Below are 345143 nucleotides of genomic sequence, written 5' to 3' on the forward strand. Positions count from 1 at the left end.
GGTGTGACGGTCCGGGCGCCGGGCCCCGGTCGAGCGACCTCAGGCGCGGTCGTGCACGAGCATCCCGCGCACGCTGCCGGCGGCCAGGCCGTTCCAGGCCCCGATCTCGCGGAGCAGGTAGTGCCCCACCATCCCCATGTCGTGGAACTCCGTGCTCCGCGCGACCGAGCCGGCGCGCCGGACGAAGTCCTGGGAGGCGGCGAAGGAGGTGATCCGGTCACGGCGGCCGTGCGCGACGACGAGGTCCTTGCCCCGGAGGGCGCCGACGGGCTCGCCGGGCGGGAACCACGGCGCGAGACCGACGAGGCCGAGCACCGACGGGTCGTCGGCGACCCGGGCGCCGGTGCGCGCGCCCATCGAGTGGCCGACGAGGACGATCGGCAGGTCGTCGTGCTCGCGGACCCGGTCGAGCGCCCACCGCGCGTCCTGCACGGGCGCCGGGGCGCCGGGGTCGTTCCAGCCGCGACGCGCGTAGCGCAGCAGCCAGACCGCGATGCCCTCGCGCCGCAGCTGGCCGGCCAAGGCGCGCTGGAGGGCGCCCGCGCGGCGCCACGAGAGGTTGGTGCCCGTGACGGGTGCGACCGAGCGCGGCGTGCCGCCGTGCAGCACGAGCACGGCGGCGCGCGCCGTGCCCTGGGCATCGATCCGGGAGATGCTCGGCTGTCCCATCCGCACCTGCCTTCCTCTTCGCTCGCGGGAACCGTTCGTACCCATTCGTAGCGCGCGGCCGGTCGGATGGGTGTCGGAGGCAGGCGGCAGGATGTCCTCATGAGCGACGCCGCGGCAGCCGTGACCAGTCCGCCCGACGATGCCCGTGACGAGCACAAGCGCCTGTCCGAGGAGATCGAGGACGCCCGCTGGCGCTACTACGTGCTCGACGACCCGACGCTGTCCGACGCCGACTTCGACCAGCGGATGCGTCGGCTCGAAGCCCTCGAGGAGGAATATCCCGAGCTGCGCACGCCCGACAGCCCGACCCAGAAGGTCGGCGGCGCGGTGTCGACGGAGTTCACCGCGGTCGACCACCTGCAGCGCATGGAGAGCCTCGACAACGCATTCTCGTTCGAGGAGCTGGAGTCGTGGCACGCCCGGATCGCCCGTGACGGCGCGGGCGAGGCCGCGATGCTCTGCGAGCTGAAGGTCGACGGGCTGGCGATCAACCTGCTCTACGAGAAGGGCCGCCTGGTCCGCGCGCTCACCCGCGGCGACGGCCGCACGGGCGAGGACGTGACGCCCAACGTGCGCACGATCGACGCCGTGCCGGACCAGCTGACCGCGACCGACGACTACCCCGTGCCCGACCTGCTGGAGGTGCGCGGCGAGGTGTTCTTGTCGGTGGCGGCCTTCGACAAGCTCAACGCCTCCCTGGTCGAGGCGGGCAAGCCCATGTTCGCCAACCCCCGCAACTCCGCGGCCGGATCGCTGCGGCAGAAGGACCCGCGGGTCACCGCCAGCCGCGCCCTCGGCATGGTCTGCCACGGCATCGGGGCGCGCGAGGGATTCGAGCCGGCCGCGCAGTCGCAGGCCTACGAGGCGCTGCGCGCGTGGGGCCTGCCGACGAGCGATCGGGTGCGGGTGCTGCCGACGATGGCCGAGGTCGAGGAGTTCGTCGCCCACTACGGCGAGCACCGCCACGACGTCACCGAGCACGAGATCGACGGCGTGGTGATCAAGGTCGACGACGTCGCCCTGCAGCGGCGGCTCGGCTCGACGAGCCGGGCGCCCCGCTGGGCGATCGCCTACAAGTACCCGCCGGAGGAGGTCAACGCACGGCTCCTCGATGTCCGGGTCAACGTCGGCCGGACGGGCCGGGTGACGCCGTACGGCGTCATGGAGCCCACCAAGGTCGCCGGGTCGACCGTCGAGCGGGCGACCCTGCACAACGCCTACGAGGTCAAGCGCAAGGACGTGCGGCCGGGCGACACGGTCATCCTGCGCAAGGCGGGCGACGTGATCCCGGAGATCCTCGGCCCCGTGCTCGCGCTGCGGCCCGAGGGGCTGCCGGAGTGGGAGATGCCGACCGAGTGCCCGTCCTGCGGCACGACGCTCGCCGAGCAGAAGGAGGGCGACAAGGACCTGCGGTGCCCCAACCACCGCTCGTGCCGGGCGCAGGTGCTCGAGCGCGTCTACCACGTGGCCAGCCGCGGGGCCTTCGACATCGAGGGGCTGGGCTCGGAGGCCGCCTTCGCGCTGGTCGAGGCCGGGGTCGTGGACAACGAGGGCGACGTCTTCGACCTGACCCCGGAGAAGCTGCTGCGCGCGCCGCTCTTCACCCGTGCGCCCAAGAAGGGCGAGGAGGGGCCGCAGCTGAGCGCCAACGCGGTCGCGCTGCTCGCCAACCTCGAGTCGCGCAAGAAGGTCCCGCTCTGGCGGGTGCTCGTCGCGCTGTCCATCCGTCACGTCGGCCCGACCGCCGCGCGAGCGCTCGCCACGGAGTTCGGATCGATCGACCGGATCCGGGAGGCGACCCGCGAGCAGCTCGCCGACGCCGAGGGCGTGGGGCCCACCATCGCGGATGCCGTGATCGAGTGGTTCGAGGTCGACTGGCACCAGGAGATCGTGGAGAAGTGGGCCCACGCCGGCGTACGTCTCGAGGACCACCGCGACACCTCGGTGGCGCGCACCCTCGAGGGCCTCACCATCGTCGTCACCGGCTCGCTGGTCGACTTCAGCCGCGACTCCGCCAAGGAGGCGATCATCGGCCGCGGGGGCAAGGCAGCCGGGTCGGTGTCCAAGAAGACCGACTACGTCGTGATCGGGGACAACGCCGGCTCCAAGGCCGACAAGGCCGAGCAGCTCGGCGTCCCCACGCTCGACGAGGACGGCTTCAAGGCCCTGCTCGTGGGTGGCCCGGCCGCGCTCGGCTGAGCCGCCGACGAAATCCGGCATTCTGCTGCGGGCGGAGGAACTCTCCGCTCTACTGCTGTCATCTGGGGGCCGGGCAACAGGAGCTCCCCTATGCGCGCCAACTTCCTTCTCGGGCGGCTGACGGTCGCCGTCCTCCTCGCGACTGCGGGTCTCGTGGTACCTCTCGTCGCTGCGCCGCCGGCCAGTGCCGTGCCGACCATCGTGTACGTCGTCGAGGGCGGCGCCGGGACCCAGGACGGCTCGAGCTGGGCGAACGGCAAGCAGCTGTTCCAGGCGACCGCGGATGCGGTCGCCGGTCAGGAGCTGTGGGTCAAGGCAGGCAACCACGTCCCGGGCGACCTGGGCCTCGGCGCCCACTTCCAGCTGAAGTCCGGCGTGGCGATCTACGGCGGCTTCGACGGCACCGAGACCAGCCGAGCGCAGCGCGACCCGGCCGCCAACGTCACGGTCCTCAACGGCGACGTCGATGGTGACGGCACCGAGATGTCGAACTCCTCCCACGTGGTGATCGGGACCGACACGGACGACACGGCGATCCTCGACGGGTTCACGATCGAGAACGGCTACGCCGGTGCCTTCAACACCCCCGAAGAGCGAGGCGCCGGGATCTACCTTGACAACAGCGACGCACGGCTGTCGAACCTCTCCATCATCGACAACCAAGCCGTGGTGGGGGCCGGGTTGTGGGCGCTGGACAGCAACCCGCACCTGACCGACGTGACGATGTCCGGCAACCACGCCGGCAAGGACGCCGGCGGCATCTGGATCTCGGGCGGGAGCCTGACCATGGACCGGGTCACGATGTCGGGCAACAGCTCGCTCTACAGCGGGGGCGCGATCGTCGCGGGGGGCACCGAGGTGACGATCACCGGGTCGACCATCACCGGCAACACGGCCAACGGCGAGGGCCAGATCACCACCAACGGCGGCGGCGGGATCTACGCCGAGAACGGCAGCCTGACCGTCCGTGACACCACCCTCTCCGGCAACAGCATCGGTGGCGTCGGAGGCGCCATCTACTACAAGGACTTCGCGAACACCTACGTGCTCGACCTCGCCAACGTGGCGATCAAGGGCAACAAGGCGATCAACGGCTGGTGGCAGGGGGTGGGCGGCGGCGTCTACATCGACTTCGGGAAGTCGAAGCTGACCGACGTCGTGCTCTCCGGCAACAAGGCCGCGCTCGAGGCCGGCGCGGTGTTCAACCGCGGCGACATGACCCTCACCAACACCACCATCGCGGGCAACACCTCCCCGGGAGCCGGCGGCATCCGCAACGAGGGGGTCACCCCGGTCATCCGCAACAGCATCCTGTGGGGCAACGGCGACTCCTACTCCACGAACGGGGCGCTCACCTGGGACATGCAGCACAGCATCATCCAGGGGGAGGGAGCGGTGCCGGGGGCCGGAAACGTCTTCACCGACCCGATGTTCACCACCGCGGTGCCGTCCGCCCCGTCCACCGGTGGCAACCTCCTCCCGCAGGCCGGTTCGCCCACGGTCGACGCGGGCAACAACGCCGACCTGCCCGCCGGGGTGACCACCGACGTCGCGGGGCACCCGAGGATCGTGTCCGGCACCGTCGACATCGGTGCCTACGAGCGGCAGAGCGCCGGTGCGACGCCGACGGTGACCTCGACCACCCCCTCCAACGGAGCGCCGGTCACCTCGGTCTTCAAGGCGACCTTCTCCGAGACCGTGACCGGCATCAGCGCGGCGACGTTCAAGGTGACCGTCGGTGGCGCGGCGGTGCCGGGGACCGTGACGAGGACGGCGACGTCGGCGACCTTCACCCCGACGACGCCCCTGATCCCGGGGGAGCACTACACCGCCAGCCTGCTGGCCGGGATCAAGGACGTGGACGGCAACCCGGTGGCGCCGACGACCTGGACGATCCGCACGTCTGTGGTCGTCGACAACAGCTCACCCGCACTCGTCGACGTCTGGGACCGCGACGCCGCCGCCGGCGCGAGCGGTGGCTTCTACTCAGCCGCCAACCAGACCGGCTACAAGGTCGCGCTCCGGTTCACCGGCACCAACGTCACCGTGCTCGGCACGCGCGCCCCGGACGGCGGTCTCGCGACGGTGCTCCTCGACGGGGTCAGCGTCGGTGCTGCGAACTTCTACGCCGCGACACGCCACGACCAGGTGGCCGTCTTCTCCAGGACCGGCCTGACCAACACCGCCCACACCCTCGAGCTCCGGGTCCGCGGCACGAAGTCCGCGGCGTCGACGGACACGTGGGTCAACGTCGACGCCTTCAAGGTCGGTGCGGCGACCTTCGAGGAGAACAGCACCCGGGTGCGGGACTACTTCACCCGTGACGCCGGCGGTGCGGGACCCTACGGCCGCTCCCTGGAGGACGGCTGGCACGCCACCACGGGCGACACCGGTGCGCGGCCGGCGTACAGGACGACCTGCCGGGGCACCGACCTCAAGGTCTACGCCGCCACGACGCCGGACTCGGGCAAGGTGGCGGTCTACGTCGACAACGTGCTCAAGACCATCGCCGACCTGCGTGCGCCCCTTCAGTACCGGGCACTCATCTACGACTCCGCGCCCCTCACCGACGCACGGCACGTCGTCCGCATCGACGTGGTCGGCACCGGCAGCGGCCTGGGCTCCGACACCGCGTTCGACTACCTGCGCTGCGGTTAGGAGCCGTCGATCAGCGGGTGCTTGCGCAGCCGGGTCTGGATGAGGCGGCGCTCGGCCTCGTTGGCGGTGAGGGCCAGCGCGCGCTGGTCGGCGGCGGCGGCCTCGGCGTCGCGACCGAGGAGGCGGAGCAGCTCGGCGCGCGTGGCGTGCCAGAGGTGGTAGCCGTCGAGGTCGGGCGCGAGACGCTCGATGTCGGCGAGGGCGACCCCCGCCTGGTCGGGCCCGAGCTGGGCGAGTGCGATGGCGCCGTTGAGGCGTACGACGGGCGAGGGGTCCTCGACGATCAGGAACCCGTAGAGGGTGACGATCTGCAACCAGTCGGTCTCCTCCCACGACGGCGCCTCCGCGTGACACATCGCGATCGCGGCCTGCAGCTGGTAGCGGCCGGGGGAGTGCAGGGAGGCCGCGCGCTCCAGGTGCTCGCCGGCCCGCTTGATCGCACCGGCGTCCCAGAGCGAGCGGTCCTGGTCGCGAAGGAGCACCAGGTCGCCGTACGCCGTGAAGCGCGCGGCCGCCCGGCCGTGCTGGATCCGGAGCAGGGCGGCGAGGCCCCATGCCTCCGCCTGCGCGGGAAGGCTGGCCGCGACCACCTCGGCGAGCCAGGCCGCGTCGGCGCCGAGGTCGCGGTCGTGGGTGCCACCGCTGGAGGCGACGAAAGCCTCGTTGTAGGCCAGGTAGACGACGGCGAGCACGTCGGGCAGCCGGTCGTCGAGGTCGTCGGGGACCTTCAGGCGGATCCCGGTCGCGACGATCTTGCGCTTGGCCCGGACGATCCGCTGGGCGAGGGTCTGCTCGTTGACGAGGAACGCGCGGGCGATCTGGGGGGTGGTGAGACCGATGACGGCGCGGAGGGTGAGCGCGAGCCGCGCCTCCGGGGCGAGTGCGGGGTGGCAGCACGCGAAGAGGAGGGGGATCCGGTCGTCGATCGCGTTCCCGACGGGAGAGGACCCGCTCGCGGCGAGGCGGTCCGCCGCGCGGGTCTGGCGTCCGCGGGCGCGCAGCAGGTCGAGGGCATTGCGCTGGGCCGCGGTCGTGAGCCAGGCGGCGGGGTTGCGCGGGGCGCCGTCGCGGCGCCAGGACCGGACGGCCTCGACGACCGCACCCTGCACCGCCTCCTCGGCGACGTCGAAGTCGCCGAAGCGGCGGGACAGGGCGGCGACCAGGCGGCCCGACTCCTCGCGGATCGTGGTCGCCAGCAGCGCGTCGCTTGCGGTCAAGGGTGCGTCACTCGAACTGGCTGTAGTCCTCGACCATCGGCCGGATCTCGACCGCCACGCCCGGGAGCTCCAGGTGCGGCCAGGTCCTCGCGAGCGCGATCGCGGCATCCATGTCGGCCACGTCGATCACGCTGAAGCCGCCGACGACCTCCTTGGCCTCGTTGAACGGCCCGTCGACGACGACGCCGCCGTGCTTGACGGTGGTCGCGGTCTCGACCGGCTGCAGCTCGGCGCCGGAGTCGGCGATCGAGGCGGCGTTCTCCTGGAACCAGGCGTAGATCCTGCCGTAGACGGCCTGGGCGTCATCCTCGCTCACGCTGGCGAGCTGGGCCGGGTCGCTGGTGAACATCAGCACGTACTTCATCTCGGGTCCTTTCGACGTGGTGTGGATCCTTCACCCCTCCGTCGCCGGCCGCCCGGCGAAATCGACAGCCCGCGGGAAAATTCTTCGCGGCCTGCAGACTGGACCCGTGAAGCGGCTCGTGGCGTCCCTGGCCTGCCTGGTCCTCCTCGGCGCGGCCACGGGCTGCACCCGGCCCGACGAGCGCCCGGTGGAGGTCACGCCCAACCCGGCGCCCTCCCCGACGGAGCAGGGCTCACCGAGCGGCAGCGTCGCACCCTCCAGCACGGTCTCGCTGCCCAGCCTCTTCGACAAGGAGTACGACGGCGGCCGGCTGCGCCTCGGCAAGGAGGTCGAGCACACGGCCACCCAGCGCCAGTACGACATCACCTACCGCGGCGACGGCCTGACGATCTCGGGGCGGATCGCCGTGCCGGAGGGGCCCGGCCCGTTCCCGGCCGTCGTGCTGGCGCACGGGTTCATCGACCCGGGCGACTACACGACCGGTCAGGGCATGACGCGCGAGCGGGAGTGGTTCGCCGACCACGGCTACGTCGCGCTGCACGTGGACTACCGCGGCTACGGCAGCTCCGACGGCCGGGGGATCCCCGGGGCGGACCTCGGCATCGGCTACGCGACCGACGTGATCAACGCCGTGCTCGCGCTGCGCGCCTGGGACGGACCCGTCGACGACGACCGGGTCGCGTTGGTCGGCCGGTCGCTGGGCGGCGGGGTCGTGCTCGACGCCCTCGTCGCCGATCCCGGCCTGACCGATGCGGCGGTCGTCTGGGCGCCGGTCAGCTCCGACCTCGGCGACCTCTACCGCCACTTCCTGGCGGGTGACCCGGGACGCGCGGACCTGCGCGACGGGATCGACCTGCTCTACGGCTCGCCCCGCGACAACCCGGACTTCTGGCGCGGGATCAGCCCACGCACCTACTTCGACCGCGTCACCGAACCGGTCCTGATCAACCACGGCACGGCCGACGAGACCTGTCCGCTGCGGTGGAGCCGCGAGACCGCGCGACTGCTCCACGAGGCCGGGGACAGAGCGACCCTCGCCGTCTATCCCGGCGAGGGCCACTCCTTCGGTGCGCGGTTCGACTCCTCGATGGAGCGCAGCGAGCGGTTCCTCGCCGATCAGCTCCGTTGAGGCGTCAGGACTCGTAGGCCCGCCCGCCGAGCCGGAGCTCGGGTGCCTCCTTGTCCGAGCCCGGGGTGCCGGGCGCGTCGAAGGGAGCCGTGCTGCAGTCGCCGGTGGCGACGTCGCAGGTGCGGACGTCGGAGTCCTCCACGGTGAAGAGGTCGCCGTCGGCGGTCCAGCCCCAGCTGAAGGGGTCCCCGTCCACGGTGATGGACGATCCGCTCGCGACGGCGTAGACCTTCGAGGTGGGCGACCCCTGCTGGTCCTCCGACACGAGCTGCGCGTAGCGGCCGTCGGGGGACAGGTCGAAGTAGCCCGGACCGTCGGCCGTGAGAAGCACGTCACCGGTGGCGGTGTCGACCACGGCCGCCTTCCCGGCGACGGTCACGCCCGCGTGCCCACCGGCGACCTCCCACACGGACGAGAGATCGGACTCCTGGACCTTCCCGGACCTCCAGTCGACCGCGTAGACCCCGTTGTCGTAGCCGTTCTGGACGTAGACCGTGTCGCCGTCGATCGAGACCGGGAACCAGTGGTCCTCGGTCGGGGCGACGGTCACCCGCGCGGCCTCGGCATCGGCCTGGACGTCGTACACGACCACCTCGAGGTTGCCGCCGACCTCCTCGCCGTAGACGACGTAGGGCTGGTCCGGGTCGCTGGCGTGGACGGTCTCCTCGGTCACCAGCGACAACCGGCGCACGTCGCCGTCGGGCGTGATCAGCGAGAACCGCTGCTCGCCCCCGCCGTCGCTCCACGAGTTGTCGCCGGCGCGGACAACCACGCCCGCCGAGCTGTAGAACAGCGACTTCACGGCCTTGTCCTCGACAGGGGCGCTCTGCGCCGGGCCGTCGTAGAAGACCTGGTTGCCGTAGGAGAAGACGGGCGCGGCGGAGCCGGGCGAGCCGGCGGGGTCGGGCGCTGCGGTGTCGTTGCCGCCACCGGCGAGCGCGGCGACGCTGCCGCCGACGACGAGCGCGGCGGCGACGCCGCAGGCGCCGACGACCATGCGGTGGCGACGGCGCATGCCGCGGCCCTCACGGATGACCGCGCCCGGGGTGGGCGGCGGCACGTCGAGCCCGTCGGCCTCGCCGGCGAGCAGCTGGGAAAGGCGCTCAGTCATGGTGGGCTCCTGCAGGGATCACGCTGTCGCCGAGCAGGACTCGGAGCTTGCTCAGCGCTTCGGACGTCTGGGACTTCACGGTGCCCTCGGTGATGCCGAGGGCGTGGGCGACCTGGGCGACGCTCAGGTCCTCGTAGTAGCGGAGCACGACGACCGCGCGCTGCCGGGGTGGCAGGGTCGCGAGCGCGTCGATGACGCTCCGACGGTCGCTCGGGTCGGTCTCGTGGCCGGGCCCGTGCGCGGGCTCGGGGAGCTCCTCCGTGGGGCGCTCGTTGCGCCAGCCCTTCTTGCGGAACCACGACGCGGCGGTGTTCACCAGCGTGGTCCGCGCGTAACCCGGTGCGGCGTCCACGTTCTGCACGCGACGCCAGTTGGCGTAGGTCTTGGCCAGCGCCGTCTGCACCAGGTCCTCCGCGTCGGCACGGTCGCCGAGCATCAGGTAGGCGGTGCGGTAGAGGTTCGCCCAGCACGCGTGCACGAGCTCGGCGAATTCCTCGTCGGTCGGTGGTCGTGTCATCCACTCACCCTTCCTCTTCGGTCACCCTGACAGATGCGACGGGCTCACGAAGGGGTTGGGCGGGACCGGGCACCGGATCGCCGCGACCGCCGATCCGGGAGGATGCGGGCATGACCTCGTGGACCCCCGGCTGGGACGCGTTCCCGCCCGCGCTGCTGGACTTCTGGACCGAGCGGCACCTGTGCACCCTCAGCAGCATGCGGGCGGACGGTCGCCCGCACGTCGTGCCGGTGGGCGTCGTGCTCGACCACGACCAGCGCTGCGCGTGGGTGATCACCGACCGCGACTCGCGCAAGGCGCGCACGATCGCCTCCGGTCCGGCGGACGGCGTGCCCGTGGCGGCCTGCCAGGTCGACGGTCCACGGTGGTCGACGCTCGAGGGTCGCGCGGTCGTCCTCGACGCGCCCGACGCCGTACGGCGGGCCGAGGAGTGCTACGCCGGGCGCTACCGGGTGCCGCGGCCGAACCCGACGCGGGTCGCGGTCCGCATCGAGGTCGGACGCTTCCTCATGTCGAGCACCCTCGCCCCGGCGCCGCTCAGCTGACCGAGGCCGCCGCGACGGCCCGAGCGGTGGAGGGACCGCGGACCTCCGTGACCGCGGCCACCACGTCGGCCGCGACGGCAACTGCCTGCTCGCGGATCTCCGGCACGGCCGTCGACTCCCACAGCTCGCCGCGGCGCAGGGCGCCGAGGGTCCACAGCGGCGTCGCGGTCGATCCGGCGCCGTCGACCACCCGCCCGCGGTCGGTGCGGAACCCCATGCCGCCGGTCGACACCGTGGCGAGCACCCCGTCGGGGCGGGGGCGCAGCAGGTCCTCCAGGAGCGGGTTCCCGAGGGTGCGGACGTCGCTGCGCGGACCGGTGCAGTTGACCACCCACCCGACCTCGCGCACGGACCCGTCGGTGAGCTCGACCCGTAGGGCCCCGCGCGGCGCGGGCGCGACGTCGGCGATCTCACCGGCCCGGATCTCGAGCCGACCCTCGCCGCGCAGGGAGGCGAGCGTCGCCGTCGAGGACGGCGGCATCCGGTGCCGGAGGAGGTTCCAGGGTCCGGCGTCGCGCGCGACGAAGGTCGCCCGGTCGGCCTCGTCCAGCCGCTGCCAGAGCTCGGCCACCCGGTGGCGCACGCCGTCGACCCCCGGCCGCCAGTCGCCGGTCTCGGCCCGGACAGCGGCCACGTGCCGCGCCGCGCGCTCGCGGATGTGCTCGAGCGAGGAACCCCAGTCGGACACGTCCGGCAGCACCGGCGGCAGCCGCCGGGCCAGGTGACCGGCGGGCAGGGCGCCGCTGCGCGAGACCGCGAGCAACCGTCCGACCGCGGGGGAGGACGACAGCGTCAGCACGACGTCGACCATGGTGAGGCCGGTGCCGACCAGGAGGGCGTCGCCGCCATTGCCGCGTACCTCGGCCAGCACGCCGGCCTCGAGCGGATCGGCCACGAACCGGGGCGACGCCCGCACTGCCGCGGGCGCCCAATGGTCGCCCGCACTCGGCAGCCCGGTCGCGACCACGACCGCGTCGGCCGCCACCTGGTTGCCCTCGTCGGTGCCGACGACGAGGCCGTCCTCGGTCCGCCGGACCTCGAGCGCGCGGGCGCGACGGTGGGTCATCGTCGCCGTACCGGACGCGTCGCGACGTGCGGTGTAGACGAGGTCGGCCAGGTAGCGCGACCACTCCATGCGCGGTGCGAACGTGTCGCCGTCGCCGCCCAGCCCCATTCGCTGCCGCCAGACCACGAAGTCGTCGGGCTGCTCCGGGAGGGCGCTCATGCCGCGGGCCGGCACGTTGAGCAGGTGGCGCGGGTCGGCGGTGCCGAACGCCGCGCCACGTGCCCAGCGCACCGCCGGGTCGACCAGCACCACGTCGAGGCGGGTGCGCGTGGCGACCGCGGTCCGCAGCAGGTGCAGGGCGCTCAGGGTGCCGGCCGCTCCGGCACCGACGACGGCGACCCGCGGACAGCCGCTCATCAGCGGGTGCGGGTCAGCTGCCGCCGGGCGTAGCCGCGGACGTCGGCGTCGGTGTCCTTGGTCGCCACCTCCAGTGCGTCGCGGACGTCGGGGCGTCCGGTCCAGCGCGCGAGGGCGATCACCGCCGCCTTGCGCACGTCGAGGTGCGGGTCGCCCGTCGCGCCGACCAGGGCCGGTACGGCGAGGTCCTCCGCGCAGCCACCGAGGCCCTTGGCCGCCCCGGTGCGGACCTGCCAGGCGGCGTCGGCGAGTCCGGCGACGCAGAGCGCGTCGAGCCCGTCGGTGCCGCCGACCCCGGCAGCGGCCTCGAGCGCGGCCGCCCGCACCAGCAGCTCGGTGTCGCCCGCGAGCACCACCAGGGTGGGAGCGGCCTCGACCGCCACCGGTCCCAGACCGCCGAGCCCCAGCGCTGCCGCGACGCGGATCTCGCGCTCGGCGTCCGCGGCCGCCGCGACCAGACCGGCCACGTCGTCGTGGCTCACCAGCCCGCGCACGGCCTGGACCCGGACGCGAGCGTCACCGTCGGCGAGCGCGGACCGGTAGAGCTCCGCCGAGCCCAGCGAGAGCGCGCGGAGCACGTCGAGCACGGCCGCCCTGACCACGGGGTCGGGGCTCGTCGCGGTCGGTGCCAGCGCGTCGGCGAGCGCCTGCTCCGCGGGCAGCACCTCGACCAGCTCGCGGAGCGCCACCGCCGCGGCCGAACGCACCGCGCCGTCGTCGTCGCCGAGCGCGCGGGCGAGCAGCCGTCCGGTGCCCGCGGGCACGACCTCGGTCACCGTGGCGACCGCCGTCCGCCGTACCTCTGCATCGGGGTCGGTGAGGAACGGCTCGAGCTCGCCCGCCGACGGGCCGTTCTCCGCGAGCTCGAGCAGCTCGAGGATCCGTGGGTTGTCGAGGGGCCGCGTCCCCACGGGCTGCGTCTCGATACGTCGCTCGCTGCGCCCGCTCCTGCTCGACGACCGGTTGGTCACCACGGCGAGCACGCCGCCCTCGACGGGGGCGGGGACCTCGATGTCCGGCACCGGTACGACGTAGTCGTTGACCGGCCGCGAGATGAACTCCATCGCGCCGTCACCACGGCGACGCACGTTGAGGTGGAAGAACCAGTTCGCGTCGTCGCGCTGCGGGATGTCGGCCCGCTCGTGGTAGAGCCCCCAGCGGCTCTCCTCGCGCACCAGCGACGCGCGTGCCGCCAGCTCGGCACAGTCGCGGATGAAGGACACCTCGACGCAACGCATCAGCTCGTGCGCCGTGCGCGCGCCCATCTCGTCGAGGTCGGCCTCCATCCGGGTGAACGACTCGATGGCGATCTCGAGCTTCTTCGCGGTCTTCGGCGGCGCGACGTAGTCGTTGACGAAGCGGCGCAGCTTGTACTCCACCTGCGGCTGCGGCGGGCCGTCCGGCCGGCGCAGCGGCGCGTAGATCAGCTCGTGCGCGGCGGTGATCTGGTCCTCGGGCAGCGTCTCCGGGACGATGCCGTGCTGGGCCGCGTGACCGCCGGCGAGGTCGCCGAAGACGAACGCGCCGATCATGTAGTTGTGCGGCACGCACGCGAGGTCGCCCGCCGCGTAGAGGCCGCGGACCGTGGTCTGCGCGTCCTCGTCGACCCACACGCCGGAGGAGGAGTGCCCGCCGCAGAGCCCGATCTCGGAGATGTGCATCTCCACGTCGTGGGTCCGGTAGTCGTGGCCCCGGCCCTCGTGGAACGTGCCGCGCGTGGGCCGCTCGGTGTGGTGGAGGATCCCCTCCAGCGTGGTCAGCGTCTCGTCGGGGAGGTGGCTGAGCTTGAGGTAGATCGGGCCGCGGGCGGAGTCGATCTCGCGCTTCACCTCCGACATCATCTGGCCCGACCAGTAGTCGGAGTCGACGAAGCGCTCGCCTTCCGCGTTGACCTGGTAGCCGCCGAACGGGTTGGCGACGTAGGCGCACGCGGGGCCGTTGTAGTCCTTGATCAACGGGTTGATCTGGAAGCACTCGATGCCGCTGAGCTCCGCGCCGGCGTGGTAGGCCATCGCGTAGCCGTCGCCGGCGTTGGTCGGGTTCTCGTAGGTGCCGTAGAGGTAGCCGCTGGCCGGCAGCCCGAGCCGGCCGCAGGCGCCGGTCGCGAGCACGACAGCGCCGGCGGCGACGGTCACGAACTCGCCCGACCGGGTGTCGAAGCCGACCGCCCCCACAGCGCGGCCGTCCTCGGGGTCGGTGAGCACGCGCACCGGCATGACCCGGTTCTCGATTTGCACCAGCTCGCGGATGTGCCGTTGGCGCAGCACGCGGTAGAGCACCTTCTTGACGTCCTTGCCCTCGGGCATCGGCAGGACGTACTTGCCGGAGCGGTGGACCTGGCGGACGGCGTACTCGTTGTGCTCGTCCTTCTCGAACTTCACGCCGTAGCGCTCGAGCCGCTTCACCATGTCGAAGCCGCGGCTGGCGGTCTGCCACAGCGTCCTCTGGTTGACGATGCCGTCGTTGGCGCGGGTGATCTCGGCGACGTAGTCCTCCGGCGTCGCCTTGCCCGGGATGACCGCGTTGTTGACGCCGTCCATGCCCATGGCGAGCGACCCGGAGTGGCGCACGTGCGCCTTCTCCAGGAGCACGACGGACGCACCTGCCTCGGCGGCGGTGATGGCCGCCATCGTGCCGGCCGTGCCGCCGCCGACGACGAGCACGTCGCAGGTCAGCTCGCGCCGCTCGGTGACCGGCGGGATCGACAGGGTGGTGGGGGTGGTGGGGGTGTCCTGCACGGCAGTCACGCGACGGACCTCTCGCTCGGGGCGTCCGGGATCGGCGCCAGGGACTGGGTGGTGGCGAGGTGGGCGAGCACCTCGGCGCGGACGTCGGGACCGGGCGGCCGGGCCGGGTCGCGGGGCTGGTCGATCCGGTGCTCGGAGACGATCCCGTGCCGACCGAGCACGACGATCCGGTCGCCGAGCACGAGCGCCTCGTCGACGTCGTGGGTGACGAAGACGACCGTGCAGCCCGACGCCTGCCAGGCCTCGACGAGCAGGCGCTGCATGGATGCCCGGGTCTGGGCGTCGAGCGCACCGAACGGCTCGTCCATGCAGATGACGCCGGGGCCGGTGGCGAGTGCGCGGGCCAGCTGCACCCGCTGGCGCATGCCGCCGGAGAGCTGGCCGGGCAGCCGGTCGGCGAAGCGCGAGAGCCCGACCCGGTCGAGCCACTCGGCGGCGCGCCGGCGGCGCTCCGCCCGGCCGACTCCCTGAACCTCGAGCGCGAGCTCGACGTTGCGCCGCGCCGAGCGCCAGGGGAGGAGCGCGTCCTCCTGGAAGACCAGCGTCCGGTCGCCGCTGGTGCCCTCGACCGTGCGGCCGTTGGCCAGCAGGTCGCCGTCGATCGGCCGGACCAGCCCGGCGATCGCGCGCAGGAGCGTGGACTTGCCGCAACCGGAGTGGCCCAGCACGACGAGGATCTCGCCCGGCTCGACGTCGAGGTCGATGCCGTCGACGACGGGCTCGCCGGCGTAGCCCAGTGTGAGGTCGGAGGCCCTGATGGCGGCGGGGTGGACGGTGCTGCTCGGGGTGGTCATGACGCGCTCCTCTGCTCCGAAGAAAGCCAGCCGGTGAGGCGGCGTCCGACCAGCTCGACGCAGCCGGAGGTCAGCCAGCCGATGGCGCCGATCGAGAGCATCCCGACCAGCACGTTGGGGTAGTCGACGATCGTGTAGGCCTGCCACGTGCGGTATCCCAGGCCGAAGTCGCCGGAGATCATCTCCGCGGAGATGACGCAGATCCACGCGACGCCCATGCCGACCGACAGGCCGCCGAAGACGCCGGGCACGATGCCGGGCAGCACCACGGACCGCATCACGCGCAGTCGCGAGGCGCCCATGGTGAGCAGGGCGTCCTCCCACACCGTGGGCAGGGCCCGCACGGCGTGCCGGGTGCTCACCAGGATCGGGAAGAACGCCGCGGTCGCCGTGATGAAGACGATGCCCTGCTCGTTGGTGGGGAAGAGCAGGATCGCCACCGGCACGAGCGCGATCGCCGGGATCGGCCGCGCGATCTCCAGCAGCGGCTTGAGCACGTCGGAGGCCCAGTGCGACCGGGCGAGGACGACGCCGAGACCGATGCCGAGCACCGAGGCGAGGGCGAAGCCGCTGAGGATGCGCACCAGGCTCTGCGTGACGTCCTGGTAGTAGCGGGGCGTCGCGAGCTGGGTGCGGAACGCCTCGAAGACCTCGACCGGACCCGGGAGCCGGTTGAAGCGCAGCCAGAACGTCACGTCGTTGGCGCTGAGCAGGTGCCAGACGAGCACGGCGGCGGCGACCGATGCGAACCGCACGACCCAGCGCAGCCGGTTCCCGGTCCCGGACCGTCGCGCTACCGGACGCGAGCGGACCGGGACCGGCTCCGCCGGCGGAGCGGTTGCGGGTGCCGCCGGGGTCGGGGTCTGCACCGGCGCGGTCATCGGACGCTGTCCAGTGCGTCGGCGTAGGTGAGCGGCTGCGCGCCCTGGTGGTCGGAGAGGTAGCCCCCACGAGACTCCTCGGTCGCGAACGCGACCAGGTCCGTGCCGTCCTTCGCCCACAGCATCTTGTCGGCGAACCAGCGGGTGTGGGTCACCGCGTCGGGGAGGTACGACGCCCGCACCGAACCGCCGTCGGCCTCGACCGCGGCCACGTTGCGCAGCAGGCAGGTCGGGTCCGCGACCGGGCGCGGCTCGGCCTCGCCCTGGACCCAGACCTCGCCCGCCGTGTCGGGGTCCTTCACCTTGGTCTTGCAGACCGCGTCGGTGCCGGTGATGGCGGCGGCGTTGGTCTGGCTCGTGGTGGCCGCGTCGTAGCCGTCGCCGTACGCCTTCTGGACGACGCTGTCGTCGACGAACGAGTCGACGTCGAGCGGGTCGCTGATGACGCCGATCGACTCCAGGAACGGCACGTCGTGCTTCAGCGCGGCGACCTCGTCGTCCTTGATGGTGGTGTCGAAGGTGGAGACGCCGTTGCGGCCGTTGTAGAGGTAGACGACCTCGGGCGGGAGGCCGGTCACGTCGGCGACCTTCTCGGCCGCCTCGACCGGGTGCTCGTGGAGGTAGTCGGTCGCCTCGATCTGCGCCTCGATGAAGGCCTGGGCGATCTCGGGGTGCTCGTCCAGGAACTCGTTGCGGATCACGGTGCCGTGCAGGGTGGGCAGGTCCAGCTCACCGCCGTCGTAGACCAGGCGGGCGTCGTCGCGGAACGCCAACAGGCCGGGCCAGGCGACGAACTGGGCGAACGCGTCGACGGAGCCGCCCTCGAGGGACGAGGCGCCGACCGGCGGGTCCTGGTTCTCGATCGAGACGTCCTTGGTCGGGTCGATGCCGATCTCGTCCAGCGCCTGCACCAGGGTGCCGTGGCCCGCCGAGCCGACGCTCGTGGAGATGTCCGCGCCCTTCAGGTCGCTGAGCCGCTGGACGTCGGAGTCCTTGTCGACGACGACGCCGTTGAGCGCTCCATGGGGGTTGTAGCCGGTGATCGACAGCATCGACGTGCCGTCGTCACCGGTGCCGGCGCGCGAGCCGTTGATGAGGAGCGGGTAGTCGCCCATCGAGCCGATGTCGATCTTGCCGGCGAGCATCTGGGTCGTGATCGGCGCGCCGGTGTCGTAGTCCTGCCACTCGACCTTCAGCTCGGGGTCGATCTCCTCGAGCTTGTCCTCGAAGTAGCCGAGGTCGCGCAGCAGGGTGCCGGCGGTGACGGTGTTGATGGTCTTGGACTGGTAGCCGATGACGATGACGTCCTCGGACTCGCCGGCACCCGCGACGGAGCAGGCGGTCAGCGCGCTCGCCGCGAGCACGGCCGACAGTGCGCCGGCGAGCAGGGTGGTGGATCGTCTCACTGGGTTCTCCTGGGTGGGTGGGCGCGGGTCAGCGCAGGAGGTAGGGGATGTTGACGGTCACGGCGCCGGTCGGGCAGCGGTCCGCGCACGGGCCGCAGTACCAGCACTCGTCGACGTGCATGTAGGCCTTGTTGGTCTCCGGGTCGATGGCGAGCGCGTCGAGAGGGCAGACCTGGACGCACAGGTTGCAGCCCTCGATGCAGAGCGACTGGTCGACCGACACCGGGACCTGGGCCCGGGCGTCGACGAGCGGGATCGGCTGGGGAAGCGTCTGCGTCGTCGACGGGGAGCCGTCGGAGCACGAGGCCTTGCGGGAGGTGGTCACGAGATCTCCTGGGGGTGGAGGCGGCTGGCCCGGTGGGTGGTGCCGCGAAGGGTGAGGCGGTCGCCGCGGAAGCGGATGAACTCGAAGTCGACGGGCCGGCCGTCGTCGAGGTGGGTGAGCCGCTCGACCATGAGCAGCGGGGCGTGGCGGGGCGTGCCGAGGACCGCCGCGCTGTGGGGGTCGGCCGCGACCGCCTCCATGACGAGGTCGGCGTGGCCGAGCGATCGCCCGGACACCTCCTCGAGCAGCGCGAAGACGTCGTTGCCGGCGAGGTCGCGACCGAGCAGCAGGCTGCCGAGGTCGGGCACCAGGTAGGTGAGGTCCAACGACAGCGGCACGCCGTCGAGGTGGCGCAGCCGCTCGATGTACAGCACGTCGTCGTCGGGCGCGAGCTCCAGGCGCTGACGTACGGCGGCGGGCGGGCGCGTCATCGCCAGGGCCCGCACCTCGTTGTGCACCGTGCCCCGGCCGTCGAACACCTCGGCCAGGCCCTGGAGCCTGTCGAGCCCGTGCGGGTGCTTCTGGCCGACCACGGTCGTGCCGACGCCGGGGCACCGGTCGACCAGTCCTTCGGCGCGCAGCAGGTCGAGAGCGGCGCGCACCGTGTTGCGGGTGGTGGAGAACTCGACAAGCAGGTCCGCCTCCGAGGGCAGCCCGTCGTCGTACTGACCGCTGAGGACCTGGCGCCGCAGGACATCGGCCACCTGCCGGGCCCGGTCGGCGCGCCGCCGGGGGAGGTCGGCGGAGGGTGGGAGGGAGGTCATGACACTAACCCTAGTAAGTCACTAGAGATTAGTGTTAGTCCCTTCCGGTTGCGCCACCGGAATTTCTTTTCACCCCCCTCTGACCTGCGCGAACAGGTCGGAGACAGGTAGTTGCGCCACCCCTCGGCGGGTCGCCGGAGGGGGGTCGACTCTGCCGAAACCGCTGCCGACGGGCGCGTTCGGGAAGTAGCGTCCCAGGGGTCGGGTAGCGGCACGAGCCAAGGAGGTCTCATGGGGACCAAGCGCCGGGCGGCAGTCGCCGCCCTGACCGTGATCGGGGCCGTGCTGGGACCCCTCGGCGCCGCCTCGGCGGCGACCCTGGTGGCCAGCACGTTCACCGCGAACGCCGACGGGTGGTCGGTCCTCGGTGACTCCGCCGCGCCCGCGACGTGGGTCTCCTCGGGTGGCCACCCGGGTGGCTTCATCCAGGTGGACGACACGGTGTCGGGCGGTGTCATGTACTGGGTCGCGCCGGCGAAGCTCCTCGGCGACCAGTCGGCGGCCTACAGCGGACGGCTGCGCTTCGACCTGCGGCAGTCCGACCTCTCGAGCCAGTTCGACGCCGACGACGTCGTGGTCGAGGGCGGCGGCCTGACCCTCGTCTACGACACCGCCGCCAACCCGGGCACCACCTTCACGCGCTACTCCGTGCCGTTGACCCCGGTGGGCTGGCACAAGGCGACGCTGGCCGGGCCCCGGCCGAGCGTGGCGGAGGTCAAGACCGTGCTCGCGTCGATCACCTCGCTGAGGATCCGGGCGGAGTTCCGCACCGGCGCCGACACCGACGCCATCGACACCGTGGTCATGACCGCCCCGCCGGAGACGAGCATCACCTCGGGCCCGGCGCACAACAGCACGACCGCGGACTCGACGCCCACCTTCACCTTCGCGTCCAGCGAGCCGACCGGCGCCCGGTTCCAGTGCCGCATCTTCCCCGGCATCCCCGCGTCGGGCGTGTTCACCGCGTGCGACTCCGGGACGTTCACCGCCGCGCCGCTCGCGGACGGGCTCTACACCTTCCAGGTGCGCACGCTCGGTGCGTCGGGGGTCGACCCGACCCCGGTCGTCCGCCGGTTCACGGTCGACGCGCCCTAGGGGCGCACCGGTCGATGTCCCGGCGGGGTGAGCGATTCGGGCGGCAGAGTGAGCGCTCCCTAGACTGACCCCATGCCCGAGATCTCCCGCGACGAGGTGGCCCACCTGGCCGATCTCGCCCGGATCGACCTCGATGACGCTGAGCTGGACCACCTGGCCCCCCAGCTCAACGTGATCCTCGAGTCGGTCGCGTCCATCCGAGGGGTGGCCGGTGACGACGTCCCGCCGACGTCCCACCCGATCCCGCTCACCAACGTGTTCCGCGACGACGTCGCGGTCCCGTGCCTGACCGCCGAGCAGGCGCTGTCGGGCGCGCCGGCGAGCGAGGACCAGCGCTTCAGCGTGCCGCGGATCCTGGGGGACGAGCAGTGAGCGGCACGGACTGGACCAGGAGGACGGCGGCCGAGCTCGCCGACGCCCTCGCCGCCGGCGAGGTGACCTCCGTGGAGCTCACCCAGGCGCACCTCGACCGGATCCTCGCCGTCGACGGCGACGCGACCGCCGGGGTGCACGCGTTCCTGCACGTCGACACCGAGGGTGCACTCGCGGCCGCTCGTGCGTCGGACGAGCGCCGGGCCGCGGGCACTCCGCTGCACGCGCTCGACGGCGTGCCGATCGCGGTCAAGGACGTGCTCGCCACCGAGGGCCTGCCCACGACGTGCGGTTCGAAGATCCTCGAGGGCTGGGTGCCGCCGTACGACGCCACTGTCGTGCGCCGCATCCGGGCCGCCGGTCTGCCGATCCTCGGCAAGACCAACATGGACGAGTTCGCGATGGGCTCCTCCACCGAGCACAGCGCCTACGGCCCGACCCGCAACCCGTGGGACCAGACCCGGATCCCCGGCGGCTCCGGCGGCGGCTCCGCCGCTGCGGTCGCCGCGTTCGAGGCGCCGCTCGCGGTCGGCACCGACACCGGCGGCTCGATCCGCCAGCCCGGCGCGGTCACCGGCACGGTCGGCGTGAAGCCGACGTACGGCGCCGTGTCGCGCTACGGCCTGGTCGCGCTGGCCAACAGCCTCGACCAGGCGGGACCGGTCACCCGGACCGTCCTCGACGCAGCGCTCCTGCAGGAGGTCATCGGCGGGCACGACCCGCTCGACTCGACCTCGGTCGACCAGGAGCTGCCCTCGCTGGTCGACGCCGCGCGCTCCGGCGCCGGCGGCGACCTGTCCGGTGTGCGGATCGGCGTCATCAAGGAGCTCTCCGGCGACGGCTGGCAGCCCGGCGTCATGGCGCGCTTCCAGGAGTCGGTCGACCTGCTGGTCAAGGCCGGCGCCGAGGTGGTCGAGGTGTCGTGCCCGACCTTCGTGCACGCGCTGGCGACCTACTACCTGATCCTGCCGGCGGAGTGCTCCTCCAACCTCGCGAAGTTCGACGCCATGCGCTACGGGCTGCGGGTCACCCCCGAGGCTGGCAAAAATGGGGGACTGCCGAGCGCCGAGGACGTCATGAAGGCGACCCGTGACGCCGGCTTCGGCGACGAGGTGAAGCGCCGCATCATCATCGGTACCTACGCGCTGTCGAGCGGCTACTACGACGCCTACTACGGCCAGGCGCAGAAGGTGCGCACGCTGATCAGCCGCGACTTCGAGGCCGCGTTCGAGCAGGTCGACGTGCTGGTCTCGCCGACCGCGCCGACGACCGCCTTCGAGCTGGGGGAGAAGCTCGGGGACCCGCTGGCGATGTACCTCAACGACCTCGCCACCATCCCCGCCAACCTCGCGGGCGTGCCCGGCATCTCGGTCCCGGCCGGCCTCGCCGAGGAGGACGGGCTGCCGGTGGGCTTCCAGGTCCTCGCGCCGGCGCTCGCCGACGACCGGTGCTACCGGGTCGGCGCGGCGCTGGAGGCGCTGCTCACGGCCGAGTGGGGCGGTCCGCTGCTCGACAAGGCACCGGCTCTCGAAGGAGTGGTCCGATGACCGACACCCTCGTCCCGTTCGACGACGTGCTGGCGTCGTACGACCCTGCCCTCGGGCTCGAGGTGCACGTCGAGCTCAACACCGTCACCAAGATGTTCTGCGGCTGCCCGACGGAGTTCGGTGCGGCCCCCAACACCCAGGTCTGCCCGACCTGCCTCGGCCTGCCGGGGGCGATGCCGGTCGTCAACGGCAAGGCGGTCGAGTCGGCCATCCGCATCGGCCTCGCGCTCAACTGCGAGATCGCCGAGTGGTGTCGCTTCGCGCGGAAGAACTACTTCTACCCGGACATGCCGAAGAACTTCCAGACGTCGCAGTACGACGAGCCGATCGCCTTCGACGGCTACATGGACGTCACTCTGCCGACCGAGGATGGCGACGGCGAGACGTTCCGCGTCGAGATCGAGCGTGCGCACATGGAGGAGGACACCGGCAAGTCCACCCACATCGGTGGCGCGACCGGTCGCATCCACGGCGCCGACTACTCGCTCGTCGACTACAACCGCGCCGGCATCCCCCTCATCGAGATCGTCACCAAGCCGATCGTCGGTGCGGGTGCGAAGGCGCCCGACGTGGCGCGGGCCTACGTCGGCCAGCTGCGCGAGCTGATCCTCGCCCTCGGGGTGTCCGACGCGCGGATGGAGCAGGGCTCGATCCGCGCCGACGTGAACCTGTCGCTCTCGCCCGCCGGGTCGGGCGTCCTGGGCACGCGGACGGAGACGAAGAACGTCAACTCGCTGCGCTCGGTCGAGCGTGCCGTCCGCTACGAGATGTCGCGCCACGCGGCCGTCCTCGACGCGGGGGAGTCGATCCTCCAGGAGACCCGTCACTGGCACGAGGACACCGGCGTCACGACGTCGGGCCGTGAGAAGTCCGACGCCGAGGACTACCGCTACTTCCCCGAGCCCGACCTGGTGCCGGTCGCGCCGTCGCGGGAGTGGGTCGAGGAGCTGCGCGCCACGCTGCCCGAGAACCCCACGGCGAAGCGGGCCCGCCTGCAGTCGGAGTGGGGCTTCACCGACCTCGAGATGCGCGACACCGTCGGAGCCGGCGCGCTCGGCCTGGTGGAGGAGACCGTGGCCGCCGGGGCGTCGCCGCAGACCGCGCGCAAGTGGTGGCTCGGTGAGCTCGCCCGCCGCGCCAACGACACCGACACCGCGATCGACGGCCTGGGCGTGACCCCGGCCGACGTGGCCGCCGTCCAGGCGCTGGTCGACGCCGGCACGATCAACGACAAGCTGGCGCGCAAGGTCTTCGAGGGTCTGTACGCCGGCGAGGGATCGCCCGCCGAGATCGTCGAGAAGCGCGGACTGGCCGTGGTCTCCGACGAGGGCGCCCTCTCGACCGCCGTCGACAACGCGATCGCCGCCAACCCCGAGGTGGCCGACAAGATCCGTGACGGCAAGGTCGCCGCCGCCGGCGCCCTCATCGGCGCGGTCATGAAGGAGATGCGCGGCCAGGCCGACGCCGGGCGGGTGCGCGAGCTGATCCTGGAGAAGCTCGGCTGACCTCCGACCGGTCCGTCCGGCCACCGGCCCGATGGTGCCAGGAGCGCTCCACGCGATTAGGCTGCTGGGAGATCCAACCAACACGCCCGTGGTGGGGGAAGCCGGTCGAAGTCCGGCGCTGACCCGCAACCGTGGGCCGCGCTCTCCCGGGAGCGCGGCGAGCCGGAGCACCTGTCGCGGAGCGTCCTGACGTGCACGCTGTCGCGGAGAGCAGCGGGTCGGGCCGCCCACGGTCCCTTCCCTCTGTTGCAGCGGGAAGGAACACCATGCCCACCACCATCCTCGCCCGGCTCGGCGTCGCCGCCCTCGGCGGCTCGCTGCTCGCGGCCGGGCTCGTCGTCGGCGGTCCCGCCCCGGCGTCCCACGCCCACGACGACGCGGACCCGACGCCCGCCGCGATCGCGGCCGACTGGCTCAGCGGCGAGGACGCGGCCCTCGGCGGCTTCGGCGGCTTCGGCTGGGGCGCCTCGATCGACGTCGCGCTGGCGCTGAAGGCGGCCGGCGGCTATGCCGACCGCGTCGACGACATCACCACCGCGCTCGGCGACCACGTCCTCGACTACATCACGGGCGGAGCATTCGACCCCGACAGCACCTACGCCGGCCCGGCGGCCAAGGCTGCCTACTTCGCCGGCCAGGTCGGCGACGACCCGACCGCCTTCGGCGGGCAGGACCTCGTCGGTCGGGTCGAGGGGACGGTGCAGGAGTCCGGACGCGTCCAGGACGTCTCCGGCTTCGGCGACTACGCGAACGTCTTCGGCCAGACCTTCGCCGCACGCGCCCTCACCGACGCCGACAGCGCCCAGGCGGGCGCGGTGACCGGCTTCCTCCTCGACCAGCAGTGCAGCGCGGGGTTCTTCCGCCTCGACTTCACCCGCGTCTCTGACGGCGACGTCAACACCTCCGACCCGGCGACCGACGACGGCTGCGACGACGCGACCTCGGCCCCGAGCGTGGACGCGACCGCCCTGGCGATCGTCGTGCTGAAGCCACTGGCAGCGACCGACCCCGCGATCGCCGACGCGCTCACCGCGGCGAGCGACTGGCTGGTGACCGACCAGCGCGCCAACGGCTCCTTCGACGACGGCGACCTGATCGGCCCCAACGCCAACAGCACCGGCCTCGCGGGCAACGCCCTGATCACCTCGGGCCGGCACGAGGCGGCGGAGAAGGCGGCCGGCTGGCTGCGCAGCCTCCAGCTGAGCGGCACGCGCTGCGACGGCGCCGCCAAGGCCGACATCGGTGGCGTCGCCTACGACGGCGCGTCGCTGCGCGAGGCCCTGGCCGGCGGCATCGCCGACCGGGCGAAGTTCGCCCGGGCCACGTCGCAGGCCATCCCGGCCCTCCTCGCGGCCCCGGAGAGCGCGACCACCCTGACCTTCAAGGCACCCGCCTTCCTCGACGGCGGCGGCAAGGCGAGGATCAAGGTCTCCGGCCTCGCGCCGGGCGAGGCGGCCTGCGTGGGCGTCGGCAGGTTCATCCAGCGCGTCCTGCCCGACGCGGCGGGCAAGGCCGTCGCCAAGGTGAAGGTGCCCGACCGCACCGGTGACGTGCCGGTCGTGGTCGACACCTCCGACAACTCCGCCGGCATCGAGGACCTCGCCCTCGCTGCTGCCAAGCTGCCGGTCGGCCTGCGCGACAGCGTCGCGCCGCGCGGTGACCAGCGCGTCGTGGTGCGCGGACTGGCGTCCGGCGAGCACGTCGTCGTACGACAGGACGGTGACGTCGTGGCCCGCGGCACCGCGACCACGCGTGGCCGCTTCACCGCGACCTTCCCGGCCCCGCGCGCCCACGGCAAGCACGTCGTGAAGGCACGAGGCCAGTTCCGCGACCGCGCCGGCCAGGCGTCGTACCAGGTCCGATGAGGCGTACGGCGGCCTCGGCGCTGGCAGCGGTCGCCGCAGTCCTCGCGGCTGCGGTGACCGGCGTCGTCGCGACCCCGGCGCCCGCCGAGGCCACCGCCTGCAGCGGTACGACGGGCATCACCGTCGTCGTCGACTTCAACGAGCTCGGCGGCGGCATCACCGCGGGCTGCGACCCCGACGGCGCCGGCGAGTCGGCGACCCAGGTCTTCGAGCACGCCGGCTACGAGCTCACCTACGTGCAGTCCGACCCCGGGTTCGTGTGCCGGGTGTCGGGCAAGCCGGCCGACAACCCCTGCGTGCGGACCCCGCCGACGACGGCCTACTGGAGCCTGTGGTGGTCCGACGGCGAGTCGGGTCGCTGGACCTACGCGACGAGCGGGGCCAACGGCCTCGAGGTGCCCGAAGGCGGCTACCTCGGCTTCTCCTGGCACCAGGGCGACGGCCGGGCGCAGGCTCCGGACGCCGTACCGACCCCGCGCGAGAGCACTCCGACACCGAGCCAGCAGCCGACGCACACCGGCGGGGGCCACCAGGGCGGCCCGACGGGCGGCGCCACGGACGGAGCGCCCACCACGGCGCCCACCCAGGCCTCCGCGCCGACCTCCACGGCGACGTCGTCGGCTCCCGCCTCTCCCACGAAGGCGAGCACACCGGCATCGGACAAGCCCGGGAGCGAGGCCACCGAGGCCACGGAGACCGGCAGCAGCACCGTGCCCGGGGCCGCCGAGATCACGGCCGACCCGCCGGGCACCGTGAGCACCGAGTCGTCCGCCGACGACGGGGGGACGCTGCCGACGTGGATCGGGCTGGGGCTGGCGGCCGTCGTGCTCGGCGCCGCGGGCGTCGTCGTCGCGCTCCGCCGACGCGAGCGGGGCGGTCCGCCGGCATGACGCCGGCGCGCGACCTGCACCCGGTCGCCTGGTGGTGCTGGGCGGTCGGCCTCGCGGTCGGCGCCTCCTGCACGACCAACCCGTACCTCCTGCTGCTCCTGGTCGCCGTCGCGACGACCACGGTGCTGGCCTGCCGCGGCGACCAGCCCTGGGCGCGGTCCTTCCGGCTCTACCTCTGGCTCGGGGTGGTCGTCATCGTCGTGCGCGTCGTCTTCCGGGTGCTCGTCGGCGGTGCCGACGCCGGGACGGTGCTCGTCGCGCTCCCGGAGATCCCGTTGCCCGACTGGGCCGCGGGCGTCGACCTGCTCGGGCCGTTCAGCCGCGAGGAGCTGCTCGCCGCCCTCTACGAGGGCCTGCGGCTCGCCACCTTGCTGATCGCGGTCGGTGCGGCCAACGCCCTGGCCAACCCGAAGCGGCTGATGCGGTCACTGCCGCCCGCGCTCTACGAGGTCGGTACGGCGATGGTCGTGGCGATCACCGTCGTCCCGCAGCTCGCCGACAGCGCCCGCCGGGTGCGCGCCGCCCAGCAGCTGCGCGGCGGGGAGCGGGGGCGGGTGCCCCGGGTGAGCAGCCTGCGCCGCCTGCTCGTCCCCGTGCTCGAGGACGCCTTCGAGCGCTCGCTCGCGCTGGCCGCGGGGATGGATGCCCGCGGCTACGGCCGCAGCGGATCCGCGAGCCCGGGCGAGCGCCGCCGCACGGGTGGGCTCATGCTCCTCGGCCTGCTCGGGATCCTCGTCGGGGTCTACGCCTTCCTCGACGCGACCGCGCCGAGGGTCCTCGCGTGGCCGATGCTGGCGCTGGGCGTGCTCGCCGCGCTCGGCGGGTTCGTGCTCGCCGGGCGCCGGGTCGAGCGCACCCGCTACCGGCCCGAGCGCTGGCGTGGGGCGGAGGTGCTGGTCGCGTTGTCCGGCGCCGTCGTCGGCGCGGGGCTGTGGGCGGCGCAGCACTGGGAGCCGTCGGTCGCCTACCCGGGCGTGGCCGTCGTACCGACGCTCAGCGTGGGCGCCGTCCTCGCGGTGCTCGCCGGGGTGGCGCCGGTCTTCGTGGCGCCGCCGCCGCTCACGGCGCAGAACCGCCTCGGCGTAGGGGTGGCGTGATGCTCGAGCTGCGCGACGTCACCTTCACGTACAGCGACGGGCCGGTCCTCGACCGGGTCGACCTCGCCATCGACCACGGCGAGCTGGTGCTGCTCGCCGGCCCGACGGGAGTCGGCAAGTCGACGCTCCTCGGGGTCACGGCCGGGCTGGTGCCGGCCTTCACCGGCGGCACGCTGACCGGCGACGTGCTGATCGACGGCGTGAGCGTGCTCGAGTCGCCGGCCCGCGAGCGCGCGCACCTCGTCGGCTACGTCGGCCAGAACCCGCCCGCCTGGTTCGTCACCGACACGGTCGAGGAGGAGCTCGCCTTCGGGATGGAGCAGCTCGGCCTGGCCGCGCCGACCATGCGGAGGCGGGTCGAGGAGACGCTCGACCTGCTGGGCATCGCCGACCTGCGCCACCGCGACCTGCGCACGCTCTCCGGCGGGCAGCAGCAGCGGGTCGCGATCGGGTCCGTGCTCACCACCCACCCGCGGCTCCTGGTGCTCGACGAACCGACCTCCGCGCTCGACCCGACCGCGGCCGAGGACGTGCTCGCCACCCTCACCCGACTGGTCCACGACCTCGGTGTCTCGGTGCTCGTCGCCGAGCACCGCCTCGAGCGCGTGGTGCCCTTCGCCGATCGGCTCTGCCTCCTCGGTGTCGGCGGGCGGGTGCGGGTCGGCGATCCCGCCGAGCTGCTCGTGGACGCTCCGATCGCACCGCCCCTCGTCGAGCTCGGGCGGGTCGCCGGTTGGTCACCGCTCCCGCTGACCGTGCGCGACGCCCGCCGCCGCGCCGCGCGCGCCCCCGAGCTCTCGGCCCTCGAACCGCCCGAGGAGGAGCCCGAGGCGCGAGGACGACGCGAGACCGCGGTCGAGGTGCGCGGCCTGTCCGTCCAGCACGGGCCGGTCGCGGCGCTGCGCGAGGTCGACCTCACGCTGGGGACGGGCAGCGTCACCGCGCTGATGGGCCGCAACGGTGCCGGGAAGTCGACCCTCCTGTGGGCGCTCCAAGGCCGGCACTCGCCCACCCGCGGCACGGTGCGCATCGACGGCGCGGAGCCGCACCGGCTCAAGCCCGACCGGCGCCGGCAGCACACCGGGTTGGTGCCGCAGAGCCCGGCCGACCTCCTCTACCTGGAGACGGTCGCCGAGGAGTGCTCCGCCGCAGACCGTACGGCGGCCGCACCGCCCGGGACCTGCAAGGCGATCCTGGACCGGCTGACTCCCGGTATCGGCGAGGGCGGACACCCCCGGGACCTCTCCGAGGGTCAGCGGCTCGCGCTCGCGGTGGCGATCGTGCTCACGGCCGGCCCGCCGGTCCTGCTGCTCGACGAGCCGACCCGCGGCCTGGACTACCCCGGCAAGCACGCGCTCGCGGAGGTGCTGCGCGACCTCGCGGCGGAGGGCCGCGCGATCCTCGTCGCCACCCACGACGTCGAGTTCGTCGCGCAGGTGGCCGATCGGGTGGTCGTGCTCGCCGAGGGCGAGGTGGTGTCGAGCGGACCGGTACGTGACGTGGTCGCCGAGTCGCCGGCGTTCGCGCCGCAGGTGACCAAGGTGCTCGGCCCGCCGTGGCTGCGGGTCGACGAGGTCGCCGCCGCCCTCGCCTCCACCGCGGCGGAGGTGCCGCGATGAGCGTCGTCGAGGTGGGCCGGCAGGCCGCCGTACCCCTGCGGTTGCGGTCGGCCCTGGTGCTCGGGCTGGCCTCGCTGATCGGCCTGGCGATGCTGGGATGGCCGCTGTTGCTGCAGGCGGACCCGGGCCAGCGGGTCGACCCGCCGTTCGTGTTCCTCGGCCTGCTCCCGGTGATCCTCGCGGTCGTGCTCGCCGAGATCAGCGAGGGCGGCATGGATGCGCGGGTCCTGGCGATCCTCGGCGTGCTGAGCGCGGTCAACGCGGTGCTGCGCGGCGTGAGCGCGGGCACCGCCGGCCTGGAGCTGGTCTTCTTCCTGCTGATCCTCGGCGGCCGGGTCTTCGGGCCGGGTTTCGGCTTCGTGCTCGGCTGCACCTCCCTCTTCGCATCAGCGCTGATGACCGCGGGCGTCGGCCCGTGGCTGCCCTTCCAGATGCTCGTCGCGGGCTGGGTGGGGATGGGCGCGGGCCTGCTGCCGCGGCGCGTCACGGGCCGCGGGGAGATCGCGATGCTGGTGGTCTACGGCGTCCTCGCGGCCTATGCCTACGGGCTGCTGATGAACCTCTGGGGCTGGCCGTTCCTCCTCGGCATCGAGGTCCCCGGACAGGACTCCACCGACCTGTCCTACGTGCCGGGTGCACCTCTGCTCGACAACCTGCACCGGTTCGTGGTCTACACGCTGCTGACCTCCACGGGCGGCTGGGACACGGGCCGGGCGATCACCAACGCGCTCGCCATCGCGCTGCTCGGCCCGGCCGTGCTGACGACCCTGCGCCGCGCGGCGCGACGGGCGCGGGTGGACCGGCGTTAGGTTCTGGTCGTGCAGTACGGCCAGCATCCCGCTCCGCGGTTCACCCTTGCCCACCTCAGCGACCCGCACCTGCTCGCCCACGACGCCCTGCAGTACGGCGCCGTCGTGCCCGAGGCGGGCCTCGTGCTCGCCCTCGAGCGGCTGCGCCGGCTCGACCCGGTGCCGCAGGGGCTGGTGTTCACCGGCGACCTCGCCGACCGGGCCGAGCCCGAGGCGTACGCGCGGCTGCGCGAGCTGGTCGAGCCCGCTGCGGCCGCCATGGGCGCCGAGGTCGTCTGGGTGATGGGCAACCACGACGAGCGCGCGCCGTACGCCCGCGGTCTCTTCGACGCCGACGACGACGGGCCTCAGGACCGGGTGCACGACATCGGCGGGCTGCGCGTCGTCGCGCTCGACACCACGGTGCCGGGCTACCACCACGGCGACCTCACCGACGACCAGCTCGACTGGCTGCGCGACCTGCTCCGCACGCCCGCCGAGCACGGCACGATCCTCGCGATGCACCACCCGCCGATCCCGGTGCCGACCATCGAGCCCGGCGCGATCCTCGAGCTGCTCGACCAGGAGCGGCTCGCGGCCGTGGTCCGCGGCAGCGACGTGCGCCAGGTGCTCGGCGGGCACTTCCACTACTCCTCGCACTCGACGTTCGCGGGCGTGCCGGTGTCCGTGGCCTCGGCGAGCTGCTACACGACCGACCCCGCCCCGGTCGACCGGCTCATCTCCGGGGTCGACGGCCACCAGGCGTTCAACACAGTCCACGTCTACGACGACCGCATCGTGCACACGGTCGTCCCGCTGCACGAGGCGCCCGAGGTGAGCGGGCAGTCCTCGGACCTGCGCGAGCCACTGGACGCGCTGACCCCCGAGGAGCGCCGCGAGATCCTCAGCCGCAAGGACTCCGACTTCAACCTGCCGCCGGCCGGCTAGGCGTCAGGGCTAGGGCTCGACGACCAGGATCCGGTCGTCGTCGGCGGCCGGGTCGCCGCGGCCGTCCGTGTTGCTGGTCGTCACCCACAGCCGCCCGTCCGGAGCGACGGCGACCGTGCGGAGCCGGCCGTAGGCGCCCTCGAAGTAGGCGGTCGGCTCACCGGCGTGCGCACCGTCGAGCGGGATCCGCCACAGCCGCGCGCCGCGGAGGCCGGCCATCCAGAGATCGCCGTCGCGGTAGGCGAGGCCCGACGGGGAGGCCTGGTCGGTGGGCCAGGTGAGCTCCGGGTCGTGGTACGCCGGCTCGCCGCCCGCACCCTCCACGACCGGCCAGCCGTAGTCGTCGCCGGCGACGATCAGGTTGAGCTCGTCGTAGGTGTCCTTGCCGAACTCGCTGGCCCACAGCCGTCCGGCGTCGTCGAACGCCAGCCCCTGCACGTTGCGGTGCCCCCACGACCAGACCTCGTCACCGAACGGGTTGCCGGGCGCGGGCGCACCGTCGGGCGTGATCCGCAGGATCTTCCCCGCGAACCCGGCGCGGTCGCGTGCCAGCTCGTCGCGGCCGGTCTCGCCGGTCGTGACGTAGAGGTAGCCGTCGGGACCGAACGCGAGCCGGCCGCCGTCGTGGACGTAGCCGTTGGGGATGCCGGTCAGCACCGGCTCGGTGGGGCCGAGGCGGTTGCCGTCGAGCGTGGCGCGGACGACCTGGTTGTCGTCGTCGGTGCACACGTAGAAGTACAGGAGGTGGTCGGCGTCGAAGTCGGGGGACACGGCGACGCCGAGCAGGCCGGCCTCGCCCTCCGCCGCGGTCTCGGGCACCCTGCCGACCTCGCTGACCGTGCCCTCGCCGTCACCCGCCGGCGGCTCGATCAGGAGCACCCGTGCGGAGTCACGCTCGGTGACGACCGCGCGGCCGTCGGGCAGGAAGTCCAGTCCCCACGGCACCGCCAGGCCGCTCGCCACGGTCGCGACGACCTGAGGGCCAGCACCCTGCCCGGCGGTGCGGCTCGACGGGTCGGTCGGCGTCGTCGTACTGCTGTCGGAGGGGGTGTCGTCGCTGCACGCGGACAGGAGGGCCGCAGTGGCGAGCAGTGCGGCAGCCGTACGACGGGCGCCCATGCGCTCGAGCGTAACCAGCCTCAGACGGCCGGGTTCTCCGAAGCCGTCACGCCGACCTTGGCCAGGAACTCCAGCAGCAGCTCGTGCACCGCCTCGGGCTGCTCGAGCTGGATGAAGTGGGAGCCGCGCAGCTCGATGTAGTCGGCGTCGGCGAGCCGCTCGGCGGCCGAGGCCATGTCGCGCGCCCCCGCGAGCAGGTCGTACGACGCCGCGACGAACCGGGCCGGCACCTCGATGCCGCTCAGCCGGACGCGGGCGTGCTTGGAGGTGCCGAGCGCGAGGTGGGCGTACCACTGCACCGGCGTGCTGATGAACTCCTCGATCGCGACGGCGGCGAGCTCGGGATCGGCGACGGGCAGCATGAAGCCGCTGTGCGAGATCACCGCGATGGCCTTGGTGCCGATCGGGATCCGCGTGGTGATCGGGCTCACCGCCCACCCCGTCAGCTTCGCCACCCGGCAGGCGCTGATGGTGAGCAGTCGCGCCACCTGGTGGGGCAGGCGGAGGGGCGCGAGCATCGTGCGGAAGGTGTCGCCGGGCACCCCGGCGACCGCGAAGAGGCCCGCGACCCGCTCCGGGTGGCGCACGGCCAGCTCGAACATCGTGTTGACGCCCATCGACCAACCCATGAGGACCGCGCGGTCGATGCCGAAGTGGTCCATGACCGAGAGCCCGTCCTCGACGAAGTGCTCGATCTCGACGTGGCTGCGGTCGGCCGGTCGCTCGGACCCGCTGACCCCGCGGTGGTTCCACGAGACGACGCGGACGCCGCAGTCGGGATCGAGCAGGGCCGGCCACATGTAGGCGTTGGTGCCGAGGCCGTTGCAGAGCACGACCGTCGGACCGTCGATCAGCCCCTCGGGGTCGTTGGTCCACGCACGGACGTGGGTCCCGTCGTCGGAGAGGATGTCGTGGAAGGACACCAGCTCGGTCTCGGCGGCGTCGCGCGCGGAAATGGGCATGCGGGGATTGTGCCTGAGCGCTCGGGCCCGTGGGGTGTGCCCTGCCGCACACGGACGGTCAGGCGTGCGCGGCCACCCCGGGCGTGGTGGTGGGGCTCACGTCGGTCGAGGCGGCGGGGGCGGCCCGCTCGGCGAGGTAGGAGGCGACCTCCTCGCGCTCGGCGCGTCGTCGGGCGCAGGCGGTCAGGGCGACCATCGCGTTGCGTCGGGCCTGCTGCTGAGAGGCGACGGGCCACCCGGAGACGGTCTGTCCGAGGCGGACCAGCTGGTGCACGGGCGAGAACATGAGGACTCCGATGGGGGGTTCGGGGATACCGCCCAACGTAGCCCCGCCGACCTGTCCGGCGCAGCAGAGGAACGTGACACTTCGGTTAATTGATCCTGAGTGCGCGGGCCGGCCGATCAGCCGACCGGTTGCGGGTCGACCGACCCGGTCGGTTCGTCGGGCGCACCCGTCCGCGTGGCCCCGACGCTCGCCCCGACGACGCACGCGATGGCCAGCCACTGCACGACGCTCAGGCGCTCGCCGACGACGAGGAGGCCGGCGAGCGCCGCTGCCGCGGGCTCCAGGCTCATCAGCACCCCGAAGAGCGCCGGCCGCAGCCGGCGCAGGGCCACCAGCTCGCAGCTGTAGGGGATCACCGAGCCGAGCAGGCCGACCGCCGCACCCAGCAGGAGGATCCGCCCGTCGGTCAGCGGGTCCCGGTCGATGGCCGCGAGCGACGGTGTCAGCAGGAGCACGGCGACGACGCTCGCCACCGCGAGCCCGTCCAGTCCCTCCCAGCGCCGTCCGGTGCCGGCGCTGAGCAGGATGTAGGCCGCCCACGAGGCGGCGGCCAGGAACGCGCAGGCCACGCCGATCCCGTCGAGGTCGGTCCGCTCGAGCCCGAGCAGCAGCACCCCCGCCGCCGCCAGCCCGACCCACGCCAGGTCGCGCGCGCGACGGGACCCGAGGACGGCCACCGCGAGCGGTCCGGTGAACTCGATCGTCACCGCGATGCCGATCGGGATCCGGCTGAAGGACTGGTAGATCGCCCAGTTCATCAGCCCCAGCGTCGCGCCGAACCCGAGGACGACCAGCCAGTCCCGGCGCCCCCGGCCGCGGACCCGGGGCCGTGCGATGACCAGGAGGATCAACGAGCTCGACGCCAGCCGCAGCCACACCATCCCGGTGGGGGAGACCTCGTCGAAGAGGTTCTTCGCGACCCCCGCCCCGAGCTGCACCGAGGCGATGCCGACGAGCACCAGGCCGATCGCGCTGCTCCGCGAGGACATCCGGGTGTCGGCGACCGATGACATCGTGGGCGTCACTCGGTCAATGTAGGAGCAGGCAGGGACTCGCGAGACGGATCGGAGACAGGCATGGGCACCATCTTGATGGTCGGCACGCGCAAGGGACTGTGGGTGGGTCGGTCGGACGATCGCCGCGCGGAGTGGTCGTGGAGCGGTCCCCACCACGACATGGAGGAGGTCTACTCCTGCCTGGTCGACACCCGTGGGTCCTCGCCCCGGCTGTTCGCGGGCGCGTCGTCGAGCTGGCTGGGCCCGCAGGTGCGGTGGTCCGACGACTTCGGCGCCACGTGGCAGGAGACGCCGGGCGGCGCGATCCGCTTCCCGGAGGGCGCCGGTGCCACCGTCGAGCGCGTGTGGCAGATCGTGCCCGGCACGGGTGAGGGCGTGCTCCACGCCGGCACCGAGCCCGGCGCGGTCTGGACCTCCGACGACGGCGGCGAGAGCTTCCGCCTGGAGGAAGCCCTGTGGCGCCACCCCCAGAAGCCCGACTGGGGCGCCGGTTTCGGCGGCCAGGCCTTCCACACAGTGCTCCCACACCCCACCGACCCGCAGTCCATCACCGTGGCGATCTCGACCGGCGGGGTCTACCAGACCACCGACGGGGGCGGCTCGTGGACCGCCCGCAACCAGGGGATCCGCGCCGACTTCCTTCCCGAGGACCAGCGCTACCCCGAGTTCGGCCAGTGCGTGCACAAGGTGGCCCGCCACCCCAGCCGTCCCGAGCGCCTCTTCGCGCAGAACCACGGCGGCGTCTACCGCTCCGACGACGAGGGCGGCTCGTGGACCTCGATCGGTGACGAGCTGCCGAGCGACTTCGGCTTCCCGATCGTCGTCCACCCGCACCGGCCCGACACGATCTACGTCTTCCCGCTCGGCGGCGGCGACGGGCGCTACCCGCCCGACGCGGTGCCGCGGGTGTGGCGCTCCGACGACGCGGGCGAGTCCTGGACGCCGTACGGCGACGGCCTGCCGGACGCCTTCTACGTCGGGGTGATGCGCGACGCCATGTGCGCCGACGGTCACGACCCGGCCGGCATCTACTTCGGGGCTCGCAACGGCTCGGTGTGGGCCTCGGCCGACGACGGGGAGCACTGGCAGGAGATCGCCCGCAACCTGCCCGACGTGCTGTCGGTCAAGGCCGGCACCTGGGAGGGCTGATCTCGCGGGCGGGACCGGACGACGACCGTGCGGCCGGCCACAGGCCGGCCGCACGGGTGCTCGGGTGCCTCGGCTACTTGGCGACCACCAGGCCGTCGATGCTGACCAGCTTGCCCTCGGCGCTGGTGACCTGGATCTTCAGCGTGCCCGTCCGCACGTTGGCGTAGGTCGCGAGGGGGATCACCTTCTTCTGGCCGGTGCCCTTGAGGCTGTAGGTCCCCAGGACGGTGCCCGCGAACGTCACCTTCACCGATCCGCCGTCGGCCACCTTGCGGACGACGAGCGCGAGGCGCTTCGCCCTCACCCCGGTCCGGGTGAGCGTGCGGCCGTGGTGGGTCGTGGTGACGAGGGTGTTGCGGAAGTTGCCGGTGTGGGTGATCTCGTTCCAGCCGTCGCCGACCAGGGAGCGGTCGTCCAGCGGGATGGTGGTGCACTGCTTCTCGCTGGTGGTCGAGTTGCCGGCCGTGTCGGTCGGGCGCACCTGGAAGCAGTAGCTGGTGCCGAGGATCCACGGGATGTCGGCCTTGCTGCCGGGCACGTTGTCGCGGATGACGTACGGCGCCGAGTGACCGGCCTCGTTCCACTTCGCCGTCGTCGCGTAGACATCGCTGCCAGTGATGCTGGACAGGGTGTCGGACATCGTCCAGGAGATCGGGAAGATCGTCATCGGGAGGGGCGGGTTCGTCAGCATGTCGGCGGGCAGCGGGTCGAGCGCGACGACAGGCCCGGAGGCGTCGAGGAAGCGACCCTGGGCGCCTGAGGCCTTGAAGACGACCGACACGGCGTTGCCCTCGCTGTCGACGTCGAGCGCCTGGTCGGCGGCGAAGCCACTGGTCGTCGAGGAGGAGACGAACGGCTGCACGGCGGTGCTCCGGTAGGACGTCGTGACGAACGAGCCGCTGGAGACCTGGAGGGCCCGGAGCCCGTCGTCGCTGACCCGGGCGACCACGTCGGTGATGTCGGACGACTGCCCCGGCAACAGCGAGGAGGTCCCGGGGGACGAGGCGTCGGCCGCTGAGGCGTAGCGCACGCGGGCCAGCCCGTTGGACTTGGCGACCCAGGCGAAGAGGGCGGACCCGTCGGCGTTGATGTCGACGCTCGGCGCGTAGGCGTACTCGTCGAGGGGCGAGACCGCGTCGGCCGCCTGGACGGTGCCGTCGGGGAGCACCCGGCTGGTCTCCGCCACGTAGAAGCCGTTGACGACCGAGGCGAAGATGACCTGGCCCTGCCCGTTGTCGCTGATGGCCGCATCGGGCTGGGCCGCGATGGGGCCGGCCGGCTTGGTGCTGGCCGGAAGGCTCCAGCCCTGGCCCGGGGTGCGCCGGGTGACGTCGACGATGCTGTCGACGAGGCCGGTGTAGGTGAAGGCGATCACCGCGGCGCCCTTGGAGCTGACGTCGAGGGAGGGGTTCCACGCCTTGGCGGGGGCGAGCACCTTCGACGTGCCGGGCTCGGCACCCTCGGGCCACTCGGTGACGACCAGCTCGTTGTCGGCGTCAGCGCTGTCGACCGCGGCGGTCGCGATCACCAGGCCGTTGTCGGCGATGCCGATGTCGGGCTTGCCCACGACGTCGGTGCCTGCCGGTGTGACCAGCTTCTGGCCGTAGTAGTAGTCGCTGGTGAACTTGCGGCTGACCCGGAGCCGGAGGTCGCCCGACACGTCCTCGACCCAGCCGACGACGACGTCGTTCTTGTCGTTGGCGGCGATGACGAGCCCGGTCGCGTCGACGGCGTTGCTCACCTGGGCCACCGTGCCCCACACGCCGTTCGTGGCGGTCGCGGTCCACACGACGCCGTTGATGATGGCGGCCGCGACGGCGCCACCCGGGCCGGTCGACACGACGTCGACGTCGGTCACGGTGCCGGCGGGGAGGGGGAGGGCGGTCGTGGACTTCCAGGAGGCGGCGTAGGTGGGCGTGGCCGGAAGTGCCGTCGAGAGGGCGCCCGCACTGAGGATGGCGGCGGTCGCACCGAGGATCTGCTTGCGCATGGTCTTGCCTTTCGTGGCGGGCGGTCTGCCCTGGTGGAGGTGAGGTCAACGTTCGTCGGTGACAGGTGTCCGCCACATCCGCGATGACCACGCATCCAAGGCGGTCGACTACGTAGTGATCTCGGAGACCTGCCGCGCCGAACCGGTGGTGCCCCCTACGATCACCAGCGTGCGATGTCCGGTCCTGGTGTCCCGGACCGCCGAGACGGCACAGCTCCGGGACGCACTCGCTCGGCCCTCCGCCGGCCACGGCGGGGTGTGGGTGCTGCGCGGCGAGCCCGGCGTGGGGAAGTCGCGGCTCGCGGCGAGCGTGGTGGCCGAGGCGGAGCAGGCCGGGCTGGCGGTGCTCGCCGGCCGCGCGGTCCGCTCGTCGGCGCCGATGCCGATGCGGCCCCTCGGCGAGGCGCTGCTGGCCTGGCTGCGCACCGGCACCGTGCCGGACGACAGCCGCCTGGCGCCGTACCTCCCCGCCCTCGGACGGCTCGCACCCCAGCTCGGCACGGCCCCTGACGACGGCGGGTCGTCCGTGATGCTCGTGGGCGAGGCGCTGCTGCGGCTCGCCGCTGCCATCGGGGGCGCCGGCGTGCTGCTGGTGGTCGAGGACCTCCACTGGGCCGACCCCGAGACCCTCGGTGTCCTGGAGTACGTCGCCGACAACGTCCGCGACGTGCCGCTGGCCGTCGTCGCGACCACCCGGCCGCACGAGGCGCCGGTCGTCACCGAGCTGCTCGACTCGCTGCAGGCGCGCGGTGCAGCGCGGGTGGTGGGCCTCGAGCCGCTCGACGCCGACGACGTGGCCGCGATGCTCGGCGCCTGCCTCGACGGGCCGGTGCCCGACGGGCTGGTCGACTGGGTGCTGCGCTTCTCCGCCGGGTTCCCGCTGCTGGTCGAGGAGGTGCTGGCGGACCTCCAGTCCTCGGGGGCCTTGATGCTCGAGGGCGAGCGCTGGCGGGTGGCCACCGGGCTCGAGGCCACCGTGCCGCCGTCGTTCGCGCGCTCGGTCGAGGCCCGCCTGGCCGCGCTGGGGTCCGTGGCGCGTGAGGTGATGGAGGCCTCGGCGCTGCTCGGCACGGACTTCGACTGGGAGGTGGTGGGAGCGGCGCTCGCGATCGACGACCGCGCCCTCGCCGGGGCGATCCGCGAGCTGCGCGACGAGCGGCTGGTCGTGCCCTCGGGCGACGGTTTCGCGATCCGCCACGCGCTGACGCGCGAGGCCGTGCTCGCCACTCTGCTCCCGCCCGACCGACGTCGGTTGGCCGGGGCGCTGGCGGCCGCGGTCGAGGCCGGGGCGGCGGACGGTGCGGTCGCGGGGACGGGGAGCGAGCAGGCGCTGGCCGAGCTCTTCGAGACCGCCGGCGACGACGGCCGGGCCGCCCAGCACTGGCTGGCGGCCGGGCGGGCCGCCCTCGCGCGCGGTGCCCTGACCAGCGCACTCGACGCCCTCGACCGGGCCGCCGCGCTGAGCGAGGCCGGCGGCGAGCTCGACCTCGAGGTCCGCGAGGCGCGGCTCGAGGTCCATGCGCTCGCCGGCGACCTGCCGCAGGCAGTCGCGACGGCCGACGAGCTGATCGAGGAGCTGAGCGGGCGCTCCGACGAGGGGGAGCGGCTGGTCCGGCTGCGCTACCGGCTGGCCCGGGCCCTGCTCGCCGGCGGGCTGTGGGACGAGGCGGAGGCGGCGCTGACGAGCGCCGACGGCGATCCGGGCCTCGGCCACGTGCTCGCCGCACGGCTCGCGCTCGGCCGCGAGCAGGAGGACCTCGCGGTCGAGCAGGCGCGAGCGGCGCTCGCGGCGGTCGGCGACGACCGGCCGGAGGTGGCCTGCGAGGCCTGGGAGGTCGTGGGACGTGCCGCGCGCGGGCGCGACGTCATCCAGGCGGAGGAGGCCTTCGAGGAGGGCTTCCGCATCGCCGATGGCAGCGGCTTGGTGCTGTGGCGCTGCCGGTTGCTCGCTCAGCTCGGCGCCCTCGACATCATCGGCCGGCGACCGACGGGCGAGCGGCTCGTCGCGGCCCGCTCGGCCGCGCTCGCGGCCGGTGCGATCGCCACGGCGGCGCGCGTGGAGCTCGACATCAACATGCTCCGCACCCGCTACTACGAGCTCGACGAGGCGATGGCCGCGATCGAGAACGCGATCGAGATGATGAGCCGGCTCCGGCTGCCGGACCTGTCGATCGCCTACCTCGTCCGCGCCCTCACCCATGGGCTCAAGGGCGACGACGACGCGATGACCGCCGACCTCGCCCGCGCCCGGGAGGTGCCCCACGACCCCGCCCTGCTCGACGTCGGCGTCCCCGGCCACGTGCTGGGCCCGGTGTCGCTGACGCGCGGCAAGTACGACGAGGCCCTCACCCACTGGGCCGCGGCCGTCGCCGCCGCCGACCGCTACCCCTCGCTCCCGTTCTCCGCACGCGGGCTCTGGGCCCTGCTCGAGACGGTGCTCGACTCCGGCGGGGACGGCGGCGCAGCGGCGCGCGAGGCGATTCGCAACGGACCGCAGGCCAACGCGCCGTACAACCGGTTCGTGCTGCGCTGCGCCGATGCCGTCGCGCTCGGGCGGGCGGGGGAGCGCCAGCAGGCCGAGCAGGTCTTCGCCGACGCCGAGTGGCCCTTCGGCGGTCGCGAGCCCTGGATGGAGCTGCACGCGCGGGCGCTGGTCGCCCGCGCAGCGGCGGCGTCCGGTTGGGGGGCTCCGGACCAGTGGTTCCGGCAGGCGCTCGACGGGTTCGTCGACTACGGCCAGACCGAGGCGGCCTCGGCCTGCCGGGTCGCCATGCGCGAGGCGGGCATCGCCGTACCCCGTCGTGCCGTCGGCAGCGACCGCGTCCCGCCGCACCTGCAGGCGCTCGGCGTCACCGCCCGCGAGTACGACGTCCTCGAGCTCGTCGTCTCCGGGATGCCCAACAAGGCGATCGCGGACCGGCTGTTCCTCTCGGTCCGCACGGTCGAGACCCATGTCGCCCGTCTGCTCCAGCGCACGGGCGCGGCCGACCGCGGTGAGCTCGCCGCGCACCTCACCGGCTGAAATCGGGATAGTCCCCCACGTTCGGCACCTCAATTCGCTGAAATCAGGTGCCGAACGTGGGGGACTATCCCCCCAGGTGGAGGCCCGGCCGCGGGGCGAGGCCGAGGTCATCGACGATCTCGACGCGGTCGACGTTCCAGCTCCGAGCGGTGTTGGCGGGGAGCTCGAGCGTGGCCCGCGCGACGTCGGAGGCCTGGGCCCGGTCCTCGAACTCGACGGTGATCGTGCAGTGGCGGCGGTCGTCGGCGAGGAACCAGTGGCTCGTGAGGTAGCCCGCCTGCTGGCGCATCCAGGGCGCCATCTCGCCGCGGAGCAGCCCGGCGACCTCCTCCGCCCGGGTCGGGTCGAGATCGAGGCTGATGAGGAGTGTGGTCACGGTCGCGCCCCCCGCGGTCTGGCCGAGATTCTGTTGCGTTGCTGCCTGGTGCCTCCACCCTGCCGCGCGGCCCGGCGCCGTACATCCGTGGTCGGTACGGATACAACATTCAACTTGTTCAAGGTATTGAAAGAGTTCTTTCGAAAGAGTACTTTCCATGCATGCGCCGACTCACCGACCCCCGCGAGCTCGCTGCGCTCGCCCACCCGGTCCGGATCGGGATCCTGGAGCTGCTGTCCCTCGAGGGCGCCCAGACGGCCACCGAGCTCGCGGAGCGCCTGGGGGAGTCGCCCGCCAACTGCAGCTGGCACCTCCGCAAGCTCGCCGAGCACGACTTCGTGCAGGAGACGGGTGACGGCCACGGCCGTCGCCGGCCGTGGCGGGTGACGGAGCTGGGGCTCAGCTGGGACTCCGAGGCGGCCCCCACCCTGGCCGACCACCAGCTGTCGGTGAGCCTGTCGGAGATGATGCTCGAGCGGAACCTCGACCGCCTCCACGCGGCCCGGCTGCGGGCACCCGAGGAGCCGCCGGAGTGGCGTTCGGCGATGGATGTCACGACCTCCGCGAGCTGGCTCACCGACGAGGAGCTCGCGGCGCGCAACGAGGAGATCAACGCGATCCTCATGCGTGACCTCGACCGCCTCACCGACCCGTCGAAGCGCCCCGAGGGTGCCCGCCTGTGCGAGTTCGTCGCGTGGGGCGTCCCGGTGACCTTCGGGGAGCCGGCGTCGTGAGGGGCGCCTTCCGCCAGAGCGGCTTCGCCCGTCTGTACGGCGGCCTGGCCGCCTCGATGCTCGGCGACTCGGTGATGCTCCTGGTGCTGAGCATCTGGGTGAAGACGCTGACCGGCTCCAACGCGCTCGCCGGGCTGACGTTCGTCTTCATGGTGGTCCCGTCGATCTTCGCGCCGCTCGCCGGCGTACTCATCGACCGGGTGCGCCGCCGCCCGTTGCTCGTCGCGGGCAACCTCGCCTCCGCGCTCGTCGTGCTGCCGCTGGTGCTGGTCCGCGACGCCGGCGACGTGTGGATCATCTGGCTCGTCGCCTTCGGCTACGGGATCAGCTTCGTCGTGCTCCCGGCGGCGCTCAACGGGCTGCTCAAGGAGCTGGTGCCCGACGAGCTGCTCGTCGAGGCCAACGCCGCGGTGCAGACGACGAAGGAGTCCTACCGGCTCTTCGGGCCGTTGCTGGGTGCCGCTCTGTTCGCCTGGCTCGGCGGATGGTCCGTGGCGCTCGTCGACGCGGCGTCCTTCGTCGTCGCGGCGCTGGCCATCGCCTCGGTCCGGGTCGCCGAGGAGGTGCCTGAGCGCAGCGAGGAGCCCGTGCTGCGGCAGATCGGCGCGGGCGTGCGCCACCTCGTCGGCGACCGGGTGCTCGGCCACACCCTGATCGGCGTCGCGCTCACCATGCTGGTGATCGGGTTCACCGAGTCCACGATCTACGCACTGCTCGACGCGTTCGACCGCCCGGCCACCTATGCGGGCGTCTTCGTCACCGCGATGGGCGTCGGGGCGATCGCCGCCGGGGTGGTCGCCTCGCGTGCTGTCCGCCGCGCCGGGGAGGTGACCGGCATCGTCGCCGGCCTGCTGCTCTTCGCCGCCGCCTCCGCGGGCATCGCCGCGGCGCCCACGATGACCGTGGTCCTGGTCTTCGCCGCCGTGGCCGGGGCCGGCCTGCCCCTGATGATCATCGGCTACCTCACGCTGCTGCAGCGTCGTACGCCGCAGGCCGTGATGGGCCGGGCCTCGACCGCGGCCGAGGTCATGATGGCCACGCCGCAGGCGATCTCGCTCGCGCTCGGGTCGCTCCTGGTCGTGGTCTGGGACTACCGGGTGATCTTCGCGGTGGTGGGGCTGGTGACCGCGCTCGGCGCCCTCCACATCGTCGTCCGGCTGCGCGACCACATCGCCCAGGAGTGGCGGGCGGGAGCGGGCGCGGATCCACGGAGCGGGCTCGCCGCCGTCGGTCCGGTGCCGCCCGACTAAATTGCAGGCATGACCGACGCCCCCGACATCAAGCCCCGTTCGCGCGACGTCACGGACGGCCTCGAGAGGGCCGCCGCCCGAGGCATGCTGCGCGCGGTGGGCATGGGGGACGAGGACTTCGCGAAGCCGCAGATCGGCGTCGCCTCGAGCTGGAACGAGATCACGCCCTGCAACCTGTCGCTCGACCGGCTCGCGAAGGCGGTCAAGAACGGCGTGCACGCCGCCGGCGGCTACCCGCTGGAGTTCGGCACGATCTCGGTGTCCGACGGCATCTCGATGGGCCACGAGGGGATGCACTTCTCCCTGGTCTCGCGCGAGGTCATCGCCGACTCCGTCGAGACGGTGATGATGGCGGAGCGTCTCGACGGCTCGGTGCTGCTGGCTGGTTGCGACAAGTCGTTGCCCGGCATGCTGATGGCCGCTGCCCGACTCGACCTCGCCAGCGTCTTCCTGTACGCCGGCTCGATCATGCCCGGCAACGTCGACGGCCGTGACGTGACGATCATCGACGCCTTCGAGGCGGTCGGCGCGTGCCTCGCGGGCAAGATCACCCGCGAGGAGGTCGACCGCATCGAGCGGGCGATCTGCCCGGGAGAGGGCGCGTGCGGCGGCATGTACACGGCCAACACCATGGCCTCGATCGGCGAGGCGCTCGGCATGTCCCTGCCCGGCTCGGCGGCCCCGCCGGCCGTCGACCGCCGACGTGACGGCTTCGCCCACAGGTCCGGCGAGGCCGTCGTCGGGATGCTCCGCCGCGGCATCACCGCGCGCCAGATCATGACGCGCGAGGCGTTCGAGAACGCGATCGCCGTGACCATGGCGCTCGGCGGCTCCACCAACGCGGTGCTGCACCTGCTGGCCATCGCCCGCGAGGCCGAGGTCGAGCTCGACCTCGACGACTTCAACCGCATCGGCGACAAGGTGCCGCACCTCGGCGACCTCAAGCCGTTCGGCCGGTTCGTGATGAACGACGTCGACAAGATCGGCGGCATCCCCGTCGTCATGCGCGCGCTGCTCGACGCCGGCCTGCTGCACGGTGACTGCCTCACCGTGACCGGCCGGACGATGGCCGAGAACCTCGCCGAGATCGCGCCGCCCGACGTCGACGGCGAGATCATCCGCGCGCTCGACAAGCCGATCCACAAGACCGGCGGCCTCACGATCCTCAAGGGGACGCTGGCCCCGGAGGGTGCCGTGGTGAAGAGTGCCGGCTTCGACGAGTCCGTCTTCACCGGCACGGCTCGGGTCTTCGACGGTGAGCGGGCCGCGCTCGACGCGCTCGGCGAGGGCAAGATCCAGCCACGCGACGTCGTGGTGATCCGCTACGAGGGCCCGAAGGGCGGCCCCGGCATGCGCGAGATGCTCGCGATCACCGGTGCCATCAAGGGCGCCGGGCTCGGCAAGGACGTGCTGCTGGTGACCGACGGCCGCTTCTCCGGCGGCACGACCGGCCTGTGTGTCGGCCACATCGCCCCCGAGGCGGTCGATGCCGGCCCGATCGCCTTCGTGCGGGACGGCGACCCGATCACCCTCGACGTCGCCAACCGGACCCTCGAGCTCGGCGTCGATGCCGATGAGCTCGAGCGCCGCAAGGAGGGCTGGGAGCCGTTGCCGCCGAAGTACACCCGCGGTGTGCTCGGCAAGTACGCCAAGATCGTCCAGTCGGCGGCGGTCGGAGCGGTCACCGGCTGATCGCCGTTGGGCCTACGATCCTCGTCGTGCCCGAGCTGAACGCCTTCGACCAGCCCGTCGGGGACGAGGTCCCCGGCTGGACGCCGCGGCCCGCCCCGGAGCCCGTCGTGCTGGAGGGGCGCTACGTCGCCGTCGTACCGCTGACGTCGGCGCACTACGCGGACCTGTTCGCCGCGGTGTGCGGTCCCGATGACGACCGGCTGTGGACCTACCGCCCGATCGCGAAGCCCGCGTCGCTGCCGACGCTGTGGATGCACCTGGCCGAGCTGGTCGACTCCGAGCTGACCTTCGCGCTCATCCCTGCCGAGGGCGAGCGGGCCGGGAGCGCGAGCGGGATCGCGTCGTACATGCGGGTGGATCCTCGCACCGGGCAGGTCGAGGTCGCCGGCGTCCTCTTCTCGGAGGTGCTGCAGCGCACCCGTGCGGCCACCGAGGCGATCCACCTGCTCATGAGGCACGCCTTCGACGACCTCGGCTACCGGCGGTTCGAGTGGAAGTGCGACAGCCTCAACGAGCCGTCGCGCCGCGCGGCCACGCGGCTCGGCTTCGTCCACGAGGGCCGGTTCCGCAACCACATGGTCACCCAGGGCCGCAACCGCGACACCGACTGGTACTCCGTCACCGACGGCGAGTGGCCGGCCGTCCGCGCCGCCCACGAGGCGTGGCTGGACCCCGCCAACTTCGACGCCCACGGCCGTCAGCTGAGCGCGTTGTCGAGCCTCACACCGGCGCGCTGACGCGGTCCGCGGTCGTCGCCACGACCTCGCGCGCCGTGCGGATCCGGCGGAAGTACGTCGCCCGGCTGAGGAACGTCGAGCGCATCACCTGGTCGTGGGTGGCCGCCGGCTCGAGGTAGCGCTGCTCGATCAGCGCGGCCAGGTCGGGCTGGTCGTGCAGCGCCGCCAGGATCGTGCGGCGCACCCAGGTCCGCACCCGGTCGGCCGCGTGCTCGGTCTCGTGCCCGAGCGGAGCACAGGGCAGCGTGGCGAGGGCGGCGTCGTCGTGGAAGTCGTCGAGGGCGGCGAGCACCAGCTCGCCCTGCGTCCGCGGCTCCGGCAGGTCGATGCCGTGCTCGGCGGCGACGCTGCGGAAGAGCAGCCCGACCAGTCCGCAGGGTCCGACGTCCGCGACCCACGACCGCACCTCCTCGCCGCCGACGAGCCGCCGCAGCTCGGGGACCTCGACGTAGCCGCAGTCGGTCATGATCGTGCGGTCGCCGTCGGTCCAGCCGAACTCGTTGACCAGGTCGTAGCGCGGGTTGGGCACGCGGCAGCGGCGCAGGGCGTTGCCGTTGCGCAGCGGGACGACGTTCGGGTCCTCCTCCGCCGCGCCCGGTGCGAGCAGCTGGAAGGGGCTGACGACGGCGCGGTCGCTGATGCCGTGCCGCTCGGCGTAGTCGATCAGCGGTGCGACGAGCTCGGCCCGGGGGTCCTCGGTCCGCACCAGCGACACGGCGTCGCTCAGCGGCAGCGCGAGGGCGATCGCCAGCAGTCGGCCGTCGGTGTGCCGCACGACCTGGGCGGGCGGACGCCAGGTCTCCGGCGTGGGCGGGTCCACCCAGGGGCGTACGGCGGCCGCAAGCCCCTCGGGCAACCAGCTGCCGATCTCGTCGGCCTCGCCGGGGCGCACGTCGTCGCCGTACAACGTCGCCGTCGGTGCGGGCGCCATGCCGGCGCGCAGCCGCGGGTCCTCGCTGAGCCCGGCGAGCTGGTGCAGGGCGCGGGTGTCGCCGGCGCGCGCCCGGTCGCGCAGGTGCGAGGCGATGCGGAGCACCAGGCCCGGCACCTGCATGCCGTCGTGGCGGACCCGCTCGGCCACCGCGTGCGCGACGAGCGGGTGCAGGGTGAGGCCGGCGCCGCTGCGCTCGACGAAGGAGTACGACGACAACAGGGCCAGCGACGCCTGGCCGTCGCGCTCGGGGAGCACGTCGGCGAGCATGGCCTCGTCGACCCACCCGGCGACGGCGGCGACCTCGAGCAGCTCGCTGTCGAGCTGGTCGAGGGCGAGCCCGGAGACCTGGCCGACGAGGTCGCCCGCGGTCGCGGCGAGGACCGCCCCGCCCGGCTCGATCGCCGCCGCACCGTGCTCGACCCACGCGGCCGCGCCGAGCACGAGCGCCAACGGGAGTCCGCAGGCCCACTCGGTCACGACCGTGCGTGCCGCCGCCTCGGTCACGCCGTGCCGGCGGAGGAGCTCGTCGGACTGGCCGGCGTCGAGCGCCGGCATCCGCAGCGTCGCCACGAGCGGGGCCAGGTCGGCGGGCACCCAGCCCTCGGGGTGGGTCGGGGCCGCCGCGACGACCCGGGTCTCCCCGGGCAGGGAGGCGAGCACCCGTCCGAGCGCCTGCGCGCGGGCGCCGAGGTGCCCGAGCTCGTCGATGATGATCAGGAGGCCCCCGGCGGGCAGGTCGCCGAGGATGTCGGTCAGCCGAGCGCCGGCCGCGGTCATCTGGCGTCCGTCCAGTGCGACCACGTGGTAGCCGCCGCGCTCGCCGCGGCGCGCCGCCTCGCGCAGCGCCGCGCTCTTCCCGGAGCCGCCGCCTCCGCTCAGCAGCAGGAGCCGGATGTCCGTCGTGTCGTCGAGCAGCTGGTCGAGGCGCCGCGAGAGCGCGTCGGGGCAGACGTAGCGCCGCTCGTCCACGGTGTTCGCGAGGTTGGCGAGGGTCGCCGGCACCGCGGCATCGGCCGCGCGGCGAGTCGTGAGGTGCTGCAAGGAGCCCACGGGCCCCAGGGTGATGGACACGCTTCGAGTTTTCTTCGAGTCGGCCGAATCGAAACCTTCGAAGGTGAAGGTTTAACCATCCGCGCGCCGGGCCGACCGCGGGCGCGGGCGTCGGCGGGTGGTGCCAAGGTGGGGTGATGGACCAGCGGATCAGCTTCGTGACCCTCGCCGTGACGGACCTCGACGCGACGCGGCGGTTCTACGTCGACGGCCTGGGCTGGCACCCCGAGCTCGACGTCCCGGGGGAGGTGCTGATGTTCCGGACGGGGGAACACCTCGTCCTCTCGCTGTGGGACCGCGACCACTTCGCCGAGGAGGTCGGCGAGCCCACGATGACCGGCATCGCCCCGATCACCCTCGCCCACAACCTGGCGACGAAGGAGGAGGTCGACGGAGTGCTCGCGCTCGCCCGGGAGGCCGGTGCCGACCCGGTCTCCGACGCCGTCCAGCGCGACTGGGGTGGCTACACGGGCTACTTCGGCGATCCCGACGGCTACCGCTGGGAGGTCGCCTACAACCCCGGCGACATCGGGCGGCTCGTGCTGCCGGACTGACGCCGACCCGTAGGTCGGCGGGCCTGCGGGTGCCTTCGTGTCCCACGCCGCCCTAGTCGGACCAGTGACCCTTCTTGCACACGTAGCTCTTGCGCTCACGGCCGATGGGTGACGTCGCGGTGACCGTGAATCGGTTGATCTTCACCTGCTTGAGGTTCTCGTACGCCACGTCCACCTTCCGGCCGCGGGGGTTCCCGTCGGGAGACACGATCCTGAACGTCCACACCGACTCGACCTCGCCCCCCTCGACGGTTGCTGCGAAGTCCTCGGCGTGGAGGGTCGGCAATGTGACGCCGTTGTCGATTCGGGCGGCTTCGTCGGAATCGATGCATGAGTAGTCGCCGTCCCTCAGTGGGAGGAGCGAGCTGTTGTAGACCTGGCAGGCGAGGAAGCCCAGTACGGCCGGCAGAGCGAGCACAGCGATGATGAACCACTGATTGAGGTAGAAGGGCACCTTGAATTCGCTCCCGGTGCTTTCCATGGCGATCCTCCGGCGCTGTGCTACAAGTGGTCGATGACCGACGACGCGACAATGCTCTTCTTCAACCAAGCGATCAAGGCCCACCAGACCTTCGTCCAGCAGGCCGGAATGACGACGGGTGAGATCGTGATAGCTGAGAAGTTGCACGGCATTCTCTCGCTGATGATCTTCGACCAGACGGCGCGAATGAACAGGGCCAACAAAGCCTGAACTCCGCATGGTGGAAGGAACCTGACGCTCGCGCCGCGATCGAGCCTTCGGGCGACGTGGGCGGCCACGGGCAGGTTCTGCGGGGCGATCGTCTCGCGCTGGGCTCGCGTGACCGCTCGGCTCCCAGTGCGTCGTCGCCCGAGGACGTGCGTCAGGTGGCCTGTCGCAGGGCGAGGCGAGCGATCGCGAGGGCCTCGGCCTTCTTGATGAGTGGCGGGTACACGAAGCGGGGGAACGGGTCGCGGATCCGGCCCACCTCCGCCCTGATGACCACGGAGCCCTTGCGGGCGACAACGGCGTATCCGGACCCCTTGAGGTTGTCGACCTGCCGGTAGGTCCACGCAACGCTCTGCTCGCCGACGCGTCGCGCCCTGACCCGCTCGCGGCGCGTGGTGGAGATGCCGTCGCAATCGGTGCACGTCCACTCGGTCACCCGTGGGCACCGTCGCGGGTAGGAGACGTTGCGCTCGACCGCCTCGCGCGCCCCGTCGACGCTGGCGTAGTGGAAGACCGCTATCTCCACGACTGCGGTGACCGACCTCGGCAGGCCGCGCTCGCGGCCGAAGTAGCCGCGCTGCTTGGCCTCCTCGTACGAGAGCATCTGGCGGTCCGAGCGGCACTGCCGGGGACGGCCGCCGATCGTCCTCGTGACCCTTCCGGTCGAGGCCCACCAGCGGCCGGTCCCGTCGAGGGCGGACCGGACCGCCGTCTTGGCGGGAAGGTCGGAGCCGTCGATGGTCGCCGTCGCCGGGGCAAGCGCGAGGACACCTCCGAGGAGTCCCAGAAGTGCGACGAGCGGGATCCACCCCCGGCGCAGCGCACTGGAGCGAGGAGCTGTTCGGTGCCGTGTCATGGAGGGATTCCAACATCCCCGTCCGACATTGCGTGGCTAACCGGCGCAACGCCCTGCAATTCCCACTTCTCCAGCCACTTCACCGGGCGGGGCCGTAGCGTGCCGTCCGTGCGCCCCGAACAGAGAGTGCTCCGTGCGGCGACGGCTGCTGTCTGCGGCGTCGCGCTCGCCCTCTCCGGTTGCGGCGGCGACGAGGGTATGAGTGGATCTGCTGATTCCTCGACGTCGCCGACGGTGGACCTGGATCAGGTCCAGGTCTTGATCGCTGCTCACGACCTCGCGGCCGGGACCGCCTTCGATCGTGCGCTCGAGAACGGGGACATCATGCTGGCTGCCGTGCCCGCAAGCGAGGTACAGGAGGGTGCGAGCGACGATCCCGACGCGTTCAGGGGCGCTGTCGTCGTCGAGCCGATCGGGCAGGGTGAGCAGATCACTCCCGAGGGAGTGAATGACGACCCAGCCGTCGCAACCCTGCCGATTCCTCCCGGGAGGATTGCGATCACCATCGAGGTCGCGCGTCCGCTGGGGGCCGTGATGCCGGGAGCACTCGTGCGGCTGCGCATCGTCAAGCCTGGCAGCACGCGGGACGTGCTGCCGCGCGACATCCTCGTCCTCGCCGCGGGAGAGACTCGTTTGGCCCAGGGGACCGTTGGCCTGCTGACGGTGGCGGTGAGCCGGAAGGAAGCCGAGAAGCTCCGATTCGCTGACAAGCTGGCCGAGGTCACGTCAGGTGCCCTCACGGCCGAGGTCGCGGGCTGAGCCGAGCGTCGGATGCGTCGGGGGCTGCGGCTGCCGATTCCCAAGAACTGGCACTCCCCGACCGACCCCCACCGGGTGCACAATCACGGAGTGACGAACTCGGGATCGTGTCTTCCTCCTGCCGCGGAAGTGGTCTATCGCACGTTGGTCGGCTGCGGGCCGCTCGCGCCGGAGGAGCTGGCCGGCAGCCCCGCCTGCGCGGACGTCGACGTGAAGGCCGCGGTCCAGGCGCTCGAGGAGGTCGGGCTGGTCGACTGGACGGACGGCCGCGCAGTGCCGCGACCGCCGTTCGCGGCGCTCGAGGCGATCGCGACGACCCGGGCCCGCGAGGCCGCCGCCGCCCGCGACCTGGCGCAGTCGCTCTCCGAGCTCTGGAGCGCGCGCACCGGCACCGGCACCTACCTGGAGGTGCTGCAGACCGAGGAGGAGTGCGAAGCCGCGCAGAAGGCGCTGATCGACGGCGCGGTCGAGGAGGTCTGCGCGTTGAGCATCGGCCCGGTAGGGGAGGCCGCCGCGCGACCGCGCCCGACCGTGATGCACGGGTTCTTCGAGTCCATCGACCGCGGGGTGCGCTACCAGGTGGTGTACGGCGGCGCGGTGCTCCGTGAGCCCGAGGCGCTCGCCGCGGCCCGCCTCTGCATCGAGGCCGGCGAGCAGGCCCGCGTCTGCCCCGACGTGCCGGTCAACCTCACGATCGCCGACCGCCGGCTCGCCCTGGTGTCGGTGCCCGGCGGGCAGCAGCGGCGGCGCGACATGATCGTGGTCCGCCCGTCCGGCCTGCTCGAGGTGCTCCTCACCATCTTCGGCTCCTACTGGCGCACCGCGACCCCGCTCACCGCTGCCGCCTCGCTGGACGGCGAGCCCTACCAGGGATGCCGCGAGCTGCTCGGGCTCCTCGCCGCGGGCCTGACCGACGACGCGATCGCCCGCGAGCTGGGCGTGAGCGAGCGCACGGTCGGCCGCCGGGTCGCCCGCCTGGAGGAGGTCCTCGGGGCCTCGAGCCGTTTCCAGCTCGGGCTGCAGGCCGCCCGCCACGGCTGGCTCTGACCGCACGCGGGGCGTGGCGACCAGTTCCAGACAGTGTCGGGATCCGGTCATCGATCCTGATTGACCCGTCGTGAACGCCCGGACGACGATCGGCGTGCCCTCTCGTTCTCGGGAGGTCAGAGGAGGCAACGGTGCCTCCAACGACAGGGAGGAAAACCCCTCGTGAATCGTCATGCCGTCGGTGGTCTCGTCGCCGCCGTACTCGCCGCCTCGACAGCAGTCGGAGCCCTTCAGTCCACGGCCGACGCGGTCGGGGCCGGCGCCCACACCCAGGGCACCGTCCTCAGCGCCAAGCCGCACACCTCGCCGGCGAAGGAGCGGGCCCACCAGCTCGCCCAGGCGCGGGAGCACGCCGACGCGGTCCGTTCCGCGCTCGGTCTCTCCTCGGTCCAGAAGCTGGTCGTCAAGGACGTGGTCCGCGACCGCGACGGGGCCACGCACGTGCGCTACAACCGGACCTACCGCGGGCTGCCGGTCATCGGTGGCGACCTGGTCGTCCACTTCAGCCCCAGCGGCGAGAGGTCCAGCACCACCTGGAACGGTCGCAAGACCATCAAGGTGCGCTCGCTGCAGCCCTCGATCTCGCGCTCGAAGGCCGCGAGCCGCGCTACGAGCGACTTCAAGCGGCAGGAGGCCGACAAGAGCGGGCAGAGCAGCCGGCTGGTGATCTTCTCGGCCGGCGGCAAGCCGGTACTCGCCTACGACGTGCTCACCGAGGGCGTGCGCGACGACAAGGTGCCCTCGCGGCTCCACACGCTGGTCGACGCCCGGACGGGCACGGTGCTGTCGTCGTACGACGAGATCCAGACTGGTGACGGCCACGGCATCTTCGTCGGCGACGTCGCGATCGGCACCCAGGCCCACAGCGGCGGCGGCTACGAGATCCGCGACGCCCGCGGCAACTACGCGACCGACGTGCACAACCAGGGCGACCCCGACACCGGCGTCGGCCCCGACGGCGACATCTTCGTCGACAGCGACGACGTGTGGGGCAACGGCTCCAACTCCGACCGGGCCTCGGCCGCCGTCGACGCGCAGTACGGCGCCGAGAAGACCTACGACTTCTACAACAACGTCCTCGGTCGCGCCGGCATCTGGGACAACGGCACCGGCGCCCGGTCGCGCGTCCACTTCGCCAACGGCATGGTGAACGCCTTCTGGGACGGCACGCAGATGTCGTACGGCGACGGTGCGGGCAACAACGCCCCGCTGGTCGAGCTCGACGTGGCCGGCCACGAGATGTCGCACGGCGTCACGGAGAACACGGCCGGCCTCGCCTACAGCGGTGACGCGGGCGGTCTCAACGAGGCGACCTCGGACATCTTCGGCACCGCGGTGGAGTTCTACACGAACAACCCCTCCGACGTGCCGGACTACCTGATCGGCGAGGAGATCGACATCAACGGCAACGGCACGCCGTTGCGCTACATGGACAAGCCGTCGAAGGACGGTCTGTCCAGGGACTGCTGGTCCTCGACCCTCGGCTCGCTCAACCCCCACTACTCCTCGGGGCCGCTGAACCACTGGTTCTACCTGGCCTCCGAGGGCTCCGGAGCCAAGACCATCAACGGCGTCTCCTACAACAGCCCGACCTGCAACGGCTCGACGGTCACCGGCGTCGGCCGGGACAAGGTCGAGAAGGTCTGGTACCGCGCGCTGTCGGTCTACCTGACCTCCACCAGCAACTACGCCGCGGCGCGCAACGCGGCGATCAAGGCCGCCAACGACCTCTATGCGAGCGACCCGTCGGTGTGCCAGGGCATCGCTGCCGCCTTCTCCGCCATCGCGGTCGCGGCCGGCACGGCCACCTGCTCGGGCGGCCAGACGGGCGGCCCGACGGTGACCAACCCGGGCAGCAGGACGAGCACGGTCGGCACCGCCATCTCCAACGTGACGCTCAGCGCCACGGGAGGCACGTCGCCGTACACCTGGACGGCGACGGGCCTGCCGGGCGGCCTGACCGTGAGCAGCGCCGGGGTCATCTCCGGCACGCCGACCACGGCGGGCACGTTCTCGGTGACCGTGACGGCGAAGGACGCCGCCGCGAAGACCGGCAGCGCGTCCTTCACCTGGACGGTGAACCCGTCCGGAGGCGGGGGCACCTGCAACGGCGCGCTGAACTACAGCGGCACGCTGAGCTCGGGGCAGACGACGAACCTGGCGTCCTTCACCGACTCCGACGCGGGTGTGCTGAAGGTCTGCCTCGACGGGCCGACGGGAGCCGACTTCGACGTCTACCTGCAGAAGCAGGGCACGTTCGGCTGGACGACGGTCGCCCAGGGCATCAGCTCGTCGGCGGACGAGTCGTTCACCTACAGCAACACCGCCGGCACCTACCGGCTGCGCGTGACCGCCTACAGCGGCTCGGGCGCCTTCAAGGCGTCGGTCTCGGAGTGACCTGACCGGCCTCGCTCCACGAAGGGGTGGCCGTCGCTCTCGGGCGGCGGCCACCCCTTCGCTCGTCGTCATTCGTGAGACGGGCGTCTCGGGATTCGGGACGCGGGGGAGGGTGACCGCGCGACGGCGGGTGCGACGGCGTAGTCTGTCGCCATGTGCCAGGACCTGATTCTCGTACGCACCGGACGCGCCGGCTGACCCAGCCCTGCGCGTCCGCCCCTCGTTGCCTCGCAACCGAGGGGTTTTTTGTTGAGTACGGCGAGCACGAGAAGTGAAGGAACCAGTCGGATGAGTGAGCAGCAGCAGGGTGGGGCGGGGAGCGGCACCGTCACCGGTGCCGAGAGCCTGGTGAGGTCTCTGGAGGCCGCGGGCGTGACCGACATCTTCGGCATCCCCGGCGGCGCGATCCTGCCCGCCTACGACCCGCTGATGGACAGCCCCATCCGCCACATCCTGGTGCGTCACGAGCAGGGTGCGGGCCACGCAGCACAGGGCTACGCCGCCGCGTCGGGCCGGGTCGGCGTCTGCATGGCGACGTCGGGACCGGGTGCGACCAACCTGGTCACCCCGCTGGCCGACGCCCACATGGACTCGGTGCCGATGGTGGCCGTCACCGGCCAGGTCGGCGCCTCGATGATCGGCACCGACGCCTTCCAGGAGGCCGACATCCGCGGCATCACGATGCCGATCACCAAGCACAACTTCCTCGTCACCGACCCCGCCGAGATCCCGCGCACCGTCGCCGAGGCCTTCCACATCGCCTCGACCGGTCGCCCCGGTCCGGTCCTGGTCGACGTCGCGAAGTCCGCGCTGCAGGCCGCCACGACCTTCGACTGGCCGACCGAGATCCACCTCCCCGGTTATCGCCCCGTGACCCGGCCGCACGCCAAGCAGATCCGCGAGGCCTCGAAGCTGATCCTCGAGTCGCGCCGTCCGGTGCTGTACGTCGGCGGCGGCACCATCCGCTCCGGCGCCTCCAAGGAGCTGCTGACCCTCGCCGAGCTGACCGGCATGCCGGTGGTCACCACGCTGATGGCGCGCGGGGCGTTCCCCGACAGCCACCCGCAGCACCTCGGCATGCCCGGCATGCACGGCACCGTCGCCGCGGTGGCCGGCCTGCAGAAGAGCGACCTGATCATCAGCCTCGGCGCGCGCTTCGACGATCGGGTCACCGGTGCCCTCGACTCGTTCGCGCCCGGCGCCAAGGTGATCCACGCCGACATCGACCCCGCCGAGATCGGCAAGAACCGCCACGCCGACGTCCCCATCGTGGGCGACGTGCGCGAGGTGCTCATCGACCTGATCACCACCCTGCGCACCGAGGCCGACGCCGGTCACACCGGTGACTACGAGGGCTGGGTGCAGTTCCTGTCCGGCGTGAAGGCGAAGTACCCGGTGGGCTACGACAAGCCGGCCGACGGCGGCCTCGCGCCGCAGTACGTCCTGGAGCGGCTCGGCGCGATCTCCGGTCCCGAGACGATCGTCACCGCCGGTGTCGGCCAGCACCAGATGTGGGCGGCGCACTTCGTCTCCTACGAGCGCCCCAACACGTGGATCAACTCCGGTGGCCTCGGCACCATGGGCTTCTCGGTGCCCGCGGCGATGGGCGCGAAGGTCGCGATGCCCGACTCGGTCGTGTGGGCGGTGGACGGCGACGGTTGCTTCCAGATGACCAACCAGGAGCTCGCCACCTGCGCGATCAACGACATCCCGATCAAGGTCGCGATCATCAACAACGAGTCGCTCGGCATGGTGCGGCAGTGGCAGACGCTGTTCTACAACTCCCGCTACTCCAACACGGACCTGCACTCGAAGCGGATCCCCGACTTCGTGAAGCTGGCCGACGCCTACGGCTGCGTGGGCCTGTCGTGCGAGTCGCCCGACGACGTCGACGCGACCATCCAGAAGGCGATGGAGATCAACGACGTCCCCGTGGTGGTCGACTTCCGCGTCCACCGCGACGCGATGGTGTGGCCCATGGTCGCCGCCGGCACCAGCAACGACGACATCAAGTACGCGCGGGACCTGGCTCCCCAGTTCGACGAGGATGAGCTCTAGTCATGGCCAACCACACCCTGTCGGTCCTCGTCGAGAACAAGCCCGGCGTCCTGGCGCGCATCTCGGCACTCTTCAGCCGCCGCGGCTTCAACATCGAGTCCCTCGCGGTCGGCCCGACCGAGCACCCCGAGATCTCGCGGATGACCATCGTCGTCAACGTCGAGGGCAGCCCGCTGGAGCAGGTGACCAAGCAGCTCAACAAGCTGGTCGAGGTCATCAAGATCGTCGAGCTCGACGGCGCCGCGGCCGTCCAGCGCGAGCTGGTGCTCGTCAAGGTCGGCGCCACACCGGAGACCCGCGGGCAGGTGCTCGACGCGGTCGCCCTCTTCCGCGCGAAGGTGGTCGACGTCGCCGTCGACGCGATCACCATCCAGGCGATCGGCAACACAGGCAAGATCGCCGACTTCCTCCGCGTCGTGGAGCCCTTCGGCATCCGTGAGCTCGTGCAGTCCGGTGCCATCGCCATCGGCCGAGGACCCCGGTCGATCTCCGAGCGCGGCAAGCCGATCGCCGTACCCGTGCCGCCCGCGGCCAACGCCTGACAGACCCCACGAGGTCCGAGGCTCGCAGCACTCGGACCTCAACCACCAACAAGAAGGAGAAGCCCCCAGTGGCTGAGATCTACTACGACGACGACGCCGACCTCTCGCTCATCCAGGGCAAGAACGTGGCGGTCATCGGCTACGGCAGCCAGGGCCACGCGCACGCGCTGAACCTGCGCGACTCCGGTGTCGACGTCCGCGTCGGCCTGCGGCCGGGCTCACCGAGCACCGCGAAGGCGGAGGAGCAGGGCCTCAAGGTGCTCCCCGTCGCCGAGGCCGTGGAGGAGGCCGACGTCATCGTCATCCTCGCCCCCGACCAGTACCAGCGCACCATCTACGCCGAGGAGATCGCCCCGCACATCGCCGCCGGCGACACCCTGGTGTTCGGCCACGGCTTCAACGTGCGCTTCGGCTACATCAAGGCCCCCGAGGGCGTCGACGTGATCATGGTCGCGCCGAAGGCTCCGGGCCACACGGTGCGGCGCGAGTACGTCGCCGGGCGCGGCATCCCGGACATCATCGCCGTGGAGCAGGACGCCTCGGGCACCGCGTGGGACCTCGCCAAGTCCTACGCGAAGGCGATCGGCGGCACCCGCGCCGGCGTCATCAAGACCACCTTCACCGAGGAGACCGAGACGGACCTGTTCGGTGAGCAGGCCGTCCTCTGCGGTGGCGTCTCCCACCTGGTCCAGGCGGGCTTCGAGGTGCTGACCGAGGCCGGCTACCAGCCGGAGATCGCCTACTTCGAGGTGCTCCACGAGCTCAAGCTCATCGTCGACCTCATGTGGGAGGGCGGCATCGCCAAGCAGCGGTGGTCGGTCTCCGACACCGCGGAGTACGGCGACTACGTCTCCGGTCCCCGGGTCATCGGCGCGGACGTGAAGAAGTCGATGGAGGGCATCCTCTCCGACATCCGCGACGGGTCCTTCGCCGAGCGGTTCATCGGCGACCAGGACAACGGCGGGAAGGAGTTCCTCTCGCTGCGCGAGCAGGAGGCCGCCCACCCAATCGAGGCGACCGGCAAGCTGCTGCGCTCGCACTTCGCCTGGAAGCAGCAGGACGCGGACTACACGGAGGGCTCGGCCGCGCGCTGACCCCCGAACGCACACCGACCCGTCGCGTAGGCGACGGGTCGGTGTGTTTTTCGAGGTCAGGCGGCGAAGTGGCCCCACAGAGCGGCAACACCCACGCCGACGCCGTACCAGAACGCGAGGAGCACGAGCACGATGGCCGTCCACGTCGCCAGCGCCTCACCTGACGTGGGCCGGGCGTCGCGGCGGACGCCGGGGCGGGTCGCCGGGAAGGTGGGAACGGTCGCGAGCATCGGGGGGACTCCTCGTTTCGTCTTGTGGATCCTGTACCCCACTCTCGCGGAGGGAAACCTCCGGCACATCGAGCGTTGATCCACGTCGTCTGGTCCGAAAGGACCAGACGACGTGGATCGCAGGGGCTACGGCACGGATGGGCGCGGTCGCGGGCTACTTGACCTCGGAACGCAGCACCAGGCGCAGACCGATCAGGAGCGGCAGCGCGATCCAGATCGCCGTCGTGAGGCCCAGCTGCAGCCACTCCTGGCCGCTCAGCGAGGTGTCGAACAGCAGGAAGCGGGTCTGGTTGAAGTCGAACCAGGCGGCGTTGTCGGCCCACCAGTGCTGCACGCTCGCCAGCGCCTCGGACAGGTTCGGCAGGACGAAGTCGAGGACGAAGTAGCCGACGATCGCGGCGGGGGAGCTGCGGAAGAGAAGTCCGAGCACGAAGCCGAGCAGCATGCCGAGCTCGTTGGCGAGCACGATCTGCGCGAACTGCCAGCCCGGGATGTCCCAGACCGCGTCGAAGCCCTGGGTGCCTGCGACGACCAGGTTGCCGAGCGCGCCGACCCCGAGAGCGATCACCATGGACACGGCGCCGATGATCAGGGTGTTGGTCAGCTTGGCCGCGATGACGCGGCTGCGGCTCGGCACCAGGGTGAAGGTGGTCAGCGCGTTGCGCTGGCTCCACTCGCTGGTGACGGCGAGGACGCCGATGATCGGCAGCAGCACCGACATCGGGATGCCGACGGCCGCGGCGAAGGAGTCGAAGGTCAGGTCGGACCGGTCGCCGAGGATGATCGTCAGCGCGGTGGCGATGACGGCGGCGATCACGATGCCGGCCATCAACCAGAAGCCCGAGCGGGTGTCGAACATCTTCCGCGCCTCGACGCTGAGGATGCGGGTGAACGGGATCGGTGCGGGCACGGCCCGCTCGCGGGCGGTGCCTCCCACCGCGGTGGCGGCGGGGGTCGGGGTCACGGTCGCGGTGCTCATGCCGCGGCTCCTTCGGTGTAGGTGTGGGCGTCGCGCTGACTCTCGGCGGTCAGCTCGAGGAACATCTCCTCCAGTCCGGCGCCATCGGCCGTCCGGAGCTCGGTGAGGGGGATGCCGGCGGCGAAGGCCGTCCGGCCGACCGACGCGAGGTCGGCGTCGGTGAAGACCGCGCCGTCGGCGACGGAGGTGACCATGCCGGCCGCCTCGAGCGCGCGGGCGAGCACGGCCGGGTCGATGGCGCGGGCGAGGGTGCCGGTCGAGGCGAGCAGCTCCTGCTTGGTGCCGCCCGCGACGATCCGGCCGTTGCCGATCACGACGATGTCGTCGGCGATGACCTCGATCTCGTGCAGCAGGTGGCTGGAGAGGAGGACGGTCCCGCCCTGGTCGGCGAACTCACGCAGCAGGTCGCGCATCCAGCGGATGCCCGCCGGGTCGAGACCGTTGGCGGGCTCGTCGAGGATCAGCACCTCGGGGTCGCCGAGCAGCGCGGTCGCGATGCCGAGCCGCTGGCGCATCCCGAGCGAGTAGTTGCGGACGCGGCGCCCGGCCTCCTCGTCGGTGAGGCTGACGCGGTGGACCATCTCGTCGACCCGCGCCTTCGGCAGGCCCATGGTGTGGGCCGCGATCGCGAGGATCTCCCGGCCGGTGCGCCCGGCGTGCTGGGCGGACGCGTCGAGGAGCACCCCGACCTCGCGGCCCGGGTTGGGCAGTGCGGCGAACGGCCGCCCGAGCACGTGGACGTGCCCGGAGGTCGGCTCGGTGAGGCCGACCATCACGCGCATGGTCGTGGACTTGCCGGCGCCGTTGGGACCGAGGAACCCGGTCACCCGACCGGGCTGTGCGGTGAAGGACACCTCGTCGACGGCGGTGAAGCCGCCGTACTTCTTGGTCAGGGAGTCGATGGTGATCATGGAGCAGAGCCTCGCGCCCCGGAGGCCCCGCGCGCGTCGGGCAGACCCCCGGAAGAGCCCCTGACCCGACCCTGGGAACGGGTCAGGGTGGACCCGGACCGGGGTCGGTTCGCGGGTTCGCCGACGCGCTGCTCCGGGCGACCGTAAGGTAAAGAGCGTCGGCCACCGTGGCCGACGACCAACAGAACGGCATCCATGAAACTGCTCACCCGGATGGCGGTGGGCGCCTTCGTGGCTGCCGCCCTCGTCGCACCCGCCAGCGCCGTCTCGGCGACCGCAGCCCCTCGCGCCGCCGGCAAGGACTGGACGAAGATCGAGGCCGTCCTCAACGCCAAGCAGCAGGCCTGCAAGGTCCCGGCCAACGACGGGACCGCCTGGAAGATCTACAACCGCCTCGACGCTCGTCAGGCCGACGCGCGGCGGGTCCGGGCCACCCTGACCGCCACGCGCAACGGCGAGCCGACGACGCGCGACTGGGACAGCGGTTGGGTCCACAAGGGCGACGTCTCCGGCGTGGGTTCGTTCACCATGCCGAGGGGCGCCACCTGGGCGCTGATGATGACGGAGTACGGCGACCAGGCAGGCGGCGGCGGCGAGCTCGCCGTCGACGACATCGGCCGCTGCTGACGGGAACACCACGCGGGCAGGCGGCGTTGGACGGGTCGTGCGTATCGACATCTGGTCCGACGTCGTCTGCCCCTGGTGCTCCATCGGGAAGCGACGCCTCGAGCAGGCCCTGGCCGCCTTCCCCCACCGCGACGAGGTCGAGGTGGTCTACCACTCGTTCCAGCTCGACCCGGATGCCCCAGCGGAGCCCGTGCGGACCGCGCGGGAGAACCTGTCGCGCAAGTACGGCCTCGCTCTCGAGGACGCCGCGGCGAAGCAGGAGGCGGTCATCGCCGTCGCCGCCGAGGAGGGCATGGACTGGAGCCGGCACGCGGACTCGCCGCACGTCGGCACGGCCGATGCGCACCGGCTGCTGCACCTGGCTCTCGCCGAGGGCGGCCCTGCGCAGCAGTCGAGGCTCAAGGACGCCCTGCTGCACGCCTACTTCGGCGAGGCCGCCAACGTCGCGGACCACACCGTCCTGCGCGAGGTGGCGCTGGGCGCCGGCCTCGACGCGGGCCGCGTCGACGAGGTGCTCGCGGGGGAGGAGTACGGCGACGCCGTGATCGCGGACGTGGCGCAGGCCCGGGCGTACGGCGCCAACGGGGTTCCCTTCTTCGTCGTCGACGAGAAGTACGGCGTCTCGGGCGCCCAGCCCGCCGAGCTGTTCGCACGGCTGCTCGACCAGGCGTGGGCCGAGTCGCACCGGGTGCTCCAGGCCGTCCCGGGCGCGGCTGGCGCGGAGGCGTGCGGTCCGGACGGTTGCGCCGTCTGACCGGTTGCAGGTGACGGGTCGTCCTACGACCTGGACCCGGGTTCGAACAACAGGCAAGGCTGCCCTTAGTATGGCAGACCTAACTTGTCCTGCTGTGTCGTCGACCCGGAATGAAACCCGCCGTGCTTCCCACCTTCGTCATCGGTCTCCGTGAGGGGCTCGAGGCTGCCCTGATCGTGTCGATCATCGCGACCTTCCTGCGCCGCAACGGGGCCTCGCTGCGCGGCATGTGGGCGGGCGTCGGCGCGGGGGTGCTGGTCAGCATCGCGGTCGGCGTGGCGCTCGACCTCCTCGAGCGGAGCCTCCCGCAGGCCCAGCAGGAGGGGCTGGAGACGGTGATCGGGGTGGTCGCCGTCGTCTTCGTCACCGGCATGGTGCTGTGGATGCGCACCCACGCGCGGCACCTCAAGTCCGACCTCGAGACCGCCGCGGCCGACGCGATCGCGTCGGGCACGACGACCGCCCTGGCGGTGATGGCCTTCCTCGCGGTCGTGCGGGAGGGATTCGAGACCTCGGTCTTCCTGCTGGCCACCTTCGAGCACGCCACCAGCGCTCCCGCGGCCGTGAGCGGCGCCGTGCTCGGCATCGCCGTGGCGATCGGCCTCGGTGGGGCGATCTACGCCGGCGGGCTGCGCCTCGACCTGCGGCGGTTCTTCAGCTGGACCGGCGTCTTCCTCGTCCTCGTCGCCGCCGGGTTGGTGCTCTCGGCGTTCCGCACCGCCCACGAGGCCGGCTGGGTCAACGTCGGCCAGGGCACCACGGTGGACCTCTCCTGGTTGGCGCCCGCGGGGTCGGTGCGTGCCGCGATCGTCACCGGCGTCCTCGGCATGCCGGCCGATCCCCGCCTCGTCGAGCTGCTGGCCTGGGCCTGCTACCTGGTGCCGCTGCTGCTCCTCCTCCATCTCCCGGCGCGGCTCGTGCCCGGGCCGTCGCTCGCGCAGCGCCTCCGTGTCGGCGGCGCCGGTGTGCTGTGCGTCGCCGCGGTAGCGCTCGCGGTGCTCGTCCCGGCCGCCCGCACGCCGTCGCGCGACCTGCCCGACCAGGTGGACGTCACGACCCTGCTCACCTACACCGGCGACCGGGTGCCCGTCGGACTGGACGTGAAGAGCGCCCCGGGGCCCTACGACGCCGTGTGGCGCGAGCACGGGACGTCGTACGTCCTGACGATCAGCGACGGGGGCCTGCAGGTCCCGCGGACCTTCACCGTGCAGGTCGCCGCTCCCGCTCCCACCGACCCGGGTCGGGACGTGCCGCTGTGGCGCGCCTGGTTCCCGGCCTTCCTGACCATCGTGGCCGCAGGTCTGCTCGGGCAGTACGCGCGGCGCCGCCGGTCCGCGGGCGCTCCGCCCTCGGACCCCCCTCCTCCGGTCGTCCCGAAAGGTCACCATGTTGCAGCCCAGGCGTAGTGCCGCCCTCCTCTCCGTCTCCGCCCTCGCCGTGGTCGCGCTCGCCGGCTGCGGCGACGACGCGAACGAGGGTGGGAAGGACGAAGGCAGTGCCGGCGGCGCGACCCAGGTGGCGATCACCGCGGTCTCCGGCGACGACGGCGACGAGTGCCAGGTCGACACGACCAGCGTCGGCGCCGGCCCGGTGACCTTCACGGTCGCGAACGAGGACGCCCCCGGCATCACCGAGGTCGAGCTCCTGTCGGGCGCGCGGATCGTCGCCGAGAAGGAGAACGTCGTCCCGGGCCTGCCCGAGGTGACCTTCACCGTCACGCTCGGCGGCGGCGACTACGAGATCTACTGCCCCTCGGCCGTGGAGGAGAAGATCCCCTTCACCGTGACCGGTGACGCCGCGCCGGCACCGACGGGCGGCCCGGCCAAGCTGCTGGCCGACGGCGCGACCGACTACGCGGCGTACGTCCAGACCCAGGTGGACGGCATGGTCGTCGGCGTGCAGGCGCTGAGCGACGCGGTCGACTCCGGTGACCTCGCCGCGGCGCAGCAGGCCTACGCCGAGGCGCGCCCCTTCTACGAGAAGGTCGAGTCCGACATCGAGGGCTTCCTGCTGCCCGACGCCGACCCGACGGAGAACTCGGGCAACCTCGACTACCTCATCGACATGCGCGCCTCCAGCCTCGACCCGGCCGTGGGCTGGAGCGGCTTCCACGCGGTCGAGCGCGACCTCTTCGGGCGTCAGAGGATCACCGACCGGACGCGGCAGTACGCCGTCGACCTCGTCACCAACGTGACCGCACTGGCCGACGTGGCGAAGGGCCTGACCTTCCGCGCCGAGGACCTCGCCAACGGCGCCGCCGGCCTCCTGGAGGAGGTCCAGTCGGGGAAGATCAGCGGCGAGGAGGAGCAGTTCTCCCACCTCGACATCCTCGACTTCGCCGGCAACGTGGAGGGTGCCGAGCAGGCGTTCGAGGCACTGCGCCCGGGCCTGCAGGAGATCGACCCCGACCGGGTCGCGACGATCTCCGACCGCTTTGACGAGGTCAACCAGCTCCTCGAGCGCTACAAGGATCCGAGCGCGCTCGGCGGCTACCGGCCCTACACGGCAGCGCTGCGCAAGAGCGACGCTCCCGAGATGAGCCGCCGCGTGCAGGCGCTCGCCGAGGCGCTGGCCGGGCTGGCGGAGAAGGTGGCCACTGCATGACCCGGGTCTCCCGACGCAACCTGTTCGCCGGCGCCGGGGGCGGTCTCGCCCTCGGCGCGGCGGCCGGCTTCGGCGCCGCCCACGCCGTCGGCGACGACACCACCGCCGCCCGTGACGCCGTCGACCTGACGCGGAGCTACGACTTCTACACCGGCGACCACCAGGCCGGCATCGCCACGCCACCGCAGCGCCACTGCATCTTCATGACCTTCGACATGGTCGACGGCGTCTCCGCCGCCGACCTCCAGGTGCTCCTGGCGCGGTGGTCGGCGGCGATCGCCCAGCTGATGGCCGGCGAGCCGGTGGGTCAGGTCGAGCCCGTCCGCTCGGGCGCCGTCGGCACGGACACGGGGGAGGCGCTGGACCTCGCGCCCGCCTCGCTCACGGTGACGCTCGGGCTCGGCCCGGGACTGTTCGACGACCGCTTCGGGCTCGCCTCGAAGCGCCCGAAGCTGCTCGAGGACCTGCCCGCGCTGCCGAGCGACCAGCTCCGGCCGGGCACGACCGGCGGCGACCTGGCGCTCCAGGCCTGCGCGGACGACCCGCAGGTCGCCTACCACGCCATCCGTGACCTCGCCCGGATGGGGAAGGGCGTGGTCGACACCGGCTGGACGGTGATGGGGTTCGGTCGAGCCTCCGCCGGCGCCGGCCAGTCGACGCCGCGCAACCTGATGGGGTTCAAGGACGGCACCCGCAACATCGAGGAGACCGCCGACCTCGACGAGCACGTGTGGATCGACGACGACCCCGCGTGGGCCGGAGGCACCTACTGGGTCGTCCGCAAGATCCAGATGAACATCGAGACCTGGGACGCCGACGACGTCGCCGACCAGCAGCAGGTGTTCGGCCGGACCAAGGTCGAGGGCGCGCCGCTGTCGGGCCGCGTGGAGCACGACGAGCCCGACTTCTCGGCCACGAAGGACGGTGCGCCCGTCATCCCGCCGACCTCCCACGTGGCGCTCGCGGCCCCGGAGAACAACGGCGGCACGCGGATCCTCCGGCGCGGCTACAACTACACCGACGGCATCAACGAGCTCGCCCAGCTCGACGCCGGCCTGCTGTTCGTCGGCTTCTGCAACGACCCGGCGAGCTTCATCAAGCTGCAGACCCGGCTTGGCACGTCCGACCGGCTCAACGAGTACATCTCGCACATCGGGTCCGCGCTCTTCGTCGCCCCGCCCGCCCCACGTCGGGGTCACTACCTCGGCGAGGCCCTGTTCGGCTGACCGCGGCGCCGTCCCGGTGGGTGTCCACGAGTCAGGCACACGGGCCCGGGTCCGGTACCGTGAGGAGCGGCACAGCGTCGTGCACCCCACACCCGCACGATCCTCAGCGAAGGACACCCTGCTGTGACTGACCGTCCCGTCGTACTCATCGCCGAAGAGCTCAGCCCCGCGACCGTCGAGGCCCTGGGCCCGGACTTCGAGATCCGGCAGTGCGACGGCGCCGACCGTGCCGCGCTGCTGCCGGCGATCGCCGACGTCGACGCGATCCTGGTGCGCTCCGCGACCAAGGTCGACGCCGAGGCGCTCGCTGCCGCCAAGCGGCTCAAGGTCGTCGCGCGGGCCGGTGTCGGCCTCGACAACGTCGACGTCAAGGCCGCGACCCAGGCCGGCGTCATGGTCGTGAACGCCCCGACCTCCAACATCGTCTCCGCCGCCGAGCTCGCCGTCGCGCTGATGCTGGCCGCGGCCCGCAACGTCTCGCCCGCCCACGCGGCGTTGAAGGACGGGGAGTGGAAGCGGTCGAAGTTCGGCGGCATCGAGCTCTTCGAGAAGACCGTCGGCATCGTCGGCCTGGGCCGCATCGGCGTGCTCGTCGCGCAGCGCCTGGCCGCCTTCGGCATGAACGTCATCGCCTACGACCCCTACGTGCAGGCCGGCCGCGCCGCGCAGATGGGCGTGCGCCTCGTCGACCTCGACACGTTGATGGCCGAGGCCGACTTCATCTCGGTCCACCTGCCCAAGACCCCCGAGACCGTGGGCCTCATCGGCGCGGACGCGCTGGCCAGGGCGAAGACGTCGCTGGTGCTCGTCAACGCCGCGCGCGGTGGCATCGTCGACGAGGAGGCGCTCTACGACGCCCTCAAGACCGGCCGCATCGCGGCCGCGGGTCTCGACGTGTTCGCGAAGGAGCCGTGCACGGACAGCCCGCTCTTCGAGCTGGAGAACGTCGTCGCCACCCCGCACCTCGGCGCCTCGACCGACGAGGCCCAGGAGAAGGCCGGCATCGCGGTCGCCAAGTCCGTGCGCCTCGCGCTCGCCGGTGAGCTCGTGCCCGACGCGGTCAACGTCCAGGGCGGCGTGATCGCCGAGGACGTACGACCCGGCATCCCGCTCACCGAGAAGCTCGGCCAGGTCTTCACCGGCGTCGCCGGCGAGGTCGCCCAGCAGCTCGACGTCGAGGTCCGCGGCGAGATCGCCGACCACGACGTCAAGGTGCTCGAGCTCGCCGCGCTCAAGGGCGTCTTCAGCAGCGTCGTCGAGGACCAGGTGTCCTACGTCAACGCGCCGCTCCTCGCGGCCGAGCGGGGCGTCGCCGTACGCCTCGTCACCGACCCGGAGAGCACCGACCACCGCAACCTGATCACCCTCCGCGGCACCCTGGCCGACGGCTCGCAGGTCTCGGTCAGCGGCACCCTCGTCGGCATCCACCAGCGCGAGCGCCTGGTCGAGGTCAACGGCTACGACATCGACATCGAGCCGACCGACCACCTGGCGTTCTTCACCTACGACGACCGCCCGGGCATGGTCGGCACCGTCGGCCAGATCCTCGGCGACGCGAACGTCAACATCGCGGGCATGCAGGTCGCCCGCGACGCCAAGGGCGGCCAGGCGCTCGTCGCGCTCTCGGTCGACTCCGCGATCCCCGCCGAGGCGCTCACCGAGATCGAGGGCGCCATCTCCGCGACCTCGATCCGCGCGGTCGACCTCGTCTGAGCCGGTTCACGCGACCAGCACGCCGCCCTGACGTTCACGTCCGGGCGGCGTGGTCGTGCCGGAGCGGACGACGGCCCAGGCCTCGGCGAGGCGGGTGACCGCCTCCTCGAGCTGCGGGACGGGCACGGTGTAGGGGAAGCGCAGGTAGCGGTCGAGGCCGCCCTCGGGGGCGAACGACGGGCCCGGTGCCATCAGCACCCCGCGTCGCTCGACCTCGTCGACGAGGGCGGTCGCGCCGGTGGCGGGCAGTCGGCACCACAGGGCCATCCCGCCGCTGGGCCGGCGGAACGTCCAGTCGGGGAGCTGCGCCTCCATCGCCGCGACCAGGGCGTCGCGCTGCTGCCGGAGCCGGTCGCGGTGCGCGGTGAGCACGGCGTCGAAGTCGCCGGCCAGCAGCTTGGTGAGCACCAGCTGCTCGAAGACGGGGGCGCCGAGGTCGAGCCCGATCCGGGCGCGCGTGAGCCTGTCGACCAGGCCGCGCGGCGCACGGATCCAGCCCAGCCGCAGGCCGCCCCACACGCTCTTGCTGGCGCTGCCGACGGTGACGGCGTCGGGGGAGTACGACGCGAACGGCCGCTCGGCGGCACCCCCGTCCAGCCGCAGCGAGTGGTGGGCCTCGTCGACCACGGCGATGCCGTCGTGGCGGGCGAGGAGGCGTGCGTAGGTCGCCCGCTCCTCGTCGGACATCACCAGGCCCGTCGGGTTGTGGTGGTCGGGCATCAGGTGGACCAGTCGCGGCCGGCGCTTGGCGAGCACGCCCGCGACGGCATCGAGGTCCCAGCCCTCGGGGTCGAGCGGGATCGACACGAGGCGGCCGCCGCCGGTGCGCAGCGCCTGCACCGCGTTGGGGTAGGTCGGTGACTCCATCAGCACCCGGTCGCGCGGCCCGGCCAGGGCGCAGCCGACGACGGCGGACGCGGCGAGGGCACCGGCGGTGACGATGATCTGCTCGGGGACGGTGGGCAGGCCGCGTTCGTCGTACGACGACGCGATGACCGCCTGCAGGTCCGGGAGCCCCGCGGGGTAGTAGCCGTGGCCGCCGAGGTAGGCGGGGAGCTCGGTGGCGGCCTCCGCGTAGGCGGCCGCGATGCCCGGCGGGGCGGTCGCGGCCGCACAGACCAGGTCGATGACGCCAGGGGTCACGTCGGTCGGCCACAGGGCTCGGTCGTAGGCGCGGGTGGGGCCACCGGGCAGGCGGGTGAACGTGCCGGAGCCGTGCCGGGCCTCGGCGAAGCCGGACTCGCGGAGCACGGCGTAGGCGCGCGTCACCGTCGTGCGGGAGACCCCGAGGGCCGCGGTGAGGTCGCGCTCGCTGGGCAGCCGGGTGTCGTAGCCGATCCGACCGTCACCGATCAGCTCGCGCAGGGCGTCGGCCAGGCCGACGTACGCGGGGGAGCGTGCGAAGTCGCCCGCCAGGGTGGCCAGACGCGTGGCGGAAATGGACTGCGACATGCAGGCCAGTAGATCACAAGTGGCTATTTGAAACCAGACCACTCTGCGCGACGATCGAGGGCATGACCGCAGCACCCGTCACCGCTCCGCCCCGCGCTCTCGTCGACCTGGGCTTCCTCGCCCAGCTCCGCGCCGGCCGGCTGGGCCGACGGCTGCCGCAGCTGATGGTCGGCCTGGTCCTCTACGGCGTCAGCCTCGCCCTGATGGTGCGCGGCAACATCGGCCTCGCGCCCTGGGACGTGCTGCACTCCGGCCTCATCCGCCACGTGCCGCTGACGCTCGGCCAGGCGGTCGTCGTGATGAGCTTCGTCGTGCTGGTGCTGTGGATCCCGCTGCGCGAGCAGCCGGGCATCGGGACGATCGCCAACGCGCTGGTCGTCGGCTTCTCCGCCGACGCGACGCTGGCCCTCCTCGACGCACCGAGCGCGATGGCCGCACGGATCGCGCTGATGGTGGGCGGCGTCGTCCTCTGCGGCATCGCCTCCGGTCTCTACATCGGTGCCCAGCTCGGCCGTGGCCCGCGCGACGGCCTGATGACGGGACTCGCACGCCGCACCGGCCTCTCGCTCCGCCTCGTGCGGACGGCCCTGGAGGTCGTCGTCGTGCTGGTCGGGCTCGCCCTCGGAGGGGTTCTCGGCGTGGGCACGGTCGTCTATGCACTGACGATCGGGCCGCTCACGCAGGTCTTCCTCCCGATGTGCCTGATCGACATCGACGTCCCGGGCGGCGCGGCCGCTAGCCCGATCGAGGGAATTGCCCCGGCCAACCCTGCATAGACGGTGGTGCGGCTGGATAGTCTCAGGCCATGACCACCGATGGTTCCACGGCCGCTGCGCCCGAGCCGGCCCCTCTCGCCCCGCCCGAGCCGGTCCTCACCCTCACTGCGCCCGAGGCGCCCGCGCCGGTCACCGAGACCGCGGCGCCCAAGATGGCACCCCAGGTCTCCGCCGAGATGGTGCCCGAGCTCGACGCCAAGGTCGACACCTTCCTCACCGCCCTGAGCACGGAGAAGCCCGGCAGCCCGGGGTTCGCCGCCCAGGCCGAGAACGTCCGCACGATGGGCGACGCCGACATCCGCAAGGCGGCCGAGACGTCCAACCGGATGCTCGACAAGCCGGTCACCGCGCTCAAGGAGGGCGGCATCTCCCAGGGCTCCGACGTCGGCAAGACGCTGCTGGAGCTGCGCCGCACGATCGAGGACCTCGACCCGGGCCAGGCCACGGGTGCGAAGAAGTGGTGGGACAAGCTGCCCTTCAACGACAAGATCGAGGACTACTTCCGCAAGTACCAGTCCTCGCAGAGCCAGCTCAACGGCATCCTGCACCACCTGCGCAGCGGCCAGGACGAGCTGACGAAGGACAACGTTGCGCTCAACCTCGAGAAGACGAACCTCTGGGCCGTCATGGGGCGCCTCAACCAGTACATCTACGTCTCCGAGCGGCTCGACGCCAAGCTGTCGGCGAAGATCGCGGAGATGGAGCTGAGCGACCCCGAGGGCGCCAAGACGCTGTCGCAGGACGTGCTGTTCTACGTCCGGCAGAAGCACCAGGACCTGCTCACCCAGCTGGCGGTCTCGATCCAGGCCTACCTGGCGATCGACATCATCATCAAGAACAACATCGAGCTCATCAAGGGCGTCGACCGGGCGACCACGACCACGATCTCCGCGCTGCGGACCGCGGTGATCGTCGCCCAGGCGCTGAGCAACCAGAAGCTGGTGCTCGACCAGATCACGGCGCTCAACACGACGACGTCCAACCTGATCCAGAAGACCTCGGAGATGCTCAAGGAGAACTCCGCGAAGATCCAGGAGCAGGCGGCCTCCTCGACCATCGGCATCGAGCAGCTGCAGGCGGCCTTCGCCAACATCTACGCGACGATGGACTCCATCGACGAGTTCAAGTCGAAGGCCCTCGACACGATGTCGACGACGATCGGCGTGCTCGAGACCGAGGTCCAGAAGTCGCAGGCCTACCTCGACCGCGTCCAGCAGCACGATCAGCGCAACGCCGCCGGCACCCTCGACATCACGGGCTGAACGACACGTGGGACTGGGGTCGTGGCTCCGCAAGGCCCGCGGCAAGGAGGATGAGGCGACGTACGTCGCCCCGCCCCCGCCGACCGACAAGGACATCCTGGTGGCGCTCAACCGCGTCAACGCGATGTTGCAGGAGGGCAACGCACCGCCCGTCGTGATCTCGCGGGTGGTGAAGATCGCGCGCACCATCGCCCAGACGCTGCCGCGGCTGGCCGAGCTCGGCGTCGGGAGCTACGACGGCTACTCGTTGATGGCGACGGCGACCGAGTACCTCCCCGAGGCCGTCGGCGGCTACCTGCGGCTGCCCCGGGAGTGGGCCGACACCCGCCCGGTCGACGGCAACAAGACCTCCCTGATGGTGCTCATCGAGCAGCTCGAGCTGCTCGGCGTGACGATGGACAAGATCTTCGACGCCGCCAACCGCGCCGACGCGCAGGCGCTGATCGCGCACGGCAGGTTCCTCGAAGCCAAGTTCGGCCACTCCTCCACGGGTGGCCCCGACCTCAACCTGGGGACCCCATGACCTCCCTCACCGAAGCGCTCGACGGCGTCGTGGCGGCCGCCCACACGGCCGGCGTCGACGAGGCCGCCGCCCGTGCCGAGGGCGAGGCGCTCGCCGCGACGATCGCCGAGCGCTCCAAGGGGGCGTTCCTCGCCTGGGGCACCGCGACCGGGCGGCCCGGCGGTGCGGAGGAGTTCTTCCTCGCCGCCAAGCAGGGCAACCGGTTCCGCGGCGGTCCCACCCCGTTGCTGCACCAGCTGCTGCTGGAGAAGTCCGACCACGCCGCCGACTACGCCGGTGCGCTGACCGACGTCGCCGTCGCCGCCCAGGAGCTGGGCGAGCCGGGTCCGGACGCCCGCGGCGCGGCGGCGACGATCCTCGCCGCCCAGTCCGGTACGACGGCCCCGACCTCCGTGGGCGGCGGCAGCTCCTTCGACCTCCCGCCCGTGCGCCAGCCGGTGCCGGGGGTCGGCGACGAGCTGCTCGACCAGGTCAAGCGGATGGGCGAGCAGGTGAAGAGCCAGCTCGAGGCGCTCGGTGGTGCCGCGCCGACCATGCCGGGCGTCGAGGCCACCCCGAGCGAGGAACCCGCGGCGGGCGCGCAGACGGCGACCCAGGAGCCCGACGAGCCCGCCGCTGAGGAGCCGAAGCCCGAGGAGCCGACCAAGTCGGTCGAGGAGCTGCTCGCCGAGCTCGACGCCCTCATCGGGCTGCGGAACGTCAAGGACGAGATCCACCGACAGGCCGCCGTACTCCGGGTGGAGGGGTTGCGGAAGAAGGCCGGCCTCGAGAGCCCGACCATCACCCGGCACCTCGTCTTCAACGGCAACCCGGGCACCGGCAAGACGACCGTCGCGCGGCTGGTGGCCGGCATCTACCGCGCGCTCGGGCTGCTCTCGAAGGGCCAGCTCGTCGAGTGCGACCGGTCGGAGCTCGTGGCGGGCTACCTGGGCCAGACCGCGCAGAAGACGGCCGACGTCGTGAAGTCCGCCGAGGGCGGGGTGCTCTTCATCGACGAGGCCTACTCGCTCTCGGGCGACCAGTACGGCAAGGAGGCCATCGACACCCTGGTGAAGGAGATGGAGGACAAGCGCAACGACCTGGTCGTGATCGTGGCGGGCTACCCGCTGCCGATGGCTGTCTTCATCTCCGAGAACCCCGGTCTCGAGAGCCGTTTCCGCACCACGATCGACTTCAACGACTACACCGACGACGAGCTGGTCTCGATCTTCAGCCAGATGGCCACGGCCGCCGACTACGACGCGGGAGACGACGTGGTCGCGCGGCTGCGCGAGATCCTCGGCGGGGTGGTGCGGGGGCCGTCGTTCGGCAACGGCCGCTACGTGCGCAACATCCTGGAGGCCGCGATCGGGCAGCACGCCTGGCGGTTGCGTGACGTCGCCGAGCCGACCGTGGAGCAGCTGCGCTCGCTCGAACCGTCCGACATCGTGACGCCGGAGGAGGTCGAGACCGGCGAGGCCGGTCGGCCCGCCGAGCCGGCGATCGCACCGGATGGCACCCTGGTCCCGCCCGCCGACGCGGAACCCCCTGGGGTGGTCGATCCGTTGAAGCCGGTGGAGGAGCCCGCCGCGGGCGCCGCCGAGGAACCTGTCGAGAAGCCGCAGGAGGAGACCTCATGACGCAGTCCGCAGCAGCGCCCCCGCCACCGGCGGTCGCCGAGCAGCTGCCCGCGCCGCGCACCTCGCAGCGGTTCTGGCCCGCGCCCACCGGGAAGCCGGTGGGCGCCGGTGTCGCCGACACCCCGCGCCTGCTCAACCGCCTGCAGATCGCCGGCATGGCGACCGTGCTGCTCTTCGGCCTCCTCAGCGGCCTCGTGCAGTTCCTGTCCTACCAGTCCGACGGCCGGGCGGCCGACGACACGGAGCAGCTGGTGCGGATCCAGGAGATCCAGTCCAACCTGCTCGAGCTCGACGCGATCGCCACCAACCTGGTGCTCATCGGCGGAGAGGGCGACCACGCTCGCGAGGCACAGTACGACGCCGCGCTGACCGACGTCCTCGAGCAGATCGCCGCCGCGGCCGATGCGCAGTCCGCCGACGAGAAGGCGCTCGCCGCGCTCAACGTGCAGGTCAACGACTACGCGACCGCGATCGCGCAGGCGCGTGCGAACATCCGGCAGGGTTTCCCGATCGGCAAGGAGTACGTCAGTGAGGCCAGCCAGGCCCTCCGCGATGACTCTGTGCCGATCCTGACCAATCTCGTCGACGCGAACACCCAGCGGGCCGAGGACTCGATGGCCGGGCAGCACCCGTTCTACCTGCTGCTGATCGGCATCGTCGCCCTGACCGTCCTGGTGTGGATCAGCATGATGCTGGCGCGCCGGTTCCGCCGCTACCTCAACGTCGGCGTGGCCGTGGCCATGGCGATCGTGGCCCTGGTGACGCTGGTGGCGGCCATCGCCGCGTGGCGCGGCGACAACCAGAACGACGACCTCCTCAACAAGCAGCTCAAGGTGGCGGTCGACCAGGCCGCGGCACGCACTGCGGGCAACGATGCCAAGGCCAACGAGAGCCTCCGCCTGCTCAATCGCGGGTCGGGTGCGAAGTACGAGGATCCGTGGATCGCGGCGGCAAAGGTTGTCACGAGCAAAGCCGCCGACTCGATCCTGGACGACTGGCGGACCTATGCAGACATCCACGCCAAGATCGTGGACAACGACGAGCGAGACATCCGCCAACCCGCGATCCGGAGCGCGACGGGTGAGTCCACGACCGCCTTCGACGCCTTCGACAAGGCCGCACAGAAGCTCGTCGACGACAATGGCAGGACCACGACCGACGAGCTGCGAGCCGGTCGCGGCATCGCCCTCATCGGCAGTCTCCTGACGCTCGTCCTCGGCTTCGTCGCTGCCGTCGCCATCGCCCGAGGTATCGGTGCCCGGCGGAAGGAGTACGCATGAACCGCCGCCTGACCGCCGGACTGGCCGCCCTCGGCACGCTCGCCGCGCTGCTGGCGTCCTGCGGCTACGACGACACGCCGTTGCCGAAGCCGCCGGAGGCGGCCCCGACCTCGCCGCCGTCGAAGCCGCCATGCACGACGACGGATGCGGACTACCGGTCCTACGCGCCGAGCAGTGACGTCGTTGCGGGTGGCGCCGTCGAACGCATCCAGAAGCGAGGACGCCTCATCGTGGGAGTTTCCGCCGACACCTACCAGATGGCCGCGGAGAACCCGCAGAATGACAACCGGATCGAGGGGTTCGACATCGAGTTCGCCAAGGCCATCGGCAAGGCGATCTTCGGCTCCGACTTCGAGCTGGGGAAGAACATCCAGTTCAAGGTCATCACGGCCGGTGATCGGATTGGTGATCTCCAGAACCGCGTCGTCGACCTCGTCATTCGCAACTTCACCGTCACGTGTGACCGGTGGCAGCAGATCGCCTTTTCGCAGATCTACTACGAGGCGACCCAGAAGGTCCTCGTCACGCCGTCGCTCGCCGAGAAGTATGAAGGGCTACAGAGCCTCGCCGGTTTGAGAGTGTGCGCTCCGATCGGATCGACCAGCCTGACCAACATCCAGACCCAAGCCGACAAGCTGGGTGTGGATCCGTCGCCGATTCTCTCGCCTGCCGTCACCCACACCGGCTGCCTGGTGAAGTTCCAGCGCGGTGAAGTCGATGCGATCACGGGTGACGACACCGTGTTGGCTGGCCTGGCCGCACAGGACCCTTACGCCGTTGTACCGCCCTCGTGCGATGACCCGACCATCGCGCCTGGTACGGCGTGTCAGACCTCCTTGGAACCTGAGCCTTACGGCATCGGCGCGAACGGCGACGACATCGACCTGGTGCGATACGTCAACGCAGTGCTGGAAAACATGCGCAATGGCGCTTGGCAGGTGGCCTACAACAAGTACCTCGCGACTTACCTGGGCAGCGGCGCAACGCAGCCGCCTCCGTACCTCCCCTACCGCTAGGAGTGACCGCACTCTCCATGACCACAGCCCCTGACGCTCCCGGCAGGCTCGGCGAGGCGATCGAACCGGCGCTGATCCAGCGCTACGTCGTCGACCTCGACGGGTGGATCCGCACGCGCCAGGACGAGCTCGCCGACCTCGACCAGGCGGCGATCGCGGCGGGCCGCGGACAGGAGCTCGCCGGCGACATGGGGCTGCTGATGGCCCTGTGGAAGGCGATCCACGACCGCTACCAGCTGGTCTTCGCGACCTGGGACGGCGGCCGGGTGCTCCAGCAGCAGCGCGAACAGATCTCCGCGCTCATCTGGGGCCGGCTCGACGGGGCGACCGACATGCCGGGCGGCCTGGCCGTGTCGCTGCCCGAGGCGTGCCGGCTCAACGACGCGATGACCGGGCAGCTCAAGACCAAGCTCGCGCTCGCGCCCGACGCCGGCGCGCAGGCGGCGCGCGTTCGCGACCTGCGTGCGCAGCTGGAGCGGATCCGCGACCAGGTCGGGCTCGAGCCGGCGGTCACGCAGGACGACGCCGCCCGCACGCTGGCCGGCCTGATGCTGCGGTTGGACTCGGTCTCCGAGCGGATGGAGCGGGGCGCCGACGTGGGCGGCCTGCTCGGCCCGCTCGAGGTCGAGGCGACCACGTTCGAGCGCGACCTGATCGTCGGCAACGCGCGTCGTCGCGACGCCCGCGACAAGGTGCTCTCCGCGCGGGAGCTCCGCGCCGACCTCGAGGCCCGCGAGCAGGCGCTGCAGAAGCTGGCCGACCAGTGCGTGGCCACCGTGGACACGGCACCGCGCTTCGCCGTACCCGACGTCGACGCGCTCGGCCCGGTGCCGGTGACGCCCGACGAGATCGACGCCTACCTCGCGAGGCTGGACCGCGTGTCGCAGGCGCTGGAGTTCGCCCAGCACAAGTACGCCGACGCCCTGGCCGAGCACAGCGACCTGGTCGCGCTGCTCGACGCCTACGTCGCCAAGGCCACGGCGCACGGCGTCGCCGGAAGTCCCGACCTGGTCGAGAGCGAGAAGCAGGCCCGCGCCGTGCTCGCCCGGCGACCCGCACCGATATCCGTCGCCCAGCAGATGGTCGCGACCTACCAGACCTGGCTTCAGAAGGAGACCGCCCGATGACCACAGGCAGCGCGTGCACGCAGCCGGGATGCACCGGCACGATCGTCGACGGCTACTGCGACGTCTGCGGCATGGCGGGTGACGCGGGCGCGGCCCCGGCCGCCAGCGGCATCCCGACCGCCACCGTCGACGCGCCCGCGACCGGCACCGTGCCGGCGTCGGCCGTGCCCAACGGCACGCCGTGCGCCCAGCCCGGCTGCAGCGGCAAGATCCTCGACGGCTACTGCGACGTCTGCGGGTCGGCGGCCGACGCGCCGCCGGTGCTCGAGGCCCAGCCCGTCGGCGGCAACGACGCGTCGGTGGCGACCTCGTCGAGCCGGATCCAGTCCGCGGCGATCGGGTCGAAGCGGGCCGGGAGCGGCAGCGGCGCGACGCGGCGCACGCGCACCGGTTCGCAGCGGATGCGCGCGGCCCGCATCGGCGCCGGTCTCACCTCGGTCCCGCCGGCGCCGCCGCTCGACCCGGTGAAGGCGATCCTCGCCAACCCGCAGGTGCCCGAGGACAAGCGCAGCTGCGCCAAGTGCGGCAACGCCGTCGGACGCAGCGTCGACGGCCGGCCCGGACGCAGCGAGGGCTTCTGCCCCAACTGCGGCCAGGCGTTCTCCTTCACGCCGAAGCTGAAGCAGGGCGACCTGGTCGCCAACCAGTACGAGGTCGCCGGCGCGCTGGCGCACGGCGGGCTCGGCTGGATCTACCTCGCCCGCGACCGCAACGTCTCGAACCGCTGGGTCGTGCTCAAGGGCCTGCTCAACTCCGGCGACCCCGACGCGCTCGCGGCGGCGATCGCCGAGCAGCAGTTCCTCGCGCAGGTCGAGCACCCGGCGATCGTCGAGATCTACAACTTCGTGACCTACGAAGGTGCCGGCTACATCGTCATGGAGTACGTCGGCGGGAAGTCGCTCAAGGAGATCCTCAAGGACCGGATGCGTGCCAACGGCGGGGCCTACGACCCGCTGCCGGTGGACCAGGCGCTCGCCTACATCATCGAGCTGCTGCCGGCCTTCCAGTACCTCCACGACCTCGGGCTGGTCTACTGCGACTTCAAGCCCGACAACATGATCCAGGTCGGCGACGCGATGAAGCTCATCGACATGGGTGGCGTGCGGCGCCTCGACGACGACGAGTCGGCGATCTACGGCACGGTCGGCTACCAGGCGCCCGAGGTGGCCCAGGTCGGTCCGTCGATCGCCTCGGACATCTACACGATCGGCCGCACGCTGCTGGTGCTCTGCATGGAGTTCCGCGGCTACCAGGGCACCTACCTGGCCAGCCTCCCGCCCGTCGACTCCACGCCGCTCTTCCAGCAGTACGACTCGCTCTACCAGCTCATCGGCAAGTGCTGTGCCAAGGACCCGGCCGACCGGTTCGCCTCGGCCGACGAGCTGCGCACGCAGATGCTCGGCGTGCTGCGCGAGGTCGTCGCCCGCACCCACCAGGGAACCGCGCTGACCTCCGCCGCCTCCGTGCTGTTCGAGGCTCCCGAGGTGTCCCGCCCGATCACCGAGTGGAGCGAGCTGCCGCGGCTGCGGGAGGACACCACCGACTCGCAGTACGGCTGGCTGTCGACCATCGGCAACGACGACCCGCGGCAGCGGCTCAAGGCGCTCGACGCAGCGCCGGAGGACTCCGCGGAGGTGTGGCTGGCCCGCTGCAAGGCCGCGCTCGCGCTGAAGGAGGTGGCCGCGACCAACAGCTATGCCGGCAACCTGCTCTCGGCCGACCCGTGGGAGTGGCGGGCGCTGTGGATGCAGGGGCTCGCCGCCGTGCAGCAGGAGGACTGGGAGACGGCGAAGGCGTCGTTCAACGCGGTCTACCAACAGGTGCCGGGGGAGCTCGCACCGAAGCTGGCGCTGGCGTTCGCGTGCGAGAAGGGCGCGCAGCCCGAGGTCGCCGAAGGGCTCTACCAGACGTGTGCGAGCACCGATGCGTCGTACGTCGCCGCGGCGGCCTTCGGCATGGCGCGCGTCCGTGCGGCCCGGGGGGACACGCCGGGCGCCGTCGCCGCCCTCGACCTGGTGCCGACGACCAGCCGTGGCTACACCGAGAGCCGCCAGCAGCGCGCGGAGGTGCTGCTCGCGGGAAGCGGCAGCGACCTCGCCGTGCTCGACCAGGCGATGCGCACCATCGAAGGATCGTCGGTCAGTCCCTCGGTCCGGCAGCACTACACCGTGCGCATCCTCAAGGAGGCCCTGCCCGCGGTGGCGAAGAACCCGCCCCGGGCCGGCGTGAAGATCGGGTCCGTCCCGGCTTCCGAACGCGAGATCCGCTCGGGCATCGAGGGCGCCCTGCGCCTGCTCGCCCGCGACACCAACGACCTCGACGAGCGCGTCGACCTGGTCAACCAGGCCAACGCCGTGCGGAACTGGAGCCTGACATGACCGAGCAGCCCCCTCCCGCCGCCCCGGCCGGCACCGTGTGCCCGTCGTGCGGCGCCGACCTCGCGTCCGGCGTGCGCTTCTGCGAGTCGTGCGGTGCGCAGGTCGGCGACGCCGCCGCTGCGCCTCCCGCGATGGCGCCGGCCGACGGATCGTCCGACCCGCTGGGCGACGCGCCGATCAGCGCCCCGACGCGACGACCGGTCGACGCCCTGCCCGACCCGGTGCAGGGCAGCGGCCGGCGCCCGTGCGCGAACTGCGGGGGAGAGGTCGGCCCCGACCTCTACTGCCTGCAGTGCGGCACGAAGGCACCGAGCGAGCGCGACCACTTCGAGGAGGACCCGGCCACGTGGGTGTCCGGCGTCTGCGACAAGGGCGTGACCAAGGCCCGCAACGAGGACGCCATGGCGCTGCTTGCCGGCGCGAACCCGGGGTCGCGGGCCGTGCTCATCGTGCTCGACGGCGTCTCCTCCTCGACCGACTCCGACGTCGCCTCCCTCGCGGGTGCCCATGCTGCCCGCGAGGTGCTGCGCACGCCGCTGCCCGCGGGGATGGGCACCCCGCAGAGCCGCGACGCTGCGGTCGCGAAGGTCTTCGCCGACGCGGTCGCGGCGGCCAACACCGCGATCATCGCGGTGACCGACCCCGACTCCCCGAACCCGGCCTCGGCCACGTTCACCTGCGCGGTCCTGGAGGACGGCCGGATCAGCCACGCCAACGTCGGCGACTCCCGGTGCTACTGGGTGCCCGACGACGGCGAGGCGGTCGCCCTCACCCTCGACGACTCCGTGGCCGAGCAGCAGATCGCCTCCGGCATCGACCGCGAGACCGCCGAGCACAGCGAGCAGGCCCACGCGATCACCAAGTGGCTCGGTCGCGACGCCCAGGACATCGTCCCGAGCGTCGGCAGCCTCGACGTGACCGGTCCCGGGTGGGTGATGGCCTGCTCCGACGGGCTGTGGAACTACGCCTCCGACGCGGGGGCGATGAAGGCGCAGGTCCAGGCGGCCGGGCCGGTGCAGCCCCACGACCTCGCGCGCCACCTGCTCGACTTCGCCAACGCCTCCGGCGGACACGACAACATCACCGTCGCCCTCGCCCGTGTGGGCGACCTGCCCCCGGCGGCGGCTGCTGCGCCCCCGCCCCCGCCCCCGCCGCCGCCCCCGCCCGCGGCTCCGCCGTCACCGCCCCCGGTGCAGAATGCCGGTGGACCGACCGCACCGCCCGCACCGACCGAGGCACCAGCAGGAGAGGGAGCGCCCACCGATGGCTGAGTTCACCACGAGCGTCTACCAGAACGAGTTCCTCCCCGACGGGGGCACGGACGTCAACGCGATCGTCACGATCACCTGCGCCGGGGCGGGCACCGCGGGCCAGACCGGTTCGGGGGGCGCCGGCGAGATCGTCATCGTCGACACCTCCGGCTCGATGGGACCCGCGACCATGGAGGCGGCCAAGGACGCCGCGCAGGCAGCCCTGGCGGAGATCGCCGACGGCACCTGGTTCGCGGTCATCGCCGGGGCCGACCGGGCGATGCTGGCCTACCCGCCGGTGACGAGCGGGCCCGCGCTCGTCCAGATGAGCGACGACACCCGACGCGACGCGAACGCCGCTATCGAGCGGTTCGTCGGCAGTGGTGGCACGGCGATCTCGACCTGGCTCGACCTGGCGGGGCAGCTCTTCGCGTCGGTGCCGCAGGTGACGCAGCGCCACGCCCTGCTGCTGACCGACGGCGAGAACCGGGAGCGGCCGGGTCGGCTCGACGAGGCGATCAACCGCGCCACCGGCTACTTCCAGTGCGACTGCCGCGGCGTCGGCACCGACTGGCAGGTCGCCGAGCTGCGGCGCATCTCGACCGCCCTCCTCGGCACGGTCGACCTCATCCCCGGGCCCGACCAGATGCGCGCGCAGTTCCAGGAGATCATGCGGGCCTCGATGGCGCGCGGGGTGGCCGACGCGAAGCTGCGCATCTGGACGCCGCAGGGCGCCCAGGTGCTGTTCGTGCGCCAGGTCGCGCCGACGCTGGAGGACCTCACCGACCGCGGCACCCAGGTCAACCCGCTGACCCGTGACTTCCCGACCGGCGCCTGGGCCGACGAGTCGCGCGACTACCACGTCGCCGTGCGCGTGGCCGCGAAGGCGGTCGGGCAGGAGCAGCTCGCGGCGCGGGTGCAGCTGGCGCTGGGCGACGACGTGGTGACCCAGGGCCTGGTGAAGGCGACCTGGTCCAACGACTCGGAGCTGACCGCGAAGATCGACCAGCAGGTCGCCCACTACACCGGGCAGACCGAGCTCGCCGCCGCGATCCAGGAGGGCCTCGCGGCCCGGGCGGCGGGCGACGACGCGACCGCGACCACCAAGCTCGGCCGCGCCGTGCAGCTCGCCGCGGCGACCGGCAACGAGGAGGCGACGGCCAAGCTCAAGAAGGTGGTCGACGTCGAGAACGAGGCCGACGGCACGGTGCGTCTCAAGCGAGCCGTCGAGAAGGCTGATGAGATGGCTCTCGACACCGCTTCGACGAAGACGACCCGGGTCCGCCCGGCCGGGAGCTGACCTTGCCTACCTGTCCCTCGGGCCACACCTCCGCAGCCAGCGACTACTGCGACGTCTGCGGGCTGCCCATCACCGACAGCGGACCGGCCCCCATGCCCGCCGGTGACGCGCCGGCGGCCCCGGAGACCCCTCCCGCGGCGCCGGCGCCGAGCGACTCGACCTGTCCGAACTGCTCGGCGGTCAACCCGGCCAACGCCTTGTTCTGCGAGGCCTGCGGCTACGACTTCACGACCGGGCAGGCGCCGCGGACCCCGTCGCCGCTCGACCTCGCCACGCCGGCGGCGAGCCCGACGGCCACGGCGACCGACCTCGATCCGCCGACGGCGGAGACCCCGAAGTCCGTCGCGCCCCCGCTGGCCGATGCGTGGGTGGCCGAGGTCTGGATCGACCCGGACTGGTACGCCGACCAGGACTCGACCGATCCGCTGCCCTCGGCAGGCGTGCCCGTCGTCGTACCCCTGCGGACGGCGTCGATCCTCGTCGGCCGCACCTCGCGCAGCCGCAACATCCACCCCGACATCGACCTGTCGACCGACAGCGGCATCAGCCGCCGCCACTGCCAGCTGACCACCGACGGCACCCGCTGGTGGGTCGAGGACCTCGGCTCGTCCAACGGCACCTACGTCGGCGGTCCGCTCGGCCCGCTGCCGACCGAGCCGGTCCCGCCGGGGGAGAAGCGCGAGGTCGCCGCCGACGAGCGGATCTACCTCGGCGCCTGGAGCCGCATCGTCATCCGCCGCCCCGCACCCGGCGAGCTCACCTAGCCGCCTCGGCGGTCAGGGGAGGCGGAGCCGGGCCTCATACATGCGGCGGCCCAGGGTCGCCAGCGCCTCGCCGTCGAAGTGGGCGGCGTCGCCGGTGTGACCGAGGCCCTCGGAGGAGGCCACGGCGTCGCGCGGGCCGCCGAGGCCGCCGGCGGACCAGAAGTCGTTGCGTGCCGAGAGCCAGCCGTCGCGCACCAGCTCGCCGGCGATGAAGCGGGTCTCCCCGGTCCACCACGGCTGCCGTGCCAGCGCGGCGCGCATCCGCTCGAACGCGGCGCGGTAGTCCTCCAGCGTCAGCAGGCGGGTCGGCACCATGGTGGCCTCGGGCTCGTCCGACTCGCCCTGGTGCCACAGCATCGTGTCGACCGTGTCGACGCCACGCTCCGCCAGCTCCGGGCTGTGCAGCGCGTAGTTGGTCTCGGTGACGAGGCGGGAGAGGTTCTCGGCGACCTCGCCCTCCCAGGTGAGGATCGTGCTGCCGTTGACCGCGTGCCCGACGAGGTAGACGTCCTCGTCGAGGTGCTCCGCCAGGAGTACGGCGAAGTGCAGTGCGAGGTTGTTGGCGACCCGGCCCTCGGGGCCGGCCACCTCGTTGAACGGCGCCTGCCCGAGCTCGGCGACGCGCCACCGGCCTTCCGCGCCCCGGTTGTCCCACGCGCGCACCCGCGGAGACCGCGGTTTCGCGCCGCCGGTCGCGAGCCGGTGGCCGAGCATGTTCGACTGCCCGCCGAAGAGGACCAGGCGGGCGCGCGGGGACTCACTCATCGGGCTCCTCGTCGGGCTTGTCGTACCAGTTGCGCTGCTCGGGAGGGAGCAGCTGGAAGACGTCGATCGGCGGCCGCCAGTCTCCGCGGCCGACCCACTGCAGCGGCCGCATCTTCGTGTAGACGGTGCCGTCGTAGCCGTGGAAGATCCGCCCGATGACGTTCTCGCGCATCGCGTCGATCGAGTTGTCCTCGATGCCGAAGAGCGGGAAAAGCGACTCCTCGACGAAGAACCCGTTGCCGTTGGTGGTCGCGACCAGCTCGTAGCCCTTGCGCTTGCCGAGCTCGACCATCGCAGCCAGCGACGCACCCTGGTGGATCGACATGTCCTGGTCCTGGATGAACACCACGTCGTTGGGGATGCTGGGGTTGAACTCGATCACCACGACGCGCGGCCGGTAGCGCTTGAGCGTCTGCCACACGAAGTAGTCGGCCCCGTCGATGTCGATGCTCACCAGGTCGAGGTCCCGTGGGCACGGCGTCGTCGCGAGGTGGTCGTCCAGGGAGTCCTTGCCACGCTCGAAACCGACGATCCCGAGGATCGGGTGGACCCGCTCGTTGCCGGCGTAGTTGGCCCTGAGCTCCTCGAACTTCGCCGCGCTGCCCTCGATCAGCACGCCGCTCCAGCCGAGGTCGCGGATCAGGTGGCAGGTGTTGCTGAGGTAGACCCCGTCCCACGCGCCGAACTCGACGCACCACTGGTTGGTCGACCCGACGACCTCGAAGATCTTCTCGATCACGCCGTCCTCGCCGAACTGCGAGTAGACGTTGCGCCGTGCCGCCTGGACGTAGCAGCTCTCCGGCTTCCGTCGGTCGAGGTCGATGACGCGCAGGACCGGCATGGCCCCAAACTAGGCCACCCGCCCCAGTGAGGTCAGCGGCGCGTGGCGATCACGACCGACGAGTCGGCGGCGACCATCATCTCGACGGCGGTGAACCGTTCGTCGGTCAGCCACTCCTCGCGCAGCGTGTCGACCCGCCCGGCGAAGATCGGCGGCCACTGCTCGCAGGGCCAGAAGTTGTCGAGCACCACGATGCCCCCGGGCTCGACGAGGTCGGCCAGCGCGTCGACGCCGACCTCGCTGGGCTGCTCGGAGTCGAGGAACAGCAGCGAGTAGGGGCCCTTGTCCATCAGGGTCGACCAGTCGGCCGTGAGCACGTCGACCAGCGGGTCGTCGACGAAGATCTCCGCGGCGGCGCGGGCGAGCTTCGGGTCCAGCTCGGCGGTGAGGATGCGGGCCTGCTTGTCGCGCACGCCCGATCGCAGCCAGGCGGTGCCCACGCCGCAGCCCGTGCCGAACTCGGCCATGATCCCGCTCCGGGTGGCGGCGAGGGTGGCCAGCAGTCGTCCGGTCTCGTTGCGGCAGAAGGCCACGTAGCCCGCGCGACGGGAGACGTCGAACGCGCGGTTGACCACGTCGGGCAGGTCCGGGGGCGCGCTCATGTAAGGAGTCTTTCACCCGGTAACCGGTGTCTCGACATCCGAACAAGGAGCGGAATTGGTGGGACAGGCGGTCGCGGGCGTCGTACGCTCGACCCACCATGCGGCACTTCTACGTACTTATCGTGCGCCGCGGCGGGGCCTGAGAGAGGCCACCTCGCCGCGGTGTGCTGCGGCGTGCATCCCCTCGCCGGCATGGCTTCTCACTCACACTGATCTGAAGCCCTGCACGAAAGCGAGACCGTCATGTACGAGATGTATCCGGACTGGGGCCCTGCGAAGCACGACCCCGACCACCCGCTGCGCCGCGCCGGCTCCGACGCGCTGCAGACCGCGTTCAACACGCCCACCGGTACTGCCCTGCGAGACGAGGACGACCTGCGTCCTGACGACAACTAACGTCTCCGACCGTGACTTCCCAGAGCAACCAGTCCGTCAGCCCGGCCGCCTCCGTCGAGGGGAGCGTGGCTCTCGCCGTGGTGCCCGGTGACGGCATCGGCCCCGAGGTGACGGCCGAGGCGCTCAAGGTGCTCGAGGTCGCGGCGCCCGACGGCGTGAAGTTCGAGCAGACCCGCTACGACCTGGGCGCAGAGCGGTACCTCGCCACCCATGAGGTGCTGCCCGACTCCGTGCTCGCCGAGATCCGGCAGCACGACGCGATCCTCCTCGGAGCGGTGGGCGGCAAGCCCAACGACCCCAACCTTCCTCCCGGCATCCTCGAGCGCGGCCTGCTCCTGCGGCTGCGGTTCGAGCTCGACCACTACGTCAACCTGCGGCCTTCCCGGATCTACCCGGGAGCGGTCTCGCCCCTCTCCACCGAGGTGCTCGGCAAGGGCGAGGTCGACTTCGTGGTGGTCCGCGAGGGAACCGAGGGTCCCTACACCGGCAACGGTGGCGCACTCCGGACCGGCACCCCGGCGGAGATCGCGACCGAGGTCTCGGTGAACACGGCGTACGGCGTCGAGCGGGTCATCCGCGACGCGTTCGCCCGTGCGCAGCGCCGGCCCCGCAAGAAGCTCACCCTGGTCCACAAGACCAACGTGCTCGTCAACGCGGGGTCGCTGTGGTGGCGGCTGTTCGAGGAGGTCGCGACCGAGTTCCCCGACGTCACGACCGACTACTGCCACATCGACGCGGTGATGATCTTCCTCGCGACGGACCCGCAGCGGTTCGACGTGGTCGTCACCGACAACCTCTTCGGTGACATCGTCACCGACCTCGCCGCCGCGATCACCGGCGGCATCGGGCTGGCCGCCTCCGGCAACGTCAACCCCGACCGCACCGCGCCGTCGATGTTCGAGCCGGTGCACGGCTCGGCGCCCGACATCGCCGGCCAGATGATCGCCGACCCGACGGCCGCGATCCTCAGTGGTGCGCTGCTCCTGGACCACCTCGGCCACCCCGAGGCGGCGGCGCGCATCGAGTCCGCCGTCATCGACGACCTCGCCGCGCGTGCGCCCGGCGAGAAGCGCTCGACCCCCGAGGTCGGCGACGCCATCGCTGCCCGAGTAGCTGGCTGAGCCGGTCCCCGAATCGCCCCGACCGGCTCCCGTTCCAGGGCCCGGTCGCCGATTCGGCTGCCCGGCCGATCCCAACTACTAGGAAGTACGACTAAATTGGCTGCCATGCAGATCAGCACCACCCTCTCGCCGACCCCGACCGACGACGCGCGCTTGGCCGAGATCCTCGCCAACCCCGGCTTCGGCACGCACTTCACCGACCACATGTTCACGGTCGAGTGGACGCCGGCCGAGGGCTGGCACGACGCGCGCATCACGCCGTACGGGCCGATCACGCTCGATCCCGCGGCCGCGGTCCTGCACTACGCGCAGGAGATCTTCGAGGGGATGAAGGCCTACCGCCACGACGACGGCTCGGTGTGGCTGTTCCGTCCCGAGGCCAACGCGGAGCGGATGGTGCGCTCGACCGAGCGCCTCGCGCTGCCCGCCCTCCCGGTCGAGGACTTCGTCCAGGCCGTCGACGCGCTCGTCGAGGTCGACCAGCGCTGGGTGCCGGCCAACGACCAGGGGGGCGAGAAGAGCCTCTACATCCGGCCGTTCATGTTCGCGTCGGAGAAGTTCCTCGGCGTCCGGCCGGCCGAGCACGTCACCTTCATGGTGATCGCCAGCCCCGCCGGTGCCTACTTCAAGGGCGGCGCGAAGCCGGTCAACCTCTGGCTCACCGAGGAGTACACCCGCGCCGGCCGCGGCGGCATGGGCGCGGCGAAGACCGGCGGCAACTACGCCAGCTCGCTGGTCGCCCAGCGCGAGGCCTACGCCCACGGCTGCGACCAGGTGGTCTTCCTCGACGCCGAGGAGGGCAAGTACGTCGAGGAGCTCGGCGGCATGAACATGTACTACGTCTACGACGACGGTTCCATCGTCACGCCCGAGACCGGCACCATCCTCGAGGGCATCACCCGGGCCTCGGTCATCGAGCTCGCCGGGAAGATGGGCTACCAGGTGACCGAGCGGAAGTTCGGCATCGACGAGTGGATCGAGGGCGTGACCAGCGGCCGGATCACCGAGATCTTCGCCTGCGGCACCGCGGCGGTCGTGACCCCCGTGGGCAGCCTGAAGACGAAGGACGGCGAGTCGCCCGCCCCCGCCAGCACCGAGCTCACGATGGCGATCCGTGACGCGCTGGTCGACATCCAGTTCGGTCGGGCCGAGGACACGTTCGGCTGGATGCACAAGAGCGTCTGAGATCGCCCGGACCTCAGGCGCGCGCCCGCCTGTAGATCGCGTTGACCTGGCGCGCGATCCGTCGCCGGGAAGCGAGCTCGGCGTCGACGTACACCACGTTGTACTGGTGGGCCCGCTGCACGTCGCGCATCACCGGCACCAGTCCGCAGCCGGCGAGGAAGCGCGCCACGTCGGTGTCGAGCCACTGGCCGTCCCAGACCTGCTCGCTCTCGACCTCCACGTAGACGAGTGAAGCCCGGGCGAGGACCTTCTGGCCCGAGCTCAGCACCTGCCCGGTCGCTCCCTCGACGTCGATCCAGGCGACGACCACGTCGTCGTCGGCGACGCTGACGAAGTCGTCGAGCGGCACCGACGGCACGGCGACCGTCTCGGTCTCCTCCGCGTAGCGATGGTGCGCGAGGCTGGCCATCCGGCTGTCACGGTCCTTGTCGAAGCGCCGCCCTCGGCGGGTGTTGTGGAGCTGGCGGGGGATGCCCAGCTCGACCGTGCCGTCGACCTCCGAGACCGCCAGGTGGTGGTACTCCACGCCGCTGTCGGCGTGCTCGCCGGCGTACTTCTCGTGGACGTAGGGGTTGGCCTCGAAGGCGACGCAGCGGGTCGCGGGCAGCTCGGCCTTGAGCCAGGCGCTGAACGTCGCCTCGTGCGCGCCGACCTCGAGGGCGAGCGTCGGCGCGAGCTCGAGGCACAGCCGACGGAACCGCTGTTCGACGCGCTCGCCCACGAGCTCCTTCGGGAGCTTGCGGGCGCGGTCGGCCAGCAGGTGCGACCAGTGGCGGTAGGCCGCGTCGAAGGCGCGCGTGACGAGTGGGTCCGAGATGTCCTGCAAGGTGCCGTACCTTCCCCGAGTGGTCGTGCAGCTGACCTCAAGGTACCCGGAAGCCATCCGGGGCAACGCAAACCCGCCGTGCCTGAGCTTCGGACGCGGTCCCGCTGGGTAGCCTCGTCGCGTGACGAGCCCAGCAGTCGGCCCCGCCGCGGGAGAGTCGCCCCCACGCGTGGGCGACTACACGCTGCTGACCCGGCTCGGCGAGGGCGGCATGGGCATCGTCCACCTCGCACGGGCCGACGACGGACGCCGGGTGGCACTCAAGGTGCTGCGGCCCCACATCGTCGGCGACGAGGAGGCCCGCCAGCGGCTGGCGCGCGAGGTCAACACGCTGACCCTCGTGCGCAGCCCGTGGATCGCGGAGTTCCTCGACGCGGACCCGTGGGCCGACGTGCCCTACGTCGTCACCCGCTACGTGCCGGGGTTGTCGCTGCACGACCACGTGCTCGACGAGGGGCCGGTCGACGGGCGCGACCTGCTGTGGCTCGCCGGGTGCCTCGCCGAAGGCATCGCGGCCGTCCACCACGCCGACGTGCTCCACCGCGACATCAAGCCGTCCAACGTGCTGATGGAGGGACGCACCCCGATCCTCATCGACTTCGGCCTCGCCCGGGTCGCTGACGACCCACGGCTGACCCAGACCGGTTGGCTGCTTGGCACACCGGGCTACCTCGCGCCGGAGATCCTGTACGGCGACGACCCGACGCCCGCGGCCGACATCTACGCCTGGGCGGCCACGGTGGCCTACGGCGCGACGGGCCGGCCGCCCTTCGGACGCGGACCGTCGATGGCGATCATGGACCGCGCGCGGCGCGGCGAGCACGACCTGGTCGGCATCGAGGGCCCGCTGGCCGCGGTGCTCCACGCCGCGCTCGACCCCGACCCGCTCGCGCGGCCCACCCTGGCCGAGCTGCTCGCCTGGCTGCGCCCGCTCAGCACCCAGCCGTCGGCTCCGGCAGCGCCCCCGCCGGTCGAGCGGAGCGGGATCGACGACGACTTCACGCTGCCGGTGGCGCTGGCCAACGGTGCCTACGCGCCCGTCGCCCACGGGTCGCCACCGCCACCGTCGGCGCACGCGACCCGGGTGCTGACCTCCGACCTGCCGTCCCCGCCACCCGGCCCGCCGGCCACGATCGGGGCTCCGGCCTGGGGGCCCGATGCCCCGGGCAACCCGGCCCCGGGCTACCCGTGGGACCCCGCGCTCCTCGCCCCGCCGCCCCGGGTGCCCGTCGCCGAGCGCATCCGCCGCGGCCTGGCGGTCGCCTGCGGGGGACTGGTCCTCGGCAGCCTCACCGCCCTGGCGCCGTACGTCACGTTGCTGGCGGTCGTCCTCGGCGTCTGGCTGCTTCGCACCGGGTCGCTGGCGGGCTCGGCGGTCGCGGACCGCCGCACGCTGCGCGGCACCCGTTGGTACGACGGCGCGCTGGCCGCCTTCTCCACGCCGTGGCACTCGGTGCGGGCCGTCACCGGCACGGCCGTGCTGGTGACCTGGAGCCTCGGTCTCGCGCTCGCGGCCGGGCTGGTCTGCTACGCCCTCGCGCTCGACGGCGCGACGACCCTCTTCGCCGCCGGCACCGCTCTCGGCATCGCACTGTGGTCGGGCCCGGGCGCGAGCCGGTTCCGCTCGCCGGTCTCCAAGCTGCTCTACCCGATGACGGGCACCTGGCGGCGGTGGTTGCCGCTCTGCGCGGTGCTCGTCCTGGCCGCCGGGCTGCTCGGTCTGGTGGTCAGCGTCGAGGGTGTGCACTGGCTGCCGGGGTCCGGTCCGCCGTTCGGTATCTGAGCCGACGCGCCGGAGCGCTGTGGCACACTGGTCGGGTGCGACAGCACCAGATCATCATTGCGTAGCGCGTCGAACGGGACCGATCCCGCCCGACGCGCCAGCCTCTCGTTCCCTTCGAGAGGCTTTTGTTTTGCCTGGAAGAGATGAGATCGATGAACCAGCCTCTGGACCTGCACGGTGCGTTCCACGTCTACGACACGACCCTGCGCGACGGCATGCAGCAGGAGGGCCTCAACCCGACGGTGGCGGACAAGCTGACCATCGCCCGCCAGCTCGACGAGCTCGGCGTCGGCTTCATCGAGGGCGGCTGGCCCGGCGCCAACCCGAAGGACACGGAGTTCTTCCGGCGCGCCACGCAGGAGCTCTACCTGCAGCACGCGCGGCTGGCCGCGTTCGGTGCCACCCGGCGCGCCGGCGCGGTCGCGGCCGACGACCCGCTCGTCGCCGCCTTGCGCGACAGCGGAGCCGGCGTGGTGACGCTGGTCGCGAAGTCGCACGCCGGCCACGTGGAGAAGGCGCTGCGCACCACGCTGGAGGAGAACCTCGCGATGGTGCGCGACACCGTCAGCCACCTGACGGCGGAGGGTCAGCAGGTCTTCCTCGACGCCGAGCACTTCTTCGACGGCTACCGCCTCGACCGCTCCTACGCGCTCGAGGTGCTGCGGACGGCGTACGACGCCGGGGCCGACGTCGTCGCGTTGTGCGACACCAACGGCGGCATGCTGCCGGGCTGGGTCGCCGACGTGGTCCACGACGTCGTGAGCTCGACCGGGGTGCGGGTGGGCATCCACTGCCACAACGACACCGGCTGCGCGGTCGCCAACACGCTCGCGGCCGTCGAGGCCGGAGCGACGCACGTGCAGGGCTGCATCAACGGCTACGGCGAGCGCACCGGCAACGCCGACCTCGTCAACGTCGTGGCCAACCTCGAGCTCAAGCTCGACCGCCAGGTGCTGCCGCCCGGCCTGCTCTCGGAGGCGACCCGGATCGCGCACGCCGTCGCGGAGGTCACCAACGTGCCCCCCGCCTCGCGCCAGCCGTACGTCGGCGTCTCGGCCTTCGCGCACAAGGCCGGCCTGCACGCGAGCGCCATCAAGGTCGACCCGGACCTCTACCAGCATATGGACCCGGCGGGCGTCGGCAACGACATGCGCCTGCTCGTCTCGGAGATGGCCGGCCGCGCCTCGATCGAGCTGAAGGGCAAGGAGCTCGGCATCGACCTGTCCGAGCACCCCGAGGTCGTCACCCGCGTGACCGCCCGGGTCAAGGACCTGGAGGCGCGCGGCTACACCTTCGAGGCCGCCGACGCATCCTTCGAGCTGCTGCTGCTCGAGGAGGTCGAGGGCGCGCGGCCGTCGTACTTCGACGTCGAGTCGTGGCGCGTCATCACCGAGACGCTCACCCACGCGCGGCCGGGTGAGGACGCGGTCTCCGAGGCCACGGTCAAGCTCCGGGCCGCCGGCGTGCGCTACGTCGTCACCGGCGAGGGCAACGGCCCGGTGAACGCGCTCGACCAGGCGCTGCGGACGGCGATCGTGCAGGCCTACCCGGCGATCGCGAAGTTCGAGCTCATCGACTTCAAGGTGCGCATCCTCGACCAGGGGCACGGCACGGACGCGATCACGCGCGTGCTCATCGAGACCAGCGACGGGGAGTCGTCGTGGGTCACGGTCGGGGTGGGCGCCAACCTGATCGAGGCGTCGTGGGGGGCTCTGGTCGACGGGCTGACCTACGGGCTGGTGCGCCACCACGTCGAGTGATCAGGCGACGACGCGTCTGACCAGGTCGGCCCAGCCGGCCGTGACCCGTTCCATCGAGACGCGCTCGCGGTCGACCTGCTCGCGCAGGACGATGATCTCCAGGGGCGCCACCAGCGCGGTCGCCAGGTAGCCCAGGTCGCCCTGGACGCCGAGCTGGCCGAGCAGGTAGCGCACGTGCATCGTCGTGAACGACAGCGCGGCGAAGCTGCGCGCCCCGGGATTGCCGGCAGCCTGGATCAGCTCCGCGTGCCTGATGTTGAGCAGCATGCGGGACTCGCCGAACGCGAGCAGCCGGTCGAGCGGCTCGGCGCCAGGGCCGAGCGGGGGAGGTCCGCCCATGACCGCGGCCTGCCACTCGGTCTCGGAATGGTTGAGCAGGGCACCCATCAGCCCCTCGCGACTGCCGAAGCGCCGGAAGACGGTCCCCTTGCCGACGCCCGCCCGCGCCGCCAGCTGGTCCATGGTCACGCCGCGCACGCCGTGCTCCTCCACGAGGCAGAGGGCAGCCTCCATCAGCGCCTCGCGGTTGCGGGCCGCATCACGTCGTTCGGGCGGGGGAGACGTGAGCAGGGGGAGCGGCTTCGACATCGCCGGTCACTCTAGGGCGGGTCGCCGACCGCGGTCCCGGAAAAACTTCACCCGGTCCGGGAATGAATGCGGACCACGGTCCGTTTCGACCCACATGACTGACACCCGCGTCCTCGTCCTCGTCGGCTCCCTCCGCGCCGACTCGCACAACCGCAAGATCGCCGAGGCGATCCGCGCCCAGGCTCCGGCCGGCGTCACCGTCGACATCGCCGAGGGCCTCGGCGAGCTCCCGTTCTACAACGAGGACCTCGACGGCGACAGCGCCCCGCAGGCCGTCGTCCGCCTCCGCGAGCAGGTCGCCGCCGCCGACCGCCTCCTCGTCATCACGCCGGAGTACAACGGCACCATGCCGGCCGTGCTCAACAACGCGATCGACTGGGCGTCCCGCCCGTTCGGCGAGGGCGCCATCAAGGACAAGCCCCTCGCGGTGGTCGGCACGGCGGTCGGCCAGTACGGCGGCCAGTGGGCCCACGAGGACACCCGCAAGTCGGCGCGCATCGCCGGTGCGGCGGTCGTCGAGGACGTCGTCCTGTCCCACGCCTACGCCTGGGGCGCCGACCCGTCGGCCGACGCCGAGACCGTCGAGAAGTTCGTCGCCGCGGTGAGCGAGCTGGCGTCGTACGACATCGAGACCGCGGCTGCCTGAGCCGGGTAGGTTGCTCGTGTGGCAGACCTGCACGAGCTCAGCGCCCTCGAGCAGGGAGCACTCCTCCGGTCGGGGAAGATCAGCTCGGTCGAGCTGACCGACCACTACCTGGACCGCATCGAACGCGCCGATCACGACTTCGTGGCCGGCGCGTTCGCGCGTCTCGACCCCGACCTGGCGCGCGCCCGGGCCCGTGAGGTCGCTGCAGTCGGACCGGTCGGGGAGGGTGCATCGCCGCTGGCGGGCGTGCCGACCGCGATCAAGGACCTCAACCTGACCGCGGGCGTGCCGACGGAGTTCGGCTCGCCGGCCTTCCGCGGCTTCGTGCCCGAGGTCTCCGACGCCGTGACGCTGGCGATGGAGGCGGCCGGGCTGGTGAGCGTGGGCAAGACGAGCACCCCGGAGTTCGGCTCGCCCTGCTACACCGAGCCCGAGGGCAGGCCCCCCGCGGTGACGCCCTGGGACACCAGCCGGATGGCGGGCGGCTCCTCCGGCGGCGCGGCGGCCGCGGTCGCCGCGGGCCTGGTGCCGGTGGCGCAGGGCTCCGACGGCGGCGGCTCGATCCGGATCCCCGCGTCGTGCTGCGGGCTGGTCGGTCTGAAGCCGACGCGCGGCCGGATCAGCGGCTTCCCGATGTACGGCGACCCCATCGGGCTCTCGACCAGCGGCTCCCTCGCGCGCACGGTCGCCGACGCGGCGGCGCTGCTCGACGTGCTGGCCGGTCGGCGGGTGAGCGACCCCTCGTGGGCGCCCGAGCCGTCCGGCACGTTCCTCGAGGCGACCCGACGCGATCCCGGCCGGTTGCGGATCGCGCGGTTCGTCCAGCCGGTGATCGCCGACGTCGAGGTCGACCCGGCCTGTCGGCAGGCCTACGACGACGCCTCCCACCTGCTCGCCGACCTCGGGCACGTGATCGAGGACGTGCCGGTGCCGCTGCCGCCGGACGCTGTCGGCACCTTCGAGATCTGCTGGGCCGTGCTCACCGCCCAGTCCGTGACGCCGCTGTCCGCCGACCAACGGGTGCTGCTGCGCCCGCTGACGCAGTGGCTGGGCGAGCGGGGCGCGGCCGTCAGTGCGCCGGACTTCGGGCTGGCCATCGGGGCGCTGCGGCGCTACGCCGCCGACGCCCTCGTCGGGCTGGCGCCGTACGACGCCGTGCTGACGCCGACGCTGGCCACGCCGCCGCTCCCGGTCGGTGCGATCCGCGACGACGAGGACCCGGCGGCGGACTTCGAGGCGCAGAAGCGCTTCACGCCGTGGACGTCGGCGTGGAACGTCACCGGCATGCCGGCGATCTCCCTGCCGCTCCACTGGACGTCCGAGGGACTGCCTGTCGGGGTGATGCTGGCCGCCCGTCCGGCCGACGAGGAGACCCTCCTCTCGCTCGCCGCCCAGGTCGAGGCTGCCAGCTCCTGGCACGACAGGCGGCCACCCCTGTGGTGATCCGGCGGGCCTTCGTGGTGTCATGTCCGGCGTGAGTCCCCCGCTCCGGGTCCGCGTCGTCGTGGCCGACGCCGACGACACCGCCCGTGCCGCCATCGTCGCCGCCCTCGAGGCCAACGACTGCGAGGTGTGCGGGCAGTCGGGCTCGGCCGACGAGGCCGTCGACATCGCGATCGCCGAGCGTCCCGACGTCGTGCTGATCGACGTCGACCTGCCGGGCCACGGCATGACCGCGGCCCGCGAGCTCGCGCGGCGGCTGCCCAACGCGGCGCTGGTGATGTGGGCCGCCTCCGCCGACGACGACGACCTCTTCGACTCCCTGCGCGCCGGCGCGTCCGGCTACCTGCTGAAGACCACCGACCCCAGCCGGCTCGGCGACGCGCTGCGCGGCGTGCTCAACGGCGAGGCGGCGATCCCGCGCCACCTCGTGCGCCGGATGGCGGAGGAGTTCCGCTCACCCGCGCTGCCGCGCTACGTGCAGACCTCGCCGGGCGCGTCGAAGCTCACGGCGCGCGAGTGGCAGGTGATGGAGCTGCTGGGCTCGGGCCTCACGACCGACCAGGTCGCGCGACGGCTCTTCCTGTCCCGCTCGACCGTTCGCGTCCACGTGTCGTCGGCGCTGAAGAAGCTCCGGGTGACCGATCGGGACGCCGCCTTCGCGATCCTGCGCGGCGAGGTCGAGCCCGGCTGACCGCGGGCTCCTCACGTCCGGCGTGATGCTCACCCCCCACCAGGTGAGCACCACGCGGGCCGTTTGAGGGTTTGTCCGGGAGGACTCTCCAAGGCTAGGCACCCTCGCCGCGGGCGCGGAAGGGGCGCGGGACCGCTGCCCGTTCAAACGACTAAGCGCGCTACCTGAACCAGCCGGGCGCCTGGTCGCGGAACCGGTCGCGGTCGAGCGTGCCGGCGCCGGCGGGGACGACCGCCAGCAGGGGGACCCCGGCGACCCGGGGGAGGTCCTGCAGGTTGCAGACCTCGGCCAGGCCGGGCGACTCGGGCCACGACCCGATGACCAGGCCGGAGGCGTCGAAGGAGGCGGCCCGCAGGGCGTGCAACGTCAGCTCGGTGTGGTTGAGGGTGCCCAGGCCCGCCGAGCAGACCACCACGACCTCCAGGCGCACGTCGGCCGGCTTCACGGCGCGCAGGGCGGACAGCAGGTCGAGCAGCGTGCCGCCGTCGGCGTCGAGCCGCACCAGCAGGCCGCCCGCACCCTCGACGACCACCGTGCCGTGGTGCTCGCAGAGCGCGACCAGGCGGTCGGCGTACTCCTCGACGCGGGGGATCGCCACGCCCTGGCGGCGCGCCGCGGTGTCGGGGGCCAGGGGGTCGTCGAGGGAGGTCCACTCCTGGGTCGGCACGCCCGTCAGCCGGGCCACCGTGTCGGCGTCCCGGTCGTCGTCGACGATCCCGGTCTGCACGGGCTTGACGACCACGACGTCCACGGACGTCGCGGCGAGTGCCGCGGTCGCGATGGTCTTGCCCACGCCGGTGTTGGTGCCGGTCACCACGACGATGCGGCGGGTCACGAGTGGGCCGCCACGATCCGGAGCAGCGCCGCGACGGCGCGGGCCCAGTCGTCCTGCTCGATGCCGGCGCTGGCGGTCACCCGCAGCCGCGAGACGCCGTCGGGCACGGAGGGCGGGCGGAAGCAGCCGACCCGGATGCCCTCGGCGAGGGCGTCGGCCTGGGCGGCCACCGCGGCCTGCGGCGAGGGCATCGGGATCGAGAGCACCGCGCCCGCAGGGGGTACGACGCCGAGCGCGCTCGCGAGCGAGGCCACCCGGTCGTGCACGACCGCCGGCAGGTCCGGCCGGGCACGCACCACCCGGAGCGCGGCCAGTGCAGCAGCCGTCGGTGCCGGTGCGAGGGCGGTGTCGAAGATGAACGGCCGGGCCCGGTTGACCAGGTGCTCGCGCAGGGCGACGGGGCCGAGCACGGCGCCGCCCTGGCTGCCGAGCGACTTGGACAGCGTCGCGGTGACGACGACGTTGGGATGGCCGGCCAGGCCGGTCGTGGCGACCAGGCCCGGTCCGTGCACGCCGAGTCCGTGCGCCTCGTCGACCACGAGGAGGGCGCCGTGCTCGGCGCAGGCCTCGGCGAGGTCGACCAGCGGAGCGGCGTCGCCGAGGACGGAGTAGACCGACTCGGCGAGCACGAGGGTGCGGGTCCCCCGGGTCTCGTGACGGTCGCCGGGGCGACCTCCTCGACCAGCGACCGTTTCCTCCAGGGCAGCTCTCACGGAGTCGACGTCGCTGTGCGGCACCACGGTCAGCCGCGCACGCGAGAGCCGTGCCGCGTCGACCAGCGAGGCGTGGATGTGCGCGTCGGAGACGATGTGCGCGGTCCGGTCGGCGAGCGCCGTGACGACCGCGAGGTTGGCGGCGTAGCCAGAGGAGAACACGAGCGCGGACTCCTGGCCCAGGTAGTGGGCGAGCTCCTGCTCCAGCTCGGCGTGCACGTCGAGGGTGCCGGTCACCAGCCGTGAGGCGCCCGCGCCACCGCCCCAGGTGAGCGCGGCATCGGCCGCGGCCCGCCGTACGTCCGGGTGGCCGGACAGGCCCAGGTAGTCGTTGCCCGCGAGGTCGATCGTCGGGTCGTCGGCCGCCCGGGGGCGGAGCCGACGGGTGAGCCCGGCCTCCTCGCGCTGCGCGGCCTGCTCGGCCAGCCAGTCCTTCCACGTCATTGCGAGGCCACCGCCGCCGTGATCCCGTGGACGAGGCGGTCCAGCTCGGCGTCGCCGATGACGTACGGCGGCATGGTGTAGATCAGGTCGCGGAAGGGCCGCAGCCACACGCCCGCCCCGAGTGCGGCGTCGGTGGCGGCGACCACGTCGACGGGGTGGTCGAGCTGCACGACCCCGACCGCGCCGATCGTGCGCACGTCGCGGACACCGGGACGCCGGCGCAGGGGTGCGAGCCCGCCGGTCAGGGCTGCGTTGATGCGGGCGACGTCGCGTCGCCACTCGCCGGCGAGCAACAGGTCGATGGACGCCGATGCCACGGCACAGGCCAGGGGGTTGCCCATGAACGTCGGCCCGTGCATGACCACGCCCGACTCCGAGCCGGAGATGCCGCGCGCGACGGCGTCGGTGGTGACCACCGCGGCGAGGGAGACGTAGCCGCCGGTCAGCGCCTTGCCGAGGCAGAGGATGTCGGGCGTGACCAGCTCGGAGACGAACAGGTGGCCCGTGCGCCCGAAGCCGGTCGCGATCTCGTCGAACACCAGGACCAGGCCGTGCTCGTCGGCGACCTCGCGGAACACCTCCAGGCAGGCGGCGGGGTAGGGGTGCATGCCGCCGGCGCCCTGGAGCAGCGGCTCGACGATGATGCCGGCCAGCTCCGGAGCGTGGCGCTCCGCCACCGCGCGGAAGGCGGCTGCCCACGCGGCGACCTCGGCGTCGCCCGCGTCGTGGCGCGGCGGCTGCGGCCCGAAGACCTGCTCGGGCAGCAGCCCGGCCCACATCGTGTGCATCCCGCCCACGGGATCGGTCACCGACATGCAGTCGAAGGTGTCGCCGTGGTAGCCGCCGAGGACGGTGAGCATCCGGGTGCGCTCGGGGCGACCGACGCCGCGCTGGTACTGCACCACCATCTTCATCGCGACCTCGACCGAGACCGAGCCCGAGTCGGCCAGGAACACCCGCTCCAGGGCGTCCGGTGTGAGCTCGACCAGCCGCCGGCCCAGCTCGACGGCCGGGGCATGGGTCAGGCCGCCGAACATCACGTGGCTGAACCGGCCGACCTGGTCGACGACCGCACGGTCGAGGGCCGGGTGCCCGTAGCCGTGGATGGCGGCCCACCACGACGACATGCCGTCGACCACCCGCGTGCCGTCGCCGAGCGTCAGCTCGCAACCGTCCGCACCCGTGACCAGCCGCACCGGGGTCGGCTCGGTCATCGACGTGTAGGGGTGCCAGAGGTGCTCGCGGTCGAAGGCGAGGGTCTCGAGCGGGCCGCGGACGGCCACCTCGGCCACTGGATGTCCCGTGCTCATGCCGGCTACGCGTTCGCGGGGACCTCGGTGCCCGCTCCGCGCCGGCGGATCGACGGGTTGCGCTCGGTGCCCTCGGCGGTGTCGGAGGCGGTGGAGCAACCCCCACCGCAGCCGTCCCCGCAGCCGCCGGCGGAGCCGCACGTCGCGGCGGTGACCGCGCCGACCCGGTGGGCCTTCGCGTCCTGGTGGGCGGCGAGGATCTCCTCGAACGCCGTCTCCTCCATGCCGAGGATGACGAACCCGTTGTCGCGGAGCATCTCGAGGTCGGTCAGCGCGTCCTGACCCTCGGAGGTGAGGTAGTCGCCGAGGAAGATCGAGTTGGCGACGTGCAGCGCGGTGGCCTGCATCGAGCGCAGGTGCATCTCGCGGCCGCCCGCGATCCGGACCTCCTTGTCGGGGCACACGATCCGCGCCGCCGCCAGGATCTTCACGCAGCGGATCGGCGAGAGCTCCCAGGTGTTCTCGTAGGGCGTGCCGTCGAAGGGCATGAGGAAGTTGACCGGGATCGAGTCGGCGTCGAGCTCCCGGAGGGCGAAGAGCGCCTCGACGAGCTGCTCGTCGGTCTCGCCGAGGCCGGCGATGAGGCCCGAGCAGGGGGAGAGGCCGGCCGTCTTGGCCCTGCCGATCGTCTCGACCCGGTCGTCGTAGGTGTGGGTCTGGACGATGTTGTCGTGGTGGGACTCGGCGGTGTTGATGTTGTGGTTGTAGGCGTCGACGCCGGCCGCCTTGAGCCGTTCGGCCTGGCCGTCCTTGAGCAGGCCGAGGCAGGCGCAGACCTCCACGCCGTCGTACTCGTCCTTGAGGGCCTCGGTCATCTCGACGACCTTGTCGATGTCGCGGTCGGAGGGACCGCGGCCCGAGGACACCATGCACACCCGGGTCGCGCCGCCCCGCAGCCCGGCTCCGGCCTGGGCGAGCGTGTCCTCCTTGGAGAGCCACGAGTACTTGAGGATCGGCGCCTGGGAGCCGAGGGCCTGGCTGCAGTAGTTGCAGTTCTCCGGGCACAGGCCGGACTTGAGGTTGACCAGGTAGTTGACCTTGACCGTGTTGCCGAAGTGAGCGCGGCGCAGCCGGCCCGCCGCGGCGACGACCGCCATCAGCTCGGAGTCGTCGGCGCGGAGCACGGCGAGAGCGTCCTCGGGCGTCGCGGCACCCCCGTCGAGGATGCGGGTCGCCAGGTCGTCGAAGGCGGTGCTCATGGGTCTCCTCAGGCATAGGTGAACACTGTTCAGGTTAGGGTGGCGCGCATGGGTGCGTCAAAGACGTCCACGTCACAGCCCGTACGGCGCCGCCGTGCTGACGTGGTCGCCCGCGCGATCGACGTGCTCGACGAGCACGGGCTCGCCGACTGGTCGATGCGACGACTTGCCGCGGACCTCGGGGTCCAACCGAGCGCGCTCTACCACCACTTCGCCGGCAAGGACGAGCTGCTCGCCGCGATGGCCGACGAGCTGCTCGAGCGCGGGCGGCGGCCCGTCGAGATCGTCACCTGGGAGTCCGAGCTCAGGCTGGTCTGCGTCGAGCTGCGCGACGCGATGCGCTCCCACCGCGACGCCGCCGAGCTGATCGCCGGTGTGCACGCGCGCGGCGAGGGCGCGCAGGAGCCGGTGCGCAGGATGGCGGCCGCCCTGGCGCGCGCCGGGGCCGACGACGACCTGGCGCGGGTCGGCGCCGGGCTGGTGCTGCACTTCGCCTTCGCCCACGTGGGCGACGACGACGCCGACTTCGCGCTCGGCCTCGAGATCGTCCTCGACGGCCTCACCGCGCGGCTCGTACGTTAGGCACGTGGACGACATGTCGATGAAGCCGGTGACGGTGGTGCTCTTCGGTGCGACGGGCGACCTGGCCCGGCGCAAGCTGCTCCCCGGGCTGCTCCACCTCTTCGAGAGTGGCCTGCTCAAGGACCTCCAGGTCGTCGGCACGTCGCTCGACGAGCACACGACCGAGTCGTTCGTGGAGCTCGCGCACGACGCGGTGAAGGAGTTCGCCGGCGACGACGGCGACATGGATGCGTGGCCGGAGTTCTCCAAGCGCCTGCACTGGGCACCCGGCAAGGAGGGCCCCGCCGGGTTGCGCGCGGCCGTCGAGAAGGCCGAGACCGAGTGGCACGGCGACAACGTGCGGCTGCACTACCTCAGCGTCCCGCCCAAGGCGGCCCTCGCGGTGGTGAAGACGCTCGAGGAGGCCCATCTGGCCAAGGGTGCGCGGATCATCATGGAGAAGCCGTTCGGCGTCGACCTGGCGACCGCCAAGGACCTCAACGACAAGCTCCACAAGGTCTTCGACGAGTCGCAGATCTACCGGATCGACCACTTCCTCGGCAAGGAGGCGGCCCAGAACATCCTCGCCTTCCGCTTCGGCAACGGGCTGTTCGAGCCGATCTGGCACCGCAACCACATCGACCACGTCCAGATCGACGTGCCCGAGGAGCTCGGGATCGATCAGCGCGCCGCCTTCTACGAGTCCACCGGTGCCTACAAGGACATGGTGGTGACCCACCTGTTCCAGGTGCTCGCCTTCATCGCCCTCGAGCCGCCGACCTCCCTGTCGCCCGACGCGATCCGCGAGGAGAAGAACAAGGTCTTCCGCTCGCTGCTGCCGATCGACCCGTCCAACGTGGTGCGCGGGCAGTACCAGGGCTACCGCGACATCGAGGGCGTCGCGCACGACTCCGAGACCGAGACCTTCATCGCCCTGAAGTGCTTCATCGACAACTGGCGCTGGGCAGGCGTGCCGTTCTTCCTCCGCACCGGCAAGCGGATGGCCGAGGGCGCGCGGATCATCTCGATCGCCTTCAAGGAGCCGCCGCGCTCGATGTTCCCGAAGCACTCCGGCGTCGGCGACCACGGCCCCGACCACCTGACCTTCGACCTGGCCGACCGCGCCAAGATGTCGCTGTCCTTCTACGGCAAGCGACCCGGACCGGGGATGCGGCTCGACAAGCTCTCCATGCAGTTCGCGATGCAGGACACCGACTGGGCCGGCTCGGTCCTCGAGGCCTACGAGCGGCTGATCTACGACGCCGCTCGTGGCGACCAGACGCTCTTCTCGGCCGCCGAGGGCATCGAGCGCCTGTGGGAGGTCTCCACCCCGCTGCTGGACAACCCGCCCGTCGTGCGGCCCTACCGGCAGGGGAGCTGGGGACCCAACCAGATCCACCAGCTCATCGCGCCCTACGCGTGGCGGCTGCCGTTCGAGCGGCAGTGGCGCGACCCGAACCTCAACGGCTAGGAGCCGCTCAGGCAGGGACGGGCGCGCGACGCAGCTCGTAGTCGTCCAGGGGGAAGCGCGCCGCCTCGCGGTGGGCGCTGATGGTCGAGGTCGGCCGGAGCAGCACGGCCTCGCCGTGCTGGTTGAAGTAGTAGCTGCGCGCGGTTGCGCAGCTGCCGGCGTTGAAGACGGAGTTGCCCAGGAGCGCCGTCATCCGGTCGAGGAAGTCCTGGTTGGCCTCCTCCGTCACCTCGAACACGTCCGCGCCCTCTGCCTGCATCGCGCCGATCAGCCGCTCCATGTGGGCCATCTGGGTCTCGATGGTGGTGAAGTAGGACAGGCCCGAGTAGGAGTAGGGACTGTTGAGGGACAAGAAGTTGGGGAACTTCGGCACCGAGATGCCCTCGTAGGCGCAGAACCGGTTGTCGCGCCACCACTGCCCGAGGTCGCGGCCCTCGCGTCCGACCACCTGGATCGCCGGGAAGTTCGCGTCCCAGAGGTTGAAGCCGGTGGCGAGCACGAGCACGTCGAGGTCGGCGCGGCGGCCGTCGGTGGTGACGATGCCGGCGGCGTCGACATGGTCGATCGTCGTGGTCTCGAGGTCGACGTGGGGTCGGGTGAGCGTCGGGTAGTAGGTGTTGGAGAAGGTCGGCCGCTTGCAGCCGAAGTCGTAGTCGGGCGTCAGCTTCGCCCGCAGCTCCGGGTCCTTGACCTGGCGCCGGAGGTGCCGCTCGCAGGCGGCCTTGCCGATGGCGTTGGCCCAGGGCAGGTTCCGGTAGTGCAGCACGCCCGCGACCATCATCACCTCGAGGATCGAGGTGCCGACCAGCCGCGTGGCGCGCTGGGTCAGCGGCACCTTCGCGAACGCCGCGCGCACCGGCCCGGGGACCTTGCCGTCGATCTTCGGACTCACGTAGATCGGCGTGCGCTGGTAGACCGTCAGGTGCTCGGCCACCTTCGCGAGCTTCGGGATGAGCTGTACGGCGGTCGCGCCCGTCCCGATGATCCCGACCCGCCTGCCCCGCAGCTCCACGTCGTCGCGCCAGGCGGTCGTGTGGACGACCTCGCCGGCGAACCCGTCGATCCCCGCGATGTCGGGCATCTTCGGCTGGGAGAGGAAGCCGGTCGCCGTCAGCAGGAACCGCCCGCGCACCTCGGTGCCGTCGACCATCGTCACGACCCAGACGGATGCCTCCTCGTCCCAGCGCGCACCCGTCGCCACAGCGCCGAAGCGCATGTGGCGACGGATGTCGTACTTGTCGGCGACGTGGCTCGCATAGGCCTTCAGCTCCGCGCCGGGTGCGAAGAGCCTCGACCAGTGCGGGTTCGGCTCGAAGGAGTAGGAGTACGTCGACGACGGGATGTCGACGGCCAGGCCCGGATAGCGGTTGACGTGCCAGGTGCCGCCCAGGTCGTCCTCGCGCTCGAGGACCACCAGGTCGTCGTACCCCATCCGGCGCAGCTGGATCGCTGCGCCCATGCCGCCGAAACCGGCGCCGACGATGACCGCGTCGTGGACGTGACTCATGCGGGCCAGGTTAGTGGCTCGCGCCGAGCTCCTCCTCCTCCACCGCAGCCTCCTCGCTGACGGCGTCGATGTGGCCCTGGGCCGCCTCGGGGGAGAGGCGTGCGGCGTAGGCGATCAGGTAGATGGCGATCGAGAACACGAAGATCAACCCGACCGACGTCTCGAAGTTCAGCCACCCGAGGTTGCCCTTGCGCGGCTCCTCCGGGAAGTTGCCGAGGTAGGACAGCAGCGTGATGCCGCCCAGCCAGGGGAGCAACCAGGCCGCGCCGGACGGGAAGTCGAGGTCGGGGAGCTTGACCTGGCCGGTGAGCACGAAGATGCCCAGCAGCGCAAAGCCGATGAGGACCGAGACCATCAGCTTCCACACGATGTCCCAGCCCGACCAGTAGATGATCAGGTTGGAGCCGAAGAACGCCAGCACCGGGATGAGGTGCCCACCGGGGAGGCGGAACGGTCGCTCGGCGTCCGGCACCTGCTTGCGCAGCGCGGCGAACACCAACGGGCCCGACGCGAAGGAGAGCACGGTCGCCGACGTGATGAACCCGACCAGCTGCTGCCAGCTCGGGAAGGGCAGGAAGACGATCAGCCCGATGACGAAGGCGAGCACCAGGCTGACCAGGGGCACGCCGCGGTCCGTGGTGCTGGCGAGCTTCTGCGGGGCGTTGCCGTTCTTGGCCGCCGCGTAGGAGATCCGCGCCGTGATCGTCGTGTAGATCAGTCCGGTGTCACCGGGGGAGACGATCGCGTCGACGTAGAGCAGCACCGCGAGCCAGCCGAGGCTCAGGAGCGTCGCGACGGCCGCGAGCGGACCGAAGTCGTTGGCGAAGGTCAGGTTGGCCCAGCCGCCGGACTTGTCGAGGATGCTCGGGTCGAGGGCTCCGATGAAGGCGACCTGCAGCGCGATGTAGAGGACGCCGGTGATGAGCACCGACCCGATGACCGCGAGGGGCACGTTGCGGCGGGGGTTGTCGGTCTCGCCGGCCAGCTCGATGCCCTGCCGGAAGCCGAGGTAGGAGAACACGATCCCCGAGGTCGCGACCGCGGTGAAGATGCCGTGCACGCCGTTGGGCTTGAAGCCGTGGTCGGTGAAGTTGCCGGCGTGGAAGGCGGTGAAGATGAAGGCGCCGATGACCAGCACGATCATCGCGAGCTTCCACCAGACCAGCACGTTGTTGATCCGCGCGAACCAGCGCACGCCGAAGTAGTTGACCGCGACGAAGATCGCCATCAGCACCACGGCGCTGCCGTAGCCCAGCGTCGTCAGGGTGTGCACCGGCTCGCCGTCGACGATGTGCTCGTGGGTGAAGGGCGCGTACTTCGTGCCGTACTGGAGCGCCGCCTCGACCTCGATGGGGGCCGTCGTGGCGACGGCGACCCAGGTGATCCAGGCCGTGGTGTAGCTCGCGAACGACCCGAAGGACATGTGCGGGTAGCGCACGACGCCTCCGGACAGCGGGTACATCGTGCCGAGCTCGGCGTAGACCAGTGCGATCAGCAGGATCAGCACGCCGCCGAGGGCCCACGAGATGATCGCGGCCGGTCCGGCCTCGACCGATGCGTTCAGCGCTCCGAAGAGCCAGCCCGATCCGATGATCGAGCCGACGCTCGCGAAGAGAAGGCCCACGACGCCGACGTGTCGTTTGAGGTTGTTGTCGGAGTGGGGCACTTCCCGGGATGGTGCTTCTTCAGTCGTCGCCATGACGGCTCCTCTCGTCCGACGGACGTCGGTACCCGAGGGGGCGACGGATAACCGGGGCCGATAGCGGGATCGGTCGAACCGATCGCGGAATGTGACCTGCGACCCTCGCACCGCCACTCAAAGTCTATAAAGTTAGTCGAGTTAGAAAGGTTTGGGGGAAACCTTCCAGGACGTCGATCGCAAGGGACACGATGATCGAGATCTCCGGACTCACCAAGGACTATGCCGCGACGCGCGTGCTCGACGATATCGACCTGACCGTGGACGCCGGCCGGATCGCCGCCGTGGTGGGGCCCAGCGGCGCGGGCAAGAGCACGCTGGCACGCTGCGTGAACCTGCTCGAGCGACCCACGAGCGGCAGTGTCGTCGTGAGCGGACAGGAGCTGACCGCGCTGTCCGGGAAGCGGCTGCGGCACGCGCGCCAGCAGATAGGGACGGTCTTCCAGTCGGCGAACCTGCTGCGTCGCCTCACCGCCGCGCAGAACGTGGCCCTGCCGATGCGCCACCAAGGACTGCCCGACGCCGAGGTCCGGCGACGGGTGGGGGACCTGCTGGAGCGCGTCGGGATGCTCCACCGGGCCAACCACTACCCGTCGCAGCTGTCCGGAGGACAGCGGCAGCGGGTGGGGATCGCCCGAGGCCTGGCGCTGCAGCCCTCGGTGCTGCTCTCGGACGAGGCCACCTCCGGTCTCGACCCCGACGCCACCCGGGCGATCCTCGACCTCCTGCGTGAGCTGCGCGACGACCTCGGCGTGACGATCCTGGTGATCACCCACGAGATGGACGTCGTCCGCGGCATCGCGGACCAGGTCGCCCAGCTGGACCACGGCCGGATCGTGGAGGAGGGCGCGGTCGCCGACGTCGTACGACGCAGCGACTCGCCGCTCTCGCGGGCCCTCCTGCCGATGCCGCCGGCGTCGGCGGTCGACGGGCGGCGGCTCTGGACGCTGCGCTACCGCGACGCGGTCTCGCCGGTGTGGCTGAGCCGGGCCGCCCAAGACCTGGGTGAGGTCGCGGTCCTCGCCGCGCTCGTCGAGGACTCCGGTGCGGCCTCCGTCGGACGCCTGACCGTGGGGCTCGACCCGCGACTGGAGGAGCGCCGCGTGGTCGAGGTCCTGGCGACGTACGGCGTCGCGGCGGAGCCGGTGACCGCCCTGCACGCGGTCGCCGGCGACCGGACGGAGTCCGCCGCGTGACCCCTCTGCTCTCGACGCCGTGGCCGGACGTCGACGACCTGCTGCTGCCCGCGGTCGGCGAGACGATCCGCATGGTCCTGCTGGTGATGACGGTCGTGGTGCTGCTCGGCGGACCGCTCGGCCTGCTCATCTTCAACACCTCACCTCTCGGACTGACGCCCCACCGCGTGGTCAACGTCTCCATCAGCTGGGTCGCCAACCTGGGCCGGTCGCTGCCGTTCCTGGTGCTGATGGCTGCCGTCATCCCGGTCACCAAGCTGGTCTTCTCGACCACGATCGGCTTCAAGGCCGCCCTGATCCCGATGTCGATCGCGGGTGTCGCGTTCTTCGCCCGGCTCACCGAGTCGGCGGTGCGCGAGGTGCCCCGCGACCTGCTCGACGTCGGGCTCGCCACCGGAGCGACCCGCTGGCAGATCGTGCGCGGGATCCAGCTCCGGGAGGCCCTCCCCGGTCTCGCCGCAGGTCTGACCCTCAACGTCATCGCGATGGTCGAGTACTCCGCCATCGCGGGTGCCATCGGCGCGGGTGGCATCGGCTACCTCGCCGTCAACAACGGCTACCGCCGCTTCGACGACCACGTGATGGTCGCCTGCATCGTCGTGCTCGTCGCGATGGTCCAGGCCATCCAGTTCAGCGGCGACCGACTCGTCCGCGCTCTCACCCACTGATCCCCCGAGCTCCCCAGATCCACGAAGGAAAGGCACGAGCATGTCCACCACCCACCAGCCCGACCAACAGGCAGGCGGCCAGCACCGCGCGCCGGACGACCGCGACGACATCGACCTCGGACGCGGTCCGGGCCGCTGGCTGGTCCCGTTCGGGGTCGTCGTCATCGTGCTCGCGGTCGCTGTCGGACTGTGGCTGAAGTACGGCGGAGGCGCCGATGCCGAAGCCGTCGACGGCAGCCACTTCAGCAACAACTTCAAGATCGCGTACCAGGCCTCCAGCGCGAGCGAGCAGGCCTTCCTGGAGTACCTCGACAAGGAGATCGCCCCCGACCACGGGGTGACGATCGAGCCGGTCGGCATCGAGGACGGCAACCAGCTCGACCAGGCCACCGCCGACGGCGACTACATCGCCAACATCTACCAGCACAGCCACTGGCTGCAGCAGGTCACGGACTCGACCGGCATGAGGCTGACGGCGCTCGGCCCGGTCTTCCAGTGGTCCTACTCGATGTACTCGTCGAAGTACGACTCGATCGACGACCTGCCGCAGGGCGCCGACATCGCGCTGCTCAACGACCCCGCCAACACCGCGCAGGCGCTCTGGATCCTCGAACGGGCGGGCAAGCTGACCTTCAAGGACGGCGTGAACCCGTGGGAGGCCACCGAGGCCGACATCGCCGACAACATCGGCGGCTACACGTTCACCTCCATGGAGTACGGCGCGGGTCCGCGCACGCTCGACTCCGTCGACGCGGTCATCGACTACAACATGTCCTTCGTCGACGCCGGGACTCCTGAGGAGGACCGCATCTACGAGCCCGACGCACCCAAGGAGTTCGCCGGCCAGCTCGTCGTCGGCAGTGCGTACGTCGACGACCCCCAGGTCGAGAAGCTGAAGGAGATCTTCTTCGACCCCCGCGTCCAGGACTACCTGGCCGACAACGACGACCCCAACCTCACCGGGCAGCTCGCGCCGGTGTCCGACGAGTGAACGACCGAAGGAGAACCCTCATGACCGTCCAGACCCCTCCCGCCACCACCACCGCAGCCACGGAGGTCGTCCGCCCCGGCACGCCCGCGTGGACCGCCCTCCTGGAGCGCATCGCCGCTGGGGCGGGCGAGCGCGAGCGCGACCGTGTCGCCCCGCACGAGGTCATCGGCTGGATCAAGGAAGCCGGCCTCGGCCGGCTCCGCATCCCGGTCGAGGACGGCGGCGCCGGCCTCACTCTGCCGCAGTTCTTCGCCGCCCTCATCGACCTCGCCGAGGCCGACTCCAACGCCGCGCACATCCTGCGCACGCACTACTGGTTCGTCGAGCAGCACCTGCAGAGCATCGACGACCCGTCGTTCCGCGCCCGCCTCGCGCTCGCGGTGGACAACCGGCTGGTCGGCAACGGCTTCAGCGAGCAGAGCAGGAAGCCGGTAGGGCTCTACTTCGACACGGCGTTCACGCCGGAGCCCGACGGCGGCTACCGGCTCAACGGCACGAAGTTCTACTCCACCGGCAGCATCTACTCCGACTACACCCAGATCTGGGCGGCTGCTCCGGACGATCGCATCGCGGGCGCGGTGATCCCCGTCGACCGCGAGGGCGTCACGATCCTCGACGACTGGGACGGGTTCGGTCAGCGGCTCACCGGCACCGGCACGACCCAGCTCGACGACGTACGCGTGGAGGCGGGGGAGTTCTTCGACCTCGGCGAGCCCGACGGCGAACCGGTGCCCGGCTACCAGGGCGCGTTCCTGCAGCTCTACCTCCAGGCCGTCACGGCCGGGGTCCTGCGCAGCGTGCGCAACGACGCGGTCGCCCTGGTGAAGCGCCGGGCGCGCAGCTACAGCCACGCCAACGCGCCGCAGGCGCCGACCGAGGACCCGCAGGTGCTGCAGGTGATCGGCGAGATCTCGGCCGACGCGTTCGCGGCGGAGGCGATCGTGCTGCGGGCGGCCGAGGCGCTCCAGGTGGCGGCCGACTCGGTCGTGGACGGCGTGCCGACGGCAGAGGCGGCCGAGGCCGCCCAGCTGGCCGCCGCCCAGGCCAAGGTCGCGGTCGACCGGTTCTCCTACGCGACGGCCGCGAAGCTGTTCGACGTCGGCGGCACGTCGGCCACCCAGGCGGCGTACAACCTGGACCGCCACTGGCGCAACGTGCGCACGATCTCCACCCACAACCCGACGTTCCTCAAGGCGACCGCCATCGGCGCCAACGTCGTCGACGGCGTGGCCTTCCCGGCCAACGCCTACTTCTGAGCGGGGGACGGACATGTCATCGGTCGGACTCCTCTTCGTCGGCGCCGTGCTCTTCGTCAACGGCCTGCTGTTCCTCGGCAAGGTCGACCCCAAGAGCGCGGGTGTGTTCAACCTGTTCGTGGGCGGCCTCCAGACGGCGATCCCGTTCTGGCTGATCAGCCACGCCACCACGCCGGACCAGATCCTCAGCGCCGCCGGGATCTTCCTCTTCGGGTTCACCTACCTCTACGTCGGCATCGGCAACCTCAAGGGGTACGACGCCAGCGGGCTCGGGTGGTACTCCCTCTGGGTCGCCGTGGTCGCCGCCGGTTTCGGGGTGGTCAACATCGTGCGGTTCGACGACACCCCGTCGGGCCTGCTCTGGCTGCAGTGGTCGGTGCTCTGGTCGGTCTTCTGGGTCGTCCTCGCCCTCGGGGTCGCCCGTCTCACCGCGGCCGCGGGCTGGCTCACGCTGATCCAGGCGTTCACGACGTGCACCGTGCCCGGCTTCGTGATCCTCCTCGGTGAGTGGGACCGGGTCACCTCCGGCGAGGTCGCCGCCAGCGCCTTCCTGGGTCTGGTCGCCTTCGCCGCGGTCGCTGCCCGCAAGCCCGCACCCGCGCCCACCGCGACCTCCGCTCCGGCGGAGGTGCGGGTGCCCGTGTCGGCCTGACGTCACCGCACCGTCACCAGGCCCGGCACCGTGCGGGCATGAAACGCGCCTCGATGGTGCGCCAAATGGCGCATCTGGTGCCTCGGGTGGCCCTAGCGTCGGACCATGACGCAGTCGCAGTCGACGCAGACGATGAAGCCGGGCTGGTACCGGTGCTCCGACCTGGTGAACACCATCGGCTTCTGGGACGGCCAGAAGTGGACGGGCGAGTACCAGGCCTACTTCCCGACACCGCCGACCACCGTCAGCACCATCGCGTGGGGTGTCTTCTGGGGGATGGTGCTCTTCCTCGTGATCCCGGGGCTGTTGCTGTTCCTCGTCGCGGGGCTCGGCACCGTCGCGATCAGGTCGTGAGGCTGGTCGCGACCTCGAGCAGGCGCGCGCACTCCTCGACCAAGCGCGCTCGGAGCGGCGCGCCGCGCTCGGCGAAGGCGCGCTGGGCGGCGACGTACTCCTGCTTGCCGTCAGGCGTCTCGATGCGGATGGGGTCGAGGCCGAGGTCGGCGAGGTCGTACGGCGCGGCCCTCATGTCGACCACCCGGATGTCCCACGCGAGCTCGAAGCAGTCGGCCACGAGGTCGGAGGAGACCATCGGCCAGAGCCGGAAGGCGTGCTTGTAGAGGTCCATGCCGGCGTGCAGGCACGCCGGCTGCTCGTACGACGACCGGTCGTCGCGGCCGGGGGAGAGGGTGTTGAGCGGGCGCGCCGGCGTGGTGAAGAAGCGGTAGGCGTCGAAGTGCGAGCAGGCGATGCGGTGGCCCTCGACCACGGCGTCGGTGCCGGCGGGCCCGAGGCGCAGCGGCCACGCGGCGTGGCGGGTCTCGTCGCCGGAGAGCCGGTAGACCATCGCCCACTCGTGGAGGCCGAAGCAGCCGAAGCTGCCGGCGCGCCGCGCGGTCGCACTGAGCAGCCGGTGCAGCGCCTCGACAAGGGGCCGCTGCGACGCGACGTGCTCCGGGGTCACGTCGGGATCGACACCGAAGCCGGGTGTCCATCGACGCAGCTGCGCCGGCCGGAACGAGTAGTAGGTGAAGAGGAAGTCGAAGACCGGGTGCTGGAGACCTGCGGCGCGCCGCGCGAGGTGCGGCGCGACGTAGCGGTCGATGCGCTCCTCGTGCGCAGCCGCGGCGGCCGCCCATGCCTCCTGCGGCAGCGCGTCGACGGTCGAGCTCTCCATGGGCAGCAAGCGTAGGTGGAGATCGGCGCGGAGCCCGCACTCAAGTCGCCCTCAAGTGGCACCCAAGCGGTGGGCGGGAGCGTGGGCACACCGACCCCCACCGAAAGGTTCCACCCGTGAACACCCGAGCCCTGCGTGCCGCCGCACTCACCACCGTGCCGGCGGCCCTCGTTGCGGCGCTGCTCGTGTCCCCGCCCGCCACCGCCCAGGCAGCCGCCAAGGCGAACCTGAAGGTCACGAAGGCGACGGTCGACAAGACCACGGTCGTCGAGGGCGACGAGCTCACCGTCACGCACACCGTCCAGAACCGCGGCCGCCGCAAGGCCGGTGCGAGCACCACCCGCGTCTACCTGACCACCGACGTCGCCGGGAGCCTCGCCGAGCGCAGGGCGAGCCACACCGACCCGCGCTCGTCCGTCACCGACCTGCGCCTCGACGGCGCGGCGAGCATCAAGTCGCTCGCCCCCGGCGCCAAGCGCACGAGCCGGTCGATCACCTTCACCGTCCCGGTGGGCCTGCCCGCCGGCGACTACAAGGTCCTGGTGTGTGCCGACGACCACGGCAAGGTCAAGGAGTCCGACGAGGGCGACAACTGCACCGCGGCGACCAAGCCCGTCACGATCACCGAGGTGCCGGGCAGCGAGGACCTCTCGCTCCAGACCTTCGCCGACACCTTCTCCTGGCCCGACGACGAGAGCTCGGCGCTGCAATTCGTCAAGATCTTCTGCAAGAGCACCTACCCGGTGAAGAGCTACTCGCTCACCACCGCGCTCAAGAGCACCCAGGCGTTCCTGGAGGACAAGGCGCCAGGTGGCATCGAGCAGCTTCGCTCCTCCGGTCTCGTCGACACTGCGGAGGAGGCGCAGAACACGGCGGCAGCGGCCGTCACCGGAGGCTCTCCGGGCCTCGCGCTCGCCGCCTTGCTCGAGGCCTACCGGCTGCAGCCCAGCCGCGGGACACACCTCGTGAACGCGGCCGCCATCGCGACGTCGGTCGGCCTCCCCAACCAGGCCCTCGCCTTCCTCGACGCGGCGGTCGGGAAGGACTTCCTCCGCACGCCCCTGGGCATCCCGCACGAGGCCACGGCCGCCGTGGTCCGCGGTCAGGCCCTCGTCATGACCGGCCGGCTGGACGCGGCGGAACGACTCTTCACGAGCGCCAAGCAGCTCGCCCCGATCCTCTCGGAGGCTGACGCGGGACTGGCCACCGTCGCGGCGTGCAAGGGCAAGGACGCGATCGCGGCGCGTTACATCCGACGCAGCCGGCAGCGCTCCGACGAGGAGGTGCCGAAGACTCCGCCGACGGAGGAGCCGGTACGGCCCGACCCCGAGATCGACATCACTCGGGGCGAGGAGGTCCCACTGCGCCAGCTTCCTCTCGCCCAGACCCCGTCGCAGGGGGTGGACATGTACGAGGTCTACGACGGCATCGCGCAGGGGTTCTTCGGCGAGATCGACGCCAACAACAAGGAGTACGACCGGATCCGCCAGCACCTGCGCGACACCGACGACGCCCGCACGCCTGCGGAGATCGACCGTCGCGAGGGGCTGCTCACCCTGCTCTACCGCGCCGGTGAGGAGGGTGAGGTCGAGACGGCCTACGACGCGCTGGTCAAGCAGATCGACAAGCTGGTCGAGCACAACGAGGAGTTCTTCGGAGGCGGCACGGGCGAGGCGCCGTACACCTACGGCACGCTCCAGGACCGGGCGTTCGCCACGTGCGAGGGCTCGCAGGACCCGAACTGCTTCGACAAGGAGATCCACCGCACCTGCGTGCCGGCACTCACCTCCGCCCACAACGAGTGGGTGTCGCTGATGCGGCAGGCGCAGACCAAGGCCAACACCTACTTCCGGCTGCTGTCGAAGCGGATGACCGGGGTGGCGGCCAACCTCCTCGACGAGGAGGCCCAGCGGCTGGGGCTCGTCCAGGTCGAGGCCCTCGAACGCAGCACCTATGCGTTCCTGGTCCAGCAGGGGCAGCACTGGACCCTCAACGAGAAGGTCCACCGTGACCACTGCGTCGACGACCTTCCGCCGGAGATCCTCAACCCGCCCGCGGACGTCACCGCAGCCTCGCCCGGGCTCTGCGAGGGCCCGCTCAAGGCGATCAAGGTGAAGGCCACTCTGGGACCGACGTCGCTCAGCGTGAACTGCGAGAAGATCGAGCAGGGGTTCTCGCAGGAGATCATCCCGCTCCTTCACGTCTTCGTCGACGTCAAGTTCGACTTCCGTACTGGCAACGTGTCGGTCTGGGCCGGCGTCAAGGGCGGCGGAAAGCTGCCCGGCGGTATCGCCGACGCCAGCTTCAAGTCAGGCATCTACGTGAAGGTCGACCAGCGGGGCGACCTCGTCGACACCGGATGGCGTGTGGGCCCGACGGCCAACGTGGCGGGTGGCAAGTTCGGCGCCTTCAAGGACGAGATCGACCTTTCGTTCACATCCAGCCTGACGCCCGGCTACTGATCCCGGCCAGGCACCCGCACCGCGCACCCGGTGGCCGTCCAGCGATGGATAGGCTCACCGGGTGCGCATCGCGAGATTTTCGGCCAACAGGGGAGACGGAGCGGGCGAGCCGGCGTACGGCATCGTCACCGGCGACCTCGACCAGTACGGCCAGCCCGCTGACGACGCGGTGATCGTCGAGCTCGCCGGCGACCCGCTCTACGTCGGCATCAAGCTCCTCGAGCGCGAGCACCGGCTCGCCGACGTCAAGCTGCTCGCGCCGGTGCTGCCGCGCAGCAAGGTGGTCGGCGTCGGCAAGAACTACGCCCGCCACGCGGCCGAGATGGGCGGCGACCAGCCCACGGAGCCGCTGCTCTTCCTCAAGCCCAACACCAGCGTGATCGGCCCGGGCGACGCGATCCTCTACCCGCGCCAGTCCGAGCACCTGAGCTACGAGGGCGAGGTCGCGGTGGTGATCGGCAGGATCTGCCGCGACGTGCCGCCCGAGCTCGCGACCGACGTGATCTTCGGCTACACGATCGCCAACGACGTGACGGCACGGGACCTGCAGAAGAGCGACAACCAGTGGGCGCGCGCCAAGGGCATGGACACCTTCTGCCCGCTCGGCCCCTGGATCGAGAACGACCTCGACCCGCAGGCCTTCGCCGACGGGCGCCGGCTGCAGACGTTCGTCAACGGTGACGTCGTGCAGGACGGCACGACGGCCGACATGACCTGGCAGATCCCCGACCTGATCGCCTACATCTCCGCGGCGATGACCCTGCTGCCCGGTGACGTGATCCTCACCGGCACGCCCGAGGGCGTCGGTGCGATGGACGTCGGCGACGAGGTCGAGGTGTTCGTGGAGGGCCTCGGCGCCCTCACCAACACCGTGGCCCGGCGCTGACCGGACCGGCCCAGCAGACCCGACCAGAACAGACTGAGAGAGACACCGTGACCGACGCCCCCGTCGACAGCCGCCCCGTCCGGGTGCGGATGGCTCCTTCCCCGACCGGCAGCCCGCACGTCGGCCTGGTGCGCACAGCGCTCTACAACTGGGCCTTCGCGCGCCACCACGGCGGCACCTTCGTCTTTCGCATCGAGGACACCGACACGGCGCGCAACACCCAGGAGTCCTACGACTCGATCATCGAGCTGATGCGCTGGCTCGGCCTCGACTGGGACGAGGGCCCCGAGGTCGGCGGGCCGCACGCGCCGTACCGCCAGAGCGAGCGCGGCGACCTCTACGCCGACGCCCTCGACAAGCTGAGGGCGTCGTCCTACACCTACGACTGCTACTGCACCAACGACGAGGTCGAGGCGCGCCGCAAGGCGTCGGGCTCCAAGGTGATGGGGTACGACGGCTTCTGCCGCGACCTCAGCGACGACCAGGTCGCGGCGTTCGTCGCCGAGGACCGCAGGCCGGTCGTGCGGTTCCGGATGCCCGACGGCACGATCACGTGGGACGACCTGGTGCGCGGCGAGATCAGCTTCGAGAGCGAGCACGTCCCCGACTACGCCCTGTGCCGCGCCAACGGTGACCCGCTCTACACGCTGGTCAACCCGATCGATGACGCCCTGATGGAGATCACGCACGTCCTGCGCGGGGAGGACCTGCTGTCCTCGACGCCGCGCCAGGTCGCGCTCTACGACGCGCTGATCGAGCTCGGCATCACCGACTTCACCCCGCGCTTCGGCCACCTGCCCTACGTGATGGGGGAGGGCAACAAGAAGCTGTCGAAGCGCGACCCGCAGGCGCACGCGCTGGCCTACCGCGACAACGGCTTCCTGCCCGAGGGGCTGCTCAACTACCTGGCGCTGCTGGGATGGGCGATCGCCGCCGACCGCGACGTCTTCTCGCTCACGGAGATGGTCGACGCGTTCGACATCAAGGACGTCAACGCCAACCCGGCCCGTTTCGACCTGAAGAAGTGCGAGGCCATCAACGCCGCCCACATGCGCCTGCTCACGGTGGAGGACATGACCCATCGTGCGCTGCCGTTCCTCAAGGCCGCCGGCGTCGTCGGCGACCCGGTGCACGACGCCGACGCCCAGCTGCTCGAGCTGGCGATGCCGCTCGTCGCAGAGCGCATCAACAAGCTGACCGAGGCGCCCGGCATGCTCGGGTTCCTCTTCGTCGACGAGGAGGCCTTCGCCCTCGACCCGACCGACGCGGAGAAGCTCCTCGACGCGGCGGGGCTCGACGTCGTGCGCGCAGCACACGACGCGCTCGTCGACCTGCACCCGTGGTCGACCGAGGCCATCCAGGCGGCTCTCCAGGCCGCGTTGGTCGACGGGCTCGGGCTCAAGCCGCGCAACGCGTTCGGTCCGGTGCGGGTGGCGGTGTCGGGGCGACGGGTCTCCCCGCCGCTCTTCGAGTCGATGGAGCTCCTCGGCCGCGACCGCAGCATCGGGCGGCTGCGACGTGCCCTCGGCTGACGTCGTCGGTGGCGGTGCCGGTGCCGGTGCCGGTGCCGGCATGCCGCTGCGCTATCCCGCGCTGCACCGGCTGGGCCGGGCGAGCTGGCCGCGCACCCTGCTCGGCGTGCTGGTGGCGGTCGTCGTCGTGCTCGCGATCGTGCCGACGCTCCTCGCGGGCGTCTACGCCGGCCTCGGCGAGCCGTTCGGCGATGCCGACTTCGACCCGTTGACCCCTGCCGGGCTGACGATCGTCAGTCTGACGTGGGCCGCTGCGATCCCGACGGTCCTGCTCGTCACCCACCTCGTGCAGGAGGTGAGGGGCAGCTGGGCCCTGTCGGTGGTGGCGGCGATCCGCTGGCGCTGGTTGGTGACGTGCATCGGGTTGTCGGTGGTCGCGATCCTCGCGGCGGTCCTGGTGGCTGCGGTGCTGCCGGACCGGGGTGGGGTGACCCTCGACGACTCCGTCAACGACCTCACCGGCAAGTCGTTGGCCTTCGCGGTCATCATCGTGTTCCTCGTCCCGTTGCAGTCGGCGGGGGAGGAGTTCGCCTTCCGCGGCTACCTGACGCAGAGCCTGGGCGGCGTGCTGCACGGCCGCATCGGCACGGCGGTCGCGGTCGCCGTACCGGCGGTGGCGTTCGCGCTCGCCCACGGGGCCCAGGACCCCCCGGTCTTCGTCGACCGGCTGACCTTCGGGCTCGTCGCGGGTGTGCTGGTCGTGCTGACCGGGGGCCTCGAGGCGGGCATCGCGATGCACGTGGTCAACAACTGGGCATCCTTCGGGCTCACCCTGCTGTTCGGCGACCTGACGGGAGCGGTCACGCCCGACATCAGCACCTGGTGGCTGCTGCCGGGGACCCTCGTCCAGAACCTCGGCTACCTCGCCCTGGTGCTCTGGATGCACCGCCGGACGGGCCTGCGAGCAACCGTCGAGCCGGGCGTTTTGGAGCGCCCGCGACCCCGCGTGTAAGGTTTCCCGTCGGCTCCCGAGCCGCATCGCACGCGGTGCAGCAAGGGGTCGAAACAGTGGTCTATGGTGTAATTGGCAGCACGACTGGTTCTGGTCCAGTTAGTCTAGGTTCGAGTCCTAGTAGACCAGCGAGAGCTCATCCGAGCGGCTCCGAAACGGCCGAGATTTGGCCGGTCCGGACGCAGATCGCTAGAGTTCTCTCTCGTTGGAAGGCCGCAAGGCCGGACAGCAGTTGCCCCCGTCGTCTAGCGGCCTAGGACGTCGCCCTCTCACGGCGGTAACGCCGGTTCAAATCCGGTCGGGGGTACAGATGAGGCCCGGATCTCCCTGAGATCCGGGCCTCACTCGTTCTCCACGTCCGTGAGCGATGCATCCTTTCGGCGGATGCGCCGCGGTGGTGCCGGGACGATCATGGCTCCATGAGCCGCGGACGACCGCAGCGAGTCCTCTTCGGTGGATCGATCGCGGCCGTGGCACTCGCGTTCCCGGCGGTCTCGGACCACGGCGCCGCGGCCGGGGAGGTCAGTGCGCGGCCCACCTTCCACGCGATGACCTGCCCGGACGACACGTTCCCGGCCGACCGCGACGTCGACTGCGGCTACGTCGTCGTGCCGGAGGACAGGCACGACCCGGACGGGCGGACGATCCGCGTGGCCGCCGCGGTCGTGCACGCGACCGCGCCCGACCCGGGCGAGCCGATCGTCTTCCTCGACGGGGGGCCGAGCTTCGGCGCGATCTCCGACTTCGCGCTCGGTGCCTACTTCGCGGACTGGCCGGCGGCCGAGGAGCACGACCTGGTCCTCGTCGACACCCGTGGCACCGGGATCTCCCGACCGCGGCTGGGTTGTCGTGAGCTCGACCGGGCGAACGTGCTGGCGTTCTACGCCGGCAGGTTCGCCAACGACGAGGCGCCGCGGATCTTCGGGCACGCCCTCGACCGGTGCTGGCAGCGCTACACCGACCGCGGCATCGACCTCGCCGCCTACAACTCGCGGGAGAGCGCCGACGACCTGGAGAGCCTGCGCAACGCGCTCGGCTACCCGCAGTGGAACCTGCTCGCGGCGTCGGCGGACGGCACCGTCGGACTCACCTACCTCCGGCGGTTCCCCGACGGGATCCGCAGCGTCATCGTCGACTCCGGGATGGCGCCCAACGCGGAGTGGGGCCTGGACTACCTCGTCGGCTCGGTGGAGGTCCTCGACCGGGTGTTCGCCGGCTGCCACGCCGATGCGCAGTGCCGGGCGAGGTACCCGCACGTCCGGCGGCTTTTCGAGGCCAAGGCGCGACAGCTCAACCGCGACCCGGCCCTCGTCACCGTGCCCCGCATGCGACCCGAGCCGGTCACCCTCCTCATCGACGGAGCGAGCATCTACACCGATGCGATCTCGTTCATCTACCCCGGCGACAGTGGTCACGTGGGTCACCTGCAGGGCGTCCTCCACTATGCCTGGAGGGCTGCGCACGGCCACCTCTGGCGGATGTACCGCCGCCTCCTGGGCACCGGCCCGATCACCAACTCCCACGACAACGACTTCGTCGCGCAGGGCAAGACCGAGTCCTACGTCTGCCGCGACTACGTCAGCTTCATCACCCATGCCGACCGGGTGGCGGCGGCGCGGGCGGCCCAGGCGTTCGGGCCGCGCATCCTGCGTCACGGCTTCGATCTCGCCCGGGGCTACGGCGATCCCCGATCGCCGGCCGGGTGCCGGCACTGGCCGGTGGGTCGCGCAGGACACCGCCAGCACGAGCTCGTCGAGAGCGACGTCCCGGCGCTGGTGCTCAGCAACCGCTTCGACATCGGGACGCCGCCACGGATGGTCCGGCCGATGCTGCCCGGCCTGAGCAACAGCACGTACGTCGTCCTGCCGGCTGCGGCGCACCTCTCCCTCGCGAGCTACACCAACGGCAGTAACTGCGCGCGGGCGATCGCGACCGAGTTCCTCGACGATCCCTCGGCGAGCCCGGACACCTCGTGCCTCGCCGGCCTGCCGCGGGTCGACTTCACGCCGGTCCGCCAGCAGCGCGGCTGTGGCGGCTGCGTCAGGTCGCCTTGGGCTTGGAGGTCCGTGCCTTCGACGGCGGTTTGGCCGCGCTGACCTTCTTGGCGGCTGTCGCGACCTCGCTCTGACGCACGCGGGCCGCGCGGGTCTTCGGGGGAGTGGGGTCGGTGCCGACGAGCGTGAAGATCGGTGCGGTGACGTTCTCCAGCGCGGTGACCGCCTCGGCGTGCCGCTCGGCGAGCTTCGCGACGACGGCCGCGAGGTCGGCCTGGGCGTCGGCGAGCGTGGCGACGGTGTCCGCGAGCTCGCGCTGGCGCACGATGAAGTCCTGGAGCGGCTGTGCGGTGGCGCCCGCGATGCCGGTGATCGCGCCGGCCATGCTCGCGACGGCCCCGGCCAGGTCACCGACCTGCCGGACCAGCTCGTCGGGCTGGGTGACGCCGGTGACCGCTGCGCTGGTCACCGTGCGGAGCGTGTCGGCCGCCAGCTTGACGGCCACCTGCTGCGACCGGATCAGCAGCTCGATCGGGTTGTCCACCATGGGCTCAGGGTGGCAGACGCGCACCCGGGTATGCGGGACATCGCGTCGCATGCGCGCTTCGGCACGCCGCCGACCGGCCGCGACGGCGATGTCCGATTTCCGCGAGAAGATGTCGGTGTCGTCGTACAGGATGAAGTCATGAGCACACTCCCCGTCGCGATCCCCGGCATGGACACCGAGTCCTGCTACGCCGCGGTGAAGTCGCGCGACCGTCGCTTCGACGGCGTCTTCTACATCGCAGTGCGCACGACCGGGATCTACTGCCGGCCGTCGTGCCCGGCGCGGACGCCCGCACTGCAGAACGTCTCCTTCCACCGCAGCGCCGCGGCCGCCCAGTCCGCCGGCTACCGCGCGTGCAAGCGGTGCCTGCCCGACGCGACGCCGGGCAGCCCCGACTGGGACGTCGCGGCGACGGTGGCAGGTCGGGCGATGCGGCTGATCGCCGACGGGGTGGTCGACCGGGAGGGCGTCGACGGGCTCGCGCGCCGCGTCGGCTACACGTCCCGCCACCTCTCGCGGGTCCTGACGGCCGAGCTCGGTGCCGGACCGCTCGCCCTCGCCCGGGCGCAACGCGCCCAGACCGCGCGGGTGCTCGTAGAGACCACCGACCTGTCCTTCGCCGACGTGGCCTTCGCGTCCGGGTTCGCGAGCGTGCGTCAGTTCAACGAGACGATCCGCGAGGTCTACGCCGCTACGCCGAGCGAGCTGCGCGGGCGGCGGGGCGGCGTCCGGACGCCGGGCGCGATCGAGCTGCGGCTCGCCGTACGCACCCCGTTCGCGGGCGCCGAGCTGCTGCGCTTCCTCGCGCTGCGGGCGGTCGAGGGTGTCGAGGTCGCGGGGGAGGGGTGGTACGCGCGGACGCTCGACCTCCCGCACGGACCGGGCACCGTCCGCGTGGAGCTGCGCGACGTCGTCGCCGAGGGCGAGACCGCCCTCGTCCCGGCCCGTTTCGTGCTGCACGACCTGCGCGACACGGCTGCGGCGGTCGCCCGGGTGCGGCGGCTGCTCGACGGTGACTGCGATCCCATCGCGGTGGCCGACCACTTCGCGGGCGACCCGCTGATCGGACCGCTGGTGCGGCTCCGCCCGGGTCTGCGGGTGCCGGGGCACGTGGCCGGCGCCGAGCTCGCGGTGCGGGCGGTGCTGGGGCAGCAGGTCAGCGTGGCCGGTGCCCGCACCGTCGCCGGCCGGCTGGTGACCGAGCACGGGCGACCGATCGAGACCGACATCCCTGGCCTGACGCACCTGTTCCCCGACGCGGCGACCGTCGCAGCTCTCGACCCCGAGCGGCTGCCGATGCCGCGGGCGCGCGGTCGGGCGCTCACGGGCCTGGCTGCGGCGGTCGCCGACGGCTCGGTCCCGCTCGACCGCGGACCGGAGCGGGCGGCCGTGCGAGCCGGCCTGCTCGCCCTGCCCGGCATCGGCCCGTGGACCGCCGACTACGTCGCGTTGCGGGTGCTCGGCGACCCCGACGTCTTCCTGCCGACCGACGTCGGCGTGCGCAACGCCCTCGCGGCGCTGGGCGCCCCCGACGCCGACCCGTCGACCTGGGCGCCGTGGCGCTCCTATGCCCTGCTACACCTGTGGACCTCACTGGAGGAGAAGTCATGACCTGGACCGTGATCGACTCACCGATCGGCGAGCTGCGGCTCGTGGAGCGCGACGGCGCCATCACGCAGATCGAGTTCACGCCCTTCCGCGACTCCGACGGCCGCCCGCGCGGCGTACGGTCCGACGACGACCCGCTGCTGCTCGAGGCGGCTCGCCAGCTGCGCGCCTACTTCGCCGGTGACCTCACCGACTTCGACCTCCCGCTCGCCCCCACCGGCAGTGCGTTCCAGCACGCGGTGTGGGAGCAGCTCACCAAGATCGGTTACGGCTCCACCGCGTCCTACGGCGAGATCGCCGCGCGCCTGGGCAAGACCAACGCCGCCTCCCGCGCCGTCGGGCTGGCCAACGGCGCCAACCCGATCCCGATCGTCATCCCGTGCCACCGCGTGATCGGTGCCGACGGGACGCTCACGGGTTATGCGGGTGGCATCCAGCGCAAGCAGCTGTTGTTGGACATCGAGCGTCAGGACGCGCTTTTCTGAGGCTGGCGCTGTGACAGTTTCACCGTCCGGACGGTGAAACTGTTGCTGGGACGCTGCAATTGCGTCGTCCCAGCGACAGTTTCGTCGTCCCAGCCCGGCCGTCACGAGCCGCGGCCGGCCCGTCAGGACGGCGGCGCGACGTACAGGCGCAGCTTGCGGCGCAGGTGGCCGTTGAGGGCGGCGCCGACGAGCTTGGACCCGGTGTAGGCGTGCACGGCGCCGGTGGTGAGGTCGACGACCGCGGGGCGGACCTCGGTCGCGAACTCGAGGCGCGGCTTGGCCGTGGCGGCGGCGACCGCCTCGGGCGTGACCTGGGTGGTGACGAGCACCGCGAACGCGCCGACCCCGCTCTGGAGGCCGAGCAGCGCACCGGTGCGCGCCCTGGCGTACGCCGAGACGTCGCGGCTGAAGCCCTCCACCTCCGCGGGCGTCACCTCCGGGAACTGCCCGACCGCCGTGACGAGGTGCAGGCGCGACATCGCGAGCGCGATGAAGTCCTTGCGCACGCCGACCAGCGCCTGCATCGGGCCGACCCGGTCGGGGCCGACCTCGCAGCCGTCGGCGGCCATCCGGTGGCCGGTGGCGTCGACGTACTCCTGGGGGCTCACTCCGCCGCAGCGCGGCGCAGCGACTCGGAGAGCCGCTCCGCGGCAGCGAGTACGGCGGGCGCGTGCATCCGGCCGGGTTGACGGGAGAGCCGCTCGAGGGGTCCGGAGACGGAGACGGCGGCGATGACCTTGCCGCCGGGGGAGCGGACGGGTGCCGAGACCGAGGCGACGCCCTGCTCGCGCTCACCGACGGACTGGGCCCATCCGCGGCGACGGATCGCGGACAGCTCGGCCGCGGAGAACGCGGCGTTCTGCAGGCCGCGGTGGATGCGGTCGGGGTCGTCCCAGGCGAGCAGCACCTGGGCGGCCGAGCCGGCGCGCATGGTGAGCTGCGATCCGACGGGGATGGTGTCGCGCAGGCCCGAGGGACGCTCGGCGGCGGCGACGCAGACGCGGTGGTCGCCCTGGCGTCGCCACAGCTGGGCGGACTCGCCGGTGATGTCGCGCAGCCGGGCGAGCACGGGGCCCGCCGTGGCGAGGAGCCGGTCCTCGCCGGCCGCCGCGGAGAGCTCCGCGAGGCGCGGGCCGAGCACGAACCGTCCCTGCATGTCGCGGGCGACGAGCCGGTGGTGCTCCAGCGCGACCGCCAGCCGGTGGGCCGTCGGACGCGCCAGTCCGGTGCCGGCGACCAGTCCGGCCAGGGTGGCGGGCCCGGACTCCAGGGCCGTGAGAACCAGGGCTGCCTTGTCCAGCACGCCCACGCCGCTCGAGTTGTCCATATGCCGATACTCTCATCTCAGATCATGGGATGCAAGCGTAGGCTGCATCACAGCGAGCCGTGAGGCCGACGAGATCCGTCGCCCCCGGTCGCCACGACGACGAGGACAAGGAGCGAGGTCATGGGTAGGACCCTGGCGGAGAAGGTGTGGGACGAGCACGTCGTCCGGTCAGTCGCAGGGGAGCCCGATCTCCTCTACATCGACCTCCACCTCATCCACGAGGTCACCAGCCCGCAGGCCTTCGACGGCCTGCGCCTCGCCGGCCGGAAGGTACGGCGGCCGGACCTGACCCTCGCGACCGAGGACCACAACGTCCCGACCCTCGACTGGGACAAGCCGATCGCCGACCCGGTGAGCAAGACCCAGGTCGACACCCTGCGCAAGAACGCCGCCGACTTCGGCGTGCGGCTGCACCCGCTCGGCGACGTCGAGCAGGGCATCGTGCACGTGGTCGGCCCGCAGCTCGGGCTCACCCAGCCGGGCATGACCATCGTCTGCGGTGACAGCCACACCAGCACCCATGGCGCGTTCGGCGCGATCGCCTTCGGCATCGGCACGTCCGAGGTCGAGCACGTGCTCGCGACCCAGACCCTGACGCAGGCGAAGCCGAAGACGATGGCGGTGACCGTCAACGGCAGCCTGCCCGACGGCGTCACTGCCAAGGACCTCGTCCTCACCCTGATCGCCCACACCGGCACCGGTGGCGGGCAGGGCTACATCGTGGAGTACCGCGGCCAGGCCATCGAGGAGCTCTCGATGGAGGGCCGCATGACGGTCTGCAACATGTCGATCGAATGGGGCGCGAAGGCCGGCATGATCGCGCCCGACCAGACCACCTTCGACTACATCGAGGGCAAGCCCGAGGCGCCGAAGGGCGCCGACTGGGACGCGGCGGTCGCGCACTGGAAGACGCTGGTCACCGACGCGGACGCGGAGTTCGACAAGGAGATCGTGCTCGACGCGACCACGATGACGCCGTTCGTCACGTGGGGCACCAACCCCGGCCAGGGCGTGCCGCTGGGTGCGTCGGTGCCGAGCCCTGACGACTTCGAGGAGGCCAACGACAAGGTCGCCACGGAGAAGGCGCTGGAGTACATGGGCCTCGAGGCCGGCACCCCGATGCGCGACATCAAGGTCGACACCGTCTTCGTCGGCTCCTGCACCAACGGCCGGATCGAGGACCTGCGCCTTGCGGCCGAGATCATCAAGGGTCGCAAGGTCGCCGACGGCACCCGCCTGCTGGTCGTGCCGGGCTCGGTGCGCGTGCGCAACCAGGCCATCGAGGAGGGTCTCGACCAGGTCTTCGTCGACGCCGGTGCGGAGTGGCGCGGTGCCGGCTGCTCGATGTGCCTCGGCATGAACCCCGACCAGCTCGCTCCCCAGGAGCGCAGCGCCTCGACCTCCAACCGCAACTTCGAGGGCCGGCAGGGCAAGGGCGGTCGCACGCACCTGGTGTCCGTGCCCGTGGCGGCCGCGACCGCCGTACGCGGCACGCTGTCCGCGCCCGCCGACCTCGCCCCGCTGGCCTGAAGGGAAGAACGATGGACAAGTTCACCACCCACACCGGCGTCGGCGTCCCGCTCAAGCGCAGCAACGTCGACACCGACCAGATCATCCCGGCCGTCTACCTCAAGCGGGTGACGCGCACCGGCTTCGAGGACGGGCTCTTCGCCGCGTGGCGCAGCGACCCGGACTTCGTCCTCAACCAGGACGCCTACAAGGCGGGCTCCGTGCTCGTCGCCGGCCCCGACTTCGGCACCGGCTCCTCGCGCGAGCACGCGGTGTGGGCGCTCCAGAACTACGGCTTCAAGGTCGTGCTCTCGGCGCGCTTCGCCGACATCTTCCGCGGCAACTCCGGAAAGGCCGGCCTGGTCGCCGGCCAGGTCGACGAGAAGGTGGTCCAGGCACTGTGGGACTACCTCGACGACAACCCGGGCGGTGAGATCACCGTCGACCTCGAGAGCCAGACCGTGAAGACGCCGGGCGGGGAGGTCGAGGACTCCTTCGACATCGACCCCTACACGAAGTGGCGGCTGCTCGAGGGCCTCGACGACATCGGCATCACCCTGGGCCACGACGCCGACATCACGGCGTTCGAGGCGACGCGGCCGAGCTTCAAGCCCGCCACGCAGCACGCGTGACCTAGACGACGGCCATCCGGCCGAAGGCGCTCCGGTGGAAGACCAGCGGGGCGCCTTCGCCGTTGCCGGCGCCGTGCTCGACGGCGTGGAGCAGCAGCAGCACGATCGTGTGGTCGCCGGCGTCGACCTCGCGGTACACGGAGCAGTCGAACCGCGCGACGCCCTCGTCGAGGGTGACGGCCCCGGCTTCGCTGACGGTCACCGGCACGCTGTCGAAACGGCGCTCGACCGGGCCGGCGAGCTGGCGGCACACCTCGCCGTGGTGCTCGGCGAGGACCGTCAGCCCGACCCGCTCGGCGCGGCGCAGGTCCGGCCAGGTCTTGGACGTGTTGGCCAGGGAGACCGACACGAGCGGCGGGTCGAGGCTCACGGACGTGAACGAGCTCGCCGCGAGCCCGACGAGCTCGCCATCGACCTCGGCCGCGACCGCGACGACGCCGCTGGGGAAGCTGCCGAACGCCTCGCGCAACCTCCGCGGGTCGAGGTCCTGGTTGGTGACGACGCCCGTGAGGGTCGCGCTGCGCCTGCTGATCACGACGCTGCCCGCCCCGTGCTCGCGAAGGGTACGGCGACGTTGTGGTGCCGCTGCGGACGCGGGTCCTTCCACAGTCCCCTCTCGGCGAGGATCGGGAGGACCCCCTCGCCGAACCAGTACGCGCCCTCGAGGTGCGGGTAGGCGGAGAGCACGAACTCCTCGATGCCGAGCGCGGCGTACTCCTGGATCCGGTCGGCGACCTCCTCGTGGCTGCCGACCAGCGCGGTGCCGGCGCCCCCGCGCACGAGCCCGATCCCTGCCCACACGTTGGGGTAGACCTCGAGGTTGTCGACGCTGCCGCCGTGCAGGGCCAGCATCCGCCGCTGCCCCTCGGACTCGCTGCGCCGCAGCCCCTCCTGCACCCGCTGGATGGCGTCGGCCGGGATCTGCGCGAGCAGGCGGTCCGCCTCCGTCCAGGCCGCGGTGGAGGTGTCGCGGGTGATGGTGTGGATCCGCAGCCCGAAGCGGATCGGCCGCTCGGGGTCGCGGCCCTCCTCCTCGGCCAGCCGGCGGATCCAGGCGATCTTCTCCGCCACTGCCTCGGGCGGTTCGCCCCAGGTCAGGTAGACGTCGGCGTGACGTGCGGCCACCCGGCCGGCGGCGGGCGACGACCCGCCGAAGTAGATGGCGGGCACCGGGTCCGGGACCTGGCCGAGCGACGCGCCGCGCAGGGAGAGGTGCTCGCCGTCGAAGTCGACGGTCTCCCCGGACCAGAGCCGGCGCACGACCTCGAGGAACTCGTCGCACCGCGCGTAGCGGCCGTCCTTGTCCAGGAAGTCGCCGTACATCTGCTGCTCGTGCGCCTCGCCGCCGGTGACGACGTTGAGCAGCAGCCGCCCGCCGGTGAGGTTCTGGAAGGTGCCGGCCATCTGGGCCGCCAGGAACGGCGCCACCAGGCCGGGGCGGAACGCGACGAGGAACTTCAGCCGGTCCGACGTGCGCGAGAGCATCGCGGTCGAGAGCCAGGCGTCCTCGCACCAGGCGCCGGTCGGCGTCAGCGCGGCCTCGAAGCCGTTGTCCTCGGCCGCACGCGCGACCTGGGTGAGGTAGGCGATGTCGCCGGGCCGGCCGGAGTATCCGGGCGCGAGGCCGTGCCCGCCGCCGACGACGTGCCTGCCGTCGCCGCCGTTGGTCGGGAGGAACCAGTGGAAGGTGAGGGTCATGGGAGGGTCCTTTCGCCTGCTACAGCTGTCCGTGGCGCGGGGGGAGGGTGCCGTCGATCGCGTAGCGGCCGAGGTGCTGGATCTTCCACGCGGCAGGGTCGTGCAGCGTGTGGGTGCGGGCGTTGCGCCAGTGGCGGTCGAGCACCAGGGAGGCGAGGGCCGACCGGGTGCCGCACACCTCGAAGAGACGGCTGCCGGCCTCGACCGACGCTGCGGTGGTGGCCGCGCGGGCGGCCGCGACCGCCAGGCTGGCGCGGCCGGCGGTCGACGCGTCGAGGTCGGTGTCGGCCTCGTCGATACGTCGGCCGGCCTCGGTGACCAGGGCCTCGGCCGCGCGCACCTGCACCTCCAGCTCGCCGAACGCGTGCACCACGAGCGGGTCGTCGGCGGCGCGGTCGACGCCCGCGTCGGGGTAGGGCCGGCTCTTCGTGGTGACGAATTCCGCGGCGTCGGCGAGCGCGGCCCGCGCGATGCCGGCGTCGATGGCCGCGTGCAGCAGCTGCGCGAACGCACCGAACGTCTGCGGCCGGTCGAAGGTCAGGTGGTACGGCGTGATGAGGTCCGAGCGCACCCGGACCCCGTCGAGCCGGACCGTGCCACTGGCGGTGGTGCGCTGGCCCACGCCGTCCCAGTCGTCGACGACGCTGACACCGGGCGCGGTGCGCTCGACCCAGGCCACGTGGAGCGGCCCCTCGTCGTCGAGGTGCGCGAGCACGGGGATCCAGTGGGCGAAGAGCGCACCGGTGCAGTAGCCCTTGGTGCCGTCGAGCACCCACTCGGCTGCGCGTGCGGATCCGCCGCCGACGCGAGGGCCGATCGGGCGCAGTGTCGTGGCGTGGTCGCGCACGTGCTTGCTGCCGATCTCCGACTGCGCGTTGCCGAACCGCGCACCGCGCAGCACGTCGTGGAAGAGGCGCTCCTTCTGCTGGGGCGTGCCCTGCTCGCGCAGCACGTTGACGTAGACGAAGTGGCTGTGCGGGATCTGCGCGACATTGGGGTCGCCGGCTGCGATGAGCCGCACGACCTCGGCCAGCGTCTCGACAGGGAGGTCGGCGCCGCCGTACTCCTTGGGCACGGTGACCGCGAGCAGGCCCGACGCGGACAGCTGCTCCACCTGCTCGACGGGGAGCACCCGGCCGCGGTCGCGCTCGGCCGCGCCCGCGGCGAACCGCGCGCCGAGCTCGCGCGCGACCTCGACCGCTCGGCGCGGTCCGAGCACCGGCACCGGCGCCGGGTCGCTCACCACCGGCTGCGCGAGCTCGTCGATCGGTGTGCGCAGCTCGGTCGATCGCAGCGCCGTCATCAGACCCGCTCCAGCTCGGCCGTCTCGAGCTCGCGGACGATGGGGAGGATCTCCCGGCCGAAGTACTCCACGTCCTCGAGGTAGTGGAGGAAGCCGAGCAGGAAGAGGCTGGTGCCGCGACGCTTGTACTCGAGCATCCGCGTCGCGATCTGCTCGGGCGTGCCGATCAGTCCGGTGCGGAAGCCGTCGTTGTACTGCACCAGGTCCGCGAACTCCGAGTCCTGCCACATGCCCTTGCCGTCGCCCGTGCTCTGGCCCGCCTGCTTGACGGCGCCACCGAAGCCCTCGACCGCCTCGCGGTCGGCCTTGTCGATGATCTCGCGCAGCACGTCGCGTGCCTCTGCCTCGGTGTCGCGGCCGATGAGGAAGCCGTTGACGCCGAACTTCACGCTGCGGCCGTGGACGGTGGCGACGTCGGTGACGTCGCGGATCTGCTCGCTGATGCCCTCGGGGGTGTTGCCGTTGGCGAAGTACCAGTCGGCCACCCGACCTCCCATGCCGCGCGCGTCGGTGGAGTTGCCGCCCATGAAGATCTCGGGGTGCGGCCGGTCCGGGGTGATGACGGGCTTCGGCTTCAGGTCGAAGTCGTGGAGCCGGTAGAAGTCGCCGTTGAGCTCGGCGTTGTCGTTGGTCCAGAGCTCGCGCACGTAGCGGATGAACTCCTCCGAGCGCCGGTACCGCTCGCCGTGCTCGAGCCACGGCTCGCCGAACTTCGTGAACTCGTCCTTGAACCAGCCACTGACGACGTTGATCGCGGCCCGGCCCTCGGACAGCTGGTCGGCCGTGGCGATCCACTTCGCGAGGACGCCGGGGTGCCACAGGCCCGGGTGGATGGCGGCGATGACCTTGAGCCGCTCGGTCGCCAGCAGCAGCGCGAGGCTGAAGGCCGTCGACTCGTGCTGGTAGGCCGCGCCGTAGGACGCGATGTAGCGCACCTGCGACAGCGCGTAGTCGAACCCGTTGTCCTCGGCGAGCCGGGCGAGCTTCTTGTTGTAGTCGTAGCCCCAGTCGGTGCGCTGCTCGATCTTGCTGACGACGAGGCCGCCGCTGACGTTCGGCACCCAGTAGGCGAACTGCAGGGGCTGGGACAGGTGCTGCTCGGCGGTCGGCGGGTCGACGGGTGGGCGGTGGCTCATCGGTGCTCCTCGGGTGCGGTCCGGCGCGTTGCTTGTTCTTTGTCTAGTAACTTACTAGAGTTTAGTTCCGACACAAGGAACGGATGGCAGGCGTCCCGGGGAGCGCGATCGGGGGGACCTGTCACCACTGGCAGAAGGTGGACCCATGCGGATCGAACAGCTCGAGTACCTCGCGGCAGTGACCAGGCACGGCTCGCTGCGGCGGGCGAGCGAGAGGCTCCACCTCTCCCAGCCGGCATTGAGCGAGTCGGTGACCAAGCTCGAGCGCGAGCTCAAGGTCACCCTCCTGGACCGGCGGCGCACCGGCGCCCGCATCAGCAGGGAGGGCCGCGAGCTGCTGCCCTACATGGAGGAGGTCCTCGCGGCCGTCGACCGGCTCCGCGCCGCGGCGGGCGACCAGCGCACGGACGGGCGCCTGATCCGGCTCGGCACCGTCCACGCCGGTACGGCGTCGCTGCTCGTCCCGGCCGTCCAGGCCTTCCAGACCTCGCGGCCCAACGCCACGGTCGAGGTCCTGACGATGCAGCAGGCCCAGATCGACGAGGGCCTGGCGGAGGGCAGCCTCGACCTCGGCCTGGTCAACGTGCTCGACGGCGACGACGCACCCGTCGGCCTGAAGGGCACCGAGCTGCTGCGCGGCCGGCCCGTCGCCGTACTGCCGGCGCAGCACGAGCTCGCCACGCGCGCACAGGTGAGCGTCGACGACCTGCGCGAGCAGAAGTTCGTGATGATGCGCTCGGGCTACCTGATGCACCGTTACGCGCACCGGGTGTTCGGCGCCGAGCTGCCGCGGGTGTGCCACAGCACCGACGGTGCGGAGATGGGCAAGGCTCTCGTGGCCGAGGGTCTCGGCGTCACCGTGCTGCCCGACTACAGCGTGCTCGACGATGCACTGCATCGCGCGGGCCTCGTCGTGGTCCGCCCCATCGCCGGTGATCGCACCACCGTCACGCTGGTCGTGCGGCACCGCGCCAACCTGCCGGTGTCGTTGCAGGTGCGCGAGCTGCACGCGGCTCTCGTCGCGCGGGCGGGGGAGTACCGCACGGTGCGGGCGTCCTGACGGCGTCGGGACAGTCCTGTCGGCGTCTCGCAAGAACACGTCGCTGATTGCGAAACCCGCGGCTGGGCGGGCAATTCGGCCGACGCGATCTCGGGCGCCGAGAGGACTCGAATATCGCTCGTGTGACGAAAGTGGCGAAAAATAGGCGAATTCGGTCATTCCCGGCGAAAAAAGACGCCGCATTCCCGGCGTGGTGATTGTGAGGTCGGCCACGAATGCCTAGCGTGCCGGGAAAGGAGTCGGGCGGGGGCCCGGCACACAGACGGCCCAAGGACTGCTCCGGCAGACCAGGCGGAAGGACAAGTAGTGAACAAGTCTCAGCTCATCGATGCACTGTCCGAGCGATTCGACGGCAACCGCAAGGCGGCCGCCCACGCTCTCGACTCCGTGCTCGACACGATCACCCGCCAGGTCGCCAAGGGCGAGAAGGTCGCCATCACCGGCTTCGGTTCGTTCGACAAGGCAGTGCGCAACGCGCGCTGGGTCCGCAACCCGCAGACCGGCGCGCGTGTGAAGACGAAGAAGAAGGCGGTGCCGAAGTTCACCGCCGGCGCCGACCTGAAGAACGTCATCTCCGGCGCGAAGAAGCTGCCGGCACTGCCGAAGCCGGCCAAGAAGGCCGCCGCTCCGGTGAAGGCGGCTGCCAAGAAGGCCGCTGCTCCGGCGAAGAAGGCCGCCGCTCCGGTGAAGGCCGCTGCCAAGAAGGCCGCTCCTGCCAAGAAGTCGGCACCCGCGAAGAAGGCGGCACCTGCCAAGAAGGCGGCTCCGGCGAAGAAGGCCGCTCCGGCCAAGAAGGCGCCCGCGAAGAAGGCTCCGGCGAAGAAGGCGCCCGCCAAGAAGGCTCCGGCCAAGAAGGCGCCCGCCAAGAAGGCTCCGGCCAAGAAGGCTCCGGCCAAGAAGGCGCCCGCCAAGAAGGCTCCGGCCAAGAAGGCCGCAGCCAAGAAGTAGCTCCTGCTCATCCCCGACGGGCCGTCCTCGACGAGGGCGGCCCGTCGTGCTTTTCCCTACAGGCCGGGGATATCGAGGACCGCGACGGCTGCACCCGTCGCTCCGCCGACCCCGAGACGCACCGCGGCCCGGAGGCTCTCGAGGTCGTCGACGTCATGGCGCAGACCCGGCAGCGGACCGAGGATCGGCCGCGCGCCGGAGGCCGCATGCGCGGCCGCGGAGTCGACGCCGAATCGCGGGTCGAACTCGTCGTGGGCCGCCGTGTAGAGGGTCGTGCCGGTGCCGTCCGCATCGGCGACGTACGCCGGCGGCCCGCCCGCGGACGCGAGGGCCGCCGCGAGGTCGTCGGCGCGCAGGGCTGGGAGGTCGGCGCAGAGCGCGACCGGCCGCAGCGCCGGCCAGCGCCGGCCCGCCTCCGCTGTGGCCTGGACCAGCGCCGGGTTGAGCCCCGTGCTGCCGTCGGGGCAGGCCTCGGCACCCAGCGCCTGGAGGGCGCGGGCGAACTCGGCGTCGTCGGTCGTCACGAGCACGCGTGCCACGCCCGGCGTCGCGAGGCAGGCAGTGACGGTGTCGACGGCGAAGGCCGTGGCCAGGGCAGTCCGTTGCTCCGGAGGTACGCCGACCAGACGTGTCTTGCCGACCCCCGGTGGCTTCACGGGGATCACGACGACGTGCTCTGTCCCTGCCGCGACCACGGTCCGATCCTGTCAGGTGTGCTTCCGGGTGGTGGAGGTCGGCTGCCGGTAGCCTGCCTCCGTGAGGGTGCGCAAGGTGCAGGAGAAGCGCAGTTGGGCCATCGCCGTCGCGGTGGCGATCATCAAGCCGACGTTGCTCCTGCTGACGAAGCAGAAGTGGGTCGGGGGAGAGCAGAACTTCCCCGCTGACGAGGGTTGCGTGGTGGTGGTCAACCACCTCTCGCACGTGGATCCGCTCACCACCGCACTGCTCTCCTACGACCACGGCCGGATCCCGCGGTTCCTCATCAAGTCCGGGCTGTTCAAGAACAAGGCGCTGGGCTTCTTCCTGAAGCAGGCCGGCCAGATCCCCGTCTACCGCGAGAGCGCGGGCGCCGCCGGCGCCTACGACGCCGCCGTCGCCGCGGTGCGGCACGGCCAGGCCGTCCTGATCTACCCCGAGGCGACGATCACGCGTGACCCCGACCTCTGGCCGATGCGGGGCAAGTCCGGCGCCGCGCGGATCGCGCTCGAGACCGGCTGCCCCGTCGTGCCGGTCGGGCAGTGGGGAGCGCAGGCCATCCTGCCGCCGTACACGAAGAGGCCCTTCCTCTTCCCCCGCAAGACGATCGTGGCCAGGATCGGTGCGCCGGTCGACCTGTCCGACCTCGCCGCGAAGCAGCCGCGCACCGCCGAGGTCGTCAACGAGGCCACCGATCGGATCATGGCCGCGATCACCCACCAGGTCGAGCTCATCCGCGAGGAGCACGCCCCGAAGGAGCGCTACGACATGCGGGTCCAGGGCGACCGCTTCAAGGACAGGAAGAAGGCCTCATGAGCAAGGTCGCCGTGCTGGGTGCGGGATCCTGGGGCACCGCCTTCTCGATGGTCCTCGCCGACGGCGGCAACGACGTCACGCTGTGGGCGCGTCGCGAGGAGGTCGCCGCGTCGATCAACGAGCGGCGCGAGAACTCCGACTACCTGCCCGGCCTCGAGCTGCCGCGCGGCGTCTCGGCCACCCACGACCCGGAGCGCGCTCTGGCGGGAGCCGACGTCGTCGTGCTCGCGGTGCCGTCGCAGTCGCTGCGCGACAACCTGCCGACCTTCGTGCCCTACCTGGAGCCCGGCTCCGTGCTGGTGTCGCTGATGAAGGGCATCGAGCTGGGGTCCCTGGAGCGGATGAGCGAGGTGATCGAGGAGGTCACCGACGTCGGACCGTCCCGCATCGCCGTCGTCAGCGGCCCCAACCTGGCGAAGGAGATCGCGCGCCGCGAGCCCGCCGCATCGGTGGTCGCGTGCGCCGACGAGGACGTCGCGACGATGCTGCAGAAGCGCTGCCACTCGCCGGCCTACCGGCCCTACACCAGCGTCGACGTGCTCGGCTGCGAGCTCGGTGGCGCCTACAAGAACGTCGTCGCCCTCTGCGTCGGCATGGCCGTGGGTCTCGGCTTCGGCGACAACACCACCGCCTCGCTCATCACCCGCGGCCTCGCGGAGACGGCACGGCTCGCGATGCGGCTGGGTGCCAACCCCCTCACCCTGATGGGTCTCGCCGGCCTCGGCGACCTCGTCGCCACCTGCTCGTCGCCGTTGTCGCGCAACCGCACGTTCGGCGAGAAGCTCGGCCACGGCATGACCGTCGAGGACATCTACGCCTCGACGCGACAGGTCGCCGAGGGGGCGAAGTCCTGCTCCTCGATCCGCGCCCTCGCCGAGAAGGCCGGCGTCGAGGCGCCGATCGCCGAGCACGTCGACGACGTCGTCGCGGGCCGGATGTCCACCTCCGACCTGATGAACGCCTTCATCAGCCGCGACACCAAAGCCGAGATCGACTAGCCGGCCGGCGCCGTGCCCTCGAGCGCCTGAGCCAGGTCGGCCCACAGGTCGTCGACGTCCTCGATCCCGACCGACAGCCGCACCAAGCCGTCGGGGATGGTCGCGGCCTCGGCCTTCCAGCGCCGCCGTCGCTCGAGGGTCGACTCCACCCCGCCGAGGGAGGTGGCGTGCACCCAGAGGCGTACGCCGGCGGACAGCAGGTCGGCCGCCGGACCGCCGCCGCGCAGGACCGGCGCGACGATCGCGCCGAAGCCCGGGTAGCGGACCTCCTCCACGGCCGGGTGCTCGGCCAGCCGCCGGGCCAGCTCGGCCGCGTTGCTCTGGGCCCGGTCGAGCCGCACGTGGAGGGTGCGCATGCCGCGCAACGCCAGCCAGGTCTCGAAGGGCCCGGGGACGGCGCCGACGAGGTCGCGGCGGCCCTTGACGGCGCCGTACACCTCGTCGTCGGTCACCACGACCGCGCCCAGCTGGACGTCGCTGTGGCCGGCGAGGTACTTGGTCGCGGAGTGCACCACGATGTCCGCGCCGAGCGCGAGCGGCTGCTGGAGCAGGGGGGTGGCGAAGGTGTTGTCGACCACGACGCGGATGCCGAGCTCCTTCGCCGCGGCGGCCAGGGCGGGGATGTCGGCCAGCTCGAGGGCGGGGTTGGTGGGCGACTCGATCCAGAGCAGCGCGCAGTCCTCGTCGTCGCGCATCGCCTGCACGACCGCGGCGGTGTCGGCGATGTCGACGAGCGTGCCGCGCAGCCGGCCGCGTGACTCCAGGTCGGCGAGCGCCATGACCGTGCCGCTGTAGGCGTGCCGGGGTGCGACGACGCTGCCGTCGTTGCCGACGAGGTCGAGCACCGTGGTCACCGCCGCCATGCCGGAGGCGAAGGCCAGCGCCCGGCCACCCTCCAGCGCCCCCAACGTCTCCTCGAACGCCGACCACACCGGGTTGCCGTAGCGGCCGTACTCGACATCGCCCGTCGCGACGTAGGTCGAGGCCATCGTGATCGGGTGGTTGAGCGGGGCGTCCGGCTCGTGGGGCGGACGCCCGGCCGTCACCGCGATGGTCGCCGGTCGCGGCTGGGCACGGTCGGAAGCAGGATCGGACATGGCACAACGGTAGGGTCGGGGCCGATGAATGCTCCCACCGGTCGCCGTATCCGGCTCGCCGTCGTCTTCGGCGGCCGCTCCTCCGAGCACGCGATCTCCTGCGTCACCGCAGGCAGCGTGCTGAAGGCGCTCGACCGGGAGAGGTACGACGTCATCCCCATCGGCATCGCCCCGGACGGTCGCTGGGTGCTGGAGGCCGACGACCCCGAGCGGCACGCGATCACCGGGCCCGACCAGCTGCCCGCGGTCGACGCCGACCGGGCGCCGGTCACCCTGACCCGCACGGGCACGGGCGCCGGCATCGTGGTGAGCGAGCCGTCCGCGCCGCCCCAGGAGCTCGGCGACGTCGACGTGGTCTTCCCGCTGCTGCACGGCCCGTGGGGCGAGGACGGCACCATCCAGGGGATGCTCGAGATGGCAGGCGTGCGCTACGTCGGCGCCGGCGTGCTCGCCTCCGCGGTCAGCATGGACAAGGCCTACATGAAGGTCGTCCTCGTCGCGGCCGGGCTCCCGGTGCTGCCGTGGACCACCGTCACCGCGCGCGAGTGGGCCAAGGACCCGGCTGCCGCCCGCGCCCGGGTCGCCGAGCTCGGCTACCCCGCCTTCGTGAAGCCCGCCCGCGGCGGCTCCAGCATCGGCATCTCCAAGGCGCACAGCGCCGAAGAGATCGACGCGGCCATCGAGGCGGCCCTCCTGCACGACCCGAAGGTGCTCGTCGAGGTGTCCGCCGAGGGCGCGCGCGAGATCGAGTGCGGAGTGCTCGAGTCGCTCGACGGAGGCGTCGACACGACCGTGCCGGCGGAGATCCGGATCACCGGCGACCACGAGTTCTACGACTTCGAGGCGAAGTACCTCCCCGACGAGGCCACCGCGCTCGACGTGCCCGCGAACATCCCCGAGGAGGCGGCCTCCCGGCTGCGGGCCCTGGCGGCCGAGGCGTTCCTCGCCGTCGGTTGCGAGGGGCTCGCCCGCGTGGACTTCTTCCTCATGCCCGACGGGTCGCTCGTGGTCAACGAGCTCAACACGATGCCGGGCTTCACGCCGCTGTCGATGTTCCCGCAGATGTGGGCCGCGACCGGGCTGGACTACCCGGCCCTGGTCGACCGGCTGATCGCCCTCGCGATGCAGCGCGACACGGGCCTGCGCTAGGCGCAGCGGCCTAGAGGCACTTCCCGCCGACGGTCCGCAGCTCCAGCACCAGCGGTGCCAGCTGGGCCATCACGGCGGCCGTCGCGTCGGGCCAGTAGTCCTGCGGGATCACGACCCGCACCCGTGGCCGGCTCCAGGCGGCGGTCAGGGTGATCTGGGTCGGCTGGTCGCCGTACTCGTCAGCGGGGATGTACCACCGCGCCTTGTCGGCGACCTCGCACGACGCTCCCGGGCCGAACCCGTCGGGCTCGTCGACCCCGCACGTCACCACGATCGGCGGGTCACCGTAGGCGGCCGCCGGGGCGTCGGCCGGTTCGACCTCGACCCTGTCCTCCTCGGCGAGCGTCGCCGGGAGGCCGTCGACGAACCTCGCGCAGGCGGCGGCATCCGCCTCGTCGAGATCGGGTGCGTCGACCTCCACCGGACCGCCGCAGGCGGTCAGCCCGGTGAGGAGCAGCAGGCTCGCGAGGAGCCCGGCCGTTCGGGTCGTCAGATGTGGACGACCGGGCACGTGAGCGTGCGCGTGATGCCCTCGAGGTTCTGCACCTTCGAGACGACCAGCTTGCCGAGCTCGTCGACGTTGCGCGCCTCGGCGCGGACGATCACGTCGTAGGGACCGGTGACGTCCTCGGCGAGCGTGACGCCCTTGACCTGGGAGATCGCCTTGGCGACCTCCGCGGCCTTGCCGACGTCGGTCTGGATCAGGATGTAGGCCTGCACCACCATTGGTTGCCCTCCTGGGGTATCGCGGTCGAAGACGGCTCAACCTATCGTGCCCGGGGCGCTACCGCCTCTTCGACGAGGTCGCTGGTTGGATGGGCGGGTGTCCGACGCACCTGCTCCCGACGCCACGCTGGCCGATCTCGGCGAGTTCGCGCTGATCGACCACGTCGCCCGGCTCGTGAGGGACATCGCGCCCGGCGACGAGGTGCTCGTCGGTCCCGGCGACGACGCCGCCGTGCTGCGCGTCCGCAAGGGTCACGTGGTCGTCTCGACCGACCTGGTCGTGGAGGGGCGGCACTTCCGCAAGGACTGGGCGGACGCCGCCGACGTGGGGCACCGCGCGGCCGCGCAGAACCTCTCCGACATCAACGCCATGGGCGGGCGGGCGCAGTGGCTGACCGTCGGCTTCGCCGCCCCGCCGACCCTGGAGGCGCGCTGGGCGCTCGACTTCGTCCGCGGCTTCGCCGAGGAGTGCGCCCTGGTCGGCGCCGGCGTCGTCGGAGGTGACGTGACCACCTCGGAGAAGATCACGATCGCGGTGACGGTGATCGGGGCGTGCACCGTCTCGCCGGTGCTGAGGTCGGGCGCGCGGCCCGGCGACGTGGTCGCGCTGTGTGGGCGCCAGGGCTGGTCAGCCGGCGGCCTGGCCGTGCTCGGCCGCGGCTTCCGCTCGCCGCGGGTGCTGGTCGACGCCTATCGACGCCCGCAGCCGCCGTACGACGCCGGGCCGGTCGCCGCCGAGGCGGGCGCGACCGCCATGATCGACGTCTCCGACGGCCTCCTGGCCGACGCGGGGCACGTAGCGCGGGCCAGCGGCGTGGCCATCGATGTCGAGACGTCCGGCCTCGACGTGCCCGAACCCCTCGTCGCGGTCGCCGGTGCGACCGGCGCCGACCCGCTGTCCTTCGTGCTCGGGGGCGGGGAGGACCACCCGCTCCTGGCGAGCTTCGCGCCCGACGTGCCGCTGCCCGAGGGCTGGCGTCGCATCGGCACCGTCACCGACCCCGGGCCGGACGGTCCGGTGGTCACGGTCGACGGGGCGCCGTACGACGGTCCGACGGGCTGGACGCACTTCTGAGCGGAAAAACAGAACGGCCGCACCGTGAGGTGCGGCCGGTCCAGGAATGCTCGGTCAGCGTGTGACCTTGCCGGCCTTGATGCAGCCGGTGCAGACGTTCATGCGCTTGGGCGTGCCGTTGACCACGGCACGGACGCGCTGGATGTTGGGGTTGAAGCGGCGCTTGGTGATCTTGCGCGACCACGGCCGGTTGTTGCCGAAGCCAGGCTTCTTGGCGCAGATGTCGCAGACGGCAGCCACGGTTTTGCTCCTACGGATCGGGATCTTGAACCTAAAATCGGGGGTCGCCCCGCTGAGGGCAACCGCATCAGATTAGCCGACGAGGGCGAGCAGCCAGAAATCCTCGGTGCCCCCATCCTCTAACCTGACCCCATGGCTGGCGGCATCGAGCTCGACACGGTGCTCCGGTTCGTCGACATCGCCGTCGACGCCCTGGCCGAGGCGCGCGAGGAGATCGACGCCCTCAACGTCTACCCGGTGCCCGACGGCGACACCGGCACCAACATGTACCTCACGATCGCCGCCGCCCGCGACGCGATCCGCGAGCTGCCCGGATCGCCCAAGCGGGCCGCGCTCGCCGCCTTCTCGCGGGGCGCGCTGCTGGGCGCGCGCGGCAACTCGGGCGTGATCCTCAGCGAGATGATGGGAGCCATCGCGCGCCGGATCGCCGCGGCCACCGACGACGACCGCAACGCCGAGGTGATGGCCGAGGCCCTGCGCCGGGCGACCGAGGCCAGCTACGCCGCGGTGGGGGAGCCCGTCGAGGGCACCATGCTGACCGTCGCGCGGGCCGCCTCCGACGCGGCCGCGGAGGCCGTCAAGGATCCCGCGGCGCGCACCGCCGACGTGCTGCGTACGGCGGCGGCCGCCGCGCGCGAGGCGCTCGGCCACACCCCGGAGCAGCTGCCGGTGCTCGCCGAGGCGGGGGTGGTGGACGCCGGGGGGCGGGGGATCTGCGTGATCCTCGACGCCGCCGAGACCGTGCTCACCGGGAGGCGCCCGGTGCCGGTCACCCACCCGCTCGGCCAGCACGCGATCCCCGTCCCGCAGCTCGCCCCGGCGGGAGCCGGCGACCTCAGCACCGAGGGTCCTTCCTACGAGGTGATGTACCTCCTCGACACCGACGACGGGCAGATCCCGCACCTGCGCTCCCGGCTCGGCGAGCTCGGCGACTCGGTGGTCGTGGTCGGCGGCGACCGGCTCTGGAACGTTCACGTGCACGTCGACGACGTGGGCGCGGCGATCGAGGCGGGGCTCGAGATCGGCCGGCCGCACCGGATCCGCGTCACCCACTTCGCCGAGCAGGTCGCGGCCTCGTCCGCCGACGCGCCGCGCACGCCGGCGCCGGCCGGCCGGTCGGTGATCGCGGTCTCCGCCGGACCGGGACTGCACGCGCTCTTCGAGGAGGCCGGCGCGATCGTCGTCGACGGCGGTCCCGGGCGGCGACCGTCCACCGGCCAGCTGCTCGCGGCCATCGAGGGGAGCGGCGCCCAGGAGATCGTGATCCTGCCCAACGACCCCGACTCCGTCCGCGCCGCCCGCGTCGCCGCCAGCACGGCGGAGTCCGACGGCGCCGGCGCCGGGGCCGGCCACGCGCTGCGGATCTCGGTGATCCCGACGGAGGCGCAGGTCCAGGGACTTGCCGCGATCGCCGTCCACGAGCCCGGGCGCGCCTTCGACCAGGACGTCACCGAGATGACCGCCACCGCGCGGCACGTCAAGCACGGCGCGGTGACCGTCGCGGTCAAGGAGGCGATGACCTCGGCCGGCCCGTGCGCGCCGGGCGACGTCCTCGGCGTCATCGCCGGCGACTTCGTCGTGATCGGCGACGACCTCGGGGAGGTCGCGATCGCTGTCCTCGAGCGCCTGCTGGCCGCCGGTGGCGAGCTCGTCACCCTGGTGCAGGGCGAGGAGGCCGACGGCATCGCCGAGCGCGCGGTGTCGTGGGTGGAGGAGCACCACCCCCATGTCGACGCCGTGGTGTACGACGGTGGCCAGGAGCGATACCCGCTCCTGATCTCCGTCGAGTGACCCGCGACACCTGACTGATCGGAGGCCCGTGACCACCCTCGACGCACCGCTCGCCGCCGTGCTGGGCAAGGTGACGCCCGCCCAGCGGAAGAAGTTCGAGGAGGGCCTCGGGCTGCGCACCGTCGGCGACCTGCTCCAGCACTTCCCGCGCCGCTACCTCGAGACCGGCCGGCTCACGAAGGTGGGCGACCTCAAGGTCGGCCAGTTCCTCTGCGTCGTCGGGGAGATCGTGGACTGCCGCCAGCACACCTACAACGACCGCCGCACCGGCCGGCCGGCGTACCGCGTCGAAGCCGTGCTCAGCACCGACGGACCCCGCCTGAAGATGACGTTCTTCGCCAAGGCCAAGCACACCGCCGACTGGCACCAGCGGCGCGTCGCGGTGGGTCAGCGCGGGGTCTTCCTGGGCCGGGCGGAGCGGTTCCGGGACAGCTGGCAGCTCACCAACCCGGCGATGACGATCTTCGGCCAGGCCGACGACGAGGACGGCGCCGAGAGCATGATCGACGAGATCGGCGACCTCTACCCGATCTACCCGCTCACCAAGGGGCTGCAGACCTGGGACGTCGCCCGCGCCGTGCGCGCCGCGCGGGGCCAGGTCGCGGAGATCCGGGAGGTGCTGCCCGAGGCGCTCCGCAGCGAGTACGACGTCGTCGACATCCGCACCGCCTACGACTGGATCCACGCGCCCGACACGCGGGAGCAGGTGGCGAAGGCGCAGCACCGGTTCCGCTTCGAGGAGGCGCTCGTCACCCAGCTGGTGCTGGCGCGCCGCCGCCGCGCCCACCGTGAGCTGGGTGCGACCGCGCGCACGGGCGGCGACGGCGCGCTGCAGCTGGCCTTCGACGAGCGGCTGCCCTTCACGCTGACCGACGGCCAGCGGGCGGTGGGGGAGCAGATCGCCCACGACCTCGCGCAGAGCCACCCGATGAACCGGCTGCTGCAGGGCGAGGTCGGGTCCGGCAAGACGCTGGTCGCGCTCCGCGCGATGCTCCGCGTCGTCGACTCCGGCGGCCAGGCGGCGCTGCTCGCGCCGACCGAGGTGCTCGCCCAGCAGCACCACCGCTCGATCGTCACCATGCTGGGCGAGCTGGCGCAGGGCGGCACGATCTTCGGCGCGGCCGAGGGCACCCGGGTCGACCTGCTGACCGGCTCGATGACCAAGTCCCAGCGCACCGAGCCGCTGCTCCGCGCAGCCAGCGGTGAGGCCGGCATCGTCATCGGCACCCACGCGCTGCTGCAGGACCAGGTGCAGTTCGCCGACCTCGGCCTGGTCGTGGTCGACGAGCAGCACCGGTTCGGCGTCGAGCAGCGCGCCGCCCTCAACGACAAGGCCCAGGTGCCCCCGCACGTGCTGGTCATGACCGCGACCCCGATCCCGCGCACGGTCGCGATGACCGTGTTCGGCGACCTCGAGGTGTCCACCCTGCGCGAGCTGCCCGCCGGCCGCGCCGAGATCCAGACCAACGTCGTGCCGCTGGCCGAGCAGCCGGGCTGGATCGCCCGGGTGTGGGCGCGGGTCCGCGAGGAGGTCGAGAAGGGCCACCAGGTCTACGTCGTCTGCCCGCGCATCTCCGGCGACGATGCCGAGGCCGACCAGCCGGAGGTGCTCGACGTCGACGACGACGGCGACCCGGTCGCCCCGCCCCACAGCCTCGCGGCCGTCGACGAGGTCCTCCAGGAGCTCGCGAGCGGGCCGCTGTCCGGCCTCCGGGTCGCCGCGTTGCACGGCAGGCTCCCGGCCGAGGAGAAGGACGCCACGATGCGGGCCTTCGCCCGTCACGACGTCGACGTCCTGGTGTCCACGACCGTGATCGAGGTCGGCGTCGACGTCGGCAACGCGACCACGATGGTGATCCTCGACGCCGACCGGTTCGGCGTCTCCCAGCTGCACCAGCTGCGCGGTCGCGTCGGTCGCGGCGGCTTCCCCGGGCTCTGCCTGCTCGTCACCCACGCCGACGACCCGCTGTCCGACGCCCGCGCTCGGCTCGACGCCGTCGCGAGCACCACCGACGGGTTCGTGCTGAGCCGCGTCGACCTCGAGCAGCGCCGTGAGGGCGACGTGCTCGGCGCGTCGCAGGCCGGTCGCCGGTCCGGCCTGGTCAACCTCCGCGTGCTGCGTGACGAGGACACGATCCTGGCCGCCCGCAGCGCCGCCGACGACCTCCTCGACCGCGATCCCCAGCTCCTCGACGCCCCGCTGCTCGCCGACGCCGTCACCGACCTCGAGCGCTCCCAGCAGGGCGACTTCGTGGACAAGTCATGACCTCGCCCCACGTGGTTCCTCGCCTCCGCTGCGCTGCCCCGCACGACCTCGCGGGGACCCCGAGATGACGCGGATCATCGCCGGCGCCGCCGGCGGCCGGCGGCTGGAGACGCCTCGGGGCGACCGCACCCGGCCGACCAGCGACCGTGTGCGCGAGGCGCTCTTCTCCGCGATCGAGGCACGCACCGGCAGCCTTCGCGGCCTGCGCTTCCTCGACCTCTACGCCGGGTCCGGCGCCAACGGGCTGGAGGCCTGGTCGCGCGGCGCCGAGGCGGTGACGTTCGTCGAGGCCGACCGTCGTACGGCCGACCTGGTCGCCCGCAACGCCCGTGCGATCGGCTGCGGCGTGGCCTCGGTGCACGCGGCCCCGGTCACGGCCGTGCTCGCGGCCGGTGCGGACGCGCCGTACGACCTGGTCTTCAGCGATCCGCCCTACCCCCTCGACGACGCGACCGTCGCCGACGACCTGGCGTTGTTGGCCGCTCAGGGCTGGCTTGCCGACGACGCCCTGGTCGTGGTGGAGCGTGGCACGCGCAGCCCGGGGCCCGCGTGGCCGCCCGGCGTCGTACCTCTCCCGGGGAAGCGGGCGGCCAAGAAGTACGGCGAGACGACGCTCTGGTTCGCCCAGCCACTACGGTGAGCCCATGCGTCGTGCGGTCTGCCCCGGCTCCTTCGACCCGGTGACCAACGGTCACCTCGACATCTTCGGACGGGCGGCAGCGCTCTTCGACGAGGTCGTGGTCGCGGTGGGCGTGAACAAGTCGAAGTCGACCTCGTCCAACCGGCTGTTCGGCGCCGACGAGCGGATGGAGATGCTGACCGAGGCCGTCGCCCCCTGGGGCAACGTGCGGGTCCAGGGGTTCACCGGCCTGGTCACCGACTTCTGCCGCGAGATCGACGCGCAGGCGATCGTCAAGGGCCTGCGAGGTTCGGGCGACTACGACTACGAGCTGCAGATGGCGCAGATGAACGCCCACCTGACCGAGGTCGAGACGGTGTTCCTCATGACCGACCCGAGCATGTCGTTCGTCTCGTCGAGCCTGGTCAAGGAGGTGGCCTCCTTCGGCGGCGACGTGTCCGGACTGGTGCCCGACGCGGTGCTGCAGCGGCTCACCACCCGCATCGAGGAGCGGCGTGCCGGCTCGTGACCCGGGCCCGGCGGCACGGTCGTCAGATTTGGTCCGGCCACCCGCTGACCGTTACGATTCTCGCTGATCTGTTGTGTCCGGACCGGGAGTGATCACGTGACCAGCCTGGACCCGAGAGCGCCGCTCGTGCTCGATACTCGCGAGCTCGGCCGCCGCCCGGGGTCCCAGCGGGAGCTGACGCTCGCGGCCCCGGCCCCGGCAGATCTGGGTATCGAGGTCCTCACGGTCCCCGAGGGTTCGCAGATCGAGTTCGACCTGCGACTCGAGGCGGTCATGGAGGGTGTCCTGGTCACCGGCACGGCGCAGGCCGTGGTCGACGGCGAGTGCGCGCGGTGCCTGGAGCCGATCCACGACGAGATCGAGGTGACGTTCCAGGAGCTGTTCGTGTACGACGACCGTCGACACGATGAGCAGGACGAGTCCGAGGACGACGAGACCCGCAGGCTCGAGGACGACCTGGTCGACCTGGAGCCGCTGCTGCGGGATGCGGTGGTGCTCGCACTGCCGTTCCAGCCGTTGTGCCAGCCGGACTGTCCCGGGTTGTGCCCCGAGTGTGGGGCTCGCCTGATCGATGATCCGGACCACGCGCACGACGAGCCGGTGGACCCCCGTTGGTCGGCGCTGAGCGCGCTGGCCGACAATCACGACGAAGACCTGAAGTAGACGGCGAACCGTCCGGCCCCGCCGGTCGGACACACAGAGGAGAAGACAGTGGCTGTTCCGAAGCGGAAGATGTCGCGCAGCAACACGCGGCACCGTCGCTCGCAGTGGAAGGCTGTCGCGCCCACGCTGGTGACCTGCGCCAACCCGGCCTGCGGTGCCCAGCACCTGCCCCACCGCGCCTGCGGCACCTGTGGCCAGTACGGCGCCAAGGGCGACCGTCGCCAGGTCCTCTGACCCGACCCGCCTGACGGCACCGGCCATCAGCGCCTACGACGAGCTGCGTCGAGCACTCGGGGATCCGTATCTCGACCCCGAGCTGCTCGACCGCGCCCTGACGCACCGGTCCTACGCCTACGAGAACGGCGGCCTCCCGACCAACGAGCGCCTGGAGTTCCTGGGCGACTCCGTGCTCGGTGTCGTGGTCACCGAGACGCTGTACCGGATGCACCCCGACCTCTCCGAAGGTCGCCTCGCGAAGCTGCGCGCAGCCGTCGTCAACGCGCGCGCCCTCGCCGAGGTCGCCCGGGTCATCGGGCTCGGGCAGTACATCAAGCTCGGCCGCGGTGAGGAGACCACCGGCGGCCGCGAGAAGGCCTCCATCCTGTCCGACACCGTCGAGGCCGTGATCGGTGCGGTGCACCTCAGCGCCGGCATCGAGACCTCCGCCGACGTCGTACACCTGCTCTTCGACCCGCTCATCGACGCCGCCTCGGCCATGGGCGCCGGGCTCGACTGGAAGACCTCGCTCCAGGAGCTCGCCGCCGAGCACAGCCTCGGCGTGCCCGAGTACGTCATCCAGGACGAGGGCCCTGACCACGCCAAGACCTTCACCGCTCAGGTGCGCGTCGCCGAGAAGCTCTACGGCAACGGCCACGGGCGCTCGAAGAAGGAGGCCGAGCAGGGCGCCGCGGAGACCGCGTGGAGCGAGATCGCCGCCTCGTTCGACGCGCCGGTGGCGCCCCCCGCGAGTCCCGCGACTCCCGCGCCGCCCGCGACTCCCGCCTCCGCCGACGACTGATCCCGCGCCGCCGTGCCCGAGCTGCCCGAGGTCGAGGTCGTCCGCGCCGGCCTGGAGCGCCACGTCGTGGGCGCCCGGCTCACGTCCGTCGACGTCCTCCATCCCCGCCCGGTCCGGCGCGACCCGCGCGGACCATCCGGCTTCGCCACTGTCCTGACCGGCCGTCGGGTCGAGGGCGCGCGGCGCCGCGGGAAGTACTTCTGGCTGCCGCTCGACAGCGGCGACGCCCTCCTCGGCCACCTCGGCATGAGCGGTCAGATGCTCCTCCAGCCCGTTGGCGCGCCGTACGAACGGCACCTGCGGGTGGTCTTCGGACTGGACTTCGGGGGGTTTGCTGGTGCTTCGCGGGGTTTGCAAACCCCGACAAGTGCAGGAATCCCCGGTCGACCGGGGATTCCTGACGCGACCGAGCTCCGCTTCGTCGACCAGCGCATGTTCGGCGGGCTGTCGGTGTCGACCGGGGGAGCGGAGCTTCCGCCGGAGATCGCCCACATCGCACGCGACCCGGTCGACCCGGAGTTCGACGACGACCTGTTCGTGGCCCGGGTGCGGAAGCGGACGTCGGGCATCAAGCGGCTGCTGCTCGACCAGGGTCTGATCTCCGGGGTGGGCAACATCTACGCCGACGAGGCGCTGTGGCGGGCGCGGCTCCACGGCGAGCGGTCGGGCGACCGGCTCAAGCGCGCCCAGGTCGTGGAGCTCCTCGCGCACGTCCGGGGCGTGATGGGGGAGGCGCTCGCCCAGGGCGGGACGTCCTTCGACGCGCTCTACGTCAACGTCAACGGCGAGTCGGGCTACTTCGACCGGAGCCTGTCGGCGTACGGCCAGGAGGGCGAGCCCTGCGACAGGTGCGGTACGCCGATCCGGCGGGTCGCCTTCATGAACCGCTCGTCGTACTTCTGCCCGCGCTGCCAGCCCAAGCCACGCGCCCGCCGATCCTGACTGCGTGGCGGATCGCCGCCATGGCGGTGCCCCGTCATCGCGACCACTTCCGGGCGGTGGTCGCGGAGCGATAGACACCGTGTCATGCACCCCCTCTCGCGCACTGCGGCGGCGCTCTCGGCACTGGCGATCACCCTCACCGCGGTCCACGTCCCGGCCCACGCAGACCCGACCCACGCAGACCCGACGCAGGCAGGCCCGTCCCCCCAGCAGCACCGGTCCGTCCCGCCCTCGAAGGTCACCGTCACGCTCGTCACCGGCGACGTGGTGACCGTGCGGACCCAGGAGCAGGGCAGCCAGCTGGTCGACGTCGAGCGCCCGCGTGACGCCCGGGGGAGCTATCGGATGCAACAGGTCGGCGGCGACCTCTACGTCATCCCCGACGAGGCGGTGCCGCTGCTCGGGGCGGACCTGCTGGACCCGCGGCTCTTCGACATCACCGACCTCGTCGCGATGGGGTACGACGACGCGCACCGCGACTCGGTGCCGACCATCGTGACCTACGGCGCGACCGGCACCAGCCGCGCGCAGCACGCGGCGCCGCGCGGCAGCACGCTCGTGCACCGGCTGCGCTCGATCGACGGCTCGGCGCTGAGCGCGGACAAGGACCGCGCCCGCACATTCTGGGAGGCGATCGCCCCCGAGCTCGACCTCACCGACCCGACGCCGCGGCTCGACGGCGGCCTCCAGAAGGTCTGGCTCGACGGCCAGGTCGAGGTGCAGGGCGACGGCGTCTCCCAGATCGGCGCTCCGGAGGCGTGGGCCGCCGGCTACGACGGGACCGGCGTCACGGTCGCCGTCCTCGACACCGGGATCGACGCCGAGCACCCCGACTTCGAGGGGCAGGTCGAGAAGACCGAGAGCTTCGTCCCCGGCGAGGCGGTCGCGGACGTCAACGGCCACGGCACCCACGTCGCGGGCACCATCGCCGGCACCGGCGCGGCCGCGGACGGCAAGCACCGGGGTGTCGCGCCCGGTGCCGACCTGATCGTGGGCAAGGTGCTCGGCGGTGCGGACGGTCACGGCCAGGACTCGTGGGTGCTGGCCGGCATGGAGTGGGCGGCGCAGTCGGGCGCGGACGTCGTCAACATGAGCCTCGGCGACACGACGGTCTCCGACGGCAAGGACCCGATGTCACAGGCCGTGAACGCCCTCTCGGAGCAGTACGGCACGCTCTTCGTCATCGCCGCCGGCAACGCCGGTCCGGAGTCGATCTCGACGCCCGGCGCAGCGGCCGACGCCCTGACGGTGGGCGCCGTGGACAAGGCCGACCAGCTCGCCGGGTTCTCCAGCACCGGACCGATCTTCCACACCAGCGCGCTCAAGCCCGACATCACCGCCCCGGGCGTGGACATCACGGCCCCGCGCTCGCAGGACATGCCCGAGGGCTCGGGGATGTACCAGACGTTGAGCGGCACCTCGATGGCCACGCCGCACGTCGCCGGTGCCGCCGCGATCCTCAAGCAGGAGCACCCGGCCTGGACGGGGCAGCAGCTCAAGGAGCACCTGATGAGCAGCTCGCTCGGGCTCGACGCCGGCTACTCGCCGTACGACGTGGGCACGGGGCGGGTCGACGTCGCCGCTGCGATCAGCACCGACGTGCGCAGCACCGGGTCGCTGCTGCTCGGCAACTTCGACTGGCCGCACGAGCCCACCGACGCTGCCGTCACGAAGAAGATCCTCTTCACCAACACCGGTGACGCGCCGGTCACGCTCGACCTCGCGATGACCCAGAACGGCGCGGCGTTCACCCTCGGAGCGTCGTCGGTCACCGTCCCCGCGGGCGCCGTGCGTGGCGTCCCGGTGACCGGCGACCCGGCTGCGGTCGGGTTCGGCCGCTACACCGGCTACGTCGTCGGCACCGACGCCGCGACGGGCGAGGCGATCACCCGCACCTCGCTCGGCATGGTCAAGGAGGAGGAGCGCTACGACCTCAAGATCAAGCTGGTCGGCCGCGACGGCGCGCCGGGCGCCGGGTGGGTGGGCGTCTCGGCCACCGGCGACCCGTACCCGTGGTCGGCGTACGTCGACGGCGAGACCACGATGCGGATGGCGCCGGGCACCTACCTGGTGTCGACGTACCTCGACGTCCAGGGCGAGACGGCCGACCGGTCCGGCCTCGCCGTCATGGTCGACCCCGAGACGGTCCTCGACCGCGACCGCACCGTCACGCTCGACGCCCGCGACGCGCGGCTGCTGACCACGACCGCCCCTCAGGTGACCGAGGACCGGCAGCGCAAGGTGGACTTCCAGCTCGTCGACGGCACCGGCCTCGAGGTGCGCAGCGCCTACCCGGTCGCGCCGACGACGGACGACGTCTACGTCCTCCCGACCGACCCGGTGTCCGACGGCTCCTTCATCCTGACGACGCGCTGGCGCAAGGGCGAGCCGCTGCTCGGCCTGACCACGGCCGACGGCAGCGGTCGCTTCGACACGATCGTGCAGGCGGGCAGCCCGCTGCTGACCGTCCGCGAGCGGCCGGCCACGGTGTACGCCGGCGACGGCGCCGCCTCCGACTACGCCGGTCTCGCCGCTCGCGGTCGGCTCGTCGTGGTCGACCGCAGCGACGCGGTCAGCCCCGAGGAGCGCGCCGCGGCTGCCGCGGAGGCCGGGGCCGCGGCACTGGTCGTGGTCAACGACGGGCCTGGCGGCCTCCTCGAGTACGTCGGCGCGGCGACCATCCCGGTCGCCTCCGTGCACCGCGACCAGGGCCGCCGGTTGGTCCGGCTCGCCAAGGCCGGCCGCCGGGTCGCTCTCGACGCGGACGCCTACACCGACTACGTCTACGACCTGACGCGCGACTACCCGGACGCCGTGCCGGACCGTCCGCTGACCTACACGCCGACCCAGCGCCAGCTCGCGCGGATCGACGCGCGCTACTACGCCGTGCACGCCGACGAGGGGATGGGCTACCGCGGCGACCTCACCCTCACCCCGACGCTGGGATCGCAGGAGCGGGAGTGGCACCCGGGCAAGCGCACCGAGTGGGTCACCCCGGGCCAGGTCTGGGTGGAGTCCCACGCCCAGAACATCACCGGCACGCTCCCGTGGGAGGTCGTCTCCGACACCAACACCTACGCCGCCCGCACCACGACCCGGCTCGACTGGTTCCGTCCGGCCGTACGTCCGGCCTTCGGCGACGCGTTCGCCGTGCGGCCCTCGCGTGCCCAGGACTACATGACGTGGAACGTCGAGGCGTGGAGCTCGTACAGCGACGTGCTCGACCTCGGTGGCTACCTGCCCTGGGGCGAGACGCCGACGGACACGTGGGTCTACCAGGGCGACACGCTGATCCGTCACAACCAGTACAGCACCGACATGCAGTGGGAGGACGTGCCGGCGGGCGACAAGCCCTACCGGGTCGTCCTCGAGGCCTCGCGACCCGCGAAGGTGTTCCGGCTCTCGACGAGCACCCGCACGGAGTGGACGTTCCGGTCCGACACGGTCGACTCGGACTACTTCGAGGACTTCTCGGTGCTGCAGCTCGACTACGCCGTGGAGACCGACCTGCGCGGCGACGTCAAGGGCGGCCGGAGCCACCCGATCGCCGTACGCGCGACGCCGTCGCAGCACGACGTTCCGCTGCCCGCGGCGATCGGCAAGGTCACCCTCGCCGTGTCGTACGACGGCGGCGACTCCTGGCGCACCGTGACCCTGAAGGGCGACGGCGGCTGGTGGCGGGGCGCGATCACCCCGCCGGCCCGGCGCGGCTTCGTCTCGCTCCGCGCCTCGGCGAAGGCTCCCGGCGGCTACAGCGTCGAGCAGGAGATCACCCGGGCGTACGGCGTGCGGTGATCAGCTGGGTCCCACCTTCGCTGGTCCTCCCTACGCCGGGGCCACCTTCCACCGGCTCCGCGGCGGGGCGCATACTCTCCCCGCCGCGGAAGCCGAGAGGACGGGGGTCGCCCATGCTGGAGTCGCTCGGCATCGCGCCCGAGGTCGAGGTGGTCTACCGCGCCGTGATCGGCGCGCCCGGCTCGACGGCCGACGGCCTCGCGGACGCCCTCGCCGTGCCCGGGGCCGAGGTCGAGGCGGCGCTGGACGCACTGGTCGAGGTGGGACTGGTGCTCCCCGACGACGACGGGACCTTTCACGGAGCGCCGCCGGCGGTCGCGCTCGGGGCGTTGATCACCGAGCAGCACCAGGGGCTGCGCCTCGCCGAGCAGGCGCTGGCCTCGCTCGCCGAGCAGCACCGCTCGGCGGTGGCGGGGCGGGGCATCAGCGACCTGATCGAGGTGGTCACCGGCCTCGACGCGATCCGGCACCGGTTCCAGCAGGTGCAGCACGCGGCGGGGGAGGAGCTGCGGATGTTCGTGACCTCGCCGTACATCGCCGTCCGGCCGGGGGAGAACTCCGCGGAGCCGGCCGCCCTCGAGCGCGGGGTCGGCATCCGCCTGGTGATCGAGCAGGCCGTCCTCGCCGAGCCGGAGGGCACGGCCGAGGCGATCCTGTCCCTGCGTCGCGGCGTCCGGATCCGGGTGGTCGACCGGCTCCCGATGAAGCTGGTGCTCGCCGACACCGACCTGGCGCTGGTGCCCCTCGAGGTCGCGCCGGGAGGTGAGCCGGGCGCCGTGCTGCTGCAGCGCAGCGGACTGCTGTCCGCCCTCGACGCGCTCTTCGAGGCCCTCTGGACCCGCGGGTACCCGCTCGAGCTCGCCGCCCTCGAGGAAGGTGAGATGTCGCCGTCCGACATCGAGACGGACGGCCCGAGCGAGCTGGACCGCCGCATCCTGGGGCTGCTCCTCGCCGGCCTCACGGACCAGGTCGTCGCCCACCAGCTCGGCATCTCCCTGCGGAGCCTCCAGCGCCGGCTGCGCCGCCTGCAGGACCTCGCGGGCGTCGACAGCCGGATGCAGCTGGGGTGGTACGCCGCGCGGCACGACTGGGCCTGAGCCGGCCGCAACGGGCGCGGCCGCGCCCTTACCTACTGTCCGCCGTCCCATGCGTGACTCGGTTTGACCCTCACGGCGAGAAGTGGGACTCTTGGAGACGGCCCATCCGGGCCCTCGCATTTCCCCACCGGAAGGCTCACTTCATGGCCAAGGCGCTGATCGGACACCTGAACAGCGACCTCCGCGACCCCCGCCTCGCCGTCGAGAACGCTCGGCTGCGCAACCGGGTCGCCGAGCTGGAGTCCCTCGTCCTCCGTCTCAGCGAGGAGAACGACAAGCTGATGTCGGCACGTGCCGCCGAGATCCTCACCGCCGATCAGGAGATGCAGCCGGCCTGAGGCCGCGCATCCCTCTTTCCGCCGGCGGCGGGAAGACGGTGGCGCCCCGAAGTCCGGTGCTGCCCCCAAAAGCAGTGGCGCACTCGCCCCTCGCTGACTAGCGTTCTGCCCTTGTGAGCAAGATCCTCGACGCCGTCGCGCCCCCTCGCCTCGGCCGCGGATTCCGATGGCTCCTCGCGTCGTCGTGGACCTCCAACCTGGGTGACGGCATCGCTCTCGCGGCCGGTCCCCTGCTGATCGCCTCCGAGACGCGCTCACCGCTCCTGGTCTCGATGGCGGTGCTGCTGCAGCAGCTGCCCTGGCTGCTCTTCGGCCTGTACGCCGGCGCCATCGCCGACCGCGTCGACCGGCTGCGCCTCGTGGTGGTCGCGGACCTGCTGCGTGCTGTCGTGCTGGTCGCCCTCGGCGCCACGATCCTCACCGACGTGGTGAACATCGGCGTCGTGCTCGGGGCGCTCTTCCTCATCGGCACCGCCGAGGTCTTCGCCGACACCTCCACCGGCACGCTGATGCCGATGCTCGTGCAGAAGCGCGACCTGGGCATCGCCACGGCACGGCTCCAGACCGGCTACATCACGCTCAACCAGCTCGCGGGCGCCCCGATCGGTGCCGCCCTGTTCGCGACCGGTCGGGCGTTCCCCTTCGGTGTCCAGGTCGTGGGTGTGCTGCTCGCGATCGTGCTGGTGCTGCGGATCTCGCTGCCGAAGGGACCGGTCCGCGACGTCGTCGACACCCACGTCTGGCACGACATCGGCGACGGCGTCCGCTGGCTGCTCGCCCACCCGCCGGTGCGCACGCTGACCCTGGTGATCCTCACGTTCAACATCACCTGGGCCGCCGGCTGGTCGGTGCTCGTCCTCTACTCCCTCGACGTGGTCCACCTCGGCTCGGTCGGCTTCGGCCTGCTGACGAGCGCCGCGGCCGTCGGCGGGCTGGCCTCGACGGTCAGCTACGGGTGGCTGGAGCGGCACGTGCCCCTGGCCACGCTCATGCGGGTGTGCCTGCTGCTCGAGGTGGTGATGCACGCCGCGCTCGCGCTAACCCGGCAGGGCTGGTTGGCCCTACTCATCCTGTTCGTCTTCGGGATGTACGCGTTCGTCTGGGGCGCGCTCTCGGCGGCGATCCGCCAGCGCGCCGTCCCCACGGAGTACCAGGGGCGGGTCGGCTCGGTCTACGGCGTGGGGGTCTACGGCGGGATCGTCGCGGGGAGCGCCCTGGGCGGCGTCATCGCCGAGCACTGGGGCCTGACGGCGCCGTTCTGGTTCGCCTTCGTCGGCTCGGGGATCACCCTCGCGCTCGTGTGGCGCCAGCTGGGCCACATCGCCCACGCGGACGAGGCGGCCCAGCACGACGACCCTCTCGACGGGGTCAGTGCAGCGCCTCCTCCCGCGCCTTCAGCGGGAGCAGGAACGCCGCCAGGAAGCTGACGCCGTAGAGGCCCACGGCGACCCAGCTGATCGCCTGCGTGGCGTCGTACCAGCCCTGGTCGGGCAGCCAGTGGAAGAACAGCGTGCCGAGCACGGCCACCCCGAGCGCGCCGCAGAATTGCTGCATCGCGTTGAGCAGGCCCGACCCGGTGCCGACCTCGGCGTCGCTGAGGTCGGCGAGCACGATGTCGAAGAGCGGGGCGAAGATCAGCCCGCTGCCGAAGCCGGTGACGAGGAACGGGCCGGTCAGGTCCCACCCGGTCACGTCGCCGCTGCCGGCGACCATCGCGAAGTAGGCCATCCCGACGGCGGCGATCCCCAGGCCGAGGTGCAGCACGTGCCGGCCGAGCTTGGGCCCGAGGAGCGCGCCGGACAGCGCGGCGCCGATGGCCAGCCCGAGGGCGTACGGCGTCTGCACGACTCCCGCGTGGCGCGGCGTGAAGCCCAGGCCCAGCTGGAGGAAGAGGTTCATGACCAAGCCGGTGCCGACCATGGCGACGAAGAACGTGCCGAGGAAGACGATGCCGGCCACGAACCCGCGGTGGGTGAAGAGCGACGGCTCGATGACCGGGCTCTCGCTGCGCCGCTCGTTCCAGACGAAGACGCAGAAGAGGAGCAGGCCGGCGGCCATCATCACGAACGTCCAGGCTGGCCAGTCGAGCTCGCGCCCCTGCACGAGCGGGTAGATGATCGCGGCCGAGGCCACGGTGACCAGGATCGAGCCCAGCGGGTCGAGCCGGGCCTTGGGGTCCTTCGGCACGTCGGGCAGGTAGCGCCAGGCGATGTAGGTGCCCAGCACGCCGACGGGCACGTTGATGAGGAAGATCATCCGCCAGCCGGTGCCGAAGAGGTCGGCGTCGATGAGGAAGCCGGCGATGATCGGGCCGAGCACCGCCGAGAGGCCCATGATCGGGCCGAACGGGATGAAGGCCTTCTGCAGGTCCTCCGGCGGGAAGTTCTGCTTCACCATCGCGAGGCCCTGCGGGATCATCACCGCGCCGAAGAGACCCTGCAGCACCCGGAAGGTGATGAGCAGGCCCGCCGACGGAGCCAGGCCGCAGAGGAGCGAGAAGATCGTGAAGCCGGCCATGCCAGCGATGAACATCGGGCGCCGGCCGACGATGTCGCCCAGCCGGGCCGACGTCAGCAGGCCGACCGCGAAGGCCAGGGTGTAGGCCGCGAGGACCCACTGGAGGGTGGTCTCGCTGCCGCCCAGGTCGGCCCGGATCGACGGGCCCGCCAGGGTGGCGATGGTGGCGTCGAGGAGGTCCATCACGTCCGCGATGATCACCGCGGCCATGACGAACCATTTGAAGCGGTAGCCGGTCGCCTCGATCGTGGTGGACATGGGTTCTCCTGGAGCTCGATGACATTGAAGACGAACACTGTTCGTAACGAACGAACACTGTTCTAGTATCGAACGGTGTTCGTGTCAAGTACGATCTGCCCATGGCGCGGAAATCCACCACCAAGGGCTGGTTGATGCCCGACGAGTCGCGCGAAGCGCCCCCGAAGCCCAGGCTGACCCGCGACCGAATCATCGACGCAGCACTGCAGATGATGGCCGAGCAGGGCTACGAGGCGGTGTCCATGCGGTCGCTGGCCAAGACCCTCGGCACCGGACCGGCCTCGCTCTACGCCCACGTCGCCAACCGCGAGCAGCTCGACCAGCTCGTCATGGACCGGATCGGGCGCGGCCTCGACCTGCCCGTCCCGGACCCTGAGCACTGGCAGGAGCAACTCAAGCAGGCGCTGCGCGACACGCTCGCGCTCTACCGCGCCCACCCCGGCTCCGCCCGCGCCACCCTCGGGGCGATCCCGACCATGGAGGGCACCATGCGGATCGCGGAGGGGCTGATGGCGATCATGGTCGCCGGCGGCGTCTCCGAGCAGGCGGCCGCGTGGTTCTGCGACCTCAGCGCCCTCTACGTCGGTGCTGTCGCCTACGAGGAGTCGATCTGGGCCCTCCGTGCCGGCGACGCCACCGAGGAGTTCGACCACGCGGCGATGGACGCCGAGCTGCGCGGCTTCTTCGCGTCGCTCCCTCCCGACCGCTACCCGCTGCTGACCTCGCTGGCGGGGGTCATGACCCAGGGCGACGGCGACGAGCGCTTCGAGTTCGGTCTCGACGTACTCGTCGGTGGACTTGCGGCCGTGTCGGACCGCTACCGCCGGTGAGCCGATAGCCTCGGCCGCGCCATGACACCGAACGCAGCCCCGGAGGAGGCAGGCGACGGCCTGCACTCGCTCACCTTGGTCCTGTCGATGCAGCGCTCCGGCTCGACGCTGCTGGGTCGCGACATCGAGAGCCTCGGCGGGCTCGGGATCCCGCGCGAGCACCTCCGCGGACTGGACAAGCAGTCCCGGCCGCCGTCGGAGAGTGACGTGCTTCGGCGGCTGGGCGACGGAGTGGACGAGGCGGACCCGGGCGTCACCGGCCTCAAGCTGCAGGTGCACCAGGTGAGGTCGGTCTGCCGGGCGGTCACCGGAGGTCAGGTGGACGGTACCGCCGAGGCCGCGGCCGCGGTCGTCGACTGGGCGTTCGCGCGGTTCGACCGGGTGTTTCTGGTCGTCCTGGTGCGCAATGCCCTGGACACCGCGATCTCCCAGGTGGTCGTCAAGGAGACCGGCACGTTCCTCTCGACCAAGCCGGCCCTGCGCGAGGCGGGTGCGCCGCTCCCGGTGATCGAGGACGTCAACCGACGCATCCTCGACGAGCTCCAGAAGGTGCTGCGGCAACGCGCGGCGCTCCAGGCCGTTGCGACGGAGTACGCCGACAGCGCCCTCCTTGTCACCTACGAGCAGCTGACCACGGAGCTCGAGAGAACGACGGAGCGGATCATCGAGCACGCCCGGGCGCAGTCCTTCGAGCCCCGCGAGGCACACGTGACGCGGACCCTCGAGAAGCTGATCAGCGCGGAGCAGTCGGAGACCCTCCGGGAAGGGTTCCTCGACTTCCTCCGCACCGAGCCCGGTCTCTGACGGCACGCACGAACCGATCCGGGGAGATGTCCGGCTCCGGGCACCCCGGCCGGTAGGGTGAGCGGTGCCGAGCTTCCCCCGCGACGGCGCACGCCGGTCCACCTGACAGGATCGAGCGCCAGACGCGACGCATAGACAGATCCGAGCAAGGGAGCCTGGGTGTACCTGAAGAGCCTGACCCTCAAGGGGTTCAAGTCCTTCGCCTCGGCGACCACGCTGCAGCTCGAGCCGGGCATCACCTGCATCGTCGGTCCCAACGGCTCGGGCAAGTCCAACGTGGTCGACGCGCTCGCCTGGGTCATGGGCGAGGCCAGCGCCAAGAGCCTGCGCGGCGGCAAGATGGACGACGTCATCTTCGCCGGTACGTCGGGCCGACCGCCGCTCGGTCGTGCCGAGGTCGTGCTGACGATCGACAACTCCGACGGCGCCCTGCCGATCGAGTACTCCGAGGTCACGATCGGGCGCACGATGTTCCGCACCGGCGGCTCGGAGTACGCCATCAACGGCACTCCGTGCCGGCTGCTCGACGTGCAGGAGCTGCTCAGCGACTCCGGCATCGGGCGCGAGATGCACGTCATCGTCGGCCAGGGGCAGCTCGACACGATCCTGCACGCGACCCCCGAGGACCGCCGCGGCTTCATCGAGGAGGCCGCGGGCGTCCTCAAGCACCGCAAGCGCAAGGAGAAGGCGCTCCGCAAGCTCGACTCCACCGAGGGCAACCTCACCCGGCTCAACGACCTGCTGAGCGAGATCCGGCGCCAGCTCAAGCCGCTGGGTCGCCAGGCCGAGGTCGCGCGCCGCGCGGCGACCGTGCAGGCCGACGTACGCGACGCGAAGGCGCGCATCCTGGCCGACGACCTGGTCAAGGCGCGCACCTCGCTGGAGCAGGAGCTCGCCGACGAGAGCCTGCTGGTCGCCCGTCGTGAGCAGGTCGACCAGGAGATCGCCACGGCCCGCGAGGCCGAGGCCGCGCTCGAGGCCGCGCTGCGCGAGGACCTGCCGGCGCTGTCAGCGGCGCAGGAGAACCTGTCGAACCTCGGCGCGCTGCGCGAGCGGCTGCGCGGCACGCAGAGTCTCGCCGCCGAGCGGGTGCGAAACGCCGCCGGCGTGGACGACGCGGATGACGAGCAGGCCGGCACCACCCGGGATCCCGACGAGCTCGACGCCGAGGCCGAACGGCTCGCCGCCCAGGAGGCGGAGATCCTCGCGCTCGTCGCCGAGCAGCAGAGCGCGCTCGAGCAGGCCGTCGAGGCCCGCAAGAGCGCCGAGGACGCCGCGGCTCACGAGGAGCGTCGGGTCGCCGGGCTGTTGCGTGCGGCCGCCGACCGCCGTGAGGGCCTGGCCCGGCTGCACGGGCAGGTCAACGCGCTGCGCTCGCGCGCCACGGCCGCCGAGGAGGAGCTCGGCCGGCTCGAGGCGGCGCGCGCCGACGCGCTGGCCCGGGCCGAGCGCGCCCACCACGACTTCACCGCCCTGGAGACCCGCGTCGCCGGGCTCGACGCCGGCGAGGAGGGTCTGGACGCGGAGCACGAGGCCGCCGCCAGCCTGCTGGCGGACATCGAGGAGCGGCTCGCCAAGACCCGCGAGGAGGCCCAGCAGGCCGATCGCGACAAGTCCGCCCTGGGGGCGCGCAAGGAGGCGCTCGAGCTCGGCCTGGCGCGCAAGGACGGCGCGGGCGCGCTGCTCGCCGCCTCCGACAGGCTCTCCGGGCTCCTGGGCTCGGTCGCGGCCCTGGTGAGCGTGCGGTCGGGCTACGAGGCCGCCGTGGCCAGCGCCCTCGGCTCCGCGGCCGACGCGGTCGCCGTGACGGACGCCGACGCCGCCGTCGCCGCCATCCACCACCTCAAGGACGACGACCTCGGTCGTGCCGGCCTGCTGCTCGGCGGGGGAGAGGCCGACCGCAGCGGCTGGCCGACGCTGCCCGCGGGCACCTCCTACGCCGCCGACGTCGTCGAGTGCCCCTCCGAGGTGCGCCCCGCGCTGACCCGGCTGCTCCACAAGACGGCCGTCGTCGACGACCTGCCCGCGGCTCGATCCCTGGTCGCCGACCTGCCCGACGTGGTCGCGGTGACCCGCGACGGCGACGTGCTCGGCGCGCACTTCGCCGCCGGCGGGTCGCACGACACGCAGAGCCTCATCGAGATCCAGGCGGCGGTCGACGAGGCCGCGGCCTCGCTCGTCGAGGCTGTCGCCGCGAGCGAGCGGCTCGGCTTCGACCTGGCCCGGCTGGAGGGCGAGCGCGAGGAGGCCAAGCGCCGCGTCGACGTGGCCCTCGCCCGGCTCCACGAGTCCGACGCGACGCTGGCGGCCGTGGCCGAGGAGCTCGGCCAGCACGGTTCGCTCGCCCGGTCCGCGCGGGCCGAGGCCGAGCGGCTGACCGCGGCGATCACGCAGGCCGAGGCCGCTCGCGAGCAGGCCGGCGCCGGTATCGCGGAGCTGGAGGCCCGGCTGGCCTCGGCCGAGGACACCACCGACGAGGAGCCCGACACCGGCGACCAGGAGCGCCTGGTCCAGGAGGCCCGGACCGCCCGCTCGACCGAGATGGAGGCGCGGCTCGCGCTGCGCACCTCCGAGGAGCGCGGCCGTGCCCTGCACGGCCGGGTGGACCAGATGCGCAAGGCCGCCGAGGCCGAGCGCCAGGCCCGCGCCCGCGCCGCCGAGCGCCGCGCACGCCTGCTCCGCGAGGGACGGGCCGGTCGCGCGGTGGCCACCGCGGCGTCGTACGTCCTGGGTCGCCTGGAGGTCTCCATCGACCGTGCGCTGCGCGCTCGCACCGAGGTCGAGGAGTCCCGTCGTGGTCGCGAGCAGGACCTGATGGGCGTCCGCAACCGGCTGCGCGAGCTCGGGCGCGAGCACAACGAGCTGGTCAACTCCGTCCACGCCGACGAGATGGCGCGCGCCCAGCAGCGCATGCGCATCGAGCAGATCGAGGGCAAGGCGCTCGACGAGCTCGGCATCGAGGCCGAGGTGCTGGTGGCCGAGTACGGCCCCGACCAGCTCGTGCCCTTCTGGGGCGAGGTGCCCGAGGAGGTCGCCCAGGGCGAGGACGCGATCGAGCCCGAGCCGGTGCCCTACGTCCGCGACGAGCAGGTCAAGCGGCTCCGCTCGGCCGAGCGCGCGCTGTCGATGCTCGGCAAGGTCAACCCGCTCGCGCTCGAGGAGTTCACCGCGATGGAGGAGCGGCACAAGTTCCTCACCGAGCAGCTCGAGGACCTCAGGGCCACCCGCAAGGACCTCCTCGACATCGTCAAGGACGTCGACGCCCGGGTCGAGCAGGTCTTCACCGAGGCGTACGCCGACGTCACCAAGGCCTTCGACCAGACCTTCGCGCGGCTGTTCCCCGGTGGTGAGGGCCGCTTGGTCCTCACCGACCCGTCGAACATGCTCACGACCGGCATCGAGGTCGAGGCCCGGCCGCCGGGCAAGAAGGTCAAGCGGCTCTCGCTGCTCTCCGGCGGCGAGCGCTCGCTCGTCGCGGTCGCGTTCCTGGTGGCGCTCTTCAAGGCCCGCCCGTCGCCGTTCTACATCCTCGACGAGGTCGAGGCGGCGCTCGACGACGTCAACCTCGGCCGCCTCCTGGAGATCTACGAGGAGCTCCGGGAGAACTCCCAGCTGCTCGTGATCACCCACCAGAAGCGGACGATGGAGGTCGGTGACGCGCTCTACGGCGTCACGATGCGCGGCGACGGCGTCTCGACGGTGATCAGCCAGCGCCTGCGCCAAGAGTCGGCCTGATGCCGGCTGAGCGGCCGCCGCGGTCGGCGTACGTCGCCTGGGACCGCGCCACCCTGCGCTGGGCCGACATCGACGTCTACGGGCACATGAACAACGCCCGCTACTTCGAGCTCATCGACACGGTCGTCAACGACCACCTCGCCCGCGAGGTCGGCACCGACATCCGCGCGCTGCCGGCGATCGGCCTGGTGGCCGAGGTCTCCTGTCGCTACTTCGCCGAGATCACCTACCCCGGTGAGCTCGAGCTCGGCATCTACGTCGAGCGGCTCGGCAACTCCTCGATCGTCTACCGGGTCGGCATCTTCCAGGGCGCCCCGGACGAAGGCGGAGCGGTCGCCGCCGCAGAGGGCCGCTTCGTCCACGTGTACGTCGACAACACCGATCCCGCGCGACCGACCACGCCGCTCCCGGCCGAGGTCCGGGCCGCGGTCGAGCCCCTGGTGCGCTGACTCACTCGTAGATCTCGCCGACGATGCCGCCGGCGGTGCGGAGCGGGGTGAATCGTCGCGTGCCGGTGCGGGTCACCAGCCGACCGAGACCGTGGGGCGTGGCCCACCGGTAGACGCCGAGGTCGAGCTGCACGAGATCGACGCCGGGGACGTGCGTCTTGATCCGGTGATTTCCGCGCGTCATCGGCGCGACGTTGCGATCGCCGGTCTGGCCGGGTGGTCCGCCGCGATCGGGCGGCACGTAGGGCTCGGCGTGGTCGTGGTCGAGCCGGCGGTAGCCGGTGTTGGACGAGTGGGGGAAGACCTCGCCGAGCATCCGCAGCAGGGTGCGGGTCTTGACCAGCGTGGGGTGCTCGTAGGCGTTGACCGACTGGGAGTCGTTGAGGTCGATGACGGGCTGGAGCTTCACGTCGCGGTGCTTCAGCAGCTCGCAGAGCTGGTCGAGCAGCACCGGGCCGATGCCCTCGACGCGGCCGACCCCGGGCACGGCAGCGGACAGCACCAGGTCGGAGAGGAAGACATAGACGGTGGCCGGTCGCTTCGGGCGTTTCGGCAGGTCGTCGGGCTCGGTCCCGCCGTCGAGGAAGGCCGCGGCCGCGTGGGGGTTGCTCAGCAGCTCGACCGCCTGCGCCTCCAGCTCGCCGCGTGTCACCGTCTCACGCTGCTCGGGCGTGAGCGCCTCCTCGAGCTTGTCGGCGAGGTCACCGACCGTCGCCTCGAAGCCGAGGGCGACACCGGTGGGGAGCTTGCAGCTGACCTTCAACGCGCCGGGCTGGCCGTCGACCGGGTCGATCGCGTCGCCCGTGCGCGGCCGGGACACCTGCACGCCGAGCTTCGCGGCCTCCTCGGCCAGCCGCGCGCGGTGTGCCTCGATGTCGGCCTCGATCACCTTGGCCTCGGCGATCCTGAGGATCCGGGTGGGCGACTCGTCGACGGCGGCGGCGACCGCGACGTCGACCAGACCGACCGCCTCCAACGAGAGGCCACGTGACATCGACGCGACCTTGCACGCCACCCACGCGGGCAGCCGGAGGTCCTGCACGGCCGCCCAGAGGATCGGCATCCGGTGGCGCAGGTCGAGACTGTCGGCGGCCAGGCGCTTCATCGCCGACACGGTGATGAAGCGCGCGACCGCGGGCTCGCCCCAGCACAGCTCCTGGACGTGGGGAGTGCCCTCACCGCCGAGCTGGATCAGTCGGTCCCTCCCGGGAGAGTGGGAGGACGCCGGCTCCTCGGAGTGCAGGTCGGCCCACTGCAGCGCCAGGCGGAGGGCGTCGACCTCGGTCTCCCGCTGCGCGAGCGCGAGCTCCTGCGTCCGCCGCACCACCGCGGTGGCGTCGAGGTCGAGGAGGTCCGGGATCATGCGTCGAGTGTATCCGAACACATGTTCGAATACAAGCACCGCGGTCGTGCTGGTTCGCCCGCGCCCTCAGTAGCCGAAGCGCTCGTAGTCCCCGGCGTAGATCGCCCGCACCCGCTCCTCGAGGTCCGGCCGGCCCGCGAGCACGTCCTCGCGCGGGGTCGCCTTCACGTTGCGCGCCTGGACCGGCACGTCGGGCAGCCCGGCGGCCTCGCGGATCACCTCGAGGTCCTGGGCGAACGACTCGATCCGCCCGACCTGGTCGTAGTGGATGAGGTCGGCCATCACGTTGACGTGCTGTGGCCGCCAGTGCGGGTTCATCTCGGTGACCGGGTCCTGGCGCTCGAGCGCGAGCACGAAGTCGTCGAGGCTGACCGGTCGCTCCTCGTCCGGCTCCTGGCCCAGCGCGACCTGCACCTCCGAGCGCCAGCCGGTCGAGCCGACGATCTTGTCGAGGTAGGCCGACTGGAATCGGCGCAGCGGGTCGCGCACGAACGTGAAGCGGTAGGCCCCGCCCGACAGCATCCGCGCGACGCGACGGCGCCCCAGGTCGCGGACCTTCGGCAGCCGGTTCTGCTTGTGGACGTTGTCCGGGCTGAAGTCGTGCTCGCCGGTGTGCAGCCGGTCGAGCCACAGCAGCACCGTCGAGCAGGCGGCCTTCGGGTTCTTGACGTAGACGATGCCGTGCTCGGGCAGGGCGTGGAGGTGGTAGGCGAGCGGGCGGTGCGGGAAGTACTCCCGCATCTGCGCCCAGGTGACCGCGGGCGCGGCGGGGTCGGGGTCCACGGGCTGCGTCATCGTCGCGCCAGCCTACGGGCGAAGATCCGCCGGGCGGCGCGGGCGCTCACCTTCCGCCGGCGGCGGGCCTCCTTCTCCGCGATCCGCCGGATCGCCGGGTGCTGCGCCGCCGGGACCTCGAGCAGCTCCAGGTAGTGGTCGAGCCGTGCGGGATCGAGGCGCTGCTCGGTCGTCGTACCGTCGGTCTTCCGGCCGCTGCCGAACAGCGCGCGCTCGCCGAGGTGGTCGCGCGCCACCTGCTCGTTGCTCGCGGCCCACCGCGCCATGAACCGGTCGAGCTCCTCGCTCGGGAGGGTCAGCACGGGTCCGGTGTCCACCTCGCGCAGGCGTACGACGTGGTGGTGGTTGCCGAACAGGCCGGGCCGCTCGCCCTCGTGCTGCACGCGGTAGAGGTTGAGGATGCGCAGCAGCTCGATCGCCTCGGCGCCGAGGCTCTCGTTGCGGGCGTCGGTGTGCGACAGCGCGCTCGGGTCGACCGCCATCCCGGCCGCGTCGAGGAAGTCGCTCACCAGGTCGCCGCCGACCATGCGCTCCCGCTCGAACCGGCGCACCACGAACGCGTCGGGCTGCAGCCCGGCCCAGGTCGCGAGGCGCAGGCTGTAGTCGTAGGTCCCGGTCCAGTCCTGCTGCATCCAGGTGGTCAGCGGCGTGGTCTCGCCCATCTTCACGACCTGCTGGTAGCGGCTGACGAGGTGGTCGTCCTGCCGCCGCAGGTAGACGACGAGACGCACGCTGCCGTCGTACCTCCCGAGCAGGCGGCGCATACGGGTGACCGCGCGGTCGCTCGCGACGAACAGGCCCTCGTCGGAGAACACCACGCCGTCGACCTCCGAACCGTCGAGCTCGTGGTCGAGACGACGACGGAACGTACGGCGGAAGACCGCGGGCTCGCCGGGCTCCCCGGTCAACCAGTCGGGGTGCCGGACCAGCTCGTCGTCGGGACGGACGAAGAGCCCGAGCCGGGTGTGTCGGGCTCGGCCCGGGGTGCGGGGGTAGATGAAGCCGGCCGCGCGGAGCGCCTCGGCGTTGCGGCGCAGCATCCGCTGGATGGTGCTCGTGCCGGTCTTGCCCGAGCCGATGTGGAGCACCACGTCGCGGGTCATCCCCGCGCCTCCCGCTCGGCGATCGCCCGGATGGCGGAGCGCTCGGCCGCGGGGACCTCGAGCAGGTCGAGGTACTCGTCGAGGCGCGCCGGGTCGAGCACCTGCTCGGTCGTGGTGCCCTCGCGCCGCCGCGCGGACCCGAACAGCTCGCCGTCTGCCCGGTCGAGGAACTCGCGGGCGACCCCCGCGTTGCTGGCCTCCCAGCGCTCCTGGAACCGGTCGAGGTCAGCGTCGGGGAGGGTGAGCACCGGCCCGTCGATCGCGTGCAGCCGCCGGGTGTGCTCGCTGTTGATGATGAGGCCGGCGCGGGCACCGCGGTGCTCCACGCGGTAGAGGTTGAACAACCGAAGGATCTCGACCGCCCCCGCGCACAGGCTCTCGTTGCGCCGCTCGGCGGGAGCCAGGCTCGTCACGTCGACCTCGATGCCAGCGGCTTCGATGAAGTCCTCCACCAGTGATCCGCGCACGAAGCGCGCCGGCTCGAAGGTCCTGACGACGAAGGCCGCTGGACCGATGTTGGCGCGCCACCGGGAGAGATGGTCGTAGTAGTCGTACATGTAGTGCAGGTCCGATGACGCCCAGTCAGCCATCCGGGCGATCCCCCCGCCCTTGACCACCTGCTGGTAGTTGCTGGAGAGGTGATCGTCCTGGCGGCGGAGGTAGATGAGGATGCGGACCGATCCTCCGCGAGCGTCGGTGAATTGGCGCACCCGCTCGACCGCGGCCGCGTTGCGGCGGTAGAGGCCTTCCTCGGAGATCAACACCCGGCGTACGGCGGGGGTGAGCTCACGCCGCAGCCGCCGGCGGACCCGGCGCCGGAACTCCTCCGGGTCGAGGTCTGCGTTCCCCGCCCGCAACCACTCCGACGACCGGACCAGCTGCCGGTCGGGCAGCACGAGGAAGCCGAACTTCAGGTGCCGCTGGTTGCCGAAGGCCCGGGGGTAGAGCGTCCCGCCCTCGGCGAGAGCCTCGCGGCTGTGGGCCAGCACCCCCTGGATGGTGGTGGTGCCCGTCTTGCCGGTGCCGATGTGGAGCACGGTGTCGACGGGGCGGGGCACGGAGCAATTCAAGCACTCCGGAGCCCGCTCAGTGGCCGGAGGCCTCGCGTTCGGCGATGCGACGCAGGTCGTCGTGCATCGCTGCGGGTAGCTCCGCGAGGTCGCGGAAGTGGTCGACCCGCGCTGGGTCGAGGTACTGCTCCGCCGTGGTCAGGGTCGACCGCCGGTCAGCGCTGAAGAGCACCTCATCGCCGAAGTGCTCACGCGCGACGGTCCGGTTGGGGATCTCCCAGCGCTCCATGAAGGTGTCGAGCAGGGCGGGAGCCAGCGTCAGAGCCGGACCGGGTGGGTGTACCCCCAGCCGGTCGACGAGGCGCGTGACCAGGGCGTGGCGCTCGACGGACTGACCGGTCTCACCTCGGTGCTCGGCCAGGTAGAGGTTGTAGATGCGCAGGAATTCGACGGCCTCGGCGTCCAGGCTCTCGTTCCTCCGCTCTACCGGAGTGGCGGGCACGCCCGCGATGTCTGCAGCGGCCAGGAAGTCTGCCTCGAGCGAGCCGTCGACGAATGCGGTCGGCTCGAACCGGCGTACGACGAGCTGCGCGCCGCTCATCTCGCGACGCCAGTGCGAGAGGCGTCGTGCGTAGTCGTAGGTCGAGGAGCGGTCTCGGGTCGACCACTCGGCGAGCCGGCTCGTCTCGCCGACCTTCACCTGCTGCTGGTAGTAGCTGATCAGGTGGTCGTCCTGGCGCCGCAGGTAGACGACGAGCCGCACCTGACCGCCCAGTCCGTCGACGAAGGCGCGGAGCCGCTCGAGTGGCGTGCCCGAGAAGCCGTAGAGCGCCTCGTCGGAGAACAGCACCCGGGGCAGCCCCGCGTCAGCGATCTCGGCCAGCAGCCGGCGGTGCACCCGCCGCCGGAAACGTTCGGGCGACTGGGCCTTCATGCGCCGCCAGGCCGGCATCCTCTCGAGGTCCTCGTCGGTCCGGAAGGACAGGCCGAAGCGGGTGTGCCGGACCGGTCCCGGGCTCGTCGGGTACAGCACTCCCGCGTCCGCGAGCGCCTCCCGACTCAGCCGCATCAAGTGCTGGATGCTCGTCGTGCCGGTCTTGCCCGTACCGATGTGGAGGGTCACGTCGATCCGCTCGGGCACGTGATCATGTTAAGACCGCCGGATCTGCATCCAACCGCCGCCGTGAGTGATTACACTTGATCCAGCCGACTCTCGTCGAGGGCTCGGTCGGGGGCGATGGACAACGGGGAGAGGGAAGATGATGCTGCGGCCTGCCTTGAAGACGGTGCGCTCACGACCTGGTTGGAGGCTCGGCCTCGTCGCCGCGGTCGCGGCGTCGCTCGGCTTCACGCTGTTGCAGCCGGCGAGCGGTGACGCGGCCCTCCCCACGGGAGCGCCCAGCGACACCGCCGCTGCGGACGGGGCCGAGGGACTCGGCTTCGCGGTCCAGCTCGGACCCGAGCAGCGCGTCATCGGTCCGACCGACCAGGGCGACAACCCCTACTTCTCCGAGACCCGCAACGGGAAGCTCTACGGATACTTCGGCACCAGCCGGACGGTCGAGTGGCGCTCGAAGGCCAACAAGCGGCTCTCCCACCCGCGGGTCATCATCGACCGCGGCCTGCCGGGCAAGTTCGACGACTGCGGAGCCTGGCTGAACGGGTCGATCCAGAAGTACGGCCGCCACTGGGTCGCGTTCTACCACTCCGAGGGCAGCACAGGGGGGCACGGTTGCGACCCCTACGGCAAGACCAACGTCGACCGGATGGCGATCGTGGAGTCGACCAATGCCGGTCTCACGTGGCGTCGGCCCAACTACCCCAACAACGTGGTGCTCGCCGGCGAGGGTGCGACAGCCAGTCACGGGCTCAGCAACGCCAACGGTGGGCGGGTCGTCAGGATCGGCGAGTACCTCTACATCTTCTACCGCACCCGCGGTGAGCGGAACGGTGCCAGCGGCATCCACATGGCGCGCGCCCTGGCGAGCGGCTTCGGGCGTCCCGGCACGTGGAAGAAGTACTACTGCACCTCGCCGGTCATCGGCACGCCGGTCTGCAGCTGGAACCAGGACGGGATCGGCGGCAAGTCGACCCCGATCGGCGGACTGAGCGAGAAGAGCCGTTTCGTCATCTGGAACGCCGCGCTGAACCGGTGGATCGGCCTCGACGCGAGCGGCAAGCAGGGCTTCCGGATGTTCGCGTCCCAGGTGGGCAGCGGTGCCACGGACGACGCCCGCCAGTACAACGCGTTGTTCGACGACCACGGCTTCCCCATGAAGTGGGCAGGGTCCGAGGACGTCTACCCGCTGGTCTCCACGGAGAACGACAAGTACGTCGACCAGTGGGGCGGCACCGTTCGCAACGCCAGGTCCAAGCAGCTCTACGCCTACCCGTCCCTCGGCGGCCTCCAGGGCCAGAGCTGCTGCACCGGCAGCTCGTTCTACATCTACTACGTGAAGCTCTTCCCGGGCGACAAGTTCACCAAGCGCTACCTCTTCCGTCGCGAGGTGAAGGTCATCGCGACGGACCAAGCGCTGAACCGCGTCGAGCTAACGACGTACAAGAACCGCAAGGGCAAGCGGTTCTCCTCCACCGAGGCGCCGAAGTCGAAGTCGTACAAGCGGCAAGGGGCAGTCGGCTACCTGCTCGCGCACGGCGAGGTAGCGGGCTGGAAGCAGGTCTTCGACTGCACGCGCAGGGGCGACCACGCCCTCTACGCCAACAAGTGCAAGACGGGGTGGAAGCCCTATCGCCGCGTTGGCTTCGTGTACCCGCAGAAGACCACCACGGCCAGCGTCGCGGTCTACCGCTGCTACGCCAAGAAGAGCCACTACGCCTCGAGCAGCCGCGGCTGCGACGGCGGCAAGCGTGAGGCGCGGCTCGGCTTCGCGATGAAGGGCTTCTAGCCTGGCACCCGGAGTGGTCCTCCACGTCGGCACCGGCAAGACCGGGACGACGTCGATCCAGGACCTCTTCAGGCTCAACCGAGCGGCTTTCGGTGAGCGCGGCATCCTCTACCCACGGACCCCGGGGATGGCGCGCCACCTCAAGCTGGGCCTGTCGTTCCGCTCCGACGAGGAGTACGACGCGATGCCGGCGTGGCACCACCTGCGCGCCCAGGAGCCCCAGCACTTCCGCCGGCGCTTCCACCGCCGGCTCCTGCACGAGATCGCATCGGCCGCCCCGGAGCGCGTCGTGTTCTCGGACGAGGCGATCTACGCGCTCCCCGGCGAAGCGCTGCGGCGGATGCGGGTCTTCCTGGCCGAGCACTTCGGCCCGGTGCACGTGATCGTGTACCTCCGCCGGCAGGACGACCACCTCGTGAGCTTCTACCAGCAGCAGGTGAAGGTGGGGGAGACGCGGCGGATCGCCGAATTCGCGGCCGCTCCGACGTATCCCTACGACTACGCGCGCCAGCTCGCGGAGCTGCGCGAGACCCTGCAGCCGGACGCGATGACGGTGCGCCGGTTCGAGCGGGACCGGTTCGTCGGCGGACGGCTGGAGGACGACTTCCTCGAGGCCGCGGGCATCGAGGACCCGGGGCTCCAGCGGGGCCGGATGCGCAACCAGAGCCTGGATGCGACCACGGTGGAGTTCCTCCGCATCTTCAACCTCCACGAGGTCGAGCACGCCGGCGCGGTGGTGGGCGTGATGGACCACCGCGACCTGGTGCGCGTGCTCGAGGAGCGTTCGGCCGGCCCGCAGCTGACCCTGCCGGAGGCGGTCCTCGACGACTTCATGGCCCGGTGGGACGAGTCCAACCGCTCCGTGGCCGAGCAGTGGTTCGGCGAGCCCACGCTGTTCGCCCCCCGCAGGCGCGGTCAGGTGACCGAGGCGCAGGAGATCGACGCGACCGCCCTGGAGGAGCTGATGCAGGTCGCCGGGTTCCCCGAGGACGTCCGGGAGCGGATGCGGGACATCGCCCAGCGCGAGTCGCTGCGGTCTGCTCAGTAACCGAACAGCTCGTAGTCCCTGGCGTACAACGCTCGGACCCGCTCTTCGAGGTCGGGCCGGGACGCGAGGAGGTCGTCGGGCGCTCGCCTGGCGACATTGCGGGCCTCGACGGGCACGAGCGGGAGCCCGGCGGCGACACGGATGTGCTCGAGGTCGTCGGCAAAGGTCTCGATCCGGCCGATGTGGTCGTAGTCGACCAGGTCCGTCATCACGTTGATGTGCTGAGGGCGCCAGTGGGGGTCCATGGCAGTGAGCGGGTCCTGGCGCTCGATCGCGGAGATGAAGTCTTCGATGCTGACGCTGCGCCTGATGTCGGGCTCCTGCCCGAGAAGCTCCTGGATCTCGGTACGCCAACGCTTGGGCTTCTCGATCTTGTCGCGGTACACCGACACGAAGCGGCGCAGCGGGTCACGGACGAACGTGAAGCGATAGGCCTCGCCGGAGAGCAGCTGGCCGATGCGTCGTGTTCCGACCTCACGAGGACGCGGCAGACGGTTCTCGGTGTGCACGTTCCCTGGGCTGAAGTCGTGCTCGCCCGTGTAGATCCGATCGAGCCACAGCAGGACCGTGGAGCATGCCGCCTTGGCGTTCCTCACGTAGACGACGCGGTGCTCCGGGAGTGCCTGCACGCGGTTCGCCGGCGACAGGTGCGGGTAGCGGGTCCGCATTGCTCGCCAGGTCACCGGCGGCTTGGCGATGTCGGGTCCCACGGGGTCTGCTCCTCGGTCGCAGAGGCGCTCGGAACGGGCAGGATAGCGGCCTCGGAGGCTCATTCGAGCGGATGAACCTCGTGGCATCTTCACAGAAACCTCGCGTCACACCCGTTTCGGTCGTTAGCGTGTGTCCCTGCACCGGTTGTTAAGGTGTCCCGCTGCCTGCTGACAGAAGGGGTCTGGATTTGAAGCGCGTGCTCATCACCGGGGGCGCCGGCTTCATTGGTGTCCACCTGGCTGATCACCTGGCGCAGGCCGGGGACTACGAGGTCAGCGTGCTCGACAACGAGTCGCTCGGCCATCGCAGGCACCTCGACCTCGAGCGGGTGCGCTTCGTCGAGGGCGACCTCCGCGACCGCGCCGACGTCCGGCGCGCGTTGGCCGGGCAGGACGCGGTGGTCCACCTGGCCGCCCACACCCGCGTGATCGACAGCATCCTCGACCCCGCCGACAACTTCGAGAACAACGTCATCGGCACCTTCAACCTGCTGGAGGAGAGCCGTGCCGCCGGCGTCGGCCGGATCGTCGCCGCTTCGACGGGCGGCGCGATCGTCGGCGACGTGCCCCCGCCCGTGCACGAGAGGATGGCGGCGCAGCCGACGTCGCCGTACGGCGCCTCCAAGCTGATGATGGAGGGCTACCTCAGCGCCTACGCCGGTGCCTATGGCATCTCCACCTGTGCGCTGCGGTTCTCCAACGTCTACGGGCCGCGCAGCTATCACAAGGGCTCCGTGGTCGCCCACTTCTTCAAGCAGATCATCGCCGGCGAGCAGCTGGTGGTCTACGGCGACGGCAGCCAGGCACGCGACTTCCTCTACGTCCGCGACCTGGTCGAGGGCATCCGGGTGGCCGTCGACAGCGACGCCGTCGGCGCCTACCAGCTCGGCAGCGGCAAGCCGACGACGGTCAACGAGCTCCTCGAGCTGATCCGCGACGCCACGGGCAGCGACCTCGACGTGCTCTACGAGGACTTCCGCACCGGCGAGGTCCGCTACACCTGGTGCGACATCGACAAGGCTCGCGACGGTCTCGGATTCGACCCGGTCACCCCGCTCGACGAGGGGATCCGCCGCACATGGGAGTGGTTCCAGGCCTACGGCTCGGCACGCTCATGACCGAAGCCGCGTACGGCCGTCTCCGGCGTCGCCTGCGGCGCTGGAACGATCGCGTCGGGACCTCCGACGCACCGGCCGCACGCGCGACGGACGGTGAGCCTGCGCCGATCCCGACCCACCTGGGCCCGGCCTTCGACCAGCGCGTGGCCGAGGCGCTCGAGCGGCAGCAGCCGGCCGGCCGCGACGCCGACTACGACGTCGTCCGCGACCACTTCGACATCGCGCACTACCTGCTGCAGGCGCCCGCTCTCCTCGACAACCCCGACGTCGACCCGATCCAGCACTTCCTGCGCCTGGGCCCGGGAGTGAAGCTGACGCCGACGCCCGGCTTCTCCACCGACTCCTACCTCAAGCGTCACCCCGAGCGCCGGACCGGCGACGCCAACCCCTACGTCGCGTGGTTGCGCGAGGGCCGGGCCAAGGGCGAGGTCGCCGAGCCCGTGATGGGAGTCGAGAAGCTCGCGGCCGTGCTCGGCAGCACGACCGAGGAGGTCGTCGAGCAGATCAGCGAGCGTCGCACCGACGTCGTACGCCGGCTGCACCACGGGAAGCTCGGCGAGATGTTCGCCAAGGCGGCCGAGCTCGAGCCTCTCGTCGGCGAGCTCTGGGCGGAGGTGCCACGCCCGCGGATGATGCCGATCCCGTGGCTGGTCGTGGCCGACCAGCTCGGCGCGCTCCACAGCAGCCAGGAGGCGCTCGGCTTCGAGAGGGCCCGGATCGTGCTCGTGGTCGAGGACGCCGACGACGCTCTCGTCGAGCGCCTGCGCGACGGTCTGTGCGCGGAGGTCGACCCCCACGACGTCGTCGTCGTGACGACGGGGCCCAACGCGGGTGGAGGCGACGCCACGGCAGGCGGCGTCCGTCGCGTCGACTTCGCCGAGACGGCCCGTGGGCTGGGCCCGATCATGACCCAGCAGGTGCTGGTCGAGCTGCTCCGCTCGCTGTGCGCCGACGCGATCGTGGGCGTGGAGTCGCGTCTGTTCCTCGAAGCGCTGACGCCGTACGGCCGGGCGCTGAAGGCCTCGGAGCGGATCTTCCTCGGCTTCAGCGGGCTGCGGCGCAGTCGGCTCGGACATCCGGCGGGTGCGTCGGCACGCTACTTCTACCGGCACGCCGAGCTCGTCGACGCGGTCATCGTCGACAGCGAGGAGACCGAGGACCGGCTCATCGAGGACTACGGGCTGCCGAAGGCCGTCGCGCAGAAGCTCCGCGCGGTCGCCGACGACGAGGCCCTGGCCGAGATGGCGCGCGAGCTGTTGTGGGAGGTCCCCGATGGCCACCACGACTGACGCGCCCGACGTCTCGCTCGTCGTCACGGCGCACAGCGAGACCGTCGTGTGCGGCCCGACCATGCGCTCCGCCGACCTGGCCGTGGCAGCCGCTCGTGCGCAGGGCTACGAGGTGGAGACCGTGATCGCGCTCGACGTCGCCAGCGACGAGACCCGGGAGTACTTCGACCAGCAGCGCTTCGACCACTGGGAGCGGTGGGACTTCCAGGAGGCCGACCTCGGACGGGTCCGCAACGCCGCCGTCGCCCGCGCCACCGGGCGCTACATCGCCTTCCTCGACGCCGACGACCTCTTCAGCGAGAACTGGCTGGCGGAGGGCATCGCGGTCCTCGACGAGGCCGCCGCGCAGGGTCGCCGGGCCATCGCCCACCCCGAGCTCAACGTGATGTTCGACGGCGGCAACTCCGTGCTCGTCCACATCGAGCAGGCCTCGCCGCTCTTCACGCCGTGGTTCGCCTACCTGCGCAACTACCACGACTCGCTGTGCCTCACGCCCCGCGAGGCGCACCTGGCGATCCCCTACGTCTCCCGCGACATCCCCAACGGGCTGTCCTTCCAGGACTGGCAGTTCTCCATCGAGACGATGGCGGCCGGGTGGGAGCACGTGCTCGTGCGCGACACGATCATCTTCAAGCGCCGCCGCGACACCTCGCTGGGGCAGGAGAGCAGCATCCGCCGGTCCATCGTGCGCAAGCTGCCCGCGATGGCGATCGACCGGGTGCACGACCTCGCGCGCGTCGGGAAGGCGTCGGAGACCGCGTGAGCCGGTCGAGGCAGTGGGCGGACCGGCTCCGCCGGACGGCCAGCGCCCCGAGCGCGGCGCAGCAGAGCCCCTCGCCCGACGTCGAGGAACGGCTGCGCTGGTGCGTGCACCCGCGCCTCTACCTCGCGCAGCTCACCTCGGGGGAGCGCGCCGACCTCGGCGCGGAGCCGGGCGTCGACGCGGTGGCCGAGCACTACCTGACCCATGGCGCCGCGCGCGGGCTGCGCGTCTCGGCGTTCTTCCACCCGCAGACGTACGACGACCGGCTGGCCGAGCACGACCTGAGCATCCCCGACGGGGAGGTGCCCTTCCTGCACTGGTTGCGCACCGGCTGGGAGCACCGGATCGTGCCGACCCCGCTCTTCGACGCGGACTGGTACCTCGAGCACCACCCGGTGCTGCGCACGCACCCGCGCTGGGTCCTCCACCACTACCTGACCCGCGGCTGCTACCAGCCGCAGTGGGTGCCGAGCCCGGCCGGCCGCCACCACGGCGGCGCGCCCGACGACGAGGCGATGCAGCGCCACGACCCCCTCCTGCTGCCCGAGCTGCTGCACCGTGCCGACGAGCACGACCTGCGCGAGTCCAGCTGGCTGGAGGAGGGCGTGCTCGCCGTGCTCCGCAAGCGCGCGCGCCTGCACAGCCCGGCGCTCGCGGCGCAGGTCGCTCGCGCGGCCGAGCTCGAGCCGGGGCTGCACGCCCCGCTGCGCGTCGAGCAGCCGAGCGTCGCGCCGCCGCACGCCCACCTCGGCACGCGGATGGCGCGCGAGCTGGCCGACGCCCGCGAGGAGCTCGGCCTCGACCAGGTCGACACCGTCGTGCTGGTGCCGCACTGCCGGATGAGCGGCGCCGCCCGGGTCGCCGGCGTGCTGACCGACGCGGTCAGCGCCGCGACGTCGCCCGACCGGGTGGCGGTCGTGGTCACCGACCTCCCGATCTTCGAGCGCCCGCGCCTGTTCCCCGACGGCGTCCGCGTGCTCGACCTCGCCCATCGCCTGACCGGGGTGGCCCAGCCGGTCCGGCGCGACCTGCTCGACAGCCTGGTCCGCAGCCTCCGCCCGCGCCGGGTGCTGGTGGTCAACAGCCTGCTGGGCTGGCAGCTGGTCTCGGAGCTCGGAGCGGAGCTCAGCCGGGTGACCGACCTGGGCGCCTACCTGTTCACCTGGGAGGTCGACGAGCAGGGCCACCGCTACGGCTTCCCGATCGGGCCGTTGCAGCAGAGCCTGGAGCACCTGTCGTGGTTGCTCCTCGACAGCGAGCGCCTGCGTGACGAGATCGTCGACCGCTACCTGATGCCGAGCGCGACCCGCGCCCGGCTGCACTTCCTGCGCACGCCGCTCGCCCCGTCGGAGGTCGACGTGACGGGTGTCCTCGAGCGGCGGCGGTCCGCGGGCGCGCCGGTCCGCGTGCTCTGGGCAGGCCGCTTCGACCGCCAGAAGCGCTTCGACCTGGTCGTCGAGGTCGCGCGACTGCTGCCCGACGTCGAGATCCACGCCTATGGCAAGCCGGTGCTCAGCGACGTCGACCTCCACCCCGACGACCTGCCCGCCAACATCCGGCTCATGGGCGTCTACGACGGGTTCGACACGCTCCCGCTCGACGAGGCCGACCTGCTGCTCTACACCTCCGCCTGGGACGGCATCCCCAACGTCGTGCTGGAGGGTGCGCAGAGCGGCCTGCCGATCGTCGCGAGCGCGGTCGGCGGAGTGCCCGAGGTGATCACCCCCGAGACCGGCTACCCGGTCACCGACGTGGACGAGCCGGCGGCGTACGTCGACGCGATCCGCACGCTCCTCGGCGACCCGGGCGGGGCGACGCGCCGGGCGGCGACGCTGCGCGAGCGGGTCCACCGCGACTTCACCGTGGAGCAGTACCGCTCCGCGGTGGCCGCCCTGCTGGGGGGAGGGGAGTCGTGACCGCCGACGTCTCCGCCGTGCTCGTCGCGACCGGCGAGGGGCCTCGGGCGGGCATCGCCCTCCACGGCGTCCTGGACGCCGCCGCGGCCGCGCGCAGCGCGGGACTGGCGGTGGAGGTCGTGGTGCTGCTCGCCGACGCCTCCAGCGGCACCCGCGCGGCTCTCGGCGAGGCCGCGGAGCACGGTGCCCGGCTCGAGACGATCGGCGTGGGCGAGCTCGGGGCCGCGCGCAACTACGCCGTCGCCGCGGCGACCGGCCGATACGTCGCGCTCCTCGACGCCGGCGGCCTCTGCTCGGCCAACTGGCTCCACGCCGCCCACGCCGTCGCCGAGGCCGATCCGGAGCGGACCGTCGTGCACCCCGAGGTGCACTGGTTCTACGAGCAGGGTCGTGAGCTCTACTTCCCGCCCGACCAGGCCGACCCCGGGTTCGACCCCGCCATGGTGGCGCTCGGCAACTGCTGGGACGCGCAGACCTTCGCCGCGGCGGAAGTCCACCGCGCGGTGCCTCACCCCGAGCTCGACGCGGGCGCGGAGCCCGGCGACCTCGACTGGGCATGGACCCGGGCGACCCTCGCCGCAGGCCTCCGGCACCGACTCGCCCCGGACACCCTCAGCTTCCGCAGGCGTCGCCCGCGGACCCTGCGCTGACGCGCGTCAGTGCGCGGGAGCGGGCGTGCCCGCCTTCGCGGCCGCGGCCTCCGCGCTCCACACCGAGACGCACGGGATCTTGTCGCGGTCGCAGCGGTCGGCGTACTTCTTCGTGATCTCGGCGACCTCCTCCATCAGGCCCTCGCTGAGGGTGATGGGGGTGAGGCCGAGGTGGAGGAAGCGGTCGTTGGCGACGTGGAGCTCGTTCTCGTCGGCCTCGTTGCGCGGGTTGGGCAGCAGGGCGATGTCGACGCCGGTGCGGTCGGAGATCATCTTCGCCAGGTCGCGCACCCGGTGGGTCTCGGTCATCTGGTTGAAGACCGAGACGCGGTCACCCTTGGCCGGCGGGTTCTCGATCGCCAGCTGGATGCACTGCACGGTGTCCTGGATGTGGATGAAGGCGCGGGTCTGGCCGCCGGTCCCGTGCACCGTCAGCGGGTAGCCGATGGCCGCCTGCATCAGGAACCGGTTGAGCACGGTGCCGTAGTCGCCGTCGTAGTCGAAGCGGTTGATGAGCCGCTCGTCCTGGCGCGTCTCCCTGGTCTGGGTGCCCCACACGATGCCCTGGTGGAGGTCGGTCGCCCGGACGTGGTCGTTCTTCGCGTAGTAGGCGAAGAGGAGCTGGTCCTGGGTCTTCGTCATGTGGTAGATCGAGCCCGGGTTGGCGGGGTAGAGGATCTCCTGGTCGACCAGGCCGCTCTCGCCGGCGTCGACCTTGACCTGCAGGTAGCCCTCGGGGATCTTCATGCCGGCGGTGCCGTAGCCGTAGACGCCCATGGTGCCGAGGTGCACGACGTGGATGTCGAGACCCGACTCGACCACCGCGGCCAGCAGGTTGTTGGTCGCGTTGAGGTTGTTGCTCACCGTGTAGCGCTTGTGGCGGCTCGACTTCATGGAGTACGGCGCCGCCCGCTGCTCCGCGAAGTGCACCACGGCCTCCGGCTGCCAGTCCTCGAGGAGGTCGAGCAGGCGCTGGTAGTTGACCGCGACGTCGATGTCGTGGAAGGCGATGTCCTTGCCGGACACCTCCTTCCACGTGCGCAGCCGCTCGCCCATGGGACGGATCGGAGTCAGCGAGGAGACCTCGAGCTCGATGTCGATCTTGCGACGCGACAGGTTGTCGACGATCGCGACCTCGTAGCCCTGAGCGGACAGGTGAAGTGCCGTCGGCCAGCCGCAGAACCCGTCCCCACCGAGGATCAGTACCCGCATTGCATCTCCTTCGTCACTTGGTGCCTTCTCAGCGAAGATCTCATGTTCGTCCAGCCCCGAGGCCCGACCATTCTGCGACACGGGGGTCTCGTTGTCTGACAACGGGGCTGCTCCGGCGCGCTCGAACCGGCCGGTCAGGGGATTGAGGTGGATGCCGCACTCCTTGATGGAGTCGACCTCCCACCACCACCGACCTGCCCGTTGCTCCTCGCCAGCGGAGATCGCACGGGTGCAGGGAGCGCATCCGATGCTGGTGTAACCGCGGTCGTAGAGCTCGTTGTAGGGCACCGCGTGGTCGCGGATGTAGGCCCAGACCTGATCGGTCGTCCAGTCGAGCATCGGGTGGAACTTCTGCATGCCGTTGGTCGCGTCCCACGTCGAGACCTCGAGGTCGCGGCGGGTCTCGCTGTGCTCGCGACGCAGGCCGGCCAGCCAGGCGCGCTTGCCCTGCAGGGCGCGCTGCAGCGGGGCCACCTTGCGGACCGCGCAGCAGCCCTCCCGCAGCTCGACGCTCCCGTAGAAGCCGTTCTGGCCGTGGGTGGAGGTCCACTCCAGGACCTCGCCGGGGTCGGGGGAGAGCATCTTGACGACCGGGCCGTAGCGGCGGTGGACACTGTGGGCGAGCGCGTGGGTCTCCTCGGGCAACCGCCCGGTGTCGACGCTGACGATCTCGATGTCGAGCCCGTGCCGCGCGATCAGGTCGGTCATGACCATCGCCTCGGGCCCGAAGGCGTTGGCGAGCACCGCAGGCGCCCACTCGACCTCGATCATCTTGAGGAGCGCCAGCGTCTCGTCGAGCGCGTCGCTGTAGTCCAAGATGGGTGTGCCTTCAGGCTGAGATGCGGGGAGAGCCGGCTCGGCCCTGAGCGGAACCGAAACGCGATGCTAGCATCGCGGCGCCGTCGACCACCCCTGAGGAGGCCCTGCCGATGAGGTCGATCCGGCGACGACGACGCCCGGATCCCGGGTCCGGCGCAGCCGCCTCCGATCATCTCGACAACGGCGACCCCGGGGCGTGGAGCGCCACCGCCGACAGCCTCCCGCGCGAGCTGCTCCCGGCCGACCACCGGCACCGCGCCGAGCGGCCCGCGCTGGCCCGCCGGCTGCGCCAGGTCGCCCACCCGCGGTTCTACGCCGCCCAGGTCGGTGAGCCCGCGCTGGCGGGCGACGTCGACGCGGCGACCGCGCACTTCCTGGCCACCGGCCTCGCCGCCGGTGCGCGGATCAGCGGCCTGTTCAACCCCGACGTCTACCGCGAGCGGCTCGCCGCGCGTGGCATCGCCGTCGCCCCCGGTGTCGATCCGTTCCTGCACTGGCTCACGGTCGGCTGGGACGAGCGGCTGGTGCCGACGGTGCTGTTCGACGAGGACTTCTACCTCGCGCGCCACCCCGACCTCGCCAACGGCCCGGAGTGGGCCTTCGCGCAGTACGTCCGCGCCGGTTGCTACGCCCCGGGGCGCTCGCCGACGCACTTCGGGCCCAACTACGGGGGAGTGCCCGCGCCCGACGCGCGTGAGCGGCAGGACCCGCCGCTGGTCGACGGGCTCCTCCACCGTGCCGGCGACTACGACCTGACCCGCACCAGCTGGCTCGAGGAAGGTGTGGTCCGGGGCGCCGGCAAGCTCGCCGCCCTGGCCTCGCCGCAGATGCAGGCCCTGGTCGCCAAGGCGGCGGCGATCGAGCCGATGATCGCGGAGCCGCCCCGCGAGCGCTGGGTGAGCTGGCCGCCGCACACCCACCCGATGCTGCTCCCGACCGCTCACGCGGAGGACGTACGACGGCAGCTCGGTCTCGTGCGCGCCGACACCGTGGTCGTGGTCCCCGGCGGCACCGAGGCGGGCGCCGGTCTCACCGCGGCCGCCGCCGCGCTGCACGAGGCGGAGCCGGGCTCGAACGTCCTCGTGGTGACGACCGACGACCCGCGCCAGCCCGACCTCGGGATCAAGGCCGAGACGGTCGACCTCCGCGTCCCGTGGACCGGGGCGACCGAGCACCGGCGCCTGCTCGGGCTGCTCGACCTCGTGCGCGGCGTCCGGCCCCGGCGGCTCGTCGTCGCGGGAAGCGCGCTCGGATGGCGGTTGCTGTCGTCGTACGGCACGACGCTGGGCAACGAGATGTCGTTGGCGGCCGTGCTCGCGCCGTCGGCCGACGGCGAGCTCCCGGTCGACGACTTCCAGGGCTGCTTCGACCTCCTCGACTGGGCGGTGACCGACACCGAGGCGCTGCGCGAGGAGCTGTGCGCGCGCTACCTGCTGGCCGAGGCGGCCTGCGCTCGGCTGGTCAGCGTCGCCGCCTGCGCCACGACCCTGCCGGAGCTGGTTCTCGGAGGAGGCGACGATGGCTGACGTCGCGGCGATCATCACCGGGCACGCCGAGGGTGTGATGGCCGGGCTGTCCTTCCGCAGCCTCCTCGACGCCGTCGAGGTGGCGCGGGCGGGCGGGCTCGAGGTCGACGTGCTCGTCGTGCTCGACAACCCGACCGAGGCCACCCGAGCGGTCTTCGCGGAAGCCGAGAGCCGCGGCGCCACCGTCGCCGAGGTCTCCTACGCCGACCAGGGGAAGGTGCGCAACAGCGCCGTCGAGCTCAGCACCGCCGACAACGTCGCCTTCCTCGACGGCGACGACCTGTGGAGCGAGAACTGGCTCGCCGAGGCGCACCGGTTGTGCGTGACCGAGCCCGCGGCCATCGCCCACCCCGAGCTGAACTGGTTCTTCGGTGGTCAGCAGAACCTCTACTTCCTCCCCGACCAGACCGACCCGGCCTTCGACCCGGCGCTGCTGCGGATCGCGAACCCGTGGGACGCCCTCTGCATGGCGCCGCGGCGGGCCTACCTCGAGCACCCCTTCACGGCGCGTGCCGTGAGCGAGGGCTACGCCTACGAGGACTGGCACTGGAACCTCGAGACGTTCGCCGCCGGTTTCGTGCACCGGGTCGTGCCCGGGACGATCCACTTCAAGCGCCGGCGCGAGGGGTCGCAGTACGTCCAGGCCAGGGCGAGCAGCGTGCTCACCCGTCCCAGCGACCTGCTCGACTACGCGTGGTGGGCCGAGCGCGACCGTGTGCGGTGAGCGCCCTGCGGTCCGGTAGGTTCGGGGTGTCGGGCTGATCGTCACCTACTCGGAGGAGTCCCACCCGTGCTTTTCGTCGTGATCGCCATGCTGCTCAGCCTCGCCGTCGCCGGCCTGGTCGTGGCCTACGTCGCCTTCCCGCACCGAGGGGAGACGATGCCGGCGGTGCCGTGGCTCGGTGACGCGCTGGGCAGGGCCGTCGACGCGGTCCCCACCCTCGACGAGGACGAGGTCGACCTGCTGAAGGTGCGGTGACGTCGCTCCTGCGAGGATGAGCGCCATGGAGTGGATCATCCTCAGCGCCGTCGTCGGTGTCGCGCTCGTCCTGCTGCTCGTCGTCCTCGGCGGCGTCGGACTGCTCACCCGCAGCGCGCCCGGCCGGACGCCGAAGGTCGAGCCCCCGCGCACGGCGCCGGGCGATGTGCTCGCCCCTCCTGCGGACACCGAGGCGCCGGCCGAGCCGGCTCCCGAGGCGGAGGTCGCCGCACCGACGCTCGAGCGGCCGGAGCGCCCCGCGTCCCGGCTGGTCCGGCTGCGGCAGCGGCTCGCCGGATCGGGCACGCTCGGCCGCGGGCTCCTCGGCCTGCTCAGCCGCGACCAGCTCGACGAGGACACCTGGGAGGCGATCGAGGACCTGCTCCTCGGCGCCGACATCGGCGTGCAGCCCACGCAGGAGCTCGTCGAGAGGCTCCGCACCCGGCTCCGGGTCGAGGGCAGCCCCGACGCCCGCACCGTCCTCCGCGAGGAGCTGGTCGCCCTGGTCGACCCGTCCATGGACCGCGCGCTGCACGTCAGCGGCAGCGACGGCAACCCGGGCATCGTGCTCGTCGTCGGGGTCAACGGCACCGGCAAGACGACCACCGTCGGCAAGCTCGCCCGCATCCTGGTGGCCGAGGACCGCTCCGTGGTGCTCGCGGCCGCCGACACCTTCCGCGCCGCTGCGGCCGACCAGCTCGGCACGTGGGGCGAGCGTGTCGGCGTCGAGGTGGTGCGTGGTCCCGAGGGCGGTGACCCCGCGAGCGTGGCCTTCGACGCCGTCAAGGAGGGCGTCGACCGGGCGGTCGACACCGTCGTGGTCGACACCGCCGGCCGGTTGCAGAACAAGCAGGGCCTGATGGATGAGCTCGGCAAGGTCAAGCGGGTCATCGAGAAGCTGGCGCCGGTCACCGAGGTGCTGCTCGTGCTCGACGCCACCACCGGCCAGAACGGCCTGGTGCAGGCGAAGGTCTTCTCCGAGGTCGTCGACGTCACCGGCATCGCCCTGACGAAGCTCGACGGCTCCGCCAAGGGCGGGATCGTCGTCGCCGTACAGCGCCAGCTCGGCGTGCCGGTGAAGCTCGTCGGTCTCGGCGAGGGGCCCGACGACCTGGCGCCGTTCGACGCCGGCGCGTTCGTCGACGCCCTGCTGTCGGCCTGACGCCGGCGCCGCCCGTGCGGTCGCCGTAACAGGGAAGTAACACAGCGCGGCCGCTCGTTGCACGGCCGCAACACGGCACGGCCGGACCGGAAACCTCCCCCCAGCAGAGTCCTCGTCAACACGGGGTGACCCGGGCCGACAGAGCTGTCGGCACCGCCGCCCCAGAGACGTTGATCCCTGGAGGTTCTGTGGACGGCTACTACGCCTGGATGATCGTGGCGACAGCCCTCGTCCTGATGATGACGACACCCGCCCTGGCGCTGTTCTACGGCGGCATGAGCAGGTCCAAGTCCGTGCTCAACATGATGATGATGTCGTACGTCGCGATGGCGGTCGTCGGCATCGTCTACGTGCTGTGGGGCTGGTCGATGTCGTTCGGCTCGGAGGACGAGCTCGGCGGCCTGTTCGCCAACCCCTTCGAGCTCTTCGGGCTCGACGGTGTCGGGTGGACCTCCTACATCGCGGTGATGTTCCAGATGACCTTCGCGGTCATCACCGCCGCGCTGATCTCCGGCGCGATCGCGGACCGCGTGAAGCTGTCGTCGTGGATCGTCTTCCTGCCGCTGTGGATCACGTTCTCCTACTTCCCGATCGCCCACATGGTGTGGAGCACCGGGGTCGGCTTCATCAGCAAGCACTTCGCCGCGCAGGACTACGCCGGCGGCACGGTCGTGCACATCAACGCCGGTGTGGCCGGCCTGGTGCTCGCGCTGATCATCGGCAAGCGGGTCGGCTTCGGCAAGGAGCCGATGCGGCCGCACAACCTGACGCTCACGATGATCGGCGCCGGCCTCCTCTGGTTCGGCTGGTACGGCTTCAACGTCGGCTCGCTGGTCTTCGTCGCCGGTGACGGCGGCGAGGCGGACACCGCTCAGTTCATGAGCGAGACCGGCGTGACGTTCCTCAACACGACCATCGCGACGATGGCGGCCATGCTCGGCTGGCTGCTCGTCGAGCGGATCCTCCACGGCAAGGCCACCTCCCTCGGCGCCGCGTCGGGCATCGTGGCCGGCCTGGTCGCGATCACGCCCTCCTGCGGCGCGGTCGAGCTGCCGGGTGCCATCGCGATCGGCGCGATCGCCGGTGCGCTCTGCGCCTGGGCGGTGGGCCTGAAGTACAAGCTCGGTCTCGACGACTCCCTCGACGTGGTGGGCGTCCACCTCGTCGGCGGCATCGTGGGCACCGTCCTGATCGGCGTGTTCTCGAGCGCCGACGCCCCGGGCGGGATCGACGGGCTGTTCTACGGCGGCGGGTTCGGCTCGCTCGGCGACCAGGCCGCGGCCGCGGGCTTCGCGATCCTCTGGAGCGGCGTGGTCACCGCCCTCATCGGCTTCGCGATCAAGTACACGATCGGGTGGCGGATCTCGGCCGAGGACGAGGTCGAGGGGATCGACTTCGCCGAGCACGGCGAGTCGGCGTACGATTTCGGCCGCGACCTGGGGAGCTTCGCCAGCAGCGGCACCGCCACCACCTCGTCCGTCCTCAAGAAGACGGTCACCGAAGGAGCGAACGCATGAAGCTCGTCACCGCAGTCATCAAGCCGCACAAGTGGGAGGACGTCCGCGAGGCGCTGGAGACCTTCGGCGTGACCGGCATGACGGTCAGCGAGGTCAGCGGCTACGGCCGGCAGAAGGGGCACACCGAGGTCTACCGCGGTGCTGAGTACGACATCGCCCTGGTGCCGAAGATCCGCATCGAGATCGTCATCGACGACGCCGACACCGAGGACATCGTCGGCATCATCACCAAGACCGCGCAGACCGGTCGCATCGGTGACGGCAAGGTGTGGGTCACCCCGGTGGAGACCGTCGTCCGGGTCCGCACCGGCGACAAGGACTCCGCGGCCCTCTAGCCGGCAGGCGCCTCTTCTCCCCGCCGGGGTCGCACGCGCTGCGACCCCGGCGGGGCAGACTGCGCTCTCGTGGGGAGACGGGATGACATCAGCTGAGCGGGCCGAGCGCACCGCCGCGGCCGACGCGCTCTGCGCCGCTGCGTACGACGGCCTGGCCGGCCCGGACACGGGCGTGGCCCTGGTGGCGGTCGGCGGCTACGGCAGGGGGGAGCTGGCGCCGTACTCCGACCTCGACGTGGTGCTCGTCGCCGACGAGGGGGCCGACGGCAGCAGGTTCGCCGAGCTCGGCCAGCAGGTCTGGTACCCCATCTGGGACTCCGGCGCGAAGCTCGACCACTCGGTGCGCTCGCTGGCGGAGATGCTCGCCGCGGCGGCCTCCGACGTCCGCGTCGCGTCGGGACTCCTCGACGTGCGTCACGTCGCGGGCGACCCGAGCCTGACCCTCCGGCTCCGCTCCGAGGTGCTCGCGCAGTGGCGTCGCGACGCCCGGCTGCGCCTGCCGGAGCTGCACGAGATCGTGCTGAGCCGACACCGGCTGGTGGGGGAGCTCGCCCACCTCTCCGTGCCCGACCTCAAAGAGGCCGAGGGCGGCCTGCGCGACGCCACCGTGCTCAAGAGCCTGACCGCCACCTGGCTGGTCGACATCCCGGCCGCCGACCTGGAGCGGTCCCGGCTCCACCTCCTCGACGTCCGCGACCTGCTGCACGCCGCCGCCGGGCGTGCCACCGACCGGATCGCCCCGGAGCACTGGGCCCCCCTCGCCGAGGCGATGGGCCTGCCCGACGACCGCGCCGCCCAGCGGCAGGTCCGCGAGCTCGGCCGGCGGCTGACGCACCTCTCGCGGCTGGTCTGGCGCCGCGCCGACGACGCCGTCCGCCGTACGCCGGCGGGCCGGCCGCGTCGTCCCGAGCTCGAGCGCGTGGCACCCGGTGTGGCGCTCTCGAAGGGCGAGGTCGTCCTCGACCGCGGTGCCGACCCCACGCGTGACCCGGTGCTGCTGCTCCGCGCGGCGGCCGAGGCCGCGCGCCGCAACGCGGTGCTGGCCCCACCCACCGCTGCCCGCCTCGTGCGCGACTGCCCGCCGCTGCCCGACCCGTGGCCCGACGAGGCGCGTCAGCAGCTCGTGCGCCTGCTGGCCGCCGGGCCCGGGCTGCTGGGTGTCTGGGAGACGCTCGAGGAGACCGGCGCGCTCGCGGGCATCCTCCCGGAGTGGGAGCGGATCCGGCTCCTGCCGCACGCCTCGGTGATCCACCGCTTCACCGTCGACCGGCACGTCGTGGAGACCTGCGTCGAGGCCGGTGCCCTGATCCGCGAGGTGGCGCGGCCCGACGTGCTCGTCGTCGCCGCCCTGCTCCACGACATCGGGAAGGGCGGCACGAGCGAGCACAGCGCGGAGGGGGAGCCGATCGCCCGCGCGATCGCGACCCGGATGGGCTTCGACACCGAGGCCGTCGACCTCATCGCGCAGCTCGTGCGCTGGCACCTCCTCCTCGCGACCACGGCGACCACGCGCGACCCCGACGACCCGGCGACGATCGAGCTGCTCACCGAGCACGTGCGCTCCACCGAGGAGCTCGCCCTGCTCGCAGCCCTCACCGAGGCCGACGCCAAGGCGACCTCGGGCAAGGCGTGGACGACCTGGCGTGCCGGCCTCGTCCGCGACCTGGCGCGGCGCACCCGTCTCGCCCTCGAGCGCGGGTCCGCTCCGGCAGCGGTGGCTGTCGAGGAGATCGCGGTCCCCAAGGTGGCGCGCAAGGGTGGCGTCGCGATCGACGTCGAGACCACCGACGACGGGTCGCGCGTGACGACCGTGTCGCCCGACCGGGTCGGGCTGCTCGCCGACTGTGCCGCGACCTTCGCCCTGCAGCGGTTCGAGGTGCGCGCGGCGCGCATCTGGTCCCAGGGGGAGTACGGCGTCTCCGTGTGGGACCTCGCCGACGACCACGTCGACCCGGGGCGGCTGCGCAACGCGTTCGACGGCATCGCGTCGCGACGCGTGGACGCCGCCGCCCGCCTGGCACCACGCCGCGACCGGGGAGAGGTCGACCTCACGCCGACGGTCGTCGTACGTCCCGAGGCGAGCGACCAGGCGACGGTCGTCGAGGTGCGCACGGCCGACCGGCTCGGCATCGTCTACCTCGTCAGTGCCGCGCTCGCGGAGCTGCGGCTGTCGGTGCGCAGCGCGCACATCTCCACGCTGGGCCCCCAGGCCGTCGACGTCTTCTACGTGCAGGAGGGCGACGGTGCCCCGCTCACCGAGGAGCGTGCGGCCGCGGCCGTGGCCGCGGTGCGGGCGGCGCTCAGTCCTTCGGAGGCTGCGGACGGCCCGGGCTGACCCGGGGCATCCTGATCGTCGCCTTCATGGTGACGTGGTCGATCTCGGCCGGCCGGTCCTTGCCCTCCGCCGACGGCATGACCTCGGACTCGTGGTCCTTGGACTTGAGGTCCTGGTCGGCGCGCGCCCGGCCGGGGTCGAAGACGTCGGCGAAGCCGCCGAGGCCGTCCATGCCGGCGCTGCCGCTGGACGGGTTGCGCAGCATCTGCTGGCCCGACCAGATGACGAGCAGCAGGAGCAGCACACCGCCGACTCCCACGGCACCGATCACGACGTACGTCACTTCCTCACCCTAAGCCTCTGTCTGCCCGACGACCGCTTCGCGGATAGAGTTGCCGGGTCGTTGCCCGCCCCACCTGATCCGCCTGCCCTGAGGAACTCCCTTTGTTCGCCACCCTGTCCGACCGCCTCGCCGACACGTTCAAGAACCTTCGCGGCAAGGGCCGGCTCTCCGAGGCCGACATCGACGCGACCGCTCGCGAGATCCGCATCGCCCTGCTCGAGGCCGACGTCGCGCTGCCGGTCGTCAAGGACTTCGTGGCCGCGGTCAAGGAGCGGGCCCGGGGCGAGGAGGTCAGCCAGGCGCTGAACCCCGCGCAGCAGGTCATCAAGATCGTCAACGACGAGCTCGTCGAGATCCTCGGCGGCGAGACCCGCCGCCTGCGCTACGCCAAGTCGGGCCCGACGGTGATCATGCTCGCCGGCCTCCAGGGCGCGGGCAAGACGACCCTCGCCGCCAAGCTGGCGCTCTGGCTCAAGGAGCAGGGCAAGTCGCCGCTCCTCGTCGCGTGCGACCTCCAGCGCCCCAACGCGGTGCAGCAGCTGCAGGTCAACGGCGAGAAGGTGGGCGTGCCGGTCTTCGCGCCCGAGCCGGGCAACACCGGCGGGACCGAGCAGGGCGGCGACCCGGTCGGCGTCGCGCGCGCGTCGGTCGAGGAGGCGCGGCGCAAGCTGCACGACGTGGTCATCGTCGACACGGCCGGCCGCCTCGGCGTCGATGCCGAGATGATGGGCCAGGCCGCGGCGATCCGCGACGCCGTGCAGCCCGACGAGGTGCTCTTCGTCGTCGACGCGATGATCGGACAGGACGCGCTGGTCACGGCGCAGGCCTTCCTCGACGGCGTCGGGTACGACGGCGTGGTGCTCACCAAGCTCGACGGTGACGCGCGCGGTGGTGCCGCGCTCTCGATCCGGCAGGTGACCGGCCGGCCGGTCATGTTCGCCAGCTCCGGCGAGAAGATGACCGACTTCGACGTCTTCCACCCCGACCGGATGGCCTCCCGCATCCTCGACATGGGTGACGTCCTCACCCTCATCGAGCAGGCCGAGAAGGCCTTCGACCAGGAAGAGGCCCTCAAGGCCGCGCAGAAGCTGAGCGGGCAGGGGGGCGAGTTCACCCTCGACGACTTCCTGTCGCAGATGCAGCAGATCAAGAAGCTCGGCTCGATGACGAAGATCCTCAAGATGCTCCCGGGCGCGGGCCAGATCCGTGAGCAGCTGGAGAACTTCGACGAGCGGGAGATCGACCGCGTGGAGGCGATCATCCGCTCGATGACGCCGGCGGAGCGCAACAACCCGAAGATGATCGACGGCTCGCGCCGCGCCCGCATCGCGAAGGGCTCGGGCCGCACGGTCGCCGACGTCAACGGCCTGGTCGACCGGTTCTTCGAAGCCCGCAAGATGATGATGCAGATGGCCAAGGGCGGCGGCTTCGCCGGCGTCCCCGGCATGCCTGGCGTGCCGGGCATGGGTGGTCCGGGCGGCAAGCGGGGCAAGGGCAAGCAGGCGCAGAAGTCCAAGGGCAAGGGCGGCCAGCGCCGCTCGGGCAACCCCGCGAAGGCGGCCCAGGAGGCCGCTGCAGCGAAGGAGAAGGCCGCCCAGCAGGCCGCCAACCCCTTCGGCCTCCCGCCCGAGGACGTGGACTACGAGGCAGCGGCCGCCAACCTCGACCTGCCCAAGGACTTCTCCAAGTTCCTGAAGTAGGCGGCGGATCGCCCGCCGTTCGCCAGGCGACCGCCCGCAGGGGTGCTCGACGAGCGGGTAGCGTTGCTGCTCGTGAGGGGCGTCGATCGGGGTCGTGCGGGCGCCCAGCGTCGTGACTCTGAGGAGCCGTGGTGAGCCGCCCGGGCACCACCGTCCTCATCGTCGACGGCGCGAACGTCGTGGGGGCTCGCCCCGACGGGTGGTGGAAGGACCGCGCGGGGGCGGCGCGGCGGCTGCACGAGCAGCTCCTGGTGGCCGACGTGCCGCAGGACGTGGTGGTCCTGGTCCTCGAGGGTGGTGCGAAGGCCGGCGTACGACCGGGGCGTGACGCGCACGTCCGCACCGTGCACGCGCCGAAGGACGGCGACTCGACGATCCTCGCGCAGGCGCGTGCGGCTGCGGAGCGCGGCGACCGGGTGACGGTGGTCACCGCCGACCGCGCCCTCGACGCGCGCCTGGCCGGGGTGGGAGCGACCACGGTCGGCCCGACCTGGCTGCTCTCCCTACTCTGAGGCCATGCATCCCCTCGTCTCTGTGCTCGACGACCTCGAAGCCTCCGGCCGCGAGCCCGGGGGAGCCGCCTGCGTCGTTCGCGACGGCGAGATCGAGGTCGAGCACCACGTCGGCACCCGCGACGGCACCGCGCCGTGGGACGCCGAGACGATCGTCATGTCGTACTCCGTGGCGAAGCCGTTCGCGGCGCTCACCGTGCTGACGGCGGTGGCTGACGGCGCGCTCGGGCTCGACCAGCGGGTCGCCGAGCTGTGGCCGGCCTACGCCGCCGCGGGCAAGGAGGCGACGACGGTGCGCCACGTGCTCTCGCACGCCGCCGGCCTGGCGTTCTTCCCCGAGGCCGCCGCCGACGTGGAGTACGACGACCGCGATGCCCTCGTGGCGATGCTGGCCGCGGCGGCACCGGCCCACGAGCCCGGGGCCGGGGTCGCCGAGCACGCGCTGACCTACGGCCACCTGTGCGACGAGATCCTGCGCCGCGCGACGGGGGAGGACCTCGCCGACCGGTTCGCCGCGATCGCGGCGGCGCACGGCTGGGACCTCCACCTCCGCGTCGCCCCGGCCGACCTGGGTCGCGTGGCCGACGTGACGATCATCGACCCCGGGTGGTCCGCGCGCTACGACGACGACCCGCGCTGGGGCCCGGCCCTCGGCCGCCCCGGCGGCCTGCGCGACCCCGAGGTGCTCAACTCGGTGCGGTTCCGCACGACGAGCTTCCCGGCGGTCGCGATGCACGCCTCGGCCCGCGGGCTGGCCCGGTTCTACGGCGACCTGATGGCGACCGACGGCCCGGTCGCGACGCTGCTCGGGCCCGACCTGCACGCCGCCTACGTCGGTCCTGCCGCCACCGGCCACGACGGCGTGCTGGACCGCGAGGTCACCTGGACCCTCGGCTTCCAGGTCGACGACGAGGACATCGGCATGGGCGGTGCGGGCGGCTGCAGCGCGTGGTGGTCCTTCCGCGGCCGCCACGGCGCCGGCTTCGTGAGCCGCGGGCTGGGCGGTCACGACCGCAGCGAGGCGGTGTGGGAGGCGCTGGAGGGCCGGTAGGTTCGGGGTCGTGACGACCCCGCTGCGCTTCCACGGTCCGGTCCTGCCCGACGGAGAGGTGCGCGACCTCTTCGTCGTCGACGGGCGGGTCACCTACGAGCCCCAGGCGGGTGCCGACACGGCCGCGGAGGGCTGGATCGTGCCCGGCCTGGTCGATGCCCACAACCACCTCGGCATGGACGACGGCGGCGCGGTCGGCGACGCCGAGACCGAGCAGCAGGCCGTCGCCGACCGCGACACGGGGGTGCTGCTGCTCCGCGACTGCGGGTCCCCGGCCGACACCCGCTGGGTGCAGGAGCGCGAGGACCTGCCGCGGCTGATCCGGGCCGGCCGCCACGTCGCGCGCACCAAACGCTACATCAGGAACTACGCGGTCGAGGTGGAGCCCGAGGACCTCGTCGACACGGTCGCCGAGCAGGCCGCCGCCGGCGACGGCTGGGTCAAGCTGGTCGGCGACTGGATCTCCCGCGACGAGGGGGACCTCATGCCGTCCTTCCCGGACGACGCCGTGGCCGGCGCGATCGGCACCGCCCACGCGCTCGGTGCGCGGGTCACCGCCCACTGCTTCAGCGAGGCGTCGCTCTCGCCGCTCCTCGACGCCGGCATCGACTGCATCGAGCACGGCACCGGGCTGCGGGAGCACCACATCGAGAAGATGCTGGCGGGCGGGGTGGCCCTGGTACCGACCGTGCAGCAGACCGACAAGTTCCCGGAGTACGTCGACGCGGCGCGCGACCGGTTCCCGGCGTACGCGTCGACGATGGAGTCACTGCACCGCTCGCGTCGCGACGTGCTGATGGCGGCCTACGAGGCCGGCATCGAGCTCTACGTCGGCAGCGACGGTGGCGGCAGCGCCCGTCACGGCTGCCTGCACGAGGAGATCGGGGCGATGGTCGAGATGGGGCTGCCCGCGTCGTACGTCCTCGGCGCCGCCTCCTGGCGCGCGCGGGCGTGGCTGGGCTGGAACCCTGGCCTCGACGAGGGCGACCCGGCCGACTTCGTGGTCTACCCGAGCAACCCGGTCGACGACCTCGGCGTGCTGGCCAGGCCGTCGTACGTCGTGCTGCGGGGCCGCTCCTACTAGCGGAAGCGGTAGCCGCCGCGCTCCAGCTCGTCCTGGGCCATCTCGAGGTGGTCGCTCGCGGCACCGATCTCGGCCCAGGTGCTGGTGTCGGTGACCTCGAGCGCCAGCTCGAAGGCCGTCTCGATGTGTGCGACGGCCAGCGGATATCCGTGGGCCGCCTCGAGCAGGGTCTCCGCGCGGTGCACCACACGGGTGGCGAGCACGTAGTTGTCGTGGGTCTGGGGCTCCTCGAAGCGCGGCGAGCGGAGGGGCGCCGAGACGGGGTGTTGAAGTGTCGTCATCGGCCTGTCCTCTCGTGATGCCTGCGACGTCGAACACTGCGATCCTGCCCGCCGGGGCCCGGTCCTGGGACCCCTCTGGCGGGCAGGCCTGGATGGTCCGAGGTGACTAGGGCGACCGACGGATCGGCGAGCCCGGTCGGCGTCAGGCGGGGACGTCGACGATGTCGACGCCCTCGGGGAGGTACTTCACGAGGGCGCAGTTGCTCTTGACCAGCTCCTCGCCGAGCGTGTCGCCGGTCCGGCGATCGATCACGGTCCGCCAGATCTCGTTGCGGCGGAACACGCGGCCGTCGTACCTCAGGAACTGCTCGTCGCGGGCGAACACGGAGTAGCTCGTCGCGACCTCGCGGTCGGCGCGGAGCTCGCCCTTCAGCAGCCGGTCGCCGACGTCGACGAGCAGCTGGAAGGTGGTGTCGGTGTCGTTGCGCACGACGAGGTCGACGTAGTTGTAGACGATCGAGCACCCCACGCCCCAGGGGAGCACCCGCCCGTTGTCGGGGAACGGGTCGAAGCTGTGCTCGGAACGCTCCACGACGGTGAGGGGCGAGTGCAGGAACATCCAGTGCAGCAGGTTCGCGAGCTGGCAGATCCCGCCGCCGACGCCGGCCTCCGCGTCGCCGTTGGAGAGCTTCATGCCCTCGACGTAGCCCTTGCGGCGGGTGCAGTTCCCGACCACCTTGTTGAAGGAGAAGGTCTCGCCGGGCGCGATGAGGATCCCGTCGACCCGACGGCTCGCGAGCCGCAGGTTGGTCACCTTGTTGTGCTGCAGCCACATCTGGCTCTCGCCGAGCTGACGCAGCAGCAGCGACCGGTGCTTCTTCACCCGCGGACCGATCGGGTCGGCGGAGCGCTGCGAGGCCCACCGCTCGTCGCCGGTGACCCACCGCAACCGGCGCCGCGCGCGGTGCAGGCGTACGGCGACGGGGAACAGCGCCGGGTGGCGCTCGGTGAGCCGCGGGGGCGCCGAGATGCGCGCGGGCGGCACGAACGGGGCGGGCAGAGCGGCGGGGTGCTCCGAGAGGGTGGTCATGCCCGGTTGACGCTCGGGGGTGCCGTCCGGTTGCGTCACATCGGCAAGTGTGTGGCCGAGATTCGGCTGCGCGCCGGGATTCTGGCAGAATGCGGCGCTGAGTTCTGTGACGTCCGGACCCTCTCTTCCGGTCGCTGCAGCGCCATCGATCCGCTTCGCCGAGTGTTCCCCACCTGGTCGCGGTGGATCACCCACCACGAGTTCTCAAGGAGACACCACAAACGTGGCCGTCAAGATCCGTTTGAAGCGCCTGGGCAAGGTCCGGGTGCCGCAGTACCGCATCGTCATCGTCGACTCGCGCAAGAAGCGCGACGGCAAGGTGCTCGAGGAGATCGGCAAGTACCACCCCAAGGAGGACCCGTCGTACATCGACGTCGTCTCCGACCGGGCGCAGTACTGGCTGGGTGTCGGCGCGCAGCCGACCGAGGCCGTCGAGGCGATCCTCAAGGTCACCGGTGACTGGCAGAAGTTCAAGGGCATCGACGGCGCCGAGGGCACCCTCAAGGTCAAGGAGCCCAAGCGCGACAAGCTCGAGGTCTTCAACGAGGCCCTCAAGGAGGCCGCCAACGAGCCCAAGGGCGCCGCGGTGACCACCAAGAAGAAGGCGGAGAAGAAGGTCGAGGAGGCTCCCGCCGAGGAGACCCCCGCGGCCGAGGCCCCCGCCGAGCCTGCTGCCGAGGCCCCCGCCGAGGAGGCTCCCGCCGAGGAGACCCCCGCCGCCGAGAGCACCGAGGCCTGATCCGGTGCTCGCCGACGCGCTGGAGCACCTCGTCCGCGGAGTGGTCGACCACCCCGACGACGTCGTGGTGCGCGACAAGCAGCAGCGCCGCGGGTCGGTGCTCGAGGTCCGGGTGCATCCCGACGACCTCGGCAAGGTGATCGGGCGCGGGGGCCGCACGGCCACCGCGTTCCGCACCGTGGTCTCGGCCCTCGCCGGCAACGGCGGGACCCGGATCGACTTCGTCGACGTGGACCGACCCGGACGCCGCTGAGCGTTGGAGTCGATCGAGGTCGTCGTCGGTCGCATCGGGAAGCCCCACGGCATTCGCGGTGAGGTGACCGTCGACGTCCGCACCGACGAGCCGGAGAAGCGTTACGTCCCCGGGGTCCGGCTGCTCGCGCAGCCGCCCCGGGGTTCGGCTTTTTCGGCCACCACCTTGAAGGTGCGCCGGATCCGCTGGCACCAGTCGACGCTGCTGGTCGCCTTCGACGAGATCCCCGACCGCAACGCGGCCGAGGCCGCTCGCGGCGTCGTGCTGCGCGCGACCGTCCCGGCCGACGAGACGCCGGATGACCCGGACGAGTTCTACGACCACCAGCTGGTCGGTCTGCAGGCGTACGACGTCGACGGCACCCACCTCGGCGAGGTCACCGGCCTCGTGCACGGCGCCCAGGACCTGCTGCAGGTCAGGGCGCTCGACGGGCGGGACGCGCTGGTGCCGTTCGTGACGGCACTCGTGCCCGAGGTCGACGTGGCTGCCGGTCGGGTGGTCGTCGCCGACCGCCCGGGGCTGGTGAGCCCGTTCCCCGAGGATGCCGACCGCGACGACGAGGGCGAGCAGTGAGGCTCGACTACCTCACGATCTTCCCCGACTACCTCGCACCCCTGCGCCTCTCGCTGCCGGGCAAGGCTGTCGAGAGCGGCCTCCTCGAGCTGCACGTGCACGACCTGCGGCAGTGGACCCACGACAAGCACCGCACCGTCGACGACACGCCGTACGGCGGCGGCGCCGGGATGGTGCTGAAGCCCGAGCCCTTCGGTGAGGCCTTCGACGCCCTCGGCCTCGGAAGCGGCGACACGGTCGTCTTCACGACCCCGTCGGGAGAGCCCTTCGACCAGCGCACGGCCGAGGAGCTCTCGACCCGCAAGCGGCTGGTCTTCGCCTGCGGTCGCTACGAGGGCATCGACCAGCGGGTGATCGACCACGCGCGGCTGGTCGCCGACGTGCGCGAGATCAGCCTCGGCGACTACGTGCTCAACGGGGGAGAGGTCGCCGCGCTCGCGATCACCGAGGCCGTCGTCCGGTTGCTGCCCGGCTTCATGGGCAACGCCGCCTCGCTGGTCGAGGAGTCGCACGCGGAGGACGGCCTGCTCGAGTACCCCGTCTACACCAAGCCCCCCGTCTGGGAGGGCCGTGAGGTGCCCGCCGTGCTGCGGTCGGGCGACCACGGCGCGATCGAGCGGTGGCGTCGCGCGGAGGCGCGCCGCCGTACCGCCGAACGGCGACCGGACCTGCTGGCCCCCTCGGCCCTCGACGACGGCACGCCGATCGTGCGCGCGGTCGCGGCCGACGCCCCCGAGCTGCTCACCCTGCAGCTCGCCTGTTGGGTCCAGGAGGCCTTCGACAACCCCGGCGCCCACATCCCCGCGCTGCACGAGTCGCTCGACGACGTGCGCCACTGGCTCGGCACGTGGGACACCTACGTGGTGCGGCGCGCGGGCCGTCTGGTCGCGGCCGTGCGCGCCAGGCTCGAGGGCGACGCCTGGGACATCGGCCGGGTCATGGTCGCCCCTGACCTGCAGGGGCAGGGCGTCGGACGGGTGCTCCTCGAACACATCCAGGCCGTCGCGCCGGCCGAGGCGACCTCCTACGTCCTCTTCACCGGTGCGGGCAGCCTGCGCAACCAGCGGATGTACAAGAAGGCGGGCTTCCGCCTCCGGCGCGACCTCCCCGCGCCCGAGGGCGCCGTCATCCTGACCAAGCCGCGCCGGTAGCGCTCGCACCCGCCCCGGTGCGGTCGCTAGAGGTCGCCCAGGTCCCTCGCCGGGTCGCGGAGGCCGTCGGGGACGGGGCCGCCGACCAGGCGCCTGAGGTGGTCGCTCGCGTCCCAGTCGTTGGCCTGCATGCCCGCGACGACGCGGTCGTCCTTCAACCAGAACGCGGTGAACACGGCCTTGCCGAGGTCGCCGCGCACGACCACCTCGTCGTGGCCGGCCCGTCCGACGTGGCCGACGTACTCCATGCCGAGGTCGTACTGGTCGGTGAAGAAGTAGGGCATCGCCTCGTACGGCGCGTCGTCGCCGAGCATGCCGCCGGCCGCGTGGCGGCCCTGCTTGATGGCGTTGTCCCAGTGCTCGACGCGCAGCCGGCCCAGCGCCGGGTGGTCGTGGTTCGCGACATCGCCTGCCGCCCACACCGCGGGGTCGGTCGTGCGCAGGCGCGCATCGACCAGGATGCCGTTGTCGGTGTCGAGCCCGGACTCGGCGGCCAGGTGGTCGTCGGGCGCGGCGCCGATGCCGACGACGACCAGGTCCGGCCTGAGCCGGGTGCCGTCGGAGAGCGAGAGCGTCCCGTCGGCCATCTGGTCCACGCTGGTGCCCAGGCGGAGGTCCACGCCGTGCGATCGGTGGAGATCGGCGAAGACCGGGGCGAGCTCGGGTCCCAGGACGGCCTGCAGGGGGAGCGGGGCGCTCTCGACGACCGTGACCGAGGCACCGGCCGTCCGCGCCGCGGCCGCGACCTCGAGGCCGATCCAGCCGGCGCCGACGACCGCGATGTCGCCACCCAGTGCCTCCTTCAGGGCGAGCGCGTCGTCGAGGGTGCGCAGGTAGGCGACCGGGATGCCGCTGCCGTCGAGGGCGGGCAGCCGTCGCGGTTGCGCGCCGGTGGCGACCAGGAGGCGGTCGTAAGGGATCTCGTCGTCGCCGACGACGACCACGCGCCGTCCGCGGTCGATCCGCCGGGCCGGGGCGCCGAGACGGAGGTCGACGTCCTTGTCGTCGTACCAGTCGGGCTCGTGGACGAAGACCGAGTCGACGTCGTCGCTGCCGAGGAGCAGACCCTTCGACAGCGGCGGGCGCTCGTAGGGCAGGTGCGGCTCGGCGCCTACGAGGGTGAGGACGCCGTCGTACCCACGCTCACGCAGCTCCTCGACCGCCCGGGCCGCAGCCAGGCCGCCTCCGAGGACGACGACCTGCTGGGGGGTCTCGGGGAGGTCGCTCATCGCGCGACCTTGGTGAGCGCCAGGAACTCCGCCCTGCTGCGGGCGTCGTCGCGCAGCCGGCCGAACAGGGCGGAGGTGAGCGTCCGCGTGCCGGGCACCCGCGCGCCGCGCAGGCTCATGCAGGTGTGCTCCGCCTCGATCACCACGCCGACGCCGTCGGGCTCGAGCTGCTGCTGGAGGTGGTCGGCGATGCGCTTGGTCAGCCGCTCCTGGGTCTGCGGCCGGCGAGCGTGGAACTCGACCATCCGAGCGAACTTCGACAGCCCCAGGATGCGGGCGCCCGGAAGGTAGCCGACGTGCGCGACGCCGGTGAAGGGCAGCATGTGGTGCTCGCACAGCGACTGCACGGGGATGTCCTGCACGAGCACGAGCTCGTCGTACTTCTCCTCGTTGGGGAAGGTGGTCAGCTCGAACTCCGGTGCGGTCGTCATCTCGAGGAGCGCATGGGCCATCCGGCGCGGCGTCTCCGCGAGGTTCTCGTCGGTGAGGTCCAGACCGAGCGCGGTGAGCAGCGACGTCGCGGCGGCCTCGACGGCGGCGGGGTCCGAGGTCGCGGGCGGGCGGGCGATCCTGGGACGCCAGTGGGGCGGAGCATCCGCCGCGTCGTTCGCGGTGGGGAAGTCTGCGGTGGCGCTCATCCGGTCTCTCCTCTTCTAAAAGCCGAAGAAGTCGAAACTAGAAGTCCGGTCTCTGTTGTGTCAAGGGGTTTGTGTTTTAGACTGCTCCCCATGCACCTGGGCGAGCAAGCGGCGAGCATCGGGGCCCTGGCCGACGACACCCGGCGGGCGCTCTACGCCTACGTCGCCGCGCAGCCCGACCCCGTCGGGCGCGAGCAGGCCGCAGCCGCTCTCGGCATCGCCCAGCACAACGTCAACTTCCACCTCGACCGCCTGGTCGACGAGGGACTGCTGGAGGTGGAGTACCGCCGGCTGAGCGGCCGCACCGGTCCCGGCGCCGGACGGCCGAGCAAGCTCTACCGGCGGTCGCGGCGCGAGTACGCCGTCTCGCTGCCCGAGCGGCGCTACGACCTCGCCGGCGGGATCCTCGCGGCGGCGGTCGAGCTCGCGGCCGGGGGCGTCGACCTCCCGGAGGCACTGCGGGCCGCTGCCCACCAGGAGGGGCGCGCTCTCGGGAGCGCCGAGCCCGTGAGAGGCGAGGAGGACGCCCTCGCGGCCACCGCGCGCCTGCTCGCCGCGCAGGGCTACGAGCCGCACCTGGCGGACGGGGTCGTCTCGCTGACCAACTGTCCCTTCGACGCCCTGGCGCAGAAGCACACGGCGCTCGTCTGCGGGCTCAACAAGGACTTCGTCGAGGGTCTGGCGGTCGGATCGGGCTGCGCCGGGGTGAGTGCGTCGCTGGAGCCCGAGCCCGACCGGTGCTGCGTGAAGGTGCGGGCCGGAGACCCGCCGCGCGGGTAGCAGGCAAAGGTCTGCCGATTCGGCCGCCCGCGGCGCACGGGATGGGGTAGGAACGGGGGATGGGCTCCCCTGGGGGTCGGCGGCTCCGCCCGCTGGCAGTCCTCTGCGCGCTGCTGCTGGTGGCGTGGGGAGTCGCGTGCGCAGCGTCCCTGGTCGCCCAGGTCCAGACCTGGAACGACGTCGGATGGCCCGACGAGCACACCGACGGCGAGGTTGTCGCCGCGCTGGTGCTCTTTCTCGCGGCGGCCTCGAGCGGGTGCTGGGCCGCGGTGTGGGGGCTCTTCGGTCTCGGCTGGCGGCCTCCTCTCCACCTCGCCGCGCTGTCGCTGCTCGTCGCGGTCGCCCTGGAGGTCGCCGCCAACGTCGTGCAGGCGGGCTACCTCAACCAGTTCGACAGCGGCTGGACCCTCGGCGACCAGCTGCGGCTGTACGGCGACCGGGTGACCTTCTCCGCCGAGGGCCTGGCCGGGGACCAGGAGACGCGCCAGTTCCTGGTCGCGCTGCCCCTGGTGAGTGCTGTCGTGCCGTTGGTGGCCTGGCTCGTGGTGCTGGCGACGGGCGCCGGGCGCAGGCGTCCGGCGGCCTACGGGCACGGCGCGCCGGCGTACGCGCAGACGTATCCGCAGGCGTATCCGCAGCCCTACGCCCCGCCGGACCAGCAGCCTCCAGCCACCTACCCCCAGCCGCCTGCCCCGGTGCAGCGCGCCGCGTGGCAGGACGTGCCGCCGGTGCTGCCGCGGGTCCGACCCGCCCCTCCTCCTGCTCCTCCCACTGCGCCGCCCCCGCCGCCGGGTCGGCCGGACCAGCAGCAGACCCTGCCCTACCGGCCTCCACCGGGCGGCGCCTGAGCCGATTGGCGATTACCGACGCTGTCGGGACCTGTGCGATGATCGTCCGTCGGCGATGTGGACGCCTTGAGCGTTGACCGGGTCCTGCCACAGGGGGACCGTCACCCCGCACCGCCACCACGAACAACCACGACCCCGACATCCGCGGCTGACCTGTGTGCACTCGCGAGGAGCCATCATGAGCAACGCATCCGTTCCCGGCCCGTCCATCGTCGCCGAGCTCGGCAACAGCGCGAAGCGCGAGGACATCCCCGCCTTCCGCGCCGGTGACACCGTCAAGGTGCACGTCAAGGTCGTCGAGGGCAGCCGCTCGCGCGTCCAGATCTTCCAGGGTGTCGTGATCCGGATCCACGGCAGCGGCGTCGGCCGCACCTTCACCGTCCGCAAGGTCTCCTTCGGCGTCGGTGTCGAGCGGACCTTCCCGCTCCACTCGCCGATCTTCGAGCAGATCGAGATCGTCACCCGCGGTGACGTGCGTCGCGCCAAGCTCTACTACCTGCGCAACCTGCGGGGCAAGGCCGCCAAGATCAAGGAGCGCCGCGAGGCCTGATCGGGGCACTGGCTAGAGTCAGTAGCTGTGACGACCGACGCCCCAGGGGACCGCGAGTCGATCGAGGAGGTCCCTGAGGACTCCGTCGGCGACCAGGCACCTCCGCCCGCGACCGGGCCGGCCAAGAAGCACGACGATCGCAAGCACCTCCCGGTGTGGCAGGAGAGCTTTCTGCTGCTCGGGATCGCGCTCGTGCTCGCGATCGTCATCAAGACGTTCTTCGTGCAGGCGTTCTACATCCCCTCGGAGTCCATGGAGCCGGGGCTGATCGAGAACGACCGCATCCTGGTGCAGAAGGTCTCCTACTGGTTCGGCGGCGACCCGCAGCGCGGGGACGTCGTGGTCTTCAAGGACCCGGGCGGGTGGCTGACGGGCGAGGAGCCCGAGCCGACCGGCCTGGCCAAGGTGTTGTCGAAGGTCGGGCTCTACCCGACCGGCGGTCACCTGGTGAAGCGCGTCATCGGCACCGAGGGCGACGTCATCAAGTGCTGCGACGACAAGGGCCGGCTGATGGTCAACGGCGAGCCGATCGACGAGTCGTCCTACATCGCGCCGCGCAAGACGTGCGCGGGTGACAGCACCTACGCCGGCTTCGCCTGCGACTGGACGATCGGTCCGGTGCCGAAGGGCAAGCTGTTCGTGATGGGCGACAACCGCGGGCGGTCGGCCGACTCCCGCGCGCACGCCTGCCCGCCCGACACCGACCCCTGCACGCAGAGCCCGTGGGTCAGCACCGACCTCGTCGTGGGCAAGGTGTTCGCGCTCGTGTGGCCGCGCGACCGCTGGGACTGGATCAGCAACCCCGGCGTGTTCGACGACGTGCCCGACGACCCGCCGGCCGACAACTGATCGGTCCGGGTCGATGTCGACACTGCCCCGTGGCCTGACCGTACGGCGTGACGCCGGCCTCTACGGCTACGAGCGCGCGCTGCGTCGTCACGGCATCGAGCCGATCGCGGGCGTCGACGAGGCCGGCCGTGGTGCCTGCGCCGGGCCCCTTGTCGCAGGGGCGGCGATCCTGCCCGACGGCAAGGCCGGGATCGTGCCGGGGCTCGCCGACTCCAAGCTGCTCACCGCCAAGGCGCGCGAGCGCTGCTACGAGCAGGTGGTCCGGCGCGCCGTCGCGTGGTCCGTGGTCGTGATGTCGCACGAGGAGTGCGACCGGCTCGGCATGCACGTCGCCAACGTGGAGGCGCTTCGGCGTGCGGCCGCGAAGCTCGACGTGGCGCCGTCGTACGTCCTGACCGACGGGTTCCCCGTCGACGGCCTGGGCTCGCCCGGCCTCGCCGTGTGGAAGGGCGACCGGGTAGCGGCCTGCGTCGCCGCGGCCTCGGTGATCGCGAAGGTCACGCGCGACCGGCTCATGGACGAGCTCGACGTGGAGTGGCCGGCCTACGACTTCAAGACGCACAAGGGCTACATCACGCCGACGCACGCTGCAGCACTCGACGAGCACGGTCCCTCGCCGATCCACCGGATGCGGTTCGTCAACGTGCGACGCGCGGCGGGCCTCGAGGACGGGTCCTTCGAGGCGGCCCTATAGTCGGCACCGTGAGTGCCGAGGAGCTCGAGAAGTACGAGACCGAGCAGGAGCTGCGGCTCTACCGCGAGTACCGCGACGTGGTGAAGATCTTCAAGTACGTCGTCGAGACCGACCGCCGGTTCTACCTCTGCAACTCCGTCGACGTGAAGGCGCGCACCGAGGCGGGCGAGGTCTTCTTCGAGGTCACGATCAGCGACGCCTGGGTCTGGGACATGTACCGGCCCGCACGCTTCGCGAAGAACGTGAAGGTGCTGACGTTCAAGGACGTCAACGTCGAGGAGCTCGCGACCTCCGACATCGAGCCGCCCAAGGCCTGAGGTCCTGGTCCTTTCGGGCCATGCCGCAACGCTCTCGGCCAGACCCTCCGGCAAACCCTGGCAAAACGGACCGCGGTCCCTAGCCTTTACTCGAGGGCCGGTTGGGGAACCGGGACGCACCGGGGGTTTTTGAGGGAGGACCGTCGTCGTGTGCCGCCGTGGCTTGGGCGCGCGCAGGGACGAGCGCGGCGCTGTCGCCGTCTTCGTCGCCTGCACGCTCGGACTGGTCGTCGCGATCACCGGGTTCGTGGTCGACCTCGGGATGGAGCGCGTGACCGGCTCGGACCTGCAGGCGCTCGCCGACGGCGTCGCGCTCGACCTCGCGCGGGAGATCCACGGGGGGCGCACACAGGCGCAGCTCGAGGGCGAGGGCACGCTCTCCAACTCGGGGAGCGCTCTGCGGCACAGCGTGGACCGCTACCCCGACATCCTCGGCAGCGGCCTCGCCGTGGCCGTCGACTGGGGTTCCTACGACGCGGGGGTGTGGAACACGACCACGGACCCGCCGACCGCGGTGAAGGTCGTCGCCAGCGCGCACACCGACTTCGCCGTCATGCCGGGGCAGGGCGACGTCAGCCGGTCGGCGTACGCCGTGTCGTCCAACTCGGCCTGCTACCGGCTCGGGACCTTCGTGGCCGCGGTGACCACGGGGGACAGCACGGTGCTCGCCCCGCTCAACCACCTCTTCGGTGCGAACCTGACCCTCGTCGGCTACCAGGCGCTCGCCAACGCGCACGTCACCATCGCCGAGCTCGCCGCGTCCTCGAAGATCGGCTCGCCCCAGAAGCTGCTGACGGGCTCGGTCTCCTACTCCGACCTGGTGCTGGCGACGATCGAGGCGCTGTCGAGGCAGCAGAGCTCTCCGACGGCAGCGATCTCCGCACTCCAGGGCATGGTGAGCGCGGCAGGGAGTGTCGGTGCCGTGAAGGTGGGCGACGTCCTGCACGTCTCGCCCAGCGACAGCGCTGCACTCGGCATCGCGCTCGACGTCCTCGACCTCATCGGCTCGGCGCGGCTCTCCACGGGCGAGAACTTCATCGAGGTCACCAACCTGCAGGCCGGGGTCCCGGCCGTCGGGTTCCAGTTCACCGGGGGCATCAAGCTCATCTCGGCTGCACAGCTGGCGTGCGGGGTGCCGAACACCGCAGGCAGCGTGGCGAAGAACGCGCAGCTGCAGGGAGACCTGGGCATCACCTTCACCAACATGCCGAGCCTCAACGTGCCCAACGTCGCGACGCTCCAGACCGCCAAGGGGACCGGGACGCTGTCGGTCAGCCTGGCCGACGGGGAGGGTCGGCTGATCTCACCGCCGGAGGCGCACTGCGGGAGCCGTACCGCGGCCGATCCCGACACGTTCGCCGTCGGGGTGCACACCCAGGTCGCGACGTACGGCCTGCGCACCGACCTGGACATCAGCGGCGACATCAAGGTCGACGTGCTGCAGGGCCTCGGTCTCGGGAACCTGCTCACCAACCTGCTGGGGCTCCTGCTCCTGCCCAACAAGGTGACCTTCGAGGCGCACGTGCGCCTCGACATCGCGACCGGGAAGGCGGAGGGCTCGACCGTCGCCAACCTGGCGGTGCCGCCGAACGACGTCACGCCGGTCGAGACCGGCAGCTCCGTCTTCCTCGACGCCAGCAACGTCGTGCCGACCGTCACCGAGGTCAAGATCAACGGCAAGACCGCGGTGCTCTCGAGCGTGCTGCCGCTGACGAGCCTGATCGTCAACGAGCTCACGACGTCGAGCAACCAGTTCGTCCAGAAGACGCTCGTACCGCTGGTGGGCAACATCAACAACACGCTGATCGGACCGGTGGCGCGGATGGTCGGGCTGCGGTTCGGGGGCGCCGACGTGTACGCCGTCGGAGCGGTCTGCGGCGAGCCGAACCTGTGGGGATGACTCGTTGGGGCGGCCACTAGTCCGAACGGGCTAGGACCCCGTCCGCCGAGCGGTCGGAATCGTCCCGTAGGGGGTGACTGGGCCGGAAAGCCGCGGCTACTGTCGCCGTAGGGCAAGGGAGATGCCCGACCGTGCTTGAGGGAGCATCGGGGGAGCAAAGGTGGAGGGCAATGCGTCGAGCGCTGCGATGGGGAGCACGCGGCCGCCGTACCGGAGGCCGTGACGAGGGGGGCGCAGCCGCGCTCGAGTTCGCACTGGTCCTGCCGATGCTGGCGGTCCTGATCTTCGGTGTCATCTCGTTCGGCTACATGCTCAGCTTCCGGCAGGCCATGAGCCAGGCGGCCGCCGAGGGCGGTCGGGCCGCCGCGGTCAAGCCCGCCGGCACGGCCAATGCCGACCGGATCACCGCTGCCCGGGCCGCGGTCAACGACGCCCTCAGCAGCTACGGCGTGAGCTGCACCAGCGGCGGCGGCCTCACCCACTCGGGTGGCTCCAGCGGCACCTGCGCGATCACGATCGGCGCCTGCACGTCCGGGCCCTCCGGCGCCCAGTGCGCCAAGGTCGCGCTGCACTACCCCTACAAGGACAACTCGCTGATCCCGGGCCTGGGCGTCAACACCCTGCTGCCGGGCGACCTCGACTTCACGACCGAGGTCCGGGTCTCTTGACCACGCGCACCGGCCTGCTCCGCGCGCCGCGGCGCGGCGACCGTGACGAGCACGGGGCGGTCGCGCTCCTCGTGGCGATCGTGATGACGCTGCTCCTCGCGGTGTCGGCCTTCGCGATCGACCTCGGCATGGAGCGTGCCGGGCGCCGCGACATGCAGGCCCTGGCCGACATGGTCGCCCTCGACATGGGGCGGATGATCGACGGTCGCACCAGGGCACAGCTCGAGGCCGGCGGCAGCGGTGAGCCGTCGGCCGCGTCCCAGCTGAGCGCCAGCGTGAGCCGCAACTCCGGGGAGACCCTGGGCGACGCGCCCACCGTCCGCGCGTACTGGGTCAAGGTCGCGGCCGACGGCACCTACCCGTCCGCGGGGGGTGTCCCGGTGCAGGTCGCGTCGACGGAAGCGCCGAACGGCGTGGTCGTCACCGCCGGCACCTCGATCGCGTTCGCCCTGGGCGGCATCACCGGGACCAGCAGCGGCAGCGTGCAGCGCTCGGCCGTCGCCACCGCGGAGGAGAGCGCCTGCTTCAGCCTCGGGTCCTACGCCGCTCGCCTCGACGCCAGCTCCTCGGCGCTGCTCAACCCGATCCTCAACGGGATCCTCGGTGGCGGTGCCAACCTCGACGTGCTGAGCTACACCGGGCTCGCCAATGCCAACGTGAGCCTGCTCGACATCGCCACCCAGCTCGGCCTGGGATCGGTCGACCAGCTGCTGTCGAGCAACATCAACGCCGGCACCTTCCTGATCGCCGCGGCCAACGTGCTGCAGGCCGACGGCACGTCCAACGCCGACATCCTGAACCTGGTCGCCGCCAAGCTCGGCGGGGTGTCGATCGACCTCGGCGACCTGGTCAGCGCCGAGCCTGGAGCCGGCGCCGCCGAGACGGCGACCATCAACGCGCTGGACCTGCTCACCGGCACGATCCTGATCGCCAACGGCACCAACGCCCTGAGCATCCCGGGCTTGGCGACCAACCTGCCGCTGTCCGGGACCGGCCTGACGACCAGCCTGTCGCTGATCGAGAAGGCCCGGCGGCGCTGCGGCAAGAAGGGCTCGGCGGCGGAGACCGCGCAGCTCGCGCTGTCGATCAACGGCAACATCTTGTCCTCGCAGAGCGTCCTCGGCGTGCCGGTCACCGGCACCACCAAGACGTCCATCACGGCGGCTTCGGCCAAGGGCACGCTGACCGACATCATCTGCGGCAGCGAGACGGCGGCCGACCCGAGCGGCGAGGACGTCTCGGTCACGAGCGGCGTCGTCGGGGCGTCGACCGAGCTGAACGTCTCCCTCAACGGGGCGACCAACGCGACGGGCAACGTCAACAGCCTGCTCTCTGGCATCACCTCGCTGCTCAACCTGCTGGGGCTCAACAAGATCGCCTCGATCACGATCACCGGCTCCGTCGGGCTCAAGGTCGTCACGGGCGACCCCTCGACGATCAAGACCGCCCAGATCCGGGTGCCGAACAGTCCGGTTGACTGGGACCACGGCGTGTCGACCGGATCGGGCGACCTCGGCCTCAACACTGCGTCGGTGACGACCACCAGCAACACCCTCGTGGTGACCGCCAAGAACTTCCTGGGGCTCAACGTGTCGCTCAACGCCACGCAGTCCCTCGGCATCATCACCAACCTGCTGTCATCGGTCACCAGCAGCCTGCTCGACCCGCTGCTGACCGCGGTCAACAACAACCTCCTGCACCCGCTCTACGACCTGCTCGGCCTGACCGTCGGCGGCGCCGACGTCTACGGCGAGCGGCCCTACTGCAGCAACCCCCTGCTGGTCGGCTGACGGCCTCGGGGCCACCAACCGTCCACAACCCGGCCTGGGTCGGCTCCGCTCCACAGGGCCGGCCCCGGGCGGGCGCCTGCGTCGCCCGCTCCGGACACGCTGTCCGGCATGACAGAGACCACGACAGGCATCACGGCCGCTGCGCGCCAGGCGCTCGGGGCCTACGGGGAGGGCGTGGCCGCGCGTCACCTGGTCGAGAAGGGCCTGGTGCTCCTCGAGACCAACTGGCGCTGCGACGAGGGCGAGATCGACCTGGTCCTGAGGGATGGCGCCACCCTGGTGGTGTGCGAGGTGAAGACCCGCTCGAGCAACGTCGCGGGCACGCCTCACGAAGCGATCACCGATGCCAAGCTCGACCGGCTCAAGCGGCTGGGGGCGCGGTGGGTCGAGGCGCGGGGCGTGCGACCCGACGGGATCCGCATCGACCTGGTGGCCGTGCTGCGGCCGCGGCGTGGTCCCGCCCTCGTGGACCACGTGGCAGGACTCGCCTGATGACCTTCGCCACGGCGCGCACGGTCGCGCTCAACGGTGCGCTCGGTCACCTCATCGACGTCCAGGTCGACGTGTCCGCGGGCCAGGCCGGCGTCACGATGGTCGGCCGGGGCGACGCCGCGCTGCGCGAGGGCCAGGAGCGGCTGCGGATGGCGGTCGTCAACAGCGGTCTCTACTGGCCCTCCTCCAAGCGCACCACCATCCTGCTGTCGCCGGCCGACCTGCCGAAGGCGGGCACCCACTTCGACCTCGCGATCGGCATCGGGCTGCTGGCCGCCATCGAGGCCGTGGGGGAGGCGGACATCCGCCACGACGCGTTCATCGGCGAGCTCACGTTGGCAGGCGGCCTCCGTCCGGCCGTCGGCGTCCTGCCGATGGTGCTGGCGGCGGCCGAGCGCGGGATCCGGCGGGTGTTCGTGCCCGAGCCCCAGGTGCGGGAGGCCGAGATGGTCCCCGACGTCGAGGTCTACGGCGTCCGCTCGCTCGGGCAGGTGGTGGCGATCCTCAACGGCGAGGAGCCCCCCGAGTCGTCCCCGGTGGTCGCCGCGTCGGGCACGCCGCTGCTGACCTGGCGCGGCGAGGAACGGCTGGAGGAGGTCGACCTCGCCGACCTCGACGGCCTTGCCGACGTGAAGTACGCCGTCGAGGTGGCCGCCGCGGGCGGCCACCCGATCTTCCTGACCGGCCCCAAGGGCGCGGGCAAGACGAGCATCGCCGAGCGGATACCGACGATCATGCCCGACCTGACGCCGGCCGAGTCGCTCGAGCTGACCGCCATCCACTCCCTCGCCGGCGTGCTCGACCCGGGCTCGGGCATGGTCCGCCGGCCGCCGTACTCCGCGCCCCACCACGACGCCTCGAAGGCGAGCATCGTGGGCGGCGGGCAGGGGAGGGTCAGCCCGGGCGAGATCAGCCGCGCGCACTGTGGCGTGCTGTTCCTCGACGAGTTCCCGCTCTTCCGCCGCGACGTGATCGAGGCGTTGCGACAACCGCTCGAGAGTGGCGACATCACCGTCGCGCGCCAGGAGGAGTCGGTCACCCTGCCGGCGCGCTGCCTCCTCGTGCTGGCGGCCAACCCGTGCCCGTGCGGCAACTGGGCCGCCAACGTCGGCGACGACCGCTGCCGCTGCCTCACCCCAGTACGCCGCGCCTACCAGCAGCGGATCTCCGGTCCGATCACCGACCGCATCGACATCACCCGCCGGGTGGTGGCCGCGGGGCGAGCGCAACGCGACCCGTTCGGCACCGAGACCTCGGCCGAGGTGCAGACACGCGTGGCGGCGGCTCGTCGGCGCCAGGCCGAGCGTTACGCCGGTCGCAGCTGGCGTCTCAACGCCCAGCTGCCCGGGGCGCGGTTGAAGGACACCTGGCCGATCGCGGTCGAGGGCCAGCAGGCGATCGAGCGTCAGTGCCTGTCCGGGCGGCTCAGCGCCCGCGGCGCCGTGCGGGTGGCCCGGCTGGCGTGGACCGTGGCCGACCTCGCCGCCGTCCGCTCGGGCCGCGACGTGCAGCCCGGCGGGGCGGAGGTGGAGGTCGCCCTCAGGTTGCGCAGCTCCGCACCCCTCGACCTGGCGGCGGCGCGGGGCCAGGAGCGCGCCGGATGAGCGGCGAGGACGAGCGGCACGCCCGCGCCGTGCTGAGCCTGGTGAGCGAGCCGGGGGACTGGGGGTTCACCCGTCTCGCGCGGGAGCTGGGCGGCCTCGGGCTGCTCGAGGCGCTGCACAGCGACCCCGAGCGCCACGAGATGCTGAGCGCGGCTGCCGCCCGGCTGCCCGGCGTCGATGCCGAGGCCACCCTTGCGCGCGCCGCGGCCGGAGGGACCCGGTTCGTCATCCCCGGCGACGAGGAGTGGCCGACCCAGCTCGACGCCCTGCACGCTCCCGATCCGCTGCACGAGCGGGGTGGTGTGCCGATCGGTCTGTGGGTGCGCGGGCCGATGCGGCTCGACACGCTCGCCGAGGCGGTCTCCGTGGTCGGCTCGCGCACCTCCACCTCCTACGGCGAGGAGGTGGCCGCCGACATCGCCGGCCGGGTCGCGCTCGCGGGCCACCCGGTCGTCTCGGGCGCGGCCTTCGGCATCGACCAGGCTGCGCACCGGGGCGCCGTCAGCGTCGGCGGGCGCACCGTCGCCGTGCTGGCGTGCGGCGCGGACCGGGTCTATCCGCCGGCGCACCGCCGCATGATCGAGCACCTCGCCGCGGAGCACGCCGTGGTGTCGGAGGCGCCACCGGGAGCCGCGGCCCAACGGGTGAGGTTCCTGGCGCGCAACCGCCTGATCGCCGCGCTGTCCCGTGGCACGGTGGTCGTCGAGGCGGCCGCACGCAGCGGGGCGCTCAACACCGCGAACTGGGCCCAACGGCTCAACCGGCTCGCCATGGCGGTGCCCGGCCCGGTGACCAGCGCGACGTCGGAGGGCGCGCACCACCTCATCCGCACGGGCGCGGCCGCCCTCGTCACGGGCGGTCCCGACGTGCTGGAGCTGATCGGGTCGGCGGGCGACCACCTGGTCGCCGAGCCGCGCGGGCCGTCGAGGCCACGCGACCGGCTGTCGATCAGGCAGCAGCAGGTGCTCGACGCCGTACCCCTGGCGAGCGGAGCGAGCACCGTCTCGATCGCGAAGGTCGCGGGACTGGGTGTCGTCGAGGTCCGCAAGGCTCTCGGCCGGCTCGCGGCGGCGGGACTGGTCCACGAATCGGGTGACGCATGGGTCCTCAGCAAGGCGGCCACGGACTGACCTCCTCGGCGCGCCGGGAGCGATCGTCCGGTCGGGCCGTCGCCCTTCCTAGACTCCGAAGGTGGCCACCACCGACACGACCGACGCGGGCGACCCCGGCGCCGTCGATCCGGAGGACGGCGGGGGGCTCCCCGAGGCGATGGCACGCGTGCTCGGCGACTACGAGCGTCACCTCGCCTCCGAGCGCGACCTGGCCCCGCTCACCGTGACCGCCTACTGCAAGGACGTCGCGTCCCTGCTCGGCCACGCCACCCTTCTGGGCCTCGGAGGCGTCGGCGAGCTCGACCTGCGGACGCTCCGCAGCTGGCTCGCCAAGCAGCAGTCGATGGGCCGGTCGCGCACCACCCTTGCCCGGCGGGCGACCGCCGCCCGCGTCTTCACCGCCTGGCTGGCGCGCACGGGGCGCGCCGACGGCGACGCCGGATCGTCGTTGGGCTCTCCGAAGCCCCACCAGACGCTCCCGAACGTGCTGAGGGTCGACGAGGCGCGCGAGCTCATCGCTGCGGCCACCGCCCTCGCCGATGACGGCAGCGCGACCGGGCTGCGTGACGTCGCGATGCTGGAGCTGCTCTACGCCACGGGCATGCGCGTCGGTGAGCTCTGTGGGCTCGACGTCGACGACGTGGACCGCGACCGCAACGTCGTCCGGGTCTTCGGCAAGGGACGCAAGGAGCGGACCGTCCCCTTCGGCCAGCCCGCGGCCGCCGCGATCGACGCCTGGCTCGTCCGTGGCCGTGCCGGCCTCGCCCGACCGGGGTCGGGGGCCGCGCTGTTCCTCGGCACGCGGGGTGGGCGGATCGACCAGCGCGCGGTGCGGACCCTCGTGCACCGGCGGATCGCCGACGTGCCGGGGGCGCCGGACCTCGGGCCGCACGGTCTGCGCCACACCGCGGCGACCCACCTTCTCGAGGGCGGCGCGGATCTCCGGTCCGTCCAGGAGCTCCTGGGCCACGCCTCGCTGGCGACGACCCAGCGCTACACCCACGTGACGACCGACCGGCTGCGCTCGGCGTACCGCCAGGCCCACCCGCGCGCCTGAGCTCACCCCGGCCGGGCGGGGGGCCTCCACCGGGCGTAGGGCAGGGCGGGCGGCGTCCAGGGGGTGCCTCGCGCCGTGACCGGGAGGTCGCGCCACAGGGGCAGCAGCCGGACCGGGCCGGCGCCGACCAGCAGGAGCGGATCCAGGTAGGTGTCGCCGCGCAGCCAGCCCCAGTGCAGGCACGAGCGCGGGGCGCAGTGGGAGCCGAACCCCTGCAAGGTGCCGATCGCCGCGCCCCGGCCCACCCGGGCTCCGACGGACACCGTGGCGGCCAGCGGCTCGTAGGTCGTCCGCGTGTCGCCGTGGTCGACCACGACCACGCCGCGGCCGGCGAGCATGCCCGCGAACGTCACGGTGCCGGCGAGCGCAGTCCGGACCCGCTGCCCGACGTGGCCCAGCAGGTCGACCCCGCGATGACCCGGACCGTACGGCGACGTGGGCGGGTCGAACCGGGCGACCACCTCCGGCTGCGGGACGAGTGGCCAGACCCCGACCGGGTCGTCGTCGGTGAGGGCCCCGGAGGCGGGCGGCGCGACCGGCGGGAGGACCGTGACGAGGAGGAGGGTCAGGGCGGCGAGGAGGCGGACGGGCGGCTGCATGCAGGGACTGTCGCCTCCTGCGCCGACGCGGAGGGACGTGGTGGCCCGGCGCCTGTGGACGACCGCTGGAGCGGGGTGCGTTGTGGACGGTCAGCGGCCCCGTCGGGGATTGGCAGGACGCGCGTGCGGACGGGTACGCTGGGCGGACCGGTCTCCGGACCGTCCTGCGGGCATGCCCGACGGACGCGACGGCGCCGGAATACGCACGCCAGCAGACCACGACGGGGTTCCCTGATCCCCGATCGCCCGTGGGTGTCGGTCCTCAGTCCCGAGAGATCGGGTCGGACCGCACGCCGGCGTCAGGCCCGAACTGAAAACAACCACACAGGAGACACCATCATGGCTGTCGTCACCATGCGCCAGCTCCTCGAGAGCGGCGTCCACTTCGGACACCAGACCCGACGCTGGAACCCGAAGATGAAGCGCTTCATCATGACCGAGCGCAACGGCATCTACATCATCGACCTGCAGCAGTCGCTGGCCTACATCGACCGCAGCTACGCCTTCATCAAGGAGACCGTGGCCAAGGGCGGGACGATCATGTTCGTCGGCACCAAGAAGCAGGCGCAGGAGGCGATCGCCGAGCAGGCGACCCGCGTCGGCATGCCCTACGTCAACCAGCGCTGGCTCGGTGGCATGCTCACCAACTTCCAGACGGTGCACCAGCGGATCAACCGCCTCAAGGAGCTCGACGAGATCGACTTCGACGACGTCGCCGGCAGCAGCCGCACCAAGAAGGAGCTGCTGCAGATGCGCCGCGAGCGCGACAAGCTCAACAAGTCGCTCGGCGGCATCCGCGAGATGGGCCGCACCCCGTCGGCGGTGTGGATCGTCGACACCAACAAGGAGCACCTGGCCGTCGAGGAGGCCCGCAAGCTGCGGATCCCGATCATCGCCATCCTCGACTCCAACTGCGACCCCGACGACGTCGACTTCCCGATCCCGGGCAACGACGACGCGATCCGCGCCGTCGGCCTGCTGACCCGCGTCATCGCCGACGCCGTGGCCGAGGGCCTGATGGCCCGCTCGGGTGCGGGCACGTCCGCCACCCCGGCGGCCGAGGAGCCGCTGGCCGAGTGGGAGCGCGAGCTGCTCGAGGGTGACGCGGAGAAGGTCGCCGTCGAGGCCACCGGTGGCGAGCCCGCCGAGGACGCCCCTGCGGGCGAGGTCACCGGCGCGACGAGCGAGGGTGCCGAGGCAGCGACCGAGGCCCCCGCCGAGGCTGCAGCCGAGACGTCCGCCGTCGAGGCCGAGGCCCCTGCCGCGGAGGCCGATGCCCCCGCCGCCGAGGCGGAGACCACCGAGGCTCCGGCTGACGCCGAGGCCCCCGCCGAGACCGAGGCGCCCGCCGAGGCGTGAGCCCGGCTCGTCCCTGATTCACCCACCACACGTAGATCCGAGGGAGGATCCATGGCATTCACCGCTGCCGACGTCAAGAAGCTCCGTGAGCTGACCCAGGCCGGGATGATGGACTGCAAGAAGGCGCTCGACGAGACCGACGGCGACTTCGACAAGGCCGTCGAGCTGCTCCGCGTCAAGGGCGAGGCGAAGATGTCCGCCCGCGCCGCCGAGCGTGAGGCGTCGGCCGGACTGGTCGCCGCCTCGGGCAGCGCCCTGATCAGCCTGAAGTCGGAGACCGACTTCGTCGCCAAGAACCAGGCGTTCATCGACGCGGCGCAGGCGATCGCCGACGCGGCCAACGAGCACAAGGTCGGCGACGCCGAGGCGCTCAAGGCCGTCTCGCTCGGCGACAAGACCGTCGGCGAGACCGTCGACGACCTCGCCCGCACCATCGGCGAGAAGATCGAGCTGGGTGAGGTCGCCTACTTCGACGGGTCGACCACGGTCTACCTGCACAAGAAGGCCACCGACCTGCCGCCGGCGCTCGGCGTGCTGGTCGAGTTCGAGGGCGACGAGGCCGCTGCCAAGCAGGCCGCTCAGCAGGCTGCTGCGCTCAAGGCGCAGTACCTCACCAGCGACCAGGTTCCTGCCGACGTGGTCGCCGCCGAGAAGGACGTCCTGACCAAGAAGACGCTCGAGGAGGGCAAGCCCGAGGCGGCCGTCGCCAAGATCGTCGAGGGCCGCATCAACGCGTTCTTCAAGGAGATCGTGCTCCTCGACCAGGAGTCGGTCTTCGAGTCGAAGAAGTCGGTCAAGCAGGTCCTGGACGCCGCGAACACGTCCGTCACCCGCTTCGCCCGGTTCGAGGTCGGCGCCTGACGCTGCCCCCACCCTCACCGAAGGCCGGTCTCCCGCACGTGGGAGACCGGCCTTCGTCATTCGACGATGGGTCAAGCCTTGTGCATTTCGGGTTTGGCGCGACCTCTCGTCGGATAGTTTCTGTGACGCACGCGCCGCACTTCGCGAGCGCGTCTCATGTCAGGTCAAGGAGAGCGTCAACGTGGGACTCATCCAGGCTGCGATCGGTTCGATCGGCGGCACCCTCGCCGACCAGTGGGTCGACTTCTTCACCATCCCCGACGGCATCAGCCCGACGGCGGCGATCTTCCCCGCAGTGCGCAAGGGCGAGAACGCCGGTCGTGGTAGCAACGACAAGGCGTCCGACGGCGTCATCACCAACGGCTCGAAGTTCGTCGTGCCGGAGGGCTACGGCCTGGTCCTGCTCGAGGACGGCGCCTTCACGGGCTTCGCCGCCGAGCCGGGTGCCTACGAGTGGAAGTCCGACGAGCCGGCCTCCCAGTCGATCTTCACCGGCGGCGGCCTCGTCGACTCGGTGATCAAGCAGAGCTGGGAGCGTTTCAAGTTCGGCGGTCGCCCCTCTGCACAGCAGAACGCGCTCTTCGTGTGCATCAAGGAGCTGCCCAACAACAAGTTCGGCACCCAGTCGGAGATCTACTGGGACGACGCCTTCCTCAACACGCAGGTCGGCGCGATCACGCGCGGCACCTACACGTTGAAGATCACCGACCCGCTGACCTTCATCCGCAACTTCGTGCCGGCCAACGTCATCAGCGGGCGCGCCGTGTTCGACTTCACCGACATCGACAACCCCGCTGGCGAGCAGCTGTTCAACGAGGTCGTCGGCTCGCTGGCGCCCGCGTTCTCGATGTACACCAACGACCCCGCCAAGGGGAACCGCATCACCAAGCTCCAGCAGGACTCGATCGGGTTCGCCCAGTCGCTGTCCGCGGCGGTCGAGCAGAACTACCAGTGGAAGACGGGCCGCGGCCTGGAGATCGTCAAGACCGCGATCATCTCGATCGAGTACGACGCCAACACCCGTGAGCTGCTCAAGAACGTCCAGCGCGCCGACGCCCTGTCGGGTGCTCGCGGCAACTCGAACCTCCAGGCCTCGGTCGCGGCGGGCTTCGAGGCGGCCGGTGAGAACGCCGGACCGGGCGGCCTGATCGGCATGGGGATGGCGGCAGGAGGCGCCGGCATCGGCGGTCTGCAGCAGCCCGTGGCACCGCAGCCGGCGGCCCCGGCCGCTCCGGCCGCACCCGCGGCCCCGGCCGCGCCTGCGGCTCCGGCGGCCGACGACCCGATGGCGGTCCTCACCAAGGCGAAGGCGATGCTCGACGCCGGGCTCATCACCCAGGAGGACTACGACGCGGCCAAGGCGAAGGCGCTCGGTCTCTGACATGACCCAGGAGCCACCTGCGGGCGCCGTACCGCCCCCTCCGCCGCCCCCGCCCGCGGCGCCGAAGCAGCCCACGTTCGACGGGCCGCCGCTGTCGCTGGAGGAGGAGATCGCCGCGGCCAAGGCCGAGCCCGAGCCCGGCCCCAGCATCGAGACCATCAACGAGTCGCTGAAGGACGGCCTCAACCGCTGCCCGAAGTGCGGCTCGACCGACGTGAGCCTGCGCGGATCGACCGGCATGCTCGTGTGCCACTTCTGCCGCAACGAGTGGCAGGAGGCGCGGGTCGAGGAGCAGTTCGGCCTCGGTGAGGGGATCGACGAGCTCGAGGGCACCGTGATCGCGAGCGGCGCCCAGGACATCCAGGCCGATGTCGCCGACATGGTCACGTTCAAGTGCGAGGCGTGCGGGGCCGAGGTGGTCGTCGACACCGCCCACTCGCTCAACGCGCGCTGCCACTGGTGCCGGCACACCCTCAACGTCAACCAGCAGATCGCCAACGGGGCGGTGCCCGACGCCGTACTGCCGTTCAAGCTGACCAAGGACGAGGCGGTCGAGAAGATCCGCGAGTTCGCGGGGAAGCGCCGGCTCTTCGCGCACCGGCGGTTCAAGGCCGAGTTCGTGCCGGAGAACGTGCTGGGTGTCTACCTGCCCTACCTGGTCATCGACGCTCGTGCCGAGTCCCAGTATTGGGGCAAGGGCGAGGTGCAGACCCGCCGATGGACGGAGAAGCAGGGCGACAGCAACGTCACCTACTACGCCGCCGACGTCTACCAGGTCGCTCGCCAGGTGAGCTTCACGGTGGACGACCTGACGGTCGAGGGCTCCGCCGAGCGGGCGCAGTTCGGCCCCGCGAACACCAACAACATCATCAACACGATCCTGCCGTTCGACACGAAGAACGCGGTGCAGTGGAACGCCAGCTACCTCGTGGGCTTCACCAGCGAGAAGCGCGACGTCAACGTCGAGGCCATGAAGCCGGTCCTGGAGGACCAGCTCCTCTCGATCGGGCGCTCCCAGGTGGAGGGCTCGCTGGACCGGTTCGGCCGCGGCGTGCGCTGGGAGCAGGAACAGGTCGAGATCGGCGGATCGCGCTGGGTCTCGATGTACCTGCCGGTGTGGCTCTACTCCTACCAGCAGGAGAGCAACGGGCTGCTCCACTACATCGCGGTCAACGCACGGACAGGGGAGACGATGGGCAGCATCCCGGTGTCGCAGCCGAAGCTGCTGCTGGCCGCGTTCACGGTCGGCACGTTCCTCGAGGGCATCGCCGGTGCGTTCCTGGTGGCGGCGTCATGATCCTCGACCTCATCGCTCTGTCCAGCGACAGCAGCCCCACCTGGATCCTCGCCGCTGGACCCGCCGGCGGCGCGGCCACCTACTGGGCCGTGTGGCGCTACTACCGCAACACCGACAAGTCCCACCAGTACGAACGCGACACGATCATCGCCGCGCAACCGGTGCAGGGGGGCGAGGAGAAGGTCGACCACATCTCCAAGACCCGGGACTCCGACATCAAGGGTGACAACAAGAGCAACCACCGTGCGCGGGTGCAGCGGATCCGTTGAGCCCGCCCCGAGACCACCCAGGTGACCGCCCGGTAGGGTCGCCTTCGTGACGGGTTACAAGAGGGTTCTCCTGAAGCTGTCCGGTGAGGTGTTCGGCGGCGGCAAGCTCGGTGTCGACCCCGACGTGGTCCAGTCGGTCGCCAAGGAGATCGCTTCCGTCGTGGACGCCGGCACCCAGATCGCGGTGGTGATCGGCGGCGGCAACTTCTTCCGCGGCGCCGAGCTCCAGCAGCGCGGGATGGACCGGGCGCGTGCCGACTACATGGGCATGCTCGGCATCGTCATGAACTGCCTGGCGCTGCAGGACTTCCTGGAGAAGCTCGGCAAGGACACCCGGGTGCAGAGCGCGATCACGATGGGTCAGGTCGCCGAGCCCTACATCCCGCGGCGGGCGATACGGCACATGGAGAAGGGCCGGGTGGTCATCTTCGGCGCCGGCATGGGCATGCCCTACTTCTCCACCGACACCGTGGCCGTGCAGCGCGCGCTGGAGAGCAAGTGCGACGTCGTCCTGGTGGCGAAGAGCGGCGTCGACGGCGTCTACAGCGCCGACCCGCACCTGGACCCGACGGCGACCAAGTACGACACCGTGACCTACGACGAGGCGATCACCCAGGGTCTGCGGATCATGGACCAGACCGCGTTCGCCCTGTGCGGGGAGAACAAGCTGCCCATGGTCGTCTTCGGGATGGAGCCCGAGGGCAACATCTTGAGGGTGGTCCAGGGTGAGAAGATCGGCACGCTCGTCAGCGCAGGCTGACGCCCGGTTCCCAGAGAAGAAGGACGACTGATGATCAACGACATCCTCGACGAGGCCGACGGCAAGATGGACAAGTCGGTCGCCGCGACCCGTGAGGAGTTCGCGACGATCCGGGCGGGCCGGGCCCACCCGAGCATGTTCAGCAAGATCATGGTCGACTACTACGGCACCCCGACGCCGATCCAGCAGCTCGCGTCCTTCACCGCGCCCGAGGCCCGCATCATCATGGTCCAGCCGTTCGACATGGGCGCGATGGCGAACGTCGAGAAGGCGATCCGCGACTCCGACCTCGGCGTCAACCCCGCCAACGACGGCAAGGTGCTGCGCTGCGTCTTTCCCGAGCTGACCGAGGAGCGCCGCAAGGAGTTCATCAAGCTCGCGAAGGAGAAGGCCGAGGGCGGCCGCGTGGCGGTGCGTCAGGTGCGCCAGAAGGCCAAGCAGGGCCTGGAGCGCCTCGAGAAGGACGGCGAGGCCGGCAAGGACGACGTGACGGGCGCGGAGAAGCGGCTCGACTCGATCACCAAGAAGCACACCGACGCGATCGACGAGCTGCTCAAGAACAAGGAAGCCGAGCTCCTCGAGGTCTGAGGCCTCGACGAGACGCCCCGTCGATGACCGACGCCACCACGCCTGCTGCCGCGCAGCCGGAAGCCCCCAAGAAGGACCACGGCCGCGCCGGGCGCGACCTGAAGGCGGCCGTCCTCTCCGCCGTCGTGCTCCTGGCTGCGATCGGCGCCTCCCTCTACTTCTGGAAGCCGGCGTTCATGCTGATCGTCGCCGCCGCGGTGGTGGTGGCGACCTGGGAGCTGCGCAAGGGCATGCTCGCCAAGGACATCGACCTGCCCGAGCAGCCGCTGATGGTCGGCGGCATCGTGATGGTGGTCGTCGCCTACTCCTCGGGTGCGGCGGCCCTGGTGACCGCGACTGCGGTGACCGCGCTCGTCATCATGCTGTGGCTGCTGCGCCGCGGTGTCGACGGCTACGTGAAGAACGCGACCGCGTCGGTCTTCACCCTGGTCTACCTGCCGTTCCTCGGCTCGTTCGTCGCGCTCATGCTGGCCGAGGGTGGAGAGACCTGGACCGGCGGCGGCTTCGACGACGACGGTGTCGCCGGCATCCTCACCTTCATCTTGGTGACGATCGCCTCCGACATCGGCGGCTACGTCGCGGGCGTGCTGTTCGGGAAGCACCCGATGGCGCCGGTCATCTCGCCCAAGAAGTCGTGGGAGGGATTCGCCGGGTCGCTCCTCGCCTGTCTCGGCGCCGGATGGGCCCTCGTCGTCTACCTGCTCGACGGGGACTGGTGGGTGGGTCTGTGCCTGGGCCTGATCGCGGTCGTCATGGCAACCCTGGGCGACCTCTGCGAGTCGGTGATCAAGCGCGACCTCGGCATCAAGGACATGAGCCAGGTCATCCCCGGCCACGGCGGGCTGATGGACCGGCTCGACTCATTGCTGGCGACGATCGCCCCGATCTGGCTGCTGCTCCACTACGCGGTCTTCTGAGTCCCACGCCGCCGCGAGCGCGATGCCCTCGTCCGGCTCCGGCGGGTCGGTGAGCACGTCGATCACCGCGTCGGCGATCGAGAGGACGGTGTCGCCGTACGCCACGGCGTCCCCGAGCACCCTGCGCACCTCCGGCAGGTCGCGGGCGACGACGGGCACGCCGGCGGCGAGCGCCTGGAGGGGGAGCACGCAGCCGTCGTACGTCGCGGGCAGGTGCACGAAGCCCGACGCACCGGCGACCAGGGTCGGCTGGTCGCGACGGGACACGGCGCCGATGACGACGGGGGCCGTGCCCAGCTCCGCCGCCCGCGCTCGGAACGCCGCCAGGTAGGCGGGGTCCGCCTCCGGGTCGGTCCCGGCGAGCACCAGGTGGACGTCGGCGAGCGCCGGCTGCTCGAGCACGACCAGGGCGTGTGCCTCGAGCAGCTCCATGCTGCCGTGCCCGGCCGCGATCCCGCCGAGGGAGAGCAGGTAGCTGCCGCCGACGCGGACGCGCCAGGCCGCCTGGCCGGGCACGTCGTAGACGGCCGCGGCGTAGCGGGCGGCGTCGACAGTGATGTGCAAGGCGGTCCCTCCCGAGGTCGCGTCCCCCTGACTCGTCGCCCACGGTAGGTCGGGCGCAGGGCCTGCGGATCCTCCGATCGGACAGTTCGGCGTGGCCCGCACGCGCGGATCAGGGCTTCGCCACCCCGGGCGGCTACCCTGGAGACCGACATGGAGCAGGCAGTGGAGACCCCGGAGCCCACCGCGACCGACCCGGGCCGGGTCGCCGCGGCGTACGGCGTCGTCCCCGCCGGGTCCGAGCCCGATGCCTCGGGCAGCGCCGACGAGCCCCTCGAGGCCGACGACGAGACGTCGGGGCGCGCGGGGCGGCTGCCGGACTGGTGGCACCGCGACCACCCGGTGTTCGTGCCGCTGGCCGGCTTCTTCACCGGCATGGTCTACATCATCGTGGTGCCGGGCGCCTACGGGGCCATCCTGAAGGGCGTGCTGGGCTACAAGCGGGCCGAGGACCTCTTCCCGTTCGTGCTGCTGACCCTGGTGGTGCCGATCGCGCTGCTGGTGCCGCACCGCACCCGCAGGTTCGGTCGCTACATGTTCTTCGGTGTGCTGGCCACCGCGATCGTCGTCGTCGGTGTCGCGCTGGGCGTGCTCTGGTTCCTGATCAACCGCGACCGGTGACCCGCCCATGAGCACGTCCGAGGAACCCACGCGCCTCCCCCTGGTGCTCGCCGAGCCGAAGGGGCGCCGCAAGCCGCCCCCGCACCTCGCCGACCTCGACCCCGACGAGCGCAAGGCGCGTCTGGTCGAGCTCGGCCTGCCGGGCTTCCGCGCGAAGCAGCTCTCGACCCACTACTTCTCGCGGCTGGTCGACGACCCCGCCGAGATGACCGACCTCCCGGCCGCTCAGCGCGAGGAGCTGGTCTCGGCGCTGCTCCCCGACCTGATGACACCGCTGCGCACCCTCGAGGCCGACCGCGGCGCGACACGCAAGACGCTCTGGCGGCTGTTCGACGGAGCGCTCGTCGAGTCGGTGCTGATGCGCTACCCCGGCCGCGTGACGATGTGCGTCTCGAGCCAGGCCGGATGCGGCATGGCGTGCCCGTTCTGCGCGACCGGCCAGGGCGGGCTCCAGCGCAACATGTCGACGGCTGAGATCGTCGAGCAGGTCGTCGCCGGGGCACGCGCGCTCGCGCGCGACGAGGTCCCGGGTGGCACCGGCCGGGTCTCCAACGTGGTCTTCATGGGCATGGGGGAGCCGCTTGCCAACTACAAGGCGGTCATCGGCGCCGTGCGCCGGCTCACCGACCCGGCGCCTGCGGGTCTCGGGATGAGCGCGCGCGGCATCACCGTCTCGACCGTCGGCCTCGTCCCGCGGATCCGCCAGCTCGCCGACGAGGGCATCCCGGTGACCCTCGCGCTCAGCCTGCACGCTCCCGACGACGAGCTGCGCAACGAGCTGGTGCCGATCAACACCCGCTTCTCCGTCGCCGAGACCGTCGAGGCGGCCTGGCACTACGCCGAGAAGACCAAGCGCCGCGTCTCGATCGAGTACGCCATGATGCGCGGCATCAACGACCAGGCGTGGCGGGCCGACCTGCTCGGTGACGTGCTGACGTCGTACGGCGACTGGGGCTGGGTGCACGTCAACCTGATCCCGCTCAACCCCACCCCGGGGTCGAAGTGGACCGCCTCCGACCCGGCCGACGAGCGCGAGTTCGTCCGGCGTCTCGAGGCCAAGGGTGTCCCCACGACCGTCCGCGACACCCGCGGCCGGGAAATCGACGGCGCCTGCGGGCAGCTGGCCGCTGCCCCCGACGGATCGGTCGCCGAGTAGGGGTCTCGTGACGGTCGCCAGGGCGACCTCCTCGACCGGCGGTGGGGATCGCGCCTACGCCAGCGGGTTGTCGATCAGCAGCTCGGTGTTGCGGTCGAGCGGGGAGCCGGTCGAGGCGGGCAGGTTGTTCTGCGGGTCGTTGACCGACAGCTCGCGGCTGAGCGCGGCGAGCTGGAGCGTGTTGCCCAGGTGCGTGTGTGCGGTCGGTCCGGCGTGGTCGAGGATCGTGGTGATGATCGACCAGGTGCCGTCCACGTTGTCGACGACCTCGATGATGCGGCCCTGCTGCGGGTAGTCGATGTGGGAGGCGGTGTTGATCTCCCAGAACCCGTTCGTGCCCTCGGCGTTGAGGTGTGCGCTGATCGAGTTGCGGTGCGTGTGGCCGTTGACCCAGGCGATGACCTGCGGCTGGGTGAGCAGGTAGTCGACGACCGACCCGCCGAGCACGCGGGGGAGGGACGTGTCGCCGCCGGTGAGGACGAGGGGGTTGCCCATGGTCGAGCTGGTGTGGTGGCTGTAGACGATGACGGCCTTGTCCGTCGTGCCGGTGATCGTCGCCTGCAGCCAGTCGAACTGCGCCTGGTCGAGCGACCCGTCGGAGTAGCCGTTGGGGTTGACCGAGTCCATCACCACGTGGCGGAAGTCGCCCTCGTCGAAGAAGTAGTAGGCCGTGCCGGCCGCCCGGTTGGCCGCCGTGAAGCCGTGACCCACCGGGAGGCCGGTGGTCGTGAAGTGCTCCTCCACGATCTGCTTGCGCGTGACGCTGCGCCGCTTCTTGTCCAGGGTCACCAACCGCACGTAGGGGGAGACGACCAGGTCGCCGACCAGGCTGAGCGGGTCGAGGTTCTGGAGCGCGTCGATGACGTCGGTGTCGCCGATGCCGAGCGGCGGGGAGATCACCTTGAGCGCCGAGACGGCGAGCGTCGACAGCTGGAGCGTGTGGGGGAAGTTGCCCTGCACCAGCCCGTCGTGGTTGCCGAAGACGGTGTACCACGGGAAGTCCAGCCCCGGCGCGATGAACGGCCGGCGAGCGGCGTTGAGCAGGTTGGGGACGGTGGGGAACCCGTGCTCCGTCTTGTACTTGTCGTCGGTCTTCTTGAGCGGGTGCGGGTGCGGGTGCCAGTAGTGCTTGTCGTAGTAGTTCGGGTTGTCGTCCTGCACGCCCTCGAACTTCGTCAGGTTGCCGCTGTCGGGACGGACCGTGCCGCCGTCCATGATGTCGATGTACCAGCGGGTCTCGTTGTACTGGCAGTTGTCGGAGTTGTCGCCGGTCTCGATCACGAACGAGAAGGGGAGGCCGGTGACCGGTCCCTTCTTCTGCGCGTTGACGGCCTGCACCATCGCGTCGGCGACCTGGGCGGAGAGCATCTCGTGCGCCCGGTAGGAGGACGAGAGCAGACCCGGCGTCTCGAACCGGTCGAGCCACTCCACCCGCGCAGGCGACTGCACGTCGATGACGTGCATGTCGCTGAACTGCACGAAGGACTGCAGCCCCACGCGGCGCGTGGTCCGGCCCGACTGGGCAGCGACGCCGAGGTCGGTGCGGACCAGGCGCACCTCGCCGGGACCGGCGACGATCTTGGAGTAGCCCAGTGCGTTGGGCGTGCCCGGTCCGAGCGTCCGGTTCAGCGTGGTGCGGGCAATGGCCGCCCGGGCGGGAGAGGTGACCGCGACACCGCTCACCGCCGCTGCCGCCACACCTCCTCCGAGGACGCCTGCGCGCAGGAGATCACGACGTGACAGCTTCACGGCGCTCCAACGACGGGGGAGTGACCTAGGTCACGCGTCCTGCTCAACCGGTCTAGTCGCCCGCACCTGACGGTCGGCCGATGACCTCCGCCGCCTCGTCGACGGTGTCGACGAGGTGCACGTGCTCTTCCATCGCGCGGCCCTTCGCCAGCCCGGTGAGGAGCGGCCATGCCGGCAGGGTCTCGGTCCAGTAGCGCTCGCCGACGAGCACCATCGGAGCCACCTTGTCGGCGGCCGCGTAGTAGTTCTCGCACGCGTCCTGGAAGATCTCCTGCACGGTGCCGCCCGCCCCAGGGAGGAACACGATCCCCGCGTCGCAGACCTGCAGGAGGATCGCCTCCCGCTGCGCGTTGCGGAAGTACTTCGCGATCGACGTCGCGAAGATGTTCGGCGGCTCGTGCCCGTAGTACCAGGTCGGCACTCCCAGGTTGGGGCTGCGCTCGGCGACGAGTCCGTGGGCCCGCCAGGCAGCGGCGACCCAGTCGTCGACCGACGGTCGGAAGGACGGTACGGCGGCCAGCACCCCCAGCGCCTCCGCGACCGCGGCCTCGCCGGCGTCCGCCAGCGACGCGCCGAGGTTGGCGGCCTCCATCGCCCCCGGTCCGCCACCGGTGGCGACGGTGTGCGTGGCGCCGAGCAGACGTCCGAGGCGGGCGGCGTCGGCGTACCCCTGGCTTCCGCGGTCGGCCGCGTGCCCGCCCATCACCCCGACGAGGTCACGGGGGTGGCACCACCGCCCCAGCGCCTCGTCGATGCCCTCGTCGTGGAGCGCCCGGCTCAGCAGCGCCTCGGGTGAGCGGTCGTCGAGCGACCAGTGGTAGGCGACGGCGTCGACGGTGGCGGTGTAGGGAGTGGTGTCGTAGAGCTCGTCGGGGCGGTAGAGCCCGTCGCGTCCGGGGTCGGCGGGCGAGCTGTTGTGCACGACCACGACCCGGTCGGGGATGCTCCTCACGCGGCGACCGTATCGCCCTCCGGCACGCCCTTCCCTACACACGACGTCTAGACCGGGATAGTTTGCTGTCATGCTCCCCATCTCTCGGAACTTGCCTGCGCCTGTGCTCGCACTGGTCGTCGGCCTCTCGATGTTCCTCAGCCCCCTGGTCCCCGCCGCCCAAGCGGCCCCGACCCCCGCGTCGCGCGCAGCAACGAGCGCCGACACCGACCCCGTCTTCCACGCCGTGAGCGGCGGCACGCGCATCAACGTCGCGGGCGCCGTGCGCTCCGAGCTCACCGCTGCCAGCAGCATGCGCGTGCAGCGCGCTCCCCGTCACACCGAGAACAAGACGGCCAACGTCAACCTGCTCAACGGCATCATCAAGGCCGGTGCGGTCTCGACCTACGAGCAGACCACGAAGCGGCTCGGCGGTGGCGTCACCGTCACGTCGGAGGCCAAGATCGCCGACGTCAGCCTGCTCGACGGTGCGATCACCGTGAAGGCGATCGAGACCAAGTCGAGCGCCACCATCGACGCCTCGGGCCACGTCTCCCGCAAGGGCGGCACGAAGCTGGTCGGCATCCGCATCCGCGACCACCACATCCCGCTGGTGGTCCCGAAGAACTTCGGCCTGAAGATCCCCGGCGTCGCCACGGTCGTCCTCAACGAGGTGCAGGGCCAGCTCGGCGGAGACGCGCTCATCAAGTCCTCCGCGACGGGCATCCACATCACCCTGCTCCGGCCGCGCGACGGCCTGAGCGCCGGCGCCAACATCGAGGTGACGCCGACCAAGGCGCGGATCCTGCTGCCGACGCCCATCCACGGGGAGCCGGCCTTCGGCTACGCCTACTCCTCGCGGGTGACGGTGCACGCAGGCGACGCGGTCAACGTGATGTCCGCGCCCACCGGCGTGGTGATCTGCCCGGCCGGCGGGACCAACGGCGTCGACCTGACCAACGCCACGGCCCGGGTGCGGGTGCCGGGCGTCGCCGACGTCAAGGGGCTGGCCAACACCGCCGACGCGACGGTGACGAGCAACCGGACCGACGCGAAGATGGTCGCCCAGATCGGAGCGGTCAACCTGCTCGGGGGCGCGATCACGCTCGATGCGATCACCGCCACGTCGCGGGTCGTGCAACGGGGCAACCACCGCCCGGCCAAGCACGCCCACGCCGAGATCCTCGGCCTGGTGATCGACGGCAACCCGATCCCGGTCGGCGTCGACCCCAACACCACGATCGAGATCCCCGGTCTGGTGAAGGTGATCATCAACGAGCAGACCCGCCTGCCGTTCCCCTACAACGGTCGCGCGGTGCGGGCGCTGCACGTGATCGCCCTCCCAGGCGCCCCCGACGACATCGCGGGCATCGACATCGAGATCGGTGTCGCCGCGGCCTGGGTCAACCGCTGACCCAGGCGCGGAGGTCGACCCTCAGAAGGCGTGGGCCATCAGGTCCGAGAACAACTCCTGAGGGTCGACCTCCAGCCCGCGGCGTGCGAACCACTCGCACACGTTGGTGCAGTCGCGCAGCAGGAAGTCGAACCCGGCGGCGTTGCCCACGAGGTCGACGACCTGGGGGAGGTCGATGACGACCAGCCGGTCGCCCGCCGCCAAGATGTTGTACGGCGACAGGTCACCATGCACCAGACCCGACTGCACGAGCGTCGCCAGCGCGTCGCGCAGCTGGTCGTAGTACGACGCGAGCAGCGCCTTGTCCGGCCGGGTCTGTGCCAGCCGAGGCGCGGTCTCCCCGTCGACGGTGATCCACTCCATCAGCAGCTCGGTGCCGTCGATCTGCACGGGGTAGGGGACGGGCAGCCCGAGCTCCCAGCACCGCACCAGTGCCGACCACTCCGAGACCGCCCACTCGCCCGCGGCGACCTCGCGGCCGAACGTGCTCTTGCGCTTGAGGGCGCGCTCGTCGCGCGAGCGCTTCATGCTGCGGCCCTCGGTGTAGGTGGCCGACCGGTGGAAGGACCGGTGCTCGGGCGCGCGGTAGCGCTTCGCCGCCATCACCACCGAGCATGAGGGGTCGTGCGGATCGGCGCGCTCGAGCAGGAAGACGTCGGCCTCCTTGCCGGTCTTCAGGATGCCGAGCTCGGTGTCGATCGCGCCCTGGGAGGTGACGACCCAGTCGGGTCGGGGCTCGGGGCCGCGGCTCAGCGGCTCGACGTCGAGCCAGGTGGACCAGCGTTGGCCGGCGCCGAGGTCGTCGTAGGCGACGAAGTCGAAGACGAAACGCGGGTCGAGGGGGTCGCCGGTCTCAGCCGGCGTGGAGGGGAACTCCGGGAACATGGTGATGGTTGCTCCAGATCGAGAAGAGGTGGTCGGCGGGCAGGCCGAGGACAGTCGTGGACATGTCACGCTCCTCTCGATCGGGCACCGCGCGGTCGCGCGGTCCAAGAGGCGATCCTCCCGGGGCCGCGCGCGGCGTGCAACGCATTTTCCGGTGGTCCGCCGGGGCCGGGTTAGGTTGTGCGCGTGCCGCTTCTCTCTCGGGTCGTCCCCACGCTCACCTCAGGCCTCGTCGCGGTCGTCGTCGGCGCCCTCGCCTCCAGTGCCGCCGCGGTCCCGACCAGTGCGCCCCGGGTGCCGGACCCCTACTACCCGGCCGACGGCAATGCGGGCTACGACGTGCTCCACTACGACATCCACGACACCTACCGGTTGGGCGAACGGCGCCTCTCCGGCGTGACGACCATCCGCCTGGCGCCCTCGGTCGAGCTCGCCGAGCTCGACCTCGACCTGCTGCTGAAGGTCGACTCGGTCGAGGTCGACGGGCAGCCGGCGGAGTTCGAGAAGACCACCATCCACGAGCTCCGCGTCACGCCGACCACCGCGCTGACCCCGGGCACCCCTGCCGACGTCACGGTCCGCTACCACGGCTACCCGCAGCGCATCCCCCAGGGCGGCGAGGGCTGGCTCGCCGACCGCCACGAGGTCGTCACGATGGGCGAGCCCCACATGGCGGCCTGGTGGTTCCCGAGCAACGACCACCCCAGTGACAAGGCGCGGTTCGACATCCGGATCACCACGGGCAAGGGCCGCGAGGTCGTGAGCAACGGTGTCCGTGTCGGTCGCACCGAGCACGGCCGCCGGGCGACGACGCACTGGCGGATGAGCGACCCCATGGCGACGTACCTCGCGTTCTTCGCCGCCGGCGACTTCGCGATCGAGAAGGGTCGCTCCCACGGCCTCAGCTACTACAACGCCGTCTCGCGCCGGCTCGGCCTGGCCGACCGCCAGCGGTCGATGAGCGCACTGCGGAAGTCCGCCAAGGTGACCGCGTGGTTGCAGGACGAGCTCGGCACCTACCCGTTCGCCACGACCGGTGGCGTGGTGACGAGCCTCGACGTCAACTTCGCCCTGGAGAACCAGAGCCGGCCGACCTACGGGAGCTGGATCTACGGCGGCGTGGTGGTCCACGAGCTCGCCCACCAGTGGTTCGGCGACGACGTGTCGGTCGCCCGCTGGCGCGACGTCTGGCTCAACGAGGGCTTCGCGACCTACATGGAGCACCGCTGGACCGAGACGCACGGCGGCGCGTCCACCGCCAGTTGGCTGCGGCGCGCCTACCGCGCGGCGGGTGCGGACTTCTGGGACCTCGACATCGCCGATCCGTGCGGGGCGACGGCGCCCCAGTGCTCGATGAACGACCTGTTCGGCAGCGAGATCTACGAGCGCGGCTCGATGGCGCTGGCAGCGCTGCGCAACGTCATCGGGAAACCCGACTTCCGGCGGCTGCTGCGCCGGTGGGTCGACATCCACGGTGGTGGCAACGCGACGTCGGAGCAGTTCGAGTCCTTGGCCGAGCGCGTGTCAGGACAGCAGCTGGACGCGTTCTTCGACGCGTGGCTCCGCGCCAGCAGCAAGCCGCCGAGGACGGCCGACTACGGCCTCTGAGGGCGACCATTCGCCGCGTCGTCCAGCGCGCACCGTCCTCGTGGGCCTAGGGTTCCCAACTGATGCTTCCCTTCGATCCCATCGACGAGGCGGCCCGGCAGTGGACCAAGCGCTGGGGTGCTGTCGACGCCATGCACGCCGTGACGTCGCTGATGCGCGTCCAGCAGCTCGTGCTCGCCCGCCTGGACTCGCTGCTGCGACCGCACGGCCTGTCGTTCGCCCGCTACGAGGCCCTGGTCCTGCTCGTCTTCTCCTCGCGCGGCTCGCTGCCGCTCGGCAAGATGGGCGAACGGTTGCAGGTGCATCCCACCTCGGTCACCTCGATCGTGCGGAGGCTGGAGGCCAGCGGCCTGATCGTGCGGGTGCCGCACCCCGACGACGGCCGGGCCGTGCTCGCCGAGATCACCCCCGCCGGCCGTGCGCTCGTCGAGCGGGCGACCGAGGACCTGGTGGCGGCGGGCTTCGCGCTCGACGGGCTCGAGCGCGAGCAGCTCAACGAGATCTCCGAGCTGCTCCGTCCGGTGCGGGCCGAGGCGGGGGACTTCGAGGCCGACTCCTAGAATCGGTCGCATGACGCAGCAGCCTTTCGCCGGCCGGGGTGCGATCGACCTCTCGGCCCTGAAGCGCCCCGCGCCCCAGCCGTCCTCGACGCCGTCGGGCGGAGGCGGGGCGGCGACCGGTTCGGCCTACGCGGTGGAGGTCGACGAGCAGAACTTCCAGACCGTCCTGCAGTCCTCCACGACCGCGCCGGTGGTCCTCGTGTTCCACTCGCCGACGCAGGCCCCGGAGAGCAGCCAGATGGCCGCCGACGTGGCCGACCTCGTCGGGCAGTACGACGGCCGGTTCCTCGCAGGACTCGTCGACGTCGACGCCCAGGCCCAGATCGCCCAGGTGATCGCGCAGGCCTCGCAGCTCCAGCAGCTCCCGGTGCCGCTCCTGATGGTGTTCCTCGACGGCCGGCCCGCCATCCAGCCGATCCCGGGCATGGTCACGCGGGACGAGCTGAGCACGTTGTTCAACCAGCTCGGGCAGCAGCTCACGGCGCAGGGCATCACGGGCCGGCACCAGCCGCTCGCCGCCGCTGCGCCCGCGGAGGGCGAGGAGGAGGCCGGGCCCGACCCGCGCTACGCCCCTGCGCAGGACGCGCTCGCCGCCGGCGACATGGACGGCGCCGTCGCCGAGTACCAGAAGCTGGTCGACGCCAACCCGGCCGACGCGGAGGCGGCAGCGGGTCTCGCCATGGCCAAGATCCTGCAGCGCACCCACGGCGTCGACCTCAACGAGGCCCGGGCGGCTGCGGCCGCCGCGCCGGACGACGTCGACGCGCAGATCATGGTCGCCGACCTCGACCTGCTGGGGGGCCACGTCGAGGATGCCTTCGCGCGGCTCGTCGAGCTCGTCCGCCGTACCTCCGACAAGGAGCGCGACCGCGTGCGGGAGCACCTCGTCAGCCTGTTCGCCGCTGTCGGCAACGACGACCCCCGGGTCCTGAAGGGCCGTCAGGCGCTCGCCTCGGCGCTCTTCTGAGCATCGCGGTGCGGTCGGGGATGGGATTCGCGCACGGAGCGGGGTTCCTCCTCCACGGCCTGAGGATGTGGCGCCGGCGACCGGGGCTGATGCTGCTCGGCATCGTGCCGGCGCTGCTGGTGCTGGTCGTCATGGTCGGACTCCTCGTCGTGGGGGTCCTCTACGTCGACGACCTGGTCGCCTGGGCGACCCCGTTCGCCGACGACTGGTCCGGAGCCGCGCGGGGCGTGCTGCGCATCGGCCTCGCCATCGCGCTGCTCCTCGGCTCGTTGGTCCTCTTCGTCGTGACCTTCACCGGCCTCACGCTCGCCGTCGGCGACCCGTTCTACGAGAAGATCTGGCGGGAGACCGAGCTCATGCTCGGCGGGGACGTCCCGGAGCGCGGCGTCGGCTGGCTACGGGGGGCGATCGACGGCGCGGGCCTGGTGGTGCTGGGCATCGCCACCACCGCAGGGGTGTTCGTCATCGGGCTCGTGCCGGTGGTCGGTCCGGTCGTCGGTCCGGTCCTCGGCGTGGTCGTCTCGGGCCGGCTGGTCGCCGGTGAGCTGGTCTCCCGGTCACTCGAGGCGCGCGGCCTGGACCGGGCGGACCAGAAGGCGCTGCTGGCCGGCCACCGGCCGGCGATGCTCGGCTTCGGCACGGTCGTCCAGCTCTGCTTCCTCGTGCCGTTCGGCGCGGTCCTGATGATGCCCGCTGCCGTCGTCGGTTCCACCATGCTCGCGCGCGAGGCCCTGGACTCACGCGTCCCGTAACGCCTCGAGGACGGCCCGCACGGCGGGGGAGTCGGCCATCGTGCGGCGGTACAGGGCATCGACGAGGCGGGTGGGGACCGGGTCGGTGACCTCGACGGCCACCAGGTCGGGTCCGAGGGGGGCACGGCCCAGGCGCGGCACGAGCGCGACACCGAGGCCGGCGGCGACGAGGGCGAGGTGGGACTCGAACTCCATCGAGACGTGCGCGATGCGCGGCGGACGGCCGGTGCCGTCGTACATCCGGTGCAGCCACTGGCGGCAGATCGTGTGTTCCTGCGTCGCGATCCAGCCGACGTCGAGGAGGTCGTGCGGGGTGACGCTCGCCCGTCCGGCGAGCGGGTGGCCCGCCGGCACGATGAGGTCGGCCACGTCGTCGGTCACGCGGGTGCTCGTGACGTGCTCGGGGACGGCGAAGGAGACCCCGCCCCACCGGTGCACGAGCCCGACGTCGCACTGGCCCGCCGAGACGAGCTCGACCGCGTCCCAGGGCTCGCGCTCGTCGAGGGCGAGGGTGAGCCCGGGGTGCGCGTCGAGCAGGCGACGTGCCACAGGGGCCACCATGCCGCGCATCGCCGTGGAGAAGGCGACCAGCCGGATCGTGCCAGTCACCACGTCGGCACGGTGCTGGAGCTGCGCCTCGAGCCGCTCGAGGTCGGCGAGCACCTGTTCTCCCGCCTCGACCAGGTGTCGGCCGTGGCTGGTCAGCATGACTCCGCGGCCCACCCGCTCGAGGAGGGGTACGCCGACCTGCCGCTCCAGCCGCTTCACCTGTTGCGACACGGCACTCGGCGTGAAGCCGGTGGCCTCGGCTGCGGCGACGACGGACCCGTGGGTCGCGACGGCGCGGAGGCCGGTCAGGGCCGCGAGGTCGATCATGAAGTGATGCTACATCGAGCGGTGCAGGAAGATTCGCTGGTGCTTCACGGTCACCCGCGGCAGGCTGGTCGTCGTGAGCCGCCGGGACTGCCTGCTCGCCGCGCTCGTCGCGGCGCTGTGGGGCTTCAACTTCGTCGTCATCGAGTGGGGGATGGGTGAGGTCCCGCCGCTGCTCTTCGCAGCCGTCCGCTTCACCGCCGTCGTGCTCCCGGCGGTCTTCCTCGTGCCGAGACCCGATGCTCCGTGGCGCGTGGTCGCGGCGGTGGGCGTCTTCATGTCGCTGGGCCAGTTCGGACTGCTCTACTCCGCGATGGCGGCAGGGATGCCGGCCGGCCTCGCCGGTCTCGTGCTCCAGGCCCAAGTGGTGCTGACGATCGTGCTGGCGGCGCTCGCGCTCCGCGAGCGACCCACGGCGCCCCAGGCCGTCGGGGTCGGCCTCGGGGTCGTCGGCCTCCTCGTGGTCGGGCTGGGCCGCGGCGGGCACATCCCGCTCGTCGCCCTCGTCCTCTGCCTGCTCGCCGCGCTCTCGTGGGCGGTCGGCAACGTCGTCTCCCGGGCGTCGGGGGTGCGCGGCGGCCTGCCGCTCACGGTCTGGTCGGCCGTCGTCGTACCGGTGCCGATGGCCTCGCTCGCCCTCCTGCTCGACGGTCCTGGAGCGATCGCGGACGGTGTCGCCGCCTTCGGGTGGCAGGCCGCGGTCTCGACCCTCTACACGGCAGGACTGGCCTCACTGGTGGGCTACGCGATCTTCAACGGGTTGCTCTCGCGCAACCCGTCGGCCTCGGTCGTCCCGTGGATCCTGCTGGTCCCGCCGGTGTCGATCGGCTCTGCGTGGCTGCTGCTCGGCGAGCGGCCGACGCCGGCCGAGCTGGTCGGCGGGGCGGTGCTGGTGGCCGGGGTGCTGGTGGCACTGGGCCCGCGGCCGCCGAGGATCGGCTCAGCCGGCGGCAGCGACGGCTTCAGCGAGGGCGAGGGCTCGCCCCCGGGTGCTGACCATCTCGCCAACGACGGTCAGGCTCACCGTCCACCAGGCGCCGTCCTGCAGCCAGGCGATGTAGGTGGAGCCACGGGCCCGCTGCCCGTAGGTCGTGTCGTCCCCGTCGTCCGGCCCCGCGCCCTCGAGGGTGTCGAACATCCACGCCTCGTCGCCGAGCCCCTCCAGCGCCTCCGGCTCCGGCGGTTCCTCTCCGGACTGTTCCGCGTTATGGTCCCTGCGCTCCAGCTCACGGGACCAGAAGTCAGGACTCCCGGTGACCCCGACGGACACCGACTTCGACATGCCGTCTCTGATCGCGGTCGGGGTGATCCAGTCGATCGACGCGGGCTGTGAGCCTTGTCCCCATCGCATGTCCCTGATCTCGGCGTCATCGGAGAGCGCAGCCACCACCCAGGCGTCCTCCACGTCGAGGACCGCTTCCGGACGCCAGGGCGACGCGGTCAGGTCGGTGACCGAGACAGGGGGCAGGCCGGCAAACGCGGGGAAGACCTCGCGGGCCAGCGCGGTGGCGGCCGCGCGGGTGGACTTCTCCACGCCGGAATCGCGGTGAACCATGAACTCCCAGTAGTTGTCGCCGTCGGCGACGGTCATGATCGCGGAGAAGGCGTCGGGGATCGCTGCCTCGTCATGGCCGCCGCCCGGCGAGGTGAGGACGGCCCAGTCTCCCAAGCCGTTCACCGACTGGGCGTTCTCGCCGAAGGCCAGCAGGTCCCTCTCGGACGTGCGGCCTTGCCCGCCGCTGGGGATGCGGACGATCGTCGCCGCAGAGTCGTCGTCGAGCGACGGGGTGGTCGCGGCGCAACTCATCTCCTTGGACCCGAATTCGCCGGCGGTGATGCTCACGGACGAACTGCTGGCGAGCCCGACGAGCCCGGTTGCGCTCTCGACCGTCTCGATGTCGACCAGGTCGCAGAAGTCGAGCAACGGTTCCTCGATGTCGGCGTACGGACCAGTGGCCGTGTCCATCGGGCCGTCCGAGCTGTCGCTGACCCGACTACCGCCCGAGCAGGCAGTGAGCGCAAGGGCGAGGGCGGTGGTGCCGGCGGCAGCGACCAGGCGGTTGGTCACCGACCCGATTCCGTGTACGCAGGGCCGCCCCCGAGGTTGCCCATCGCGGCGCGGATGCGGCGGGCGCTGAAGTCGGCGGCCCGCTCGTCGACCTCGTCGAGGGTGCAGAACTCCGCCGACCGGATCTCCCGGGCCTGCGGCACGATCCGTTCGACGAGGGAGGGCTCGTGCACACCGCCGTCGAAGACCAGGCAGAGCGCGTCGTCCCAGCCACCCCACGGGGGCAGCCAGTCCGTCAGGAGCAGCGGTCCGGCGGGGATCTGGAGCCCGAGCTCCTCGTCGACCTCGCGGGCGACCGCCAGCAGCGGGGACTCGCCGACCTCCACGACGCCGCCCGGCAGGTCCCAGTCGGTCTTGTAGGTGAGCTGGCAGAGCAGCACCCGGGGCTCGGGTGAGGTGTCGCGGACGAGCATCTGGCTGATCGCCCGCTTGCGGGGCAGGAACGAGTTCAGCAGGGCGCGGAACCCGCCCGGCTCGTGCACCGGCACGTCGTCGACGAGCCGGGCGTAGACGACGCGGTCGCCGCCGACCCCACGCTGGATGCCCTCGCGGCGCAAGCCGGACCAGGTCGCGATGCGCTGGGCCTGGTCGTCGTCGGCGGGCACGACGGCCTCCACGCGGTCGTGGTCGACGAGGGCGGCCGCGACGTCACGTCGTACGACGTCGACGGCGGCCTGCCACCCGCGCTCGGCCAGGTCGGCCGACCAGTGGATCCGGGCGACCCGGTCGGACACCGTGGAGAGCTGCGTGTCGGGCTGGTCGGGCACGGGATCACCCTAGAACAGCCGGGTCAGGGCTTCGCCGGGGCACGCAACCAGGTCGTGGCCAGGGGCGGCAGGGTGAGGACGGCGTACGCGGGACTGCCGCCGGGCGCCAGCGCCTCCGCGTCCGGTGCGGCCTCCGCGGTCACCGCGCCGAGGTTGCCGACGCCGGAGCCACCGTAGGACTCGGCGTCGGTGTTGAGCACCTCGGTCCACCGGCCCGCCGAGGGGAGGCCCAGCCGGTAGAAGCCGTGGGAACTGTTGGCGAAGTTGGTGACGCAGACGAGGTCGGGCTCGCCGGATCCCTCGGGCGCCCTGCGCACGAACGAGAAGACGTTGTGGCCGGCGTCGTTGGCGTCGATCCACCCGAACCCCGCAGGATCGTTGTCCCGGCTCCAGAGCGCGGCGTTGTCGACGTACCGGGCGTTGAGGTCGCGCACCATCGACTGCATGCCGGCGTGGGCGGGATCGGAGAGCAGCCACCAGTCGAGCTCGCGCGACTCGGCCCACTCGGAGTCCTGGCCGAACTCGCAGCCCATGAACAGCAGCTGCTTGCCGGGGTGGGCCCACATGTAGGCGAGGTAGGCGCGCAGGGTGGCCAGCTGCTGCCAGCGGTCGCCCGGCATCTTGCGCACGAGCGACCCCTTGCCGTGCACGACCTCGTCGTGGCTGAGCGGCAGCACGTAGTTCTCGGTGAACCCGTAGACCAGCGCGAAGGTGAGCTCGCCGTGGTGGTAGGCCCGGTGCACGGGGTCGTGCTTGAGGTAGCCGAGCGAGTCGTGCATCCAGCCCATGTTCCACTTGAACCCGAAGCCGAGCCCGCCGCCCGACGTGGGCGCGGTGACGCCCGGCCAGGAGGTGGACTCCTCGGCGATCGTCACGATGCCGGGGACCCGCTTGTAGACGGTGGCGTTGAGCTCCTGGAGGAACTGGACGGCCTCGAGGTTCTCGTGGCCGCCGTACTTGTTCGGCACCCACTCGCCGTCGTTGCGGGCGTAGTCGAGGTAGAGCATCGAGGCCACCCCGTCGACGCGCAGGCCGTCGGCGTGGAACTCCTCGAGCCAGTAGACGGCGTTGGCGAAGAGGAAGTTGCGCACCTCGTTGCGCGAGAAGTCGAAGATGTGCGAGCCCCACTCGGGGTGCCACCCCTTGCGCGGGTCGGGGTGCTCGTAGAGCGGCGTGCCGTCGAAGCGCACCAGCGCCCACTCGTCCGTCGCGAAGTGGCCCGGCACCCAGTCGAGGATGACGCCGATGCCGGCCTGGTGCAGGGCGTCGACGAGGCGCCGGAACCCGTCGGGGTCGCCGAAGCGGGCGTCGGGCGCGAAGTAGGAGGTGACGTGGTAGCCCCACGAGCCGCCGAACGGGTGCTGCATCACCGGCATCAGCTCGACGTGGGTGAAGCCCAGGTCGCTGAGGTAGGCGGGCAGGTCGGCGGCGAGCTCGTCGTAGGACCAGTACGAGCCGTCGGGGTGCTTCTTCCACGAGCCGAGGTGCAGCTCGTAGGTCGCCATCGGCTCGTTGACCGGCGTCTTGCGGGCCCGCTGCGCGAGCCACTCGTCGTCCTGCCAGACGTGGCTGGACTGGAAGACGCGCGACGCGGTGCGCGGCGGCTCCTCGGCGTAGAACGCCATCGGGTCGGCCTTCTGCCGCCAGATGCCGTCGGCACCCTGGATCTGAAACTTGTACGCCGTCCCGCCCGCCACGCCCGGGACGAGGGTCGTCCACACGCCCGTGCCGTCGACCCGCTGCAGGGCGTGCGCGTTGCCGTCCCAGCCGTTGAAGTCGCCGACGACGCTGATCGACTGCGCGTTGGGCGCCCACACGGCGAAGGTCGTGCCGTCGTCGCGCACGTGGGCCCCGAGCACCTGCCAGAGCTGCTCGTGGCGGCCCTCTCCGATGAGGTGGAGGTCGAGCTCGCCGAGGATCTGCTTGCCGGAGCCGGTCATGGGGTGCCCACCTTCGCCGCCGCTGCCAGGGGTATCGGAAGCCACGAGGGACGGTTGCGCGCCTCGTAGACGCACTCGTAGACCGTCTTGTCGGCGACGTAGGCCGCCACGAGAACACCCTCTTCCTGGGTCAGTGTCATCTCTTCGCCTCCCGCGGTCGTCGCCTTGGCGCCCGCGTAGGTCGTCAGGAACGCCGCCTTGTTGCGGGCCGCCCACTCCTCCGCACGCCGCTCGCGCTGCGCGCTGACGTCGGGGTCGTCCTCGGGGAGCGACCGGGCCATGGCGTGCGGCGCGTAGTCGAAGGAGCGGAGCATCCCCGCCACGTCGCGCCACGGGCTGTCGGGGAGCAGCCGCTCGGCGAGCGGCTTGGCCGGCTCACCCTCGAAGTCGACCAGCTTCCAGCCCTTGATGGTGCGCAACGTCTGACCGAGGTGGAGGTCGCCGTGGATGCGCTGCACGTCGATCTTGCCGAGGTCGGCGAGGGCGCCGTAGGCGCCGCGCAGGCGGTCGGCGTGCTCCGCCAGCGCGGGCACGACGTCGATCGCCGCGCCGAGCCGCAGCGCCATCTGCTGAGCGACCACGGCCGCGTCGAGGGTGTCGGCGCCGAACGCCTCGCGCAGCTGCACGTGCACCTCCGCCAGCGCCGTCCCGAGCCGGGCGGCCTCCGCAGCGAAGTCGCCGCCCACCTCCTCGGCGTGGAGGTCGGCCTCGGAGAAGAGGTCGCGCACGCTCGCGAGCGCGATCTCCCAGCCGTCGCTGGCCGTGCGAAGGAACTGCTGCAGCATCGCGAGGTGGAGCGGCTCGCCCGTGCCGCCCGGGTCCTCGGCCGCGATCCAGCCGTAGAGCGCGGCGACGTGCGGGGAGTCGGCCTCGGTCAGCACCTGGTGCGTGGTGATGTCGGGGTTGGCGCCGGGCGTGATCTTGCGGAAGACCTTCAGGACGGAGTCCTCGCCGAACAGCACCGAGGAGTTCGACTGCTCGCCGCTGAAGAGCGAGGGGACCGCGTCGAGCTCGAGCTCGTGCCCGGGGAGCCGGACGAAGTCCAACCCGTCGGCGTCGGCCTCGGCTGCGATCGCCTCGAGGAGGAGCGTCGTGCTCGCCCGGTCGTGCAGGGCGTCGTACGCGTGCACCCAGCCGTGGTCGGGGTCCTCCCACCAGCCCACGAACGCGCTGTCGAGGCCGGCCTCCGGCTCGGTCGCGAGGACGAGGGGCAGCTGGTAGAGCTCCTTCTCGTCGGGCTCGGGGCTGTGCGAGGGGTAGGTGACCTCGACCAGGTCGATCACCACCGGGGGCTCGGCACGTCCGGGGACGGTGCCGAGGCGTCGTACGCCGGAGACCGTGAACTCACGGCCCTTGCCGCCGAACCAACGCGCTTCGCTCAGGTAGCCGAGAAGGGACTCAGCGCGGGTGGACATGACCTTCAGATCACCGGCCGTTCGTCTGTGTCGGGGTCGGTGAGCCGGAACCAGTAGAACCCGTGACCGCTGAGGGTCAGCAGGTAGGGCAGCTCGCCGACCGCGGGGAAGGGGACGCCGCCGAGCAGCTCGACCGGGACGCGACCCTCGAATCGGCGCAGGTCGAGCTCGACCGGCTGGGGGAAGCGGGAGAGGTTGTTGACGCACATGATGACGTCGCTCTCCCCGTCCGAGGAGGTGTGCTCGCGCACGTAGGACAGCACCGTCGGGTTGGAGCCGCCCAGGTCGGTGAACGACCCGAGCCCGAAGGCGTGGTGCTTGCGGCGCGCCTGGATCATCCGCTGCGTCCAGTGGAGCAGGGAGGAGCCGTTCTCGAGCTGTGCTTCGACATTGACGCTCTGGTACCCGTAGACCGGGTCCTGGATAACGGGCAGGTGCAGCTTGCCCGGCGTGGCCGCCGAGAACCCGGCGTTGCGGTCGGGCGTCCACTGCATGGGCGTGCGCACGCCGTCGCGGTCACCGAGCCAGATGTTGTCGCCCATCCCGATCTCGTCGCCGTAGTAGAGGACGGGGGAGCCGGGCAGCGAGAGCAGCAGGGCGGTGAACAGCTCGATCTGGTTGGTGTCGTTGTCGAGCAGGGGCGCGAGCCGGCGCCGGATGCCGATGTTGGCCTTCATGCGGGGGTCCTTGGCGTACTCGCCCCACATGTAGTCGCGATCCTCGTCGGTGACCATCTCCAGGGTCAGCTCGTCGTGGTTGCGCAGGAAGATGCCCCACTGGCAGCCGCTCGGGATGTCCGGCGTCTGGGCCATGATCTCCGAGATCGGGTAGCGCGACTCCCGCCGGACGGCCATGAAGATGCGCGGCATCACGGGGAAGTGGAAGGCCATGTGGCACTCGGTGCCGACGACCTCGCCGTCCTCGGTCTCCTCCGGGCCGAAGTACTCGACCACGTCGTCGGGCCACTGGTTGGCCTCGCAGAGCAGCACGGTGCCGGGGTACTTGGCGTCGACGAAGCGGCGCACCTCCTTGAGCGCCTCGTGCGTCTCGGGGAGGTTCTCGCCGTTGGTGCCGGGCCGCTCGAAGAGGTAGGGCACGGCGTCGAGGCGGAACCCGTCGAGGCCCATCGACAGCCAGAAGTCCATCGCCTCGATCATCGCCTCGAGGACCTTGGGGTTGTCGAAGTTGAGGTCGGGCTGGTGGTGGAAGAACCGGTGCCAGTAGTACTGGCCGCGGACGGGGTCCCACGTCCAGTTCGACGGCTCGGTGTCGACGAAGATGATGCGCGCCTCTTCGTAGAGCTCGTCGGTGTCGGACCAGACGTAGAAGTCGCCGTAGGGGCCGTCCGGGTCGGTGCGCGAGGCCTGGAACCACGGGTGCTGGTCGCTCGTGTGGTTCATGACGAAGTCGATGATCACGCGGATGCCGCGCTCGTGCGCCTCGTCGAGGAAGTGGTGGAAGTCGTCGACGGTCCCGGCCTCGGGGAGGATGTCGTTGTAGTCGGCGACGTCGTAGCCGCCGTCGCGCAGCGGCGAGGTGAAGAACGGCGGCACCCACAGGCAGTCGACGCCCAGCCAGGCCAGGTAGTCCAGCTTCTCCGCCAGCCCGCGGAAGTCGCCGGTGCCGTCGGCGTTGGAGTCGCGGAACGAGCGCACCAGGACCTCGTAGAAGACCGCGGTGCGGAACCACTCCGGCTCGTCGTTGAGCAGCGTCGTGTGGCCCGTCACTGGCCCACCTTCACCGTCAGGACGTGGGCGGGCTCCTCACGCGGATCGAGGCGCACGTAGTTGTCCACGCCCCAGCGCCAGTCGCTGCCGGAGATCTCGTCGTGGACGGCGAACGTGCTGCCGGGCGGGAGGCCGAGGGCCGCGAGGTCGAGGTGGACCATGGTGTCGCGGGCGACGTGGGGGTCGAGGTTGATCACGACGATCACCCTGTCAGCACCGGCCGTCTTGCTGAAGCACACGATGCCCTCGTCGTCGGTGGGATGGATCACGAGGTTGCGCAGCTGCTGCAGCGCGGGGTGGCGACGTCGTACGTCGTTGAGGAGGGTGAGGTACGGCGCCAGCGACCGTCCCTCGGCCTCCGCGGCCTCCCAGTCGCGGATCCGCACCTGGTACTTCTCGGAGTCGAGGTACTCCTCGCTCCCGGGCCGGACCGCCACGTGCTCGAACAGCTCGTAGCCGGCGTAGACGCCCCAGCTGGGGGATCCCAGGGCGGCGAGGGCCGCGCGGATCTTGAAGGCTCCCGGGCCGCCGTACTGCAGGAACTCGTGGAGGATGTCGGGGGTGTTGACGAAGAAGTTCGGCCGGATCCGGTGGGCCGACTCGGTCGCGACCTCGCGCAGGTAGTCCTCGACCTCGCCCTTGGCGGTGCGCCAGGTGAAGTAGGTGTAGCTCTGGTGGAAGCCGATCGAGCCGAGCGTCTGCATCATCGGCGGCTTCGTGAAGGCCTCCGACAGGAACAGCACGTCGGGGTCGGTGGCGCGGACCTGCGCCAGCAGCCACTGCCAGAACTGGACCGGCTTGGTGTGCGGGTTGTCGACGCGGAAGATCCGCACGCCGTGCGCCATCCAGTGCCGCACGACCCGCAGCACCTCCTGGGCGAGGCCCTCGGGGTCGTTGTCGAAGTTGAGCGGGTAGATGTCCTGGTACTTCTTCGGCGGGTTCTCCGCGAAGGCGATGGTGCCGTCGGCGCGGGTGGTGAACCACTCCGGGTGGGCCGCCACCCAGGGGTGGTCGGGCGCGCACTGCAGCGCCAGGTCGAGCGCGACCTCGAGCCCGAGGGAGGTGGCGCGGGCGACGAACGCGTCGAAGTCGGCCAGGGTGCCGAGGTCGGGGTGGACGGCGTCGTGGCCGCCGTCCTTGCTGCCGATGGCCCAGGGCGAGCCGGGGTCGTCAGGGCCAGGCGTCAGCGTGTTGTTCGGTCCCTTGCGGTTGACCTCGCCGATCGGGTGGATCGGCGGGAGGTAGATCACGTCGAAGCCCATCGCCGCGACCGCCTCGAGGCGCTTCGCTGCGGTCGCGAAGGTGCCGCTGACGACCTTCTCGCTCTTCGCGTCGCGGTAGGCGCCCTCCGAGCGCGGGAAGAACTCGTACCAGCTGCCGAAGAGGGCTCGTGGGCGGTCGGCGAAGGCGGGGAAGGGCCCCTCGACGGTGAGCAGCTCCCGGATCGGGTGCGCCAGGAGCACGGCGGAGAGCTCGGGCGACTCCAGCTGGGCCAGCCTCGCCTCCGCGGGGCGGGAGGTGTCGCCGGCGGCCTCGATCGCACCCTCGACGATCGTCCGCTCGGCGGCGCGGGACTTGGCCGTCCCGAGGCTCTTCAGCACGCGCTCGAGCAGCAACCGGCCCTCGAGGAACATCAGCTCCACGTCGACCTCCGCGCGGATCTTGATGCCCGCGTCGTGCTGCCAGGTGGCGATGGGGTCGGACCACGCCTGGACCTCGAACGACCACGGTCCGGGCAGGTCCGGGACGACCCAGGCGCTGTAGCGGTCGACGCTGTGGCGGTCGGCCGCGACCTGCGGCTGCAGGCGCACGGGCGGTCTTCTCGTGCCGTCGGGAGCGATGAGCACCACCTCGGCACCGAGGCGGTCGTGTCCCTCCCGGAACACCGTCGCCGACACCGGGAACGGCTCGCCGACGGCGGCCTTCGCGGGCAGGCGACCGTTGTCGACCAGGGGCATCACGTCGATCACGGGGATGCGTCCGACCATGCGTCCACCCAACCACTTGCGTGGTGAAGGGGCGAGAGGGTGAGTTGCCCACGGACGGGTAAGGGGGCGCGTACGTTGGCCTGGTGACGCGCGAGATGTGGGACCTGGAGGCGGAGGCGTTCGACGAGGAGCCCGACCACGGGCTCGCCGACCCCGCCGTCCGCGAGGCCTGGCGCGAGCTGCTGCTCGGCGTGCTCCCCGCCGCACCCGCGCGCGTGGTCGACCTCGGCTGCGGCACCGGGACGCTGACCAGGCTGCTCGTCGACGAGGGGTACGACGTCGACGGGCTCGACTACTCGCCCGAGATGATCCGCAGGGCGCGCGCCAAGGTGCCGGAGGCGACGTTCGTCGAGGGCGACGCGGCCCGTCCGGACCTCGAGCGCGGCGGCTACGACGTGGTGCTCTGCCGCCACGTGCTGTGGGCGATGTCGAACCCGGTGGCCGCGTTCGACCGGTGGGTCGACCTCGTCGGTCCTCCAGGCGTGGTGGTCCTCGTCGAGGGGAGCTGGTCGACCGGTGCCGGCCTGACCGCGGAGGAGGCCGAGGAGATCGTGCGGACCCGGTTGGACGACGTGGTGGTGCGCCCCCTGCCCGAGGCGCGCTACTGGGGCCGGGAGATCTCCGACGAGCGCTACCTCGTGGCCGCGCGCGTCAGCGGGTGAGGTCCCACACATCCACGTCGGCCCCGGCGTCGAGCGCCGTGGTCCCCGGGGCGAGGTCGACCAGGCAGTCCGCCCGCGCCATCCAGCCGAGGAACCCGGATCCGGCGGGACCGGACAGGGTGACCGTGCCACCGGCGCGGTCGAGCACACCGCGCCGGAACTGGCGCTTGCCCTGCGGCGAGGAGAGCGGCTCGGCCAGCCTCGCCCGCACGACGTCGCGGTAGGGGCGGGGGTGCCCGAACGCCGCCCGCAGCGCCGGACGGACGAACACCTCGAAGGACACCAGCGAGCTGACCGGGTTGCCGGGCAGGCAGACGACGGGCGTGCCGTCGTACACACCGGAGCCCTGGGGCATGCCAGGCTGCATCGCGACCTTGGTGAACTCCACGCCGCGCGGTGCGAGCGCGTCCTTGACGACCTCGTAGGCGCCGGCGCTGACGCCGCCGGAGGTGAGCACCAGGTCGATGCCCGCGTCGAGCTCGGCGTCGAGGACGCCGAGGAACGTCGGCACGTCGTCGGCCGACCACAGCCGGCGTACGGCGACGCCGCCCGCCTCCTCCACGGCGGCGGCCAGCATCACGCTGTTGGAGTCACGGATCTGCCCGGCGGCGGGCTCCGGGTCGTCGGTGAGCTCGGAGCCCGTCGAGCAGACCAGCACCCGGGGACGGGGCTGCGCCACGACCGCCTGCAGGCCGAGTGCCGTGAGCAGGCCGACCTGCGCGGGACCGAGCAGGATGCCGGCCGGCAGCGCGATCGCACCGGCTTCGATGTCGCCGCCGGCGACGCGCACGAACGACCCCGCCTCGCGCGCGGCGCTGATCGCCACCGACGCGGTGCCCCCGTCGGTCGCCTCGACCTCGACGACGGCGTCGGCGCCGCGGGGCAGCGGTGCTCCGGTCATGATCCGGTGGGCCGTCCCGGGTGCGAGCTCGCCTCCGGGCGAGCCGGCCGGAATGTCGCCCGCCACCGGCAGCGTCACCGGACGGCCGGGCCCGGCGTCCGCGATGTCGGCAGCGCGCACCGCGTAGCCGTCCATCGCGGAGTTGTCGAAGGACGGCAGCGCCTCGGGGGAGGCGACGGGCTCGGCGAGGACCAGCCCGGCCGCGTCCGTGAGCGGGATCGTCGTGGGCGCGAGCGTGCCGACCAGGTCGGCGATCCGACCCTGGTGCTCGGCGACCGTGCGCAGGGGAGAGGTGGACATCGACGCCACTCTAGGGCGGTCGGTGACGGCGCCCGGGAACGCAACGAGCGAGGCAGCCCCCATGACTCCGCCTCGCTCGTCGCTTGACCCCACCAACGGCTGATCGGGGCGGGGGTTACGGCTTCGGTGACAGTCTGTCGCGGGAATTGATCACCTCCATTTTTGGATCGTTCAAGTCTCGACGCGTTACGGTCGGAGGGTGCGTGCCATCCGTCGATTCACCGTCCGTCCCCTGCTGCCTGCCACCCTCACCCCGCTGGGTGAGCTCGCCGGCAACCTGAGGTGGTCCTGGCACCCGGAGACGCAGGACGTCTTCGCGGCCGTGGACGCGGACCTCTGGTCGGCCGTCGGCCACGACCCGGTGCGGCTGCTGGGGGAGGTCCCGGCCGAGCGCTGGGCCGAGCTCGCGGCGGACGAGGGCTTCGTCCGCAGGTTGGGCGAGGTCCGCGCGGACCTGGAGGCCTACCTGACCGAGCCGCGCTGGTACCAGCGCGCGGCCGAGAGCCGTCCGGACGACGGCGCGTGGCCGCGCCAGATCGCCTACTTCTCCCCGGAGTTCGGCATCACGGCCGTGCTGCCGCAGTACTCCGGTGGCCTGGGCATCCTCGCGGGTGACCACCTCAAGGCCGCGAGCGACCTCGGCGTGCCGATCATCGGGGTGGGCCTGCTCTACCGCCACGGCTACTTCAAGCAGTCGCTGTCCCGCGAGGGCTGGCAGCAGGAGACCTACCCGGTGCTCGACCCCGACGGGCTGCCCATCTCGCTGCTGCACGAGGCCGACGGCAGCCGCGCCACGATCACCCTCAGCCTCCCCGACGGGCCGGACCTGCTGGCGCGGATCTGGGTGGCCAGCGTCGGACGGGTGCCGCTGCTGATGCTCGACACCGACGTCGAGGGCAACCCCGAGCACTACATCGACATCACCGACCGGCTCTACGGCGGCAACAGCGAGCACCGCCTGCGCCAGGAGATCCTGCTCGGGGTCGGCGGCGTGCGCGCGATCCGCACCTACTGCCGGATCACCGGGGCGACGGAGCCCGAGGTCTTCCACACCAACGAGGGACACGCGGGCTTCCTCGGCATCGAGCGGATCCGCGAGCTGACGGTGGGGGAGGAGGGACCGCACCTGGACCTCGAGACGGCCCTCGAGGTCGGCCGCGCGTCCACGGTCTTCACCACCCACACGCCGGTCCCGGCCGGCATCGACCGCTTCCCGGAGACGCTCGTCGAGCAGTACTTCGGCGAGGCCGGCCCGACCTCCGGCGTACCGGTCGAGCGGATCCTCGCCCTGGGTGCGGAGGACTACGAGGGCGGTGACCCCAGCGTCTTCAACATGGCGGTGATGGGCTTCCGGCTCGCCCAGCGCGCCAACGGTGTCTCCCAGCTCCACGGGCACGTCAGCCGGGGCATGTTCAACGGGCTCTGGCCCGCCTTCGACGAGGCCGAGGTGCCGATCGGCTCCATCACCAACGGGGTGCACGCCCCCACCTGGGTGGCGCGTGAGGTGATCGAGCAGGCCACGGCCCACGGCGCGGATCCCGACAGCGACGACGCCGAGGGCTTCTGGGCCGCCGTCGACAAGGTGCCGGCCGGGGAGCTCTGGAGCACCAAGCGCGTGCTGCGCGCGCGGCTCGTCGACGAGGCCCGCCGCCGGCTCACCCGTTCGTGGGAGAAGCGCGGCGCGGCTCGCGCCGAGCTCGGCTGGATCGACACGGCCCTCGACCCCGACGTGCTGACGATCGGCTTCGCGCGTCGCGCGGCGTCGTACAAGCGGCTCACGCTGATGATGCGCGACCCCGAGCGGCTCAAGGCGCTGCTGCTGCACCCCGAGCGCCCGGTGCAGCTGGTCATCGCCGGCAAGGCGCACCCCGCCGACGATGGTGGCAAGAAGCTGATCCAGGACATCGTGCGGCTCTCCGACGACCCGGAGATCCGGCACCGGATCGTCTTCCTGCCCAACTACGACATCGCCATGGCGCAGCCGCTCTATCCCGGCTGCGACGTGTGGCTCAACAACCCGCTGCGCCCCTACGAGGCCTGCGGCACGTCGGGCATGAAGGCCGCCCTCAACGGCGGCCTGAACCTCTCGGTCCTCGACGGGTGGTGGGACGAGTGGTACGACGGCGACAACGGCTGGGCGATCCCGACCGCCGACGGCATCGCCGACGTCGACCACCGCGACGACCTCGAGGCGGCCGCGCTCTACGACCTCATCGAGCACGAGGTCGCCCCTCGCTTCTACGACGTCGACCACGACGGCGTGCCGGTCCGCTGGGTCGAGATGCTGCGGCACACCTGGAAGTCCCTCGGACCGAAGGTCCTGGCGACCCGCATGGTCAGCGACTACGTGCGCCAGCTCTACGCCCCGGCCGCGGGCAACGCGCGCGCCCTCAACAGCGACTACGCCGGTGCGCGCGAGCTCGCCGCGTGGAAGGCGCGGGTCAAGGGCGCCTGGCCCCACGTGCGGGTGGAGCACGTCGAGGCGCATGGCGTAGGTGACGAACCCCTGGTCGGCGCTCCGCTCACGGTCCGCGCCTACGTCGCCCTCGGCGACCTCGTGCCGTCCGACGTGGAGGTCCAGCTCGTCCACGGCCGGGTCGACGCCGAGGACGTGCTCGTCGACCCCGCCTGCACGGTGCTGCAGGCGACGGAGGCGTACGACGGCGGCCGCCACCGCTTCGACGCCGAGGTGGCGCTTCCCCACAGCGGTCCCTTCGGCTACACGGTGCGGGTCGTGCCCTCCAACCCGTTGCTGGTCGCGTCGGCCGAGCTGGGCGTGGTCACGGTCGCCTGAGGAGCCCTACTCGTCGGAGTGGCCGAGGACCTCCCGAGCGACACGGTCGGCCTCGGACGACGTGCTCCTGCGACTTCCTCGGCTCCCCAGCACGCGAGCCAGTCCTTCGAACAGGCCGTCCACCACCAGGTTGACCAGCAGGAGGGCGACGACGATCCCGGCGATGACGACGAGCGCGATCATCGCGTCATGCCTCCCGCTCGACCATGGTGACGGTCGACGCGGGGTCGGCCGACCCGACGGTGGCAGCGAGGTTGACCATGAACTGGCGGTACCACGGGTAGCCCTCCATGTTCTTGGCTCCCGCGGGGATGAACCCGCCGATGGTGTCCTGGGTCGTCGTGTAACCGGTGATCTCGCTGACCAACCAGCTGCCCTGCTCGACGTCGCCGACGTGCACGTCGAAGACGAGCAGAGGGCGCTTCTGGCCGATCTCGAAGGTGGCACGGGTGGGGCTCGTCTCGACCAGCCTGACGGCGACCTTCTTGTTGTACTTCCAGCCGGTCACCCGGGTCGCCTCGGCTACCCGCGTCGCCAACGTCATCGCGTCGCACGACGGCAATGAGGTGCGGACCTCGATCCGCGCTCTCGCGTACTTGTGGTCACCCATGTCTGCTCCTTCGATATCGAGAGCCCGAGCACTCCGGCGTCCGATGACGGCAAATATCTCCGCGGTCGGTGCCGGTGTCGATGGGGAGCCGGACCCATCGGCTCGCCGCGTCCCGACAGGCTCGACGACCGCGTCTACGAACTCGCCGTGGGGATGCGGCCGGTGATGGACGAGGCTGCCGCCCGCGCGCCCAAGGGCTGAGCTGCCCCGCCGCTACTCCGCCTCCTGGAGCACGACGACGGACCGGGGCCCGACCTTGATCTCCTGCGCCGCCTCCACTGGCGTGCCGACGGGGAGCGCGGGGTCCGTGGACAGCACGACCTGCCCGCGGCGTACCCAGTCGTTGTCGGGCAGCACGACCGCACAGGGCTCGGCGCCCGCGTGGAACCACATGAGGAACGACGCGTCGATGAGCTGCTCGCCCTGCGGGCCGGGCTCGCGCAGCGGCCGGCCCGAGACGAACATGCCGATCGTCCGCAGGCCGTCGTCGTGCCAGTCGGCGTCGGTCATCTCGCGACCGGTCGGGTGCAGCCAGGCAAGGTCCTTGGGCCCGTCGACGATGGTGGGGCGACCCTCGAACCAGTGCCGCTGGCGCAGGGTCTGGTGGTCGCGCCGCAGCCGCAGCGCCGCCTTCGTCAGGTCGTAGACGTCGAGCCAGGCGTCGTCGGCGCGCCAGTCGACCCAGGAGATCTCGTTGTCCTGGCAGTAGGCGTTGTTGTTGCCGCGCTGGGTCCGGCCGCGCTCGTCGCCGGCGGTGAGCATCGGCACGCCGTTGGACAGGCACAGCGTCGCCATGAGGTTCATCGCCTGCCGGCGGCGGAGCGCGACGATGTCGGCGTCGTCGGTCTCGCCCTCGGCCCCGTGGTTCCACGACCGGTTGCTGTCGGTCCCGTCGCGGTTGTCCTCGCCGTTGGTCTCGTTGTGCTTGCCGTCGTAGGACACGAGGTCGCGCACGGTGAAGCCGTCGTGGGCGGTCACGAAGTTCACCGAGTTGTAGGCCCAGCGGCCGTCGTCGCCGTAGAGGTCGGAGGAGCCGGCGAGCCGGGTCGCGACCTCGCGCATGCCGGCGGTGTGGCCACGCCAGAAGTCGCGCACGGTGTCGCGGTACTGGTCGTTCCACTCCACCCAGGGCGCCGGCATCTCGCCGACGAGGTAGCCGCCCATCGAGACGTCCCACGGCTCGGCGATCAGCTTCACGTGCCGCAGCACGGGGTCCTGGCCCATCGCGGTGAGCAGCTTGCAGGACATGTCGATCTCCGTGCCGGTGCGCGTCAGCGCCGACATCAGGTCGAAGCGGAAGCCGTCGACGTGCATCTCGGTCACCCAGTAGCGCAGCGAGTCGAGGATCAGTCGCAGGGCCAGCGGGTCCTCGGTGTTGACGGTGTTGCCGCAGCCCGTCACGTCCCAGTAGGTGTCGTCGAAGTCCGGCGCCGCTCCGTCGGTGTCGTCGCCGGGCGCCGGCGGCGGCACGCGGCGGTAGAAGCCGCGGTCGTCGAAGCCGCGGAAGGACAACGACGGCCCGTCGGACCCGCTCTCGGCGGTGTGGTTGTAGACGACGTCGAGGATGACCTCGAGGCCGGCACGGTGCAGCGACTTCACCATCTGCTTGAACTCCGCGACCTGCTCGCCGCGGTCGCCCGAGGAGCTGTAGGCGGCGTGGGGGGCGAAGAACCCGATGCTGTTGTAGCCCCAGTAGTTGGTGAGACCGCGCTTCAGCAGAGCCGGCTCGGAGAAGAACTGGTGCACCGGGAGCAGCTCGACGGCGGTCACGCCGAGGTCGCGAAGGTAGTCGGTGACGACGGGGTGTCCCAGGCCGGCGTACGTGCCGCGCAGCTCCTCGGGGACCCGGTCGTGCAGCTGCGTGAAGCCCTTCACGTGGAGCTCGTAGATGACGGTGTCGCGCCACCGCCGCGTCATCGGCACGTCGCCCTCCCAGTCGAACGACGGGTCGACGACGACGCTGCGGGCCGTGGCCGGCGCCGAGTCGAGGGCACTGGGCTCGAGCGGGTCGTCGACGTCGTACGGCAGGGTCTCGGGGCCGGCGCCGGCCGTGCCCGCGACCGCGAGGCCGTAGGGGTCGAGCAGCAGCTGGCGCGCGTTGAACCGCATCCCGCGCTCGGGGTCCCACGGTCCGTCGACCCGGAAGCCGTAGCGAGTGCCGGGGGCGATCCCGGGGAGGGCCCCGTGCCAGATGCCGAGTGAGTGCTCGGTGAGCGGGTAGTGCAGCTCGGTGTCCGGACCGTCCCTGTCGTCGAAGAGGCACAGCCACACCTCGGTGGCGTCGGGTGCGTAGACCGCGAAGTTGGTCGACTCCGGTGTCCAGGTCGCGCCGAGCGGCCAGTTCCTTCCGGGCCAGACCGGAGCGCGGTCACCGAGAGAGCGCCAGAGGCCAGGGGTCATGCGGTTGATTCTGCAACAATGCGCGAAGCCCCTTCCGCACCACTGACCACAAGAGGAGCCAGATGAGCAGCGAGTTCGTGCGACTCGAGGTCGCCGACGGCGTCGGGACGATCCGGCTGGACCGGCCCAAGATGAACGCCATCAGCTTCCAGGTCCAGGACGAGCTGCTCGCGGCCGCCGCGGAGGCGACCGAGCGCACCGACGTGCGCGCGGTGGTGCTGTGGGGAGGCGAGCGGGTCTTCGCCGCGGGCAACGACGTGAAGGAGATGGCCGAGAAGTCGTACGTCGACATGGTCGACCGCGGCGACCGGCTCCAGGCGCCGATCACGGCCATCGCCCGCATCCCGAAGCCCGTGATCGCCGCGGTCAACGGCTACGCCCTCGGTGGCGGCTGCGAGCTCGCGCTCGCCGCCGACCTGCGCTTCGCCGCGGAGGACGCGGTGCTCGGACAGCCCGAGGTGCTCCTCGGCATCATCCCGGGCGCCGGCGGCACGCAGCGGCTCGCGCGGCTGGTCGGCCCGTCGACGGCCAAGGAGCTGATGTACACCGGCCGCTTCGTGAAGGCCGACGAGGCCCTGCGCATCGGTCTGGTCGACCGGGTCCTCCCGCCCGGGGAGGTCTACGACGCGGCCGTCGCGTTCGCCCGCACCTTCGAGCACGCGGCGCCCTACGCGCTGCGTGCGATCAAGGACTGCGTCGACCGCGGCCTGGAGAGCGACCTCGAGACCGGTCTGGCCATCGAGCGCCACCAGTTCGCCTCGGTGTTCGCAACCGAGGATCGGGCCATCGGCATGCGATCCTTCATCGAGAACGGACCCGGCAAGGCGGAATTCGAGGGACGATGAGCAAGATGGCAGACAAGCCCGCTGCTGAGGGGACGGGGAGCAGCACGACGCTGACGGTCGCGCGCATCCGCGGCGTCCTCTCGCGCGCTGTGTGGGTGGTCTGCCTCACGCTGGCCCTGGTCCTGGCTGCAGCCGCCTTCAGCTTCGCGCTCGACGCCAACGTGGACAACGGCCTGGTCAAGCTGGTGCGCGACCTCGCGGACGCCTTCGACCTCGGCTGGTTCGACCTCGACAAGCCGGTCAAGGAATTCAAGGCACCCAACGCCGACGTCAAGACGGCCCTGTTCAACTACGGCATCGCAGCCGTGGTGTACCTCATCATCGGTCGGTTCCTCGAGCGGCTCATCCGCCCGTAAGACGGGCGCGTTGCCCGGTCCTCGCACGGTTACCGTGTGAGGTAGTCCACGTACGCGGGGTTACCTCGACCAGGTGACTGGGCGGTAACCTGCGATCGCTGTCCACTTTTGGACCAACTGACGACCCACACGGGTCGCACGAGTGCAGGAAGGGGCCGGTCCGGCCACAACCATGAACATTGTCGTCTGTGTGAAGTACGTCCCCGACGCCACCGCGGACCCGCGGTTCGAGTCGGACAACACTGTTGACCGCGTTGCGGTCGACGGCCTCCTGTCGGAGCTCGACGAGTACGCCGTCGAGCAGGCTCTCCAGCTCAAGGAGGGCACCGAGGAGGAGGTGACGGTCACCGCGCTGACCGTCGGCCCCGAGAAGGCGGCCGACGCGGTGCGCAAGGCGCTGCAGATGGGTGCCGACCAGGGTGTGCACGTCCAGGACGAGGCGATTGCCGGGTCCGACGCGATCGCGACCTCGCTGGTGCTGGCCAAGGCCGTCGAGAAGATCGGCTCCGTCGACGTCGTCATGTGCGGCATGGCCTCGACCGACGGCGCGATGAGCGTCGTCCCCGCGATGCTCGCCGAGCGCCTCGGCCTCCCGCAGGTGACCCTGGGCTCGCGCATCGAGCGCAAGGAGAACCAGATCGCCGTCCAGCGTGACGGCGACGTCGCGACCGACGTCGTGATCGCCACCATGCCGCTCGTCGCCTCCGTCACCGACCAGTCGGGCGAGGCCCGCTACCCGTCGTTCAAGGGCATCATGGCGGCCAAGAAGAAGCCCCTGGAGACCTACAGCCTCGGCGACCTCGGCGTCGACGCCGGCGACGTCGGCCTCTCTGTCGCGTGGTCCTCGGTCGAGGAGACCACCGCCCGCCCGCCGCGCACCGCCGGCGAGATCGTCAAGGACGAGGACGGCTCGGGCGCTTCTGCGCTGGTCGACTTCCTCGCCTCGAAGAAGTTCATCTGAGGAGCAACAAGACATGTCTGAAGTTCTGGTTCTCGTCGACCACGTCGACGGTGCTGTTCGCAAGCCGACCCTCGAGCTCCTCGCGATCGCCAAGCGCATCGGATCGCCGTCCGCCGTCTTCATCGGTGGCGCGGACAAGGCCGAGGGTGCGGCGGCCGACCTGGCCAAGTACGGCGCCGAGAAGGTCTACGCCGTTGACGACGCCGAGGTGAAGGGCTTCCTCGTGGCGCCCAAGGCCGAGGTGCTCCAGCAGGTCGCCGAGAAGGCCTCGCCGGCCGCGATCCTGATCGTGTCCTCCGCCGAGGGCAAGGAGATCGCCGGTCGCCTCGCGATCAAGCTCGGCTCGGGCCTGATCACCGACGCCGTGGACGTCGACGGTGACGGCACGACCACGCAGTCGGTCTTCGCCGGCAACTACACCGTCAAGGCCAAGGTCACCACGGGCACGCCGATCATCACCGTCAAGCCCAACTCGGCCTCGCCCGAGGAGGGTGCCGGCGCCGGCACCGTCGAGAAGGTCGACGTCACCATCTCCGACGCGGCCAAGGCCGCCCGGGTCGTGGCGTCCAACCCGCGTCAGTCCAGCGGTCGTCCCGAGCTCGCCGAGGCCGCGATCGTGGTCTCCGGTGGTCGTGGCACCGGCGGTGACTTCTCCGAGGTGGAGGGCCTGGCCGACGCGCTCGGCGCTGCCGTCGGCGCGTCGCGTGCCGCCGTCGACTCCGGCTGGAAGCCGCACAACCTGCAGATCGGCCAGACCGGCAAGACCGTGTCGCCGCAGCTCTACATCGCCAACGGCATCTCCGGCGCGATCCAGCACCGGGCCGGCATGCAGACCTCGAAGACCATCGTCGCGGTCAACAAGGACGAGGAGGCCCCGATCTTCGAGCTCGTCGACTTCGGCGTCGTCGGCGACCTGCACACCGTGCTCCCCGCCGTCACCGAGGCGGTCGAGAAGCGGAAGTAGGTCTCGAGACGGTCGCTAGCGCGACCTCCTCGACCACCGGCTGAGCGCGGTCGCTAGCGCGACCTCCTCGACCACCGGCTGAGCGGGGTCGCTAGCGCGACCTCCTCGACCACCGGCTGAGCGGGGTCGCTAGCGCGACCTCCTCGACCACCGGCTGAGCGGGGTCGCTAGCGCGACCTCCTCGACCACCGGCTGAGCGCGGTCGCTAGCGCGACCTCCTCGACCACCGGCAGAGGGCGGTCGCTAGCGCGACCTCCTCGACCACCGGCTGAGGGCGGTCGTTAGCGCGACCTCCTCGACCACCGGCTGAGCGCGGTCGCTAGCGCGACCTCCTCGACCACCGGCTGAGCGCGGTCGCTAGCGCGATCTCCTCGACCACCGAACAACGAGAAGCCCCCGGCACCTGAAGGGTGCCGGGGGCTTCGTCGTCTGTCGGTCAGCGTCGGTAGTAGATGCCGTCCGCCTCGTTGACGACGCCGACCTGCGGCACCGTCACGCGGCGCTTGCCGGACTTGTCGGTCCAGATGTGGATCTTCCGCAGCGACTCGTTGTTGGCGGTGTCGCTCTCGATCAGGACGTCCTTCGGGTTGGCGAGCACCCGCACGTAGTAGGTGCCGTCAGGAAGGTTCTTGATCGGGAAGGACTGCCCCGCCCGGAACTGGGCGTAGGTGTCGCCCCAGCCGGCCGAGAGCACCTCGCGCACCGAGCGGGTCTCGTAACCGCCGCAGACGCTGCCGAGGTCGTCCTCGTAGGCGCCCCACTCCGCACCGTCGACGGTCAGGTCCACCGCGTCGGTGTTGGCCAGGCAGAAGGCCTCCTTGCCCGAACGGACCGCGCGCGTCTTGTCGGCGTTGAGCAGCTCGTAGGTGGCGAAGTCGGTGAAGTGCCAGTGCATGTGCGTCGGCCGCGGGTCCCACTCCATGGTGCCGACCTGCTGGTAGGCGACCTGGTTGCCGTCGGGGTCGAGGAAGTACTGGTAGGCGTCCATGATGTCCTCGCCGTCGCGGCGGAACCCGTCGACGACCATCGGGGAGTTGCCTGCGTTCCAGACGTTCGCGGAGAACTGCAGCTGGGTGCCTTTGCGGTTGACCTGGATGCCGAACGCCGGGAGCGCGCGGAGGTCCGGCACCGGCGTGCCCGGCGGCAGCTCGGCGAGCGAGTCGATGCCCTTCGCCGGGTTGGGCTCGCGGCGGTTGGGACGGAGCCGCTCGTCACCGCTGCGGCAGCCACGGCACTCGCCCTCGTCGAGCACCGTGAGGTGCGTCGTGGCGGAGCGGGCGTCGGCCGCCATGCCGAGCGCGTCGGCGTACCCCTTGGTGATGGAGACGGTGAGGTCGTAGTCGCCCGGCTTCACCCGGAACCCGGAGTCGTAGCCGAAGAGGCTCGCGGCCCAGCCGTCCGGCACGCCCTGCACCCCGCCGAGCGAGTAGGGGTTGTAGTAGCAGGTGGTCGGATAGGGGTTCTTGATGTCGGCGTCGGGACGCGCGCGTTCCGACATCTCGCCGATGCAGGTGCTGCGGCGCTTGACCACCGGGTGCGCGTCCGGGTCGTTGCGGTCGACGAGCCTGATCCGGATGAACCGGTCCAGCTTGCCGATCATCTTCTGGCGGGGCAGCGTGACGTCGCCCTCGGGAAGCTTCGCGACCGCGGTCGGTGCGCTCTTGTAGTCGCCGGCGCGCTGCGACCAGATGACCAGCGGGCCGCCGTCGACGTCGAGGCGGAAGCCGAGGTCGGAGTAGATCCGCCCGCCCCCGTAGGTGTAGGCCGTGACCGCCGAGGGAGCGTTGAGCTCGATCGTCGGGTTCGTGGGGTCGGCGCCGAGCGCCGGGGTGCTGGCGGAAGCGGCGAGCAGCGGCGCGCCGAGCACGGCGGCCGCCAGGACGCCCCGGGCAACGGGGCTCCAGCGCTTCCGGCCGGGGGACAGGGGATGGATCACGAACTCCTCCTCGAGCAGGGTGACAGCAGTGATGGGTGACGCGGAGCTCGCGCCTGACTGGTAGACGCCCGAGACGGCAGGTCGGTTGCGTCTGAGCGCCACTAACCTTGCACAGGTGAGCATCGCCGACGACGTGATTGACGCAGCCCGCCGCGGGCGGGTCGCCGGACGCGACCTGGCGCTCGCCACCCGCGCCGCCAAGGACGCCGCTCTCCAGGCGATGGCCGACGCCCTCGTGGCTCGGCAGGCGGAAGTGGTCGCCGCCAACGACGACGACGTACGGCGCGCCGAGGAAGCCGGCACGCCGGCCAACATCATCGACCGGCTGCGCCTCACCCCGGAGCGGGTCGCCGCCATGGCCCAGGGGCTGCGCGACGTGGCCGGGCTGCCCGACCCGGTCGGCGAAGTGGTCCGCGGCGGCGTGCTCGCCAACGGTCTGGAGCTGCGTCAGGTACGGGTGCCGTTCGGTGTCGTCGGGATGATCTACGAGGCCCGTCCCAACGTGACGGCGGACGCCGCCGGCATCTGCCTGAAGTCCGGCAACGCCGTCCTCCTGCGCGGCAGCTCGAGCGCGCGTTCGAGCAACGCGGCGATCGTCGAGGTCCTCCGCGACGCGGTGGCGGCCTCCGGCCTGCCCGCCGACGTCGTCCAGCTGGTGCCGGGGGAGACCCATGACAGCGTGAAGGCCCTGATGCGGGCGCGCGGGTTCGTCGACGTACTCATCCCGCGCGGGGGTGCGGCCCTGATCCGGTCCGTCGTCGAGGAGTCGACGGTGCCGGTGATCGAGACGGGTGTCGGCAACTGCCACGTCTACGTCGACGCGGCCGCCGACCTCGACCAGGCTCTGGCGATCGTGCTCAACTCCAAGACCCACCGCACCAGCGTGTGCAACGCCGCCGAGTCGCTGCTGGTCCACGCGGACGTCGCCGAGGTGTTCCTGCCCCGGGTCGTCACGGCCCTCCAGGAGGCCGGCGTCACCGTCCACGGCGACAACGTCTTCGCGGCGTACGACGGCGTCGAGCCGGCCACCGACGACGACTGGGCGACGGAGTACCTCTCCCTCGACATCGCCGCGCGCGTCGTACCGGACCTCGACGCGGCGCTCGACCACATCCGGCGCTGGTCCAGCCAGCACTCCGACGCGATCATCACCCGGGACCAGGCGGCGGCACGCCGGTTCGTCGCCGAGGTCGACTCCGCGGCCGTGCTGGTCAACGCCTCCACCCGCTTCACCGACGGCGGCGAGTTCGGCTTCGGGGCCGAGATCGGCATCAGCACCCAGAAGCTGCACGCCCGCGGGCCGATGGGCCTGCCCGAGATGACGTCGACCAAGTACGTCGTGGTCGGCGACGGGCACGTCCGCTGACGACAGGGGTTGTTCGGGTCCCGACGGGGTCTGCACGGTAGGTTTCCGGCCATGGCAGGGACCCCCGAACGGACGTACGCGGATCCCTCCACCGAGAAGCTCTTCACCGGCGCGACGATCATCACGTTCGTCCGGACGATCATCACGCTGGCCATCGCGCTGTGGGCGGCGCACGAGGCCAGCCTGACGTGGATCGTCATCGGGCTGGTCAGCTACTGGGTCGGCGACAGCATCGACGGTGAGTGGGCGCGGTGGCGCGACTGCGAGACCCGGATGGGCGCCGTCGTCGACATGATGTGCGACCGGCTCAGCTGCGGCGTCCTCTACGTGGGCCTGATCTGGCTCCAGCCGGGCGGCTGGATCAGCGACGACCCGATGACGTGGATCGGTGTCCCGATCGCGATCTACCTGTTCGAGTTCATGGTGATCGACATGTACCTGTCGCTCGCCTTCCTCGCGTGGCCGATCCGCAGCCCCAACTACTTCCACGTCATCGACCGCAGGATCTACCTCTGGAACTGGTCACGCGTGGGCAAGGCAGCCAACTCCGGGGCCTTCGCGGTGATCCTGCTGGTCAGTGGGTGGGTCTGGCTCGGCACCCTGATCGCGATCGGGCTGCTCGTCCTGAAGTGCGTGTCCCTGCGATGGCTGCTCCAGCTCGGGGTGCCGGTGCCGGAGAGGTCCGCGGTCGCATGATCCTGTGGCTGACGACGTTTGCCTTCAGCATCGCCTCAGCTCTCCTCCCGTTCCTCCCGATCGAGGTCTACATCCTCGGTGCGGCCGCGTCCGACCCCACCCTCGGCACATCCATCTCGCTCGGCATCGCCGCCGGCCTGGGGGCCACGGTCGGCAAGGTCATCTGGTACCAGGCGGCCCTCCACGGCATCGAGTCGCGGTGGGCGCAGAAGAAGCTGTCGAAGCCGAAGGTCCAAGCCGCCTACGAGAAGTGGACCGGCAGGATGCAGGGGCGCCCCTGGTACGCCGCCACGATCATCTTCGTCGCGGCCTCGGCCGGCATCCCGCCGCTGCTCGCGATGGCCGCCGTTGCCGGCATCCTGAAGATGCCGCTGTGGGTGTTCATCCCGACGGTGGTCGTGGGCCGGAGCATCCGCTTCACCCTGTTGTTCCTGGGCGTCGACTTCGCGTTCCACTGAGCACCGGTAGGATCCCGCGCATGCAGATCAGCCTGACCGCCGCCGCTGTCCTCAAGGCCGCCGAGGAGGCCGGCGAACCCGCCGTCAACCCGTGGCTCATCGGCGGTAGCGCGTTCGCCATCCTGGCCCTCCTGCTCCTCGGCCTCGTCTTCTTCGGCGGCGGCCGCGACCACAGCTGAGGCGCTCGGTCCCGCGATGACGGCCCCCGCTCGACGACCCCGCGTCGGGGTGATGGGCGGCACCTTCGACCCGATCCACCACGGCCACCTGGTCGCCGCGTCGGAGGTCCAGGGCTGGTTCGACCTCGACGAGGTCGTTTTCGTGCCGACGGGGGAGCCCTGGCAGAAGGCCGACCGCGAGGTCTCGCCTGCCGAGCACCGCTACCTGATGACGGTCATCGCGACCGCCGCCAACCCGCGCTTCACGGTGAGCCGGGTCGACATCGACAGGGGCGGGCCGACGTACACGGTCGACACGCTGCGCGACCTGCGCGCCGCACGTCCCGACGTCGACCTGTTCTTCATCACCGGCGCCGACGCGCTGACCGACATCTTCAGCTGGCACGACGCCGACGAGGTCTTCGCGCTGGCCCACTTCGTGGGCTGCACGCGCCCGGGGGCGGAGATGGACCCCGCGACACTTTCAGCGATCCCGGCCGAACGTGTCACGATGTTGGAGGTGCCGGCCCTGGCCATCTCCTCCACCGACTGCCGCCAGCGGCAGGCGGACGGGCAGCCGATCTGGTACCTCGTCCCTGACGGGGTCGTGCAGTACATCACCAAGCACGGCCTCTACCCCAGCAGCACAGCAGAACCCGGAGAGAGATGACCGCGACCGAGCACGCCGTCGAGCTGGTCCACGCGGCGGCCGTCGCCGCCGCCGACAAGCTCGCCACCGACATCCTGGCCTTCGACGTGAGCGAGCAGCTCGCGATCACCGACGCGTTCCTGCTCGTCTCCGGCGCCAACGACCGTCAGGTCAAGGCGATCGTGGACGAGATCGAGGACAAGCTGCGCGAGATCGACGCGAAGCCGATCCGTCGCGAGGGCGAGCGCGACGGCCGTTGGGTGCTCATCGACTACGGCGAGATCGTGGTGCACGTGCAGCACAGCGAGGAGCGCCAGTTCTACGCTCTCGAGCGGCTGTGGCGCGACTGCCCGGTCATTCCGCTGCCCGCCGAGGTCCACGGGCCCGCCTCCTCCGGTGGCTGAGCCCGAGCGGAGGCTGGTGCTGCTCCGTCACGGCCGCACGGAGTGGAACGCCTCGCAGCGGATCCAGGGCCAGCTGGACCCGGAGCTCGACGAGACCGGTCTCGCGCAGGCGCGTGCGGTCGCGCCCGCGATCGCCGCTCTCGGGCCGGTCGTGCTCCTCTCCTCCGACCTGCAGCGGGCGCGCCAGACCACCGACCAGGTGGTGGCGGTGACCGGGCTCACGCCGACCTATGACGAGCGCCTCCGGGAGTGCTTCCTCGGGGAGCGGCAGGGGCTCACCCACGAGGAGTACGCCGCCCTCGACCCGGCCGAGTACGCCCGCTTCCGCGCCGGCGACTGGGACGACATCCCCGGCGCCGAGACCCAGGCGCAGGTGGCCGAGCGGTTCACAGCGGTGATGAAGGAGGCGGCCGCGGCGATCGAGCCCGGGCAGACCGCGCTGGTCGTCGCCCACGGGGCCGCGATCCGCACCGCGATGGCTGCCTGGCTGGGCTGGCCGATCGACTGGGCCCAGGACTTCCGCGCCCTCGCGAACTGCGGCTGGGTGGAGCTCGTCGAGCGGGCCTCCGGCCGGTGGGCGATCGCTGCCTACAACCGCACGGCCACTTCCGCCGGGTGAGGGGACCTCGATTTCATCCGCGCGGGACCGTTCGGTAAGGTTCTCCGCGTTGTAGACCACGGGGCTGTGGCGCAGCTGGTAGCGCATCTGCATGGCATGCAGAGGGTCAGGGGTTCGAGTCCCCTCAGCTCCACCGATCGATCAGAGAGCCCCCGGCCATCGGCCGGGGGCTCTCTGCATGTGCGCCTGCCTGCCGTCGGTCGGTGCTCACCGTGTGATCTCCCGTAACCGGACGGGAGCAGATCCCCTTCCGGCGACGACGGCCGCCTCGTGAGTCACATCCGCACCAGGGCTTTCAGCACTCCCGTCCGACTACGGCGGTGTGCGGCGCGGGGTCGGCTCGGCGGGGCCCGAGGGGGTAATGATCGGGGTGTGAGCGCCGAGCGTGAAGGCGGTCCGTGGTCGACCGTGCTCGTCCTGCTGACGATCCTCGCGATCGCCAACTGGTGGTTCGCGCCCTTCGAGCGTGACGACGAGGGCGAGGCGGACTTCGCGAGCGCCGGGGACGATCCGATGGTGCGCCGGACACAGGGGTGGGCGCCGGCCGGTCGGGCCCGGATCACGCCGGGGATCCAGACGATCACCGAGGGCGGCGGGCAGTGCACCACCAACTTCGTCTTCACCGACAGGGCGCACCGCGTCTACCTCGGCCAGGCCGCGCACTGTGCAGCGCTCGCCGAGGGAACCCACGACTGCCGCACGCCGACCCGGCCGCTCGGCAGCCGCATCGTGTTCACGACGGGAGCGTCGCCGTACGACCTCGGGCACCGGATCGCCGAGGGCCGACTGGCCTACAGCAGCTGGCGGTCCATGCGGCAGAGGGGAGTACGGCGGGGACCACTGTGCTCCTACAACGACTTCGCGCTGGTGCGGGTGCCGCGGAGCGCGCGCGGCCTGGTCAACCCGAGCGTGCCCTTCTGGGGCGGCCCGACCGGGCTGCCCGTCGACGGGCTGTCGATCGGCGAGAACGTCTTCGGGTTCGGCCGGTCGTCGCTGCGCGCCGAGGAGAGCTCGTACTCCCGCCAGGCCGCGGTCGCCTTCTCCGACAGCTCGACCGCCCGCGGCTGGGCGCACACGATCTCCTCCCGCTCGCCCGGTCTGCCCGGCGACAGCGGGAGCGCGTTCGTCGACGAGGACGGCCGCGCGGTCGGAACCCTCTCGACGTTGTCGATCGGCGTCTTCTTCGTCTCCAACGGTCTCGGCGACCTGCCCCGGGAGCTGCGGTACGCGCGTCGGCACTCGGGCATCGCCGGGCTACGCCTGGAGCTGGGCACCGTGCCGTTCCACCGCATCCGCGCGCGGGCATGGGCGGCCGGGAAGGCCCGCCCGCAGCCGTGAGCCGTGAGGGATGCGTCACGACTTGCAAGTCAAGCGACTGGTCGGTGCTACGGTCGCCGCATGACCACCACCGCGTCGGCGCCCGACGTCACCCACCTGAGTGCGCCGCTCGACCTGCGCAACGGCCAGCAGCTGCCCAACCGGTTCATGAAGTCGGCGCTCAGCGAGTCGCTCGGCACCCGTGACTGCGGCCCCTCCGAGGCGCTCGAGCGGCTCTACTCCCGGTGGGCGGACGGCGGCTTCGGGCTGGTCGTGACCGGCAACGTGATGGTCGACCGCCGCCAGCGCGGCGAGCCCGGCAACGTCGTCGTCGAGGACGACCGGGACCTCGAGGGGCTGCGCGCGTGGGCCGGCACGTTCCGGGGCAGCGGCACGCCGTTGTGGATGCAGGTCAACCACCCGGGGCGCCAGGCCAACGCCCTGGTCAGCAAGCAGCGGCCCGTGGCACCGAGCGCGATCGCCGCGCGCGTGCCCGGGGCGGTCCGGCCGCGCGAGCTGGCCGACGCGGAGATCCGCGACATCATCGAGCGGTACGCCACGACGGCCGCCGTCGCCGAGGCGGCCGGGTTCGACGGCGTACAGCTGCACGGCGCGCACGGCTACCTGATCACCCAGTTCCTCTCGCCGCTGAGCAACCAGCGCGACGACCGGTGGGGCGGGGACGCCGAGCGTCGTCGTCGGTTCGTCGTCGAGGTGCTGCGCGCCGTGCGCGGAGCGGTCGGCGACGACTTCGCCGTCGGGATCAAGCTCAACTCCGCGGACTTCCAGCGCGGCGGCTTCTCGGAGGAGGAGTCGCGCGACGTCGTACGCGAGCTGGTGGCCGAGGGCATCGACCTGATCGAGATCAGTGGCGGCACCTACGAGAAGCCCGTCATGCTCGGCGCCGTGCGCGCCTCGACGGCTGCCCGCGAGGCCTACTTCCTGGAGTACGCCGCCTCGGTCCGTGCGCTGGCGGGCGACGTGCCGATCGCGGTGACCGGCGGCTTCCGCACCACCGCCGCGATGGAGGCGGCCGTCGCCTCCCGTGAGTGCGACCTCGTCGGTCTCGGCCGCCCGGCCGCCCTCGCCCCCGATGTGGCGACCCAGGTGCTCGAGGGCGGTGCGCCGGAGGTCCGCGCGGGCGTCGTACGCACCGGCCTGCGGCCGCTGCTCGGCAAGATGGTGGACCTGCGCCAGGTCGACGGCGCGCTGGACCTCTCCTGGCACACCGACCAGCTGCACCGGCTCGGTGCCGGTCGGGAGCCGGACGCCGACCGGTCGTGGGGGCGCGCCCTGGTGGCGATGGGCCTGCGCAACGGGCCGTCCGCGTTCCGGGCGAAGCGTGGCTGACCTGCTCGTGATCTAGGGTGCGGGCATGCGCCGCTCCGGAGTGCCGACCCGTGTGGCGGTCTTCGCCTCGTTGCGAGAGGTGCTGATGGAGCGGCCCTGGTCGAAGGTGACCCTGGAGGCGGTGGCCAAGGGGGCCGGTGTCAGCCGCCAGACCATCTACAACGACTTCGGGTCCCGGGCGGGGCTGGCCGAGGCCTACGCGTTCGACCTCGCCGACACCTTCTGCGACCTCGTCGACGCCGACATGCGCCGCCACGCCGACGACCCCCGGGCCGCCCTCGAGGCGGCCCTGCGGACGTTCCTCGACGGCACCTCCGGCGACCCGCTGATCCGGCGGGTGCAGCACGGCGACGCCCACCCCGACCTGGTCCGGCTGGTGACGACGGACAGCGGTCCGCTCCTGACCCACATCGCGCGTCGCCTGACGGAGTCGGTCGCAGCGCTCTGGCCGGTGGCGGACCCCGCGGCCGGGCAGGCGCTGAGCCGGATGATCGCGCGCCTGGGCTTCAGCTACGTCGCGATGCCGCCGGAGACGGAGGACGACGTGGCCGCCGACCTCGCCGCGCTGCTGGCTCCCGCCCTGGAGGCGGCGACCGCACCGGGGCGCGGCGCGGACGCCTGACGCACGGAGTCGGCGCGCAGGCGCTGGGCGAGCAGGGCGGCCTGGGTGCGGTGCCCGACACCCAACCGCCCCAGGAGGGCGGTGACGTGGTTCTTGACGGTCTTCTCCGCCAGGAACAACCGCTCCGCGATCTCCCGGTTCGTGAGCCCGTCGGCGATGAGGAACAGGATCCGGCTCTGCTGCGGGGTCAGGTCGGCGACGACCTGGAGCGACCGCTTGTGCATCTCCACCTGCTGCATGGCCTGGGCCGCCACGGACCGGTCGATGAGCGAGTGCCCGCTCGCCACCAGCCGGATGCCGCTGATGAGGGACGTGCCCTCGATCTGGGTGAGCACGTAGCCGGCCGCGCCGGCCAGGATCGCGGCCGAGATCGACTCGTCGTCCTGGCGGCTGGTGAGGATCATGGCGCGGATCGACGGGTCCACCGCGCGCACGTCGCGGCACACGTCGAGCCCGCTGCCGTCGGGCAGGTGCGCCGCGAGCAGGGCGACGTCCGGGCGGAGGTCGAGGATCTCGGCGGTCGCGTCGTGGGCGCGGCCCGACTGGCCCACGATCTCGATGTCCGGCTCCGCGGCGACCAGGCTGGCGACGCCCCGACGCACGATGTCGTGGGCGTCCAGCAGGTAGACGCGGATGAGTGGCTTGTCGGGCACAGGACAACTCTGCAGAGCCACGGGCGCTGCTGACGACTGATCGGCCCCGAATCCCACCGCAGCGTCCAAGTTCTGGTCGTTCGTCCATGGGACCCCCGGTCCGTTGTGACTAGTCTCCGGTGTCGCCCGTATCCGTCGCCGCCCGGCGGCGCTAGGGTCCGGTCAACCGCGACCAGCTCGCCGAGAGGACAACGCCGTGCCGTTCAAGAGCCCCTTCGCCGATGTCGAGATCCCCGACGTCAGCGTCTACGACTTCCTCTTCGCGGGACTGACGGACGACGAGCTGGGCCGCCCGGCGGTCTTCGACTCGCTGACGGCCAGCGAGACGTCGTACGGCGACCTGCGCGACCGCATCGATGCCTTCGCCGGCGCCCTGGCGGCTCGCGGGGTGCGGGCGGGCGACGTCGTCGCTCTGCACTGCCCCAACACGACGGCCTTCGTGATCGCCTTCCACGGCATCCTGCGGGCGGGGGCGACCGCGACGACCATCAACTCGCTCTACACGCCGCCCGAGATCGCCAACCAGCTCCGCGACTCCGGCGCCATCCGCTACGTCACCGTGTCGCCCCTTCTGCCGGGCGCCCTCGCCGGCTGCGCCGAGGTCGGCCTGCCCGCCGACAAGGTGATCGTGCTCGACGGCGCCGACGGCCACGAGTCGCTCACCGACCTGCTGTCGGAGGGCAACGCCGCGCCCGACGTCACCATCGACCCGGACACCCACCTCGCCGTGCTGCCCTACTCCTCCGGCACCACCGGCAAGGCCAAGGGCGTGATGCTGACCCACCGCAACCTGGTCTCCAACGTGCTCCAGTCGATGTCGGCGATCGCCGAGGAGCCCGACGACGTCGTCATGGCGGTGCTGCCGTTCTTCCACATCTACGGCATGAACGTGATCATGAGCGTCACCCTCAAGCAGCGCGCCAAGCTCGTCACGATGCCGCGCTTCGAGCTCGACGACTTCCTCCGGCTCATCCACGAGCAGCGCGTCACGTTCCTCTACATCGCCCCGCCGATGGCGGTGGCGCTCGCCAAGCACCCTGCGGTCGACGACATCGACACCGCCAGCGTGCGGGCGGTCCTCAGCGGTGCCGCCCCGCTCGACGAGGCGCTGGGCGAGGCCGTGAAGAAGCGCCTCGGCTGCGGCATGCTGCAGGGCTACGGCATGACGGAGCTCAGTCCCGTCTCGCACGCCCTGCCCCTCGACCGCGACGACCTCTCGATCGGGTCGGTCGGCCTGGCCGTGGCCAACGTCGAGTTCAAGGTGGTCGACCCGGCGACGGGCGAGGAGATCCACGAGGTGCCCGGCGGCCGCACCAGTCCCGGCGAGCTCTGGATCAAGGGACCCAACGTGATGGTGGGCTACCTCGGCAACGACGAGGCGACCCGCGAGACCATCGACGCCGACGGCTACCTGCACACCGGCGACATCGTGGAGGTCGGCCCCGACGGCGAGGTCTACGTCGTCGACCGGCTCAAGGAGCTGATCAAGTACAAGGGCTACCAGGTGCCGCCCGCCGAGCTCGAGGCCGTGCTGCTGACGCACCCCGACATCGCCGACGCAGCTGTCGTGCCGCACCCCGACGAGGAGGCCGGCGAGGTCCCGCACGCGTTCATCGTGCTGCAGTCCGGCGCCAGCCTGACCGCCGAGGAGGTCATGGCCTACACCGCGGAGAAGGTCGCCCCCCACAAGAAGGTGCGGGTCGTCGACTTCATCCCCGTGATCCCGAAGTCGGCCTCCGGCAAGATCCTGCGCAAGGACCTCAAGGGCAAGACCGCCGCCGACTTCTCCTAGGCCCCGCCGGCTGTTCTGATCGCCGACGGACGTACCAAAGGGACGCTCGAGGTGCTGCGGCACGCGTGGGCAGTCGCGCGGTGGCGACTTCGGTACGTCCGTCGGCGGCCCTGTCAGCGACTCCCGGAGGCGCAGGCGATGCAGGTCCGGGCGAGCGGCCGCGCCTCGAGCCGGCCGTCGCCGATCGGCCGGCCGCACTGCTCGCACGTGCCGTAGGTCCCGGCCGCCACGCGCGCCTCGGCGCTGTCGATCTCCTCGAGGTGCGCCCGCGCCTGACGGACGAGCGCGCCGACCTGGGACCGCTCGAAGGCGATGGTGGCTCCCTCGGGATCGTGCTCGTCGTCGGCATTGGTGTCGCGAGAGGCGGCGACCATAGCGTCGTAGTCCTCGACGAGGTCGGCCAGGCGTTCGAGCGTGCGGTTGCGCTCGGTCTCCAGGCGGGCTCGGGCGGTGTCCACGGGGTCCATGCTGACGCAGGCGCGCACGGAGCGGCAGGTGGAGTATCCTGACCTCGTGCGGAAGAACCTGCTTCTTACCTAGCCGCGTCGACGACCCCGGAAGGGTCGACGCGGCAGCCCCTCCTGCGTGAGGGGCTTTCTTGTGTCCGGGGCACGTCGAGCAGGTCATCCACCACCACGAGCATCGAGGGACGAACATGAGCGAGCAGCAGGCCGAGCAGCCGGGGACGTCGTACGACGTCCACGCGGTCGAGGCGAAGTGGCAGCAGGTCTGGGACGAGATCGACCCGTTCCGTGCCGACGACGCGGTCGTCGTGTCCGGCGAGCGGGAGAAGCGCTACGCACTGACGATGTTCCCCTACCCGAGCGGCGACCTGCACATGGGTCACGCCGAGGTGTTCGCCCTGCACGACGTGATCGCGCGCTACTGGAGGTTCCGCGGCTACGAGGTGCTGAACCCGATGGGCTGGGACTCCTTCGGCCTGCCCGCGGAGAACGCCGCGATCCGCAACGACGAGCACCCCGCGACCTACACCTACGCCAACATCGAGACGCAGTACGAGTCGATGAAGCGCTACGGCGTGAGCTTCGACTGGTCGCGCCGGCTGCACACGTCCGACCCCGAGTACTACAAGTGGACGCAGTGGCTGTTCCTGAAGCTGCGCGAGCAGGGCCTGGCCTACCGGAAGAACAGCCCCGTCAACTGGTGCCCGCAGGACCAGACGGTCCTGGCCAACGAGCAGGTGCTGGCCGACGGCACGTGCGAGCGGTGCGGAGCGGAGGTCACCAAGAAGGAGCTGACGCAGTGGTACTTCAAGACCACGCACTACGCGCAGGAGCTCTACGACTGCCTGGATGACCTGCAGGAGGCGTGGATCGGCAAGGTCGTCAACGCGCAGCGCAACTGGATCGGCCGCTCCGAGGGCGCCCACGTCGTCTTCGAGATCGAGGGCCACGGGCCGGTCACGGTGTTCACCACCCGTCCGGACACGCTGTTCGGTGCGACGTTCTTCGTCGTGGCCGCCGACGCCAAACTGGCCGCCGAGATCTGCACCGAGGAGCAGCGCGGGGCGTTCGAGGCGTACGTCGACGACGTCCGCAAAGCCTCCGACATCGACCGCATGTCCACCGAGCGGCCGAAGACCGGTGTCTTCCTGGGGCGGTACGCCGTCAACCCCGTCAACGGCGAGCGGATCCCGGTCTGGGCAGCCGACTACGTGCTGGCCGACTACGGCACCGGCGCGATCATGGCGGTGCCGGGTGGCGACCAGCGCGACCACGACTTCGCCAAGGTCTTCGACCTGCCGGTCGTGCGCACCGTGCAGCCGCCGGCCGACTGGGAGGGCGAGGCGTTCACGGGCACCGGCCCGGCGATCAACTCGGCCAACGACGAGATCTCGCTGAACGGCATGGACGTGCCGGAGGCGAAGTCGACGATCATCGCCTGGCTGGAGAGCAAGGGCCTGGGCAACGGCACGGTCAACTTCCGGCTGCGCGACTGGCTGCTGTCGCGGCAGCGCTACTGGGGCGCGCCGATCCCGATCATCCACTGCCCGGCCTGCGGCGAGGTCGCGGTGCCCGAGGACCAGCTGCCCGTCGAGCTGCCGCAGCTGCGGGGGGCCGACCTGAAGCCCAAGGGCACCTCGCCGCTGGGGGCGGCGACCGAGTGGGTCTCCGTGGACTGCCCGCAGTGCGGCGGCCCGGCGCAGCGCGACACCGACACGATGGACACCTTCGTCGACTCGTCGTGGTACTTCTTCCGCTTCCTGTCGCCGAACGACGACGACCGCGCCTTCGACCCGGCGTTGGCCGAGGCGTGGGGCCCGGTCGACTTCTACCTGGGCGGCGACGAGCACGCCGTCCTGCACCTGCTCTACGCGCGGTTCTTCACCAAGGCGATGCGGGACATGGGGCTGATCACCTGGGACGAGCCGTTCACGGCGTACCTGTCGCAGGGCAAGGTCATCAACAACGGTCGCAAGATGAGCAAGTCGCTGGGCAACGGGGTCAACCTGGGCGCGCAGCTGGACGAGTTCGGGGTCGACGCGGTGCGGCTGACCCTGGTCTTCGCGAGCCCGCCCGAGGACAACATCGACTGGGCCGACGTCTCGCCGGCCGGGTCGCTGCGCTTCCTGCAGCGGGCCTGGCGGCTGTCGGGCGACGTGACCTCGGACCCGGGTGCCGACGCGACCACGGGCGACGTCGCGCTGCGCAAGGTGACGCACCGGACGGTCCACGACGCGGCCCACCTGTTGGAGTCCTACCGGTTCAACGTCGTCGTCGCGCGGGTGATGGAGCTGGTCAACGCGACCCGCAAGGCCATCGACTCCGGCTGCGGGCCGGCCGACCCGGCGGTGCGGGAGGCCGCCGAGGCCGTCGCGATCCTGCTGTCGCTGGTCGCGCCCTACACGGCGGAGGAGATGTGGGCCCGGCTGGGTCACCAGCCGTCGGTCGCGCAGGCGGCGTGGCCGGTGGTCGACGCCGAGCTGCTGGTCGAGGACGCCGTGACCGCGGTCGTCCAGATCCAGGGCAAGGTCCGCGGCCGGCTGGAGGTCTCGCCCGACATCTCCGAGGCCGACCTGGAGGCTGCGGCACTGGCCGACCCCGACGTGGTGCGAGCCATCGACGGCCGGGAGGTGCGCCGGGTGATCGTGCGGGCGCCGAAGCTGGTCAACATCGTCGTCTGAGCGCGGAGAGCGAGGAACGAGCGGGTCCGCGCGAAGCGACCGTTGGATCGTCGTCTGAGCGCGGAGAGCGAGGAACGAGCGGGTCCGGCGAAGCGACCGGGCAATCGTCGTCTGAGTATGCGGACGGTGTCGCGGCTTCGGGGCGGTGCCCTAGCCTCGGGTCCATGACGGTCGCGTTGGTCACCGACTCCGGCACGGGGGTGCCCCCGGAGCTGGTCGAGCGGTACGGCGTCTCCGTCGTGCCGTTGCAGATCATCATCGACGACGAGTCCTACGACGAGGGCGCCGAGGAGGCCTCGCCGGCCCGCATGGCCGCCGCGCTGAAGGAGAAGCGGTCGGTCAGCACGTCGCGCCCCGCGCCGACGGTGTTCGCCGACCTCTACCGGCGGCTGGCCGAGGAGGGCGCCACGGAGATCCTCTCGGTCCACCTCTCGAGCGAGGTGAGTGGGACGTTCGAGTCGGCCCAGGTCGCGGCCCGTCACGCGCCGGTGCCGGTCACCTGCGTCGACACCCGACAGGTGGGTGTGGGGGCCGGCTACGCGGTCGAGTCGGCGGCCGTCGTAATCGCCCGCGGCGGGACCCGCGCCGATGCCGCCGACGCTGCCCGTGAGCGGTCGGCGAGGGTGACGTCGGTGTTCTACGTCGACACCCTGGAGTACCTGCGGCGCGGCGGTCGCATCGGTGGGGCCGCGGCCGTCCTCGGTGGTGCGCTGGCGGTCAAGCCGCTCCTGGGCATCGACAACGGCGTGATCACGACCTTGGAGAAGGTGCGGACGTCGGCCCGCGCGATCAGCCGCCTCGAGGAGCGCGCGATCCAGGCGGCCGGCGACGACGAGGTCGAGCTGACCGTCGCCCACCTCGCGAGCGCGGAGCGGGCGGACGCGCTGGCGGCGAGCCTGGCCGACCGGCTCGAGAAGCAGCTCGACGGTCGCGAGGTCCGCTGCGTCGAGCTCGGCGCGGTCCTCGGAGCCCACGTCGGCCCGGGAATGCTCGCGATCTGCGTCGCGCCGATCGTGCCCGGGGTCTGACGGACCGCTCACCGTCCACAGGACGCCATGGACGAGCAGGTCGTCCCCAGGCGCGAGCACGGGCCGCGGCGGCCGACGGGGGATCCTCCTAGCGTGCCGGCATGCGAAGCACGCGGGGGACCGAGCCCGGGAAAGGCGATCGCGCCGACGCCGCTGCTCGGCGGCTGGCGTTGCTGGCGGCCGACCTCGGCGCCGGCGAGGCCGACTACACGCGCGTGGTGCCTGCCCGGATGGCGCCGCTCGAGGTGCCGGAGCCTGACGAGGTGGTCGAGGCGCCACCAGCCCTCCCGCCGGCGCTGCCCCGCCCCGGACGGCACGCGTCGCGCCGGCGATCGTCCTGGTCGTTGCCGGGCGTGGCCCGGATGCCCGGTCTCGGTGCCCCCCAGCTGACCGTGCTCGCGGTCATCGTCGCCGCCGGGATCGCCCTGACCGCGTGGTGGGTGGTGCGTGACCAGGCGCGACCCGCGCCTGCGGCTGCCCCCGCCGCGGGCACCGCGGCGCCGCTCGTCGACATCTCGCCGACCGCGTCCCCGGCCGGCGCCTCGGCGTCGGACCACGCCGGCGGCAAGGTGACGGTCGACGTCGCGGGGAAGGTACGGCGCCCCGGCATCGTCGTCCTCGACGCCGGAGCCCGGGTGGTCGACGCCCTCGAGGCGGCCGGTGGCGAGCGGCCCGGGGTCGACCTGAGCACCCTCAACCTGGCGCGCGTGCTCCTCGACGGGGAGCAGATCGTCGTCGGGGCGCCCACGGCACCGGCGGCCACGTCACCGTCGGGCGCCACACCGTCCGGCGCACCGGCAGCGCTGGTCAACCTCAACACCGCCACCGAGACCGAGCTCGAGAGCCTCCCCGACGTCGGCCCGGTGACGGCCCAGTCGATCGTGGCCTGGCGCGACGCCAACGGCGGCTTCACCAGCATCGACGAGCTGCTCGAGGTCGACGGCATCGGGGAGGTGACGCTCGCCCGGCTCACCCCCTACGTGACGGTGTGAGCCCTCAGGCCGTGCTGCCCTCGAGCAGCGCCCGGTGGAGCACCGCGATCAGGTCGCCGCGCGTGACGATCCCGACCATCAGCCCGTCGTCGTCGACGACAGGCACCACCTTGAAGCCGGTCTGGGTCATCATCGGCACGAGCTCGGCGACCGGGGTGTCCGCGTGGATCGTGGTGACGTCGCGGATCATGATCGACTCGACGGGCTCGAGCTCGACGACGTCGCGGGTGAAGAGGTCGACGATCGAGACGACCCCGACGACGTGCCGCTGCTGGTCGACGACCGGCAGGGTCTTCACCTGTCGCTGCACGACGAGGATCCGAGCCCGGTAGATGGACTCGAACGGCTGCACCGTCGCGACGTCGGTGCTCATGATCCGGGAGACCGGCACGCTGCCGAGCCGCCGATCGAGCGCGTGGGCCTCCGCGTCCTGCACCAGGGCCACCACGTCGGCGGGATCGACGTCGAGCCGCTGCGAGAGCCGGGCCATGGCCGACTCGATGTCGGCCGCGCCGATGCCGAGCTCGGCGTCGGCCTTCGACACCGGTGACGCCGGTGTCGCGCGGTGGGGGTAGCGACGGCCCGTGAGGTTGTTGACGGCGACCGCGACGAGGAGGAGCGCGATCGTGTTGACGGCCACCGGGAGCGCGGCGAACGCCAGGCCCTGGTCGTCGATCACCGGCGTGGCGGTGGCGGCCAGGAGGGCGCACGCCCCGCCGGGCGGGTGGAGGCAGCGCAGCAGCATCATCACGCCGATCGCGCACCCGACGCCGACGGCCGCCGCGGTCAGCACGTCGCCGAACAGCCAGTGGGCGGTCAGGCCGACCATCGTGGAGATGATGTTGCCGCCGATCACCGGCCACGGCTGCGCGAGCGGGCTGGCCGGCACCGCGAAGAGGAGTACGGCGGCCGCACCCATCGGGGCGACGAGGAACGGGAGGGCCTCGGGGCCACCGGGCACGACCTTGGCGGTCGCGCCGGCGACGGCGATGCCGACGAGCGCGCCGACGGCGCCACGAGCGAGCTCGGCGGGGGAGTAGCGCGTCACCCGAGAGACCTTAGGCAAAGACCGAGCCGCTGTCCGTCCACAGCTCAAATCCCCGGAGGTGTCGTCCACAACCGCGGCTGCCCTCCCGGTCGTTCCGCGGGTGGGCGTCCCTACCTTGCCGCGCATGGGACCGCAGACGGACGACGAGGCACGGCCCGTGCCGCACGACCTCCGGCTGCCGGCCGTCGCGGTCGCGGCCTGGCTCGGGGCGATCGCTGCCCGGTCCGCGGGGGCCGTCGTGACCGCGCTCCTCGGCGCGGCCGCGGCGGTGGCCCTGCTCGGTCTCGTGCTGCGTCGCGTCGACGGCAAGGTCGTCCGCCTCGCGTGCGCCTGTCTCCTGGTGGCGTCAGGGGTCGCGGCGGTCGCGCTGGTCCGGGGCGATGCGGCCGCGCACGGCATGCTCGCCGGCCTCGCCGAGCAGCGGGCGTTCGCCGACCTGACGGGCACCGTGGTGTCGGATCCTGCGACGCTGGAGGGTCCCTACGGCAGACAGGTGGTGGTCCGCGTCCGGGTCGCCTCGGTCGCGGCCCGGGGAGCGACCTACCGGCTGGGTGCGGTCGTCGTGGTCATCGGGACACGCGCCTGGGACGGGACGGAGCTCGGCGCCACGGTCGGCTTCTCCGGGCGGCTCGCGCCTGCGGACGAGGGGGAGGTCGCGGCGCTGGTGACGGGAGCTCGCGACCCGGTGCGGATCCGGGGTCCCGACGTCTGGTGGCGGGGGGCCGCCGCGGTGCGGGCGTCCATCCGGCGCACGGTGAGCGCCCGTCCGAGTGCCGAGCGCGCCCTCGTGCCGGCGTTGGTCGACGGCGACGACGGCGAGGTGCCCACGACCCTGCAGCAGGACTTCCGCACGACCGGGCTGACCCACCTGACGGCTGTCTCGGGCACCAACCTCACGCTCGTGCTCGGGGCGCTGCTGCTGGTCGCCCGCGGGGCCGGGGTGCGGCGCAGGTGGCTCACGGTCGTCGGCCTGCTGGGCGTCGCCGGCTTCGTCCTGCTGGCGCGCACGGAGCCGAGCGTGCTCCGCGCCGCCGCCATGGGCACGGTGGGCCTCTTCGCGCTCGGCACGGACGGCCGCCGACGAGGTCTGCGAGCGCTGGGCGTGGCCGTGACGGGCCTGCTCCTGGTGAGCCCCGGGCTGGCCGTCTCGGCGGGGTTCGCCCTCTCCGTGCTCGCGACGGCGGGCATCGTGGTGCTGGGGCCGCCGGTGCAGGAGTCCCTCGGGCGCTGGCTCCCGCGCCCCGTCGCCGCGGCCATCGCGGTGCCCTTCGCTGCGCAGCTCGCGTGCACGCCGGTGGTCGCGGCGCTGTCCGGCGGCGTCAGCCTGGTCGCGGTGCTGGCCAACCTCCTGGTCGAGCCGGTGGTCGGCCCGGCGACCGTGCTCGGGCTCGCCGGCGGGCTCGTCGGGCTCGTCTGTCCGTCGCTGGGGCGGCTGCTCGGCCTCGGCGCGAGCCTGTGCGTGCGCTGGATCGTGGCCGTCGCCGAGCGAGGTGCCGACCTTCCCCTCGCCGCGGTCTCCTGGGGCGCCGGGCCGGTGGCGATCGGCGTCCTGGTCCTCGTCTGCCTGCTGATCGCGCTGCTCGCGCCCGTGCTGCTCCGCCGGCGCTCCGTGGGAGCGCTCGTCATCGTCGGCACCCTCCTGGTGATCCTCGGCGTGCCCGGCAAGGTGCTGCCCGGACCGGGCACCTGGTTCGGCGACTGGCCGCCAAAGGGGTGGGTCCTCGTGGCGTGCGACGTCGGTCAGGGCGACGCGCTCGTGCTCTCCGTCCGGCCGGGCGTGGCCCTCGTCGTCGACACGGGTCCTGACCCGACGCTGGTCGATCACTGCCTCGACCGACTCGGCGTCAGGGAGGTGCCGCTGGTCGTCCTGACCCACTACCACGCCGACCACGTCGACGGGCTCGACGGCGTCCTGCGCGGCCGGTCCGTCCACGCGATCGAGGCGAGCCCGATGCTCGACCCGACGGAGGGCGTCGACCAGGTGCACGACATCGCCGCCCGGGCCGGCCTGACCGTCACGACCGCGCCCGTCGGTCTGACCCGCACGTTCGGCGGGGTGACCCTCGAGGACCTGTGGCCCGACCTGCCCGCGCCGGTGCCCGGGCCCGGCGACGGCAGCGCGGCCAACGACAACAGCGTCGTGCTGCTCGTGGAGTCCCACGGCCTGCGACTGCTCCTCACCGGCGACGTCGAGCCGACGGGCCAGCAGCGTCTCGCCGCGGCGCTGCCCGGTCTCGACATCGACGTCCTCAAGGTGCCGCACCACGGGAGCAGCCACCAGGACCTCGACTGGCTGCACGCGCTGCGGGCCGAGGCCGCTCTGGTGTCGGTCGGGGTCGACAACGACTACGGCCACCCCGATGCCGACCTGCTCGCGAGCCTGGCGGGTGATGGCACCGTGATCGCGCGCACCGACCGCGACGGCGACATCGCGGTGCTGGCGGGGGAGCGAGGTCCTGTTGTCGTGACCGACCACTAGGCTCGCGGCCATGCGGGCGGAGGACGTGCTGGGCCGGGTCGTCTTGGTGACGGGCAAGGAGGAGTACCTCAGCGCCCGCACCGTCGACGAGGTCCGTGGTGTGGTGCGAGCCCACGACCCCGAGTCCGAGATCTCCGACGCCTTCGGGTCCGACCTCACCCTCGGCACCCTCGGTGAGCTCTCGGCGCCGTCGTTGTTCTCGACGGTGCGATGCGTCGTCGTACGAGGCCTGGAGAACCTGCCCGAGGAGTCGGTCGACGGCCTGCTCGGCTACGCCGCGGCGCCCGCTGACGACGTGGCGCTCGTCCTGGTCCACGGCGGCGGACCCAAGGGCTCGGGCGTGCTGGCCAAGCTGCGCAAGCTCGGCACCGTCACCGAGGTGAAGTCGGGCGAGATCAAGCCGTGGGAGATGGGTGGCTTCGCCGCGAGCGAGGCCAAGCGGCGCGGCGCCACCCTCGACAAGCGCGCGGCGGAGGTGCTGGTCGTCGCGGTCGGCCACGACCTCCGCTCCCTGGCGGCCGCGGTCGACCAGCTGGTCAGTGACTTCCCCGGGCAGCGGATCGACGAGGAGAAGGTCGGTCGCTACTTCGGCGGCCGCGCCGAGGTGAAGAACTACGAGATCGCCGACGCGATGCTCGCCGGCAACCGCGCGCTCGCGCTGCAGGAGCTGCGGTGGGCGATCGAGAGCGGCACCTCGGAGGTCTACATCCTCTCCGCCGTCGCCGGCCAGCTGCGGTCCCTGGCCAACCATGTGGCAGGCAACCGTGACGGCGGGATGCCGGGGTGGAAGCTGAAGAACCTCAACACCCAGGCGCGCGGCTGGACCCCGCACGGGCTGGCCCGGGCGATCCGGGCAGTTGCGTCGGCGGACGCCGACCTCAAGGGGGCGTCGAGCGACGCCGCCTACACGCTGGAGCGGCTGGTCCTCACCCTCGCGTCCTACCGCGAGGCGCACTGAACGAGGCAGGGCGGCAGCGCGATCGACGAAACCGGCTGCAGGGACGACGAAGGCGCCCATCCCGAGCGGGAGGGCGCCTTCGTGGACGTGCGGGGCTCCGGACCGGAGCCGGGGCCTCAGAGAGAGGCGGCCTTCTTCATGATCGCGGACTTGCGGTTCGCGGCCTGGTTCTTGTGGATGACGCCCTTCGAGGCGGCCTTGTCGAGCTTCTTGGCAGCGTCGCGACCGAGCGCGACGGCCTGGTCCTTGTCGCCGGCCTCGGCGGCCTCGCGGAACTTGCGCACGGCGGACTTCAGGCCGGTCTTGACGGCCTTGTTGCGCTCGTGACGCTTCTCGTTCTGCTTGTTCCGCTTGATCTGGCTCTTGATGTTCGCCACTACAACGCCTTCGTGTCGTGATCCGTCGGGATCGTGAATCTGGTTCTGGTCCGGAGTGCGTCGGGGCAGGGAAGAACCTGCGGTTGACGCGACAGGCAAGGTTAACAGCGGTGCCGGAGGCCACCCAAATCGACCGAGGTCACGTGCCGACGCCCAGCCTGCGGGCAGCGGCGCCGAGGAAACGCGCCGACTCGGTGCGCCGGAACGCCGCGAGGGTGGGCAGGTTCACGTGGGTCGCGGTGACCGCCCGCACGGCCAGGTTGGTGCCGATCCCGACCAGCCAAGCGGTGACGGCGTCGTCGCCGGCACGGACGAGCTCGGGGGAGGACTCGATGGACCGGTCGAACCACGGCAGGTGGACCCGTCCGAGCCGGGCGAGCAACGGGTCGAGCCAGTCGCTGCCGACGCCGCACGCGCCCCAGTCGACGAAGACGATCGAGCCGTCCGGCCGCTCCAGCAGGTTGTCCACCCGGATGTCCCAGTGGACCATCTGCTCCGTCGGCTCCGCCGCGAGCGCCCGGACGCGCTCCGACCAGGTCGCCGCCTCCGCGCGCACCCAACCGGGCACGGGCGCCTCAGGCGTGGTGCCGAGCTGCTCGAGGGCGCTCGTCCACACGAGGTAGATCTGTCGCAGGTCGGTCAGCCCGGGTTCGTAGAGGGTGCCGCCGAGGAGCGGTCGCAGGCGCTCGAGCGGTGCCCGCTCCCGCAACGTGCCCGACAGCGCGCCGGTGGCCGACACCAGCCGCTCCATCGTGGCGTCGTCGGCGAGGTCGGGGTGGGAGCCCTCGACGTCCTCGAGCAGCAGCGCGACGCGGTCGCCGTCGTCGTACGCGGCCAGGAGGTCCGCCCACAGCGGGTGGGAGCCGAGCAGCTCCAGGGCCGCGATCTCGCGGCGGAACAGGGTGGGGGTGTCCGGGTTGAGGTCGCTCCCGACCGCCTTGACGAACGCGCGGGTCCCGTCGGCGCACCTCAACCGCGTGGCGCATCCCGGCGACATGCCGCCGACCTGGTCGACCGCCTCGACGACCGGCGAGCCGAGGGTGGCGTCGACCCAATCGCGCACGACGGCCGGCGTGGCGGCGTACGACGCCCGGACCCCCACCGCGCCCGGCGCGGTCATGGCGTCGGCCAGCCCCGCCGCTCCGCGAGCCAGTCGTGCAGCACGTCGCGCTGCCACGCCTGGGCGGCGCGGATGTGGGGCGAGGTGGGCGGCACGGGGAGCGCGGCCGACACGGAGAAGTACCCCAGGACCAGCGCGAGGGCGACGTCGATCGACTCCGGCGGCACGCTCGCGAGCAACGGGTGGGCGGCGATGTGCGCCTCCACGTCCAGCCCGTCGCCCCGTGGCCCGATGAGCAGGAAGAGCGAGTCGAGCCAGGCGGCGCCGACGACCGGCCAGTTCCAGTCGCACATCACGACCGTGCCGTCCGGCCGCACCAGCAGGTTGTCGTCGCGGATGTCGGTGTGGACGAGGGTGTCGCCGTCGACGACGTCGGCGTAGCGCGCCGCCAGGGCCGCACAGTCCGCCGCGCGGGGGTGGTCGACGCGGTCCCAGTGGCCCGGCCACTCCGCGAACTCGTCGACCGCCCGGTCGATTCCCTTGGGTGCGGGGGTGAGCAGGGCGGCGACCTCGACGGCCATCGCCGAGGCCGCGGCCAGCTCGTCGGGCACCCACGGCCGTGCGGGGGCGCGCCCGTCGACGTACTCGAACCCGAGGACCACCCAGTCGTCGGCGTCGTGCAGCCACCGCAGCCGGGGCGCCGGGACACCGTCGGGCAGCAGCGCCAGCTTGCGCGCCTCCTCGCGGTAGGCGTCGGCGAACATCCGCTGCGCCTTCTGCGAGGCGGCCTTCACGAAGTGGCGGCTGCCATCGGCGCAGGTCAGCACCGAGGCGAACCCGGGAGTGAAGCCCGAGGGTCGCGAGGACGCCTCGACCACGGGGGACCCGACGCGCCGCTCGATCTCCCCGCGGATGTGCGGCGGCAGGTAGACCCACTCCAGCCGACGCGCGGTGTGCCCGTGCGGGATGCGGGTCGGCAGCGGTACGGCGGTCACGCCGTCCATCCTCCCCTGACGCGACCCGGATCAGCACGCCGATATCGCCGACCGGCGCGTCCCGGTCTGCGCCGACTCGGCGGATCGGCCGGAGCACTGGAAGAATGGGCGGACCATGTCCGCACCCGTTCCGCAGCCCGGTCGCACCGACCCCGCGATCATCCGCAACTTCTGCATCATCGCCCACATCGACCACGGCAAGTCGACCCTGGCCGACCGGATGCTGCAGCTGACGGGCGTCGTCGACGAGCGCGCCGCCCGCGCGCAGTACCTCGACCGCATGGACATCGAGCGCGAGCGCGGCATCACGATCAAGAGCCAGGCCGTCCGGATGCCGTGGACCGTCGCGGAGGGCAACGAGGAGGGGGCCGAGCCCGGCACCTACGTCCTCAACATGATCGACACCCCGGGCCACGTCGACTTCACCTACGAGGTCTCGCGCAGCCTCCAGGCCTGCGAGGCCGCCATCCTGCTCGTCGACGCCGCGCAGGGCATCGAGGCGCAGACGCTGGCCAACCTCTACCTCGCCATGGGCGCCGACCTGCACATCATCCCGGTGCTCAACAAGATCGACCTGCCGAGCGCCGACCCGGACAAGTACGCCGAGGAGCTGGCCGGCATCGTCGGCTGCGAGCCCGAGGACGTGCTGCGCGTGAGCGCCAAGACCGGGCTCGGCGTGGGGTCGGTGCTCAACGAGATCGTCAAGCAGACGCCGGCACCCGTCGGCGACGCGAACGCCCCCGCCCGCGCCCTGATCTTCGACTCCGTCTACGACACCTACCGCGGCGTGGTCACCTACGTCCGCGTCGTCGACGGCAGCCTCAAGCACCGCGACCGGATCAAGATGATGTCCACCAACGCCGTGCACGAGATGCTCGAGGTCGGCGTCATCAGCCCGGAGCCGGTGAAGGCGGGCGAGATCGGCGTCGGCGAGGTGGGCTACCTCATCACGGGTGTGAAGGACGTGCGCCAGTCCCGCGTCGGCGACACCGTCACCTCCCAGCACCACGGCGCGACCGAGTCCCTCGGCGGCTACGAGCACCCCAACCCGATGGTCTACGCCGGGCTGTACCCGATCGACGGCGACGACTACCCGGTGCTTCGCGACGCGCTGGAGAAGCTCCAGCTCAACGACGCCGCGCTGACCTACGAGCCCGAGACCTCCGGCGCCCTCGGCTTCGGCTTCCGCATCGGCTTCCTCGGCCTGCTCCACATGGAGATCACCCGCGACCGTCTGGAGCGCGAGTTCAACCTCGACCTGATCTCCACCGCGCCCAACGTGGTCTACGAGGTGCACATGGAGGACGGCAAGGTCATCGAGGTGACCAACCCGAGCGAGTATCCCGACGGCAAGGTCGCCGAGGTCCGCGAGCCGGTCGTCAAGGCCACGATCCTCAGCCCGTCGGACTACATCGGCACGATCATGGAGCTGTGCCAGGAGAAGCGGGGCAACCTGCAGGGGATGGACTACCTCTCGGCCGACCGTGTCGAGATGCGCTACACGCTGCCGATGGGCGACATCGTCTTCGACTTCTTCGACCAGCTCAAGAGCCGCACCAAGGGCTACGCGAGCCTCGACTACGAGCGCTCGGGCGACCAGGCAGCCGACCTGGTGAAGGTCGACATCCTGCTCCAGGGTGAGCCGGTCGACGCGTTCTCCGCGATCATCCACAAGGACGCGGCCTACTCCTACGGCGTGATGATGGCGGGCAAGCTCAAGGACCTGATCCCGCGCCAGCAGTTCGAGGTGCCGATCCAGGCCGCCATCGGCGCCCGGGTGATCGCCCGCGAGAACATCCGCGCGATCCGCAAGGACGTGCTCGCCAAGTGCTACGGCGGTGACATCACCCGCAAGCGCAAGCTGCTCGAGAAGCAGAAGGAAGGCAAGAAGCGGATGAAGATGGTCGGCCGCGTCGAGGTGCCGCAGGAGGCCTTCGTCGCCGCGCTCTCGACCACCGGTCCGGCGGGGGACAAGCCGAAGAAGTGAGGCGCAGGCTGCTGCCGCTCGCCGCGCTGTCGCTGGTCGCAGCGGGCTGCGCGAGCCACGACGGCGATCCGGCCCCGCCTCCTCAGGAGTACGACGGCCTGACCGACCTGCACTGGGACGCGACCGCCGTCGCGACGGGTGCCCTCGACACCTGCGGCTCGGTGGCCGTGCTGTCGCCGGCAGGAGCGGACGCCCAGGTCGCGCTGGTCGACGAGGACCGCGTCGTCGTACCGGAGGTGACGCCGCCGCCGGGCTCCGACCTGGTCGTCGACAGGCACTGGTCGACCACCGCCGGCTGCATCCCCACCGCCGACGGGCCGGTGGTGGTCGTGGAGGCCCACGAGCAGGGCTCCGACCTCAGCGACGAGGGCCCCAAGGTGGTCGCGGGCCTCACCCCCGACGGCGAGCAGCTGTGGTCGGCCGAGGAGCCGGCCACGCTCTTCGCGAGCTTCCGCGGGCGAGGCTCGGTGCTGCTCGACGGCCTCGTCGGCAACGACTGGGTGGTGCTCGACGCGCGCACCGGGGCGCAGGTCGCGTCGCGCGCCACCGTGGACGCCAGCCCGGTCACGACGCTGTCGCCGACCCTCGTCGACGACCTCGACGGCGGTCTGGTCGACCTCACCGACGGCCGCTCGCTCGGCCGGACCGGCGACGCGACCGCCCAGGTCGACGACCACCGCATGCTCCTGCAGACCACCGAGGGCCTGCGGCTGGTGGAGGTGCCGGACCTGCGGACCGTCTGGACCGCGGACGAGGACCTCCGGCTGACGGGGATCTGGACCACCGCGGCCGACCTCTCCACCTCCACCGTGGTCGCCTTCGACAGCGCGGGCCCCGTCGTGGGCCTCGACCTCCGCACCGGCAAGCGCAGGTGGACCTCCGACGTGGACCGATCGGAGGTCGACGGGCTCCGCGTGCAGGCAGGGTCGGGCGTGATCGTCCTCGGTGCCGCGAGCAACGACCCCACGGCCCAGGTCGTCATCGACTCCGAGACCGGCGAGGAGCTCGACGGCGCCGCGGGCTACGTCGTGGCCGACCAGGGCCTGTTGCTCGAGATCGTCCGCGACCGGGTGCGCACCATCACCGTGGACGACCTCCGCTGAATCTACGGCGGTTCGCGCAACCGGGGTCGGTGCTCAGGCGTCTACTGGGTGTCCCCACGCACTCGGAGGTCGTCATGCGTCTGCCCGCCCTGCTCTCCCTCGTCGCCGCCGGCGCCCTGCTGGCCGCCCCTGCCCAGGGGCAGGCACCCGGCGCCACCGGGATCGAACGCACGGAGCGGGTCGTCGTACGGCCCGCGACCGCGGCCGGCCGTGCCGCACCCGGGTGGACCGTGCACCGCGAGCAGGGGCCGGCCGACTGTTGGGGCACCTCCCCGACGGCGGTCGACGACGGCATCACGGAGTGCGGACCGAGCGCGCTCTACCTCCCTGCGTGCTGGCGGTCGCGGCGCCACACGGTGCTCTGCCTGCGGCAGGTGACCGACGACGCGCTCGTGCGGGTGCGCTACTCCGGTACCTACCCGGACGCGACCGCTCCGGCGCGGCCGTCCCCGCAGGGCCTCCTGCTCGTCAACGGTCAGCGGTGCAACATCCGGGTCGGCGGGGCCTGGGGGGTGCCGCCGGGTCACCCGGACTGGGTGGGCTACTACGCCTGCCGGCACGGTGACGTCTACGGGCCGCCCAACGGTGACGGCATCAACCGGCACCGCCCGGTGTGGCGGGTCCACCTGCTCCTGCCCGACGGCACGACGGTCACCCGGCGGGTCGAGCGGGCGACGTACGTCGGCACCGCCCGCTAGTCGGTCGGAGGCGCCTGTCCGCCCTTCTGGTGGGATGGGGCGGTGATCGCCATCCCGCCCGGCCTCGAGGGCCAGCGGTCGCTCGGCGCGGACTGGGCGGCCTGGCTCGACCGGCTGCCGGGACTCGCCGAGCAGGTCGTCGAGGAGTGGGACCTGCGTCGCGACGGTGACACGATGCACGGCTTCTGCTCGCTGGTGCTCCCGGTGCGCACCCCGACCGGGATCCCCGCGGTGCTCAAGCTGCACACCGACGCCGAGGCGGAGGAGTCCGACCACGAGCACCTGGCCCTCCAGCGCTGGCGGGGACGAGGCGCGGTCCGCCTGCTCCGCGCCGACCCCGGCCGCCGCGCGCTGCTGCTCGAGCGGCTGGAGCCGACCGACCTCTCCGACCTCTGGGACGAGGAGGCGTGCGAGATCGTCGCCGCCCTCTACGGCAAGCTGCACGTCGCGCCGATGCCGCAGCTGCGGGAGCAGTCGTCGTACGTCCGTCGCTGGACCGCGGCGCTGCAGCGCGACGCCCGCGCGGTGCCGGTGCCGCGCCGGCTCGTCGAGCAGGCCGCCGCGCTCGCCGCCGACCTCTGCGCCGAGCCCGCCACCGCCGTGATCCACGGTGACCTCCACTACGCGAACGTCCTCCTCGGCCTCCGCGGTGGCGAGCCGACCTGGCTCGCGATCGACCCCAAACCGACCAACGGCGACCCGCACTACGAGCTGGAGCCGATGCTGCGCAACCGCTTCGAGGAGTACGGCGAAGCGCCGGGCTCCGTCCGCGACGCCATCCGCCGCCGCTTCCACACCCTCGTCGACGCGGCCGGCCTCGACGAGCCGCGGGCCCGCGACTGGGTCGTCGTGCGCAGCGTCCTGAACGCCCACTGGGCCTTCGCCGACGCGCAGCGAGCCCGCCGGGCGCTCTCTGCCGACGAGCGCGACCTGGTCACGACCGCCATCACCATCGCGAAGGCCGTGCAGGACTGAGCGTGCTCGATCCTCCCCGTTCTCGCCCGTTCGGGGCTCGGGCGCGTGAGAATCGCGCACATGTCCCGCAGCCTCGGCCGCCTCGGCGCGGCGTCACTCGCGATCACCCTGCTCGCGCCCTCGGCGGCCCACGCCGACCGGTGGGGCAGCGGCGACCCGACCGGGGACGTGCAGGGCACGCAGTTCGACCCCGCACCTGAGCCGTGCGGCACCGAGACGGACTTCGACGCCTCGGCGAACAGCAACCAGGACATCACCCGCCTCGTGGTGCGGCACACCCGGCGGTCGGTGGTCGTCACCTCCCGCTTCAGGGACCTCGACCGCACGCTCGAGCAGTCGCTCTGGGTCTACGCGCGGAGCTCGACGGGCAACTACTGGATGAGCGTCCACCGGACGCACGGCGTCCGAGGTCGTTGGCAGGTCCGCTCCTTCGTCGCCCCGGAACCGGACCTGCCCGACCCGGAGGACGGCGGATGCGGCTTCGGGCTGGTCGTGTACGACGAGCCGTGTCGCTCACGGCCGACCATCGACTTCGCGTCCGACGTCGTCAGCCTCGCCGTCCCGCGGCGGTGCCTCGGCTTCCCGCGATGGGTCCGCGTCGGGGTGAGCGCCTACGCGTGGATGGACCCCGAGGAGCCGGACGACCCCGCCTCGGTCTCCTTCCACGACGAGTGGGACGGGGGCACGGAGCTGTCCCCCTGGTTGCCGCCCTACGGTCCGCGTGTCCGCGCCACGCGCGGGGCGCGCGTGGCTGCTCGGGCGGGGACGGCACGTCGGACGGGCCGCGCGCACCGGATCGTCGTCGGCGCCTCGGGGGTGGTGGGACTGTGAGCGCATCCGGGCGGATCACCTGCGTCCTCGGCACGGCGGCCGCGGCGCTGCTCCTGATGGCGCCCGCGGCACACGCGGACCACTGGGGGAGCGCCGACCCCACGGGCGACGTGGTGGGTTCGACCTGGAGCCCCGAGCCGGAGCCGTGCGGCACCGAGACACCGGTCGACGCGACGACGGAGGCGCACACGGACATCACGCGGTTGACCGTGCGACACAGCCGCCGGGCCGTGGAGATCACGACGCACTACCGCGACCTGGACCCGTCCCTCGAGAAGTACCTGGCGCTCTACGTGCGCAGCGCGGATCGCGGGTGGTGGGTCGACCTCGACCGCTACCGGTCGCGCAACGGCAGGTGGCACACGATGACGTTCATGGCCAGGGAGCCGCGTCTCCCGGATCCGGACGACGTCGAGGGCTGCGGGATCGGCATCGTGCTGTTCGACGTGGGATGCAGGATCGTCAGCTCCGTCGACTTCGACGCGGACGTCGTGAGCCTGACGATCCCGCGCCGCTGCCTGCGCGACCCGAGGTGGGTGCGGGTGGCGGCGGCGAGCTACCGCTGGGTCGACTCCGACGACCCGGACAACCCGTCGAGCACCAGCTTCAGCGACCTGTGGGACGGCGGCACCGAGCTCACGCCCTGGGCCCCGCCCTACGGTCCGCGCGTGCACGCCACGAAGGGCGCGTCGTACGGCGGCGGGCGGTTCGCGAGCCGCGCCACCGGGGAGCGGCGCACGGTCGTGGTCCGCTCCGACGGCGAAATCGCGCGACGCTGACCGGTCGGGCCTGAGACAATCGAGGCATGGCCCACCTCCGCACCGTCTGCGTCGGCATGCCCAAGGACGCCGACTGGGCGGGCATCGGCGTCACCTCGATCGACAAGCGGCCCGTCACCGGACCGGCGAAGGTCACCGAGCTCGGGATCGCGGGCGACCAGGTGTCCGACACCGTGCACCACGGCGGCGAGGACCAGGCGGTCTACGCCTTCGCCCGTGAGGACATCGAGCTCTGGGAGGCGCGGCTCGGCATCCCGATCCGCGACGGCCAGTTCGGGGAGAACCTCACCACCGAGGGTGTCGACCTCAACGCGGCCCAGGTCGGCACGCGCTACCGGATCGGCGAGGTGGTCCTCGAGATCTCCGGCGTCCGCACGCCGTGCAACGACTTCAAGAACTGGATGGGCCTGAGCGGCTTCGACAACGGGCAGTGGGTGCGACGGTTCGCCGCCGAGCGCCGGCCCGGTCCCTACCTGAGGGTGCTCGAGACCGGCATGGTGGAGGCGGGCGACGAGATCGAGGTCGTCCACGAGCCGACGCACGGCATCACGGTCGTCGACCTGTTCGTCGCACTCAACTTCGAGCACCGGCGGTTGCCGGAGCTGTTGGCCATCGAGGGGCTCGCTCCACGGATCCAGCGTCGGGTCGACGAATATCTCAGCCCGTAGGGGGTTCGCTACCGACCGGGTCGGGAGTGATCTAGGTTTACGGGGATCCTTCGGTTCTCGGCTCGCGCATGAGGAGTGGCATGCCCATCAACTTCGACACGAGTTTCCTCGAGCACATGCCGCAGAACGTGGCCACCCAGTTCCTCGACCGGGTGGCGGCATCGGGCAGGCGCGAGGCGTTCCGCTTCCCCCGTGGTGAGGCGTGGGAGTCGGTCACGTGGGACCAGGCCGGCGCCGCCGTACGACGACTGGCCGCCGGCCTCCTCTCGCTCGGCCTCGAGCCGGAGCAGCGGGTCGGCATCGCGTCGTCGACGCGGTACGAGTGGATCCTCGCCGACCTCGCGGTGATGTGCGCCGCGGGCGCGACGACCACGGTCTACCCGTCGACCGGCGCCGACGACACGGCCTACATCGTCGGGGACTCCGAGTGCCGGTTCGTCTTCGCCGAGGACGCCTCCCAGCTGGAGAAGCTGCAGGCCCACCGCGCCGAGCTGCCCGGCCTCGACAAGGTCATCTCGTTCGACGACTCCATCGCCGATGGCGACTGGGTGATCACCATGGACGCGCTCGGTGAGCTCGGCGATGCCTACCTGAAGGACCACCCCGACGCGATCGAGACGACCGCCAAGGACATCCGGCCCGACCAGCTCTCCACCCTGATCTACACCTCCGGCACGACCGGCAAGCCCAAGGGCGTGCGCACGCTGCACAAGGCCTGGGTCTTCGAGGGCGAGGCGATCAAGGCGCAGGGGATCCTCACCGAGGAGGACCTCCAGTTCCTGTGGCTGCCGATGGCCCACTCGTTCGGCAAGGTGCTCCTCTCCACGCAGCTGGCCTGCGGCTTCGCGACCGCGATCGACGGCCGGGTCGACAAGATCGTCGACAACCTGGGCGTCGTGAAGCCGACCTTCATGGGTGCGGCGCCGCGGATCTTCGAGAAGGCCCACGCGCGGATCGTCACCATGCAGGCCGCCGAGGGCGGCGCGAAGGAGAAGATCTTCAAGAAGGCCTTCGAGGTCGGCGTGAAGTACGACCGGCTGAAGATGGCCGGCAAGAGCGTCCCGCTCCCGCTGACGCTGCAGCACCGGCTCTTCGACAAGCTGGTCTTCAGCAAGGTGCGCGACCGGTTCGGCGGTCGGGTGAAGTTCTTCATCTCCGGCTCGGCCGCCCTCAACGCCGACATCGCCGCCTGGTTCCACGCGGCCGGCATCCTCATCCTCGAGGGCTACGGAATGACCGAGAACGCCGCGGGCGCGACGGTCAACCACCCCGACCAGTACAAGATCGGCACGGTCGGCATGCCCTTCCCGGGCACCGAGGTGCGCATCGCCGAGGACGGCGAGGTGCAGCTGCACGGCCCGCACGTCATGGCCGGCTACCACAACCGCGACGAGGCGACGGCCGAGGCGATGACCGCCGACGGCTGGCTGCGCACCGGTGACAAGGGCGAGCTCGACGCCGACGGCTACCTGCGCATCACCGGTCGCATCAAGGAGCTCTTCAAGACCTCCGGAGGCAAGTACATCGCCCCGCCCGCGATCGAGGCCAAGTTCAAGGCGATCTGCCCGTTCGTCAGCCAGTTCATGGTCTTCGGCGCCGAGCGCAACTTCGTCTGCGCCCTGGTCACCCTCGACCCCGATGCCATCGCGGGCTGGGCCAAGGACAACGGCATGGGCGGGGAGGACTACACCGCTCTCGTCCGCTCGGAGAAGGTCCGTTCGATGATCGGCGACTACGTCGACCAGCTCAACGGCCAGCTCAACCGTTGGGAGACCATCAAGAAGTGGGAGCTGCTCGACCACGACCTGACCATCGAGTCGGGCGAGCTCACCCCCTCGCTCAAGGTGAAGCGCGCGATCGTCGAGTCCAACAACAAGGACCTCATCGACTCGTTCTACTCCTGATCGCGAGCGCTGGGCCGGAGCACCGCCGGCTCACAGGATGCCCACAAGCTTGCTGGCTTCACTGGGCGCATGACGACCAGTGACGACCACGACCACGAGCCCGAGGCCCACGACCTCGGGCTGCAGCACGACCTGACGCAGCTGTCGGAGCAACGCGGGCGGGCCTGGGGCCGCCGCGGCCTGCTCGGACTGATGGGCGGCCTGAGTGTGGCGGGGGTGGCCGTGGCGGCGGGCTGCTCGGTCGGCGACAGCGGCGACAGCAGTACGTCGTCGGGCTCGTCGGGCTCGACCGGGGCCGCCGGCGGGGCGCCTGCCGGTGGTCCAGGCGGCGCTCCGCCGGCGGGCGGCAGCATCGGCGGCGACTCGAGCGTGGAGGTCGCCGACGGCGAGATCCCCGAGGAGACGGCCGGCCCCTACCCGGGCGACGGCAGCAACGGGCCCAACGTGCTGACCGAGTCGGGGATCGTGCGCAGTGACATCACCTCCAGCTTCGGCACCGCGTCCGGTGTCGCGGCCGGGGTCCCGACAACGGTGCGGCTACGTCTCTACGACCTCTCCGGCGACGACATCACCCCCCTCGCGGGCGGGGCGATCTACCTGTGGCACTGCGACCAGGAGGGCCGCTACTCGATGTACGACGACGAGATCGTCGACGAGAACTACCTCCGCGGGGTGCAGGAGGCCGACGACAAGGGTTGGCTGGAGTTCCGGACGATCTGGCCTGCTTGCTACGACGGCCGGTGGCCGCACATGCACTTCGAGGTCTACGAGACCCTCGCGAAGGCGACCAGTGCCGACAACAAGCTGCGGACCTCCCAGCTGGCGCTGCCGCAGGACGTCTGCGAGACGGTCTACGGCAGCGTCGACGGCTACGAGGCGAGCGTGGACAACCTCGCATCGGTGTCGCTCGACACCGACGGGGTGTTCTCCGACGGCTACTCGTTGCAGGTGCCGAAGGTGACCGGCTCGGTCGACGAGGGCTACACGATCACGCTCAACGTGCCGGTGTAGGCACCGCCCTGAGAGGATGGCCGGGTGCCGTCCGCGTTGCCCGAGGGGGATCCCGCTCCGAGCGACGGCACCCTCCCCCCGCAGGCGCTCGAGCGCCTCGGCACCCGGCCGTTCGGCTTCTACGTGCACGTCCCGTTCTGCCGGGTCCGCTGCGGCTACTGCGACTTCAACACCTACACCGCCGAGGAGCTCGGCGGCGGGGTGTCCCGGGCGTCGTACGTCGACCACGCGATCAGCGAGGTCCGGCTGGCCCGCGCCGTGCTCGGGGACCGCGACCTGCCGGTCGGGACGGTGTTCCTCGGCGGCGGCACGCCCACCCTCCTGCCCGCCGCCGACCTCGGCCGGCTGTTGCGGGCGATCGACGACGACTTCGGGCTGGCACCCGGCGCCGAGGTGACGACGGAGGCCAACCCCGACTCCGTCGACCGCCGCTACCTCGACGAGCTGCGGGCGGCCGGCTACGACCGGATCTCCTTCGGCATGCAGTCGGCGGTGCCGCACGTGCTCGCGACCCTCGACCGCACGCACGATCCCGAGCGCGTGCCCGGCGCCGTCGCGGACGCCCGCGCCGCCGGGTTCGAGCAGGTCAGCCTGGACCTCATCTACGGCACGCCGGGGGAGAGCGGCGCCGACTGGCGCACCTCCGTCGAGTCGGCGCTCGCCTGCGCGCCCGACCACGTGTCGGCGTACTCGCTCATCGTGGAGGACGGCACGGCCCTGGCCCGCCGGGTGAGGCGGGGCGAGCTCCCGATGCCCGACGAGGACGACCTGGCCGACAAGTACGTCGTCGCCGACGACCTCCTCGTCGACGCGGGTCTCCAGTGGTACGAGGTCTCCAACTGGGCCCGCGACGACGCCGCCCGCTGTCGGCACAACCTCGCCTACTGGCAGGGCGACGACTGGTGGGGCGTCGGTCCCGGCGCGCACTCCCACGTCGGCGGGGTGCGGTGGTGGAACGTCAAGCACCCCGCGGCGTACGGCGACCGGCTGGCCGCGGACCGGAGCCCCGCCCACGCCCGCGAGACCCTCGACCCGGAGACGCAGCGGGTGGAGCGGGTGCTGCTGGAGGTGCGGATCCGTGACGGTCTCGACGCCGGGGCGCTGGACGACGCCGGTCGCGCCGAGGTGCCCCACCTCGTCGGCCAGGGGCTGGTCGAGTCCCTCCCGTGGGAGCACGACCGGCGGGTGGTGCTCACCCGCCGGGGCCGGCTGCTCGCCGACCTCGTCGTACGCCACCTGCTGCCCTGACCGGCCCCGTATGCTCCCGTCCGTGGGACAGCAGCCGCCGGAGTACGAGCCCTACCAGGAGCCGGGCCAGCATCCCGGCCAGCAGTACGGCTACGGCCAGCAGCCCTACGGCCAGCAGCCGTACGGCCAGCCGGAGTACGGGCAGCCGGAGTACGGGCAGCCGGGCTACGGCCAGCAGCCCCAGTCCTACGGACAGCCGCCGCCGCCGTACCAGCAGCCGGCCCCGGCCTACCCGTTCAACCCCGCGGTGCCCTACGGCCTCGACCCGGCCACGGGCCTGCCGTACTCGGACAAGACGAAGATCGTCGCCGGTCTGCTCCAGCTCCTCATCCCGCTCGGGTTCGGGCGGATGTACATGGGGCACGTCGGCGTCGGGGTCGCCCAGCTGGTCGTCACGATCGTCACGTGCGGCCTCGGCTCGATCTGGCCGTTCATCGACGGCATCGTCATCCTCGCGGGCAGCCCTCGCGACGGCATGGGCCGCCCGATGAGGATGAGCTGACGGCCGCGGCGCCTCAGCCGGCGGTCGGGTCGGCGGTCACGAAGTCGATCAGCTCCTCGACCCGCCCCAGCAGCTCGGGCTCGAGGTCGGCGTAGGACGTCACCTTGGAGAGGATGTGCTTCCAGGCGCGCGCGATGTCGGCCTGGTCGCGGTGCGGCCAGCCGAGGTGCTGGCACACGCCCTTCTTCCACTCGATGTTGCGCGGGATGGTCGGCCAGGCGCGCAGCCCCAGTCGTTCGGGCTTCACCGCCTGCCAGACGTCGATGTAGGGGTGGCCGACGATCCGCACGTGCGGGCCGTTGGGCCCCCGCACGATGGCGTCGGCGATGCGGGACTCCTTGGAGCCGCGCACGAGGTGGTCGACGAGCACGCCGACCTTGCGCTGCGGGCCGGGCTTGAAGGAGACCAGGTGGTCGGCGAGGTCGTCGACACCGCCGAGGTACTCCACGACCACACCCTCGATGCGCAGGTCGTCGCCCCACACCTTCTCGACCAGCTCGGCGTCGTGGCGGCCCTCCACGAAGATCCTGCTCGCCCGGGCGACCCCTGCCTTGGCGTCGTGGACGGCGATCGACCCGCTCGCGGTCCGGGTCGGCTTCGCGGGGGCGGCCCGTCGCACGGGGGCGGTGAGGATCACCGGCCTGCCCTCGAGCAGGAAGCCCGGCCCGAGCGGGAAGGTACGGCGCTTGCCGCGCCGGTCCTCCAGCGTCAGCGTGTGCAGGTCGCGGTCGACCGCGACGATCTCGCCGCACCAGTCCGCGGTGACCTCCTCGACCACCGCGCCGAGCTCCGCGGGCGCCTCGACGGCGCGCCCGTTCTTGGGCTTCTTCCAGTCCCCGGAGAGCACATCGGTCCCGTAGCGATCCACGACCGACCACGGTATCGGTGGACGGACGCCGTCCGGCGCGGGACACTCTGGGCGTGCTCGATCGCATCACGGCGTGGCTGTACGAGCGCCTGGGATCCCGCTACTGGCTGGTGCTCGCGGTCGGCCAGGCCGTGGTGTCGATCTTCGTCGCCCTGCTGACGGTCGTGATCCTCGCCTCCTACTACGACGCGAGCGCCCGCCAGGTCGTGCGGCTGGCCACGTTCGGCTCGATCCTGACGGCGATCGCGATCTTCGGGGCGTCCTGGCGCACCCGGTCGGCGTTCTGCGCCGTCCGGACCTGGCACGACACCCCGGTGCCGACCGCGGCCGAGACGGTCAGCGCCTGGGAGACCGCCACGACGCTGACCTACCGCCAGTTCCGGCGCAACAGCTGGTGGATCAACCCGTTCGTCGTGCTGCCGACCAGTGCCTTCGGCGTCGTGCTCTTCGACCTGCGTTGGACCGACTTCTTCGCTCTCGTGCTGGCCTGCGTCGTGCCGGCCGTCTACGCGACGATCCTCAGCTACTCCGCGGGCGAGATGCTCTCCCGGCCGATGGTGCGCGACATCGCGACGGTGCTGCCCGACGACTTCCCGTTCGCCCGGATCGGTCTCCCGGTCCGCAAGCGGATCCTGCTCGGTCCGTCGGTCTACACGATCGCGACCGCGCTGCTGGTCGCGAGCCTGCTCGGCGACCGCAACGGGTCGCAGGACCTCGTGCTGTCCGTCGTGGCGTCGGTCGGCGTCGGCCTCGCGCTGTCCCAGGAACTCTCCGTCCTGCTGGCCGAGGCGATCACCACGCCCATCGAGCGGGTGCGTAGTGCGATGGCGCGGGTCGCCGGTGGCGACCTGACGGCGCGGGTGCCGGTGACGACGAGCGACGAGCTGGGGGAGCTCGCCCACGACTTCAACGTGATGGCGCGCGGCCTCGAGGAGCGGGAGCAGATGCGTGCGGCCTTCGGGACCTACGTGGACAAGGAGGTGGCGGCCCTCATCCTGTCCGGGCAGTTCCCCGACGAGGGCGTGGAGATCGACGTCTCGATCATGTTCTGCGACGTCAGGGGCTTCACGTCGTACGCCGAGGCCGCGCCGGCCCCCGAGGTCGTCGCCACGCTCAACCGCCTCTTCTCGGCGATGGTGCCGGTCATCGACGAGCACGGCGGGCACGTCGACAAGTTCATCGGCGACGGGCTGCTTGCGGTCTTCGGCGCGCCCGAGCCCTACCTCGACCATGCCGACCGGGCCGTCGAGGCGGCGCTCGCGATCGTCGAGGCGACCGCGCGGGCCGGCACCGGTCTCTCGGTCGCGGTCGGCGTCAACACCGGGCGCGTGGTGGCCGGGTCCATCGGCGGTGCGGGCCGGCTGAACTTCAGCGTGATCGGCGACGCGGTCAATGTGGCGGCGCGGGTCGAGGCGGCGACCCGCGAGACCGGCGACGACGTCCTCATCACCGGCGCCACCGCGAGCATGCTCCAGCGCGACGTGACGCTGGTGTCGCGCGGCACCATGCCGCTCAAGGGCAAGGCCGAACCGCTCGAGGTCTTCGCGGCGGTACGCGCCGCGGCCGCGGACCCGGCCTTCTCCTAGTGGAGCGGGTTCGGTCCCTCCTGCTCCACGCCGGGAGGCAGGTCGTGCTGTTTGGTGAGGTCGGGGTCGTCGTAGGGGTCGTCGACAGGCGCCTCGTCGGGCTCGGGCTCGGGCGCAGGCAGGTTGGTCATGCCGGAGCGATACCCGCGAACGGCCCGACGATCCTCAGATGAGGGGGAGCCGCTTCTGGGCGCGGGGGAGGTGCTCGTAGCCCCGGCGTACGGCGTCCGCCAGCCGCTCGCTCGGGAACGGCCACTCCGCGGCGGCGAGCGCCTCGGCGACCGGCACGCCCCGGCCGGCGAGGTCGCGGATCGTCTCGGCGACGACGCCGATGTCGGCGCGCTGGTCGAAGACGAACTCGCGGTCGACGACGGCGCCGTGCCCGGGCACCACCACGGTGGCCGGCGTCATCAGGTTGGTCACCAGGTCGAGGGTGAGCGGCCAGTCGAGCGGGAAGCTGTCGGCGCCGTAGGCGGGCGGGCCCGACTGCTCGACCAGGTCGCCCGCCAGGACGACGTCGGCCTCCGGCACCCGGACGACGAGGTCGCCGCCGGTGTGGCCGCGGCCGGGGTGGACCAGCTCGACCGCGCGGTCGCCGAGGTCGAGCACGGAGGCCGAGCTGAACGTGCGGTCGGCCGGCACGATCTCGGTCGCGCGGATGTCGGGCACCCGCGGGTCGTCGTACTGCTCCGACTTGGCCTTCCACGCCTCGCCGCTGGCGACCGTGCGCGCGGCGGCCTCCTCGGTCGCGTGGATCGGGAGGTCGCCGTACTCCTGGCGGAAGGTGCCGTTGCCGAAGGTGTGGTCGAAGTGCTCGTGGGTGTTGACCACGGCGACGACGTCGCCGGCGCCCAGTGCCCGGATGTCGTCGATGACGTCGCGCGCCAGGGGGCCCGACGCGTAGGTGTCGACGACGGCGAGGCCGCGGCTGCCGCCGACGAGGCCGATGTTGAGGTCGATGAACTCGTAGTGGGCGACCCACACCCGGTCGGCGATCTCGGTGAAGGGCATGGGAGGACGCTAGTGGAACCGCCGCGGGCGGGTACTCTTGGCACTCACGAGACCCGAGTGCCAGAGGAGGCGAGATGCAGGAGGACCGCAGGCTCGCCGTGCTGCGCGCGATCGTCGAGGACTACGTCGCCACCGAGGAGCCCGTCGGCTCCAAGGCGCTCGTGGAGCGGCACGGGCTCAACGTGTCGCCGGCGACGATCCGCAACGACATGGCGGCGCTGGAGGAGGAGGGCTACCTCCACCAGCCGCACACCAGCGCCGGCCGGGTGCCGACCGACAAGGGCTACCGGCTGTTCGTCGACCGGCTGACCACCCTCAAGCCGATGAGCCAGGCCGAGCGCCGGGCCATCACGACCTTCCTCGACGGTGCCGTCGACCTCGACGACGTCGTGCACCGCTCGGTCCGTGTGCTCGCCCAGCTGACCCGTCAGGTAGCGGTCGTGCAGTACCCCACGCTCTCGCGATCGACCGTGCGGCACATCGAGATCGTCGCGCTGACCCCCATGCGGCTGCTGGTCGTGCTGATCCTCAGCACCGGCCGGGTCGAGCAGCGGCTCGTGGAGCTCGACCGCGACCTTGCCGACGACGAGCTCGTCGCGCTCCGCTCGCGGATCAACCTGACCGCCACCGGCGAGCAGATCTCCGACGCCGTCGTCGCGCTGACCGCGCTCGTCGCCGGTGACCCTCCGGCCTCGCCGGTGACCACGTCGGTGGTCGAGACGCTGGTGGAGGCGATGAGCGACCACCGCTCGGACGAGCGCATCGCCGTCGGCGGTACGGCGAACCTGGCCCGCTTCGGCGACAGCTTCGACTCCGCCGTACGTCCGCTCCTCGAGGCGCTCGAGGAGCAGGTCGTGCTCCTCAAGCTGCTCGGCGAGGCGTCGGGCAGCGGCGCGCTCACCGTGCGGATCGGCGCCGAGGGACCCTTCGAGGAGCTCGCTTCGACCAGCGTCGTCGCCACCGGCTACGGACCGGGCGACGCGCTCGCGTCGCTCGGGATCGTTGGACCGACCCGCATGGACTACCCCAGCACGATGGCGGCGGTGCGCGCCGTCGCCAAGTACGTCTCCCGCATCCTCGACGAGGGCTGACCGGCCCCGTCCTCCCGTAACACCGTCATCCAGCAGCAAGGAACCACGTGAGTCAGGACCTGTACGACCTCCTCGGTGTCGCCCGCGACGCGGACGCCGACGCCATCAAGAAGGCCTACCGGCGCCTCGCCCGCCAGCTCCACCCCGACGTCAACCCCGACCCGGAGGCGCAGGAGCAGTTCAAGCAGGTGTCGGCGGCCTACGAGGTGCTCTCCGACCCGCAGAAGCGCGCGGCCTACGACCGCGGCGGCGACCCCTTCGCCGGCGGCTTCGGCGGTCAGGGCGCCGGCTTCTCCTTCACCGACATCATGGACGCCTTCTTCGGCGGCTCCGCCGGCGGCGCCACGCGCGGACCGCGGCCCCGCACCCGGCGCGGCCAGGACGCGCTCATCCGGCTCGAGGTCGACCTCGCCGAGGCCGCGTTCGGCGTCTCGCGCGAGCTCAAGGTCGACACCGCCATGCGCTGCACGACCTGCGGCGGCGACGGCGCGGCACCCGGCAGCGAGCCGGTGGCCTGCGAGACCTGCCACGGCCAGGGCGAGGTCGCCCACGTGCAGCGGTCGTTCCTCGGCGAGATCCGCACCCTGCGACCCTGCCCGGCCTGCCGCGGGTTCGGCACGATCATCCCCGACCCGTGCCGCGAGTGCGCGGGCGACGGACGGGTCCGCTCGCGGCGCACGCTGACCGTCAAGATCCCCGCGGGCGTCGACACCGGCACCCGGGTGCAGCTCAGCGAGCAGGGCGAGGTCGGCCCCGGCGGCGGTCCGCCGGGAGACCTCTACGTCGAGATCCACGTCGCCCCGCACCCGACCTTCACCCGCCACGGCAACGACCTGCACTGCGTCGTCGCCGTGCCGATGACCGCTGCCGCGCTCGGCACCTCGCTGACGCTGCCGACGCTCGAGGCCGACTTGGCCGGCGCCGACGGCGCGGCCGGGTCGGGGCTCGAGACCTCCTTCGCGCTCGACATCCCGCCCGGCACGCAGTCCGGCACCGAGACGGTGGTGCGCGGGCACGGCGTGCCCGGACTGCGCGGCGGGCGCGGCGACCTGATCGTCACGGTGTCGGTCGAGACGCCGACCAGGCTCGACGAGCGGCAGGAGCAGCTGCTGCGCGAGCTCGCCCAGGCGCGCGACGAGGAGCAGCCCACCGGCCACGTGAAGCCCGCGCAGAAGTCGGTCTTCGGCCGCCTCCGCGACGCCTTCAACCAGCACTGACCTCCCGGGCGGTCCGGTGACGCTCCCTCAGCACCTCGTGCCCTCGCTCGCCGGCGTCACGGCCGGCGAGGTGGTGACGGTCGAGGGCGACGAGGCCCACCACGCCGTGGTCGTACGCCGGCTGCGGGTCGGCGAGGCCGTCACCCTCGCCGACGGGGCCGGTGTGGTCGCGACCGGCGAGGTGAGCGCGGCGAGCAAGCGGTCCTTCGACGTCGTGGTGACCGAGCTCGCGTCGGTCGAGGAGCCCGCGCCGCGGGTGACCGTCGTCCAGGCGCTGCCGAAGGGCGAGCGTGGCGAGCTCGCGGTCGAGGTGCTGACCGAGATCGGCGTCGCCACGATCGTCCCCTGGGCCGCCGCCCGCAGCGTGGCCGTCTGGAAGGGCGAGCGCGCCGCGAAGTCGCACGCCAAGTGGCAGAGCACCGCCCGCGAGGCCGCCAAGCAGGCCCGACGCGCGTGGCACCCCGAGGTCGCGCCCCTGGCGGCCACCCCCGACGTCATCGGGCTCGTCGGTGCGGCCGACCTGGCCGTCGTGCTCCACGAGGGCGCGCGCGAGCCCGTCGGCGCCCTCGCCGTGCCCGACGCCGGCGAGATCCTCGTCGTCGTCGGTCCCGAGGGCGGCCTCACCGACGAGGAGGTCGCCGGGTTCGTCCGGGCAGGTGCGGTCGCCGTACGCCTGGGTGACGAGGTGCTCCGCACCTCCACAGCCGGCGTCGCTGCCGTCGCCGCGCTGCTGACGCGGACCTCGCGCTGGGGGTGATCCGTTTCCCTTGGGAAACGAGCAACCGCGCGAGGGCCGGCCCCCGCGACGTCGTCACCGAGCCAGCAGCCCCTCCACCCGCGCGACCTCCTCGGCGAGCCCGTCGCGCTCGACGGGGGTGAGGTCGCGGTGCAGGTGCTCGACGACGACCCGTCCGTCGACGACCCGCCAGATGCCGGTGAGCCAGCCGTCGACGAAGACCGTGTTGCCGACGCCGCCGTTGGTGCCCATCCACATCCTGCGGGTGTCGGGCGTGGTGACCCGGTCGCGCCCGGCGTGGGAGAGCCACAGGTTGTCGTAGGTGCCGAGGAGCCGGACCGGGGCGGGTGCGTCCTCGTCGGCGAGCGGCGCGCCCTCGACGTCGTAGAGCACCTTGCCGTCCTCGCCCTCGTGCCGCACGAGGTCGTCCATGCCCTTGAGCACCGGCCCCATCCCCGTGACCGCGGACCAGGCGGTGACGTCGGCGGCGGTCGCGGGACCGAAGGCGCGCAGGTAGCGGCGCACCAGCGCGGGCACGTCGGGCTCGGCCATCGGGACGCCGGTCCAGCGGTCGACGTAGTCGTAGACCACGCCGCCGGAGGCCTTCCAGCAACCGCGGGGCGGCAGCTGCGCGAGCGGCGCGGCGCTGCGCGCGAGCTGGCCGAGCTGGGTGGCGCCGTAGGGGAACCGCTCGGCGAGGCGGGCTCCGATGTCCTTCTGGGGGAGCGGACCGTCGGCGAGCACCTCCCGCAGTGCCGCCTCGACGTCGGCCCGCGGGAGCTCGCGCGCGTCGCCGATCGACTGGCTGACCCGGATCTCCTGCTCGATCCGGGGCGCCACCCAGGGGCGGAGCACGGCGGCGTCCTCCGGCGTCAGCAGGTGGATCGTGCCGCGCATCGTCAGCAGCCGCACGAGCGCTCGCTCGGTGAGCAGGCGGCTGACGTCGTGCGGGTCGAGGTCGGTGAGCCGCGCCGCGAGGGAGAGGTACGGCGGCAGGTTCTCCTGCGCCTGCAGCCCGACCAGGTGCCGGGTCATCTCCTCCGGGGTGGCGGCGACCCGCTCGAGCAGGTGCTGGCGGAGCAGCAGGGTGCGGTTCAGGCGCTGGCGGCTCAGACGCTGGGGCACCCGCGAGACACTAGTCTTCGGCTCGGACACACAGACGCGAGCGGAGGAGGTGCCGGATGGCGCTGCTGCGGCTGCCGTCGATCCGGCAGCGGGTCCCCGACGGCATCGAGGGCCGCGACCCGGAGTACATCCGGCGCATCCTGCCCCGGCTCTGGCTCGCCTTCGAGCTCTACTTCCGCGCGGAGGTCGACGGCTTCGAGCACGTGCCGGACGAGCCGGTGCTCTTTGTCGGCAACCACAGCGGCGGCGCGAGCGTGCCCGACACCTGGCTCTTCCTCCTCGCCTACAACACCTACTTCACCGTCGAGGGCCGCCCGCTGATCGGCCTCGCACACCGGATCATCACCGACACCCCGCTGATCGGCGACCTCGCGCGCAAGTTCGGGATGGTCAAGGCCGGACCCCACCGGGCGCGCGAGGTGCTCGACCAGGGCGCCAACGTGCTCGTCTACCCGGGCGGCGACGTCGAGGCGCTGCGCCCGACGCGCGACCGCAACCGGATCGTGTTCGACGGCCGCAAGGGCTTCCTCAAGCTGGCCCACGACGCCGGCGTGAAGATCGTCCCGGTCGTGGCGACCGGCGGCCAGGAGACCGTCTACATCTTCAACGACGGCCGGCGGACCGCGCAGGTGCTCGGCTTCGACAAGTACCTCCGCATCAAGTCGGTCCCGCTCACGCTGAGCTTCCCGTGGGGCTTCCTCCCGGGCGGGCTGCCGCACGTGCCGCTCCCGGCGAAGATCCGGATGCAGGTGCTCCCGCCGATCGACCTACGCGAGCGCTTCGGCCCCGACCCCGACTGGGACGAGGCCTACGACTACGTCACCTCGACGATGCAGGTGGCGCTGTCCTCCCTCGCCGCGCGCACGATCCTGCCGGTGCTGGGCTGATGGCGACCACGGCGACGGAGAGGATCGTCGTACGGCGTCCTCTCGACGTCGTCGCGAAGGTGGCCACCGATCCCGGGGTCATGCTCCCACTGGTGGCGGGTCTCGGCCGGTTCGAGTTCATCGAGCGGGTCGCGGACCGCATCGAGCTGTGGGACATGTTCCTCGACATCGGCGCGATCCACGTGGGCGGCCGGGTCGAGGTGGTCAGCGATGCGACGTCGATGCGCTGGCACTCGGTGCGCGGCACGCGTCACTCCATGCTGGTCGAGGTCGTCGAGCACCCCGACGGTGCGGAGGTGTCGATGGCCATGACCGTGCAGCTCGGCGGACTCGTGATGGGTCGCCTCGCCGAGCGGATGGCCCGCGGCATCGCGGGCCGGCACCTGGTGGCGGGGCTGGAGCAGCTGCGCCACCACCTGGAGTTCGGCCGGGTGGAGTAGCGGCCGGCTACTCGACGACGATCGTGCGCGAGTCCTCGGTGGGGCCGGCGCCCTCGCCGTCCGACGGGTCGTCGGTGAGCGCGACGAACGTGTAGGTGCCGGGGTCGAGCTTGCTGACGTCGACGTCGCTCTGCCACGGGTAGAGCTTGTCGGCCCAGCCGTCGGCCGTGGCGAACCCCTGCTGCACGACCGCCCCCGCGTCGTCGCGAATCTCCCACGGCACGGTCGCCTCGAAGGAGCTGGCTGCGCCGCTCGCCTGGAACGACCCGTTGACCGTCTCGCCCTCGGCGGGCGAGGAGACGTTCACCAGCGCACGGACGTCGAGGGAGGCCGCCGGGCTGGCGGTGCCGGCGACGCCGAGGAAGGTGGTCCTCTCCCCGTCGAGGTAGAAGTCGACGCCGCCCTTGGCGCCGTCGATGTCGCCGGCCGCGGCCTGGGACAGGAGGGTGTAGACGATCTGCTGGACGGCGAGCTGCGCCTCGCTCTTCGACATCCCGGCCGGCCGCTCGGCCCACTGCGCGTCGGTCAGGTTCAGCGTGTAGAAGCCGTCCGCGCCCGTGCCGTCGAAGCTGACGTCGGTGCCGAGGCTGCCCGCCGGCACCAGCGTGCGGTAGTCGGGATCGGTGACGTCGCCCGCCATCAGCAGCGCCACGGACTCACCCGGGGGGTTGTCGGCCTCCACCTCGCGCTGCTCGGAGTAGAGCCGGGTCCCCTGCGGGGTGTCCCCGACGAAGTAGACCGGCACGGAGGTGGTCTCGGGGGAGCCGGCGTCCGTCGTCGTCTCGGTCGCCGCCGGTTCGGTGCTCGAGGGCGTCGAGGCCGTCGAGTCGGGGGACGTCGGCTGCGACGCGGCCGAGGTGGCGGGGTCGTCGGCCTTGGTGGGCTCGTCGTCGCCGCCGCACCCGGTGAGCACGATCATCGAGAGCACCGCGGTGAGGGCGAGGGGGAAGGTGTGGCGCTTCATGGTTCGATCCTCCGGGTCGGGGGCGGTCAGCGGACGGTGATGGTGCGCGTGTCGCTGAATTGGGCCGGCGCGTCGGACGTCTGCCCGGTGCCGGTGACGGTTGCGGTGAAGACGTAGGTCCCGGGTGCGAGTCCGCTGATGTCGATCGGCTCCGTCTCCCAGCCCGGCGCGCCGAGCGTGGCGCGGGCGTCGGCGCCGGTGATGTCGAGGGGCTGCGCCTGGCCGTGTACGACGACGTCCCCGTCGTGCGCCAAGGTCCACCGCACGGGGCCCGCCACGTCGGCCGAGATGGTGCCGTTGGCCTGCAGGGTGTCGCCGTCGACCGCCAGCCGCTCGCCAGGGTCGGTGATGTTGACCGGCGCGGTGAGGTCGAAGCTGCGGTCGCGGTCGACGAGGTCGCCGACCTTCACCCCGAGGACCGTCGGGGCCGGTCGGCCGTCGCGCACGAACGCCACCGGCAGGGTCTGGCTCAGTGCGGCCTCGGCCGTGTAGACGGCCTGCTGGACGCCGTACCGTCCCTCGGCGGGGCCGCCCGGGCCGGCGACGAGGGCGTCGTCGGTGCCGAGGTCGACGACGACGCGGTCGTCGGCGACCTGGACCGAGCTGAACGAGCGTGCCGGCCACAGGGTGCGGTAGTCGGGATCGCGCGGGCCGGAGTCGGTGGTCAGCCGCTGCAGGGCGATGAGCACCTTCTGGGCAGGATCGCTGGTCGAGCCGACGGCCTGGAACTCGCGGTAGAGGCGCGGTCCGGTCGGCGTCTCGGCGACGTAGTAGATGCCCGCGGCTGCCGTCGCGGGCGGCTCCGTGCTGTCGGTGCTGGGCGAGCTGCTCGCCACGGGGGTGTCGTGGTCGGGCGCGTCGTCGTCGACGGTGCTCACGACCACGGCGGCGGTGACGACGGTCGCGGCGACCGCGCCCGCGCCCGCGAGCAACGGCACCCACCGCCTGGAGGGAGCGCGACGGCCGCTGGTGCGGCGGCGGACCTCCCCCAGCCTGTCGGCGGGCTCCACGTCGGCGACGGCGTCGTGGAAGAGCCCGCGCAGCTCGTCGTCGCCGGGGGTCATGTCGTTCACAGATCTGTCCTCAGGTCCGGGCCGAGAGCCTCCAGGATGGGGCGCAGACCGGCCGCCCCTCGCGAGGCGTGGCTCTTGACCGCGCCCCGGCTGATGCCGAGCGTCTCGGCGATCTCGGCCTCGGAGAGGTCGAGGTAGTAGCGCAGCGCCAGCACCTCGCGCTGGCGGCGGGGGAGCTGCTGCAGGGCATCGAGCACCATCTGGCGCCGGCTGTCCCCGAGCACGGCGCGGTCGGCGCCGGCCTCGTGCTCCGGAGCCTGCTGACGCGCCAGGTAGCGGGTGACCACTCCGCGGTGCCGCAGCGCGGACCGCGACCGGTTGACCACGGCCTGCCGCAGGTAGGCCAGCGCCTTGTCCTGGTCGGTCAGGCGGTCCCACCGCTGGTGCACCGCGACCAGCGCGTCCTGCACGATCTCCTCGGCGCTGCCCTGGTCGTGCACCAGCAGCACGGAGAGCCGCACCAGGCGGTCCCAGTGGCCGAGGTAGAGCGCCTCGACGCCGGCGTCGGCGTCGACCGTCCCGGTCGCGCCTTCCGGACGCTCGTCGGTCACAGCGAGTCCCCACGAGGGGGACGGCGCGATCCCGACAGTCGCTGCATAGGTGGTCACGGTAGTTGCACGCCTGCCGCACGCGACCGGTTGACCCCGGCGCGCCCCGATTTGGGAGAGTGGGGACGTGACCTCTCCCACAGACCCGGACTGCCTGTTCTGCAAGATCGTGGCCGGCGACATCCCCGCGACGGTCGTGCACGAGTCCGCGACCACCCTCGCCTTCCGTGACCTGAGCCCCCAGGCGCCGACCCACGTGCTGGTGATCCCGCGCAGCCACTACCCCAACGCGGCGGCGCTCGCCGAAGGGGAGCCCGCGACCGCAGCGCACCTCTTCGACGCCGCCCGGGAGATCGCGGTCCAGGAGGGCATCGACGGTCCCGACGCGGGCTACCGCCTGGTGTTCAACACCGGCCCCGCCGCCCACCAGACCGTCTTCCACGCCCACCTGCACGTGCTCGGCGGGCGCACGATGGGCTGGCCCCCGGGCTGAGCCCCAGCCGGGTCAGAACGCCTGGAACGCCCGCATCGCCGCGAAGAGCACGGGCAGGCCGAAGACGACGAGCAGCAACCAGGCGGCGACCCGGTGGTAGAGCTTGGCGCCGTCGAGCGAGCCCGCGAAGTCGAGCAGGGCACCGTCCGGCACGTGGTGGGTCAGGCCCATCCGCCGAGCCTCCGCGGGCAGGTGCTGGCCCGGGAACCACACCGGGTCGGCGAGCTCGTCGGCGAGCTCGAGCGGCTCGTCGTCGTACTCGTCCCCCGATGTCATGTGCTCACGGTACGCGCGCTCGCGCCCCTGCCAGGCGGATTAAACGAGGTCGGCCCGCGCGTTGTCCCGGCGTAGCATGTTGACGCCCCGCCACCGCACCAGAGAGGCCGCCCGCTCAGGGCTTGGATGACCACCACACCGACGCACAACACCCGGCACACCGTCGTGGTGCCCAACAGCATCGACATGGTCAGCCTGCTCGGCCCCGGCGACGAGCACCTCGCCATGATCGAGCGCGACTTCCGTGCCGAGATCCACGTCCGCGGCAACCGCATCACCCTGCACGGCGAGCCCGGCGAGGTCGCACTGGCCGAGCGCCTGCTCGACGAGCTGGTGGCGATCATCCGCACCGGTCAGGGCGTCACGCCCGAGACCGTCGAGCGGGTGACCCGGATGCTGCGCACCGAGTCCGACAACCCGGGTGAGCGCCCGGCCGACGTGCTGTCGATGAACATCCTCAGCAACCGGGGCCGCTCCATCCGGCCGAAGACGCTCAACCAGAAGCGCTACGTCGACGCGATCGACAAGCACACGATCACCTTCGGCATCGGCCCGGCAGGCACCGGCAAGACCTACCTGGCCATGGCCAAGGCGGTCCAGGCGCTGCAGTCCAAGCAGGTCAACCGGATCATCCTCAGCCGGCCCGCGGTGGAGGCGGGGGAGAAGCTCGGCTTCCTGCCCGGCACGCTGAGCGAGAAGATCGACCCCTACCTGCGCCCTCTCTACGACGCGCTGCACGACATGATCGATCCCGAGTCGATCCCCAAGCTGCTGGCCGCCGGCACCATCGAGGTGGCGCCGCTGGCCTACCTGCGCGGCCGCTCGCTCAACGACTCCTTCATCGTGCTCGACGAGGCGCAGAACACCACGCCCGAGCAGATGAAGATGTTCCTCACCCGCCTGGGGTTCGGCTCCAAGATCGTGGTCACCGGCGACGTCACCCAGGTCGACCTGCCGTCGGGCACCCAGTCGGGCCTGCGGATCGTGGAGGGCATCCTCGACGGTGTCGACGACCTGACCTTCCAGCGGCTGACGGCCCACGACGTCGTGCGCCACAAGCTCGTCGGCCGGATCGTCGCGGCCTACGACGAGTACGACGCCGCGCGCGAGGAGGGCCGTCAGGGCGCCCCGGTCGCGCGGCCCCAGCGCCGCGATGGATGATCTTCCCGTGACTATCGAGGTGCTGGACGAGTCCGGCAGCGGCATCGACGTGAAGCACCTGGCCCGGCTGAGCCGTTTCGTCATGGACCAGATGCGGGTGCACCCCGACGCCGAGCTGTGCATCAAGGCCGTCGACGAGGACACCATCGCCCAGCTCAACGCGCAGTGGATGGAGAAGGAGGGCCCGACCGACGTGCTCGCCTTCCCGATGGACGAGCTGCGGCCCGGTCTGGTCACCGAGGAGCCCGAGGAGGGCGTGCTCGGCGACCTGGTGCTCTGCCCGAGCGTCGCCGAGCGGCAGGGGGAGACGGCCGGCCACGGCACTCTCGCCGAGCTCGAGCTGCTCACCACCCACGGCATCCTCCACCTCCTCGGCTACGACCACGCGGAGCCGGAAGAGCACCGGGAGATGTTCGGCCTGCAGGACCGGCTGCTCGCCGAGTGGCGCGCCGGCGCATCGGCCTGACCTGATGTCCACCGGCGACCTGTGGTTGCTCGTCACGGCTGCGGTCCTGGTCGTGCTGGCCGGGCTGTTCGCGGCCGCCGACGCAGCGCTCGGTGGCTTCTCCCGTGCCCGCGCGGGTGAGCTGGAGGCCGAGCAGCGGGCGGGCGCGCGGCGGCTGGTCGTCGTGCTCGACGACGCCCCGCCGATCCTCAACACCGCCCTCTTCCTGCGGATGCTCTGCGAGATCGCGGCCACCGTCATCGTCACCGTGCTGATCACCGAGGTCGTCGACGAGTCGTTCTGGGGCCGCGTCGGCACCGCCACGGGCGCGATGCTCGTGGTGTCGTTCGTCGTGGTCGGCGTGGCGCCGCGCACCCTCGGCAAGCAGCACGCCGACGCCGTCGCCCTCTGGTCGGCCTGGCCGCTGTGGGGGCTGACCCGGATCCTCGGGCCCTTCCCGAAGCTGCTGATCCTCATCGGCAACGCCATCACCCCCGGCCGCGGCTTCCGCGAAGGCCCGTTCTCCACCGAGACCGAGCTGCGCGAGCTCGTCGACATCGCCGAGGCGTCGGCGGTCATCGAGTCCGACGAGCGCAAGATGATCCACTCGGTGTTCGAGCTGGGCGACACCACCGTGCGCGAGGTGATGGTCCCGCGGGGCGACGTCGTCTACATCGAGGCCTACAAGAACCTGCGCCAGACCATGTCGCTCTTCCTGCGGTCCGGCTTCTCGCGGGTGCCGGTCATCGGGGAGAACCTCGACGACGTGCGCGGCTTCGCCTACCTCAAGGACGTCGTCCGCCGCGACTTCGAGGCGCCCGACGTCGAGCTGACCCAGCGGGTCGAGGAGATCATGCGGCCCGCGGTCTGGGTCCCCGACTCCAAGCCCGTCGACGAGCTGATGCGCGAGATGCAGGCGCGACGCCACCACGTGGCCGTCGTCGTCGACGAGTACGGCGGCACTGCCGGCCTGATCACGATCGAGGACCTGCTGGAGGAGATCGTCGGCGAGATCACCGACGAGTACGACGCCGAGGAGATCGAGGTCGAGCAGCTCGCCGACGGTGCGGTCCGGGTGTCCTCGCGCTACCCGATCGACGACCTCGACGAGATCTTCGGCTTCGACGTCGAGGAGGAGGACGTCGACTCCATCGGCGGCCTGATGGCCAAGCACCTCGGCAAGGTGCCGATCCCGGGCTCGGTGGTGGAGTGCCACGGCCTGCGGTTCGAGGCCGAGGAGGCCGCGGGCCGTCGCAACAAGATCGGCACCGTCCTGATCCGGCGACAGTCCACGGAGGAGTCGGCCGAGGTCGGCTGAGACCGCGCTGGGATAATCGGGGCATGGCCGATCTCTCGACCGAGGACAAGAAGCTCGTCACGCTGGCGCGCGCCACGCGCGCCCGGATCGGCGCCGCCGAGGGCGCGGCCGTGCGCGACACCGACGGCCGCACCTACGCCGCGGCGACCGTGGACCTGCCCTCCCTCCAGCTGTCCGCCGTCCAGGCGTGCGTCGCGATGGCGGTGGCGTCGGGCTCGACCGGCGTCGACGCGTGCGTCCTCCTCGGCGACCCGACGGGCTCGCCCGACCCCGTGACGGCGCCCGACCGGGCGGTCCTCGCGGACTTCGGCGGGGCTGCCGGCGTACTCCTGCACGTGGGGGACGCGCGCGGCACGATCGCGGAGTCGCTCTCGATCTGACCGGGAGTGGAGCGGATCGCAGGAACCCGGTTGAAGCGATCCGCTCCGATCACGCTCCTGTCCACAGGCAGCTGACGCCCGGGTGTGAGCCGACAGGCGCCCGGGCAGGTCGCGCCGCATGGACGAGATCGGGCGGATCCTCGAGCAGCAGGACGGTGTGATCGCGCGCCGGCAGGCGCTGGCGGCCGGCATGACCGAGGTCGCGGTCACCCGTCGGGTGCGCCGCCGCGAGTGGGTCGCGGTGCATCCCGGGGTGTACGTCGGCCACACCGGTCCCCTCACGTGGCGGCAGCGAGCGTGGGCGGCCGTGCTCGCCTGCTGGCCGGCGGCTCTCGACGGCCCGTCGGCGATCAGGGCCCACGAGGGACCGGGCAGGCGGGGTGGGCTCGACCGGCCGGAGCAGCCGATCGAGGTGATGGTCGCGCACGGTCGTCACCGGGTCGCGCCCGTAGGCGTGCGGATCCGGCAGAGTCGTCGGTTCGCCGACCAGGTGCAGTGGAACCTCGGTCCTCCGCGGATGCGCTACGACGACACGATCATCGACCTTGCCGACCGCGCATCCCGTGAGCTGGACGCGATCGCGATCCTGGCGGACGCCTGCGGCGGACGCCGTACGACGGCCGAGCGGCTCCGCGCGCGCATGGCAGAAGTGCCGCGGCTGCACCGCAGGGCGTGGCTGAGCGCGATCCTCGAGGACGTCGCGACGGGCACGTGCTCCGTCCTGGAGCACCGCTTCCTCACCGACGTCGAGCGGCCGCACGGGCTCCCGCGGGCGGCTCGCCAGCTCGAGGCCTCGTCCGCTGGACGCAGGATGTTCCGCGACGTCGTCTACCGCGGGCCGGGGTGGACCCAGGTCGTCGAGCTCGATGGCCGGCTGGGCCACGACGACGCGCGATCCCGCGACCGCGACCTCGAACGCGACCTCGATGCGGCCCGCGACCGGGAGCACAGTGCGCGACTGGGCTTCGGGCAGGTCTTCGACCGCCCGTGCCGGACCGCGCTCAAGGTGATGCGCCTGCTCCGGCTCCGCGGCGGGGAGTCCGCGTTCGTCTGCTGTCCGTCCTGCCCACCGGACGTGCGGTCCGAGGCCGCCGGCGCGGCGGGAGTGGAGTGGATTCCTTGAGCTCTGCTGAAGCGATCCGCTCCACTTCGCCCGGAACGCCCTGTCATGACATTTGTCAGCGGGGTCTCGTGACGCACGTGTGAGGCCCCGAACGCCCGCAGACGGCAGGCTGGCGCCATGACCACAGCCACGGCCGCGCCAGCGGTCCGCTTCTCGGGGGTGACCAAGGACTTCGGCGCGGTGCAGGCCGTCCGCGGGATCGACCTGGAGCTCCAGCACGGCGAGATCGTCGCCTTCCTCGGTCCTAACGGCGCCGGCAAGACCACCACCATCGACATGGTGCTCGGGCTCAGCCGCCCGACCACGGGGTCGGTCGAGGTCCTCGGCCTCGAGCCGCGCCAGGCGATCGCCCGCGGCCTGGTGTCGGCGGTGATGCAGACCGGCGGCCTGCTCAAGGACCTGACGGTCCGCGAGACCGTCGCCTACACCGCCTCGCTCTTCGCCGACAGCCACCCGGTCGACGAGGTCCTCGGCCGGGCCGGCATCACCGGCATCGCGGACCGCAGGGTCGCCAAGTGCTCCGGCGGTGAGCAGCAGCGGCTGCGCTTCGCCATGGCGCTGCTCTCCGACCCCGCTCTGCTGCTGCTCGACGAGCCCACCACCGGCATGGACGTCGAGGGCCGTCGCTCGTTCTGGTCGGCGATCCGTGCCGACGCCGCGTCCGGCCGCACGGTCCTCTTCGCGACGCACTACCTCGAGGAGGCCGACCAGTACGCCGACCGGATCGTGCTCATCAGCCGGGGCCGCATCGTCGCCGACGGCACCGGGGCGGAGATCCGCGCGCTGGCGTCGGGCCGCACGGTCCGCGCCCAGGTCGACGGTCTCGACGAGGCCGTGACCGGTGCGATCGAGCGCCTGGGCGGGGTCGACCGGGTCGAGACCCGCGGCGACACGCTCCTCGTGCACGCGAAGGACAGCGACGCGGTGGCCCGCTACCTGCTGACCGAGACCTCCGCCCGCGACCTGGAGATCACCGCCCAGGGCTTGGAGGAGGCGTTCCTCAGCCTGACCGGCAGCCCCGGCGACACCGACACCGACGACGCCGAGGAGGCCTCGCGATGACCGCCCTGATCGACCCCACGGTGCGGCGGGTGCCGCCGCTCGGCGGCATGAACCTCACCGTGCTACGCATCGAGCTGCTCCGCATGCTCCGCAACCGGCGCACGATCGTCTTCACGCTCGTCCTGCCCGCGGCCCTGATGTTGTCGTTCGGCGGTCAGGCCGGTTGGCAGGAGCGGGTCGGCGACGGCAACGTCGCGGCCTACATCCTCCTGTCGATGGCCCTGTACGGCGCCGCGCTGACCGCAGCCGCGACCGGCTCGATGGTCGCGTTGGAGCGGGCCCTGGGGTGGTCGCGCCAGCTGCGGCTCACCCCGCTCCACCCGGTGGCCTACATCCTGATGAAGACCTTCGTCGCGCTGGTGATGGGCGCGCTGGCGATCCTGGCGGTCAACCTGATCGGGGTGCTCCAGGGCAAGGCGGACATGCCGGTCCACATCTGGATCGCCGGCGGGGCGCTGGCCCTGGTCTGCACGCTGACCTTCGCCGCTCTGGGGGTCTTCATCGGCTACGTCGTGCCGGGGGAGAACGCGATGCAGATCCTCGGGCCCGGGCTGGCCCTGATGTCCTTCCTGGGCGGGCTGTTCATCCCGCTCGACCAGTACGCCGAGCCGGTCCGCCTGGTCGCCTACTGGACCCCGATGTACGGCGTCGCCGAGGTGGTCCGTGCACCGCTGACCCACGAGCTGCCGTGGTACGCCGTGGTCAACGCCGTCGGCTGGTTCGCGCTCTTCGTCCTCGGCGCGGCCTGGCGGATGAGCAAGGACACCGCCCGGGTGTGAGGTCGATGGTGACTACCGTTCGGTCCATGGCGGCACCGGTGGAGACCCTCGACACGGAGGGCCGGGCGTGGATCGGTGCGCTCTACGCGGGCGTCTGGCTGCTTTTCCTGGAGGCGCCCGCGGCGGAGGCGGTCCGGCTGGCGCCGGCCCCGCGCGGGTTCCTCGGCCTCGTGCTGGTCGTGGCGTTCGCCGTCGCCTACCTCGTCACCTTCCTGATCAACCGTGCGACGCGACGGGCGGGGCAGCAGGTGCCGGTGCAGCGCGCCGTCGTCGCCGTCGGGCTCCTGACGGGCCTCGCGGCTCTGCTCTGCGTGGCGGTCGGCCAGGACGGCACGGCGACCTTCGTGTTCCTCGCCGTCGCCTCGGTGATCCACTTCGAGTGGCGCTGGGCGGTGGTCCTGGTGCTGGCGATCGCCGGTGCCAACGAGGTCCTGCCGCACGTCGTCCACGGATGGACCCGCCAGCCGTCGCTGACCCTGGCCGTCGCGCTGGCGGCCTTCGCGATGACCGGCGTGCTGCGGGTCATCGAGCGCAACCGGCAGCTGATCGACGCCCACGCGACCAATGCCGAGCTCGCCGTCGAGAACGAACGCGGGCGGTTCGCCCGCGACCTGCACGACATCCTCGGCCACTCGCTCACGGTGATCGCGATGAAGGCGGAGCTGGCGGGCAAGCTCTTCGACGTCGACCCCGAGCGCGCCCGGACAGAGGTGGCCGACCTGGAGCGGTTGAGCCGCGACGCCCTGGCCGACGTACGACGGGCGGTCGAGGGCTATCGCGAGCTGACCCTCCCGGGCGAGCTCGCGCGGGCGCGCACGGCGCTGGCGGCGGCCGAGATCGAGGCGACCCTGCCGGGCTCGGCCGACGAGGTGCCGACCGACCTGCGCGAGCTGTTCGCGTGGACCGTGCGCGAGGGCGTCACCAACGTGATCCGGCACTCCGGCGCCCGTCACTGCGAGGTGGTGCTGGCCGCCGATCGGGTGGAGGTGTGCGACGACGGACCCGGCCCGACGGCGCCCTCCGGCCCCGGCAGCGGGTTGCGCGGCCTGCGCGAGCGGGCCCACGCCGCGGGGGCGACGGTGGAGACGCGGCGGCTCGACCCCGGCTGGGCGCTGGCCGTGGTGCGGGCATGAGCGACCACATCCGGCTGCTGCTCGCCGACGACCAGGCGCTCGTGCGCGGTGCGATGTCGGCGCTGCTGTCGCTCGAGCCGGACCTCGAGGTGGTCGCCGAGGTCGGCACTGGTGAGGAGGCGATCGCGCGTGCCGCGGACCTACGCCCCGACGTCGCGCTGCTCGACGTGGAGATGCCGCACACCGACGGCATCACCGCCACCGCGGGCATCCGGTCGGCCTCGCCCGGCACCCACGTGCTGATCGTGACGACCTTCGGTCGCCCCGGCTACCTGCGCCGCGCCCTGCAGGCCGGCGCGTCGGGCTTCGTGGTCAAGGACACCCCGGCAGCGCAGCTGGCCGACGCCGTGCGCCGGGTGCACCGCGGCCTGCGCGTCGTCGACCCCGCCCTGGCCACCGACTCCTTGATCGCGGGGGAGTCGCCGCTGACCGCGCGCGAGACCGACGTGCTGCGGGCGGCGCGCGACGGCTCGTCGGTGGCGGCCATCGCGCGCACCCTCGTGCTCTCGGAGGGCACCATCCGCAACCACCTCTCCTCGGCGATCGGCAAGACCGGCGCGGGCAATCGCACCGAGGCGGTCCTCGCCGCCGAGCGCAACGGGTGGCTGTGAACCGAGCCCGCCGGGGGACAGGGTGTACCGCGAAAAATACCGGATCCGGTCTCCGCTTCGGCAACGGACAGGGGTAAGTTCGAGGCCATGCCAGACCGTGCCTGGGAGCAGCACGCGCGGGCGGTGGAGCGCCTCGCGTCGTCGTACGAAGCCATCCCGAAGGGTCAGCCCGTGCGGCTGGCCAAGCAGACCACCAACCTGTTCCGTGCTCGGACGGCCAGCACCGCGCCCGGTCTCGACGTCAGCGGCCTCGCCGGGGTCATCGAGGTGGTGGCACGTCCCGACGAGGGGCCGCCGATCGCCGAGGTGCAGGGGATGTGCACCTACGAGGACCTGGTCGACGCGACCCTTCCCCACGGCCTGATGCCGAAGGTCGTGCCGCAGCTGCGCACGATCACCCTGGGCGGCGCGGTGACGGGCCTCGGCATCGAGTCGACGAGCTTCCGCAACGGGCTGCCGCACGAGTCGGTGCTCGAGATGGACGTGTTCACCGGCGCCGGCGAGGTCGTGACCACCCGTCCGGGTGACGACCTCTTCGACGCCTTCCCCAACTCCTACGGGAGCCTGGGCTACGCGACCCGGCTGCGCATCGAGCTGGAGCCGGTGCCGTCGTACGTCGCGCTGCGCCACCTGCGCTTCGACGACGCCGGCCTGATGGCCAAGACGGTCGAGGAGATCACCCGCTCCCAGGAGCACGACGGCGAGCCGGTCCACGGTCTCGACGGAGTGGCCTTCGCGCCCGGCGAGTACTACCTGACGCTGGCCCGCTGGACCGACGACCCGCAGGGGCCGGCCGGAGAGCGGCCGAGCGACTACACCGGCCAGCAGGTCTTCTACCGCTCGCTGCAGGAGCGGCAGACCGACCTGCTCACCACCTACGACTACCTGTGGCGCTGGGACACCGACTGGTTCTGGTGCTCGGGCGCGTTCGGCGCGCAGCACCCCGTCGTGCGGCGGCTGTGGCCCGCGCGGCTGCGCCGCTCCGACGTCTACATGCGGCTCCTCAAGCTCGACCGGCGCTTCGCGATCGCCGACCGGCTCGACCGCCGGGCCGGCCGACCTTTGCGCGAGCGGGTCGTCCAGGACATCGAGGTGCCGGTCGACCGGCTCCCCGAGTTCCTCGACTGGTTCGACGCCGAGATCGGCATGCGCCCGGTGTGGTTGTGTCCCTTGGTGGCCGGACGGGACTGGACCGCCTACCCGCTCGAGGCCGGCGCCACCTACGTCAACGTCGGCTTCTGGGGCACCGTCCACGTCGGCCCCGACGCCGTGCACGCACCGAGGAACCGCGCGATCGAGGCCAAGGTGCACGAGCTGGGCGGTCACAAGAGCCTCTACTCCGACGCGTTCTACGACCCCGACACCTTCGACCGGCTCTACAACGGACCGGCCCTCGCCGCGGTGAAGCGCCGCTACGACCCCGACGACCGATTGACCACTCTCTACGACAAGGCTGTGAGGAGCCGCTGATGACCCAGAGCCTGCTGACCAGGAAGCTCACGATCGCCGAGGCGTTCGACAGCCTGATGCGCGAGCCCCTCCCGCTCCGCGTCACGGCCTACGACGGCAGTGCGGCCGGTCCCGAGGACGCTCCCTACCGCGTCCACATCGCCACCGAGCGCGGCCTCGGCTACATGATGAGCTCGATCGACCCCGACCTCGGCCTCGGCCGGGGCTACGTCTCCGGCGACGTGCAGGTGTTCGGCACGCACCCGGGCGACCCCTACGAAGCGCTCGTCGTGCTCAAGAAGGGCATCAAGTTCCGCCGCCCGAGCCCCCTCGAGCTGGTCACGATCATCCGCTCGCTCGGCATCAGCCACCTGGTGCCGCCGACGCCGCCCGCCGAGGAGGCGCCGTCGCGCGTGCGCCGACTCTTCGAGGGCTTCCGCCACAGCCTGACCCGCGACGCCGAGGCGATCCACCACCACTACGACGTGTCGAACCGGTTCTACGAGCTCGTCCTCGGCCCGTCGATGGCCTACACCTGCGCGGTCTTCCCGCGGGAGGACGCCACCCTCGAGGAGGCTCAGGAGACGAAGTTCGACCTGGTCGCCCGCAAGCTCGACCTCAAGTCCGGCCAGCGGCTGCTCGACCTCGGGTGCGGGTGGGGTGGCATGGTGCGCCACGCCGCCAAGGAGTACGGCGTCAAGGCGCTCGGCGTCACGCTCTCCCAGCAGCAGGCGGAGTGGGCGCAGGAGGAGATCAAGCGTCAGGGGCTCGACGACCTCGCCGAGGTGCGCTTCCTCGACTACCGGCTCGTGGAGGAGGGCGACTTCGACGCGGTGAGCTCGATCGGCCTGACCGAGCACATCGGCGTGCGCAACTACCCGGCCTACTTCGGGTTCATCGAGGACAAGCTCAAGCCCGAGGGACGCCTGCTCAACCACTGCATCACCCGGGCCAACGGTCACCAGCCCACCAAGCCGGGGGAGTTCATCGACCGCTACGTCTTCCCCGACGGCGAGCTGGCCGCACCAGGGCTGCTCGTGAGTGCGGTGCACGACGCCGGCATGGAGGTCCACGACGTCGAGAACATCCGGATCCACTACGCCAAGACCCTCGCCGGCTGGTGCGCCAACCTCGCGGCCAACTGGGACGAGTGCGTCGCCGAGGTCGGTGAGAACACCGCTCGCGTGTGGGGCCTCTACATGGCCGGGTCGCGCCTCGCCTTCGAGGAGAACGAGATCCAGCTGCACCACATCCTGGCCGCCAAGGTGGGCGACGACGGCAGCAACGGGTTCCCTCTCCGCCCGACCTGGTGAGCGCTCGGCAAATTCCTGACGCGAACTGATCCATTCCCCTGACGCCGGACGCCGGTGGTGGGAGAGTCCGAACGTCCGGGGGAATGGATCACCGCCACCGCCTGCCCGGCGGGTGGCGGTCCGAAGAATTTCGGGAGCGTTGGATGAGCTCTGCACGCGCATCGCGGATCGGAACACTCCTCCTGGCGGCCGCGACCGCCGCCCTCTTCGTGCCGGCGGTGCCGGGTGCGGCATCGGCGACGCCGCCACCGCTCGGCAGTGCCTGCACGATCGAGGGCACGACCGGCCCCGACACCTTGGACGGCACGCCCGGTGACGACGTCATCTGCGGCTACGCCGGCAACGACACCATCGACGGGATGGGCGGCGACGACCTCATCATCGGCGGGGCCGGCGTCGACGTCCTGGAGGGCGGCGACGGCGCGGACGACGTCCGCGGCGGCACCGGCGAGGACATCATCACCGGCGGCATCGGAGCGGACAGCCTCTACGGTGACGGCGGCGACGACAGCGTCTCCGGCGGCGACGACGCCGACACCGTCGTCGGCGGACCGGGAGCCGACACCCTCAACGGCGACCTCGGGGCCGACACGCTCTGGGGCCAGGCGGGCGCCGACACCGCGAACGGCGGCGACGGCGACGACAAGATCGACGGCGGTTCCGACGCGGATGTCCTCCACGGCAACGCAGGTGCCGACAAGGTCAACGGCGCGACGGGCGACGACGACCTCTACGGCGACGAGGACGACGACGTGCTCCGCGGCGGCGACGGCAACGACGACCACTTCGGCGGCACCGGCAACGACACGATCCACGACCAGGACGGCGCCGCCTTCGCCGACACCGTGACCTGCGGGGACGGCACCGACACCGCGTTCGCCGACTTCTTCGACTCGATCGGTCTCGACTGCGAGACCCCGAAGGTCATCGACCGCGACGACCCGGTCGCCGTCGACGACACCAAGACCGTGATCGAGGACGCCCCGGCGCGTCCGGTGATGGTGCTGGCCAACGACACCGACGCCGACGGCGGCCCGATCAACATCACCGCGGTGACCCCGGCGGCCCACGGCACCGTCACCATCGCAGCCAGCAAGCAGCGCGTCTTCTACAAGCCGGACGCCGACTACTGCAACACGCCTCCGGCCACCGCGCTCGACACCTTCACCTACACGCTGTCGCCCGGTGGTGACACCGCGACGGTGTCGGTCAAGGTCGCCTGCCGGGTCGACAACCCGGTTGCGGTGGACGACAGCCAGACCGTGCTCGAGGACGACCCGGCCACGACCATCGACGTGCTCGGCAACGACAGCGACCCCGACGGCGCCGGCCTGCTCATCGGCACGGTGACCGACCCCGCCCACGGCACGGTCGTGAAGACCAACGGTGGCGCCGACCTGACCTACCAGCCGGACGCGGACTACTGCAACGACGGCCTCACGACCGACGACTTCGACTACACCCTCACCAACGGTGGCGACACCGGCACCGTCAAGGTGACCGTCACCTGCGTGCAGGACGACCCGATCGCGAGCAACGACACCCAGACGGTGCTCGAGGACGCGGCTGCCACGACGATCGACGTGCTGGCCAACGACTCCGACGCCGAGGGCGACGCGTTCTCGATCACGTCGGCGACCGACCCGGCCAACGGCGCGGTCGCGATCACCAACGGTGGCGCCGACCTGACCTACACGCCCGACCCGAACTACTGCAACGACCCGCCGGGGAACACGCCGGACACCTTCGACTACACCCTGACGCCCGGCGGCGCGACCGCCACGGTCGAGGTCACGGTCACCTGCGTCAACGACAACCCGGTGGCCGACGACGAGTCCTTCGCGACCGCCATCGGCAACACCGACTTCGTCGTCGACGACCCGGCGGACGGCGCACCGACCGTGTCCACCCCGCACAAGACGATCACCGGCGACATCCTCGACGGCGACACCGACGTCGACAGCGCCGGGCCGCTCACCGTCACGGCCGAGACCAGGGCCAGCGCCGACGGCGGCAGCGTCACCATCGAGGCGGACGGCGACTTCGTCTTCACCCCGAAGGCCGGGACCAGCTGCACCGACCACTCCGACTCGTTCAACTACACGGTCAACGACGGCGACGGCGGCACGGACACCGGCACGGTGACGATCACGATGGCCAACTGCGTCTGGTACGTGAAGAACAACGCGGCCGCGGGTGGCACCGGCGTCTCCAACGCGCCGTTCGACACCATCACCGAGGCGGAGACCGCCTCGCTCGCAGGCGAGACGATCTTCGTCTACGACGGCGACGGCACCTCGACGGGCCTCGGTGGCGACGGGCTGGTGCTCAAGGACAACCAGTCCCTCATCGGGGAGTACGTCGGCCTGACGATCGGTCTCGACACGCTCGTGCCGGCCTCGCCGTCCTTCCCGCCGATCCTCACCGCGACCAACGCCGACGTCGTCTCGCTGGCGTCCGGCAACACGGTCTCCGGCATCGTGCTCGACCCCAACGGCACCGGCGGCGGCTTCGCCGGTGGTGCGGGCGACAACGGCGGCACCCTGACCAAGGTGCTCGTGTCCGACCAGGGCACCGCGGGCACCCAGCCCATGGTCGAGCTGGACGGGGTGTCGGGCGCCTGGACCCTGAGCGGCGTCAGCGCCAACAACACCAACGCGACGGGCCAGTCGAGCAGCTCGTCCGGCATCCGGATCAACAGCACGACCGGCAGCATCACCTTCGTCGACAACGACGTGACCCCCGACCCGTTCGAGAACAACTCCTTCCAGACGACCGGCGCCAAGGCGTTCGACGCGGCCAACGCACAGGCCGTGTCGGGCAAGGTGGGGACCCGGGTGGTCACCTCGGCGACCGGCGGGATGTCGCTGTCCAACGTCTCGGCGAACGCGGGCGTCGGTCTCACCATGAGCGTCCAGGCCACGACGACGGGAGGCACCGGCTTCTCGGCGGTCTCGTCCGGACCGATCACGATCACGAGCTCCGGTGCCAACAACTCCATCACGAGCTCGGGCGGTCGCGCTCTGGTGATCCAGAACACGACGATCGCCTCCGGCAACGCCACCTTCGCGAAGATCTCGGCCAGCGGCGGTGACATCGGCATCCTGCTCGACAACACCGGCACCTCGGGTCACCTGACGGTCAGCGCGAGCGGTGCAGGCACCTGCACCAACGGCACCGAGGCCGCGGGCTGCGTCAGCGGCGAGATCACCGGGCAGACGGGCGCGGACAGCGCGTCCGCCACGCCGGGCGGGACCGGCATCGTGCTCAACAACACGATGGCCCCGAGCTTCTCGCGGATCTGGGTGCACGACACCTCCAACTACGGCATCCGTGGCACCAACGTCGCCGGGTTCTCGCTGGGCAACAGCGTGCTCAACGGCAACAACGGTGACTCCACGGTCGAGGACGACTCGACGGCGTTCTTCAACCAGCTGAGCGGCACGGTCACCATCAGCAGCACCTACATCGCCGGCGGCTGCACCAACAACCTGTGGGTGGACAACACCTCCGGCGGCGCGACGGTGAGCCTCACCAACAGCACCCTCGGCTCGTCGGCCGGCACCTGTGGAGGCGTGCAGCGGCCGAGCAACGACGCGGCGAACTTCGAGGCCGAGCCTGGCGCCGCCGGGCTCAGCCTGACGGTCGACAGCACGACCTTCCAGAGTGCCGCGGGCGACCTGCTCAGCTACATCGCGCAGGGGTCGGTCTCGGGCAGCCTCGCCGTCACGGGCAGCACCTTCAGCAACAGCCACCCGGCGATCGCGACCGGTGGCGGCGGACTGAGCATCAGCTCGGGTGTCACCACGACGATGAACTTCGACACCAACACCTTCCGCGACGCGGTCGGCTACGGGGTGCTGATCGTCAAGCTCGACGGCAGCTCGGCTCAGACCGGCACGTTCACCAACAACACCATCGGCGTGACGGGCGTGGGCAACTCCGGGTCCAAGGAGGGCTCGGGCCTGAAGCTGCAGAACGTCGGCCAGGGCACCGACACGTGGGTGGTCACCAACAACCAGGTCCGCGGCTACAACAACTACGGCATCGAGGTCGAGGCCGGTGGTGGCGCGGCGGCGAGGTCGGGCGCGATCAACACGACGATCACCGGGAACACGATCGCCGAGCCCGGCAACACGGCGGGCACGCTCGTGGTCGCGAAGAACGCGATCCACTACAACGTCGGCACCGTGCCCGGCGACACGTTCCAAGTCTGCGCCGGCATCACGAACAACAACATCTTCTCGGGCGGCAAGGACGCCGTGCCCGCCACGATCGGCGACATGGACTTCCGCTTCCGCCAGCGCCAGGCGACCACCATCAAGCTGCCCGGGTACGGCGGGCTCAACAACGACAACACCGCGGTGCAGAACTTCGTCATCGCCAACAACAGCGTCGGCGGGGTGCCGACGGGCGTGGTGTCCAACACGGTGCCCACCGGTGGCGGCTTCGTCGGCGGCGCGGCGTGCCCGACATCGTGACCACCAGGGACCCAGGAGAGGAGACCCGATGAGCTACGGAGACAACTTCTTGGCTGAGATCAAGCTGGTGTCGTTCAACTTCCCGCCGAAGGGTTGGGCGTTCTGCAACGGGCAGACCCTGCCGATCAACCAGAACCAGGCGCTGTTCGCGCTCCTCGGGACGACCTACGGCGGCAACGGGCAGACCACCTTCAACCTGCCCAACCTCCGCGGCCGGCTGCCGATGCACTTCGGCAACGGTCACACGCTGGGGGAGGCGGCCGGCAGCACCGCGGTGACCGTCAACATCCAGCAGCTGCCGACCCACACGCACGTCGTGCGGGCCTCGTCCGCGGCGACCGGCGGCACCGCCAGCCCGAACGGGAACTTCCTCGGCGGGGCCAACAACGCCTATCGCAACGGCTCACCCACCACGACGCTGAGTCCCTCGATGATCAGCAGCGTGGGCGGCAGCCAGCCGCACAACAACATGGCGCCCTACCTGGTGCTCAACTACATCATCGCCCTCCAGGGCATCTTCCCGAGCCAGAGCTGAGGGCGGTCAGAGATGTCGAATCCTTATGTCGGAGAGATCCGGATGTTCGCCGGCAACTTCCCGCCTGTCGGCTGGGCGTTCTGTGAGGGACAACCGATGCCCATCTCCGAGAACGACGTGCTGTTCCAGCTGATCGGCACCACCTACGGTGGCGACGGCGAGGAGACCTTCAACCTCCCCAACCTGTCCAGCCGGTTCCCGATGCACATGGGCACCGGGCCGGACGGGACGACGTACCAGATCGGCGAGATGGCGGGCACGGAGCAGGAGACGCTGACGACCCAGCAGATCCCCAACCACACCCACCCCTTCGGTGCGGTCGACGCCCAGCCGGGCAACCAGGTCGTGCCGACCAACAACGTGCCGGCGATGTCGCTCAACGTGGTGCCGTTCATCAACGACGCGCAGTCAGGGCTCTTCAACGCAGGGTCGGTCCAGCCGGCTGGCGGCAGCCAGCCGCACGAGAACATGCAGCCCTACCTGTGCATCAACTTCATCATCTCCCTGTACGGCATCTTCCCGAGCCAGACCTGAGGTAGGAGCGACATGGCTGACCAATTTCTGGCCGAAATCCGCGTCTTCCCGTTCAACTTCGCGCCCAGAGGCTGGGCGTTCTGCCACGGGCAGCTGCTGCCCATCTCGCAGAACACCGCGCTCTTCTCGCTCCTCGGCACGACCTACGGCGGTGACGGCAAGTCGACCTTCGCCCTCCCCGACCTGCAGGGCGTGGTGCCGATGCAGCAGGGCCAGGGCAGTGGCCTGTCCGAGCGCTGGCTCGGCGAGCAGGGCGGCGTGGAGTCGATCACGCTGCTCCAGAGCGAGATCCCCCAGCACACCCACTCGATGGGCGCGGACGTCCTCGACCTGGCCGACACCAGCACGCCCAACCCCGGCGCGGTCTACGCGCTGTCGGCCGGCGGGACGCTCTACCAGACCTCGGGCAACACCGACATGGCCTTCCAGACCCTCGCGCTCGCGGGCGGCAGTCTGCCGCACAACAACATGCAGCCCTACCTGACCCTCAACTACTGCATCGCGCTGCAGGGCATCTTCCCGCAGCGGCCGTGACCATGACGTCTGCTGTCGTGCCGGACCGGATCGCGCTGCGTGCCGCGACCGACGAGGACCATGCGTTCCTCGTCGGTCTCTACGCGACGACCCGCGACGACCTGGCGCTGCTGCCGCCCGACCAGCGCGACGCGCTGATGTCGATGCAGTACCGCGCCCAGGACCTGCAGTGCCGACAGGCGAACCCCGACGCGCGCTACGACGTGGTCGAGGTCGCCGGGCGCCCCATCGGCCGGCTCTACGTCGACGAGCGGACCGAGGACCTGCACATCATCGACATCAGCCTGCTCCCCGAGCGCAGGGGAGCAGGCATCGGCACGGAGCTCATCCGTGCCGTCCAGGACGAGGCCGCGGCCTCGGGTCGGGGCGTCAGCCTGCATGTCGCCCTGGGCAACCCGGCCGCGGCCCTCTACCTCCGCCTCGGCTTCCGGCCGGTCGAGGACCTCGGCGTCTACCGCCGGCTCGAGTGGAGCGCGACGTGACCGGCCGGGGTCTAGGCGAAGGCGGCCTCGTAGCGCGGGCCCTCGGCGTCCGGGCCGAGCGGCACCAGGAAGAGCGCGAGCTCTCCCAAGCCGTCGTGCTCGAGGAGCCACAGCCCCTGCAGGAGCTGGAGGTCGGCCGGGCCGCGGAAGAGCAGCGAGAACTGCTGCCGCTCCGCCCCGTCCGCGCTGGGCGCACCCGCCTCGCCGAGCAGCGTCGCCTCGGCCAGCACCAACGGGACGCGGGGCGTCTCCGCGGCGCTGTCGTCCTCGGGCGGCCGCGCGACGAACTGCTCACCCGTGCGATCGGCGAAGTCGTCGTACGTGAACCAACCGGTCTCAGCCACGGGCCGATGCTATCCAGGAGGACTCCATGACCCGCAGCACCGACGTCTCCCGCCGCAGCGTGATCGGGGTCGGCGCTGCCGGTCTCGCGGCATCGGCCGTGGGCATCGAGATCCCGCAGGCGACCGCTGCGCCGACCGCACCCAAGGTCGCCGCCGACCCGACGTTCACCGCGAACGCTGCTCTCTACACCCGGTCGCGCTACACGCCGCTGAAGCGCAAGGGCTTCAGCCTGGTGCGGGGCGGCAAGGGCACGCCGGTCGTGCTCAGGGAGGTCGCCGACATCGACGGCGCGGCGGCGGGGGCCGAGGATGCGTTCCGGCTGACCTTCACCTGCAAGGGCACGCCGCCCGAGCAGGCGACGTACTCGCTGCGCAGGTCCGGCTTCGCGCCCACCTCGGTCTTCGTCGTGCCCGACGCCGAGCGCGGCGGGGTCACGGCGATCATCAACTCCGCGCGCTGACTCGATAGCCTTCCGGGTGTGAGCACCCGCGCAGAGCAGTACGTCGCCGACGTGCTGGCGCGCGAGCAGGTCTCACCCCACCTCGTGCGGCTCACCCTCGGCGGCGCAGGTCTCACCGGGTTCCTCTCGACCGGCATCGCCGACGAGTGGGTCGGGCTGGTCGTGCCCGGCCAGTACCAGAGCCGCTACTACACGGTGCGCTCCTGGGACGGTGCCGAGCTGGTGCTCGACGTGGTCGTGCACGACGTCGGTCTGGTCACCGAGTGGGCCAAGGGTGACTGCGTGGGCGATCGAGTGACGCTCACCGAGCCGAAGGGCTCCTTCGCGATGCCCGCCGACGCCGCGTGGCTGCTGCTCGTCGGCGACATCACCGCGCTGCCCGCGATGGCGCGGATCGCCGCGACGCACGGCGGGTCCGTGCCGACGCGGATCTGGGCCGAGGTGCCCGACCAGCCCGAGCACCTCGCCGGCTACCTGCCGGAGGGCACGGACGTCGCGTGGCTCCCGCTCGCCGACGAGACCAGCCGCCTCGCGGAGGTGGTCGACGCGATCGACTGGCCCGAGGGCGACGGCTACTTCTGGATGGCGGGGGAGTCCGCCCAGATGCGGGCGATCCGCAAGCACCTCATGCGCGAGCGCAAGCTGCCCTCGACGGCCTACGACGTGATGGGCTACTGGCGCGCGGTCGCGGCCCGCCAGCCCCGCGCCGTCGACCCGGGCCCGATCTGGCGTGCCGGGAAGGCAGCCGGCAAGACCGACGAGCAGATCTGGGCCGACTACGACCGAGCCCGGGAACAGGTGGAGACATGAGTCGCGAGTTCGACCACGAGGCGGACGACTTCGACGACGAGACCGACGCCGACATCGACGACGACATCGACGAGGACTTCGCGGGGCTCCCCGCCCCCGCCCCGGCGGTCTTCGCCGACGCCGAGGGCTTCCGCAGCGGCTTCGCCTGCTTCGTCGGTCGCCCCAACGCGGGCAAGTCCACGCTGACGAACGCGATCGTGGGTCAGAAGATCGTCATCACCTCCGACAAGCCCCAGACCACGCGCACGGTCGTGCGCGGCATCGTCCACCGCGATGACGGCCAGCTGGTGCTCGTCGACACGCCCGGCCTCCACAAGCCGCGGACCCTGCTCGGGGAGCGGCTCAACGACCTGGTGCGATCGACCTGGGCCGAGGTCGACGTCGTCGCCGTCTGCTTCCCGAGCGACGAGAAGATCGGCCCGGGCGACCGCTACCTCGTCAACGAGCTCGCCAAGGTCCGCCGCACGACGAAGATCGCGGTCGCCACCAAGACCGACCTCGCCGAGCCCGACCGGATCGCCGAGCACCTGCTCGACATCGCCGAGCTCGGCCGGGAGACCGGCACCGACTGGGCCGAGATCGTGCCCGTGTCGTCCGTGGCGGGCGACCAGATCGACCTGCTCGCCGGGCTGCTCGTCGGCCTGATGCCCGAGGGCCCCGCGCTCTACCCCGACGGCGACCTCACCGACGCCCCCGAGGAGATCCTGGTCGCCGACCTGATCCGCGAGGCGGCGCTCGACGGCGTACGCGACGAGCTCCCGCACTCCATCGCCGTGGTCGTCGAGGAGATGGGCCTGCGCGAGGACCGTGACGAGGACCGGCCGCTCCTCGACATCTACGCCAACCTCTATGTCGAGCGCGACTCCCAGAAGGGCATCGTCATCGGCAGGAAGGGCGCCCGTCTGCGCGAGGTCGGCACCGTCGCCCGCAAGCAGATCGAGTCGCTGCTCGGCACGCCGGTCTACCTCGACCTCAAGGTGAAGGTCGCCAAGGACTGGCAGCGCGACCCGCGCCAGCTCAGGAAGCTGGGCTTCTAGCGTCGTTCAGTCGGGGGCCCAGCACAGGCCCCACGTCTGGCCCATGTCCCACTGCTCCTCGGTGGGGTACTCGTAGCCCCACCTGTAGGACAGCGGGTCGGCCGCGACGTCGAGACCGGCGTCCTCGCAGGGTGACTCGAGACGGTCGCGCAGCGCGGCGACACCGGGATAGGTCCTGCTGTCGACCGGCACGACCTGGATCGCGCGCCAGGAGTGCTCCGCGCCGCAGATGACGCGTTCGAAGTCGTCGGCGTCGGGAGCGTCCGTGCCGCACATGGCGTAGCGGTCGCGCAGCGCGGGCTTGGCGAGCGCTCCGGCGAGCGTGGAGTCGGGCTGCGCGAGCTGCCTGTCGGCGGCGACGACCACGACGTCGCAGCGGTACCAGTTCGCGCCCTTGTCGGACTGGGCCACGCTCGGGGTGAACCAGAGCGGGCGGAACATGCTGAGCCGCAGCGCCTCCTGGTCACCTCCGAGGAAGTCGAGCAACGCGGCCGGGCAGGCGGTCGACACCTGGTGCTGGACGCGGTCGGAGTCGACCGCGAGCAGGTGGCCGTCCACCACGGTGTCGAGCTCGCCCACGGCGTAGGTCTCCGAGGTGTGCGCGCGGCCGCACGCGGTCGGCGGCTCCGCGCTCGTCGGCGCCAGCACCTGCTGGTACGTCAGGCCGTAGCAGGCGCCCTTCGCGGGCGCTTTCGGCGGGGGCGCGGCGGTCGGCGGGGGAGTCGGCGCGACCGCCGTGGTCGTCGGGGTGGGCGCGGGCTCCTCCTCGGCGCTGCCGCCGCAACCAGCCAGGACGAACATCGCCGTCAGCACCACGGCACCCGACGTCGTACGACGTCTAGTCACGGGTCTTCGCCCAGCACACCGATCGTCGGTTGCCCGCCTCCCACTCGGCCTTGTGGAAGCTGGTGTAGGCGTACTCGAACTGGGCGGGGTAGTTGAGCCAGGCCTTGATCGAGGTGGCGCAGAACGCCCTGGTGCGGCTGACGACGACGTCGTCGCCCGGATACTTGTCGCCAGGCTCACCCAGCTTGATCGTGGTGGCCGCGCGCCAGTCGTGGCGTTGCGAGCACGGCACCTTCTCGCCCTGGCCGACCGTCGGTCCCGAGGCGCACTCGAGCCAGTGGTCGTCGGGGCGACCGAGCAGCATCCCCTTGGCGGTCGGCGGCAGCGGGCGGTAGTCGGTGCTCGCCGCGGTGCCGCCGATGACGTCGCAGCGGTACCAGCGCGCGCCGTCGCCCCACGCGTTCTCCGACGGCCGGAACCACACCCAGCTCACGATCGTGCGGAGCACCACGCTGTCGTCGGCCCCGATGAAGCTCGCGAACTTCTTGGAGCAGGTCTGGTAGGCGAACGCACCGACCTCCTCGTCGTCGTAGTCGACGTCGTCGAACTTCTCGGGGAGCTCGGCGGCTGCGAAGGTCTCCGCGGTGTGGCGCTGCTTGCAGTCGACCGTGCGCGTGGCGTTGGCGTGGGCCTCGGCGTCGGCCGGGGTCAGCACCCGGCAGGCGCCGACCTCGGGCACGTCGGTGGAGTCGACGAGGTCGGGGTCGACGTTGCCACCCTGGGGTTCCGAGGCGCACCCGCTCAAGGTGAGGGTCGCGAGGAGCGCGACGACGACAGCCGTCATCGTGGCGCGGGCGTGCGTCATCCCCGTCGTCCCCTCGGATCTAGTCGCTCAGCAGTGCCGCGATCGTAGCGCCCAGCTCGTAGGCCCCGGATCGCTCCTCCGCACCCACGTCGCCGAGCACCTCGAGCACGTCGTACCCCTGCTTCCAGCCGAGTGCCCCCACGATCGACCGCACCGCCCGGACCCCGCCGGTGAGGTCGTAGCGCCCGTGCATCCAGAGCCCGTAGGGCCGTCCCTTCGTCGCGCCCTCCGACTCGCCGGCCGCGCCGCTGGGGTCGAGCGCACCACCCACGGCGAGGAAGGTCGTGTCGAAGAAGTGCTTCAGTGCGCCACTCATGTAGCCGAAATTCACCGGCGAGCCGAGCAGGTAGCCGTCCGCCGCCAGCACGTCGTCGGCCGTGGCCTCCAGCGCAGGCCGTACGACGACCTCCACCCCCTGGATCGCGTCGTCCTGGGCTCCGGCGGTCGCCGCCTCGAGCAGCGCCTGCGTCGACCGGGTGGGGGAGTGGTGGACGATCAACAGGCGCGGCACCCTGCCAGGCTAGTCACGGCACGCTCTCGAAGGAGTCGCCGCGGTCACGCCGGCCCGTGTCGCGTCCCGGCCCGCCGTCCCCTCGGTCGTTGTGCCGGACGCCGTCGCGCAGGTCGAGGTGGTCCTTCCCCCGGCCGCCGCGGGCAACGTCCTCACCCGCTCCGCCGATGACGCTGTCCTCCCCGCCGCCGGCACAGATCACGTCGTCGCCGCCGCGGCCCCGGATCACGTCGTCGCCCGCCGACCCGACGATCACGTCGCGGTGCCGGGTGCCGACGATGGTCCCCGCGCCCTTCATCGTGGCGGTCAGTCCGTGGCACTGAGGCGGACCACCGATGGTCCAGAGGCTGTACCTCGCGTCCCGGCCTGCGGTCCGGAAGAACACGGTGCCCCCCGCCTCGACCGCGCCGTAGGCACGCACGTCCTCGTCGCCGGGGGCCGTGTCGTCGACCAGGACGGTGCCGGCACGGGTGCCGTCGGACGCCCAGATGTCGCTTCCGTGCACGCCGTCGTCAGCGGTGAAGAACAGCGTCCCGTCGGCCTCGGCCAGCTCCGTCGGGCCGATCCGGTGCGCGCGGGTCCCTCGCGGGTTGATGTCCCTGACCATCGTCGTTCCGGCGGCGGTGCCGTCGCTGCGCCAGAGCTCGCGGCCGTGCGTACCGTCGTCGGCGGCGAAGAACAGCGCCTTGTGGCTCACCGTGAGGTCGTAGGGAAAGCTCGTGTCCGCACCCGGCCGGATGTCGGCGACCATCACGGTGCCCTCGGCCGTCCCGTCGGACCTCCAGAGCTCGCGACCGTGGACCTCGTCGCTGGCGGTGAAGTACAACGCGTGGCCGATCGCCACCAGGTTCTGGGGCCCGCCGTTGTCGCCGTAGTAGTGGTAGCCGCCCGGATCGATGTCCTTGACCAGCACGGTGCCCTCGGTCGTGCCGTCGGACGTCCAGAGCTCTCGATCGTTGAACTCGTCCTGGGCGGTGAAGAACAGGCGGTCACCGGCGGCGACGAACTGCCGCGGATCATCCGCATTCGTGCCGTCGACGGGGAGGCGCGAGACGAGGACCGTGCCCGCCGTGGTTCCGTCCGACGTCCACAGTGCCTCGCCCTCGCCGTCCTCGTCGAGCGACTTGAAGAAGAGGGTGTCGGTGACGACCGTCAGGTGGCGAGGCTCCCCGCTGCCAGGGCCGGGGTAGAGATCCTTCACCAGGGCCGTCCCGTCATCGGTGCCGTCGGACCGCCACAGCTCGCTGCCGTGGACGTCGTCGGCCGCGGAGAAGAAGACTGCGCCGTCCATGGCGGTCAGCTCGTTCCGCTCGCCGCTGGCAGGGCCGAGGTCGACGTGACTGACCACCGTCGTGCCCGCGGTCGTGCCGTCCGAGCGCCACAGCTCGGTGCGACCCTCCGGGTCGACGCTGGTGAAGAGCAGCATCCCGTCGAGCGCGGTGAGGTTGGCGATGGCGTCGGCTCCGTCCGGACCCGCGGACCAGCTCTTGACCATCACCGTGCCCGCAGTGGTCCCGTCGCTCTTCCACAGCTCGGGCCGCGACGGGTTGGTGAAGAACAGGTCGTCGCCGACAGCGGCTGTCCGGAGTGCGCCCACACTCGCAATCCTGTGCACGGTGTAGGGGCCCGGAGCGTTCGCCGCGGCCGTGCCGGCGAGGGCGAGGAGAGCGGCGGTGGTCGCGCCGACGGCCGGCGCGATGGCGCGGCGTTGCGTCCGACTCACCCGGCCGACGCTAGGACAGGTGAAGGCTGCTGTCCCGGAAACCAATGGTCCTCGGGGCTGTTAGACTCAGATTCATCATGATGCGCGCCCTGCGTCTTAGCGGCCGCAGCGAGGTCTGAACCAGCCGGACCCCCTCGCTGCGGAGTGAGTCGCGCGCCCGGCCCTTTCGATCATCAGCCGAGGAAGTCATGACCACCATCCCGAAGCAGCAGCCGAGCGGCATGCCGTTCGAGCGCTACACCGCTTTCCAGCCCGTCACGGTGCCGGACCGCACCTGGCCGGACCAGAACATCACGCACGCGCCGCGGTGGCTCTCCACCGACCTGCGCGACGGCAACCAGGCGCTCATCGACCCGATGAGCCCGTCGCGCAAGATGAAGATGTTCGAGCTCCTCGTCGCCATGGGCTACAAGGAGATCGAGATCGGCTTCCCGGCGGCGAGCCAGACCGACTTCGACTTCGTGCGGCAGCTGGTCGAGGGCGACAAGATCCCCGACGACGTACGCGTCTCGGTGCTGACCCAGGCCCGCGAGGACCTGATCGCGCGCACCGTGGAGTCGCTGGTCGGCGCCGACAAGGCGACCGTCCACCTCTACAACGCGACCGCACCGCTCTTCCAGCGCGTCGTCTTCAACGTCACCGAGGCGGAGTGCATCGCGATCGCGACGCGCGGCACCGAGTGGGTGATGAAGTACGCCGAGAGCCTCCTGGCCGGCACCGACTTCGGCTACCAGTACAGCCCCGAGATCTTCACGCAGACGCCGACCGACTTCGCGATCGAGGTGTGCGAGCGGGTCTCCGACGTGTGGCAGCCCGAGCCGGGCCGCGAGATCATCCTCAACCTGCCGGCCACCGTCGAGATGTCGACGCCGAACACCTACGCCGACCAGATCGAGTACTTCGGCCGCCACCTGACCCGGCGCGACGTCAGCACCATCAGCCTGCACCCCCACAACGACCGGGGTACGGCGGTCGCGGCCACCGAGCTGGCGCTGATGGCCGGTGCCGACCGGGTCGAGGGCTGCCTGTTCGGCCACGGCGAGCGCACCGGCAACGTCGACCTCGTCACGCTGGCCATGAACCTCTTCAGCCAGGGCATCGACCCGCAGGTGGACCTCTCCGACATCGACGAGATCCGTCGGACGGTCGAGTACTGCACCCAGCTGCCGGTCCACCCGCGCCACCCCTACGCGGGCGACCTGGTCTACACCGCCTTCTCCGGCTCCCACCAGGACGCCATCAAGAAGGGGCTCGAGGACCTCGACAAGCGCGCTGCCGAACAGGGCATCTCCGTGCGCGACATCGCCTGGGAGGCGCCGTATCTGCCGATCGACCCCAAGGACGTCGGCCGCACCTACGAGGCGGTCATCCGGGTCAACAGCCAGTCCGGCAAGGGCGGCGTGGCCTACGTGCTGAAGGCCGAGCACAGCCTCGACCTGCCGCGGCGGGCGCAGATCGAGTTCAGCCGGGTCATCCAGCAGCACACCGACACCTCGGGCGGCGAGGTCACGCCGGAGCAGATCTGGTCGATCTTCAGGACCGAGTACCTCGAGCGCGAGGCGCCGTACTCCCTGGTCAGCTTCTCCTCGACCACCGACGAGGAGGGTGACGACCGCCAGGTCGTGCACCTCGGCGTGCGCGGTGAGGAGCAGACGTTCACCGGCATGGGCAACGGCCCGGTCGCGGCGTTCGTCGACGGCATGCGGCAGGCGGGCGCGGACATCCGGGTGCTCGACTACGCCGAGCACGCGCTGTCGTCGGGCGGTGACGCACTCGCGGCGGCGTACGTCGAGTGCGAGATCGCCGGGGAGATCGTCTGGGGCATCGGCATCCACCACAACATCGTCACGGCCTCGCTCCGTGCGGTGGTGTGCGCGGCGAACCGGGCTCAGGCGATCACCATCCCGCAAGTCGGCTGACCTGGATGCGAGGATGACCGCGTGAGCGAACGCATCCTGGCCTCCGAGCGGATCGGGCAGTTCTTCGTCGAGACCGACGGGGGGCGCGACCGCCTGGAGTACACCGAGTACGGCACCGGCGACGCATGGGTCGTGCTCCTCCCGGGTCTGCTGATCCCGCGGCGGATGCACGACCACCTCGCGCGCACGCTGGCGTCGGCGGGCGCTCACGTGGTCACCCTCGACTTCCTCGGTCACGGCCGCTCCGACCAGCCCGACGACCCGCTGGCCTACTCGGTGACGGCGTTCGCCGAGCAGGTCGTGGCGCTGCTCGACCACCTCGGCGCGTGCCAGGCGATCATCGGCGGCACGTCGCTGGGCGCCAACGTGTCGCTCGAGGTGGCCGCGATCGCGCCCGACCGGGTGCGCGGTCTTCTGGTGGAGATGCCGGTGCTCGACAACGCGCTCGAGGTGGCGATCGTGTCGTTCGCGCCGCTGCTGCTGACCGCGCGGGTGCTGCCGTTCGCCGTGTCGGGCCTGCGTTTCGTCACGAGCCGGGTGCCGCGCGGGATCGTGCCGTGGTGGGTGGGGATCGGCCTCGACACGGTCGAGCACCGGCCCGGCCCCTTGGCGGCGTACGTCCACGGACTGTTCTTCGGTCGCGTCGCGCCTCCGTCCGTGGAGCGGCGGCGGATCCAGGCTCCGGCCCTCGTCATCGGGCACCCGCGCGACCCGCTGCACCCGGCCTCCGACGCGGAGATGCTGGCCAAGGAGCTCCCGGACGCCAGCTTCGAGCGGGCCACGTCGATCCTCGAGTGGCGCCGCACGCCCGAGCGGCTCGACCTGGTGGCGACGAAGTTCGTGCTCGACTGCTGGCGCCCGGCGCGGCGCACCCGGCGCGCCGCGAACTGAGTGTCGGTGGCACCGCGCAGAATGGCGAGGTGCTGTACCGCGACGAGGCGATCGTCCTCCGCACCCGCAAGCTGGGTGAGGCCGACCGCATCATCACCCTGCTGACCCGTCAGCACGGGTTGGTGCGCGCGGTCGGCAAGGGCGTGCGCCGCACGACGTCTCGCTTCGGCTCGCGGCTCGAGCCCTTCACGCACGTCGACCTGCAGCTCGCGGTCGGGCGCAACCTCGACACCATCACGCAGGCCGAGACCAAGGGCGCGTACGGCGCCGCAATCGGTGCCGACTACGAGCGCTACACCGCGGGCACGGCGATGCTCGAGACCGCCGAGCGGCTGGTGGTCGAGGAGCGCGAGCCCGCCGTGCAGCAGTTCGTGCTGCTGCTCGGTGCGCTGCACGCGATGGCGTCCGGCGACCGGCGCCCGGTCCACGTGCTCGACTCCTACCTGCTGCGCTCGCTCGCGGTCGCCGGCTACGCCCCCGCGTGCGTCGACTGCGCGCACTGCGGGCGCGCCCCGTCGCCGGGTGCCGACGGCACGCTCGGCGCGCACCGGTGGTTCAATCCCGCGATGGGCGGCGTGCTCTGCGCCACCTGCCGGATCCCCGGCTCCGCCTCGCCCGCGCCCGAGACCCTTCGCCTGCTGGGCGGCCTCCTCGCCGGCGACTGGCCCGTCGTCGAGGCCGCCGACCTCCGTCATGTCCGGGAGGGGAGCGGGCTGGTCGCCGCCTTCGTCCAGTGGCAGATCGAGCGCGGGCTGCGGTCGCTGGCCTACGTCGAGCGGTAGCCCGTCGTACCTGACGTAGATGTCGTGAATTCGCGAACTCGCGACATCTAGGTCAGGTACGACGCTGACCCACCCGCCGCCGTACCCTTCACCCGTGCGCCGCTCCCGCAGATCCACCACGAGTACGACGACCGGCCGGCGTCGTGAGCCCCGGAAGCCCGACCCGCACCCCTCGGGGGCGCGGCCGCCGGCGGTACCGGCCGAGCTGGTGCCGCACCACGTCGCGATCGTGATGGACGGCAACGGGCGGTGGGCCAAGGAGCGGGGGCTGCCGCGGACGAAGGGGCACGAGGAGGGGGAGTCGAGCCTGTTCGACGTGGTCGAGGGGGCGATCGAGATCGGCGTGAAGGCGATCAGCGCCTATGCGTTCTCGACCGAGAACTGGTCGCGCAGCCCGGACGAGGTCAAGTTCCTCATGGGCTTCAACCGCGACGTGATCCGCCGTCGCCGTGACGAGATGCACGAGCTGGGCGTCCGCGTGCGCTGGGCCGGACGAGCGCCCAGGCTCTGGAAGTCGGTCATCACCGAGCTCCAGGTCGCCGAGGAGATGACGAGGCACAACGACGTCCTGACGCTCACGATGTGCGTCAACTACGGCGGGCGCTCGGAGCTGGGCGACGCGGCGCGGGCGCTCGCGCAGGACGTCGCCGCCGGCAAGGTCAACCCGGCCAAGGTCGATGACCGCACGCTGGCGCGCTACCTCTACGTGCCGGAGCTTCCCGACGCCGACCTGATCTGGCGCACGTCGGGCGAGGAGCGCCTCTCGAACTTCATGCTCTACCAGGCCGCCTACTCCGAGCTCGTCTTCTCCGACGTGCTGTGGCCCGACGTCGACCGTCGGCACCTCTGGGCGGCCATCGAGACCTACGCCCGCCGCGACCGGAGGTACGGCGGCGCCGACCCGGCCTGAGCGCCCCGCTCCGCGGATCTCCTGCCGCAGACCGTGGGTCGGCCCTACGCTTCGGGGTCATGACCTCCCCCCGCATGGTCGCCCTGGCCGTCACGCTCACCGCGGCCTTCGCGCTCGCCGCCTGCGGCGGCAAGGGTGAGGACAGCGCGAGCGACGTCGAGACCGTCGTAGTGACCGAGACGTCGGGCGCCGGCGACTCCGGCTCCCCGACCGACGCCACGTCGACCGACACCGCGGTGCCGAGCACGTCGCCCACGGCCCCGATGCAGTCGATGACGATCGAGCCCACCGGCAAGATCGACGAGGCCGAGCTCGCTGCCGACATCCAGGCCGCCCAGGACGTCACCAACGCCTTCTGGAAGCGGCACTGGAAGGACTACTTCACCGGCCGCTACACCAAGCCGAACGTGTACGGCCTGTACGACGGGTACGACGAGGCGGGCTCGCCGGTCTGCTTCGGCGAGCCGCTCCCACCCGGCAACGCGTTCTACTGCCCCGACGGGGACTACGTCGCCTGGGACAAGACCCTGCTCGAGCTCGGTTACGAGATCGGCGACTCCTGGCCCTACCTGATCATCGCCCACGAGTGGGGCCACGCGATCCAGGCAGATCTCGACGTGAGCCTGCAGTCGGAGCAGTACGAGCTGCAGGCCGACTGCCTCGCCGCAGCCGCGCTCTACGGTGCCAGCGCGGACCACATCCTGAAGTTCCAGCCCGGCGACGAGAAGGAGATCGTCGACGGGCTCAACTACATCGCCGACGAGGTGCCGTGGGGCATGTCGGGCGACCACGGGGACTCGTTCCAGCGGATCGAGTCGTTCGACACCGGCCGCACCGGGGGAGTGCCGGCCTGTCTCCCCGGCATGACCGGCTGACGGCCTCCCCGAGGCTCAGACGTCCTCGCACTCGACGGCCGCGGCGGCCGGGACCGGGTGGACGTGGTCGTCGTGGTGCACGTGGTCTGCGTGGTGCTTGATGCCGTGCTCGGCGTCGAGGATCTGGTGCTGCTGGTGGAGCTTGCGGTTGAAGTACCGCGTGATGAAGGGCCAGATCAGTCCGAGGAACAAGACGTCGACGACGAGCATGAGGGTGACCTCGACGGCCAGGTGCGCGGGGTCGGTGAGGATCTCGGTGTAGTGATGAAAGAACTCGTCCACGTCTCAACTGTAAACGAGAATCGTTCTCAAAAGCAAGGTGCACCGGCGTAAGTCGTCGCTAAGCCGTCGGTAAGCCGACGCACCCACGCTCGCCTCATCACCCGGCACCGGGCCGGGTCGACCGAGGAGACCCTCATGAACGTGCTCATCCGGATCGTCGCCGCCCTCACCTTCCTGCTCGCCCTGACCTTCGCCCACCCGCCGACCGCCGACGCGGCCCAGGTGTACTCGCCAGCCGGACGGCCCGGTCCGGTCAACCTCAACGGCCCGATGGTCACCGGCTACGACTTCCAGACCCGGCTCGCCGACGGCCGCTACCTCACCACCAAGAGCTGGGAGGCGAGCGGCTTCAGCGTCGGCAAGAGCCCGGCCTACAACGGCTCGCAGGACATCGTGGCCGTCTACGCCCTCCAGCGGTTCGTGGACGGCCGCTGGACGACCTGGGTGCAGCGGCAGTACAGCGGCCGGACCTCGGGCGGCGCGATCACCTTCCCGCGGTGGGTCTACTCGCCGCCCACCCTCCAGGACCGGCGCTACGGCTACCGGGTGGTCTACGTCCTGGGATGGTTCGTCGCCGGCACCAACCAGCACCTGGGGTCGGAGTCGATCATCCCCAGCACCACGGCGGACAACCGGTGCCAGATGCGGTTCGGGACGCGGTGCGACGCCTACTGGGACGGCATCGTGTTCTGAACGCAGCCGACCTGCGATAGTCACCGCGTGCTCGTGGTCAACCGCTTCCGCCTCGACGGTGCGCCCGAGGAGGCCTTCCGGGTGGGCCTCCTCGCCGCGCACCAGGCCCTCGCCGCGTGCACCGGCTACGTCGCCGGTGAGATCGGTCGCAACCTCGACGAGCCCGACCTCTGGGTGCTCACCACCCGGTGGGAGAGCATCGGCGCCTATCGGCGGGCCCTTTCGTCGTACGACGTCAAGCTGACCGCCGTGCCCGTGCTGAGCCGCGCGCTGGACGAGCCCAGCGCCTACGAGGTGGTCGAGCCGAACTCGGTGATCAACGTCCACGGGGCCCGCGTAACCTAGGGCCCTCCAAGACTCCCCGGCAGCCGGCCGGGGATCTCGAGGCGGTCGCTCGCGGCTCCTCGACCATGAACTGAAAAGGTGCCGATGTGGCGAAGCCGCCCCCGTCCGCCGTCGACAACGTCGTGTCCCTCGCCAAGAGGCGGGGCTTCGTCTACCCGTGCGGTGAGATCTACGGTGGCACCCGTTCCGCCTGGGACTACGGTCCGCTCGGCGTCGAGCTGAAGGACAACATCAAGCGCCAGTGGTGGAAGTCGATGGTGCAGGTGCGCGACGACGTCGTGGGCCTCGACTCCTCGGTGATCCTGCCGCGCCAGACCTGGGAGGCCAGCGGCCACGTCGCGACCTTCAGCGACCCGCTGACCGAGTGCCAGTCGTGCCACAAGCGGTTCCGGGCCGACCACCTCCAGGAGGAGTACGCCGAGAAGAAGGGGATCGAGGATCCCGACTCGGTCGACATCGCGACCCTCGCCTGCCCCAACTGCGGCACCCGCGGCGCCTGGACCGAGCCGCGCCAGTTCTCCGGCCTGCTCAAGACGTACCTCGGCGTGATCGAGGACGAGTCCGGCCTGCACTACCTGCGGCCAGAGACGGCGCAGGGCATCTTCCTCAACTTCGCCAACGTGCTGACCTCCAGCCGGATGAAGCCGCCGTTCGGCATCGCCCAGGTCGGCAAGAGCTTCCGCAACGAGATCACGCCGGGCAACTTCATCTTCCGCACCCGCGAGTTCGAGCAGATGGAGATGGAGTTCTTCGTCAAGCCGGGCGAGGACGAGGAGTGGCACCAGTACTGGATCGACACCCGGACGTCCTGGTACACCGACCTCGGCGTCGACCCCGACAACCTGCGCCACTACGAGCACCCGAAGGAGAAGCTCTCCCACTACTCCAAGCGCACCGTCGACATCGAGTACCGCTTCAGGTTCGCGGGCTCGGAGTGGGGCGAGCTCGAGGGCATCGCCAACCGCACCGACTTCGACCTCTCGACGCACGCCGCGGCGTCGGGCCAGGACCTCAGCTACTTCGACCAGGCGGCCGGCGAGCGCTACGTGCCCTACGTCATCGAGCCCGCGGCCGGTCTGTCGCGCAGCCTGATGACCTTCCTCGTCGACGCCTACTTCGAGGACGAGGCACCCAACACCAAGGGCGGCGTGGACAAGCGCACCGTGCTGCGCCTCGACCCGCGCCTCGCGCCGATCAAGGTGGCGGTGCTCCCGCTCTCGCGCAACGCCGACCTCACCCCCAAGGCCAAGGACGTCGCGTCGGAGCTGCGCCGCTCCTGGAACATCGACTTCGACGACTCCGGCGCGATCGGCCGTCGCTACCGCCGCCAGGACGAGATCGGCACGCCGTACTGCGTCACCGTCGACTTCGAGACGCTCGAGGACCAGGCGGTCACGGTGCGCGAGCGCGACTCGATGGCGCAGGAGCGCGTGGGGCTGGACCGGCTGACGGCGTACTTCGCCGAGCGCCTGGTCGGCTGCTGAGCGGTTCCGAGGCCCGCTGCGCTCGCACCTCGACCATCGACTCCTGCCACAATGACCTCGTGACGGTCTCTTCACTGGTGAGGCGCAGCGGCGCCGCGGTCCTCGGTGGTGCGCTCGCCGTCGCGCTGATGGCCGGCTGTGGCGACTCGGGCGACTCGGGCAGCAACTCCGACGAGTCGCCGACCCCCACGACGACGTCCAGCGGGTCGGCCGACGCGACGGAGACCGCAGCGACGTCGTACCTCCCGGTCCCGGCAGGGGTGACCCTGACGCCCGCCGGCACCGACCTCCGCCTCGGTCAGGGCGCCACGGTGGCGTGGCGGCCGCGGCAGGATCGCGTCGTCGCGCTCGACCTGACCGTCGACCGGATCGACAAGACCTCCTTCGACGAGTCCTTCCAGGGCTGGGTGGTGACCAAGGAGATGAAGGGGCAGACGCCGTACTTCGTCCGGGTGAGGGCCACCAACGAGAGCGACGGCGACGCCGGCGGGCTGCTCGTGCCGCTCTACGCCCAGGTCGACGACACGAGCATGTACGAGCCGCTCGCCTTCCAGAAGCAGGAGTTCACGCCGTGCCCGGGCGGGGTGCTGCCCGAGAAGCTGGAGCCGGGCAAGTCGGCCGACCTCTGCTTCGTCTACCTCCTCCCGGCCGGCACCGAGCTGCAGTCCGCGGCCTTCGACCTGGTCGGTGAGCTCGCACCGATCACGTGGACCGGCGAGATCACCTCGATCGAGAAGCCGAAGAAGGACAAGGGCGGCAAGAAGAAGGACGAGAAGGGCGACCAGCCCGGCTGATTTCGGCCGGAGGGTCCGTCGTCGGACAATGGAGGGGTGACCACCTCCGCCGTCAAGGAAGCCCCGCACCCGGGCCTGCAGCTCGGGTCGCTGCGCGTCCCGACCCCGGTCGTCCTGGCGCCGATGGCGGGCATCACGAACGCGGCCTACCGTCGGCTCTGCGCCGAGTACGGCGCCGGCCTCTACGTCTGCGAGATGATCACCAGCCGCGGGCTCGTCGAGGGCGACGCCACGACGCGGCGGATGCTCACCTTCGACGACGCCGAGAAGGTCCGGTCGGTCCAGCTCTACGGCACCGACCCGACCTACGTCGGCAAGGCGGCCGAGATCCTCTGTGCCGAGTACGGCGTCGCGCACATCGACCTCAACTTCGGCTGCCCGGTCCCGAAGGTCACCCGCAAGGGTGGGGGCGGTGCGCTGCCGTGGAAGCGCGGCCTGCTCGCGCGGATCCTCCAGGAGGCGGTGGCCGCCGCGACGCCGTACGACGTCCCGGTGACCATGAAGACCCGTAAGGGCATCGATGACGACCACCTCACCTACCTCGACGCGGGGCGCATCGCCGAGGACTCCGGCGTCGCCGCGATCGCGCTGCACGGCCGGACGGTCGCGCAGGCCTACTCCGGCGCGGCCGACTGGGAGGCGATCGGCGCGCTCGTCGACCACGTGGGCATCCCGGTGCTCGGCAACGGCGACATCTGGGAGGCCGCGGACGCCGTACGGATGGTCGAGGAGACGGGTGCCGCAGGCGTCGTCGTCGGCCGCGGCTGCCTGGGTCGGCCCTGGATCTTCCGCGACCTCGCCGCAGCCTTCGCCGGCGACGAGGTGACGACGCTCCCGGACCTCGGCCAGGTGGCCGCGATGATGCGGCGCCACGCGGAGCTGCTGGTCGAGCACATGGGGGAGGAGCGGGGCTGCAAGGAGTTCCGCAAGCACGTCACCTGGTACCTCAAGGGCTTCGGTGCCGGAGGGCAGCGTCGCCGCGACCTCGGCCTGGTCAGCACCCTCGCCGACCTCGACGCGCTCCTCGCCGAGCTCGACCCGAGCGAGCCGTTCCCGGTGTCCGAGCTCGGTGCTCCGCGGGGGCGGCAGGGGTCACCCCGCAACCGTGTGGTGCTCCCCGAGGGCTGGCTCGACGACGCCGACGGCAGCGACTGCCGGCTCCAGGAAGCAGTCGACGAGACCACCGGCGGGTGACCCGGAACACGGTAAAGAAACGCCGTGGAAATTCGGCAGGTCAAATGTCCTGTGCTTTAGTCGATCTTCGTGCCCGGCGTCGCTACCGTGACCCGGGCACCTGCCAGGTCCTAGCAGGACAAGCGAAAGCAAAGGAATCAGCGCGTGGCAACACACAGCCACAAGCGGGAAACCGCACGACGTAAGCCTCGGGCGGCGATGATCGCCGCCCCCCTCGCAGTGCTCGCGACCGGTGCCGCCGTGGCGGCCGGTGTCGGCGGCTCGACCGCCTCCTCCGACGAGCCGTCCGTCGCCGACGCGGGGTTCTCTGCCTCTGCCGACAGCGGCCACCACCGACTTCCCGCCGTTTCCCGTGACTTCTCCGGCGAGCGCGGCACCCCCGAGGCCAAGGACCTCAGCGAGCTCGAGGCGATGCTCAGCCCGAAGGCCGTCGCCACGGCGATCAGGGCCGCGGACAAGAAGCTCTGGTCCACCGCGGAGCTGAACCTGTGGAGCGCTCCGGTCGACCCCGCCAAGAAGCTCGGCGAGCTGAAGGCGGGCAAGCGGGTCCTGGTGACCGGACGCAAGCTCGAGGGTCGCGAGGAGATCGTGGTCGCCGGGCAGGCGCGCTGGGTGACCGTCGGCTACCTCAGCCCCGACAAGCCCGTCGGCGCGGGTGCCGGCCTCTCCATGGAGCCGTGCCCCGACACGTCGGTCGAGAACGGCCTGACCTCCGGCGCGGTCTACGTCTACCGCTCCGTGTGCCACGCCTTCCCCCAGGTCACCTCCTACGGCGGCTGGGACGCCCACGGCGAGCACGCCTCGGGCAAGGCGCTCGACATCATGACCAGCGACGTCACGCTCGGCACCGCGATCGCGGAGTTCCTCAAGGCCCACGCATCCGAGCTCGGCCTCTACGACGTGATCTGGCGCCAGCACATCTGGACGCCCGAGCGGGCCTCCGAGGGCTGGCGGGCGATGCCCGACCGCGGCTCCTCGACCGCGAACCACTACGACCACGTGCACGTCTCGGTCAACTGACCGACGCGACGGCCGACCCTGGCCGGCCCCTAGCGGCACAGCCGGTGGTGCCAACCCTCCGCGGACGCATCCGTCAGCGACGCGACCTGGTCGATGACCACCCGCAACCTCGCGGCGTCGTCGGCCGCGGCGTGCCAGTCGGGTAGGAACGTCTCGTCGAGCCCGTCGGGCGCCCTGGCGAGCAGGGTCGTGACGAGCTCGGCGAGCAGCTCGCGCTGCCGCGCCTGCAGGGCGACCCGCTCGTCGGCCTGCATCACGTAGTGGGCGGCGATGCCCTTGAGCACGGTGATCTCGGCCGACGTCTCCTCGGGGATGACGAGGTCGGCGCGGTAGCGGACGAAGGGGCCGTCGCTCGCGGCGAAGGTGGCCTGCTGGACGGCACCGCAGAAGCGCCCGATGAGGTCGCTGGTGAGGTTCTTCAACGCGGCCAGGCTGCCGCGGGTGCCGTCGTGGGCCGCTGTGGGCCAGCTGCCGATCCGCTGCAGCCGGGCGAGCACCTCGTCGAGCGCGTCGTCGTCGAGGTCGGGGGCGTACCACGCGCGCACCGTCTCCCACACTCCCGCGCGGTCCAGCCGGGTGAGGTCGACGGTCCCCGCGACCGTGCCGTCCTCGACGTCGTGCACCGAGTAGGCGACGTCGTCGGCGAGGTCCATCACCTGCGCCTCCACGCAGCGCCGGAGCCCGGCAGGGGCCCCGCGGCGCAGCCAGTCGAAGGCCGGCCGGTCGTCGTCGTACACGCCGAACTTGGAGCCCTCGCGAGTCATCCCGTCGGCGTGCACGCCTCCGGTGCGCGGCGCGTCGGCGAGCGGCCAGGGGTACTTCGTGCAGGCGTCGAGCGTGGCGCGGGTCAGGTTGAGCCCGGCGCCGGGCGTCTTGGCCTCGAGCCGGGTCAGCAGCCGCAGCGTCTGGGCGTTGCCCTCGAAGCCGCCGCAGTCGGCCGCGAGCAGGTGGAGCGCGCGCTCGCCGTTGTGACCGTACGGCGGATGTCCGAGGTCGTGCGCGAGCGCAGCCGTCTCGGCGATGTCCGGGTGGGTGCCGAGCGCGCGGGACAGGTCACGGGCGATCTGGGCCACCTCGAGGCTGTGCGTCAACCGGTTGCGGACGAAGTCGTCGCTCTGCGGGCCGACCACCTGGGTCTTGGCGGCGAGACGGCGGAACGAGGCGGCGTGCACCACGCGGGCGCGGTCGCGCTCGAACGGCCTCCGCTCGGGAGCGTCGACCCGCTTCGGCGGCTCCGGGACGATCCGCTCGCGGTCGGCCTCGTCGTAGCGCCCCTCGACCTCCTCCACCGGCCGGACACTACCGGCCGGTGGAGGAGTGGGGGCTCAGCCGGTGACCGGCAGGTCGGTCACGACCGGCGTCGGGGAGGGCGGGTTGCCCGGGTGGTGGGGGTGGTGGGGATGGTGCGGCCGGTGGTCGTGGGTGACCCGGCCGCAGGTGGCCGAGGCGATCACGATGTCCTCCTGGCCGAACAGGTCGAGCACCAGCGCGTCGACCGTGAAGGTGCCGTCGGGGTTGACGGTCTGGCGGTTGACGGTCAACGACACGACCCCGGGGATCGCCGTCGTGGCGTTCGCCTGCTCGGTGTCGATGTCGACGGGCAGGCCCAGCGCGGTGAGGTCCGCGATCGTGGTCGTGCCCGTGCGGCCGTTGCAGGTGGCCTGGACGGCACCGGCGCCGACGAGGCCGACGTCTCCGGACAGCAGGTCGCACAGTCCGGTGAGGTCGTCGGGCAGCAGGTTGCTGAGGTCGAGCGCGGTGATCGCGCTCAGGTCGATCGGCGAGGATCCGCCGACCTGGTTGAGCAGGTCCTCCAGGGCCCCCTCGAGGATGTCGCCGGTCACCGGGTCGGTGGCCTGGTCGAGCGGGACCTGGCCGAGGGCGTCGCACACCGGCGCCAGCTGGCCGGAGAGGTCGTCGGGCAGCATGGCGAGGATGCCGTTGCCGACGGCGAGGTCGGCGACCGTCGACGTGGCGTGCCCGTTCTGGGCGCTGACCTGCAGCAGCCCGCCGGTCAGCAACGGGTTGTCGGGGATGGCGGCGGCGGAGTCGCTGACCTGGCTGCCGTCGCCGGAGACGACGGACGGGGTCGCGTCGAACGGGAGGACGCCCGAGGCGGCGATCCCGTAGGCGGACGACGGGGTGCCGGCGGCCGTGCTCGTGCTCGATCCCCCGACCAGAGCGACCGAGGCCGCGGCTGCGGTGAGCAGCGCGGCGCCGGCCACTGCGGTGACGTGGCGTTTCATGTGGATCCCTTCGTAGGCGGTACGTCTGTTCCGGTGTGACCGGGGGGCTTGTGGGGGTGCTCAGCCGTTGTCGATGAGCACGGGCGTGCCGAGCGGGAGCGTCCGGATCACGGCCAGGGCGTCGGCCGGCACGCGCACGCAGCCGTGGCTCACGGCCCGGCCGAACACCGACGGGTCGGTCCAGCCGTGGATCGCCACGGTGCCGGGACCGCCGCCGTAGGTGTCGAGGGTCTGGCTGTGCGTGCCGAGCGGGATGATCACCGGGGAGTAGGACTGGTCGGGATCGGTCAGCTGGCCGAGCAGGAACGTCCGGCCGGTCGGGGTGGGTGTCGCGGCCGCCCCCACGGCGACGGGCCAGGTGCCGGCGGGCGCGCCGTCGTCGGAGAGCTCGAGCGACCGGCTGCCGAGGTGGACCCGGACGAGGTAGGGCGACCGCGCCCGCACCAGCCCGCTGGTCTGCAGCCACCCGGTCGAGCCGTTGGGCCGCGACGGCAGGAGGACCCGGACCCAGCCGTCGCGGCGTGCGACGACCGGCACCCAGGTGTCGCCGAGCTGGTCGGGCGTCAGCTTCGCGAAGGCGGTGCCGGACGGGGCGTCCCAGAGGGCGACGGTGTGCCGCGGGTGCACGATCAAGCCCGTCGGCACGCTGCGGCGTGCCTCGTCGAGCGGCGCGTGCCGGAGGTGCGCCTGCGTCGTCGCGGCCGCGAGCAGGTGCAGGTCCGGAGGCTGTACGACGGCCGCCGGGTCGTCTCTCCCGTCGTCGCCGGCAGCGGAGCGGAGCCACCAGGTCAGCACGGCGCAGGCGAGGACGGCGACGACCAGCGGCACCGCCCACGAGCGGCGTTCCGGCGCATCCGACGTAGCCACGACGCGATCTCCCCCCAGAGATACGGCACGGTGCCTGCCCGAGCGGCAAACCCCCCAGCGTGCCGACCGGATCAACGAGGGCACCTCCGTGAGGTCACGGAGCCGCGAACCTAGGCTCCTGCCATGGCCGGACCGCGCACCGACTCGCCGCTCGTGTGGCTCCCGTTCGATCCCGAGCTGCTCGGCGACCCACCGCCGACGCTCCGCTACGAGGTGGTCGACCCCACGCGGGACGTCCCCGACTCCGTCGGAGAGGTCGCCGTCTACGTGCCGCCCTACCGGGTCGGGCCCGAGGTGGCCGGCGTGATGTCCCGGATGGCGTCGCTCGAGGTGGTGCAGACGCTGACCGCGGGCATCGACAACATCCGGGCGCACGTGCCTTCCGGTGTGACGCTGTGCAGCGGCCGCGGCATCCACGACGCCTCGACCGCGGAGCTCGCACTGACGCTGGTCCTCTCCTCCTTGCGCGGCGTCCCGGCCTTCGTGCGGGCGCAGGACCGTCGCGAGTGGGCGCCGGCAGTGCGGCCGGCACTCGCCGACCGGCGCGTCCTGATCGTCGGGTACGGCGCCGTGGGCGCTGCCGTCGAGGCACGGCTCTCGCCCTTCGAGGTCGACGTGGTGCGGGTCGCCCGATCGGCCCGCGAGGGCGTGCACCCGATCGACGCCCTGCCCCGCCTGCTGCCCGATGCGGACGTCGTCGTCCTCGTCGTGCCGCTCACCGAGGAGACCCGCGGCCTGGTCGATGCCGGATTCATCGCGCTCATGAAGGAGGGCGCGCTGCTGGTCAACGTCGCGCGCGGGCCGGTGGTGGTCACCGCGGACCTGGTCGCGGCCCTGGAGGGCGGACGGATCCACGCGGCGCTCGACGTCGTCGACCCCGAGCCGCTGCCCGCCGACTCCCCGCTCTGGGGCGCCCCGAACCTCCTCGTCTCACCGCACGTCGGCGGGGCCAGCAGCGCGATGTGGCCGCGTGCTCACCGGCTCGTGCGGGACCAGCTGCACCGCTTCGCGGACGGGGAGCCGCTGGCCAACGTCACGGTGGGTGACTACTGAGAGTGAAGCGTCGGGGCTGCGCCTAGGATCACCGCATGGCCGGCCGCATCCGCGAGGAAGACATCGCCGAGGTGCGGGAGAAGGCTCGGATCGAGGAGATCGTCTCCGACTACGTGACGCTCCGCAACGCCGGCGGAGGCTCGCTCAAGGGGCTCTGTCCGTTCCACGACGAGAAGTCGCCGTCCTTCCACGTCACGCCCTCGCGGAACTTCTTCCACTGCTTCGGTTGCCAGGAGGGCGGGAGCGCCTTCGACTTCCTGATGAAGATCGACGGGCTCACGTTCGTCGAGACCGTCGAGCGGCTCGCCGACAAGTACGGCGTCCAGCTGCGGCGCGAGGAGGGTGGCCCGGACGACCGGCCGAAGGGCCCGCAGCGGCGCCGGCTGATCGAGGCGCACGCGGTCGCGCAGCAGTTCTACGCCGAGCACCTCGTGACGCCCGACGCGCTGACGGCCCGCCGGTTCCTCGACGAGCGTGGCTTCGACCAGGCCGCGGCGGCGAAGTTCGGGGTCGGCTTCGCGCCCCGTGACGGCGAGGCGCTGTGGCGGCACCTCCGCGACCGGAAGTTCAGCCTCGACGAGGCGGTCGCGGCCGGGCTGGTCGCGGTCGGGCGCAGCCCCTACGACCGGTTCCGCGGCCGCCTGCTCTGGCCGATCCGCGAGACCAACGGCGACACCATCGGCTTCGGAGCGCGGCGGATCTTCGACGACGACAAGATCGAGGCGAAGTACCTCAACACCTCCGAGACGCCTATCTACAAGAAGAGCCAGGTGCTCTACGGCGTCGACCTCGCGCGACGCGAGATGGCGCGGACGTCGCAGGCGGTCATCGTCGAGGGCTACACCGACGTGATGGCCTGCCACCTCGCCGGCGTCACGACGGCGGTCGCCACGTGCGGCACCGCCTTCGGCGGCGAGCACGCGAAGGTGCTGCGGCGGTTGCTCGCCGACCACGAGGAGTTCCGTGGCGAGGTGATCTTCACCTTCGACGGCGACGCCGCGGGCCAGAAGGCGGCGCTCAAGGTCTTCCAGGGCGACGAGCAGTACGTCGCGCAGACCTACGTCGCCGTCGCACCCGACGGGATGGACCCGTGCGACCTGCGCATGAAGGAGGGCGACGCGGCGGTGCGCGAGCTGATCGCCACGCGCCAGCCGCTCTACCGCTTCGTGCTGGCCAACGTCGTCGGCCGCTACGACCTCGATCGCGCGGACAGCCGGATCGATGCGTTGCGCGAGGCGGCCCGCCTCGTCGCGAGCGTGCGCGACCGCTCGAAGGTGGACGCCTTCGCCCGTGAGCTGGCCGGACTGGTCGGGGTCGACGTCGAGGACGCCCGCGCAGAGGTACGGCGTGCCGCCGCCCGCGGGTCGAAGCCCGACCACCGCGGCGCGCCCGTGGAGGAGGCGGCCCGGCCCGCCCGTCGTGAGCTGCCCGACCTGCGCGACCCGCGCTTCGGCATCGAGCGCGAGACGCTGAAGCTGGTCCTCCAGCACCCGATCGCGATCGGCCGCACCACGGCCGACATCGGCGGCAACGACTTCACCCACCCCACCTACCGCGACGTGTGGGAGCTCATCGACGCGGCCGGCGGGCCGGCGGCCGGCGACGGCGACCCCGCGTGGGTGAGCAAGATCCGCGATGCCGCCACGGAGCCCGACGTCGTCTCGGCCATCAGTGCCCTGGCGGTGGAGCCGATCCCCGCCGCGCGCGAGCCCGACCCGTCCTACGTCGCCCACCACGTCTTCCGCCTCCTCGAGCTGACCACGATGCGTCGCATCGCGGAGGTGAAGTCGCGCCTGCAGCGCACCAACCCGGTGGAGCAGGCGGCCGACTACAACAAGATGTTCGGCGAGCTCGCGGCCCTGGAGCAGCACCGCCGCACCCTGCGTGACCGGATCATCGGCTCGTGAGGCGGCCCCGGCCCGCCTCGCTCGAGCGCGGCGAGCGGCTGCTCGCCTGGGCGGAGACCGACGCGGGCGAGGTCGTCGGCGGCAGTCGCGACGCGCTGCACCTGCCCGACGGCACGCGGCTGCCGTGGGAGCAGGTCGCGACGGCCGACTGGGATGTCGACGAGGGACGGCTCCACGTCGTGGAGGCCGGCACCTTCGGTGAGGCGCTGATCGAGCACGTCCTCGTGCTCGGGGAGCCCGATCGTCTCCTCTCGCTCCTGCGCGAGCGGGTCACCGCCAGCATCGTGGTGCAGCGCCACGTCTCGGTCCGCGACCGGCTCGGCGCCCGCGTGATCGGCCGCCGGGCGCCCGGGCGCGCGGGACCGATCGCCTGGTTCGTCGACTACGACGCCGGCCTCGACCCCACCGATCCCGGCGTCTCCTCGGTGGTCGACGCGGCCCTGGCGGCTGCCCGCGCCGACGTGGGGGAGTAGCCCGGACACACCGGTGCCGTCCGATTTCATCGACGCGGACCGACCTTGCTAATCTGTGCGGGCTGTCCGGGCCACGCCCGGACGACGATCCCCTGTAGCTCAACTGGCAGAGCATTCGGCTGTTAACCGGAGGGTTGTTGGTTCGAGTCCAACCGGGGGAGCAGGACGAGGGGCTGGCCCGGACCGGGCCGGCCCCTCGACGCTTCTCCCGTTCAGGTTGTTGGCAGGGACGACCAGGCAGCCTGGTGGCATGTTCGACCTCGTCAACGGCCTGCCCGTCCACCCGCTCGTCGTGCACGCCGTCGTGGTGCTGCTCCCGCTCGCCGTGCTCGGCACGATCGCGATCGCCGTGGTGCCGCGGTGGCGGACGACGTACGGGCCGGTCGTCGTCGGTGTCGCGCTGGTCGCGACGGCGCTGATGCCCGTGGCCACGTCCAGTGGCGAGGAGCTCGAGCACCGGGTCGGTGACCCGGGGGAGCACGCCCAGCTGGGGGACCAGCTCATCTGGTTCGCGATCCCGCTGCTCGTGCTGTCGGGTCTGTTGGTCTGGTTGGCACACCGCGCGGCCCGGAGCGGGGCGTCGGCGAAGGGCCGGCCGTGGCTGCCCACCGTCGTCGCCGGCCTCGCCGTGGTGGCCGGCCTTGCCGCCGGGGTGCAGGTCTATCGGGTCGGCGACTCGGGCGCGCGTGCCGCGTGGGGCGGGCAGGTCAGCAGCTCGCCCTGACCTGTGACCGACGACTCGTGGAGCGTCGGAAAAATACTGCGGTGATCTCTGAGTCGTCGGGTATTGAGCCCCCGGGCCACCTGCCCAGTCGGAACTCGGCCGGCGAAGGCGGTGGAACCAGCTCCCTCCACCCGAGAAAGACACAGCCTCATGAAGCGTCTACTTCTGGCTGCCCTGATGGTCATGGGGACCACGGCAGCCGCGACCCTCGTCGCACCCGTCCCAGCGCACGCTGCTGATCCGGGCACCCGCCTGGTCTGCGACAACAGCAGCGCTCACCCCTACACCGGCACCTACAAGAGCGTGACCGTGCCGAAGGGCGCGTCCTGCTTCCTCCGCAACGCGGTCGTGACCGGCAACGTCAAGGCGCTCCACGGCGCGAAGAACGTCTTCATCGTGAACACCCGTGTCGACCGCAACATCATGCTGCGGGGTGTCACCCGCAACGTGAAGATCGGACCCGGAAACTGCAAGATCGACCCGATCGCCGGCAACAACATCAAGGTGACCCGCTCGCACAACGTGCTGATCTGCCTGATGAGCGTCGACAACAACATCATGGTCACCCGCAACGACGGCCGCATCACGCTGACCGCCAACAAGGTCGACAACAACATCAGCGTGACGAACAACCTGGCCTACCACCACCTGGCCAGCGACGGGCACCACAAGCGGATCGCAGCCATCCGGGTCCGTCACAACGTGGCTGGGCGTCACATCAGGGTCACCGGCAACGACAGCCGCCCGCTGATCCTGCGTCACAACACTCCCACCGCCACCAGCTGATCGTGAAGGGGGCGGCCGGAGCCGTAAAGCCATTGGCAGGCACCGGCCGCCTCCGTCACAGTGGCGCCGTGCAGACCTGGACGAGCGCCGTATGGACGACGGAGGGGTTCGCGGACGAGCTCCGCGCGTTCGTCGTCGACGCCGTCGGGACGCCGACGGTGTTCGAGCCGCTCAAGATCCGGCCCTGGTCGACCGTCTGGCGGGTCGAGGCCGGGGGAGAGCGCTTCTGGGCGAAGCAGAACTGCCCGGGCCAGGCGCACGAGGCGGCACTCCTCCTCGCCCTCAACCAGGTCGCCCCCGACTACATCGTGCCCGTGGTGGCCGCGGACCCGGAGCGCGACCTGCTCCTCACCCCCCACCTCGGCGCGACCGTCCGCGAGCAGGGCGGGGAGCACGACGTCGACCTCTGGTGCCGGATCGTCCGCGACGCCGCCCTGCTGCAGCGCCGGGTCGCGCCGCACGTCGACGACCTGCCGCTGACGGCCCTCGCGCCCGAGTGCGCGACGACGTACGTCGGCGACGCGGTCGGCCGCCTCAACGCCCTCGCGGCGGACGACCCGAGGCGGGTCCCCGACGACCTCGCGCGGCAGCTGCAGGAGCTGCTGCCGACGATCGAGCGCTGGTCGGACCAGGTCGCCGACCTCGACCTCCCGCTCACGCTCAACCACAACGACCTGCACGACAACAACGTGGTCGTCGGCGGGACCGACGAGCCGCTCCGGTTCTTCGACCTCGGGGACGCCGTCGCCACGGAGCCGCTGGGCGCGCTCCGCATCGCGCTCGACGTCAGCGCCCGGGCGATGGACGCCGGCCCGACCGATCTGCGGCTGCGCCGGATCGCCGACGCGGCGCTCGAGGTGTGGTCCGACCAGGCGCCGATGCGGGCCCTGCGGGCGGCGCTGCCCGCCGCGCTCCAGCTGGCGAGCGTGGCGAAGATCGAGTCGTGGCGGCGCTGCATCAAGACGATGACCGCCGAGGAGCGCGGCGAGTACGGCTCGGCGCCCTCGGACTGGCTGGGTACGCTCCTCGAGGAACCACCGGTGGGACACCTCCCGCCGATGTGACGCTACGGGCTCGGCGTGGCGATACTTGATGCGCTGCGCGGGGGCCGACCCGCGATGTCTTGAGAGGTACGGATGGCGGGTACGGCGAACCCCGGGCGGCCGGGCGGCGCTCGGCGCGCGTCCCGTTCGGTCCGCCTCTCCCGGCGGGAGCGCAAGGAGGTCCGCGCCGCCGCGCGCGAGGCTGCGTCGTCGTACGCCGGCAAGCGCGTGCGCCGCCCCGGAGACCATGACTCCCCGCCCGCTGCCAGCACTGCCGTGGAGCGTCCCCGCGGCGGGCGACGGGCGCTGCGGCCGAAGGAGCGTCGTACGCGCGGCCTGCCCGGCACGCTCGGGCTGACGTTCGTCTCGGCGATGGTCCCCGGCACCGGCTACCTCTTCGCCAAGCGCAAGCTCGCCGGCTGGATCGTGCTCGCCGGCTGGGCGCTGATCATGGGCGGCGTCGTGCTCTACCTGTTCCACGACCACGACCTGGCCGCCACCCGCACCCGCGTCGTCGACCTGGTCTTCAACCCGCTCGCCCTGCGCATCCTGACGCTCGTCGTCGCGGTGCTGCTCGCGGTCTGGCTGTTCGTCGTGTGGACCTCCTACCGCCTCATCCGGCCGCGTGAGCGGCCACGGTGGCACACGGTGGTGGGCAACCTCGCCGTGATCGTCTTCTGCGTGATCTTCGCGGCACCGGTGGTGCGCGGTGCCCAGTACGCCGTCGCGACGGCCGACTTCGTCGACCACGTCTTCACCCACAACGAGGTGGCGACCACACCGAAGGACCGCACGGCCAAGGACCCGTGGGCCGGCACCGACCGGGTCAACGTGCTGCTGCTCGGCGGCGACGGGGGTGAGGGCCGCGAGGGCGTCCGCACCGACAGCATGATCCTGCTGAGCATCGACACCCACACCGGGCAGGCCGTCACGTTCAGCCTTCCGCGCAACATGGCCAATGCGCAGTTCCCCGACGACAGCCCCCTCCACGAGGTCTATCCCAACGGGTTCCAGGACGGCGACCCGGCCGATGGTGAGTACATGCTCAACGCCGTCTACCGCAACGTGCCGGCCAACCACCCGGGCATCCTCGGCAAGAGCAGCAACGAGGGCGCCGACGCGATCAAGCAGGCCGTCGAGGGCACGCTCGGGATCCCGGTCGAGTACTACGTGCTGGTCAACCTCGAAGGGTTCAAGGAGGTCGTCGACGCGATCGGCGGCGTGACGGTCAACATCAACGAGCCCATCGCCATCGGCGGCAGTACCGACGCCCACCAGCCGCCCGACGACTACCTCGCGCCCGGCCCCGACCAGCACCTCAACGGCTTCCAGGCGCTCTGGTTTGCGCGGGGTCGCTGGGGCTCCGACGACTACGAGCGGATGGACCGGCAGCGCTGCATGGTCGACGCGCTCGTGACGGCTGCCGATCCGGCGAGCCTGCTGGTGAGCTACCTCGACCTGCTCAAGGCGGGCCAGGAGGTCGTCTACACCGACATCCCGAAGGAGCTGGCCTCGGCGTTCGTCGACCTGGCGCTGAAGGTGAAGGACGCGAAGGTGAAGTCGGTGGTGTTCAAGTCGTCGGAGGAGTTCAGCTCGGCTGCGCCCGACTTCGACTGGATGCGCGACATCGTGCAACGCGCGATCGACCCGCCCGCCAAGAAGCACCACGGCGCCAAGAAGGACCCGGCCGACGACCCCGACGACGCGTGCTCCTACCAGCCGACGGGCGAGACGGTCGAGGACGCCGAGGCGGCCGACGCCGCGAACTACTGAGCCGGCGCGGCGAGTCCTGGTCGCCGTACGCCCGCAACCGCGAGGATGGCGGCGTGACGACCAACGAGGAAGCCCACCGCATCGCCCGTGAGAAGGGCGTCAGCGGCCCGCTCTACTTTCTGGTGAAGTACACGGCGGCCCTGGTGGTCCGGATCGTCTGCGGCTTCACTGCCTCGGGCAAGGACAACGTGCCGAAGAAGGGCCCGGTCGTCATCGTGCCCAACCACAAGAGCTTCTGGGACCCGTTCTTCGTCGCGATCGTGCTGCGCCGCCCGGTGCACTTCATGGGCAAGGCGGAGCACTTCGAGGGGCCGATGGCGGGCGTCTTCCTGCGCCTGGGCGCCTTCCCCGTCCGTCGCGGAGCGTCCGACGCGGACGCGCTCGACACCGCGCGGGCGATCCTCGCCCGCGGGGACGCGCTGGCGCTCTTCCCGGAGGGCACGCGGGTGCGCGACGAAGGCCTCGGTACGCCGAAGCGCGGCGCCGCTCGCCTGGCCATCGAGGCCGGGGCGCCGATCGTCCCGGCGACGATCACCGGCACGGAGAAGCGCCGCTGGCCGCTGCCGCGCAAGGTGCGGATCGTCTTCGGCACCCCGGTGTCGGTCGAGGGCCTCGAGGCGACGCCCGAGGACGCCGCGCTCGCGATCGGTCAGGCCTGGCCGCAGGTCGCCGAGGAGTACACGAACTGGCAGAACCGCGCCGGCCTCCTCGCCGCCGGCGCCGCGGCGATCGGCCTCGGTGCCTGGGTGGTCAGGAAGCGCCGCGGCTGACGACCACGCCGCTGGTCAGTCGTCGTCCCCGCCGCCCCACGTGAGCGAGTAGACCTCGAAACGGGCGGCGAACGTGGTGCCGAGCTGCGTGCCGGCCACCCTCATGTTGCCCTCGAGGAACTCCCGCGCGCTCCACCCCTCCCAGCCCAGCCCGCTGATGTAGGCGGCGTGCGCCTCGAGTGACGCCACCCCTACCTCGAAGGTGTCGGTGCAGTCGGCGGCGTGGCCGGCCTCGGGGGAGCCGGCGGCCCACACGGCGCGTACGCCGCCCCACGGCTCGAGCCCGTCGGTCAGCTGCTCGGGGAAGATCCACCGGTTCCCGGCGTCGCGGACCCCGTCGAGGACCGCGCGCCCGGTGGCGATGTGGTCCGCCTGGTTGAGCGCGCCTGGGCCGAAGGTGTCGCGGAAGTTGCCCGTGATGACGATCTCGGGCCGGTGCTGGCGCACCAGCCGCGCGATCGCCGCGCGCAGCTCCAGGCCGTACATGAGCACGCCGTCGGGGAAGCCGAGGAAGTCCACGGTGTCGACTCCGACGATGCGCGCCGACTCGATCTCCTCGGCCTCGCGGACGGTCCGGCACTCGTCGGGATGCAGCCCGTCGATCCCGGCCTCGCCGCTGGTCACCATGACGTAGCCGATCGTCTTCCCCTGCCCGGTCCATCGCGCGATGGCAGCAGCGGCGCCGTACTCGACGTCGTCGGGGTGCGCCACGATCACCAGGGCGCGGTCCCAGTCTTCCTTGAGCGGCTTGAGCGGCGGAGGCGTCTGGTCCATGGGCAGAGCATGGCACTCGGTCCGACCTTCCCGCACGCGTCCTCGGTAGGCTCCCCCCGCGAGGGGCGGTAGCTCAGTCGGTCAGAGCAGAGGACTCATAATCCTTGGGTCGTGGGTTCGAGCCCCACCCGCCCCACTACCCGGATTCGGCTCGCGGCCAGCCGAAACGCTGGTTGGCAGCCGGTCTCGTTGCTGGCAAGGGATACGTCGGGGCAACTTCGGGGGCAAGTTGCCTGGGGTTCGCAGGCGTACGCACGAGCTGCCTGCCCCAACATCTGACGGACATCCCACGGGCCACTCGATCGACACTGGAGCGGACGTAGGCCGTGGGCGCAGGCGGCGGAATCGGCGCAGGCACCGGGACAGCGTGGCACGTCTGCGGGCGGTTCTGGCGGGGGCGTGGGACGAGGCGGTGGACAGCGGCAGATAAGCGAATTCTCAGATCGACGTCTCCGCAGGTAGTCACCGAGATTCGTCGGTGCTCACTGCTTCCATCTCCCCACGAGGTCTGAACTTCCGCGTCGATCTTCTGCAGCCTGCTCTCACCGGAGGCCCGATCGGCGGTCCCTCCACCCGCTGCCAGGAGGCACACCATGTCCGAGCAGAACACGAACCTGACCGTGGCGCAGTTGACCGAGGCGATCACGGCCCTCGACCCGAAGGCGGTCACGAAGGGGCTCAAGAAGGCGGACCTCGTCGCCTTGTACGACCAGCTCGTGGCGGCGGAGGCGAAGCCCGCGAAGGCCCAGGGCAAGAAGGCCGCTGCTCCGAAGGAGCAGGAGCCCGGGCCGACGACGCTCGTGGAGGCGCTGACGAGCAAGGCGGCGATTTTGGTGAAGATCCGTGCCAATGGGACCGTCCGCTCGCTGCCCTACCTCGCCCCCGGCTCCAAGGAGCGCACGACGGCGGTCGACGTGGACACCCGTCGCCAGGCCGGCGAGACCGTGGAGGCGATCGCCGAGGCGATGAACGTGTCCGTGGCGACCGTGCGTCGCTGCGTGACGGGGCTGGCACTGGCCCACGAAGTGGAGTCCGGCAAGCACGACGCCGCGTGGAAGAAGGGCGAGAAGAACGTGGTCGTCCACCGGGTGACCGCGAAGGGCGCAGCGGCGTGAACACGACCATCACGCTTACCCGTGACGAGACGGGCTGGTCGCTCACCGTGAACGGGGAGGTCTGGTTCTCGGGACTCACCTTCCGGGAGGCGGACCAACGGCGGCGCTCCCTTGAATGGTGGGCGCGGCCCAGGCAGCGCCGCGCAGCCTGGGAGCGCATCACCGGCGGGTGAAACAACCGAGCACGCATCACACCGAAAGGGGCTGGCCTACGGGCTGGCCCCTCTCGACGTGAACAAGGGCTATCGCTCATCGAGCACTGGTTGTCTGGTTTCGCTTCGCGGCGAGCCGCTCGCGTCGCTCCTCTTCGCGCTTGGAGTACGCGGCCGCGCGGATCGCTTCGTCAGACTCCAGGCCGCTGCCCAGCGCTCCGCCCACGGTGGCCGCGGACGCGACGAACCAGGCCAGGACAAAGAGGTCACCGTGACCGAGTGGTTGTTTGAGGTAGCCGCCCATCACGGCGGGGTCGAGGACGAACATCGCCCAGGCCAGGTTCAACAGGTAGAGCGCGAGGTAGCAGATCAGCGCACCCGCGGTCAGTGTCACTAACGTCGAGGTGTTGTAGAGATGCGATCGCTCCCGCGCTTGAGCCGAGTCGTCGTCCGGCCGGTCCCAGAGCTCACCGTCGATGACGAGCCAACCGATGACGAGCGCGAGGGAGGCGATCGTCGCGAGGACCAGGCGCCACCAATCGAGCGACCCGGCCAACAACCATACGGTGGAATTGATGGTGGCAATGGCCCCCGTGGTGAGCGCCGCGACCAGTGCAGACTTGAGCCCGGGCACGAGCAGCCACGGCCGGTTGGCGAGCACCATGCCGAGAAGCAGCCGCCAGCGGCCGCTGCGGTGCGGAAGCGCCACCCGACGATCACCTTCTGTGGCTGGGTCGGCCATGCCGCTGATGAGTTCGCGCAATGCGTGCTTGCTTCGCTTGTGCATGTGAAGCCCGCCCAGGGCTGGCAGCGACACCACCGCCGTCCGTTGCTGCGGGTCGGTCTCGATCAGCAGGTACCGGCCGTCATCGTCGCGAAGCGGAAGCTCGGTGATCCCGACCACCAGGTCCCAGCGGTGTTCACGACCTTGATCCGTCAGCCGGGACAACACGGTGTCGACGTCCTCGCAAGCGAGCGTGAACGGCTCGCTGAGCACCTCGACGTCCCAGGCGTGACGACCGTCGTCATTCTTCTCGTGGAGATCTTCGAACCCGCGCGCAATCTGAGTGGGCTTGGCTGGGTCGGCGACCAGGCCGATGATAAGCGGCTTCATCACATCGCGGTACCCCGCTGCTCGCAAGCGACCCCGGTACCTGCCTGCGACCACAGTGGAGGGAGGGCGCACCTCGACCGTTCCGCAGCGTCGAGCGGCGATAGGACCTCGCTGCGCGTGGTGCGCAGCCTCGCCGAGCCCCAGCCGGTCTTGGCTTCGACCTCGACCACCGTGCCGTGCCTAGGCTGGGCGCGTGCCCGACCCTGCCGAGATCGATGACCGGATCGACCGCGCGAGCACGCGACCGTTCGGGCGGCGATTTCACTTGCGCGGGCGCGAGCGGGCCACGGCTGAACTGCGCGGTCCGCAGACGATCCGCGCTCACGCCGCGGAGATCATTGCCGAACGCCTGGCGCCAGCCGCTCCGCGCAACGACGGCCGACAGACCCCGTACCGCAACCACCCGGTCTTCGTGGCCCAGCACGCCACCGCGACTTGCTGCCGCAACTGCCTGGAGACCTGGCACGGCATCGCGAAAGGGAAGCAACTCGACCGCGACGAGCGGACCTACGTGGTCGAGGTGATCGGCCGCTGGATCGACCGCGAGCTGGCCCCCTCCATCGAAGGTCGGGACTCCGGAAGTTCCACCTCACGCCGATCGTGAAGCTGCAGCGGCCTTCTTGGCGTCCGCCGTCAGGCGCCCGCTAATCGGCTGCTTGTTTCATTGACCGCACGATCGGGGCTGACGAGGCTCGGTCGAGGTGTCCGGGGTTGTCGCTCTCAATTCGGCTGCCCACCTTCGGGGTGTGGCTCTCAATTGGCCTGCGCTACCCCGGGCACCGCAAGGGCGGGAGTGGCTCAAGAAGGGATTGCTCTGCTCAAAGCAGCGGTGCCCTCCTGACCCGACCAAGTCGGATCTCAGGGATGGAGGAGCATCGATGACGAAAGACGAGCAGCGGGTCGTGATCGGGATGGACCCGCACAAGAGGTCGGTCACCATCGAGGTGATGACCGCTGATGAAGGTGTTGCCGGCGGCGAGCGGTTCGCAACCGACACCGCGGGCTACCACGCGATGCTCGCCTACGTGGCTGGCTCGCAGGACCGGGTGTGGGCGATCGAGGGTTGCAACGGGATCGGCCGGCACATCGCGATGCGGCTGCTGGCTGATGGCGAACAGGTGATCGATGTGCCGCCGAAGCTCTCGGCGCGTACGCGGGTCTTCGCCACGGGCCAGGGCC

General features: G+C 71.7%; 329 protein-coding genes, 5 tRNA genes and 2 pseudogenes. 231 read left to right on the forward strand and 105 right to left on the reverse strand.

Annotated elements, in window-relative coordinates; genetic code table 11:
- Positions 1-39: 39 nt before the first annotated feature.
- Positions 40-669, reverse strand: a complete 630-nt coding sequence (locus ACAX67_RS08135; RefSeq protein WP_370703305.1) for an alpha/beta hydrolase — start codon at positions 667-669, stop codon at positions 40-42.
- Positions 670-768: 99 nt separating this feature from the next.
- Here ACAX67_RS08135 and ligA point away from each other — a divergent pair, with 99 nt between their 5' ends.
- Together ligA and ACAX67_RS08145 are read left to right on the forward strand one after the other, a co-directional pair.
- Positions 769-2868, forward strand: a complete 2100-nt coding sequence (ligA, locus tag ACAX67_RS08140; RefSeq protein WP_370703306.1) for an NAD-dependent DNA ligase LigA — start codon at positions 769-771, stop codon at positions 2866-2868.
- Between the two features lie 90 nt (positions 2869-2958).
- Positions 2959-5526 carry an Ig-like domain-containing protein gene (locus ACAX67_RS08145; RefSeq protein WP_370703307.1) on the forward strand — a complete coding sequence of 856 codons (2568 nt, stop codon included), beginning with the start codon at positions 2959-2961 and terminating at the stop codon, positions 5524-5526.
- Here ACAX67_RS08145 and ACAX67_RS08150 read toward each other — a convergent pair.
- Together ACAX67_RS08150 and ACAX67_RS08155 are read right to left on the reverse strand one after the other, a co-directional pair.
- Entirely contained in the window at positions 5523-6743 is a 1221-nt protein-coding gene (locus ACAX67_RS08150; protein ID WP_370703308.1) for an RNA polymerase sigma factor, read from the reverse strand. The genes ACAX67_RS08145 and ACAX67_RS08150 overlap by 4 nt on opposite strands.
- A gap of 7 nt (positions 6744-6750) precedes the next feature.
- Entirely contained in the window at positions 6751-7107 is a 357-nt protein-coding gene (locus ACAX67_RS08155; RefSeq protein ID WP_370703309.1) for a YciI family protein, read from the reverse strand.
- 106 nt (positions 7108-7213) lie between these two features.
- Here ACAX67_RS08155 and ACAX67_RS08160 point away from each other — a divergent pair, with 106 nt between their 5' ends.
- Positions 7214-8236, forward strand: a complete 1023-nt coding sequence (locus ACAX67_RS08160; protein WP_370703310.1) for an alpha/beta hydrolase family protein — start codon at positions 7214-7216, stop codon at positions 8234-8236.
- A gap of 4 nt (positions 8237-8240) precedes the next feature.
- On the opposite strand, the gene ACAX67_RS08165 is transcribed toward ACAX67_RS08160, so the two are convergent.
- Both ACAX67_RS08165 and ACAX67_RS08170 read right to left on the reverse strand, forming a co-directional pair.
- Positions 8241-9347: a YncE family protein gene (locus tag ACAX67_RS08165; RefSeq protein WP_370703311.1), complete on the reverse strand. Its 1107-nt coding sequence runs from the start codon at positions 9345-9347 to the stop codon at positions 8241-8243.
- Positions 9340-9864: a SigE family RNA polymerase sigma factor gene (locus tag ACAX67_RS08170; protein ID WP_370703312.1), complete on the reverse strand. Its 525-nt coding sequence runs from the start codon at positions 9862-9864 to the stop codon at positions 9340-9342. Before ACAX67_RS08170 ends, ACAX67_RS08165 begins: the two co-directional genes overlap by 8 nt.
- 110 nt (positions 9865-9974) lie before the next feature.
- Here ACAX67_RS08170 and ACAX67_RS08175 point away from each other — a divergent pair, with 110 nt between their 5' ends.
- Positions 9975-10409 carry a pyridoxamine 5'-phosphate oxidase family protein gene (locus tag ACAX67_RS08175; protein WP_370703313.1) on the forward strand — a complete coding sequence of 145 codons (435 nt, stop codon included), beginning with the start codon at positions 9975-9977 and terminating at the stop codon, positions 10407-10409.
- On the opposite strand, the gene ACAX67_RS08180 is transcribed toward ACAX67_RS08175, so the two are convergent.
- The 7 genes from ACAX67_RS08180 to ACAX67_RS08210 form a co-directional block, all read right to left on the reverse strand.
- The gene (locus ACAX67_RS08180; RefSeq protein ID WP_370703314.1) at positions 10402-11832 is read right to left on the reverse strand and encodes an FAD/NAD(P)-binding protein; all 1431 of its coding nucleotides are present in this window, start codon (positions 11830-11832) and stop codon (positions 10402-10404) included. The genes ACAX67_RS08175 and ACAX67_RS08180 overlap by 8 nt on opposite strands.
- A complete protein-coding gene (locus ACAX67_RS08185; RefSeq protein ID WP_370703315.1) occupies positions 11832-14579 on the reverse strand; it encodes a fumarate reductase/succinate dehydrogenase flavoprotein subunit in 2748 nt (915 codons plus the stop codon). The genes ACAX67_RS08180 and ACAX67_RS08185 overlap by 1 nt, the downstream gene beginning before the upstream one ends.
- Positions 14576-15373, reverse strand: a complete 798-nt coding sequence (locus ACAX67_RS08190; protein ID WP_370703316.1) for an ABC transporter ATP-binding protein — start codon at positions 15371-15373, stop codon at positions 14576-14578. The genes ACAX67_RS08185 and ACAX67_RS08190 overlap by 4 nt, the downstream gene beginning before the upstream one ends.
- Positions 15370-16128: an ABC transporter permease gene (locus ACAX67_RS08195; RefSeq protein ID WP_370703317.1), complete on the reverse strand. Its 759-nt coding sequence runs from the start codon at positions 16126-16128 to the stop codon at positions 15370-15372. Before ACAX67_RS08195 ends, ACAX67_RS08190 begins: the two co-directional genes overlap by 4 nt.
- A 122-nt stretch (positions 16129-16250) precedes the next feature.
- Positions 16251-17660, reverse strand: coding sequence for an ABC transporter substrate-binding protein (locus ACAX67_RS08200; protein ID WP_370703318.1), 1410 nt, complete (start codon positions 17658-17660; stop codon positions 16251-16253).
- 28 nt (positions 17661-17688) lie between these two features.
- Positions 17689-17985, reverse strand: a complete 297-nt coding sequence (locus ACAX67_RS08205; RefSeq protein WP_370703319.1) for a 4Fe-4S dicluster domain-containing protein — start codon at positions 17983-17985, stop codon at positions 17689-17691.
- Entirely contained in the window at positions 17982-18749 is a 768-nt protein-coding gene (locus ACAX67_RS08210; protein ID WP_370703320.1) for a GntR family transcriptional regulator, read from the reverse strand. The genes ACAX67_RS08205 and ACAX67_RS08210 overlap by 4 nt, the downstream gene beginning before the upstream one ends.
- A gap of 231 nt (positions 18750-18980) precedes the next feature.
- Here ACAX67_RS08210 and ACAX67_RS08215 point away from each other — a divergent pair, with 231 nt between their 5' ends.
- The 10 genes from ACAX67_RS08215 (at position 18981) to ACAX67_RS08260 (ending at position 30475) form a co-directional block, all read left to right on the forward strand.
- Positions 18981-19844, forward strand: a complete 864-nt coding sequence (locus ACAX67_RS08215) for a laminin B domain-containing protein (protein WP_370703321.1) — start codon at positions 18981-18983, stop codon at positions 19842-19844.
- Between the two features lie 72 nt (positions 19845-19916).
- A complete protein-coding gene (gene gatC, locus ACAX67_RS08220; protein ID WP_370703322.1) occupies positions 19917-20216 on the forward strand; it encodes an Asp-tRNA(Asn)/Glu-tRNA(Gln) amidotransferase subunit GatC in 300 nt (99 codons plus the stop codon).
- Positions 20213-21763: an Asp-tRNA(Asn)/Glu-tRNA(Gln) amidotransferase subunit GatA gene (gene gatA / locus ACAX67_RS08225; RefSeq protein WP_370703323.1), complete on the forward strand. Its 1551-nt coding sequence runs from the start codon at positions 20213-20215 to the stop codon at positions 21761-21763. The genes gatC and gatA overlap by 4 nt, the downstream gene beginning before the upstream one ends.
- Positions 21760-23268, forward strand: coding sequence for an Asp-tRNA(Asn)/Glu-tRNA(Gln) amidotransferase subunit GatB (gene gatB / locus ACAX67_RS08230; protein WP_370703324.1), 1509 nt, complete (start codon positions 21760-21762; stop codon positions 23266-23268). The genes gatA and gatB overlap by 4 nt, the downstream gene beginning before the upstream one ends.
- A gap of 266 nt (positions 23269-23534) precedes the next feature.
- Positions 23535-25133: a prenyltransferase/squalene oxidase repeat-containing protein gene (locus ACAX67_RS08235; protein ID WP_370703325.1), complete on the forward strand. Its 1599-nt coding sequence runs from the start codon at positions 23535-23537 to the stop codon at positions 25131-25133.
- Positions 25130-26023, forward strand: coding sequence for a hypothetical protein (locus ACAX67_RS08240; RefSeq protein WP_370703326.1), 894 nt, complete (start codon positions 25130-25132; stop codon positions 26021-26023). The genes ACAX67_RS08235 and ACAX67_RS08240 overlap by 4 nt, the downstream gene beginning before the upstream one ends.
- The gene (locus ACAX67_RS08245; RefSeq protein WP_370703327.1) at positions 26020-27120 is read left to right on the forward strand and encodes an energy-coupling factor transporter transmembrane component T; all 1101 of its coding nucleotides are present in this window, start codon (positions 26020-26022) and stop codon (positions 27118-27120) included. The genes ACAX67_RS08240 and ACAX67_RS08245 overlap by 4 nt, the downstream gene beginning before the upstream one ends.
- Positions 27120-28739 (forward strand): ABC transporter ATP-binding protein, encoded by a 1620-nt coding sequence (locus ACAX67_RS08250; protein WP_370703328.1) that lies wholly within the window; start codon positions 27120-27122, stop codon positions 28737-28739. The genes ACAX67_RS08245 and ACAX67_RS08250 overlap by 1 nt, the downstream gene beginning before the upstream one ends.
- Positions 28736-29548: an ECF transporter S component gene (locus ACAX67_RS08255; RefSeq protein ID WP_370703329.1), complete on the forward strand. Its 813-nt coding sequence runs from the start codon at positions 28736-28738 to the stop codon at positions 29546-29548. Before ACAX67_RS08250 ends, ACAX67_RS08255 begins: the two co-directional genes overlap by 4 nt.
- A 9-nt stretch (positions 29549-29557) precedes the next feature.
- Positions 29558-30475, forward strand: a complete 918-nt coding sequence (locus ACAX67_RS08260; protein ID WP_370703330.1) for a metallophosphoesterase — start codon at positions 29558-29560, stop codon at positions 30473-30475.
- A 9-nt stretch (positions 30476-30484) separates the two neighbouring features.
- On the opposite strand, the gene ACAX67_RS08265 is transcribed toward ACAX67_RS08260, so the two are convergent.
- From ACAX67_RS08265 to ACAX67_RS08280, 4 genes are all read right to left on the reverse strand, one after another.
- On the reverse strand, positions 30485-31594 hold the full coding sequence (locus ACAX67_RS08265; protein WP_370703331.1) for a PQQ-dependent sugar dehydrogenase: 1110 nt from the start codon (positions 31592-31594) through the stop codon (positions 30485-30487).
- Positions 31595-31614: 20 nt separating this feature from the next.
- Positions 31615-32556, reverse strand: coding sequence for an alpha/beta fold hydrolase (locus ACAX67_RS08270; protein WP_370703332.1), 942 nt, complete (start codon positions 32554-32556; stop codon positions 31615-31617).
- A 58-nt stretch (positions 32557-32614) separates the two neighbouring features.
- Positions 32615-32842: a hypothetical protein gene (locus ACAX67_RS08275; protein ID WP_370703333.1), complete on the reverse strand. Its 228-nt coding sequence runs from the start codon at positions 32840-32842 to the stop codon at positions 32615-32617.
- A gap of 116 nt (positions 32843-32958) precedes the next feature.
- Positions 32959-33867, reverse strand: a complete 909-nt coding sequence (locus ACAX67_RS08280) for an EamA family transporter (protein WP_370703334.1) — start codon at positions 33865-33867, stop codon at positions 32959-32961.
- A 51-nt stretch (positions 33868-33918) separates the two neighbouring features.
- On the opposite strand from ACAX67_RS08280, the gene ACAX67_RS08285 reads away from it, so the two are divergent.
- Entirely contained in the window at positions 33919-35007 is a 1089-nt protein-coding gene (locus ACAX67_RS08285; RefSeq protein WP_370703335.1) for a WD40/YVTN/BNR-like repeat-containing protein, read from the forward strand.
- A 73-nt stretch (positions 35008-35080) separates the two neighbouring features.
- On the opposite strand, the gene ACAX67_RS08290 is transcribed toward ACAX67_RS08285, so the two are convergent.
- Positions 35081-36997: a hypothetical protein gene (locus ACAX67_RS08290; RefSeq protein WP_370703336.1), complete on the reverse strand. Its 1917-nt coding sequence runs from the start codon at positions 36995-36997 to the stop codon at positions 35081-35083.
- Positions 36998-37166: 169 nt separating this feature from the next.
- Here ACAX67_RS08290 and ACAX67_RS08295 point away from each other — a divergent pair, with 169 nt between their 5' ends.
- The gene (locus ACAX67_RS08295; protein WP_370703337.1) at positions 37167-40019 is read left to right on the forward strand and encodes an ATP-binding protein; all 2853 of its coding nucleotides are present in this window, start codon (positions 37167-37169) and stop codon (positions 40017-40019) included.
- Between the two features lie 64 nt (positions 40020-40083).
- Here ACAX67_RS08295 and ACAX67_RS08300 read toward each other — a convergent pair whose 3' ends face one another.
- Positions 40084-40395, reverse strand: a complete 312-nt coding sequence (locus tag ACAX67_RS08300; RefSeq protein WP_370703338.1) for a hypothetical protein — start codon at positions 40393-40395, stop codon at positions 40084-40086.
- 161 nt (positions 40396-40556) lie between these two features.
- On the opposite strand from ACAX67_RS08300, the gene ACAX67_RS08305 reads away from it, so the two are divergent.
- From ACAX67_RS08305 to ACAX67_RS08320, 4 genes are read left to right on the forward strand one after another with little or no spacing between them, the layout of a single operon-like run.
- Positions 40557-41129: an ArsR/SmtB family transcription factor gene (locus ACAX67_RS08305; RefSeq protein ID WP_370703339.1), complete on the forward strand. Its 573-nt coding sequence runs from the start codon at positions 40557-40559 to the stop codon at positions 41127-41129.
- The gene (locus ACAX67_RS08310; RefSeq protein ID WP_370703340.1) at positions 41126-42379 is read left to right on the forward strand and encodes an MFS transporter; all 1254 of its coding nucleotides are present in this window, start codon (positions 41126-41128) and stop codon (positions 42377-42379) included. The genes ACAX67_RS08305 and ACAX67_RS08310 overlap by 4 nt, the downstream gene beginning before the upstream one ends.
- A 9-nt stretch (positions 42380-42388) precedes the next feature.
- Positions 42389-44071 (forward strand): dihydroxy-acid dehydratase, encoded by a 1683-nt coding sequence (ilvD, locus tag ACAX67_RS08315; RefSeq protein WP_370703341.1) that lies wholly within the window; start codon positions 42389-42391, stop codon positions 44069-44071.
- Between the two features lie 26 nt (positions 44072-44097).
- Complete coding sequence (locus tag ACAX67_RS08320) at positions 44098-44808, forward strand: GNAT family N-acetyltransferase (RefSeq protein ID WP_370703342.1); 711 nt, start codon at positions 44098-44100, stop codon at positions 44806-44808.
- Here the strand turns inward: ACAX67_RS08320 and ACAX67_RS08325 are convergent.
- Positions 44792-46813: an amino acid adenylation domain-containing protein gene (locus ACAX67_RS08325; protein ID WP_370703343.1), complete on the reverse strand. Its 2022-nt coding sequence runs from the start codon at positions 46811-46813 to the stop codon at positions 44792-44794. The genes ACAX67_RS08320 and ACAX67_RS08325 overlap by 17 nt on opposite strands.
- Before the next feature lie 116 nt (positions 46814-46929).
- Here ACAX67_RS08325 and ACAX67_RS08330 point away from each other — a divergent pair, with 116 nt between their 5' ends.
- Complete coding sequence (locus ACAX67_RS08330) at positions 46930-47346, forward strand: VOC family protein (RefSeq protein ID WP_370703344.1); 417 nt, start codon at positions 46930-46932, stop codon at positions 47344-47346.
- A 52-nt stretch (positions 47347-47398) separates the two neighbouring features.
- Here ACAX67_RS08330 and ACAX67_RS08335 read toward each other — a convergent pair whose 3' ends face one another.
- On the reverse strand, positions 47399-47827 hold the full coding sequence (locus tag ACAX67_RS08335) for a hypothetical protein (protein ID WP_370703345.1): 429 nt from the start codon (positions 47825-47827) through the stop codon (positions 47399-47401).
- Between the two features lie 33 nt (positions 47828-47860).
- On the opposite strand from ACAX67_RS08335, the gene ACAX67_RS08340 reads away from it, so the two are divergent.
- Positions 47861-48037 (forward strand): hypothetical protein, encoded by a 177-nt coding sequence (locus tag ACAX67_RS08340; protein WP_370703346.1) that lies wholly within the window; start codon positions 47861-47863, stop codon positions 48035-48037.
- Positions 48038-48188: 151 nt separating this feature from the next.
- Here the strand turns inward: ACAX67_RS08340 and ACAX67_RS08345 are convergent, their stop codons facing one another.
- Positions 48189-48890 carry a hypothetical protein gene (locus ACAX67_RS08345; RefSeq protein ID WP_370703347.1) on the reverse strand — a complete coding sequence of 234 codons (702 nt, stop codon included), beginning with the start codon at positions 48888-48890 and terminating at the stop codon, positions 48189-48191.
- A 108-nt stretch (positions 48891-48998) separates the two neighbouring features.
- Between ACAX67_RS08345 and ACAX67_RS08350 the strand changes: the two genes are divergently transcribed.
- From ACAX67_RS08350 to ilvC, 6 genes are all read left to right on the forward strand, one after another.
- The gene (locus ACAX67_RS08350; RefSeq protein WP_370703348.1) at positions 48999-49649 is read left to right on the forward strand and encodes an SAF domain-containing protein; all 651 of its coding nucleotides are present in this window, start codon (positions 48999-49001) and stop codon (positions 49647-49649) included.
- A 90-nt stretch (positions 49650-49739) separates the two neighbouring features.
- Positions 49740-50696: a helix-turn-helix domain-containing protein gene (locus ACAX67_RS08355; RefSeq protein WP_370703349.1), complete on the forward strand. Its 957-nt coding sequence runs from the start codon at positions 49740-49742 to the stop codon at positions 50694-50696.
- 162 nt (positions 50697-50858) lie between these two features.
- The gene (locus ACAX67_RS08360) at positions 50859-53093 is read left to right on the forward strand and encodes a M4 family metallopeptidase (RefSeq protein ID WP_370703350.1); all 2235 of its coding nucleotides are present in this window, start codon (positions 50859-50861) and stop codon (positions 53091-53093) included.
- A 288-nt stretch (positions 53094-53381) separates the two neighbouring features.
- Positions 53382-55151 carry an acetolactate synthase large subunit gene (locus ACAX67_RS08365; protein ID WP_370703351.1) on the forward strand — a complete coding sequence of 590 codons (1770 nt, stop codon included), beginning with the start codon at positions 53382-53384 and terminating at the stop codon, positions 55149-55151.
- A 2-nt stretch (positions 55152-55153) separates the two neighbouring features.
- Positions 55154-55693, forward strand: coding sequence for an acetolactate synthase small subunit (gene ilvN / locus ACAX67_RS08370; RefSeq protein WP_370703352.1), 540 nt, complete (start codon positions 55154-55156; stop codon positions 55691-55693).
- 68 nt (positions 55694-55761) lie between these two features.
- Complete coding sequence (gene ilvC / locus ACAX67_RS08375; protein WP_370703353.1) at positions 55762-56787, forward strand: ketol-acid reductoisomerase; 1026 nt, start codon at positions 55762-55764, stop codon at positions 56785-56787.
- Positions 56788-56843: 56 nt separating this feature from the next.
- Here the strand turns inward: ilvC and ACAX67_RS08380 are convergent, their stop codons facing one another.
- From ACAX67_RS08380 to ACAX67_RS08390, 3 genes are all read right to left on the reverse strand, one after another.
- On the reverse strand, positions 56844-57017 hold the full coding sequence (locus ACAX67_RS08380; protein ID WP_370703354.1) for a hypothetical protein: 174 nt from the start codon (positions 57015-57017) through the stop codon (positions 56844-56846).
- 154 nt (positions 57018-57171) lie between these two features.
- Positions 57172-57996, reverse strand: coding sequence for an ABC transporter permease (locus ACAX67_RS08385; protein ID WP_370703355.1), 825 nt, complete (start codon positions 57994-57996; stop codon positions 57172-57174).
- Positions 57993-58907 carry an ABC transporter ATP-binding protein gene (locus ACAX67_RS08390; protein WP_370703356.1) on the reverse strand — a complete coding sequence of 305 codons (915 nt, stop codon included), beginning with the start codon at positions 58905-58907 and terminating at the stop codon, positions 57993-57995. The genes ACAX67_RS08385 and ACAX67_RS08390 overlap by 4 nt, the downstream gene beginning before the upstream one ends.
- A 195-nt stretch (positions 58908-59102) precedes the next feature.
- Between ACAX67_RS08390 and ACAX67_RS08395 the strand changes: the two genes are divergently transcribed.
- The 6 genes from ACAX67_RS08395 (at position 59103) to serA (ending at position 65831) form a co-directional block, all read left to right on the forward strand.
- On the forward strand, positions 59103-59534 hold the full coding sequence (locus tag ACAX67_RS08395) for a hypothetical protein (protein ID WP_370703357.1): 432 nt from the start codon (positions 59103-59105) through the stop codon (positions 59532-59534).
- Between the two features lie 37 nt (positions 59535-59571).
- Positions 59572-60288: a DsbA family oxidoreductase gene (locus ACAX67_RS08400; RefSeq protein WP_370703358.1), complete on the forward strand. Its 717-nt coding sequence runs from the start codon at positions 59572-59574 to the stop codon at positions 60286-60288.
- A 122-nt stretch (positions 60289-60410) separates the two neighbouring features.
- Positions 60411-61694: an iron uptake transporter permease EfeU gene (efeU, locus tag ACAX67_RS08405; protein ID WP_370703359.1), complete on the forward strand. Its 1284-nt coding sequence runs from the start codon at positions 60411-60413 to the stop codon at positions 61692-61694.
- A complete protein-coding gene (efeO, locus tag ACAX67_RS08410) occupies positions 61675-62892 on the forward strand; it encodes an iron uptake system protein EfeO (RefSeq protein ID WP_370703360.1) in 1218 nt (405 codons plus the stop codon). The genes efeU and efeO overlap by 20 nt, the downstream gene beginning before the upstream one ends.
- The gene (gene efeB, locus ACAX67_RS08415; RefSeq protein ID WP_370703361.1) at positions 62889-64118 is read left to right on the forward strand and encodes an iron uptake transporter deferrochelatase/peroxidase subunit; all 1230 of its coding nucleotides are present in this window, start codon (positions 62889-62891) and stop codon (positions 64116-64118) included. Before efeO ends, efeB begins: the two co-directional genes overlap by 4 nt.
- Before the next feature lie 123 nt (positions 64119-64241).
- Positions 64242-65831, forward strand: a complete 1590-nt coding sequence (serA, locus tag ACAX67_RS08420) for a phosphoglycerate dehydrogenase (protein ID WP_370703362.1) — start codon at positions 64242-64244, stop codon at positions 65829-65831.
- A 6-nt stretch (positions 65832-65837) separates the two neighbouring features.
- Here the strand turns inward: serA and yczR are convergent, their stop codons facing one another.
- The gene (yczR, locus tag ACAX67_RS08425) at positions 65838-67283 is read right to left on the reverse strand and encodes a MocR-like transcription factor YczR (protein WP_370703363.1); all 1446 of its coding nucleotides are present in this window, start codon (positions 67281-67283) and stop codon (positions 65838-65840) included.
- A gap of 62 nt (positions 67284-67345) precedes the next feature.
- Here yczR and yczE point away from each other — a divergent pair, with 62 nt between their 5' ends.
- The 11 genes from yczE to ACAX67_RS08480 are packed head-to-tail and all read left to right on the forward strand — an operon-like array spanning position 67346 to position 80578.
- On the forward strand, positions 67346-68059 hold the full coding sequence (gene yczE / locus ACAX67_RS08430; RefSeq protein WP_370703364.1) for a membrane protein YczE: 714 nt from the start codon (positions 67346-67348) through the stop codon (positions 68057-68059).
- Between the two features lie 29 nt (positions 68060-68088).
- Positions 68089-69321 carry a toxic anion resistance protein gene (locus ACAX67_RS08435; RefSeq protein WP_370703365.1) on the forward strand — a complete coding sequence of 411 codons (1233 nt, stop codon included), beginning with the start codon at positions 68089-68091 and terminating at the stop codon, positions 69319-69321.
- A gap of 7 nt (positions 69322-69328) precedes the next feature.
- A complete protein-coding gene (locus ACAX67_RS08440) occupies positions 69329-69844 on the forward strand; it encodes a hypothetical protein (RefSeq protein WP_370703366.1) in 516 nt (171 codons plus the stop codon).
- Positions 69841-71463, forward strand: coding sequence for an AAA family ATPase (locus ACAX67_RS08445; protein ID WP_370703367.1), 1623 nt, complete (start codon positions 69841-69843; stop codon positions 71461-71463). Before ACAX67_RS08440 ends, ACAX67_RS08445 begins: the two co-directional genes overlap by 4 nt.
- The gene (locus ACAX67_RS08450; protein WP_370703368.1) at positions 71460-72743 is read left to right on the forward strand and encodes a GlnX family signal transduction membrane protein; all 1284 of its coding nucleotides are present in this window, start codon (positions 71460-71462) and stop codon (positions 72741-72743) included. Before ACAX67_RS08445 ends, ACAX67_RS08450 begins: the two co-directional genes overlap by 4 nt.
- Positions 72740-73759, forward strand: coding sequence for a transporter substrate-binding domain-containing protein (locus tag ACAX67_RS08455; RefSeq protein ID WP_370703369.1), 1020 nt, complete (start codon positions 72740-72742; stop codon positions 73757-73759). Before ACAX67_RS08450 ends, ACAX67_RS08455 begins: the two co-directional genes overlap by 4 nt.
- A gap of 17 nt (positions 73760-73776) precedes the next feature.
- Positions 73777-74886: a hypothetical protein gene (locus ACAX67_RS08460; protein WP_370703370.1), complete on the forward strand. Its 1110-nt coding sequence runs from the start codon at positions 73777-73779 to the stop codon at positions 74884-74886.
- On the forward strand, positions 74883-77264 hold the full coding sequence (locus ACAX67_RS08465; protein ID WP_370703371.1) for a serine/threonine-protein kinase: 2382 nt from the start codon (positions 74883-74885) through the stop codon (positions 77262-77264). The genes ACAX67_RS08460 and ACAX67_RS08465 overlap by 4 nt, the downstream gene beginning before the upstream one ends.
- A complete protein-coding gene (locus tag ACAX67_RS08470; RefSeq protein WP_370703372.1) occupies positions 77261-78535 on the forward strand; it encodes a PP2C family protein-serine/threonine phosphatase in 1275 nt (424 codons plus the stop codon). Before ACAX67_RS08465 ends, ACAX67_RS08470 begins: the two co-directional genes overlap by 4 nt.
- Positions 78528-79814 carry a vWA domain-containing protein gene (locus ACAX67_RS08475; protein WP_370703373.1) on the forward strand — a complete coding sequence of 429 codons (1287 nt, stop codon included), beginning with the start codon at positions 78528-78530 and terminating at the stop codon, positions 79812-79814. The genes ACAX67_RS08470 and ACAX67_RS08475 overlap by 8 nt, the downstream gene beginning before the upstream one ends.
- Before the next feature lie 2 nt (positions 79815-79816).
- Complete coding sequence (locus tag ACAX67_RS08480) at positions 79817-80578, forward strand: FHA domain-containing protein (RefSeq protein WP_370703374.1); 762 nt, start codon at positions 79817-79819, stop codon at positions 80576-80578.
- 12 nt (positions 80579-80590) lie between these two features.
- Here the strand turns inward: ACAX67_RS08480 and ACAX67_RS08485 are convergent, their stop codons facing one another.
- Genes ACAX67_RS08485 through ACAX67_RS08495 form a run of 3 tightly spaced genes read right to left on the reverse strand, consistent with a single transcriptional unit; the run spans position 80591 to position 82786 of the window.
- On the reverse strand, positions 80591-81343 hold the full coding sequence (locus tag ACAX67_RS08485) for a sialate O-acetylesterase (RefSeq protein WP_370703375.1): 753 nt from the start codon (positions 81341-81343) through the stop codon (positions 80591-80593).
- Positions 81336-82184 carry a class I SAM-dependent methyltransferase gene (locus tag ACAX67_RS08490; protein WP_370703376.1) on the reverse strand — a complete coding sequence of 283 codons (849 nt, stop codon included), beginning with the start codon at positions 82182-82184 and terminating at the stop codon, positions 81336-81338. The genes ACAX67_RS08485 and ACAX67_RS08490 overlap by 8 nt, the downstream gene beginning before the upstream one ends.
- A 32-nt stretch (positions 82185-82216) precedes the next feature.
- Positions 82217-82786, reverse strand: coding sequence for an O-methyltransferase (locus tag ACAX67_RS08495; protein WP_370703377.1), 570 nt, complete (start codon positions 82784-82786; stop codon positions 82217-82219).
- A 243-nt stretch (positions 82787-83029) separates the two neighbouring features.
- Between ACAX67_RS08495 and ACAX67_RS08500 the strand changes: the two genes are divergently transcribed.
- From ACAX67_RS08500 to ACAX67_RS08510, 3 genes are all read left to right on the forward strand, one after another.
- The gene (locus ACAX67_RS08500; protein ID WP_370703378.1) at positions 83030-83182 is read left to right on the forward strand and encodes a hypothetical protein; all 153 of its coding nucleotides are present in this window, start codon (positions 83030-83032) and stop codon (positions 83180-83182) included.
- A gap of 11 nt (positions 83183-83193) precedes the next feature.
- Positions 83194-84303 carry a 3-isopropylmalate dehydrogenase gene (locus ACAX67_RS08505; RefSeq protein ID WP_527890995.1) on the forward strand — a complete coding sequence of 370 codons (1110 nt, stop codon included), beginning with the start codon at positions 83194-83196 and terminating at the stop codon, positions 84301-84303.
- A gap of 105 nt (positions 84304-84408) precedes the next feature.
- Positions 84409-85488 (forward strand): branched-chain amino acid aminotransferase, encoded by a 1080-nt coding sequence (locus ACAX67_RS08510; protein WP_370703379.1) that lies wholly within the window; start codon positions 84409-84411, stop codon positions 85486-85488.
- A 13-nt stretch (positions 85489-85501) separates the two neighbouring features.
- Here ACAX67_RS08510 and ACAX67_RS08515 read toward each other — a convergent pair whose 3' ends face one another.
- Positions 85502-86314 carry an FkbM family methyltransferase gene (locus tag ACAX67_RS08515; protein WP_370703380.1) on the reverse strand — a complete coding sequence of 271 codons (813 nt, stop codon included), beginning with the start codon at positions 86312-86314 and terminating at the stop codon, positions 85502-85504.
- Between the two features lie 121 nt (positions 86315-86435).
- Between ACAX67_RS08515 and ACAX67_RS08520 the strand changes: the two genes are divergently transcribed.
- Positions 86436-88097, forward strand: coding sequence for a serine/threonine-protein kinase (locus ACAX67_RS08520; protein ID WP_370703381.1), 1662 nt, complete (start codon positions 86436-86438; stop codon positions 88095-88097).
- Positions 88098-88249: 152 nt separating this feature from the next.
- A complete protein-coding gene (cimA, locus tag ACAX67_RS08525; RefSeq protein WP_370703382.1) occupies positions 88250-89857 on the forward strand; it encodes a citramalate synthase in 1608 nt (535 codons plus the stop codon).
- Here the strand turns inward: cimA and ACAX67_RS08530 are convergent, their stop codons facing one another.
- On the reverse strand, positions 89858-90445 hold the full coding sequence (locus ACAX67_RS08530; protein ID WP_370703383.1) for a TetR/AcrR family transcriptional regulator: 588 nt from the start codon (positions 90443-90445) through the stop codon (positions 89858-89860).
- A 94-nt stretch (positions 90446-90539) separates the two neighbouring features.
- Here ACAX67_RS08530 and ACAX67_RS08535 point away from each other — a divergent pair, with 94 nt between their 5' ends.
- From ACAX67_RS08535 to ACAX67_RS08545, 3 genes are read left to right on the forward strand one after another with little or no spacing between them, the layout of a single operon-like run.
- Positions 90540-91091, forward strand: coding sequence for an NADPH-dependent FMN reductase (locus tag ACAX67_RS08535; RefSeq protein WP_370703384.1), 552 nt, complete (start codon positions 90540-90542; stop codon positions 91089-91091).
- Positions 91092-91109: 18 nt separating this feature from the next.
- Complete coding sequence (locus tag ACAX67_RS08540; RefSeq protein WP_370703385.1) at positions 91110-92534, forward strand: amidase; 1425 nt, start codon at positions 91110-91112, stop codon at positions 92532-92534.
- Between the two features lie 31 nt (positions 92535-92565).
- Positions 92566-93225, forward strand: coding sequence for a response regulator (locus tag ACAX67_RS08545; protein ID WP_370703386.1), 660 nt, complete (start codon positions 92566-92568; stop codon positions 93223-93225).
- 160 nt (positions 93226-93385) lie between these two features.
- On the opposite strand, the gene bioD is transcribed toward ACAX67_RS08545, so the two are convergent.
- The 4 genes from bioD to bioB form a co-directional block, all read right to left on the reverse strand.
- Entirely contained in the window at positions 93386-94060 is a 675-nt protein-coding gene (gene bioD / locus ACAX67_RS08550; RefSeq protein WP_370703387.1) for a dethiobiotin synthase, read from the reverse strand.
- Positions 94057-95217 (reverse strand): 8-amino-7-oxononanoate synthase, encoded by a 1161-nt coding sequence (locus ACAX67_RS08555; protein WP_370703388.1) that lies wholly within the window; start codon positions 95215-95217, stop codon positions 94057-94059. The genes bioD and ACAX67_RS08555 overlap by 4 nt, the downstream gene beginning before the upstream one ends.
- Positions 95214-96413, reverse strand: coding sequence for an adenosylmethionine--8-amino-7-oxononanoate transaminase (bioA, locus tag ACAX67_RS08560; RefSeq protein WP_527891007.1), 1200 nt, complete (start codon positions 96411-96413; stop codon positions 95214-95216). Before bioA ends, ACAX67_RS08555 begins: the two co-directional genes overlap by 4 nt.
- Positions 96414-96532: 119 nt before the next feature.
- Positions 96533-97726, reverse strand: a complete 1194-nt coding sequence (gene bioB / locus ACAX67_RS08565; RefSeq protein ID WP_370703390.1) for a biotin synthase BioB — start codon at positions 97724-97726, stop codon at positions 96533-96535.
- Positions 97727-97774: 48 nt separating this feature from the next.
- On the opposite strand from bioB, the gene ACAX67_RS08570 reads away from it, so the two are divergent.
- A complete protein-coding gene (locus ACAX67_RS08570) occupies positions 97775-98308 on the forward strand; it encodes a TetR/AcrR family transcriptional regulator (protein ID WP_370703391.1) in 534 nt (177 codons plus the stop codon).
- 13 nt (positions 98309-98321) lie between these two features.
- Entirely contained in the window at positions 98322-99758 is a 1437-nt protein-coding gene (zwf, locus tag ACAX67_RS08575) for a glucose-6-phosphate dehydrogenase (protein WP_370703651.1), read from the forward strand.
- A gap of 7 nt (positions 99759-99765) precedes the next feature.
- Here zwf and ACAX67_RS08580 read toward each other — a convergent pair whose 3' ends face one another.
- Together ACAX67_RS08580 and ACAX67_RS08585 are read right to left on the reverse strand one after the other, a co-directional pair.
- The gene (locus ACAX67_RS08580) at positions 99766-101265 is read right to left on the reverse strand and encodes a flavin-containing monooxygenase (protein ID WP_370703392.1); all 1500 of its coding nucleotides are present in this window, start codon (positions 101263-101265) and stop codon (positions 99766-99768) included.
- A gap of 10 nt (positions 101266-101275) precedes the next feature.
- A complete protein-coding gene (locus ACAX67_RS08585; RefSeq protein WP_370703393.1) occupies positions 101276-102931 on the reverse strand; it encodes an APC family permease in 1656 nt (551 codons plus the stop codon).
- Positions 102932-103155: 224 nt separating this feature from the next.
- Between ACAX67_RS08585 and ACAX67_RS08590 the strand changes: the two genes are divergently transcribed.
- The 6 genes from ACAX67_RS08590 to ACAX67_RS08615 all read left to right on the forward strand — a co-directional run bounded on the left by ACAX67_RS08590 (position 103156) and on the right by ACAX67_RS08615 (position 108081).
- Positions 103156-104160, forward strand: coding sequence for a methionine ABC transporter ATP-binding protein (locus ACAX67_RS08590; protein WP_370703394.1), 1005 nt, complete (start codon positions 103156-103158; stop codon positions 104158-104160).
- Positions 104157-104828, forward strand: coding sequence for a methionine ABC transporter permease (locus ACAX67_RS08595; protein ID WP_370703395.1), 672 nt, complete (start codon positions 104157-104159; stop codon positions 104826-104828). Before ACAX67_RS08590 ends, ACAX67_RS08595 begins: the two co-directional genes overlap by 4 nt.
- A 40-nt stretch (positions 104829-104868) precedes the next feature.
- On the forward strand, positions 104869-105819 hold the full coding sequence (locus ACAX67_RS08600; protein WP_370703396.1) for a MetQ/NlpA family ABC transporter substrate-binding protein: 951 nt from the start codon (positions 104869-104871) through the stop codon (positions 105817-105819).
- A gap of 20 nt (positions 105820-105839) precedes the next feature.
- Positions 105840-107075 (forward strand): acyl-CoA dehydrogenase family protein, encoded by a 1236-nt coding sequence (locus ACAX67_RS08605; protein ID WP_370703397.1) that lies wholly within the window; start codon positions 105840-105842, stop codon positions 107073-107075.
- Positions 107076-107088: 13 nt separating this feature from the next.
- Positions 107089-107727, forward strand: coding sequence for an AmiS/UreI family transporter (locus ACAX67_RS08610; protein ID WP_370703398.1), 639 nt, complete (start codon positions 107089-107091; stop codon positions 107725-107727).
- 105 nt (positions 107728-107832) lie between these two features.
- Positions 107833-108081: a hypothetical protein gene (locus ACAX67_RS08615; RefSeq protein WP_370703399.1), complete on the forward strand. Its 249-nt coding sequence runs from the start codon at positions 107833-107835 to the stop codon at positions 108079-108081.
- Here the strand turns inward: ACAX67_RS08615 and ACAX67_RS08620 are convergent.
- Positions 108071-108904 carry a 3-methyladenine DNA glycosylase gene (locus ACAX67_RS08620; protein WP_370703400.1) on the reverse strand — a complete coding sequence of 278 codons (834 nt, stop codon included), beginning with the start codon at positions 108902-108904 and terminating at the stop codon, positions 108071-108073. The two genes, ACAX67_RS08615 and ACAX67_RS08620, sit on opposite strands and share 11 nt — an antisense overlap.
- A gap of 116 nt (positions 108905-109020) precedes the next feature.
- On the opposite strand from ACAX67_RS08620, the gene ACAX67_RS08625 reads away from it, so the two are divergent.
- The 7 genes from ACAX67_RS08625 to ACAX67_RS08655 all read left to right on the forward strand — a co-directional run bounded on the left by ACAX67_RS08625 (position 109021) and on the right by ACAX67_RS08655 (position 116832).
- Positions 109021-111366, forward strand: a complete 2346-nt coding sequence (locus ACAX67_RS08625) for a CARDB domain-containing protein (protein ID WP_370703401.1) — start codon at positions 109021-109023, stop codon at positions 111364-111366.
- Between the two features lie 61 nt (positions 111367-111427).
- A complete protein-coding gene (locus ACAX67_RS08630; protein WP_370703402.1) occupies positions 111428-112252 on the forward strand; it encodes a fumarylacetoacetate hydrolase family protein in 825 nt (274 codons plus the stop codon).
- Between the two features lie 89 nt (positions 112253-112341).
- Positions 112342-113784 (forward strand): glutamate--tRNA ligase, encoded by a 1443-nt coding sequence (gene gltX, locus ACAX67_RS08635; RefSeq protein WP_370703652.1) that lies wholly within the window; start codon positions 112342-112344, stop codon positions 113782-113784.
- Complete coding sequence (locus ACAX67_RS08640) at positions 113771-114736, forward strand: CPBP family intramembrane glutamic endopeptidase (protein ID WP_370703403.1); 966 nt, start codon at positions 113771-113773, stop codon at positions 114734-114736. The genes gltX and ACAX67_RS08640 overlap by 14 nt, the downstream gene beginning before the upstream one ends.
- A 57-nt stretch (positions 114737-114793) precedes the next feature.
- Positions 114794-114865 (forward strand) — tRNA-Gln (locus ACAX67_RS08645).
- Between the two features lie 105 nt (positions 114866-114970).
- Positions 114971-115043: transfer RNA gene (locus ACAX67_RS08650), tRNA-Glu, on the forward strand.
- Between the two features lie 112 nt (positions 115044-115155).
- A complete protein-coding gene (locus tag ACAX67_RS08655) occupies positions 115156-116832 on the forward strand; it encodes an alpha/beta fold hydrolase (protein ID WP_370703404.1) in 1677 nt (558 codons plus the stop codon).
- Here the strand turns inward: ACAX67_RS08655 and ACAX67_RS08660 are convergent.
- Positions 116777-117277 carry a hypothetical protein gene (locus tag ACAX67_RS08660; protein ID WP_370703405.1) on the reverse strand — a complete coding sequence of 167 codons (501 nt, stop codon included), beginning with the start codon at positions 117275-117277 and terminating at the stop codon, positions 116777-116779. The genes ACAX67_RS08655 and ACAX67_RS08660 overlap by 56 nt on opposite strands.
- A gap of 138 nt (positions 117278-117415) precedes the next feature.
- Between ACAX67_RS08660 and ACAX67_RS08665 the strand changes: the two genes are divergently transcribed.
- On the forward strand, positions 117416-118888 hold the full coding sequence (locus ACAX67_RS08665; protein ID WP_370703406.1) for an AlkA N-terminal domain-containing protein: 1473 nt from the start codon (positions 117416-117418) through the stop codon (positions 118886-118888).
- Positions 118885-119370 (forward strand): methylated-DNA--[protein]-cysteine S-methyltransferase, encoded by a 486-nt coding sequence (locus ACAX67_RS08670; RefSeq protein ID WP_370703407.1) that lies wholly within the window; start codon positions 118885-118887, stop codon positions 119368-119370. Before ACAX67_RS08665 ends, ACAX67_RS08670 begins: the two co-directional genes overlap by 4 nt.
- A gap of 122 nt (positions 119371-119492) precedes the next feature.
- On the opposite strand, the gene ACAX67_RS08675 is transcribed toward ACAX67_RS08670, so the two are convergent.
- Together ACAX67_RS08675 and ACAX67_RS08680 are read right to left on the reverse strand one after the other, a co-directional pair.
- Complete coding sequence (locus ACAX67_RS08675; protein WP_370703408.1) at positions 119493-119978, reverse strand: hypothetical protein; 486 nt, start codon at positions 119976-119978, stop codon at positions 119493-119495.
- Positions 119975-120697, reverse strand: a complete 723-nt coding sequence (locus tag ACAX67_RS08680) for an IclR family transcriptional regulator (protein ID WP_109696101.1) — start codon at positions 120695-120697, stop codon at positions 119975-119977. Before ACAX67_RS08680 ends, ACAX67_RS08675 begins: the two co-directional genes overlap by 4 nt.
- Positions 120698-120817: 120 nt before the next feature.
- Between ACAX67_RS08680 and leuC the strand changes: the two genes are divergently transcribed.
- Positions 120818-122227: a 3-isopropylmalate dehydratase large subunit gene (gene leuC, locus ACAX67_RS08685; RefSeq protein ID WP_370703409.1), complete on the forward strand. Its 1410-nt coding sequence runs from the start codon at positions 120818-120820 to the stop codon at positions 122225-122227.
- 11 nt (positions 122228-122238) lie between these two features.
- Positions 122239-122838, forward strand: coding sequence for a 3-isopropylmalate dehydratase small subunit (gene leuD / locus ACAX67_RS08690; RefSeq protein ID WP_370703410.1), 600 nt, complete (start codon positions 122239-122241; stop codon positions 122836-122838).
- A gap of 1 nt (position 122839) precedes the next feature.
- Here leuD and ACAX67_RS08695 read toward each other — a convergent pair whose 3' ends face one another.
- From ACAX67_RS08695 to sfnG, 4 genes are read right to left on the reverse strand one after another with little or no spacing between them, the layout of a single operon-like run.
- On the reverse strand, positions 122840-123373 hold the full coding sequence (locus ACAX67_RS08695) for a flavin reductase family protein (RefSeq protein ID WP_370703411.1): 534 nt from the start codon (positions 123371-123373) through the stop codon (positions 122840-122842).
- Positions 123370-124536 carry an LLM class flavin-dependent oxidoreductase gene (locus ACAX67_RS08700; protein ID WP_370703412.1) on the reverse strand — a complete coding sequence of 389 codons (1167 nt, stop codon included), beginning with the start codon at positions 124534-124536 and terminating at the stop codon, positions 123370-123372. The genes ACAX67_RS08695 and ACAX67_RS08700 overlap by 4 nt, the downstream gene beginning before the upstream one ends.
- 19 nt (positions 124537-124555) lie before the next feature.
- The gene (locus ACAX67_RS08705; protein ID WP_370703413.1) at positions 124556-125839 is read right to left on the reverse strand and encodes an SfnB family sulfur acquisition oxidoreductase; all 1284 of its coding nucleotides are present in this window, start codon (positions 125837-125839) and stop codon (positions 124556-124558) included.
- Positions 125839-126975, reverse strand: a complete 1137-nt coding sequence (sfnG, locus tag ACAX67_RS08710) for a dimethylsulfone monooxygenase SfnG (RefSeq protein WP_370703414.1) — start codon at positions 126973-126975, stop codon at positions 125839-125841. The genes ACAX67_RS08705 and sfnG overlap by 1 nt, the downstream gene beginning before the upstream one ends.
- A gap of 145 nt (positions 126976-127120) precedes the next feature.
- Here sfnG and ACAX67_RS08715 point away from each other — a divergent pair, with 145 nt between their 5' ends.
- On the forward strand, positions 127121-128035 hold the full coding sequence (locus tag ACAX67_RS08715; RefSeq protein ID WP_370703415.1) for a LysR family transcriptional regulator: 915 nt from the start codon (positions 127121-127123) through the stop codon (positions 128033-128035).
- 306 nt (positions 128036-128341) lie between these two features.
- A complete protein-coding gene (locus tag ACAX67_RS08720; RefSeq protein WP_370703416.1) occupies positions 128342-128983 on the forward strand; it encodes an HU family DNA-binding protein in 642 nt (213 codons plus the stop codon).
- Positions 128984-129039: 56 nt separating this feature from the next.
- On the opposite strand, the gene cofC is transcribed toward ACAX67_RS08720, so the two are convergent.
- Positions 129040-129678, reverse strand: coding sequence for a 2-phospho-L-lactate guanylyltransferase (gene cofC, locus ACAX67_RS08725; protein WP_370703417.1), 639 nt, complete (start codon positions 129676-129678; stop codon positions 129040-129042).
- 61 nt (positions 129679-129739) lie between these two features.
- Between cofC and ACAX67_RS08730 the strand changes: the two genes are divergently transcribed.
- Together ACAX67_RS08730 and ACAX67_RS08735 are read left to right on the forward strand one after the other, a co-directional pair.
- Positions 129740-130495: a lysophospholipid acyltransferase family protein gene (locus ACAX67_RS08730; RefSeq protein ID WP_370703418.1), complete on the forward strand. Its 756-nt coding sequence runs from the start codon at positions 129740-129742 to the stop codon at positions 130493-130495.
- Entirely contained in the window at positions 130492-131493 is a 1002-nt protein-coding gene (locus tag ACAX67_RS08735) for an NAD(P)H-dependent glycerol-3-phosphate dehydrogenase (protein ID WP_370703419.1), read from the forward strand. The genes ACAX67_RS08730 and ACAX67_RS08735 overlap by 4 nt, the downstream gene beginning before the upstream one ends.
- Here the strand turns inward: ACAX67_RS08735 and ACAX67_RS08740 are convergent.
- Positions 131490-132590 carry a trans-sulfuration enzyme family protein gene (locus ACAX67_RS08740; RefSeq protein ID WP_370703420.1) on the reverse strand — a complete coding sequence of 367 codons (1101 nt, stop codon included), beginning with the start codon at positions 132588-132590 and terminating at the stop codon, positions 131490-131492. The two genes, ACAX67_RS08735 and ACAX67_RS08740, sit on opposite strands and share 4 nt — an antisense overlap.
- Positions 132591-132614: 24 nt before the next feature.
- On the opposite strand from ACAX67_RS08740, the gene ACAX67_RS08745 reads away from it, so the two are divergent.
- Positions 132615-133739, forward strand: a complete 1125-nt coding sequence (locus ACAX67_RS08745) for a D-alanine--D-alanine ligase family protein (protein WP_370703421.1) — start codon at positions 132615-132617, stop codon at positions 133737-133739.
- Positions 133740-133749: 10 nt separating this feature from the next.
- Here the strand turns inward: ACAX67_RS08745 and ACAX67_RS08750 are convergent, their stop codons facing one another.
- Together ACAX67_RS08750 and ACAX67_RS08755 are read right to left on the reverse strand one after the other, a co-directional pair.
- A complete protein-coding gene (locus ACAX67_RS08750; RefSeq protein WP_370703422.1) occupies positions 133750-134250 on the reverse strand; it encodes a DUF3515 domain-containing protein in 501 nt (166 codons plus the stop codon).
- Complete coding sequence (locus ACAX67_RS08755; protein ID WP_527890996.1) at positions 134229-134465, reverse strand: Lrp/AsnC family transcriptional regulator; 237 nt, start codon at positions 134463-134465, stop codon at positions 134229-134231. The genes ACAX67_RS08750 and ACAX67_RS08755 overlap by 22 nt, the downstream gene beginning before the upstream one ends.
- 97 nt (positions 134466-134562) lie before the next feature.
- Here ACAX67_RS08755 and ACAX67_RS08760 point away from each other — a divergent pair, with 97 nt between their 5' ends.
- On the forward strand, positions 134563-135540 hold the full coding sequence (locus ACAX67_RS08760; RefSeq protein WP_370703423.1) for a thiamine-phosphate kinase: 978 nt from the start codon (positions 134563-134565) through the stop codon (positions 135538-135540).
- A 54-nt stretch (positions 135541-135594) separates the two neighbouring features.
- Here the strand turns inward: ACAX67_RS08760 and rpmB are convergent, their stop codons facing one another.
- Positions 135595-135780 carry a 50S ribosomal protein L28 gene (gene rpmB / locus ACAX67_RS08765; RefSeq protein ID WP_370703424.1) on the reverse strand — a complete coding sequence of 62 codons (186 nt, stop codon included), beginning with the start codon at positions 135778-135780 and terminating at the stop codon, positions 135595-135597.
- A gap of 132 nt (positions 135781-135912) precedes the next feature.
- Between rpmB and fakA the strand changes: the two genes are divergently transcribed.
- The 12 genes from fakA to ACAX67_RS08825 all read left to right on the forward strand — a co-directional run bounded on the left by fakA (position 135913) and on the right by ACAX67_RS08825 (position 150265).
- Positions 135913-137571 carry a fatty acid kinase ATP-binding subunit FakA gene (gene fakA / locus ACAX67_RS08770; RefSeq protein ID WP_370703425.1) on the forward strand — a complete coding sequence of 553 codons (1659 nt, stop codon included), beginning with the start codon at positions 135913-135915 and terminating at the stop codon, positions 137569-137571.
- Positions 137572-137599: 28 nt separating this feature from the next.
- Positions 137600-139837: an ATP-dependent DNA helicase RecG gene (locus ACAX67_RS08775; RefSeq protein WP_370703426.1), complete on the forward strand. Its 2238-nt coding sequence runs from the start codon at positions 137600-137602 to the stop codon at positions 139835-139837.
- Between the two features lie 64 nt (positions 139838-139901).
- Positions 139902-140477, forward strand: coding sequence for a 16S rRNA (guanine(966)-N(2))-methyltransferase RsmD (rsmD, locus tag ACAX67_RS08780; protein ID WP_370703427.1), 576 nt, complete (start codon positions 139902-139904; stop codon positions 140475-140477).
- A gap of 4 nt (positions 140478-140481) precedes the next feature.
- Entirely contained in the window at positions 140482-140985 is a 504-nt protein-coding gene (gene coaD, locus ACAX67_RS08785) for a pantetheine-phosphate adenylyltransferase (protein ID WP_370703428.1), read from the forward strand.
- Positions 140986-141081: 96 nt separating this feature from the next.
- Complete coding sequence (locus ACAX67_RS08790; RefSeq protein WP_370703429.1) at positions 141082-141648, forward strand: YceD family protein; 567 nt, start codon at positions 141082-141084, stop codon at positions 141646-141648.
- 48 nt (positions 141649-141696) lie between these two features.
- Entirely contained in the window at positions 141697-141882 is a 186-nt protein-coding gene (gene rpmF, locus ACAX67_RS08795) for a 50S ribosomal protein L32 (protein WP_149727874.1), read from the forward strand.
- Positions 141839-142666 (forward strand): ribonuclease III, encoded by an 828-nt coding sequence (gene rnc / locus ACAX67_RS08800; RefSeq protein WP_527890997.1) that lies wholly within the window; start codon positions 141839-141841, stop codon positions 142664-142666. Before rpmF ends, rnc begins: the two co-directional genes overlap by 44 nt.
- Before the next feature lie 12 nt (positions 142667-142678).
- Positions 142679-143608: a bifunctional DNA-formamidopyrimidine glycosylase/DNA-(apurinic or apyrimidinic site) lyase gene (gene mutM, locus ACAX67_RS08805; protein WP_370703430.1), complete on the forward strand. Its 930-nt coding sequence runs from the start codon at positions 142679-142681 to the stop codon at positions 143606-143608.
- Between the two features lie 84 nt (positions 143609-143692).
- Complete coding sequence (locus tag ACAX67_RS08810; protein WP_370703431.1) at positions 143693-147403, forward strand: S8 family peptidase; 3711 nt, start codon at positions 143693-143695, stop codon at positions 147401-147403.
- A 113-nt stretch (positions 147404-147516) separates the two neighbouring features.
- The gene (locus ACAX67_RS08815; RefSeq protein ID WP_370703432.1) at positions 147517-148500 is read left to right on the forward strand and encodes a TrmB family transcriptional regulator; all 984 of its coding nucleotides are present in this window, start codon (positions 147517-147519) and stop codon (positions 148498-148500) included.
- 143 nt (positions 148501-148643) lie between these two features.
- Positions 148644-148838 carry a hypothetical protein gene (locus tag ACAX67_RS08820; RefSeq protein WP_370703433.1) on the forward strand — a complete coding sequence of 65 codons (195 nt, stop codon included), beginning with the start codon at positions 148644-148646 and terminating at the stop codon, positions 148836-148838.
- A gap of 113 nt (positions 148839-148951) precedes the next feature.
- Positions 148952-150265, forward strand: a complete 1314-nt coding sequence (locus ACAX67_RS08825) for an MFS transporter (protein WP_370703434.1) — start codon at positions 148952-148954, stop codon at positions 150263-150265.
- Here ACAX67_RS08825 and ACAX67_RS08830 read toward each other — a convergent pair.
- Positions 150207-151613, reverse strand: coding sequence for a DHA2 family efflux MFS transporter permease subunit (locus ACAX67_RS08830; protein WP_370703435.1), 1407 nt, complete (start codon positions 151611-151613; stop codon positions 150207-150209). The genes ACAX67_RS08825 and ACAX67_RS08830 overlap by 59 nt on opposite strands.
- 101 nt (positions 151614-151714) lie before the next feature.
- Here ACAX67_RS08830 and ACAX67_RS08835 point away from each other — a divergent pair, with 101 nt between their 5' ends.
- The 4 genes from ACAX67_RS08835 (at position 151715) to ACAX67_RS08850 (ending at position 157431) form a co-directional block, all read left to right on the forward strand.
- The gene (locus ACAX67_RS08835) at positions 151715-152443 is read left to right on the forward strand and encodes a TetR/AcrR family transcriptional regulator (RefSeq protein WP_370703436.1); all 729 of its coding nucleotides are present in this window, start codon (positions 151715-151717) and stop codon (positions 152441-152443) included.
- A gap of 21 nt (positions 152444-152464) precedes the next feature.
- A complete protein-coding gene (locus ACAX67_RS08840; RefSeq protein ID WP_370703437.1) occupies positions 152465-153247 on the forward strand; it encodes a hypothetical protein in 783 nt (260 codons plus the stop codon).
- Positions 153248-153406: 159 nt separating this feature from the next.
- Positions 153407-156982 carry a chromosome segregation protein SMC gene (gene smc / locus ACAX67_RS08845; protein ID WP_370703438.1) on the forward strand — a complete coding sequence of 1192 codons (3576 nt, stop codon included), beginning with the start codon at positions 153407-153409 and terminating at the stop codon, positions 156980-156982.
- Positions 156982-157431 (forward strand): acyl-CoA thioesterase, encoded by a 450-nt coding sequence (locus ACAX67_RS08850; RefSeq protein ID WP_370703439.1) that lies wholly within the window; start codon positions 156982-156984, stop codon positions 157429-157431. Before smc ends, ACAX67_RS08850 begins: the two co-directional genes overlap by 1 nt.
- A 1-nt stretch (position 157432) precedes the next feature.
- Here the strand turns inward: ACAX67_RS08850 and ACAX67_RS08855 are convergent, their stop codons facing one another.
- The 5 genes from ACAX67_RS08855 to ACAX67_RS08875 all read right to left on the reverse strand — a co-directional run bounded on the left by ACAX67_RS08855 (position 157433) and on the right by ACAX67_RS08875 (position 162843).
- Positions 157433-158794 carry a hypothetical protein gene (locus ACAX67_RS08855; RefSeq protein ID WP_370703440.1) on the reverse strand — a complete coding sequence of 454 codons (1362 nt, stop codon included), beginning with the start codon at positions 158792-158794 and terminating at the stop codon, positions 157433-157435.
- Between the two features lie 66 nt (positions 158795-158860).
- A complete protein-coding gene (locus tag ACAX67_RS08860; protein ID WP_370703441.1) occupies positions 158861-159589 on the reverse strand; it encodes a sulfotransferase family protein in 729 nt (242 codons plus the stop codon).
- A complete protein-coding gene (locus ACAX67_RS08865; RefSeq protein WP_370703442.1) occupies positions 159586-160692 on the reverse strand; it encodes a hypothetical protein in 1107 nt (368 codons plus the stop codon). The genes ACAX67_RS08860 and ACAX67_RS08865 overlap by 4 nt, the downstream gene beginning before the upstream one ends.
- Complete coding sequence (locus ACAX67_RS08870) at positions 160689-161750, reverse strand: hypothetical protein (RefSeq protein WP_370703443.1); 1062 nt, start codon at positions 161748-161750, stop codon at positions 160689-160691. The genes ACAX67_RS08865 and ACAX67_RS08870 overlap by 4 nt, the downstream gene beginning before the upstream one ends.
- Positions 161751-161778: 28 nt before the next feature.
- Positions 161779-162843 (reverse strand): hypothetical protein, encoded by a 1065-nt coding sequence (locus ACAX67_RS08875; protein ID WP_370703444.1) that lies wholly within the window; start codon positions 162841-162843, stop codon positions 161779-161781.
- A gap of 145 nt (positions 162844-162988) precedes the next feature.
- On the opposite strand from ACAX67_RS08875, the gene ACAX67_RS08880 reads away from it, so the two are divergent.
- Both ACAX67_RS08880 and ACAX67_RS08885 read left to right on the forward strand, forming a co-directional pair.
- Positions 162989-164608 (forward strand): hypothetical protein, encoded by a 1620-nt coding sequence (locus ACAX67_RS08880; RefSeq protein ID WP_370703445.1) that lies wholly within the window; start codon positions 162989-162991, stop codon positions 164606-164608.
- Positions 164609-164621: 13 nt separating this feature from the next.
- Positions 164622-165656, forward strand: a complete 1035-nt coding sequence (locus ACAX67_RS08885) for a hypothetical protein (protein ID WP_370703446.1) — start codon at positions 164622-164624, stop codon at positions 165654-165656.
- Here the strand turns inward: ACAX67_RS08885 and ACAX67_RS08890 are convergent.
- Positions 165650-166366: a sulfotransferase family protein gene (locus tag ACAX67_RS08890; RefSeq protein ID WP_370703447.1), complete on the reverse strand. Its 717-nt coding sequence runs from the start codon at positions 166364-166366 to the stop codon at positions 165650-165652. The genes ACAX67_RS08885 and ACAX67_RS08890 overlap by 7 nt on opposite strands.
- 197 nt (positions 166367-166563) lie before the next feature.
- On the opposite strand from ACAX67_RS08890, the gene ACAX67_RS08895 reads away from it, so the two are divergent.
- Genes ACAX67_RS08895 through ACAX67_RS08915 form a run of 5 tightly spaced genes read left to right on the forward strand, consistent with a single transcriptional unit; the run spans position 166564 to position 172102 of the window.
- Positions 166564-167484, forward strand: a complete 921-nt coding sequence (locus ACAX67_RS08895) for an NAD-dependent epimerase/dehydratase family protein (protein ID WP_370703655.1) — start codon at positions 166564-166566, stop codon at positions 167482-167484.
- Positions 167481-168773, forward strand: coding sequence for a hypothetical protein (locus ACAX67_RS08900; RefSeq protein WP_370703448.1), 1293 nt, complete (start codon positions 167481-167483; stop codon positions 168771-168773). Before ACAX67_RS08895 ends, ACAX67_RS08900 begins: the two co-directional genes overlap by 4 nt.
- Positions 168757-169536: a glycosyltransferase gene (locus tag ACAX67_RS08905; protein WP_370703449.1), complete on the forward strand. Its 780-nt coding sequence runs from the start codon at positions 168757-168759 to the stop codon at positions 169534-169536. Before ACAX67_RS08900 ends, ACAX67_RS08905 begins: the two co-directional genes overlap by 17 nt.
- Positions 169533-171452 carry a glycosyltransferase family 4 protein gene (locus ACAX67_RS08910; protein ID WP_370703450.1) on the forward strand — a complete coding sequence of 640 codons (1920 nt, stop codon included), beginning with the start codon at positions 169533-169535 and terminating at the stop codon, positions 171450-171452. The genes ACAX67_RS08905 and ACAX67_RS08910 overlap by 4 nt, the downstream gene beginning before the upstream one ends.
- Entirely contained in the window at positions 171449-172102 is a 654-nt protein-coding gene (locus ACAX67_RS08915; RefSeq protein WP_370703451.1) for a glycosyltransferase, read from the forward strand. The genes ACAX67_RS08910 and ACAX67_RS08915 overlap by 4 nt, the downstream gene beginning before the upstream one ends.
- Positions 172103-172108: 6 nt before the next feature.
- Here ACAX67_RS08915 and ACAX67_RS08920 read toward each other — a convergent pair whose 3' ends face one another.
- On the reverse strand, positions 172109-174130 hold the full coding sequence (locus ACAX67_RS08920) for a phosphoadenylyl-sulfate reductase (RefSeq protein WP_370703452.1): 2022 nt from the start codon (positions 174128-174130) through the stop codon (positions 172109-172111).
- Between the two features lie 113 nt (positions 174131-174243).
- Between ACAX67_RS08920 and ACAX67_RS08925 the strand changes: the two genes are divergently transcribed.
- From ACAX67_RS08925 to ACAX67_RS08955, 7 genes are all read left to right on the forward strand, one after another.
- Complete coding sequence (locus ACAX67_RS08925; protein ID WP_370703453.1) at positions 174244-175659, forward strand: hypothetical protein; 1416 nt, start codon at positions 174244-174246, stop codon at positions 175657-175659.
- The gene (locus ACAX67_RS08930) at positions 175652-176383 is read left to right on the forward strand and encodes a glycosyltransferase family 2 protein (RefSeq protein ID WP_370703454.1); all 732 of its coding nucleotides are present in this window, start codon (positions 175652-175654) and stop codon (positions 176381-176383) included. Before ACAX67_RS08925 ends, ACAX67_RS08930 begins: the two co-directional genes overlap by 8 nt.
- A gap of 66 nt (positions 176384-176449) precedes the next feature.
- Complete coding sequence (locus tag ACAX67_RS08935; RefSeq protein ID WP_370703455.1) at positions 176450-176638, forward strand: hypothetical protein; 189 nt, start codon at positions 176450-176452, stop codon at positions 176636-176638.
- 16 nt (positions 176639-176654) lie between these two features.
- Positions 176655-177800, forward strand: a complete 1146-nt coding sequence (gene ftsY / locus ACAX67_RS08940) for a signal recognition particle-docking protein FtsY (RefSeq protein ID WP_527890998.1) — start codon at positions 176655-176657, stop codon at positions 177798-177800.
- A 188-nt stretch (positions 177801-177988) separates the two neighbouring features.
- Positions 177989-179317: an ammonium transporter gene (locus ACAX67_RS08945; protein WP_370703457.1), complete on the forward strand. Its 1329-nt coding sequence runs from the start codon at positions 177989-177991 to the stop codon at positions 179315-179317.
- On the forward strand, positions 179314-179652 hold the full coding sequence (locus tag ACAX67_RS08950) for a P-II family nitrogen regulator (protein WP_370703458.1): 339 nt from the start codon (positions 179314-179316) through the stop codon (positions 179650-179652). The genes ACAX67_RS08945 and ACAX67_RS08950 overlap by 4 nt, the downstream gene beginning before the upstream one ends.
- 82 nt (positions 179653-179734) lie before the next feature.
- Positions 179735-181987 carry a [protein-PII] uridylyltransferase gene (locus tag ACAX67_RS08955; RefSeq protein ID WP_370703459.1) on the forward strand — a complete coding sequence of 751 codons (2253 nt, stop codon included), beginning with the start codon at positions 179735-179737 and terminating at the stop codon, positions 181985-181987.
- Here ACAX67_RS08955 and ACAX67_RS08960 read toward each other — a convergent pair.
- A complete protein-coding gene (locus tag ACAX67_RS08960; protein WP_370703460.1) occupies positions 181953-182270 on the reverse strand; it encodes a hypothetical protein in 318 nt (105 codons plus the stop codon). The two genes, ACAX67_RS08955 and ACAX67_RS08960, sit on opposite strands and share 35 nt — an antisense overlap.
- Positions 182271-182371: 101 nt before the next feature.
- On the opposite strand from ACAX67_RS08960, the gene ffh reads away from it, so the two are divergent.
- From ffh to ACAX67_RS08980, 4 genes are all read left to right on the forward strand, one after another.
- Entirely contained in the window at positions 182372-183970 is a 1599-nt protein-coding gene (gene ffh, locus ACAX67_RS08965; protein ID WP_370703461.1) for a signal recognition particle protein, read from the forward strand.
- Positions 183971-184101: 131 nt separating this feature from the next.
- Positions 184102-184482 (forward strand): hypothetical protein, encoded by a 381-nt coding sequence (locus ACAX67_RS08970; RefSeq protein ID WP_370703462.1) that lies wholly within the window; start codon positions 184102-184104, stop codon positions 184480-184482.
- Between the two features lie 4 nt (positions 184483-184486).
- Positions 184487-185533: a serine hydrolase domain-containing protein gene (locus tag ACAX67_RS08975; protein WP_370703463.1), complete on the forward strand. Its 1047-nt coding sequence runs from the start codon at positions 184487-184489 to the stop codon at positions 185531-185533.
- 10 nt (positions 185534-185543) lie between these two features.
- Positions 185544-186617 carry an amidohydrolase family protein gene (locus tag ACAX67_RS08980; RefSeq protein WP_370703464.1) on the forward strand — a complete coding sequence of 358 codons (1074 nt, stop codon included), beginning with the start codon at positions 185544-185546 and terminating at the stop codon, positions 186615-186617.
- Here the strand turns inward: ACAX67_RS08980 and ACAX67_RS08985 are convergent.
- Both ACAX67_RS08985 and ACAX67_RS08990 read right to left on the reverse strand, forming a co-directional pair.
- The gene (locus ACAX67_RS08985; protein WP_370703465.1) at positions 186614-186898 is read right to left on the reverse strand and encodes a hypothetical protein; all 285 of its coding nucleotides are present in this window, start codon (positions 186896-186898) and stop codon (positions 186614-186616) included. The two genes, ACAX67_RS08980 and ACAX67_RS08985, sit on opposite strands and share 4 nt — an antisense overlap.
- Positions 186899-187040: 142 nt before the next feature.
- Positions 187041-187928: a VanW family protein gene (locus tag ACAX67_RS08990; protein WP_370703466.1), complete on the reverse strand. Its 888-nt coding sequence runs from the start codon at positions 187926-187928 to the stop codon at positions 187041-187043.
- Between the two features lie 223 nt (positions 187929-188151).
- Here ACAX67_RS08990 and rpsP point away from each other — a divergent pair, with 223 nt between their 5' ends.
- From rpsP to ACAX67_RS09015, 5 genes and pseudogenes are all read left to right on the forward strand, one after another.
- Positions 188152-188667 carry a 30S ribosomal protein S16 gene (gene rpsP / locus ACAX67_RS08995; RefSeq protein WP_370703467.1) on the forward strand — a complete coding sequence of 172 codons (516 nt, stop codon included), beginning with the start codon at positions 188152-188154 and terminating at the stop codon, positions 188665-188667.
- Positions 188668-188671: 4 nt separating this feature from the next.
- Complete coding sequence (locus tag ACAX67_RS09000) at positions 188672-188920, forward strand: RNA-binding protein (RefSeq protein ID WP_370703468.1); 249 nt, start codon at positions 188672-188674, stop codon at positions 188918-188920.
- Positions 188921-188923: 3 nt separating this feature from the next.
- Positions 188924-189493: a ribosome maturation factor RimM gene (gene rimM / locus ACAX67_RS09005; protein WP_370703469.1), complete on the forward strand. Its 570-nt coding sequence runs from the start codon at positions 188924-188926 to the stop codon at positions 189491-189493.
- Positions 189490-190164 (forward strand): annotated as a pseudogene (gene trmD / locus ACAX67_RS09010) (tRNA (guanosine(37)-N1)-methyltransferase TrmD); the annotation flags it as partial. The gene rimM and the pseudogene trmD, both read left to right, overlap by 4 nt.
- Positions 190165-190200: 36 nt before the next feature.
- Positions 190201-190644 (forward strand): GNAT family N-acetyltransferase, encoded by a 444-nt coding sequence (locus ACAX67_RS09015; RefSeq protein ID WP_370703656.1) that lies wholly within the window; start codon positions 190201-190203, stop codon positions 190642-190644.
- A 26-nt stretch (positions 190645-190670) separates the two neighbouring features.
- On the opposite strand, the gene ACAX67_RS09020 is transcribed toward ACAX67_RS09015, so the two are convergent.
- Together ACAX67_RS09020 and folE are read right to left on the reverse strand one after the other, a co-directional pair.
- Positions 190671-191873 carry an NAD(P)/FAD-dependent oxidoreductase gene (locus tag ACAX67_RS09020; protein WP_370703470.1) on the reverse strand — a complete coding sequence of 401 codons (1203 nt, stop codon included), beginning with the start codon at positions 191871-191873 and terminating at the stop codon, positions 190671-190673.
- Positions 191870-192511: a GTP cyclohydrolase I FolE gene (gene folE / locus ACAX67_RS09025; RefSeq protein ID WP_370703471.1), complete on the reverse strand. Its 642-nt coding sequence runs from the start codon at positions 192509-192511 to the stop codon at positions 191870-191872. The genes ACAX67_RS09020 and folE overlap by 4 nt, the downstream gene beginning before the upstream one ends.
- A gap of 90 nt (positions 192512-192601) precedes the next feature.
- Between folE and ACAX67_RS09030 the strand changes: the two genes are divergently transcribed.
- The 13 genes from ACAX67_RS09030 (at position 192602) to ACAX67_RS09090 (ending at position 205172) form a co-directional block, all read left to right on the forward strand.
- Positions 192602-193291: a helix-turn-helix transcriptional regulator gene (locus ACAX67_RS09030; RefSeq protein WP_370703472.1), complete on the forward strand. Its 690-nt coding sequence runs from the start codon at positions 192602-192604 to the stop codon at positions 193289-193291.
- Positions 193292-193350: 59 nt separating this feature from the next.
- A complete protein-coding gene (locus tag ACAX67_RS09035; protein ID WP_370703473.1) occupies positions 193351-194139 on the forward strand; it encodes a hypothetical protein in 789 nt (262 codons plus the stop codon).
- Between the two features lie 178 nt (positions 194140-194317).
- Positions 194318-194689 (forward strand): 50S ribosomal protein L19, encoded by a 372-nt coding sequence (gene rplS, locus ACAX67_RS09040; protein ID WP_370703474.1) that lies wholly within the window; start codon positions 194318-194320, stop codon positions 194687-194689.
- A 27-nt stretch (positions 194690-194716) separates the two neighbouring features.
- Positions 194717-195538 (forward strand): signal peptidase I, encoded by an 822-nt coding sequence (gene lepB / locus ACAX67_RS09045; RefSeq protein WP_370703475.1) that lies wholly within the window; start codon positions 194717-194719, stop codon positions 195536-195538.
- Between the two features lie 13 nt (positions 195539-195551).
- Positions 195552-196232 carry a ribonuclease HII gene (locus ACAX67_RS09050; protein WP_370703476.1) on the forward strand — a complete coding sequence of 227 codons (681 nt, stop codon included), beginning with the start codon at positions 195552-195554 and terminating at the stop codon, positions 196230-196232.
- An 8-nt stretch (positions 196233-196240) separates the two neighbouring features.
- Positions 196241-196549 carry a DUF2469 domain-containing protein gene (locus ACAX67_RS09055; RefSeq protein WP_370703477.1) on the forward strand — a complete coding sequence of 103 codons (309 nt, stop codon included), beginning with the start codon at positions 196241-196243 and terminating at the stop codon, positions 196547-196549.
- Between the two features lie 148 nt (positions 196550-196697).
- A complete protein-coding gene (locus ACAX67_RS09060) occupies positions 196698-198449 on the forward strand; it encodes a Tad domain-containing protein (RefSeq protein WP_370703478.1) in 1752 nt (583 codons plus the stop codon).
- A gap of 170 nt (positions 198450-198619) precedes the next feature.
- Positions 198620-199117, forward strand: coding sequence for a TadE family protein (locus tag ACAX67_RS09065; RefSeq protein ID WP_370703479.1), 498 nt, complete (start codon positions 198620-198622; stop codon positions 199115-199117).
- On the forward strand, positions 199114-200907 hold the full coding sequence (locus ACAX67_RS09070; RefSeq protein WP_370703480.1) for a Tad domain-containing protein: 1794 nt from the start codon (positions 199114-199116) through the stop codon (positions 200905-200907). Before ACAX67_RS09065 ends, ACAX67_RS09070 begins: the two co-directional genes overlap by 4 nt.
- Positions 200908-201015: 108 nt before the next feature.
- Complete coding sequence (locus ACAX67_RS09075; protein WP_370703481.1) at positions 201016-201399, forward strand: YraN family protein; 384 nt, start codon at positions 201016-201018, stop codon at positions 201397-201399.
- Entirely contained in the window at positions 201399-203003 is a 1605-nt protein-coding gene (locus tag ACAX67_RS09080) for a YifB family Mg chelatase-like AAA ATPase (protein ID WP_370703482.1), read from the forward strand. The genes ACAX67_RS09075 and ACAX67_RS09080 overlap by 1 nt, the downstream gene beginning before the upstream one ends.
- The gene (gene dprA, locus ACAX67_RS09085; protein ID WP_370703483.1) at positions 203000-204133 is read left to right on the forward strand and encodes a DNA-processing protein DprA; all 1134 of its coding nucleotides are present in this window, start codon (positions 203000-203002) and stop codon (positions 204131-204133) included. Before ACAX67_RS09080 ends, dprA begins: the two co-directional genes overlap by 4 nt.
- A 139-nt stretch (positions 204134-204272) precedes the next feature.
- Positions 204273-205172 carry a tyrosine recombinase XerC gene (locus tag ACAX67_RS09090; RefSeq protein WP_370703657.1) on the forward strand — a complete coding sequence of 300 codons (900 nt, stop codon included), beginning with the start codon at positions 204273-204275 and terminating at the stop codon, positions 205170-205172.
- A gap of 2 nt (positions 205173-205174) precedes the next feature.
- On the opposite strand, the gene ACAX67_RS09095 is transcribed toward ACAX67_RS09090, so the two are convergent.
- Positions 205175-205771, reverse strand: coding sequence for a murein hydrolase activator EnvC family protein (locus ACAX67_RS09095; protein WP_370703484.1), 597 nt, complete (start codon positions 205769-205771; stop codon positions 205175-205177).
- 339 nt (positions 205772-206110) lie between these two features.
- Here ACAX67_RS09095 and rpsB point away from each other — a divergent pair, with 339 nt between their 5' ends.
- The 8 genes from rpsB to ACAX67_RS09135 all read left to right on the forward strand — a co-directional run bounded on the left by rpsB (position 206111) and on the right by ACAX67_RS09135 (position 213203).
- Positions 206111-207130 carry a 30S ribosomal protein S2 gene (rpsB, locus tag ACAX67_RS09100; RefSeq protein ID WP_370703485.1) on the forward strand — a complete coding sequence of 340 codons (1020 nt, stop codon included), beginning with the start codon at positions 206111-206113 and terminating at the stop codon, positions 207128-207130.
- A gap of 51 nt (positions 207131-207181) precedes the next feature.
- A complete protein-coding gene (gene tsf, locus ACAX67_RS09105) occupies positions 207182-207991 on the forward strand; it encodes a translation elongation factor Ts (protein ID WP_370703486.1) in 810 nt (269 codons plus the stop codon).
- A gap of 181 nt (positions 207992-208172) precedes the next feature.
- Positions 208173-209372, forward strand: a complete 1200-nt coding sequence (locus ACAX67_RS09110; RefSeq protein WP_370703487.1) for an SPFH domain-containing protein — start codon at positions 208173-208175, stop codon at positions 209370-209372.
- A 1-nt stretch (position 209373) separates the two neighbouring features.
- Positions 209374-210669, forward strand: a complete 1296-nt coding sequence (locus tag ACAX67_RS09115) for a hypothetical protein (protein WP_370703488.1) — start codon at positions 209374-209376, stop codon at positions 210667-210669.
- Entirely contained in the window at positions 210666-210938 is a 273-nt protein-coding gene (locus tag ACAX67_RS09120) for a hypothetical protein (protein WP_370703489.1), read from the forward strand. Before ACAX67_RS09115 ends, ACAX67_RS09120 begins: the two co-directional genes overlap by 4 nt.
- Positions 210939-210984: 46 nt before the next feature.
- Positions 210985-211698 carry a UMP kinase gene (gene pyrH, locus ACAX67_RS09125; protein WP_370703490.1) on the forward strand — a complete coding sequence of 238 codons (714 nt, stop codon included), beginning with the start codon at positions 210985-210987 and terminating at the stop codon, positions 211696-211698.
- 33 nt (positions 211699-211731) lie between these two features.
- Positions 211732-212286: a ribosome recycling factor gene (gene frr / locus ACAX67_RS09130; RefSeq protein WP_527891008.1), complete on the forward strand. Its 555-nt coding sequence runs from the start codon at positions 211732-211734 to the stop codon at positions 212284-212286.
- 23 nt (positions 212287-212309) lie between these two features.
- Positions 212310-213203 (forward strand): phosphatidate cytidylyltransferase, encoded by an 894-nt coding sequence (locus ACAX67_RS09135; RefSeq protein ID WP_370703492.1) that lies wholly within the window; start codon positions 212310-212312, stop codon positions 213201-213203.
- Here ACAX67_RS09135 and ACAX67_RS09140 read toward each other — a convergent pair.
- A complete protein-coding gene (locus tag ACAX67_RS09140) occupies positions 213147-213767 on the reverse strand; it encodes a glycosyltransferase (protein WP_370703493.1) in 621 nt (206 codons plus the stop codon). The two genes, ACAX67_RS09135 and ACAX67_RS09140, sit on opposite strands and share 57 nt — an antisense overlap.
- A gap of 150 nt (positions 213768-213917) precedes the next feature.
- Between ACAX67_RS09140 and ACAX67_RS09145 the strand changes: the two genes are divergently transcribed.
- Together ACAX67_RS09145 and rlmN are read left to right on the forward strand one after the other, a co-directional pair.
- Positions 213918-214385, forward strand: a complete 468-nt coding sequence (locus tag ACAX67_RS09145) for a hypothetical protein (protein ID WP_370703494.1) — start codon at positions 213918-213920, stop codon at positions 214383-214385.
- Between the two features lie 7 nt (positions 214386-214392).
- On the forward strand, positions 214393-215541 hold the full coding sequence (gene rlmN, locus ACAX67_RS09150) for a dual-specificity RNA methyltransferase RlmN (protein WP_370703495.1): 1149 nt from the start codon (positions 214393-214395) through the stop codon (positions 215539-215541).
- Positions 215542-215595: 54 nt separating this feature from the next.
- Here the strand turns inward: rlmN and ACAX67_RS09155 are convergent, their stop codons facing one another.
- Both ACAX67_RS09155 and ACAX67_RS09160 read right to left on the reverse strand, forming a co-directional pair.
- Complete coding sequence (locus ACAX67_RS09155) at positions 215596-217290, reverse strand: TIGR03767 family metallophosphoesterase (RefSeq protein ID WP_370703496.1); 1695 nt, start codon at positions 217288-217290, stop codon at positions 215596-215598.
- A 52-nt stretch (positions 217291-217342) separates the two neighbouring features.
- Positions 217343-218242, reverse strand: coding sequence for an LOG family protein (locus ACAX67_RS09160; RefSeq protein ID WP_370703497.1), 900 nt, complete (start codon positions 218240-218242; stop codon positions 217343-217345).
- A gap of 103 nt (positions 218243-218345) precedes the next feature.
- Between ACAX67_RS09160 and ACAX67_RS09165 the strand changes: the two genes are divergently transcribed.
- Entirely contained in the window at positions 218346-219635 is a 1290-nt protein-coding gene (locus tag ACAX67_RS09165) for a choice-of-anchor P domain-containing protein (protein ID WP_370703498.1), read from the forward strand.
- A 21-nt stretch (positions 219636-219656) separates the two neighbouring features.
- Here ACAX67_RS09165 and ACAX67_RS09170 read toward each other — a convergent pair whose 3' ends face one another.
- Entirely contained in the window at positions 219657-220520 is an 864-nt protein-coding gene (locus ACAX67_RS09170; RefSeq protein WP_370703499.1) for a serine protein kinase RIO, read from the reverse strand.
- A gap of 186 nt (positions 220521-220706) precedes the next feature.
- Here ACAX67_RS09170 and ACAX67_RS09175 point away from each other — a divergent pair, with 186 nt between their 5' ends.
- The 4 genes from ACAX67_RS09175 to ACAX67_RS09190 all read left to right on the forward strand — a co-directional run bounded on the left by ACAX67_RS09175 (position 220707) and on the right by ACAX67_RS09190 (position 224407).
- Positions 220707-222128 carry a M1 family metallopeptidase gene (locus tag ACAX67_RS09175; protein WP_370703500.1) on the forward strand — a complete coding sequence of 474 codons (1422 nt, stop codon included), beginning with the start codon at positions 220707-220709 and terminating at the stop codon, positions 222126-222128.
- 62 nt (positions 222129-222190) lie between these two features.
- The gene (locus ACAX67_RS09180) at positions 222191-222688 is read left to right on the forward strand and encodes a MarR family winged helix-turn-helix transcriptional regulator (RefSeq protein WP_370703501.1); all 498 of its coding nucleotides are present in this window, start codon (positions 222191-222193) and stop codon (positions 222686-222688) included.
- Between the two features lie 10 nt (positions 222689-222698).
- On the forward strand, positions 222699-223655 hold the full coding sequence (locus ACAX67_RS09185) for a co-chaperone YbbN (RefSeq protein WP_370703502.1): 957 nt from the start codon (positions 222699-222701) through the stop codon (positions 223653-223655).
- Between the two features lie 20 nt (positions 223656-223675).
- A complete protein-coding gene (locus tag ACAX67_RS09190) occupies positions 223676-224407 on the forward strand; it encodes an EI24 domain-containing protein (RefSeq protein ID WP_370703503.1) in 732 nt (243 codons plus the stop codon).
- Here the strand turns inward: ACAX67_RS09190 and ACAX67_RS09195 are convergent.
- Complete coding sequence (locus tag ACAX67_RS09195; RefSeq protein WP_370703504.1) at positions 224393-225283, reverse strand: LysR family transcriptional regulator; 891 nt, start codon at positions 225281-225283, stop codon at positions 224393-224395. The genes ACAX67_RS09190 and ACAX67_RS09195 overlap by 15 nt on opposite strands.
- A gap of 73 nt (positions 225284-225356) precedes the next feature.
- Between ACAX67_RS09195 and ACAX67_RS09200 the strand changes: the two are divergent.
- Positions 225357-226133: pseudogene (locus ACAX67_RS09200) on the forward strand (EamA family transporter); the annotation flags it as partial.
- Here the strand turns inward: ACAX67_RS09200 and ACAX67_RS09205 are convergent.
- From ACAX67_RS09205 to ACAX67_RS09235, 7 genes are read right to left on the reverse strand one after another with little or no spacing between them, the layout of a single operon-like run.
- Positions 226022-226288 carry a hypothetical protein gene (locus ACAX67_RS09205; protein ID WP_370703660.1) on the reverse strand — a complete coding sequence of 89 codons (267 nt, stop codon included), beginning with the start codon at positions 226286-226288 and terminating at the stop codon, positions 226022-226024. The pseudogene ACAX67_RS09200 and the gene ACAX67_RS09205 overlap by 112 nt on opposite strands.
- A complete protein-coding gene (locus ACAX67_RS09210) occupies positions 226221-227348 on the reverse strand; it encodes a hypothetical protein (protein ID WP_370703661.1) in 1128 nt (375 codons plus the stop codon). Before ACAX67_RS09210 ends, ACAX67_RS09205 begins: the two co-directional genes overlap by 68 nt.
- Complete coding sequence (locus tag ACAX67_RS09215; RefSeq protein ID WP_370703505.1) at positions 227345-228115, reverse strand: NUDIX domain-containing protein; 771 nt, start codon at positions 228113-228115, stop codon at positions 227345-227347. Before ACAX67_RS09215 ends, ACAX67_RS09210 begins: the two co-directional genes overlap by 4 nt.
- Before the next feature lie 23 nt (positions 228116-228138).
- Complete coding sequence (gene glgB / locus ACAX67_RS09220; protein ID WP_370703506.1) at positions 228139-230055, reverse strand: 1,4-alpha-glucan branching protein GlgB; 1917 nt, start codon at positions 230053-230055, stop codon at positions 228139-228141.
- Positions 230052-231470 carry a maltokinase N-terminal cap-like domain-containing protein gene (locus ACAX67_RS09225; RefSeq protein WP_370703507.1) on the reverse strand — a complete coding sequence of 473 codons (1419 nt, stop codon included), beginning with the start codon at positions 231468-231470 and terminating at the stop codon, positions 230052-230054. The genes glgB and ACAX67_RS09225 overlap by 4 nt, the downstream gene beginning before the upstream one ends.
- 5 nt (positions 231471-231475) lie before the next feature.
- Complete coding sequence (gene treS, locus ACAX67_RS09230; protein WP_370703508.1) at positions 231476-233197, reverse strand: maltose alpha-D-glucosyltransferase; 1722 nt, start codon at positions 233195-233197, stop codon at positions 231476-231478.
- On the reverse strand, positions 233194-235185 hold the full coding sequence (locus ACAX67_RS09235) for an alpha-1,4-glucan--maltose-1-phosphate maltosyltransferase (protein ID WP_370703509.1): 1992 nt from the start codon (positions 235183-235185) through the stop codon (positions 233194-233196). Before ACAX67_RS09235 ends, treS begins: the two co-directional genes overlap by 4 nt.
- 83 nt (positions 235186-235268) lie before the next feature.
- On the opposite strand from ACAX67_RS09235, the gene ACAX67_RS09240 reads away from it, so the two are divergent.
- Entirely contained in the window at positions 235269-235847 is a 579-nt protein-coding gene (locus ACAX67_RS09240; protein WP_370703510.1) for a class I SAM-dependent methyltransferase, read from the forward strand.
- On the opposite strand, the gene ACAX67_RS09245 is transcribed toward ACAX67_RS09240, so the two are convergent.
- A complete protein-coding gene (locus tag ACAX67_RS09245) occupies positions 235837-237048 on the reverse strand; it encodes a molybdopterin molybdotransferase MoeA (protein ID WP_370703511.1) in 1212 nt (403 codons plus the stop codon). The two genes, ACAX67_RS09240 and ACAX67_RS09245, sit on opposite strands and share 11 nt — an antisense overlap.
- Before the next feature lie 199 nt (positions 237049-237247).
- On the opposite strand from ACAX67_RS09245, the gene glgP reads away from it, so the two are divergent.
- Positions 237248-239842, forward strand: a complete 2595-nt coding sequence (gene glgP / locus ACAX67_RS09250; protein WP_370703512.1) for an alpha-glucan family phosphorylase — start codon at positions 237248-237250, stop codon at positions 239840-239842.
- Between the two features lie 6 nt (positions 239843-239848).
- Here glgP and ACAX67_RS09255 read toward each other — a convergent pair whose 3' ends face one another.
- The 3 genes from ACAX67_RS09255 to glgX form a co-directional block, all read right to left on the reverse strand.
- The gene (locus tag ACAX67_RS09255; RefSeq protein WP_370703513.1) at positions 239849-240025 is read right to left on the reverse strand and encodes a hypothetical protein; all 177 of its coding nucleotides are present in this window, start codon (positions 240023-240025) and stop codon (positions 239849-239851) included.
- Positions 240026-240029: 4 nt separating this feature from the next.
- A complete protein-coding gene (locus ACAX67_RS09260) occupies positions 240030-240452 on the reverse strand; it encodes a hypothetical protein (RefSeq protein ID WP_370703514.1) in 423 nt (140 codons plus the stop codon).
- Positions 240453-240665: 213 nt separating this feature from the next.
- Entirely contained in the window at positions 240666-242852 is a 2187-nt protein-coding gene (glgX, locus tag ACAX67_RS09265; RefSeq protein ID WP_370703515.1) for a glycogen debranching protein GlgX, read from the reverse strand.
- Positions 242853-242914: 62 nt separating this feature from the next.
- Here glgX and ACAX67_RS09270 point away from each other — a divergent pair, with 62 nt between their 5' ends.
- From ACAX67_RS09270 to ACAX67_RS09285, 4 genes are all read left to right on the forward strand, one after another.
- Complete coding sequence (locus ACAX67_RS09270) at positions 242915-243697, forward strand: enoyl-CoA hydratase/isomerase family protein (protein WP_370703516.1); 783 nt, start codon at positions 242915-242917, stop codon at positions 243695-243697.
- Positions 243698-243702: 5 nt separating this feature from the next.
- Complete coding sequence (locus ACAX67_RS09275) at positions 243703-244053, forward strand: hypothetical protein (RefSeq protein WP_370703517.1); 351 nt, start codon at positions 243703-243705, stop codon at positions 244051-244053.
- Positions 244054-244243: 190 nt separating this feature from the next.
- Positions 244244-245014 carry an electron transfer flavoprotein subunit beta/FixA family protein gene (locus ACAX67_RS09280; protein WP_527891000.1) on the forward strand — a complete coding sequence of 257 codons (771 nt, stop codon included), beginning with the start codon at positions 244244-244246 and terminating at the stop codon, positions 245012-245014.
- 13 nt (positions 245015-245027) lie between these two features.
- Positions 245028-245978, forward strand: coding sequence for an electron transfer flavoprotein subunit alpha/FixB family protein (locus ACAX67_RS09285; protein WP_370703519.1), 951 nt, complete (start codon positions 245028-245030; stop codon positions 245976-245978).
- A gap of 436 nt (positions 245979-246414) precedes the next feature.
- Here ACAX67_RS09285 and ACAX67_RS09290 read toward each other — a convergent pair whose 3' ends face one another.
- A complete protein-coding gene (locus ACAX67_RS09290; protein ID WP_370703520.1) occupies positions 246415-247914 on the reverse strand; it encodes a lysyl oxidase family protein in 1500 nt (499 codons plus the stop codon).
- A 115-nt stretch (positions 247915-248029) separates the two neighbouring features.
- On the opposite strand from ACAX67_RS09290, the gene ACAX67_RS09295 reads away from it, so the two are divergent.
- The 11 genes from ACAX67_RS09295 (at position 248030) to ACAX67_RS09345 (ending at position 255553) form a co-directional block, all read left to right on the forward strand.
- A complete protein-coding gene (locus ACAX67_RS09295) occupies positions 248030-249280 on the forward strand; it encodes a glutamate-5-semialdehyde dehydrogenase (RefSeq protein ID WP_370703521.1) in 1251 nt (416 codons plus the stop codon).
- A 51-nt stretch (positions 249281-249331) separates the two neighbouring features.
- Positions 249332-249976, forward strand: coding sequence for a CDP-alcohol phosphatidyltransferase family protein (locus ACAX67_RS09300; RefSeq protein WP_370703522.1), 645 nt, complete (start codon positions 249332-249334; stop codon positions 249974-249976).
- The gene (locus ACAX67_RS09305; protein ID WP_370703523.1) at positions 249973-250434 is read left to right on the forward strand and encodes a hypothetical protein; all 462 of its coding nucleotides are present in this window, start codon (positions 249973-249975) and stop codon (positions 250432-250434) included. The genes ACAX67_RS09300 and ACAX67_RS09305 overlap by 4 nt, the downstream gene beginning before the upstream one ends.
- Before the next feature lie 20 nt (positions 250435-250454).
- Positions 250455-250613, forward strand: coding sequence for a hypothetical protein (locus ACAX67_RS09310; protein WP_370703524.1), 159 nt, complete (start codon positions 250455-250457; stop codon positions 250611-250613).
- 16 nt (positions 250614-250629) lie between these two features.
- Positions 250630-251262, forward strand: coding sequence for a nicotinate-nucleotide adenylyltransferase (nadD, locus tag ACAX67_RS09315; protein WP_370703525.1), 633 nt, complete (start codon positions 250630-250632; stop codon positions 251260-251262).
- Positions 251259-251645 carry a ribosome silencing factor gene (rsfS, locus tag ACAX67_RS09320; RefSeq protein WP_370703526.1) on the forward strand — a complete coding sequence of 129 codons (387 nt, stop codon included), beginning with the start codon at positions 251259-251261 and terminating at the stop codon, positions 251643-251645. Before nadD ends, rsfS begins: the two co-directional genes overlap by 4 nt.
- Positions 251638-252264 carry a histidine phosphatase family protein gene (locus ACAX67_RS09325; protein ID WP_370703527.1) on the forward strand — a complete coding sequence of 209 codons (627 nt, stop codon included), beginning with the start codon at positions 251638-251640 and terminating at the stop codon, positions 252262-252264. The genes rsfS and ACAX67_RS09325 overlap by 8 nt, the downstream gene beginning before the upstream one ends.
- A gap of 60 nt (positions 252265-252324) precedes the next feature.
- Positions 252325-252397: transfer RNA gene (locus tag ACAX67_RS09330), tRNA-Ala, on the forward strand.
- 239 nt (positions 252398-252636) lie between these two features.
- Positions 252637-253602 carry a S1 family serine peptidase gene (locus tag ACAX67_RS09335; RefSeq protein ID WP_370703528.1) on the forward strand — a complete coding sequence of 322 codons (966 nt, stop codon included), beginning with the start codon at positions 252637-252639 and terminating at the stop codon, positions 253600-253602.
- A gap of 60 nt (positions 253603-253662) precedes the next feature.
- A complete protein-coding gene (locus ACAX67_RS09340; protein ID WP_370703529.1) occupies positions 253663-254931 on the forward strand; it encodes an NADH:flavin oxidoreductase/NADH oxidase family protein in 1269 nt (422 codons plus the stop codon).
- Positions 254932-254956: 25 nt separating this feature from the next.
- Complete coding sequence (locus ACAX67_RS09345) at positions 254957-255553, forward strand: TetR/AcrR family transcriptional regulator (protein ID WP_370703530.1); 597 nt, start codon at positions 254957-254959, stop codon at positions 255551-255553.
- Here ACAX67_RS09345 and ACAX67_RS09350 read toward each other — a convergent pair.
- Entirely contained in the window at positions 255442-256206 is a 765-nt protein-coding gene (locus ACAX67_RS09350) for a LuxR C-terminal-related transcriptional regulator (protein ID WP_370703531.1), read from the reverse strand. The two genes, ACAX67_RS09345 and ACAX67_RS09350, sit on opposite strands and share 112 nt — an antisense overlap.
- A gap of 196 nt (positions 256207-256402) precedes the next feature.
- Between ACAX67_RS09350 and ACAX67_RS09355 the strand changes: the two genes are divergently transcribed.
- On the forward strand, positions 256403-257998 hold the full coding sequence (locus ACAX67_RS09355) for an AMP-binding protein (protein ID WP_370703532.1): 1596 nt from the start codon (positions 256403-256405) through the stop codon (positions 257996-257998).
- 113 nt (positions 257999-258111) lie between these two features.
- On the opposite strand, the gene ACAX67_RS09360 is transcribed toward ACAX67_RS09355, so the two are convergent.
- The gene (locus ACAX67_RS09360) at positions 258112-258465 is read right to left on the reverse strand and encodes a TraR/DksA family transcriptional regulator (RefSeq protein ID WP_370703533.1); all 354 of its coding nucleotides are present in this window, start codon (positions 258463-258465) and stop codon (positions 258112-258114) included.
- Between the two features lie 188 nt (positions 258466-258653).
- Between ACAX67_RS09360 and leuS the strand changes: the two genes are divergently transcribed.
- The 3 genes from leuS to ACAX67_RS09375 all read left to right on the forward strand — a co-directional run bounded on the left by leuS (position 258654) and on the right by ACAX67_RS09375 (position 263163).
- Complete coding sequence (gene leuS, locus ACAX67_RS09365; protein WP_370703534.1) at positions 258654-261143, forward strand: leucine--tRNA ligase; 2490 nt, start codon at positions 258654-258656, stop codon at positions 261141-261143.
- A gap of 164 nt (positions 261144-261307) precedes the next feature.
- Positions 261308-262171 carry a DegV family protein gene (locus ACAX67_RS09370; protein ID WP_370703535.1) on the forward strand — a complete coding sequence of 288 codons (864 nt, stop codon included), beginning with the start codon at positions 261308-261310 and terminating at the stop codon, positions 262169-262171.
- A gap of 101 nt (positions 262172-262272) precedes the next feature.
- Complete coding sequence (locus ACAX67_RS09375; RefSeq protein ID WP_370703536.1) at positions 262273-263163, forward strand: helix-hairpin-helix domain-containing protein; 891 nt, start codon at positions 262273-262275, stop codon at positions 263161-263163.
- Positions 263164-263167: 4 nt separating this feature from the next.
- Here the strand turns inward: ACAX67_RS09375 and ACAX67_RS09380 are convergent, their stop codons facing one another.
- The gene (locus ACAX67_RS09380) at positions 263168-264211 is read right to left on the reverse strand and encodes an HPP family protein (protein ID WP_370703537.1); all 1044 of its coding nucleotides are present in this window, start codon (positions 264209-264211) and stop codon (positions 263168-263170) included.
- Between the two features lie 124 nt (positions 264212-264335).
- Between ACAX67_RS09380 and ACAX67_RS09385 the strand changes: the two genes are divergently transcribed.
- Both ACAX67_RS09385 and holA read left to right on the forward strand, forming a co-directional pair.
- Complete coding sequence (locus tag ACAX67_RS09385; protein ID WP_370703538.1) at positions 264336-266690, forward strand: ComEC/Rec2 family competence protein; 2355 nt, start codon at positions 264336-264338, stop codon at positions 266688-266690.
- A gap of 10 nt (positions 266691-266700) precedes the next feature.
- Entirely contained in the window at positions 266701-267648 is a 948-nt protein-coding gene (holA, locus tag ACAX67_RS09390) for a DNA polymerase III subunit delta (RefSeq protein WP_370703539.1), read from the forward strand.
- A 116-nt stretch (positions 267649-267764) separates the two neighbouring features.
- Here the strand turns inward: holA and rpsT are convergent, their stop codons facing one another.
- The 3 genes from rpsT to ACAX67_RS09405 all read right to left on the reverse strand — a co-directional run bounded on the left by rpsT (position 267765) and on the right by ACAX67_RS09405 (position 270089).
- Entirely contained in the window at positions 267765-268025 is a 261-nt protein-coding gene (rpsT, locus tag ACAX67_RS09395; protein WP_370703540.1) for a 30S ribosomal protein S20, read from the reverse strand.
- Between the two features lie 139 nt (positions 268026-268164).
- Positions 268165-269145, reverse strand: a complete 981-nt coding sequence (locus ACAX67_RS09400) for a phosphotransferase (protein ID WP_370703541.1) — start codon at positions 269143-269145, stop codon at positions 268165-268167.
- Complete coding sequence (locus tag ACAX67_RS09405; RefSeq protein ID WP_370703542.1) at positions 269142-270089, reverse strand: phosphotransferase family protein; 948 nt, start codon at positions 270087-270089, stop codon at positions 269142-269144. The genes ACAX67_RS09400 and ACAX67_RS09405 overlap by 4 nt, the downstream gene beginning before the upstream one ends.
- Positions 270090-270195: 106 nt before the next feature.
- Between ACAX67_RS09405 and lepA the strand changes: the two genes are divergently transcribed.
- The 11 genes from lepA (at position 270196) to ACAX67_RS09460 (ending at position 281786) form a co-directional block, all read left to right on the forward strand.
- Positions 270196-272067: a translation elongation factor 4 gene (lepA, locus tag ACAX67_RS09410; RefSeq protein ID WP_370703543.1), complete on the forward strand. Its 1872-nt coding sequence runs from the start codon at positions 270196-270198 to the stop codon at positions 272065-272067.
- Positions 272064-273170 carry a BamB-related PQQ repeat family beta-propellar protein gene (locus tag ACAX67_RS09415; RefSeq protein ID WP_370703544.1) on the forward strand — a complete coding sequence of 369 codons (1107 nt, stop codon included), beginning with the start codon at positions 272064-272066 and terminating at the stop codon, positions 273168-273170. Before lepA ends, ACAX67_RS09415 begins: the two co-directional genes overlap by 4 nt.
- A 74-nt stretch (positions 273171-273244) precedes the next feature.
- On the forward strand, positions 273245-273868 hold the full coding sequence (locus tag ACAX67_RS09420; protein WP_370703545.1) for a hypothetical protein: 624 nt from the start codon (positions 273245-273247) through the stop codon (positions 273866-273868).
- Positions 273869-273910: 42 nt separating this feature from the next.
- On the forward strand, positions 273911-274843 hold the full coding sequence (locus ACAX67_RS09425) for an aminoglycoside phosphotransferase family protein (RefSeq protein WP_370703546.1): 933 nt from the start codon (positions 273911-273913) through the stop codon (positions 274841-274843).
- Positions 274844-274903: 60 nt separating this feature from the next.
- A complete protein-coding gene (locus tag ACAX67_RS09430; RefSeq protein ID WP_370703547.1) occupies positions 274904-275674 on the forward strand; it encodes a hypothetical protein in 771 nt (256 codons plus the stop codon).
- Positions 275671-276453, forward strand: coding sequence for a hypothetical protein (locus tag ACAX67_RS09435; RefSeq protein WP_370703548.1), 783 nt, complete (start codon positions 275671-275673; stop codon positions 276451-276453). Before ACAX67_RS09430 ends, ACAX67_RS09435 begins: the two co-directional genes overlap by 4 nt.
- Positions 276454-276479: 26 nt before the next feature.
- Positions 276480-277121, forward strand: coding sequence for an MOSC domain-containing protein (locus ACAX67_RS09440; protein WP_370703549.1), 642 nt, complete (start codon positions 276480-276482; stop codon positions 277119-277121).
- Positions 277122-277201: 80 nt separating this feature from the next.
- Entirely contained in the window at positions 277202-279025 is a 1824-nt protein-coding gene (locus ACAX67_RS09445; RefSeq protein ID WP_370703550.1) for an AMP-dependent synthetase/ligase, read from the forward strand.
- Positions 279026-279094: 69 nt separating this feature from the next.
- Positions 279095-280036 carry a dioxygenase family protein gene (locus tag ACAX67_RS09450; RefSeq protein WP_370703551.1) on the forward strand — a complete coding sequence of 314 codons (942 nt, stop codon included), beginning with the start codon at positions 279095-279097 and terminating at the stop codon, positions 280034-280036.
- A gap of 24 nt (positions 280037-280060) precedes the next feature.
- Positions 280061-281284, forward strand: a complete 1224-nt coding sequence (gene hemW / locus ACAX67_RS09455; protein ID WP_370703552.1) for a radical SAM family heme chaperone HemW — start codon at positions 280061-280063, stop codon at positions 281282-281284.
- 22 nt (positions 281285-281306) lie between these two features.
- Positions 281307-281786 carry an NINE protein gene (locus ACAX67_RS09460; RefSeq protein ID WP_370703553.1) on the forward strand — a complete coding sequence of 160 codons (480 nt, stop codon included), beginning with the start codon at positions 281307-281309 and terminating at the stop codon, positions 281784-281786.
- Between the two features lie 13 nt (positions 281787-281799).
- Here ACAX67_RS09460 and ACAX67_RS09465 read toward each other — a convergent pair whose 3' ends face one another.
- Positions 281800-282654, reverse strand: coding sequence for a DUF3097 domain-containing protein (locus ACAX67_RS09465; RefSeq protein WP_370703554.1), 855 nt, complete (start codon positions 282652-282654; stop codon positions 281800-281802).
- Between the two features lie 53 nt (positions 282655-282707).
- Here ACAX67_RS09465 and ACAX67_RS09470 point away from each other — a divergent pair, with 53 nt between their 5' ends.
- On the forward strand, positions 282708-284240 hold the full coding sequence (locus ACAX67_RS09470) for an adenylate/guanylate cyclase domain-containing protein (RefSeq protein WP_370703555.1): 1533 nt from the start codon (positions 282708-282710) through the stop codon (positions 284238-284240).
- Here ACAX67_RS09470 and ACAX67_RS09475 read toward each other — a convergent pair.
- Together ACAX67_RS09475 and ACAX67_RS09480 are read right to left on the reverse strand one after the other, a co-directional pair.
- Entirely contained in the window at positions 284237-284371 is a 135-nt protein-coding gene (locus ACAX67_RS09475) for a hypothetical protein (RefSeq protein ID WP_370703556.1), read from the reverse strand. The genes ACAX67_RS09470 and ACAX67_RS09475 overlap by 4 nt on opposite strands.
- Positions 284372-284405: 34 nt before the next feature.
- Complete coding sequence (locus ACAX67_RS09480; protein WP_370703557.1) at positions 284406-285251, reverse strand: MBL fold metallo-hydrolase; 846 nt, start codon at positions 285249-285251, stop codon at positions 284406-284408.
- Positions 285252-285325: 74 nt separating this feature from the next.
- Here ACAX67_RS09480 and hrcA point away from each other — a divergent pair, with 74 nt between their 5' ends.
- The 3 genes from hrcA to ACAX67_RS09495 are packed head-to-tail and all read left to right on the forward strand — an operon-like array spanning position 285326 to position 288316.
- Positions 285326-286342: a heat-inducible transcriptional repressor HrcA gene (gene hrcA / locus ACAX67_RS09485; RefSeq protein WP_370703558.1), complete on the forward strand. Its 1017-nt coding sequence runs from the start codon at positions 285326-285328 to the stop codon at positions 286340-286342.
- A gap of 47 nt (positions 286343-286389) precedes the next feature.
- Positions 286390-287559 carry a molecular chaperone DnaJ gene (gene dnaJ, locus ACAX67_RS09490; RefSeq protein WP_370703559.1) on the forward strand — a complete coding sequence of 390 codons (1170 nt, stop codon included), beginning with the start codon at positions 286390-286392 and terminating at the stop codon, positions 287557-287559.
- A 16-nt stretch (positions 287560-287575) separates the two neighbouring features.
- Positions 287576-288316 carry a 16S rRNA (uracil(1498)-N(3))-methyltransferase gene (locus ACAX67_RS09495; RefSeq protein ID WP_370703560.1) on the forward strand — a complete coding sequence of 247 codons (741 nt, stop codon included), beginning with the start codon at positions 287576-287578 and terminating at the stop codon, positions 288314-288316.
- 54 nt (positions 288317-288370) lie between these two features.
- Here the strand turns inward: ACAX67_RS09495 and ACAX67_RS09500 are convergent, their stop codons facing one another.
- Positions 288371-289420: a winged helix DNA-binding domain-containing protein gene (locus ACAX67_RS09500; RefSeq protein WP_370703561.1), complete on the reverse strand. Its 1050-nt coding sequence runs from the start codon at positions 289418-289420 to the stop codon at positions 288371-288373.
- Positions 289421-289476: 56 nt separating this feature from the next.
- Here ACAX67_RS09500 and ACAX67_RS09505 point away from each other — a divergent pair, with 56 nt between their 5' ends.
- The gene (locus tag ACAX67_RS09505; RefSeq protein ID WP_370703562.1) at positions 289477-290307 is read left to right on the forward strand and encodes a 1-acyl-sn-glycerol-3-phosphate acyltransferase; all 831 of its coding nucleotides are present in this window, start codon (positions 289477-289479) and stop codon (positions 290305-290307) included.
- The gene (locus ACAX67_RS09510; protein WP_370703563.1) at positions 290307-290747 is read left to right on the forward strand and encodes a hypothetical protein; all 441 of its coding nucleotides are present in this window, start codon (positions 290307-290309) and stop codon (positions 290745-290747) included. Before ACAX67_RS09505 ends, ACAX67_RS09510 begins: the two co-directional genes overlap by 1 nt.
- 7 nt (positions 290748-290754) lie before the next feature.
- Here the strand turns inward: ACAX67_RS09510 and ACAX67_RS09515 are convergent, their stop codons facing one another.
- Genes ACAX67_RS09515 through ACAX67_RS09525 form a run of 3 tightly spaced genes read right to left on the reverse strand, consistent with a single transcriptional unit; the run spans position 290755 to position 293335 of the window.
- Positions 290755-291711 (reverse strand): Gmad2 immunoglobulin-like domain-containing protein, encoded by a 957-nt coding sequence (locus ACAX67_RS09515; protein WP_370703564.1) that lies wholly within the window; start codon positions 291709-291711, stop codon positions 290755-290757.
- Positions 291712-291737: 26 nt separating this feature from the next.
- Positions 291738-292784 carry a GerMN domain-containing protein gene (locus tag ACAX67_RS09520; RefSeq protein WP_370703565.1) on the reverse strand — a complete coding sequence of 349 codons (1047 nt, stop codon included), beginning with the start codon at positions 292782-292784 and terminating at the stop codon, positions 291738-291740.
- Complete coding sequence (locus tag ACAX67_RS09525; protein ID WP_370703566.1) at positions 292781-293335, reverse strand: SigE family RNA polymerase sigma factor; 555 nt, start codon at positions 293333-293335, stop codon at positions 292781-292783. Before ACAX67_RS09525 ends, ACAX67_RS09520 begins: the two co-directional genes overlap by 4 nt.
- A 124-nt stretch (positions 293336-293459) precedes the next feature.
- Here ACAX67_RS09525 and ACAX67_RS09530 point away from each other — a divergent pair, with 124 nt between their 5' ends.
- Positions 293460-293825: a histidine triad nucleotide-binding protein gene (locus tag ACAX67_RS09530; protein ID WP_370703567.1), complete on the forward strand. Its 366-nt coding sequence runs from the start codon at positions 293460-293462 to the stop codon at positions 293823-293825.
- Between the two features lie 12 nt (positions 293826-293837).
- On the opposite strand, the gene ACAX67_RS09535 is transcribed toward ACAX67_RS09530, so the two are convergent.
- A complete protein-coding gene (locus ACAX67_RS09535; protein ID WP_370703568.1) occupies positions 293838-294101 on the reverse strand; it encodes a hypothetical protein in 264 nt (87 codons plus the stop codon).
- A gap of 126 nt (positions 294102-294227) precedes the next feature.
- Here ACAX67_RS09535 and ACAX67_RS09540 point away from each other — a divergent pair, with 126 nt between their 5' ends.
- The 16 genes from ACAX67_RS09540 to ACAX67_RS09615 all read left to right on the forward strand — a co-directional run bounded on the left by ACAX67_RS09540 (position 294228) and on the right by ACAX67_RS09615 (position 311441).
- Entirely contained in the window at positions 294228-295262 is a 1035-nt protein-coding gene (locus tag ACAX67_RS09540; RefSeq protein ID WP_370703569.1) for a PhoH family protein, read from the forward strand.
- A 7-nt stretch (positions 295263-295269) separates the two neighbouring features.
- Positions 295270-295728: an rRNA maturation RNase YbeY gene (gene ybeY, locus ACAX67_RS09545; protein ID WP_370703570.1), complete on the forward strand. Its 459-nt coding sequence runs from the start codon at positions 295270-295272 to the stop codon at positions 295726-295728.
- Positions 295729-295732: 4 nt separating this feature from the next.
- Entirely contained in the window at positions 295733-297025 is a 1293-nt protein-coding gene (locus ACAX67_RS09550; protein WP_370703571.1) for a hemolysin family protein, read from the forward strand.
- A gap of 23 nt (positions 297026-297048) precedes the next feature.
- Positions 297049-297405 (forward strand): cytidine deaminase-like protein, encoded by a 357-nt coding sequence (locus tag ACAX67_RS09555; RefSeq protein ID WP_370703572.1) that lies wholly within the window; start codon positions 297049-297051, stop codon positions 297403-297405.
- Positions 297406-297523: 118 nt separating this feature from the next.
- A complete protein-coding gene (locus tag ACAX67_RS09560; protein WP_370703573.1) occupies positions 297524-298528 on the forward strand; it encodes a hypothetical protein in 1005 nt (334 codons plus the stop codon).
- Positions 298529-298645: 117 nt separating this feature from the next.
- Positions 298646-299590, forward strand: coding sequence for an ABC transporter ATP-binding protein (locus tag ACAX67_RS09565; RefSeq protein ID WP_370703574.1), 945 nt, complete (start codon positions 298646-298648; stop codon positions 299588-299590).
- Positions 299587-300369 carry an ABC transporter permease gene (locus ACAX67_RS09570; RefSeq protein WP_370703575.1) on the forward strand — a complete coding sequence of 261 codons (783 nt, stop codon included), beginning with the start codon at positions 299587-299589 and terminating at the stop codon, positions 300367-300369. The genes ACAX67_RS09565 and ACAX67_RS09570 overlap by 4 nt, the downstream gene beginning before the upstream one ends.
- 26 nt (positions 300370-300395) lie before the next feature.
- Entirely contained in the window at positions 300396-301502 is a 1107-nt protein-coding gene (locus ACAX67_RS09575) for a sensor histidine kinase (protein WP_370703576.1), read from the forward strand.
- The gene (locus ACAX67_RS09580) at positions 301499-302113 is read left to right on the forward strand and encodes a response regulator (protein WP_370703577.1); all 615 of its coding nucleotides are present in this window, start codon (positions 301499-301501) and stop codon (positions 302111-302113) included. Before ACAX67_RS09575 ends, ACAX67_RS09580 begins: the two co-directional genes overlap by 4 nt.
- An 87-nt stretch (positions 302114-302200) precedes the next feature.
- On the forward strand, positions 302201-303583 hold the full coding sequence (locus ACAX67_RS09585; protein WP_370703578.1) for an FAD-binding oxidoreductase: 1383 nt from the start codon (positions 302201-302203) through the stop codon (positions 303581-303583).
- On the forward strand, positions 303583-304875 hold the full coding sequence (locus ACAX67_RS09590) for a class I SAM-dependent methyltransferase (RefSeq protein WP_370703579.1): 1293 nt from the start codon (positions 303583-303585) through the stop codon (positions 304873-304875). The genes ACAX67_RS09585 and ACAX67_RS09590 overlap by 1 nt, the downstream gene beginning before the upstream one ends.
- 143 nt (positions 304876-305018) lie before the next feature.
- Positions 305019-309356 (forward strand): Ig-like domain-containing protein, encoded by a 4338-nt coding sequence (locus ACAX67_RS09595; RefSeq protein ID WP_370703580.1) that lies wholly within the window; start codon positions 305019-305021, stop codon positions 309354-309356.
- A gap of 28 nt (positions 309357-309384) precedes the next feature.
- Entirely contained in the window at positions 309385-309891 is a 507-nt protein-coding gene (locus ACAX67_RS09600; protein ID WP_370703581.1) for a phage tail protein, read from the forward strand.
- Positions 309892-309933: 42 nt separating this feature from the next.
- Positions 309934-310425, forward strand: coding sequence for a phage tail protein (locus ACAX67_RS09605; protein WP_370703658.1), 492 nt, complete (start codon positions 309934-309936; stop codon positions 310423-310425).
- A gap of 12 nt (positions 310426-310437) precedes the next feature.
- Complete coding sequence (locus ACAX67_RS09610; protein ID WP_370703582.1) at positions 310438-310959, forward strand: phage tail protein; 522 nt, start codon at positions 310438-310440, stop codon at positions 310957-310959.
- 2 nt (positions 310960-310961) lie between these two features.
- Positions 310962-311441: a GNAT family N-acetyltransferase gene (locus tag ACAX67_RS09615; protein ID WP_370703583.1), complete on the forward strand. Its 480-nt coding sequence runs from the start codon at positions 310962-310964 to the stop codon at positions 311439-311441.
- Positions 311442-311452: 11 nt separating this feature from the next.
- Here ACAX67_RS09615 and ACAX67_RS09620 read toward each other — a convergent pair whose 3' ends face one another.
- Positions 311453-311785, reverse strand: coding sequence for a DUF6916 family protein (locus ACAX67_RS09620; protein WP_370703584.1), 333 nt, complete (start codon positions 311783-311785; stop codon positions 311453-311455).
- 26 nt (positions 311786-311811) lie between these two features.
- Here ACAX67_RS09620 and ACAX67_RS09625 point away from each other — a divergent pair, with 26 nt between their 5' ends.
- Genes ACAX67_RS09625 through era form a run of 3 tightly spaced genes read left to right on the forward strand, consistent with a single transcriptional unit; the run spans position 311812 to position 314093 of the window.
- The gene (locus ACAX67_RS09625) at positions 311812-312246 is read left to right on the forward strand and encodes a DUF6916 family protein (RefSeq protein ID WP_370703585.1); all 435 of its coding nucleotides are present in this window, start codon (positions 311812-311814) and stop codon (positions 312244-312246) included.
- A gap of 18 nt (positions 312247-312264) precedes the next feature.
- Entirely contained in the window at positions 312265-313056 is a 792-nt protein-coding gene (locus tag ACAX67_RS09630; RefSeq protein ID WP_370703586.1) for a siderophore-interacting protein, read from the forward strand.
- Positions 313053-314093 (forward strand): GTPase Era, encoded by a 1041-nt coding sequence (era, locus tag ACAX67_RS09635; protein ID WP_370703587.1) that lies wholly within the window; start codon positions 313053-313055, stop codon positions 314091-314093. Before ACAX67_RS09630 ends, era begins: the two co-directional genes overlap by 4 nt.
- A gap of 6 nt (positions 314094-314099) precedes the next feature.
- On the opposite strand, the gene ACAX67_RS09640 is transcribed toward era, so the two are convergent.
- The 4 genes from ACAX67_RS09640 to ACAX67_RS09655 are packed head-to-tail and all read right to left on the reverse strand — an operon-like array spanning position 314100 to position 317978.
- Positions 314100-314939: a septum formation family protein gene (locus tag ACAX67_RS09640; protein ID WP_370703588.1), complete on the reverse strand. Its 840-nt coding sequence runs from the start codon at positions 314937-314939 to the stop codon at positions 314100-314102.
- Positions 314932-315744 carry a septum formation family protein gene (locus tag ACAX67_RS09645; protein WP_370703589.1) on the reverse strand — a complete coding sequence of 271 codons (813 nt, stop codon included), beginning with the start codon at positions 315742-315744 and terminating at the stop codon, positions 314932-314934. The genes ACAX67_RS09640 and ACAX67_RS09645 overlap by 8 nt, the downstream gene beginning before the upstream one ends.
- A 19-nt stretch (positions 315745-315763) precedes the next feature.
- Positions 315764-316255: a flavodoxin family protein gene (locus ACAX67_RS09650; protein ID WP_370703590.1), complete on the reverse strand. Its 492-nt coding sequence runs from the start codon at positions 316253-316255 to the stop codon at positions 315764-315766.
- 13 nt (positions 316256-316268) lie between these two features.
- Complete coding sequence (locus tag ACAX67_RS09655; RefSeq protein WP_370703591.1) at positions 316269-317978, reverse strand: ELWxxDGT repeat protein; 1710 nt, start codon at positions 317976-317978, stop codon at positions 316269-316271.
- Positions 317979-318166: 188 nt separating this feature from the next.
- Between ACAX67_RS09655 and leuA the strand changes: the two genes are divergently transcribed.
- From leuA to ACAX67_RS09680, 5 genes are all read left to right on the forward strand, one after another.
- Entirely contained in the window at positions 318167-319897 is a 1731-nt protein-coding gene (leuA, locus tag ACAX67_RS09660; protein ID WP_370703592.1) for a 2-isopropylmalate synthase, read from the forward strand.
- Between the two features lie 21 nt (positions 319898-319918).
- On the forward strand, positions 319919-320788 hold the full coding sequence (locus ACAX67_RS09665) for an alpha/beta fold hydrolase (RefSeq protein WP_370703593.1): 870 nt from the start codon (positions 319919-319921) through the stop codon (positions 320786-320788).
- 29 nt (positions 320789-320817) lie between these two features.
- Positions 320818-321570: a DNA repair protein RecO gene (gene recO, locus ACAX67_RS09670; RefSeq protein ID WP_370703594.1), complete on the forward strand. Its 753-nt coding sequence runs from the start codon at positions 320818-320820 to the stop codon at positions 321568-321570.
- A 94-nt stretch (positions 321571-321664) separates the two neighbouring features.
- Positions 321665-322480 (forward strand): isoprenyl transferase, encoded by an 816-nt coding sequence (locus ACAX67_RS09675; RefSeq protein WP_370703595.1) that lies wholly within the window; start codon positions 321665-321667, stop codon positions 322478-322480.
- 59 nt (positions 322481-322539) lie between these two features.
- Positions 322540-323355 (forward strand): neutral zinc metallopeptidase, encoded by an 816-nt coding sequence (locus tag ACAX67_RS09680; protein ID WP_370703596.1) that lies wholly within the window; start codon positions 322540-322542, stop codon positions 323353-323355.
- Between the two features lie 15 nt (positions 323356-323370).
- Here ACAX67_RS09680 and ACAX67_RS09685 read toward each other — a convergent pair whose 3' ends face one another.
- Positions 323371-323637, reverse strand: a complete 267-nt coding sequence (locus tag ACAX67_RS09685) for a hypothetical protein (RefSeq protein WP_370703597.1) — start codon at positions 323635-323637, stop codon at positions 323371-323373.
- 135 nt (positions 323638-323772) lie between these two features.
- Here ACAX67_RS09685 and ACAX67_RS09690 point away from each other — a divergent pair, with 135 nt between their 5' ends.
- The 6 genes from ACAX67_RS09690 to ACAX67_RS09715 all read left to right on the forward strand — a co-directional run bounded on the left by ACAX67_RS09690 (position 323773) and on the right by ACAX67_RS09715 (position 329167).
- Positions 323773-324330: a hypothetical protein gene (locus tag ACAX67_RS09690; RefSeq protein ID WP_370703598.1), complete on the forward strand. Its 558-nt coding sequence runs from the start codon at positions 323773-323775 to the stop codon at positions 324328-324330.
- A 27-nt stretch (positions 324331-324357) separates the two neighbouring features.
- Positions 324358-324675, forward strand: a complete 318-nt coding sequence (locus tag ACAX67_RS09695) for an antibiotic biosynthesis monooxygenase (protein ID WP_370703599.1) — start codon at positions 324358-324360, stop codon at positions 324673-324675.
- An 86-nt stretch (positions 324676-324761) separates the two neighbouring features.
- Positions 324762-326159, forward strand: coding sequence for a glycine--tRNA ligase (locus tag ACAX67_RS09700; RefSeq protein WP_370703600.1), 1398 nt, complete (start codon positions 324762-324764; stop codon positions 326157-326159).
- A 59-nt stretch (positions 326160-326218) separates the two neighbouring features.
- Entirely contained in the window at positions 326219-326953 is a 735-nt protein-coding gene (locus ACAX67_RS09705; protein WP_370703601.1) for a hypothetical protein, read from the forward strand.
- 36 nt (positions 326954-326989) lie between these two features.
- Positions 326990-328147 carry a tRNA dihydrouridine synthase DusB gene (gene dusB, locus ACAX67_RS09710; RefSeq protein ID WP_370703602.1) on the forward strand — a complete coding sequence of 386 codons (1158 nt, stop codon included), beginning with the start codon at positions 326990-326992 and terminating at the stop codon, positions 328145-328147.
- Between the two features lie 198 nt (positions 328148-328345).
- Entirely contained in the window at positions 328346-329167 is an 822-nt protein-coding gene (locus ACAX67_RS09715) for a VldE C-terminal domain-containing protein (protein WP_370703603.1), read from the forward strand.
- 29 nt (positions 329168-329196) lie between these two features.
- Here the strand turns inward: ACAX67_RS09715 and ACAX67_RS09720 are convergent, their stop codons facing one another.
- The 3 genes from ACAX67_RS09720 to ldtCP are packed head-to-tail and all read right to left on the reverse strand — an operon-like array spanning position 329197 to position 332280.
- Positions 329197-330456: a deoxyguanosinetriphosphate triphosphohydrolase gene (locus ACAX67_RS09720; protein WP_370703604.1), complete on the reverse strand. Its 1260-nt coding sequence runs from the start codon at positions 330454-330456 to the stop codon at positions 329197-329199.
- 36 nt (positions 330457-330492) lie between these two features.
- A complete protein-coding gene (locus ACAX67_RS09725; protein WP_370703605.1) occupies positions 330493-331413 on the reverse strand; it encodes a choice-of-anchor P domain-containing protein in 921 nt (306 codons plus the stop codon).
- A 60-nt stretch (positions 331414-331473) separates the two neighbouring features.
- Complete coding sequence (gene ldtCP / locus ACAX67_RS09730) at positions 331474-332280, reverse strand: protein-sorting L,D-transpeptidase LdtCP (protein ID WP_370703606.1); 807 nt, start codon at positions 332278-332280, stop codon at positions 331474-331476.
- A 123-nt stretch (positions 332281-332403) separates the two neighbouring features.
- On the opposite strand from ldtCP, the gene ACAX67_RS09735 reads away from it, so the two are divergent.
- From ACAX67_RS09735 to ACAX67_RS09775, 9 genes are all read left to right on the forward strand, one after another.
- Positions 332404-333333 (forward strand): 2-hydroxyacid dehydrogenase, encoded by a 930-nt coding sequence (locus ACAX67_RS09735; RefSeq protein ID WP_370703607.1) that lies wholly within the window; start codon positions 332404-332406, stop codon positions 333331-333333.
- A gap of 35 nt (positions 333334-333368) precedes the next feature.
- Positions 333369-335240: a DNA primase gene (gene dnaG / locus ACAX67_RS09740; RefSeq protein WP_370703608.1), complete on the forward strand. Its 1872-nt coding sequence runs from the start codon at positions 333369-333371 to the stop codon at positions 335238-335240.
- A complete protein-coding gene (locus tag ACAX67_RS09745) occupies positions 335237-335713 on the forward strand; it encodes a hypothetical protein (protein WP_370703609.1) in 477 nt (158 codons plus the stop codon). Before dnaG ends, ACAX67_RS09745 begins: the two co-directional genes overlap by 4 nt.
- Before the next feature lie 88 nt (positions 335714-335801).
- A tRNA-Asn gene (locus tag ACAX67_RS09750) sits at positions 335802-335874 on the forward strand.
- A gap of 89 nt (positions 335875-335963) precedes the next feature.
- Positions 335964-336437 carry a DUF2231 domain-containing protein gene (locus ACAX67_RS09755; RefSeq protein WP_370703610.1) on the forward strand — a complete coding sequence of 158 codons (474 nt, stop codon included), beginning with the start codon at positions 335964-335966 and terminating at the stop codon, positions 336435-336437.
- 150 nt (positions 336438-336587) lie between these two features.
- Entirely contained in the window at positions 336588-337223 is a 636-nt protein-coding gene (locus ACAX67_RS09760; RefSeq protein ID WP_370703611.1) for a hypothetical protein, read from the forward strand.
- A gap of 68 nt (positions 337224-337291) precedes the next feature.
- Positions 337292-338287 carry a hypothetical protein gene (locus tag ACAX67_RS09765; RefSeq protein WP_370703612.1) on the forward strand — a complete coding sequence of 332 codons (996 nt, stop codon included), beginning with the start codon at positions 337292-337294 and terminating at the stop codon, positions 338285-338287.
- Positions 338288-338359: 72 nt separating this feature from the next.
- On the forward strand, positions 338360-340039 hold the full coding sequence (locus tag ACAX67_RS09770; RefSeq protein WP_370703613.1) for an LCP family glycopolymer transferase: 1680 nt from the start codon (positions 338360-338362) through the stop codon (positions 340037-340039).
- A gap of 53 nt (positions 340040-340092) precedes the next feature.
- On the forward strand, positions 340093-340809 hold the full coding sequence (locus ACAX67_RS09775; RefSeq protein ID WP_370703614.1) for a lysophospholipid acyltransferase family protein: 717 nt from the start codon (positions 340093-340095) through the stop codon (positions 340807-340809).
- Between the two features lie 15 nt (positions 340810-340824).
- On the opposite strand, the gene ACAX67_RS09780 is transcribed toward ACAX67_RS09775, so the two are convergent.
- On the reverse strand, positions 340825-341583 hold the full coding sequence (locus ACAX67_RS09780; RefSeq protein WP_370703615.1) for a PIG-L deacetylase family protein: 759 nt from the start codon (positions 341581-341583) through the stop codon (positions 340825-340827).
- A gap of 62 nt (positions 341584-341645) precedes the next feature.
- On the opposite strand from ACAX67_RS09780, the gene ACAX67_RS09785 reads away from it, so the two are divergent.
- The 3 genes from ACAX67_RS09785 to ACAX67_RS09795 all read left to right on the forward strand — a co-directional run bounded on the left by ACAX67_RS09785 (position 341646) and on the right by ACAX67_RS09795 (position 342871).
- A tRNA-Ile gene (locus ACAX67_RS09785) sits at positions 341646-341719 on the forward strand.
- A 457-nt stretch (positions 341720-342176) separates the two neighbouring features.
- Positions 342177-342698, forward strand: a complete 522-nt coding sequence (locus ACAX67_RS09790; protein ID WP_370703616.1) for a hypothetical protein — start codon at positions 342177-342179, stop codon at positions 342696-342698.
- On the forward strand, positions 342695-342871 hold the full coding sequence (locus ACAX67_RS09795) for a hypothetical protein (protein ID WP_370703617.1): 177 nt from the start codon (positions 342695-342697) through the stop codon (positions 342869-342871). Before ACAX67_RS09790 ends, ACAX67_RS09795 begins: the two co-directional genes overlap by 4 nt.
- Before the next feature lie 76 nt (positions 342872-342947).
- Here the strand turns inward: ACAX67_RS09795 and ACAX67_RS09800 are convergent, their stop codons facing one another.
- Positions 342948-343964, reverse strand: coding sequence for a hypothetical protein (locus tag ACAX67_RS09800; RefSeq protein WP_370703618.1), 1017 nt, complete (start codon positions 343962-343964; stop codon positions 342948-342950).
- A 193-nt stretch (positions 343965-344157) separates the two neighbouring features.
- Here ACAX67_RS09800 and ACAX67_RS09805 point away from each other — a divergent pair, with 193 nt between their 5' ends.
- Entirely contained in the window at positions 344158-344568 is a 411-nt protein-coding gene (locus ACAX67_RS09805) for a DUF4186 domain-containing protein (protein WP_370703619.1), read from the forward strand.
- A gap of 298 nt (positions 344569-344866) precedes the next feature.
- The coding region (locus ACAX67_RS09810; protein WP_370703620.1) for an IS110 family transposase at positions 344867-345143 on the forward strand (277 nt) is incomplete at its 3' end.

This window comes from Nocardioides candidus, assembly GCF_041321175.1.
In the GTDB taxonomy this organism is placed as follows: domain Bacteria; phylum Actinomycetota; class Actinomycetes; order Propionibacteriales; family Nocardioidaceae; genus Nocardioides.

Bases quoted from the DNA above. Each gene is read 5' to 3' on its own strand.
- ACAX67_RS08135 (WP_370703305.1), bottom strand. From the start codon at position 669: ATGGGACAGCCGAGCATCTCCCGGATCGATGCCCAGGGCACGGCGCGC.
- ligA (WP_370703306.1), top strand. From the start codon at position 769: ATGAGCGACGCCGCGGCAGCCGTGACCAGTCCGCCCGACGATGCCCGT.
- ACAX67_RS08145 (WP_370703307.1), top strand. From the start codon at position 2,959: ATGCGCGCCAACTTCCTTCTCGGGCGGCTGACGGTCGCCGTCCTCCTC.
- ACAX67_RS08155 (WP_370703309.1), bottom strand. From the start codon at position 7,107: ATGAAGTACGTGCTGATGTTCACCAGCGACCCGGCCCAGCTCGCCAGC.
- ACAX67_RS08165 (WP_370703311.1), bottom strand. From the start codon at position 9,347: ATGACTGAGCGCCTTTCCCAGCTGCTCGCCGGCGAGGCCGACGGGCTC.
- ACAX67_RS08170 (WP_370703312.1), bottom strand. From the start codon at position 9,864: ATGACACGACCACCGACCGACGAGGAATTCGCCGAGCTCGTGCACGCG.
- ACAX67_RS08175 (WP_370703313.1), top strand. From the start codon at position 9,975: ATGACCTCGTGGACCCCCGGCTGGGACGCGTTCCCGCCCGCGCTGCTG.
- ACAX67_RS08180 (WP_370703314.1), bottom strand. From the start codon at position 11,832: ATGAGCGGCTGTCCGCGGGTCGCCGTCGTCGGTGCCGGAGCGGCCGGC.
- ACAX67_RS08190 (WP_370703316.1), bottom strand. From the start codon at position 15,373: ATGACCACCCCGAGCAGCACCGTCCACCCCGCCGCCATCAGGGCCTCC.
- ACAX67_RS08210 (WP_370703320.1), bottom strand. From the start codon at position 18,749: ATGACCTCCCTCCCACCCTCCGCCGACCTCCCCCGGCGGCGCGCCGAC.
- ACAX67_RS08215 (WP_370703321.1), top strand. From the start codon at position 18,981: ATGGGGACCAAGCGCCGGGCGGCAGTCGCCGCCCTGACCGTGATCGGG.
- gatC (WP_370703322.1), top strand. From the start codon at position 19,917: ATGCCCGAGATCTCCCGCGACGAGGTGGCCCACCTGGCCGATCTCGCC.
- gatB (WP_370703324.1), top strand. From the start codon at position 21,760: ATGACCGACACCCTCGTCCCGTTCGACGACGTGCTGGCGTCGTACGAC.
- ACAX67_RS08235 (WP_370703325.1), top strand. From the start codon at position 23,535: ATGCCCACCACCATCCTCGCCCGGCTCGGCGTCGCCGCCCTCGGCGGC.
- ACAX67_RS08240 (WP_370703326.1), top strand. From the start codon at position 25,130: ATGAGGCGTACGGCGGCCTCGGCGCTGGCAGCGGTCGCCGCAGTCCTC.
- ACAX67_RS08245 (WP_370703327.1), top strand. From the start codon at position 26,020: ATGACGCCGGCGCGCGACCTGCACCCGGTCGCCTGGTGGTGCTGGGCG.
- ACAX67_RS08250 (WP_370703328.1), top strand. From the start codon at position 27,120: ATGCTCGAGCTGCGCGACGTCACCTTCACGTACAGCGACGGGCCGGTC.
- ACAX67_RS08255 (WP_370703329.1), top strand. From the start codon at position 28,736: ATGAGCGTCGTCGAGGTGGGCCGGCAGGCCGCCGTACCCCTGCGGTTG.
- ACAX67_RS08265 (WP_370703331.1), bottom strand. From the start codon at position 31,594: ATGGGCGCCCGTCGTACGGCTGCCGCACTGCTCGCCACTGCGGCCCTC.
- ACAX67_RS08270 (WP_370703332.1), bottom strand. From the start codon at position 32,556: ATGCCCATTTCCGCGCGCGACGCCGCCGAGACCGAGCTGGTGTCCTTC.
- ACAX67_RS08275 (WP_370703333.1), bottom strand. From the start codon at position 32,842: ATGTTCTCGCCCGTGCACCAGCTGGTCCGCCTCGGACAGACCGTCTCC.
- ACAX67_RS08285 (WP_370703335.1), top strand. From the start codon at position 33,919: ATGGGCACCATCTTGATGGTCGGCACGCGCAAGGGACTGTGGGTGGGT.
- ACAX67_RS08290 (WP_370703336.1), bottom strand. From the start codon at position 36,997: ATGCGCAAGCAGATCCTCGGTGCGACCGCCGCCATCCTCAGTGCGGGC.
- ACAX67_RS08305 (WP_370703339.1), top strand. From the start codon at position 40,557: ATGCGCCGACTCACCGACCCCCGCGAGCTCGCTGCGCTCGCCCACCCG.
- ilvD (WP_370703341.1), top strand. From the start codon at position 42,389: ATGACCGACGCCCCCGACATCAAGCCCCGTTCGCGCGACGTCACGGAC.
- ACAX67_RS08330 (WP_370703344.1), top strand. From the start codon at position 46,930: ATGGACCAGCGGATCAGCTTCGTGACCCTCGCCGTGACGGACCTCGAC.
- ACAX67_RS08335 (WP_370703345.1), bottom strand. From the start codon at position 47,827: ATGGAAAGCACCGGGAGCGAATTCAAGGTGCCCTTCTACCTCAATCAG.
- ACAX67_RS08340 (WP_370703346.1), top strand. From the start codon at position 47,861: ATGACCGACGACGCGACAATGCTCTTCTTCAACCAAGCGATCAAGGCC.
- ACAX67_RS08345 (WP_370703347.1), bottom strand. From the start codon at position 48,890: ATGACACGGCACCGAACAGCTCCTCGCTCCAGTGCGCTGCGCCGGGGG.
- ACAX67_RS08365 (WP_370703351.1), top strand. From the start codon at position 53,382: ATGAGTGAGCAGCAGCAGGGTGGGGCGGGGAGCGGCACCGTCACCGGT.
- ilvN (WP_370703352.1), top strand. From the start codon at position 55,154: ATGGCCAACCACACCCTGTCGGTCCTCGTCGAGAACAAGCCCGGCGTC.
- ACAX67_RS08380 (WP_370703354.1), bottom strand. From the start codon at position 57,017: ATGCTCGCGACCGTTCCCACCTTCCCGGCGACCCGCCCCGGCGTCCGC.
- ACAX67_RS08385 (WP_370703355.1), bottom strand. From the start codon at position 57,996: ATGAGCACCGCGACCGTGACCCCGACCCCCGCCGCCACCGCGGTGGGA.
- ACAX67_RS08390 (WP_370703356.1), bottom strand. From the start codon at position 58,907: ATGATCACCATCGACTCCCTGACCAAGAAGTACGGCGGCTTCACCGCC.
- ACAX67_RS08395 (WP_370703357.1), top strand. From the start codon at position 59,103: ATGAAACTGCTCACCCGGATGGCGGTGGGCGCCTTCGTGGCTGCCGCC.
- efeO (WP_370703360.1), top strand. From the start codon at position 61,675: ATGTTGCAGCCCAGGCGTAGTGCCGCCCTCCTCTCCGTCTCCGCCCTC.
- efeB (WP_370703361.1), top strand. From the start codon at position 62,889: ATGACCCGGGTCTCCCGACGCAACCTGTTCGCCGGCGCCGGGGGCGGT.
- yczR (WP_370703363.1), bottom strand. From the start codon at position 67,283: ATGTCGCAGTCCATTTCCGCCACGCGTCTGGCCACCCTGGCGGGCGAC.
- yczE (WP_370703364.1), top strand. From the start codon at position 67,346: ATGACCGCAGCACCCGTCACCGCTCCGCCCCGCGCTCTCGTCGACCTG.
- ACAX67_RS08435 (WP_370703365.1), top strand. From the start codon at position 68,089: ATGACCACCGATGGTTCCACGGCCGCTGCGCCCGAGCCGGCCCCTCTC.
- ACAX67_RS08445 (WP_370703367.1), top strand. From the start codon at position 69,841: ATGACCTCCCTCACCGAAGCGCTCGACGGCGTCGTGGCGGCCGCCCAC.
- ACAX67_RS08450 (WP_370703368.1), top strand. From the start codon at position 71,460: ATGACGCAGTCCGCAGCAGCGCCCCCGCCACCGGCGGTCGCCGAGCAG.
- ACAX67_RS08455 (WP_370703369.1), top strand. From the start codon at position 72,740: ATGAACCGCCGCCTGACCGCCGGACTGGCCGCCCTCGGCACGCTCGCC.
- ACAX67_RS08460 (WP_370703370.1), top strand. From the start codon at position 73,777: ATGACCACAGCCCCTGACGCTCCCGGCAGGCTCGGCGAGGCGATCGAA.
- ACAX67_RS08465 (WP_370703371.1), top strand. From the start codon at position 74,883: ATGACCACAGGCAGCGCGTGCACGCAGCCGGGATGCACCGGCACGATC.
- ACAX67_RS08470 (WP_370703372.1), top strand. From the start codon at position 77,261: ATGACCGAGCAGCCCCCTCCCGCCGCCCCGGCCGGCACCGTGTGCCCG.
- ACAX67_RS08475 (WP_370703373.1), top strand. From the start codon at position 78,528: ATGGCTGAGTTCACCACGAGCGTCTACCAGAACGAGTTCCTCCCCGAC.
- ACAX67_RS08485 (WP_370703375.1), bottom strand. From the start codon at position 81,343: ATGAGTGAGTCCCCGCGCGCCCGCCTGGTCCTCTTCGGCGGGCAGTCG.
- ACAX67_RS08490 (WP_370703376.1), bottom strand. From the start codon at position 82,184: ATGCCGGTCCTGCGCGTCATCGACCTCGACCGACGGAAGCCGGAGAGC.
- ACAX67_RS08495 (WP_370703377.1), bottom strand. From the start codon at position 82,786: ATGAGCGCGCCCCCGGACCTGCCCGACGTGGTCAACCGCGCGTTCGAC.
- ACAX67_RS08500 (WP_370703378.1), top strand. From the start codon at position 83,030: ATGTACGAGATGTATCCGGACTGGGGCCCTGCGAAGCACGACCCCGAC.
- ACAX67_RS08510 (WP_370703379.1), top strand. From the start codon at position 84,409: ATGCAGATCAGCACCACCCTCTCGCCGACCCCGACCGACGACGCGCGC.
- cimA (WP_370703382.1), top strand. From the start codon at position 88,250: ATGAACCAGCCTCTGGACCTGCACGGTGCGTTCCACGTCTACGACACG.
- ACAX67_RS08530 (WP_370703383.1), bottom strand. From the start codon at position 90,445: ATGTCGAAGCCGCTCCCCCTGCTCACGTCTCCCCCGCCCGAACGACGT.
- ACAX67_RS08535 (WP_370703384.1), top strand. From the start codon at position 90,540: ATGACTGACACCCGCGTCCTCGTCCTCGTCGGCTCCCTCCGCGCCGAC.
- ACAX67_RS08555 (WP_370703388.1), bottom strand. From the start codon at position 95,217: ATGACGTGGAAGGACTGGCTGGCCGAGCAGGCCGCGCAGCGCGAGGAG.
- bioB (WP_370703390.1), bottom strand. From the start codon at position 97,726: ATGAGCACCGCCTTCGACGACCTGGCGACCCGCATCCTCGACGGGGGT.
- ACAX67_RS08570 (WP_370703391.1), top strand. From the start codon at position 97,775: ATGGGTGCGTCAAAGACGTCCACGTCACAGCCCGTACGGCGCCGCCGT.
- zwf (WP_370703651.1), top strand. From the start codon at position 98,322: ATGTCGATGAAGCCGGTGACGGTGGTGCTCTTCGGTGCGACGGGCGAC.
- ACAX67_RS08580 (WP_370703392.1), bottom strand. From the start codon at position 101,265: ATGAGTCACGTCCACGACGCGGTCATCGTCGGCGCCGGTTTCGGCGGC.
- ACAX67_RS08590 (WP_370703394.1), top strand. From the start codon at position 103,156: ATGATCGAGATCTCCGGACTCACCAAGGACTATGCCGCGACGCGCGTG.
- ACAX67_RS08600 (WP_370703396.1), top strand. From the start codon at position 104,869: ATGTCCACCACCCACCAGCCCGACCAACAGGCAGGCGGCCAGCACCGC.
- ACAX67_RS08605 (WP_370703397.1), top strand. From the start codon at position 105,840: ATGACCGTCCAGACCCCTCCCGCCACCACCACCGCAGCCACGGAGGTC.
- ACAX67_RS08610 (WP_370703398.1), top strand. From the start codon at position 107,089: ATGTCATCGGTCGGACTCCTCTTCGTCGGCGCCGTGCTCTTCGTCAAC.
- ACAX67_RS08615 (WP_370703399.1), top strand. From the start codon at position 107,833: ATGACGCAGTCGCAGTCGACGCAGACGATGAAGCCGGGCTGGTACCGG.
- ACAX67_RS08620 (WP_370703400.1), bottom strand. From the start codon at position 108,904: ATGGAGAGCTCGACCGTCGACGCGCTGCCGCAGGAGGCATGGGCGGCC.
- gltX (WP_370703652.1), top strand. From the start codon at position 112,342: ATGGCTCCTTCCCCGACCGGCAGCCCGCACGTCGGCCTGGTGCGCACA.
- ACAX67_RS08655 (WP_370703404.1), top strand. From the start codon at position 115,156: ATGAGCCGCGGACGACCGCAGCGAGTCCTCTTCGGTGGATCGATCGCG.
- ACAX67_RS08660 (WP_370703405.1), bottom strand. From the start codon at position 117,277: ATGGTGGACAACCCGATCGAGCTGCTGATCCGGTCGCAGCAGGTGGCC.
- ACAX67_RS08665 (WP_370703406.1), top strand. From the start codon at position 117,416: ATGAGCACACTCCCCGTCGCGATCCCCGGCATGGACACCGAGTCCTGC.
- ACAX67_RS08670 (WP_370703407.1), top strand. From the start codon at position 118,885: ATGACCTGGACCGTGATCGACTCACCGATCGGCGAGCTGCGGCTCGTG.
- ACAX67_RS08680 (WP_109696101.1), bottom strand. From the start codon at position 120,697: ATGGACAACTCGAGCGGCGTGGGCGTGCTGGACAAGGCAGCCCTGGTT.
- leuC (WP_370703409.1), top strand. From the start codon at position 120,818: ATGGGTAGGACCCTGGCGGAGAAGGTGTGGGACGAGCACGTCGTCCGG.
- leuD (WP_370703410.1), top strand. From the start codon at position 122,239: ATGGACAAGTTCACCACCCACACCGGCGTCGGCGTCCCGCTCAAGCGC.
- ACAX67_RS08700 (WP_370703412.1), bottom strand. From the start codon at position 124,536: ATGACCCTCACCTTCCACTGGTTCCTCCCGACCAACGGCGGCGACGGC.
- ACAX67_RS08705 (WP_370703413.1), bottom strand. From the start codon at position 125,839: ATGACGGCGCTGCGATCGACCGAGCTGCGCACACCGATCGACGAGCTC.
- sfnG (WP_370703414.1), bottom strand. From the start codon at position 126,975: ATGAGCCACCGCCCACCCGTCGACCCGCCGACCGCCGAGCAGCACCTG.
- ACAX67_RS08715 (WP_370703415.1), top strand. From the start codon at position 127,121: ATGCGGATCGAACAGCTCGAGTACCTCGCGGCAGTGACCAGGCACGGC.
- ACAX67_RS08735 (WP_370703419.1), top strand. From the start codon at position 130,492: ATGAGCAAGGTCGCCGTGCTGGGTGCGGGATCCTGGGGCACCGCCTTC.
- ACAX67_RS08740 (WP_370703420.1), bottom strand. From the start codon at position 132,590: ATGTCCGATCCTGCTTCCGACCGTGCCCAGCCGCGACCGGCGACCATC.
- ACAX67_RS08745 (WP_370703421.1), top strand. From the start codon at position 132,615: ATGAATGCTCCCACCGGTCGCCGTATCCGGCTCGCCGTCGTCTTCGGC.
- ACAX67_RS08755 (WP_527890996.1), bottom strand. From the start codon at position 134,465: ATGGTGGTGCAGGCCTACATCCTGATCCAGACCGACGTCGGCAAGGCC.
- fakA (WP_370703425.1), top strand. From the start codon at position 135,913: ATGGCTGGCGGCATCGAGCTCGACACGGTGCTCCGGTTCGTCGACATC.
- rsmD (WP_370703427.1), top strand. From the start codon at position 139,902: ATGACGCGGATCATCGCCGGCGCCGCCGGCGGCCGGCGGCTGGAGACG.
- coaD (WP_370703428.1), top strand. From the start codon at position 140,482: ATGCGTCGTGCGGTCTGCCCCGGCTCCTTCGACCCGGTGACCAACGGT.
- ACAX67_RS08810 (WP_370703431.1), top strand. From the start codon at position 143,693: ATGCACCCCCTCTCGCGCACTGCGGCGGCGCTCTCGGCACTGGCGATC.
- ACAX67_RS08815 (WP_370703432.1), top strand. From the start codon at position 147,517: ATGCTGGAGTCGCTCGGCATCGCGCCCGAGGTCGAGGTGGTCTACCGC.
- ACAX67_RS08820 (WP_370703433.1), top strand. From the start codon at position 148,644: ATGGCCAAGGCGCTGATCGGACACCTGAACAGCGACCTCCGCGACCCC.
- ACAX67_RS08830 (WP_370703435.1), bottom strand. From the start codon at position 151,613: ATGTCCACCACGATCGAGGCGACCGGCTACCGCTTCAAATGGTTCGTC.
- ACAX67_RS08835 (WP_370703436.1), top strand. From the start codon at position 151,715: ATGGCGCGGAAATCCACCACCAAGGGCTGGTTGATGCCCGACGAGTCG.
- ACAX67_RS08840 (WP_370703437.1), top strand. From the start codon at position 152,465: ATGACACCGAACGCAGCCCCGGAGGAGGCAGGCGACGGCCTGCACTCG.
- ACAX67_RS08850 (WP_370703439.1), top strand. From the start codon at position 156,982: ATGCCGGCTGAGCGGCCGCCGCGGTCGGCGTACGTCGCCTGGGACCGC.
- ACAX67_RS08855 (WP_370703440.1), bottom strand. From the start codon at position 158,794: ATGATCCCGGACCTCCTCGACCTCGACGCCACCGCGGTGGTGCGGCGG.
- ACAX67_RS08860 (WP_370703441.1), bottom strand. From the start codon at position 159,589: ATGACGCAGCCCGTGGACCCCGACCCCGCCGCGCCCGCGGTCACCTGG.
- ACAX67_RS08865 (WP_370703442.1), bottom strand. From the start codon at position 160,692: ATGACCCGCGACGTGGTGCTCCACATCGGCTCGGGCAAGACCGGCACG.
- ACAX67_RS08900 (WP_370703448.1), top strand. From the start codon at position 167,481: ATGACCGAAGCCGCGTACGGCCGTCTCCGGCGTCGCCTGCGGCGCTGG.
- ACAX67_RS08905 (WP_370703449.1), top strand. From the start codon at position 168,757: ATGGCCACCACGACTGACGCGCCCGACGTCTCGCTCGTCGTCACGGCG.
- ACAX67_RS08925 (WP_370703453.1), top strand. From the start codon at position 174,244: ATGAGGTCGATCCGGCGACGACGACGCCCGGATCCCGGGTCCGGCGCA.
- ACAX67_RS08930 (WP_370703454.1), top strand. From the start codon at position 175,652: ATGGCTGACGTCGCGGCGATCATCACCGGGCACGCCGAGGGTGTGATG.
- ftsY (WP_527890998.1), top strand. From the start codon at position 176,655: ATGAGCGCCATGGAGTGGATCATCCTCAGCGCCGTCGTCGGTGTCGCG.
- ACAX67_RS08950 (WP_370703458.1), top strand. From the start codon at position 179,314: ATGAAGCTCGTCACCGCAGTCATCAAGCCGCACAAGTGGGAGGACGTC.
- ACAX67_RS08955 (WP_370703459.1), top strand. From the start codon at position 179,735: ATGACATCAGCTGAGCGGGCCGAGCGCACCGCCGCGGCCGACGCGCTC.
- ACAX67_RS08975 (WP_370703463.1), top strand. From the start codon at position 184,487: ATGCATCCCCTCGTCTCTGTGCTCGACGACCTCGAAGCCTCCGGCCGC.
- ACAX67_RS08985 (WP_370703465.1), bottom strand. From the start codon at position 186,898: ATGACGACACTTCAACACCCCGTCTCGGCGCCCCTCCGCTCGCCGCGC.
- ACAX67_RS08990 (WP_370703466.1), bottom strand. From the start codon at position 187,928: ATGACCACCCTCTCGGAGCACCCCGCCGCTCTGCCCGCCCCGTTCGTG.
- ACAX67_RS09020 (WP_370703470.1), bottom strand. From the start codon at position 191,873: ATGAGCGACCTCCCCGAGACCCCCCAGCAGGTCGTCGTCCTCGGAGGC.
- folE (WP_370703471.1), bottom strand. From the start codon at position 192,511: ATGAGCGCCACCGCAGACTTCCCCACCGCGAACGACGCGGCGGATGCT.
- ACAX67_RS09030 (WP_370703472.1), top strand. From the start codon at position 192,602: ATGCACCTGGGCGAGCAAGCGGCGAGCATCGGGGCCCTGGCCGACGAC.
- ACAX67_RS09035 (WP_370703473.1), top strand. From the start codon at position 193,351: ATGGGCTCCCCTGGGGGTCGGCGGCTCCGCCCGCTGGCAGTCCTCTGC.
- rplS (WP_370703474.1), top strand. From the start codon at position 194,318: ATGAGCAACGCATCCGTTCCCGGCCCGTCCATCGTCGCCGAGCTCGGC.
- ACAX67_RS09050 (WP_370703476.1), top strand. From the start codon at position 195,552: ATGTCGACACTGCCCCGTGGCCTGACCGTACGGCGTGACGCCGGCCTC.
- ACAX67_RS09065 (WP_370703479.1), top strand. From the start codon at position 198,620: ATGCGTCGAGCGCTGCGATGGGGAGCACGCGGCCGCCGTACCGGAGGC.
- ACAX67_RS09075 (WP_370703481.1), top strand. From the start codon at position 201,016: ATGACAGAGACCACGACAGGCATCACGGCCGCTGCGCGCCAGGCGCTC.
- ACAX67_RS09080 (WP_370703482.1), top strand. From the start codon at position 201,399: ATGACCTTCGCCACGGCGCGCACGGTCGCGCTCAACGGTGCGCTCGGT.
- dprA (WP_370703483.1), top strand. From the start codon at position 203,000: ATGAGCGGCGAGGACGAGCGGCACGCCCGCGCCGTGCTGAGCCTGGTG.
- ACAX67_RS09090 (WP_370703657.1), top strand. From the start codon at position 204,273: ATGGCACGCGTGCTCGGCGACTACGAGCGTCACCTCGCCTCCGAGCGC.
- ACAX67_RS09095 (WP_370703484.1), bottom strand. From the start codon at position 205,771: ATGCAGCCGCCCGTCCGCCTCCTCGCCGCCCTGACCCTCCTCCTCGTC.
- rpsB (WP_370703485.1), top strand. From the start codon at position 206,111: ATGGCTGTCGTCACCATGCGCCAGCTCCTCGAGAGCGGCGTCCACTTC.
- tsf (WP_370703486.1), top strand. From the start codon at position 207,182: ATGGCATTCACCGCTGCCGACGTCAAGAAGCTCCGTGAGCTGACCCAG.
- ACAX67_RS09115 (WP_370703488.1), top strand. From the start codon at position 209,374: ATGACCCAGGAGCCACCTGCGGGCGCCGTACCGCCCCCTCCGCCGCCC.
- ACAX67_RS09120 (WP_370703489.1), top strand. From the start codon at position 210,666: ATGATCCTCGACCTCATCGCTCTGTCCAGCGACAGCAGCCCCACCTGG.
- ACAX67_RS09135 (WP_370703492.1), top strand. From the start codon at position 212,310: ATGACCGACGCCACCACGCCTGCTGCCGCGCAGCCGGAAGCCCCCAAG.
- ACAX67_RS09145 (WP_370703494.1), top strand. From the start codon at position 213,918: ATGGAGCAGGCAGTGGAGACCCCGGAGCCCACCGCGACCGACCCGGGC.
- rlmN (WP_370703495.1), top strand. From the start codon at position 214,393: ATGAGCACGTCCGAGGAACCCACGCGCCTCCCCCTGGTGCTCGCCGAG.
- ACAX67_RS09170 (WP_370703499.1), bottom strand. From the start codon at position 220,520: ATGTTCCCGGAGTTCCCCTCCACGCCGGCTGAGACCGGCGACCCCCTC.
- ACAX67_RS09180 (WP_370703501.1), top strand. From the start codon at position 222,191: ATGCTTCCCTTCGATCCCATCGACGAGGCGGCCCGGCAGTGGACCAAG.
- ACAX67_RS09185 (WP_370703502.1), top strand. From the start codon at position 222,699: ATGACGCAGCAGCCTTTCGCCGGCCGGGGTGCGATCGACCTCTCGGCC.
- ACAX67_RS09190 (WP_370703503.1), top strand. From the start codon at position 223,676: ATGGGATTCGCGCACGGAGCGGGGTTCCTCCTCCACGGCCTGAGGATG.
- ACAX67_RS09195 (WP_370703504.1), bottom strand. From the start codon at position 225,283: ATGATCGACCTCGCGGCCCTGACCGGCCTCCGCGCCGTCGCGACCCAC.
- glgB (WP_370703506.1), bottom strand. From the start codon at position 230,055: ATGACCGGCTCCGGCAAGCAGATCCTCGGCGAGCTCGACCTCCACCTC.
- ACAX67_RS09225 (WP_370703507.1), bottom strand. From the start codon at position 231,470: ATGTCCACCCGCGCTGAGTCCCTTCTCGGCTACCTGAGCGAAGCGCGT.
- ACAX67_RS09235 (WP_370703509.1), bottom strand. From the start codon at position 235,185: ATGGTCGGACGCATCCCCGTGATCGACGTGATGCCCCTGGTCGACAAC.
- ACAX67_RS09245 (WP_370703511.1), bottom strand. From the start codon at position 237,048: ATGTCCACCTCTCCCCTGCGCACGGTCGCCGAGCACCAGGGTCGGATC.
- ACAX67_RS09255 (WP_370703513.1), bottom strand. From the start codon at position 240,025: ATGATCGCGCTCGTCGTCATCGCCGGGATCGTCGTCGCCCTCCTGCTG.
- ACAX67_RS09260 (WP_370703514.1), bottom strand. From the start codon at position 240,452: ATGGGTGACCACAAGTACGCGAGAGCGCGGATCGAGGTCCGCACCTCA.
- glgX (WP_370703515.1), bottom strand. From the start codon at position 242,852: ATGACCCCTGGCCTCTGGCGCTCTCTCGGTGACCGCGCTCCGGTCTGG.
- ACAX67_RS09270 (WP_370703516.1), top strand. From the start codon at position 242,915: ATGAGCAGCGAGTTCGTGCGACTCGAGGTCGCCGACGGCGTCGGGACG.
- ACAX67_RS09275 (WP_370703517.1), top strand. From the start codon at position 243,703: ATGGCAGACAAGCCCGCTGCTGAGGGGACGGGGAGCAGCACGACGCTG.
- ACAX67_RS09285 (WP_370703519.1), top strand. From the start codon at position 245,028: ATGTCTGAAGTTCTGGTTCTCGTCGACCACGTCGACGGTGCTGTTCGC.
- ACAX67_RS09300 (WP_370703522.1), top strand. From the start codon at position 249,332: ATGGCAGGGACCCCCGAACGGACGTACGCGGATCCCTCCACCGAGAAG.
- ACAX67_RS09305 (WP_370703523.1), top strand. From the start codon at position 249,973: ATGATCCTGTGGCTGACGACGTTTGCCTTCAGCATCGCCTCAGCTCTC.
- ACAX67_RS09310 (WP_370703524.1), top strand. From the start codon at position 250,455: ATGCAGATCAGCCTGACCGCCGCCGCTGTCCTCAAGGCCGCCGAGGAG.
- nadD (WP_370703525.1), top strand. From the start codon at position 250,630: ATGACGGCCCCCGCTCGACGACCCCGCGTCGGGGTGATGGGCGGCACC.
- rsfS (WP_370703526.1), top strand. From the start codon at position 251,259: ATGACCGCGACCGAGCACGCCGTCGAGCTGGTCCACGCGGCGGCCGTC.
- ACAX67_RS09340 (WP_370703529.1), top strand. From the start codon at position 253,663: ATGACCACCACCGCGTCGGCGCCCGACGTCACCCACCTGAGTGCGCCG.
- ACAX67_RS09345 (WP_370703530.1), top strand. From the start codon at position 254,957: ATGCGCCGCTCCGGAGTGCCGACCCGTGTGGCGGTCTTCGCCTCGTTG.
- ACAX67_RS09360 (WP_370703533.1), bottom strand. From the start codon at position 258,465: ATGGACCCCGTGGACACCGCCCGAGCCCGCCTGGAGACCGAGCGCAAC.
- leuS (WP_370703534.1), top strand. From the start codon at position 258,654: ATGAGCGAGCAGCAGGCCGAGCAGCCGGGGACGTCGTACGACGTCCAC.
- ACAX67_RS09370 (WP_370703535.1), top strand. From the start codon at position 261,308: ATGACGGTCGCGTTGGTCACCGACTCCGGCACGGGGGTGCCCCCGGAG.
- ACAX67_RS09375 (WP_370703536.1), top strand. From the start codon at position 262,273: ATGCGAAGCACGCGGGGGACCGAGCCCGGGAAAGGCGATCGCGCCGAC.
- ACAX67_RS09385 (WP_370703538.1), top strand. From the start codon at position 264,336: ATGGGACCGCAGACGGACGACGAGGCACGGCCCGTGCCGCACGACCTC.
- holA (WP_370703539.1), top strand. From the start codon at position 266,701: ATGCGGGCGGAGGACGTGCTGGGCCGGGTCGTCTTGGTGACGGGCAAG.
- ACAX67_RS09400 (WP_370703541.1), bottom strand. From the start codon at position 269,145: ATGACCGCGCCGGGCGCGGTGGGGGTCCGGGCGTCGTACGCCGCCACG.
- ACAX67_RS09405 (WP_370703542.1), bottom strand. From the start codon at position 270,089: ATGGACGGCGTGACCGCCGTACCGCTGCCGACCCGCATCCCGCACGGG.
- lepA (WP_370703543.1), top strand. From the start codon at position 270,196: ATGTCCGCACCCGTTCCGCAGCCCGGTCGCACCGACCCCGCGATCATC.
- ACAX67_RS09420 (WP_370703545.1), top strand. From the start codon at position 273,245: ATGCGTCTGCCCGCCCTGCTCTCCCTCGTCGCCGCCGGCGCCCTGCTG.
- ACAX67_RS09430 (WP_370703547.1), top strand. From the start codon at position 274,904: ATGTCCCGCAGCCTCGGCCGCCTCGGCGCGGCGTCACTCGCGATCACC.
- ACAX67_RS09440 (WP_370703549.1), top strand. From the start codon at position 276,480: ATGGCCCACCTCCGCACCGTCTGCGTCGGCATGCCCAAGGACGCCGAC.
- ACAX67_RS09445 (WP_370703550.1), top strand. From the start codon at position 277,202: ATGCCCATCAACTTCGACACGAGTTTCCTCGAGCACATGCCGCAGAAC.
- ACAX67_RS09450 (WP_370703551.1), top strand. From the start codon at position 279,095: ATGACGACCAGTGACGACCACGACCACGAGCCCGAGGCCCACGACCTC.
- ACAX67_RS09475 (WP_370703556.1), bottom strand. From the start codon at position 284,371: ATGACCAACCTGCCTGCGCCCGAGCCCGAGCCCGACGAGGCGCCTGTC.
- ACAX67_RS09480 (WP_370703557.1), bottom strand. From the start codon at position 285,251: ATGCCCTTCACCGAGATCGCCGACCGGGTGTGGGTCGCCCACTACGAG.
- hrcA (WP_370703558.1), top strand. From the start codon at position 285,326: ATGCAGGAGGACCGCAGGCTCGCCGTGCTGCGCGCGATCGTCGAGGAC.
- ACAX67_RS09505 (WP_370703562.1), top strand. From the start codon at position 289,477: ATGGCGCTGCTGCGGCTGCCGTCGATCCGGCAGCGGGTCCCCGACGGC.
- ACAX67_RS09510 (WP_370703563.1), top strand. From the start codon at position 290,307: ATGGCGACCACGGCGACGGAGAGGATCGTCGTACGGCGTCCTCTCGAC.
- ACAX67_RS09515 (WP_370703564.1), bottom strand. From the start codon at position 291,711: ATGAAGCGCCACACCTTCCCCCTCGCCCTCACCGCGGTGCTCTCGATG.
- ACAX67_RS09535 (WP_370703568.1), bottom strand. From the start codon at position 294,101: ATGACATCGGGGGACGAGTACGACGACGAGCCGCTCGAGCTCGCCGAC.
- ACAX67_RS09540 (WP_370703569.1), top strand. From the start codon at position 294,228: ATGACCACCACACCGACGCACAACACCCGGCACACCGTCGTGGTGCCC.
- ACAX67_RS09550 (WP_370703571.1), top strand. From the start codon at position 295,733: ATGTCCACCGGCGACCTGTGGTTGCTCGTCACGGCTGCGGTCCTGGTC.
- ACAX67_RS09555 (WP_370703572.1), top strand. From the start codon at position 297,049: ATGGCCGATCTCTCGACCGAGGACAAGAAGCTCGTCACGCTGGCGCGC.
- ACAX67_RS09560 (WP_370703573.1), top strand. From the start codon at position 297,524: ATGGACGAGATCGGGCGGATCCTCGAGCAGCAGGACGGTGTGATCGCG.
- ACAX67_RS09565 (WP_370703574.1), top strand. From the start codon at position 298,646: ATGACCACAGCCACGGCCGCGCCAGCGGTCCGCTTCTCGGGGGTGACC.
- ACAX67_RS09570 (WP_370703575.1), top strand. From the start codon at position 299,587: ATGACCGCCCTGATCGACCCCACGGTGCGGCGGGTGCCGCCGCTCGGC.
- ACAX67_RS09575 (WP_370703576.1), top strand. From the start codon at position 300,396: ATGGCGGCACCGGTGGAGACCCTCGACACGGAGGGCCGGGCGTGGATC.
- ACAX67_RS09580 (WP_370703577.1), top strand. From the start codon at position 301,499: ATGAGCGACCACATCCGGCTGCTGCTCGCCGACGACCAGGCGCTCGTG.
- ACAX67_RS09585 (WP_370703578.1), top strand. From the start codon at position 302,201: ATGCCAGACCGTGCCTGGGAGCAGCACGCGCGGGCGGTGGAGCGCCTC.
- ACAX67_RS09590 (WP_370703579.1), top strand. From the start codon at position 303,583: ATGACCCAGAGCCTGCTGACCAGGAAGCTCACGATCGCCGAGGCGTTC.
- ACAX67_RS09595 (WP_370703580.1), top strand. From the start codon at position 305,019: ATGAGCTCTGCACGCGCATCGCGGATCGGAACACTCCTCCTGGCGGCC.
- ACAX67_RS09600 (WP_370703581.1), top strand. From the start codon at position 309,385: ATGAGCTACGGAGACAACTTCTTGGCTGAGATCAAGCTGGTGTCGTTC.
- ACAX67_RS09605 (WP_370703658.1), top strand. From the start codon at position 309,934: ATGTTCGCCGGCAACTTCCCGCCTGTCGGCTGGGCGTTCTGTGAGGGA.
- ACAX67_RS09610 (WP_370703582.1), top strand. From the start codon at position 310,438: ATGGCTGACCAATTTCTGGCCGAAATCCGCGTCTTCCCGTTCAACTTC.
- ACAX67_RS09615 (WP_370703583.1), top strand. From the start codon at position 310,962: ATGACGTCTGCTGTCGTGCCGGACCGGATCGCGCTGCGTGCCGCGACC.
- ACAX67_RS09625 (WP_370703585.1), top strand. From the start codon at position 311,812: ATGACCCGCAGCACCGACGTCTCCCGCCGCAGCGTGATCGGGGTCGGC.
- era (WP_370703587.1), top strand. From the start codon at position 313,053: ATGAGTCGCGAGTTCGACCACGAGGCGGACGACTTCGACGACGAGACC.
- ACAX67_RS09645 (WP_370703589.1), bottom strand. From the start codon at position 315,744: ATGACGCACGCCCGCGCCACGATGACGGCTGTCGTCGTCGCGCTCCTC.
- leuA (WP_370703592.1), top strand. From the start codon at position 318,167: ATGACCACCATCCCGAAGCAGCAGCCGAGCGGCATGCCGTTCGAGCGC.
- ACAX67_RS09680 (WP_370703596.1), top strand. From the start codon at position 322,540: ATGACCTCCCCCCGCATGGTCGCCCTGGCCGTCACGCTCACCGCGGCC.
- ACAX67_RS09690 (WP_370703598.1), top strand. From the start codon at position 323,773: ATGAACGTGCTCATCCGGATCGTCGCCGCCCTCACCTTCCTGCTCGCC.
- ACAX67_RS09715 (WP_370703603.1), top strand. From the start codon at position 328,346: ATGATCGCCGCCCCCCTCGCAGTGCTCGCGACCGGTGCCGCCGTGGCG.
- ACAX67_RS09725 (WP_370703605.1), bottom strand. From the start codon at position 331,413: ATGAAACGCCACGTCACCGCAGTGGCCGGCGCCGCGCTGCTCACCGCA.
- ACAX67_RS09735 (WP_370703607.1), top strand. From the start codon at position 332,404: ATGGCCGGACCGCGCACCGACTCGCCGCTCGTGTGGCTCCCGTTCGAT.
- dnaG (WP_370703608.1), top strand. From the start codon at position 333,369: ATGGCCGGCCGCATCCGCGAGGAAGACATCGCCGAGGTGCGGGAGAAG.
- ACAX67_RS09755 (WP_370703610.1), top strand. From the start codon at position 335,964: ATGTTCGACCTCGTCAACGGCCTGCCCGTCCACCCGCTCGTCGTGCAC.
- ACAX67_RS09760 (WP_370703611.1), top strand. From the start codon at position 336,588: ATGAAGCGTCTACTTCTGGCTGCCCTGATGGTCATGGGGACCACGGCA.
- ACAX67_RS09770 (WP_370703613.1), top strand. From the start codon at position 338,360: ATGGCGGGTACGGCGAACCCCGGGCGGCCGGGCGGCGCTCGGCGCGCG.
- ACAX67_RS09780 (WP_370703615.1), bottom strand. From the start codon at position 341,583: ATGGACCAGACGCCTCCGCCGCTCAAGCCGCTCAAGGAAGACTGGGAC.
- ACAX67_RS09790 (WP_370703616.1), top strand. From the start codon at position 342,177: ATGTCCGAGCAGAACACGAACCTGACCGTGGCGCAGTTGACCGAGGCG.
- ACAX67_RS09800 (WP_370703618.1), bottom strand. From the start codon at position 343,964: ATGAAGCCGCTTATCATCGGCCTGGTCGCCGACCCAGCCAAGCCCACT.